Source organism: Streptomonospora arabica, assembly GCF_039531585.1.
GTDB lineage: Bacteria > Actinomycetota > Actinomycetes > Streptosporangiales > Streptosporangiaceae > Streptomonospora > Streptomonospora halophila.
The window spans coordinates 115,344-526,109 of the sequence record NZ_BAAAQI010000003.1; the positions used below are offsets into that span (position 1 = coordinate 115,344).

Consider the following 410,766-nt stretch of genomic DNA (forward strand, 5'->3'; position numbering starts at 1 on the left):
CTACGACGCCGCGCTGACCACGTGCGACACCTACTGCGGGGAGGACCTAAACCCCGGCGGTACGGCGGAGACCGACGTCATCTTCACCGTTCCCGACGACGTCGAGCTGTCGTCGCTGGAACTGCTGTCCGATCCCTACACCGCGGGGAGTCCGGCGACGCTGGAGCCCTGAGGAGTGTGGGCACGGACAAGACCGCCCCGTTCGGCCGGCGCCGCTCCGGGCGGGCCTTCGAAGACGCCACGAGGCGACCCCCGGCACGCGCCGCGTGCGAGCAGGGCCGCCTCACGTCGAAGCGACCGGACGGTGCCGTCCGGGCCGCCGCGAGCCCGCCGGCGAGGCCCGCACCGGGGGTGCGGAGGTCGCCCGAAAACACGAGGAGACGACCCCGCGAGGAGGCCGAAGGCCCCCGGGCAGAGTCGTATCAGAGCCGAGTGGAGGTGGCGGGACGCCACCCGAACCCCCGGGGCGAAGCCCCCCAACGGGGATCTGGGCATCGCCCCCAGAAAAACAACGAGACGACCCGGCACGCGCGACCACGCGCGAGCAGAGCCGTCCCAGAGTCGAGTGGAGGTGGCGGGAATCGAACCCGCGTCCTTCGATGACGAGCCAGGGCTTCTCCGAGCGCAGTTCGCGTTGGCGTTCTACTCGGCTCCAGCGCTCCCGCGAACGAGTCGCTGACGAGCCCAGCCACGTGAATGTCCCGCTCGGGCCCCGTGGCCTGATCCGAGCGGTAAGTCCTCAAAACGATGCCGGACACTGGACCGAGGACGGGTCCAGGCCGACAGAGTCGCTATCGCTTATGCAGCGAGGGCGAACTCAGTGCGCTTAGAATTGGCACTTGTATTTAGCGCGAGGCAGGATTTACGAGGTTACGTCGCAACCCTCGGCTCGCTTCCCCTGACACGGCGATCAAAGTCGAAACCGATCACCCCCTGTGTAGTTATCAACGGGCCGCAGCCCGCATGCGGGACCACCGAGGTGTCCCCGCTGATCCAACGCTACCGGTAGAACGCACCGGGGTCCAAGCTGATTCCCGGTATCGCAGCCGATTCGCGATCTTTCACCTCCGGAGCGCCCGCGCGTGACGCACCGTGTCCGCAAGGCGGCGGCGGGCCGACCGAGGGCCCGCGCGCGCCGCGACCGGCACCCACCCCGTCGCCGCGGAGCGAGCGGGACCGGCGGGCGCTCGGCGGCCCCGCATAAGGGGCCGGGCAGAAAAGAATCCCTCGCGGGCGCGGACGGGAACCATCAACGCTGCCCGCGAGGGCGGCCGGCAGGGTCGGGCCGGCCTTTTCCTTTCGGCAGGGCCTCCCCCGAGACGAGGTCCTGCTCCGACTGGGCCGCAACCCCCTTTGCGGTCCCCAGTCACCCGTGAAGACGCGCATCGTCCCTGCTGGGGTTGCCTGCTCACCGGATTTTTTTCGCACTTCGGACAACACCTCGCAGTCCGCCGCGATTCCGCCCACCGCGCCGAGGACACGCCCGGCCGCGCACGCCGGGCGGCGGCCGCGGCGGGGTGCTCCGGCACGCGGTTACCCGCTCTACTCGGCGGACTCGCCGCCCGCCCCGGGCGGCGTCGCGGAGGGCGAGGCTCCGGCGTCGGCCTGGCCGGACTGCTGACCGCTCCCGGCGTCGGTGGTCTGGGGGTCCTGCTCGGCCATCTTCTCGACGTAGCCGTAAGGCAGCTGCTGCAGGAACGACCCGGCGGCCAGCGCCGCATACTGCTCCCAGAGCTGGATGGAAGGGTGCACCTCGGCCGCCACCGCGAAGGCCAGGTCGCCCTGGTAGCCGACGAACCACTGCACCGCCATGGTGTCGCCGCGCACCTTCTGGCTCGTGTTGGCCACCTGGCCGTGCACCGGGACGGTGCCGACGTCGGCGTCGACCGCGCTCAGCTCGACGGCCGAGCGCATCATCTCCCGGAGCGGCTCGACGACCCCCGGGTCGAGCCTGTGGGTCGCCCCCTCCGGCACGTCCGCGGCCTCGTCGCCGGAGACCAGCCGCGGCGCATGCCACGCACCGTCGCTGACCGCTCCCGCCGCGAGGGCCATGGTCAGCGGGCTCACCCGCACCTGGTCGGTGCCGGCCATGGCCGCCGCGGCCTCGCCGGTCGAGTTGGGCCGCTCGAAGCTCCCGTTGTAGGTGGGCACGGACAACCGCCAGTCGCCGCCGATCCCGAAGTCGCGGGCGGCCGACGCGATCTCGCCGGCGCCGACATTCCGGCCCATCTGGGCGAAGGCGGTCGTGCAGGAGTAGCTGAAGTTCGTGGTGAGGTCGGGCACGCCCGACAGGCCGGTGTTGTTCGGCGTGGTGAAAGTACGCCCGCCCACCTCGGTGCTGTTGTCGCAGGGCAGGGTGTCGCCCGGGGAGTAGGCGCCGCTGCGCAGGGCGGCCGTGTAGGAGACGATGCTGAACGCCTCGCCGGGCCGGTACTCCGCGGTGAACGCGCCGTCGTCGTCGGCTCCGCCGTTGCCCACCGAAGCGAGCACCTCGCCGGTGCGGGCGTCCAGCGCGACCATGTAGCCCCGCTCGGGCAGGGTCTCCAGGGCCGCCTTGCCGGCCTGCTGCACGTCGAGGTCCAGGCTGGTCTCCAGCGAACCGCTCTGCAGGCCGGGCCACGAGTGCAGCACGCCGGACTGGTCGCCCTTCTCGTCGACGGTGACGACCTTGGTGGTGGCCGTACCCGCCAGGCGCTGCTGGAAGACGTTCTGCAGGCCGGTGAGGCCCACGGTGTCGCCGGCCTGGTAGGTGCCCGCCACGCGCGAGGAGACGTTGTGCTCGGCGGTGCCCGCGACCTCGCCGATGACGGGGGCCGCGGCCTTCGGTTTGAGCTGCATCTCAAGGCGCTCGGTCCGCACGCCGGGGATCGACGTGGCCTGCCGGCGGATCTTGTCCGTCACCTCGCCGGCGCGCATCAGCACCAGCGGCTGGAACTCCTCGGGCGGCGCGGAGCGGACGCGGTCCAGCAGCGGGTCCTCGTCCTCGCCCAGCAGGTCGGCGAGCTCGGCGACGCCGCGCTCCGCGTCCTCCATGTCGGAGGGCACGACGCCGAACGCGGCGACCGAGGTCGTGCCTACCAGCGGATCGCCGTCGCGGTCGGCGATCTGCCCGCGGTCGGGGACGTCGTAGCTGACGGCCATGCGCTCGTTCCGGCCGAGGTCGGGGTGGATGACCGAGGGCGACCACGAGATCAGCCAGCCCTCGGGGCCGTCCTGCAGGGACAGCGATCCGGTGTACTTCCACACCGGGTCGCCGATGCCCAGGTCGGCCTGGGCCTGGAACTCCGCCTCGGCGGTGTCGCCGTCCTGGGTGATGTGCCCGAGGGAGAAGCGCAGCCCGGCGAGGTCGAGCTGGCGGTGGGTGTCCTCCAACGCCTCGGCGACCTTCTCGGCGTCGCCCTGGGTGTAGGCGGCGGCGTTGGAGTAATCGCCGGCCTGCCACTCCAGCAGGAAGTTGCGCACCGCGACCTCGGGTGAGGGCTGGGTGGTGCAGCCCGAGACCACCGCGGCGACGGCGAGTCCGGTTCCTGCCGCTAGCAGACGGCGAAGGTGACGGGGGGACACCCTTGCGATCCTTTCACAGCGCTTCAGCGCCGACGCCGCAGCGCGCGCTCCATGTCGCGCTTCGCCTCGCGTTCGGCGATGTCGCGGCGCTTGTCGTAGTGGCGCTTACCGCGAGCCAGCGCGATCTCGACCTTGGCGTGGCCCTCGCTGAAGTACAGCGACAGCGGGACCAGGGTGCGCCCGGCCTCCTGGGTCTTGCCGATCAGGCGGGCGATCTCCTCGCGGTGCAACAGCAGCTTGCGGGGTCTGCGGGCGGCGTGGTTGGTCCACGTGCCCTGGGCGTACTCGGGGATGTGGACGTTCTCCAACCACACCTCGCCCTCCTTGACCTGGGCGAACCCGTCGATCAGGGACGCGCGCCCGGCGCGCAGCGACTTCACCTCGGTCCCGGTGAGCACGATGCCCGCCTCGTAGGTGTCGTCGATGTGGTAGTCGTGCCGGGCACGGCGGTTCTGCGCGATGAGCTTGCGCCCCTTTTCGCGTGACACAGGTATCCCCTTCCTCGACCGCGCTGTCGCGGTCCCCCGCCTGCGAGGCTAGACCCGCAGGTAGCGCCGCAGTGTCAGGAACGAGGCCACCGTACAGAGCAGGATGCCCAGGATCAGTGTCACGCCGATCACCGACAGCAGCGAACCGGTCGACAGTGTGACGTCGAACTGGAACCACTCCTGGATCCGCGTCAGCAGCAGATAGCGCGCGGCCACGATGAAGCCGGAGGCGATGACGCCGCCGATCAGGCCGGCGATGGCGCCTTCCAGCAGGAACGGGAGTTGGATGTAGAAGTTCGACGCGCCGACGAGCCGCATGATGCCGGTCTCCTTGCGCCTGTTGTAGGCGGCCAGGCGAACGGTGTTGCCGATCAGCAGTGCCGCGGCGGCCAACTGGACGAAGGCGACGGTCAGTGCGGCACCGGTGAGGCCGTCGAGCAGGCCGAAGAACTGCTCCAGCACCGCCTGGTCGTCGTAGATGGAGTCGATGCCCGCGCGGCCCTCCATCTCGTCGGCCACGGCCTGGTACTTGGTCGGGTCGACCAGCTGGACCCGGAAGTTGTCGGGGATGTCGCCCTTGCGGACGGCGTCCACCATGGCCTGGTTGTTGGCGAAGCGCTCCTGGAAGTCCTTGTATGCCTGCTCGGCTGAGACGTACTCGACACTCTTGACCTGGCTCATCGACTCCAGGTCACTCTGGATGCTCTGGCGCTGCTCGTCGGTGGCGGGCCCGTTCTCCTCACACGTGGTGGAGTTGGAGATCTCCGTGCACATGTAGATGGTCAGGGTCACGCGCTCGTCCCAGTACTGGCGCATCTGCGATACCTGCTGGTTGATCAGCAGACCGCCGCCGAACAGGGCGAGGGAGATGGCCACCGTGGTGATGACCGCCACGGTCATTGTCAGGTTGCGACGCAGACCGATCCAGATCTCGGAAAGTACGAATTGTGCACGCATGAGAGTTAAGGGTCCATCCTCGTGGGCTTCGCCGCGCTGCACTGACCAACGCGGGAGCGCTGGCAGGCCCGTGCGTCAGTACGCCTGCCCGTAGACGCCGCGGGTCTGGTCGCGCACGACCACGCCGTCCTCGAGCTCGATGACGCGCTTGCGCATCGAGTCGACGATGGCCGCGTCGTGGGTCGCCATGACAACGGTCGTCCCGGTCCGGTTGATTCGGTCGAGCACCTTCATGATGCCGATCGACGTAGCGGGGTCGATGTTCCCCGTGGGCTCGTCAGCAAGCAGGATCTGCGGGCGGTTGACGAACGCCCGCGCGATGGCGACCCGCTGCTGCTCGCCACCCGACAGCTCGTCGGGCATGCGGTCGGCCTTGCCTTCGAGGCCGACGAGTTCGACGACCTCGGGCACGACCTTGCGGATGAACCTCCGCGGCTTGCCGATCACCTCGAGGGCGAAGGCCACGTTCTCGAAGACGTTCTTGTTCGGCAGCAGCCGGAAGTCCTGGAACACGCATCCGATCCGGCGCCGCAGGTGCGGAACCTTCCAGTTGGACAGCCGCGCCAGGTCCTTGCCGGCAACGTGCACCCGGCCCTTGTTGGGCTTCTCCTCCTTCAGGACGAGCCTGAGGAAGGTCGACTTCCCCGAGCCGGAGGGGCCGACGAGGAAGACGAACTCCCCCTTGTCGACGTCGATGGACACGCTCTCCAACGCGGGGTGCTTCTGGGTCGTGTAGGCCTTGGTGACGTTCTCAAAATGGATCACGGCAGCATCACAAGGTTCTCAAGGGTAGGGGCACCTCAGCGGATGACAGGTTCCGCAGGAGGCAGTACCGGCCACAGGGCCAATCGTCAGTGTAGAGGTGATCGCAACCCGGAATGTCCAAATCGGCCCGCAACCCCCGCGAAGGCTCTGAAGAGGCGGGCGGATGCTCGGGCGGCCTCGACCATACACGGCTGATCGGCCCCGGCTGTTCACAGAACAGCAGAACAGAGCATATCGGTAGTGTCAAGCCGCGGTAACGTTCGCATATACCGGGCGTCGCGGACACGCCCGCGCGGCGGCGCCCGCGGTGCGGGCACCGCCGCCGGCGGTCAGCCCTCGCCGCTCTCCTGGCTGCGCAGCCAGCGGATCTCGGCGTCGACGAAGTTGTCGATCTCGCCGTCGAGCACACCGCCGGTGTTGCCGCTCTCCACTCCCGTGCGCACGTCCTTCACACTCTGGTAGGGGTGCAGCACGTAGTTGCGCATCTGCGTACCCCAGCTGCTGACGTTCTCGCCGCGCAGCTCGTCGATCTCGGCCTTCTCCTCGCGGCGCTTGAGCTCCAGCAGCTTGGCCTGCAGCATACCCATCGCGGTCGCCCGGTTCTGGATCTGGCTCTTCTCGTTCTGGCAGGTCACGACGACGCCCGTGGGCAGATGGGTGATGCGCACCGCGGAGTCGGTGGTGTTGACGCTCTGCCCGCCCGGACCGCTGGAGCGGTAGACGTCGATGCGCAGCTCGTTCTCGTCGATCTCGATGTGGTCGCTCTGCTGGACCACGGGCACCACGTCCACGCCCGCGAAGGAGGTCTGGCGCCGGTTCTGGTTGTCGAACGGCGAGATGCGCACCAGCCGGTGGGTGCCGTGCTCGCCGCGCAGCGTGCCGTAAGCGAACGGCGCCTTGACCGCGAAGGTCGTGGACTTGATGCCGGCTTCCTCGGCGTAGGAGGTCTCGTAGATCTCCGTGGGATAGCCGTGCCGCTCCGCCCATCGCAGGTACATGCGCTGCAGCATCTGCGCCCAGTCGGCTGCGTCGATGCCCCCGGCCTGGGAGTTGATGCTCACCAGCGCCTCACGCTCGTCGTAGGGGCCGCTGAGCAGGGTGCGGACCTCCAGCTCGCCGATGTCCGAGCGCAGCGACTCCAGCTCGTTGTCGGCCTCGGTGCGGGTGTCGGGGTCGTCCTCGGAGGAGGCGAGCTCGTAGAGCACGCTCAGGTCGTCCAGCCGGCGCCGGATCGTGCCGACCTTGCTGACCGTGGACTCCAGGTTGGCCAGCCTGCGGGTGACCTGCTGGGCGCGGTCGGGATCGTTCCACAGCTCCGGGTCGGCAGACTGCTCGCGCAGCTCGTCGATCTCGCGCCCCTTGGCGTCGAGGTCGAGGACGGCCTCCACATTCGCCAGCGTGGAGGTGAGTTCCTTGATTTTGTCTGCGGGGTCTAGGTCTGCCACACGCCCAAGTCTAGGGCGTCGCAGTCCCGCTGCCTGCCACGGTGCGCCCGCAGGCGCCGACGCGGCACCGCCCGGCCCGGGCCGGAACCCCCACCGGCCCGGGCCGCGGCCGATCACTCCTCGGCGGACACCAGCAGCGAGCGCACCGAGCGCAGCGCGACCGAGAGGGTGGCGAGGTCGTACTGGTCGGTCTCGCGGATCTCGCGCAGGGTCTGCTCGGCGCGGTCCACGGCGACGCGGTTGCGCTCGATCCAGCTCTCGCGCAGCTGGTCGGACGACTCCCCCGGCCCGCCGCTCTGCAGCACCGCGCGGGTCAGCCCGGCGTGGGCGGCGTAGAGGTCGTCGCGCAGGCCCGCCCGCGCCATGGTCGCCCACCGGTCGTTGCGCGGCAGCGCGATGATGCGCTCGCGCAGCGACCCGATCTGCAGGCTCTCGGCGAGGTCGAAGTAGACCTCGGCGACCTCGGGCAGCGGCCGCTGGGTGCGGTGGGCGATGGAGACCAGGTCGAAGGTCGAGTAGGCCGGGACCATGCTCGCCACCCGCTCGGCCAGCTCCTGGGGGGTGTTGGCCTTGGTGAAGCGGTCGCGCCGCTCGGTGAACAGGCGCAAATCCCGGCCCTGCAGCAGCTCCGGCAGCTGCGGCACGATCTCGGCCACGCCCGAGGAGAAGAACGCGATCTCCGACCCGAGGTCGAACGGCGACTTGCGGTTGCGCAGCAGCCAGCGGGTGCCGCGCTCGGCGAGCTTGCGCGCCTCCAGCAGCAGCGCCAGCTGGACGTCGACGTCGACCCAGTGCTCCAGGTGCTCGATCTCGTCCCACAGCTCCCGCAGGCCGAAGACCTCGCGCACCACCAGGTAGGCGCGCGCGATGTCGTCGGGGGCGGCGCCGAGCTCCTCGCCGATGCGGAAGGCGAAGGTGGTGCCGCCCCGGTTGACCATGTCGTTGACGACCTGGTTGGCGACGATCTCGCGGCCCAGCGGGTGCTCGGCGAGGGCGTCGGAGAAGCGCCGCCGCAGCGCCGTGGGGAAGTACTCCACCAGCGTCCGGCGCAGGTAGGGGTCGCCGGGCAGCTCGGAGTCGGCGACCTCGTCCTTGAGCGTGTTCTTGGTGTAGGCCAGCAGCGTGGCGAACTCCGGGCCGGTCAGGCCGTGGCCCGCGCTGCGCCGCTGGGCGATCTCCTTGTCGTCGGGCAGCTCCTCCAGCTTGCGCTTGAGCTTGCCCTCGCGCTCCAGGCGGCGCATGTAGCGGGCGTGGACGTGCATCATGGCGCCCGCCTGCTTGCGCGCGGCCGCCAGCACCGCGTTCTGCGCCTGGTTGTTGCCCAGCACGAGCTCGGCGACCTCGTCGGTCATGCTCAGGAAGAGCTCGTCGCGCTCGGACTTCGCGAGCTTGCCCTCGTCGACCTCGCGGTCGAGCATGATCTTGATGTTCACCTCATGGTCGGAGGTGTCGACGCCGGCGGAGTTGTCGATGAAGTCGGAGTTGACGCGGCCGCCGTTGCGCGCGAACTCGATGCGCGCGGCCTGGGTCAGGCCGAGGTTGCCGCCCTCGCCCACGACCCGGCAGCGCAGATCGGCGCCGTTGACCCGAACCGGGTCGTTGGCCTTGTCGCCGACCGCCGCGTCGGACTCCGACGCGGCCTTGACGTAGGTGCCGATCCCGCCGTTCCACAGCAGGTCCACCGGCGCGGTGAGGATGCGCTGGATGAGCTCGAAGGGCGCCAGCGCGGTGACGCCGTGCTCGATGCCCAGGGCCTGGCGGACCTGGGGGGTGACCGGGATCGACTTGGCGGTGCGGGGATGCACCCCGCCGCCCGGGGAGATCAGCCGGGTGTCGTAGTCGGCCCAGGTGCTGCGCGGCAGTTCGAACATGCGCCGGCGCTCGGCGAAGGACCGCTCCGGGTCGGGGTCGGGGTCGAGGAAGACGTGCCGGTGGTCGAACGCGGCCACCAGCCGGATGTGCCGGGAGAGCAGCATGCCGTTGCCGAACACGTCGCCGGACATGTCGCCGACCCCGACGGCGGTGAAGTCCTCGTTCTGCACGTCGGTGCCGAGCTCGCGGAAGTGGTACTTGACCGACTCCCAGGCGCCGCGCGCGGTGATGCCCATCGCCTTGTGGTCGTAGCCCACCGACCCGCCGGAGGCGAAGGCGTCGCCCAACCAGAAGCCGCGCTCGATCGCGATGCCGTTGGCGATGTCGGAGAAGGTGGCGGTGCCCTTGTCGGCGGCGACCACCAGGTAGGGGTCGTCGCCGTCGTAGCGCACCATGCGGTCGGGGTGGACGATGCGGCCGCCGACGCGGTTGTCGGTGACGTCGAGCATGCCGCTGACGAACTGCTTGTAGCAGGCGACCACTTCGCTCTGGACCGCGTCGCGGTCGCCGCCGACGGGCAGCCGCTTGCACACGAACCCGCCCTTGGCGCCGCTGGGCACGATGACGGAGTTCTTCACGGTCTGCGCCTTGACCAGGCCGAGGACCTCGGTGCGGAAGTCCTCGAAGCGGTCGGACCAGCGCAGCCCGCCGCGGGCGACCGCGCCGAAGCGCAGGTGGACGCCCTCGATGCGCGGCGAGTAGACGTACATCTCGTAGCGCGGGCGGGGCGCGGGGAGGTCGGGGATGCGCCGGGGGTCGAGCTTGTAGACCAGGTAGGGCTTGGAGGCCCCGGCGCCGCCCTGGTAGTAGGTGGTGCGCAGAGTGGCCTCGATCGCGGCGAGGAACGAGCGCAGGATGCGGTCCTGGTCGAGGCTGGCCACCTGGTCCAGCTCGCCGCGGACCTCCTCGGTGATGGCCTCGCTGCGCTCCCGGCGGCCGGTGCCGAGGTCGGGGTCGAAGCGGGACTCGAACAGGCGCACCAGCAGGTTGGCGATGTGCACGTTGGCGACGAGCACATCGGCGATGTAGGCGGGGCTGAAGGTGCTCCCGGTCTGGCGCAGGTACTTGGCGTAGGCGCGCAGGATGGTCAGCTGCCGCCAGTCGAGGCCGCCGCGCACCACAAGCGCGTTGAACCGGTCGGACTCGCCCCGGCCCTGCCACAGTGCGGTGAAGGCCTCCTCGAACAGCGCCTTCAGGCGCTCGGCGGGGATCTCGACGGCGTCGGTGATCGGGGCCAGCCCGAAATCGTAGATCCAGGCGCGGCCGCTCTCGGGACCGGTGATGCCGTAGGGGCGCTCGTCGCGCACCTCGACGCCCATGTCCTCCAGCAGCGGCAGCACGCGGGACAGCGAGATCGGGTCGCCCTTGCGGTAGACCTTGAGCCGCCACTCGCCCGGCTCCGCGGCCTCGGGGCGGTAGAGGTTGACGGCGAGCTCGTCCCGGTCGAGCCGGTCGAGGCGGTCGACGTCGTCGACGGCGACGGCCGCGTCGGTGTCGACCTTGTAGCCCTCGGGCAGCGCCGAGCCGTAGTCGTGCATGAGCCGGCCCGCGCGCTCGACGCCCAGGCGGGCGACCAGCTCACGGTCGAGGTCGTCGTCCCAGGACCGGGTGGCGGCCACGACCTCGGCCTCCAGCGCCGCGTGGTCGACGTCGGCGAGGAGGCCGCCGCGCTCGGCGCGCACCACCAGGTAGAGCTGGGCGAAGGGCGCGGACCCCACGGTGACGTTGTGGTCCATGGTGGCGCCCTCGAAGGCGCGGCTCATGACCTGCTGGATCTGCAGCCGGACGTCGGTGTTGTAGCGGTCGCGCGGCATGTAGACCAGGCAGGACATGAACCTGCCGTAGGGGTCGCGGCGCAGGAAGAGCTTGGTGCCGCGGCGCTCGCGCAGCCGCAGCACGCCCAGGACGATGTCGTAGAGCTGGTCGACCGGGGCCTGGAGCAGCTCCTCGCGCGGGAAGCCCTCCAGGATCTCGACGAGGTCCTTGCCGTCGTAGCTCTCGGGGTCGAAGCCGGCAAGGTCGAGGATCTCGGCCTGCTTGCGCTTGAGGATGGGGATCTGGGAGATGCCGGTGGTGACCGCCTCGTGGGTGTAGAGGCCCAGGAAGCGGTGCTCGCCGACCACGCGGCCCTGCTCGTCGAAGCGCTTGACGCCGACGTAGTCGAGGTACTTGCGGCGGTGCACGGTCGCGCGGGAGTTGGCCTTGGTCAGCACCAGCACGTGGGGTTCGCGGGCCTTGGCGCGGCCTTCGGGCGGCAGGGCCGCGAAGCTCTCGGAGGCCGGGGCGTCGCAGCGCAGCAGGCCGAGTCCGGTGCCCGGGCGCGGGCTCAGGCCGAGCCGTTCGGAGTCCTCGTCGGCCGCGGCGGGGGTGTCGGCGCTGGTCGACTCGCTGACCAGCAGGTACTCGCGGAAGCCCATGAAGTGGAAGTGGCGGTCGGCCACCCAGCGCAGAAACTCCACGCTCTCCGACATCTCGCGGGTGTCGACGCCGCCCGCGGCCAGGCGCTCGGCGGAGGCGGCAACCTCGTCGGCCAGCAGCAGCGCGCGGCGGCGCATCCGGCCGGAGTCCTCGTGGACGCTGTGCACGTCGGCGAGCACGCGTTCGAGGTCGGCGGCCAGCTCCTTGTGGGCGGCGGGGTCGCCGCGGCGGTCGATCTCCAGGTGCATCCAGGACTCCTGGAACGGCACCAGGCCGCCGGCGTCGGCGTCCGGCGCGGGTTCGACCTCGATGAGCTCGCCGGCGACGTCGCGGGCGACCTTGAGCTGGGGGTGGATGAGCAGGTCGTAGCCGATGCCCCGGCGGCCCAGCTCCATGGTGACGGAGTCGACGAGGAAGGGGGCGTCGTCGGTGACGATCTCGACCACCGAGTGGCCGGTCTCCCAGCCGTCGCGCTCGCGCATGGGGGTGTAGACGCGGACCTTGGCCCGGCCCCGGGGGCGGTGCCGGGCGAACTCCAGGTGCGATGCCGCGGGCCCGCAGATGTCGGCGGGGTCGCGCTCCTGCAGCTCCTCGGTGGCCACGTGGCGGTAGTAGTTCCCGAGCAACCGCGCTGTCTGCTCGGGATCGCCGGTGAACGGAGGCCGACCGGAGCAGTGCGCGACGGCCTCGCGCAGCAATCGGTCCTGGACGGCGTCTGGCTGGCCGGGCATCGTGCGACCTCACTCCCTTGTGAGTCGTAGGGGGCCGGCCCCGGATCTGCGGGCGGATCCGGGACGTCGGGTCATGTGGAGTTGTCGGACGCCGGGTGGGCGCCCCCGTCGTGTCCCGCTCTCCGGATCGCCGGCGCGGGAAACCTGTGCGCACAGGTGCGGTTCAGCGGTCGGACGTCGTTGTCCGACCCCGCCGCGGCCCAGGTTACTGGTTCGGGTACCGCGGTTTTGTGATCAACACCGTTAACTGTGCGTTTCGGGGATTAGGAGTGGATTGCGCAATCGTGCGTCGTCGAACGGCTCCGGCGGTTCGGGCGGTGGCGGCGCGCAGTCCCCGGTCGGCGGTAGGCGGCATGCGTTCCTGCGGACCCCCGTCCAAGGTATGCGCGGGGCGCCGCGCGGCAAGGGCTGCGGCCGCTGCCGGTCAGACACGTGACCGGCACCGCCGGAAGGGGTAGGCGGCACCGCCCGGCTCGTCAGGCCGTGGCGGCGCCGGTGGCCTCGCGCACCGCGCCGACCAGCCGCAGGGTGTCGGTGAGGTCCTCCAGCACGTGCTTGGCGCCGGCGGCGCGCAGCTGGGACTCGGTGGCCGACCCGCTGACCACCGCGATCGGAGTGGCGTGGCCGATGATGGCGGCCTCGACGTCGCGCGGGCAGTCGGTGATGTAGACGGTGGCCGACTCCGGAAAGTCGAATCCGTGGGCCTGCGCCGCGCGCATGCGGGTGAACTGGATGAGGCTCGCCTTCGGATAGTGCTCCGAGCCGAAACCGCCGATACTGAGGTCCAGATAGCCGTCGAGTCCGAAAGCCGAGAGCTTCGCCACGGCGTTGGCCATGATCGCGCCGGTGACGACGGTCTGCACCGTGTCCTCCAGGCGGGCGACGGCCGCCACCGCCTCCTGGGCGCCGGGCATGGCCCGCCCGCGCGCCGTGAGCTGGTCGCGGCGGCGCGCGAACGCCTCGCCCAGGGCGTCGACGAAGTCGGACAGGGGTTCCTCGCCCGGTTCCAGGCGCACGTCGTTGCGCGCCAGGAACTCGAAGAAGATCTCGGAGTCGGTGCGGCCGCCCGTGGAGGCCAGATATACCAGCGGCGCACCGGTGACCCGCTCGAACGCCTCGGCGTAGGCCGCACGGGTCACCTGGGCGACATCGACGAGCGTGAGGTCGATATTCCACAACACCAGCCGGCTGATGACAGTCTCCTCAGAGGAAATGGACGTGCGGGCATTTCATCACAGTTGTTCCCCGCGCCGGAACCGCCCGTCCGCCGCCGTCCGCGGGCCCGCTGCCGCCGCGCGGGGCCGCGGCGAGGCGGGAACGCCCGGCCCCGGAACCGCGTCCCAATCACAGTAGTCCACCCCAGACCCCGACGACCCGCCTGCGGAGGCCGCCCCCATGGTGTACGACCTGCCCCCCGACAACGCCTTCCTGACGGACGCGCACAACCGCAGGCAGAACGACGCCATCAACGCGCTCGACGCGCAGATCTCGCGGACGCAGGCTCGGCTCAACTCGGAGATGCGCCGCATCCGCGGCAGCCTGGAGCAGCGGCTCGACCGGCTCTCGACCTCCTTCGACGCGTTCGTGGAGCTCAGCGACGTGCGCGCACTGCTGGCGGCCTTCCCCGGCCCCGCCGCGGTCCGCTACCGCGCCCACCGCCTGCTGGAGGGCGCCGCCGCCGGCGACGACGAAACCGTCCAGCAGGCGGCGGCCTACTGGCTGTGCCCGGCCTCGCGCGGCCTGGCCGCCGCCGTGCGCGGCGACGCGGGAGCGGCGCGCTCGCTGGTGGCCGAGGCCGCGGGCGCCGACGCGCTGCGCGCGGGCACGTTCGCGCTGCTGGGCACCGCTGCGGCCGCCCCCGGCCAGGCGCCGCTGATGGCCGACTGGATCCTGCCCAAGGTCCTGCGGGAGCTGCCGGAGCGCGTCTCGCGCTACGAGAGGGCGCTGTGGGTGGCGGCGGCCGACGGCGTGCTGGGCGCCGACGCCAGGGCGATGGTGGCCGGTCTGGCGCAGGAGGCGGCGCGCCGTGCCGGGCAGGGGCAGGACCCCGCGGCGGGCCCGGAGTTCTGGACCTCGGCGGTGTCCGCCCCGCGGCCGTCCGCGCCCGCGAAGGCGTTGGAGGGCCGACCCGGCCGCGAGCAGCTGGAGGCGGCGGGGCGGCTCTCCGCGCTGCGCACGTGGCTGGAGGAGACCCTGGAGCAGGGGCAGGACGCCGGAGCCGCAGCCGGGGAGGGCGCCGAGGACGGCGAGCGCACGGACCGGCCCCGGCTGGACGACGAGTCGGCCCGGACGCTGCGGCTGCTCGTCGACGAGGGGACCTCGGAGGAGGCGCCGCACCTGGCGCGGGCGAACCAACTGCGCGCGGTCATCGAGAGCAGCGGGACCGCGTCGCCCGACGAGTCCGCCCCCGCATGGACCGATCCGGCCGGGGACACCCTGGAACTGCTGCGCGCCGACGCGACCAGCATGCTCGCCCCGCGCGCGCGGCGGGCGCTGGCGATCGGCGTGTACGGCTCGGTCGTCGCGTCGGCGGCCGAGGACCTGGCCCGCACGGCCGCCGAGCCGCTGCCCGCGAGCGCCGAGGTCGCCTACCACGGGCGGCGGATGCGCGTCACCCCGGAAGGCGCCGACGACGCCTCGCTGCGGGAGGCCGAGGCCGCCCTGGAGGCGTCGTACGCGCCCGAGCGGCGCCCCTACGTCTACGCCGGAATCGCCGCCGGCGCCGCCGTCGTGCTGGCCGTGCTCGTCGCGGTCTCCGGTGCGGCGCCGTGGCTCTGGGTCGCGCCGGCGGCCGCGCTGGGCGCGGCCGGCCTGTTCGTCCACCGGGGCCGCAGCGGCGCCGCCGATGCCGCCGTCGCGACGGAGAGCGCCCGCCGCCGGCTGCGCGACAAGGTGCAGGAGGGCGCGGCCGAGTACCGCGGCCTGCGCGGCGAGGCCGCCTCGGCCGCCGAGCGCGCCCAGGAGGATCTGCGCAGCGTGCGCCGGCTGCTCGCCCGGGCCTGACCCGCCGCGCGTCTGCGCCGGCGGGCCCCGGCGGCCGGCTCAGCCCATGTGCGGGTAGCGCCAGTCGGTGGGCGGGTCGAACGTCTCCTTGATGGCGCGCGGGCTGGCCCAGCGGGCCAGGTTGAAGCGCGAGCCGGCCTTGTCGTTGGTGCCGCTGGCGCGGGCGCCGCCGAAGGGCTGCTGGCCCACGATCGACCCGGTGGGCTTGTCGTTGATGTAGAAGTTGCCGGCCGAGAACCGCAGCGCGGCGTCGGCCTTGGCGACGGCGGCGCGGTCGCGGGCGATGACGGCGCCCGTCAGGGCGTAGGGTGCGACGTCGGCCATCTGGGCGAGGACCTGCTCGTAGCGGGAGTCGTCGTAGACGTGCACCGCGAGGATCGGTCCGAAGTACTCGGTGCGGAACACCTCGTCCTCGGGGTCGTCGCACTCCAGCACCGTCGGTTCGACGAAGTAGCCGACGCTGTCGTCGGTGCCGCCGCCCGCCAGGACGGTGATCGAGTCCGTGTCGCGTGCGCGCTTGAGCGCGGCGGAGTTCTTGGCGAAGGAGCGGCCGTCGATGACGGCGCCCATGAACGTCGACACGTCGCCGGTGACGTCGCCCACGGTCAGCCGGCCGACCTCGTCGAGCAGGCTGCCGCGCACCCGCGACCACACGCTGCGCGGGATGTAGGCGCGCGAGGCGGCCGAGCACTTCTGGCCCTGGTACTCGAAGGCGCCGCGGATCAGCGCGGTGCGCAGGACGTCGGGGTCGGCCGAGGAGTGGGCGACGACGAAGTCCTTGCCGCCGGTCTCGCCGACGATGCGCGGGTAGGAGTGGTACTCGGCGATGTGCTCGCCCGCGGTCCGCCACAGGTGCTGGAACGTGGCGACCGAGCCGGTGAAGTGGATTCCGGCCAGGTCGGGCAGGGTGAGCGCGGTCTCGGAGACCGCGTGGCCGTCGCCGGTGACCATGTTGATCACGCCGGGGGGCATCCCCGCCTCCTCCAGCACGCGCATCACGAAGTGCGCGGAGTAGGTCTGGGTCGGCGCCGGCTTCCACACCACGACGTTGCCCATCAGCGCGGGTGCGGTGGGCAGGTTGCCGGCGATGGCCGTGAAGTTGAAGGGCGTGATCGCCAGGACGAACCCCTCCAGCGGCCGCAGCTCCTGGCGGTTCCATACGCCGCGCACGGAGATGGGCTGCTCGGCGTAGAGGCTCCGGGCGAAGTGGACGTTGAACCGCCAGAAGTCGATCAGCTCGCAGGCGGCGTCGATCTCGGCCTGCCAGACGGACTTGGACTGGCCGAGCATGGTGGCGGCGTTGACCTGGGCGCGGTAGGGGCCCGCCAGCAGGTCGGCGGCGCGCAGCAGGATGGCCGCGCGGTCGTCGAAGGACATCGCCCGCCAGGCGGGCGCGGCGGCGCGGGCGGCGTCGATCGCCCGCTGCACCTCGCCGGGCGTGGCGTTGCCCATCCGCCCCAGGACGTGGGCGTGGCCGTGCGGCTTGAGCGCCGGGATCGGCTCGCCCGCGCCGAGGCCGCGCTCGCCGCCGATGACCTGGTGGAGCTCGGTCTCCTCGGCCGACTGGCGCGCGATCTCCGCTTCGAGCTCGACCCGCTCGCCGCTCCCGGGGGCGTAGGCCAGGTTCGGCTCGTTGACGGGGACGGGAACGTCGGTCACGGCATCCATCGCGCGCTGCCTCCCTGGTGCGGTACGGCGGCGGAGCCCGGAGCCGGGTGGGCGCGGGGTGAGCGCCCCGGCGGCGGGCGCCGCGGGACGGTCCATACCCGCTGGGGAGGGGGCGCTAATCGTCCGGCGCTGTATGCCGCTCAGCTGCGGCCGAGCAGGTAGGGCAGCTCCTGCGTGGCGTACCAGAGCAGCTCGTGCTCCTCCAGAGGGCCGCCCTCGCCGCCGGGGGCGGCGCCGTCCGCGGCCGCGGCGACGGCGTCCTCGGCGGCGGGGGCGTCGACGTGCACGGCGGCCACGCGCTTGAGCGGAAGCGTGCCGGTGACGGCGACCGCGGCCGGGTGCCCTGCGCGGTCGCCGGGCGGCCCGACTGCGGCGTCGGGGGCCTCGACGGCGAGGACGGCGCGCCGGCGCGGCGCCGAGGGGTCGGCCGCCAGCAGCCGCAGGGACGCCTCGGCGGCGCCGCTCAGCGCCTCGTACTCCAGCTCCTCGTCGTCCTGCGCCCCATGCGGGCCCGCCAGGCGCTCGGTGACGGCGAAGGCGGTCAGCGGCGGTTCGCCGAGGCCGCCGGAGTCGAGGGCCTCGGCCAGGCCGGGAAAGGTGCTGGGCAGGTAGATGCGCATCGTCGTCCCGCGGGTCGTTTCACGTGGTCGGTGCAGGGTGCGGCGGCAGCCGGGAGTGCCACCGAAAGTGTGCCAGAGGCCTTCGCGTGCGCGGCACGCAGCGCCCCCACCGGGCGGCGGAGGCCGCTCGAAGCCGGGGGAGCCGGCGGCCCGGGCCGCCGGCTCCCCCGGTGCGGCTGCTCAGAACGGCATGGCGTCGAACTCGATGCCGCAGGTCTCGGCCAACCGCTCCCGCGTCTCAGCGGGGTCGCTGTGCAGGATGCCGACCATGCCCAGATCGACCGCCGCGTGCACGTTGTGCTCGATGTCGTCGATGAACACGCACTCCTGCGGCGACAGTCCCACCAGCTCGACCGCGTGCCGGAAGATGGCCTCCTCGGGCTTGCGCATGCCCACCTCGCCGGAGATGACGACGGCGTCGAAGGCGTCGCCGAAGCGGTCGCGGGGATAGCCGTTGCCCCAGGAGTTGGACAGCAGGCAGGTGCGCACACTCTGGTCGCGGGCCTGGCGCAGTGCCGCGTACATCTCCTCGACGGGGTGGAAACCGGAGAACATCCTCTTGATCAGGCCCGCGGCGGGCACGGGGCCGCCGTCGGCCAGCCGCAGCTCGGCGGCGAGGATGCGCTCGAACTCGGCGGTCGCGAGCTCGCCGCGCTCCAGGGCGTGGATGGGGTTGCCGTCGACGGCTCCTCCGGCGTACGCGCCCTGGACCCAGGAGCGCATGACGTCGCGGTAGCGGGCGTCGTCGATGCCGTCGTCGGCCAGCCAGGCGGTGATGGTCTCGCGCAACGGGGTGGTGAGCACCCCTCCCCAGTCGGTGATGATCGCACGGCACGCGGTGGTCATACTCGCCCTCCGTCCCTCGTGGTGCGCCCTGCCTCGGGCGCCTCGTCCCGCGCGGTCCGTAGCCGACCGCGCCGGGGGACGGTTTCTTCCCTGGCCGGGGCTCCGCCAATCCCCGCGCCGGCCCTCGCCGCGGACCGGGCCGGGGGCGCAGGGGTGTTGACGGACCGCCGCCCACCCGGTACCGACCAGTCGGTTTGATGGCATACTGCGGTCATGGACTTCGATCTCAGCGCCACCGCCCGCGACCGCCTCGCCGAGCTGCAGTCGTTCATGGACGGGCACGTCTATCCGGCCGAACCCGTCTACCGCCGCCAGCGCGCCGAGGCCGGGCGGGACAGCCACGACCTGCCGCCGGTCGTGGAGGACTTGAAGGCCGAGGCCCGCCGCCGCGGACTGTGGAACCTGTTCCTGCCGGACGTGGGCGGCCTGAGCGTCACCGACTACGCGCCGCTGGCCGAGCTGACCGGCCGCTCGCCGGTCCTGGCGCCCCAGGCGCTGAACTGCTCCGCGCCGGACACGGGCAACATGGAGGTGCTGCACATGTTCGGCACCGCCGAGCAGCGCGAGCGGTGGCTGGAGCCGCTGCTGGACGGGCGCATCCGCTCGGCGTTCGCCATGACCGAGCCCGACGTGGCCTCCTCCGACGCCGCGAACATCGCCACCTCGATCGTCCGCGAAGGCGGGGAGGGCGGGGGGTACGTGATCAACGGGCGCAAGTGGTGGATCAGCGGTGCGGCGGACCCGCGCTGCGAGGTCTTCATCGTCATGGGCAAGACCGATCCCGACGCCCCCGCGCACCGGCAGCAGTCGATGATCCTGGTCCCCCGCGAGACCCCCGGATTGGAGATCGTGCGGGCGCTGCCCGTCTTCGGCTACCAGGACCAGGAGGGCCACTGCGAGCTGCGGTTCACCGACGTGCGGGTGCCCGCCGGCAACCTGGTGGCGGGCGAGGGGGAGGGCTTCGCGATCGCCCAGGCCCGGCTGGGCCCGGGGCGCGTCCACCACTGCATGCGGGCGATCGGCATGGCCGAGCGGGCGCTGGAGCTGCTGGTGCGCCGCGCCGAGCAGCGGGAGGCCTTCGGCAAGCCGCTGGCCGCCCAGGGGGTGGTCCAGCAGCAGATCGCGGAGTCGCGGCTGGCAATCGAGCAGGCGCGGCTGCTGGTGCTCAAGACGGCCTGGCTGATCGACCACCGCGGCACGAAGGAGGCGCGCACCGAGATCTCGGCGATCAAGGTCGCGGCGCCGCGGGCGGCGGTCGAGGTCCTGGACCGCGCGATCCAGGTGCACGGCGGCGCCGGGGTCAGCGACGACTTCCCGCTCGCCGAGATGTACGCCCACGCGCGGGCCATGCGGATCTTCGACGGCCCCGACGAGGTGCACCTGCGCTCCCTCGCCCGCCAGGAGACCAGGCGGCGGGCGTAAGGCCCGCCCCGGCGCCGGAGCCGCCGGGGGCGGGTTCGCCCCCGGCACGTCTCAGTGGGACAGCCCGTTCAGTAGGACAGCCCGTCGCCGAAGCCCAGGTCGGTCCCCGGAACGCCCACCGGCAGCCTGCCCGACGGCGAGACCTCGCCGGCGAGGACGCGGGCGGCCGCCGTACGGGAGGCGTCCACCGCCGAGTAGGTGGCCAGATAGCCGTCGACCGCGCCCAGGTCGGCGATGTCGTAGGGGGTGCCCTGCGCGACGACCACCACGGGGGTGCCCGACTCCCGGGCGGCCGAGACGAGCGACAGCTGCTCGGCGTCGCCGCGCGCGCTGAGCGTTCCGACGACCGCGGCGTCGGCCGAGCCGGGATCGGCGGTGACCGTGTAGCCCAGCTCCTCCAGGCCCGCGCCGATCTCCTCGGCGCCCGAGCCGGTGACGCTCACCGTGGCCCCCTGCGCCAGCGGCAGGACGCCGTCCTCGTTGCGCAGCAGGGTCGCCGAGTCCTCGGCGAGGGCGCGCGCGGCGGCGCGGTGCTCCTTCGTGCCGATCGCCGCCCGGGCGTCGGCGGCGTCGGCGGGTTCGGCGCCGAAGAGGCCCCGTTCGGCCTTGGCGGTGAGGATGCGCAGGACCGACCGGTCCAGGCGCTCGGTACTGATGCGCCCCTTGCGCACAGCGCCCCGCAGCGCCTCGAAGGCCGCCTGCGGGTCGGGCGGCATCAGCAGCTGGTCGGCTCCGGCGAGGACGGCGCGCACCGCGACCTCGCCGTCGGAGTGGGTCTGGCGGACGCCCTCCATGTTCAGCGCGTCGGTGGTGACGATGCCGTCGTAGCCGAGCTCGTCGCGCAGGACGCCGCCGATGACGTCGGGCGAGAGCGTCGAGGGCTCGCCGGAGTCGTCGAGCGCGGGCATCAGCACGTGGGCCGTCATGATCGCGTCGACGTCGGCCTCGACCGCGGCGCGGAACGGCGGAAGGTCCTCCTTCTCCCACTCCGTGCGCGGCTTGTCGATGACGGGCAGCCCGGTGTGGCTGTCGACGTCGGTGTCGCCGTGGCCGGGGAAGTGCTTGACGACCGGCACCACGCCGCCCTCGCTGAAAGCCGCGGCCTCGGCCGTGGCCATCTCGGCGACCAGGCCGGGGTCGGAACCGAAGGAGCGGATGCCGATGACGGGGTTGTCCGGGTTCGTATTGGTGTCGGCCACCGGCGCGTAGTCGAGGTTGATGCCCAGCGCCGTCAGCTCCTCGGCGGTGGCCGCCGCCAGCGCCTCGGCGTGGGCGGTGTCGCGGGTGGCGCCCACCGCCATCGCGTCGGGGAAGCGCGTGCCCACCGGCAGCCGGGACACCATGCCCTGCTCCTGGTCGATGCCGAGGAACAGCGGGACCCCGGCGCCGCTCTCGGCGGCGGTCCGCTGCAGCCCGTTGGACATGCGGGCGATCTGGCGGGCCCCGGACAGGTTCTCGGGGAAGTAGATCAGGCCGCCGGGGTTGTAGGTCGAGACCAGGTCGGTGCTCTCCTCGGCGGTGGCGCCCTCGGCGAGCAGCACCATCAGCTGGCCGATCTTCTCCTCCACCGACATCCCGGCAAGGAGCTCGCGGGCCTTCTCGGCCGCCGCGTCGGATTCGGACGCGGCCGAGGAGGGGGAGGCGGACGGGGCGCCGGAGGAAGCGGAGTCCGGGCTGCACCCGGACACAGCGGGGACCAGAGCCAGTACGGCGGTTCCCAGCAGCGCGGACAGGCGGCGAGGCGGCATGCGGACCTTCCGGGGGCGGACACGGCGGGACGGCGGTACGGCGGGGGAAGGTCGCGAGGCCGGGGCGCTGTGCGCGGCGGCGCGGAGGGGGCGCGCGGGGAGTGCGCCCGCGGCGGGTCGCGGCCCGCCCCACGATAGCGCCTGGCCCGACCGCGCGAGCGCGGGAGCCGGTGCGCCGGGCCGCGCCGACGCCTCCGCGCGCCGACCGCGGGCGCGGTCGGCGCGCGGAGGACCGGCTACAGGCCCAGCTCGGCCAGCCCGGGAAGCCGCTCGGCCGCCGCGGCGCGGGCCTCCTCCGGGCCCGGGGCGGCGCGGGCCGCCTCGGCGGCGGCGCGGCACTGGGCGAGTTCGGCGCGGGCGAGGGCGGCCCGCACCAGCGGCAGGGCCGACGCGCCCATGGACAGGCTGGTGGCACCGAGCCCGGCCAGTACGCAGGCGAGCAGCGGGTCCGCCGCCGCCTCGCCGCACACGCCGCAGCTTCGACCCGCGTCGGCGGCGGAGGCCGCCGACGCCGCCACCAGGTCCAGCACCGCGGGCTGCCAGGGGTCCTGGAAGCGCCCCAGCCCCGCGGTCTCGCGGTCGGCCGCGCACGTGTACTGCGTCAGGTCGTTGGTGCCGATGCTGAAGAAGTCCGCGTGGCGGGCGATGTGGCGGGCGCGCAGCGCCGCGGCGGGCACCTCGATCATCACACCGGCGTGCTGGATGCCGGCCTTGGCCGCTGCCGCCGCGAACCACTCGGCGTCGGCCGTGTCGGTCACCATGGGCGCCATGACCTGCAGATGGGCGCCGGTGTCGCGTTCGGCTTCGGCCAGGGCCGCCAGCTGCGCGTCCAGGGTTCGGGGCAGCCTGCGCATCATCCGCAGCCCGCGCTCCCCCAGCGCCGGGTTGGGCTCCGCCTCGCCCGCCGGGAGGAACTCCAGCGGCTTGTCGGCGCCGGCGTCCAGTGTGCGCACCACGACCCGCCCGCCGGGAAACGCCTCCAGCACCGCCCGGTAGGCGGCGACCTGCTCCTCGTGGCCGGGGGCGTCGGCGCGGTCGAGGAACAGGAACTCGGTGCGGTACAGCCCCACGCCCTCGGCGCCGTTCTCCAGCGCGGCGGGCAGGTCCTTGGGTCCGCCGATGTTGGCGAGCAGCGGCACCTCGTGCCCGTCGGCGGTGCGGCCGGGCCCGGTGCTGCGGGCCGCCGCGGCGGCGCGGGCCGCGGAGGCGGCGGTGGCGGCCTCGACGGCCGCGGGGTCGGGGTCGAGGACCACGTCGCCGGTGGCGCCGTCGACCAGCACCATCGTCTCCTCGGCGACCTCCTCCGCGCCGGGGCAGGCGACCACGGCGGGCAGGCCCAGCGAGCGGGCGAGGATGGCGGTGTGGCTCGTCGGCCCTCCCTCGCGGGTCACGAACGCGACGACGCGCTCGGGGTCGAGCGCGGCGGTGTCGGCGGGCGCGAGGTCCTCGGCGACCAGCACGAAGGGGACGTCGGATTCGGGGATGCCGGGCACCGGCGCGCCCATCAGCCGCGCCACGATCCGGTCCCGGACGTCGTCCAGGTCGGCGACGCGGGCGGCGAGGTACTCCCCCGCCCCGGCGAGCATCTGCCGGTAGACCGCCATCGCCTCGGAGACGGCGCGCGCCGCCGAGGCGCCCTCCTCCACGCGCTTGCGCACGTCGTCGGCGAGGGCGGGGTCGCGTGCCATGAGCGCCTGGGCGTTGAGCACCTCGGCGGCGTCGCCGCCGGCGGCCTGGCCGCGATCGGTCAGGTCGCGGGCGGTCTCCTCCATCGCGCCGACGGCGCGTTCGGCCTCGGCGGCAGCGTCGCCGCCGCGTCCGGCGTCGGGCTCCGGCGCGGGGATGTCGCGGACCAGCCGTTTGGCGGGTCCGTGGCCCGCACCGGGACTGACTCCGGCGCCTTTGAGCGTCTGCGGCATGCTCTCCCCCACCTAACCGGCGTCGGCGATCTCGGCGAGCCGGTCGAGCAGCGCCTCGGCGTCCTCGCCCTCGGCGGTGATGACGATCTCGTCGCCCTTGCGGACGTCCAGGCCCATCACGGCCAGGATGCTCTTGGCCGAGACCGGGGCGCCGTCGCCCTTGGCGACGGTCACCTCGGAGCCGCCCTTGGTGGCGGCCTCGACGAACAGGGCGGCGGGGCGGGCGTGCAGGCCGACCTCGGACTGGACTGTGATTCGGCGTTGCGCCACGGGACGCACCTTTCTTCGGGGTTGCTACTGCTCGTCTTGCGGTCGCTGCCCGGGCCGCTCCGGGCGGGCGATCCGGGGCCAGTCGACCTCGGTGAGGCGGTCGACCACCAGATCGGCCTTGTCCAGCACCGCGGGATCGTGGGTGGTGGTGATGCCGACGACCCGCATGCCGGCGCGCCGCCCGGCCTCGATTCCGGCGGGGGTGTCCTCGAACACCACGATGCGCGCGGGGTCCTCGCCCAGCAGGCGGGCGCCGCTGAGATAGCCCTCGGGGTCGGGCTTGCCCTCGGTGACGTCGGTGGCGGTGACCAGGCCGCGGAACATCGGCAGCACGCCCAGGCGGTCCAGGGCGGTGCGCGCCCACCCGCGGCCGGCGGAGGTCACCAGGCCGAAGGGGACGCCGTCGGCGTGCAGGCGGTGCAGAAACCGCACCGACTCGGGCAGCTCCTGCGAATCGGGGAGGTCGGGCGCGGCCTGGATCATCTGCAGCTCGGCGAGCAGCACGTCCCAGGTGACGCCGGGGAACAGGTGGGGGTCCTCGTTGAGCACGTCGGCACCGCGGCGTCCCATGAAGCGGTGCAGGGTGCTCTCGTCGTGGGGGACGTTGTGCATGTCCAGCAGCCGCGACCACACCTGCATGGAGCGGGGCTCGCTGTTGATCAGCGTTCCGTCGAGGTCGAAGAGGGCGGCGCGGGGCGCGGTGTCGTCGATCGGCGTCATGACCACGTGAACAACGCGCCGCCGGCGGCCACTTCCCCTTCGGCGGGGGCGCCCACGGCGGCGGCGTCGGCGTCCAGCGCGACGACCGGCACGACGGCGGACAGGCCCTGGGCCTCGATCCCGGCGGGGTCCCACCGGATGACGGGGGTGCCGGCCTCGACGTGCGCGCCCTCGTCGACGAGCTTGTCGAACCCGGCGCCGTCGAGCTTGACGGTGTCGATGCCCAGGTGCACGAGCACGCCGCGCCCTGCGTCGGCGACCACCATGAACGCGTGCGGGTGGAGCTTGGCGACGCGGCCGCTGACGGGGGCGACGGCCTCCTGCGGGTGCGGCGCGGGCCGCACGGCCGCGCCGGGGCCGACCATGCCCTGGGCGAAGACCGGGTCGGGGACCTCCGACATGGCGACGGCGGTCCCGGGAACCGGGGAGAGCACTTGGAGCACGCAGCACCTCCTGCGGACGGGGCGCGGCCGCCGGCGGCGGACCGCGCCCGGTGAGTGATGTCTGCCGGACCGACCGGGGTCAGTCGAGCAGGTCGTTGATGTCGTCGGTGAGCGCGTCGGCCTCGGGCCCCACCACGACCTGCACGACGTTGCCGGAGATCAGCACGCCGTGGGCGCCGGCGGCCTTGAGCGCCGGCTCGTCGACCTTGGCCGGGTCGCCGACCTCGGTGCGCAGCCGGGTGATGCAGGCCTCGATGTCCTCGATGTTGCCGGCGCCGCCGAGCCCGGCGACGATCGCCGCTGCCTTGTCGGCCATGTGTTCCTCCAGTTCGGTCGTGCGTGGTCCGGTGCCCGGCCGGTCGGCGCGGAGTCCGCGACCGGGGGTGCCGTGGCGCCGGGGACGATTCGAGCTTAAGCGGCGCCGCGGGCGCCGCCCACCCGGCGCCCTGGCCGCGCCGGCTAGGAGGTCTGGGTGACCTTGCCCAGGCCTCGCGGGGAGTCGGGGTCGTATCCCAGCCGCCGCGCCAGCCGCTCGGTGATCAGCTGGGCCGGGACGATGAGCGAGATGGGGGCGAGCCACTCGGGCAGCTCGGGAGCCGGCACGCACAGGTCGCAGGCACCGGCGAGCGCGGAGCCGCCGCCGATGCCGTAGGCGGGCGCGCCCGCCGCGGTGACGCGCTCGGCCAGCGCCACGGTGCCCTCCAGGGTGGGGCCGGAGTTGGCGGCGGTCAGCAGTGCGGGGGTGGAGCGGTCGACCACGGCGATGGGCCCGTGCAGCAGGTCGGCGTAGGACAGGCCCATCGCGTGCAGGTAGCAGGCCTCCTTGAGCTTGAGTGCGGCCTCCAGCGCGGTCGAGAAGGCCATGCCCCGCCCGGAGACGACGGCGCCCTGCACGCCCACGAGGCGCTCGGCGATGGCGTCGGTGTCGTCGGTCGGGCGCGCGAGCACCCGGTCGACGGCCTCGGGGACGGCCTGCAGCTCGGCGGGGTCCAGGTCGGCGCCCAGGCCGAGGGCGAGCACGGCCAGGGCCGCCAGCTGGGTGGTGTAGGTCTTGGTTGCCGGGACCGCGAGTTCGCTGCCGGCGCGGGTGACCATGGCGACGTCGGCGGCGCGGGTCAGGGGGGAGCCCTCGCCGTTGGTGATGCCGACCGTGCGGGCGCCGCAGTCGGCAGCCCAGGCCATGGTGTCGACGATCTCCTCGGTGCGGCCCGACTGGGAGATGGCGACGGCGAGCACCCCGGACAGGTCGACCTTGGCGCCGTAGGTGGTGGCGATGGAGGGCGAGGCCAGGGTGGCCAGGCGGCCGGCGTGGGCCTGGAGCAGGTAGCTGCCGTAGACGGCGGCGTTGTCGGAGGAGCCGCGGGCGATGAACAGGACCTGCCGGGTCTCCCGGCCCAGAGCCGCGATCTCCGGCGTGAGCGGCAGCAGCGTGTCCAGGGTCGCCCGCAGGGCTTGGGGCTGCTCGGCGATCTCCGAGCGCATGACGCTCGCGGTGGTAGTCATCAGATGTCTTCCCTCGGATCCGTCTCGGTGCCGACGCGCCGCTGTGGCCAGCGGATACGGCAGCTCGCCGGATGTCGCCGACGGTGCCGCGGTCCACATATTGACACGCGTGGAGGAGCTGTGGTCTAGTCCGGCCTATACCAGTCATACCAGAATCTCACACGACCGAACAGGCGACCTCCATGGCGATCGACCCCACGAGTCCCGTCCCCAAGTATTCACAGCTGAGGGACCTGCTACTGGACTGGATCGTGGAGACCGGCCTGTCGGTGGACGACCCGATCCCCTCGGAGCGCGAACTCGGCCAGCGCTACGGGCTGTCCCGGATGACGGTCCGCCAGACGATCGACCTGATGGTCTCGGAGGGCAAGCTCTACCGGGTTCCGGGCAAGGGCACGTTCCTGGCCCGCCCCAAGATCGAGATGTCCCTGGCGCTGGCGTCGTTCACCGAGGACATGCGCGCCCGCGGCTACCGCCCCGGTGCCCAGGACCTGGTCCGCCGGGTCCTGCCCGCCAGCGGGAGCACCGCGCGGGCCATGGGCCTCGCGCCCGAGACACCGGTCCACCACATCGAGCGCCTGCGCACCGCCGATGGCGAGCCCATGGCGGTGGAGCGCTCCAACATCCCCGTCGACCTGGCACCCGGTCTGGACCGGCACTCGCTGGCCGGCCGCTCGCTCTACGCGGTGCTGGAGCAGGAGTACGGGATCATCCTCGACTCCGGTGAGCAGACGATCGAGGCCGGCGTCTGCGACCCCGCCGACGCCAAGCTGCTCGGCCTTCCCCAGAACAGCCCCGTGCTGTCCATGCGGCGCCGCAGCTTCGCCAACGGCCGCTGCGTGGAGATGGCCACCTCGCGGTACCGCGCCGACCGCTACACGCTGCACTCGCGCCTCGACCCCCGACGTCCGGGCGGCTCCTGACCACCGCCCGGCCCCACCGCGCACGCATCCGCGCGTACGCACCATCCGACCCGTTCCAACTGGGAGGAACCGTGAGTTCCACTTCGGCAGCCACCGGCGGCCCACCGGCCGCAGGCTCGTCCTCGAAAGTCCTGGGAGTGCTGCAGCGCATCGGCCGCAGCCTGATGATGCCCATCGCCGTCCTGCCGGCGGCGGCGATCCTGCTGCGCCTGGGCCAAGGCGACATGCTCGGCAGCAACGGCGCCGAACCCGGCGGCCTCGCCGACGCCGCCGGCATGGCCTGGATGGAGCCCGTGGCCGGCGTCATCGGCACCGCCGGCGACGCGCTGTTCCAGGCTCTGCCGCTGCTGTTCGCCGTGGGTGTGGCCATCGGCTTCGCCAAGCGCGCCGACGGCTCCACGGCGCTGGCGGCGGTCGTCGGCTACGCCGTGTTCGACCGCGTCACGAAGTACATGTTCTTCAACTTCGACCCCAGCGGCGAACTGCGCGGCACCGTGACGACCTACGACGACGCGGGCACCGAGATCGTCAACTGGGGCGTGAAGAACCCCACCGACGTGCTCGGCGGCATCGTCATCGGCCTGCTCGCCGCCCTGCTGTGGCAGCGCTACTACCGCATCAAGCTGCCTACCTGGCTGGGCTTCTTCGGCGGCCGCCGCTTCGTGCCGATCATCACCGCCGTGGCCTCGCTGCTGCTGGCCGTGGTGTTCGGCTTCGTCTGGCCCACCGTCGGCGGCTGGATCAACGGCCTCGGCGAGTGGATCGTGGGCTCGGGCGCTGTGGGCGCCGGCGTCTACGGCGTCGTCAACCGGCTGCTGCTGCCCTTCGGCCTGCACCACATCGTCAACTCGGTGGTGTGGTTCGTGTTCGGCAGCTACACCGACCCCCAGACCGGCGACGTCTTCCACGGCGAGATCAACCGCTACCTCGCCGGCGACCCCACCGCGGGCGGCTTCCTCTCCGGCTTCTTCCCCGTCCTGATGTTCGGGCTGCCCGCCGCCGCCTTCGCGATGTGGCGCGCCGCCCACCCCAGCCAGCGCGCCGCCGTCGGCGGCATCATGATCTCGGCGGCGCTGACCGCCTTCGTCACGGGCATCACCGAGCCGATCGAGTTCGCGTTCATCTTCATCGCGCCGGTGCTCTTCGTGGTGCACGTCGTGCTCACCGGCATATCGATGGCGATCCTCAACGCCCTGGACGCCCATCTGGGCTTCGGGTTCTCGGCCGGCCTCATCGACATGGTGCTCAACGCCTTCAAGTCGAACACGACGGGGCTGGTGTGGATCCTGCTCATGGGCGTGGTCTACGCCGGGCTGTACTACGTGATCTTCTACTTCCTGATCACGCGCCTGAACCTGCCCACCCCGGGCCGCGAGCCCGCGGAGGAGCAGGCGTCGGTGGCCGCGAACCCGGACGCCTCGGCCGATGCGGATGCTGCGCGCGGCTCGGGTACGTCGAGCGGCTCGGGCGGTGCCGGCGGCGGCAAGGGCGCCGACTGACGCCCCGCGGCGCACCGCCGCGGTCGCCGGCCGGCCGGACGCCCGCACGCGGGTGAGCCGGGGCGGATCCCGCGAGAGGCCTCCGGGATCCGCCGCCGGACGGCGGAGGCCGCGGCACACGGCACAAGCGAGACGGCGACGGCCGCGGCCGGAGTACTCCCACTCCGCCGCGGCCGTCGCCGTCTCGTGCCGGGACCGCGCCCCGCGCCCTCGCTAGGAGGCGCGGTTGCGCGGGTCCCCGTGGCACTTCTTGAACTTCTTGCCCGACCCGCAGGGGCACGGTGCGTTGCGCGAAGCGCCGGCGTAGGCGTCCTCGACGGTCTCGGTGCGGGTGTCGACGCCGCCGTCCTCGGAGGGCGCGGAGTACTGGAGGCGGCTCGGGCGGCTCTGGCCGAAGCCCGGCACCACGAGCTCCTCGCCGCCGTCGTCGACGGCGTCCTTGTCGGCCGCGGCCTCGCGGTCGGCGGCGGCCTCGGCCTCGACGACGTCAGCGGGCTCTAGACCGGCCGACTCGGCTCCGGCCTCGTCCTCGGACTCCTCGCCGGTCTTCACCGCGCCCGCGGCGCCCTCGGCCGGGGTGGTGGTGACGACCGCCCCGCCGGTGCCCGCGGCGGCGACCGCGGCGCTGGCCGGGGTGACCGACGCGCTGGTCTTGCCGCGGACCTGCACCTCGACGTTGAAGAGGTAGCCGACGGACTCCTCCTTGATGGCCTCGAGCATCTCCTGGAACATGTCGAAGCCCTCCCGCTGGTACTCGATCAGCGGGTTGCGCTGGGCCATGGCCCGCAGGCCGATGCCCTGCTGGAGGTAGTCCATCTCGTAGAGGTGCTCGCGCCACTTGCGGCCCATGACCTCCAGGATCACGCGCCGCTCCAGCTCGCGCATGGCCTCGGAGCCCAGCTCCTCCTCGCGCCGCGCGTAGGCCTCGTGGGCGTCCTCCAGCACGCGGGCGGAGATGATGTCGGGCGTCAGCGTGGTGAGCTCGCCGCCGTTGTCCTCGATCAGGTCGTCGACGCTGAAGCTGATCGGGTAGATCTGCTTGAACGCCTTCCACAGCCGGTCGAGGTCCCAGTCGCCGGCGTCGCCCTCGGCGGTGGCGGCGCGGACGTAGCCGTCGAGCACGTCGTCGAGCATGCCCGCCGCCTGGTCCTGCAGGTCGGCGCCTTCGAGGACCTTGTGGCGCTCGGCGTAGATGACCTTGCGCTGGCGGTTGAGGACCTCGTCGTACTTCAGGACGTTCTTGCGGATCTCGAAGTTCTGCGCCTCGACCTGGGCCTGCGCCGACTGGATCGCCTTGGTGACGACCTTGGACTCGATGGGCTGGTCGTCGGGGATGTTCAGCCGGTCGTAGATGAGCTCGACCCGCGCGCTGTTGAACAGCCGCATGAGGTCGTCCTCGAGCGAGAGGTAGAAGCGCGAGAGGCCGGGGTCGCCCTGGCGGCCGGAGCGGCCGCGCAGCTGGTTGTCGATGCGCCGGGACTCGTGGCGCTCGGTGCCCAGAACATAGAGCCCGCCGGCCTCGACGACCTGCTCGTGCTCGCTCTCGACCTCCTTCTTCGCCTTCTCCAGCGCCTCGGGCCAGGCCTCCTCGTACTCCTCCGGGGTCTCCAGCGGGCTCAGGCCGCGCCGCTGCAGCTCCTCGTCGGCCATGAACTCGGGGTTGCCGCCGAGCATGATGTCGGTACCGCGGCCGGCCATGTTGGTGGCGACGGTGACCCCGCTGAGCTTGCCGGCCCGGGCGACGATCGAGGCCTCACGGGCGTGGTTCTTGGCGTTGAGGACCTCGTGGTCGATGCCGCGCCGCTTGAGCATCTTCGACAGCAGCTCGGACTTCTCGACGCTGGTGGTGCCGACCAGGACCGGCTGGCCCTTCTCGTTGCACTCGGCGATGTCGTCGACGACGGCCTCGAACTTGGCGTCCTCGCCCTTGTAGATCACGTCGCGCTCGTCGGCGCGGATCATCGGCTTGTTCGTGGGGATGGGCACCACGCCGATGCCGTAGGTCTGGTTGAACTCCGCGGCCTCGGTGACGGCCGTACCGGTCATGCCGGACAGCTTGTCGTAGAGGCGGAAGTAGTTCTGCAGGGTGATCTTGGCCTGGGTCTGGTTCTCGTCCTTGATCTGGACGCGTTCCTTGGCCTCGATCGCCTGGTGCATGCCCTCGTTGTAGCGGCGCCCGCGCAGGACGCGGCCGGTGAACTCGTCGACGATGAGCACCTCGCCGTCCTTGACGATGTACTCCTTGTCGCGCCGGTACAGCTCCTTGGCCTTGATGGCGTTGTTCAGGAAGCTGATGAGGGGCGTGTTCACCGACTCGTAGAGGTTGTCGATGCCCAGGTAGTCCTCGACCTTGGCCACACCGCTCTCGGTGATGCCGACCGTGCGGTTCTTCTCCTCGACCTCGTAGTCGGTCTCGCGGCGCAGGCGGGGAGCGATCTTCGCGAACTCGGCGTACCACTTCGAGTTCTGCTCGGCGGGGCCGCTGATGATCAGCGGGGTGCGGGCCTCGTCGATGAGGATGGAGTCGACCTCGTCGACGATCGCGAACGGGTGGCCGCGCTGGACCGTCTCCTCCAGCGAGATGGCCATGTTGTCGCGCAGGTAGTCGAAGCCGAACTCGTTGTTGGTGCCGTAGGTGATGTCGGCGGCGTAGGCGGCCTGGCGGTCGGTGCGCGCCATCTCGGGCGCCAGCACGCCGACCTTGAGGCCGAGGAACTGGTAGATGCGGCCCATGTTCTCGGCGTCGCGCTTGGCCAGGTAGTCGTTGGGGGTCACCACGTGCACGCCGTCGCCGGACAGCGCGTTGAGGTAGACGGCGAGGGCCGAGGTCAGCGTCTTGCCCTCACCGGTCTTCATCTCGGCGATGTTGCCGAGGTGCAGTGCCGCGCCGCCCATGAGCTGGACGTCGAAGGGGCGCTGGCCGAGCGTGCGCGTGGCCGCCTCGCGCACAGCGGCGAAGGCCTCGGGCAGCAGGTCGTCGAGCGACTCGCCGTCGTTGTGGCGCTCGCGCAACTCGTCGGTGAGTTCGCGCAGCTCGGTGTCGCTGAGATCGACGAAGTCGTCCTCGATCGAGTTGATCTGGTCCTTCAGCTTGTTGAGCCTGCGCAGAATCTTGCCCTCGCCTGCGCGGAGGACCTTGTCGAGTATGGCTGGCACTTCTTATGCGCTCCTCGCAGATCTGGGCCCGCGTCTGGAGGCGGGACGGATCCTTGACCCCCAGCTTTCCATCTTAGGCGACGGTTCCGCCCCGCCGTGCACTCACGGATGGTCACAGCACCGTCACGGACGCGTCGCCCCCGGTAGGCGGCCGTTTGGGGCCCGCGGATCCGGTTATCCCGCCCATGAAGGGATCGTGCACACCGAACTGGTACCGGGGGGTGCCGTGATGACGGACGGCGAGGGCTCCGAGGCCCCGGCCGAGACCACCGGCGGCCGGCGCGAGGGGCGCGCGAAGCGCGGACGTACGCCCCACCGCTATGTCCGCGGCTACCAGGGTGCGGGCGGCGACTTCGCCCCCACCAACACCCACCGGGGCCGGACGGCCTCGTGGGTCGCCGTGGGGGTGTTCCTCGCCGGTTTCCTGATCGGCGGGATCGGTATCGCGCTTGGCGTGAACTGGTGGCTGATCGGCGCCGGACTGGTGCTGATGGCCGTCGGCGGGGTGCTCTTCCTGGTGACCGACATCTTCACCGACGTGGTGCTGGACGAGCCGCACTACGAGTCGGAGGAGCCGCACAACACCCCGCTGCACCGCATCAAGGCCGAGGACCGGCAGCGCGCGGAGGGCGAGGAGGGCCACCGCGCCGCGGCCGACGACCGGCCGGCCCCCGGCGAGTAGGCCGGCCCGCTGCGGCCGGCGGCAGCGGGGGCCTCCGGTGCGCACCGCCGCGGCAAAGGGGTGCCGCGGCGGTCGCGCGCGGCGGCCCCGCGGAGAGGACACCGGGGCCGCCGTCAGCCGGTCCGGGCCCGGCGGGTCAGTCCACCAGGCGCAGCACGCCGTAGTTGAAGCCCTTGCGGCGGTACACCACGCTGGGGGCGTCGCGCTCCTCGTCGTGGAACAGGTAGAAGTCGTGGCCCACCAGTTCCATCTCCATGAGGGCCTGGTCGATGGTCATCGGTTTGGCTGAATGGAACTTCTCGCGGACGATCACCGGGCCGTCCCCCTTGGTGTCGAGCTCGACGAAGGCCTCGGCGAACTGTTCGTCGACCGCGCTGCCGTCGAACTCGTCGGGCTGCGGGGCGGGGGCGGGCACCGTCGGGGACTTCGCCGCCTCGCCCGGCCCGCGCGCCGGGGCGGCCGCGTCGTTGCCGAGATCGGCGGTCGCGGCGGCGACGGAGACGGGAGCGCGGTTGCCCTTGTGCACCTTGTTGCGGTCGGCGAGCTTGCGGAGCCGCGACTCGATGCGGCCGATCGCAAGGTCGAGGGCGTTGTAGCGGTCGTCGGCGGACGCCTCACTGCGGATGACCGGGCCGGTGGAGCGGATGGTCAGCTCGACCCGCTCGCGCATGTCGGCGAGCTTCGGGTTCCGCTCCTTGGACACCTCCACATCGACGCTCATGCCCTTCTTCTCCCACTTGGAGAGCTTGGTCAGCTTGTTCTCGACGTGCTGCCGGAACTTGTCGCTGACACCGGTGCGCCGACCTTTGACGATGATGTCCACAAGACCCCCTTCAACGCGTGGCCACCGATCACCGGTGGCCCGGCTTCGATCTGCCGCTCCGCGCGGGGCGCGGAGCTCGCTCCGCTGCCTCCTCTCCGCCACCGGGGGGCGCCGCTTCGGCGCCGGGCGGTGACTCGGCTGGTCATTGAGTTTGGCTTTGCGTATACCCACGAGATCACGCCTCATATCCAGTGCGCGTAAAGGAATCCGCACTGGTCAGGCGAGGCTTTCGGACACGGGGCGCAGATCGCCGCACAACGGCGCGCACGCCGGGGGCGTGTTCGGGGCGGTGCGGGGCGCGGCGGGTGGCCGGCGCGGTCCGCGGGCCGGCCGCGGAGGGGCCCTCGCCCGCTCCGCGCGCCGCCCGCGGATGCCACCCGTCCGGCCGACCTGGTCTTCGTCCCCACATCCGCCTGCTGAGGGTTCCGCCGCGCTTGAGCGCGACTACCGCCCTTCTCCCGCGACCGAGGGACATCGGGTCCCTCCGCGAGGCAGGACTTACCTCTAAGCCGCACCGTGATCGGTCGACGAAAAGTCGCCTTACGTGGGCCGTTTCGCCTGCGGCTGGCATCGGCTTGCCGAACGGGCGCCCCTGCGAGGGGGCGCCGTACCCGGCGCAACCACGGACCCGGACGGGTGCCATGCTCTGCACGCTAACCCGAGTTCTGCCAGATGTCAGGTGGCGAACTCCGCCGGTCCACCTCGCGGCGGAGGCCGGACCCGGGCGAAACGCCGTCCGGGGCGCCGGATCGGGACGACGGCACAGTGTCGGCGCGGTCGCGGAACACGGCCCAGCGGGGCGGTCGGCGCAGGTGGCGGGGGATCGCCCGACGCGGTCGCCGCAGGCGAAGGGGCGGTCGCGGCCGGAGGCCCCGGAGAGGGGTCGCGGCAGTCGGGGAATCGGACCGGGGAAGCCGGCCGCGGGCGGAGGCCGCCCGCGCTCGGCGAGGACGGCGCCGCCGACGACCACCGCGCCCGCGCCGCGCAGCGCGCGGGCGGCCTCGGCCAGGGTGGCTCCGGTGGTGAGGACGTCGTCGACGAGCACCACCGGCCGCCCGGCCACCGCGCCCGGGGTGCGCACCGCCAGAGCGCCGGCGAGGTTGGCCCTGCGCCGGTCGCGGTCGAGCCCGACCTGGTCGCTGACGCGGCGGCGGTGCGCCAGTACCGGCTCGGGCGGGAGCCGCACCGCACCGCAGCGGCGCACGGCCGACCGGGCCATCAGCAGCACCGGGTCGTAGCCGCGCGCACGCAGGGCCGCCGGCCGGGCCGGCACGGGCACCAGCAGCGCGCCGGGATGCCGGGCCGCCGCGGCGCAGACGGCCCCGGACAGGCGCGCACCCAGCGGCGCGGCCAGCCCCCGCGCCCCCTGCTCCTTGAACGCCAGCAGCGCGGTGCGCTCCAGGCCGGTGTAGGCGCCCACCGCCCACACCTGCGGGCAGCCCGCGCGGCGGCGGCAGGGCCGGGGACGTGTTCCGAGCGCGCGGGCGCAGTCGGGGCACAGCCGCCCGCCCGGGCGCGCGCACCCGGCGCAGTGGTCGCCCAGCAGCAGGCCGAGAAGTCCGTCGAAGGCGGCCGCGAGGCCGCCCGGTGCGGCACGCGGCGGCGGGAGCCGCGGCCGCGGCGAAGCCCCCTCGGCGGTGGGCGGGCCGGACCGGGGCGGGCGCCCGCGCGGTGCGGACGGCCCGCCGGGGCGGAGGGGCGGCGAGGACCCGGTGCTCTCGTGGCTCATGGCTCCAGGTTCGGCCCGGCGCAGCCTGCGCCGCCACACGGATGTGCACCCTGTGGACGGCGCACGCACCGAACCGCCCCGGACGCCCTCCGCGCCCGCTGCGGGCCGCGCGGGCCGGCGGCGGGTCAGCCCGGGTAGACGGGGTTGGTACCGACGCCGACGCGCTTCCAGTTGATGCGGTCGTCGGTCATCCAGACGTTGTCGTCCTCGGTGCCCGACAGCAGCGGCAGCCCCGGCGCGGCGGCGATGCCGCCCATGTCGGTGCCCGGGGGCGCACCCGCGCTGGTGGTCTCGGTGCTGCCGTCCAGCGACACCAGGTAGCTCTGCTCGGCGCCCTGCTCGACGTGGCCGACCACGGCGAGCTGGTCACCGCCCCGCCACGCGACGTCGGTGATCTCCTCCAGCTCGGTGGCCAGCGGGAACTCGCCGCTGAGGGTGACAGCGCCGTCGGAGTGGACGACGCGGCCCACCGAGAGGTGCGACGCGCCCTTGCCGTCGCTGCTGAGGACCGCGGCCCGGGTGCCGTCGCGGGACATCCGCAGCGCGGTGACCCGGCTCTCCGCGAGGTCGGGGGCGTCCACCTCGACGGGGTCGGTCCCACCGCGCAGCATCCACACGCGGGTGCCGACGTCTCCCGCCTCGCCTCCCGAAGGTGAGGCCGTAGGCGAAGGGGTGCCGCGCTCGGTGTCCTCGGTGACCGCCTCGGAGTCCTGCTGCTGCTGGTTGTCGTCGTTCTCGCGGCCGGTGGAGACGTCCTCGGTCACCCACAGGTTGCCGTAGCCGTCCCAGGACAGCGACGTGTAGTCGCCGCCCGAGAGCACGGGGGTGTAGTCGCTGCCCTCGCTGGTGCCGGCGACGAGGACCTCCTTGCCGCCCGCGCGGATGCCCGCCACCTGGTCCTCGTCCAGCGACACCGCGTGCTGCTCCAGGGCGGCCTGGCCGGCGCCCGGCGCCCCCGCGACCCGGCTCTCGGTGAGCTGGGCGTCGCGGCTGTCGCTCTCCAGCGCCCACATCTGGCCGTCGCGCACGAAGTAGGCCCGCAGGCTCCCGGTGACCCCCGCGGGGTTGACCGAGTCCCAGTCGCCCTTGCCGGTGTGCAGGTTCTCGCTCTCGTCGGCCGGGATCTCGATCTCCTGGCCGCCCACCCGCAGCGTCAGCTCCTCCACCTCGGGGAGCTGGCGCAGCGTCCACACCAGCTGCGCCCGCATGCCGAAGCGCTGCGTCGTGCCTCCGGAGGCGTTGTCGACCTCGACCGTCACGGTGCCCGAATCGTAGGCGACGTCGGCCGTCGCGTCCTCGGGGAAGGCCGACTCCACCGCGTCGTCCAGCCAGCTGGTGGGGCCCGACACCAGCATCTTGACCAGCCGGGTGGCCGAGCGGTCGCTGCTGACCGGCAGGAAGACCGCGTCGGGCACGAGGGTGCTGCGGTCGCGGTTGAAAAAGTACAGGTTCAGCGGCCGGTAGACGAGGTCGACGTCGCTGCGGCTGAGCACCAGGTGCTCGGGCGGGTCGGAGATCCGCCACTGGTCGTCGCCGTTGCGGACCAGGTCCAAAGTGACGTCGATGACCTGGCCGGCGTCGGCGGGCGTGTACTGCCCGCCGGCGTCGATGGTGGCGAGCTGGCTGCTGAGCAGCCGAACCTGAGCGCTCTCGCCGTCGTCGGCGACCTCGGCGTCCAGGGCCAGCTTGTCGCTGTCCTCGTAGACCAGGACGCGGCCGCTGGGCAGCCAGTCGGAGCGCGTCTTGGGCGCCAGGTACTCGCGGGCGGCGCTGTGGTTCTCCTCGAAGCTGCCCATGCTCTTGAGGAAGCCGCGCACGAGGCCTTCGGGCTCGACGTCGCGCTGGGGGCCGGGCGGGATCTGGCGCACGTAGCCGCTGCCGCTCAGGGAGCCGGCGGCGCCGCCCTCGCCCTCGACGACCGGGCCGCCGCTGGGCACCGTCGCGCACGCCGACAGGCCTAGGGCCAGCAGGGCGGCGGCGACGCCGGCGCGGCGCGTGCGCCTGAGGGACGCGCTGTGGGCGGTGGTCACGAGACCTCCTCGTGTGCGCCGGCCTCGACGCGTTCGGCGGCGGTGTCAGCGGGTCCGGTGCCCGGGGCGCCCTCGCCCATCGACGCCGAGAACCCGCGGACGCGCCCGGTGGCCATCTCCGGCGGCGCCAGCGGTAGCGGGGAACCGCGCAGCTCCTGGCCCTCGCGGCGCGGCAGCGACAGGCGGAACTGCGACCCCTTGCCGGGCATGCCCCAGGCCTGCAGCCAGCCGCCGTGCAGCTGGGCGTCCTCCTTGGCTATGGCCAGGCCCAGGCCGGTGCCCCCGGTGGTGCGCGCCCGCGCCGGGTCGGCCCGCCAGAACCGGTCGAAGCACAGGTGCTCCTCGCCCTCCTTGAGGCCCACTCCGAAGTCGCGCACGCCCACGGCGACGGCGTCGCGGTCGCCGGCCGCGGTGACGATGACGTCCTTGCCCTCGCTGTGCTCGATGGCGTTGACGATGAGGTTGCGCAGGATGCGGTTGATGCGGCGCGCGTCGAACTCGGCGGTGCAGGGCTCGGCCGGCAGCCGCATGACGACCTTGATGCCGGACTTCTCGGCGATCTGCTCGGCATCGCCGACGGCCTTCATCACGGCGTCGCGCACGTCCACCCGCTCCATCGACAGCGTGGCGGCGCCCGCGTCGTGCCTGCTGATCTCCAGCAGGTCGGCCAGCAGCTCCTCGAACCGCTCCAGCTGGCTCTGCAGCAGCTCGACCGAGCGGCCCATGTGGGGCTCCAGCTCGTCGCGGTCCTCGTACAGCAGGTCGCCGGCCATGCGGATGGTGGTGAGCGGGGTGCGCAGCTCGTGGGAGACGTCGGAGGCGAACTGGCGCTGCACCTGCGAAAGCTCCTCCAGCTCGCGGATCTTCTCCTGGAGGTTGCCGGCCATGTCGTTGAAGGACAGCGCGAGGCGGGCGAGGTCGTCCTCGCCGCGGACCCTCATGCGCTCCGAGAGGTCGCCGGCCGCCAGCCGCTCGGCCGAGCCGGCGGCGGCCCGGACGGGGTTCACGACCTGGCGCGTGACGATGTAGGCGATCACCGCCAGCAGCAGGATCAGCACGGTGCCGACGAAGAAGACCGTGTTCTGCACCAGGTCGAGCATCTGCTGCTCGTGGTCCAGCGGGAACAGGTAGTACAGCTCGTAGGTGTTGGACAGCCGCGCGCCCACGACCAGGCCGGGGGCCCGGTAGTCGTCGTCGACGATCTGGGTGTAGGTGACGTACTGCTCGCCCAGCTCCGAGCTCGGGCTGACCTCTTCGCGCAGCCGCTGGGGGACGCTGGACTCCTCGACCGTGGCGTAGCCCCGCAGACCGCCCACCGTGGGCAGGATGACCACCTCGTAGAGGCCGGTCGTGCCGCTGTGGTTGCTCAGCTCGGTCGTGATCTCCTTGGCGCGGCCGTCCTGGTCGGTGCTCTGGTCGCCTTCCTGCATGATGCTGACGGCCGTGTCCAGCCCGGTCTTGTGGTCGTTGAGCGCGGCCTCGCGCTTGGCGTCGAGCAGGCCGGTCAGCACCTGCTGGACCAGGAAGAACCCGAGGACCGCGGTGACCAGGGCGGAGATGAGCAGGGTCGTCGTGACCACGCGGAGCTGCAGCGAGCGCCGCCAGCGCGAATGCACGGCGCGGACCAGGGCGCGGGCGCCACGCTGCGCGGTCACGTAGCAGCGCAGCGGAAACGCGGCGATGCGGTGCCAGCGCGACCGCGCGGCGCCCGGACCGCCGTCCGGCTGCGCCGCGTAGGCGTGCTGAGTGCCGTCATCGCCCGTCACCTGTGCCGTCCCGCCGGAATCAGGCGGTGCCCGCCTTGTAGCCGACACCGCGCACGGTGACTACGACCTCGGGATGCTCCGGGTCCTTCTCGATCTTGGCCCGCAGCCGCTGCACGTGCACGTTGACCAGCCGGGTGTCGGCCGCGTGCCGGTAGCCCCACACCTGCTCCAGCAGGACCTCGCGGGTGAAGACCTGGCGCGGTTTGCGGGCCAGGGCCACCAGGAGGTCGAACTCCAGCGGGGTGAGGCTGATCGGCTCGCCGTCGCGGCGCACGGCGTGGCCGGCGACGTCGATGGTGATGTCGCCGATCTGCAGCACCTCGGGGGCCGGCTCCTCGGTGCGGCGCAGCCGCACGCGCACCCGGGCCACCAGCTCCTTGGGCTTGAACGGCTTGACGATGTAGTCGTCGGCGCCGGACTCCAGGCCCAGCACTATGTCCACGGTGTCGCTCTTAGCTGTGAGCATCACGATCGGCACGCCCGACTCCGCGCGGATCTGCCTGCACACGTCGATTCCGTCGGCGCCGGGCAGCATCAGGTCCAGCAGCACGAGGTCGGGCTTGGTCTCGCGGAAGGCCTCCATCGCCTTGTCGCCGTCGTGCACGAACGACGGCTCGAAGCCTTCGCCTCGGAGGACGATGCCCAACATCTCAGCGAGAGCGAGGTCGTCGTCGACGACCAGTACGCGTCCCTTCATGGGTGTATCCGGCACGAGCTCCTCCTCCCACGTCGGAGGCGCGGCAGCTCGCGCCTTCTCCTTTCTGGACACTCAAGCGGCAGTACTTCGGACACTTTCGCCGGGTCCCTTGTGGGAGCCGTCCTCCCCACTAACCTTGCCATCTTCGGACCGGGCTTCGCCCGGGCTCGCCCGCTGAGGAGCCGGTGCCGGAGGGCGCGCCCCGCGCCCCCGGCGGCCGCCCCGCGCGACGGGTCGCACGCGCCACCCTGCCGCCTGCGCCGCCCCGCGTCCAGATGTGCGGACCCGCGGTGCCTGCGCAGCCTGCGCCGACTTGATCGGCCGATAACAGAAAGCATACAAAACGAATGAACCGGAGCGGAGTTCCCGAAGCTCCGCGGGCGTTCGGAACGCCCGCCGGCGCCCGCGTCCCGGTACCCGTGGCATAACCCCGTGGCATAACGTGGAGACCGCCACCGCCCCGAGCACGACCAGGACCGCTACGGAGGACCGATTCCGATGAGCCACGACGACGGCCGGCACTGGCGGGCGCCGGGGTCGGACCCCGGTTCCGGCCAGCCGAGCGATGCGGCGGGCGCTCCGGGTCCGGGAGGCTGGTGGGCGCCTCCCGGCGAGGACGCACCCGCTCCCGGCGGCGGGTGGTCGGCTCCCGGCGGCTCCGGCGGCGCGGCCCCGGGCTACGGCCAGGGCCAGGCGCCCCCGGGCCCCCATCCCTACGGCGGCGCCCCCGGCGGCCACCCGCCCGCCGCCCCGCCGCCCGGCCACGGCCGGCCCTGGGCGCCGCGTCCCGGCGTGGTCGCGCTGCGGCCGATGACCCTCGGCGACGTGTTCAACGGCGCGTTCGGCTACATCCGGCAGAACCCCAAGGCCACACTGGGCCTCGCGCTCATTGTCACCGCGCTCTTCAGCATCGTCACCTCCATCGGCCTGGGCGGCTACCTCAGCGACTACGGCACGATCGTGCAGGAGACGCTGGAGGACCCCTACGGTCCGACCGCCGACGACCCGATGCCCTTCGAGCTGTGGTCGATCGTGGCGATGTACTCCGGCGCACTGCTGGGCTACGTCGGCCAGATCGTGCTGACCGGACTGCTCGCGGCGGTCGTCGGCCTGGCGGTGCTGGGGCGCAGGCTGTCGATGCGCGAGGCGTTGCAGGTGGCGCGCGGCCGGATGCTCGCGCTCTTCGGCGTCGCCCTGCTGCTCCTGCTGCTGAGCGTGCTGTGGACGGCCCTCGTCGTCGGCCTCGTCTTCGGCGCGGTGCTGCTCGGCATCGCGGTCCACCCCGCCGTGGGCGTGGCCGTGGGAGTCCTGGGCGTGCCCGCCCTCGTCGTGCTGGCCGTGTGGATCTACGTGCGCACCTCGCTGGCGATGCCGGTGGCGGTGCTCGAGCGCGCCGGCCCCGCGTCGGCCCTGGCACGCTCCTGGCGGCTGACGCGCCGCAGCTGGTGGCGGGTGTTCGGCATCCTGCTGCTGGCGCAGGTCCTCGTCAGCTTCGTGGTGAACCTGCTGTCCACGCCTTTCACGGTTGTGGCGGCGGTGCTGTCCTTCGTGGTCCCCGACGCAGCGTGGGCGCCGGTGGCCACGACCGCGCTCGCCTATCTCGGCACCGTCCTGGCCGGCACCCTGGGAACGCCGTTCGTCATCGGCGTCACCACCCTTCTCTACGTCGACCTGCGCATGCGCCGCGAAGGACTCGACCTGAGGCTGCAGGCCGCCGCGCAGTCGGGCGAGCGGGTCGACGCCGACGTGTACGTCCCCGACGACGCGGCGCCGGGCGCGGCCGCACCCGCGCCCGCGCCCGCTCACCCCGGGCCCAGCGCCTACGGCCCGGGCAGCGGCGGATACCCGCCGCCCGGCGGCCCCTACTACGGCGAGGGCGGCGCACCCTACGGCGGCGCGCAGCCGGGCATGCCCCAGGGCGGCCACCCGGCCCAGGGGCCCGGTGGCCACCCGGCCCAGGGGCCCGGCGGCCACCCGCAGGAGGGCTACGGCCGGGGCGGCCCGGGCCACGGCGGCCCGGGGACCTCCGCCTGATGGGGACCCCTCTGCTCGCGGCGGCCGTCGTCGGGCGCGAGGAAGGGCAGCGGCTGGCCCGCGAGGAGCTGTCCAAGCGCATCTACGGCGAGGCGCGGCCGAGCCTGCTGGACATAATCTGGCAGCGCATCAACGAGTGGCTCTCCGGTGTCGAGATCTACGGCCCGACCGGCTGGTGGACGCTGGGCCCGCTGCTCATGGTGCTGGTGGGCCTGGTCGTGGCCCTGCTGGTGTACATGCGCCCGGCCCGCCGCGCCCGCCGCAGGAAGCCCATCGACGAGGCCGCGCCGCTGACCGCCGCCGACCACCGCGCCGCCGCCGAGCGCCACGCCGCCCAGGGCGAGTTCGGCGCCGCGGTCCGCGAGCGGCTGCGCGCCGTCACCCGCGAGCTGGAGGACGGCGCCGTGATCACGCCGCGCCCCGGCAGGACCGCCACCGAGCTGGCCGCCGAGACCGGCGCCGTGCTGCCGCGGCTGCGCGAGAGCCTCTACGCCGCCGCCGAGACCTTCAACGACTCCGCCTACGGCCAGCGCACCGCCACCGCCGATGGCTACCGGCTGCTCACCGAGCTCGACGAGCAGGTGCGCCGCGCCCGTCCCGAGGAGGCGGCCGCCGGCCCGGCGCAGACCCCGGGGACCACCTCGTGAGCGCGCCCGCCGCCGCACCCGCCCCGCCGGCGGAGCCCTCGGAGCGCATATCGCCCGGGGCGGGAGAGCTCTGGCGGCGCGTGCGCGGGCCCGCCGCCTTCATCGCCGCCCTCCTCGTGCTGGCCGTGCTGATGTCGCTGGGGGCCCGGGAGCCCCGGGAGGGCCCGTTGGAGCCCGAGGGGCCCAACCCCGAGGGCAGCCGCGCGCTCGTGCAGATCCTGCGGGACCGCGGCAGCGACGTCACCGTCGCCCGCACCACCGAGGACGCGCTGCAGGCGGCCGGACCCGGCACCGTCACCGTGCTGGCCGGCTCGCACCGACTGCCGCGCGACCAGGTCGGCAGGCTCGCCGACGGGCTCGGCGACCGGATCCTCGTCCGCCCCACCACCCCGGCGCTGGAGGCGCTGGCGCCGGGCGTGCGGACCACCGGGCGCACCGAGGAGCAGACATTGCGGCCCCGCTGCGGGCTCGCGGCCGCCCGGGCCGCCGGTGCGGCGGACATCGGCGGCGAGGTCTACACGGTCCCCCAGGGCGGCCGGGGCTGCTACCCGGCCGAAGGGGGGCACGCGCTGGTGCGCGTCACCGGCGGGCACACCACCACCGTGCTGGGCAGTCCCGCGCCGCTGACCAACGCCGACCTGGCCGGCGAGGGCAACGCCGCTCTGGCGCTGTCGCTCGTGGGCGAACGCGACGTGGTGTGGCTGCGCCCCGACCCCGTGCCCGAGCAGGGGAAGTCGGGGCTGTGGGACCTGGTGCCGCTCTCGGTCCGGATGAGCCTGGTGCCGCTGTGCGCGGCGCTGGTGCTGCTCGCCCTCTGGCGCGGCAGGCGGCTGGGCCCGCTGGTGACCGAGCGGCTGCCGGTGGTGGTGCGCGCCTCGGAGACCACCGAGGGCCGCGCCGGGCTGTACGCCGCGCGGCGGGCCCGCGACCGCGCCGCCGACGCTCTGCGCTCGGGGACGCTGCGCCGGATCAGGCCCGCGCTGGGCCTGGGCCCCGACACCGCGCCCGGCGCCGTGGTGGAGGCGGCGGCCGCGCGCTCGGGCATGCGGCCGTCCCACATCGGCGCCCTGCTGTACGGCCCGGGCGAACCGGGGACCGCCGACCCCTACACTGCCGACGACCAGGGTCTGGTGCGGCTGACCGACGAGCTGGACGGGCTGGAGGGGCGGCTGCGGTGACGCCCGTGCGCACCGGCGCTCCCGGCGGCGCCCGCCAACCGAAACCGCCGCTGCCGACTCCGCTGACCGAGGGAGACCACAAGTGACCGCCTTCCCCGCCGACGGCCCGCCCGAGCCCGGGCAGGCCGAACAGGCCAGAGCCGCGCTGACCGCGCTGCGCCACGAGGTCGCCAAGGCCGTCGTGGGCCAGGAAGAGACCGTGACCGGCATGGTCGTGGCGCTGCTGTGCCGCGGCCACGTGCTGATGGAGGGCGTGCCGGGCGTCGCCAAGACGCTGCTGGTGCGCGCGGTCTCGGCTGCACTGTCGCTGGAGCACAAGCGCGTCCAGTTCACCCCCGACCTGATGCCGGGCGACGTCACGGGCTCGCTGGTCTACGACTCGCGCACCTCCAAGTTCGAGTTCCACGAGGGGCCGGTCTTCACCAACCTGTTCCTGGCCGACGAGATCAACCGGACGCCGCCCAAGACGCAGGCGGCGCTGCTGGAGGCCATGGAGGAGCGCCAGGTGACCGTCGCGGGCGAGCCGGCGGCGCTGCCCGACCCCTTCGTCGTGGCCGCCACCCAGAACCCGGTGGAGTACGAGGGCACCTATCCGCTGCCCGAGGCCCAGCTCGACCGGTTCCTGCTCAAGCTGGTGGTCTCGCTTCCCGAGCGCGCCCACGAGGTCGACATGCTGGGCCGCCACGCCGCGGGATTCGACCCCGGCGACCTGGACGCGGCCGGGCTGCGGCCGGTGGCGGGCGCCGAGGACCTGCGCGCCGCCCGGGCGGCCGTGGCCGCGACCGCGGTCGCGCCCGAGGTGCTGGGCTACATCGTCGACATCTGCCGCGCCACCCGCGGCTCACCCTCGCTCCAGCTGGGCGCCTCCCCGCGCGGCGCCACCGCGCTACTGCGCACGAGCCGGGCCTGGGCGTGGCTGTCCGGGCGCGACTACGTCACCCCCGACGACGTCAAGGCGCTCGCCAAGGCGACGCTGCGGCACCGGGTGGCGCTGCGCCCCGAGGCCGAACTGGAGGGTGCCACGAGCGCGGGGGTGCTCGACGGTGTGCTGGCGTCGGTGCCGGTGCCCCGCTGATCCACAGCCCCGCGGCGGGCGGCCCACCGCCTCCGCACAGGTCGAAAGGCACGGAAGGGAGCGAGGATGGCGATCACGGGGCGTGCGGTGCTTGCCGCCTTCGCCGCCGCGCTCGCGGTGCTGGTGGCGGGCGCGGTCGGGGCCTGGATCGCCTGGGCGGTGCCGGGTCTGCTCGCGGCGGCGGTCCTGGCCGACGTTCTCCTGGCACCCAGCCCGCGCGCCCTGCGCTTCGAGCGCTCCGGCGACACCTCCGTCCGGCTGGGTGAGACCGCCGAGGTGGCGCTCGTGGTCGCCAACCCCGCGCGCCGCCGGCTGCGCGGCGTACTCCGCGACGCGTGGGCGCCCAGCGCCGGCGCGCGGCCGCCGCGGCGGCCGGTACGCGTGCCCGGCGGCGGCCGGGTACGGGTGGTGACCGAGCTCACTCCCACCCGCCGCGGCGACCAGGCGGCCGCCGGGGTCACGGTGCGCAGCCTCGGGCCGCTGGGGCTCGCCGCACGCCAGTGCACCCACGCGGTGCCGTGGACGGTGCGGGCGCTGCCGCCCTTCCACAGCCGCCGGCACCTGCCGGGCAAGCTCTCGCGGCTGCGCGAGCTGGACGGCCAGCACACCGCGCTTGTGCGCGGCCAGGGCAGCGAGTTCGACTCCCTGCGCGAGTACGTGCCCGGCGACGACGTGCGCTCGATCGACTGGCGCGCGACCGCCCGCAGGGACGCGGTCGTGGTGCGCACCTGGCGGCCCGAGCGCGACCGCAGAATCCTGCTGGTGCTCGACACCAGCCGCACCTCGGCCGGACGGGTGGGCGACGTGCCGCGCCTGGACCACGCCATGGACGCCGCACTGCTGCTGGCGGCCCTGGCGGGCCGCGCCGGCGACCGGGTGGACCTGCTGGCCTACGACCGCCGGGTGCGCGCCCAGGTGCGCAGCCAGGGGCGCGGCAGCCGCGTCCCCCAGATCGTGCAGGCGATGGCGCCCCTGGAGGCCGAGCTGGTGGAGTCCGACCCCGCCGGCCTGGTCGCCACGATCCTCGGCGGGCACAGCCGGACCCGCCAGCTGGTGGTGCTGCTGACCGACCTGAACGCGGCCGCGCTGGAGGAGGGCCTGCTACCGCGGCTGCCCGCGCTGACCTCGCGGCACATGCTGATGGTCGCGGCCGTGGGCGATCCCCGGGTGAGCGAGATGGCCGCGGCGCGCGGCACCGCCCGGGCCGCCTACGAGGCCGCGGCGGCCGAGCGCGCGCTGGGCGAGCGCAGCCGCATCACCGCCGAGCTGCGCCGCCACGGCGTGGAGGTCGTCGACGCCGACCCCGAGCACATCGCGCCGGCGCTGGCCGACGCCTACATCGGCCTCAAGGCCCAGGGGCGGCTGTAGCCGCCGACGCTCCCGCCCCGGTCGCTCAGCCCGCGACCGGGGCCGCCTGCGGCGCGGCGGCGATGTCGCCGGTCACGCCCCGGTTGTGCGCGGCGCGGCCGACGACGAACACGTAGGCCAAGAACAGCAGCTCGGCGGCCACACCGATGCCGATGCGCAGCCAGGTGGTGTGCACCCAGCCGGTCACCAGGCCCTCGATCAGGCCGGAGACGAACAGCACGAGCACCAGGCCGAGCGCGACCGCGATGGCCGGACGCGCTTCCTCGCCCAGCGCGCGCAGGCGGGGGCGCGGTCCGGGCGCGATGAGGGTCCAGCCGAGCTTGAGGCCCACGCCCGCGGCGACGAACACCGCTGTCAGCTCCAGCAGCCCGTGCGGCAGGATCAGGCCGAGGAAGACGTCGCCCTTGCCGTTGGCGAACATCATCCCCGCGCCCACACCCAGGTTCGCGCCGTTGAGCGCGAGCACGTAGACGGTGGGCAGGCACAGGAACACGCCGAGGATGAGCGCCTGGGCGGCGGCCCAGGCGTTGTTGGTCCACACCTGGGCGGCGAAGGAGGCGCCGGGGTGCTCCACGTAGTAGTTGGCGAAGTCGTTCTCGACGTAGGCGCGGATCTCCTCGGGGGTCCCGACCGCGGCCAGCACTTGCGGGTCGGTGGCGATCCAGGCCGCGATCACGGCGGAGAAGGCGACGGTGCCCAGGCCGGCGGCGATCCACCACCACCGCAGCCGGTACAGCACGGCCGGGAAGGTGTCGGTGAAGAACCGCGCGGCGTCGTGCCAGGAGGACTCGTGGGCGCCTGTGGCGGCCGAGCGCGCCCGCGCCACCAGCCCGGAGAGGTGGCCGACCAGCCCGGGGTCCTGGCCCGCGGAGCGCACCACCGACAGGTGCGTGGAGACGCGCTGGTAGAGGTCGACCAGCTCGTCGACCTCCGTGCCGCTGAGGCGGCGGCGCCGGCGCACGAGGCTGTCGAGGCGTTCCCACTCGGGGCGGTGCGCGGCGGCGAAGACGTCCAGATCCACGCGGGCGACTCTACCGGCAGCCCCTGCGGCCGCGTGTCGGCGGCCGTGCGGGCACGGCCCCGCGGAACGGTCCGGGGCCGGCGGGACCGCGGGAGGCGTGCGTGTCACCGGCGCCGGCCGTCTCCTGACAGACTGGAGGGAGCACGGCAGGCGGGACGAATGGGGCGCGCCCGCAGCGGACCTACGGAGGCGGACAGCGGTGGCATACGCGGGCGGTGGACTCCCCGACGACCAGTCGTCCCTGGTCACCGGCGACGCTGTCGTACTGGACCTGCGCCCGGCCGGCTTCGCCAGCCGCATGACGGCCCTGCTCGTCGACGCCGCCGTCCAGGTCGTGGCCCTGTTCGCCGCCGCCGCGCTGACCGCACTGGTGGCGAGCGGGCTGGACGCCGCGGCCACGGCCGCGGTGAACCTGGGACTGAGCGTGCTGGTGCTGGTTGGCTATCCCACCGCGATGGAGACCCTCACCCGCGGGCGCTCGCTGGGCAAGATGGCGCTGGGGCTGCGGGTCGTGGGCACCGACGGCTCCCCGGAGCGCTTCCGCCAGGCACTGGGCCGGGCGCTGGCCGGTGCGGTGGAGATCTGGATCACCTCCGGCGTCGTCGCCCTGATCACGTCGCTGGTCAACCGCGACGGCCGCCGGGTGGGCGACTTCGTCGCCGGCACTCTGGTGGTGCACGAGCGCGCCGCCCGGCGCCCCGACGACCGCCTGCCGATGCCTCCGCACCTGGCCGACTGGGCGCGCGGCGCCGAGCTGTCGCAGCTGTCGCCGGAGACAGCGGGCATGGCCCGCCAATACCTGCTGCGCTTCGGCGAACTGGCCGAGGAGTCGCGCTACCGGATGGGCGTGCGCATCGCCGACCTGGTGGCCGCCTCCGTCAGCCCTCCGCCGCCGCCCGGCACCACTCCCCCGGAGTTCCTCGCGGCGGTGCTGGCCGAGCGCCGCCGCCGCGAGGAGGAGCGCCAGGCCCGGCTGCGCGAGCAGAACCCGGAGGCCCGGCAGGGCCCCGGCGGTCCGCCCGGGCCGGCCGCCTACGGCCCGGGCGGACCGCCGGCGCAGGCACCCTACGGCGGGTACCGGCCGCAGGCGCCGGGCGGGGACCACCGCGGCGCACCCGACGGCGGCCGCGGGCCGGGCTAGCCCAATCCGCCGGTCACGGCCGCGGGCAGGCGCCCGCGGCTCACTCCTGCCAGGAGTTGAGGTAGTCCTCCTGCTCGGGGGTCAGCCGGTCGACGCCCACGCCCAGGGCCTCCAGCTCCAGGCGCGCCACCTCGGTGTCGATGCCGCCCGGCACCTCCAGGACGCCGGGCTGCAGGTCGGCGGCGCTGCGGGCCAGCCAGGCCACCGTCAGCGCCTGCACCGAGAAGGACATGTCCATCACCGCGGCGGGGTGGCCCTCGGCGGCACCCAGGTTGACCAGGCGCCCCTCGGCCAGAAGCACGATCCGGCGGCCGTCGGCCAGGACGTACTCGTCGGCCTGCGGGCGCACCTCTCGGCGGATGTCCACGGACATCGCCTCAAGGGCGGGCAGGTCGATCTCGACGTCGAAATGGCCCGAATTGGCCAGCACCGCGCCGTCCTTGAGCGAGGCCAGGTGCTCGGCGCGGACCACATCGCGGTTTCCGGTCACCGTGACCAGGACGTCGCCGATGGGCGCCGCCTCGTCCATGGGCAGCACCGTGTAGCCCTGCATCACCGCGTCCAGCGCCTTGACCGGGTCGACCTCGGTGACGACCACGCGCGCGCCCATGCCGCGGGCGCGCTCGGCCAGGCCGCGCCCGCAGTAGCCGAACCCGGCCACGACGACGGTGCGGCCGGCGATCATCGCGTTGGTGGCGCGCATGATGCCGTCGAGGGTGGACTGGCCGGTGCCGTAGCGGTTGTCGAACATCCGCTTGGTGGCGGTGTCGTTGACCGCGACCATCGGCAGCTTCAGCGCGCCGTCGGCGCGCATCCGCCGCAGCCGGATGACGCCCGTGGTGGTCTGCTCGCAGCCGCCCAGCGCCTCGTCGAGCAGTTCCGGGCGCTCCATGTGGGCGATGTTGACCAGGTCGCACCCGTCGTCCAGCAGCAGGTGCGGGCGGCGTTCCAGGACGGCGGCCAGGTTGCGGTCGTAGGAGGCGGGGTCGATGCCCGCCCGCGCGTAGACCGAGATCCCGTACTCGGCGACCAGGGCCGCCGCGGTGTCGTCCTGGGTGGACAGCGGGTTGGAGGCCGCGAGCGCGATCTCGGCGCCGCCGCCGCTCAGCGCCCGCAGCAGGTTGGCGGTCTCGGCCGTGACGTGCATGCACGCGGCGACGCGCAGGCCCGCCATCGGCCGGTCCGCGGCGAAGCGGTCGTGCACCTTGCGCAGCACCGGCATCGCGCGCTCGGCCCATTCGACGCGGCGGACCCCGGCCTGGGCCAGGCCGAGGTCCGCGACGTCACTGTCTGGGAATGCCATCCGGGGAGTGTCCCAGATCCCGTGTAACCCGTACCGCTACTAGTAGCGGTAGTGGTCGGGCTTGTAGGGGCCGGCCACGTCGACGCCGATGTAGGCGGCCTGCTCCTTGGTGAGCTCGGTCAGGCGCACGCCGAGGGCGTCCAGGTGCAGCCGGGCGACCTTCTCGTCCAGCAGCTTGGGCAGCGTGTAGACGTCGAGCGGGTACTCGGCGCTCTTGGTGAACAGCTCGATCTGGGCGATCGTCTGGTTCGTGAAGCTGTTGGACATCACGAAGCTGGGGTGACCGGTCGCGTTGCCCAGGTTGAGCAGGCGGCCCTCCGACAGCACCAGGATGGTGTGGCCGTCGGGGAACGCGTACTCGTGGACCTGCGGCTTGATCTCGGTCTTCTTGATGCCCGGGGTCTTCTCCAGGCCGGCCATGTCGATCTCGTTGTCGAAGTGGCCGACGTTGCCGACGATGGCCTGGTGCTTCATCCGCTTCATGTGGTCGGCGGTGAAGATGTCGAAGTTGCCGGTGGTGGTGATGAAGATGTCGGCGGTCTCGATGTAGTCCTCGACCCGGGCGACCTCGTAGCCGTCCATGGCGGCCTGGAGGGCGTTGATCGGGTCGATCTCGGTGACGACCACGCGGGCGCCCTGGCCGCGCAGCGCGTCGGCGGAGCCCTTGCCGACGTCGCCGTAGCCGGCGACCAGCGCGATCTTGCCGCCGATCAGGACGTCGGTGGCGCGCATGATGCCGTCCGGCAGCGAGTGGCGGATGCCGTACTTGTTGTCGAACTTGCTCTTGGTGACCGAGTCGTTGACGTTGATCGCCGGGAAGAGCAGCTTGCCGTCGCGGTGCATCTCGTAGAGGCGGTGCACACCGGTGGTGGTCTCCTCGGTGACGCCCTTGATGCGCGAGGCGACGCGGGTCCACTTCTGCGGGTCGGCCGCGACGCTCTTCTTGAGGAGGCTCAGGAAGACCTTGAACTCCTCGGCGTCGTCCTCGCTGGGCGACGGCACGGCGCCGGCCTTCTCGAACTCGGCGCCCTTGTGGACGAGCATGGTGGCGTCGCCGCCGTCGTCCAGGATCATGTTGGGGCCTTCGCCACCGGGCCAGGTCAGCGCCTGCTCGGTGCACCACCAGTACTCTTCGAGGGTCTCGCCCTTCCAGGCGTAGACCGGCACGCCCTGGGGGTTGTCCGGGGTGCCGTTGGGGCCGACCACCGCGGCGGCGGCGGCGTGGTCCTGGGTGGAGAAGATGTTGCAGCTGACCCAGCGGACCTCCGCGCCGAGCGCGACGAGGGTCTCGATGAGGACGGCCGTCTGCACGGTCATGTGCAGGGAGCCCATGATCTTCGCGCCCTTGAGCGGCTGAGAGGCGCCGTACTCGGCGCGGGTGGCCATGAGCCCCGGCATCTCGTGCTCGGCGAGCCGGATCTCCTTGCGCCCGAACTCGGCGAGGGACAGGTCAGCGACTTTGTAGTCGAAGGACATGCGTCTTTACTCCTCCTGGGTGGATGCGCACCGAGTCTAGGACGGGGTGCCCGACCGAAGCACGACCACGGGAGCGAATTTGACGCTGCGGTGTCAGATTCCCTGTGCCGGAACGCTCCGAAGGACTACAGTTGCTACCCATGGCGCACCCAGACAATCGCGCGACAACCTCCTATTCCGCGCACTTCGGACCGACCGTCCCCGCCCGATCCGAGGAGCGGGGTGACCCCCCTCACGTTCGGGGCCCGGCGGAGGGGAGACCGGCCGGCCGGCGCCCTTCGGGCGGCCCCTCCGAGGCCCCTCCGGCGATACCGATCTCGGCCGCCGCGGAACGACTGGGCACGACCGCCCGGATGCTGCGCTACCGCGAGGCGCTGGGCCTGATCCCCCCGACCAAGGAGCAGCCCACCGGCCGCGGCCACCGCCACCGGCGCTTCAGCGGGAACGACCTCGCCGCGGTGTCGGCCGGCCTGGACCTTGAGCGCTCCTACGGCATCCCCCCGGCCGCACTCGCCTTCGCCCTGCGCGTCCTCGCCGAGCCCGCGGTCCTCGCCCAGGTCCGCTCGTTCGGCGAGCGCGTCGGCCGCCTGGCGCCGGCGCCGGCCCGCGCCATGGACTTCGAGAAGCAGAAGGCGCTGCGGCTCCTCCAGCGCAGGGAGCAGCCGCCCGGTGGCGGGCGCCCGGCGCAGGGCTGAGCGGCCGCCCGCACGCGGCCGCGGCGCCGGTCACAGCCCTGCTTCCGCCTCGATCCGGTCGCGCAGGACGGGGGCGAGCGTGCGCATGTAGGTGGCGGTGATGTGGGCGCTGTCCCAGTAGACGAGGATGTTGCCGATCACCGCCGGGCACCGGTCGCCCCGGCAGAGCAGGTCGGTGAGGTCGATGTAGGCGACGTTGCCGGGCAGGTCGTCGATCCGCTCCAGCGGGGAGGTGCGCGCCATGGACCGGTGGCGCTGGCCGACGCAGTCCTCGGGGCGGTTCTCGGCCAGGCAGTCGGGGGCGTTGAAGTCCAGCCGCGGGGTGTCGCGCACGGCGATCACCTCGATGCCCATGGCGTCCAGCTCGCGCCAGCGCGACACGTAGCCCTCGACGACCGACTCCCCCACAGGCCCCGACCCGGCGTCGAGGTTGGTGCGCGTCGCCGTGGTGAACACGGCGTCGGGGCGCAGGTCGGCCAGCTCGGCCATGACACCGGAGTTCCACACCGCGCACGACTCGTAGGCCTGCCCGTGGCGGAGCTGGTCGGCGGCCGTGAACAGGCACGAACCCTTGATGATGTTGACGACGCGCCAGTGCTCGCCGCGGGCGATCTCGCGCAGCGCCGGGAACCAGTGCGCGGCGTGGGAGGCTCCGACGAGCGCGATCGTGCGGACGGGGTCCTCGGGCCCGTAGGAGCAGGTGAGCACCTCGGACTCCGGGATCCCCTGATTGCAGCCGTCGGTGTAGGTGACCGGCACGTCCTCGGCGGCGTTGGCGGGGTCGGGGTAGACGGGCACGTCCTGGGCCTGGGCCGGTGCGGTGGCGGCCGCGCCCAGCGCCGCCGCGCCCGGGTAGTCGGCGGCCTGGGCCTGCGTCGCGGCCAGCTCCTGCTGGCGCTGCTGGTGGGTCAGGTACCCCGACCACACGCCCGAGGCGGCCAGGACCGGGACGATGCACGCCGCGCCCACCGACACCGACCAGAGCCGGCCCGGGCGGGCGCGGGTGAACGCGTCGACCCCGTCCTCGCCGACCCACCGCGTCGCGACCGCCAGCGCCATCGACACCGCCAGCACCAGGCAGCCGCCGGTGAGACTGGGCTGGGTGCGGTCCGTGACCTCCAGGTAGCAGACCAGCACCGGCCAGTGCCAGAGGTAGAGCGCGTAGGCGTGGTCGCCGACGTAGTGCAGCGGCCGCAGGTTGAGCAGCCGGTCGGCGGCCAGGGGCGAGCCGGTGCTGCCCGCGACGATCACGGCCGCGGCGGCGAGGGTGGGCCAGAGCGCGATGAAGCCGGGAAACAGCGTGGATACGTTCACCAGCAGGCCGCAGGAGACCAGGGCCGCGAGTCCGACCCAGCCCAGCAGGATGCGCGGCAGGCGGCGCAGGCGCAGGTGCGGCAGGGCAAGGGCGAGCAGTCCGCCGAGCGCGAGCTCCCACAGGCGGGCGCCGGTGTCGAAGTAGGCCCAGGGCTGGTCGGCGGCCGTGACGGCCACGGAGTAGGCCAGCGAGGCGGCGAAGACGAGCGCGAGGGCCGCGGTCACGACGCGCCGCAGCGGCCATCCGGCCGCGCGCGCCAGGGCGGCGGCCGCGGTGATGAGCACGGGCCACACCAGGTAGAACTGCCCCTGCACCGACAGCGACCAGAAGTGCTGGGCCGGGCCCGCCCCGCTGTTCTGCGCCAGGTAGTCCACCGAGCTCAGCGCCAGGTGCCAGTTCTGGAAGTACAGCGCCGATGCGATCGTCCCCGAGATCGCGTCGCGCCAAGCCGTGGCGGGCAGGAACAGGTAGCTCGCCGCGAGGATGCCGGCCAGCGCCGCCGCCGCGCCGGGGAAGAGCCGCTTGACCAGCCGGGACCAGAACGCGGCATAGTCGACGCGGCCGCCCCGCTCCACCGCGCGCAGCAGCGAGCCCGTGATCAGGAAGCCGGTGAGCAGCAGGAACACGTCCACACCGCCGGACACCCGGCCCAGCCAGATGTGGTAGACGGCCACGAGCAGCACCGCGACGGCACGCAGCCCCTGGAGCTCGGGGCGGAACCCGGAGCCGGAGCTCCGGCCGGTGCCCGCACCGCGCTCGGCGGTGCCCGAAGGCTCCTGTGGCTGCGCAGCGGAGCCTGATGACATCTGCACGGGAGCGGCCACTCCATTCACTGTCCGTGCCGGGCAGGCGAACGCGCGGCGGGATCGGCGGCCCAGCACCGCCGACGCGCGAAGGTGACGAAGTCGGGGACGCGGGGCGCGCGCCTCCGGTTGCCCGGCAAACGCCGCCGGTTGACCCGCGCGGCCGAACTCCGGGGGCGAGCGGCCGCTCGGGGACGGCGCGCCGCGGTGGAAGGTTACCGGGCCGCAGGGCCCGGGATCGGCGTGTTCGCTCTGTGTTGGCCGATTCGAGGCCGGATCCTTAGCTTGCGGCGGCCCCGGACCGTTCCCCGCGATCCCTGGAAGGATCATCACAAGCCGGGTTTTATCGGCCGTGCCGCTGGCTACGGTGACAGCGTGGACACCCGACGACGCGGCCGCGCCCTTGCTCCGGAGAGCTTCCCCGACGCCGTGCGCAGGCGACTCGGCAACCTCGACCGGCTGCGCGAGGTGTGGGCGGACAACCGGCGCTACGGCGACCGGACCGACGACCCGGCGGTCAACCGGCGCAGCGCGCGCCGGCGCATCGAGGAGCTGCGGCGGCTGGCCGACCAGGACACCGCCGCCTCCGATGCGATCGCCGCCGAGGAGGACGCGTTCTTGGCCGTGGCCCAGGACTGCCGTTCCGGCGTCCGCCTGACCCCGGGCTACTTCGAGGCGCTGGCGCGCGGGGCACCCGACTTCGGCCCGCCGCTGCCCGCCCCGGAGGGCGTGGGCGAACTGCTGGCCGAGGCCGCGGCCGTCGAGACCCATCCGGTCATCCGCGCGGCACACCTCTTCGCGACCTGCACCGACGCGATGATGACCGGTTCGGCGCGTCCCGCCGCGACCGGGGACTCGGGCGCGGCCGCCCCGGACCGGCCGGGCCCGCCCGCGCACCTGCGCCCGCTGCCGTGGTGGCTGGCCTCGCTCTCGCTGATCCGCTCCGACCTGCCGCCGCCGGCGATCGACAGCCGCTGTCCGCTCGACCTTCCGTCGCGCTCCGCCGCCGGCGGTGCCATGCCCTGGCCTGTCGCGGCCGGCGGCACGCCCGCGGTCCCGGCCCCGACCCCCGACGGCGCACCCGCCTCTGCGCTGCGCGCTTCGGCCGGGACCGAGGACGACCGGCTGACCCCCCTGGTGCTGCTGCTGGCCGACCTGGAGACCGCCGCTCTGCGCTCCGAGCTGAGCCGGCCCTCGCGCGTGCCGACCGCCCGCCGCGGCGAGAGCGGCCGCCTGGCCGCCGCGGTCCACCGCCGCATCGTCGACCACCTGCGCCTGCGCTGTGCACCGCTGCACCTGGTCCTGCGCGAGCTCGACCCCGCGTGCCGGTCCGTGGTCAGCAGCTCGACGGGCGGCCCGGCCTTCGCCACGCCGAGCGACCCCGCCGGGGGCGGCCCCTCCGGATCAGGGGCCGCGCCCTCTCCCGCGGGGCCGGCCGACGACTCCGCCACCGCCACCCGCACCCGGACCGCGGCCGTACCCGCCACCGCCGAGCGCAGCCGCGACTCCGCCAGGCGTGCGCTGTTCAGCCCCGGCGCCAACGAGTGGCACGCCTCGCTCGACGTCGACCTGGCCGACGGCGTCCTGCGGCTGACCGTGTTCGTCCAGGAAGTGGGGTCCTCGGCCACCGGGGTGCTCGCCGTGACGGCCGACGGCCGGCTGAACGCCGAGGACGGCGCGATGGACGTCCTGGAACCCGGGTGCGCCGACTGCGTGACCCTGGTGCCCACCGACGCCGCCGACGACCGCTGGCCCGAGGTCGAGGCGTTCGTCGACGACGTGCTCTCGCGCTCCATCGGACAGCTGGCCCGCTCCGCCCGCTACTGACCGCGCCGCCTCGCGCACCGCGGCCGCACCGCCCCGCCCCTGGACTCGGGGCGCTCCGGGTGGCCGGGCCCTGCGGCGCCTGCGTTCGCGGGTTAGCCGCTCAGCGCCACCAGGAAGAGCACCAGAAGCAGGATGATGATGGCGATCAGCACCGCCGGCACCACCCATCCCTGCGACAGGATCGGGTCGTCGGCCTGCTGCCGCGGAGGGCTCGGGCGCTGCTGCCCCATGTTCGGCGGCGGCTGCGTCGGCATGCCGCGGTTGCCGTACATGGTGTTGGGACCGGTCGGCGGCGGACCGGGGGGCGGGCCGCCGGTCATGTTCGGGTTGGGGCCGGGCATCTGCGGACCCGGGGACATCGGCTGGCGGGGCGGGAACCCGCCCTGCTGGGGGCCCGTGGGCTGCGGAGCGTTCGGCGGAGGGCCCATCGCTGCGCCCTGGCCGCCGTAGCCGCCCGGGTAGGGCGTCTGCGGCCCGCTGGGCGCGGGTGTGACCGGGCCGCCCTGCACGGGCGGGGCGCCGGGACCGGGCATGGGCGTCTGCGGGCCGCTGAGCGGCCCCTCGGCGATGCGCTCACCCTCCTTGAGGGCGTCGTCGGTCGAGACGGTGCTCTCGTGGCCGAGCAGCCGCATCAGCAGCTCCTGGGCGGAGGGCCGGCGGGCGGGGTCCTTGTCCAGACAGGTCTGGACGATGCCCAGCAGCCAGTCCGGCAGCCCGCTCAGGCTGGGCGGCGCGCTGACCACGCGGTGCACGACGGCGGGGACGCTGTCAGTGCCGAAGGGCGCGTTGCCGGTGGAGGCGAACGCCATGACGCAGCCCCAGGCGAAGATGTCGACCTTCTCGGTGATCACCTTGCCCTCGATCTGCTCGGGCGCCATGTAGGACGGCGTGCCCACGATCGAGTTGGTCATGGTCGCGGTGCCGTCGGAGACGCGCGCGATCCCGAAGTCGATGACCCGCGGGCCGTCCGGGCCCAGCAGCACGTTGCCGGGCTTGAAGTCGCGGTGCACGATGCCGGCCTGGTGGATGGCGACGAGCGCGGTCGCGGTCGAGACCGCGAGGCGCTGCAGCCCCGCACCCTTGTGCGGCCCCTTCTCGGCGACCACCTCCTGCAGCGACCTGCCGGGCACGTACTCGGAGACGACGTAGGGCGGGTCCTCGTCGAGCTGGGCGTCGTGGATGGCGGCGGTGCAGAACGAGGCCACCTTCTGCGCCGCGCGCACCTCCTTGGCGAAGCGCTTGCGGAGATCGTCGTCCTGGGACCACTGGTCGTTGAGGACCTTGATGGCGAACTCGTCGCCCTCGTCGTCGCGGCCGAGGTAGACAACACCCTGGCCGCCCTTCCCGAGGCGTCCGACCACGCTGTATCCACCGAACGAGGCGGGGTCGTTCGGCGACAGCGACTCGGGACCGGGCATCGATCTCCTCCAGATGCGGCCGTGGCTGGCGCTAGCGCACGACCAGCGTATGGGTTGGGGGCTCATCGCCATAGGCGAGGGCTACATACACAGTGACGTAATCAATTAGAGCGATCAAACCGGCAATCCGTTCCAATGCGCCCGCTTCGGAAGCGGAGAACTCGGTCACGCCGACGCCCCGCTCACGGGCCGCATCGGCGGCGGCGTCCAGGTCGCGCGCGGCGGCCGGCTCCTCCTCCGGGTCGCGCAGCAGGACCAGCCGGACCGACACGGGGCCGCCCTCGACCGGGTCGTCGAAGATCGACCGCGGGCCGGTGCCGCCGAACGGCCCGTCGACGACGGCGACCGGGCCGTCGAGCAGTCCGGGCGCCCGGCTGCAGAGCGCAGGATAACCGGCCACCGAGGCGCTCCGGGAAGCCAGATAGCCGGCCGCGGCAGTGGTGGCGGGGGTGGCCCCGCACACGAGCGGAACGCTGCCGGCGATGTCCAGTGCGGCGGTCTTGGCCTCGTTCTCCCAGGTCTCGACGGTGGGACCGTAGTCGGCCGCGGCCTGTTCCAGCCGCACGGCGGCGGCCTCGTAGGCGGCGTCGGGCGGAGTGGTGAGCCCGACCCTCTCGGCGGCCGTCAGCAGCGCCGCGGCCGGCTCCCACACCGCGTCCGGAGGCCCTCCGACCTGAGGAAGCGTCACCGCGGGCGCGCGGGCCTGCTCGGCCACCGCGGCGAGCGGGTTGTCGCGCGGTCCCACCGCGAGGAAGCGGCAGCCGCGCCGCACCGCCTCGGCGGCGCACTCGCGCACCCACGCGGGAATCTGGCCGATTGTGGACGCGGCCGCCACGACGAGGTCGTGGCCGCCCACCCAGCCGGGCAGCCGGTAGTCCCGGACCGTCACGACGGGGACGGGGCAGCCCGGCCCGAGCACGGCCGCCAGCACGTCGCCCGCGAGACCGGCCGCGCCGGCGCCCACGACGACGAGCGAGCGCGGCCGCCCCTCGCTGGAGAGCGCGTCCAGCGGGGCCTCGGCCGCCGCACCGCGCGCCGCCCGCAGCCGCGCCGCCGCCGACGCTGTCGCGCGCAGCGCCTCGGCGCCGGCTCGGGGGTCGTCCAGCCGCAGCTCGTCGGGTTCGGCCGGCATCGGTTCCTTTCGCGGTGGTGCGGACGGACCCCGTCGGCGGAGGCGGGGCGGGGCCTCAGCCGATGGCGCGGGCCTCGTCGACCAGCAGCACCGGGATGCCGTCGCGGATGGGGTAGGCCAGGCCGCTCTCGTCGCAGACCAGTTCGCCGGCCTCCTCGTCGAGCCGCAGCGGCGCCTTGCTCTTGGGGCAGGCCAGGATCTCCAGCAGCCAGTCGTCGATCTTCGCGGTCATCGCCGTCTTCCCGTCAGGTGGTCGTGGTGCGCCGGGCGCCGGCTCAGGCGCGCACGATGGCGAGCACGTCGTCGCGCAGCTTCGCCATCGCCGCGGAGTCGGCGGCCTCGACGTTAAGCCGCAGCAGCGGCTCGGTGTTGGATGCGCGCAGGTTGAACCAGGAGCCGTCGGCCAGGGTGACCGACAGGCCGTCGAGGTGGTCGACCTCCGCGGCACCGGCGTAGGCCCGCTCCACGGCCTCCATGCGCCCCTGCTGGTCGGCGACCTCGGAGTTGACCTCGCCCGAGGCCGCGTAGCGGGTGTACTCGGCGGTGATCTCCGAGAGCGGGCGGGGGTCGGAGCCGAGCACACGCAGCACGTGCATCGCCGCGAGCATACCGGTGTCGGCTCGCCAGAAGTCGCGGAAGTAGTAGTGGGCGGAGTGCTCGCCGCCGAAGATCGCCCCGGTCTCGGCCATCGTCGCCTTGATGAAGGAGTGGCCCACCCGGGTGCGCACCGGCTCGCCGCCGTGCTCGCGCACGATCTCGGGCACCGACTGGGAGGTGATCAGGTTGTGGATGACCGACGAGCCGGGCTCCTTGGCCAGCTCCTGCACCGCGACCAGCGCGGTGATGGCCGACGGCGGCACGGGCTCGCCGCGCTCGTCCACCACGAAGCACCGGTCGGCGTCGCCGTCGAAGGCCAGCCCGATGTCCGCGCCGGTCTCGCGCACCCGGGCCTGCAGGTCGACGAGGTTGTCGTAGTCGAGCGGGTTGGCGGGGTGGTTGGGGAAGGTGCCGTCCAGCTCGAAGTACAGCGGGTCGATCGCCAGCGGCAGCTCGCCCAGGCGCTCGGTGCCCAGCACGGCGGGCACGGTGTAGCCGCCCATGCCGTTGCCCGCGTCGACGACGGCCCGCAGCGGCCTGCTGCCGGACAGGTCGACCAGGGAGCGCAGGTAGCGGGCGTAGTCGGTGAGCAGGTCGCGCTCGGTGACGGAGCCGCGGGGGCCCTCGGCCTCGGGCACGCCCCGCTCGGCCAGGGCGCGGATCTCGGCCAGCCCGCTCTCGGAGCCGACCGGGGAGGCACCGGCCCGGCACATCTTGATGCCGTTGTACCTGGCGGGGTTGTGGCTGGCGGTGAACATGGCGCCGGGCATGTCGAGCCGCCCGGCCGCGAAGTAGAGCATGTCGGTCGAGCCCAGCCCGGCCATGACCACGTCGACGCCCTGGCCCGTCACGCCTTCGGCGAAGGCGGCGGCCAGTTCGGGCGAGGAGGGCCGCATGTCGTAGGCCACCACCGCCGACGGACCGCCGACCGTGCGGGCGAACGCCGCGCCGATCGCGCGCGCCGTGGCGGCGTCGAGGGTGTCGGGGAAGACGCCCCGCACGTCGTAGGCCTTGAAGATGTCGCCTAGGTCACCCACACGCTGCTCCGGATTCGGTAGTGATCGGGGCTTTCGGTCTCCGCCGCGCCGCCGTCGCGGCCGCGGGCGGGCGCCGTCCACGTCGCTCCCAAGTTACCAAGGGGGCGGGGGGTGCGGGCGCGGGCGGTGCCGCGGGGGTCAGGCGTCGCGGCCGGGCCGCGCGGAGTGCTGCGACGAGGGGGGCTCGTGCTGGTGGGACTCGGACTTGACCACCCGGAGGTGGCCGCGTCTGTTGGTCTCGACGCCCTGGCCGACGGGGCTGTCGGCGGCCGGCGGGCGGGCGGCCTCGCGCACGGCGTCGGCGAGCGCCTCCAGGTCGTCGCTGCCGGGGCCGGCGCCGGAGGACTCGGCCGGCAGCCGCACGACCTCCCAGCCGCGGGGCGCCGTGAGCCGCTCGGCGTGCATGGCGCACAGGTCGTAGCAGTGCGGCTCGGCGTAGGCGGCGAGGGGACCGAGCACGGCCGTGGAATCGGCGTAAACATAAGTGAGCGTGAAGACTGCGGGCTGCCGGCACGCGGTGCGCGAGCAGCGTCGTACGACGCTCACGAGGACCGACTTTATGCCCTTCCGACGCCGCACGCCAGCATCGCCCCGCTGTGCCCGGCCTTCCGGGAAGCCGGGGAACCGCGCGTGTGTCGGCCCGCGGGGGCTGCATCCGGGCGGCGGATGGCATACTCTCGAACCGTGCGACGAGTGCACCTTGATAGGGCTCAAGCCGACCGAGTACGACGTCGAGACCGGCGCGGGCGAGGGGTCCGCGGACCCCTGGCGCCGCCTGAGCTCCCCATGAGCCGCAGCCGGGCCCATGTCTTCGACGATCTGGTCCTCGATGCCGTGGAGCGGTTGGAGCGCCACTGGGCGCGAGAGCTCGCCAACGTGGAGTTCCTGGTCGAGGACGTCCCCCGGGTGCCCCGCGGGGTCACGGCCGAGGACGGCATCCCCTTCTCGCGGCTGGAGGCCGCCAAGAACGGGCAGGCGCGCATCATCGTCTACCGCAGGCCGGTCGAGATCCGCACGCGCGAGCCCGAGGAGATGGCCCTGCTCGTCTACGACAGCGTGGTCGAGGAGGTCGCCAACCTGCTCGGGCTGGAGCCGGAGACCGTCGACCCCGAGACCTGACCGGCGCGCCGGCCGGGCGCTCTCAGGGGCGGGTGTCGGGCACGACGGACAGCGCCACCCAACGCCCGTCGGACGTGCGGCACTCCCAGGTGACCGGCTCGCCGTTGCCCAGCCGCAGCTCGGCGAACCACTCGCGGACCACCGGGACCGACTGGCTGGCGACGCCCCGCTGGTACTCGGCGTAGCGTCCGCGCAGCCAGCGCGCCGCCGCGAAGGCGCTGTCGTAGGTGCCGGCGTAGCGTTCCCGCGCCTGGCCCGCCTGCTCGTAGCCGTTGTAGTGCATGGGGCTCCCTCGGACCCGCGGGCCCGCCCCCCCGGCGCCCGCGCGCCCCGTCCCGCGGAGCAATGATGGCACCGCGCCGCCCGCATGTCCCCCCGGTGTCCGGCCCCGGCCGCGGCCGGGGCCGAAGTCCGCGAACCGGAGTGGACCGGCGCCGGCCGGCTACTCCACGAGCGCCGTGAGGGAGTCCTCCACCGCGGGCAGGGCCACCTCGGCGGGCGCCGGCACCAGGGGCTGGACGGAGGTCGCGGTCTCGCCGCCGCTCTCCTGGGTGAGCACCCGGCCGGCGTAGACGGGAGCGTCCCCCTGGATCCGCACGATGAAGGCGTGGGCGCCGTCGGGTGCGGGCAGCTCGGCCGTGGCGGTGCGGTCGGCACCGATTTCCGTGCGGACCGCCTCGCCGTCGGCGGAGCCGTCCTCGGCGACCGGCGTCACGACAGCCGTGGCAGGCCGCTCCAGCGCGGTGAAGACCAGGCGCGAGGCGGTCCCCTCGGGGTTGGCGGGCACCACCGCCCTGCCGTCGAGCGGGCCCTGCAGCGGTTCGGCGGCGGCCGAGTAGGCGGTGTCGTCGCCGTCGTCGCGCGTGGTCGCCACGCCCGCCACGACCGGGCCGTCGGCCTCCACCACGGCGGCGGCCGCCTTGTCGCCCATCAGGCCCTCCAGGCTGAGGAAGGCGCCCGCGGCCGGCGGGACGCTCAGGTCGGCGAGGCTCTTGTGCTCGACCCGCCCGTCGTCGGTGTACAGGCGCACCTGGGCGGTGACGGCGCGGTCACCGGGGGCGGCGACGAGCAGGTGCTTGGTGCCGCCGCCCGGCGGGACGGCCGGGATGACGTGGGTCCGGGCGGGCTCGGCCGTGGGCGGAACCCAGTCCTGCCCGCTGCCGCCGCGGTCGGCGAAGAGCGAGGCCGCGACCCGCCCGGAGTTCGTACGCACGTGCACCACGGCGGTCCGGCTGCCCTGGACCAGGTCGGTCAGCTGCACCTCGGTGCCGCCGTGCGGCTCGACGGCGATGCCGCGGGTCTCCTCCGAGTAGACGGGGCCGTCCGCGATGTAGACGTCGACGTTGGCGGTCGCCTGGTCGCCGTCGGGGTTGGCCAGCAGCAGGCGCAGCTCCTCCAGCGCCGTGCCCCCCGGTGCGGCGAACCAGGTGCTGATGCCCGGCTCGGCGCAGCGCACCTCGGTGGCATAGGCGCCGTCCTCTCCGACGGTGGTCTGGGCGACCTCCAGGCCGGCTGCGGCGGCGCCCCGAGCCGAGACGACGGTGTGCCGGTCGGAGCCGCCGGTGTCGGCGCTCCACAGCTGTCCGGCCTCGGCCGGCTCGCCCACCTCGGGCGCGTCCGCGGAGTTCTCGACGGCCGAAAGCCGACCGCCTCTGCCGCCCTCGTCGGGGCCGACCGCGAACGCCGCCGCCTGCGAGGCGCGGTCGTCGCCCTGCGGAGGGGGGCACATCCGCATCGACGACTGCACAGGCGCGGTGTCCGGGGACTCCGCGCCCCCGGGGGCGGCGCCGACCGAGCGGGTGGCGACGGCCACGCCGAACAGCGCGGTCAGCGCGATCAGCACCAGCCCCAGCAGCGCGAAGCGGTTCTCGACGATCAGCCTCACCGGTCGCTCCCCTCGCTTCCGGCGCTGTCGGCGCCGCCCGTGTTCTCCGCGCCCCGCCCGCCGGCGCGGCGCGTCCCGCGGGCCCGGTGGCCGCGAGTGGCCCCGCGGGTGCCGGTGGAGCCGCGCAGCCCGGCCAGGGCCGGCCGGCGCGGCCGGGGCGCCGGCTGGGACTCCTCCTCGCGCAGGTCCTCCTCGGTGCGCACACCGGGCAGCGCGAAGACGGCCACCAGGACCAGCAGAGCGCCCTGGGCGGCCAGCCACGTCCTGCGCAGCGGGTCGTCCTTGTCCAGGCGGAGCCGTCCGCTGTCGGCGGGCAGCGCGAAGGTCGTCAGTCCCCTGCGGTCGGCGCCGGCCGTCAGCGCCTCGCCGTCGAGGGTGGCGCTCCAGCCCGTCCCGGCGGGCTCGGCGAGGACCAGGGTGCGCCCGCCGGAGCCGGAGGGGACCCGGTAGGCCCCCTCGCCGCGCCGCTGGAGCACGGCGGGCTCGCCGTCGCCGGTGACCCGCAGCCGCCCGGTGGGCTCGTCCAGGCGCCACAGGCCGAACCGATCGGTCAGCAGGACCCGGGACACGCCGGGCACCCCGTCGAGCGTGTCGACGGGGGTGGTGGAGGCGCCGTCCGACGCCGGCGGGCGCGGCATGAGGACGTACCCGATGCCCAACCGGGCCAGCTCGCCGGCCTGGTCGCCGCCCTGCCCGGCGATCAGGCCGGCCGCGGTTTCGTCCAGGGCGTCGCGGACGCCTTCGGCCGCGGGGATCTGCCCCTCGCCGATGCGGGGCTCGCGCCCGCGCAGGACGGCGTAGCGCACCGGCCCCTCGGACTCGGGCGAGACCACGAGGGTGCGGGCGCCGCGGGCGTCGGAGCTGATGGCCGTGAGCATGCCGGGGATCTCGGGACCGCCCTGGCCGGTCAGCGGCCCCTGGGCGCCGTTCCACATCCACACTCCGGCGGCGCACACGGGCGTGGTCAGGGCCAGGGCGGCGGCGCCGGCGACGAAGGCGCGGCGCGGACCGCCCATCGACCACATCACGCCGAAGGAGCGGGCGGTGGTGGCCGCCGACAGCAGCATCGCGGTCGCGGCGAAGGCCAGCGCGACGCCGGGCCAGGCGGGTGCGCTCGGGCCGCCGTACCAGGGCTCGACGGGCACGCGGCTGATGACGATCGCGACGAGGATGCCGAACAGCGCGACGCTCCAGCCCACGGCGATCTGCATGCGGTACCGCAGGAGCAGCAGCGCGAACAGGGCGGCGGCGAGGAAGCCGGCGGTGACCCACACCGGCGGGCTGCCGGGCCCGCCGGGCGAGAGCATGAGCAGCTGCTCGGCGCTGGGAGGCGGCGAGGAGAGCTCCGGCCGGTGCAGCCCCGCCTCCAGCAGCCACAGGGAGGGGTGCAGGAACAGCTCAAGGGACCAGGGCAGCAGTAGGACCAGCGGCACGCACAGCGCGATGGCGAGGCTGGCGTGGAGGCGGCGGCCCAGGTGGCCGAAGGCGACCGCCACCAGCACCCCGGTGACCAGCGCCAGGAGCCACAGCAGCGGCACGAAGGCGGTGCCGACGGCGATGAACAGGGCCAGCGCCCAGGCCGTGCGGCGCGACTGGCGCGGCGGCAGTGTGAGCAGCCGGGTGAGCAGGATGCCGAGCACGGGCAGCAGCGCGTGCACCACCGCCGTGCCCAGCCGCCCCTGGGCCACCGCTCCGGTGGCCATGGGGAGCAGGGCATAGGAGCCGGCCATCCACACCTGAGCCGGGCGGTAGTCGAGCACGCGCCGCGCGAGCAGGTAGGCGGTGAACCCGGCGAGCGGCACGCAGCCCAGCAGGATGACGCTGACCGCCAGCCACGGCTTGCCCAGCAGCAGCGTCGACAGCAGCGCCAGCACCCCGACGTACGGCGGCGCCGGGGCGCCCGCGCCCGCCCCTACCCCGGGCCGGCCGGTGAGGTAGAGGCTCCACAGGTCGGCGGCTCCGCCGGTGACGGGCGGCAGCGCGCCGCCCGACAGCTCGGCTCCGAACAGCAGCGAGCGCTCGGCGACCAGGGTGACCACGGCGAGGGTGGCCACCAGCAGCACACCGGGGCTGCGCAGGGCGCGCATCAGAATGCTGTGGTCGTCGTCGAGCGGGTCCTCGTCGTCGCGCGGCGGCGCGGTGACCGCCTGGTGGCGGCCGGGGCTGTCCAGGCCCGGCGTTCCTGCGACCAGGTTCGACACCGCGTCGGTGAACTGCCGCAGCGCCACGCCGCGGGCGAGGAACGGGCGGATGGCGCTGTAGGTGCGCTTGCGGTTGCGGCGGCGCCGCACGCGGGCGCGCAGGAGCCGGAAGGGCATCAGGTACACGGCGCTGATGGCCACGGCCTCGTCGAACGCGTTGGCCGGCTGCTTGGCCGCGATGTACATCAGCACCCGCAGCAGCGACGCGAAGGTGTTGCGCACGAACGCGGCGAGCATGCCCCCCAGGGGCAGGTTGGCCAGCAGCACAAAGATCGCGTTGCGGCGGTCCAGGCGGCGGGGGTGGTCGGCGGCCGCGCTGATGCGCCTGCGGCGGCGCGCGGCGGCTTCGGCGTGGTAGGCGACCGCGTCGGTGACGATCAGGACGCGGTGGCCCGCGCTGCCGGCGCGCCAGCAGAAGTCGATGTCGTCGCGGAAGACGGGCAGGGTGCGGTCGAATCCGTCGAGCTGGTCCCACACGTCGCGGCGGACGAGCATGCCCGCGCTGGAGACGGCCAGGACCGCGCGTGTGCCGTCGTGCTGGCCGTGGTCGAACTCGCGCGCCTCCAGCCCGGTCTCGCGGCGCCCGGCGCCGTCGATGGTCACCCCGGCCTCCACGAGAAGGCGGCGGTCGAACCAGTCGCGCAGCTTGGGCCCGAGCACGGCGGCGCGGGGGTCGTCGTTGGCGGCCAGCAGCAGGTGCTGCAGCGCATCGGGGTCGGGCGTGCAGTCGTCGTGGACCAGCCAGACCCATTCGGTGGCGTCGGGGGCGGCCCCGGGGAACTCCGCGCGGGCGCGCGGCAGGTCGAGGGCGGCGCGCACGGCGTCACCGAAGCCGGTGGAGCGGTCCGGTGTGGTGATGGCGTCGGGCGCGATGAAGTCGGCGAGGATGCGGCCGCTGCGGTCGCGGCTTCCGGTGTCGACACCGATGACACGCTGTACCGGCCGTGACTGCTCGCGGACGGCTTCCAGCGTCTCCGGCAGCCAGCGTGCGCCGTCGTGGGTGACGATGACGGCTGTGACGATGTGGCGAGCCGGGTCCAGAGGTAGCACGGCTGGGCTTCGCTCTCGGGGGTTCGAGGTCGGGATGCGGCGACCGGGTCGCGATCGCCTGCTGACGGCAGAACACCTTACGCCACCTGCGGGCGCTTACGTGCCGATATCTTCCGCTACGGACTGCGCCTTAGCACTCGTCCGGTAAAGCGCGGATAAAAAACGCGCGCCCCGGGCAAAAACCCAGGGCACGCGTCAGCGATGCCGGAGGCGGTCACAGCATGTCGGCGAGGAAATCGAAATCCTGGCCGGCCGCTTTCTTGAGCCGCCGCCGCTCGCGTTCGGAGAGTCCCCCCCAGATGCCGAAGCGCTCATCGTGCTCCAGCGCGTATTCCAGACACTCCGCCCGCACCTCGCAAGACAGGCAGACCTTCTTCGCCTCGCGCGTCGAGCCGCCCTTCTCGGGGAAGAACGCCTCGGGGTCGGTCTGCGCGCACAGTGCGCGCTCCTGCCAGCCCAGATCTTCATCTGAACCGTGCGCCAGCGGGATGACCTCGCTCATGCGCACCTCCTATTGCCCCCCTAGATGTACCCTCCCTTTCGACCCCCGGGAGGGTGGAATCACACCTGGAAATTACACGCGTGAGACTCGCTATACGTCAAGCGCGCTGCGTGGTAATCCCCTGAATATCATGTAACAAACGACCGCCGGGCGTCTACCCGTCCGGGTCGGCTTCAGCGGATTACCACGCAATTGTGGGGCTGCGGAGGGCGCAATGCGCCGGCGGGCGCGGGCTCAGCGCCGGTCGTCGTCGCGGTACCACCCCTGGTTCTCGGTCCCCTCGGCGCCCTGCTGGCCGTAGGGCGTGCCGTAGACGGGGTCGATGGCCGCCGTCTGGTCGGTGGCGGTCTCGTCGGTGAAGAACGGCTCGAGCGGGGTTTCGCGTCGCGGCTCGGCCGGCGCCTCGGGCTGCTGCTGTTCGGCGGGTTGCTGGTACCAGCCGTACTGTATTGCGTCCTGGGCGGCCTTCTCCCCCTCGCTGCCGGGCTGCGGCGCGTACTGGGCGGGGTCGTAGGGCGAGCTGTAGGCCGACTGGCCGCCGGTGCCCGCGGCGTAGGGCTGCTGCTCGCCCGTGCCGGTGCCGTAGCCGGGGTGGCCGCCGGCCGCGTAGGGCTGCTGGCCGCCGCTGCCGGCACCGTAGGCCGGCTGGCCGCCCGTGCCGTAGGCGGGTTGGCCGCCGCTGCCGGTGGCGTAGGGCTGCTGGCCCCCCGTGCCGTAGGGCTGCTGGCCGTAGGCGTCGTAGCCGGGCTGGTAGCCCTGGCCGTAGGCGGCCTGGCCGCCGGTCTGCCCGTAGGAGGGCTGCCCGCCGGTCGGGTCGTAGGAGGGCTGGACGGGCTGGTAGGGGTCCTGGCCGGCGCCGGTCTGGGGGTAGGCGGCGCTCTGGCCCTGCCAGGTCGGCGTGTAGGGCTGCTGGCCCCCGCTGCCCGCGCCGTAGGCCGGCTGGCCCGCCGGGTCCGGGGAGTAGGCCTGCCCCGCCGCCGGGTCGGTGCCGTAGACCTGCTGCGCGCCGTAGGCCGGCTGGCCCATCGGGTCCGGGGAGTAGCCCTGCCCCGCCACCGGGTCGGTGCCGTAGGGCTGCTGGGCCGCCGGCTGCTGGGCGCCGTAGCCGTAGGCCGTCGACGGGTCGCCCGCGTAGGTCTGCTGCTGGTTGGGGTCGTAGGCGCCCGGCTGCGCGGGTGCGGCGCCGTAGGGCTGCTGGCCGGCCCAGTCCTGCTGCTGGGGCTGCTGGTAGGCGGTCTGGCCGCCGGTGGGGTAGCCGGGCTGGGCGAACGCCTGCTGGCCGCCGGTCTGCGGGGCGAAGGACTGCTGCGCACCGGTCTGCGACGGGAATCCGGGACCGCCCATCGGCATGCCCTGCTGAGTGGGAGCCGAGCGCGGGACCAGTTCGTGGTCGCCGAACACCCGCAGCATGAACAGCCCGGCGAAGGCGGTCACGGCCAGCTGGCCGCCGACCGCGAGGAGCGAGGTGAAGCCGTCGGCGAGCTCACGGCTCTCGTTGGCGTCGACGAAGCCCATGACGATGCCCACGAGCCCCATCAGGGCGGCGAAGCCGGTCATGATCAGTGCGGTGAGCACCACGGGGAAGTTCACCGACGTCTTGACGGGGGCGGTGGCCACCAGGGCGACCGCACCGGCGAGCAGCCCCACCAGCAGCGGGCCGTGCAGCAGTTCGGTGCCCACACTGGTGAAGTTGGCGGCGGCCGTGGCGTCGTATGTGCTTCCGTGGCCGAAGATGAAGATGACGCCGCCGAGCATGTGTGCGGCCACCGCACCGAGCAGCGCCCAGGCAGCGGGCACCCGCAGGCGGTTGAGTGCTTCGTTGTTCAAGAGAGGTTCCCCTCCGGTGCTTCGCCGCCGCGTCACTCGCGCCGGTGGAAGCTTCGCGTTTCAACGGATTGTCACGCTCGGTCCGCCCGGCGGCGATGCGGGGTCGCCGGGCCGGGGAGCGCTGCATTGTGGGGGTCGCCACCGCGGACGGGCGCCGCGCCGGTCGGGCCCGAGCCTACGGTGTCGTCGCGCCGGAACCACCGCGCCGCGACCCGGACCGCGAGCTGCGCGCCCGGGCTCCGGTGCACCCGGACCGGAGCCCGGGGTGGTGCCGGGTGTGCCTGCCGCCCTCGGGCCACCGCCCCGGCTCGGGGCGCCGTGCACCGCGGGCTCGCCCTTCGCCGCCCGCGGCCCGGCCGGGACGCTGTGCGCCTCGGTCGTCTGCTCCCCGCAGGGGCGGAGAGTATGGCACATACACCGGAACAGCCTGCCAGACTTGGGCGCATGCGGATAGTCGTACCGGCAGGCGGTATCGGGGGCGCGCGCTTCCTGCGCGGGCTGAAGAAGGAGCTCGGGGTCGGTTCCGATCCCGTCGGCGAGGAACCGGCGATCACGGTCATCGGAAACACGGGGGACGACATCACCCTGTTCGGACTGCGGATCTGTCCGGATCTGGACACTGTGATGTACACCCTGGGCGGAGGGATCAACGAGGAGCAGGGCTGGGGGCGGGCCGACGAGTCCTTCACCGTCAAGGAAGAGCTCGCCGCCTACGGGATGCAGCCCACCTGGTTCGGCCTGGGCGACCGGGACGTCGCCACCCACATCGTCCGCGCGCAGATGATGGCGGCGGGCTACCCCCTTTCCGCGGTCACCGAGGCGCTGTGCGACCGGTGGCGCCCGGGCGTGCGCATGCTGCCCATGACCGACGACCGCGTCGAGACCCACGTGGTCCTCGACGACGAGGCCGGCGGCCGCCGCGCCGTCCACTTCCAGGAGTGGTGGATCCGGCACCGCGCCGCCCTGCCCGCCCGCGAGATCGTCGGCGTGGGCGCCGAGGACGCCACTCCCGCGCCCGGCGTGCTGGAGGCGATCGAGCAGGCCGACGCCGTCCTGCTGCCGCCCTCCAACCCGGTCGTCAGCATCGGCTCGGTGCTGAGCGTGCCGGGTGTCCGCGAGGCCCTGGAGCGCGCCACCGTGGTGGGCGTGTCCCCGATCATCGGCGGCGCGCCGGTGCGCGGGATGGCCGACGCCTGCCTGCAGGCGATCGGGGTGGAGACCAGCGCCCGGGCGGTGGCCGAGCACTACGGCCCCGAGCTGCTGGACGGCTGGCTGGTGGACGAGGCCGACGAGGGAGCGGCCGTGGACGGCATCGCCGTGCGCTCGCTGCCGCTCTACATGAGCGACCCCGAGGCGACGGCCGCGATCGCCCGGGCTGCCCTCGACCTCGCGGCGGAGCTGGAGGAGCAGCGGGCATGAACGACACTCCGGCCGGGGAGCTGAGCGTCCTCGCCGTCAAGGGCCTTCCGCAGGTCGGCCCCGGCGACGACCTCGCGGCTCTGATCGCCGAGGCGGCGCCCGACCTGCGCGACGGCGACGTCCTGGTCGTGACGTCCAAGATCGTCAGCAAGGCCGAGGGGCGCATCGCCGAGACCGACCGCGAGTCCGCGATCGACGCCGAGACCGAGCGCGTCGTGGCACGCCGCGGACCCACCCGCATCGTGCAGACCCGTACCGGACTGGTGATGGCGGCCGCGGGGGTCGACGCCTCCAACGTCGAGCCGGGGCGCGTGCTGCTGCTGCCCGAGGACCCCGACGCCTCGGCGCGCGCGCTCCGCGCCGGACTGCGCGAGCGCCTGGGCGTTCGCGCGGCCGTGGTCCTCAGCGACACTTTCGGGCGGCCCTGGCGGGTCGGGCAGACCGACGTCGCCGTGGGCGCCGCGGGGATCGGCGCGCTGCGGGACCTGCGCGGCGGCAAGGACGCCTACGGCAACGTGCTGGAGTCGACCCTGCTCGCCCTCGCCGACGAGGTCGCCGGTGCCGGCGAGCTGGTCAAGGGCAAGGCCGCGGGCGTACCCGTTGCGGTAGTGCGCGGGCTCGGGCACCTGGTCACCGACGAGGACGGCCCGGGCGCCGCCGAGCTGGTGCGCCCCGCCGACGAGGACATGTTCCGCTACGGCTCGCGCGACGTGGTGCCCGCACGCCGCACGGTCCGCGACTTCACCGGCGACCCGGTCGACCCCGCGGCGGTGCGCCGGGCCGTGGCCGCCGCGGTCACGGCGCCCGCGCCGCACCACACCACGCCGTGGCGCTTCGTCCTGGTCGAGTCGCCGCAGGCGCGGACCCGGCTGCTGGACGACATGCTCGCAGCCTGGGTGGCCGACCTGGTGCGCGACGGCTTCAGCGAGGAGCAGATCGTGCGCCGCACCCGCCGCGGCGATGTGCTGCGCCGCGCGCCCTACCTGGTGGTGCCCTGCCTGGTCGCCGACGGCGCCCACCCCTATCCCGACGAGCGCAGGGCCGCGGCCGAGCGGTCGATGTTCCTGGTGGCCATGGGGGCCGGGGTGCAGAACCTGCTGGTGGGCCTGGCCATGGAGGGGCTGGGCTCGGCGTGGGTCTCCTCGACGATGTTCTGCCCCGACGTGGTGCGCTCGGTGCTCGGGCTGCCGCCCGACTGGCAGCCGATGGGCGCGGTGGCCGTGGGCCACGCGGCCGAGCGCCCCAAGGACCGCCCGCCGCGCGACCCGGAGGCGTTCGTCCAGGTCCGCTGAGCGGCGGTACGCCCGGCAGACACGCTCCGGGTGCGCGTCGAAGGCGCGCGCCCGGAGCGACGTTTTTCGGTGGGTATCTCGACAGATTCGGAAACCCTGTGTTTCACTCTGGTTTCGCCGGGTATCCAGAAATTGTATGGGAGCGCTCCCGAACACCCGGATGTCCCCCACCGGAACTACGGAGAACGCGCAATGCAAGCATCTGCTCACGCCGCCCCTCGGCGTGTCCTCACCGTCCTCGCCGCCCTGGCAGGCGCTCTGGCGTGCATGCTGCCGCTGGCCAACGGCGCCCTCGCACACGGCTCGATCCTCGACCCGGCCACCCGCAACTACGGCTGCTACGAGCGCTGGGGCGACGACCACCTGAACGAGGCCATGGCGCAGGAAGACCCGATGTGCTGGCAAGCATGGCAGGACAACCCCAACGCCATGTGGAACTGGAACGGCCTCTACCAGAACAACGTCAACGGCAACCACCGGGCCGCCGTCCCCAGCGGCACCCTGTGCAGCGGCGGCAACGCTGAGAACGGCCGCTACTCCTCGATGGACACACCGGGCGAGTGGAAGACGACCGACATCAGCAACAACTTCACCCTCCAGTTCTACGACCAGGCTTCGCACGGCGCCGACTACTTCCGGATCTACGTCAGCAAGGACAGCTACGACCCCACCAGCCAGCGGCTGGGCTGGGAGCACCTCGACCTGGTCAAGGAGACCGGCAGCTACGCGCCGACCCAGAACATCGACATCCCGGTCAACACCTCCGGGTACTCCGGCCGCCACGTGGTCTTCACGATCTGGAAGGCCTCCCACATGGACCAGAACTACTACTTCTGCAGCGACGTGAACTTCACCTGAGCCGACGGCACCCGCCGTACAGCGTCGCCATCGGGCCCCGCCGGACGCGCCCCGCGCATCCGGCGGGGCCCTCGCACGCCGCAGGCCGCCCGCCCACCTCGCGCCGGGACCGCGTGATCGGGGCCCGGTCAGGCGCCGGCCGTCCCCGCCTGGGCCTGGGGTTCGAAGTGGCCGCGCAGCAAACGCTCGCGCTCCTCGTCGGTGGACAGCGGGCACGTCGCGCACCGCTGGCCGGAGAAGCGGTAGTAGAAGCAGCAGCCGCCCGCGACCATGAACATCCGCTCGGGCCGGTGCTGCGGGCGCCCGGCCAGAGCCAGCGGGAACGGGCGCTGGCGCGGCGCGACCCGCGAGCGGTCGAGGTTGAGGCACTCCACCATGCGGCGGGCGCGCTCCCAGGCCGCGGCCTGGTCGGCGCCGACCTCCTCCGAGGCCAGCAGGAGCGCCGCGTGCAGGGCGTCGGCGACCATGCTCCACTGCGGGCGCAGCCCGAAGCGGGTCGTGGCGCGCACGGCGTGCACGGCCGGTTCGAGGACGGCGGCGGCGGAGCCGACGAACCAGCGGTCCAGTTCGCGCTCGGACCCCACGGTCACCGTGTCGGGGCGCCCGGCCATGGGGTCTCCGGGCAGCAGGGCGGCGTCGGACCGGCGCAGGGCCAGGCGGTCCAGTCGCCCGCCCTCCATGCGGCGCACCCACAGCAGGTGGGGCTCCAGGCGCGGCGCGCGGCCCGTGAGGTAGGCGGACATGGCCGCCAGGGTGAGCACCTGGCGTCCCAGGTCGGCGGCGAGGAAGGCCGACGCGGAGATGCGGTGGCCCTGGCAGGACGCCTCCGTGAGGCGGTCCAGGAGTTCGGGGACGCGCTCGGGGACCCGGTCCAGCCGCACCCACTCGGCGCCTCGGGGCTCGGGGTCGCGCGCACTCAGCAGGTCGGTCTTGAAGTACAGGTCGCGCTCGTTGACCCAGTCGACGACCCCGGAGAGCGGATGGCTGCCCGGCATCAGACCCCCTTCGCGACTCGGCGCGTCGGCCGTTGTCGGCAGTCGGCGCCGGACTTCTCCGGCATCGATAGGTAAGCCTATCCTCATACCGGTCGTCCGTGTCCAGCGGGGCGGGCCGCCCGCCCGGCGGCACGGGCCCGCGGGGCCGCGCGGGGCCGCGTGGACTACCGTGGCAGGTGAGACGCGGCCGCGGGCGCAAGGAGGCCGCCGAGTACGGTCGGCGCCGGTGCCGGCAGGCGCCCGCGGCCGACCGGCCGGTAGGGAAGGGACGCGCGTGGGCAAGCGACTTGTGCTGTGGGACGTCGACCAGACTCTGCTCGACATCGGGCGCCTGGGGGCCGACATCTTCGCCACGTCCTTCGCCGACTGCAGCGGGCTGACCGGGCACACCGCCACCCGCGGCCCCGGGCGCACCGACTGGCTGGCGTTCGACGAGACCTGCCTGGCCAACGGCGTCGACCCCGCCGAGGAGGCCTTCCGGCGCTTCGCCGCGGCCCAGGAGGCCGGCGTCGAGGCACGCTACGCCGAGATCGCCCGCTTCGGCCGGGTGCTGCCGGGGGTCCCGGAGATCCTGCGGCGCTGCGCGGAGCACCCCGACATCGTCTCGTCACTGCTGACGGGCAACACCCGGCGCACCGCGGAGCTGAAGCTCGCCGCGCTGGGACTGGACGGGCTCGTCGACACCGCCCTGGGCGGCTACGGCGACGACCGCAGGGACCGCCCCGAGCTCGTGGGCGTCGCGCGCGAGCGCGTCCAGCGGGCCACCGGCACCTCCTTCACCCCCGACACCACCGTGCTGGTCGGCGACACGCTCAACGACGTGCGGGCCGCGCAGCTCGGCGGCGCGCGCATCGTCGCCGTCGCAACCGGTACCGCCTCGGCAGCGGACCTGCGCGCGGCAGGCGCCGAGACCGTGCTCGGCGACCTCTCCGACACCGAGGCGGTCCTGGCGGAGCTGCTGAGCTGACCACCGCGACGCCGCCGCGCCCCTGGCCGCGGGCGCCCCGCCCCGCGCCGGACACCCGGCCCGACCGGCGGCCGACGCCTGCGAGGCGCCGTGTCCCGGAGGCGGACCGGCTATTCCGGTGCGCGCCGCGGGTTCTTGGGCGGCGCCGTCGTCGACACGCGGATCACCGTCGGCAGGGCGTCCCGGTCCAGCGCGGTCCGCAGGTCGGCCAGCGCCTCGGAGCGCACCCGCCGCCACAGGTCCGCGACATCGGCGTCGTCGTCGAGCGTGAGGTCCAGCCGCAGGTGCGGGGTGAGTGCGGAGTCGGTCACCCGCGCCCGCGCACGGCGCACGCCGTCGTAGCCGCCGACCGCCTCCTCGAAGGCTTCGCGGGCCGCGCCTTCGGACATCTCGGTGGCGCCCCGCCCCGAGTCGGCCTCGACGACCAGCCGGTTCACGGTGTCGCTGCGGCCCTGGACGATCATCCAGCGCAGGGCGAGCAGCGCCGCCGGCACCGCGACGGCGACCACCCCGTAGGAGAGCAGCGTCCCGGCCGCGCCCGAGGGCCAGGAGCCCACTTCGGCGTCGGCGAGCCGGCGTCCGAGCAGGCCGCTGCCCGCGGCCAGCGCCAGGGCACCGGCCGCCGCCAGCGCCGCCCCGATCAGGACGAGCCCGCACCGGTTGCCGCGCGACGTCCTGCGCGCGGTGGATGCCGGAGTCTCGGTCATGCGCCCCTCACGCCTTCGTGTGCCGCACACTCGCGGTCACCTTGAACGCGCTGACGGGCTCCAGCTCCGCCAGCCGGCGGCCCACCGCCGCGGAGACCTCGCCGCGCAGCTCGGGCGCCTCGCGGAGATCGGTGCGCACCCGCACCCTGACCCGGCGCCGGCCCACCGAGACGCGGGCCGCGCGCACCCCGCCGACCTCCTGGGCCGCGGCGGCCAGCGTGCGCTTGAGCCCCGAGCGCGACAGCCCCACCACCAGTTCGGGATCTGCGGTGCGCAGCGCGGTGAAGCGGCTTCGTCCGGGTACCAGCGCCACCGCGATGAGCACCAGGCCGGTCGCGGCGGCCACGGCGGAGGCCGTCTGCACGACGGGGTCGCTCCACCGCGCCGTCGCGGCGTGCTCGCCGGCGGCCGAGGTGACCGAGGTGCGCATGGGCGCGCCCGCAAGGGCCGAGGCGACCTCGACCGCGGCGAGTGCGGCGACTCCCAGGACCAGGGCGCCGACGATCAGCGCGGGCCAGGAGCGCCGCGGCCGGAAGGTGTGCACGGCCACGCGGCTCGCGCGCCGGGCGGCGGCCGGGTCCGGCCGGCTCAGCGCGTCCTCCACGGTTGTCATGGGTTCTCCCCCCTTCCTCGTCGGCGCACCGGTGGGCCGGGGCGTCCGGCCTCATACGGCGCGGCCGCGCACCAGTTCCGCGATCTCGATGTCGACGCAGCGCACCGACATACCCGTCATCCGCTCGACCTCGGCGGCGGTGTGCTCCCGCACACGCCGCGAGGTCTCGCGGGCCGACCGCGGGTAGGCCACGGCGATGCGCAGGCGGAGCGTGGCGGTTCCCCCGTTGCCGGTGATCCGGACGCGCGCCCGCACCCGCCGGCGCCCGCGCCGCACTCCCCCGCCGGGCCCGGCCACGCCGGAGACCTCGGCGGCCGCGCGGGCCGCGATGGCGGCGACCGCGTCCTCGCCGATCACGGTCCGGCCGCGCTCCTCGGCCGGCGCGGGCTCTCCACTTGAGGCGGAGCGGTGGACGGGTGCAGCGGGTTCGGCGGTCACAGCCCGCACCCCGTTCCGCTCTTGGGCACCGGGCGGTCGGCGGCCGTCCTCATCCCCGGCGGGTGAACAGCTCCGCCAGGTCGATCTCCCCCTCGAACGCCCGGCCGACCAGGAACCCGATCGCGCCGAGCACCAGTACCAGGGCGAACGCCCCGAAGCCGCCGAAGGCGCCGGCCAGTCCCAGCACCACACCGAAGGCCAATCCCACGACGGGCCACATGTGCCTTCCCTTCCTGTTCGCCCCGCTCGGCGGCGCGCCGCCGCCGGCGCGCCGGCCCCCGTGCCGAGGCTCCGGCTCTGCCCGTCACCCGCGGCCGGCACGGACCGCAGACACCGCCGCGTCCCGGGGCGGCGCGCCGCCCCGGGACGCGGCGGCGCGGCGCGCCCTTGTGCGCAGCACACGGCGGAACGGCCGATCGGCCCCCTATGCGGACCGGCCGCCGACCGCCCGGCTGCGCAGGGCGGCGGGCGGGCGGGAGCGGAGCCCGCTGACCCCCGAGTCCGCAAGGCCCCGCTCCCGCCGGCGGAGGCGGGTGCGCCGTGTCAACCCGCTGCACGACCGCCCTCCTCCACGGCCCCGGCCGCGACCGCGTCCTCGACCGAGACGTGCACCCGGCCGCCGCCCCCGCGGACGGCCGCGTGCACGGCCTCGTGGACGCCGGCCGCGGTGTCGGGGATGGGGCGGCCGAGCGATACGACCACCCCCACCTCGACATCGCCACCGCGCACCGCGACCCCCTCGACGCGGCCGCCGGGCGCGGGTGTCGCCGTGGCGCCGAAAGGTCCCGGCGAAAGGCCGCGGACCCCGGGCACGGCCTGCACCCGCGCGCGGATCCGGCGCGCCAGGGCCGCGGGGTCGCGCTCCGCCGCCCCGGCGGGGTTCGGTGCCGGCGGGCTGTTGAGGCGGTCCGCGTCCATCGCCTACTCGACCCGCGGCTCGGAGTCGTCGGCGTCGCCGCTGTCGTCGTCGGGCAGGTGGATGTCGTCGATGGCGATGTTGACCTCGGTGACCTCCAGCCCGGTCATGTGCTCCACACCGGTGATCACGTTGCGCCGGACCGCGCCCGCAAGGTCGGGAATGGCCACGCCGTACTCGACCACCAGGTCGATGTCGACGGCGGCCTGGCGCTCCCCGACCTCGACGGCCACGCCCTGCGCCGCACTGCCGGTGTTCGCTCCGCCGGTGACGCGGTCGCGGACCGCGCCGAAGGCCCGCGCCGCGCCGCCGCCCATGCGGTAGACCCCGCCGACCTCGCGCGCGGCCATACCCGCGATCTTGGCGACGACGTTGTCGGCGATGGAGGTGCGCCCGCTACCGGTGACCAGGTCGCGGGATCCGCCGGTGCGCGCGGAGCCGCTCGGAGAACCCTCCCGCGCGCTCGGCACCGAGGATTCCGAGGTGGTTTCGGTCATTGTCTGCTCCCGTGGTCGGATCGACCGGCCGAGGCTGCGTCCGCGCCTCGCCGGGGTCCGGTGCGCCGCTGCGGCCGGGCCGCGGCGCATTCGCTGTTGTTCGGTCCACGCCGTCCACACGCCGTGGAGATGTCCCGCTTACGCCCCTGTTCATGTGATCCGCGCCACATGAACACGCCCGCTGAACGGCTTTCACTCTAACGTTACCTAGAGTAATCGGCAATGATCGAAGCGTCACTGGAGCGCGTCGCGAATCGGCGGATGCGGGCGCGGCGCACGGCGGGACCGCAGACGAGGGGAGGGCGCGACACGGGCGCGCACGGCGGAGGAACAGCGGGCGGCGGCCGCCCGCTGCCGGCGTCAGCGGAAGACGACGGTGCGCTCGCCGTTGAGCAGGACGCGGCGCTCGGCGTGCCAGTTGACGGCGCGGGCCAGCGCCAGCGACTCCAGGTCGCGGCCGACGGCGGCGAGCTGCTCGGGGCTGTGCGTATGGTCGACCCGCGCGACCTCCTGCTCGATGATCGGCCCCTCGTCGAGGTCCGCGGTGACGTAGTGGGCGGTCGCGCCGATCAGCTTGACGCCGCGCGCGTGCGCCTGGTGGTAGGGGCGGGCCCCCTTGAAGCTGGGCAGGAAGGAGTGGTGGATGTTGATGATCCGCCCGGACATCTTCGCGCACAGCCCCTCGGAGAGGACCTGCATGTAGCGCGCCAGCACGACCAGGTCGACGTCGTAGGCGTCGACGAGCTCCAGCAGCCGGGCCTCCTGCTCGGCCTTGCTGCCCGCGCTCACCGGCAGGTGGTGGAAGTCCAGGTCGTAGGAGCGGGCCAGGAACTCCAGGTCGGGATGGTTGGAGACCACCGCGGCGATGTCGGCCTCCAGCAGGCCGCTGCGCCGGCGGTAGAGCAGGTCGTTGAGGCAGTGCCCGAACTTGGAGACCATCACCAGCATGCGCGGCCGGACGTCGCGGGGCCGCAGGTCCCACTCCATGTCGAAGTCGCCGGCCAGCGATGCGAACGCGCTGCGCAGCGCGTCCTCACCGGGGGCCGCCTCCTCGGCGGTGAACTGCGTGCGCAGGAAGAAGCGCCCGGAATAGGAGTCGCCGTACTGCTGGCTCTCGGTGATGTTGCACCCGTGCCCGGCCAGGAGGTTGGCCACCCCCGCCACGATTCCTCGGGCGTCGGGGCAGGACAGGGTCAGTACGTACTCGCGTTCGCTCGAACCGGCGCTCATGGGTCGGCGTTCTCCCGGGATAGGCGGGCTGGTGGAGCCGGGACCACCAGAGTAGCCGGGGTTGGCAGGGGACCGTCCCCGGCGGCCCGGCCGGCCCCGGCGCGGCGCGGTCCGGCCGGAACCGGACACCCCGCGGCGCCCGCATTCCCGCCCCGAACATGAATGGCTTTCGGGTTCCTGTGGGATGCTCCGCACATGACGAGTACGACGAGCGTCCGCGAGTACTACGAAAAGGCGACGCGCGAACTCAGCGCCCCCTTCGCGATCGTCGACATGGCCGCCTTCCGCGCCAACGCCGCCGGCATCGCGCAGCGAGCGGCGGGCACGCCCGTCCGCGTCGTCAGCAAGTCGATCCGCTGCCGGCACCTGCTCCGCGAGGCGCTGGCCCGGCCGGGCTTCGCCGGTGTCATGGCCTTCACCCTGCCCGAGGCGCTGTGGCTGGCCGGCGGGGACTCCGGCGACCCCGTCAGCGACGACATCCTGGTCGCCTACCCCACCGCCGACACCCGCGCCCTCGCACGGCTGGCCGCCGACCCGCGGGCGGCGGGGCGCATCACCCTGATGGTGGACGACACCGCGCACCTGGACATGATCGAGGCCGCCGGGCCCGACCCCGCGCACCCGGTCAAGGTCTGCATCGACGTCGACACCAGCTGGCAGCCGCTCGGCCCCCGGCTGCGGATCGGCGCCCACCGCTCCCCCGTGCGCACACCCGCCCAGGCCGCGGCGCTGGCGCGGGCGATCACGGCCCGCCCCGGTCTGCGGCTGGACGGCATCATGGCCTATGAGGCGCAGATCGCCGGGGTGGGCGACGCACCGCCCGACCGCCCCCTGTACGGACGCACACTGCGGTGGGTGCAGCACCGCTCCCGCATGGAGCTGGCCCGGCGCCGCGCCGCCGTCGTGCGCGCCGTGCGCGGCGTCGCCGACCTGCGCTTCGTCAACGGCGGCGGCACCGGCAGCGTGCACACCACGCGCCGCGAACGCGCCGTCACCGAGGTCGCAGCGGGATCGGGGTTCTACCAGCCGCGGCTCTTCGACCACTACACGGGCTTCTCCGGGCGACCGGCGGCGCTCTTCGCGCTCCCCGTGGTGCGCCGCCCCGGGCCCGGCGCGGCGACCGTGCTGGGCGGCGGCTACCTCGCCTCGGGCGCGCCCGACGCCGGCCGGCTGCCGCAGCCCTACCTGCCCGCCGGGCTGTCGTACAGCCCCGCGGAGGGCGCCGGCGAGGTGCAGACGCCGCTGCTGGGCGCCGCCGCCGACACGCTCGCCGTCGGCGACCTGGCCTGGTTCCGCCATGCCAAGGCGGGCGAGCTGTGCGAGCGGTTCTCGCACCTGCACCTGGTCGAGGGCCCCGAACCCGCCGAGGTCACCGCCGTGCCCACCTACCGGGGTGAGGGCCGTGCGTTCCTGTGAACGCGCAACGGCGCCCCGCGATGCGGAGCGCCGTTGCGGAGTCGGGGGAACGCGTCGAAAACCCGCGGCCTAACCCCTGCGGCGGCGGCGCACCATCGCGGCCACGCCGACCGCCACGACCACACCCACTCCCGCGCCCAGGATCAGCACCTCGGGCGCGAGGCGGCCGCGCGAGGTGTAGGTGGAGACGACCTCGTCGTCGCCGCGCAGGCGGACACTGCCCTCGGGCGGCTCCACGACGTGGCTGTCCAGCCGCACCGCCCGGCCGCCGACCACCAGCGCCCGGGCCTCGTCGGCGAGGTTCGAACCGGCGCCGCGGACGCGCTTCCAGCTGCGCCGGGCGACGTTGGCGGGCTTGGTGCGGGCGACGATCCCGTCGAGCGCCTCGGACAGCCTCCGCTGCCGCCGCTCGATCTCGGCCTGCACACCCGCGGCGTCCCGCGGCAGGGGCGCGGACTCGCGTTCCTCCATGAAGAGCTTCCTTCCGCTATCGCAGCGTCGCCTGGGACGGGCCGGGGGCCGGACCCGGCTGCGCGCCGGTGACCGCGTCGCCAGGGGCGGGCGGGAGGCCCAAGGCGCCTTCGATACCGTCCACTACGCGGAAGAAGTCCCGCGTGGACAACCACAGTTTATAGACCAGGGCCGCCTCGAAAGCGAGCAGTGAAACACCCGCCGCCACGACGAACCAGGCCATTCCGGACGTGGAGAACACCGCCACGAGTGGCGCGATCACGAACACCGCTACCTGGAACTCGATCCCGCTCACCAGGTGGGTGCGGATGCGCCGCGCCCGCAGGAAGTCCCAGAACCGCTGGTACCAGGGGAAGCGCGTGTGGAACTCCCGGTGCAGGTCGACGCGGGGCAGGCGCACATCGGGGTGCTTGCCCGCGTCGCGGTCGTAGCGGCTCTCCTTCTCGGTCTGGGTCTGCAGTATGTGCTCCAGCACCGAGATCCCGTGGCGCAGCACCGCCTGCTCGCCCTGGTCGCTCAACGGCCGGCCGTCCCGGCTCGACGCGATGCCGTCCGCGCCGGACCCGGCGTCCTCGTCGGGCTCCAGCATCGAGAGCGTCGCCCGCGCGCGCTCCAGCGCCGCCGCCAGGCGCGAGCGCATCTCCCGGCGCACCGTGTAGACCTGCAGCGCGTTGAGGTAGCGCAGCATGTCGACGAAGACCACGGCCAGTGCGAGCCAGACGAAGCCGACCTGGCCGGTCAGCACGTACTGCCCGCCCATCAGCGCGATGGCGCAGACCAGCACCCGGAACCGGTCGAAGACGTAGTCCATCCAGGAGCCGAACAGGCTCTCCCGGTCGGCGAGGCGGGCGAGCTTGCCGTCCATGCAGTCGACCAGGAAGCACAGGTAGTACAGGACCGCGCCCAGCAGCAGGAACTGCCACTGCCCGACGGAGAACGCGGCGGCCGCGCCCAGACCGAGGAACAGAGCGGTGACGGTGAGCTGGTTGGGCGTGATCGAGGTGCGGTTGGCGACGAAGCGCACCGCCGGAACGGCGATGGGGTCGACCAGCCACACCGTCCACCAGGAGTCGCGCGCCCGCAGCGTGCGCTCCTTGACCTCGTCCAAAGTGAAACCAGTCATCGTCGGTTCGAACTCCCACACGCGAAGCGGATGTGCTCCACCCCGGCGGACGCCGGCCGAGCCCGCGCGGCCCGGGGTGTGCCGCACGAGTCTACGCAGCAGGAGCGGCCCCTGGGGGATCCACCGAGTGCGCAGGTGCCGACCACCATAGGGGATGACCGGCGACTCCGGTCCCCGGGCCGCGGCGCGCACCGTGTCGGGAAGGGCCGCCCGCGTGCCGGACGCCCGTGCCCGGGGGCGCCCCGTGCCCGGAACGACACCATAGGCTGGAGTCGCCTCCGCGGCGGCTTCGCCGGCCCGCGGCGGCCGCACGGCCGGTTCTCCGCCGAGCACGCGGGCGAACAGGCAGCCAAGCAGAGGAGCAAGGAGACCAGTGAGCGAGTCCAGCGAGTCGACCGCCCGGCTGCGCCCGGGCGACCCCGCGCCCGAGTTCACCCTCACCGCCGCCGACGGCTCCGACGTCGGCCTCGGCGAGGTGCTCGCCTCCGGCGGCAAGCGCGTGGTGCTGTACTTCTATCCGGCCGCCATGACGCCCGGCTGCACCACTGAGGCCTGCGACTTCCGCGACAACCTGCGCGAGTTCGAGGACGCCGGCGTCGCCGTCCTGGGCGTGTCGCCCGACGCCCCCGAGAAGCTCGCGCAGTTCCGCGAGCAGGAGGGCCTGACCTTCCCGCTGCTGAGCGACCCGGGCAAGGAGGTCCTGCGGGCCTACGGCGCCTTCGGCGAGAAGAAGAACTACGGCAGGGTCGTCCAGGGCGTCATCCGCTCGACCTTCGTCATCGACCCCGACGGCACCGTGGCCAAGGCCTTCTACAACGTGAAGGCCACCGGCCACGTCGAGCGCGTCAAGCGCGAGCTGGGCCTGGCCTGAGCGCCCGCGGCGCTCAGGCCCCCGCGGGCGCCTGGCGCCGACAGGGGCCCGCGCGTCCGCGATCGGTGCGCCGGGGCACCCCGGCGGGCGCCTTCCTTCCGGCGGGTGCGACGGCGCCGCCCGGCCGCGGCGCCGTCCGGCCCGACCCACTTGCGCTCGGGCTCCGCCGGTGCCACCCTCACTCAGACGGCCGACTCGCCCGCCCGCACCCGGGCGCCCGCGCGCGAGACCGCCGTTTCGGGGCCGTAGCCCAACGGCAGGAGGCAGCAGGTTTAGGACCTGTACAGTGCGGGTTCGAATCCCGCCGGCCCCACACAGCACGCCGGCTCACCGCGTCCGCCGGGAGCCGGGCACTCGGATGAGCGGCCCCGCCGCGGCCCGCGGCCGTTCGCGGCCGTGCCGGGTCGGCGCCGGAACCGCGGCGTTCAGGTGGCGCGCCTGCGTGAGGCCGCCGAGCGGGGCGGCTGGGCACGCATGTGGTCGCGGACCCGGGCCATGATGTCGCCGAGAGCGTGCAGGTCCCGGTCGGAGAGCGGATCGAACAGCAGGCCGCGTGCGACCCGGACGTGCCCGGGCAGGACCTTGTCGACCCGGGCGACGCCGTCCTCGGTGATCGTGACCAGGGTGGAACGCTGGTCCTCGGGGCTGGGCCCGCGCGTGACCAGGCCCGCCTTCTCCAGCAGTCCCGCCTGGTGGGTCAGGCCGCTGCGGCTGTAGACGACGCCGTCGGCCAGCTCGGTCATCGTCAGCCGCCGTTCCGGGGCGCCGGCGAGGCGGGCCAGCAGCTGGAACTGGACGTAGCTGAGGTCGCCTTCCGCCCGCAACTGCTGCTCGACGGCATGCTGCAGCAGGCTGACGGCCTCCATGAGCGCGAAATACGTCTCAAGCTGTTCGGGTTCCAGGGCATCGGCCATCCCTCCATCCTAGTTGCTTCGCCTTCGAAGCATTGTGACGAGCACCACTCCGCACGCCCATTTGCTTCGACATCGAAGCGAAGTAGGCTGAAATCACTTCGACATCGAAGCAATTTCAAGGAGGACGACATGAAGGCAGTGCGCTACCACCGGTACGGCGACAGCGACGTGCTGGTCTACGAGGAGGCCGAGCGTCCGGCGCCCGGCCCGGGGCAGGTGCTGGTGAAGGTGGCCGGGACCTCGTTCAACCCGGTCGACGCGGCGATCCGCGGCGGCGCCCTGCACGAGGTGTTCCCGCTGGCGATGCCGCACGTCCCGGGCATCGACGCGTCCGGGACCGTCGCGGAGCTCGGCGCCGGGGTCGAGGGACGCCGGGTCGGCGACGCCGTCGTGGCGTTCCTCCCGATGACCGCCGACGGCGCGGCCGCCGAGTACGCGCTCGCTCCCGCCGAGGCGCTGGCCGCCGCGCCGCGAACGGTCGCGCGGGCCGACGCCGCGGCGCTGCCCGCGGTCGGTCTCACGGCGTGGCAGTCCCTGTTCGAGCTCGCCGAAGTCCGGGCGGGGCAGAGCGTGCTGGTCAACGGCGCCGGCGGCGCGGTCGGCGCCTACGCGGTCCAGCTCGCCGAGCACGCAGGAGCCGTCGTCACCGCCACCGCGAGTGCGCGCAGCGCGGACCGCCTGCGCGACTACGGCGCCGACCGCATCGTCGGCCACATCGACTACACCGCCGCCCCCTTCACGGTGGAGGGGGCGCCCTTCGACGCCGTGCTCAACCTGGCGCCCACCACGCCGGAGGAGATCGCGGCCCTCGCCGGACTCGTCGCCGACGGCGGCGCCCTGGTCAGCACCACGACCCCGCCGCCGGAGGAGCCCCGACGCGGGGTGCGCACCGCGCGCGTCCTCGTCCGCAGCGACGCCGACCAGCTCGCCGAACTGGTCTCCCGGGTCGACGCCGGGCGGCTGCGGATCGACGTCGCCGACCGGCGCCCGCTGGCCGACCTGCCCGCCGTCCACGCCGACGCCGCCGCCGGCCGCCTGGCCGGAAAGACCGTGCTGATCCCCGCGTGAGGAGCGCCCGGCCCGCACCGCGCCGCCTCAGGATTCCGGCGCTCAGTGGAGAGGAGTCCGGTCCCGGTCCGCCCGCCGCGCCGCCGAACGCGCGGCGGGCGCACGTGGGGGGCGGCACTCGGCGGGCGCGTCCGTGCCGCGCCCGCGGAGGCCGACCGCGGAGTCTTCCGGGCCCGCGGGACCGGCGACGTTGCCGTGGCGCCCGCCGAGCGGCCGCTGCAGCCGCTCGGCCTCGCCGTCAGGGATGCCGCCGCGCAGCCGGCGGTCGTCATCGGCCTGCTCGATCCGCCGATCGCCTCGCCTGCCGGGCTGAGATCGCCGTGGTGCCCGGCCGCTGACGAGCCGTGGGCCGGATCCGGGAGGCGAAGGCGGGGCATGCGGGCGCGGGCGCTGCGGCGCTCGCGCGGCGGGGTCGGGGACCCGCCTCAGCGGCGGTGCCGGGACGGCCGGTCGTCCGCCCCCGGGCTCGCCGGTATCAGGCGGTCGAGGTCGACCGCCGCGGCCATGGCCCGGGTGCCCGCATCGCCGGGGTGGAGCCCGTCGCCGCTGTCATAGGCCGGGGCCAGGCGCTGCGGGTCCCCGGCCGAGGCGGTGGCCGCGGCGAAGTCGACGACGGCGTCGAACTCGCCGCTGGTGCGGATCCACGCGTTGACCTCGTTCCAGGTGGCCTGGCGCTGCCGGGTCCAGATCGCCGAGCCTTTGAAGGGCAGCAGCGTGCCGCCGGCGATCCGAAGACCGCGGGCGTGCACGCGCTCGACGACCTCCCGGTAGCCCGCGATGATGTCCTCGGCGCCCGTGCCGTGGCCGATGTCGTTGATGCCTTCGAGCAGCACGACCGTGCGGACGCCCGACTGGCCGAGGACGTCGCGGTCCAACCGGTCCAGGGCGCCGACGCCGTAGTAGGGCTCCCCCTCGCGCGCGCCCAGCAGCAGGTTGCCGCCCAGGCCGGCGTTGGCGACCGACAGGGTCGGGCCCTCGACCGCGTTGAGCCGGCGGGCCAGATGGTCGGGCCAGCGCCGGTTCGCGTTGCCGGTGGTGGCCGCGGTGTCGGTGATCGAGTCGCCGAGGGCGACCACGGTGCCCACCACGTCGCCGCTCGGCTCGACGTCCACGCCGCTGGTCAGCATCCAGCAGGGCGTCGAGGAGAAGCCCTCGCCGGAGGCCTCGGCGGTGGCATCACCCTCGGCGAGGAAGTTGCCCTGGGCGGTGAAGGGGTGGTTGGTCACCGGGCCGGTCGCCTCGGGTGCGTAGACGCTGACGAGCAGCGTGGACAGCGCCTCGACCTCCAGGCGCACCGGGTCGCTGAAGACCTCGGCGCCGGCCGGGATCTTCACCCCGGCGCCGCCGTCGAAGGTCAGGGGGCGCACGCTGCCGGGTACGGCGGCGGCGCCGTCGTCGTGGACCGCCACCGACGCGCCGCCCACGCGCACCGGGCGCTCGCCGAAGGCGTTGGTCAGGCGCACGCGCACCCGGTCGCCGCCGGCGCTGAGGAAGACGACGTTGCGCACGGTCCGGTTGCGCAGGCCGTCGCCGGCGGGGCAGTCGCTCCCGGGGATGTCGCCGCCTTCGACCGGGCTCGCGGCCCAGCCGGTCACCCAGTCGCCGGCCCGGTGGTGCCGGGGGTCGCCGGCGACGCCGCCGGCGCCGAGGCCCAGGAGCAGCAGCGCGCTCAACGGCACGGTCAGGGCCGGCAGCAGCGCCCCGCGCCGCCCCGTGCGGCGTCGACCGCCGGTGGCGCGTGGGCTATCCGGGGCAGGCGCCATCACGTCTTCTCCAGAGGGGTGCGGGGGATGACGGGGGTGTGTGCCACCGGGGTCGCTGAACCGGTTCAGAGCATACCGCCGCACACGCAGCGCGACCAGTGGCTCCGCGCACGGCATCCGGCACGCCGAAGCGCCCCGCGCCTGCGCGCGGGACGCTCTCGGACCTACGTCGAGGTGATCGCCTTCTTGCTCAGCGGCGACGCGATGTCCTCCAGGGAGCTGCGGGCCACCTCCAGGCCGATCACCCAGTGTACGAGCCCGCCCCCGATCATCAGTCCGGCCCCCAGGAAGTAGCCGATGGCGACCTGGGAGACGTCGCCGCTCCCGACCAGGCGCCCGAACAGCGCGGGGCCCGCGATGCCGCCCAGTGCGGTGCCCACCGCGTAGAACAGGGCGATGGCCTGCGGCCGGGTCTCCATCGGGAAGATCTCGCTGACGGTCAGGTACGCCGAGCTCGCCCCGGCGGAGGCGAAGAAGAACACCACGCACCAGCACAGTGTCACCGTCACCGCGCTGAGCACTCCGGCCTGGAGCAGCAGCCCGGTGCCCACCAGCAGCAGCCCCGAGCCGATGTAGGTGCCGGCGACCATCGGCTTGCGGCCCAGAGTGTCGAACAGCGGCCCCAGCAGCACCGGCCCCAGGAAGTTGCCCAGCGCCAGCGGGATGATGAACAGCGGCGCCGTTCCCGAGGAGACGCCGAAGAACGTCGTCAGCACCAGGGCCTGGGTGAAGAACACGGCGTTGTACAGGAACGCCTGGCCCGCGAACAGAGCGAGGCCCACGACGGTGCGGCGCGGGTAGGTGGCGGCGATGGTGCGCGCCAGCTCGCGGAACGAGGTCCGCTCGCGCTGCTCCAGCGTCAGCGTGCCCTGGGGCTCGGGGAGGGTGTCGCGGCCGGCCTCGCGCTCCACCTCCTCCTCGATCGAGCGCACCACCTGCTCGGCCTCCTGGTCGCGGCCGTGGATGATCAGCCAGCGGGGGCTCTCGGGCACGATGCGCCGCACGACCAGGATGATCAGACCGAGCACGCCGCCCGCGGCGAACAGCAGCCGCCAGCCCAGGAACTCCGGCAGGATAGACGGATCGAGCAGCGGATAGGCCATGGCCGCGCCCGCGGCGGCGCCCAGCCAGTAGGAGCCGTTGACCATCAGGGCGACACGGCCGCGCAGCCGCGCGGGCACCATCTCGTCGATCGCGGAGTTGATGGCCGCGTACTCGCCGCCGATGCCGAAGCCCGTGAAGAACCGGCACGCGTAGAACCAGAGGGCGTTGCCGGAGAGCGCGGTCAGCACCGTCGCCGTCAGGTAGACGCCCAGTGTCACGAGGAAGATCCGGCGCCTTCCGTAGCGCTCGGTGAGGTGGCCGAAGTAGAGCGCTCCCAGGCAGGCGCCCACGACGTAGATGGAGGCGGCCAGGCCGACCTGGCTCTCGGAGATGCCGAGCCCGCTGGCCTCCTCGGTGATGCGCGATCCGATCGCGCCGACGATGGTCACCTCGAGACCGTCGAGGATCCAGACGCTGCCCAGGCCGATGAGGATGAGCCAGTGCCAGCGCTGCCATGGGAGGCGGTCGAGTCGGGCGGGGATGTCGGTGGTGACGCTCATGCCCTGCCGCTGTCCGCGCGCGGGCGGATGTAACCCGCGGGCTTTTGACGCGCTCCCGCCCCGCGCCGCTACGTGCGGAAGAGCAGCGCCCAGAGGACGACGCCGAGCAGCAGCAGCACACCCGCCACCACCGCCAGCACCACCGGCAGCGAACTACCCTCGCGGTGCTTGCCCGAGCTGGTCAGCCCGAGAGTGTCGGTGGAGTCGCGGATCGAGGTCAGCAGGTGGCCGACCGACTCGGGCCGGTGGCGCTGGATGCGCTCGTGCAGGTGGGAAACCGAGTCGGAGACCTGGTCCTGCAGGTCCGAGACCGACTCCTGGAAGGAGTTGCGCAGCAGGTGCGCGCCCTGGCGGAAGTGCTCGCGCGCCGACCCGGAGTCGTCCTCCTCGAAGGCTCCCCCGTCGTCTGCACCGAGTGTTTCGCCCTCCTCGTCGGTCTCCTCGGCCTCACCGCCGGCGGCGGAGTGCTGCGCGCCGCCGCCTCCGCGGGCGCCGTCGCCGGTGTCGCGGTCGCCGTGGGCGTCCTCCCGGGCCGGGCGCGGGACGATCGGCTGGGCGCCGGTCGCGGCGGTCTTGGCCGCGGTCTCGGGGCTGGTCTCGGGCGCCCACGGCGCGAGCGCGGCGATGCGCAGCATCTTGGTCGCGTTGTCGGCCGTGAGCCGGTCGCCCGGCTGGACGTGCAGCAGCCCGGCCAGAACCGGGGCGAGCGGACCGGCGTTCTGCGCCGCCGGCGGGTCGTCCAGGTCGGCGCCCTTGAGGATGCGGATGTAGCCCTTGCGGTCGTAGGGCGGGTGGCCTTCGACGGCGGCGTAGAGCGTGGCGCCCAGCGACCACAGGTCGGACTCGGGTCCCACCGGGCCCGCCTTGGCGCGCTCGGGCGGGATGTAGGAGGGCGAGCCGATGATGCGGCCGGAACTGGTCAGCGCGGACTCGCCGGTCCAGGCGGCCAGCCCGAAGTCGGTCAGTACGACCCGGCCGTCCTCGCTGATCATCACGTTCTCGGGCTTGACGTCGCGGTGCACGATGCCGTCGTCGTGGGCGACCCTGAGCGCGTCGATCAGCTGCAGGCCGATCTCGGCGACGCGCTGGTAGGGCAGCGGACCGGCCACGTCGATGATGCCCGCGAGCGTGCGCGCGTCGATGTACTCCATGACGATCCACGGGCGGTCGTCCTCGTCGACGACGTCGAGCACGGTGACCACGCCGGGGTGGGCCAGCCGCGCCGCCACACGCGCCTCGCGGGTGGTGCGCTGGAGCAGGCTCTCGCGCTCGGCCGCGCTGAGGTCGTCGGGCAGGCGCAGCTCCTTGACCGCCACCCGGCGGTCCAGCACCAGGTCGGTCGCGCGCCAGACGGTGCCCACACCGCCGCGGGCGATCTCGTCGGCGAGCTCGTAGCGCCCCTTCAGCACGCGGTGCGGAGTTCCGGTGTCGACGGCCGCCGCGGCCGAGTGCGTGTCAGCGCTCTCGGGCCGTTCGGCTTCGGGCCGCTCCGCTTCGGGCTTCTCTATGGAGGACACGGTCAGTCAACGAGTCTCATCACGGCCACGCTGGCCTCCTGCGGGCTCTTTCGGTCGCATCGAACGGCACGGGACCCCGCGCTACAGGTGCACGGATCACCGTTTATACCAGGCGCTGCCGACGTCCAAGCAGGTGGTTGCCGGATCAGCGTCGTTTAGGTTCGGTTTTGTTATGTCCTCCCCAAGGGACTCCATGCACGTTTCCAACCGTTCTTTACCAACAGTCACGGTCGGTACACAGGAGCCGCCCGGGAAGGGCGGGTCCCGGCCGGGTCAGCTCCAGAGGGTCTCGGGGTCGCGCACGGTGACCGGACCCGCGCCCGCTTCGGCCAGCGGGCCCTCCAGACGCTTGGCGTCGCCGGCGATCACGGTCACCATCTCGCTCGGGCGCAGGTACTCCTGCGCGGCCCGGGCGAGGTCGTCGGCGGTGAGGGCCTCGAAGCCGGCCCGCAGCCGGTCGATGTGGTCCTCGGGCAGGTCGTGCACGACCATCTCGACCAGGGCGCCGGCCAGGCTGCGCGCCGTGGAGTAGGTCACCGGCAGCCCCACCGTGTTGGACTCGCGCACCGCCGACAGCTCGCCCTCGGTGACGCCGTCGGTGCGCAGCCGCTCGATCTCGGCCAGCGACGCGGTCAGCGAGTGCGCGGTCGTCTCGGTGTCGACCTGGGTGCTGACCAGGAACACCCCGCTGTCGCGGCGCAGGTCGAACCGGCAGCCCGCACCGTAGGTGTAGCCCAGCCGCTCGCGCAGTTCCAGGTTCAGCCGCGAGGTGAACATGCCGCCCAGCACGTCGCTGACGCCGTCGGCGCGCGGCAGGTCCACCTGCGAGCGCGCCGGAGCGCGGTGAGCCATCAGCAGCGCCGACTGCACCGAGTCGGGCCGGTCGAGGACCACCACGCGCGGAAGCTCGCCCGGCGCCGGCCCCGGAGCCGTCGGCTCGGCGTCCTGCGGGGCGCCGGCGTCGCCGAACACCGCCGAGCCCAGCTCCTCCAGGTCCACCCCCGACAGGTCGCCGACGACCACCAGGGTGCCCGCCACCGCCGCGATGGAGGAGGCGTGGAAGTCCCGGACCGTCTGCGGATCGACGCTCTTCAGGCGCTCGGGCGCGCCGCTGAGCGGGGTGGCGTAGCGGCCGGTGAACAGCTGCCCGCCGACGGCGCGGGTGGCCAGGGTCGAGGGCACCGAGGCGTCCAGCCAGAAGCGCTCCAGGATCTGGTCGCGGCGGCGCAGCACGTCCTCGTCGCGCAGCGCCGGGCTGCGCACCGCCTCGGCCAGCAGAGCGGTGGCGTCGTCGAGCCGGTTCGCCGGCGCGTCCACGCCGGTGATGAAACCGTCCCAGGTGACCCGCGAGACCCACTCGGCGCCGTGGCGCTCCAGCGCGGGGGCCAGCGAGCTGTTGCCGTGGACGCCGTCCTCCAGCGCCTCGTTGGTGAGCGCGGCCACGCCCATGCTCTCCGGCGCCTCGGCGGCGCCCCCGGAGGGGTGGACCAGGCGGACCGATGCGAAGGCCTGGCCGGGGACGTCGATGGCGACCACGGTGCCGCCGCCCACGGTCAGGCGTCGCGGCTTCGGGAACGTATAGGGCTTCGGGGCACCGAGGTCGGGGCGTGTCTGCAGCATGCGGGTGACGACTCTCTCGTGTAGCGGGCGAAGGCGCCGGCGGGCGGACCGGACGGACGTGGCCCGGTGCGGGGCGCCGCGCGGCGCCCCGCACCGCGGTGGTCAGGCCGCGGGTTCGGCCGCGGACTCGGGGTCGAAGCGGACCGAAAGCCTGTTCTCGGGCACCAGCAGCCGCTTGGCCAGGTCGACGACGTCCTCGGCGGTCACGGAGTTCCAGCGCTGGGGCCAGGTGAAGGCGAGCTCGGGGTCGCCGAAAAGCTGGGTGCTGGAGCCGATGGTGTCGGCGAGTCCGCTGGGGTGCGACAGCGCCTGCATGTGGTCGCGCTCCAGCACGGCGCGGGCGCGCTCCAGCTCCTCGTCGGAGACGCCCTCGCCGAGGGTGCCGATCTCCTCGATCATGGCGGCCTCCAGCTCGTCGCCGCTCACGCCCTCGCGCGCGATCATGTTGGCCAGCATCAGGCTGGAGGTGTAGCGGAACGGCAGCAGGTCGGCGGCGGCGCCCCCGTCGTCGGCGGCCAGGCCCCGCTCCAGCACCAGGCGGCGGTAGAGCCGGCTGCCCTGCCCCTGGCCGAGGACCGCCGAGGCCAGGTGCATCACGTCGAAGTCGCGCTCGCCGTAGGGGCCGACGCGGAAGCCCAGGAAGACCCCGGGCGCCGGAACGGTCTCGACCACGCGCTCGGCGACCGGCCCGCCGATCAGGCCGGTGAGTGCGGCGTCGGGCGCCTCGGCCGCCGCCGGGCGCGCCGGGATCGCGCCGAAGTAGCGCTCGACCCGGTCGCGCACGTCCTGCGGGTCGAGGTTGCTCACGACCGTCAGCACGGCGTTGTCGGGGCCGTAGTGGCGCCGGTGGAAGTCGAGCACGTAGTCCAGGTCCGCGGCGTCCAGGTCGGCCATGGAGCCGATGGTGGCGTGGTGGTAGGGGTGGCCCTCGGGGTAGCCCAGCCGCAGGATGCGCTCCAGCGCGGTGCCGTAGGGCTGGTTGTCGTAGCGCTGGCGCCGCTCGTTCTTCACGACGTCGCGCTGGTTGTCCAGGACCTCCTGGGACATGCCGTCGCGCAGTGTGGCCAGGCGGTCGGCCTCCAGCCACAGCACGAGGTCCAGGGCGTGCTCGGGCACGGTCTCGTAGTAGTTGGTGCGGTCGGTGGAGGTGGAGGCGTTGATGTCGCCGCCGAGCCGCTCGACGGCGTCGAAGTGCTCGCCCTTGGCCACGTTGCCGCTGCCCTGGAACATCAGGTGCTCGAAGAGGTGGGCGAAGCCGGTGCGCCCGGGCGCCTCGAAGCGGGACCCGATCCCGTACCACAGGTTGACGGCGGCGACCTGGGGCGTCGACGCCGGTGCGGTCACCAGGCGTAGTCCGTTGTCCAGCGTGAATTGGTCGACCCGTCGCGCCGCGCCGTTGGTGGTCACCTGTTCCTGCACCCCTTGCCCGCACGTCGTTGAACTGCGTTCTCGTCTGTGCCAGAGCCTATGTGCTCGGGCACGTCCGCCGATACAGAAGGCCGCAGGAATCGGGGGTTCCGGCCGCGACCGGAACCGCCGGGGATTCGGGGCGCGGCCGATCCGCGGGCCGGCGGACCGGTCCGCCGGCCGCACCGGCGCCTGCGGGACAGCGCACCGCTAGGCGACGCGCGTGAGCAGGCGAAGGGAGCCCTGCGCGCCCGTCTCGGTGAACGCGCCGCTGTCCAGGGCGCGGCGGTAGACGTTGTAGGGCGGCCGGCCGCCGTCGGCGGGGTCGGGGAAGACGTCGTGGATGGCCAGCGCGCCGCCCGGAGCCAGGTGCGGGGTCCAGCTCTCGTAGTCGGTCCGCGCGGCCTCCTCGGTGTGGCCGCCGTCGATGAAGAGCATGCCCAGCGGGGCCGACCACAGCCGCGCGACGTCGGCCGACCGCCCCACCACCGCGACCACGTGGTCCTCCAGGCCGGCGGCCGCCATGGTGCGGCGGAACTCGCGCAGCGTGTCCAGCCGGCCGGTGACCGGGTCGACCAGGCCGGGGTCGTGGTACTCCCAGCCCTGCTGGTGCTCCTCGGAGCCGTGGTGGTGGTCGACGGTCACGACCGTGCCGCCCGCCTGCCGCACCGCCGCGCCCAGGAAGACCGCGGACTTGCCGCAGTAGGTGCCGATCTCCAGCACCGGGCCGAGCGGCGCGTGGGCGAGCGCCGCGGCGTGCAGCGCCAGCCCCTCGTCGGTGGGCATGAAGCCCTTGGCGGCCTCGGCCGCGCGCAGCGCGTCGGCGGGCATGTCCGCGGACGGGGTCGTGGTCACGGGTGCCTCCCGGAGTCGTCGGCGTTGGTCCGCTGCGGGTCGGGACGGGACGCGGCGTGCCGCGGGCGCCCGCCGTGCCGGCGGCGGCCTGCGGCCGGCCCCGGTTCAGCGTCCGAACGCGGCGGTCAGGCGCTCCACGGCGGTGTCGAGCACCTCGTCGCGCTTGCAGAACGCGAACCGCACGAGGTGGCGGCCCTCCTCGGTGTTGTCGTAGAGGACCTGCGCCGGGACCGCCGCGACACCGGCCGTGTGCGGCAGCGAGCGGGCCAGCTCGATGCCGTCGCCGTAGCCCAGCGGACGGATGTCGGTGATGACGAAGTAGGTGCCCTGGGGCCGCAGGACCTCCAGGCCCGCCGTACGCAGCCCCGCGCACAGCCGGTCGCGCTTGGCCTGCAGCGCGTCCCGCTGGCCCAGCACCCAATCGCCCTCGTCGCGCAGCGCGTCGGCCACGGCCAGCTGGAGGGCGCCGTTGGCGGTGAAGGTGAGGAACTGGTTGACGGTGCGGGCCGCGCGCACCAGCGGCTCCGGCCCCATGACCCAGCCGGTCTTCCACGCGGTGACCGAGAACGTCTTGCCCACCGACGAGACCGCCAGGGTGCGCTCGGCCATGCCGGGCAGGGTCGACAGCGGGACGTGCTCGGCGCCGTCGTAGACCAGGTGCTCGTAGACCTCGTCGGTGAGGGCGATCAGGTCGTTTTCGCGGCACACCCGGGCGATCGCCGACAGCTCGTCGCGGGTGAAGACGGTGCCGGTGGGATTGTGCGGCGTGTTCACGATGATCATGCGGGTGCGCGGGCCGACGGCCGCGCGCAGTTCGGCCGGGTCGAAGGTGAACCGGCCGTCGGCGGCCGGGTCGGGCCGCAGGGTGACGGCACGGCGCACCCCGCCGGCCAGCGCGATCACAGCGGCGTAGGAGTCGTACATCGGCTCGAAGACCACGACCTCGTCACCGGCTTCGACCAGGCCCAGCACGCCTGAGGCGATGCCGGCGGTGGCGCCGACGGTGATGTACACCTCGGCGGCGGGGTCGAGGTCGATCCCGTAGCGCCGCCTGCGGTCTGCGGCGACGGCCGCACGCAGCTCGGGGCGCCCGGGTCCGGGCGGATACTGGTTGACGCCTTCGCGGATGTGCCGCGCGGCGGCCTCCAGCAGTGAGGACGGTCCGTCGGTGTCGGGGAATCCCTGCCCGAGGTTGACGGATTCGGTCTCGGTGGCCAGGCGGCTCATCTCGGCGAAGACGGTTTCGCCGAACGGGCGCATGCGCGTGACAAGGGGTTCGTCCACACCGGGCAGCATAGACGCCGGGCCGCGTGGCGCTCACGGCCCGGGGGCGCCCGGGGCGCTGCGGGGCGGGGTCACAGGGCGCGGGTGCGCTGGGCGCGGACCTCGCTGAGCACGTCGCACAGGCGGGCCATGTCCTCGTCGCTGAAGCTCTCGACGAAGCGCAGCATGGTGGTCCCCGGGTCGCCGCAGCCGCTGAACACCTCGCTCATCACGCGTGCGGTGTGCTCCTCGCGGGACTCCCGCGGCCAGTAGAGCCAGGCGCGCCCGGCCTTCTCCCGCTCCAGCAGGCCCTTGTGGTACAGGATGTTGGTGACCGTCATGACGGTCGTGTAGGCGACGTCGCGGTCGTAGTCCATGGACGCGCGGACTTCGCGGACGGCCAGCGGGCGGTCCGACCGCCACAGCGCGTCCATGATGGCGGCCTCCAGTTCGCCGAACTCCCTCATCGCCACCCTCCCCGGCTTCGTTCCGCCATGGTAGAAGCGCCGGGGGCCGCCGCGCGGGCAAACGGTGAGCCGGGTACCGATACGGTCCCGCGACCTGCGTTGGCGCGGCGATACCGGTTCGCACGCACCGCGGCGCCACCGTTTCGCCGGGGAGGGGCGCCGCTTCGGGCCGGAGGCTCAGCCGCCGCTGCCGCGCATGTGCACGCGCGCCTGCTCGCTGAAGTCGCGCGGGATGACGTAGGGCCGCTCGGCGTTGACGTCGGGCCAGATGTCGCGCAGGTCCTCGGCCGTGCCGCCGCCCAGCTCGGCGCCGGGCCCCTCGGCCAGGAAGATCCGGGCGACGCGCCCGCCGCCCACGGAGTAGACCTCGCCGGAGGTCTCGCAGTCCTCGTGGGCCAGCCACACCACGGCCTGGCTGACACGCTCCGGCGCCAAAAGCTCCTTCGGACCCTCCGGGAGCACGCCCTCGGTCTGCGGCGTGCGCGCCAGCGGGGCGACGGCGTTCGCGGTGATGTCGTACTTGGCGCCCTCGATGGCCACGGTCTTGGTGAGGCCGAGGACGCCCATCTTGGCCGCGGCGAAGTTGCTCTGCCCGAAGTTGCCGAACAGCCCGGAGGGCGACGCGGTGTTGACGATGCGCCCGTAGCCGTTGCCGCGCATGTAGCCGAAGGCGGCGCGGGTGACCAGGAATGTGCCGCGCAGGTGGACGCCGACCACCGCGTCCCACTCGGCGACGCCGATGTTGCGGAAGGCGCGGTCGCGGAGGATGCCCGCGCTGTTGACGACGACGTCGACGCGCCTGTAGGTGTCCACGGCGGTCTCGACCAGCGAGCGGGCGCCCTCTTCGGCGGTGATGTCGTCGACGCTGACACACGCGGTACCGCCCTTGGAGCGGATCGTCTCGGCGGTCTCCTCGGCCGCCGCCACCGGGTCGGCGCCGGGGTCGTCGGCGCCGGTGCCGGTGTTCTCGCTGACCACGACCTTGGCGCCGCGCGCCGCGAGTCCGAGGGCGTGGGCGCGGCCCAGGCCGTGCCCGGCGCCGGTGACGATCGCGACGCGCCCGTCGAACCGCAACTCCATGTCCGCTCGTCCCCCCACAGTCGGTGTGCGGCGGGGCGGGCCGGTCCCGATCGCCGACCGGCGCCCCGCTCCAAGGCTCCCGGGTCTCATACCCGCTGTGCGGTCCGGACTCCCGCGGGGTGCGCCGCCGCCTCGCCCGATCGTGCCGCACGCCGGTGCCGCGCGGCGGCCCGCGCGCCGGCGCGGCCGGCGGCGCGGATCCGGCCCCGCGGGCCGGACAAGCACCGTGCGCGGCCCGGACCTGCTCCCTCTCCCGGCGAAACCCCCGTGTCTCGCCGGGGTCGGGACCAGCCGTCCTGTCCGGACCGCGCACACTACGTGAGACGCCGGTCCGCTGGATCCGGTTCCGGGCAATTCCCCGGCCGCGCCAGGATTGAGCGCATCCGCGAACGGGCATGGTGAGCGGCGCACACCGGCCGAACCCGATCCACCGCTTCCTCCCGACCGCATCTCGCCGGTCCTCCGCGGAACCGCCTCGCGCGCGTCGTGCAGCCGCGCGCCCGCCGTCGCCCCGACGGGCCTCCGGGACACGAAAACCGCAGGTCAGGTCAAGCGGACACCATGACAGTGTGAATCATTGTTAGCAATCTCCCAGTCCGTTACCGGCCTCGGGTCCCCATCGGCGTGCCTGGACAGCTAGCCTGTTACCCGAGATTGCTGACCGGGCGTGTGCTCCGGCGGCTCACTGCGAGCCGCTTGTGCCGGCCCGCCCCGAGGAGCGGCCATCTCGCCATACACACATTCACAAGCGAGCTGCGGAAGAGGGCGATCTCCGCCGTGTCGTCTGAGGCGTCTCAACCCCTGACAGATTTCGGCCCGAACGAGTGGTTGGTCGAGGAGCTCTACCAGAAGTACCTCGACGACCCGAACTCGGTTGACAAGGCATGGTGGAACTTCTTCGCCGACTACAAGTCCGGCGTTCCCCAGGCCAACGGAACGGGCAAGGGTGCAGCGGCCACGGGCACCCAGTCCGCTCCGGCGGACTCGGAGGCCACCAAGGGCGGCAAGGCCGCCGAGCCCAAGCGCGCGGCGTCCGCATCGGGCGACGGGAAGGGAAAGTCCGGGACCGGGCAGGACGCCGAGGGCGAGAAGCCCGTCGACGAGTCACTCAAGGTCACCGAGGAGCGGCTGCGCGGCGCGCCCGCGCGTACGGCCGCCAACATGGAGTCCAGCCTCGCGCTGCCCACCGCGACCAGCGTGCGCGCGGTGCCGGTCAAGCTGCTGTTCGACAACCGCATCGTGATCAACAACCACCTGCGGCGCGGGCGCGGCGGCAAGGTGTCCTTCACCCACATCATCGGCTACGCCATGGTGAAGGCGCTGGAGTCCCTGCCGGAGATGAACCACTCCTACGCGGAGGTCGACGGCAAGCCGGGCGTGTCCAAGCCCGAGCACGTCAACTTCGGGCTGGCGATCGACCTGCAGAAGTCCGACGGCACGCGGCAGCTGGTGGTGCCCAGCATCAAGTCCGCGGACAAGATGGACTTCAAGGAGTTCTGGACCGCCTACGAGGACCTGATCCGCAAGGCCCGCAACAACAAGCTGGGCGTGCCCGACTTCCAGGGCACCACCATCAGCCTGACCAACCCCGGCGGCATCGGCACCGTCCACTCGGTCCCGCGCCTGATGCCCGGCCAGGGCACCATCCTGGGCGTGGGCTCGATGGAGTACCCCGCCGAGTTCCAGGGCGCGGCTCCCGAGACCCTGAACAACCTCGCGGTCAGCAAGGTCATGACGCTCACGTCGACCTACGACCACCGCATCATCCAGGGCGCCCAGTCGGGCGAGTTCCTGCGCCGCATCCACCAGCTGCTGCTGGGCGAGGACGGCTTCTACGACGAGATCTTCCGGTCGCTGCGGCTGCCCTACGAGCCCGTGCGCTGGACCCAGGACATCTCGGCCGGCGAGAACCAGCTCGACAAGACGAGCCGGGTCCAGGAGCTCATCCACGCCTACCGGGTGCGCGGCCACCTGATGGCCGACACCGACCCGCTGGAGTACCACCAGCGCCGCCACCCCGACCTGGACATCCTCCAGCACGGCCTGACGCTGTGGGACCTGGAGCGCGCGTTTGCCACCGGCGGGTTCGGCGGCAAGCAGCTGATGAAGCTGCGCGACGTGCTGGGCGTGCTGCGCGACACCTACTGCCGCACCGTCGGCATCGAGTACATGCACATCCAGGATCCCGAGGAGCGCGAGTGGATCCAGGCGCATGTCGAGCGCGAGCACGAGAAGGTCAGCCGCGACGAGCAGCTGCACATCCTGCGCCGGCTGAACAACGCCGAGGCCTTCGAGACCTTCCTGCAGACCAAGTACGTCGGCCAGAAGCGGTTCTCGCTTGAGGGCGGCGAGTCCCTGATCCCGCTGCTGGACGGGGTGATCACCCGCGCCGCGAAGGCGGAGCTGGACGAGGTCGTCATCGGCATGGCCCACCGCGGCCGGCTGAACGTGCTCGCCAACATCTGCGGCAAGTCCTACGGGCAGATCTTCGGCGAGTTCGAGGGCAACCTCGACCCCCGCAGCGCCCACGGCTCCGGCGACGTCAAGTACCACCTGGGCACCGAGGGCACGTTCGAGACCCCCGACGGCGACAAGATCGCGATCTCGCTGGCGGCCAACCCGAGCCACCTGGAGACCGTGAACCCGGTCGCCGAGGGCATCGTCCGCGCCAAGCAGGACGTGCTGGACAAGGGCCCGCACGGGTTCACCGTGCTGCCGCTGCTGGTGCACGGCGACGCCGCCTTCGCCGGGCAGGGCGTGGTGGCCGAGACCCTCAACCTGTCGCAGCTGCGCGGCTACCGCACCGGCGGCACGGTGCACGTCATCGTCAACAACCAGGTCGGGTTCACCACCTCGCCGGCCGACAGCCGCTCCAGCGTCTACGCCACCGACGTCGCGCGCATGGTGCAGGCCCCGATCTTCCACGTCAACGGCGACGACCCCGAGGCGGTGGTGCGGGTCGCCCAGCTGGCCTACGACTACCGGCAGTCCTTCAACAAGGACGTCGTGATCGACCTGGTCTGCTACCGGCGCCGCGGCCACAACGAGACCGACAACCCGGCTTTCACCCAGCCGCTGATGTACGACGTGATCGACGCCAAGCGCTCCACGCGCAAGCTCTACACCGAGGCGCTGATCGGGCGCGGCGACATCACGATCGAAGAGGCCGAGCAGGCGCTGCGCGACTACCAGGAGCAGCTGGAACGCGCCTTCACCGAGACCCGCGAGGCCGGCCGCAAGCCGATCGAGCCGGGTGCGGTCATCAAGCCCGAGGTGTTCGACGAGGGCCGCATCGACCACGCGTCGGTCGAGAGCGCCATCACCGGCGAGGTCGTCAAGCAGGTGGTCGACACCCAGGTGAGCCTGCCCGAGGGCTTCACGCCGCACCCGCGGCTCAAGCCGCAGCTGCAGCGCCGCGCCCAGATGCTCGAGGACGACGCGCTCGACTGGGCCACCGGCGAGATGCTGGCGTTCGGTTCGCTACTGCTGGAGGAGCACCCGGTGCGCCTGGTCGGCCAGGACACCCGGCGCGGCACGTTCGGCCAGCGGCACTCGGCGCTGGTCGACCGCGACTCCGGACAGGTGCACACCCCGCTGAAGCAGTTCGACAAGGGCACCTCGAAGTTCTACGTGCACGACTCGCTGCTCAGCGAGTACGCGGCGCTGGGCTTCGAGTACGGCTACTCGGTGGTGCGCCCCGACGCGCTGGTGGCCTGGGAAGCCCAGTTCGGCGACTTCGTCAACGGCGCCCAGACCATCATCGACGAGTACATCAGCGCCAGCGAGCAGAAGTGGGGCCAGCGCTCCAGCGTGGTGCTGCTGTTGCCGCACGGGTACGAGGGCCAGGGGCCCGACCACTCCTCGGCGCGCATCGAGCGGTTCCTGCAGCAGTGCGCGCAGGAGAACATGACCGTGGCGCTGCCGACCACCCCGGCGAACTACTTCCACCTGCTGCGCTGGCAGGTGAAGTCGCAGTACCGCCGCCCGCTGGTGGTGTTCACGACGAAGGTGATGCTGCGGCTGAAGGCCGCCACCTCGCCCGTCGCCGACTTCACCTCGGGCGCGTTCCAGCCGATCATCCCCGACACCACGGGGCTCGACCCGAAGAACGTGCGGCGCGTGGTGCTGTGCTCGGGCAAGATCTACTACGAGCTCGACGCCGCCCGGAAGCGCACGGGCGACACCAGCACGGCCCTGGTCCGAGTCGAGCGGCTCTACCCGCTGCCGGCCGAGGAGATCCGCCAGATGCTCTCGGGCTACCCCGAGGCCGGCGAGGTGCTGTGGGTGCAGGAGGAGCCGGCGAACATGGGCCCGTGGCCGTTCGTGGCGCTGGTGTTCTCCGAGCAGCTCGACCGCCCCTTCACCCGGGTCTCGCGCCCGGCGAGCTCGGCCCCCGCGGCCGGCTCGGGCAAGCGGCACGAGGTCGAGCAGCAGGCGCTGATCAACACCGTCTTCCCGCCGGCGGACTAGGCCGATGTACTTCACCGACCGGGGCATCGAGGAGCTGGAGCGGCGGCGCGGCGAGGAGGAGGTCTCCCTCGCCTGGGTCGCCGACCAGCTGCGCACCTTCACCGACCTCCACCCGGAGTTCGAGACCCCCGTCGAGCGCCTGGCCACCTGGCTCGCCCGCCTCGACGACGAGGACGGGGACGAGTAAGCAGCACGCGCGGCGGCGCCGCCGCGCGTGAGCGCCGCACGGCGGCCGCGAGAGCGATCGGGGCACCGGGCCGGGTTCGGTCCGGTGCCCCGCCGCGTATCGTCCGGCGGTCCGCCGCGCGGGCGGGTGCGCGTGGAGGCGCGGGCGCGCCCCGGACCTTAGGGGGCCACCGGGGGCGCACCCCGAGCCGACCCGGACTCCTCCCCCGATATCTCACGACATATCTTGAAGTGCGGGGAGTCGCGACATATCGTGAGTCCAACAGCGGTTCGAGCCGAAAGGTATCCCGATGGCGCGTTGGACCATCGACCAGCCGACGACACGCACTCTGGACGGGATCGTGGCACTGCGCGTCCGGGTCATCGGCGGTCACGTCAACATCCTGCCCACCGACGACCCGGTGACGTTCGAGGTCTCCGACGTCTCCGGCGAGCCCGTGCTGGCCACGCAGGAGGCCGGCATCCTGACCGTCACCTACGACGACCTCACCGGCAGCGGCCTGCTGGACCGGCTGCGCCCGGTGCAGCTGTCGGGCTACCGGGGCATGGCACGCCGCTCGGCCACCGTCAGCCTGCAGGTGCCGCGCGACTGCCCCGTCGAGGTCACGACCCTCTCGGCCCCGGTCGTGGTGGCCGGGCTGAGCGGCAAGACCCAGATCCGCACGGCCTCGGGCGACATCACGCTGGACGGGCTCACCGGCGAGACCGAGATCAACACCGTCTCCGGCAACGTCGCGGCCCGCGACCTGCAGGGCAGCCTGCACTTCAACACGGTCCGCGGCCAGGTCGCGGTCGCCGGGGGGCGCCTCTACGACCTCACCGGAAAGAGCGCGTCGGGCCAGTTCCTCGGCGATGTGGACGTGGCGCCGGCGGGCCGGGTCCGTCTGGGATCGGTCTCCGGCGAGATTGCGCTGCGGGTGCCCGCCGAGACGTCGGCGACCGCCGAGCTGCGCTCGGCGACCGGCAAGCTGGACTCCGACTTCGCCCTGGAGCGCCGCGACCAGCGGGCCCGGGGCAGCCTCGCCGGCAAGATCGGCAGCGGGGTCGACCCCGCCGGCATCACCGCCACGACCGTTTCGGGCGCCGCCTCGCTTCTGCGCCGCGAGCCCGACGCCCCCGCAGCGATCCCGAGGGGGAACGACCAATGAGTACCATCTTCGGCCACGGACGCCTGCGGCTGTACCTGCTGAAGCTGCTGGACGAGAGCCCGAGGCACGGCTACGAGATCATCAGCCTGCTGCGGGACCGCTTCCTGGGCGTCTACTCGCCCTCCCCCGGGACGATCTACCCGCGCCTGGCCCGCTTGGAGGAGGAGGGCCTGGTCACCCACGAGGAGGTCGACGGCCGCAAGGTCTACCGCCTCACCGACAAGGGCCGCGAGGAGCTGCACAGCCGCAGCGCCGACATCGACGACCTCGAACGCGAGATCACCGACTCGGTGCGCGACGTCGCCGAGGCCGTCCGCGAGGACGTGCGCCACACGATCAGCTCGCTGCGCGAGGAGCTGAAGGGCGGCGGCGCGGGCCGCAGGCCGCGCGGCGAGGGCGCCGGCGGGTCCGGGGAGTCCGGAGCGGCCGGCGGCGGATCGGAGTCGGCACGCGGCGGCGAGAGCGGCGGCGACCGCGAGCACGCGTCCCGCGGCTCGCGGTGGACGCGCGACTGGGAGCGCTTCGCTCAGGGCTTCGGCGGCGCCTGGGGCAAGCGCTCGGGCGAGCGGCCCGAGTTCGACCAGGCGCTGCGCGACTTCTCCGAACGCGTGCGCGACGTGGTGCGCGAGGCCGGCCAGGTCGGCGAGTCGGCGGCGCACGACCTGCGCAGGATTTTGGACGACACGTTCGAGACCATCCGCCGCGACGTCGGCAACTGGGGGCCGCGCGACCAGGCCGAGCGCGAGGAGGACGACCGCTGCCGCGGCGGGTCCACGGGGTCGTCCCCTTGCGGCGCCGACGCGGCCGACGACTCCGCCGGCGGCGCGGCCGAGGACACCGGTACCGGGAAGGCCGGAGCGGCGTCAGGCTCGGCCGGGCCCGACGGGGGCGCGTCCTCAGGGGCCTCCGGGCCCTCCGAGGGCGCCGCGGGGCCGGCCGACCCCTGGAGCACGGCGGTCGGCGGCCAGGCTGAGGGTGGCGGCGAAGGCGGCGGCGAGGCGCAGGGGGCGCACGGACGGCACGAGGCGCCCGCAGGCGAGCGGGACGGGGACTCCGGGAGCGCCGACGACCCGTGGGGCAGGGCGGTGAACGAGGACGGCGACCGCCGCGACGGCGGCTCCGCGTCCTGAAACCGGCGGCCCGGACGCCCGACCGGTCCGGCGAAAGGGGTGTCCCCGCGCGCGGCGCGGGGACACCCCCCTTCTCGCGCCTGGCGCGCGCCTGACGCGGGGCGGTCCGCGGTGCGGACGCAGCGAGGGGCTCAGACCCGGAAGACGACCTTGCCGAACAGCTCCCCCTGCTCCATCGCGGCGAAGCCCTCCTCGGCGCGGTCGAGCGGCAGCACCCGGTCGATCTCCGGGCGCACGCCGGTGCGGGCGCAGAACTCGGCCAGGCGGCGCAGCTCGTCGCGGCCGCCCATGGTCGAGCCGAGCACGGACAACTGCAAAAAGAACACCCGGTTCAGCTCGGCCGGGGGCGCGTCGCCGCTGGTGGCCCCGCAGGTGACGATCCGCCCGCCCGGACGCAGCGAGCGCAGGGAGTGGCCCCAGGTCGCCTCGCCGACGGTGTCGAACACGACGTCGACCTTCTCCGGCAGGCGCTCCCCCGACGCGACGGCGCGGTAGGCCCCCAGCCGCTCGGCGCGCTCGCGCTTGCCGGCGTCGCGGCTGGTGGCGTAGACCCGGTGGCCCGCCGCGGCGGCCATACGGATGACCGCGCTGCTCACGCCGCCGCCGGCGCCCTGCACCAGGATCGGCGAGCCGGGTTCGAGGCCCGCGCGGACGAAGAGCATCCGGTAGGCGGTCAGCCACGCCGTGGGCAGGCAGGCGGCCTCCTCGAAGGAGAGCTCCGCGGGCTTGGGGACGAGGTTGCGCCGGGGGACGGCGACCTTCTCGGCCAGGGTGCCCGGATGGACCTCGGAGAGCAGGGAGCGCCGGGGGTCGCGGGTCTCGTCGCCGCCGCCCGCGTCGGGGTCGCCGATCACGGCGTGCACGATGACCTCGTTGCCCTCTTCGTCCAGCCCGGCGGCGTCGCAGCCGAGCACCATCGGCAGCCGTTCCTCGGCCAGGCCCACGCCGCGCAGGCTCCACAGGTCGTGGTGGTTGAGTGCGGCGGCCTTGACCCGCACCGTCGTCCACCCCTCGGGCGGGGCCGGGTCCGGCCGCTCCCCCGCCTCCAGCCCGGACAGTGGGTTCTTCTTGTCGATACGCGCTGCGGTGATAGCGAACATGCCCTGACCCTAACCACCTGGGCCGCCGCTGTGCGGCCCGCCCCGAGCGGCGTCCGGCAGCCGTGTCGAATCCGCCGGTCAGCGGGGCATCGGCGGCTCCGCGGTCCCCCTAGAATTACCGAGGGGACATTCTCGCGCAAACGTCGGCCGGGCGTTCGGGGAGGCGGCGCCCCGAAGGGTCCGGCAAAGCGCCGAGGAGGCCGTTTTCCCTTTCCCGGGAAAAGGTTCGCATTCTGCGGAAACATGCCTCCCGTACGCCCGCTGCCGCGGTGGATTTCCCGCACCCCGGCGTCGAGTAGCCTGCCTGTGCCGCGTGCGGAATCGCCCTGCCGACCGAGACCGTGCGGCGCCCCCGCCGTATTCCGGCCTTGCCCGAACAGGAGGCACAGCCCGTGGCCGCTGCCGACAACCCCACGGCCCGCCGGCGCCGCCTCGGCGTCGAGTTGCGGCGTTTGCGGGAGAACGCCGGGATGACCGGCGAAGAGGCCGCCGAGCGCATGTCCTGGTCGGGCAGCAAGCTTTCCCGCATCGAGCGCGGACAGGTCGCCACCAACTCCGACGACGTGCGCGACCTGCTGGAGCTCTACGGTGTCGAGGACCCCGACGCACGGCAGACGCTGATCATGCTCGCCCGCGAGTCGCGCCGGCGGGGCTGGTGGCACGTCTACGGCGACGTGATGCCCGAGCGCTTCGACGTCTACCTCGGGCTGGAGCCGGAGGCCGGCGCGCTGCGGTTCTTCCAGTCCGAGATCGTGCCGGGCCTGCTGCAGACCCCCGACTACGCGCGGGCGCTGATGCGGGCGCACCCCTCGCCGGTTTCGGACGACGAGATCGAGCGCCGCACCGAACTGCGCATCCGCCGTCAGGAGGTCGTCTTCAACGACTCTCCACCGCAAATCTGGGCATTGCTGGATGAATCAATCCTTTACCGCCCGGTCGGCGGACGATCGGTCATGATCGGCCAAATGCGGCGCCTGCTCGACCTCGGTCGGAATCCTCAGGTGACATTGCAGGTGCTGCCGTTCGCGGTCGGCGCGCATTCGGGGCTCAACGGCTCCTTCGACATCCTGGAGTTCCTCGATTCGGACATCCACGCACCCCTGCTGGTGCACGTGGAGAACCTGACGAGCAGCCTCTACATCGAAAAAGCCAAGGAAGTGGCCTACTACACGGCCGCTTTCGAACACCTGCGCTTCGCGGCCCTGCACCCCGAGCGGACACGGGAGGTCATCGGCGAGGCGGAGCAGCGCCTGCGGAGCGGAGAGGAGGGGGAAACCGATGAGTCATGAAGGGAGCGCGGCATGGCCGCGAAGAATCCGCTGGGCGTGCGATGGCGCACGAGCACCTACAGCGGAACGGGGGGAGGCCAGTGCGTCCAGGTGATGCGCTGGGCCAGGGCCGTCCGGGTCCGCGACTCCACGGCGCCTGAAGGCACCGTGCTGCGGTTCCCCGCGGGGGCGTGGGCGGCGTTCGTCGTCGCCGCCGTCGGGCGCTGCCTCTAGCGCCGCCGCAGCAGACGGAGGGGGTAGCCGGTCCGGGGCAAGGGAGATCTGCGCCCCGGGCCGGCTACGGAGAATAACCAGATGACTACCCCCTGGCGACACCGTCGCGCCGCGCCTGCGCGGCCACGGCCTCGGCGACCGCCGGGACCACCCGCGAGTCGAATGTGCTCGGGATGATGTAGTCGGGGCCGAGGTCGTCGCCCACCAGGTCGGCGATCGCATCGGCCGCGGCGAGCTTCATCGCCTCGGTGACGTCGCGTGCGCGCGCGTCCAGCGCGCCGCGGAAGACGCCGGGGAACGCGAGCACGTTGTTGATCTGGTTGGGGAAGTCGCTGCGGCCGGTCGCCACGACGGCGGCGTGGGCCCGGGCGACGTCGGGGTGGATCTCGGGAGTCGGGTTGGCCATGGCGAAGACGATCGCCTCGGGTCCCATCGAGGCCACGACCGACTCGGGCAGCTCGCCGGCCGACAGGCCGATGAACACGTCGGCGCCCTCCAGCGCCTTCTCGATCGAGCCGCGCACGCCCGCCCGGTTGCTGATCTCGGCGAGCTCCGCCTTGATCGGCGTGAGGCCCTCGCGCCCGGCGTAGATCATCCCCTTGCTGTCGGCGACGGCGATGTCGCCGATCCCGCCGTCGACCAGCATCTTGGTCACGGCCACACCGGCCGCGCCCGCACCGGAGACCACCACCCGCAGGTCCGCGAGCGAGCGCCCGGTCTGCCGGGCCGCGTTGCGCAGCGCGGCGACCGTCACGATCGCAGTGCCGTGCTGGTCGTCGTGGAAGACGGGGATGTCCAGCCGCTCGCGCAGCCGCCGCTCGATCTCGAAGCAGCGCGGCGCGGAGATGTCCTCCAGGTTGACCCCGCCGAACGACGGCGCCATGCGCTCGACGGTCTCGACGATGTCGTCGACCCCCTCGCACGACAGGGCCACCGGCACCGCGTCGACGCCGGCGAACTTGCGGAACAGCAGCGCCTTGCCCTCCATGACCGGGAGCGACGCCTCCGGGCCGATGTCGCCCAGGCCGAGCACCGCCGAGCCGTCGGTCACGACGGCGACAACGGAGCTCTTCCAGGTGTAGGTGTCGACGAGCTCCGGCGAGTCGGCGATCGCCGTGCACACCCGTGCGACGCCGGGCGTGTAGGCCAGGGCCAGGCCTTCGTGGTCGGTGACCTCGACCGTGCCCTCGACCCGCAGCTTGCCGCCGCGGTGCAGCGCGAACGCCGGATCGTCGTCGAACAGGGAATGGGAATCAGTGGTCGTCATGATCTGTGCAATACCCCTCAGATATGCAAGCGCGCCCGAGCGGGCGGGGTCCGGGCGCGGCTTCGAGTTCGCCTCGGTCTCGGCGATCGGAAAAGGCGGCGCGCGGAGCGGCAGGGGTGCTAGGGATGCTAGGAGGACTCCCTCGGCCACGTCGTCGGCGATGCCGGAGGGAAGAGGAGCACGGTCTCCGCGGCTCGGTGCGAGCCAGGCGCCGCAGCGGTTCGGGGTTCACCCGTTACCCAATCCTCTCACAACGGTGACCCCACTAACATGCCGGTACGCCGACGATGGAACATTCACGTTCGCACGAACGACTATCCTGCCCACTTGTGCTGCGCGTCCGGCCTACCGCCGGGACGCGACGACGCGAACGCCGACCACCCGACGCCGTTCGCCCATGAGAAGGAGAGACACGTGGCCGTGCTGAAGCACTTGACCGCGCCGGCTGCCCGGATCGGACGCGTTCCCTACGCCGCCGGCGCCCTCGCCGCCGTTCTGGCCCTGTCGGCATGCGGAGGCGGCGGCGGTGACGACCAGGGAGGCGGCCAGGGCTCGGGGACCGACCCCGCGTCCACGCCCTCGGTCCAGGCCGACCCCGAGCTCGCGAAGATGGTCCCCCAGGAGATACGCGACCAGGGAACGCTCAAGGTCGGCACCGACTCCACCTACGCGCCCGCCGAGTACCTCTCCACGGACGGCACGACCGTCGTCGGCTTCGACGTCGAGCTGTTCAACGCGGTGGCCGCCAAGCTCGACCTGGAGACCGACTGGCAGAGCTCCACGTTCGGCACCATCGTCGAGGGCGTCGGCAGCGGCAAGTACGACGTGGGGGTCTCCTCGTTCACCATCAACGAGGAGCGCATGCAGCAGGCCAACATGGTGAGCTACTACACCGTGGGCACGCAGTGGTTCACCGCCAAGGGCAACCCGGCCGACGTCGACCCCGACAGCGCCTGCGGCAAGAACATCGCGGTCCAGGCCAACACCGTCCAGGTCGAGGACATCGAGGCCCGCAGCCAGGAGTGCGTCGACAACGGCGACCCGAAGATCAACATCAGCAAGTTCAAGGGCCAGGACCAGGCCACCGAGTCGATCATCTCCGGGCGCAACGACGCCGGGCTGGCGGACATGCCCGTGGCGGTCTACGCGGTCGAGCAGACCGAGGGCAAGCTCCAGACGCTCGGCAAGCAGTACGAGGCCGCGCCCTACGGCGCCGTGGTCGCCAAGGACAACACCGAGCTCGCCGAGGCCGTCTCCGCCGGGTACCAGAGCATCATGGACGACGGGACCTACACAGAGATCCTGGCCAAGTGGGAGCTGGACGGCCAGGGCACCCTTGACGAGTCCGAGGTCAATCCGTCCGTCGAAGGCTAGAAGGCACGTGAGCACAACTCCCGACGACCCCCGGCCGGCGCCCGGTTCCCAGGCGCCGGCCGGCCAGTCCCCTCCCGAAGCGATCAAGGCGGTGCCCGTCCGCCACCCCGGCCGCTGGGTCGCGGCGGCGGTGCTGCTGCTCTTCAGCGCGATGTTCGTGAACATGCTGGTCACGAACCCCGCGTTCGACTGGCCGTTCCTGTTCGAGCAGATGTTCTCCGCGCCGGTGCTGATCGGCGTGCGCACCACGGTGATCCTGGCGGCGGTGTCGCTGGCGATCGGCATCGTGATCGGCATCGTCGTGGCCGTGATGCGGCTGTCGGACAACCCGGTACTGGTGACCGTGGGCTGGGTCTACACCTGGTTCTTCCGCGCCGTGCCGCGCATCGTGCTGTGCGTGCTGTTCGGCAACGTGGCGATCCTGTACCAGACGATCGAGCTCGGGGTCCCCTTTGACAACTACTGGCTGCCGCTGCTGGGCTTCGAGGACGGCGCCCGGTTCTACTCGGTGCCGATGGAGACCCTGCTCAGCCCGTTCGTGGCGGCCGTCATCGCGCTGTCGCTGTCGCAGGGCGCCTACATGGCCGAGATCGTCCGCGCCGGCCTGCTCTCCGTCGACAAGGGCCAGACCGAGGCCGCGCAGGCGCTGGGCATGAACCAGGGCCTGGTGCTGCGCCGCATCACGCTGCCCCAGGCCCTCCGGGTGATCATCCCGCCGACCGGCAACGAGGCCACGGCGATCATGAAGGACACCTCGCTGGTGTCGGCCATCCCGCTGACCACCGAGCTGTTCTTCCAGCTGCAGCAGATCGGCGCCCGCACCTTCAACCTGTTCCCGATGCTGGTGGCCGCCTGCCTGTGGTACCTGGCGATCACCAGCCTGATGATGATCGGCCAGTACTACCTGGAGCAGGCGTTCAACCGCTCCAACCGCGGTGCGAGCGTGCGCGGCGCCGGGCAGAGGGCATAGAGCGAGTAGGACGGCGAGTTGACCCAGAACACCGCGGAGGCCGGCGTGGACGCCGGCCCCGGAAACGGCTCGATGGTCGTGGCCGAGAACGTGCACAAGTCGTTCGGCCGGCTGGAGGTGCTGCGCGGAATCGACCTGGAGGTGACCCGGGGCGAGGTCTGCTGCGTGGTGGGACCCTCCGGCTCGGGCAAGTCCACGTTCCTGCGCTGCATCAACCACCTGGAGAAGATCAGCGCGGGGCGGCTGTGGGTCGACGGGGAGCTGATGGGCTACCGGCAGCGCGCCGGCAAGCTCTACGAGCTGCACGACGCCCAGGTCGCCCGCCAGCGCCGCGGCATCGGCATGGTCTTCCAGAACTTCAACCTGTTCCCGCACATGACGGTGCTCGGCAACGTCATGGAGGCGCCGGTGCGGGTCCAGCGCCTGCCCCGCTCGCAGGCCCGCGAGCGCGCCCTGGAGCTGCTGGACCGCGTGGGCCTGGCCGAGAAGGCGTCGGGGTACCCGCGCCAGCTCTCGGGCGGGCAGCAGCAGCGCGTGGCCATCGCCCGGGCGCTGGCGATGCGCCCGGAGCTGATGCTGTTCGACGAGCCCACCAGTGCGCTCGACCCCGAACTGGTGGGCGAGGTGCTGGACGTGATGAAGGGGCTGGCCGAGGAGGGCATGACCATGGTGGTGGTCACCCACGAGATGGGCTTCGCCCGCGAGGTCGGCGACACGCTGGTCTTCATGGACGAGGGCGTCGTTGTGGAGTCGGGTGCGCCGCGCAGCGTGCTGGCCGACCCGCAGCACGAGCGCACCCGGTCGTTCCTGTCGAAGGTGCTGTGAACCGACCGAGCGGTGCCGGCGGCCGACCGCCGCCGGCACCGCTTCAGACAGCCGAGGAGAACCGTTGATCCGCCCCGCCCGCCCCGACGACGTCCCCGTCATCCACCGCCTGGTCCGCGAACTGGCCGACTACGAGAGGGAGCCCGAGGCGGCGGCGGCCACCGAGGCCCAGTTCCACGACGCGCTGTTCGGGGCCGACCCCGTGGCCGGGGCCCACATCGCCGAACACGTCCCCGAAGGCGGCGGGAGCGGTGAGGGCGCGGGCGGCGCCGCCGTGGCCGGGTTCGCGCTGTGGTTCCGCAACTTCTCCACCTGGACCGGCAACCCGGGCATCTACTTGGAGGACCTCTACGTCCGCCCGGAGCACCGGGGCCGCGGCTACGGCAGGGCGCTGCTGAAGACCCTCGCCGAGCTCTGCGTCGAGCGCGGCTACGACCGGCTGCAGTGGTGGGTTCTGGACTGGAACACGCCCTCGATCCAGTTCTACAGGTTGCTGGGCGCCGAGCCCATGGACGAGTGGACCGTCTTCCGCCTCGACGGGGAAGCCCTCCGCTCCCTCGCCGAGAACCCCGGCGGCTGACCGTCCGAGCGGTGCCGGGTGGCAGGGCCGGTACCCGCCCCCGCACACGTCCGGCCCTGGACTCAGGCCTTTTCACGGCGCCAGATGTAGGGGGTCGTGGTCGAGACCCCGACCATGCCGGAGCGCTCCAGGATCGGGCGGGAGTACTCGCTGGAGTCGCTGTGGATCAGCGTCTTGCCCAGGGCCAGAGCCGAACGGGCCCGCGCCGCGGTCAGGGCCCGGTAGACGCCGCGCCCCCGCCGGTCCGCTCGGACCGCGCCGCCCCAGAGTCCGGCGAAGCCGGTACCGGCGACGGGCTCCAGGCGCCCCGCACCGACCATCGCGCCGTCGGCCTCGGCGACCCACAGTTCCATGCCGTCGGCACGCGCCAGGCGGCGCCGCAGGGCATCGGCCATCTCCGCGGAAGGGGGGTCGCCGAAGGCCTCGTCGGACATCGCGCTCATCGCGCGCACATCGGCCTCGGCGGTGACACGGCGCAGGGTCACGCCCGTGGGCGGCGGGACGTCCTCGGCCAGTCGCCGCGCCGTGCCGATCATGATCGACTCCGTCTCCTCGGGCACGAACCCGTGATCCACAAGGGCCTCGTGCAGGCCGGGCGCGCGGTCGTGCCCCCGGCACTTCCACTTCACCCGGCTGATGCCGGGATCCGCGCGGTAATGGGCCAGCGCCTCGCTGACCATCCGCCTGATCGCGGACGAATCGGCGGCACCGAGGTCCCGATACGTGACGAACCCGCTGCCGCCCGCGAACGTCACCAGCCGCAGCGGGCCGCGGCGGGTGACGGACACGGCGCTGGGCGTCTCGGCGCTGCTGCGCAGTTGGTCGTCGTAGGCCCGGAGGAAGGCGGCGGCGTCGGTCATGGGCAGCGAGCGTGCCAGCGCCGCTCGCGGAGAACAACGTGTTTTTCCGAGCGGCCGCTCCCTCCTGCTGACCGGCCGATGGCTGCGCCGACCTGACCGGAGAACAAGACTCACCGGGGCCGCACCGGCGGGAGGGCCCCGAAATCCGGTCGACGGGGCCGGTGGGGTGGGCTAGGTTTCAGCGGGTGCGTATCGACATGCGCCGTGATCTGACGGCGGCCCTCAAGAACCGCGACAAGACCGCCGCGGCCGCGCTCCGCTCGGCTCTGGCCGCCGTCGAGAACGCCGAGGCCTCCGACGCGGACCTCCCGGCCGCCGCCGACAGCGAGCACGTTGCCGGCGGGGCCGTGGGCGTGGGCGCGGCCGAAGCGGAGCGCCGCGTGCTGAGCGAGGCCGACGTCCGCGCGATCGTGGCGCGGGAGGCCGACGAGCGCTCGGTCTCGGCGCAGGAGTACGAGCGGCTCGGCCGCGCCGACGCCGCGGAGCGCCTGCGCGCCGAAGCCGAGATCCTGGGCCGCTACCTGGGGCCGGACCGCTAGGCACCGGCAGCGGCCCGGCCTTCGGAACCGGCCTTCGGACCGGCTACCGCTCGCCGCCGCCCTCGGGGTCCGGGCGGGGCCGCCGCGGAGCGGGCAGCTCTCCGCCGGAGCGCAGCCACATGTCCAGCACGCTGAAGGCGGCGTCGGCGTTGTCCTGCGCCCGCGCGCGCTGAGCGGGGCTCCCGCCGCGCTCCTTGAGGGCGTCGCTCAACGTGTCGTACAACGCGTCGGCGTGCGCCTGGTCGGGCCGCTCCCAGCAGTCGGAAAAGTAGGTCATCGGACACCCCCGGCCGCGTCGGCGGGAACCGTGTTCGGGGCATAGGGCCTGATGCGCGCCGCGCGGCTGCGCCACGGAGCGGTGGCGGGCCGCGCAGGGAGCGCCGGCGCGGGGGCGGCGGGCATGTCCGCGGCGTGGCGCAGGACCGCACGGAGACCCTGCGCACGCTGCATGAGGCGCAGGGATGTCGGCAGGAAGCGAACTAGGATACTCATGGCAACCGGTCCCTTCGGTTGTCCGGCCGCGGGGGTGTGTCCGCACCCGCCGCGGCGCTTTTATGGAGTAAAACAGCAGTATATCTATAGCATGCTTAGAACGTCAGCATTGCTGGGCATCTCTGACGTGCCTAGCTTGCCCGCGTGGAGTGGCGCGAAGGTGTTCCGAGATGGATGCAGATTGCGGACGAGCTGGAACGCCGCATCCGTTCCGGCGTTTACCCCCCGGGCTCCCGCGTGCCTTCCGTGCTCGCACTCATGGACGAGTTCGGCGTCGCATCGGCGACCGCGCACAAGGCGCTGGCGGGCCTCCGGAACCGGGGCCTTACCTACACGGAACCGGGCATCGGGTCGACGGTGCGAAAGTCGTAGCGGCCCGCCCTCCGGAGTGAGCGGCCCGGGAGGGCGACGCGAGGGCCCCTTCCCTCCGCTCCGAGGGACACGCCCCGCCGAATCCGCTGATAGCGCGCCGGTTCCGGTTGGGTCTCGGCATGGATTCCGCCGCTTTCGCGGGCTGTCCCCCGGTCCCGGGCGTGTCCGAGACTAGGGATAGGAGCCGCCACGGGACACGGGCGACGACGTGTGCACCGGAGGCGGACCGAAACAAGATAGATTGCACTCAAGCGGCAATCTCGCTTCCTGGAGGAGGCACGTGACCGAAGAAACCGCCGCACCGTCGCCGGGTGCAACGGACGTACGCGACGCTGTGACCGTGCGGATGCCGGCTGACAGCGCCTACCTGTCCGTGCTGCGCACGGCCACGGCGGGTTTGGCGGCCCGACTCGACTTCACCCTCGACGAGATCGAGGACCTGCGCATCGGGGTCGACGAAGCGTGCGCGATGCTGCTCACCCAGGCACTGCCGGGGACCGACCTGACCACCGACTTCGAACTCACCGGCGACGGCATGCGCATCTCCGTCTCGGTGCTGACAGCCGACGGCCGGCTCCCCGCGCGCGACACCTTCGCCTGGACCGTCCTCTCGGCCCTTGCCGGAGAGGTCGACGCCGATGCCGGCCCTGACGACCGCGTCTCCATCGTGCTGCACAAACGTCGCGGTGTGGCGGAGACGGCGTGAGCGAGAGGGGGCCCGCTCTGACGGCGAAGACGGAGCACGCGGTGCCTGACCGCGCCCGTGCGCGCGAGTTGTTCGAACGCCTGAGCGAGCTTCCCGAAGACGCTCCCGAACGCCAGCGCATCCGCGACGAACTTGTCGAGCTGCACCTGCCCCTGGTCGAGTACCTGGCGCGGCGCTTCCGCAACCGCGGCGAGTGGCTGGACGACCTCACGCAGGTCGCCACGATCGGACTGATCAAGTCGATCGACCGCTTCGACCTGGACCGCGGCGTGGAGTTCTCCACCTATGCCACGCCCACCATCGTCGGCGAGATCAAGCGGCACTTCCGCGACAAGGGCTGGGCGGTGCGCGTACCGCGCCGGCTGCAGGAGCTGAAGCTGTCGCTGACCAAGGCCGTCAGCGACCTGTCCCAGCGCGAGGGCCGGGCGCCCACCGTCCACGAGCTGGCCGAGCACCTGGGGATGTCCGAGGAGGAGGTGCTGGAGGGCCTGGAGTCCGCCAACGCCTACTCCACGGTGTCGCTCGACGCGCCGGACAGCGGCGACGAGGACGCGCCTGCGGTGGCCGACTCGCTGGGCATCGTCGACGACTCGCTGGAGGGCGTGGAGTACCGGGAGTCGCTCAAGCCCCTGCTGGAGCAGCTCCCGCCGCGCGAGAAGCGCATTCTGCTACTGCGCTTCTTCGGCAACATGACCCAGTCGCAGATCGCCCAGGAGCTGGGGATCTCGCAGATGCACGTGTCGCGCCTGCTGGCGCGCACGCTCGCCCAGCTGCGCCAGGCGCTGACCACCGACGACTGAGCGGCCGCCGCGCCGTACACGCGGCCCGGCGCAGCGCGGGCGCCCGCTCGCCGCTACCCGCCCTCGCCCGGCCCGCCGCCGCGCGGGTCGTCGCCGAACAGGGTGGCGGTGGTGGGCGGGGCCAGCACCAGCGCCAGGCCCGCGGCGGCCACCGCCGCCATCACCGCTGTGACCGCGTACTGGCCGCTGGTGAACATGTAGTAGGCCACCACGAGCACGAAGACCTGTGTCAGCACGACCGGCGTGCGCGCCCAGTTGCGCAGCCGGAGCAGCCCCCAGGCGCAGTAGCCGGTGGCGGCGGCCGCCAGCAGGGCGAGGACGGTCAGCGGGATCGCCGCACCGGGCGCCGCGGCGTCGCCCGACAGGGTCTCGACGAGGACGACGGCGGCCCCGACGGCGATCGCGGCCGTCACCAGGGCCTGCACCGCAGCGGCGAGTGTGAGGGTGATGGGTCGTGAGGACACGTTCCACATTATCGGCCCCCGCCGGGCCCCTGCGGCGGGGCCCGAATCGGTGCCGCGCCCCCTTCCGGCCCGCCGGCCCCCCGGCGGGGCCCGGCTCGCAGCACTCCGGGCGCACCCTAGACTTGGCCGCGTGCGCGCCCTGTTCATCGTCAATCCCCAGGCGACCACCACCACGCCCCGCTCCCGCGACGTGCTGGTCGGCGCCGTCGCCCGCGAGATGGACCTGGACGTCGCCCAGACCGAGTACCGCGACCACGCCCGCGAGCTGGCCCGCCAGGCCGCCGGCGAGGGCTACGGGCTGGTGATCAGCCTCGGCGGCGACGGCACGGTCAACGAGGTCGTCAACGGCCTGCTGGCCACGCCCGAGGGCCTGGAGCGGCCCAGCTTCGCCGCTCTGCCGGGAGGCAGCGCCAACGTGTTCATCCGGGCGCTGGGCCTGCCGACCGACCCCATCGAGGCGACCGGCGCGATGCTTGAGGCGGCGCGCGCCGGAGAGCAGCGCTCGGTGGGCTTGGGCCGGATGCGCACCGACCAGGACGACCGCTACTTCACCTTCTGCGCCGGGTTCGGCTGGGACGCCGACGTGGTGCACGAGGTCGACCGGCTGCGCCGCAGCGGCCGCCGGGCCTCCCCCGGCCTCTACATCTCCGTCGCGCTCAAGCTGTTCCTGCGCGGCGACGTCAAGGTGCCCTCACTGCGCATCGAGGCGCCCGGCCACGAGGCCGTGCACGACCTGTACTTCGCCCTGGTCACCAACACCACCCCGTGGACCTACGCCGGCGCCGTGCCGGTGCAGCCGACGCCGCGCTCGCGGTTCGGGCTGGGCCTGGACCTGTTCGCGCTCACGCAGCTGAACACCGTCCGCACCGCGCAGCTGCTGCGCCAGATGATGTCGCACCGGGGCGTCCCGCCGTACGGGCCGGGCTATGTCTCGTGGCACGATCAGAGCGCGATCAGCGTCACATCCCGCACTCCGCGCGCATTCCAGATCGACGGCGAATACCTCGGACACCGAAAACGAGTCAATCTCGAATCCGTACCGAAGGCATTACGAATCATCGGTTAATCGCGCGGAAACCAACCTGGTGATTACGCCTGTGACGCACACGACACGCCCCCGCCCAGGTTGGCGCACCGGGCGCTCTTGCATGCGTCGATCAATGCTGTCACGCTCAAAAGTGTCGCCGCACGTTACGGGCGAGTAAAAGGGAGATTCCGAGGTCAGGGAGCACGGCGCGACTCCGTGCGATCACCGGACCCCTGGGCGCCCGCAGATCGGGCGCACGCCGGACCGGGAGTCAACGATGACAAGCGCCTGGTCGCCGCCGACTTAGTGAATTCGTTCACAAAGCGATTCCCTCACCGTGAGGAGTGATCCGCATGGACTGGCGTCACCACGCCGCCTGCCGTGATGAGGACCCCGAGCTGTTCTTCCCGATCGGGAACTCCGGCCCGGCCCTCATCCAGATCGAGGAGGCCAAAGAGGTGTGCCGGGCCTGTCCGGTCAACACCGCGTGCCTCCGCTGGGCCCTGGAGACGGGCCAGGACGGCGGCGTGTGGGGCGGCATGAGCGAGGACGAGCGGCGCGCGCTCAAGCGCCGCCGCGCGCCGGTCGCCATGGCGCGCTCCTAGCGTTCGAAGCCACTGTCATAGCATCGCACGGCTCGATCCGGCCGGACACCGCGCCCCCGGGTAAGCGGTCCGGTGCGGGCAGCCGGGCCCCGCCTCCGTCCGAGATCCGACGATCCTGCACTTGTCGCCATCGTGAACCCTCACAGGTGGCGATAAGCACGGGATCGATCGCAGCGGGGGCGCCGACGGGCACGTCAGGGATAGGGCTCGATGCGGCGCTCGACCGGCAGCTCGATCGCGACCTTGGTGCCGCCGTTCTCCTGCGGCTTGATCTCCAGCGAGCCGTCCAGCTCGCTCACGATGAGCGTGCGCACGATCTGCAGGCCCAGGCTCGCGGTGCTCTCGATGTCGAAGTCCGCCGGCAGCCCGCCGCCGTCGTCGAGCACCTCGATCAGCAGCCGGCCGCCGTTCTCCTCCTCGCCCAGGGGCGGGTCGTCGCGCCGCGCGTGCACCTCTATGCTGCCCGGCTCGTAGCGCAGCCCGTGCTCGACGGCGTTCTGCACCAGCTCGGCCAGCACCATGGACAGCGGGGTGGCCACCAGCGCCGACAGCAGCCCGAACTGGCCCGAGCGGCGCGGGACCACCGCCGTTCCGGTCGAGGAGACCTCAGCCGCCATCTCGATGACGCGGTCGGCGATGTCGTCGAAGTCCACGACCTCGTCGGGGGTGTGGGAGAGCATCTCGTGCACGATGGCGATCGAGCCCACCCGGCGCACCGCCTCGTCCAGGGCCGCGCGGCCTTCGGGCACGTCCAGCCGCCGCGACTGCAGCCGCAGCAGCGCCGCCACCGTCTGCAGGTTGTTTTTGACCCGATGGTGGATCTCGCGGATCGTTGCGTCCTTGGTCATCAGCTCGCGCTCGCGGCGGCGCAGCTCCGTCACGTCGCGCACCATGACCAGCGCACCGATGCGCACGCCGCCCACCACCAGCGGGATGGAGCGCAGCTGGATGGTGGAGCCGCGGCCCTCGACCTCGGCCTCCTGGGGCACCCGGCCGCCCGCGGTCCAGGTCAGCGACTCGTCGCGGGCGTCCCCCGCGGCCGCGAGGTCCAGGGTGGTGCGGTCCAGGCGCGCGCCCACCAGGTCGGCGGTCAGCCCGAGCCGGCGGTAGGCCGACAGCGCGTTGGGGCTGGCGTAGACGACCTCGCCGTCCTGGTCGAGCCGCAGCAGGCCGTCGCCGACCCGCGGTGAGCGCACCATCAGGGGCCCCTGGTCGTTGAAGGGGAACTCCCCCTCGGCGATCATCTGCGCCAGGTCGCTGGCGCTCTGCAGGTAGGTCAGCTCCAGCCGGCTGGGCGTACGCGCCGAGCTGAGGTTGGTGCTGCGCTGGATCACCCCGATGAGCTTGCCAGAGCGGCGCACCGGAATGGTCTCCTCGCGCACGGGCACACCGCCCGACCAGTCGGGGTCGCCCTCGCGGCAGATCCGCCCCTCGCCCCAGGCCCGGTCGATGAGCGTGCGCCGCCCCGACAGCCGGGCGGCCCGGCCGCCCGCGGCCGCATCCGCCGCCTCGTCGCGCAGCACGGTCTCGACGAGGTCGTCCTGGAACGCCGTGGGCCCGGTCGTGGGGCGCATCTGCGACACCGCGACCCAGCCGCTGTCGTCGCGCAGGCGCACCCACAGGACCAGGTCGGCGAAGGAGAGGTCGGCCAGCAGCTGCCAGTCCGAGACCAGTGAGTGGAACCACTCCAGATCCGCCGTTTTGAGCGCGGTGTAGCGCCGGATGAGATCACTGAGGTGAGGCACTCACAAATCATCCCACGGTTGCAGGCATACTCATAGGAACGCACTCGACCAGTGGTCCACACCAATAGCGACCGGGGAAGCGGTGGAGGAGTCCGACGTGACGGGTCAGCGAACGCTCGAAGACGGTCACCGAGTTCCAAAGTACTACCAGGTCAAAAAGCTGCTCCTGGAACTCATCGAGGCCATGCCCGCCGGCAACCCGGTGCCGCCCGAGCGCGCGCTCGCGGCCCAGTTCGCCACGTCTCGCACCACGGTGCGCCAGGCGCTGACGGAGATGGTGGTCGAAGGGCGGCTGCTGCGCATCCAGGGCAAGGGCACCTTCGTGGCCAAGCCGAAGGTGGCGCAGGTGCTGCAGCTCACCAGCTACACCCAGGAGATGCGCTCGCACGGCCTGCACCCGGCCACGCGCATCCTCGACGTGAGCTACATCAACGCCGACGACCAGCTCGCCGAGCTGCTGGCGATCCGCTCGGGCGGGCGGGTGCTGCGCATCGAGCGGCTGCGGTTGGCCAACGGCGAGCCGATGGCCGTGGAGACCGCGCACCTGGCGGCGCGGCGCTTCCCCGGACTGCGCCGGCAGCTGGACCGCTACGCGTCGCTGTACGAGGCGCTGGCCAGCGCCTACGACGTCCGCCTGGTCGAGGCCGAGGCCACCATCGAGACGGTGCTGGCCACACCCAACGAGGCGCGGCTGCTGGGCGTGGACGTGGGGCTGCCGCTGGTGCTGCACTGCCAGCACAGCTTCGACGGCGAGGGGCACCCGGTGGAGTGGGTCCGCTCGCTCTACCGGGGCGACCGCTACAAGTTCGTCACACGGCTTCGTCCCCCCGAGGAGGAGTGAGAGTGAGGCGCCGGGGGCCGGGCACGGCCCCACCGGTCTACCGCGCCGGTGTGGTCGCGGTCACCGGCGCCTGGTAACTTACCGGCGAGTAGCGGGCCGGCCCGCTCCGCTCCCGGCCCCCTGCACGTGGCTCCGCCTACACGAAGGAGTTGTGACCGCCGCCATGTCCACGCCCCAGGTCTTCGCACCGCCGCCCTTCGCGGGCCCCCTGAGCGGCCACGGCGGCTCCCACGCGGTCGAGGTGGCCCGCCACCACGGCATCGACACCATGTTCACGCTCAGCGGCGGCCACGTGTTCCCGCTCTACGACGGCGCGGTCAAGCCCGAGCCCACGATGCGGCTGATCGACGTCCGCCACGAGCAGACCGCCGTCTTCGCCGCCGAAGGCGTCGGCAAGCTCACCGGACGCGCGGGCCTGGCCGTGGTCACCGCCGGCCCCGGGGTGACCAACGCCGTCAGCGGAGTGGCCACCGCCCGCTTCAGCGGCTCCCCGCTGATCCTCGTCGGCGGGCGCGCCCCCGACAGCCGGTGGGGCCAGGGGCTGCTGCAGGAGCTCGACCAGCCCCCGATGCTGGAGCCGGTCACCAAGCGCGCCTGGACGGTGCACGACACCGGCGGCATCGGCGCGGCCATGGACGAGGCCGCCCGGCTGGCCAACGACGCCCACCGCGGTCCGGTCTTCCTGGACATCCCGATGGACCGCCTCTACGACCAGGCCGAGACCGAGCTGTCGGCCGCGGCGCCTCCCGCTGACCGCTCTCCCGATCCCGGGCGCATCGCCGAGGCCGCCCGGCTGCTCGGCGAGGCCGAGCGGCCGGTGCTGGTCTACGGGTCCGACGTCTGGCTCGACGGAGCTGCACAGGCCGCGCTGGAGGCCGCCGAGGAGCTCGGCGTCCCGGTCGTCACCAACGGGCAGGGGCGCGGCGTGCTGCCGGGCGGGCACCGGCTGCTCGCCAACCGGGCCCGCGGCGCCGCGCTGGGCCGGGCCGACCTCGTGGTCGTCGTCGGCACGCCCCTGGACTTCCGGCTGGGCCACGGCCTCTTCGGGGGCAAGGACGACCTCCCGTTGGCCCGGGTCGTGCACGTCGCCGACTCCGCAGGGCAGGTCACCGACCACATGACGCCGGCCGCCGCGGTCTGGGGCGACCTCTCGGCCGCGCTGCGCGGCATCGCCGGCGCCGCAGCGCCGACCGCCTCCGCGCGCCGCTGGTGCACCGAGATCGCCGAGGCCGCCCGGGCTGCGGCCGCCCAGGACGCGGACGTGCTGGCCAGCGAAGCCGACCCGATCCACCCGGCCCGCATCTACGGCGAGCTGAACCGGATCCTCGACGACGACGCCGTGGTGATCGGCGACGGCGGCGACTTCGTCTCCTACGCCGGCAAGTACGTCGAGCCCAAGCGCCCCGGCCGGTGGCTGGACCCGGGCCCCTTCGGCTGCCTGGGCACGGGCATGGGCTACTCCGCCGCGGCCCGGCTGACCCATCCCTCGTCGCAGGTGGTGACCCTGATGGGCGACGGCGCCGCCGGGTTCTCCCTGATGGACGTCGACACCCTCGTGCGCCACCGGCTCCCGGTCGTGATGGTCTGCGGCAACAACGGCATCTGGGGCCTGGAGAAGGCGCCCATGCAGATGCTCTACGGCTACGACGTCGCCGCCGACCTCACCCCCCAGACCCGCTACGACGAGGTCGTGCGCGCCTTGGGCGGCGGCGGCGAGCTGGTCACCGACCCCGAGCAGATCGCCCCGGCCCTGCGCCGCGCCTTCGACTCCGGGGTGCCCTACATGGTCAACATCGCCACCGACCCGGAGAACGTCTACCCGCGCAAGACGATGGGCGTCTGAGCGCGCCCGCGCAGGGGTGTCAGGACCGCGCGGCGGAGGTGAAGCGCGCGCGGTCCACCACGACCCGCTCGACGGTCCCGCCGGCCAGCGCGGCGCCCCCTCCGCCCACCTGCGAGACGGTCACGTCGAAGACCAGCCGCCGCCCGTCGACCCGGCTCAGCCGGGCTTCGGCGCGCACGCGGGCGCCCACCGCCGAGGCGGCCAGGTGCGACAGCGCCACCTCGGTGCCCACGGTCGTGGCGCCCTCGTCGAGCCGGCCCCGTGTGGCGGCGACGGTGGCGGCCTCGGCCAGCGCGAGCACACGCGGCGTCCCGAGCACCTCGGTGTCGCCGCTGCCCAGCGCGAGGGCGGTGTCCTGCGCGCCGACCACCAGGTCGGCGCTGCCCCGCAGTCCTTCGGTGATCACAGCCGCCGATGCTACAGGCCGGTACCGCCCGCCGCGGGGACCTTTCGCGGCCGCATCCCTTGACCTCGATCTAAGTTGAGGATTCAGGATGGTCGGCATGGACAACGAAACCGCGGAAACCGAAGCCATCCAGCAGGTCGTCGCCGCCGTCGACCGCGCCCAGCGCGCGCGGGACGCCGAGGCCTTCCTCGCGCTCTTCCACCCCGACGCCGTCTGGACGACCGCGCACGGCAGGGTCCTCGTCGGGTTCGACGCGATCGCCGAGTTCACCCGGTCCGTCCTGCCGGGCGCGCAGGGGACCGGCGACGTGACCTACGAGACCCGCCACATCCGGTTCCTGCGGCCCGACGTCGCGGCCGTCAAGGTCAGCCAGGTCGACCACTCCGCCGACGGCTCGGAGGGCTCCCCGCTCTACGTCATGACCAAGCAGGACGACGGGCGCTGGCTGCTGCACGTCGGCCAGAACACCGCGGTGCGCTTCGATCAGGTTCCGCGGTGAGCGGCGCCGCGGCCGGCGGCGGGGCTCACCAGCGGCACGAGGCGCGCTCGATGGCGCGCGCGGCGGCCTCGACGACCTCGGGGTCGTACTCGCCGAAGCCGTCCATGCGCAGGCGCTCCAGCACCGCCTGCACACGCTCGGGGTCGCCGGACTCGCCGACGAGGTCGTCGACCGCGTTGGCGACCTTGATGACCCTGCTGCCCAGCGGCGGCGGGCCGTCGTCGCCGTCGCCGCCGTAGGGCTCGCACTGGCGGCGCACGAGCTCGGCCACCGAGTCGAGCACGCCGGTCTCGCGGATCACCGCCGACCCGAGCTCGGCGATGCGCCGCTGCTCGCGCGGCAGCGCGAAGACGGTGGCGCCGCTGGCGATGGGGTCGCGCAGCGACAGCTGGCCGATGTCGTGCATCAGCGCGGCGTACTCCAGCTCCAGCAGGTCGGACTCGCGCATGCCCAGCTCGCAGCCGATCGACTTGGCCAGCCTGCTGACGCGGCGCGAGTGGCCGGTGGCGACGTAGCCGCCGACCTCGGTGACCCGCGACAGGGCGCGCACGGTCTGCAGGTAGGTGAGCCGGACCTCGGCGAAGCGGCGGAAGGCCACCTGGGTGACCAGCAGGGGCGCGGTGAACACGAGCAGGCCCGCCAGGCCGGTGATGGTGCTCGCCAGCGCGATGAGGATACCCGAGGATCCGATGGCCATGCCGAGGCCCGCGTGGGCGCGCAGCTCGTCGCGGAAGGCGACGGTGAGGCGGGCGCGCAGCCGCTCGGCGCGGATGGCGGCGGCGATGACGGCGTCGGTCAGCCACCCGGCCAGCACCAGTACGGCCATCAGGAGCAGCGCCGGCCACCACTGCGACTCCTCGGCTCCGGGCGCCAGGTCGCCGGCGAAGGGCCGGAACGCCAGTGTGATCACCACGATGACCATCATCCGGCGCGCGAGGTCGCTCCACTCGGGTGTGCGCCCGGCGGCGATGTGCGGCAGCTCGCCCAGCGCGAAGCCGACGGTGACCACCGCCAGGACCTGCCAGCCCGAGTGGTGGACGTGGTCGCCGCCGATGTTGAGCAGGAACGTGTAGCCGATGGCGCCGGCCGAGGCGACGGGTGCGACCTCGCGGTTGCCCGGCAGGGTGATGCGGGCCAGCTCGCCCAGCGCGATCAGCACGCCGAAGGCCAGCGCCGTCTGCGCGTCGGCGAACCCGGTGACCAGCGTCCACAGCAGGGACCCGGCGGCGAAGGCGGCGGCGACGACGATCACCAGGACGCGCACCGGCTCGTCGAGCAGCCGCCAGGCACCCGTCCGGCGGGGCGCGCGCATGCTGTAGAACTCCTCGGTGATCACCGCTCGGCCTCCCGCACCACGCGCAGCGGGACGCTCGGGTCGTCGTGGTCCTGCTGGGCCACCACGGCCGAGCCGTCGCCCGGCGGCTCCACGGCGTCGGGCAGCTCCCAGCCGTCGCGGTCGACGGCGGTGATCAGCGCCGCCACCATCGCCGGGTCGAACTGGGTGCCCGCGCCGCGCCGCAGCTCGGTGAAGGCCTCCTCGACGGTGCGCGCCTTGCGGTAGGAGCGCGTGGAGGTCATGCAGTCGAAGGCGTCGGCGACGGAGATGATCCGCCCGAACTCGGGGATGTCGGTACCGGCCAGGCCCATCGGGTAGCCGCGCCCGTCCATGCGCTCGTGGTGGTGCATGATCCCGCCGAGGGCCTCGTCCAGGAAGCCGATCTCGCGGACGATCTCGTAGCCGCGCATGGGGTGCAGCTGGATGGCGGCGAACTCCTCCTCGGTGAGCTTGTCGGGCTTCTGCAGCACCTTGGTGGGCACGCCGAGCTTGCCGACGTCGTGCAGCATCCCCGCGTAGCGGATGGTCTGCACGCGCTCGGCGGGCATGCCCAGCTGCTGGGCGATCATGCCCGCTCCCTTGGACACGCGCATGCAGTGCCCGCGCGTGTAGTAGTCCTTGGTCTCGACGGCCTGGCACAGCGTGGCCAGGGTGGCCTCGTGCGCGCGCTGCTCGGCCAGGCACTGGTCGAAGGCCCAGCGGGCGATGAACAGCGGGAGCAGCACCAGCAGGATCGCCGGCGCCCCGATCACCCCCCACACCACGGCGATGAAGAGCCCGAGCATGCCGTAGCCCAGCGACGCCAGCTCCAGGGTGGCCAGCGTGCGCCAGCGGACGCGCCGCGGCGGGGCCAGGCGGACCTCGCCCAGGCACCACATCAGCAGGCCCACCAGCACGGAGTTGCCCACGCCGTAGACGACGAGCGCCGCGCAGAAGGGCACGAGTATCCACGGGAAGTCGGCGCGCTCAGGCGGGCCGACCTCGCCGCCCAGGGCCAGGAAGGCGTGCCCGGTGGCGTAGCCCACCAGAGCGAGCTGGCCGCCGTTGAACATCCGCTTGACGACGTTCTGGCGGCGCAGCACGAAGGGCGCCGAGCACAGGGCGCCGGCGGCCGCGCCGACCGGGCCGACCAGTACGACCGCGGCCAGCGACGCCGCTGCGCCCGGCGAAACCCCCGCTTTGCCGTTGTGCATGGTGGTGCTGATCGACTCGGTGACCACGTAGAGCACCACGACCAGCGCGAGCGTGGCCGGGTCGATCCCGGTGAAGGGGCCGAGCCCGACCACGGCGAGGGCGCTGAGGAACACGAGCCCGATGTAGAGCCGGGCCGCTCCCGGAAGGGCACGCAATTCCTGGTACCTCCCACCCCAAAGCCGACCGAACCACCATGGTTTCATCGATTCCGTTCTACCACCAGCACCACCCGTTCACGCAGGCCAGTGCCCCGGTCGTGATGATTCCCTGATGCACCATTTCGGAAATGAGCCAACCCACGGCAGCCCCCCTGTTTTCCGGTCCGTACACCCATCCCGGCCCACGTAGCCGGGAACCCCCGGGTGCGCTGTGCGAATTACCCCATACGGTGGATATGGCGACCAGTTTAACGGCCCGCGCGAGGGGCCTGATTTCCCTGACCCGATCCACGGACCTCTGCCGACCGCCCACTGGCAAACCGTTTTCGGATTACGGAATTCCGAAGGAGTATCGTAGTCGCACCGATTACTCTCCGACATCAGCCGAACACCGGCGAACCGAGCGTGTGCACGCCGCAGTACCGGGACTTCCGAGCACCTTTCCGACACCTGTCACCACCGGCGATCACATAACGTGATCACCATGGCACAGCATTCCGTATATCGTCTACAGTGGAATGCGACCATTTCTTGACCTGAATCCCGGCGGCTCCGGGCGTGTCGAGCCGCGCGCGCCGCCCACACGCACCCGCCCGGCGACCAAAACCCGGTTCTCGGCGGATCCCGCCGATTCGCGGGCGGCGGTTTCAGCCCCTCACGGCGGAAAACACGCGAGTCCGGCGGCTGGACGCACCGGCCGCCGGACTCGTCGCAATTCACGACTTCCGCGGCTTTTCGCGAATGCAGAACTTGTTCGATGCACCATCGGCCGCGTTGTCGGGTTGAGCGGGGGGCAGGGCCCGATGCCCTGCGGCCCGAGGGGCCCCCGGCCCGCTCGCGCAGTCGCCTAGTCGGCCTCCGCGCCTTCGCGCACCTGGAGGTCGGAACGCGCCGCCTCGATGCGGTGCAGCACCTTCGAGCGCAGGTCACCGGGGACCGGATCGGCGCCGCAATGTTTGGCCACCAGCTTCTTGACGACCTCCTCCAGACCGTACTCGGCCAGGCACGGGCCGCACTCGTCGAGGTGCTCGCGGATCTCGGCGCAGTTGCCCTCTTCGAGCTCCCCGTCGATGTAGGAGTAGACCTTCGCCAGCACCTCGCTACACGGGGTAGCGTGCTCTCCTCCGCAGCTCATCGCTGGTCCCTCCGACTCGACCCGCTGTTGGACGCCTCTACCGCGATACCCTCGCCGTCCGCCGAATCCAGGATTCCGCGCTCCAGCGCGTACTCCTCCAGCATCGAGCGCAGCTGTCGCCTACCGCGGTGCAGCCGCGACATCACGGTGCCGATCGGGGTGTCCATGATCTCGGCGACCTCCTTGTAGGCGAAGCCCTCGACGTCGGCGAGATAGACGGCGATGCGGAAGTCCTCGGGCAGATCCTGCAGTGCCCGCTTGACGTCGGTGTCGGGCAGGTGCTCCAGCGCCTCGGCCTCGGCCGACTTCAACCCGGAGGAGGAGTGCGACGCCGCCTGCGCGAGCTGCCAGTCCTCGACGTCCTCGGTACCGGCCTGCCGGGGCTCGCGCTGCTTCTTGCGGTAGGAGTTGATGAACGTGTTGGTGAGGATCCGGTACAGCCAGGCCTTGAGGTTCGTCCCCTCCTTGAACTGGTGGAACGAACCGAACGCCTTGGCGAACGTCTCCTGGACGAGGTCCTCGGCGTCGGAGGGGTTGCGGGTCATCCGCAGCGCCGCCGAATAAAGCTGGTCCAAGAACGGAAGCACGTCCCGCTCGAACCGAGCGCCCTGCTCGTCGAGTGTCTCCTGGCCCTGATTCAAGCCCGCCTGCCTCCTTGTGCTGGCCTCCCGTGGGGCAACCGTAGCCTCACGATACGACGCCGCACCCGCGGAGGGCACATCGCCGGGCGGCGAGACGCCCGTGCGCGCTTCGTCTAAGTCACAGGTAGCAGTAGGCATTGACCTGCCTTTGTTCTCCTCGTCTGGCCGCAGGAGCCGGAATCCGGACCCGGAGCGCCGCGGCGTGTTTCCGAGTTCCGCATCCGGCCTGCCGGGTAGTGATGTGCATGCCAACAACGCCCCGCCCCGGCTGATTCCACCGGTCGGGCCGGTTGTGCGCGGCACACAACCGCCGTTTCGGCGTACCCGTGGGGGTGACCCGTGCAAGAGTGAGGGTAAAACCCTCAACACAGACGTGGGAGAGGAGCATGCGTGCGACCGTCCTCCAACTCCGCGTCCCGCCCGCCGGAACACGAGACCGCCGAGGCCGTGCCTGACTCCCGCACAGCGCGTTCGGCCGCCGCGCACTTCGCGACCAGCGACTCCCTGTCCGCCTACTGGCGGTTCTACTGGGCGGTGGCGGACGCGCAGCTCGCCCGATGGCTGCCCGAGGAGCCCGGGCGCATCCTCGACCTGTCCGGACCCGACTTCCGCGGCGCGCCGCGGGCGGTGGCCGACGGGCACGACGTGGTCACCCTGCTGCCTTCGGCCGACCTCCGGCCGCGCCGCCAGCTGACCCTGGTCAACGGGCACGTGCCGGCGGCGCGGCGGCGCTCGCCCGGGCGCCTGCACCCCGTGGTCGGCGACACCACCTTCCTGTCGGGGTTCACCGGCGGCGCCTTCGACGGGGTGCTCGCCGACAACCGGGTGCTGTCGCGCCACCTGGCCACCGAGGCCTCGCTGGGCGAGATCGCCCGCGTGCTGCGGCCGGGCGGCCGGGTGCTGCTGTGCGTCGACTCGGTCGTGCTGGGCATGGCGCTGCTGGCCGAGCAGGACTGCTGGCCCGAGCTGAGCTTCGCGCCGCGGGCCGACGTGCTCCTGGTGCCCTGGCCCGACGGCTCGATCACCAGGTGCTTCACCGCCGAGCAGATCGGCGAGGTCGTCACCGACGTCGGCCTGGAGCTCGACTGGATCCGGCCGCGGACCGTGCTCTCGGCCTCCACAGTCGAGATGATGCTGGCCCGCGACTCCCAGGCGCTGGGACGGCTGGTCGACATGGAGCTGCGGGCGGCGGAGTCCGACGACTACGTGGGCGTGCACCTGCTGGCGAGCGCCCGCAAGCCCGGCCCGGCCCCGCAGCCGCGCTGAACGCCCGCCGCGCTTGCGGCTCAGGCCGTGACCGCTGGAGCCCGGGGCGCCTCATCGGACCGGCGGGATGCCGGCTCCGGTTCCCCGCGTGTGCCGTGAACAGCACATACGCTGCGGTTACGGACTCACCGTCGGCGGGAGCGCTCATGGGCACCGTTGATCCACGCAGGCAGGGGCGGGACGCGTACGAGCGGCTGGCATGGCGCGAAGCGTACGAGGGTTTGTCGGCTGCCGACCGGCAGGCCCCGCTCATGGCCGACGATCTCGACCGGCTGGCCCGGGCGGCGTATCTGATCGGCGCCACGGACGTGGCGACCGGGACCTGGGAGCGGGCCCATCACGCGTTTCTGGACCGAGGGGAAGTGGCGGGGGCTGTCCGGTGTGCGTTCTGGATCGGGCTCACGCTTCTCCTTCGCGGCGAGCACGCCCGCGGCGGCGGATGGCTCACGCGGGCGCAGCACATCCTTGAGGATGCGGCGCTGTGCTGCGTGGAGCGGGGCTATCTGCGTGTCCCCGCGGCGCTGCGGGCTCTGAACGGCGGCGATGCCGAGGCGGCGAAACGTTCGTTCGTGGAGATCACTGAGATCGCCGACCTCTTCGACGACACCGACCTGCGGGCACTGGGGAGCCTGGGGCGCGGCCAGTCGCTGATGGCGCAGGGCCGGGCGGCACAGGGCGTGGAGCTGCTGGATGAAACGATGGTGGCGGTGACCACCGGAGAGGTGTCGCCGATCACCGCGGGCATCGTCTACTGTGCCGTGATCCTCGCCTGCCGCGGAATCTACGACCTTCGTCGCGTGCAGGAGTGGACGGAGGCGCTGAGTCGCTGGTGTGCCACACAGCAGGACCTTCAGCCGTACCGGGGCCAGTGCCTGGTGCATCGTTCGGAGATCATGCAGCTGCGGGGTGACTGGGCCGACGCCATGGACGAGGTATGCCGGGCGTGCGAGCACCTGTCCACCTCGCACGGCGACCCGGCGCTGGGCATGGCCCTGTATCAGCGTGCCGAGCTGCTCCGGCTGCGCGGCGAGTTCTCCCAGGCCGAGCGCTACTACCGTGAGGCCGGGGGCCGGGGGCATTCAGCGCAGCCGGGACTGGCTCTGCTCAGGCTGGCACAGGGCCGGCTGGACGACGCTGCCGCTGCCATCCGCCGGACCCTCGTGGAGACCGAGGGACTGGAGGAGCGGCCCGGTGTACTGGTCGGCTCCGTGGAGATCGAGCTCGCCGCCGGAGGCGTCGAGGACGCTCAGCAGGCAGTCGACGAGCTCGACAGGATCGCCGCCGGCTTCGAATCGCCGTACCTGCGGGCGGTGGCAGCGTACGCGCGCGGGTCCGTGCTGCTGGCCGCCGGTGCCCCGGAGGCCGCGTGCACGGCTCTGCGCCGGGCGTGGACAGCCTGGCACGGGAACGAGGCTCCTTACGAGGCGGCACGGGTACGGGTGGAGTTGGCGCGGGCCTACCGCCAGGTCGGCGATCGCGATACGGCCGAGATGGAATTGGAGGCCGCCCAACGGGTCTTCGCGGAACTCGGCGCGGCGCCGGCGCTGGAGCAGGTGCGGGAGCTGAGGGGCACAGCGGGCCGGGCCGCGCCCCGGAGCCCGGAAGGGTTGACCCCCCGCGAGATCGAGGTGCTCCGCCTGATCGCGACCGGGGCATCGAACCGGGTTATCGCGGACCGTCTCGTGATCAGCGACAAGACGGTCGCCCGGCATGTGAGCAACATTTTCACCAAGCTCGGCGTCTCCTCGCGCGCCGCGGCTACGGCGTACGCATACGAGCACGACCTGGTATAGCGCCGTACCCGGCCGCCTGCGCAGAAATACCCACGCGGCGCGCGCACCCGAATTGGTCGACTCGACCGATGCGGAGCCCGCTGCCGACCTCGGACCCTTGGCTTGTAAGCGCCGTTGAACGCAGGCCGACGATGACCTCTCGGGACAAGGCGATGCGACCGGTGCGGTCCGCGGGTGGCGGGCAGACGACCAGCTGCCGGCTGCCATGCCGATGGCCGAGCGGTGGGTCGGGCTGCCCGCGTCCGTGGTAGAGGACTGCCGCTACGCGCGGTCGGGACATCAAGGAGCAGAGGGGCGCTGGAAGAGGGGAAGTCGCCATGAAAACGAGAATGTTCGAGGTCGCCGGACTCGAGGGCGAGCGCGTCGGCCTAAGCGCCGCCCGGATCGAGCAGCTCGGCGCCCGGCTTGCAGGACCGCTGCTCACGGTCGGCGACGAGGGCTGGGACGAAGCCGTCGAGGTCTGGAACGCCATGGTCACCGCACGTCCGGCGCTCGTCGTCCAGCCGGTCTCTGCCCGCGACGTGGCGATGGTCGTGCGTTTCGCCGCGGACCACGGCGTCCTCTTGAGTGTCAAAGGCGGGGGCCACAACATCGCCGGCACGGCACTCGCCGACGGTGGGCTGACTCTCGACATGTCGCGCATGCGCGAGGTGGCTGTCGACCCGTCCGCGCGGCTCGCGCACGCTGGTCCGGGATGCCTGCTGCGGGACGTCGATCGGGCGACCCAGCAGCAAGGTCTGGCGACGGTGCTCGGCTTCGTGTCCGAGACGGGTGTCGCCGGCCTCACCCTCGGCGGCGGATTCGGCTATCTGACACGCCGGTTCGGCTGGGCGGCCGACAATCTGCAGGAGGTGGAGGTCGTCACGGCGGACGGAACGATCAGGACCGCGAGCCGGACGGAGAACCCGGACCTGTTCTGGGCCCTGCGCGGAGGAGGCGGCAACCTCGGCGTCGTCACCCGATTCACCTTCCGTCTGCACGAGGTCGGCCCCCTCATCACCGGAGGGCTCGCCGCATGGAGCGCCGACCGGGCGGACGAGGTGCTCAAGACGTACCAGGAGCTCACCGCGTCCGCTCCCCGGGAGCTGACGGCAGCGGTGATGATCCGGCTTGCGCCGCCGGCTCCGTTCGTCCCGGACGAGTGGCACCTCAAACCCGTCGCCGGGCTCCTCGTGTGCCACAGCGGCAGCGCTGCCGAGGCCGAAGCCGATCTCGCTCCGCTGCGCGCCCTCGGCGAGCCGATCTTCGACCTCATCGGTGAGAAGCCCTATGTGGCCCAGCAGTCGATGTTCGACGAGATGGAGCCCAAGGGGCTGAACCAGTACTGGAAGACCGAGTTCCTGCCCGGCCTGCCGGACGAATACCTGCCCACGTTCCGGGACGCCGCGCTCGACGTCGCGTCGCCCTTGTCGTTCTCCGTCGTCTTCCACATCGCCGGCGGGCTGAACGAGTCGGATGACGGCGGCGCTGTCGGGAACCGGGAAGCCCGGTTCATCAGCGGCTTCTCCGGGGTATGGCCGCCGCACGCCGACGGAGGCCGCATCGTGGACGCGGTCCGCAGGGGCTGGGAAAGCATCCGGCCGTTCTCGACCGGCGGGAACTACGTCAACTTCCAACTGGCGGAGGACGACGCCGACAGAACGGCCGCCGCCTACCGGGCCAGCTACGACGGTCTCCGGAGGGTTAAGGAGCGGTACGACCCCGACAACCGCTTCCGCGTCAACCGCAACATCAGTCCCCGAAAAGGAAGCTAGTGCCGCGCCGGCGGGGTGCCCTCCCCCTGGGCCTCGCGCCCTCCGGGGAGGGTTCCTCCTTGTCCTTCGTCAAGCGGTGGCTGGGGTGCGGGGTTCGTAGAAGGTGCTGTCGCCGAGCATGGCGAAGAGGACGCTGATGCGGTACCGCCCGGCTTGATCGCCCGGGAACCACCGTTCGAGCGCAAGCGGACCTCCGCTTACGACAGCTCCCCCATCAGCCCCGGCGAGAACGTTTCGTTCAACGGAGGCTACGGAGGAGTTGAGCCCTCGTCCGTAACACCGATGAAAAGCCGTTTCGGCCAGAGGTTGAAGGCCACTTCGATCAAGCACATTGGGAATGTGCGATGGCCGGGGCGGCACCGACACCGGCAGCTCTACCACCGCGCGTACGGGAACGCGCGGACGTGCGGTCCGCAATCGCCAACCACGACTTCGGCGAGGTCTTCAGTCTCGCCAGGCTCCACGGGAACGTCGGCTTCGCCAAGATGGCCGAGGCCATCGGCTACAAGCGGGAGCACATCGGCAAGATGCCTCGGCCGTACACCGACGGCAAGGGCGTTCGCCCGCGAACAACCCGGTTCCACAAGGATCCGGACGTGGTGGATGGTCTACGCATCCCCGGTCCCGGTACCCGCGTGAGGCCGCCACGCGCGACTTCCACGAGCAGGTCGCGGCCGTCAATCGGGGTGCAGACAAGCAGGGCCTTCCGTTCCGGCCCCCGACGACCGACGATCCGGGCCCCGCTCGTATCGGAGAGCGGGGCCCGGACCTATGTGATCGTGCTGTCCCGACGGGTTCACGATCCGATCGTGGGGGTCAGTCCGCCATCGGCAGGTAGACCCGCTTGCCGCGGTCGGCGAACTCCTCGGACTTGTCCCGCATGCCCTTGTCGATGGCGGCCACCGTGGACAGGCCGTTCTCCTCGGCGTACCTGCGCACGTCCTGGGTGATCTTCATCGAGCAGAACTTGGGACCGCACATCGAGCAGAAGTGCGCGGTCTTCGCGGGCTCGGCCGGCAGCGTCTGGTCGTGGAAGGACTGGGCGGTCTCGGGATCGAGGGCCAGGTGGAACTGGTCCTGCCAGCGGAACTCGAAGCGGGCCGTCGACAGGGTGTCGTCCCACTCCTGTGCCCGGGGGTGCCCCTTGGCCAGGTCCGCGGAGTGGGCGGCCAGCTTGTAGGTGATGACGCCGGTCTTGACGTCGTCGCGGTCGGGCAGGCCGAGGTGCTCCTTGGGGGTGACGTAGCACAGCATCGCGGTGCCGTGCCAGGCGATCTGCGCCGCACCGATGGCCGAGGTGATGTGGTCGTAGCCCGGCGCGATGTCGGTGGCCAGCGGGCCCAGCGTGTAGAAGGGGGCCTCCCCGCAGAGCTCCTCCTCCAGCCGCACGTTCTCGGCGATCTTGTGCAGCGGGACGTGCCCGGGGCCCTCGATCATCACCTGCACGTCGTGGGCGCGGGCGATGTGGGTCAGCTCGCCCAGCGTGCGCAGCTCGGCGAACTGGGCCTCGTCGTTGGCGTCGGCGATGGAACCGGGCCGCAGACCGTCGCCGAGCGAGAAGGTGATGTCGTAGCGGCGGAAGATCTCGCAGAGCTCCTCGAAGCGGGTGTAGAGGAAGCTCTCCTCGTGGTGGGCGAGGCACCACGCCGCCATGATCGAGCCGCCGCGCGAGACGATCCCGGTGACGCGGCGGGCGGTCAGCGGGACGTAGCGCAGCAGCACCCCGGCGTGCACCGTCATGTAGTCCACGCCCTGCTCGGCCTGTTCGATGACGGTGTCGCGGTAGATCTCCCAGGTCAGCGAGGCGGGATCACCGTCGACCTTCTCCAGGGCCTGGTAGATGGGCACGGTGCCCACCGGGACCGGGGAGTTGCGGATGATCCACTCGCGGGTCTCGTGGATGCGCTTGCCGGTGGAGAGGTCCATGATCGTGTCGGCCCCCCAGCGGGTGGCCCAGACCATCTTCTCGACCTCCTCGGCGACCGACGAGGTCACCGCGGAGTTGCCGATGTTGGCGTTGACCTTCACCAGGAAGCCCTTGCCGATGATCATCGGCTCGGACTCGGGGTGGCACCGGTTGGCCGGGATGACCGCCCGGCCGATGGCCACCTCGGAGCGCACGAACTCGGGGTCCATCCCCTCGCGCGCGGCGATGTAGCGCATCTCGGGCGTGATCACGCCGGCCTTGGCGTAGGCCGCCTGGGTGACCGCGCCGTCCACCGGTTCGCGGTCGCGGACCCACTCCTCGCGCATGCGCTCCAGACCGGCGTGGACGTCGATCCCGGGCGCTGCGTCGGTGTCTGTGTAGGGGCCGGAGGTGTCGTACAGGTCGATGTGGCTGCCATTGTCCAGACCCACCCGCCGGTGCGGGACGCGCAGCGTCCGTGCGGAGTCGGGGTCGGTGACCTCCCGGTAGACCTTCTGCGATCCCATGATGGGGCCGGAGGTCACGGTGGGCTGGACACTACGGTCGTCGAGCGCCGTCAAGGCACGCCTCCCTACGTCGGAATTACCCGAACAGGTTCTGCGGTCGGCGGCACCCGCCCCGTTCTCGGAGCAGCCGCCCTCTCAGCCCGCCATGGCGCGAGCTCCCGCGGTTGGTGATGGTGCCGTCGGATCGGCCGAAGGGGCGATGGCCCCGCGGCTCGACGCGACGGTGTCGTCGGTGTCGTTGCCTTTGTCGCGAACACGGATGCCGCACCGTCGTCACGGTGCACCGCCGACCCGCGTCCGGCCCGGCGGCGATCCGGTGATCGGGGCCACCCTACCCACGGGGGGCGCGCCGGTTCCAGGGGCGGCGGCCCGCCGTCCGGTCGCGGGCGGTATCGGTCCGCCCGGCCGGAGGGGGTCAGAACAGCGTCGCGCCCGGGTCGCCGGCGGGTTCCGGCGGCTGGGGCTCGGGGTCGAGCAGTTCGGGGCCGTTGTTGCGGACGCTGTTGACGGCGGTGCTGACCGGGGTGACCGAGAACTCCCGCACCGGGGTGGCCGCGAGGGCCTGGTGCAGGTCGTCGGGCCCGGAGGCCGGGTCGAGCCACACCTGCCACAGTTGCGGCGGGACCACCACCGGCATGCGCTCGTGGATGCCGCTCAGCTCGGGCGCCGCCTGCGTGGTGACGACGGTGCAGCTCCACAGCCACGCCGCGGGGTCGCCGTCGGGGCGCGTGGGGTCGCGCCAGCGCTCGAAGAGCCCGGCGAACGCGAGCGGGGAGCCGTCGGCGTAGCCGATGGCGTAGGGGCGCTTGCGCGACCGGGCCTTGCGCCGCTTGTGGCCGGCGTCGGTGACCGGCGAGGTTCCGGCCTCGGTATCGCCCGGCCGGTCCTCGGGCAGGAGCTGCCACTCGTAGTAGGCGTCGGCGGGGATGAGGCAGCGCCGACGGGCGAAGGCGTTGCGGTAGGCGGGCTTCTCGGCCGCGGTCTCGCTGCGCGCGTTGATCATCTTGTAGCCGACGTTGGGGTCCTTGGCCCAGGACGGCACGAGCCCCCACCGCATGGTGCCCAGGGTGCGCGGCCCGCGGTACCCGGTGCCGGCGGCGGCCTCGCGCGGCGGGGTGCCCAGCACCACGTACACGGACTTGCCGGGGGCGACGTTGTAGTCGGGCGCCAGCTCCTCCAGCGGGGGCCGGGCCCGCGGGTCGGACGCGCCGTCCGCCGGGGCCGCGCTTTCGTCGGCCTCGGGGAAGTCGAACGCGAGCTGGAGCTCGTGCTGGTTGCGGGCTTGAGCGTATCGACCGCACATGCGAGCAAGCCTAGCGGCGGGCGCCGACATCCGGGGCGCGCGCGGTGCGCGCCCGCCCTCGCGCTCACGCGCCGCCCGCGACGCGGATCTCCGGCTCGTTGCGCACCGGGAAGTTCACCGAGCGCGCGATGAAGCACTTCTCGTGCGCCTTCTCGTGCAGGCTCCGCGCGGCCTCGGCCATGCCCGCCTCGGCGACCGTGACCACGGGGTGCAGCACGGCCTCGTCGAACTCGCCGGAGCCGTCGCGGTGGGTGGTCATGGCGGCCGTCGCGGTGTCGGTGTAGGCGACGACGTCGACCCCCGCCGCCGGCGCCAGGGCGAGGTAGGAGAGCATGTGGCACTCGCTCAAGGCGCTGACCAGGAGGTCCTCGGGATTCCACCGCGCGGGGTCGCCGCGGAACGCGGAGTCGGCCGAGCCCTTCAGCACGGGCCTGCCCTCGGCCTCCACGTCGTGGGAGCGCTCGAAGGAGCGGTAGCCGGTGGTTCCCTCGCCTGTGTTGCCCGTCCAGCGGACGCTGACCCGGTAGTGGTGGACCTTGTCGGCCATCTGGGCCTCCTCTGCTCGCGTGCGCCGCCGGCGCGGCGCTGCTGTCGGCGCGGCGGGGCGCGCCCTCCTCCGGCATCCTCCCCCACGGCGTCCGGGCGTCCCCGTCCGTCCCGCCCGGAACCGGCTTCAGCGGCGCCGCGCCCGGCGGCGCGGTCCGCGGGTGCCGGATAACCTTGGAGGCATGCCCGAACCCGCGCAGCACTGGCCCGCACCCGCCGCCCGCACGCCCGTGGACGCCACGGTCACCCTGCCCGGTTCCAAGTCGATGACCAACCGCGCGCTCGTCCTGGCGGCGCTCTCGGAGAACCCCGCGACGGTGCGCCGGCCGCTACGCAGCCGCGACACCGACCTGATGGCCGCGTCCCTGCGCGCACTGGGAATCGGGGTGGCCTCCTCCGGCGGCTCCGGCGACGACTGGGAGGTCGCGCCCGCTCCCCCGCGCGGGCCCGCACACGTGGACGTCGGCAACGCGGGCACGGTGATGCGCTTCCTGCCGCCGCTGGCCGCCATGGCCGAGGGCGAGGTCACCTTCGACGGCGACCCGCGGGCGCGCGAGCGCCCGGTCGGCCCGCTGCTGGAGGCGCTGCGTTCGCTGGGCGCCGACATCGACGACGGCGGCCGCGGTGCGCTGCCGCTGGCCATCCGCGGAACCGGCGGGGTGCCCGGGGGCACCGTGCGCCTGGACGCCTCGGGCTCCTCCCAGTTCGTCTCGGCGCTGCTGCTCAGCGGCGCCCGCTTCGAGCACGGCGTCGAGGTCCGCCACGACGGCCCTCCGGTGCCCTCCCAGCCGCACCTGGACATGACCGTGGAGATGCTGCGCGCGGCCGGGGTGTCCGTCGACACCTCGGTGCCCGACGTGTGGCGGGTGGCGCCGGGGCCGGTGAAAGCCGGCGAGGTGGTGGTCGAGCCCGACCTGTCCAACGCCGCGCCGTTCCTGGCGGCCGCGCTGGTCACCGGAGGCCGCGTGACCGTGGCGGGCTGGCCCGAGCGCACGGCCCAGCCGGGCGACGCGCTGCGCGACCTGTTCGCGCGCATGGGCGGCGAGGTCACCGCCGGCCCCGACGGGCTGACGCTGCGCGGCACCGGCGAGATCCACGGGATCACCGCCGACCTGCGCGAGGTCGGCGAGCTCACCCCCACGGTCGCCGCGGTCGCGGCACTGGCCTCCGGCCCGTCGCGGCTGACCGGCATCGCCCACCTGCGGCGGCATGAGACCGACCGGATCGCGGCGCTGGTCCGCGAGATCAACGCGCTGGGCGGCGACGCCGAGGAGCTGCCCGACGGTCTGGTGGTCCGGCCGCGGCCGCTGCACTCCGGCGTCTTCCACAGCTACGACGACCACCGCATGGCCACATCGGGCGCGGTGATCGGCCTCGCGGTCGGCGGAGTGGAGGTGGAGAACATCGCCACGACGGCCAAGACACTGCCCGGATTCCCCGAGCTCTGGGCCGAGGTGACGCGGTGAAGGGCGGGCGGCGCGACCTGGACGAGGACGACGTCCGCGTCCGCCCGCGCGGCGGGTCGCGTCCGCGCACCCGTATCCGCCCCAAGCACGAGGACGCCCGCGGCGGGTTCGTCACCGCCGTCGACCGCGGCCGCTACCGCTGCCTGGTCGAGGGCCGCCCGGTGGTGGCCATGAAGGCGCGCGAGCTCGGACGCGGCAGCATCGTGGTCGGCGACCGGGTTGCGCTGGTGGGCGACCTGTCCGGGCTCCCCGACACCCTGGCGCGGGTGGTGCGCGTCGAGGAGCGGGCCTCGGTACTGCGCCGCACCGCCGACGACACCGACCCCGTCGAGCGGGTCATCGTCGCCAACGCCGACCAACTGGCCATCGTCTGCTCGCTGGCCGACCCCGAGCCCCGGCCGCGCTTCGTCGACCGGTGCCTGGTCGCCGCCTTCGACTCCGGGCTGGACCCGCTGCTGTGCCTGACGAAGGCCGACCTGGCCGAGCCCGGCGACCTGCTGAGCACCTACGGAGGGCTGCGGGTGCCCCACGTCGTCACCAGCCGCACAGGCGACCTGAGCGCGCTGCACGGGCGCCTGGCGGGCCGCACCAGCGTCCTGGTCGGCTACTCCGGGGTGGGCAAGTCGACGCTGGTGAACCGGCTCGTCCCCGATGCCGAACGCTCGGTCGGCGACGTCAACCCGGTCACCGGGCGGGGCAGGCACACCTCCACCTCGGCCGTCGCGCTGCCGTTCGAGGACGGCTGGATCATCGACACCCCGGGCGTGCGCAGCTTCGGGCTGGCCCACGTCAGCCCCGGCGACGTGGTGGCGGGCTTCCCCGATCTCGACGAGGCGGCGGCCGAGTGCCCGCCCGGCTGCCCCCACACCGAGGACGCGCCCGGCTGCGCTCTGGACGCCGAGGTCGCCCGAGGAAGGCTGGACTCCGACCGCGTGGCCTCGCTGCGCCGCCTGCTGAGCAGCCGCGACGCCGAGGACGAGCGGCACTGACACGGGGCATACGGGCGGATACGGGGCGGACGCCGCGCGGACCGGGGCCGCTGCGCCGGCGGGCCGATGCCGCGGTGACCGGCGCCGGTCTCACCGGGCGGGGCGCCCTTCGCGGGCGGACTCCCGGGATGCGGCGACCATGCTGCGCACCGCCAGCTGGACGCGTTCGGCGGCCTGGTCGGGCTCGGTGGGCAGCAGCACGTACGACAGGGTGAGCCGCAGCGCCACCTCGGCCACCGCCTCGGCGCGCTCGGCACCCAGGGCGGGCAGGCGCCCGCGCAGGTACTCGGTCATCCGCGAGCCGAGCTCGACGTGCAGCGGCGCCGCGCGCGTGGTCAGCACCGGCAGCAGCTCGGAGTCGCCGGTGATGATCGCGCCCATCAGCGGGTCGTCGGCCGACGCGGTCAGGGTCCAGCGGGCCGCTTCGGCGACCGCGCGGGCGGGGTCGCCGGTCGATCCGGCGAGGATGTCCATCACCCCGTCGAGGAACCGCCCGGCCTCGCGCACGACCACGGCCTGCAGCAGGCCCTCTTTGCTGCCGAACTCGTTGTAGAGGGTCTGGCGCGACACTCCCGCGCCCGCGGCGATGTCGGCCATCCGCATCCGCGCCCACCGGCCGGCCACGACCTCGACGTAGGCGGCGTCCAGCAGCCGGGTCCGCGTGCCCGACGCGTCGGAGCGCGGGGTGCGCTGCCCGTCCGACCGGTCCATGCCGCCATACTGTCACGACAGTCCCGCGATTTCTCCGATCCCGCAGGGCGCCGGTAGTCCGCTCCGGTCCCCGGAAGGGTAGCGTAAGCCGCCATGGCGTCCTTTGACGATGATCTGCGTCTTGCCCACGTCCTCGCCGACGCGGCCGACGACATCTCCCTGAAGCACTTTCGAGCGCTCGACCTGAAGGTCGAGACCAAGCCCGACCTGACGCCCGTCACCGAGGCCGACCGCTCCGTCGAAGAGACCCTGCGCGGGGTCCTCTCCCGCGCCCGGCCGCGCGACGCCGTGGTGGGAGAGGAGTACGGCCGGACCGGTGTCAGCCACCGGGTCTGGGTCCTCGACCCCATCGACGGCACCAAGAACTACGTGCGCGGCGTGCCCGTCTGGGCGACGCTGATCGCCCTGCTCGAAGCCGACCGCCCGGTGGTCGGTGTCGTCTCCGCGCCGGCGCTGACCCGCCGCTGGTGGGCCTCGCGCGGCGGGGGCACCTGGAGCGGCCGCAGCCTGACCAAGGCGACCCGCTGCACGGTGTCGCGGGTCTCGGCGCTGGAGGACGCGTCCCTGTCGTTCTCGGAGATGTCGGAGTGGGAGAACCGGCAGCGCCTCGACAGCTTCCTCGGGCTGACCCGCTCGGTATGGCGCACCCGGGCCTACGGGGACTTCTGGTCGCACGTGATGGTCGCCGAGGGCTCGGTGGACATCTCCGCCGAACCGGAGCTCTCGCTGTGGGACGCCGCCCCGCTGCCCGTCATCCTGGAGGAGGCCGGCGGGCGCGCGACCGACCTGCGCGGCCAGGACTTCTCCGACGGCGGCCCGCTGGTGTGCACCAACGGCGCCCTCCACGACGAGGTCCTCACCCAGCTCAACGGCGGCCCCACCCCGGGCGGCGGCCCGGCGCCGCTGCGGCTGACCTGACGGGCCGCCCCGGACGGCGGCGGGACGCGAAGGCCTTCGGGGCGTAGTAGTCTGCGGCTCGTGTCGCAACAGTCCAGCCGTACCCCCCTCCGCCTGCTGCTCCCGGCCGCCGCTGCGGCGTGCCTCGCGCTGAGCGCGTGCGGATCCTCCCCCGGACCGTCGATGGAGGAGCTGGAGTCGCAGGTCGCTCCCAGCACCGACGCCGCGGCGCCGGTCGCCGATCCCTCGGCGCTGGCCGAGCTCCGCTTCGATCCGGAGAAGGTCACCTGCGACCCCCGGATCACCACCAACGCCCGAGGCGCCTGGGAGACCTCGGCGCCCCGCACGGAGGTCTCCAAGAGCGCGCCCCTGAAGCTGCGCGACAACAACGGCTCCGGCGACGTCCCCGTCACCGCCACGGTCTCCGCCCCCGACGGCACGACCTACAAGGCGGAGGCGTCGGTCTCCGCCGACAAGTGGGTCGAGCTGGCCTTCCCCGGTGACTTCACGGACGCTTCGCTGGCCCCGGGCCCCTTCACCGTCGTCTGGACCACGGACAAGGGCGCCTACATCGCCTGCGACGGCTTCAAGGGCGCATAGCCCCGCCCACCTGCGCGCTCGACACCGGCAACGGGGACATGGTGGTCGACGTCCTGCGCGGGATGAGCCGCGAGGGGTGCGCCGCGCCGTGGTGATCGCCACGCACGACGACCGGGTCCGCGACGGCTGCGACACGGTCTTCGACGTCCACACCTGCGCCGGCGTCTGAGGAACCGGGCCGGCGGGCTCCCGCAGGCCTCCGGCCCGCCGCGGCGGGTTCGCCGATTCGGGGCCCGGACGTTCTGCGGGGAATGCGAAAGGCCGGTGGGAAGGAATCGGGATTCCTTCCCACCGGCCTTTACTAGTAGCGGGGACAGGATTTGAACCTGCGACCTCTGGGTTATGAGCCCAGCGAGCTACCGAACTGCTCCACCCCGCGTCGGTGTGCTTCCACAATACCGCTCCCCGGCCCCGAAACCAAACCGGCGACCGGGCCCCTCACGGCCCCCCGCGGGCCGGAGAGTGACGCGTCACACCCGGTCGGAGGGCGTGCCGGGAAAGCGGGCGGTGCCCCGTCGACGGCGCGCGGGCCCCGGTTCCCCGAGCCGCGCCCCGGGCCGCCGCAGGGGATCGGAACCGGACCAGGGAGAAAAGAAAAACCGGTGCGGAAGGAAACCGAATTTCCTTCCGCACCGGCCTTCGCTGGTAGCGGGGACAGGATTTGAACCTGCGACCTCTGGGTTATGAGCCCAGCGAGCTACCGAACTGCTCCACCCCGCGTCGGTGTGTTTCCACAGTATCGCTCCCCTGCCACAACACCAAATCGGATTCCCCGACCGGCGCCGCCTCCGGGAGCGGGTCGCGACTCGCCGTCCGTGCAAGCCGCGACTCGCCATCCACCGATCGACGAGAAGAGCCCGGCCCCGGTTTCCCGGGAGCCGGGCTCTGCCACGTGGTAGCGGGGACAGGATTTGAACCTGCGACCTCTGGGTTATGAGCCCAGCGAGCTACCGAACTGCTCCACCCCGCGTCGGTGTGCTTCCACAGTATCGCTCCCCTGCCACAACACCAAATCGGATTCCCCGACCGGCGCCGCGGAAACGGCGGCGGCCGCGGCGGGCAGGTGCGCGCACCTGCCCGCCGCGGCCGCCGACCGGGCACGGACGGAACGGCTCAGTTCGAGCCGCCACCGCCTCCGTCGCCTCCGCCGTCGCCGGAGCCGCCGCTCTGGCCCGAGGCGTCCTCGGCGCGCTCCAGCGCGTCCTTCAGCCGCTGGTTGGCCTCGTCGTAGGCGCTGAAGTCGCCGTCCTTCAGGGCCTGCTGGCCCTCCTCATAGGCCTGCGCGGCGTCTTCGAGCGCTGCCGAGAGCTCCTCGCTGCCCCCGGCACCGCCACCGCCGCCGTCCTGCTCGCCGCCGTCGTCCTCGTCGCCCTCCGGAAGCGGTGCGCCCCCCTCGAAGAGGTTGTTCAGCGCCTCCTGCAGGTTGTTGCCGATCGCGACCTCCTCGCCGAAGCCGACCATCACCTTCTGCAGCAGCGGATAGGAGGTCTGGCTGCCCTCGGCCTGCACGTACAGCGGCTCGACGTAGAGGAGCCCGTCGGCGAACGGCAGGGTGAGCAGGTTGCCGTTGATGATCCGCGACTGCTCGCTCTGCTGCAGAGGCAGCAGCTCGTCGCGGATCGCGTCGTCGGCCGCGAACTGGGCCTGGACCTGGCCCGGGCCCATGACCACGGTGTCCTGCGGCAGCTGCAGGATGCGCAGCTTGCCGTAGTCGTCCTCGGTCGCGTCGCTGTTGACCGCCAGGAAGCCGGCCAGGTTCTCGCGGCCGCGCGGCACGAACGTCGACGTGACGGAGAAGTCGGCGTCGTCCTCGCCCGGGTAGCGGATGGTCTGGCGGTAGGGCGGCTCGGGGCTGTCGCCGTCGGTCGTCGGGTTGGCCGGCACGTTCCAGAAGTCCTGGCCGCCGTAGAAGGCGTCGGCGTCGGTGATGTGGTAGCGCCGCAGCATCTCCCGCTGGACCTTCACCAGGTCGTCGGGGTAGCGCAGGTGCGACATCAGCTCGTTGTCGATCTCGCTCTTCTTGGTGATCACCCCGGGGAAGGCGTTGGACCAGGTCTTGAGCACCGGGTCCTTCTTGTCCCAGCCGTAGAGGGTGACCGTGCCGTCGTAGGCGTCGACGGTCGCCTTGACCGAGTTGCGGATGTAGTTCACCTGGTTGCCCGGCAGCGCGTTGACGGTGTCGGTGCTCTGGGTGAACGTGTCCTCGGTCGCGTCGGCGAGGTCGATCCGCTCGGAGTAGGGGTACATGTTGGTGGTCGTGTAGGCATCCACCACCCACTGCACGCGGCCGTCGACGATCGCAGGGTAGGGCTTGCCGTCGGCGGTGAGGAACGGGGCCACCCGCTCGACGCGGTCGGCCGGGTCGCGCTCGTAGATGATGCGCGACTCGTCGGAGATCGCGCTGTTCAGCAGGATGTCGGGCTCCTGGTAGCGCAGCGCGTAGAGGATGCGCTTGAAGAAGTTGCCCAGCTCGACGCCGCCGTCGCCCTGGTAGCGGTTGGTGCGCTGGCCGCTGCCCTGGTTGGCGCCACCGCCGCCCTGCTCCTCGTTCTGCGCCTCGGGGCTCTGGCCGCCGCCTTCGCCGCCCTGGCCCTGCTGGTCGCCGCCCTGGGCGTTCGCCTGGGCGCCGGCCGGCGCGTTGGCGTTGTCCGGCGAGGGGTCGCCCTCGGGCTCCCCGGCGTCCTCGCTGGTGGTCACGTCGTCGCTGCCGCCGCCCAGCGGGTAGTCGTACTCGGGCTCGGCGTTGACGATGACGTACTCGGCACCCTCGCGCCCGAAGTAGATCCGCGGCTCGTACTCGCCCGTGACCTCCGACAGCTCGCCCTCGGGCGGGATGTTGTACTCGGTGAAGACCGGCCGCCCCTGGTCGTCGACCTGGTTGCCGGCCGCGGCGACGATTCCGAAGCCGTGGGTGTAGACGGTGTGCCGCGTCAGCCAGTTGTCCTGGTCTTCGGGCGGGCCCGACAGCTCGCGCGCGGCGATGATCGTGTCGACGTTGTTGCCCTCGTCGTCCTCGTAGCGGTCGACGCTGAGGACCTCGGGGAACTGGTAGAAGCCGCGCACCTGCTGCATCTGCTGGAACGTCTGCGAGACGACCGAGGGGTCGACCAGGCGGACGCTGGGGATGGTGGCGGCCTCCTCGGACAGCTGCTCCGCCGTCAGCTCGGTCTGCGCGTCGTAGTCGGTGACCTCGGCGCTGCCGATGCCGTAGGCGGCGCGCGTGGCCTCGATGGTGCGCTGGATGAAGGGGCGCTCCAGCCGCTGCTCGTTCGGGCTGACCTGGAACTGCTGCACGATGGCGGGGTAGACGCCGCCGATGAGGATGGCCGACAGCACCAGGAGGCCGAGGCTGGCCACCGGCATCATCACGTTGCGCACGTAGATGTTGGCGAAGAACAGCAGCGCGCAGACGACCGAGATGACCGAAAGGATGATCACCGCGTAGAGCACCGCGTTGACGTCGGTGTAGGAGGCGCCGAAGGTGTAGCCGCGGCTGGAGAACACCAGCCCGTACTGGTCCAGCCAGTACGCGGCCGCCCGCAGCAGCACGAAGACGCCCAGCAGGACCGACAGGTGCACGCGCGCGGCCGGGGTCGCGCGCTGGCCCTGGCTCTGCAGCCGGACGCCGCCGTAGAGGTAGTGCACGACCACCGCGGCGATGAACGCCAGCACCACGGCGGCGAACAGGTAGCCCAGCACGACCCGCATGAACGGGTAGGTGAAGGTGTAGAACGAGATGTCGCGGCCGAACTGCGGGTCGTTCACTCCGAACGACGCGCCGTTGGCGAACTGCAGGTAGGTCCCCCACTCACCGCTGGCCGAGGCGCCGGTCAGCACGCCCAGGCCGGCCACGATCACCCAGAAGAAGATCTTGCGCCGCGGGTCGATCGACATGCGGTAGCGCGCCAGCCCCTGCTGCTCGGGGCTCATGGGCGGCGCCAGCGGGCGGGACCGGTAGGCGAAGAACATGCTGGCGCCGACGGCCGCGGCCATGAGCAGGCCGGCGACGGCGAACAGCAGCGAGCGGGTGCGCAGTTCGGTGAGGAAGACGGTCGAATACCCGACGGAGTCGAACCACAGGTAGTCGGTCCAGAAGTTCGCGGCGGTCAACAACCCCGCGATGACGACGACCACGACCACCGCGACAGGCGCGAGCAGCCGGGATCGACGGGGCATGCGCGCGGACGGTGCGCCGGGCGATCGGAAGCTCACGCCTCCCCCTCATAGTTGGCACTGCAGTCGGTATCGGGGGACTCGGTCCCTTTGGTATCGGCAACTTATTGGGCGGCCCCCGGGTTCCCGAAACCCCGCGCCAAGCGATGACAAGATGACATCGACTGGGATTCGGGCGGGCATCGGAGCACCCGTGGTGCGACTTTACTCGGTGGAACGCGCCCTTCCGGTCCCCGCCGTCGGCCACCATGGGTGGGTGTCTTTCAACATTCGCGAAGCCGTCCTGGAACTCGAGCGCCACGCCGCCGGCCAGGGCTGGGACCAGCCGGTGCGCATCTACGCGCTGGTGCCCACCACCGACCTGATGGAGCGCGAGCCCGCTCTTGCCGAGATGCTGGGCCTGACCGGCGAGATCGCCGACGACGACCTCACCCCCGTGGAGCAGGAGCCGCTGCCCGGCGAGGTGCCGCTGGAGGAGGCGCTGGGCCGGATGGCCTGGCCCGAGGCGGTCACCGGGTGCGCCCTGGTGATGGAGCGCCTGGTGCTGAAGGGCTCCGACGCCACGCTTGAGCCGCCCCGCGACGCCGACGCCGGGTCGTGGGCGCAGAACCAGGAGGGCAGCGAGGAGGTCCGCATGGTGGCGGGCGTGCTGCGCGACGGCAGCCGGCACTCCGCGCTGCGGATGCGCCACCACGACTCCGAGGACGAGGTGCTCAACGGCGAGGACCTGGTTCCGGCGCTGACCTCGGCGCTCGCGCTCACGCTGGAGGACGAGGAGGAGTGACGCGGCGGGGCTCTACCCCGGCTGGCAGCGCGGGAGGTCGCCGGACCCCTCGCCGCTGCGGATCTTCTTCAGCGCGCCGACGGCGTCGTCCAGCTCGTCGACCCTGACCACCTCGATCTCGCCGGTGGCCGCGGAGTCGAAGGTCTGCGAGCAGCTGTCGGAGGCGACGAAGAAGTACTCGGCTCCGAGCCGCTCGGCGCTGACCATCTTCTGCGCCACGCCGCTGACACCTCCAACCTCCCCCTCGGGGGTGATGGTGCCGGTGCCGGCGATCTGGTGCCCGCCGGTGAGGCCCTCGGGGCTGAGCCGGTCGATGACTCCGAGGGAGAACATCATCCCGGCGCTGGGACCGCCGATCTCGCCGACGCTGATGTCGACCTCGAAGGGGAACTCCATCCGGTCGGCGACGAGGATGCCGATGACGGCGTTGCCCTCGTCGTCGGCCGCGGTCTTCACCTCGGCCTTCACGGGCTCGTCCGCACCCTCGCGGTCGAGGGTGAGCGAGACCGCGTCGCCGGGTTCGCGGTCGCCGACGAGTTCGACCGCCTCGTCCTTGTCGGCGACCGGCTCGCCGTCCACGCGGGCGATGACGTCGCCCTTGCGCACCTCGCCCTGGGCCGGCTTGCCCTTCATCACCCGTGCGACATAGGCCTCGGTCTCGTAGTCGACGCCCAACTGGGTGAGCGCCGCCGCCGTGGCCTTGCGCTGCGAGCTGTTCATCTCCACGGTCTGGGTCTGGGTGATCTCCTCGACGCTCTGGTCGGGCGGGAAGAGCGCCTCCTGCGGCAGCACCGCCTGGGTGGGCGAGAGCCACGCGCCCAGCACGGTGAACAGGTCCATGTGCGTGTCGGGGCCGCCCGTGTACTGCACCGTGACCATGGACAGCCCGCCCTCGTGGCTGTAGCTGCGGGTCCCCTCGATCCGGATGATCCGCTCGCCGCCGCTCTCACCGAGAGTGTTCAGCGCGATGCCGGGGGAGGCGACAAGGTAGGGAACGGGCAGATACACCGCTCCCACCGCGAATCCCGCCAACAGCAGCACCGCGACGATCAGGGTCATAGCACGACGGAACATGCTGCACACCCTAAACGGCGCACGGACGGCCCCCGCCGGGACCCGCCGCGGCTGCGGGGCCGCCTACGTGCGCTCGCCGGCTCTTCGGCCTACTCGGCACCGACCCACTCGGTGCCGCCGTCGGAGAACCCTTGATGCTTCCAGATGGGCACCTGGGCCTTGATGTCGTCGATCAGCCGCCGGCAGGCGCCGAACGCCTCGTCGCGGTGCCCGGCAGCGGCGGCGACGACGACAGCGGTGTCGCCGATCTCCAGATCCCCGACGCGGTGCAGCGCGGCCACCCGCCAGACGGGGCGCCCGTCGCCGGAGGTGTCGGCGACGACCTTCTCCATGACGCCGCGCATCTCGGCCTCCGCGCGCGGGTGGGCGGAGTAGGCCAGGCGGGCGACGGCGCGCCCGTGGTCGTGGTCGCGGACGGTGCCGATGAAGCAGGCGGTGCCCCCCGCCCGGGGGTCGCCCACCGCGGCGAGGACCTCGTCGACCGAGATCGGGGCTTCGCGCAGTCCTACCAGGCTGATGGCATCCACATGCCGACGTTATCAACAGCGGCGGCCCGCGGACGGTCGGCCAGCGCGCATTCCGCGGGGTCGCGGCGGATCGGCGCCGGCCGCAGCGCCGGGGTGGCCCTCCATGCGCCGGAGGCCCGCGGGAGCGCGCGGGCGCGGCGAGCCGGGTTCAGCGGCCCCGGCGCTTGCGCAGGTGGCGCACCGCGGCCGCGGTGCCGATGGCCGCCGCTGCGGCGCCGGCGGCGCTCGCCGCGGTGATCGTCACCTCCTTGCGGCCGACGTTGCGGCCGACCAGGGCGGACTTGCCGCTGCGCGCGTCCAGCAGGGCACGCAGCGCCTCGGCGTTGTCGTAGGCCGGGCGCCATCCGCTCTCGCGCAGGGCGGCGCAGTCGACGACGCACGGGTAGACCAGGAACTTCAGCTCGGCGGCCGTGGCGGGCGTGAGGCCCGCACTGTGCAGCCGCTGTGTGGCGCCGAAGACCAGGTTGGCCGGCAGGTCGAAGCGGCGCAGGCCGGCGATCTCCTCGGCCTCGTCCTGGGACAGGGCCCCCTCGCAGCCCACCGCGACCGCGCCGCTCGCGCCCTCGACGCCGCGCACCGCCACGTGCTCCAGGGCGGAGGCGAGGTCCTCGATGTGGCAGAACTGCCAGGTCTGCCGGCGACCGCGGACGGTCAGCAGCCGCGGAGCGGCGAAGTGCCGGGTGAGCACGGTGTCGAGCCCGGGGCCCACCAGCGGCGCGGGGCGCACCACCGTCACCGACAGGCCGGGGTGGGAGCGCCGGGCGCGGCAGGCCAGGTCCTCGATCTCCACCCAGTCGCCGACGAGGCCCGCCCCGGTCTCGGTGCGCACCTCGGAGTCCTCCGGCATCGGGACCGGGTTCTCGGGGTCGGCGCCGTGGACCATGGTGCTGGTGACCAGGACCACCCGGGGGACGCGCTGGGCGGCCGCCGCGGTCAGCACGGTCTGGGCGGCGCGCAGGTTGTCGGCCCGCCGCTGCTTGGCCGGGGTCTGCAGGGTGCGGTCGTCGTCGGTGTGCACGAGCACGTCGACACCCGGCAGGCAGTGGGCGAGCCGGGGATCGCGGACGTCGGCGGTGCGCCGGGTCGCGCCCGGCGGCGGGCCCTCCGCGTCGTCGCCGTGACCGCCGATCGCGACGACTTCGGCGACTGCGCCGGAACCCGCGGCGGTGACCAGGCGTTCCACAAGGAGACGGCCGATGCCTTCGGCGGCTCCGGTGACCGCGATCACCGGAGCCCCGGGACGTGTGGTGTGCTGTGGGCGAACCTGGCTCGTTTCGGTATTCACTCCGGGCGGCTCCCAGCTAACGTGACAGTGGAGACAAACCTAATCCTGCCTGAGGTCTAATCGTGAGCGACCTACCTTTTGGTTTCAGCATGCCGAACGACCCCGACGACGAGTCCGGGCGCCGATCGGGCGACTCCGGCTCGGGTGCCGGCAGCGGCGGCCCAGGCGGTGGCGGCCCCGGCGGTGGTGAGCCGGGCATGCCGGGCGGCTTCCCCTTCGGCGACCCCCAGCAGATGGCGCAGATGCTGCGCCAGTTCGCCGACATGATGGCGGCGCAGCCCTCGTCCGGCGAACAGCAGGCCGAGTCCGGTTCGGTGAACTGGGACATGGCCAAGAACATCGCCCGGCACGCGGTGTCGCAGAAGGGCGACTCCAGTGTCGGCGCGCACGACTTCGCCAAGGTGCAGGAGGCCCTGCGCCTGGCCGACCTGTGGACCAACGAGGCCACGTCGCTGCCGTCCGGCGTGCACACCATGCAGGCGTGGAGCCGGTCGGAGTGGGTCGAGAAGACCATGCCGACCTGGTCGAAGCTGTGCGAGCCGCTGACCCGGCGGCTGGTGGAGTCCATGGGCCAGAACCTTCCCGACGAGATGCAGTCGATGGCGGGGCCGCTGATGGGCATGGTGCGCCAGATGGGCGGCATGCTCGTGGGCCAGCAGGCCGGCCAGGCCATCGGCGAGCTCGCCGGCGAGGTGGTGGGCTCGACCGACGTCGGCCTGCCGCTGGCCGGCGAGGGCACCGCGGCGCTGCTGCCCGACGGCGTCACGGCCTTCGGCGAGGGCCTGGGCATCCCCGAGGACGAGATCCGGCTCTACCTGGCCGCGCGCGAGGTCGCGCTGCACCGGCTGTTCGGGCACGTGCCGTGGCTGCGCGCACACGTGTTCACCCTGGTGGAGGACTACGCCCGGGGCATGTCCTTCGACATGAGCGGGCTTGAGGAGAAGCTCGGCCAGATCGACATCGCCAACCCCGAGGCACTGCAGGAGGTGCTCTCGGGCAGCGAGGGCGAGGGCCTGTTCCAGCCGCAGGACACCCCGCAGCAGAAGGCGTCCCTGGCGCGGCTGGAGACCACGCTGGCGCTGGTCGAGGGCTGGCTGTCGGTCGTGGTCGACGCGGCGGTCGCCGAGCGGCTGCCGCAGTCGGCCGCGCTGGCCGAGGCCACCCGCCGCCGGCGGGCCACCGGCGGGCCCGCCGAGCACACCTTCGCGACGCTGGTCGGGCTGGAGCTCCGGCCGCGCCGGCTGCGCGAGGCGGCGGCGCTGTGGACCGCCCTGGAGGACGCGCGCGGGATCGAGGGCCGCGACGCCGTGTGGGAGCACCCCGACCTGATGCCCTCGGGCGACGACCTGGACGACCCCGACGCGTTCGTGCACGGCCGCGCCGGCTCGGAGGCCGACGAGATCGACATCAGCCAGTTCACCGAGGCCTCCGACGAGCCCTTCACCGACGGCGGCCGCGACGAAGGCGGCGAGGACCGCGGCGACGGCACCGGCTCGGGCGGCTCCGGCGGGAGCCCGGCGTGATCCTGGACCGGCTGCGCGCGGCCGCCCGCTCCGAGCTCGCGGCCTGGCGTGCGCCCGAGGCGGCGCAGGAGGAGCTGCGCCGCCTCTACCTGGACCACCTCCACCGCCATCCCGACGCGATGGCGCGCACCTGCGTCGCCGGGCACCTGACCGCCAGCGCCGCCATCGTCGACCCGGACGGCACGAGCGCCGTGCTGACCCTGCACCGCAAGATCGGCAAGTGGCTGCAGACCGGCGGCCACTGCGAGGAGGGCGACGCCTCCTTGGGCGAGGCGGCGCTGCGTGAGGCCGCCGAGGAGTCGGGGCTGTCGGGCCTGCGGCTGCTGCCCGGGCCGATTCGGCTGGACCGGCACCGGGTGGGCTGCGCAGGCGGCACCTGGCATCTGGACGTGCAGTACGCGGTGGTGGCCGCGGAGCGGGAGGCGCCGCTGTCGATCGACGCCGCCGAGTCCTCCGACCTGGGCTGGTTCGCCGTGGAGGAGATCCCCGACCCCACCGACGACGCCTGCCGCGCCCTCGTCCGCGCGGCGGCCGAGGCGGCGCGCACCCGCCCGGAGCCGGGTTTCGCACCCTCGTAGGCGCGCCCGGCCGACCGAATGCGGGCCGCGCTCCCGCGTTCCGGCGCTGTGGGCGCCCGGCGGGCCGGCGGGCCGGCGAAGCGGATGGTGCCACGCGTCTGCGGCGTGGCGGGTTTCGGCGGGCGGACCCGCTCGCCGCACCGCGCCGCGAAGCCGCGGCTCCGGGCGACCGGTACTGCTGCGGCGGCGGCCTCAGGCGCTGTCGGAGTCGAGACGGTCCGACTCGGCGCCCTCGGCCTCGCCGACCTCGTCGACGTCGTCCTCCTCGCCGATCTCACCGCTGTCGCCGGCGTCCAGGCGCGGCGCCGCGCTGACGCCCTCGAGGTAGCCGCGGGCGCGCTCGGCCTTGGGATAGCGGTGCACCAGGTCCCAGAACTCCTGGCCGTGGTGCGGGATGATCAGGTGCACGAGCTCGTGCAGCAGCACGTAGTCGACCACCCAGGACGGCATGCCGGAGAGCCGCCGCGACAGCCGGACGGAGCCGTTCTCGGGGGTGCAGGAGCCCCAGCGGGTCTGCTGGTTGTCGACCCAGCGCACGCTCGCGGGGCGGGCCAGGCCCTCAAGGTAGCGGTCGGCGAGGTCGAGCGCGCGGGTCAGCAGTGAGTCGTCGTCGGGACGGCGGCGCTCCTCGCGTGCCTCAAGACGCTCCAGCATGCGGTCGACCCAGCGCTTCTCTTCGGCGCGGGAGAACGTGGCGGGGACGAGGACGACCGTCTTGTCCCCGTCGCGATAGGCCGAGACCGTGCGTCGTCGGCGGGGACTTCGGCGTACCTCGACCTTGGTGTTCTGAGGCACAGCTTCACGTTAGCTCAGAGGGGCCGGACGCCACAGGGCCGTGTTGCGACTTTTTGCTCCTTATCGGAAGCGATCGCCCGGTCTGTGCCCCTGCTGCGGGCGGGGAACCTAGCGCAGTCGGCGGTGACCTGCGGCACGCTCCCGTAAAACCAGGTGACCGGTTGTGGCCAGCGCTGACCTCGCCGGAGCGGGCGGTGCGGGGCCGGTCCGGCGCGGACCGGCCCCGCACAGGTCAGGTCAACTTAGGCGTGACCACGGCAGTTCCATGAGAAGCCGCTCGGCGCGCTCGCGCTCGCGCCGGACGGCGCGCAGCCGGCGGGCCGCAAGCAGGAGGCGCTGCCGCTCGCGCCGCTGGTCGACGTTCATCTGCAGGTTGACGAGCTCGAAGAGCAGCATCGTCGGGGTGTCCTTCCGGGAGCTGGTGCTGTTTATCGGGGGTCGGATTCGTTCGAGGACCGCGGGTGGCGGGCCGCGGCGGCCGGTCAGGCCGCCACGGGCTCGGCGTTCTTCCGGGGGCGGCCGCGCGGGCGCTTGCGCTCCACGACCTTGCCGGAGACGAGCAGCTCGCCGCCCCAGACTCCCCACGGCTCCCTGCGCTCAAGGGCCTCGGCCAGGCACTGCTCGCGGACCGGGCAGTCCTGGCAGATGGCCTTGGCCGCCTCGACGTCCGCCGGTGCCTCGGCGAAGAAGAGGTCGGGCTCCTGCCTGCAGGGGATCTCGATCTCGCCGAAACTCGACGTCTCCAGGACCGACGCAAGCATCGGTGTCCTCCCTGATCTGTGGTGTCGAACGCGGTTGGCGGCTACTTGGGCCGGACGTTTGTCCGGCTGCGGGGCCAAGACCTGCGATCGGCGGGAGACACTCCTGCCCCTTCGAGAAGGGTGGTCTCCGCTGAAGATCAAAATGGCCGCGGCCCCTGTGTGGGGTCCGCGGCCACGGGGAAGACACCCGGCCGTCGTACTGCTAGGCCGGAATGCCCCGTGGACACTCCCCCACCACGCCCTTGGGGCGCTGGGTTGCTGCTGCGAACTCGGATTCCAGTCGGCTGAGATCCGCGGTGCGGGCGAGGCGGGCATAGCCGTGCCCCCGCTCGGTACCGGGACGCGTCAGCCGGGCGTTCGCCGAAGAGACGCCCTGGACGCCGACCGGACGCGGCCGACCGCATGCGGCGCCGTTGCGCACGGTGTCCCAGGACATGGCGACGAACTCGCCGGAAACGGCGAAGGAACCGATGGCGATGCTCATGATCATTAGATGGGACACCTCCCTTCCGGGTCGGGCAGCGGACTCTCGTCCACGGCCTGCGCGGGCGCTGACGGAGTCAAGACTATGGCGGGGCCGTGAGATCCGGCAACCAATTTTTGACCAGGTGTTTCGTCCGGACTCGGCCAGCCGGGAGCGGGAATTGCGGCGGCCGGGAAAGCGTTGCACGCGCCTCGCCGCGGGCCCGGACCGCGCGCCCGGGGGACGCGCGGTCCTGCGCCCGCAACGCGGAGGGAGCGGGGCGGGGCGGGCTCAGGACCCGCCGGATTCCTCGGTGTCGACCACCCGCAGCAGGCCCTCCTGCACGACCGAGCACACCAGGTCGCCCTCGCGGGTGAACACCAGTCCCCGCGCCAGCCCGCGCGCGCCTCCGGCGGTGGGGGTCTCCTGTGCGTAGAGCAGCCACTCGTCGGCGCGGAACGGCCGGTGGAACCACATGGCGTGGTCGAGGCTGGCCATGGAGATCCCGGAGAACGTGCGCCCGTGCCGCAGCAGCACCGTGTCCAGCAGCGTCATGTCCGAGGCGTAGGTCATCAGGCAGACGTGCAGCATGGGGTCGTCGGGCAGGCTGCCGCCCACCCGCAGCCACACCAGGTTGTCGGTGGTGCTGAGGCCGGGGTCGCGCTCGACCTCGAACGACAGGGGTCCGACCGGCCGCATCTCGATCGGGTGCCAGCTCGCGAAGCGCGGCACCCTGCCGAATGCGCTGTAGAGCCGCTCGCGCATGGTCGGCAGCTCCTCGGGGCCCGGCGCATCGGGCATGGCCACCCGGTGCTCCAGGCCGGGTTCGTCGGCGTGGAACGACGCCGAGAGCGTGAAGATCGCCTTGCCGTGCTGGATCGCGGTGACGCGCCGGGTCGTGAACGAGCGGCCGTCGCGCACCCGGTCGACGTCGTAGACGATGGGCACCGCGGGGTCGCCCGGCCGGATGAAGTAGGCGTGCAGCGAGTGCACGCGGCGGTCGGCCGGCAGCGTCCGGCCCGCGGCGACCAGGGCCTGGCCGGCGACCTGCCCGCCGAAGACGCGCTGCGGCCCGCCGTCGGGGCTGCGCCCGCGGAAGATGTTGTCCTCGATGCGCTCCAGGTCGAGGATCTCCAGCAGCCCGGCGACGCTCTGGCCCGGCTGGTCCGACTGGCCGGGAGGCTCGGCGGTGTCAGTCGGCCTGCTCTGTCCGTCCCCCATGGGGCACCCCTCCTCGGTCTTCGGCGGCGGGCTCCTCACCTGCGCACAGGGCCAGCACCGCCTCACCGTAGCGCTCCAGCTTGACCGCCCCCACGCCGGATATGCGGGAGAGCCGGGCGATGTCGGCGGGAACGTGCTCGGCGATGGCCTGCAGGGTGGCGTCGGTGAAGACCACGTAGGCCGGGACCTTCTGCTGCTCGGCCGTCTCGCGCCGCCACGCCTTGAGGCGCTCCAGCAGCTCCTCGTCGTAGTCGGCGGGGCAGCCGCCGCACCGGGCGAGCTTGCGTTCGGCGGCCTCGGTGAGGGTGTTCCCGCAGATCCGGCACCGCACCACCTTGGCCTGCCTGCGGTTGTCGCGGCCGGCCAGCGACGGCGAGGCCGGGCGCAGGCCGTCGAGGAAGCGCGAGGGCTTGCGGCTCTTGCGGCCGCCGGGCGAGCGCGACAGCGACCACGACAGCGACAGGTGCTCGCGGGCGCGGGTGACGCCGACATAGAACAGCCGGCGCTCCTCCTCGACCTGCTCGGTGGACTCGGCGAAGACGATCGGCATGAGGCCTTCGGTCAGCCCGACCAGGAACACCGCGTCCCACTCCAGACCTTTGGCCGAGTGCAGGCTCGCCAGGGTCACGCCCTCGTACTCGGGCGCGTGCTCGGTGGCGACGCGGGCGTCCAGCTCCTCGGCGAAATCGTCCATGGTGGCGCCGGGCCGGGCGGCGGCGACGTCCTCGGCCAGCTGGGCCAGCGCCGCCAGCGACTCCCATCGCTCGCGCGCCTGCCGGCCCTCCGGCGGCTCGGGGGTCAGCCCGAGGGGGGCGAGGATGTCGCGCACCGTCTGCACCAGGGGGTCGGACCCCGCGCCCTGGCGCGCGCCCCGCAGGGTGTGCACGGCCTGGCGGATCTCGGGGCGCTCGAAGAACCGGGTGGCGCCGCGCACGGTGTAGGCCACCCCGGCGTCGGCGAGCGCCTGCTCGTAGGCCGCCGACTGGGCGTTGGTGCGGAAGAGCACCGCGATCTCGCGCGCCGGGGTGCCGGCGTCGATCAGCGCCGCGATCTTGCGGGCCACGGACGTGGCCTCGGCCGGTTCGTCGTCGTACTCGGTGTAGAGGGGGTCGGGGCCGTCGGGGCGCTGGGCCACGAGCTCCAGGCGGTGCTCGGCCGCCGCGCCGCGGGCGTGCTTGAGCGCGCCGTTGGCCACCCGCACCACCTGGGGGGTGGAGCGGTAGTCGCGCACCAGCCGCACGACCGTGGAGTGCGGGTAGGCGGCGGAGAAGCCCGTGAGGTAGCCGGGGGTGGCCCCCGCGAAGGAGTAGATGGTCTGGTTGGGGTCGCCCACCACGCAGACGTCGTCGCGGTCGCCCAGCCAGGCGTCCAGCAGCAGTTTCTGTAGCGGGTTGACGTCCTGGAACTCGTCGACGACGAAGTAGCGGTACTGGTCGCGGACGCGGTCGGCGATCTGCGGGTGCTCGGCGATCATCGCCGCGGTCAGCTCCAGCATCGACTCGAAGTCGAGCAGGTTGCGGTCGCGGCACCGCTCCTCGTAGGCCTCGTAGGCGCGGGCGACGTCGTGGACGGGCATGGGGGCGGTGCGCCCCGCTTTGACGATGGACTTCTCGTAGTCGGAGGGGCGCACCTGGGTGGACTTGGACCACTCGATCTCGCCGGCCAGGTCGCGCAGGCCGGTCCGGTCGAGCTGGAGCCCGCAGGCGTGCGCCGCCCGGGCGACCTCCTGGATCTTGCTCTCGATCAGGGAGGGCATCGGGCCGCCGATCGCCTGCGGCCAGAAGTAGGAGAGCTGGCGCACCGCCGCGGAGTGGAAGGTGCGCGCCTGCACCCGCGGGGCGCCCAGCGAGCGCAGCCGCCCGCGCATCTCGCCGGCGGCGCGGGTGGTGAAGGTCACCGCGAGGATCTGCTGCTCGGTGACAACGCCGGCGGCGACCGCGTGCGCGATGCGATGGGTGATGGCGCGTGTCTTGCCGGTCCCGGCCCCCGCCAGGATGCACACGGGGCCGCGCAGCGCGCGCGCCGCCTCCAGCTGTTCGGGGTCGAGTCCCTCCAGCACGCGGTCCGGGTCCATGCTTGCGCCTCCATTCCGCTGCGGCTCCGGCGCCGGAGCCGCCGGGCGGGCCGTGGGGTTCGGTTCGCGTCGGCTCCGTTCGCTGCGGCCACATCCGGCCGCGCCGAGCACATCCGCCCGCTCAGTCTCTCAAGTCTCAGGCCCCGGGCGCGCACGGCCAAGCCCGACCTGCCTGCTGTGGAGGGGAATCGCGGGCGTCCTCGACCGCGCCGAGGGCGTCGGCGCAGGTCGCCGCAGCCCTGCAGCGGACCGCGGGACTTTCGGAACCGGTGTGTGCCCTTGAGCGTCCCACCCGCACTGACACGAAGCGGCGCCGGGAAGCTCCGCGGGGCGCGCGGCGTTGGAAAGGATCGGCGTTCCACGTCGCGTTCCGCGGGCCCGAACTGTCGGGACCTGCCCCTACGGTCGAAGGAGAAGTTGCGATGACCACCCAGAACGGCGGTCCGATCACGATGTACACCACGCCCTGGTGCGGCTTCTGCAAGCGGTTGAAGAGCCAGCTCTCGCGCGAGGGCATCGGGGTCGACGAGGTGGACATCGAGCGGGAGCCCGATGCCGCCGAGTACGTCATGCGGGTCAACGGCGGCAACCAGACGGTTCCGACGCTGGTCTTCGCCGACGGCTCGGCGATGACCAACCCGTCGCTGGCCCAGGTCAAGGAGAAGCTCGCGGCGTCGGTCTCGTGACCGCCCGGCGCCCTGCGCCGGGCCGCCGCCAATGCGGGCGGCGGCCGCCGCCCTGCACGGGGGAGTGAGGATATGGGGAAAGACGTGACGTCGAACAGCGCCGCCGGCGCGGCGGCCGCCGAGGCGGCCGTGGCCGGCGTGATCCGGCGGACCTCCGGCGGATGGCGGGTGCACAACGGCGAGGAGCTGCCCGAGCTGCTCAACGCCATGGTGCTCGCCGACCTTCTGGCCGCCGAGGAGCAGCCGCGCGGCTCGGCGCCCGCTCCCCCGCGCGCATCCGGCGGCGACGGTGACGGAGACGGGGACGAGCAGGCGCGCCTGCGGCTGACCGTCGCGCAGCTGGAGCACGCGCTGCACACCCGCGTCGTCACCGAGCAGGCCATCGGCGTCCTCTCCGAGCGCCACGGGATGACCCCGCGCAAGGCCTTCGAACTGCTGCGATCGGCGTCGCGCTCCCGCGGCCGCAAGGTCGCCGAGATGGCCCGCGAAGTGGTGACCAGCTCCACCAACCCCCTGACCGCCCTGCCCGTCGAGCTCGCCGCCGAGGGCGCCGCCGCACAGGCCGCCCCGCGCCGCGGCGGCTGATACGGCCGACATCGGCACCTCGCCTGGCCGCCGCGGCGCACCGTGCCGGAGACCGCCGGATTCCGGCGCCGCGCGCCGGCACCGGCGGGCCGCACCGCGGCCGCGGCGGGACGGGCCGACCCGCCTCCGCATGAGCGTCGCGCGACCGCCGCGTGCCGCGGGGGCCGCGCCTACCACTCCCCGGGCAGGCGGCCGCCGTACCAGTGCTCGATGAGCTTGCGCGCGATGGAGACCGAGCCCGGCAGCAGGACCTCGCCCGACTCCACGGCCTCGCGCAGGGCCGGGCGGGTGAACCAGCGGACGTCGGAGATCTCCTGGTCGTCGGTGCGCTCGGCCTTCCCCGTGGCACGGGCCGTGTAGCCCAGCATCAGGCTGCGCGGGAACGGCCAGGGCTGCGACGCCTGGTACCGCGGGTCGGAGACGGCCACGCCGGTCTCCTCGGCGACCTCGCGCACTACGGCCTGCTCCAGCGACTCCCCCGGCTCGACGAACCCGGCCAGCACCGAGTAGCGGCCCTCGGGCCAGCGCGGATTGTGGCCCAGCAGGCATTCCTCGACCCCGCCGACCTCGCGGTGCACCAGCATGATCACGGCCGGGTCCGTGCGGGGGTAGTTCTCCGTGCCCTCGCGGGTGCACACCCGGAGATGGCCGGCGCCGGCAGGGCGGGTGGGGGCTCCGCAGGCCGGGCAGAAGCGGTGCGTGGCGTTCCAGTGGGCCAGCGCGACGGCGTGGGTGAGCAGGCCGGAGTCGCGGTCCCCCAGCAGCGCGCCCGCCTCGCGCAGCGACGCGGGTTCGGCGCCGGGCGGCTGCGGCACCTGCGCGTCCGGCTCGGCGAGGACCGCGAAGTACGCCCGCCCGTCCTCGTCGAGGCCGAGCAGGAACCGCTCGCCCTCCGGCGCCTCAGCGGGCGGGGCGAACACCAGCCGCGGCCCGTCGTCGCCGGCGACGACCAGGGCGCGCGAGCGGCGGGCCATGCGCGCCTGGCGGCCTTCGTCCGGGGCGCCGTCCTGCAGTACGAGCACGCGCGTCTCGGGATCGGCCCAGGCCTTGTCCAGCCATTCCTCGTCGCCGCGCCGGTGGCCGGCCTGGTCGACGGTGCCGCGGGACAGTGCAGGGATCTCGTCGAAGGAAAGCATCGGCCCTTCTCGTCATCGGGAGGCGGGGACCGGCCCCCGCGGCGCCTCGGTCCGCGCGCCGCGTGCCGGGGCGGGTCGGGAGCCCGGTCGTCGCCGTCCGCGCCCGGCAGGTCCCGCGGGGACGCGCGCGGCACTCACGGTTCGCGCCGTGCCCCCAGTCGGTTCCACAAGTAGGCGGCACTCTCGGCGCCCTTGAGCAGAAGGGGGACCTCGACCTTCTCGTTGGGCGCGTGGATGCGGTCCTCGTCGAGCCCGGCGGCGAGGAAGACCAGCGGCGCACCGAGGATATCGGCGATGTCGGCCTCGGGACCGCTGCCGCCCTCGCGGGTGAACAGCACCTCGGTGCCGAACGCCTCCTCCATCGCGGAGCGCGCCGCCCGGACCGCCGTCGAGCCGATGTCGGAGGCGCAGGCGCGCACGCCGGGACCGCCGAAGGCGACCTCGGCGCCGAGTTCCGCGGGCACGCGGTCGGCGACGAACGCGCGCACCCGCTCCTGCACGTGCGCGGGCTCCTGGCCGGGCACCAGCCGGAAGCTGACCTTGGCGTGCGCCGAACGGGGCACGATCGTCTTGGTGCCCGCGCCGGTGTGGCCGCTCCACATCCCGTTGATCTCGGCGGTGGGCCGCACCCAGAGGCGCTCCAGAACGCTGTAGCCCTCCTCGCCGGCGGCCACCGGGCTGCCGGCGGTGCGCAGCCACTCGGCCTCGTCGAAGGGCAGCTTGGCGAGGAGGGCGCGCTCCTCGTCGCTGATCTCGGCGACACCGTCGTAGAAGCCGGGCACGGCGACCCTCCCCCGGTCGTCGTGCAGACCGGCGAGCAGGCCGGCCAGCACACGGGCGGGGTTGGGGACCGCTCCGCCGAAGGAGCCGCTGTGCACGTCGGTGTCGGGACCGGTGACGGTGATCTCGCAGTCGGTGAGCCCGCGCATGCCCACGCACATCGAGGGGACCTCGGCCGACCACATGGTGGTGTCGGAGATCACCGCGACGTCGCAGGCCAGGCGGTCGCGGTTGCGTTCGAGCAGCGCGGCGAAGTGCGGCGAGCCGGACTCCTCCTCTCCCTCGACGAGCATCCGCAGCGTCACCGGCGGCGCGCTCGCGCCGGATGCGGCCAGACCGGCTTCCACGCCCAACGCGTGGAAGAGGACCTGGCCCTTGTCGTCGGAGGCGCCGCGTCCGGTCAGCCGGTCGCCGTGCTCCTCGGCGGCGAAGGGATCGGTGTCCCACCCGTCCGCCACGCGCGCCGGCTGCACGTCGTGGTGGCCGTAGACCAGGACGACGGGCGCGCCGGGGTGGGCGGCCGGCCACTCGGCGAAGACGGCGGGCATGCCGCCGGTCTCCCAGATCTCCGCAGTGGGGAACCCGGTGTCCGCGAGGCGGTCGCGCAGCCACTCCGCTGAGCGGCGCACGTCGCCGCGGTGGTCGGGATCAGCGGAGACGGACGGGATCGCGACCCATTCCTTGAGCGCGGCGACGAACTCTCCGCGGTGCTCCTCGATGTAACCGCGCACGTCCATTCCCGACCGCTTCCCTTCCCTCGACCTGCGTTGGCGGCGGATCCGCTGATCCGAGCCTAGCCCCCGCGGGAACCCGCCGGCGGCGGGACGCTGAGGGGCGCGGAGGGCGGCATCGGCCGCGGCGGCGGTCGGGGCGGGGGTGCGGAGTCGCGGGCGAGGCGCCGCGGTCTTGCGGGGCGCCTCCTCGGACGGTTCCCGGCGTCCGCCCGCCCGGCCCCGCGCCCGCTCGGCCCGCCTCGCCCGATACCCGGGAGCCACGGCGACGTGATACCTCGGCACCATGCCCGAGACGCTTTCGGCGGCCTAGAGTTGCGGTGAGCCGACCGCGGCCTTCGTCACCATCGGCGCGGATCGGCCCCGGTACCAGGTCTCGACAGTGGGCGGGGAATGTCCGACGAAGAGCGCTCGGCCGATGCCGGCGCACAGCCCCGGCAGAGGGGTCCGAGCACCGCGGGAGGCGGCCGGACGTTCGTGGCCGGGCTCCTGGACGCGGTGTGGTGGCGGCCGAGCGCCGTCCCGAGGTGGCTGCCCGCAGGCGCCCCCGGCCCCGCCGCCGAGCCTCCGCTGCTGGGCGGGGTGTGCGCCGGGATCGCCGCACGCAGCGGCCGCTCGGCCGCAGAGGTGCGGCGGCGCTTCGCCCGGCTGGTGGTGCCCCTGCTCGCGTACCCGGTGCTGTGGCTGGTGCGGATCGCCGAGCGGCCCGACGCCGAGGGACGCGAGCGGTTCGACGGGATCCTCTTCGCGGCCGCGGCCGCGCTCGGCGTCTCCGCGGTGAGCGCCCTGCATCTGAGCGCCTACAGCGCCGGCGGTTTCGTCCCCGCCGCCCTCGGCGCCGCGCTCGGCGCGCCGCTGCTCGCCCTGCGGACCTCCGTGCTGCTGGTCTGGCGGTGGATGACGGGGGCGCTGCTGCTGACGTCGCTGGTGTACGGGCTGGGCTCCGCACCGTTCCCCGCCGCCGCCGCGCTGTCCTATCTGGTCGTGCTGTTCCTCATCGGAACCCAGTACGCCCGCCCGGTGGTGGCCGCGGTCGGCGCGTGTACGGCGGCGACGGCGGTCGCGGCTGCGACGATCATGTCGGTTCCGGGGGCGGGGCCGTGGTCCGCGGCCGTCGCGGCCGCAGCCCTCCTGCTCGGTGACAACGTGCGGATGCGCCGCGAGTACGCCGGCCGCCTGCAGCGCGCGGTCGGCGCCGCGCGCGGCTCCGGCGCGGCGACCGCCGATGCCTCGCCGCGGGGCGCCGCCGGAAGCGCGGCCCCCGCGGCCCCCGCCTCCGCCTCACCCGCGCTCAACGGCGGTTCCGCCGAGGGCGGCGACCGCCCCCAGGCGCGCCGCCCGGCCGGCGCGCTGGGCCCCGCGTGGGCCGTCCGCGCCGTGGCCGACGCACTCTGGCGCACACCCGGGGAGCGGCCCCAGGGCCCGCTGCGGCTGCTCCACGGAGCGGTCCGCCCCTCCGACGGCCGGATCGTCGCGGGCGTGTGCGCGGCGTTCGCACACGGGTCCCAGCCGATGGCGGTCACCCTGCGCGTGCTGTTCGCGGTGGTCGCCTTCCCGCTGGGCATACCCGTCTACCTGCTTCTGTGGACAGTCCTGCCGCGCGAGGGCGAGGTTCCCGACGACGACGGCGAAGGCCCGCTGCCGCCGGTCCTGCCCCGCGAGGCGACGGCGTGGTTCCTGCTGCTCGGGGCCGGCGTGGCAATCTCGGCCCTGGCCGCCGTGCAGCTGGTGCAGTTCCACGGCCTCGACCCGATGGCCGCGGTCCCCCTGGGCATCGCGCTCGGCCTCCCGTTCGCGCTGCTTCCGGTCGCCCCCCTGCTGACGTGGCGTATCACGGCGGCCGGGCTGTTCGCCTCCCTGTTCGCGATCGCGCTCCTGTCACCCCCGGTGTTCGGGGGCAGCGGGGTGCCGCAGAGCTTCTGGCCCTGGCCGATCGCTACGCTGGTCTCGCTTCCCGTCGTGCTCTACGCGGTCGCCGTCACCTACCCGGGACGCACCGCCGCCGGGGTCGGCGTAGTCACCGTCGCCGACATCGCCGCCGCCTCCGTGCTCGTGGGCACCCCTTTGGGGCAGACGCTCTGGGTCGCCGCGATCGCGCCGGCGGTGCTGCTGTTCGGCTACAACGTGCGCAGCCGGCGCGCGGCGCAGCGCCAGCTCGCGCAGGAGAGCGCCCTGCGCCGGCGCGACCGCGCCCGCCAGGCGGTCCTGGAGGAGCGTTCGCGGATCGCGCGCGAACTGCACGACGTGGTGTCCCACCACATGTCGATGATCGCCATCCAGGCCGACGCCGCGCCCTACAAGTTCACCGACCTGGGACAGGGGCCCGCCGCGACCTTCACCACCATCCGCGACGCCGCCCGCGATGCCCTGGCGGAGATGCGGCGCGTGGTGGGGCTGCTCCGCGAGGAGGACGACGTGCCCGAGGGCGCTCCGCAGCCGGGGCTCGGGCTCCTGCCCGAGCTGATGGAGAACGCCCGCAGGGCCGCCATGGACGTCACGCTGGAGGGCGGCCCCGACGTGGCGCGCGACACCGCCCGCGGTCTCCCGGACGCGGTGGACCTGTCCGCCTACCGGATCGTGCAGGAGTCGGTGAGCAACGCGGGCCGGCACGCGCCGGGTGCGCCGGTGACCGTCGCACTGTCGCGCACCGCCGAGGCGCTCACGGTGCGCGTGGCCAACGGGCCGCCCGTCCTGGGCGGCGGCGAGGCGGCGGACGGCGCACACACCGAGCCTCCGCCCGCCACCGTGTTCGACTCCGGCGGGCACGGGCTGATCGGCATGCGCGAGCGCGTGGCGATGCTCGGCGGACGGCTGCGGGCGGCACCCACGGAAAGCGGCGGGTTCGACGTCGTGGCCGAGCTTCCGCTGGACGCCGGGGCGGACGCCGCCCCCGCCGAGCCGGAATAGGCTGAGCTCCGTGCCCATCACCGTGATCGTCGCCGACGACCAGGACATGGTCCGGGACGGCATCGCCACCCTGCTCGACGCGGCCGAGGACATCGCCGTGCTGGCCCAGGCCGCCGACGGCGGCGAAGCGGTCGCGCTGGCCCGCAAGCACCGCCCCGACGTGGTGGTGATGGACGTGCGCATGCCCACGATGAACGGGCTCACCGCCACCCGCGAGATCGTCGGCGAGAGCGGCGAAGGGGGTCCCCGGGTGCTCATGCTGACCACCTTCGACCTCGACGAGTACGTCTACGAGGCCCTCGGCGCGGGCGCCAGCGGCTTCCTGCTCAAGGACGCACCGGTGGAGGATCTGCGCGCCGCGGTGCGGGTCGTCGCCGAGGGCGACGCGCTCCTGGCGCCGTCGATCACCCGGCGGCTCATCGCCGACATCGCCCGCGGCCGCCGCGAGAAGGTCCACGCGCGGCCGGAGATCGTCGAGACGCTGACCCCGCGCGAGGCCGACGTGCTGCGCTACATCGCCCGCGGCCTCTCGAACTCCGAGATCGCCGCCGAACTGTTCCTCGCCGAGCAGACCGTGAAGACCCACGTCGGCCGCATCCTCACCAAGCTCTCCCTGCGCGACCGCACCCAGGCCGTCGTGTTCGCCTACGAGAACGGGCTGGTGTAGAAGCCGGGCGCACGGGGGACCCTGCGGCGGACCGCCCCGCCGGGGGCGGTCCGCGCGGCCCAGGACCGCTGACCGCATCCGGCCGCCGAGGCCGCCGCAGCCCTCCGGCAGCCCCTCGCGGACCGCAAAGGCGTCGGCGTGTCACCCGCAAGGACCAGGTTCCGGTTCGCTCTCAGCGGTGACGCGCCTTCGGTAGCCGGATTCGTAGCGTCATGCCCCATGATTCGACGGTTGCCCGCCCTGCTGCTCTGTGCATTGATGGCCTGCGTCGGCCTGGGTTGCGGCGCGCGAGCCGGCGCCGAGGCGAAGGCTCCGCCTCCGGATCCTCTGGAGTACGGCGAGTCGGTGGTGGATGGCCATCGCATCCTCGCCGAGGACCCCTCCGGCTCCGGGCGCGTGGTGGAGGTGCTGGGCGACCTCGACGGCGCCGAGCACGTCGCCGTGGTCGTCCCCGGGTCCGGTCAGACCCGGGACAACTTCCGCGCGAACCGCGCCAACCCGGGCGCGGTACCGCTGACCAACGGCCGTGCGCTGTACGCAGCCATGCGCGACCGCGCGCCCGCGCGGGCGACCGCCGTGGTGGTGTGGCTGGGCTACCTGCCGCCCCAGGGCTACGGCCCCGAGCTCGCCGGCATCGTGCGGGCCCGGCGGGGGGCCGAGGCGCTGGTCCGCTTCACGCGCGAGGTCCTGCCCGCCGACGCGCACGTCACCCTCGCCTGCCACAGCTACGGCACCGCCGTGTGCGGCCTGGCCGCCGCCCAGGCGGACGTGGCCGACGACGTCGTCGCGCTGGCCTGCCCGGGCATGGGGGTGACCGACGGCGACGCGATCCGCGCGCGGGTGTGGGCCACTCGCGCGAGCGACGACTGGATCCGCTGGGTGCCCAGCCTGCGCGCGGGGCCCGTGGGGCTGGGCGCCGACGCCATGGACCCGGAGTTCGGCGCCGTCCGCTTCGATCCCGGCGACATCAGCGGCCACACGCAGTACTACCGGCCCGGCAGCGCCGCGCTGGCCGCCACCGCCGCAGTCGCCGTGGGTGAGCGCGCCGCGGTCGGCGGGGAGCGGCCGTGAGCGGCACAGGGGACGGATCGGGCGGTCGCGGCGCGGGGAGGTCGGGGGCCGATGCCCCCGACCGCGCGTCCGCGGGACGTGCGGCCGCCCCCGGCCCGGGCGGCACGGCCGAGCGGAGCGCCCGCCGCGGAGCCGGGCCGCTCCGCACGCTGCGCTCGGCCGCGGAGCGCATCGACCGGGCGACGCCGCCGTCGCGCGACCGGGCCGTCGACGGCGTGCGCGCCGCCGCCGTCGTCGGCGTCGTGCTGGGCCACTGGCTGGTGACCGGACTCGTGGCGGCACCGGGCGGGCTGGAGACCGCCAGCCCGCTCGCGGCGATGCCGGGGCTGGCGCCGGCGAGCTGGCTGCTGAACACGCTCGGGCTGTTCTTCTTCGTCGGCGGCTGCGCCGCGGCGCTGGGCCTGTGCCGGTCGCGTGAACGCGGGGAGGGGTACGCGCACTGGATACGGGCGCGCTCGGCGCGGCTCGCCCGCCCCGTACTGGTCGTCACCGCCGCGTGGGGCGCGGCGCTCGCGGCGGGGCCGGCGCTCGGCGTGCCCGAGGAGACCCTGCGCACCGGCGCCCTGCTGACCGTGCAGCCGCTGTGGTTCGTGGCCGTCTACGCGGTGACGACGGCTCTGACCCCGGTGGCGCTCGCCGCCGACCGGCGTTGGGGCGCGGCGGCGGCGCTCCCGCCCGCGGCGGTCGTGGCGGCCGTCGACCTGGCGCGGTACGGGCCGTGGGCTCCGGCGGTCCCCGACTGGGCCGGGTACGCCAACGTGCTGCCCGTGTGGCTGTTCGCCTACCAGCTCGGCGTCGCCTGGGCCGGCGGGCGCCTGCGCCGGCCGCCCGGGCTCCTGCTGCTGGTCGGCGGAGCGCTGGGGGTGGCCGCGCTGGTGTGCGCCGGGTACCCGGTGAGCGCGGTGGGGGTACCCGGCGCCGACCGGTCGAACTCGGCGCCGCCCTCGCTGCTGCTGCCGGCGCTGGCGGCGGCCCAGATCGGCGCGGCGGTACTGCTGCGCGCACCGCTGGAGCGCCTGCTGCGCCGTCCCCTCGCCTGGGCGGCGGTCGCCGGGCTCAACCTGTGCGCGCTGACCGTCTTCTGCTGGCACCTCACGGCCCTGCTGCTGGTGGCCGCCGCGGGGTCGGTGTGGGGACCGGTCCCCGGCCTCACCGACCCGCCGGGCGATCCGGCGTGGGCGGCCTGGCGCCTGGCCTGGATCGCGCCCGCGGCCGCGGTCCTGGCCGCTGTCACGGCGGTGGCGCGCCGGTTCGAGGGGCCCTGGTCGGACACGGTGCTGGGCACTCCTGTGGGGCGCGCGGCCGCCGGCCTCGGAGCGGCCGCCTTCGCGGTCGGGACGGCGCTGCTGCTCTGACCCCGCCCGAAGCCGCGCGCCCGGCCGCGAGCCGCGGCGAGCGGGCACGGGCACCGGCCGAGTGCGCGGATCCGCTCGTCGGTGGAGTTCGCCGCGGACGCCGCCGCATCCGCCGTGCGCTCCTGCGCGGTGGCGCTCACGCGGCCGACCGGGCCGGCCGAGACCGTCCGGCTGACGTCGGGGGTCGCGGTGACGGCGGCGCCGAATGGGTGCCGGCCCGGGTCGCCGACGTCAAGCACACCGACGGGCCGCGCGTTCGCGGTGGTGGACGGCGCGGAGCCGCCGGCCCGCACCGCCGACGCGCCCTCCGGGGTGGCCGTCGCCCCCGCGAACGGGTCCCGGCCCCTGCCCCGGCGGCGTCCCGAGCGCGCCCCCGAGGTGGTCACCGTGGCCTGCCGGGACGCCTCAAGCCGGCGGATCCCCGGCCGAGGACGCCCCGATCGACCGCCTGCGCGTGGACGACGTGCTCGCGTTCCCCGGCGCGGCCGGGTCCTTCGCGGCCGCGCCGCCGACCCGCTGCGTCCCGGCGTGAGGTGGTGCCCGGTGCGCCGCAGCCCGCCGCCGGCTCCGCCAGCGCCGCAATCAGGCCTGGGACAGGACCCGCCGCAGGGTGGCGGCGAACGCCTCGGGCTCGCCCTCCATGCCGAACTCCCCGGACATGAAACCGCCGTGGTGGCTGGGGAACATGACCGGCTCGGCGCCCAGGCGCGCCGCGACGGCGATCGCGGCGCGACCGGGCATCGCGGCCGCGGACTCCCGCCCCGCCGCGACGACGATCCGCGTCGGCGCGGCGACCAGCGCGTCGTAGTCGAGCCGGTGGGTGGGGCTGTTCCGGATGTTCTGGCCCAGCAGCGGGTCGTCCCGGGAGCCGTCGTCCTCGGTGGGCAGCCCGAACAGGGCCGGGTCGGGTGCGGGCCGCTGGGCGAAGTCGTCGGGCAGCGGACCCTCGTGCTGCACCAAGGCGATGAACTTGGCCATCGCCGGGCCCATCCCGCTGCGCTGGTAGGTGTCGTGGATGTCCTCGCAGACCGCCGCGACCACCGCGCGGTCGGGAAGGACCTCGACCACCGGCGGCTCGTGGGCGACCAGCGTGCGCACCCGCTCGGGGTGCCGCGACACCAGGACGAGGGCGTTGAGCGCGCCGCCGCTGCTGCCGAACAGGTCCACCCGGTCGGCGCCGAGCGCCTCGATCACCAGGCGCAGGTCCTCGGCGTGCTCCTCGGGGCGCGTCTCGGCGGCGCCGTCCGTCCGGACGCTGCGCCCCGCGCCGCGCGGGTCGTAGGTCACGACCGGGCGGTCGCCGAAGTATCCCGCCAGCGTGGCGAACCCGCTCGCATCCATCGGCGAGCCGACCATCATGAGAACGGGGGCGTCGGCGGTCGCCCGGCTCAGGTCGCCGCGCACGTCGTAGTGGATGGTCGCGCCGGGGGCCTCGACCGTGGCGGTCACGGGCTCGCGGGTCGTCAGTTCGGTCATGGCGCTGCTCCTCAGGTCGGTCCGGCCTACCGCAGTGCAGACCGGCGCGCGCGGCGAAACTCATCGGTCGCCGAACGACATGATGGACAGGGCATACGACACTTCGGCGCCTCCGACCGCCCCGCCGCCCCGCGTCTCACTCGCCGGGCAGGTCCTCCAGCAGGGCCGCCAGACCGTCGGCGTCGAGCAGATCGGCCGGGCGGACGGTCTCCTGCGCGCGGACGTAGTGGAAGGCCGCGTACACGTCGTCCAGCCGCACCCCGGCCAGCTCCGCCCAGGCGATCCGGTAGGCCGCCAGCTGAACCGCGACCGCATCGCGCTCGACGGCGGTCTGGGGCGGGCGGCCGGTCTTCCAGTCGACGACGTCGTAGGTGCCGCTGTCCTCGTCGTGAAAGACCGCGTCCATCCGCCCGCGTACCAGTCGGTCGCCGACGATCGTCTCGAAGGGGACCTCGACGTCCAGCGGGACGCGCCCGCCCCACTCGCCGGCCTCGAACCGGCGCTGCAGCTCGGCCAGGTCCTCGTCGCCTCCGGCGCCGTCGTCGGCCGCGCCGGGCAGTTCGCCGGGGCCCAGGAGGCTCTGCTGGCCGAAGCGCTGCTCCAGCCAGGCGTGGAAGGCCGTGCCGCGCCGCGTGTGCGGCGCGGGCGGCCTCGGGAGCGGGCGGCGGATGCGGCGGGCCAGCGCCGACGGGTCGCGGGCCAGCGACACCAGGGAAGACACGGACAGGTGGGCGGGCAGCTCGACGGGGATCGTGCCGTCCGAATCGGCCGGTGCGGAGTCGCGGTGCGCCAGCAGCAGGTCGGTGTCGCGGCGCCACCCGTCGAGGCTGCGCCGCATGGACGCCGGCATCCGCGCCCGGTCGAGCAGGGCGAGCCACCGCTCCCCCGCCGTCTCCTCGGGCGCGCCGGGCCCGGCGGCCGGCCCCGACCCGCTGGTTCCCTCCTCCGGCGCGGCTCCGCGGTCCGCGCCAGCGCCGGATGCCTGGACTCCGGACCCGTCGCCGGCGTCCTCCTGCGCCGGGGCGCGCCCCGCCCGCGCCACCAGCTCGGCGCCCGCGAGGACGTCGCGATGGCGCCGCGCGGCGGCGTCGCCGTCCTCCTCGGGCGAGCGCGGCCAGGCCACCGGATCGGCCTCGACGGTCTGCGGGTTGGACTCGCCCTCCTCGGGCGGCGGAGCCCACGCGGCGAGCCGTCCCGCCCCCTGCTCGCAGGCCGCGCGGACCTCCTCCAGGAACACCGACGGCCCCCGCTTGGCCGAGCTCGCGTGCCCCCACCAGTGGCCCGAGCACAGCAGCCCGAAGGAGGCCCGGGTCACCGCGACGTAGGCCAGTCGGCGCTCCTCCATGAGGTGGCGGTCGCGGTCGGCGGCGACGAACGCCTCGATGCTCTCCTTGTCCACGCCGGCGAGCTTGGGCAGCCCCGCCGCGTCGCCGCGCAGCGGGAACGGCAGCTTCTGCTCCTTGCTGACCCAGCCGCCGACGTCGCGCGCCCGCGTGGGGAACACCGGCGACGAGGTGCCGCCGGACAGCCCCGGCACCGCCACCAGCGGCCACTGCAGCCCTTTCGCGGCGTGCACGGTCATCAGCTTGACGGTGTCGCTGCCGCCGACCCGTTCGCCCGGCTCCAGCCCCTTCTCGGCGTCCTCGGCCGAGCGCAGGTAGTTCAGGAAGGTGCCCAGCGTGGGGTCCTCGCTGTTGCCTACGAACCGCACCGCCGCGTCCAGGAACGCGTCCAGGTCGGCGCGGGCGGCGACGGGGTCGCGGCCGGGCCGCGCCGCCACCTCGATGTCCAGACCGAGGGTGCGCTCGACCTCGCCGATCAGGTCGGGCAGCGGCTGGGCGGCCGCGCGGCGCAGCGTACGCATCTCCGCGCCGAGGGCGGCCAACCGCCGGTAGCCGGTCTCGGAGTAGCGCTCGGGCGCGCCGGGGTCGTCCAGCGCGTCGACGAGGCTGCCGCTCTCGGCGGTGAGGTCGAGGACCGTGCGGCGCAGGAGGTCCTCGTCACCGTCGTCCTGGGGCTCCTGCGCGGACGGCGCCAGGTCGCGGCGGGTCTCCTTCGCGAGCTCGGCCGCCCGCCCGCCCAGCGCGACGAGGTCGCGCGGTCCCAGGCGCCACCGCGGGCCGGTCAGCAGCCGGGCCAGCTCGTTGCCGGCGGTGGGGTCGTGCAGCACCCGCAGTGTGGCGATGACGTCGCGCACCTCGGGCACGGTCATCAGCCCGCCGAGCCCGACCACCTCGACCGGGATGCCCTCGTCCTCCAGGGCCTCGCGCAGCACCGGGAACTGCGAGCGCTTGCGGCACAGCACCGCCACGTCGCTGTAGCGCAGCCCCTCGCCCCCCTCGCCCGGAGGCCATTCGGCGCCGTCGGGGGCGAGGTGGGCCGGCTGTTCGATGCTCGCGCGCACGGTCTCGGCGATCCAGCGCGCCTCCTCGGTCTCGGTGCGGAACAGCCCGCCGGCCACCGCGCCGCGGCCGCGCCGGGCCGCACCGGGGAAGAGCACCGGAACGTAGCCGGTCTCCTCGCGCAGCGGCTCGGCGATGCGCCGCGCCACCTGGAGCACGCGCTCGCCGTTGCGGAAGCTGGTCGCCAGCTTGCGCACCGGCGCCGGCCGCCCCGGCGCCGCGGGGAAGTCGGTCGGGAAGCTGGTGAGGTTGCCCGAGCTGGCGCCGCGCCACCCGTAGATGGACTGGCAGGGGTCGCCCACAGCCGTCACCGGATGGCCGCCGCCGAAGAGCGCCCGCAGCAGCAGGAGCTGGGCGTGGCTGGTGTCCTGGTACTCGTCGAGCAGCACCACCCGGAACCGGCTCTGCTCGATCAGCCCGACCTCCGCGTGGCGGGTCGCGATGCGCGCCGCCAGCGCCACCTGGTCGCCGTAGTCCATGACCTCGCGGTCGCGCTTGGCCGCGATGTAGCGCTCCAGCAGCGGCAGCAGCTGCTCGCGGCGGCGCTGGACCTCGCGCAGACCGCGCGTGGGGGCGAGGGGCTTGCGGGGCAGCGCCGCGACGCGCTCGCCGATCCAGGAGCCGATGCCGCGCACGTCGTCGGGGGTGCGCAGGTGGTCGGAGAGCTCGCCGGCCAGGGCCAGCACCCGGTCGGTGACCTCGCGCGGGCCCACCGTGACGGCGTCCATCGGCCCGTCGTAGTCGGCGACGATGCGTGCGGCGAGCTGGTAGGCCTGCCCCTCGCTGAGGAGCCGGACGGAGGGCTCGACCGCCTCGCGCAGCGCGTGGTCGCCGACCAGGCGGGCTGCGTAGGAGTTGTAGGTGGAGACCGCGGGGTCGCCGTCGAGGACCTCCTCGGGGACCTGCTCGGTCTCGCGCAGCTGGTCCAGCCTCGTGCGCACCCGTTCGGCCAGCTCGGCCGCAGCCTTACGAGTGAAGGTCAGGCCCAGCACGTGCTCCGGGCGCACCAGGCCGTTGGCCACCAGCCACACGACGCGGCCGGCCATGGTCTCGCTCTTGCCGGAGCCCGCGCCGGCCACCACCACGCCCGGCTCCAGCGGCGCGGCGATGACGTCGGCCTGCTCGGCGGTGGGCTCGGGCCGGCCCAGGAGGCGCGCGAGCTCGGCCGGGTTGAGCCGACGCCCGGGAAGGACCGTACCCGCGGCGGGCGCCGCCGCGGCCCCGTACTGCGCGGCCGTCACACCCGCTTCCCCTCGTCGTGCGCCGGGCAGCTGGAGCGCACGGCGCAGGAGTCGCAGAACTCGTTGCGCACCGCCTGGAACCGGGAGCCGGACATGCCCTCGGCGACGTCGCGCACCAGCTCCGCCGACCAGCCCGGCTCGGGGTCGTCGCCCAGCGGGGCCTGCGCCTGGGTGCGGGCGCCGTGCTTGAAGGACGCCTTCGTGCCGACCTGCACCAGCTCGGCGCCGCCGGGCGCGGTCAGCCCGAACTGGGCGAACGCCGACTCCAGCACGGCCAGCTGGTAGACGCCGAGCTGCGGGTGGCGCGCGAGCTCGGCGTCCTTGGGCCGACCGTTGCCGGTCTTGATGTCGACCACCACGGCGCGGCCCTGGGCGTCCTTCTCCAGCCGGTCGACGCGCCCGGTGATCTCGATGCCGCCGATGTCGACCTTGAACCCCTCCTCGGTCACCACGAGCTCGCGCTCGCCGGACTCGTGCCAGGCGATGAGCTTGCGTACCATCTCGTCGGCGCGCTCGCGCTCCTTGCCGGCGAACCACGGGCCGCCGAAGTCCAGTTCGGACCAGATCTCGTCCATGCTGCGCCGGACGTCCTCCATTCCGGCGCCGTCGGCGACGAGCACGGCGACGGCGTGCACGATACTCCCCAGCGCGGAGGTGATCTCCGTCGAGGAGGCTCCGGCGGCGTTCTCCAGCAGCCAGCGCAGCTGGCAGGTGGTGAACCGCTCCACCTGGGACGGCGAGACGCGGATCGCGCCCTCGTCGGCCCCGGCGACCAGCGGGCGGTCGTCGGAGACGGCGGTCAGCGCGTACCACTCGGCGGGGTCCGCGCCCCGGACGCCCTCGTCGGCGAGCCGGGCGAGGTGGGCGGCCGCGGCGCGGCGCAGCGGATCGGGGCGCTGCGGGTCGGTGACCACCGAGCGCAGGTCGGCGACCAGCGCGGGCAGCGACAGCCAGCGGCGGCCCGTGCTGACGCGCTCGGGTTCGCCCAGGCCGAGCTCGGTCAGGAACCGCGACGGGCGCTCCTCGGTGTCGTCGCCGCCTACGGCGGTGACGACCAGGCGCCGGCGGGCCCGGGTGCAGGCGACGTAGAACAGCCGGCGCTCCTCGTCGAGGAGCTTGGACGCCGCCGCGGCGCCGGCGGCCCCGGCAGCGGACTCGGGGCCCGCGCCGGGCGGCGCGCCGAAGCCGCCGGAGGTGTCGACGAGCTGCTCGACGCCCAGCAACGAGCCGCGCAGCCGCAGGTCGGGCCAGTCGCCCTCCTGGACGCCGGCGACCACGGTGAGGTCCCACTCCAGGCCCTTGGACCTGTGCGCGGTGAGGATGCGCACGGCCTCGCCCTCGGGCGCGCGCTCGGCGAGGCTGTCGGCGGGGATCTCCTGGGCCTCCAGATCCTCCAAGAAGCCCAGCGGCAGGCCGGGCGGCAGCCGGTCGCAGTAGCGGGCGGCGCTCTCGAACACGGCGACGACCGCGTCCAGGTCGCGGTCGGCCGCGGCGCCGCGCCTGCCGCCGGCCTGGCTGGCGCGCAGCAGCCGCTCGGAGAGCCCGCTGGCCTGCCAGACCTCCCACAACACGTCCTCGGCCGATCCCCCGGCCGCGGCGCGGTCGCGGATCAGCCGGAGGTGGTCGGCGATGCGCCGGGCGGGCGCGGCGACCTCGGGATCGACGAGGGTGAGCTCGCGCGGGTCGCGCAGCGCGTCGGCGATCAGCGCGGAGGAGGGGCGGCTGCCGCGCGGGTGGGTGTGCGCGGACTCGCCCGGGAGCCCCGCCGCCGGGGCGGCGCCGTCGGGGTCCCGCTCCGGGCCGCCGGAGCTGCGATCCTCCGCGCCCTCGGCCGAGGCGGCCCTCGCCTCGCCTGAGGCGGAGTCCGGGGGTGCGCCGCCGACGGCGTCGTCCCCGGCGCGGCCTCCGGCGGGACCGCCCTCGGAGCCGGTGCCCTCGGTGGGCGGGGCGTCCTCCCCAGCGGATTCGGGCCCGGGCTCGCCGGCGCGGCGCTGCGCCGCGCGGTAGTCGAGGTCGAGGCGGCGCAGCGCGCGGGCGAGGCGGCGCAGGCGTACCGTGTCGGCCTCGCCGAACTGGCTGGTGAGCAGTTCGTGCGCCGCGGCCTCGTCGATGGTCGCGGGGCGCAGTGCGCAGCGGATGAGGAGCAGCAGCGCGCGCACGACGGGCTCGACGGCCAGTGGCATCTCGTCGCCGCCGACCACCACGGGGACCCCGGCGGCCGACAGCGCGCGGCGCAGCGTCGGAAGCTGCCTGCTGGCCGAGCGGACCAGGACCGCCATCTGCGACCACGGCACGCCGTCGATGAGGTGGGCGCGGCGCAGGATGTCGGCGATGACCGCGGCCTCCTGCGCCGGGCTCTCGGCCATCAGCACCTGCGCCTCGCCCTCGGGCCCGGAGCCGGCCGGCTCCAGCGCGCGGTGGGCGTTCACCGGCCCGCCACCGGGGGCCGGTGCGGCGGGCAGGCGGCGGGCCACCCCGCGCGAGGCCGCGAGCAGCCCCGCGCCGCTGCGGCGGCAGGTGCGCAGCGCCACGACCGGGGCGGGCTCGCCGCCGAACGAGGGGAAGCGCCGCGGGAACTCCAGGATGTTGCGCACGTCGGCGCCGCGGAAACCGTAGACGGACTGGTCGGGGTCGCCGACCGCCACCAGGTCGCGGCCCTCGCCCGCCAGCGCCGAAAGCAGCTCCTCCTGAGCGGGGTCGGTGTCCTGGTACTCGTCGACGAAGACGACCTCGCGGGCGGCGCGTTCGCGCGCCTGGACCTCGGGGTCGTTGAGCAGGTTGGCCGCCACCCGCACGAGCTCGGCGTAGTTGAAGGTCGGCACCGGTGCGACGTCGAAGCGGCCGGTGTAGCGGTCCAGGAAGTCGCCCGCGGCCACCCAGTCGTCGCGCCGGTACTCGCGGCCGAGCCGGTCGAGGGCGGCGGAGTCGATGCCGCGCTCCTGGGCGCGCATCAGGAAGTCGCGCAGCTCCTCGGCGAACCCGCGGGTCTCCAGCGCGGGCCGCAGCCGCTCGGGCCACATGGCGGCGCCGTCTGCGGACTCCCCGGCCAGGAGCTCGCGGACCTCCATCAGCTGCTCGGGGCCGGAGAGCAGCCGCGGCGGGTGGTCGCCCTGCAGTCCGAACTCGCGCCGGATCAGCGCATAGGCGTAGCTGTGGAAGGTGAGCGCGAGCGGCTCGCGCGTCGTGCGCCGCAGGCGCGCGGTGATGCGCTCACGCAGTTCCTGGGCGGCCTTGCGGCTGAAGGTGAGCACGAGGATCCGGGCGGGGTCGACGCCGCGGTTCTCGATGCGGTCCACCACCGCCTCGACGACGGTGGTGGTCTTTCCGGTCCCCGGTCCGGCCAGCACCAGCAGCGGGCCGCCCTTGTGCGCGACGACCCGGCGCTGGTTGTCGTCCAGGAGCGGCGGCGGCACCTCTGCATGCACACGCCGCACAAGACGATACGGGGATGAGTTCACCCCTCCTAGTTCACCAGACCCCCACGACAATCCGGGGCGGTACCGGGGTATCACCCGTATCACCGCCCCGGCGCCGAACGCCGCGCTCGGCCCCCTCGACCCGCGGCTGCCGCCAGGAGGCGGCCCCGCCACGGGCCGGCGCGTCCGCCGACAAGGAGCAGAACAACGGGGTGCACCGCCGGTCCGGCCCGGGTGCCCGGCACGCCGACGCCGGCCGGGGCGGCGAGGGCCGGGGCGTCCTCACCGATCCGGAGGGCGGCGCGTTCGGGGTCCTCGTCGGCGGCCCCGCTCGGGCGGGGCCGGACCCGTCGGCTCATCGAGCGGGACGGGCCCGGCGCCCGACTGGGAGCCGGGCCCGCCCCGGCCGGCTAGTCGAACAGGTGCACGCCGCACTCCGGCCACTGGCCCTGCCAGTTGCCGCCGACCATGTCGTAGAGCTTCTGGGCGCGCATGGTCTGCTCGCTGGCGCTGGCCTCGGCGGGGTTGCCCGTGCCGCCGGCGGACTGCCAGGTCGCCATGGAGAACTGGTAGAGACCGTAGTAGCCGGCCGGGTTGGTCGCGGTGGGGTCGCCGCCCGACTCGCACTCGGCGAGCGCGGCCCAGTTCAGGCTGGCGGCCTCGGCGGAGGAGTCGATCTCGGGCTCGGACTTGGTGCCGATCTCGGTGATGCCCTTGACCGGCTTCTTGACGACCTTCTCCTTGACGACGTACTCGGTCTTCACGCCCTCTTTCATGATCTTGGCCGTGGTGACCTTCTTGACGCCGTCCTTCGGCTTCTGCACCACCTTCTCCTCGCCCTCGGGCAGGTCGGGGTTCTCGCGCTCCTCGACCTCCGCCTCGATGGGGACCTCCTCGGTCTTGGGCTCGGTGAGCAGCTGCGTGACGTCGATGACCATGCCGTCGGTGGGCTCGGTGGACGGCTTGGGCTCGACCTCGTCGTGCTCGCCCAGGGTGATGCCGTTGTCCTTGAGGACCTGCTCGACGGTGCCGGCGGTGGTCGCGGTCTCGATCCGCGCGCGGTCGCGCAGGATGACGACCCGCCGGGCGGCGGTCGCCTCGACCTCCAGGCCTGACGCGGGGATCGCCTTGTCGGGGTCGGCCGAGAGCTTGACCGACTCCGGGTCCATGCCGATCTGGTTGAGGGCCTCGCCGACCGTCAGCGCGGTGACCCAGTGCTTCTCGGGCTCGCCGTCGACGGTCAGCGTCAGCTCGCGGCCGGAGCGCACCAGCACGTTGTCGCCCTGGCCCAGCTCGGTGTCCAGCGAGGGGGCGACGGCGTCGTGCTCGCCCAGCTCGACACCCGCGGAGTCGAGCACGTCCTGGACCGTCGCGCCGTAGGTGTGCACGGTGCTGCGCTCGCCGTCGACGTTGAGGCTGATGCGCTGGTCCATGGCGAAGGCCGTGCCGCCGCCCGCGACGAGCAGCACCGCCGCGGCGACCGCGCCGATCACCACGCCGCGCTTGCGCAGCACGGCGGGCAGCGCGGACCGGCGCGGGCGGCCGCCGCCCGGACCCCGGCCGCCTGCGGCGGCGGGCATGGACGCGGTCTGCCCCTGATCGGTCCCGGGTTCGTAGGGACCGCCCGCTGCGGGGCCGTACGGGTCGCCCGCGTCCGGCACGGGGTAGGCGGCGGCCTCGGGGGCGCCGGCGGGAGGCTGGGGGGAACCCGGCCGGTCGGATCGGCCCGGACTGCCGGGTGCCCTGCGGCTGCCGCGATGGGAGCCGCGGTTCGACGGACTACGCACGTTGCTCTCGGCCTTCGCGATCGCGCATGGACTTGAAAGGGGGCTGGCAGGAGGCTGCCTCTGGCGGCGAGCGGGCCCAGGGTGCGGGAGGTCCTCGGCGCACTGCTCGCGACGGGTCGGGGGCGTCACGCCGCAGCCGACCACGACTGCTACCGGAAAGTACCACACCGACCGGGACCCTGCTTCGGGTCCGTCCGAATCCGTCCACCCGACGCGGCCGCGGGGCGCGCCCGCGCTTGCCCGCCCTACCTGATACAACCGCCCGGCCCCTCGGTGGCGCCGGGGCGCGAAGCCCCGCCAGAATGAGCCGTGCAGCCGAACGGTGTTCGCGTCGACGTCCCGCCCGAAACCCGAGGAAGGTCGCCCATGGGTCCCCTGCACGGAATCCGCGTCGTGGAGTTCGCCGGGATCGGCCCCGGGCCGATGGCCGCAATGCTGCTCGCCGACCTCGGTGCGTCGGTCATCCGGCTGGACCGGCCGGCCGCCGCCGAAGCGGCCGAACGCGGCGACCGCCCGCACATGAGCGCCGGACGGCCGGTGATGGGCGTCGACCTGAAGTCCGAGGAGGGCGCGGCCGCCGCCCGCGGGCTCGTCGCCTCGGCCGACGTGCTGCTGGAGGGGTTCCGCCCCGGAGTGATGGAGCGGCGCGGCCTGGGACCGGACACCTGCCTGGCGCTCAACCCGCGGCTGGTCTACGCGCGCATGACCGGGTGGGGCCAGGACGGCCCGCTGTCCCAGGTCGCCGGGCACGACATGAACTACATCTCCCTCAACGGCGCTTTGCACAGCATCGGGCGCCGAGGCGGGGCGCCCGTCCCGCCCGTCAACCTGCTCGGCGACTTCGGCGGCGGCACCATGTTCGTGGTGACCGGAATCCTCAGCGCCCTGGTGGAGCGGCAGGCGTCGGGGCGCGGCCAGGTCGTGGACGCCGCCATGGTCGACGGCAGCGCGCTGCTGATGTCCATGGTCTACGAGGACCGCGAGCGCGGCGCCTGGTCGGACGAGCGGGGCACCAACTACCTGGACACCGGCGCACCCTGGTACGACGTCTACGAGTGCGCCGACGGCCGCCACGTCTCGGTCGGCTGCATCGAGCCGCAGTTCTACGCCGCGTTCCTGGAGGGCCTGGGGCTCTCCGGGGCCGAGCTGCCCGACCAGTGGGACCGGGAGAACTGGCCGAAGCTGCGCGAGCGGTTCGCCGCAGAACTGCGCACCCGCACCCGCGACGAGTGGGCGGAGGTGTTCGGCGGGTCCGAGGCGTGCGTGCAGCCGGTGCTCTCGATGGCCGAGGCGCCCGACCACCCCCACGTCAGCGCCCGCGGCTCGGTCGTGCGCAAGGACGGCCGCCTCTACCCCGGCCCGGCGCCCCGGTTCGACCGCACGCCGGGGCGCGCGACGCGCGACCCGGGGTTTGCCGCTCCCTCGCTCGCCGAGGCGCTGGCCGAGTGGGGGCTGGAGTCCGCGCCTACTCCGGACCGCGGTCCGGAGTAGGCGGCTCCCGAGCCTCGGCCGCGCGTGGGCGTGGGTCTAGTCCAGGCCGAACGCGCGGCGCCCGTTGGCGGCGACGGCGCGGGCCAGGTCGTCCTCGGCCATGCCCTTGGCCGCGGCGAGAGCGCGCAGGGTGTAGGGGACGAGGTAGGGCGCGTTGGGCCTGCCCCGGTAGGGCTTGGGGGTCAGGAACGGGGCGTCGGTCTCGACCAGCACGAGCTCGGGCGGCGCCAGGGCGGCGGCTTCGCGCAGCTGCTCGGCGCCGGCGAAGGTGACGTTGCCCGCGAAGCTCATGAAGTAGCCGTTGTCGGCGCAGATCTTGGCCATCTCGGCGTCGCCCGAGAAGCAGTGGAAGACCACGGCCTCGGGTGCGCCCTCCTCGGCCAGGATCGACAGCACGTCGTCGTGGGCGTCGCGGTCGTGGATCATCAGCGCCCGCCCGTGGCGCTTGGCGATGCCGATGTGGCGCCGGAACGACTCCTGCTGCGCGGCCGCGCCCTCGGAGCCGGTGCGGTAGTAGTCCAGCCCGGTCTCGCCGACCGCGCGGACCTGGGGCAGCGCGGCCAGCCGGTCGATCTCGGCCAGCGCGTCCTCCAGCGCCGCCTGCCCGCCGGCGGGGCGCGCCTTGCCGGCCCAGTCGGTGTCGTCGGCCTCGACGCCGGGCGCTCCGTCGCCGTGCACGATCCGCGGCGCCTCGTTGGGGTGCAGGGCCGCCGCGGCCCACACCGCCGGGTACTCGGCGGCGGTCGCGGCGGCCCACTGCGACGACGAGACGTCCACCCCGACCTGCATCAGCGGCGTGACGCCGACCGCCTCGGCGGCCGCGACGATCGCGCCGACCTCCGGGGTCTGCATGTCCATGTGCGTGTGGCTGTCGCCGACGGCCACACGCAGCGGCTCCGGCGGTTCCGGCGGCGTCTGCGCGTTCCGGTTGCGCACGGCGCTGCCGCTTCGCTTGCTCATCGGGCCTCTCCCCTTCGCTCGCTCGTTTCGCGGCACGGCCCCGCCGGGGTCCGGGGCGCGCCGTGGGCGCCGGCCCCGCGCCCGCACGCGCAGGACATTCGGCACGGGTGCGGCGGGCCGCTGAGCGAGCGGCCCGCCGACGTGTCCGCCGCCTCTCCGGGCGCGGTGCCGCCGGGCCCGGCGGCACCGCGCCCGGCCGCTACTCGGCGGCCTCCTGCTCCAGGCGGGCGACCTCCTCGTCGGCCACGGCGGGGTCGAGTTTGGTGAACAGCGGCGTCGGCGGCGACAGCGGGGTACCCGGTTCGATCGGCACCGACGTCCACACGGCCCGGTTGCCGGTGTAGTCGCCGGTGATGACCGGGTACTCGACGGGCTCGCCGGAGCCGCCGATGGTGTCGACGGCGGTCTCGATGCGCGGCATGGCCGACCACACCCCGGTGCCGCCGAGCATGGCGTCGACCTTGTTCGAGGACTCCGGCAGGAATGGCGTCATCAGCGTCTTGGCGTCGCTGACCAGCTGCAGCGCCACGTGCAGCACCGTACCCATCCGCTCGGGGTCGGTCTTGCGCAGCGCCCAGGGGGCCTGCTCGGAGATGTACTTGTTGGCCTCGGCGATCGTGCGCATGGCCTCCTGCAGCCCGGCCTTGAACCGCGAGCCGTTCAGGTGCTCGCCGACCGTGTCGAAGGCGGCGGCCGAGCCGGCCAGCACGCGGCGGTCGTCGTCGGTGAGCTCGCCGGCCGCGGGGATCTCGCCGAGGTACTTGGCCGCCATGGAGATGGAGCGGTTGACGAGGTTTCCCCAGGCGGCGACCAGTTCGTCGTTGTTGCGCCGCACGAACTCGGCCCAGGTGAAGTCGGTGTCCTGGGTCTCGGGCCCGGCCGCGATGATGTAGTAGCGCAGCGCGTCGGCGGAGTAGCGCTCCAGGAAGTCGCGGACGTAGACGGCCACGCGCCGCGACGAGGAGAACTTGCGGCCCTCCATGGTCAGGAACTCGCTGGAGACCACCTCGGTGGGGAGGTTCAGCGCACCGAGCGAGCCGGGCTCGCCGCCGCGGTCGCCCCGGCCGCTGTAGCCCATGAGCATCGCCGGCCAGATCTCGGAGTGGAAGACGATGTTGTCCTTGCCCATGAAGTAGTAGCCCTCGGCGCCGGGCTCCTGCCACCAGCGGCGCCAGGCCTCGGGGGAGCCGGTGCGCTGAGCCCACTCGACCGCCGCCGACAGGTAGCCGATGACCGCGTCGAACCAGACGTAGAGCCGCTTGTTGGGGTTGTCGCGCCAGCCCTCCAGCGGGATGGGCACGCCCCAGTTGAGGTCGCGGGTGACCGCGCGCGGCTGGAGGTCGTCGAGCAGGTTCAGCGAGAACTTCAGGACGTTGGGCCGCCACTGGCCGCCCTTGGACTTCAGCCAGTCGCCCAGCACCCGGGTGAAGGCCGGCAGGTCGAGCATGAAGTGCTCGGTGTCGACGAACTCCGGTGTCTCGCCGTCGACCTTGGAGCGCGGGTCGATCAGATCGACCGGGTCGAGCTGGTTGCCGCAGTTGTCGCACTGGTCGCCGCGCGCGTTGCCGTAGCCGCAGATGGGGCAGGTGCCCTCGATGTAGCGGTCGGGCAGGGTGCGCCCGGTCGTGGGCGAGATGGCGCCCTTGGTGGTGCGGGTGAAGATGTAGCCGTTCTCGTAGAGCCCGGTGAACAGCTCCTGGGCGACGGTGTAGTGGTTGCCCGTGGTGGTGCGGGTGAAGAGGTCGTAGGAGAGACCGAGCGCGACCAGGTCCTCGACGATGACGCGGTTGTAGCGGTCGGCGAGCTCGCGCGGGCCGACGCCCTCCTGGTCGGCCAGCACCTGCACCGGCGTACCGTGCTCGTCGGTGCCGCTGACCATCAGGACCTCGTGCCCGGACATTCGCTGGAAGCGCGCGAAGACGTCGGAGGGGACACCGAATCCGGATACGTGCCCGATGTGGCGGGGGCCGTTGGCATAGGGCCAGGCCACCGCGGTCAGGATGTGGCGTTTCGACGACATGCCACAAGCCTAAGGGGGCGGCGGCGCCGATTCACCCGCTTTCCACCGCCTGTGGACGGCCGCCTGCGGGCGCCCCGAGCACGCCGCGGCCCAGCGCACGCGGTCCTCGGCGGGCCGTCCGGCCCCCGGTCCCGCGGGCGCGGCTACAGCGGTGGCCTCGCGCATCGGTAGTGTTGGCGTTTAAGGTCGTCTGCCGAGCACGTGTTCCGCCCGGTTCCCGCATCGGGCCCGCAGGCGGCCGCACGCGACCCAGGTTCGACTAAGGCGGTGGTCACCACGGTTTCCCGTGTCTTGGCCTCGCTGGCGGTCGTCGCCCTCCTGCTGGTGGGCGCGCCGCTCTCGCCGGGCGCTTCCGCGCTGGCCGCCCAGACCGCCGGCCACGCGCCCCTGGCCGTCGCCGCCGCCGCGGACGCCGGCTCCCACGCCGACGCCCGCGGGGCGTCCGGCAAGACGGACTCCGGTTCCGACCGGGCGCTGCTGGTCGAACGCGACTCGGGCGCGGTGTCCGTCGCGCTTCCGGGGTGGAAGACCGACCACCGCCCGGTGGTACGCGACCTCCCCGAGGCCTACAGCCCCGTGCTGCCGTGGATCGGCGAGTTCGCCGGCCACTGGACGCTGGTACCGCCGCCGGGCTCGGTCGAGGCTCCCCGTCTGGACGACGCCTTCGCACTGCCCTTCGGCCGGGCGCCGCCGCTCACCGGACGCATGTGAACCAGTCCACCCGCGGCAGGGCGCCCGCCCTGCCGCAGAGGCCGCATGACCGTTCGTGAAGAGGTAGTCCAATGTCCACCCAAACGGGAGCCGGATCGCGCTGGCTGCGCGGCATCGTCTCCCTAGCCATCGTCATCGGCGCGTTCGGCGCCGCATGGTTCATCCCGCCGAAGCTGGGGCTCGACCTCAGTGGAGGCACGCAGATCATCCTGGAGACCCAGGACGGCCGCGACGGCACCGAGGCCAACGCCGAGAACACCGACAAGGTGATCCAGGTGCTGCGCGAGCGCATCGACAGCCTCGGCGTAAGCGAGGCCACCATGTCGCGGTCCGGCGAGAACCGCGTCATCGTCGAACTGCCCGGCGTGCAGGACCCCACCGAGGCGGCGGAGATCCTGGGCCAGACCGCTCAGCTCACCTTCCACCCGGTGCTGGGCGTCGCGCCCGCGCAGGGCAGCGGCGTGCAGGCGCCCATGGGCGACTCCGCCAACGCCCCGGCCGACGAGGCCCGCGCCCCGACCGACGGCCAGGGCGGCTCCGGCGGCGGATCCGGCTCAGAAGGCGGTTCCGGCTCAGGAGGCGGCTCCGGCGGCGGCATGGGCGACATGAGCCAGGAGGAGCTCCAGCAGCTCCTGCAGGGCCAAGGCGGCGCGGGCGCGGGTGCCGGCGCCGGCCAGCAGGCCGCCGACCCCAGCAAGGTCGCCCGCACCCTGCCCGACGAGCAGGGCAACCAGCTCCAGTTGGGCGAGTCCCGGATCGAGGGCGACCAGGTCGCCGGCGCCGAGGCCGTGCTCGACCCCACCACCAACACCCAGTGGCAGGTCAACGTCGACTTCCGCGGCAACGGAACCGACGCCTGGGCGAAGCTGACCGGCCAGGCCGCCTGCCACGACCCGGGCCAGCCCCAGCGGCGCGTCGCCATCGTGCTGGACGACGAGGTCATCTCCTCGCCCGAGGTCAACCAGGACACCGCCTGCGACGTCGGCCAGACGGGCGGCTCCACCACCATCACCAGCAGCAGCTTCGACCAGGAGAGCGCGCAGGACCTGGCCGTGCTGATCGAGGGCGGTTCGCTGCCGCTGCCCGTAACCGAGGTGCAGCGCCAGACCGTCGGCCCCACGCTGGGCGAGGACGCCATCCGGGCCAGCTTCATCGCCGGCGCGATCGGCATCCTGCTGACCGGCGTCTACATCTGCGTCGCCTACCGCCTCGTCGGCTTCCTGGCCGCCGTGGCACTGGCCTGCTACACGCTGATCGCCTACGCGGCGCTGGTGGCGCTGAGCGCGACGCTCACCCTGCCCGGCCTGGCCGGGTTCGTGCTCGCGATCGGCATGGCGATCGACGCCAACGTGCTGATATTCGAACGAGCGCGCGAGGAGTACCAGAACCAGGAGAAGATCTACCAGGCCAACAAGTCCGCCGGGATGGTCGACGCCACCGAGGCCGAGACCGAGCAGGCCGAGTCCGGCGTGCTCTCCCGCCGGCGCCGCCGGGCGATCCCGCCGAACCTGCAGAAGGCGTTCGTCTCCGGTACGCAGAAGGCCTGGAGCGCGGTGCTGGACACCAACATCACCACGCTCATCGCCGCTGCGCTGCTGTTCTTCTTCGCCTCGGGCACGGTGCGCGGCTTCGGTGTGACCCTGGGACTGGGCACCATCGCCTCGATGGTCTCGGCGCTGGTCATCGCCCGCGTGCTGGTGGAATGGGCGGTGCGCCGCAAGTTCGCCCGCAAGCACCCCGCCATCACCGGCATCTCCAAGATCAGCGCGGTGCGCGAGTGGCTCACCCGGCGCAATCCCGACCTGATGTCGCGGTCCAAGCTGTGGCTGGGCATCGCCGCAGCGATCGTCGTCGTGGCGGTGGCCGGTGTCCTGATCCGCACGCCCAACTTCGGTGTGGAGTTCACCGGCGGCCGGGTCATGGACTTCACCACCCAGCAGGAGATCAGCGTCTCCGCGGCCCGCGACACCGTCACCGACGCCGGCTTCCCCAACGCGGTGGTGCAGGAGTCGGGCGACGGCGACATCGCGGTGCGCACCGGCCCGATCAGCGACGCGGAGGCCGCCTCCATCCAGGACGCCCTGGCCGACCAGGCCGGCGGCGTCGAACGGCTCTCCGACGAGAAGATCGGCCCGAGCATGGGCGACGAGCTCCGCAACCGGGCGCTGATCGCCCTGGTGGCGGCGCTGGCCCTGCAGATGGTCTACCTGGCCTGGCGGTTCCGCTGGTCCTTCGGTGTGTCGACGATGCTGGCGCTGGCCTTCGACATCACCCTGGTGATCGGCCTGTTCTGCTGGCTCGGCAGGCCCATCGACGGCGTGTTCCTCGCCGCCATCCTGAGCGTCATCGGATTCTCGGTGAACGACTCGGTGGTGGTGTTCGACCGGGTGCGCGACGAATGGGCCAACGACAGCAGGTCGGGCTTCAGGAAGATCGCCAACACGGCCATCCTGCACACGATCCCGCGTACGGTGAACACCACCATCGGCGGTGTGTTCATCCTGGCCACGCTGGCCGTCTTCGGCGGGGCGTCGCTGCGGGACTTCTCGGTGGCGATGCTGGTCGGCCTGATATCGGGTGTCTTCTCGACGGTGTTCGTCGCCGCGCCGCTGGCGGCGTGGCTGCAGCGGTGGGACAAGACACCCCCGCCGCACGTCATCCGCGAGAAGCGCACCAAGCAGCGCAAGGAGCTGCGCACGGCGCGCGAGCAGAGTGACGGCGCCGTGGTCTAACGGCGCGGTCCAGCGGACGCGGGCGGGGTCGGGCACTGCCCGGCCCCGCCTTCTTCGTCGTGCCGCGCAGCGGCGTCCCGGACGCCGCGGGCCTCAGCGGTGCGCCGCGTCGTAGACCTCGCGCTTGGGCACCCCGAGCTCGCGGGCCACCTCGCGGACCGCGTCCTTGCGGGAGAGGCCCCCGGCCTCGCGCTCGGCCACCGCCGCCGCCAGGTCCTCGGGGGTGCGCGGCACCGCGGCCGGCGCGGCCCCGGCCACCACGACCGTTATCTCGCCGCGCACCTCGCCGCGCGCCCACTCGGCGAGGTCGCCCAGCGGCGCGCGCCGGACTTCCTCGTAGGTCTTGGTCAGCTCGCGGCACACCGCCGCACGCCGGTCGGCGCCGAAGCCCTCGGCCATCGCCGCAAGCGTGGCCGCCAGCCGGTGCGGGCTCTCGAAGAAGACCATCGTGCGGCGCTCGGCCGCGAGGTCGGCGAAGTAGGCGCGCCGGCCCTTGCGGGGCGCGAACCCCTCGAAGCAGAACCGGTCGGTGGGCAGCCCTGACAGCACCAGCGCCGTGGTCACCGCGGTCGGCCCCGGCACCGACGTCACGGGGACTCCCGCTTCGGCGCACGCAGCCACCAGGCGGTAGCCGGGGTCGGAGACGCCGGGCATGCCGGCGTCGGTGACCACCAGGACGTCGCGGCCGGCCGCGAGCTCGTTCAGCAGCTCCTCGGCCCTGCGCGCCTCGTTGGCGTCGTAGTAGGACACCACCCGGGCGCCGGCCTCGCCGCCGAGCCGAAGGCCCGCCCGGGCGGCGAAGCGGCGCAGTCGGCGGGTATCCTCCGCGGCGATGATCCCTGCGCCCTCCAGCGCTCGCAGCAGCCGGGGCGGGGCGTCGTCACCGTTGCCGATGGGCAGCCCCGCCAACGTCAAAGTTCCGGGCGCCTGCGCGGCCCGCGGCTCCTCGGATCCGCTCGGCCCTGCGGTCACGTTCCACCCGCTCTCTAGACGCTACGGTAAGGGAGTGCTCCGGGCGGCCCCGGACCGGCGCGCGGCCCCGCCGCGGCGGCGGTCCACGGCGCCCGCCCTGCTCGCGGCGCGCACCTGCGGCCGCGCGGCACCGCCCGGCACCACCCCGCCGTGAGGCCTCCCCGAAGACCGACCACCCGTGCCCCAACCTTAAGAGCCGACATGACCACCACCGCACCCGAAGCCTCCGTCGATCCCGATCCGAGCTGGCGCGGATCGGTCCGCTCCCGCCTGGTGCCGCCCATGCCGCAGCCGGCCTGGGCGGGGTGGGTCGCGGCGGTGGCGGTCGCCCTGTTCGCCGGCGCGCTGCGCCTGATCGGGCTGGGCAGACCGGGCCAGATCTACTTCGACGAGACCTACTACGCCAAGAACGGTCTGTCGATGTGGGTGTTCGGCTACGAGCACGAGACCCTCGAACGCGCCGACGCGATGCTGGAGCGGGGCAACGACCAGATCTGGAGCGGCGGCGCCGACTTCGTGGTCCACCCTCCGCTGGCGAAGTGGCTGATCGCGGCCGGTGACCAGGTGTGGGGCCTGCTGCCGGGCACCGCCGAGGTCGAACCCGAGGGGTGGCGGCTGGCCTCGGCGGTCGTCGGCGCGCTGTCGGTGCTGCTGCTGGTGCGCATCGCCCAGCGGATGACGCGGTCGTGGCTACTGGGCTCCGCGGCGGGCCTGATCATGGCGCTGGACGGGCTGCACTTCACGCTCAGCCGCATCGCCATGGTCGACATCTTCCTGACCTTCTTCATCCTGGCGGGCTTCGGGTGCCTGGTCGTCGACCGCGACCGCACCCGGGCGCGGCTGGCCGACAAGGCCGAGCAGGGCGTCCAGGCCGTCAACTGGCTGGGTGTGCGCTGGTGGCGGATCGGCGCGGGGCTGTTCCTCGGCATGGCGGTGGGCTGCAAGTGGTCGGCCCTGTTCTACGTGGCGGCGTTCGGCCTGCTCACGGTGGCGTGGGACTACGGTGCGCGGCGCAGCACCGGCCACGACCGCACGGCGGTGCGCTGGTTCGTCTTCGATGCCGTGCCCGCGTTCTTCCAGACGGTGGGCGTGGCCGCGGTCACCTACCTGGCGACGTGGACCGGCTGGTTGGCCACATCGGGCGGCTACGGCCGCGGCTGGGGCGCCGCCCACATGCCCGCCTGGCTGGAGGGCGCGCCGGGGCTCGTGCAGGCCCCCGTCAACGGGCTGCGCAGTCTGGCCTACTACCACCAGCAGATGTACTCGTTCCACAGCGGGCTGTCCAAGCCGCACGACTACGCGTCGCAGCCGTGGGAGTGGCCCATCATGCGCACGCCGGTCGCGTTCTACTACGACGACCAGCCCTCAACCTGCGGCCGGCCGGACTGCTCCACCGCGGTGCTGAGCATCGGCACGCCGGCCGTGTGGTGGCTGGGCATCGCCGCTGTGGTCGTGATGCTGGGCTGGTGGCTGACCTACCGCGACTGGCGCGCGGGCGCCGTGCTGCTGGGCGTGGCCGCGGGGTGGCTGCCGTGGTTCGCCTACCCGGACCGGACCATGTTCGTCTTCTACGCCCTGCCGATGCTCCCGTTCCTCGTGCTGGCGCTCGTGCTGGCCCTGGGGCTCGTGCTGGGCGCCGGCGAGACGCGGCCGGAGTACTCGCCGTGGGCGAGAGTGGCGGGAGGCGTGGTCTTCGGCGTCGTGCTGCTGCTGGTGGTCGCCAACTTCGCCTACCTCTACCCGGTGCTCAGCGGCGAGACGATCACCTACGACGCCTGGGCCCAGCGGATGTGGTTCGACACCTGGATCTACGGCAACGGGGGCGGGGACTGACCCCAGGGCCCCGGGGCGCCGCCGAGGCGCTCTTAGCCTGCCGCATGCGAAAGATCAACAGGAAACGCACATGCGAATGACGCGTTCTTGAACACTGATTCCGGGGTCGGAAAGCCTCGGCACGGCATGTATGCGGCTGGTAGTCTCATGAACCGGTTGCGGTTGTAGTTTCCATTGATGGCCCAGGCGCCTCACGGAACTTCACGTGGGCGCTGGTCGTTTGGGCAGAAACTCCCGGGGACGGGCGCTCAGCAACCCGGGGCCAGCAGGGTGCGGCCCCGAAGTAGTCCCCAAAGGGAGAGCAGATGGCTCAGGGCACCGTGAAGTGGTTCAACTCTGAGAAGGGTTTCGGTTTCATCGCTGTTGAGGGCGGTGGACCGGACGTGTTCGTGCACTACTCGGCGATCGCGGGTACCGGCTTCCGGAACCTGGAAGAGGACCAGTCGGTCGAGTTCGAGATCACCCAGGGCCCCAAGGGCCCGCAGGCGTCCAACGTGCGTGCGCTCTGACGTCGCCTGAATCTTTTCTCGGCCCTTCGCTCGGTCTCGGGCGAAGGGCTGCTGTGTTTGCGGGGGCGGTCCCGCCGCGGTCCGCGGCCGCGAACGGCGCCCGCTACCGCGCGGACCCTCCGTCGGGTTCCAGGGCGGGCTCGGCGTCTCCGGCGGGCTCCGCGGAGGGCTCGGCGCCCTCCTGACCGTCCCGGCGGCGCCCTCCGCCCTCGACGCCGCCGAGCACCCGCACCTCGTCGCTGAGCCGGGCGACCTGCTCGGTCAGCTCCTCCAGCCGGTCCATGACCGACTGGTGCTGCTCCAGCTCAAGCTCCTGGTCCTCCTCCCAGCGCTCGGCGTTGACCTCCTGCTCCAGAGCGGTGACGATCACGCCGATCACCACGTTGAGCATGATGAACGCCGTCAGCACGATGTAGCCGACGAAGAACACCCACGCCACGGGCTCGCGCTCCAGCACCGGCTGGGCCACCTCGGGCCAGTCCTCGGTCGTCAGCAGCACGAACATCGTGTAGAGGGTGGTGTCGAGGTCGCCGAAGTGCTCGGGGTCGATCTCGTGGAAGAGCCGCTCCCCCAGTACCGCCGCGGTGTAGACGATGATCAGCAGCAGCCCGCTCACGGTGCCCAGCCCCGGGACCGAGCGGAACAGCGCCGTGACGATGGTGCGCATCTGCGGGACGACGCTGACCAGCCGCAGAATCCGCAGGATGCGCAGCATCCGCAGGACGGAGAACCCCGAGGACGCCGGCACCAGCGCGATACCGACCACGATCATGTCGAACCAGTTCCACGGGTCGCGGAAGAAGGCGCGGCCGTAGGCGAAGCCCTTGAGCACGAGTTCGGCGGCGAAGATCGCGACGAAGACGACCTCGGCCGCGGCCAGGAGGCCGGCGGCGCCGGCGAGCGGGCCGTCGACGTAGGTCTCCAGGCCCAGGGCGACCGCGTTCAGCAGGATCAGACCGATGATCACGGCCTGGAACCAGCGTCCGCCGACGATACTCCGCGCCCAGCCGCGCAGCGCGCTCTCGGCCACCGGTCCTCCCGTCACGCCACCACCGTCCACACTGCCGCCCGCGAACCCCCGCAAGGCCGCCACAACCCTAGCGCCCGGTCCTCTCGCGGCGGCAGGGCCGGGGGCGGCTCTCGGCGGGCCCCCGCGGCGCGAGCGGTCATCCACCGGCCGCCCTCCGTTGCCCACGGAGCGGACGACACGGGTTAATCTGCTAGGAGGCCGGAGCAACCACCACAGGCCAATCGGAGGAGCCGGGCATGTTCAACATCGGGGCGGGCGAGTTCATCGCCCTCGCTGTGCTCGCACTGGTGATCTTCGGCCCGGACCAGCTGCCCAAGGCGGCGGCGCAGATCGGCCGGGTTCTGCGGCAGCTGCGCACCATGGCCGACAGCGCCAAGACCGACATCCAGCAGGGCCTGGGGCCGGAGTTCAAGGACTTCGACGTCGAGGACCTCAACCCGCGGCGGTTCGTGCAGAAGCACTTCTGGGAGTCCGGCGACGAGGACGGCGCCGACCGCAGCCGGCCCGCCGCCCAGCTGAACGGCAAGCGCCCGCCCTTCGACAGCGAGGCCACCTGATCCGGGCCGCCCGCCGGGAGCACCCCGGCCGCGCACGCGGCCGGACGCGTCAGCCGAACATCAGCACCAGGAACACGCCCAGCGCCAGAACCACGGCCGATCCGGCCGTCACCGCGGTCGAGCCCACGGTGGCCACCAGCACCTCGGTCGCGATGGTCCCCGCCACCGCAGCCGCGGGCCAGTGCCAGCGCGGCGACGGGTCCCAGCCGTTGCGGCGCTCGCGGTAGACCGAGACCAGCGCCGCCGCGCCCAGCAGCCCCCAGAACGCCAGGTGCCACAGGGCGCGGGTGCTCGGTGCAAGGTAGTCGGCCCAGCTTCCGGTGAACATCACGAACAGCGCCGTGCTGATCCACAGGCGCCAGTGCCTCGTGCCCCTGACGGCCGGGATGGCCTTGCGGCGGGCGGGCTCGGCGCGGCGGAACCGCTCCGCCGCGACCGGCGCCGGCTCCTGCTCGGCACCGCCGGCGGGTGTTTCGGGCTCGGGCGGGGTCTCGCCCGGCAGCGCGGGCTCCGTCGGCGGCGCCGGCTCGGCCTCGTCCTCGGGCAGGTGGTAGCCGCCGGGGGCGTGGCGGCCGGGCGGGAACTCACCGCCGCCCGGATAGCGGCGGTACTGCGGGCGGGGGTCGGGTGCCGGATGGTCGGGTCCACGCTCCGCGTTGTCGGGCACGGGTCTCGCCGTCCTTATGCCGCCGGGCCGGGATCACTCTCCGTTGCCTACCCGCTCGGCGGTCCGCCGCAACGCGGTCGGCACCGTGCGTGTCCGGAACGCGCGCCGGAGCCGGCAGGCGGGACCGCAGGGACTGCGGCGGCGGCAGCCGGACGGCGCACCGCGCACCCGGCGCACACGAGTGAACGCCGCTTCCCGACCCGGGGGCACGGGCCGGGAAACGACGTTCTCGAATCGATCGGCTCCCCGCGGGCGGGGCGCTTCGCTAGTGCCAGCTCCAGCTGGCGGCCGCCGCTTCCGCCGTGTCAGCGGTGGCAGCGGGAATCGAAGGCGCGAGAACCGCGGTGACAGCGAGTGCGATGACCGCGCAGGTCTTCCTTAACACAGTGCACCTTTCCATTGCATCATCATCCATCCCCGGAACGTAAGATAAGCCCCCGGCCACACTTCGCGCAAGCCCCAAACCGGGGTTTACCAGCCTTCTACCGGATATATATCTCCAAGCCCCGGAATTGCGCATAAACAATGCACGGCACCCCCGGCGCCGTCGTCACGCGCCGTGTTCTTCCCGACCTCCGCCCCCACCTGCAGATTCGCCGACACGCGGCCGCTGACCAGGAAGAACTCAGGGTATCGAATTGATGACACCGCAGAACGGCATCACCCGGGCCCGCGCGTAACACGCGGTGCGGCCGACCCGCCACCCCGGCCTGCGAATTCCCGCTCAACGCAGAATTGCCGGGCCCTGCCCGCCGCATTGCCGACGAGGAAGACCCATTGGCGGAAGCGGGCATTTCAGCGATGGGCCGGAGCCGCCAATGCAATGCGCCGCCGCGGTCGGCACCGGCGCCGGCGGAGGACGGCGGAGGGACAGCGGGGCGGGAGGACCCCCTGCGCCACACAATACTCTCATGCGCCCGGGTGTGCCGGATTTTCCCCAGGTCACCACATATCCGCGGGCAATCCCGGCCGCGGTGCGCGGGTACGGCCGCACTCCCGCGACCGTACCCGCGCGCCTTCGGATCCGCGCACGGGTGCGCGCGCCGACGCCGGGCGGCGACAGGGTGCCGAGCGCGGTGGGAGGTGGCGGCGCTACCGAGCACGACCGGCACGCGCGATTCGTCGCCGCCGACGACGACCGGGGCCGCACCCACCGCGAGCACGAGTCCCGCTCCCCGGCTCGACCAGGCCGCGCGCCCCTGGCGGGCCCGCGGAAACGAGGGGCGGTCTGCGGCCCGGCGAGCAGGAACAGCAGCCCGAACCCCACGTCCCGCACGAGCAGGACGCCGGAGCTGCTCCCGGCCGAATCCAGCATCGGGGCCGATCAGCACGCCCGGCACCGGCAGCCGGACGACGCCGGGGACGGCCTTGCGTCTTGCGCACCGACGCCGCCGGCATCGGCCCGAGGAACGCGGCGAGCGCGATCCAGGCGAGCGACACCGGCTCCCCGGCCGGGGCCGACTCATGCATAGGCGACTGCAGGCGGCCGGGGCCGGCCCGCGCGCGCTGACGCACCAGTGACGCACGGGCGACGCACCGCCCGCACGCGCGAGCACCGGAACCACCGGACCACAGCCGCGGAACACCGGCGCCGGCGGGCCGAAGGCGGGCAGGGGAAGCCGCGCGCGGCAAGCCGGGCGCCAGGCCCCGGCGGAAAACCCCCGGGCCTCGGCTGCGTGCCACGGCCCTCGGGCGGGCGCCGCGTTCGGCGCACGGTCGCCCTACCGGGTCAGGTCGTGACTCCCCCGCTCGGGTGCCGCGCCGCATCCGCGAGCGCGGAGTCGGGGAGGTCGCCGCGCGGTGCGGCGGCGTCCGCGGCCCCCAGGCACCGGCCGCTGTCGAACAGCCCCGGTTCGTAGTGCACGGTGTGCTCGACGTGCCCGCTGACGACGATCCCCACCTCGTAGGAGCCGGGATACGGGACCTCGCCGGGGTCGTTCACGCGGTAGCGCCACGGCACGGACGCGGGAAGCGTCCCGGCGGCGCCGGCTCCCAGCATGCCGTGGGCATGAGACGCGATCGCCTCGTCGTCCAGCTCAGCTGGGGATGCGCACCGAGCTGATGCTCGAAATCGTGGACCATGTGCTGGTCCAGGCCATGCACGGCCAAGGCGCCGGGCTGATCCCGCGGTCGGGCGCCGACGGCGGGCACGGTGTGCACAAGACGAAAGCGGGGCCGCGTCCGAGGGACGTGGACCCGCCTTCAACGGTGTCAGGGCGGCCTTCCGCGGCACCGGCCTGGACCGGCGCCCGGGCAGGACCCCGGATGTGGAGCTGAGGGGATTCGAACCCCTGACCCCCTCGATGCGAACGAGGTGCGCTACCGGACTGCGCTACAGCCCCTGAACAACGCTCTAAATGCTAGCAGCTTCAGCGGCGTGCGCCGAACCGGAAAGCGCCGCGGGCGCCGGGAACCCCCTAGTCACCCGCGGCACGCTGGTGGGCGTCGGTGTACTGGTCGTAGACCTCCCTGCGGCGGTTCATCAGCTCGATGACCTGTGCCTCGCGCGCCGCCTCGGCCGCCTCGCGGGCGCGGCGGACCTCGGCCGCCCGGCGGCGGCGCCGCGCCTGGGCGGCCCGGCGCTCGGCGTCGGCCTTGGCCGCCTCGCGCAGCAGGGCCAGGTGGCCCAGCAGCAGCACGGCCGGCGGCGCCAGCACCCACCACGGACCGAGCCCGGTGGCGACACCGATACCGGCCAGCGCGAGAAGGGCCGTCAGCCCGCTCGTGCGGCGCCTGCGCCGGGCGATGACCGCGGCCCGGCTGGGACGCGGCCGCGGAGCCGGCGCGCCGGACTCCATCGCGGTCTCCTCGTCCTCCGGGTCCTCCGGTTCCCCGGCGCCCGCCCGCGACGGCACGCGGGTCTCGTCCGGGTCGGCCGGCTCGTCCCGGTCCCGCACGGGCGCGGCCGGCACGCCGCGGCGGCCCTCGCGCTCGGAGGCGCGCTCGACCCCGGCGGCGCGGCCGCCGTACTCGGGCTCCTCCTCGGCGGACTCCGCGTCGAAGGCGCGGGCGTCCTCGGCGTCTCCGCCGCGGTCGGCGTCCTCGGCGTCCCCATCCTCGCGGAGGTCGCCGTCGAAGTCGGCGTCCAGTTCGGCGCCGTCCTCGTAGGGCGCCGCGGAGTCGCGGCGCAGCAGCATCGGCACCAGCACGATGAGCCAGACGACCACGATGGCGAGATACAGAGGAGAGCTGCTCACGACCCCTCCTCGTACCGCCGACCACCGGACAGTCCCAGACGCTCCGGCGACGATGCCCGTTCATGGCCCATGCCGGGCGGCGACCCGTCGGCGGGCCGCCCCGAGGTCACGATCCGGCGCTTGAGCCGTTCATCGTGCCCCTCGTCATTCGCCGTCCCCCATGCGCCATATGTACGTGTTGCCTGCATCGTTAGTGCGTCTACGTTCCGCACGGTACGACCAGGTGTCCATAAATGCGCAGTATTCGGACCGGAGTGTCGTGAGATTACAGTCTTTCCTCTTCCCGCCCGCCACGCGCCGCCGCCCCGATGGGAGGCGCTGCGCGCCACGGGCATTCCTTCCGCCACCCGCTACCCCGATAGAGGCGCGAGGCGCCACGGGATTTACCGGCCGCCGCATACACCACCGGATATCCGATGCCGCGGCGGCCGACCGATACCCGGGCTCGCCTGCGGATCGCGGCAGCATCGTCCGCACCGCCGGCGGGATTGCGGCCGGGTATCGGCGATTATCCCGCGAACAGCGGTGTGCTGACACCGATTTAACCGTGCGCATCTGGCCGTGACCGGCCCCCGACCGCGCGGAGCCGCCGCGGGATGCTAGAGGGTGTCCGACGGGTCGCTGTGCTACGGCGCGGCGCCCCGGCACCACTCCCGCCGCGTTCCCGTCGGTCGGCGGGGGACCCGCCCCGGCTCCTTCCCCGGTCTCGCGAGCGCGGCGCCGGTCCCATTCGCAGCGCCCCGCGCCCGGAGAACGGCGCTTCGCGCCTGGGGCGCGGGGCGCACCCGAGCACGCCGCCCGCTACGGACGGACCCGTCGCACACGCCTAGGGCGCCCCGCCGGCGGTGCTGTCGGAGCCGGCGACCCGGCCGCGGCGGCGCCACCGCGCGAGCAGCCCGCCGGGCACGTCCTCGATGGTCAGCGCGTAGCTGACGTGGTCCCGCCACGCGCCGTCGATATGCAGCTGGCGCCTGCGGAGTCCCTCCTCGCGGAAGCCCAGCTTCTCGACCACCCGCCGGCTCGCCTGGTTCTCGGGCCGGATGCTGGCCTCGATCCGGTGCAGGCCCACGGTGAAGAACGAGTGGTCGACGGCCAGCGCGACCGCGGTGGGCGTGATGCCGCGCCCGGCGCAGGCCCGGTCGATCCAGTAGCCCACCTGGGCCGAGCGCGCCGATCCCCACACCATCGCGCTGACCGTGAGCTGCCCGGCGAAAACGCCGTCATAGGTGATCGCCCACGGCATCGAGACCCCGTGGCGGGCTTCGCGGCGGATCGCCTGCAGCATCGCCACGTACGGCGAGAGGCCCGTCGTCTTCAGCGGCATCTCGGGGTAGGTGGGCTCCCACGGACGCAGCCAGTCGGCGTTGCGGGTACGCGTCTCACGCAGTGCGCCCGCGTCGCGCAGCCGCAGCGGGCGCAAGCCGATCGGGCCCTCATGAAGGGTGATCGGCCAGCCGCGGATCCGATTCACGTCGCGTCCTTCCGGCGCCTCCGGCACCCCGTGGCCGGCCGGCGGGTGCGTTCTGTGCTCCCGTGTCTCGACGGGCCGGGAACGCGTGGCGCCCCCGTCGCTTTCCTCCAGTATTCCACCACCGCAGGACCGGCGTCAGCCTGCCGACCGCGGGTGGTCGCCGCCGCCGATCTGGTCGAGGGCGTGGGCCAGGATCGGGCCGAGCACGGCCATTCCGTCGCGCACGCCGCCGCTGGAACCGGGCAGGTTGACCACCAGCATCCGCCGCCCGCTGTATTCGACGACCCCGGCCACGCCGCGGGAGAGGACGGCCGAGGCGACGCCCTTGGCCCGGCCGGTCTCGCGCAGCGCCTCGGCGATTCCGGGGATCTCGAAGGCCAGCAGCGAGCGCGTGGCCTCCGGGGTGGCGTCAGTGGGGCTGAGCCCGGTGCCGCCCGTGGTGACCGCCGCGTCGCAGCCTTCGCGCGCGGCACGCAGTAGGGCGTCGCCGACCGGAGGGCCGTCGGGGACCACCCAGGGCCCCTCGACGGCGGCGACGCCGTCCACGCGGGTGAGCTCCTCGTACAGCACACGGCCCGAGCGGTCGGAGTAGGTGCCGGCGGCGGCCCGGTTGGAGGCGGTGATCGCCGCGACCCGGTAGCGCGCGGTGGTTCCGCCGTCCGCGGGGCTCTCCGCGTCGTGCCCTGTGCTCACCGCGACCGCCTCCAGTGCCCGGTCTTGCCGCCGGTCTTCTCCTCCACCCGGACGTCGGTGACCACGGCCTCGGGGTCGATCGCCTTGACCATGTCGACCAGGCCCAGCGCAGCGGTCATCACGCAGGTGAGCGCCTCCATCTCCACTCCGGTGCGGTCGGCGGTGCGCACCGTCGCGCTGATGAGCACGCCCTCGTCGGCGACCTTGAGGTCGACGTCGACGCCGTGGACCGCGATGGGGTGGCACAACGGGACGAGGTCGGGGGTCCGCTTTGCCCCCTGGATGCCCGCCAGCCGCGCAACGGCCAGCGCGTCGCCCTTGGGCACGCCCTCGCCGCGCAGCGCGGCGACGGTCTCGGCCGACAGCAGGACACGGCCGGCGGCGGTGGCGGTGCGGGCGCTGACGTCCTTGGCCGACACGTCGACCATCCGGGCCGCGCCCGCGGAGTCCAGGTGGCTCAGCCCCGAAGGATGGGCCTCTGACATGGTGTTCCTCCTCCTCAGCGGGGGCCGGTGGCTGCGGTCAGAATGCCTCGGGCAGGCGCAGGACCTCCACCACGCTGCCCTCCTCCAGCTCGGTGACCGCTTCGGGGACCACGACCAGCGCGTTGGCCTCCGCAAGCGCCGAGAGCTGGTGGGACCCCTGCCGGGTGGCGGGCTGGGCGGTGTAGGGGGTGGGTCCTGCCGAGCCGTCGTACTCCAGCACCGCCCGCAGGTAGGAGCGCCGGCCCTTGGGCGAGTGCGGCACCGGCGCCGTGAGCCGGGCGTGCACGGCCGGGAGGGGGTCGGGCGCCAGCCCCCGCAGCCGGCGCAGCACCGGCCGCACGAACAGCTGGAAGGACACGTAGGAGCTGACCGGGTTCCCGGGCAGAGTCAGGATCGGGGTGGCGGACTCGCCGACGGTGCCGGCTCCCTGCGGCATCCCCGGCTGCATGGCGACCTTGTCGAAGCTCACCGTGCCCAGCCGCGACAGCACCTCCTTGACCACGTCGTAGGCGCCCATGCTGACGCCGCCGGTGGTCAGCACGATGTCGGCCTGCACGAGCACGTCCTCGACGGTCTCCAGGACGGTGGCCGGGTCGTCGCCGACGAAGCCCCGGCGGACCGCCGAGCACCCCGCGTCCAGCGCCGCCGCCGTCAGCATGTAACTGTTGGACTCCCAGATCTGGCCCGGGCCGATCGGCGATCCCGGCTCGACCAGTTCGGCGCCGGTGGAGAGCACCACCACGCGTGGCCGGGGGTGCACCGGCACCGTTCCGCGGCCGACCGCGGCCGCCACCGCGAGCTCCCCCGCCCCCAGGCGCACGCCCGGCCGCAGAACGGTGGTGCCCTTCTCGACGTCCTCGCCGACCCGCCGGATGGCGTTGCCCGGCTGGACCGGGCGGTCGACGGCGACGGTCGCCAGACCGCCGTCGGTCCACTCGACGGGGACCACCGCGTCGGCGCCGCGCGGCAGCGGCGCTCCGGTCATGATGCGCGCGCAGTGCCCGCGGCGCACGGCGGTGGCCGCCACGTCGCCGGCGGGGATGTCGGCCACCACGGGAAGGCGTACCGGCTCCTGCGCGGAGGCGCCGGCGAGGTCGTCGGCGGCGACCGCGTAGCCGTCCATGGAGGAGTTGTCGAACTGGGGCAGTGAGACGGCGGAGGATACGGCCTCGGCGAGCACGCCGCCGTGGGCGCGCAGCAGGTCCAGCTCGATGGGTTCGAGCGGCTCGACCAGGTCCAGGACGTCGCGGATGTGCTGCTCGACGGTCTTCATTTCCTCACCCACTGATCGGCTGGGCCGCCCTCGGGCGTGCTGGGGGCGGAGGCGGTGGAGGCGTGTTCAGGAGTCGCCGCCGGCGGCGGTGTGCCGGTCGACGAAGTCGCGCAGCCACGGCAGCAGGTCCGCGGCCAGGTCCGGGCGCTCACATGCGAATTCCACCACAGTGCGCAGGTAGTCGGCCTTGTTGCCGGTGTCGTAGCGCTGACCGCGGAAGAGCACGCCGTGCACGGGGCCGCCGTCGGCGGGCTTGCGCTGGGCGAGCTCCAGCAGCGCGTCGGTCAGCTGGATCTCGCCGCCGCGGCCGGGAGGGGTCTCGCGCAGCACGTCGAAGACGGCGGGGTCGCAGATGTAGCGGCCGATGATCGCCCAGCGGCTGGGCGCCTGGTCGGCGGCCGGCTTCTCGACGAGGTCGGTGACGGTGACGACGTCGTCCTCGCCGGTGGGCTCGATGGCGGCGCAGCCGTAGAGGGAGACCTGCTCGGGCTCGACCTCCATGAGGGCGACGACGCTGCCCCCGTAAGTCTCGCGGACCTGGATCATGCGCCGCAGCAGGGCCTCGCGGGGGCCGATGAGGTCGTCGCCGAGCAGCACCGCGAACGGCTCGTCGCCGACGTGGGCGGAGGCGCACAGCACGGCGTGGCCCAGGCCGCGGGGCTCGCCCTGGCGGACGTAGTGGACCTGCGCCAGCTCGCTGGACTCGCGCACGGCGTGCAGCCGCTGGGTGTCGCTCTTGGCCCGCAGCGCCTCCTCCAGCTCGTAGGCGCGGTCGAAATGGTCCTCGATCGAGCGCTTGGAGCGGCCGGTGACCATCAGTACGTCGTCGAGTCCGGCGGCGACGGCCTCCTCGACGACGTACTGGATCGCCGGTTTGTCGACGATGGGCAGCATCTCCTTGGGTGTCGCCTTGGTGGCCGGGAGGAACCGGGTGCCCAGTCCGGCCGCGGGCACGACGGCCTTCGCGACGCCGGGGCGGCGTTCTGTATCTGTCATGTCGGCACTTTAGGACACCGCCCGGGTGCGCGGCGTCCGGCACGCGTGGGCCTGTGCGGCCGAACGGCCGGAGGCGCCGGAGCCCGTGTCGGCGGCGGTGGCGGCCGGGCGCTCCCGGGCGCCACCGCCGACCGCACGAGCTGGGAGACTGCTGTCTCGTGAGCGCACAGGAGACCAAGCAGGAGATGCGCCGGCGGATCGCCGCGGCGCGGCGGTCCATGCCCGAGTACGAGCGGAGCGCGGCCGGGTCGGCGATCCGCGACGCGCTGGCGGCGGAGCCGCTGCTCACGACGGGCGGGACGGTGGCCGCCTACTACGCGGTGGGTACCGAGCCCGACACCCGCAAGCTGATCGCGGCGCTGTGGAAGCGCGGCACCTACGTACTTCTGCCGGTGTTCCTCGACAGCGGCGAGCTCGACTGGGCCGCCTACGACGGGCCCGACAGCCTGGCCGAGGCGCGGTACGGGCTGCTGGAACCGACGGGGCGCCGCTACGGGCCCGATGCGGTGCGCCGGGCGGCGGCGGTCGTGTGCCCGGCGCTGGCGGTGGACGGCCGCGGGCTGCGGTTGGGGCGGGGCGCCGGGTGCTACGACCGGGCGCTGGCCCGGGTGGGTCCGCACACCCGCACGCTGGCGGTGATTTACGACACAGAGCTGGTGGAGTCGGTCCCGGCCGAGCCGCACGACCGGCCGGTGGACGGGGTGGTGACGCCGAGCGGGGGGATGCGCCTGCTGCCGGCGGCCTGACGGCGGACGCGTCCGCCTGTACTGGGGGAACACCCGCCGGGCCCGCGGCGTTCGAGCATGACGGCAGCGTGATCGCAGGCGATCTCGACGGCGCCGCACCCCCGATGTCGCGGCTGTGCTGCCGGACCGCGTAATATTTGGCAGTCGACGGGTGAGAGTGCCAATAGGAGGACCCAGTGCCGACGTACCAGTACGCATGCACCGAGTGCGGCTCCCAGATGGAGGTCGTGCAGAGCTTCAGCGACGACTCGCTCACCGTCTGCCCCGAGTGCCAGGGCCGGCTGCGCAAGGTGTACTCAGCGGTGGGCATCGTCTTCAAGGGATCGGGCTTCTACCGCACCGACAGCAGCGCCTCCCCGGACCGGTCGTCCACGGCGGCCTCCGGCGCGAGCGCGAACGGCGAGTCCGGCGCCACCGCGAAGAGCGAGTCGGCGCCCTCCGGATCGGACTCCGGTTCGTCCTCCGGATCGTCGTCCGGATCGGACTCCTCCTCGGCGAAGTCGGACTCCTCCGGCTCCGGCGCCAAGGAGAGCAAGGCCCCCGCCGGATCCGGCGCCTCCTCCACCTCCGCGAGCAGCTGAGGCGGGTCCCTGCACCCGCCCGGCCTCCGGCGCCCGGCTGATTCCGGCGCGGCCGGCGGGCGGTTCCGCCGCGGCCGGTCATACGCGCTCCCGCCCGTCGCCGGGGTCCCGAAGGACGGCCGGCCGGCGGCGAGGACGCCGCGCGGCCGTTCCCGTCCGCGGTAGCGCCGCCCGACCGCCGCACACGCCGCTCGTGCGCTCCGGGGCCGCCGAGGCCGCGAGGGCGGCGACGGCCCGAGCGGCCCCGCCCCGCTCCCGGCCGGGAACATGGACGCCGACCGCGGCGCCCGGGCCCCCTGGCGCAAACCCACCCGCGGCGCCTGTGGACGGCGGCGGCACGGTCGGCGACCGGCGGCCTACCGTACGGACATGCACGCCGCCGTTGTGTTCACCGCACGCTCCGCCCGCACTCCGGTCCCGGACCCCCAAGTGGTCCCGCCCCCGCTCGCTCCGCATCCCTGCCCGCCCGGCTCCGTGCCCTCGCCCGCAGGGGCGGCGCGGTGAGCGGGCGCGGATCCGCGAGCGCACCGCTGCGCGCGCTCGCCCGCCTGCGCCGACCCCTGGGCGCTCTCTGCGCCGCGCTCGCGCTGACAGGCGCAGTGCTGCTGCTGCGGCCGCCGCCGGCACCCGCCACCGAGGTGCTCGTGGCCGCACGGCGGCTCGACGCGCTCTCCCCCTTGGCGCCCGGCGACCTCGCAGTGCGGGCCCTGCCGCCGGCGGCGGTGCCCGAGCACGCGCTGCGCCCGCACGACGACCCGCTCGGGCGCTCGCTCACCGGCCCCGTCACCCGCGGCGAGGTCCTCACCCGCGCGCGCATCGCCGGGCCTCCCGCACACGGGCGTGACCCGGGTCTGGTGGCGGCCCCGGTGCGGCCGACCGGCACGCTCCCCGACGGCCTGGTGCACCCGGGCAGCAGGGTCGACGTGCTGGCGGCCGCGGGCGGCGGCGCCGCGCCCCTCGGCGGCGAGGCGCCGCCCGCGCGGACCGTCGTCGAGGACCGCCCGGTGGTCGCCGTCGAGGAGGCCGGGGCTTCGGGCGCCGAGTCGGCCGGCCCGCTGCTCGTGCTGGCCGTGCGCCCGGCCGAGGCGCGCGCCCTCGCAGGGCACGCGGGCACATCGCACCTGTCGATCACCCTCCGAAGATGATCCATGTCAGCACCTTGTGCCTGTTCGCCCCGGGGCACCGCGCGGCCGCCCGAGACCGGCCACGCGACGGCCCGGACGTCCCTAGCGGGGGCGGGGTAGGGGCGGCTTCCGGCGTTCCTGCTGCGGAGAAGCCCGGTGGGCCCGGCGGCGGAGGTCGTGAACGGCGCGGTCGTCGCCGACCCGGCGGCCCCGTTCCCCGACGCTCGGCACACCGCTGACCGGCCTGTCCGGCGGCGTGCGGCCGTCCGCTGGACCGCGGTACCCGACGCCCGGTCGGTCAAGTCCGGCGAAGGCGGTGCCGAGCGCGGATTCGACGCGGGCAAGAGGACCACCGGCCGCAAGCGCCACCTGATCACCGACACGCTCGGGCCGGCCCTCGTGGTCGCGGTGACCTCCGCCTCGGAGGACCGTCCCGGCGGGCGCCGCGTGCTGGAGCGGCCGGCCGCGGCCTTCCCGTCCATCGGCCTGGTCCGGGCCGATGCCGGCTACGCCGACCGGGTCGGCAACCGGCCGCCGGCCTGGGCCTCGGAGAGGTTCCGGTCGGTCGTGGAGATCGTCCGCCGCAGCGACGACGCGACGGGGTTCCAGGTGCTGCCGCGCAGGCGGGTGGTCGAGCGGACCTTCGGCCGACCGGTGCGCAACCGGCGCCCGGCCCGCGATTACGAGCGTCCGACCGGCGATTCCGCGACCGTGGTCACGACCGCGACGATCCGGCTGATGGCCACACGGCCGGCTGGTCAGAGCGCACGCTGGAGCAGCCGCCCAGCCGACCCGACCGTGTGGTCACCCGGTTACCCGACCGTCTCTCAGCCGTGCTCGGCGTCGTACTCCCAGTGCCAGGGCTCGAAGGGGTTGGAGTACGCCCACTGCGGGTGGAACCAGTTCCACTTCGTGGAGTTGGCCTCCAGCCAGTTGAACTGCGCGCTCCCCTGGGACTGCACACCGCCGCACAGGTCGACGGCCAGTCCCCAGCCGTGGTTGCTGGTGCCGGGTACCGCGGCCATGCCGGGCGGCTTGGTGGCGTAGAGGCGCTGCTGGTTGGACAGGTCGCGATAGGAGCTGGTCAGGCACATGCCCTCGCCGAACCGCTCGGTGTAGGCCTGGTTCATCTTCAGAAAGTCGATCGCGGCGTCGGCCCGCAGGAACTCGCCGTCCGTGTGCAGCTTGCACAGGCTGTTCTGCGGCAGCAGCCCGTTGGGGTAGCCGTCGGCGTTGTCGGCGATCGAGGGGTCGCACTCGGCGCCGGCGAAGTAGGCCTCGGGGTCGAGTCCGCGGTCCTTGAGCTCCTTGGTCAGCTCCTGCGTGCTGTCCTTGGACTCGGCCCGCAGGCCGTCCAGCTTCTCCTCAAGCTCGACGCGCTTGAGCTGGGTGTCGGTCTGCAGATCCTGGGCCTGGGCGGCCAGGTCCGACTGCTCTTCGCGCAGGTCGCTCGCCTTGTCCAGCATGGCCTGGCGGTCGTCGGCGAGCTTGAGCACGTGCGACTCGACTTGCAGGTCCTGCTGCAGCTTGCCGGAGGTCAGGATGCCCAGGACACCGGCGTTGGGCTGCATGTAGAGCGTGCTGCCCAGCTGGGCCAGCGGTTCGCGCATGTCGGCCAGGCGCAGCTCGGTCTGCTGGAGGTCGTGCAGCGTGGAGACCAGCTTGTCCTGGGCGTCGTTCAGCTCGTCTTCCTGCTTGGTGTACTCGTCGGTGGCCTTCTCCAACTCGTCCTTGGCCTCGTCCGCCTTCTTCTTCAGCTTGTCGAGCTTGGAATCAGCGGAAGCGGGAGAGCTAACGGGTGAGAAGGCGACTTCAGCACCAGGCACCAGGAAGAGTGCGATGATGAGGGCGACGATCACCGAAAGCCCCCCGTGCCTGCGCGCGCGTGCGAGCAGTGCCAGTGAGGAGCGGGAGGACCCGATTCGCTGAACGCGGGCCGATGGCCGCGTCGAATCGAGGTTGAACGGCACGAGGAGGTCCTCCGGTTGCGAGTAATCGGTGGTGCACGTGGCCGCATCGCAAGTTACTACATGTCCACTATTGGACGGACCGAGATGGATTCTCCGGCGGACACGGGGGGAGTCTGAGGGTCCGACACCGCGCATCTGCGTCGATGTCGTTGCGAAACGGCAGGTCACCGGTGGTTCATTCCGCGTCCCAGGCTACGGCCGTTACAGCACCGCAACCTCCGTTGAGCGCCTCACAGGCCAAATGTGACCAAGACCACAGACTTGCCGTGACAACCTGACCGCCTGCAAGGGTAGGTAGTGGGACCGCCGTTCAGCCGCCCACCGGCCCCCCATCCTCCGCTAGGCTGGTCCCCGGTTCCGGCCTCATAGCTCAGGGGACAGAGCACCACTCTCCTAAAGTGGGTGTCGGAGGTTCGAATCCTCCTGGGGCCACCACGCTTCACCTGCATCTACTTCGCCCGGGGAGCTTCCGGGTGGGGCCGGGGTTGCGATTTGGGTTGCAGCCCGCGGCGCCCCGCAGGCCTGATGACACGTACCCCGTACCGCCCTCTGGCGGTGAACCCGTGCTACGGCCTCCGCGACGCCGGCGTTCGACGGCGGCGCGCCGATGGCGGGCGCGTACGGCTCAGGCGGAGGCTTCCAAGCCATGGCGGCAGCGCTCCCCCGCGTCCGACGGAGTACGGCACCACCGTGCGCAGCCGGCGTGACCGGCCACGGCGGCGGCGACGAGGAAGCCGCGGACCCGTTGTCCGCGCCACCGCGTCCCTCAGCAGGGCATCACAGGGCATCCCTCAGCAGCGCGGACCTCACTGATGGGCGCAACCATTGACCGTGGTCGATAATGGGGGTATGACCGCTCCGATCTCGTCTCCCTCGCTGCCGACGCTCGCCGCCGCGGACGCCGAGACCTATGCCGCCTGGTTCGCCTGCCTGGCCGAGCCCGCGCGGGTCCGCCTCCTGCACACCATCGCCTCCGCGCCCGACGCCGCGACGGTCGGCGGGCTCGCCGAGGCCTTGGGCCTGCGCCAGCCCACCGTGTCCCACCACCTGCGCAAACTCGCCGACGTCGGGTTCGTCACGCTCACCAAGTCGGGCACCTCCACCCGCGTGCTGATCAACCCGGCCTGCTGCACCGGCCTGCCGCACGCCGCCGACGCCGTGATGGGACTGCTCGACTCCCGGCCGTGCTGCCCCACCGACCTGCCCTCCGACGTGACCGTGCGCGCCATGCGGCGCGGCGACCTCGACGCGGTGCGCCGCATCTACGCCGAAGGCATCGCCACCGGCGACGCCACCTTCGAGACGGAGGTCCCGCCCGCCGGCGAGCTCGACGCCAGGTGGCTGGCCGACCACCGATGGGTCGCCGTACTCGACGGCGCGGACGAGCCCGTCGGCTGGGCCGCGGCGGCGCCCGTGTCCGACCGCGCGGTCTACGCGGGCGTGGCCGAGACCTCGGTCTACGTCGCCGAGTCCGCCCGCGGCCGCAGCGTTGGCAAGGCCCTGATCCACAGGCAGGTCACCGCCGCCGACGCCGGCGGCCTGTGGACCCTGCAGACCGCGATATTTCCCGAGAACAAGGCCAGCCTCGCCCTGCACCGCAGCGCGGGCTTCCGCACGCTGGGCGTGCGCGAGCGCATCGGCAGGCACCACGGCGTCTGGCGAGACACCGTCATGCTCGAACGCCGCCGCGACGAGCACGGCTGCGCGCCGAGCGACGAGCGGGAGCGGTGACCCCGGCCGGGCCCGTTCCGCCGAGCGGACCCGGGCGCGGGAGCGCCCCGTCGGCGGTTGCTCCCGATCACTCTCAGGGAGAGCCGGGTGGCGCTCCGTCGCCCGGGCCCTATCCTTTCGGCCATGGCACACCCTCCCCGACCTCCGCGATCGTCCCATCCCGACCGTCACCGGCAAGGGCACGACGAGTGGCCGCCGGCCGACGATCCGGCCGTGACCCACCTGCGCCCCGAGGCGACCGCGAACGACTACGCGCGCCGGATGCTGCCCTGGACACCCGCCTTCATCGCGGTCTTCGCGGTGGTGCCGCCGATGGGCACGGCGCTGTTCTCCCCCTTCGCCGGTTCGGGGCCGATCGCCGTCGTACCGGCGGTGCTGCTGGGGCTCGCGGTGGACGCAGGTCTCGCCGCCGTACTCGCGTCCAAGGTCCGCCGCATGTTCACCCGGACCACGGTCGCGGCCTCGCCCACCGGAGTGGAGCTGCGCGACCGGATGGGCTTCGTGGTCCGCCTGCGGTGGGCCGACATCACCGGCGTGGGCACGGTGGAGGACGATCGCGGCCCCAGCATCCGCGACGTCAGTCCCGACGCCGGCCGCACGCTCGTCGCGAAGGCGCCCGCCGTCCGCACCCAGGGGATCATCGGCTGGGGCCACCGCTGGCTGCCGCACTCGACACCCGCCCACCTGCGCAACCACCTGGCGCAGCAGCCCCGCGACGCCGCAGGCCGCGAACCGGTCGCCGTGTCGTTCTCCGCCGCCGGCCCCGCGAACTCGGCCAACCCGCTGCTGGCCCAGCTCCGGCACTACCGGCCCGACCTCGTCGGCTGACGCGCCTGCGCGACCGGCGCACCCGCGCAGACGCCCCCGCCCCGCACGGGCGCCGGCGGCCCTCGTCCGGCTGAACCGGGCACCGGGCGGGGGCGGGGCCCGCCTCCCGCAGGCGGCGGCCCCGGCGCGAGGCCGGGGCCGCCCGGGGCGGGTCCGAACAGGTGGCGCGGACTACCTAGACTCGGCCCATGGACGACCGCACCCTGTACCTGGTGGTGACCGGAGCCTCTTCGCCGCGCGAGAGCGTGGCCGACCTCGTGCGGCAGGCGCGGGAGCGCGAATGGGCCGTCACCGTGATCTGCTCACCGATGGGCACCCGCTTCCACGACGTCCACGAGCTGGCCGGTATCAGCGGCGACCGGGTGCGGGTGGACTTCCGGCTCCCCGGCACCGGCGAGCGTCTGCTGCCGCCGGACGCCCTGCTGGCCTGCCCGCTCACCTTCAACTCGCTGAACAAGATCGCCTCCGGGTTCACCGACACCATGGCGGTCGCGGTCGCCTGCGAGATGCTCGGCCACGGCGTCCCCACGGTCTGCGTGCCCCACCTGAACGGGCCGCTGGCCCGCCACCCCGCCGCCGGCGCCAGTGTGCAGACGCTGCGCGGGATGGGCGCCCGCGTCCTCTTCGACCCCGATGCGCCTACCGAGGACCGGCTGCCGCAGTGGAAGGACGTGCTCGAGGCCGTGGACTCCGCCGCCGGCTGACCGCGCCCCTGCCTACCGGGCGCTGCGCTCCGCACCGCGGACGGTAGGGTGCCCTCTGCGCCGAGTCCGCGGCCGTGGAAAGCGGGTGCCCCCTTGTCTGTCGCCGTGGTGGTCGTCGTCGCGCTGGGCGCCGCATTCGCGCTCTTCGGCACGCTGTTCACCGTGCTGGGCCTGCGCGCGCGGCGCCGGCGGCAGCGCCGCGCCGAGCACGGCGTCCGCACGCGGGCGACGGTGACCGCGGTCGAACCGGCGATCCCCGAGACGCGCGGCGCGTTCGAGCAGCCGTTCGTGCTCGCCTACGCCGACCCCGCCGGGCGCGACTACGAGCACCGGTTCACCGGCGGCTTCGGCGGGATCGTCCCCGCCGAGGGGTGGCGCGTGGAGGTCCTGTTCGACCCGGAGGACCCCGCCAACGTCGAGATCACGGACAACCCCTACCTGCACGGTGTCGCGGGCGCCGAGAAGGCCGAGCGCTCCCCGCTGCGCCGTCGGCTGATCCGCGCCCTCGCGGCCGTGACGGCGGTCCTGCTGGCGTGGGGCCTCATCATGTTCGCCCTCGCCCCGACCCTGTACGGACCCTACGACCCCGCCTACACGCGGTACTTCCTCCTCGGGAGCGCCCTGGTGTTCTTCGCGGCGGCCGCGGCGATCGCGGGAGCCGGCGCCGACTTCCTCGCCACAGCGGTGGGCAGGCGCCGCGTCTCCACCACGGCCGAGGGCGTCATCACGCAGACGTGGACCGAGATCCGCCGCTCCAGCGACGACGACGGACCGTCGACGACCCGGGTGCACCCCTACGCGGTCCGGTTCACCCTGCCCGACGGCCGCCGGGTGCACCGGCGCGCGCCCGACACCCCCGGCTTCGACCGCAACCGCCCGGGACAGCGGGTCGAGATCACCTACCAGCCCGCCGACCCGACCGGCTTCACGGTGGGCGGACCGGGGCGCCTCCTGCTCGCCCCGGTGCTGACCCTGCTCTTCGGCCTGGTCTTCGCCGCCGTCGCGACCGTCCTGGTGGTCATCGCCGCCGTCACCTGAGCGGGGCGCGGCGTTTTCCACCGGTCCGCGCCCCGGCCCGCGTGGTCTTCTCGCTTGCGGTCCCACCAACCGGGTAGCGGGCGCCGGGACCGACCGCCTGCGCACCCGTCGCCGGGGGCCGGGCGCAAGTCGCAGCGGAAGGACGCGTGGAGGTTCTCATGATGAAACGCGTGACGACGGGGGACGTGGCCGCCCTGGCCATCCGCACCGGGCTGGGGGCGACGCTGTTCGCCCACGGCACGCAGAAGCTCTTCGGCTGGTTCGGCGGCGGCGGCCTGGACGCCGCAGCGAGCGGGTTCCACGGCATGGGCTACCGGCCGGGCCGCCCCATGGCGACGGTCGCCGGCCTGTGCGAGGCGGCGGGCGGCGCGGCGCTCGCGTTCGGACTGGGCACTCCGGCGGGCGGCGCGGCGGCGGCCGGGGCCATGGGCGTGGCGGCCGAGACGCACGCACCCAACGGCTTCTTCAACACCGAGGGCGGGCTGGAGTACCCGGCGCTGATCGCGCTGAGCGCGACGGCCCTGGTCGCCCAGGGCCCCGGGCGGCTGTCGCTGGACGAGGCGACAAGACACGTGTTCGACCGTCCGTGGATGCGCCTGGCGGCGCTGGCCGCGGTCCCGCCGGCGGTCGCGGCTGTCGTCGCCCGCAAGCACCGCAGCCTCGCGGAGGACGCCGCGGAGCCGGAGGGGTCCGGGAGCGCTTCCGGCTGACGCCCGGACCGAGCCGTACGAGCCCGCTGCGCGCCGCCGCCGATTCCTGCCCGACGCCCCCGGCGATCGCCGGAGCCCGGGCCTCGGCGGCCACCGCGACCGAGAGCGGCGCGCGCAGCGCGCGGCGGTGCGGCGTTGCGCCGGTTGCCCAGGCGGGGGCGGCGGTGCGGCGATCGGTTTCGCTCGGGGCGGCCCCTCGCCGCGGCTTCCGGGGGCGGCGGGTCCGGGTGGCCCCGGGCGGGCTCCCGGCCGCGCTTCGGCGCGGACGCCGAGTCCCGGCGGCGCCCGGCAACGGCGGGTTCCGCGCCCGAGTCGCCGCCGCGGCCGGCGGCGGGGCGCAGCCGCTCCGCGGTGCCGGAGGCGCCTTCAGCCCCCGCGCGCCTCGTCCCTGCCGCGGCAGGCCAGCGCGTCGGCGCGCTCGTTGCCGCTGTCCCCGCTGTGCCCGCGCACCCAGTTCCACCGGACCTCGTGCCGTTGGGCGGCGGCGTCCAGGCGCTGCCACAGGTCGGCGTTCTTCACCGGCTTCTTCCCGCTGGTCATCCAGCCCGAGCGCTTCCAGCCGCGGATCCAGGAGGTGATGCCGTTGCGCACGTAGGTGCTGTCGGTGTGCAGGCTCACCGCCAGCGGCCGCTTCAGCGCCTCGAGCGCCATGATGGCCGCCATGAGCTCCATGCGGTTGTTGGTCGTCCGGGTCTCACAGCCGTAGAGCTCCTTGGAGTGCTCTCCGTAGTGGAGCACCACGCCCCAACCGCCCGGCCCCGGGTTTCCGGCGCAGGCCCCGTCTGTGTAGATCAGCACCGACCGCTGCGCCGCGGCCTGCTCTCCGCTCGTTCCCACGCCGGGCAATCTACCGCGCCGGCCCGGCAGCGGGGACCGCGGCGCTCACCGGGGCGGCACGGCGCGTTCGCGGCCGGCGTACTTCCAGGTGGCGACGATCACGCAGGCCACCGTGACCAGCAGCGCCCAGGCCCCGAACTTGGCCGGGTGCACCAGGCGCCACACGTCGGCCTGGTGGGGGTACTCCCAGGCCCCCAGGAACGTCGCGATGTTCTCTGCCACCCACAGGAAGAAGCCGATCAGCACGAACGACAGCGCGAGCGGCATCCGGTAGCGCACCGCGCCCACGGTGAAGCGCACCATCACCCCCCAGGTGGCGGCGACCATGGCGGCGGCGAGCACCACGCGCACGTCGGGAAGCCAGTAGTGCGTCAGGAAGTTGGTGTAGATCGCGGCGGCGACCAGCGCCGTGGCGACCCGGCGGTAGCCGGCGAACTCCAGGTCCAGCCGCCGCCAGGCCTGGCAAACGTAGCTGCCCACGGCGGCGTAGAGGAACCCGCTGTACAGCGGCACACCGCCGATCTTGGTCAGCGCCTCCTCCGGGTAGCTCCACGACCCCATGTGCACCTTGACCAACTCGAACACCAGCCCCACGACGTGGAACCCGGCGACCGCGAGTGCCTCGGACCCGGTCTCCAGGCGGGTCGCCCAGAACACCGCGGTCAGCGCGATGCCGTAGAGCAGCAGTGCGTCGTAGCGGGCGATGGGCAGCGGCACGACCGACGAGAGCGCCAGTCCCGCGAACAGGCACACCGCGAACAGGCAGGAGAGCGCCTCCTGCCAGGCGAAGCGCAGCACCTGGGACGGCCGCAGCCAGTCGGCGCGGGTGGCGGGCCGGGCCGCCGCGCCGGCCACCTGCGCCTGTGGTCCTGTGTCCGCGACCATGGGGTTCCCCTCTTTCTCGCCGCCGCTCCGACCGGCGGCCCTGTGAGCCGGCAAGCATGCCAGACGGTGCTCCCGCACCGCAGCGGCACCCCCGCCGCCGCGGGATGCCGCCACCGTCGATTCGGCGCCGACACCGCCGATCCGGTGTTTCGGGCCCGAGGGTCGGCGGCCGATAGTCTGTCTTGATCACCGGCCCGCCGGGCCGATCCCGCATTCCGCATCCTGATTTCACAACGATGGGCGGTGGCTCACCTGTGGACGGCTGGCCCTCCCCCGCCGAGCGCCCGATCTTCGTCATCGGCTGCCCCCGGTCGGGCACGACCCTCCTGCAGCTGATGCTGCACGCGCACCCGCGCCTCGCGATCCCGCCGGAGACCCGGTTCATGCTGGACGTCTACCGCCGCCGCGCCGAGTTCGGCGACCTGAAGGACGGCGCGAACCGCCGCAGGCTCGCCGAGGCGGTCACGGGCCCGCGCAACACCCGCTACCGCGACCTGAAGCTGGACCGCGACGAGACGGTGGCCGCCATCGTCGACGGCCCGCCGACCGTCGGATCGGCGCTGGGCGCCGTGCTGCGCCAGTACGCGCGCCGCTTCGGCAAGGAGCGCTGGGGCGACAAGCGGCCGGGCTACTACCAGGCGGTCGACGAGCTGCGGCGGATGTTCCCGCACGCGCAGTTCGTCCACCTGATCCGCGACGGGCGCGACTGCGTCGGCTCGCTCAAGCAGATGCCCTGGTACAAGCAGACCAGCTACCACGCGATCTCCACGTGGGCCGAGGCGATCGACTACGGCCGCACCGCCGTCCGCCGCCTGGGGCCCGACACCTTCCACCAGCTGCGCTACGAGGACCTCGTCGCCGACCCGGCGCGCGAGCTGTCGGCGCTGTGCGACTTCCTCGGCGAGGAGTTCGACCCCGCGATGTGCGAGCCGCGCCGCGTGGCCAAGAGCGCGGTGCCCAAGTTCAAGACCTGGCACAGCAACACCAGCCGCGACGTCAACGCCTCCAGCTCCGGATCCTGGCAGGACCGGCTGGACCCGTGGGAGGCGGCGCTGGCCGAGGCCGTTCTCGGCAGGCGGCTGCGCGAGAACGGCTACGAGCTGTCGGGGGCTCCCCGGCCCTCGGCGGGCGACCTCGCGCGCTACGCGCGGGTGAGCACGAAGCGGCGGCTCGCCCGCCGCAAGCGCCTCTGGCTCGACCGGGCGCGGCGGCTGCGCGAGGCCGACTCCGACGTCGCCATCGTCACCGCCGAGTCCGGCTCCGCCGCCTCCAGCGAGCACACCGCCGAGTCCGACGGCTGAGGGTCCGCGCGGGCGGGCGGGTGTCGGCGTCGGTCCGTATCCTGCTGCCATGAGCGAACCCGCGGTGCTCGGCCGCCGCAGCCTGAACCGGGCCACGCTGGAGCGCCAGCTCCTGCTGCGCCGCTCGGCGATGCCGCCCGAACAGGCCCTCTCGCACCTGGTGGGCCTCCAGGCACAGACCCCCCACACCTGGTACACGGGCCTGTGGGCGCGCTTGGCCGACTACGCGCCCGAGCCCACCTCCGAGCTGCTGGGCTCGGGGGCGATCGTGCGGATACCGGTCATGCGCTCCACGATCCACCTGCTGACCGCCGACGACGCGGTGCGCCTGCGCCCGCTGATGGAGCCCGTCCACGAGCGGATGTTCCGATCGGCCTTCGGGCGCAGGGTCGCCGGCCTCGATGCGGCCGAGGTGGAGAAGGCGGCCCGCGCGGTGCTGCAGGAGGGTCCGCTGACCTTCAGCGAGCTCGGCGCCCGGCTGGCCGCGCACGGCCGCTCCGCGGGCTGGGGCGAGCGCGATCCGCAGGCACTCGCGCAGTGGGGCCGGACACTCGTACCGCTCGTGCAGGTACCCCCGCGCGGGCAGTGGGGCCGCAGCGGGCAGGCGGCGCATGCGCCCGCCGAGGCCTGGCTGGGCCGTCCGCTTCCCGAGCCCTTCAGCCTTGAGCACCTGGTCCTGCGCTACCTCGCGGCGTTCGGCCCCGCCTCGGTGCTCGACGTTCAGAAGTGGTGCGGGCTGACCCGCCTGGGCGAGGTCGTCGACGAGCTGCGCCCGCGGTTGAGGGTGTTCCGCTCCGAGGACGGGCGGGAGCTGTTCGACCTGCCGGACGCGCCGCGGCCCGACGCCGAAACCCCCGCACCGGTGCGCTTCCTCTACGACTTCGACAACCTGCGCTGGTCCTACGCCGACTTGGACCGCCTCGTCACCGTGGACCTGCGCGAACACGGCTTCACCGCCGCGAACGGCCTCGATCCCGGCCTGGTCCTGCTCGACGGGTTCGCCGCCGGCGGCTGGCGCATCAACGTGCGGCGGCGCACCGCGGTCCTGCACGTGCGGCCGTTCCGGCGCCTCAGCGGCGCCGACGAGGCCGCGGTGCGGGCGGAGGCCGAGGCGCTGCTGGAGTTCTACGCGCCCGCGGCGGCCGAGCGCGCGGTCGAGTTGGGGCCGCCGACCGGATGACCCGGATTCGGGTGCTCGGTGCGGTCAGTTGCCGCCGGGGAAGCTGCCGGTATGCACGAGCTCGTCGGCGAGCACGCTCAGCTTCACGTTGAGGTTCTGCGACGCCTTGGCCAGCAGGCTGAACGCCTGGCGGTCGGTGACCTTGTAGCGCTCCACCAGGATGCCGGTGGCCTCGCCGATGCGCTGGCGGGTGCGGATGGCGCGCTGGAGGTTGTGCTGGGTCTGCACGTTGGCCAGCGCCACCGCGGCGTGGGCGGCGAGGATCTGCCCGATCTCATAGGCGTCGACGCCGAAGACCCGGGGCTGGGAGGAGTAGAGGTTCAGGCCGCCGAGGATGTCGTCGTGGGTGAACAGCTGGAACGAGCACATGCTCTCGACACCCAGCGGTGCCGCCTCGGCGGTGAACTTGGGCCAGCGGGTCTCTTCGGCGACGGACTCGACGGCGAACACCTCGCGCACCCAGATCGCCTCGATGCACGGGCCCTCGCCGGTGCGGTACTGGATCGCGTCGACCTGCTCGACGACGGGGTCGGTCGCGCCGTAGGTGCTGATGTTCTTCCGCTTCTCCACCACGGAGACGCCGGCGAACTCGCAGCCGTCGACCTCGGAGACCGCCAGGGCGGTGATCTCCTCCAGGGTCGACTGCACCGTCTCGTGCTGGAGCAGGTCCCGCGCGAACTCGGCGAAGGCCCTCGCGACGTCCTGGCCCTCCCAGCCGGGGGCGGCCGCGGCCGCTGCCGCGGCGACCGTTTCGGCTTCCACCGAATCGGCCGCGGCCCCGTCGACGGCGTCGGCCGCGGCCTCCTCGACGGCGTCGGCTGCGGCCCCCTCGATGGGGTCGGCCGCGACGCTCTCAGCGCCGTCCGGATCGATCATGCTTGCCACCTGTCCTCCCATCCCCCGTCGCCGCCGAGCGGACGCTCCTGCCGCGGTGCCCGCCGGGCGGTGCCGGCCGATCCATCCCCCGGCGTCTCCCTCCGGCACTGCCCAGCGCGATCCGAGGCAATGCGGCGCAGGGGTCGCGTCCGGTCGCGTGTGTTCGCGGACTGCAGCGCCATGGCGGCGGGCGGGTCGGCGAAGCCGCCGGGTGCCGGAGCACTCCGGCCACCGAGCGGTGGGCGGCACCGCTGTCTGCGGGCCTGTCCGTTCCTGTCTACCGTGTCGCCGACCCGGAAGAAAGGGTAACGGGGTGGTTACATCATTCTTACCTCAGTGGCAGGCCCTCGACTCGACAGCACGATGAGGCGGGCCGTGTTCGCGGTCTAGACCAGCAGGCGCACCGCTGCGGCGACGGTGCTGGTTGGACGCCGGAACCGGAATTGCGACCGGACGAGACCGGTCGGCGCCGAGTGGGCGGAAATCGGCGCGCGCAGGCGGCCAATTCGGTGAAATCACCTGGTGCGTCCGCGCCTTGACGGGCTGTGGCACTGCATTTAGCGTCAGGACCACTCGGTGGACATGAATTCTCCGAGGGGCCGGGTCGGCGGCCTCCGGAATTCACGGACGGCGCCGTTCGCCACCGAGTGCGGAAATTCCGCACGTCGTGGAATGCGCGCCTGCGCAGCCGAGGGGGACCGGCTCTTCCCGCGGCGGCGGCGCCCGTTCCCGCGGTCACCGGTACCCCCGGCCGGGCGCCGGACCGCGCGGAGGACCGCATCGGGTCCTCTCGCCCCGACTACCCCGCTACGGCGGCGCCCCGCCCGATCCGATGCACGGCCGCCAAGCCGGCCGCAACGGGGCGGCGCCTCCCGACACGAAGGACTTCCATGAACCTGAAGAAGGCCAGCTTCTCGACCGCGGCCGTCGCGGCCGCCACCCCGCTGCTGTTCGCGCTGCTGCCCGCGGGCGTCGCCAGCGCGCACGGCTACGTCTCCTCGCCGCCCAGCCGCCAGGCCCAGTGCGCGGCGGGGACCGTCGACTGCGGCCAGATCAAGTGGGAGCCGCAGAGCGTCGAGGGCCCCAAGGGCCTGACCAGCTGCAGCGGCGGCAACGGCCGATTCGCCGAGCTCGACGACGACAGCAAGGGGTGGGAGGTCACGCCGGTCGGCAACAGCCTCGACTTCACCTGGTCGCTGACCGCCCAGCACTCCACCGCGACGTGGCAGTACTTCATCGGCGACGACATGGTGGCCTCCTTCAACGACGGCGGAGCCCAGCCGCCGGCCACCGTCACCCACCACGTGGACCTGAGCGGCTACAGCGGCCAGCAGAAGATCCTGGCCGTGTGGAACGTCGCCGACACCGCCAACGCGTTCTACTCCTGCGTCGACGTCAACGTCGGCGCCGCCTGACCGGAACCGCCGCAGCGACGCGGCCCGCCCGGCGGACCCACGGTCCGCGGGCGGGCCGCCCGCGGCCGGGTAAATAAATCCCCGGCGGCGAATTCCCCGCGCCGGACTCCCGGTTCGCCCCCGTCCTGGAAATCACGCGACGATTCCGCTCCGCAGTCCGGATTCCGAAGGGCGAACAGCTCCCCCTGTCGGCATTCCCAATCCATTCGCGACCGGCATTCCACGCCCCTGACCGGGAGATTCGCGACTCACATTCCAGTACTTCCGTCCAACCGTTCCCGCAGCAGATCGGCGTGCCCGTTGTGCCGGGCGTATTCGGCGATCATGTGCACCAGGACGGCGCGCAGGGAGACGGGGGTCCCGGTACGCCTGCGGATCCCGGTGCGCTTCAGTGGCGCCGCCGCGACGATCCGGCGGGAGGCGTCGACCTCGTCCCGCCACTCGGCCAGCGCATCGGCCGGGTCGCCGCCGGTGCCGTGGAAGTCGAGGTCGGGATCGTCGTCGCTGTAGTGAAGCAGCGGGACGTCCTCGCCGGCGAACTGGATGCGGAACCACCAGCGCTCGACGCCCGCCAGATGGCGCAGCAGCCCGTGCAGCGACAGCTCCGACGGCGGCACGGCGCGTTCGGACATCCGCTCGGGACCCAGACCCGCGCACTTGAGCTCCAGGGTGCGGCGGTGCCAGTCGAGGAACGCCGTGAGCGTCTCGCGCTCGCCGCCCGTTCCGAGGGGCTCGGTACGCGGGTCGCCGGCCAGGCGCGGCGCGTAGGACTGGGGGTCGTCGGCCACTGCGGACTCCTCACACTCGGCTCCGCCGCGCGGCTGCGGCGACGGAGGTCGAGGGAGAGCCTGGCACGCTCCGGTGACGGGCGCAGGGCGGCGGCGGCCGCGCCGCCGGGAAGCGCGTCCGGGTCGGGCGCAGCGGGGCCGCACCCGGCCCGGACGCGGGTCCGCGGGTCCGCGGGTCCGCGGGTCCGCGGGTCCGCGGGTCAGCAGACGTTGCGGCCGCTGTTGACGAATGTGTTGTTTCGGACAGTGATGTCTTCGCCGCAGGGGTTCTCGTTGATCGCAGAGTCGGTGACCGTGAGGTTCTGCAGCGTGATGTCGCGCGAGACGGGGAACTCGCCGCGGGAGGCGATGCGGATGTCGCCCGGCCCGGAGACCGACCCCGACTCGGCGGCGATCGTGACGTTGTAGCAGTTCTCCAGCAGCATCGCGTTGCTGCCGGTGCCGGCGATGTCGACCCGGTCGACCACGGCGCCGCCGCTCTCGGACACGCAGAACAGGCCGCGTCCGCCGCCGCGGGCGATGACCTCCTCCACGTGGATGTTCGTCGGGTAGGAGTCGCCGATGCGGCCGTTGCGGTTGGCCATGCGGAAGGCCGCGTATCCGGTGCCGGTGCCGGTGCCCTCGCCGTCGACGGTGCCGACCTCGGCGTTGGTGGTGTCGTTGAGCAGCAGCCCGGAGTAGGCGGTGTCGCGGGCGACGACGGTGCCGATGTCGAGCCCGTCGACTCCGTAGGTCTCGACACCGTGGTTGTCGGTGCCCGAGACGTAGACGTCGTCGATGGTGACGTTGCGGGTGGGCTCGCTGCGGTCGCCGTGGTTGTCGATGCGGATACCGAGCCCGCCGGAGAGCCGCAGGTCGATCCGGCCGAGGTGGATGTTCTCGCCGTTGCGGACGAAGATCCCGAAGTAGGGGGCGCCGGTGACGCTGAGGTGCGGGACCGCGACGTCGTGGACGCCGCGGGCGCGCACGACCGCGTTGTCGCCCCTCGGGGCGCCGGTCACGTCGATGGTGCCGCAGACCTCCAGGGAGGTGTGGCTGGGCAGGTCCAGGGACTCGCCGGCGCCCATCGAGCCGGAGCCGCGCACGACGACGCTCTCCGTCGAGTTCCGGCCGGACGTCAGGCTGCCGACGGCGGCGCGCATCGCCTCCAGCATGTCGCCGCCGGTGTAAACCGTTTCATCGCCGTTGCGGGAGGTCCAGGTGCCGCCGCTGAGGACCGCCTCGGCTTCGTGGGAGCCGTCGCCGCAGGCGGCCTGGGCCGCCGGGGAGTCCGCGGCGGCGGTCCGGGCTTCGGCGCCCGCCGGCTGTCCGTCGTGCGCCTGCGCGGCGCCCGCGAGCGCGAGAACGCAGGCGGCGCCCGCGCCTCCGGCGATCAGGGCGGGGCTGCGGCTGCCGGCGGCTGCGCCGGATCGTGCGCTGGGGAGTCCCATCGTTCACTCCTGTCACTGGGGGAAATGAGAAGCAGTGCCACTGCGGGACCGTTTGGTAAGCGCTTACCGGTGTCGTGAGTATGGCAACGGACACACAGGGTGGCAACCCGTCTTCGCGCAGTCGCCGAGGCCCGCGCGGGGCGACCTGCGGCGAAGGAGAGAAAACGATTCAGGCGAACCGGAGGGCCGGGCACCGCGGGTCCGCGGGAGCCCGCCCGGGGGTTCCCGGCGGGCTCCCGCGGAGAGGGGAGGGGCGGAGCGGGCCCCGGGACAGCGGGGCCGGGCCGGGGACGGTCAGCGCACGAGGACCGGCGTGCCGTTGGTGACGTGGCCGTCGGCCCACAGCCAGTCCATGGCGGGCAGGCTCACCCGCACGCAACCGTGGGAGGCCGGGTAGGGCGGCACCGAGGAGTAGCCGTGCACGGCGATGCCGCCGTTGAAGTACGCGGGTCGGTACAGCGATCCGAGCGGGCCGTCGTCCCAGCCGTCGACGCGGCGGAAGACCCCGTACTCGCCGGCGGGCGTCACCGCGACCTTGGTCTGCCCCTGAGAGGTGTAGGTCTCGCCCGATCCCGTGGAGGTGTTCAGCACGTGCCGCACCTCGCCGTCGCGGACGACCAGCAGCAGCTGGCGGTCCAGGTCGACTTCGAGGACCTCGCCCGAGGTGCTGTCCGCCTCGGGAACCGGGCCCTCGGCGAGCGCCGCCCGGGTGTCAGGGCCCACCACGCCGTCGCGGGCGATCCCCGCCGCCTTCTGGACGGCGAAGACCGCCTGGCTGGTGCGGACGTCGTACTCGCCGTCGACCGGCCCCAGCCAGTAGCCCAGCTCCTTCAGCCGCTGCTCGACCTCGCGCACCGCTGGTCCGGAGTCGCCCAGGCTGAGCAGCGGCTCCCCGGCCTGCTGGGACTCGGCCGCCGGAGGCGCCGTGGAGGGGACCGCCGCATGCGCCGTCGCGCTCCACCCGCCCGCGGCCACGGCCGCGAAGGCCAGGCAGGCCGCGATTCTTGTGCAGTGGACACGGATGCCCGACTTGTGTGCGTCCATGGGCGCCTTTTACCCGCCCCCGACCCTGCCATGACGCTGAGAACACCTCTCGGCGCTCAGGGCGCCCGGGGCCGGCGACGCCCGTGCCGGCCCGCGCGCGGCTTTCCTCGTGCTCAACCGCGTACCGCGGTCGCAAACCCGGTTTCCGCGGCCGGATCAGGCCACGCGGCGCGCTCACCGGGCGGGGGCGCCGTCGGCTACTCCGGCGGGAAGGCGGCGAAGTAGCCCGCCGCCATGTCCTCGTCGCCGTGGCCGGACTCCGCGGCGCGGAGCAGCCGGTTCTCCGACGCGGCGGCGAGGTCCGCGCGCAGGCCCGCGTTCTCGGCCGCTTCGCGGACCAGTCGGGCGTCCTTGGCCGCGTTGGCGACCGAGAAGCTGGGCGTGTAGTCGCCGGCGAGCACGGCCTCGGCCTTGGCGTGCAGGTAGCCGTTGTCCAGCGGGCCGCCCGAGACCAGGTCGAGGAAGGCGCGCGGGTCCACTCCCAGTCCCTCGGCGAGTGCGACCGCCTCTCCCGTGGCCGAGTTCAGCGCCAGTACCCAACTGTTGACGACCAGCTTCAACCGGCTCGCGTGGCCGACCCGGCCCGCCTCCACGGTGCGCGAACCGACGGCGTCGAACACGGGCGCGGCGCGGCGGCGCGCCCGCTCCGGGCCCGCGGCCAGGACCGTGAGCGCCCCCTGCTCGGCGGGTGCGCGGGTGCCCAGCACCGGTGCGTCGAGGAACTCCAGCTCCAGCTTCGCGGCCTGCGCGGCCAGGCGGTCGGTGGCCGCCGTGCCGACGGTCGTGGTCTGCGCCCAGACCGCGCCCCGGGGCGGCGCGAGACCCGACATCACGGACTCGACCGCGTCGCCGTCGGTGAGCATCGTGACGATCACGTCGGCGTCGGCGACGGCTTCGTCCGGACTGCCGGCGACGGTGCAGCCGTGCTCCGCCAGCGGCCGGGCCTTGGCTGCGGTGCGGTTCCACACCCGCACCGCCAGACCCGCGGCCGCGATGTTGCGCGCCATGGGCGCGCCCATGATCCCGGTGCCCAGCACGGCGACGCGGGGATTCTCGGTCGGGGGTGTCGAAGACTCGGTTGCGTCCATGGGAGCGTGCTACCCGCGCGCGGGCCCGGCATCCCGCGAGGACGGGCCCCGGCACACGCGCACGGACCGCACGGCTCGCACGGCCGGACCTGGCCCCCCGGTCCGGCGCCGAGGCGATCCGTCCGCGTGCCGGTCCCGCCGCCCGGGCGGAGACGGGTATCGGACCGGCGCGGACGGACCTGTGGAACACCGGACCGCGGACCCCGACTTCATCCGGTTCCGGTTCGGCGTGAACCGCACTAACGAGAAGCCGGATCATCGAGGCACGGCCGGGCGGAAGTGGGCGCCGCACGCGCGGACCGCCGACGCCCTCTCACTCTGTGTTACAAGAAGGACGACCAGCCGATCCCTGATCCCGCCCGAGTCGCCCGGAGGAGTCCCCCGCCCATGGACCGAGGACGCACCGGAACCGGCCGCACGCGGTTGTGCGCGTGGGCGCTGGCCGCCTTCGCGGCCGAGTACACGCTCTGCGGCGGGACCGCCCACGCCGCGGGGCCGCCGGCGGACGGTTCCGTCCCCGACGACCCCCCGGCCCCTCCCGCTGCCGAGTCGCCGCAGGGCCGGACGGGCGGCGGGGAGCCTCCCGTCTCGGACACCCCCGCGGAGGCGCCGGCCGCGCCCGAACCGCAGGGGCCGCCGGAGCCGCTCGGCGCACCGCACCGCCCCGGACCGCCGGATGCGCCCGGCGCCCCGCAGCCTCCCGCGCCCGCTCCGGTTGCCCCCTCCGGGCCGTGGGGGCGGCCGGTGGTGCCCGAGTGCCCCGACATGCCGGGGCCGCCGTACTGGACGGACTGGCCGGGCCCGGTGGACTGCGCGGAGGAGCCTCCGCCGCCGGAGCCCACCGTGCCTCCCGCGCTGCCCGAGCCGTCCGGCGCCGCGCCGTCGCCTGCTCCGCCGGGGCCCGCCGATCCGCGGGTCCCGCCCGAAGCGCGGCGGTCCCCCGAGCCCGGCGGCGACCCGGGCTCCGAGCCGGCGGACGCCCGGCCGACGGACGCCGCTCCCCCGGAGCCCGCTTCGGAGCCCGCACCGGCGGCCGCGCGCTCGGCCGCCGCCCGGCCGCCGCGCTCGGCCGCGCCGCCTGACCTCGCTGAGCCGTCGCCCCCTCAGCCGCACCGTTCCGAGGAGGCCCTTCCGGTGGGGGCGCCGCTGTTCGAGTCGGGGGAGGGCAGCGGGCCCGGTGGGTTCGAACCGATGCACATCATGGTCTTCGCCGTGCTGATCGCCGTGACGGGCGCCGTGGGTTCCTCCGCCCGCCGCTGACCCCGGGCCCGGGGAAAGCGCGCGCGGTAGCTCAAGCCCCCGCCGACGCCGCGTCAACACGGCCGAACTCCACCAGGGTGTCCTCGAAGGCCCCCGAGTCGGTCGCCAGCACGCCCGAGTAGGGGTTGTCCAGCAGGAGCAGCAGCACGAGGGTCGCTCCCACGAACCCCAGGTTCACCAGGGCCCAGAAGAGCCGGGACCGCGACCGCCGGACCTGCATGCAGAAGGGCAGTACCGCCACCACCAGGCCGCTCACGGCGGCGGCCAGGGTCACGAAGCGGGGGATGGTGTCGGCGGCGGAGTCGGCCCGCTTCACGCGTGCCTCGACGAGCTCGGTGACGTTCTGCCGGGCATGCATGTTCTGCAGGGCCGCGGCGGGCTCGTCGCCCGGAACCTCGTCGACGCTGACGCGCAGCCGGTCCAGCGCGTCCGAGGCGCTCTCGGACAGCTCGCGGCGCTCCCGCATCGCCGGCCAGTCCTCGCGGACGACCGCGCGGACGTAGCCGCGCACGTCGGCGCGCACCCGGGCGCCGTGCTCATCGGGGAACGCGGCGGTGTTCCAGTACAGCGCGGTGGCGTAGCCGGCCTCCTCGACGGCGTCCTCCGCCGCGCCGTGGTTGTTCTCCCAGCCGATGACCAGGCCCATCGCCAGGGCGATGAGGTAGAGGGACAGCACGCACGGCGCGATGAGGGTGCCGATGGGCCCGTCGGAGTCGTCGCGGGAGACGGCGAACTTCCGCGCCACCACGATCCCCGCGATCAGGAGCAGGGCGAGGACGGCGAAGACCACGATGAGGCTGACGGTCATGGTTCTCCTACGAGGGCTGCCGGGGGTCGGGAAGGGCGGCGCGCGGCCGGGGGCGGCGCGGCTCGCTCGCGATTGTCCACGTCGGGCCGGATGCCGGCGGAACGGCGGAACCGCGCGCCCCCTTCCGCGATCCGCGATCCGGACACCGTCCGGCCCTCGTTTTCCGCGCGCTCGAACGGCGGTACCTTGCGGAACACGATCGGAGTTTCGGTTCGCGGGCACATGCGGACGCGCGGCCGCCCGCTCCACCCGCTGGCAGGCCCTGCTCGTCCCGGAGTCCGGCGGACGCGACCTGGCCACCAGGTCCGCCCCGCATACGCCGCCGATCCCCGCATCTCCGTTCACAGCCGACCAGTCGCCGCGATTCACCGCATTTCGCGGCCATGACACGGACGCGGACTCAACGGAGAACCGGTCGGCGCGCAAGGGCGGCGGCTCCCGCCCGCGAACCACGCGCGCTGTTCGCCCGATTCCGCCCTTCCGGCACCGCGGCCGCCGACGGAGACGCACGGCGGTCCCCCTCCGCCCACCACGGCCGGGCCGGGGCGTCCGGGCCGGCGCACCGGCGGGCAGCACCCCCATTGCACGCCACGTGTGATGCGCGTAACATCCGCTTGGTCGAAGCGGTTCGACTCAAGGAGGCAGGCGTGCGCATATCCGACGTCGCCCGGCATGCCGGGGTGTCGCCCAGCACCGTCTCCTACGTGCTCAGCGGCAAGCGGTCGATCTCCCCGGCCACCCGCCGGAGGGTGCTGGAGAGCATCGACGTCCTCGGCTACCAGCCGCACGCCGGCGCCCGCGCCCTGGCCAGCAACCGCTCGAACGTGATCGCCCTGGTGGTTCCGCTGCGCCCGGGCATCCACGTGCCGGTGGCCATGCAGTTCGCGGTCTCGGTGGTCACCAGCGCCCGCGACCGCGAGCACGACGTCCTGCTGCTCACCCAGGCCGAGGGCGAGAGCGGGCTGCGCCGCGTCGCCGGAACGTCGATGGTCGACGGCATCATCGTCATGGACGTCGAGGTCGACGACGCCCGCATCCCCACCCTGCGCTCGCTGTCCCACCCTTCCGTACTCATCGGTGTTCCCGCCGACACCGAGGGCCTGACCTGCGTCGACCTCGACTTCGAAGCCGCCGGGCGCGCGTGTGTGGCACACCTCGCCGCGCTGGGCCACCGCGAGATCGCGCTGGTCGGCCAGCCCCCCTCGGTCTACGAGCGCCGCACCGGCTTCGCCGAGCGCACGGTCGCCGGCTTCCGGGCCGAGGCGCACGAGCGCGGCGTCGAGACCACCGTGGTGCCCTGCGACGCCGCACCGGCCGCGGTGGCCGCCTCCGTCACCGGGCTGCTGGACGAGCGCCCCGGTGTCACGGGACTCGTCGTGCACAACGAGCCGGCCGTGGCGCCGCTGCTCGACGCCGTGCGCGGCCTGGGCCGCGAGGTCCCCGCCGACCTGTCCGTCGTGGCCATCGCGCCCGACGACATCGCGACCGAGACCTCGCCGCCGCTGACCTCGGTGAGCCTGCCCGCCGAAGAGGTGGGCGGGCGCGCCGTCTCCCTGCTCATGGACAAGCTCGACGACTTCGGGCCCCCGGAAGTGACGCTGCTTCCGCCGCGCCTCGTGCCGCGGGCGAGCGCCGCCGCTCGACCCGCCCTGCCCTGAACCTTCCCCTACCCCGTTCCTCCCTCGCACCAGGCCTTCCGTCCCCGTCCCCACCGGCCGTCGGCCGCCCGTGCGCGGCCGCACCGTCCCCGTTCTCGTTCCCGTCCGTCAGCGCAATCGAAGCGCTTCGACACGCGCAAGGAGCGCCCCATGCCATCAGCACCGACCGGCCGCCGCCCGCACCTCCTGCGCGGCTCCTGCGCCGTGGCCGCCGCCGGCCTGCTCACCCTGACCTCGGCCTGCGCTGGCGGAGGAGGCGAAGAGGAGGTCACCTCGCTCACCGCAATGGACTACAACCTCGCCGAACCGCAGAACGGCACCACCCAGAAGATGCTCGACGAGTGCGGCCGGCAGGCCGGGGTCGAGATCAAGCGCGACGCCCAGCCCCGCGACCAGCTCATGCCGCGGCTGCTGCAGAGCGCCTCGCAGCAGAAGCTGCCCGACCTGATGCTCCTGGACAATCCCAACCTCCCCCAGATGGCGGCCACGGGCGCGCTGCTGCCGCTCGACGAGGCGGGTTTCGACACCGACGGCTACTACCCCAGCGTGCTGGAGGTCGGCACGCACGAGGACACCCTCTACGGCATCGCCCCCGGCGTGAACGGACTCGCGCTGTTCACCAACACCGCCATGCTCGACGAGGCCGGCGTCGAGCCGCCGCGGACCTGGAAGGAGCTGCGCGACACCGCCGGCGAGCTCACCCGGGGCGAGACCAAGGGCCTCGCGTTCTCGGCCATCGGGCACGAGGAGGGCACCTGGACCTTCGAGCCGTTCCTGTGGAGCAACGGGGCGACACTCACCGAACTGGACTCGCCTGAGGCGGTCGAGGCGCTGGAGCTGTGGTCGGACCTGGTCGAGGAGGGCTCGGTCTCGCAGTCGGCGGTCAACTGGTCGCAAGCCGACGTCAACGACCAGTTCCTCGGCGAGCGCGCCGCCATGATGATCAACGGCTCCTGGCAGCTCCCGGTGCTCGACGAGGAGGGCGCCGAGTACGACGTCGTCCCGCTGCCCGTGCCCGAGGCGGGCGCGGCCCCCGCCACTCCCATGGGCGGCGAGGTCTGGGCCGTCGCGCGCAACGGCGGTGAGCGCGAGAAGAAGTCCATCGAGGTGCTGCAGTGCCTGCTCAGCGACGAGAACATGCGCGAGTGGGCCGAGCTGAACGCCTATGTGCCCGCCAAGGAGGAGGCGGCCCGCCAGCTCGCCGAGGACGACCCGCAGATGGCGCCGTTCGTGGAGTCGGTGCCCACCGCCCGCTCGCGCACCGCCCGGCTGGGCGAGGACTACCCCGATGTCTCCGCCGCCATCGCCGACGCCGTGCAGGAGGCGCTGGCCGGATCGGGCTCGGCCGAGGACGCGCTGGCCAAGGCGCAGAAGTCGGTCCCGGAGTCCTGATGCTCGCCCGGGTCGGCTTCCTCGCGCCCATCGTCTGCTACCTGGCCGTCTTCTTCGGCTACCCGCTGGCCGCCAACTTCACCATGGCGCTGCGGGAGTACTCCGCCGCGTCGTTCTACACCGGCGAGGCCCCGTTCGTCGGCCTCGCGAACTACGCGGCGGTGCTGAGCGACCCGGTCTTCGGCACGGCGATGGCCAACACCGCCGTGTTCACCGCCGCCTCGCTGGCGTTCCAGTTCGGCATCGGGCTGGCGCTGGCGGTGTTCTTCCAGCGGCACTTCCCGTTGAACGGGGTCCTGCGCTCGCTGCTGCTGATCCCGTGGCTGCTGCCGCTGGTCGTCTCGGGAACGGTGTGGCGCTGGATCTTCGACCAGGAGTACGGGGTTCTGAACCAGACCCTGCTGGGCCTGGGGGTGATCGACTCCGCGGTGCCCTGGCTGTCGAGCACGGCGATGGCGCTGCCGTCGGTGACGGTCGCCAACATCTGGGTCGGCATCCCGTTCAACATGGTCATCCTCTACGGCGGGCTGCAGGGCATCCCCACTCAGCTGTACGAGGCGGCGGCCCTGGACGGCGCTGGGCCGTGGCAGCGCTTCCGGCACGTCACCTGGCCGCTGCTGCGCCCGGTGAGCGCGGTGGTGCTGATGCTCGGGCTCGTCTACACGCTGAAGGTCTTCGACGTGATCATGGTCCTCACCCAGGGCGGTCCGGCCAACGCCACCCAGACCCTGACGACCTGGTCCTACTCGCTGTCCTTCGGCGAGCTGGACTTCGGCCTCGGCGCGGCCGTGGGCAACCTGCTGATCCTCATCGCGCTGGTGTTCGCCGTGTTCTACCTGCGCGGGCTGCGCACGAGCGGAGCGGCGCCGGGGACGAAGGGAGGGAGGTAGCCGTGGCCGTACACAGGAGGGTGCGCACCGCCTTCACCACCGTCGCGGCGCTGGTGATCGTCGGGGTGCTGCTGTTCCCGCTGTACTGGATGGTCAACGCCTCGTTCCAGCCGGCCACCGGCCTGCTGGAGACCCCGCCGCGCTGGTTCCCGGTCGGCGGGACGCTGGACGGCTACCGCCAGGCCGTCGAGAGCCAGGGGCGCCCGCTGCTGAACAGCATGATCGTGGCGGCGGGCACCGTGGCGCTGACCCTGGCGCTGTCGGTGCCGGCGGCCTACGCGCTGAGCCGGTTCCGCGTGCGCGGGGCCGGCGTGCTGCTGTTCGCGCTGCTGCTGGTGCAGATGGTGCCCGGCATCGTGATGGCCAACTCGCTGTACGCGGTGATGAACCAGACCGGTCTGCTGAGCACCTACGCGGCGCTGATCCTGGCCGACTCGACGGTCGCGGTTCCCTTCGCCGTGCTGATCCTGCGGGCGTTCATGGCCACCATCCCCGCCGAGCTGGGCGAGGCGGCCATGGTCGACGGCGCCGGGCACGGGCGCGTGCTGTGGTCGGTGGTGCTGCCCGTGAGCCGCAACGCGATGATCACCGCGGCCCTGTTCGCGTTCCTGTTCGCCTGGGCGGACTTCCTGTTCGCGGTGACGCTGAACGCCGACGACTCCGTCATGCCGGTGACGGTCGGCATCTACCGCTTCATCGGCGCCCACACCGCCGACTGGAACGGGGTCATGGCGACCGGCGTGATCGCCTCGGTGCCCGCTGCGGTCCTGCTCGTCGTCGCCCAGCGCTACGTCGCCGCCGGGGTCACCGGCGGCGCCCTCAAGGACTGACAACCGCCCGCTGTGCCGCGCCGGCAGCCCGCTCCTGCGGCACCGGCGCGGCACAGCCCGACCCGCGACCCCGAATCGGCCCATCCACCGCCGCCCCGCCGCGGGAGCCGGGGCGACTCCCGCCGGACGCGACCGCGCCGGCTGAGCAGGAAGGACTACGCGTGCTGCACGAGATCGACGGCGGCATCGAATGGCACGGCGGCCACCAGGTCGTGCGCGTCGAACCCTGGGGCGCCGACAGCGTCCGGGTGCGGGCCGGGCTCCACCGGCTGCGCTGGGACATCCCCGGCGCCCTGGGCGAGCGCCCCGGCACCGACGCCAAGACCGGCATCGAGGGCGGCACCGCCCGGCTGGCCAACGGCGAGATCACCGCCGAGGTCGGCGACGACGGGATGCTGCGGTTCCTGCGCACCTCGTCGCAGGCCGAGCTGCTCGCCGAGCAGCGGGCGCACTTCTGGTGGCCGGGGCCGCGCGCCTACACCTCCACCGGCAACGGCTACTACCGCATCGAGCAGCGCTTCGCCGCCTACGAGGGCGAGCGGGTCTTCGGGCTCGGCCAGCACACCCACGGCCTGTTCGACCAGAAGGGCGCGGTCGTCGACCTCGTGCAGCGCAACGCCGAGGTGTCCATCCCGTTCCTGGTCTCATCGCGCGGCTACGGGCTGCTGTGGAACAGCCCCGCGGTGGGCCGGGTCGAACTGGCGGGCAACGGCACCCGCTGGGTCTCCGACAGCGCCCGCCAGATCGACTACTGGGTCACCGCCGGACCCGACCCGGCGTCGGTCATGGCCAACTACGCCGACGCGACCGGGCACGCGCCGATGCTGCCGGAGTGGGCGTCGGGGTTCTGGCAGTGCCGGCTGCGCTACCGGACCCAGGACGAGCTGATGGAGGTGGCGCGCGAGCACCGAAGGCGCGGGCTACCGCTGGCGGTGATCGTCGCCGACTTCTTCCACTGGACCCATCTGGGCGACTGGCGGTTCGACCCGCTGGAGTGGCCCGACCCCGCGGGCATGGTCCGCGAGCTGCGGGAGATGGGCACCGAGCTGATGGTGTCGGTGTGGCCCTCGGTCAGCCCCCTGTCGGAGAACTTCGCCGAGATGCAGCGTCGCGGGCTCCTGGTCGCCACCGAGCAGGGGCCGCCGGTGCACGCCGACTGGGCCGACAAGGGCGTCGAGGGCAAGGTGCAGGTCTCGTTCTACGACGCCACCAACCCCGAGGCGCGCGCGTTCGTCTGGGACAAGGTGCGGCGCAACTACCTCGACCTGGGGGTGCGGGTCTGGTGGCTGGACGGGTGCGAACCCGAGATCAAGCCCGGCCACCAGCACAATCTGCACTACAGCGCCGGGCCGGGCGACGAGGTCGCCAACATCTATCCGGCCGAGCACGCGCGCGGGTTCTACGAGGGGATGCGCGCGGCCGGGGAGGCCGAAGTGGTGACGCTGTGCCGCTCGGCGTGGGCGGGCAGCCAGCGCTACGGGGCCGCGCTGTGGTCGGGCGACATCCCCGCGACGTTCGCGTCGCTGCGCACGCAGATCCGCGCGGGGCTGAACGTGGCGATGTCGGGCATCCCGTGGTGGACCACCGACATCGGCGGGTTCCACGGCGGCGACCAGGACTCGCCGGAGTACCGGGAACTGCTGGTGCGCTGGTTCCAGTACGGGGTGTTCTGCCCGCTGCTGCGACTGCACGGGTTCCGCGAGCCCTTCGTCGACCGCCTGCATCCGCAGATGACGGGCGGCCCGAACGAGGTGTGGTCCTACGGCGAGGAGGTCTACGAGCGCCTGCGCGACCTGCTGTTCCTGCGCGAGCGGCTGCGGCCCTACGTCATGGAGCGGATGCGCGCCGCCCACGAGACCGGCATGCCGCCGATGCGCCCGCTGTTCGTGGACTTCCCAGCCGACGAGCGCGCCTGGGACGTCGGCGACGCGTTCATGTTCGGCCCCGACCTGCTGGTGGCGCCGGTGGCCGAGTACGGGGCGCGCGAACGCGAGGTGTACCTGCCGGAGGGCACGCGCTGGCGCGACCCCTACAGCGGTGACGTGCTCCCCGGGGGCGCCGTGGCGCGCCTGCCCGCTCCACTGGAGCGCGCGCCGGTGCTGGTGCGCGAGGGCGCCTCGGTGCCCGTGGCCGGCTGACCCCTGATCCCGCGGCCGACCGCTTCGGCGGTGGGCCGAACGGGGCGCGCGGCCGCCGACCTCCTCCGGCGGCCGCGCGCACGACACTCGGGCCGACCGAGCGCGGACCGCGCGCCGGACGCCTACCGCGCCGCGCACGACCCGCCCGGATCCGCCCGGACCCGCAGGACCCGAGAAGAACGGCGCACCGAACGACGCCGGAACCACCACGACCGGAACCACGACGAAGCGAGGTAGCACGGTGAAACCGAGCATCCCCCCGCCGCCCCCGACCTCAGCTCCACCTCCCCCGCCCGCGTCGGCCGCGGCACGCGCGGCCGCGACCGTGCGCGGCGCGCTCCGCCGCACGGCCGCGGCGGCTTTGGCGGCCGTCCTCGCGGCGGGCGCGGCCGCGTCCCCCGCCTCGGCCGACGACCTGCCCTTCCGCGATCCCGACCTGCCCGTCGACGAGCGGGTCGCCGACCTGCTCGGGCGGCTGACCCGCGACGAGAAGATCGCGATGCTGCACCAGTACCAGCCGGCCGTCCCGCGGCTGGACATCGCCGAGTTCCGCACCGGCACCGAGGCGCTGCACGGCGTCGCGTGGCTGGGCGAGGCCACCGTGTTCCCGCAGTCGGTGGGTCTGGGCGCCACGTGGGACACCGACCTGGTGAAACGCGTCGGCGACGCGACCGGCACCGAGATGCGCGGGTTCCACGCCCAGGACCCCGCGGCGCACGGGCTCAACGTGTGGGCGCCGGTGGCCGACCCCCTGCGCGATCCCCGCTGGGGGCGAAACGAGGAGGGCTACTCCGAGGACCCCGCCCTCGTCGGCGCGATGGCCACCGCCTACACCGGCGGGCTGCGCGGCGGCGACGACTTCTACCTGAAGACGGCGCCGACGCTGAAGCACTTCGCCGGCTACAACATCGAGGAGAAGCGCGACCGCATATCGGTCACCGTCCCGCCGCGGGCGCTGCACGAATACGTGTACCCGGCGTTCCGCCCGGCCGTCGAGGCCGGCAACGCCACCGGCGTGATGGCCGCCTACAACATGATCAACGGCCGGCCCGCGCACGTATCGCCGCTGCTGGAGGACGTGCGCTCCTGGTCCGACACCCCGACCATGATCGTCAGCGACGCCTACGGCCCCTCCAACGTGGCCGGCAGCCAGGACTACTACGAGACCCACGCGCAGTCGCACGCGGCGATGCTGAAGGCGGGAATCGACAGCTACACCGACCAGGGCACCGACTCCTCGCTGACGGTCGACGCGGTGGGCTCGGCCCTGGAGCAGGGGCTGATCACCGAGGCCGACATCGACCGCGCGGTGGGCCGCAGCCTGTCGGTGCGGTTCCGGTTGGGCGAGTTCGACCCGGACGCGCGCAACCCCTATGACGACATCACCGCGGAGGTCATCGACTCCCCCGAGCACCGCGAGCTCACGCGCGAGGCGGCCACCGAGCAGATGACGCTGCTGAAGAACGACGGCGCGCTGCCGCTGGACCCCGAGCGCGACAAAGATGTGGCGGTGGTCGGGCCGCTGTCCGACACGCTGTACGAGGACTGGTACAGCGGCACGATGCCCTACGAGGTCACCCCGGCGGGCGGGATCGCCGACCGGCTCGGGGACGCCGGCTCGGTCGCCACCGCCGAGGGCGCCGACCGGGTCCGGCTGACCACGCCCGACGGGGACGCGGTGACGGCCTCCTCCGCCGACGGCGGCGGCGTGCTGCGCGTGGACGGCTCCGGAGGCGAGGAGGGCGCCGACGCCCAGGCGATCAGCGTGTTCGAGTGGGGCGAAGGAGTGGTGACCCTGCGCACCGAGGCCAACGGCAGGGTCGTGGGCCTGGGCGAGGGCAACCGGCTGTACAACGACCAGGAGCAGCCCAACGGGTGGTTCGTCCAGCAGCTGTTCCGCTTCGAGGAGGTCGGCGAGGGCCGGGTCGCGCTCAAGTACGACGGCTACGACGAGTGGAACCGGAAGTACGTGTCGATCGGCGAGGACGGCGCGCTCACCGTCGACGCGGACACCCCCGAGCAGGCCGCGCACTTCGAGCTGGAGACGCTGTCCAGCGGCACCGACGAGGCGGTGCGCACGGCCTCCGGCGCCGACGCCGCGGTGGTCGTGGTGGGCAACATGCCCTTCATCAACGCGCGCGAGACCGACGACCGCGAGGACATCGCCCTGCCGAAGGCGCAGCGGGAGCTGGTCCGCGCGGTCACCGAGGCCAACCCGAACACCGTCGTCGTGCTGGAGTCCAGCTACCCGCAGGCCGTGCCGTGGGCTCAGCGGAACGCGCCGGCGGTGCTGTGGACGTCCCACGCCGGGCAGGAGACCGGGAACGCGCTGGCGTCGGTCCTCTTCGGCGACGCCAACCCGGCGGGCCGGCTGCCCCAGACCTGGTACCGGTCGGTCGACGACCTGCCGGACATGAGCAACTACGACGTCATCGACTCGGGGCACACCTACCAGTACTTCCGGGGCGATCCGCTGTACGCGTTCGGGCACGGGCTCTCCTACACCGACTTCGAGTACGGCAAGCCCGACCTGGACCACCGGCGCGTCGGCGAGGACGGCACCGTGACGGTGCGGGTCCCGGTCACCAACACCGGCGACCGCGACGGAGACGAGGTGGTGCAGCTCTACACCAGCCAGAACCGCTCGCGGGTGGAGCAGCCGGTCAAGGAGCTGCGCGACTTCGAGCGGGTGCACGTCGAGGCGGGCGAGACGGTCACCGTCCGACTGGAGATCGACGCGGCCGACCTGGCGTTCTGGGACGTCACCAGCGGGTCGATGGTCGTGGAGCGGGCGAGCCACGACGTGCTGGTCGGCTCGTCGTCGGCGGACATCCGGCGCACGGCCCGCATCAAGGTCGACGGCGAGCGCATTCCGCCCCGCGACCTGACCGGCCGGATCCGCGCGGCCGACTTCGACGGCTACTCCGCCGGCGCCGAGCTGGTCGACGAGTCCAAGGCGAAGGGCACCGCCGTCGCGGGCTCCGCGGGCGACTGGATCTCCTTCGAGGATGCGGACCTGCGCCGCCTGGCGTCCTTCACCGCCCGGACCGCCCGGGCCCAGGAGGGCGCGGCGGGCGTCGAGGTCCGCCTGGGCTCCCCGGACGGCCGCCTGCTGGGCACCGCCGAGGTGCCCAGCACCGGCGACAAGTACACCTACACCGAGGTCGCAGCCGATCTGGAACGGGTCGGCGGCAAGCACCGCGACGTGTACCTGGTGTTCACCGCAGACTTGCGCCTGAGCACGTTCTCCCTGGACAAACCCTAGAGACCCCGCCACCCCACCCACGCCGGGCCCCTCAGCCAGGGGCCCGGCCGTCCAATACACGGACCGAACGGGTTCTTTTCGCACTCAGAGGGCTCACAGCCCCAACTCGAACTCCTGCTGGCCGAGCACACGGGGTTCGCCGACCCTGACGCCCTCGACATCCTCTCCCATGGGGAAATCACGCTTGTTCCATGAGAAAAAATGACTGCACCGGGTGAGCACAGCGGAAGCAAGATGCACCGCGTCGTTCGACCTCAAACCATACTCGTGCGATATTTCTATCGCCCTGTCCACCACAAATCGATCGACCGCGACGATCTGGATTCCGGAATGTGTAAACCAATCCTTTATCTGCGTCCTTGCGCGCAGCCGGTGCGCATTCCCGACCTCCGAAGAGCGAAGCCGTCCCGCGCACCCCACCTCCGCATATATAAGTGCGGACGCGATTATCTCATAATCGCCGCGCTGCCCCTTGTCAATTACAGCGAGACTGCTGTCAAAACGCTCCGGATTACTGTCCTTCTTGCCGAGTATGACATTCAAATAGACATCGGCGTCGATGTAGATCCGGCCGCTATTCTTCTTCACGGCGCCCCCGAATCCACTCTGTGGGATCTTCGCCGCCCGTCCACCAGGGGGCTATACCCGCTATGTCGCGGATTGACATCAGAGGACGGTCTTCGAGCACTTCCAGCCGTTCGATCTGGAAGGACAGGATCTGACCGGCAGCGGTTTTTCGAACAAGCCCCCATACTGCAACGCGGCGCTTTATGTTCTCCACGACTGCCGGAAGCATACTGTCCGCGAAGGTGGCTCGAACCGACCGGTTCTGTTCCGTGTCGAAGATACTTACTTCGCGCTTGCTGCCCCGGACATCAATCCGGTCGATCTCCCCTTGGACCGCAGCGAATTCGAGATGCCGGGCAGTCAGCAACTGACGGGCGTGCCGCGCCAGGTCCAGGGTGACGGTTGCGGGGCCGGCACCAGGATCGCTGTCCTTGGAAACGAGCTCGAATCTAATGGTGTTTCCCTGTTCCACTTCTTTCGCCATCCGCAGGAGACCGCGGAGCACGTCCAATGTGAACGCGGGTGGTATACGCGCGGAATGATCCAATTCGCGCACACCATTCACGAAGAGCTCGCCGGCGAGGTCGGCACTCTGATTCTCGCCGATCGGCGCGGCGACCACGATGGCACTTCCGCTCCGGAGTTCGGTGATTCCCCACCGCGCAGCCGTACGGGCCCCACCCGACGCGCGCTCGACCTGCTGCACTAGATCGATCGCAGTCCCCGCGCTGTCGAAGAAGACAGCCGCGTCGACTGGGCCGTCGTCCCGGCTGAGAACGATCTCAAGAGCGCTCACGATCTCCTCCCCTCTGCGCGCCATCATGCCCGAGCCGTCGGATCCTGTCAGCGCAACCGGTCGGTCCAGGTCGACCTGCCGAATTCGGACGATCCTGATCCCGCACTCCACGACGTCTGCGAGCCGGTTCCGCGAGTGCCGGCACCGGTAGGGAGCTCAGCGGCGCCTTCGCCACGGTGCTGCGCGTGCGCGGCGGCCGGATCGTGCACCGCCGCGAGTACGAGAGCAGCCCCGCGACGGCGGTCGCGTGATGGGGCGGGTGAGGGGGCGGAGCGGGCGGGGCTTCCGGGGTCAGGGGTTGCGGACGTCGTAGTGCAAGAAGACCGTGCCGTTGGCGAAGCGGCGCTCGTCGCGCAGGATGAGGTCGAGGCGGACTCCGTCCGGGAGGGCGCGGTTGCCTCCGCCCACCACCGCGGGGACGAGGAACAGGTGGCACGTGTCGACCAGCCCCGCTCGAAACGCCTGGGCGGCCAGCGCGGGGCCCGAGATAGCGAGGTCGCTGCCGGACTCCGCCTTGAGCCGGCCGACGTCCTCGGGGTCGAAGCGCCGCTCGATCCGCGTCCTGGCGGTCACGGGCGCGTCGAGGGTGCTGGAGTAGACGACCTTGTCGGCGGCCTGCCAGATGCCCGCGAACTCGCGCATCTCCGGCGACTGCGCGGACAGGGAGGGATCGGTCTCCCAGCCCGTCATCATGTCGTACATGCGGCGGCCGTAGAGGTAGGTGCCGACCGGGCGCTCCAGGTCGTTCACGAACGCGTGCACCTCGGCGTCGGGCACCGCCCAGTCGAAGTTGCCCTCGGTGTCGGCGATGTAGCCGTCCAGGGACACGAGCATCGAGTAGATCAGATCGGCCACGGCGCCCTCCTCGGTCGGCCACCGCCGCGGGCGCGCGGCGGCGGTGCGGGGTTGTGCCGCGAGCCTACGGGGCGGTACCGACGAACGGGCTCAGACACGCGCCGACCGCGGTGCACCGGCGCCGCCGCCCGGCATCGACCGCCCCGCGCCGGCCCGGACCGGGGCGCGCAGGGCGCTCGCACGCCGCCGGCCGTGCCGGCGCCGCCGGCACGGCCCACCCCTGGTGCGCCCGCCGGTGCGGCGCGGCGCGGGGGCCCTGCCGGGGCGGGGGCCGGGTCCGCCTCCCGTCGCCACCCGAGAGCGGCGGACCCGGCCGCGTCCTCAGCCCAGCCGGTCGAGCAGGGCGTTGTACTGCTCCCACAGCTCGTCGGGCAGCTGGTCGCCGAAGGTCTTGAAGAACTCCGGGATCAGCGAGGCCTCCTCGCGCCAGGTCTCGGGGTCGACCGAGAGCAGGAACTCCAGCTCGGCGCGCGAGAGGTCCAGTCCGCTGGTGTCCAGGGACTCCGGCGTGGGGACGTTGCCGATCGGCGTGCGCCGCGCCTCGGCCGCGCCGTTGAGGCGCTCGACGATCCACTTCAGCACACGGCCGTTCTCGCCGAAGCCCGGCCAGACGATGCGCCCGGCGTCGTCCTTGCGGAACCAGTTGACGTAGAAGATCCGCGGCAGCTTCCGCGGGTCCGCGGTGCGCCCGACCTCCAGCCAGTGGCCGAAGTAGTCGCCCATGTTGTAGCCGCAGAACGGCAGCATGGCGAAGGGGTCGCGGCGCAGCTCGCCGACGGTGCCCTCGGCCGCGGCCGTCTTCTCCGAGGCGACGTTGGCGCCCAGGAAGACCCCGTGCCGCCAGTCGAACGACTCGTTGGCCAGCGGTACCGCGGTCGCCCGGCGCCCGCCGAAGAGGATCGCCGAGATCGGTACGCCGGCCGGGTCCTGCCATTCGGGCGCGATGGTCGGCGCCTGCCCGGCCGGAGTGGTGAAGCGGGCGTTGGGGTGCGCGGCGGGCTCGTCGGAGTCGGGCGTCCAGTCGCGGCCCTTCCAGTCCGTCAGGTGCGCGGGGGGCTCCTCGGTGAGCCCTTCCCACCACACGTCGCCGTCGTCGGTGAGCGCGACGTTGGTGAAGATGCTGTTGCCCCACAGCGCCTCGACCGCGTTGCGGTTGGTCGACACGCCGGTGCCGGGCGCGACGCCGAAGAACCCGGCCTCGGGGTTGATCGCCCGCAGCCGCCCCTCGTCGTCGAAGCGCATCCAGGCGATGTCGTCGCCCACGGTCTCGACCCGCCACCCGGGGATGGTCGGCGACAGCATCGCGAGGTTGGTCTTGCCGCACGCGCTGGGGAAGGCGGCCGCGATGTAGCGGGGCTCGCCCTGGGGCGGGGTGACCTTGAGGATGAGCATGTGCTCGGCGAGCCAGCCCTCGTCGCGCGCCATCACCGAGGCGATGCGCAGCGCGTAGCACTTCTTGCCGAGCAGCGCGTTGCCCCCGTACCCGGAGCCGAAGGACCAGATCTCACGGGTCTCGGGGAAGTGCGAGATGTACTTGGTGCTGTTGCACGGCCAGGGGACGTCCTGCTGCCCCGGCTCCAGCGGGGCGCCCACCGAGTGCACGGCTTTGACGAACGACCCGCGCTCCTCGATCAGGCGCAGCGCCTGCTCGCCCATGCGGGCCATGATGCGCATGGACACGACGACGTAGGGCGAGTCCGTGATCTCCACGCCCAGCTGGGAGATGTTGCCGCCCAGCGGCCCCATGCAGAACGGGACCACGTACATGGTGCGCCCGCGCATGCAGCCGTCGAAGACGTCGGCGAGGGTCGCCCGCATCTCGGCCGGGTCCACCCAGTTGTTGGTGGGTCCGGCGTCCTGCTCGCGCTCGGAGCAGATGAACGTGCGGTCCTCGACGCGCGCGACGTCGCCGGGATCCGACCGGCAGTAGAAGCTGTTCGGCCGCAGTCCGGGGTTGAGGCGGACGAACGTGCCCTGATCGACCAATAGACCGGTGAGGCGCTGCCACTCGGCCTCCGAGCCATCGCACCACACGACCTGGTCGGGCCGCGCCAGGTCCGCCACCTCGCGAACCCACTCGGTCAGTTCCTTGTGGCCCGTGGGGGCCACATCCGGGCCAGTCACTTGTTGCGACACAGCGGCTCCTTCGTCAGCGTCAGGTCCGCATCATCGTCGACACCCCGGCGATCAGGCCAGTTGGCCTAGACAGCAGGTTTAGACCAATGGTTCATTTTCTCGCGCTTCCCCCTCATCACCTCGGATCCGACCGCACGCGCCGACCCTTGCTGCGCGGCGGAGCGCCGCCTGTTGCGCCGCCCGGCCCCGGCGCAGCCGTGCGGGCGCACCGCCGCGCACCGGCGGCCGCCCGCGCGCGATCGAGCGGACGGCGCACCGCCGGGCGGAGTCCGGAGCGCGGCGACGTCTTCGCAGACCACGGCCGATACGCGCAACGCTCAGCACCCGGGGCCGCGCGGAGCGCAGCCGCCGGCCCCGTTTCGGGAAAGCGGTTGCTCCGCGTCCGGCCCGGCGCCCGCGCGCGGCGGCGCCGCCGCGGCTTCACCACACGGCATGATCCGCGTCACACCACTGGCGTAGCGCGGACCGTGCGGGCAAGGCCGCTAGTCGTCGCGCAGGCCGCCGGTGCCCTCCTCGGTGCCGTAGGGCAGCGCCTCGGCGCGGGTGCCGGACGGCGTCATGGCGAACCAGGTGCCGTCGGCGCCCTGGCCGTAGACGTCTCCCGGGTCGACGTCGCCGGAGAAGCGGTACAGCGGCCAGCCGGACAGGGTGAGCTGGGTCCCCCCGTCGCTGCGCTTCATCCGGCCGACCAGGCTCCGGGCGACGCCGTCGGTGGAGAGCCCGCCCCGGACCAGCGCGGGGGGCCACTGCTCGGCGCACTCGCCGCTGCAGGTGGAGGTGGGCGGCTCGGCGGTGTCGCCGGTGTAGGCGTAGAGCGTGTAGCCGTCGGAGTCGCTGACCACGGGCCCGGCCTCGGTGTCCTCGACGACACCGATCGTGGCACTGGTCTGGTCCGCGGCGTCGGCGCCCGGCAGGTCGGGGTCGTCGCCCAGGCCGCCGCCGGAGAGGCCGAGGCCGCAGCCGGAAGCCGCGAGCAGCGCGGCGGCGCCTCCGGCCAGGTACAGCGTCATCGCACTGGGAGTCCGCACGCCCACAACCCCTTCCGTCGCCGGCCGTCTCCGATGCTCCGCTCGAACGCGCCGCCGGGCGCGTCCCCGCGCCCGGCCGCGGACCGCGGAGGGCCTCGCCACCGAACGTATCGGCACGAACGCGTTCCGGAAGCGACTTCACCGAAGTATTACCGGAATTGACGGGGATTTCGGCGGAGCACGCGCCCGGCGCGCACGCGGCGGGTGGGCGGTGCACCGGAACGGCGGCCGCCTGCGCAGGGGTTCCCCGCAGGCGGCCGGGCCGCTACGCCTGCGCGTCCGCCAGGTACGGCCGCAGTTCGCGGCGCGCGATGGAGCGCAGGTGCACCTCGTCCGGGCCGTCCGCCAGCCGCAGCGTGCGGTTGGCGGCCCACAGCTGAGCAAGCGGGAAGTCGTCGGACACTCCCGCACCGCCGTGCACCTGGATCGCGTCGTCGAGCACCTGCTGGACCATCAGCGGCACCTCGGCCTTGATCGCCGAGACCTCCGTGCGCGCGCCCTTGTTGCCGACCGTGTCCATCAGCCAGGCGGTCTTGAGCACCAGGAGCCGGGCCTGCTCGATGCGCACCCGCGCCCGCGCGATCGACTCGCGCACCGTGCCCTGCTCGGCCAGCGGCCCGCCGAATGCCGTCCGCTCGGCGGCCCGGGCGCACATCAGCTCCAGGGCGCGTTCGGCGACGCCGATCGCGCGCATGCAGTGGTGGATGCGCCCCGGCCCCAGCCGCTCCTGCGCGATGCGGAACCCCTCGCCCTCGCCGAGCAGGATGTTGCTCTTGGGTACCCGGGCGCCGGTAAAGGAGACCTCGGCGTGTCCGCCCTTGGTCCCGTCGGTGTAGCCGAAGACGGGCAGCCCTCGGCCGACCTCGACGCCGGGGGTGTCCGCGGGCACGAGCACCATGCTCTGGCGCCGGTAGGGCGCGGCGCCCGGGTCGGTCACGCCCATGACGATCAGCAGCCGGCAGTCGGGGCTGAGGGCGCCGGAGGTCCACCACTTGCGCCCGTCGAGCACGTAGTCGCCGCCGTCGGCGGTGATGCTCAGCCGGATGTTCGAGGCGTCGGAGGAGGCCACGTCGGGCTCGGTCATGCAGAACGCCGAGCGGATCTCGGCTTCGAGGAGCGGCTCCAGCCACCGCCTGCGCTGCTCCTCGGTGCCGAACATGGCCAGGATCTCCATGTTGCCGGTGTCGGGGGCGGCGCAGTTGAGGGCGCTGGGCGCCAGGCCTGGCGAGCGTCCGGTCAGCTCGGCCAGCGGTGCGTACTGCAGGTTGGTCAGCCCGGCGCCGTAGTCCGACGCGGGCAGGAACAGGTTCCACAGCCCGCGCTTGCGCGCCTCGGCCTGCAGCTCCTTGACCACCGGCGGAGCCGACCACGGGTCGCTGCGCCGGGCGGCCTGCTCGGCGTAGACGGGTTCGGCGGGGATGACCCGCTCGTCCATGAACGCCCGCAGGCGCTCCAGGTGGGCGCGGGTGGTCTCGTCGTAGCCGAAGTCCATGCTCGCCTCTCTCACTCGCCGCGGGCGGCACCCGCGCGGATGGTGGCCCAGGCGCGGCGCATGCCCTCGAGCCAGCGGTCGCGGTCCGCGGCGCGCCGCTGTTCGTAGTCGGCCGCCTCGGGATGCGGGAGGACCAGGAACCGGCCGGCGTGCAGCGCCGCCACGACGGCCTCCCCGACGTCCTCCGGCTCGATGTAGGCACCGCCCAGCCGGGTGGCCGAGGTACCGCCGTCGCCGGCGGTCATAGCGGTGTTGACGCCCTGCGGGCACAGGCATGACACGGAGATCCCGTCGTCGGCGTGCCGGATCGCCAGCCACTCGGCGAGCGCGACGGCGCCGTGCTTGGTGGCCGTGTAGGGAGCGGAGTCGAGCTGGGTGAGCAGGCCGGCGGCCGATGCGGTCACCAGGAAGTGGCCGCGGCCGCGTTCGGCCATGCGGGGGAACAGCGCACGGGCGGCGTAGACGTGCGCCATGACGTGCACCCGCCAGGACAGCTCCCACGCGGCGTCGTCGCCGAGTCCCTCGCCGGCGGCGACCCCGGCGTTGGAGCACCACAGGTCGATCGGCCCGTGGTCCTCCTCGATGCGGGCGACGGCGGCGGCCGCGGCCGCCTCGTCGGCGACGTCGAACGCGACGCCGTCGGCGCGGTCTCCCAGCTCCTCGGCCGCCGCGGCGACGCGGTCCGCGTCGAGGTCGATGATCACCACCCGCGCCGCGCCCTGGTGCAGCAGCCGGCGGGCGATCGCCAGCCCGATGCCGCCGGCGGCTCCGGTGACGACCGCCGTCGTACCGGGGATCGAGAACGGTTCGGGCATGCGGGGGCTCCTTCGCTGACTGGGCGGCGCAGTGGCGGTGCCCGGGCCGGGGCCGGTGCCGCCGCGGGGCCGGCCGGGTGCCCGTCGGGCCTTCAGAACCCGCCCGGCCGCCCCGGGGCGGCGGGGCGGCGCCTCAAGGCGGGATCAGGGGGTGAACACGAGGCGGCCGACCGTGTCCCCGTCGGCGAGCCGCTGCACGCCGGCCGGCAGCTCGGCGGCGCCGAGGCGCTCGCTGACCAGCGGCTTGACCAGGCCGCGGCCGGCGAGCTCGGTGAGGCGCTCGTGGGCCTCCGGTACGGCTTCGGGCGCCCGTTGGCGGTACAGGCCCCAGTGCAGCCCGAGAATGGAGTAGTTCTTGATCAGCGCGTGGTTCAGCCCGGGCGAGGGGATCGTGCCGCTCGCGAAGCCGACGACCACGATGCGGCCCTCGAAGGCGATGCACTTGGTGGAGCGCTGGTAGGAGTCGCCGCCGACCGGGTCGAAGACGACGTCGGCGCCGCGGCCGCCGGTGTACTCCTTGACCGCGGCGACGAAGTCCTCGCTACGGCGGTCCACGACGACGTCGGCACCCAGCGCGGCCGCGGTCTCGGCCTTGCGGGGACCGCCGACGACCCCGACCACGCGCGCGCCGGCGGCCTTGGCGAGCTGTACCGCCGCGCTGCCGACCCCGCCGGCGGCGGCGTGCACGAGCACGGTCTCGCCTTCGCGCAGCCGCGCGCGGCGGTGCAGGGCGAACCACCCGGTCTGGTAGCCGATGAACAGGGAGGCCGCCTCGTCGTCGGTGAGGGCGGCGGGTGCCGGGAAGACCGCGTCGGCGCTCATCAGCGCGTAGTCGGCGAAGGCGCCGGCGGGCAGTTCGGCGCTGCCGACGACGCGGGCCCCCGCCTCGACGCCGCTGACCCCCTCGCCCGTCTCGGCGACGTCGCCGCACAGCTCGACGCCCGGGGTGAAGGGCAGCGGCGGCTTCACCTGGTACATGCCGCGGCACAGCAGCGCGTCGGGGAAGTTGACGGCGGCGGAGCGGACCCGCACCAGCACCTGCCCCGGGCCCGGACGCGGGTCCTCGACCTCCTCGACACGCAGGACGTCGATGGGCTCGCCGGTCTCGTGCACCCGCAACGCTTTCACTGGCCGCCTCCGCGGTCGTCGAATACCAACTGGTCGGTCTGTCCGAGTCAACCGTGGTGGGCGCCTCTCCGTCAAGTGCCGCACCGCGCCCGTCCGACGACCCGGCGGCGGTCGCGCACCCGGTTGGATGACGGCGCACCGCAGGTACTCCGCCTCGCCGGCACCGGCTCCGCCGAGGACGCCGAGCAGCACGTCCTGCGTCACGCCGACCACCGGGAGCGCCGCCATGCGCCGGGCGCCTTCCCGTTCTCCGAACAGGCGGTACCGCCCTCCGCGGGCGGACGGTCGTCGCCTGCGGCGGCCGCGCCGCCGTCGAGGCGATCACCGGACAGGCCCGCTTCGTACGCGCCGGAGTCGGCGCAGGCCGCGTCGCCGCGCTCGCCCCGGGACGCGCGCACCCGCCCTCGCGGAGCCGCTCGGCTCCGGCCGACCCGCGTCGGCCCGGCGGCGGCTCCGAGCACGCATGGACCGGTGCCGGCGGAGGCGCTCGCGCCCCGAAGGCGCGCTCGGGCGCACCGCCCGGAGCACCGGGCCGCCGGGGCCGGCCGGTGTCAGCGCACCACGGCCACCGGACCGTGCGCGCCGTGCAGGACCGACTGGCTGACGGAACCCAGCATCAGGCCGCGGAAACCGCCTCGGCCGCGCGAACCCACGACGACCAGGTCGGCGGGCGTGGCCTCCTCCAGGATCGCCACCACCGGATGGGCGCGCACCGTGCGCAGGTCCACCGACACGTCGGCGTACGCCTCGCGCAGTTCCGCCAGCTCGGCCTCGGCGGTGCGGCGGGCCGTGGCCTCCACGGCCTCGTCGTCGAAGGCCTCGGGCGGCACCGGCCCCATCGCGGAGACGAACGCCGCCATCGGCTGCCAGGCGCAGACCCCCACCAGCTCGGCCTCGTTCCACCGCGCCTGGGCGAAGGCGAACTCCACGGCCCGGCGGCTGGACTCCGATCCGTCCACGCCGACGACGACGCGGCCCTTGGCGCGGTGTGCGGCCTCGTGCTTCTTCGGCAGCACGATCACCGGTACCGGGGAGTGCGCGGCCAGCTCGATGCCCACCGACCCCACGAAGGCCGACGCCAGACCGCCGAGCCCGCGCGAGCCCACGACCACGGCGGAGGTGTCGGGCTGCTTGGCCTCGTCCAGGAGCGCGTCGGCGGCGCGCGCGGTGGGCATGCGGGTGCGCACCGACAGCTCGGGGAACAGCCGCAGAATCCAGTCGCGGGCGTAGTCCAGCAGCGCCTGGGCGTCGCGGAGGCGGTCGGAGGTCTCCTGCTCGCCGCCGCGCGGGACGATCTCGCGGAAGGCGCCCGCGGCGTCGGGCGGGCCCACCGCGGTGAGGATGGTCAGTCCGCGTCCGCGCTGCGCCGCCTGGTTGGCCGACCACTCCAGCGCGTAGCGGCTGGAATCGGAGCCGTCGACGCCGACGACCACCCAGAGCCGCTCCGATGTGCCGTCCATCTGGCGCTTCCTCTCTACCGGCGCGGTACCTGGGCCGGGGCGGGCGGACGAGACCGACCGGGGCCGGCCGCGCACGCTGCGCGCCGCCTACGCCCGGGTCCTGCCCCGCTGCGTTCGGGGCGACCGCGCCGGAACGCGGCGGTGTCCCGTCCTGCCGAGTACCCGCGAGACCCCGGGCCGACACGGGCCGAACCGCCGGCGGAGACACCAGCGGCCCCGCGGAGGGGGCCGCGGGGCCGCTGGTGAGTCGCCAGGGGATCAGGCGCGGTAGTGCAGGATGCCCCAGGCGAGGGAGCCGGACCGGCCGCCGTTGACCCAGTTGCGCAGTCCGGTCTTCATGTGCTCCAGGTACTCGTCGCTGATCTTGCCGCTCAGCTCCGACTCCCGGCTCTCGGTCTCCGCGAGCACGCGGCCGTAGTGGTTCGGCAGCTGCGGAGTGAGGTCGTCGAACTCGACCTTGGACAGGCCCAGCCGGGCGGCCTCGCGGTCGTAGAACCCGGGCGTGCCCATGGTGTCCAGATGGAGCCGCTTGAGGATGGGCTTGAGCTCACCGCGGTCGGCGTTGTCCGCGGCCATGGGGTCGGTGAAGACGAAGTGGCCTCCGGGGCGGATGACCCGGGCGACCTCCTCCATCACACGGATGCGGTCGCCGCTGTGCAGGAAGGCGTCCTGCGACCACACGACGTCGTACCCGTTGTCCTGGACGGGGATGTCCTCGAAGGAGCCGTCGACCACGTCGATGAGGTGGTCGAGGCCTTCTTCGCGGTTCTTCTCCCGGTTGCGCTCGTTCTCCACCTCGCTGAGGTTGAGGCAGGTCACGTGGCAGCCGTAGGTGCGGGCCAGGAAGCGGGCCGAACCGCCGTAGCCCGCGCCGATGTCGATCACCTTCGTGGCAGGGGTGACCTGGACCTTGCCGGCCATGCGCTCGACCGTGCGCACGCTGGCCGCACCGATGTCGTCCGTGTCGGACTCGTAGAGCCCGACGTGGATGTCGGTGCCGCCCCAGATCGTGTGGTAGAAGGTGTCGGCGTCGGTGGAGTTGTAGTACTCGCGGGCCGTCTGGACCGCGGAGGAGTACGAGCCGGTCAGCTCGTCCTCGGTGCGGTAGGACTTCTCCGCGATGTGGATGAAGAAGTCCGGCTCGTCGGCCTGGTAGGTCTCCTGGAAGTCGCCGTAGGTGTCGACGCGCTGGAAGCCCACCTCGCGCATCAGCCGCCGCACGTAGTTCTTCCGCAGGGGGAACATGTTCAGGTAGTACTGCGACTGGTCCGGGAACTGGTAGCGGAAGCGCGCCAGGCCCTCGTCGACGTGGTCGGGCTCGGCCGAGACCTCGTCGCCGCAGTAGTAGTAGGTGTGGCTGTTCCCGTACTGGCCGTCGAGCAGGGCGTCGTAGTTGCGCTGATCCAGGATGAGCACGCCGTCGTGCTTGAGCATCGCGTAGAACTCAGCCAGCGCCTTGCGGCGATCGCGCTCCGAGAACAGGTGGGTGAACGAGTTGCCCAGGCAGATGATGGCGTCGTAGCTGCCGTGCACGTCCCGGTTGAGGTAGCGCCAGTCGGCCTGGACGACGCGCAGGATGTGGCCGCCGTAGGTCTGTCCGTTGGCGAAGGCCTTGGCCAGCATCTCCGCACTGCCGTCGGCGCTGACGGTCTCGAACCCGTCCTCGATGAGGCGGACGGAGTGGAAGCCCGTGCCGGTGGCCACGTCGAGCACCTTCTCGACGCCGCGAGCCTTGAGCTGCTCGATGAAGAAGTTGCCCTCGCTGGCCCAGCGCTTCTTCCAGTCGATCAGCTCGTCCCACTTGTCGACGAACCCCGTCACGTACTCGTCTTTGTAGTGATCGGTGTCGCGAACGGCCAGCGGGTCGTCACCAAAATCTTGCTGATCCTGTCCCTTAATTGTTCGACTCCTCACACTCGAAAAACCCTCTCACCAGACACACACGACGCCGAGGGTCAAACTTCGCGCATATACATTGAAAGCCATGACCCCCACCATAGTTCAAGTGGCAAGAGGCATTTTTAGCTTGTCCGCCCAGGTCAGAGCCGAAAAATTCACCCCGGGTCATCATAGTGACACAGCGCCTCCGCCCACGTCAGAGGCCCTTCGGAGCACCTATTGAGCCCGCCGCGAACCGCACTACGCAACACATTGCGCAAGACGCACCGCGAATTCCCAAAGCGCGACCAGGAATCCGATGCGAATTCTCGATAGTCTATAATGCGTTCTCCCCGGCGCGAGTAAGCGCCGTTTCGGCGCCCGCCCGCGGCCCGCAAACGGCGCGGGCGCCGCGGTTCCACGCGCTTCGGAGGACGCCTTCCGCGCCGGGCCGACCGGTCGATGAGCTGGGCTCGGCGAACGCGGGCGCCGCCGCGGACACGCCTCGCACACCGCCCTCGGCACCGAGTCGGCGGGCGCCCCTGTGACCTGCGTCGCAGTGCCGGACACCGCGTCCGATGACCGGTCGAGCGGAGATTCCACGGTGATTCCGGACACACTCGGGCGCCGGCCGCGCCTCCGTACGGCGTACGGCCGCGCCCGGTCGGCGTGGCCGCGGTGCCGCCTCTCGCGCCCCTACCCCGACCGCCCCGTTGGCCGGCCCCGTGCGCGGCGCGGCCCCCGGCGCCGGATCGGCCGCGCCCGCGGGGCACCCGTGTTTTCGCCGGTCGGCGCCGGGTATGGGGCCAGCAACCGTGTTCGGGCCGTATCGGGGGGAAGCGGCATGAGCGAATATGGCAACGAACGGCGTGTGAACGCCGTCAGGTTGTGGTCCGGCGGTCTCGCCACCGCCGTCGTCGCGGCCCTGATCGTCCTCGTCGGCACGCTGCTTGTGCGAGGCGTGCTGGGCATCCCGATTCTGGCTCCCGAGGAGGCCGGCTACACCGGCGGCGCGGGCACGGCCGCCTACGCCGCCACGGCGGGCATCGCCGCACTGGTGGCCACCGCACTGCTGCACCTGCTGCTGATCAGCGCTCCGCGGGCCACGATCTTCTTCGGCTGGATCGTGGGCCTGGCCACGGTCGTCGCGGCGGTCAGCCCGTTCACCCAGAGCGCGACGCCGGCCAGCCAGCTCTCCACCGCCGTCATCAACACCGTCGTCGGCATCGCGATCGTCTCGCTGCTGACCAGCGTCGGCGCGACCGCGGTCCGCCGCACCCGGCGCGAGCCGGTCCAGCGCGACGTACCCGAAGGCGCGGAGTTCGACGACTCCGGCTACTCCAGCGGCTACCGCGACGCCCTGGGCGAGGCGCCCGCGCGCCGATCGGGAGGCCGGCACCGCGGCGGCGATCCGCACGCGCCCGACCAGACCACGCACCTCCCCCGCGACTGAGCGGCCCGCGGGGCGGCGGGCCGCCCGCGACGCGGTCCCGAGCCCGGTCCCTCCGGGGCCGGGCTCCGCCTCCGCCCGCTCCGGCGGGGCGCGCTCCGCGCCGGCCGGGCCCTTCTCCGCGCCGGCTCCCCGCATGACTCCTGCAGCCTTCGCGCGCGCGTGCGCGCGCGGGCCGAGCGCGAGCGTCACTGCCCCTCCGGCGCGCGGTCGCGGCGGATGTCGGCGAGCGTCCGGTCGAAGGCCTCGGCGTGGACGCCTCCGCGGCCGCACATCTCCACCGGGCCGACCGGCGGCACCGGGTCCGGCCGGGCGACCCGCGCGTCGCGCAGCACTCCCTCCACGGCCGCTTCCCACGCGGGCCGCAGCAGTGCGGGATCGGTCCCGATACCGGCCTCGGCGGCGCTGCGCGAGACCTCGTCGGAGAGGAACAGCTCGCCGGTGTACGGCCACGCCTCGCTCAGCGCCGCGTCGAGCCGGCGGCGGTCGTCGTCGCCCGAGCCCAGCCGCAGCGTCCAGCGGACGGCGTGGTCGCGATGGAAGGGGAGCTCGCGCACGGCGGTACGGGCGATGGCCGCCAGCGCGGAGTCCGCGGATGCGGTGAGCGCCGTGTAGAGCTCCAGCGCGTAGGCGGAGAACAGCAGCTGGCGCACGACGGCGTGGGCGAGGTCGGTATTGGGCAGCTCCAGCAGCCGCAGGTTGAGGAACTGGTCGGCGCCGCGGCCCAGGATGAGGTCGTCCTCGGTGCGCAGCACGCCGGTGAGCTGCTCCTCCATCCGTGCGGCGGAGCCCAGCAGCGAGCGGGCCAGCCTCAGCTGGCCGCGCGCGATACGGGCGGTTTCGGTCTCGCCGTCGTGGGCAGCCGGCCACAGCCCGCTGCCCTCGGTCTCGGCCAGCCGGTGGCCCGCGACGAGCGCGTCGTCGCCCAACCGCAGCACGTAGGCGTTGGCGGCGGTGTCGGCCGCGGCGCCTCTCTCGTTCATCGCATCCCCCCGCGGTGCACGTGCAATCGTCCCCTACCCCCTCTGCGCGGGTTCGGACACCTGCCGTCGCGGCGATGCGGTGCGGCGGGAGGATGCGGGACGAAACGGGTGCGGCGGCTGAGCCCGGTGGGGCGGCCGCGGAGCGTGCGGTGGACCGGAGGGCGGGTGTGGCCGATGTCGCCCTCTCCCCGGGCCCCGTCGATAACCGCAGGTAAGAGAAGTGTGAATACGGTTAGGGACACGCATGTGCGTCACTCACGTCACGAAAAGGCCACAGCCCTGTGGTATCGTCCCCGACGGATGCTTGATTCTAAGCATCTTAGGAATGAGGGGGAGCGGCGACCGCGCGACGCGAGCCGCCCATCGGGCCGAGCAGGCCAGAACCATCTGCCGCCGACCGCCTTCCGCCGACTATGCGCCCGCGGCGCCACGGCACGGCAGGCAGCTCAGATCCACATATGCCTGACACATCGATTGTCAGCATGGGGGTAACCGACTTTGAACAACCAGCCACGCCTGTGCGGCGCGTCGTCGAACGTGCTGACCGGCACGTTCGGTAAGAGCCCTCGCCCTGGTGGCGACGCCGCACCGGTCCCCAGGGCAACGGCATCGGCGCAACATCCCGGAGCGAACATGGCCGCGCTGAAGATCACCCGCCGCGATCGCGACGACGGCGTCGTCCTCGCGCTCAGCGGCGAAGTCGACATGGCCACCGAGGACCAGTTCCACCAGGCGGTGCGCGCGGCCGTCGACGCGCGGCCGCAGGAACGCCTCGTCCTCGACTTCAGCCGCCTGGCCTTCATCGACTCCAGCGGGCTGCGCGTGCTCATCCAGGCGCACAAGGCCGCCAAGGGCGCCGGGGGCAGCCTTGCGGTCGCCGCCGCGTCCGAGCGCATCGCACGCATTCTGCACGTGACGGCGATCGACACCCGCGTCGCCGTCTTCCCCACCGTCGAGGCCGCCCTGGCGGCCCCTCAGGAGAGCTCCAGCGCGAGCTAGCGCTCCCCCACCCAGCCCGAGAGAAAAGGCGCCCACGTCCAACGTGCGGCGCCTGCGTCGTGTCCGGCGCCCGCACGCGCGGCGGGCGCCGGCCCTCAGAACATCAGCAGCCAGACCCCGGTCGCCGTCACCGCGACGTTGACCACGCCGAAGAACGCCACCCACAGGACGCCCGGGGCCCCCGTCAGCCGGTGCAGCTGGTCGGCGTCGGACTCCGGTGAGGGCTGGCGGCGGCGCTGCGCCTGCAGCTCGATCACCGGCCGGATGCCCGCCAGCAGCAGGAACCAGGTGAAGAAGTAGGCGAAGGCCGCCTGCACCTCGGCCGGGGTGAACCAGGAGACCAGGAACACCACCGCGCCGGTGCCCACGACCGAGACCACGCCGTAGACGTTGCGGATCAGCAGCAGCATGGCCGCCAGCACCAGGACGCTCATCCACAGAAGCGCGGTGATCCGGTTGCTGACCAGCAGCAGGATGGCCAGCAGTCCCACGATCGAGGGGGTGATGTAGCCGGCCGCCACCGTCATGATCATGCCCGGACCGCGCGGCTTGCCCCGCGACACGGTGACACCCGAGGTGTCGGAGTGCAGCCGGATGCCGGTGAGCTGGCGGCCGCTGAGCAGGGCCACGACGGCGTGCCCGCCCTCGTGGGCGATGGTGACGACGTTGCGGGCCAGCCGCCAGGGGCCGCGGGTGACCACGACGACCAGGGCTGCGACGCCCGCCGCGACGACCAGCCAGGTGGGCGGCGGAGCCTGCACGGTGAACGCCTCCTGCCAGACGTCGCCGAACGTTGTCGCCTCCATTGGCCCGCTCCCCTCGGATCGCCGCTCAGGCGCAAACTGTAGGGCATGGCGCGGGGACGCCCGTCCGTGTGCGGAGGACGCCCCCTGCCGGTGGATGCGCGCGGACCGTACGCGGCCCGCTCCGGGCGTGCCGCCCGGGGCCGGTCACGGCCGGGGACCGATCAGTCCTCGGCTTCGATGTTGAAGGAGCCGGTGGTGGTGGAGACGGCGATGCGGGGAGCGCCGCCGGCGGCGGAGGTGTCGACGTCGACGTCCCGTTCGCCGGTCGTGGAGTCGCCGGTGACGCGGTAGGAGCCTTCGGGGACATCGACCTCGACGGAGCCGGTGGTGGTGTCGACCGCCAGGCTGTCGAAGGGCTTGAGCGCCTCGATCCCGACGGAGCCCGTGGTCGTCTCGACCCGGGCCTTGGCGAACCCGGCTTCCAGGTTGACACTGCCGGTCGTGGTCTCGACGTCGAAGCTCTCGGCTGCGAACTCCTCAAGGTCCACCTCGCCGGTGGTGGTCTCGGCGGTCACGGTGCCGCCGCTGCCCTCGGCGCTGATGGAGCCGGTGTTGGACTCCATCTCCACGTCGCCCTCGACGTCGCCCAGGTCGATCTCCCCTGTGGTGGTGGCCGCGCGGATGTCGCCGGTGAGGTCCTCGCCCCGGATCGAGCCGGAGCCCGCCGAGACGTCGACGGTGCCGACGACCTCGTCGAGCTCCACGTCACCGGACGCCGAGTCGACGCTCACCGCGGTGCCCTCGGGGACGCTGATCGTGTAGTCCACCGCGCAGTCGCCGAGGAACCAGGCGCCGCCGCCGCAGGTGGCCTCGGCCCTCACGGTTCCGCCGTCCGCCTCCAGCCGCTCGCGGGGGTCGGCGAAGGGGGTGCCCCGCAGACTGCGTTCGACGGTGACCTCGTCGTCCTCGGTGCCGTGGACGGTGACGTCGCCGCCGGATCCGGTGCGCACCTCGACCTTCTCGACGCCCGAGAAGTCGTCACTGCGTGTGTCGCCGCCCAACTCGACACTGCCGAAGCTGAGCAGCGCTCCACCCACCAGCACCGCCAGCGCCAGCGCGGCCCCGATGAGCAGCCAGCCGGAGCTGCGCCCGCGCGGCTCCTTGCTGGATGCGGCGTAAAGCCCGCGTCCCGTGAATGTCATCTCCTGCTTCCCTCCGGGAGCGGCTGCTCCCTTGCTCGCTGGTGTGGTGGGGGCGGGTGCCCGCTCGGTCACGGTGCGGCGCTGCGGCGGTCGCTGCCCCGCAGGTACTCCAGGACGGCGCGCACGCGGCGGTGGTCGTGGTCGTCCTGGCCGAGGTCGAGCTTGGTGAATATGGCCCGGATGTGCTTCTCCACGGCCCGTTCGGTGATGAACAGGTTCGCGGCGATGCCCGCGTTGTTCAGGCCCTCGGCCATCGCGCTGAGGACCTCGCCCTCGCGGCGGCTCAGCCGATCGATGGCGCTGTCCTCGCGTCGGCTGAGCAGCTGCGCGACCACCTCGGGGTCGATGGCCGCGCCGCCGCCGGCGACCCGGCGCAGCGTGACCAGGAACTCGTCGATGTCGGCCACGCGGTCCTTGAGCAGGTAGCCCACGCCGCCGGTGTCGCCGCCCAGCAGCTCGGCGGCGTAGCGGCTGACCACGTGCTGGGAGAGCAGCAGCACCGCGACGCCGGGCTTGCGGCGGCGGATCTCGATCGCGGCCTGCAGCCCCTCCTCGGCGTATCCCGGCGGCATGCGGATGTCGATCAGGCACAGGTCGGGGGCGGGTTCGCTGTCGACGGCGGCGAGCAGCTCCTCGGCGTCGCCGGCTGCGGCCAGCACCTCGACGCCCGCGTCCTCCAGGAGCTTGACCATGCCGCTGCGCAGCAGCACGGAGTCCTCGGCGATGATGATGCGCACGGTCACGCCTCCCAGGGGATGTCGGCTGTCAGAACTGTGCCCTCACCCGCCGGGCTGTCCACCGCCAGGGCGCCGTCGACGGCGTTGACGCGGTCCCACAGGCCGTAGAGGCCGGTTCCGGAATCGGGGTCGGCGCCGCCCTTGCCGTCGTCGGTGACGGTTATGCGCAGCAGGTCCGCGCCTTCGGCCGCGGCCCGTTCGGCGCGCACTTCGACGCTCTCGGCGCCGGCGTGCTTGGCGACGTTGGCCAGGGCTTCGCAAACCACGTAGTAGGCGACCCCCTCGGCGCGCGCCGAGGGGCGTTCGGGCAGGTCCACCCGCACCTGGACGGGCACGGGGCAGCGCCCGGCGGCCACCGGCAGCGCCGCGTCCAGGCCGTGGTCGGTGAGGGCCCGGGGGTGCAGGCCGCGGGCGACCTCGCGGAGCTCGGCCATTACGGCCTTGGCCTCGCCGCGGGCCTCGTCGATCAGGGCGCGGACCTCGTCGGGGTCGGCGGCGCGGGCGCGCGCCCGGCTCAGCGTCATGGTCACCACCAGCAGGCGCTGCTGCGCACCGTCGTGCAGGTCGCGCTCGATGCGGCGGCGCTCGGCTTCGGCGGCGTCGACCATCCGCAGCCGGCTGTCCTGGACCTGGGCCAGTCGGCGCCGCACCACCATCTCCGGCGCGTCGAGGAGCAGCCGGCGGCTGACCTCGAACTCCAGCCGGACCAGCAGTGGTACCGCCCACAGCCCGACCACGGCGCCCACCGGCCCGAGGAACACCGCCGTTAGCGGCGCCGCGGCGTTCTCCAGAGAACCGCTGACCAGCGCGTAGCCGAGGCCGACCAGCGAACCCGCGGCCAGCGCGGTGCCGTAGACGACCAGGCCCAGCACGATCCCGCCGAAGACCACGCCCTGCACGCCGGTGAGGGTGGCGCAGATGACGGCAGTCCAGGCGTCGCGGCCGTAGAGGTAGCCGAGGCCGCGCAGCAGCGCTTCGGCCGGGTTGCGCGGTCGGGCGGCGGGCCGCGGTGCGCGGGACTCGACCACGCCGAACACGTCCTCCAGGCGGCGGCGCTGGATGGTGCAGGCCAGCCGCCCGAGCAGGGGCGCGCAGGTCAGCAGGACGGCGGAGAAGGCGGCGAGAGCGGCGGGCGAGGGGGGCTCGCCCGCCGGCAGCAGGTCGACGAAGCCGGTGAAGACCAGCAGTACCAGGGCCACGACCGGGAGCAGCACCAGCGTGCCGGGCACCAGGTAGCCCACGGACAGCGCGAAGGAGGTCACCAGGTGGAGCAGGCCGAGCAGGCGGCCCTTCGGCGAGCGCGCTTCGGCGTCGCCGAGCAGGGGCGCACCCGCCGTCGCGGCGGCGGCGACTGCACGCACCCGCGCCACCCCCTCTGTCCGCAGGCCGATCGTCCTGTCCGCGCTACCAAACCTAGGATGCGGCGGCCCCGGGCGCCATGACGTCACCACACCGCGCCCGGGTAGTGCTAGCAACACCGGGGCCGGGCGTGTGGGTCGGATTCGCATACGCGTGCCACCATCGACCCTCCCTGTCGCAGAAGCGAATGGATTTCGGGTTTCCCTTCGCTTCTGCGAGGTGTAGATTCTGCGGCGTGCCGATGTTCCGAATCAGTGAGGTCGCCGGGCTCGTGGGCGTCAGCGGCGACACGGTCCGCCGCTGGGTCGACTCCGGGCGGCTGCCCGCGGCGCGCGGCGCACACGGGCACCGCACCGTCGACGGCGCCGACCTCGCCGCGTTCCTGCGCGCCGACGCACCCGAGGACCCGGGCCGCCAGGTCTCCTCGGCTCGCAACAGGTTCCGCGGCCTGGTCACCGCGGTCCACCGCGACGGCGTGATGGCCCAGGTCGAGATCCAGGCGGGGCCGCACCGCGTGGTGTCGCTGATGAGCCGCGAAGCGGCCGACGAGCTGGGGCTGGACGTCGGCTCGGTGGCCTCGGCGATCGTGAAGTCGACACACGTGGTCGTCGAGAACGAACCGGCGAAGGGACAGCGGCATGGCTAGCCGCCTCATCACGGGCGCAGCGGCGGGACTGGTGCTGGCCGCGGCAGCGGCCTGCGCCCCGGTCGACGGCAGCGACGGCTCCGCGGGCTCGGGCGGCGGGCGGGCGGAGCGGACCCTCACCGTGTTCGCCGCGGCGTCGCTGACCGGGACGTTCGAGGAGCTGGGCGGGCGCTTCGAGCGGGAACGCCCCGGCACCCGGGTGGAGTTCAACTTCGCGGGCAGCTCCGAACTGGCCAACCAGATCGCCGAGGGCGCACCGGCGGACGTGTTCGCCTCCGCCGACACCCACACCATGGACACGGTCGCCGACGACGGCCTCACCGCCGGCGACCCCGTCGTCTTCGTGCGCAACACGCTGCGGATCGCCGTGCCCCCGGACAACCCCGCGGGCGTCGGTTCCCTGTCCGACCTCGCCGACTCCAGCGTCAAGGTCGCGCTGTGCGCGGAGGAGGTGCCCTGCGGCGCCGCTGCTGCCGAGGTGCTGGAGGCCGCGGACCTGGAGGTCACACCGGTCTCGCGTGAGCGCGACGTCAAGGCCGCGCTGACGAAGGCCGAGCTGGGCGAGGTCGACGCCGCCCTCGTCTACCGCACCGACGTCCGCGCGAGCGGGAGGGTCGAGGGCATCGCCTTCCCCGAAGCCGAGCAGGCCGCCAACGACTACCCGATCGCGGTGCTCGACGACGCGGCCCGACCCGGGCTCGCACGCGAGTGGACGGAGTTCGTCCGATCCGACGGCGCCGCCGAGGTCTTCGATGACGCGGGCTTCACCACCGGCTGAGGCGCCCGCGCGCCCGGCCGCGCGCGGGAGCGGCCGGCTGCGCGTGCGCTCGGGGCGCTTCCCGTGGCCGCTCGCCGTGCCTGCCCTGGTCGGGCTCGCGTTCCTGGTGCTGCCGTTCGCCGGGCTGCTGGCCCGCGCCCCCTGGCCCACCCTGGGCACCCGGCTGCTGATGCCGGAGGTGCGCGGAGCGCTGTGGCTGTCGCTGACGACCGCGACCGCCGCCACCGCCGTCGCGGTGCTGCTGGGGGTGCCGCTGGCGTGGCTGCTGGCGCGCACGGACTTCCCCGGCCGCCGCGTGGTGCGCGCGCTGGTCACGGTTCCGCTGGTGATCCCGCCGGTCGTGGGCGGTGTTGCGCTGCTGCTGGCGCTGGGCCGGCGCGGGCTCGTGGGGCGCTACCTCGACGCGTGGTTCGGGCTGACGCTGCCGTTCACGCCGGCGGCGGTGGTGGTCGCCCAGGTGTTCGTCGCGATGCCGTTCCTGGTCATCAGCGTCGAAGGGGCGCTGCGGGCCGCCGACCGGCGCTACGAGGAGGCCGCCGCCACCTTGGGCGCCTCGCGTGCGGTCGTCTTCCGCCGCGTCACGCTGCCGATGGTGGCCCCCGGCGTCCTCGCCGGCGGCGTGCTGGCCTGGGCGCGCGCGCTCGGCGAGTTCGGCGCCACCATCACCTTCGCGGGCAACTTCCCCGGGCGCACCCAGACCATGCCGCTGGCGGTGTACCTGGCCATGCAGGAGAGCCCGGAGTCGGCGATCGTGCTGAGCCTGGTGCTGCTCGGCGTGTCGCTGGTGATCCTGATAGCGCTGCGCGACCGGTGGGTGGGTGCGCTGTGACAGCGGAACGGGCGCCCGGAGCCGGGGGCGGGGGCGTCGTGGACCGCGGGGACGGCGCGCGCCGGGGACTGGACGCGCGCCTGGTGGTCGACCGGGGCGCGTTCCGGCTGGACGCCGAACTGCGGGCGCGGCCGGGCGAGGTGGTCGCGGTGCTGGGCCCCAACGGGTCGGGCAAGTCGACCGCGCTGCGGGCGCTGGCCGGGCTGGAGTCGCTGGCCGACGGGCGGATCGGGCTGGACGCCCAGGACGTGACCACCATGCCGACCGAGCGCCGCCCTGTCGGCATGGTCTTCCAGGACTACCTGCTCTTCGGTCATCTCAGCGCCCTGGACAACGTCGCCTTCGGGCCCCGCTGCCAGGGCGCCGGCCGCGCCGAGGCGCGCGAGCGCGCCGCCGAACTGCTGGAGCGGGTGGGGCTGGCCGAGTACGCGGCCGCCCGCCCGCGCGCGCTCTCGGGCGGCCAGGCGCAGCGGGTCGCGCTGGCCCGCGCGCTGGCCGTGCGCCCGCGGCTGCTGCTGCTCGACGAGCCGCTGGCCGCGCTGGACGTGCACACCCGCGCCTCGGTGCGCTCGGAGCTGCGCCGCCGGCTGGCCGACCTGGACTGCGCCACCGTGCTGGTCACCCACGACCCGCTGGACGCGATGGTGCTCGCCGACCGGATCACCGTGCTCGAAGCGGGCCGCGTGGTCCAGGAGGGCACCCCCGGCGAGGTCGCCCAGCACCCCCGCACCGGCTACGTCGCGCGGCTGGTGGGGCTCAACCTCTACCGCGGCAGCGCCCGGGGCACGCGGGTCGCGCTGGCGGGCGGGGCGGAGTCCGCGCCGGCGGAGGTCTCGCTGTCCGAGCACTGGGACGGCGAGGTGTTCGTCGCGTTCCCGCCGCGCGCCGTCGCCCTGTACCGGCAACGCCCCGACGGCACGCCGCGCAACCTGTGGCGGCTGCGGATCGAGGGGGTGGAGCGGTTCGGCGACCAGGTGCGGGTGCACCTGGAGGGCGCCCTCCCGCTGCTCGCCGACATCACGCCGGAGGCGCTGGCCGAGCTGCGGCCGGTCGGCGGAGCCGAGGTCTGGGCCGCGGTCAAGGCGACCGAGGTCCGCTGCTACCCGGCGTAGCCGCCACCCGGCGGCACGCTGGGGGCGCAACGGGCGGAGCGGGCGGTTCACCCGCAGGCGGGGAGAGTTCTGGAGGCCACGGCGGACGCTGATCGCTGTGACCACGGAATGCAGGAGCAGTGACCACGTACGAGGGAACCCTCCGTGTCCGTGGAACACCATGTCGCCACCGGGGCCCTTACCGTGGCCGCGGCGCCGCCGGCGCCCTGTTCACCGCGGGAGCCGCACAGGCCGACGACCACGAGGGCTACGACAAGCACGGCCATCACGGCGACGAGTCCCCGGGCGGATCGATCGCGGACCGGGGCGGCGGCGCGGCGGGCACGACCACCGCGCCTGACGGGCCGCCGCAGCCCGCCCGGGAACCGGCGGGACCGCGGGACCGGCGGCGCCTCCCCGCGGACTCAGCGGCGGCGCAGCGGCCGCTCGACCACCGACGGCAGCAGCAGACCCGCCAGCCCGGCCACCGCATACGGCACCTGCCCCGGAGCCGCCGCTTCCAGCACCCGGCCCGCCATCCGCGACGGCTCGCGCAGGAACGACTCCGCATCGGGGTACGCGCGGGGCACCGACCACCCGGCCGCCGGCAGCGTGAGCAGCGCCGCCCACCACGCCCACACCCACGGCAGCGCCGAGGGCGGAAGCGCCCGGTACCAGTCGGCGGCGTGGCGCAGCGCCTCGGCGGCGTAGGCGGCGAACGGCGTCCCGCCCGGGGACGCGGCGGCGTGTGCGTGGAACCCGCCCGCCGGGCCGTACGCGTCGGCGGCCGCGCACACCGCGACCAGCACGAAGGCGCCCGCGGCCGCACCGAAGAGGGTCGCGCCGAGCCGGTGCTCGGTCGAGCGCAGGTCCTCGCGTGTGGGGAACCGCCGCCAGGGCCGCTCCCCCGACCGCGCCGCGCCCATGGCGTAGGCGCGGCGCTCCCGCAGGAACCGCCACGCCGTGCCGAGGACGGCGGGACCGCGCCGTGCGGCGGCCAGCATCACGGCGGCCTCGTGCAGCATGTCGGAGAGCGTCAGCGCCAGCCGCAGCGGCGCGTGGGCCCACAGCAGCGCGGCGCGGCGGAAGACCGGGGCGATGTCGCCGGGCACGCGCACGCCCAGCCGGATCGCCCGGCCGTAGGCGCGCCGCCGCAGACCGGGCAGCGGCGGGTGCCCCGGCAGGGGCGGCGTCACGGCGGCCGCGCACCGGGCCGCCCGGTAGTCCAGCAGCACGGCGCACACCAGCAGGAACAGCAGCAGCCACCGGTCCGCCGTCCCGCCGCCGGTGAAGCCGTACAGGACCGCGGTGGCGGGGTGGGGTTCCAGCGGCGAGCCGAGCGCCGCCTCGGCGACGGCGGCGTTGAACATCATGTGCTGCAGGACCGCCAGGGCGAACGCCGCCGGCGGCAGCAGCCACAGCCATGCACCCCCGCTGCGGCGGCCCACGACAGCGAGGCCGAGCGCCGCGCCGACGAGGCCGGTCAGCACGCCGTGGCCGGAGAAGTGCACGCCCAGTTCCGGCACCGCCACCGCGCCGGGCAGGAACGCCGCCGGGCCGGGGAAGGGCAGCGCCGCCGCGCCGCCGGCGGGCAGCGCGCGCAGCAGGGTCTCGGCCGCCTGGAAGCCGGCGCCGGACGCGGCCGCCAGGAGCAGGTAGTCCACCGCCGCCAGCCTGCGGAACCGGCGCCGCGCGGGCAGTCCGACCAGCAGCAGCGGCAGCAGCTTGCCCGCTTCCTCCACCCACACCGCGACGTAGGTGTAGGCCACCCACCGGTCGACGCCCGCATAGGCGGTCAAGGCGTCCTCCGCGACGGCGAGCGGCCACACCAGCAGGGCGCCCAGCAGCAGCACGCGCACCAGCGTCGAGAACGCGACGGTCCGCGAGCGCGACAGCCAGGCCAGCTGCGCCACCAGCCACAGCATGCCCGCCGCGGCGGGAAGGGCGGCGGCCGTCGCCGGGACGAAGAACGGCGCCACCAGCAGCACGGCCAGCATCGCCCACGCCCAGCCGCCGCGCAGCGCGCGCAGTACCGCGGCGGCGCCGGGCGAGCCCTCCTGCAGGGAGCGGGCACGCACCGCCAGCCGCTCGGCGAGGTCGGGGCCCGGACCGCGCGGGGTGCGGGCGTGGCGTGCTCCGGGCTCCAGGCAGTTGTAGGCCTGGGCGGCGCGCAGCAGCTCGGGGTCGCGGCTGTCCCGCGCCTCTTCGGCGAACGCGGTGCGGGCCGACTCCAGGTCGGGACCGACCAGCGGCCGCAGGAAGTCCGGCGGGCCGGCCGCCACGGTCAGCGTCGTCGATGTGACGAGCACCGCCGCGGAGAAGTCCTCCACCGCCACCAGCACGTCGGTGGGCTCGTCCCCCCACGAGCGGATGACGTGCACGACGCTGGCCGTGTCGGCCGCCACCTCGGTCACCGGCTCATAGGCGAACTCCGCGCGGGTGCGGCCCACCAGCAGCCGTTCGACGCCCAGAGCGCGCCCGGCCGCGACGACGCGGTGGATCAGCGCGGTGTCGCGCGGCGCGGCGAAGGGGACGACGATCTTGGCGTCCGCCTCGATCCACCCCTGGTCGAACTCGGTCGCGTTGGCGCAGAGCCGCAGCGCGAGGTCGCGGGTGATCATGGCCTGCTCGTCCATAAGCCCCCTACGGCGGTGTCCCGGCCCGGCACCGGCGACCCGGCCGGCGGTGTCGGGAGGATCGGCCTCGGCCACGGGTCCGTGGCGCGGCGAGCGCCTACGCTATCGCGGCGCCCCTGCGCCGCGCCGCCCCGATCCGCCGTACTCGAAGGGGTTCGCGCGTGACGGCAGGTGAGCGCGCCGACGGCGCCCGCGCCCGGGTCCAGGCGGGGTCCGCGCCGTCCGCGGCAGCCGCCCGGGGCGCAAGGGCGCCGGGCCGGGCGGCCCCGCTCAGGCCCGCGGCAGGGACAGCTCGGCGAGGACGGCGCGGTGGTCGGTATCGGGGAGGGTGTGCACGGAGGTCCGCCGGACCTCGACGCGGCGGTCCACCAGGATGTGGTCGATCGTCGTTCCGGGCAGCGAGCCGTCGGAGGGCCAGGTGGCCCGCCACCCGTCGCCGGAGGCGTCGGCGGCGTCGGTGTAGCCGGTGTCGAGCAGCGCGCGGAGCTCGGCGTGGTCGAGGGTCGCGTTGAAGTCGCCGGCGAGCACGCGCAGGCCGCCGCCGGGGCGGGCGTCGGGCAGCTCGCGCAGGGAGTCGCGCCAGCCCGCGACGGCGCCGGAACCGGCCGGCGGCATGGGGTGCGTCGAGACCACCTCGACCGGCGGTGCGCCCGGGACCAGCACGCGGGCCCGCGGCATGGCGAAGTACTCGTGCCGGGAGCTGTCGCCCGCCTCCTCCACCGGGTGCGCCGAGTAGACCGCTCCGCCGACCGGGCCCGTCCCGGCGCGCGTGACGTCATAGGGCAGCAGGGCGCGCAGGCCCGCGCGGGTGAGCGCGTCGTCGGACTGGCGGGTCAGCTCCTGCAGGCTGAGCACGTCGACGTCCCGCTCGCGCACCAGCCGCACGAGCGCGTCGGGGTCGGCGAGGCCGAAGTAGACGTTGGCCGTCAGCACGGTCATGCGCGGGCCGCGGGGGTCGGCCTGGGGCGCCGGCCCCGGGAGGCCGCGCGGCAGGACGCAGGCCAGCAGTACGACGGCCGCGGCGCCGGCGGCGAGGGCCGCCCAGCCGCGCTGCGTCAGCAGTGCCAACGCGAGCGGGACGACCGAGGTCGCCGCGACGTAGGGCGTGAACGCGATCAGGGCGACCGCGGGAAAAGCCGACCTCCGTTCCGGTGGCGCGCACCGCCGCCCACAGCGCCCACGGCACCACACTCACCGCGACCAGGGCGGTCACCCAGCCCAGCCGGGCGCGGCCGCCGGAGCCGCCGGCCGGAGCCGGCGCCTGGTCCCCCTGCCCGCCCCCGATGGGCCGGCCGGCGCGGGATGAAGGCACGGCGCCCCCAGTTCGAGCCACGGCTGTCCCCGTCCCTTGCGTCGGCCCCATCGCCTACTGTTCACGTGTACCACCACTGCGTGTCGTGGGGCCAGGGTCGGGACGGACCGCCGCGGGCGGTCCGCTTCAGGGGAAAGGAGGCATCCGTGGCACAGGGAGTCAGCGTGGCGCCCGGCATCCGCTTCCCCGACACCGCCGACGGCGGGCTGTGGGTCGCGGGGGCCGTGGTCTCCGACGGCGAGGGGCGCGTGTTCGTGCAGCGCCGCTCGCCGGACCGGCGGCTGTTCCCCGGCTGCTGGGACCTCGTCGGCGGCCATGTCGAGCCCGGCGAGACGATGCCCGAGGCGCTCGCCCGCGAGATCGCCGAGGAGACCGGCTGGCGGCTGACCGCGGTCGTCGCCGAGCTCGACCGGCTGGTGTGGACGCCCGGCGACGGCGTGCGCCGCAACGAGGCGGACTACCTGGTGCGCGTGTCGGGCGACCTCGCCACGCCCCGCCTGGAGCCGGGCAAGCACACCGAGTTCCGCTGGATCGGCGAAGGGGACCTGGGCCTGCTCAAGGACAGCCGCGACCCCGGCGACACGTTCGTCGCCGACATGGCCGCCCGCGGCCTGGCCCGCGCAAAGACGGATCAGGCCGACCAGTAGATCGTTGATGGGAGTTTCCCGAACCGGCTGCGGGCATGGCGAAGGGCGCCGAAGATCAGTGTGTGAAGACAAACCTCGACGCCCTTCTGATCGCACTCTATATCCACCTGGACGACCACGTCCTGCATTCGGCCCGACAACCGCGCAATCGCGGCTCGATACGGCTGCGCACCGACGCCGAACCCGTCTGCGTGGCCGTGGCTCAGGCCCGCTGCCCTGCGACGACGAGCGCCGATGGCTGCGATCGGCCCCGGCCCGGATCGGTCGTCTCCTCCCGCGCCTGCCGGCCCGGTCCGAGTACAACCGCCACCTGCGCGATACGGCACCGGCCCTGCTCGCCGCGGGGATGTGGCCGGCCCGGGCGAGATCGCCGGCTACGGGAAGGACGAGTCCCACCACGCCTTCTGCTGGGGCGCCGAGCTGACGCCGGTTACCACCGCCGAGGGGCCGGTGTGCGCGTTCGGCCCGGCCCACCCAAGGAGCCGGAGGAGCACGAGCAGGCGCTGCGCGTGCTCCATGCGCACCGGTGCGCGCCGGGTGAATGCCTGATCGTGTGCCACGAGGGCTTCCCGGTGCCGCTCTCGCACACAGCCGGGGAAGAAGCCGGGGCGGGCCCCTGCCGACCGGCGAGAACGCGGCGGGAGAGGTGCCGGGGCGCCGCGCAGGAGGACAGCACCCCGTCGAACACGCCCCAGGACACCGTCCGAACCCTCATCCGACCTCGGCCAGGGCGGCGGGAAGGGCGTCGAACAGGTCCGAGGCCGAGACCGGGGCTCCGTCGCGGGCCAGCCGGGCGGCGAGGCCGTGCACGTAGGCGCCCGCCGCGGCCGCTTCGCGGGGTGCCAGGCCCGCGGCCATGAAGGAGCCGATCACGCCCGCCAGCACGTCGCCCGTACCGGCGGTGGCCAGCAGCGGGCTGCCGGTGGGGTTGGCGACCGCGGGGCGCCCCGGCTCCGCCACGACGGTGGTCGACCCCTTCAGCAGGACCGTGCACCCGTACTCGTCGGCGGCACGCGACGCGTACGACAGCCGGCCGCCCTCGACGTCGGTGCGCTCGGTGCCCGGCAGCAGCCGGGCCAGCTCGCCTGCGTGCGGTGTGAGCAGGGTGGGCGCGGAGCGCTCGCGCACGAGCTCCGGCTTCTTCGACACCAGGGTGACCGCGTCGGCGTCGAGCAGCACCGGCAGCTCCGTCTCCACGACGGCCTCCAGCTCGGCCCGCGCCATCGGGTGCAGGCCGCGACCGGGGCCCACGACCCAGGCCGCCACCCGGCGGGGCAGCGCGGCCAGGGGGTCCATCGGGTCCAGCACGGAGGCCACCGCCTCGGGCCAGCGGCTGAGCACCTCGCCGACGACACCCTCGGACCCGGCATAGCGCACCATGCCCACGCCGGCGCGCAACGCGCCGCCGACTGCCAGCACCGCGGCGCCCCGGTAGCGGTCCGAGCCCACCGCCATCGCCAGCACGCCGCGCCGGTACTTGTCGGACTCGCCCGTCGGCCGCGGCAGCAGCCGGGCGACGTCCCCGCTCTGCGGGCACTCCAGGCTCGGACCGGACAGCTCGGGACCGAGCCCGATGTCCACCAGCTCCACGACACCCGCGCGCTCGGCCCCGGGGTCGACGAACAGGCCGGGCTTGTGGGTGCCGAACGTGACCGTGACGTCGGCCCGCACGGTGGGGCCGGAGGCGGTCCCGGTGTCGGCGTCGATCCCGCTGGGCAGGTCGACGGCGACCGTCGGCGCCAGGGCCGCGCCCGCCAGCCCCGCGAGCGCAGCGTGGGGCTCGCGCAGGCCGCCGCTGCCGCCGATGCCCACCAAGCCGTCGACGAGGAGGTCGGCCGCCGCGATCTCCTCGGCCGCGGCGGAGTCGCCGATGCTCCGGCCGCCGCTGGGCGCCGCCACGGTGCGGCCGCCGACCGCCCGCAGCGCCGCCAGTCCCCCCTCGTGCACGCGCGAACCCGCGAGCACCGCGCGCACGGACGCGCCGCGGCGCGCCAGCAGGGCGCCTGCGTAGAGCGCGTCGCCGCCGTTGTCGCCGCTGCCGACCAGCAGCACCACCCGCGCGCCGTACGTGCGCGGCAGCATCCGCGAGCACGCGGCCGCAAGCCCGGCGGCGGCCCGCTGCATCAGCGCGCCCTCGGGCAGCCGCTCCATCAGCGCGCCCTCGGCCTTGCGCACCGCGGCGGCGGAGTGTGCGTTGCGCACGGGGCCTCCTCTTCGGTCGTCGCCCGGTCCCGCGCCCGGCTCGGCGCTACTGCGAGCATGCCGCAGCCCGCCCGATCCCGGAAACCCGGCCCGCCGCGGACAGCGACCGGCTCCACTGCGCGAACCGGGTGTCACATGTCGTCGATCGCGGTGAGATCGACGTCGATGTCGAAGGGCACCGCGAGCTTCAACCGGTCGCGATGGATACCCGAGGCGACGTAGGCGCCGGTGGCGGGGTCCAGCTCGTAGACGTAGACGACCGGGCGCCCGTCCTCGTTCTCGACCCGCCAGTGGTGCTTGATCCCCGCCTGCGCGTACAGCTGCGGCTTGCGCTCCCGGTCGCGGACCTCCGACTCCTCGGAGACGACCTCGACGGCGAGGACCACGGACTCGGGCCGGTAGGCCGTCAGGTCGGGGCTCTCCTCAGCAGAGGAGTCCACGATGACCAGGTCGGGTTCGGGCCGCTGGCGGGGTCCGAGGATGACACTCATTGCACGCCGGGAACGGAGGTGCGGCGGCTTCTGTCGTAGTTCCGCCCTCAGGTGGTCGATCACCAGCATGTGGAACAGGGTCTTGGGACTCACGAAGACCAGGCTCCCGTCGATGAGCTCAGTGTGCTGGGGGAGATCCGGGATCCGGTCGAGGTCCTCGGCGGTGTAGCCCTCGGGGGGAGGGATCGGCCAGTCGCGGATTGAGGGGGCCCGCTCCGGCTCGTCCTCAGAGGCCGACCGCGCCTGGGGGTCGGTCGCGCAGACAACGCCCATGTCACTACCTCCGGCTGTCGGATCACTGTCGTCGCCCAGAGCAGCCATTCGTGTCACCCCGTCACGGTGCTTCCGGCATACCGCCGCGCTCATCGCCTGCATCGGACATACCCGGGCCGTGCACAGGGAATCGGCCGTGCCACGGAGCGTGTTCAGGTGCGGCTTCCGGGCGCCGGTCAGCCGATGATGCCGGCGACCTCTTCGGGGGCCGAGACGTGCGGGCAGTGGCCGGCGTCGACCTCCAGCGCCTTGATCCGCAGGCGCAGTTCGGCGGCGACGCGCATCCACTGCGGGCGCAGGGTGCGGTCGCGTACCGGGAGCAGGTAGGTGGACGCGACGCCGTCCGGGAGCGGGCGGGGCTCCTGCGCGTAGACGCGGGCCGGCTGGAACAGCCGGACGGTGTCCAGTCCCCAGCGCAGTGTCGCCAGGTCGCCGTCGTGGAAGAGGAAGTAGCCCGCCGTCACCGGATCCCCGGTGGGCGGGGCGGCCAGACCGCTCCACTCGCTGCTGAACATCTCCGCCGCCGACCCCTGGATCTCGCTGAGCAGGCTGCGCCGGCGGACGGTGTCCGGCACGAAGGCCGCCAGCCAGACCACCCGGCTCGCGCCCAGTCGGGCGGCCACCGCGGACGCCAGTGCGCCCGCGCCCGAGTGCACGACCACAACGGGCCCCGCGCCGGAACTCCCCACCACCGGTGCCTCCGAGCCCGCCGCCGCGGCCGCGACCTGCCTCGCGGCGATCTCCGCGTAGCCGTCGGCGTCGAGGTCGGATCCGCCCTCCAGCAGGTCGACGGCCACCGCCCGGTGCCCTCGCCGGGCCAGTGCCGCGGTGAGCCGGTCCCAACCCCGGGGGGACTGCGTGGTTCCGTGTACGAGGACGTAGTCCATGGCGCTTCCTTCGCGAGTCGCGGCCCCGGCGCCAGGAGGCCCCCGCAATCTCCCCGGCACCCCTCACCAGTAGGTCCGTCGCGACAAACCTATGATCATCGAGCCCGGGCGGGGAACCGTTCCGGCAATGGAAATCGTCCCGATTCGCGGAATTGGCGGCATTCGCCCGGCCGCCGAGGGCCCGGCGGCAGGCGCACTCTCCCCCGGGGCCGGTCGCGGACACCCGGCCGCCGGGGCCCCGGCCGGACAGTGCGGCACGCCGTGTGGCATACGGTCTGGAGAAGCCCTCACCACCGCACCGGACGCCTCCGCACGCGCGGCGCCCGGGTGTCGGCAACCGGCCCATATGTGACGACTCGACCGGGACGCTGGTCCCGGACACGGACAGCAGCACGGGACTTGCCGCATGACCTCCACAGACGACCGCATCGCCACCGAAGGCGGGCCGCACCGGGACGGACTCTTCGAGCGCGTGACACATCTGCAGGACGCCATGCACCGGCTCGGTGCGGACGTCATCAGGTTGCAGACGCAGCTCACCGAGCTCGCCGCTGCGCCGGAGCCGCAGAAGGAGGAGGACGGCGGGGCTCCGCCGTTCATCTTCAACATGTCCCGCGACGCCTACAAGGGCGAGCTGGCGACCCTCGTCACCTGGGTGAACGAGTTCCTCGTCCCGGTCTACGCGGGTTCGGGCGAGGACCTGCACGGCGACCGCGCCTCCGGTCGCGCGCCCTGGTGCCCGGCGTGGTGGGAGCACCACGAGGCGGTCGGGCGGCTGCACGCGCTGCGCCTGGCCTACGAGGAGCTGTGCGACACCCGGGTGTCGGGCCCCTCCGGTCCGGCCGTGTGGCACCGCGACCACCTCGACCCGGCACTGGAGCGGCTGCGCTCGCCCCACGGCCCGTTCGCCGCGTGCTCGGCGACGACGGGCCACCGCGGGAGCACCCGCTCCGAGCCGGCCTGAGCCCGGCCCGCCGCCGGGGCGGGCGCGGGCCCGCGCCGCAGTCGGCACCGCACGGCCTCAGGTCTTGCGCAGCCGCACCCGGCGCACCGCGTGGTCGGCGCCCTTGTGCAGCACCAGGGTGGCCCGACCGCGCGTCGGCGCGATGTTCTCGACCAGGTTCACCTCGTTGATGCTGCGCCACACGCCCGTCGCGAACTCCACGGCCTGCTCCTCGTCCAGCTCGCTGGACATCGCGTGGAAGAAGGAGCGCGGGTCGGAGAAGGCGGTGCGCCGCAGCTCCAGGAAGCGGTCCAGGTACCAGGAGCGGATGTGCTCCGCCTTGGCGTCGACGTAGATCGAGAAGTCGAAGAAGTCGGCCACCGCGAGCCGCCCCGGCAGCGGCGGCTGCAGCACGTTGATGCCTTCGAGGATGAGGATGTCGGGCCGCTGCACCGTCTGCGTCTCGCCGGGGACCAGGTCGTAGGCGAGGTGGGAGTAGACCGGGATCTCCATCCGCGGCGCGCCGGCCTTCATCTCCGACACGAACCGCACCAGCGCGCGCCGGTCGTAGCTCTCCGGGAACCCCTTGCGGTTCATGATGCCCCGGTCCTGCAGGACCGCGTTGGGGTAGAGGAAGTTGTCGGTGCTGACCAGTTCCACGTTCGGGTGGTCGGGCCACTGCGCCAGCAGTGTGCGCAGCAGGCGGGCGGTGGTGGACTTGCCCACCGCCACGCTGCCGGCGACGCCGATGACGAACGGCATCGGCTGGTCGCCCTCGCCCAGGAACCCGCGCACCGCGGCGTGCCGCTGCCGGGTCGCGTTGACGTAGAGGTTGAGGAGCCGGGAGAGCGGCAGGTAGATGTCGCGCACGTCGTCGAGCGACGTGGGATCGGTGGTGCCCCGCAGCGCTTCGAGGTCGTCCTCGGTCAGCCGGAGCGGTGTCGTATCGCGCAGCGCCGCCCATGCCGGCCGGTCGAGTTCCACATACGGCGTTGAGAAGCCGTTCTTCGTCGAAGCCACGCCTGCCCACACTAGACGAGCCCTATCTGGCGGAAGCGCCCTCCCCCGGGACAGCGCCGGTGAGGGCCCGATGGTGGTGCGGGATGCCGTTTCCCCGCACCACCACCGGACGATCGCGCGGGGCCGCTGCGCCCCGCCGGTCCGGGAACCGCCGCCGCCCGTCCGGCGCAGTACTCGACCGGGGCCGGCGGTCGGGGGACCCACCGCGCCGGGCGCCGACGCCGTCCGGCGGCGCGGGCCGGTACCCCCCTTGCCGCCGTGCGCATGGCGGCCCCGTCGGACCGGCCGGGCGGACAGGACCCGATCGTGTGCCCTGAGCCCCGGTGCGGGCCTCGACGGACACGGGGGGATGCGAGGCGATTGGGTGATCTTTATCCGCCGCTTAACGTCGCCGTACCGGCACGCCGCGCGCACGGCGCGGCGCGAACCGCCGGCCGGCCTCGGACAGGCGCGGATAATTCTCCCGCTGTTCACCGGAGCGCCCGGCGACGGCGCAGCGGCGCCAACGGCCCCTCTGACGTGCGCGGTCTTACCGCGGCCACCAAATGGTCTATACCCTTACCTGCGGAAACTCTTATTGGTATGGCGCCCGGGTGGTCGGCTGGAAGCCGTTCATCGCTTACGCTGGCCCTCATGTGCGGAATCGTTGGCTACGTCGGGCCGCAACCGGCGCTTGAGGTCGTCGTCGACGGCCTCAAAAGGTTGGAGTACCGCGGGTACGACTCCGCGGGAGTCGCCGTTCTGGCCGACGGCCGGATGGACACCGAGAAGCGCGCCGGCAAGCTCGCCAACCTCAAGGCGGCCCTGGCCGAAGCGCCGCGCTCGGCCGACGGCATCGGAATCGGGCACACACGCTGGGCCACCCACGGTGCCCCGAACGACGTCAACGCCCACCCCCACGTCGACAACGACAACCGGGTGGCGGTGATCCACAACGGCATCATCGAGAACTTCGCCTCGCTGCGCCTGGAGCTGGAGGAGCGCGGCTGCAAGTTCTCCTCCGAGACCGACACCGAGGTGGCCGCCCACCTGCTCGGTGAGGAGGTCAAGGAGCAGGGCGAGGACCTGGCCGCCGCCATGCGCGCGGTCTGCCGCCGCCTGGAGGGCGCCTTCACCCTGGTCGCGATGCACGCGGGCGACCCCGACCTGGTCGTGGCGGCCCGCCGCAACTCCCCGCTGGTGGTCGGGCGCGGCGACGGCGAGAACTTCCTCGCCAGCGACGTCGCCGCCTTCATCGCCCACACCCGCGACGCCGTCGAGCTGGGCCAGGACCAGGTGGTGGAGCTGCGCCGGGACTCGGTGGCGGTCACCGACTACGACGGCAACCCCGCCCCGGTGCGCGAGTACCACGTCGACTGGGACGCCTCGGCCGCCGAGAAGGGCGGCTACGACTACTTCATGCTCAAAGAGATCGTCGAGCAGCCGCAGGCGGTGGCCGACACCCTCCTGGGCCGCGTGGCCGTCGACGGGACGCTCACCCTCGACGAGATGCGGCTGGCCCCGTCCGAGCTCCGCGAGATCGAGAAGATCGTCATCATCGCCTGCGGGACCTCCTACCATGCCGGCCTGATCGCCAAGTACGCGATCGAGCACTGGTGCCGCGTCCCGTGCGAGGTCGAGGTCGCCAGCGAGTTCCGCTACCGCGACCCCATCCTCAACCGGCAGACCATGGTCATCGCCATCTCGCAGTCGGGCGAGAGCATGGACACGCTGATGGCGGTGCGCTACGCCCGCGAGCAGCGCGCCCGCGTGCTGGCGATCTGCAACGTCAACGGGTCGACGATCCCGCGCGAGTCCGACGGCGTGCTCTACACCCACGCCGGGCCGGAGGTGGGTGTCGCGGCCACCAAGACCTTCCTGACCCAGCTGGTGGCCTGCTACCTGATCGGGCTGTACCTGGCCCAGGTGCGCAACACCAAGTTCGGCGACGAGATCAACGCCGTCATCGGGCAGCTGGCCAACATGCCCGAGCAGGTGGAGAAGGTGCTGGGCACGGTCGGCCCGGTGCGCGAGCTCGCCCGCTCGCTGGCCGACTCGGGCACCGTGCTCTTCCTGGGCCGCCACGTGGGCTACCCCGTGGCGCTGGAGGGCGCGCTCAAGCTCAAGGAGCTGGCCTACATGCACGCCGAGGCCTTCGCGGCCGGCGAGCTCAAGCACGGTCCGATCGCGCTGATCGAGGACGGTCTTCCGGTGGTCGTCGTGGTGCCCTCGCGCGAGGGGCGCGGCGTGCTGCACGACAAGATCGTGTCCAACATCCAGGAGATCCGGGCCCGCGGCGCCCGCACCATCGTCATCGCCGAGGAGGGCGACGAGAGCGTGCGGCCCTTCGCCGACGAGCTGATCGAGATCCCCGCGGTGCCGACCCTGCTGCAGCCGATAGTCTCGTCGATCCCGATGCAGGTGTTCGCCTGCGAGCTGGCGCTGGCCAAGGGCAACGACGTCGACCAGCCGCGCAACCTCGCCAAGAGCGTCACCGTCGAGTAGGGCGCGGCCCTGTCGGCCGCCGCACACGCGGGCCCGCCCGCCGGTCCCGGAGCGCTCCGGGACCGGCGGGCCCTTGCCGCGGCTCGCCTGCGGCCGTGCGGCATCCCGCTGCATCCCGCGGCCGGAGCGCCGGGACCGACCGCTCCGCCGGGACCGGCCGCTGGGCGCCGTGCGGGCGTGATCGACGGGTCGCTGTACTCCTGCGCAGCGCCCCGGCAGCACTCCCGCCGCGTTCTCGCCGGCCGACAGGACGGCGCTGCGCGCCTTCCGAGGCGGTCCGGCGGCTGCTGCGCAGCCGCCGGACCGCCTGCACCGTCCCCCAGCGCAGCGGCCAGTGGGGCAGGCGCCGCCGGCGCCGTTCCTCGGGCGGCCACCCGCCGGCTTTCGACCGGCAGGCCTGCGAGCACCGCAACCCGGTCGAACGCTGTACCGGCCGGTCGGAGCACCACCGGGCGACCGCGACACGCTCCGACCCGCTCGCCCGCCACTACGGGGCGGGATCGGTGCCGGTCAGCGCCTTGTTCCGGCGGAACCGCGCATCGCCGAACACGACCTAAGGCGCCTTCACGCCGAAGACGTCGGCCATGTCGTCGAGGACCGCGTCGGCGCCGAGGACGCTGACCGAGGTGAGCCACACCTTGTCGGAGACCTCGTGCTTCTCGCCTTCGAGCTGGTCCCACAGCGGGTTGGAAATGAACTTCTCGGACTTCTCCGCCGCCTCGCCGCTGCCGTCGTCCCACGTGGAGACCATGATGTGGTCGGCGTCGAGGTCGAGGATCTCCTCGGGGCTGAGGTTCGCGGCGATGCCGCCGTCCTCGGGCATCGGGGCGCCCTCGGGGCGGGGCAGGCCCACGTCCTTCTGGATGATGCCGGGGAAGGACTCCGGCCCGTACAGGCGCACGGTGGGTTCGCCGGCGAAGCGGGCGAGGGTCATGGTGGGCATCTCGCCGCCGTTCTCCGCGGCGACGGCCTCGCCCAGGCTCGCGGCCCGCTCCTCGTAGCCGGCGATCTGCTCCTCGGCCATGCCCCTCTTGCCCAGGGCCTCGCCCGCCAGCAGGTGGTTCTGCTTCCACGTCGCGCCGGTGGTCTCGGAGAACACCGTCGGGGCGATCTTGGACAGCTGGTCGTAGACGTCCTCGTGGCGGACCTTGGCCGACAGGATCAGATCGGGGTCCAGCTCGGCGATCTTGGCGAGGTCGGGGGCCTCCAGGGTCCCGACGACCTCGGCGTCGCCGGCGTAGGTCCGCCCCTTGTCGCCGAGGTAGTCCCGCAGCCCGCCGCCGTCGGAGTAGGCGGTGCGGCCGACGACCTCGGCCTCCAGGCCGATCGCGGAGTCGAGGTAGCTGGTGTCGAGCACCACGACGGTCTCGGGCTTCTGCCCGATCTCCGTCTCGCCCATGGCGTGCTCGACGGTGATGGGGAAGCCCCCGGGTCCGCCGTCGGAGCCTGGGGAGGCGTCGCCGCCACCGGTGTCCGATCCGCAGGCGGTCGCGAGAGCCAGCACTGCGGCTGCGGATCCGGTCGCGAGCATCCGCGCGGTCGTGCGCAGGCGTGCGGTGGGCGCCATCGGTCTCCCTTTGCAGTTCACGGTAGGTTAGGTTCGTCTTGCCTAATGCAAGGCGTGTGTCGTGAAACTGGAAGTATGTGAGTTTTGCGGCGCTTTGTCCAGCGCGTGTTCGCAGGTCGGTCGGCGAAGGAGAGGGTTGGCGCGGTGAGAACGAGCCCGGTCGCCCCGCCGCGCGGCGCTTTCGACAGCGCGACGGCCGACGCCGGGGCCCGCGTGCGGCGCCGCCTGGCAGGCCTGGCGCTGCTGCTGGGTGTACTCGCGCTGTGCACGGTGCTCAGCGTCGCCGTGGGCGCGCGCGGCCTCGCCCCCGCTGAGGTCTGGCGCGGACTCGTGGCCCCCGACGGCGGCGAGGCGGGCGCGATCGTGCACGGGCTGCGCCTGCCCCGCACCCTGCTCGGCCTGGTCGTGGGAGCGTCGCTGGGCGTGGCCGGCGTCCTGATGCAGAGCCACACCCGCAACCCCATCGCCGACCCGAGTCTGCTGGGCGTGGCCTACGGCGCGGCGTGCGCCGTGGTGCTCAGCGTCTTCCTGCTCGGGCTCGGCGACCTCTCCGCCTACGTCTGGTTCGCCATCGGGGGCGCGCTGGCCGCGAGCGTCGCGGTGTTCGCGATCGCCTCCGGCGGTGCACGCGGTCCCACGCCGATGACCCTGCTGCTGGCCGGCGCCGCCATGACCGCCCTTCTCAGCGCGATCACCTCGGCCGTCGTACTGCTGGACGAGCGCAGCCTGGAGGTCTACCGGTTCTGGCGCGTGGGGTCGCTCAGCGGCCGGCCCGCGGAGGTCGTGTACCAGATCCTGCCGTTCACCGCCGCCGGCGCGGCGCTCGCGCTGGCCGGGATGCGGGGCATGAACGCCCTGGCGCTGGGCGACGACGTCGCCACCGCCCTGGGCCACCGGGTGCGGCTCATCCGCGCCTCCGGCGTCGCCGCCATCGCACTGCTGTGCGGCGCGGCCGTCGCCGCCGCCGGACCGATCGGGTTCCTGGGCCTGATGGCGCCGCACGCCGCACGCGCCGTCACCGGGCCCGACCACCGGTGGATGGTGCCCTACGCGGCGCTGTGCGGCGCCGCGCTCATCCTCGCCGCCGACGTGGCGGGACGCGTCGTGCGCGGCTCCGGCGAGGTCGAGGTGGGTATCGTGCTCGCCGTGCTGGGCGGCCCCTTCTTCATCGCGCTGGTGCGCCGCAGGAGGCTGATCGAACTGTGAGCGCGCCCGCTCCCGCCCCCGAACCCGCGCGCCGCCGCCCTGCCGGTGCCGGACTGGACCGCCCGGCGCTGCGCATCGGCGCCGCATCCTGGCCCTGGCGGCCCCGCGCGGCCCTGGTGTGCCTCGCCGTCGCCGTGCTGCTGGCCGCCGCCTTCCTGCGGGCCCTGGTGGCCTTCGACTCCAGCGACGTGGGCCTGTCCGAGGTCGCGGCGGTGCTGCTGGGAGGCGGCGACTTCGGCCAGCGCTTCATCGTCCTCGAACTGCGCATGCCGCGCGCGCTCACCGGCGCCCTCGTCGGCGCCGCGCTGGGGCTCTCCGGCGCCATCCTGCAGTCCCTCGCCCGCAACCCGCTGGCCAGCCCCGACACGCTGGGGATCGGCTGGGGCGCGGCGATCGGCGCGGTCACCGTGATCGTGTTCGGCGGCAGCGCCGGGGGGATCAGCGGCGCCGTCGGCCAGTTCGGGGTGCCCGCGGGGGCGATCGCCGGCGGGCTCGTTGCGGCGTTCGCGGTCTTCGGCCTGTCTTGGCGCGCCGGCGTGCACAGCAACCGGCTGCTCCTGGTCGGCATCGCGGTCTCGCTGACCTGCGCGAACCTCGTCTACTGGCTCATCACCTGGACCGACCTGCAAAGCGCTGCCCGTGCCCAGACGTGGATCACCGGCAGCCTGCACGCCGCCGACTGGGACCGCGCCGGCGCCGCCGCGGTCGCCCTGGCGGTGATCATCCCGGTGGCGCTGGGGGCCAACCGCACGCTCGGCGCGCTGGGGCTCGGCGACGACGCCGCCCTCGGGCTGGGCGTGCGGGTCAGCGCCGCGCGGCTCGTGCTGCTGACGGTCTCCGCCCTGCTGGTGTGCGTGGCCACCTCGGCGGCGGGACCGATCAACTTCGTCGCGCTGGCCGCACCGCAGATCGCGATGCGGCTGTGCCGGTGCGCCCAGCCGCCGCCGTTCACCTCGATGCTGCTCGGCGGCGCGCTGACGCTGGTCGCCGACCAGCTGGCGGCCGGGCTCTTCGCGCCCACCCAGCTCCCCGTCGGCGTGTTCACCGCCGTACTCGGCGCACCCTTCCTGATGTACCTGATCGTCGTCCGACACCGGGAGGCCCGGCTATGACCCCCGACGACCCCTCCCCCGCCGAGCCCGCGCGGCTGCGCGCGGAGCGGGTCACGCTGGCCTACGGCGACACCGTCGTCTCGCGCGGCCTCGACTTCGCGGTGCCCGACCACGCGGTGACCGCCGTCATCGGCCCCAACGGCTGCGGCAAGTCCACTCTGCTGCGGGCGCTGGGGCGGCTGCTGCGACCCGCGGCGGGCCGGGTCGTGCTGGACGGTCGCCCGATCCGCTCGGTGCCTCCGCGCGCAGTCGCCCGCACCGTCGCGGTGCTCCCGCAGTCGCCGCAGGCCCCGCCGGGGCTGGCCGTCGCCGACCTGGTCGCGCGCGGGCGCCACCCGCACCAGAGCTGGTACCGGCAGTGGTCCTCCGGCGACCGCGAGGCGGTCGCGCACGCGCTGGAGCTCACCGGGATGCTGGACTGCGCCGACCGCACCCTGGAGCAGCTGTCGGGCGGCCAGCGCCAGCGCGCGTGGATCTCCATGGCCCTGGCCCAGGAGACCGATCTGCTGCTGCTGGACGAGCCCACCACCTTCCTCGACCTCGCCCACCAGATCGAGGTGCTGGACCTGGTGCGCGAGCTCAACGAGCGGCACGGGCGCACCGTGGTGATGGTGCTGCACGACCTGAACCTGGCCGCGCGCTACGCCCACCGGCTGGTCGCCATGTCCCGGGGCGCGGTCCGCGCCGAGGGCACGGCCGAGGAGGTGCTCACCCCCGAGCTGCTCGCCGAGGTGTTCGGCCTGCGGTGCGCCGTGGTTCCCGACCCCGTCTCCGGCACACCGCTGGTGGTCCCCGTCAGCGCCCACGACACCGCACCGGCTCACGGGGCCGCCGCCACGGGGGGCGGATCCGTCCGCGCGGGGCCCGCGGACGCGCCCGCCGGCTGATCGCCCGGTCCCCGGCCCCGAGCCGGCGTCGGCGCGGAGACCGCGCCACGCGAGCAGGGCGCGCAGGCCGGAGGTCGAGGACTCCGACGCCGTGGTCCCCCAGGACCGGCCCGAGGAGCTCGTGCGCCTGCTGAGGGAGTTCGTCCCCGTGCGTGAGCGCGGCTGAGGGCGGCGCCGGCGCGGCGCTCAGGTGGAGGCACCCGGGGGCCGGGCGGCGACCCGGCCCCGGAGATGCGGCTAGCTGATCTCCAGGTCCTCGCGCACCACTCCGGCCAGGCGCTCGGCGACCTCGTGGGCGTGCGCCTCCGCCGCCGCCTCGACCATGACGCGGACCATCGGCTCGGTGCCGCTGGGACGGATCAGCACGCGGCCGGTCTCGCCCAGCTCGGCCTCCGCCGCGGACACGGCCTCGGCCAAGGCCGCCGAGGACTTCGCACGGGCCTTGTCCACTCCGCGCACGTTGATCAGCACCTGCGGCAGCCGGGTCATCACCTTGGCCAGCTCGTCCAGCGCCAGGCCGCGGCGGCTCATCGCGCTCAGCAGGTGCAGCGCGGTCAGCAGGCCGTCGCCGGTGGTGGCGTGGTTGGTGATCACCACGTGGCCGGACTGCTCGCCGCCCAGCGAGTAGCCGCCCTCGCGCATCGCCTCAAGCACGTAGCGGTCGCCCACGGGGGTCTCGACCACGGTGATCCCCGCCTCGCGCATGGCCAGCTTCAGTCCCAGGTTGGACATCACCGTGATGACCAGGGTGTCCTTCGCCAGGCGGCCGGCCTCGTGCAGCTCCAGCGCGAGGATGCCCATGATCTGGTCGCCGTCGACCACCGAGCCGTCGGCGGCCACGGCCAGGCAGCGGTCGGCGTCGCCGTCGTGGGCGATCCCGGCGTCGGCCCCGTGGCCGACCACGGCCGCGCGCAGGTCGTCCAGGTGGGTCGAGCCGCACTCGTGGTTGATGTTCAGCCCGTCTGGGTCGTCGTGCAGCGTGACGACGTCGGCGCCGGCGCGCCGCAGGGCCTCGGGCGAGACCGCGGAGGCGGCGCCTTTGGCGCAGTCGACCACGACCCGGAGTCCGTCCAGCCCGTGCGGGACGGTGCCCACAACGTGCCGGATGTAGCGCTCGGCGCTGTCGGCGGCGTCGGTGACCCGTCCCACACCCGGGCCGACGGCGCCCTCGGCGGGGTCCTTCAGGGCCGCCGCGATGTCGTCCTCGACGGCGTCGGGAAGCTTGTGCCCGCCGCGCCCGAAGAACTTGATGCCGTTGTCGGGCGCCGGGTTGTGGCTGGCCGAGAGCATCACGCCGAAGTCGGCGTCCATCTCGGCGGTGAGATAGGCGACAGCGGGCGTGGGCAGCACACCCAGTCGCACGACGTCCACACCGGCGCTCGCGAGTCCGGCGACGACCGCCGCCTCCAGGAACTCGCCCGAGGCCCGGGGGTCGCGGCCCACGACCGCTCTGGGGCGCTCCCCGACGAAGTGCGCACCGGGCAGCACCCGGGCGGCGGCGATGGACAGCTCCAGCGCCAGAGCAGCGGTGAGGTCGCGACCCGCGACCCCACGGACTCCGTCGGTACCGAACAGCCGAGTCACGAACCAATCGCCCCTTCGTCTGGGTAGTAGCGGACCGGGCCCATCCCACACGGCTCCGCGACCGCCGGGACGGCCGCGGCCCGCGCGCTGCGGAACGGGACGATAGCCCGGTCGGCCGATGTACCCGCACGCATGCGCCGAAGTGGGATGCACCGGCGAAAAACGTACGGCCCGCGCAGACCACCCGGAGCAGTCCGGGGGAAAGGCGGGCCGTGACCGGACGCGCCGACCGGAGCCGGCGGCATCGCGGCCGAGCGCTTAGCGCTTGGAGTACTGCGGAGCCTTGCGGGCCTTCTTCAGGCCGGCCTTCTTCCGCTCGACCTCGCGGTCGTCGCGGGTGAGGAAGCCGCCCTTCTTCAGGACCGGGCGGTTGTTCTCGGCGTCCAGCCCGGCGAGGGCGCGGGCGAGGCCGTGGCGCAGCGCACCGGCCTGGCCGCTGGGGCCGCCGCCGTTGAGCCGGGCGAAGACGTCGTAGGCACCCTCGAAGCCAAGGGCGACCAGCGGCTCCTTGATGACCTGCTGGTGCACCTTGTCGGGGAAGTAGTCCTCCAGCGACTTGCCGTTGACCTTCCACTCGCCCGAGCCGGGCGTGATCCGGACGCGGGCGATCGCCTGCTTGCGCCGACCCGTGCCGGCGCCCGGGCCGGAAGCGGTCGGGACGTACCCGGCGGCCGCGCCCTCGGGGGTCTCGCTGGTGTACTCAGCGGGGAAGTCCTCGGAATTCCCCTCGAAGTCCTGAGTTGCGACGTCTTCGATACCGGTCGGCTCGACCACGGTTCTCCTCGTACTTCCTTCAGTCTCGCGAACGCCTAGGCGGGCTGATCGATCTTCTTCAACTCGTAGGGCACCGGCTGCTGCGCCTGGTGCGGGTGCTCCGCTCCGGCGTAGACCTTGAGCTTCTTGGCCATCTGGCGGCCCAGGGAGCCCTTCGGCAGCATGCCCTTGACCGCCTTCTCGATGGCCCGCTCCGGGTGCTTCTCAAGGAGCTCGCTGTAGGGGACCGAGCGCAGGCCGCCGGGGTAGCCGGAGTGCCGGTAGGCGCGCTTCTGCTGCAGCTTGTTACCGGTCAGCGCCACCTTGCCGGCGTTCACGACGATCACGAAGTCGCCGGTGTCGATGTGCGGCGCGTAGTAGGTCTTGTGCTTGCCTCGGAGCAGAGTGGCGACGTGGCTGGCCAGCCGCCCGAGCACGACATCGCTGGCGTCGATGACGTGCCACTGACGCTGGACATCGCTGGGCTTAGGGCTGTATGTGCGCACGATCGTAAGCCTTCGTCTCAGTCGGCGGGGCCCATCCCCGCGGACGGAGATGGAGAACTCGTAATTGCTGGGCCGGGTGCCGCACCCTTGCGAGGGCGGCCATCCGGCGAGTGGGTGCGGAGGATGCGTGGCCGGCACCCGCGAATGAGCATACGGGAGCCCACGGCAACTCAACGCACAACAACGGAATATACTATCGACCGGACGCACTGCTGGTCAAAGCGAGCGAAGATCATACACTGCCGAGTCATGCACGGACCCGCAGCGGCACGGCGACCAATGAATACTCCGCTTCCATTATGCCTTGCCCGGCGAGTGCTTTGTCCGCCCGCCCGCCAGCCCGCCCACCACCCCTGCAAGCTCCGCTGCGGACCACCGGGCGTCCGCGGCTCCCGCGCACCCCCTGCTCAACGTTCCGAAGCGGCGCACTCGGCGTCCGAGGGGTTATCCTCGGGCCCGCACCGTCGATCGCACCGGCCGAGCGCGAAGCGCCCCCAGCGCTGCTCCGCCGCGGCGGCCGCCCGGAACCGCCGGCAGGAACGGCGGCTGCGCCGAGAGCGCCGCGGCGGCGAGCCGCCGCCGACACCACCTGACGCCGGCCGCCCGACCGGGAGCGTGCGGCCGCGACCGCAGGCCCGGCCGGGCAGACACGAAGGCGACCGCCTGCCCTCCACCCCATCCGTCTCCCCCAGGACAGTCTTCGGAGTACCGCCATCACACCGCATTCAAACGAGCCGAACGACGGCCGCCCTGATCCGCGGCACGCAGCCACCCACCCGGACTCCGCTGATCACCCCGCCGCCGAAGGGCCGCAGCAGCCGTACCAGGGCGCGCCCGCGGACGGCGGAGACCTCCTCGGCGGGGCGCCCGACCCGGGCGGGCAGAGCCCGTTGGGACCGATGGCGCCGCCGGCCGGCGGCGTACCGGGCGGCGGCGTACCGCAGGCGCCCTCACCCCCGCAGGGACCGCAGCCGGGCCACCCCGGCGGCGCTCCGCAGCCCGGACCGTCGGGGCCGCAGGCACCCGCCGGCCAGCACCCCCACCAGCCCCAGCAGCCCTCCTACAGCCCGTCCGGCGGGCAGCAGCCCCTGTACCCCCAGCAGCCCGGCGGGGGCTCCGGGGGCCAGGTGCCGCCCGGCGCCGCGCACCAGCCGCAGCCGGGCGCGCCGGGCCAGCCTCCCCCCTCCGGACCCCACCAGCCCCACCCGCACCAGCACCCCTCCGGCGGCCAGCAGCCCCACCCGGCCGGCGGGCCTGCGCCGCAGCACCCCGGGCACCCCCAGCCGCCCCCCGGCTTCCCCGGGTCCGGCCAGGCGCCGTCGTCCGGACCGCAGCAGCCGCATCCGCAGTCGGGGCCTTCGGGCGGCCAGGTGCCGCAGCAGCCGCACCCCGGCGCGCCGGGCCAGGCTCCCGGACCCCAGCAGCCACACCCGCACCACCAGCACCCCTCCGGCGGCCAGGTGCCGCCGGCGGCGCCGCAGCAGCCGCACCCCGGCGCGCCGGGCCAGCCTCCCCCCTCCGGCCCTCAGCAGCCCCACCCGGGCGCGCCCGGCCGGCCGACGGCCGGCGGCCCGGCCCCGCAGCACCCCGCGGGCGGCCAGCAGCCGCCCGGGGCGCCGGGCCCGGGACCCCAGCAGGCGTGGCAGCAGCCCGGACAGCCCGGCCCCCAGGGCCATCAGCAGGCGCCGCAGGCGGGGCCGCAGCAGCCGGGCGGCGTGCCGCAGGGCGCGCCCGGCCAGCCGCAGCCGGGGCAGCCCCAGCCGCCGGGCGGCTACGGCGCGCCCGGCGGCATGCCTGCGCAGGACCCGCAGCAGCAGCGCCCCGGTCTTCCGGCCGCTCCGGCACCGGGTCCGCAGCAGCCCTATCAGCAGCAGCCTCACCAGCCGCCCCCCGGAGCCGGCGGACCCGGCGGGCAGTGGCCGCCCCCTCCGGGCGCCGGCAACCCCGGGCAGCCGCATCCCGGCCAGGCCCCGCCTGGTGCACCCGGCGGGCCGCAGCAGCCCCACCAGCCGCCGCCCGGCGCGCCGCAGCCCCCGTACAACCCCAACCAGCCCATTCAGGGCCGCGTCGTGGCTCCCGGCACCCCCACACCGGAAGGCGTCGAGGAGGAACCGCTGTTCCCGGCCGACGCCGGCGCGTCCACGCAGAACATGAACGCGGTGGCCGACGACGGTGCCACGCAGAACGTCAACCGGGTCGAGGACGACTTCGGCGGCCGCCCCATGTTCCGCGACGACTCCAGCGCGGGTGCGGGCGGGCACAGCACCGCCGAGATCGACCTGTCCGACATCGGCGACGACTACGACTACGGCGGCGGCGGCGGACGCCGGAGCCTGCCCGGCGGCAACACGCTGCTCCTGGTGGCGGGCTTCGTGGCGATCCTGCTGCTGGGCGGCGGAGGCGCCTTCTTCATCGCGACCAGCGGGGCCGGCTCCGACGCCGACCTGGCCGCCGGCGAAGCCCCCGAGACCCCGACGGACCTGGAGACCGGCGACCTGTTCCCCGAGTCCGTGGACGTGGCGGGCGAGTCCTTCACGCTGAGCACCACCGACGACACCGACGAATGCCAGACCGCCGCCCACGGCGACTACGGCGAGGTGCTGACCGATAACAACTGCCAGCAGATCGTGCGGGCGACCTACGTCGGCGAGGACGGGGCGACCGCGGTCACCGTCGGCATCGCGGCGATGGGCAGCCCCGAGGAGGCCCAGGCGGCGGAGCAGGAGCAGGACCTCGGCTCCGCGCAGTGGTTCGCGGGCCTCAAGGGCGAGGAGGGCGGCGGCGCCGAGCGGATGGGCGTCGCCGGCGGCCACGGCTCGGGCGCCCGCTGGGGCCCTTACCTGGCCTTCTCCCTCGCGGCGGCCAGCGACGGCCGCGTCAACGAGAGCCGCGCGGACGAGATGGCCGAGGTCAGCGAGGGCTTCCTGGACGTTCCGCTGAACTCCCTGGGCGAGAACGTGTAGCCGCGGAGGCGGCGGCGCCGCACCGACGGCCGCCGCCGCCTCCCGGGCCGACCTTCCCGGCCCGGCGCGAACCTCCGGCAGGCCCGCGGCGGCCGCCGGACCAGGGAGCCTTGTTGCGCGCACTCGGCCGACCGGCCTGTCCACAGCTCGCCCGAGAGGCCGCCGCGTGGCGTATCCGGAGGCGGCCGGCCGGGTAGCGCCCACCCGGCCGCCGTGCTCAGGCGGGGGGCGTGGCGGAGAGGGTGCGGACGCGGCGGGTGGCGGCGGCGCGGGCGGCCATCTCCCCGGGGGCCGGGTAGGCGACCTCCTCCAGGGTGAGGCCGTGCGGGGCGACCACGTGGACCGCGGAGTCGCGCACCCCGGCGCCGAGCACCCCCGCGGGCCAGTCCTCGCCGCGGCGGCCCTCGCCCACCGCCAGCATCGCGCCGACCAGAGCGCGCACCATGTTGTGGCAGAACGCGTCGGCCTGCACGGTGGCCGCGCACAGGTGCCGGTCCTCCCTACGCCATTCCAGGCGCAGCAGCTCGCGGACCGTGGTGGCGCCCTCGCGGCGGCGGCAGTAGGCGGCGAAGTCGTGCTCGCCCACCAGGCCCTCGGCCGCCCGGTTCATCGCGTCCACGTCGAGCGGGCGGCGGTTCCACAGCACCTCGCGCCGCCGCAGCGGGTCGACGCCTCCGGGCGCGTCGCTGACGCGGTAGACGTAGCGGCGGTACAGCGGCGAGAAGCGGGCGTCAAAGCCCTCAGGAGCGGCGCTGACGCCGCTCACGCGCACGTCGGGCGGCAGCACGCCCGCCAGGCGGCGCAGCAGCCGCTCGGGGCCCTCCGCGGCCCACAGGGCGTGGGGCACGTCCAGATGGGCCACCTGGCCGCGGGCGTGCACGCCCGCGTCGGTGCGCCCCGCGACGGTCAGCCGCGCGTGCTCCGGCTCCAGCCGCAGGACGCGGCTCAGCGCCGCCTGCAGCTCTCCCTGCACGGTGCGCCGGTCGGGCTGCTCGGCCCAGCCGGAGAAGCCGGTGCCGTCGTAGGCGATGTCCAGCCGCAGCCGGACCTCGGCGGTCTCACCCATGCGGGGACGCCACACCCTCCTGCGCGGCCGGCCGAGGCGCGCACAACGCACAGATGCCCGGTCCCGTCCTGCGGGAACCGGGCACCCGGTCGCGGCCTCCGGCAGTGCCTGCTGGTCGCTGCTACTCGGCCTGCTTCTTGTCCTCGGACGACTCGGCGGACTGCCCGGTGCCCTCGGCGGTCTCGGCCTCCTGGGCCGGGGCCTCCTGCTCGGCGGCCGCGGACTCGGCGGCCTCGGCCTTCTCGGCCTGGGCGGGCTCCGCCGGGGCCGCGGCCTGCGAGCCGCGGGTGGCGGGCGGCGTCGCCGGGCCGGCCTCGACCAGCTCGATCACGGCCATGGGAGCGTTGTCGCCCTTGCGCGGCCCGATCTTGGTGATACGGGTGTACCCGCCGTTGCGGTTCTCGTAGCGCGGGCCGATCTCGGTGAACAGCTCGTGCACGACGGCCTTGTCGGTGATCTTGGTCAGCACCTGCCGCCGAGCGTGCAGGTCCCCGCGCTTGCCCAGGGTGATGAGCTTCTCGGCGTAAGGGCGCAGCCGCTTGGCCTTGGTCTCGGTGGTCTTGATCCGGCCGTGCTGGAACAGCGAGGTCGCCAGGTTCGCCAGCATGTGCCGCTCATGTGCCGGGCCGGCCCCCAGGCGGGGCCCCTTGGTCGGCGTGGGCATGGTGTCGTTCTCCTAGTGGTGCGGTCCCCGCCGCGCCGCTGGGGCGCGGCGGGGACCATTGCGACGGCTTGGAAACACTGCGGCGCAGAGCGCCGGCGTCCTACTTCTAGTACTGCTCCGTCTCGACGTACGCCTCGTCGTCGTCCTCGGAGCCGTAGGAGTCGGCCGCGCTGCTCGGGTCGAACCCGGGCGGGGAGTCCTTCAGCGACAGCCCCATGTCGATGAGCTTCTGCTTGACCTCCTCGATGGACTTCGCGCCGAAGTTCCTTATATCGAGAAGGTCCTGCTCGGAGCGGGCGACGAGCTCTCCCACAGTGTGGATGCCCTCGCGCTTGAGGCAGTTGTAGGACCGCACCGTCAGGTTCAGGTCCTCGATCGGCAGGGCCAGATCGGCGGCCAGGGCCGCGTCCGTGGGCGAGGGGCCCATGTCGATGCCCTCGGCGTCGACGTTGAGCTCGCGCGCCAGGCCGAACAGCTCGACCAGGGTCTTGCCCGCGCTGGCGACCGCGTCGCGGGGCCGGATGCTGGGCTTGGTCTCGATGTCCACGATCAGCCGGTCGAAGTCCGTGCGCTGCTCCACACGGGTGGCCTCGACCTTGTAGGTGACGCGCAGTACCGGCGAGTAGATCGAGTCGATCGGGATGCGCCCGATCTCCTGGCCGGGCTGCTTGTTCTGCGTCGCCGAGACGTAGCCGCGGCCGCGCTCGACCGTCAGCTCCATCTCCAGCTTTCCCTTGCCGTTGAGGGTCGCGATGTGCAGGTCGGGGTTGTGCACCTCGACGCCCGCCGGCGGAGCGATGTCCGCAGCGGTGACCACACCGGGGCCCTGCTTGCGCAGGTACATCAGCACGGGCTCGTCGTGCTCGGAGCTGATGACGAGGCCCTTGAGGTTGAGGATGAGCTCGGTGACATCCTCCTTCACGCCGGGCACGGTGGTGAACTCGTGCTCGACTCCCTCGATGCGGATGCTGGTGACCGCTGCCCCCGGGATGGAGGACAGCAGGGTGCGGCGCAGCGAGTTGCCGATCGTGTAACCGAAGCCCGGCTCCAGCGGTTCGATGACGAACTTGGACCGGAACTCGCCGAGGGACTCCTCGGAGAGCGTCGGACGCTGAGCGATCAACATGGTGGATGATTCCTTTCCCCGGGCCGCCCGCTATTTGACGGCCACTGGACGGCCCCGCGGTCGCGGGACCCGATCTGCCCTGACCTCCTACGCCCTGCGGGCGCGGGGGCAGCGCGGCTGTCCGCCGGTGTCAGACCCGGCGGCGCTTCGGCGGACGGCAGCCGTTGTGCGGCACCGGCGTGACGTCCTGGATGGAGCCGACCTCCAGGCCGGTCGCAGTGAGGGAGCGGATCGCGGTCTCGCGGCCGGAGCCGGGGCCCTTCACGAAGACGTCGACCTTGCGCACCCCGTGCTCCTGCGCGCGGCGGGCCGCGGCCTCGGCGGCCATCTGAGCGGCGAACGGGGTGGACTTGCGGGAGCCCTTGAATCCGACCTGGCCGGAGCTGGCCCAGGAGATCACCGCGCCGTTGGGGTCGGTGATGCTCACGATCGTGTTGTTGAAGGTGCTCTTGATGTGCGCATGGCCATGGGAAATATTCTTCTTTTCCTTGCGGCGCACCTTGCGTGCAGTGCTCTGACGGCCCTTAGGCGGCATACCTGATAACTCCCAAGATCATCGGTCCGTTCGCGGTGTCCGGCCGCATCGGCGCGGCGGCCGGTCGGTGAGGACGGACTACTTACTTCTTGCCGACCTTCTTCTTGCCGGCCACGGTCTTCTTCTTGCCCTTGCGGGTGCGCGCGTTGGTCTGCGTGCGCTGTCCGTGCACCGGCAGGCCGCGGCGGTGGCGCATGCCCTGGTAGCTGCCGATCTCCATCTTGCGACGGATGTCGGCCTGGACCTCGCGCCGCAGGTCGCCCTCGACCTGGTAGTTGGCGTCGATCCAGTCGCGCAGCTTCACGAGGTCGTCCTCGCTCAGCGCGTGGACGCGGGTCTCGGAGCTGACGCCCGTGTTCTGGAGGGTCTCGACGGCGCGGGTGCGCCCGATCCCGTAGACGTAGGTGAGGGCGATCTCCACCCGCTTCTCGCGGGGGAGGTCGACGCCGGCGATGCGTGCCATATGGGCGACTCCTCGATTCTCTCTGCGGAGGTTGTTCCCGTCCCACCCTCTCGTCGCCCAATCGACGAGGCCCCGGCCTCCGACCGGGGGTTGTCCCTTCCTCGCGGAGGGATCGGGACAGGACCGTCTGTGCGCCTCCGCGGCTCGCCGCGGGGGCCTGTTTCTCGTGTCGTCAGTGCACTGCGCTCAAGAGCGCGCCGGGCAGCTGCGGGAACTAGCCCTGGCGCTGCTTGTGGCGCGGGTCCGAGCAGATGACCATGATCGTGCCGTGGCGGCGGATCACCCGGCACTTGGCGCAGATCTTCTTGACGCTCGGCTTGACCTTCATGGTGGCTCCGAACTCATGGAACTCGTGCGTCACCGCTACTGCCGGAGGCCCCGGCGACGGTGGCGGACTACTTGTATCGGTAAACGATGCGCCCGCGCGTCAGGTCGTACGGGCTCAGCTCTACGACGACTCGGTCGTCGGGAAGGATGCGGATGTAGTGCATGCGCATCTTGCCGCTGATGTGGGCAAGGACCTTGTGCCCGTTGTCGAGCTCCACTCGGAACATTGCGTTGGGTAGGGACTCGATAACGGAGCCCTCGATTTCGATGGCGCCGTCTTTTTTAGCCATATCCTCCACCGGGACCATCCCCGTCGGAAACGGGGAACATACGGAATGACCCGAGCACTGCGCCCGGGCACTGCTGAAGCGATAGCGAACACTGAGAGATCAGGTCGACTGCGTCAGCAACCCGCGTGCGGCGAGCGGACGCGGGCGATGGCGGGCAGCCCGACCCAACAGCCCGAGTGTGGGCATAGCCATTCTACCCTCTTGCGCGGGTGCTGCCGACCGGGCCGCGAGGACGTACCGCCGCGGCCCACCGGACGGCGTGCACGGCCGCGGTCGCGTGCGGCTATCCGCCGCCGCTCTGCGGCCCGCCGCGGTTCACGGCTGCCAGCGCCAGGGTGATGAACCCCATCACGATACCCCATGGAACGAGCACCCACAGGAACCACGGATATCCGGCGGACGCTCCGGTCAAGAACAGGATCAGCCAGATGGTGAAGCACAGCAGGTTCACCCCGGCCCACAGCGCCCACGGGATCGCCAGCGCGGGATCGCGCAGCAGCCCGCCGTCGGCGCCCAGGACCGGCGCCGGCGGAGCCTGCTCGTCGATCGGCGGGCCGATCAGCTCGCTTTCGGGCAGGTCGGCGGTGAGCGCCTCCAGTTCGGCGCGGGTGCGCGCGTTGTAGGCCCTCTCCAGGCGCAGGTTGAACTCCTCGCCTTCGAGCCGGCCCTCCGCGAAGTGCCGCTGGAGGACCTTCGCCACGAGGTCGCGGTCGGTGTCGGATGCCCGCATCTCGGGTGAGGACTCCGGCATCGCCCATCTCCTCCAGCATCCGCGCGAGAGCGGCGCGCCCGCCCGCAGTGCCCATCGTAGGCGACGGACCCGGCCCCCGTACCGCTCCGCGCGCGTCCCCCCGGACCGGACCCGATCCCCGTGGCGCCCGAAGTACTAGAAGCCGGGGTCGCAGAACCCGAGCGCGGCGATGCGCTCGCGGTTCTCCTCGCGGGCCGTCAGCACCAGCGGGCCGTCGGCCGTGATGGCCACCGAGTGCTCGAAGTGGGTCGAACGCTCGCCGTCGCGGGTGACGACGGTCCAGCCGTCGTCCAGCTCGACCACGTGGCGGGTGCCGGCGTTGGCCATCGGCTCGATCGCCAGGCACATGCCCTCGACCAGTTCCTGGCCCTTGCCGCGCCGCCCGTAGTTGAGCACGTGCGGGTCCATGTGCATCTCGGTGCCGATGCCGTGCCCGCCGTACTCCTGCACGTTGCCGAAGCGCCCCTGCGAGCGCATGTAGCCGTCGATCGCGGCGCCGATGTCGCCCAGCCGCTTACCGGGCCGCAGCTCGGCGATCCCCCGCCACATGGCCTCCTCGCAGACGTCCATCAGCCTCGCGTCCTGCGGGCGGGCCTCGCCGACCGCGAGGGTGATCGCGGAGTCGCCGTGCCAGCCGTCCAGGATCGCGCCGCAGTCGATGGAGACGAGGTCGCCCTCGCGCAGCGTCTTTCCGGCGCGCGGGATGCCGTGGACGACCTCCTCGTTCACCGAGGCGCAGATGGAGCCGGTGAACCCGTAGTAGCCCTTGAACGAGGGCACGGCGCCGGCGTCGCGAATGCAGCGTTCGGCGACGGCGTCGAGGTCCAGCGTGCTCATACCGGGCTCGACGGCGGCGCGCAGCGTGTCGAGCGTGCGCGCCACCACCTTGCCCGCTTCACGCATCTTCGCGATCTCGGCGGCCGTCTTCAGCTGGACCGGCGGATCCGCCTTGCGGAACATCAGGCGTCGCTTCGCAGTGCGGCCTTGGCCCGCTCGGTCACGGCGTCCACGCCGCCTGTGGCGTCGATCGCCACCAGGATGCCCTCGCCCTGGTAGAAGGACACCAGCGGCTCGGTCTGCTCGCGGTAGACCTCCATGCGGTGGCGGACGACCTCTTCGCGGTCGTCGTCGCGCTGGAACAGCTCGCCGCCGCAGTCGTCGCACACGCCCTCGGCCGCGGGCGGCTCGAACTCGACGTGGTGGACGCGGTTGCAGTTGCGGCACTGCCGGCGACCGGAGAGCCGCTTGACGATCTCCTCCTCGTCGACCTTGAGCTCCAGCACGGCGTCCAGCCGCACGCCCAGGTCGTCGAGGATCTTGTTCAGCTCCTCGGCCTGGGCGACGTTGCGCGGGAAGCCGTCGAGCAGGAAGCCGCCCCGGGCGTCCTCCTCTTTGAGCCGGTCGCGGACCATCGCGTTGGTGACCTCGTCGGGGACGAGGTCACCCCGGTCCATGTAGGCCTTCGCCTGTTTCCCGAGCTCGGTGCCACCGCTGACGTTGGCACGGAAGATGTCGCCTGTGGACACCTTCGGAATGGACAATTCGGACGCCAAGATCTGGGCCTGGGTGCCTTTTCCGGCTCCCGGGGGTCCCACCAATACGGCACGCACTATCGCAAGAAACCTTCGTAGTTCCGCTGCTGGAGGTGACTCTCGATCTGCTTCACCGTGTCCAGCCCGACACCGACCATGATCAGGATGCTCGTACCGCCGAACGGGAAGTTCTGCGTCGCACCGGAGGCTCCCAGCGCGATCATCGGCAGCAGAGCGATCAGCCCGAGGTACAGCGAACCGGGCGTCGTCAGCCGGGTGAGGACGTAGTCCAGGTACTCGGCGGTCGGACGTCCGGGCCGGATACCCGGGATGAACCCACCGTACTTCTTCATGTTGTCGGCGACTTCAGCGGGGTTGAAGGTGATGGCCACGTAGAAGAACGCGAAGCCGATGATCATCGCGAAGAACGTGGCCATGTACACCGGGTGCGTGCCCGAGATGAAGTACTGGTTGATGAAGTCGGCGACCGGGTTGTCGGCGTCCTGGCCCATCAGGCCCACGGCCAGCTGCGGCAGGTACAGCAGCGACGACGCGAAGATCACCGGGATGATGCCGGCCTGGTTGACCTTCAGCGGGATGTAGGTGGAGCTGCCCCCGTACATCCGGCGGCCCACCATGCGCTTGGCGTACTGCACCGGGATCCGGCGCTGCGCCTGCTCGATGAAGACCACGCCGGCGATCAGCACCAGGCCCGCCACGCAGATGACGGCGAAGATCCAGGTCTCCTGCTCCTGGAACATCGTGGTCATCGCCGAGGGGAAGCCCGCCACCACCGTGGTGAAGATCAGCAGCGACATGCCGTTGCCGACCCCGCGCTCGGTGATCAGCTCGCCGAACCACATGATCACGCCGGTGCCCGCGGTCATGGTGATGACGATGGTCACCAGGGTCAGCGGGTCCTGGTTGGGCATGTACGTGCTCACCGGGATCTGGCCCTGGAACAGCTGCCCGGTGCGCGCCATGGCGACGATGCTGGAGGACTGCAGGACCGCCAGCAGCAGTGTCAGGTAGCGCGTGTACTGGGTGATCTTGCCCTGGCCGGCCTGGCCCTCCTTCTTGAGGGCCTCCAGGCGCGGAACCACGACCGTGAGCAGGTTGATGATGATGCTCGCGGTGATGTAGGGCATGATCCCCAGCGCGAAGACCGCCAGCTGGAACAGTGCGCCTCCGCTGAAGAGGTTCAGCAGCGTGAAGACTCCGGTGGAGTCCTGCGCCTGAACCGACTCCAGCTGTTCGCGGATGGCGGCCGAGTTGATGCCCGGCGCCGGAATCACCGCCCCCAACCGGAAGATGGTCAGGATGAACAGCGTGAAAAGCAGCTTGTTGCGGAGGTCAGGCGTGCGGAACGCACGGATGAACGCACCTAGCACGTCTCCTCCTGCGAGGTTTCGGCGGCGGAACCGGTTCCAGACATCGCGGCCGATCCAGAATCGTCGTAGCACGTCGGTCCCGGGAGGGGCCCCGGGACCCTGAGGTCTTGGGTCAAGCAGTATCGCACTGTAACAGCCAATCGCGGGGGGATAAGGATCGTCCAGCTCACAGGGCGTCACGCCCCGTGGCGAGGCGACAGCACGCGGGCAGTGCCCCCGAAACTACCTCAACCCGCCGCTGAACGCGCAGAGGCGCCCGCCGGTTCCCACCCCGTGGGAGGTCCGGCAGGCGCCTCTGACGCGACGCGTAGGTCATTCCTACCGCTCGGTGACGCTGCCACCGGCCGCGGTGATCTTCTCCCGGGCCGACGACGAGCACGCGTCCACGGACACCTGGACGGCGACCGAGATCTCGCCCTCGCCCAGCACCTTGACGGGCTGGTTCTTGCGAACCGCGCCCTTGGCGACCAGGCTCTCGACGGTGACCTCGCCGCCCTCGGGGTACAGCTCGCCCAGCCGGTCCAGGTTGACCACCTGGTAGGTGGTCTTGAACCGGGCGTTGCTGAAGCCCTTGAGCTTGGGCACGCGCCGGATCAGGGGCATCTGGCCGCCCTCGAACCCGGCCGGCACCGTGGAGCGGGCCTTGGTGCCCTTGGTGCCGCGGCCCGCGGTCTTGCCCTTGGACGCCTCGCCGCGACCCTTGCGGATCTTGGCCTTGTTGGAGCCCGGAGCCGGCTTCAGGTGGTGCAGCTTCAGCGGCTCGTCAGGCGTGTAGTCGCTCATGCGTCGACCTCCTCGACATTCACGAGGTGCGCGACGACGTTGATCTGCCCGCGGACGGAGGGGTTGTCCTCACGCACCACCGACGAGCCGATCTTGCGCAGTCCGAGCGACCGCAGAGTGTCGCGCTGGTTCTGCTTGCCGCCGATCTTGGAGCGGACCTGGGTGATCTTCAGCTTGTTCGCCATGGTCAGGCACCCGCCTTCGCCTCTGCACGGGCGCGCAGCATGGCGGCCGGAGCCACGTCCTCCAGCGGGAGACCGCGCCGAGCGGCGATCTCCTCGGGCTGGTTGAGGTCCTTGAGCGCGGCGACGGTGGCGTGCACGATGTTCAGCGGGTTCGACGAGCCCAGCGACTTGCTCAGCACGTCGTGGATGCCCGCGCACTCCAGCACAGCGCGGACCGGACCGCCGGCGATGACACCGGTACCGGGCGCGGCCGGGCGCAGGAGCACGACGCCGGCGGCGTCCTCGCCCTGGACCCGGTGCGTGATCGTGCCCTGGACGCGCGGGACGCGGAAGAAGTTCTTCTTCGCGGTCTCGACGCCCTTGGCGATGGCCGCGGGGACCTCTTTGGCCTTCCCGTAGCCGACGCCGACCATGCCGTTGCCGTCGCCGACGACGACCAGAGCGGTGAAGCTGAAGCGCCGACCGCCCTTGACCACCTTGGCGACCCGGTTGATGGTCACGACTTTCTCGATGTAGGAGACACCCTTGTCTGCGGCGCCGCCGCGGCGATCGTCACGGCGGTCACGCCGCTCGCCACCGGCGCCGCGCCGCGGAGCTGCAGCCATCAGTGGTTCCTCTTCCCGTTGGTGAAAATGCTTGCGACCGGGTTCATCAGAACTCCAGTCCGCCGGAGCGCGCGCCGTCGGCGAGCTCGGCCACGCGGCCGTGGTACCGGTAGCCGCCGCGGTCGAACACGACCGCCGAGATGTCGGCCGCCTTCGCGCGCTGGGCAAGCAGCTCGCCGACCTTGCGGGACTTCTCGGACTTGGTGCCCTCGCCGTCGCGGATGTCGCGGTCGAGCGTCGAGGCCGCCACCAGCGTGTGGTGCCGAGTGTCGTCCACGATCTGGGCGACGATGTGCTTGGAGGAGCGGAACACCACCAGACGCGGGCGCGCCGGGGTGCCCGAGATCTTCTTGCGGACCCGAAGGTGGCGCCGCGCACGGGAACTCGCGCGCTTGGCCGTCCCCTTGCTGCGGGTCAGCGTCGTGGACTTGCCCATGACTACTTACCAGCCTTTCCGGCCTTGCGGCGGATGCGCTCACCCTGGTAGCGCACGCCCTTGGCCTTGTAGGGGTCGGGCCTGCGCAGGTTGCGGATGTTCGAGGCGACCTGGCCCACGAGCTGCTTGTCGATGCCGTCGACGTGCAGCACGGTCGGCTTCTCGACGCGGAAGCTGATGCCTTCGGGCGGTTCCACCACGACCGGGTGGCTGAAGCCCAGGGAGAACTCCAGGTTGGAGCCCCGCGCCTGGACCCGGTAACCGACACCGTGGATCTCCAGCGTCTTGGAGTATCCGTTGGAGACACCCTCGACGAGGTTGGCGATGAGCGCACGGGTGAGCCCGTGCAGCGAGCGGTTGTCCGGCTTGTCGTCGGGCCGGTCCACGCGCAGCGCGTCGTCTTCCCATGCGATCGTGATGGGCTCGGCCACCCGGTGGCTCAGCTCGCCCTTCGGGCCCTTGACCGTGACGTCCTGCCCGTCGATGGTGACCTCGACGCCCTTGGGAACCGAGATCGGCCGTCGACCAATACGCGACATGTCGAAATCCCTCCCTCTACCAGACGTAGGCGAGGACTTCGCCGCCCACGCCGCGCTTCTTGGCCTGCTTGTCGGTCATCAGGCCGCCGGACGTCGAAATGATGGCGACGCCGAGGCCTCCCAGCACGCGCGGAAGGTTGTCCTTCTTCGCGTAGACGCGCAGGCCGGGCTTGGAGACCCGCCGTACGCCGGCGATGGAGCGCTCGCGCGTGGGGCCGTACTTGAGCTCCACCACCAGGTTCTTGCCCACGGTGGCGTCCTCGGAGCTCCAGCCCTGCACGAAGCCCTCCTGCTGGAGGATCTCGGCGATGTGCGCCTTGATCTTGGAATACGGCATGACCACGCTGTCGTGGTAAGCCGAATTCGCGTTACGCAGACGCGTAAGCATGTCTGCGATCGGGTCGGTCATCGTCATGGCCGATAGGCCCTTCCTCACCGCGGTTTCCCCAAGGACAGGCGCTTCCCTTCAGCGCCTGTTCCCGCGCCGGACGCGGGCTCCTCTAGGACCTACGGCGTGGTCATGGACACCGCGCCGATGTGCTCGGCACCGTGCCCTGTCGGTTGGTGTCGGTTGTCGCTCGCGGTTCCGGCCGGGGCCGGGACCGCGATTCCTACAGTCCGCTGTGCGAGCAGGCGGCCGCCGGAGCGGCCGCGCCTGTGCCCGCCGAGGACCGCGCACCGTGGCGCTGGTCCGGCGGGCACGGGCGCAGGGGACCTACCAGCTCGCCTTGGCGATGCCGGGGAGCTCGCCGCGGTGGGCCATCTCGCGGAAGCAGATGCGGCACAGGCCGAACTTCCTGAAGACGGCGCGCGGACGGCCGCACCGCGAGCACCGAGTATATGCGCGAACGCCGAACTTCTGCTTGCGGTTCGCCTTGGCGATCAGAGCCTTCTTAGCCATGGTCTCCCCTAGGACTCCTTGAAGGGGAAGCCGAGCCGCTTCAGCAGGCTGCGCCCCTCGTCGTCGGTGGTCGCCGAGGTGACGACCGTGATGTCCATTCCGCGCTGCCGGTCGACCTTGTCGGGGTCGATCTCGTGGAACATGACCTGCTCGGTCAGCCCGAAGGTGTAGTTCCCGCGCCCGTCGAACTGCTTGGGCGAGAGCCCGCGGAAGTCGCGGATCCGGGGCAGCGCCAGCGAGAGCAGCCGGTCGAGGAACTCCCACATCCGGTCGCCGCGCAGCGTGACGCTGGCGCCGATCGGCATGCCCTCGCGCAGCTTGAACTGCGCGATCGAGTTCTTCGCCCGGTTGATCCGCGGCTTCTGGCCGGTGATCAGCGAGAGGTCGTTCACCGCGCCCTGGATCAGCTTGGCGTCGCGCGCGGCGTCGCCCACACCCATGTTCACCACGATCTTGGTCAGACCGGGGATCTGCATGATGTTGCCGATCCCGAACTCCTCGCGCAGGGCCGCGATGATCTCCGAGCGGTACTTCTCCTTCAGCCGCGGCATCTCCGGGGCCTTCGGGGCGGAGGTCTCAGTGTCGACCGTCATCAGATGTCCTTACCGGTACGGCGGGAGATCCGAACCTTGGTTCCGTCTTCCTCGAAGCGGTAACCGACGCGCGTGGGCTGGCCGTCGTCCACGATCGCGACGTTGCTCACGTGGATCGGGGCCTCCATGGTGACGACCTCGCCCTGCTGGCCGCCCGCCGGGTTCGCCCGCTTGTGCTTCTTGATGAGGTTGACGCCTTCGACGACGACACGCTGCTCCCGGGGCAGGGCCTTGATGACCTTCCCGGTGGCACCCTTGTCCTTGCCGGCGATGACGACGACCTCGTCGTCCTTCTTGATCTTCATCGCCTAGAGCACCTCCGGCGCTAGCGAGATGATGCGCATGTACTTCTTGTCCCGCAGCTCGCGGCCGACCGGTCCGAAGATGCGGGTGCCGCGCGGGTCCCCACCGTCCTTGATGAGCACGGCGGCGTTCTCATCGAAGCGGATGTAGGAGCCGTCGGGCCGGCGGCGCTCCTTGGAGGTGCGCACGATCACGGCCTTGACGACATCGCCCTTCTTCACGCCCGCGGCGGGGAGGGCGTCCTTGACTGTCGCCACGATGGTGTCGCCGATGCCCGCGTAGCGCCGACCCGAGCCGCCGAGGACACGGATGGTCAAGATCTCCTTGGCCCCCGTGTTGTCGGCGACCTTGAGTCGCGACTCCTGCTGAATCACGTCTGCTCCTGATTTGTGCGCGCGTGGCCCGCCAGGGCCCGCGCTGCTAGGTGGTCACACCCCTGGGGCGGCCGATCTCCACGAACCGGCCGCCGGATCCGGGGGTTACTTGGCCTTCTCCAGGATCTCCACGACGCGCCAGCGCTTGGTCGCGGACATCGGCCGGGTCTCCATCATGCGCACCCGGTCGCCGACGCCGCAGGTCTCACCCTCGTCGTGGGCCTTGTACTTGGTGGTGCGGCGGATGACCTTGCCGTAAAGCGAGTGCTTCACGCGGTCCTCGACCTCGACGACGACCGTCTTGGACATCTTGTCGCTGACGACGTAGCCCTCGCGCACCTTGCGGTAGTTCCGCGTCGAACTCTGCGTGGTCTCGCTCATTCGGCTGCTTCCTTCGTCTTCTCAGCCGACTCACCGGTAAGCGGCATGATTCCGAGCTCGTGCTCGCGCATGACCGTGTAGATCCGGGCGATCTCACGCTTGACGGTGCGCAGCCGGCTGTGGTTGTCCAGCTGCCCGGTGGCGGCCTGGAAGCGGAGGTTGAACAGCTCTTCCTTCGCCTCCTTGAGCTTGCCCACCAGGTCCTCGACGGACTGGCCGCGCAGCTCCTGGGCGGTCAGGGACTTCGCCATCACGCCTCCACTTCGCGCTTCACGAACTTGCATGTCTTCGGCAAGCACCGCATGGGGAGCTTCTGCGTCGCCCGCATCACGCCTCCACCTCGCGCTTCACGAACTTGCACCTCATGGGGAGCTTGTGCATCGCCCGGCGCATGGCCTCCTTGGCGATCGGCTCCGGCACACCCGACAGCTCGAACATGACGCGCCCGGGCTTGACCGGCGCCACCCACCACTCGGGCGAACCCTTGCCGGAGCCCATGCGGGTCTCGGCCGGCTTCTTGGTGATGGGGCGGTCCGGGAAGATGTTGATCCACACCTTGCCGCCACGGCGGATGTGCCGCGTCATGGCGATACGGGCGGCCTCGATCTGCCGGTTGGTGACGTAGGCGGCGTCCAGCGCCTGGATGCCGTACTCGCCGAAGTTGACCTTCGTGCCGCCCTTGGCCCGCCCCGTAAGGTCGGGGTGGTGCTGCTTGCGGTACTTGATCTTGCGGGGAATCAGCATCGGTCAGCTCCCCTCGTTCCCGGACTTCTCCGCGCCCTGACCGGACTCGGCACCGGCGCCGGCCTTGGCCTCGCCCTGCTGGCCCTGGCCACCGCGGCGACGGCGCCCGGGGCGCTCACGGCGCTGGCCCGCGCCACCGCCGCCGCCACCGCCCGGAGCGCGCTGCGCGGCCTGGGCCGCCTCGCGCTCGGCGCGGGTCGCGGGAGCGTCGCCCTTGTAGATCCACACCTTCACGCCGATCCGGCCGAAGGTGGTGCGGGCCTCGAAGAAGCCGTAGTCGATGTCGGCGCGGAGCGTGTGCAGGGGCACGCGGCCCTCGCGGTAGAACTCCGAACGCGACATCTCGGCACCGCCGAGGCGGCCTCCGCACTGGATGCGGATGCCCTTGGCCCCGCTCTTCATCGCACTCTGCATGGCCTTGCGCATCGCCCGACGGAACGCGACTCGGCTGGACAGCTGCTCCGCCACACCCTGAGCGACGAGCTGAGCGTCGGTCTCCGGGTTCTTGACCTCGAGGATGTTGAGCTGGACCTGCTTCTTGTTGGTCAGCTTCTCCAGGTCGGCGCGGATGCGGTCGGCCTCCGAACCGCGGCGGCCGATGACGATGCCCGGCCGGGCGGTGTGGATGTCGACGCGGACGCGCTCACGGGTGCGCTCGATCTCGACCTTGGAGATCCCGGCGCGCTCCATGCCGCGGTTCAGCATCCGGCGGATGGCCACGTCTTCCTTGACGTAGTCCTTGTACAGCTTGTCGGCATACCACCGGGTCTTGTAGTCGGTGGTAACGCCGAGTCGGAACCCGTGCGGGTTGACCTTCTGCCCCACTATCGGGTCCTCTCCTTCGTCTTGGTCGACGAGGCGCCCGCGGTCTCACGCGGCTCAACGACCACAGTGATGTGGCTCGTCCGCTTGGTGACCCGGAACGCGCGGCCGAAGCCGCGCGGCCGGATGCGCTTCAGGGTCGGACCCTCGTCCACCCAAGCTCCACCGACCACCAGCGTCTCGCGGTCCAGCTTGTCGTTGTGCTCGGCATTGGCGATGGCGCTCGCGAGCACCTTGCCCACCGGTTCACTCGCCGCCTGAGGCGCGAACCGGAGCACCGCCTGTGCCTCGTCAGCGGGCAACCCGCGAATAAGGTCCACCACCCGGCGGGCCTTTCGGGGCGTAACACGGACGAACCGTGCCTGTGCCCTCGTTCCCATCGCTTTTCCCTCGCTCACGGAAATCACCCCCACGCACCGTGGGGTAATGGCTCTTACTCCTAATGCAACCGCTAGCGGCGGCTACGGCGGTCTTCCTTGACGTGGCTGCGGAAAGTGCGCGTGGGAGCGAACTCGCCGAGCTTGTGACCGACCATCGACTCGGAGACGAACACCGGGACGTGCTTGCGGCCGTCGTGGACGGCGATGGTGTGCCCGATCATCTCGGGAACGACCATGGAACGCCGCGACCACGTCTTGATGACGTTCTTGGTGCCCTTCTCGTTCTGCTCTTCCACCTTCTTGATCAGGTGGTCGTCGACGAAGGGACCCTTCTTAAGGCTACGTGGCATCAGACGTGCTCCTTACCGCTTCTTCTTGCTACGCCGACGCACGATGAGCCGGTCACTGGGCTTGTTCGGCCTGCGGGTGCGCCCCTCGGGCTTGCCCCAGGGGCTGACCGGGTGCCGGCCGCCCGAGCTCTTGCCTTCGCCACCTCCGAGCGGGTGGTCGACCGGGTTCATGGCGACACCGCGGACGGTGGGGCGCTTGCCCCGCCAGCGGTTGCGTCCGGCCTTGCCCCAGTTGATGTTGGACTGCTCGGCGTTGCCCACCTGGCCGACGGTGGCGCGGCAGGTCACCTCGACCTGGCGCATCTCGCCGGAGGGCATGCGCAGCGTGGCGTAGGCGCCCTCCTTGGCCAGGAGCTGGATCTGCGACCCGGCCGACCGGCCCAGCTTCGCGCCGCCGCCGGGCTTCAGCTCGACCGCGTGCACGAAGGTACCCGTGGGGATGTTGCGCAGCGGGAGGCAGTTGCCCGGCTTGATGTCGGAGTTGGGGCCGTTCTCCACGCGGGCGCCCTGCTTGAGGCCGGCGGGCGCCAGGATGTAGCGCTTCTCGCCGTCCACGTAGTGCAGCAGCGCGATCCGCGCGGTGCGGTTGGGGTCGTACTCGATGTGGGCGACCTTGGCGGGGACGCCGTCCTTGTCGTGGCGGCGGAAGTCGATCACCCGGTAGGCCCGCTTGTGCCCGCCGCCCTGGTGGCGGGCGGTGATGCGGCCCTTGCCGTTGCGACCGCCCTTGGAGTGGAGCGGCCGCACCAGCGACTTCTCCGGGTGGTCGCGCGTGATCTCGACGAAGTCGGCCACGCTTCCGCCGCGGCGACCTGGTGAGGTCGGCTTGTACTTACGAATGCCCATCTTCTTCGCGCATTCCTTTGCGTATTACTCGTTGCGATCGCTCGGGGGACCGGCTCGCCTGTGCGGCGAAACGCTCACACGCCGAAAATGTCGATCCGGTCGCCGTCACGCAGGCTCACGATCGCCCGCTTGGTGTCGGGGCGCTTGCCGTACCCGAAGCGGGTCCGCTTGCGCTTGCCCGGACGGTTGATCGTGTTCACGCTGGTGACCTTCACCTCGAAGATCTTCTCCACCGCGATCTTGATCTGCGTCTTGTTGGCCGTGGGCTGGACCAGGAACGTGTACTTGTTCTGGTCCATGAGCCCGTAGCTCTTCTCGGAGATCACCGGCTCGACGATGATGTCCCGAGGGTCGGGGATCCTCACTGGTCCTCCTCCTGCGACTCGCGCACCGCCTTGGCGGTGCCCTGAGCGTGGGCCAGGAACTCCTCGTAGCCCCGCTCGGTGAAGACCACGTCGTCGCAGTAGAGGACGTCGCGGGTGTTCACCTGGTCGGCGTCGAGGATGTGCACCTCGGGAACGTTGCGCAGGGCGAGCCGGTTGTGCTCGTCCGCGCGCTCCAGCACGACCAGCACCTTGGCGGAGGCGGTGACCTGGCGCAGCGCCTTCAGCGCGGTCTGGGTGCGCTTGGTGGCGACGTCCTCGCCGACGAACTCGCTGACGATGTGCACGCGGTCGTGGCGGGCGCGGTCGGAGAGCGCGCTGCGCAGTGCCGCGGCCTTCATCTTCTTGGGAGTCCGCTGCGTGTAGTCGCGCGGCTGCGGGCCGTGGACCGTGCCGCCGCCCACGAACTGCGGAGCGCGCGTCGAGCCCTGGCGGGCGCGACCGGTCCCCTTCTGGCGGTAGGGCTTCTTGCCGCCGCCGCGGACCATGCCGCGGGTCTTGGTGGCGTGCGTGCCCTGGCGGCCGGCGGCCTCCTGGCTCAGCACGACCTGGTGCATCAGCGGGATGTTCGCCTTCTGGTCGAAGATCGACTCGGGCAGCTCGACGCTGCGGCCGGCCTTGCCCTGGGCGTCCTTCACCTTGATGGTCGAAGCCATGGCTTACTTACCCCCCTTCACGGCGGTGCGGACGAGCACCAGTCCGCCGTTCGGACCGGGAACCGAGCCCTTGACCATGATCAGCCCCTTCTCCGCGTCCACCGAGTGGACGGAGAGGTTCTGGATGGTCTTGCGCACGTTGCCCATCCGCCCGGCCATCCGGGTGCCCTTGAACACGCGCCCGGGCGTGGCGCAGCCGCCGATGGCGCCGGGCGAACGGTGCTTGCGCTGGGTGCCGTGGGTGGCGCTCAGGCCGCGGAAGCCGTGGCGCTTCATCCCGCCGGCGAAGCCCTTGCCCTTGCTCTTGCCGGTGATGTCGACGAACTCGCCGACCTCGAAGGCGTCGGCGGTGAGCTCCTGGCCGAGCTGGTACTCGGCGGCGTCGGTGGTGCGAACCTCGACGTAGTGGCGGCGCGGGGTGAGATCGTGCTTGCGCAGGTACTCGCCGAGCGGCTTGTTCACCTTGCGCGGGTTGATCTTCCCGTAGCCGATCTGGATGGCGGAGTAGCCATCGGTCTCCGGAGTACGGACGCGCGTCACGACGCACGGACCGGCCTTCAGAACCGTCACGGGCACGATCCTGCCCGCGTCGTCGAAGACCTGGGTCATGCCGAGCTTCTCGCCCAGTACTCCCGTGATCTGCTTGGTGGCCATGTCAGTGCGTCCTTTAAAGCTTGATCTCGATGTCGACGCCGGCCGGGAGGTCGAGCCGCATGAGCGAGTCGACGGTCTTCGGCGTCGGGTCGATGATGTCGATCAGCCGCTTGTGCGTGCGCATCTCGAAGTGCTCGCGCGAGTCCTTGTACTTGTGCGGCGAGCGGATGACGCAGTAAACGTTCTTCTCCGTCGGCAACGGCACCGGGCCAGCGACGCTCGCACCAGTCCGCGTCACGGTCTCGACGATCTTGCGAGCTGAGCTGTCGATGACCTCATGGTCATAGGCTTTGAGCCGAATGCGGATCTTCTGTCCCGCCATGGTGGCCTTTTCGTCCTTCGCTTAGTGTCCGTAGAGGCGCGGCGCCGGCTGCCGCCGGCACGTGCCCCACAGGGGCTTGCCCTTGGGTGGCTCTATTCACCTGAGAATCTGCAACAGGGCTGTCCCCTGAGGCGCATCACCGCTACAGAGCCCGATGACGTCGGTCATGTCGGGGGCGGCCGGGCCGAGTCTCGCGCGGCCCGGCCGCCCCCGGAGGCGGTTCCGGCGTCGTCGCCGGGCCCGCCCCCGCACGTCCCGTGCTACTTGATGATCTTGGTCACTCGGCCCGCGCCGACGGTCCGGCCACCCTCGCGGATGGCGAACCGCAGGCCCTCCTCCATCGCGACCGGCTGGATGAGCTGGACGGACATCTCGGTGTTGTCACCGGGCATGACCATGTCCGTGCCCTCCGGCAGCGTGACGACGCCGGTGACGTCGGTCGTGCGGAAGTAGAACTGCGGACGGTAGTTGTTGAAGAAGGGCGTGTGGCGCCCGCCCTCGTCCTTGGACAGGATGACGACCTGCGCCTCGAACTGCGTGTGCGGGGTCGTCGTGCCGGGCTTGATGACGACCTGGCCGCGCTCGACGTCCTCGCGCTTGGTGCCGCGCAGGAGCAGACCGACGTTGTCGCCCGCCTGGCCCTGGTCGAGCAGCTTGCGGAACATCTCCACACCGGTGACGGTGGTGGTCTGCTTGTCTTCCTTGATGCCGACGATGTCGACGGTCTCGTTGACGTTGATGACACCGCGCTCGACGCGGCCGGTGACGACGGTCCCGCGGCCGGTGATCGAGAAGACGTCCTCGATCGGCATCAGGAACGGCTTGTCGACGTCGCGCTCCGGGTTCGGGATCTTCTCGTCAACGGCGTTCATCAGCTCGAGGACGTTCTGGCTCCACTCGGCGTCGCCCTCCATCGCCTTCAGCGCGGAGACCTTAACGACCGGAACCTCGTCGCCCGGGAACTCGTACTCGTTGAGGAGCTCGCGGACCTCCAGCTCGACCAGGTCGAAGATCTCCTCGTCGTCGACCATGTCGGCCTTGTTCAGCGCGACCACGATGTAGGGCACGCCGACCTGGCGGGCCAGGAGCACGTGCTCCTTGGTCTGGGGCATCGGGCCGTCGGTGGCGGCCACGACCAGGATGGCACCGTCCATCTGCGCCGCACCGGTGATCATGTTCTTCACGTAGTCGGCGTGGCCGGGGCAGTCGACGTGCGCGTAGTGGCGCTGCTCGGTCTCGTACTCGACGTGCGCGACGGAGATGGTGATACCGCGCTCGCGCTCCTCAGGAGCGTTGTCGATGTCCTCGAACGGCGTGAACGGGTTCAGCTGCGGGTAAGCGTCGTGCAGAACCTTGGTGATGGCGGCGGTAAGCGTGGTCTTACCGTGGTCGATGTGACCGATGGTGCCGATGTTGACGTGCGGCTTGCTCCGCTCGAACTTGGCCTTCGCCACTGGATTTCTCCTAGACGTACAGGGTTGCTAGCTGGACTGGATACGTATCGCGGTTACTCGCCGCGCGCCTTCGCCACAATCTCTTCTGCGACGCTGGACGGGACCTCCGCGTAGGAGTCGAACACCATCGTGTACGTGGCTCGACCCTGCGTACGGCTGCGCAGGTCACCCACGTAGCCGAACATCTCCGAGAGGGGCACCTGGGCCTTGACCACACGGGTGCCCGAGCGCTCCTCCATCGACTGGATCTGACCGCGCCGACTGTTCAGGTCGCCGATCACGTCGCCCATGTAGTCGTCGGGCGTCGTGACCTCCACCGCCATGACGGGCTCAAGCAGAACCGGCTTGGCCTTGCGCGCCGCTTCCTTGAACGCCATGGAGCCGGCGACCTTGAAGGCGAGCTCGGAGGAGTCGACGTCGTGGTACGCGCCGTCCTGCAGCGTCACCTTGATCCCCACCAGGGGGTATCCGGCGAGAATGCCGAACTCGGCAGTCTCCTGGCAGCCGGCGTCCACCGAGGGGATGTACTCCCGGGGGATGCGGCCGCCCGTGATGTTGTTGACGAACTCGTAGCCCGCGCTGTCGCCGCCGTCCTCGGACAGCAGCGGCTCCAGGTCGATCACCACGCGGCCGAACTGGCCCTGGCCACCCGTCTGCTTCTTGTGGGTGTAGTCGACCTTCTCGACCTTCTTGCGAATGGTCTCGCGGTAGGCCACCTGCGGCCGGCCGATGTTCGCCTCGACCTTGAACTCGTCGCGCATGCGGTGGACGAACACCTCGAGGTGCAGTTCCCCCATGCCCGAGATGACCGTCTGGCCGGTCTCCTCGTCGGTGGACACCCGGAAGGAGGGGTCCTCGTCGACGAGGCGCTGGATGGCCACACCCAGCTTCTCCTGGTCGCTCTTGCTCTTGGGCTCGATGGCGACCTCGATGACCGGCGCCGGGAACGTCATCGACTCCAGCACGATCGGCTTGGCGGAGTCGCACAGCGTCTCGCCGGTGGTGGTGTCCTTCAGACCCATCACCGCGACGATGTCGCCGGCGCCCACACGCTGGATCTCCTCGCGCTTGTTGGAGTGCATGCGGTAGATCTTGCCGATGCGCTCCTTGCGGCCCTTCACGCTGTTCAGGACCTGCGTGCCGGTGTCCAGCACACCCGAGTAGACCCGGATGTAGGTGAGCTTGCCCAGGTGCGGGTCGCTCATGATCTTGAAGACCAGAGCCGAGAACGGCTCCTCCTCGGACGGACGCCGGGAGAGCGCGGCCTCCTCGGACTCGTCCTTGGGGTCGTGGCCCTCGATGGCCTCGACGTCCAGCGGCGCGGGGAGGTAGTCGACCACGGCGTCGAGCAGCGGCTGCACACCCTTGTTCTTGAACGCGGTGCCGCACAGCACCGGGATGGCGGTGCCGGCGATCGTCGCGCGCCGGATGGCCGGCTTGACCTGCTCGATCGTGGGCTCGACGCCCTCCAGGTACAGCTCCATGATCTCGTCGTCGGCCTCGGCCAGCGTCTCGATCATCTTGTCGTGGGCCTCACGGGCGGCCTCGGCGTGGCTGTCGGGGATGTCGACGGTGTCGTACATCTCCCCCAGCTTCGTCTCCTCGCTCCAGACCAGCGCCTTCATGTGCACCAGGTCGATGACGCCCTTGAAGTCCGACTCGGCGCCGATCGGCAGCTGCACCGGCAGCGGGTTGGTGTTCAGGCGGTCGGAGAACATGTCGACACAGCGCTGGAACTCCGCACCGATCTTGTCCATCTTGTTGATGAAGCAGATCCGCGGAACCCCGTAGCGGTCGGCCTGGCGCCAGACCTGCTCCGACTGCGGCTCGACACCCTCCTTGGCGTCGAACACAGCGACGGCACCGTCGAGCACACGCAGCGAACGCTCGACCTCGACCGTGAAGTCGACGTGGCCGGGCGTGTCGATGATGTTGATCGTGTGGTCGTCCCAGTGGGTGGTCGTAGCCGCGGACGTGATCGTGATACCCCGCTGCTGCTCCTCCTTCATCCAGTCCATGGTGGCCGCGCCGTCATGGACCTCACCCAGCTTGTAGTTCACGCCGGTGTAGAAGAGGATGCGCTCGGTGGTCGTGGTCTTACCCGCGTCGATGTGCGCCATGATCCCGATGTTGCGGACCTTGGCAAGGTCAAGAGCAGTGGTAGCCATGAGGGCTCGTCTTCTCTCGGTCTCGTATCGATAAAGCCGCGGGGATTACCAGCGGTAGTGGGCGAAGGCCTTGTTCGACTCCGCCATCTTGTGGGTGTCCTCGCGGCGCTTAACGCTGGCGCCCAGCCCGTTGCTGGCGTCGACCAGCTCGTTCAACAGCCGCTCGGTCATGGTCTTCTCGCGGCGCTTGCGCGAGTAGGTGACCAGCCAGCGGAGAGCGAGGGTCGTGCTGCGGGACGAGCGGACCTCGACCGGCACCTGGTAGGTGGCGCCGCCGACACGGCGGCTGCGCACCTCGAGGGCGGGCTTCACGTTGTCCAGCGCACGCTTGAGCACCACGAGCGGGTCCTGGCCGGTCTTCTCGCGCGCGCCTTCGAGGGCCTTGTAGACGATCCCCTGGGCGATCGAGCGCTTGCCGTCGAGCAGCACCTTGTTGATCAGCGAGGTGACGAGCGGCGATCCGTAGACCGGGTCGGTAATGAGCTGGCGCTTCGGCGCCGGGCCCTTGCGCGGCATGCTTACTTCTCCTTCTTAGCGCCGTAACGGCTTCGCGCCTGCTTGCGGTTACGCACGCCCTGGGTGTCGAGAGAGCCGCGGACGATCCGGTACCGGACACCCGGCAGGTCCTTCACACGACCGCCGCGCACGAGCACGATGGAGTGCTCCTGGAGGTTGTGTCCGATACCGGGGATGTAGGCCGTGACCTCGATCCCGCTGCTCAAGCGCACACGGGCGACCTTGCGCAGGGCGGAGTTCGGCTTCTTCGGCGTAGTGGTGTAGACACGCGTGCACACACCACGACGCTGCGGACTCCCCTTCAGCGCCGGGGTCTTGTTCTTTGCGACCTTGTCCTGTCGGCCCTTGCGGACCAGCTGCTGGATGGTGGGCACCGCGTCTCCGTCTTTCTCGTGACCTACGCCGGTTCTTCTTAGCCGATGTGTCCTGTGACCTGCTGGACTTCCCGTCCTCCCCTACCCCCGCACCCGGGCGTGTCGCGCTCTACCCCAAGCATGGCGGAATCCGGATAACGTCCGACCCTGCGGTCGTTTCGCTGGGAGGAGGTGTCACGCTCCGCGCTCTGCACTGTCCGGCGAAAGCCGTTCGCAGAGTGCGCACGTGCTGACCCGTCGACTCACGGGCACGAATTTACAGAGTACCGAAGGCTCTGTAGCAGGTCAAAATGACGACCGCCGGCTTCGGTACTCCTGATTCCGCAGCCTCATGCTGTCGTAGGTCTTCCTCTAGTGTACGGGCTCTCAGGAGTGCTCGTGCGGAATAACCCCCATCAGGTCCGGGACTTCCCGCCACTGTCCGCGCGGCGCGCCCGCGGATGTGGCCGAAGACACCGGTGCCCGGTGCGGTCGCGGCCGCACCGGGCACCGGAGCCTCCTTTGCAGGCACCCGCGGCGGGTGCCTGCGGAGCGGCGTCAGGAGAGCACGAACACCCCCACGTAGACCGCGACCTCCACCAGCAGCAGCCCGATGCCGGCCCAGGCCAGGATCGTGCCCAGCCGGACCAGGTTCAGTCCTTCGAGCTCACCCTGCGAGCGGCGGATCGCGCGCCGCGCCCGCGAGCCCGTCATCAGGGCCGCGACGGCGGTGAACAGACCGATCACCGGCACCAGCGCGGCGATGCCCAGCCACAGGGTGGCCGACGCCTCCGGCGCGGTGTCGGGCCAGTGGTCGATGTTGTCGTAGCCGGGGTAGGGGTCGCCGGCCGCGCCGCCGAGCGGGCGGTCGAAGCCGGGGAACTCCTGCCTTATCGGATCGCGGGAGTCGCGGGGCGCCCGGCCGCTCCGGTCGTCCTCGCCGTAGGCGCCGGGGTCGGTGCCGTAGCCCTCGGGCCGCATGCCCTCGGAGCCGCCCGGGCCGTAGGGCGGGGTGCCGTACCCCTCGCCGCCGGGACCGTAGCCGCCGCCGTAGCCCTCCGGCGGCGCGCCCCCGTAGCCGCCCGAGCCGTAGGGCGAGGTGCCGTACCCCTCGCCGTAGGGGTCCGCATCCTGTGTGGGTCCGGAGCCGTACCCGCCGGCGTCCGCCGCGTACGCGCCGAGGTCCATGGCGGCGGTCTCCGGGCCTTCGGGCCCCGCACCGCCCGGCCGCCCGTAGTCGGCGGGCGGCGCGCCCGCGGTGGACAGGCCCTCGTAGGCGGAACCGTCCCCTCCGGAGAAGGCGTCCCCGCGCGGCGGCTCGCCGCCGCGCCGGTCGGCGTACTCCGGGTAGGAATCGGCGACGGAGCCGGGGCCGTCCTGGCCGCCGGGCCGGTGGTCCGGGCCGGGCGCCTGGGTGTAGGAGTCGTACCCGATGCCGCCTTCGGGGCCGGGGCCGTACTCCGGTGCGGGCCCGCCCGCGGCCTCGCCGCGGCCGTACCCGAAGTCGGCTTCGCGCCCGTAGCCGCCGTACTGCCCGTAGTCGGCTTCGCGTCCGTACTCGCCGGACCGCGCGTCGCCGTACCGCTCCTCATAGCCGGGCCGACCGTGGCGGTCGTGGTGGCCTTCGCCGTACTCGTCGAATCCGCCGTGCGGACCCCCGACGCCGGCGTCGGCGGGACCGCCGCCGCGCAGGTCCGGCCCGAGCTCGTCGCCGGCGGGGAAGTCGCCGCCGCCGCCGCGCAGGTCCGGCCCGAGTTCGTCGCCGGAGGCGGGCACCGCCCCGGTGTGCGGCCCGTCTTCGCCCCCGGCCGCGGTGCCCGGCGCGAAGGGCTCCCCCGCGTAGGGGGCGCCGCGGGCCGGCTCGCCGCCGCGGGCGCGCGCCTGCTGAGCCGCGATCGCCGACAGCGGGTCGTCGCCGAGACCGGAGCCCGGCCCCGCTGCGGATGCGCCGCCCGGCCCGGGCGCCGGCGGTTCACCCGAGCCGCCCTCGTCCCGCGGCTGCGGGAACCGGGTCGTCTGGTCCGGCGAGCCCTCGCGGCGCCGGCGCTGCGCCTCGTCGACGGCCTGGCGGACCTCGTCCGGCAGCCGGGTGTCGTCGCGGCTGAACGCCCAGGTGTTGCCGCTGCCTGAACCCAGGCCGCCGTCGGGACCGCCGGAGGGGCCCTCCGCTGGGCCGCGGCCGGGCTCCGGCCGCCCGGAGCCGGCTTCCGGACCGAATCCGGGCTCGGACGCAGCGGGGGTCCACTCGGGCGGGGAGGCCCCGGGCTCGGACGGAGCGGGGGTCCACTCCGAGGGGGTCGGGCCGGGCTCGCCGCGGGAGGGGTCCGACCAGGAGTACGCCGACCGCGAGGACGGGTCGTCCTCCATCTGGATCCGGTGGGAGTAGGGGCGGGACAGCTCGTCGTCGTAGCCGCCGGCGGGGTCCGGCTCGGCGCCGGGCCGCCCCGCGGGGTCGTTTCCGGCCGCCCCGCCGCGCGGCGGGTCGAGCGGGTCCGCGTTCGCGGCGTCCCAGCGGGGCAGCGGCCCGGATTCGGGGTCGAGCCGGTACGCGGCGCCGGAGGCGAAGCGCCGGGGCTCGCCTGCGGCACCGCCGGGCTCGGCCGGGCCGGGGAAGTCTGTTCCGTAGGAGGAGGGGCGCTCGTCCTGATGCGGGTGGTCGGTGCCGGGGCGCTCCCACCGCGGCTCCTCGCCGCTGCGCGGGTCGCGCCGGTCGCCGTACGCGGAGTGGTCGCCGTAGGACGCCTCGCCGTACGGCGCGCCGCCGCCCGCCGCACCGAGCGCGGAGTCCGCCGGCCAGGGTGCGCCCGCCGACCGGGCGCCCGCGTGCGGCTCGGCCTCCGGCGCGCCGAACCGGTCGGCAGCGCCGCGGAAGTCGTCGGAGGCGTGTTCGGAGGGACCGAACCGCTCGGCAGCGCCGCGGAAGTCGTCGGGGGCCTGTTCGGAGGGACCGAACCGCTCGGGCTCGCGCTGCTCGCCGAACGAGGCGCGGTCCCAGGACCCGGTCGCACCCGCACCCGCGCCCGCGCCCGCGCCCGCGCCGTAGGACCCGCCGGCCGGCCACTGCGGCTCCGCCGGGCCCGCGGTCTCGGCGCGGCCGTAGGGGCCGGGCGCCTCGGGGGCGGCCGGGCCGCCCGGCTCGCCGAAGGGGGCAGGGGCGCCCCCCGGCTGCCGGCCGGCGCCCTCCCGCTCGTCCCGCGCCGCGGGCGCGGGATCCCCGCCGGGCCGCGGAGCGGTCCCGGAGCCGCGGTGATCGGTCGGGCGGGCCGGATCGGCCGTGTTCTCCACATCCCTCGCGGAGAACGGCTCGGTATCGGGTCCGGAGTCGGCTTCGCCCGGTTCCGGGCGGCCGCCGAGGCCGGGACCGGCCTGCATACGACCGGAGCCCGGGTACTGCCAGGACTCGTCGGCGGAGGGACCTGCGTACGCGGCGCCGGGGGCGCTCGGACGGTGGTCGTCGCGCGATGAGCGCACCGTCGACCCGAATCCGGGGTAGCCGCCGGTGCCTTCAGGGGCGCTCAGCGGGGCGTCCTGGGAACCGGAGCCGGGGGCGTCGGGCAGCCGGTACCCCCCGACGGTGCCGGCTTCGCCGGTGCCGGCTCCCCCCGGTTCGGCGTAGCCCGGCCGGGCCTGGTGCGCCGGCCCTCCCGTGCCGCCGCTGCCGGGCTCGCCGAAAGAGCGGGGATCGCGGGTCGGGGCCGGCTCGGAGACCGGCCGATCCGCACCGGCGTTCGCGCCGCCCCCGGGCTCTGCGGACGCCGTGTACGGGCGGCTGAGCGGCGGCGGTTCCTGCCCGGGAGCCGCGCCGCGCGGGTCGTCGCCGGGCAGCCCGAGGTCGCCCAGCGCCGAGGGATAGGGCTCGGCCATGCCGGGGCGCTCGCCGCCGACGCCCGGGTAGCCCCCGCTGTTGGGGAAGGCCGACCGCTGCCGGTCACCCTCGTGCGGGTGCCCGGCGTAGGGGTCCTGCGGGCGCGCCTGCGCGCGTCCGTCCTCGCCGGGCCGGGCCGCCTCGCCCTCCTCGGCGGCGCCGGCTTCCTGATAGGTCTCCTCGTACTGGGACTGCGTCCGGTGGCGGTCGCCGCTCGGCCTGAACCACGATCCCTCGGCGTCCCGGCGGGCACCGTGGTCACCATCGGGCGGCACGTACCGCTGTCCCCCGTTGTCCGTCACTGTCTTCGATCTCCCGACCGCGCCTAGGCGCTGCTCTCCCCATCGATAACCGAGTATGCCGAGCCGCAACGACGAACGGCGGTAGCCCACCCGGTAAACGGGTGGACCACCGCCGCCGCTCGTCCTACCAAGCGAATTCGCCGATCGACTCTTCAGGTCACCTGTTGTAGGGCCCGAAGTCGTACTCCTCCAGCGGCACGGCCTCTCCCGAGCCCTGCCCGAAGGTGTACTCGCTGGGCTCCTCGTAGCCCGACACCGAATACATCGACGCCTTCGCCTCCTCGGTCGGCTCGACCCGGACGTTGCGGTACTGCGGCAAGCCGGTACCGGCCGGGATGAGCTTACCGATGATGACGTTCTCCTTGAGGCCCACCAGCGGGTCGCTCTTGCCGTGAATGGCGTTCTCGGTGAGAACCCGGGTGGTCTCCTGGAACGACGCCGCCGACAGCCACGACTCCGTGGCCAGCGACGCCTTGGTGATGCCGAGCAGCACCGGGCGGCCGGCCGCGGGCTGACCGCCTTCGGCCACGACGCGGCGGTTGATGGACTCGAACTTGGGCCGCTCGACCATCTCGCCGGGCAGCAGCTCGGAGTCGCCGGACTCCAGGATGTTCACCCGCTTGAGCATCTGCCGCACGATGATCTCGATGTGCTTGTCGTGGATCGAGACGCCCTGCGACTTGTAGACCTCCTGCACCTCCGACACCAGGTGCTGCTGCACGGCCCGCGGGCCCTGGATGCGCAGCACCTCGTGCGGGTTGATGGCGCCCTGGATGAGCTGCTGGCCGACGGCGACGTGGTCGCCCTCGCCCACCAGCAGCTGGGCGCGCATGGGCACCGGGTAGGAGATCTCGTCGGACCCGTCGTCGGGCACGAGGATGATCTTCCGGCTCTTCTCGGTGTCCTCGATGCGGATGCGGCCTTCGAGTTCGCTGATCGGGGCCACACCCTTGGGGATGCGGGCCTCGAACAGCTCGGTCACACGCGGCAGGCCGTGGGTGATGTCCTTGCCGGCCGAACCGCCCATGTGGAAGGTCCGCATGGTCAGCTGGGTACCGGGCTCACCGATGGACTGCGCGGCGATGATGCCGATGGCCTCGCCGACGTCGACGGGCTTGCCCGTCGCCATCGAACGGCCGTAGCAGGTGCTGCACACGCCGATCTTGGCCTCGCAGGTGAGCGAGCTGCGCACGCGGACCCGCTCGACGCCGTTCTCGACCAGCTTGTCGATGATCGGCTCGGAGGTGTCGGTTCCGGCCGGCACGACGACCTTGCCGTCGACGACGACGTCCTCGGCGATGGTCCGGCCGAAGCCGGTGTTCTCGACGTTGTGCTTGCGCACCACGGTGCCCGCGGCGTTCTCCTCGCCGAACTCGTGCCACAGCGAGCGGTCCGTCTGGCAGTCGACCTCGCGCACGATGACGTCCTGGGCGACGTCGACCAGGCGCCGGGTCAGGTACCCGGAGTCGGCCGTACGCAGCGCGGTGTCGGCCAGTCCCTTGCGCTGTCCGTGCGTGGAGATGAAGTACTCCAGCACCGACAGGCCCTCGCGGTAGGAGGACTTGATCGGACGCGGGATGGTCTCGCCGCGCGTGTTGGAGACCAGGCCGCGGATGCCCGCGATCTGGCGCACCTGCATCGGGTTGCCTCGGGCGCCGGAGTTCACCATCATCCACACCGGGTTGTCGGCGGGAGCGTTGTCCTCCATGTCCTTGGCGACCTCGTTGGTGGCCTTGGTCCAGATCTCCGTGAGCTCCTGGCGGCGCTCGTCGTCGGTGATGAGACCGCGGTCGAACTCGCGCTGGATCTTGTCGGCCTGGCGCTCGTGGCCCTCCAGGATCTCCGTCTTGCGCGGCGGCGCGAGCACGTCGGAGATCCCGATGGTCAGGCCCGACCGGGTGGCCCAGTGGTACCCGGCGTCCTTGAACGCGTCCAGCGTGGACGCGACCTGGACCTTGGGGTAGTTCTCGGCCAGCTCGTTGACCAGGGAGGACACCTGCTTCTTGCCCACCTGGTAGTTCACGAACGGGTAGTCCGAGGGCGTGGTCTCGTTGAAGAGGTAGCGCCCCAGGGTCGTGTCGAGCGTGTAGGGCTCGCCGGGCTCGTGGGCCTCGGGCTCGACCCACTCGCGCGGCGGCGGCACATCGCCGTCGACACGCAGCTTGATCGGCGCCTGAAGGTCGAGCTCGCCCAGGTCGTAGGCCATGATGGCCTCCGCCGGGGTGCGGTACGCCCGGCCGGCTCCCTGGCCGTCCTCCTTGAGGGTGGTCAGGTAGTACAGCCCGATGATCATGTCCTGGGTGGGCATGGTCACCGGCTTGCCGTCGGACGGCTTGAGGATGTTGTTGCTGGCCAGCATCAGCAGCCGCGCCTCGGCCTGGGCCTCGGCGGACAGCGGCAGGTGGACCGCCATCTGGTCGCCGTCGAAGTCGGCGTTGAAGGCGGTGCACACCAGCGGGTGGATCTGGATGGCCTTGCCCTCGACCAGCTGCGGCTCGAAGGCCTGGATCCCCAGGCGGTGCAGCGTCGGCGCGCGGTTGAGCAGCACCGGGTGCTCGGTGATGACCTCTTCGAGGACGTCCCAGACCACCGGGCGGGACCGCTCGACCATGCGCTTGGCGCTCTTGATGTTCTGCGCGTGGTTCAGGTCGACCAGGCGCTTCATCACGAACGGCTTGAACAGCTCCAGGGCCATCTGCTTGGGCAGGCCGCACTGGTGCAGCTTGAGCTGCGGGCCGACCACGATGACCGAGCGGCCGGAGTAGTCGACGCGCTTGCCCAGCAGGTTCTGCCGGAAGCGGCCCTGCTTGCCCTTGAGCATGTCGGACAGCGACTTCAGCGGACGGTTGCCCGGCCCGGTGACCGGGCGGCCGCGGCGGCCGTTGTCGAACAGCGCGTCGACGGCCTCCTGCAGCATCCGCTTCTCGTTGTTGACGATGATCTCGGGCGCGCCGAGGTCCAGCAGCCGCTTGAGGCGGTTGTTGCGGTTGATGACCCGGCGGTACAGGTCGTTCAAGTCCGAGGTGGCGAACCGGCCGCCGTCGAGCTGCACCATCGGGCGCAGGTCCGGCGGGATGACCGGAATGCAGTCCAGCACCATGCCCATGGGGCTGTTGCGGGTGTTGAGGAACGCCGAGACGACCTTGAGGCGCTTGAGAGCACGCGCCTTCTTCTGGCCCTTGCCGCTGCGGATGGTCTCGCGCAGCCGCTCGGCCTCGGCGTCGAGGTCGAAGTTGGCCAGCCGCTCCTGGATCGCCTGAGCGCCCATGCCGCCGCGGAAGTACTTGCCGAAGCGGTCCCGCATCTCGCGGTAGAGCATCTCGTCGCCCTCGAGGTCCTGCACCTTGAGGTTCTTGAAGCGGTTCCAGACCTCTTCGAGCCGGTCGATCTCGCGCTGGACCCGGTCGCGGATCTGGCGCATCTCGCGCTCGGCCGACTCGCGGACCTTGCGCCGCGCGTCGCCCTTGGCGCCCTGCTCCTCCAGCTCGGCGAGGTCGTTCTCAAGCTTCTTGTGGCGCTCCTCGACGGCGGAGTCGCGGCGCTGCTCCAGGTGCTGGCGCTCCACCGAGATGCGGGCCTCCAGCGACTGCAGGTCGCGCTCGCGGGCCTCGGTGTCGACCCAGGTGACCATGTAGGCGGCGAAGTAGATGATCTTCTCGAGATCCTTCGGCGCCAGGTCGAGCAGGTAGCCCAAGCGGCTGGGAACACCCTTGAAGTACCAGATGTGGGTCACCGGGGCGGCGAGCTCGATGTGGCCCATGCGCTCACGCCGGACCTTGGCCCGGGTGACCTCCACACCGCAGCGCTCGCAGATGATGCCCTTGAACCGGACGCGCTTGTACTTGCCGCAGTAGCACTCCCAGTCGCGGGTCGGACCGAAGATCTTCTCGCAGAAGAGCCCGTCCTTTTCCGGCTTAAGGGTCCGGTAGTTGATGGTTTCCGGCTTCTTGACCTCGCCGTGCGACCACTGTCGGATCTCGTCGGCGGTGGCGAGGCCAATCCGGAGCTCGTCGAAGAAGTTGACGTCGAGCACTTAATTCGTCCCCTGCTCTTGAAGATCGCGGAAGTTAGACCTCTTCGACACTGCTCGGCTCGCGCCGGCCAAGGTCGATTCCCAGTTCCTCCGCTGCCCGGAAGACGTCCTCATCGGTATCCCGCATCTCGATCGACATACCGTCGCTGGACAGCACCTCCACATTCAGACAGAGCGACTGCATCTCCTTGATGAGCACCTTGAAGGATTCGGGGATGCCCGGCTCGGGGATGTTCTCGCCCTTGACGATCGCCTCGTAGACCTTCACGCGGCCCAGGACGTCGTCGGACTTGATCGTCAGCAGCTCCTGCAGCGCGTAGGCGGCGCCGTAGGCCTCTAGGGCCCAGACCTCCATCTCGCCGAAGCGCTGGCCCCCGAACTGCGCCTTACCGCCCAGCGGCTGCTGGGTGATCATCGAGTACGGCCCGGTGGAGCGTGCGTGGATCTTGTCGTCGACCAGGTGGTGCAGCTTGAGGAAGTAGGTGTAGCCCACCGCGATCGGTTCGGCGAACGGCTCGCCGGTGCGGCCGTCGTACAGCTGCGCCTTGCCGTGCTCGTCGACCAGCCGGACTCCGTCCTCGTTGGGGAGGCTGGAGGCCAGCAGACCGCCGATCTCGTCCTCGCGCAGACCGTCGAAGACCGGGGTGGCCACCTTCGTTCCGGGTGTGATGTCGGCGGCGCCGATCTCGTGCATCGCCTGCTTCCAGGCCTCGTCGTCGCCGTCGACCTTCCAGCCGTTCTTCGCCAGCCAGCCCAGGTGGATCTCCAGGACCTGCCCGACGTTCATCCGGCCGGGCACGCCCAGCGGGTTGAGAACGATGTCGACAGGGGTGCCGTCCTCCATGAACGGCATGTCCTCCTGCGGCAGGATCTTGGCGATGACACCCTTGTTGCCGTGGCGGCCGGCGAGCTTGTCGCCGTCGGTGATCTTGCGCTTCTGCGCGACGTAGACGCGCACCAGCTCGTTGACGCCGGGCGGGAGCTCGTCGCCCTCCTCGCGGCTGAAGACGCGAACGCCGATGACCTTGCCGGACTCGCCGTGGGGCACCTTCAGCGAGGTGTCGCGGACCTCGCGCGCCTTCTCGCCGAAGATCGCGCGAAGCAGGCGCTCCTCGGGGGTCAGCTCGGTCTCGCCCTTGGGCGTGACCTTGCCGACGAGGATGTCGCCGTCGATGACCTCGGCGCCGATGCGGATGATCCCGCGGTCGTCGAGGTCGGCCAGGACCTCCTCGCTGACGTTGGGGATCTCGCGGGTGATCTCCTCGGGGCCCAGCTTGGTGTCGCGGGCGTCGACCTCGTGCTCCTCGATGTGGATCGAGGAGAGCACGTCGTCCTGGACCAGGCGCTGGGAGAGGACGATGGCGTCCTCGTAGTTGTGGCCCTCCCAGGACATGTACGCCACGAGCAGGTTGCGGCCCAGCGACATCTCGCCGTGGTCGGTGGACGGGCCGTCGGCGAGCACCTGGGTCTCCTCGACCCGCTGGCCCTCCTCGACGATCGGGCGCTGGTTGAAGCACGTGCCCTGGTTGCTGCGGCGGAACTTGCCGAGCCGGTAGGTCTTGCGCGTGCCGTCGTCGGCCATCACGGTGACGTAGTCGGCCGTGACGTCCTCGACCACGCCCGCCTTCTCGGCGAGGACGACCTCGCCGGCGTCGGTGGCCGCCCGGTACTCCATGCCGGTGCCCACGATCGGCGACTCGGCGCGCAGCAGCGGCACCGCCTGGCGCTGCATGTTGGAGCCCATCAGCGCGCGGTTGGCGTCGTCGTGCTCCAGGAAGGGGATCATGGCGGTGGCGACCGACACCATCTGGCGCGGCGACACGTCCATGTACTCGACCTCGTCGACCGTGACGGCCTCGAACTCCCCGCCCTTCCGGCGGACCAGCACGCGGTCGTCGAGGAAGTTGCCCTCGGCGTCCACAGGCGTGTTCGCCTGGGCGATGACGTAGCGGTCCTCCTCGTCGGCGGTGAGGTAGAAGACCTCGTCGGTCAGCTTGTTGTCGACGACCTTGCGGTAGGGGGTCTCGACGAAGCCGAAGGAGTTGACGCGGCCGTAGCCCGCCAGCGAACCCATCAGGCCGATGTTGGGACCCTCAGGGGTCTCGATCGGGCACATGCGGCCGTAGTGCGACGGGTGCACGTCGCGCACCTCGAAGCCGGCGCGCTCGCGCGACAGACCGCCCGGACCCAGCGCGTTGAGCCGCCGCTTGTGGGTCAGCCCCGCCAGGGGGTTGGTCTGGTCCATGAACTGGGACAACTGGCTGGTGCCGAAGAACTCCTTGATGGAGGCGACGACCGGCCGGATGTTGATCAGGGTCTGCGGCGTGATCGCCTCGACGTCCTGGGTGGTCATCCGCTCGCGGACGACGCGCTCCATGCGGGCCAGCCCCAGGCGCACCTGGTTCTGGATGAGCTCGCCGACGGTACGCAGGCGGCGGTTGCCGAAGTGGTCGATGTCGTCGGTCTCGATCGGGCGGGCGCCCTGGCTGGTCTCCAGCTCCTCCTCGCCGGCGTGCAGCCGCACGAGGTAGTCGATCGTGGCGACGATGTCGTCTTCGGTGAGCGTGCCCTGCGTGAACTCGGTGTCGAGGCCGAGCTTCTTGTTGATCTTGTACCGGCCGACCTTGGCGAGGTCGTAGCGCTTGGGATTGAAGTAGAGGTTCTCCAGCAGCGCCTGAGCGGACTCCTTCGTCGGCGGCTCGCCCGGGCGGAGCTTGCGGTAGATGTCCAGGAGCGCGTCGTCGGTACCCGCGGTGGGGTCCTTCTCCAGCGTGTTGCGGATCGACTCGTAGGAGCCGAAGCGCTCCAGGATCTGGTCGGTGGTCCAGCCCAGCGCCTTGAGCAGCACGGTGACGCCCTGCTTGCGCTTGCGGTCGATGCGGACGCCCACGAAGTCGCGCTTGTCGACCTCGAACTCCAGCCAGGCGCCGCGCGACGGGATGACCTTGCAGCCGTAGAGGTCCTTGTCGGAGGTCTTGTCGACCTGGCGGTCGAAGTACACGCCAGGCGAACGGACGAGCTGCGACACCACGACGCGCTCGGTGCCGTTGATGATGAACGTGCCCTTCGCGGTCATGAGCGGGAAGTCGCCCATGAAGACCGTCTGGCTCTTGATCTCACCGGTGTCGTTGTTGATGAACTCCGCCGTGACGAACATCGGGGCGGAGTAGGTCATGTCCTTGTCCTTGCACTCCTCTTCGGAGTACTTGGGCGGCTCGAACCGGTGGTCGCGGAACGAGAGCGACATGGTCCCGGAGAAGTCCTCGATGGGACTGATCTCCTCGAAGATCTCTTCGAGACCGGACTGCTCCGGAACGTCCTTGCGGCCGGCGTTACGAGCCGCCTCGACTCGGGTACTCCACTTCTCGTTACCGAGCAGCCAGTCGAACGACTCGGTCTGCAGGGCCAGGAGGTTCGGGACTTCGAGTGGCTCCCGAATACGGGCGAAGGAAACGCGGTTCGGACCAAGGTCGTTAGCGGAGGCGTTGCGCGAGGCTGCCAACAGGGGTCCTTCCGAAGGCTTGTGGCGGTTGATGCGCGCGCACGCCGGACGATCCGGAATGTCTGGCCGAGACCCGCCGACGGACATCGGGCGGGAGCTCTAAGTGGAGAACGTACGGTGGGGTCCGGGAACACCGAGGGAGCCTCGGAATCCGGCCGCGGAGCACGGACACCGGCACACGGATCGTCAATGGGCAGCGCAAAAGGGCAGTGTAGCCGAATACTACACCGCTGTCCAACCGCACCCCCCGAAGTCAGTCACGACACCACGCAGCATCGCCCCAACAGGCGGATCCGTCAAGCCCGGGCGGCGCCGTGCGCGCGGTTCGGTGCCCGTGAGAGGCCCCACAGGAAATTCGGGGTGTGAGGCGCCGGACATGCGGGAACGTATCTTCTTTCCCGGAGCCGCCCCCACGCCCCTCCGCTACCGCGCCGGTGCCGCCGCGCGCGGACGCGCACACCGCGTGTGACACCCGACCACCTCTTCGCACCCCTCGCCCGGCCGCGTCGCGCACCGCTTTCGAGCATGTTCCGGGCATCGTGGAATCCCGGTTTCGGCCATGGTCCCATGAGCCCGGCCGTCCGCGGCACCGCCCCGTCCGCGGGCGGCCGCGGCCTCGCCGCGCCGCATCGGGCGGCCCCGTCCACGGGGCCGCAGCGGCCCGCCGCATCGAGGCGGCTTCCGCGCCGCAGGCGGCACCGGAGGCCCGGTGCGCCGGGGCCCCGACGCGAAAAGGGCGGCCGCCCCGCGGGGCGGCCGCCCTGATGCGCAGACCCGCCGGGCCGCGCGCACGCGGCAGGCGGTCGCACGCCCGGTCCTACTTGAGCGTGACGGTGGCGCCGGCGCCTTCCAGGGCCTCCTTGGCCTTGTCGGCGTTGTCCTTGCTGACGCCCTCCATCAGCGGCTTCGGGGCGTTGTCGACCAGGTCCTTGGCCTCCTTGAGGCCGAGGCTCGTCAGCCCGCGGACCTCCTTGATGACCTGGATCTTCTTGTCGCCGGCGGACTCGAGGACGACGTCGAACTCCGACTGCTCCTCGACCTCTTCCTCGGGGGCACCGGCACCCGGGGCGGCGACGACGGCGGCGGCCGGAGCGGCGGCCTCGACGTCGAACTTGTCCTCGAACAGCTTGACGAACTCCGACAGCTCCAGGAGGGTCATCTCCTCGAAGGCGCTGAGGAGCTCTTCGTTGCTGAGCTTCGCCATGATTGCGGTCTCTCTTTCCTCTACCGACACGCGCCCTGCGGCCGTGCCAAGCCTGATACCGGCGCGGGTACGCCGGCGGGGGTCGTCGCTAGCTCTCCGCGCCCTCATCGGAACGCTTGTCGTGCAGCGCCTTGGCCAGTCGCGCCGTCTTGAGCGGCAGCGCCTGGAACACCGCTGCGGCCTGGCCCTGCTTGGCCTTCAGGACGCCGGCCATCTTGGAGAGCAGCACCTCGCGGGACTCGAGGTCGGCCATCTTGGTGATCTGCTCGGGGCTCATCGCCTTGCCGTCGATGACGCCGCCCTTGATCACCAGCGGCGCGTTCGCCTTCGCGAAGTCACGCAGGCCCTTGGCGGCCTCGACGACGTCCCCGCGGACGAAGGCGATGGCCGAGGGGCCCTCGAACAGGTCCAGGACCTGCTCGTCCAGACCGGCCTCGGTGGCCGCGATCTTGCTCAGCGTGTTCTTGACGATACGGAAACGCGCGTTCTGGCCGAGGCTGCGGCGCAGTTGAGTAACCTGCGCCACGCTGAGCCCCCGGTATTCGGTCAGCACTGCGCCCTGCGAGCTCTCGAATTCCTCTTTGAGCTCGGCGACCGCGGCTGCCTTGTCCGGCCTCGCCATGGGACTCCTTCCAACTGTGAACGCCGGTCCGAAGCAAAGGTCCTGGCGGTGGGAAGGCGAGAGGCGCATGAAAAAAGCCCCGGCGCAGGGGCACGGGGCGCGACGGGGAAAAACGCCGTCGCTCTCGGTACACCTGCGCGGGCCGCCCATTCGCATGGGACCTTAGGCCACCCTCGGGGTGGCGACCGGCGGTCTTCGGCGTTTACCAGTCTAACCGACGCCCGGGAGTGCTACCGCCGTCCGCCGGTCGGGGCCCTCGCCGGCCCGCACGGCGGACGACCGCGCCCACCGCGCCCCGGGGGCGGCGCCCTCACGGCTCAGCGGCCCGCCCGCGGCTTGCACACGAGAACGGCGCCCCGGCTCCTCGCGGGAGCCGGGGCGCCGTCGCGCTGCCGTCACACGGCCGCCGTCAGGCGGCGGCGGGCCGGGTGATGTTGGGGTCGACCGGGATGCCCGGGCCCATGGTGGTGGTCATGGTCGCCTTCTTGAGGTAGCGCCCCTTGGCGGCGGAAGGCTTGAGCCGGATCACCTCGTCCAGCGCGGCGCCGTAGTTCTCCACCAGCTGCGCCTCGTCGAAGGAGAGCTTGCCGATGATGAAGTGCAGGTTGCCGTGCCGGTCGACGCGGAACTCGATCTTGCCGCCCTTGATCTCGGTGACGGCCTTGACGACGTCGGGCGTGACGGTGCCGGTCTTGGGGTTGGGCATCATGCCGCGGGGGCCGAGCACCCGGCCCAGGCGGCCGACCTTGCCCATCAGGTCGGGCGTGGCCACGACCGCGTCGAAGTCGAGGAAGCCCTTCTGGATCGCCTCGACGAGGTCGTCGTCGCCGACGTAGTCGGCGCCGGCCTCGCGGGCCTGCTCGGCGCGGTCACCGGTGGCGAAGACCAGGACCCGGGCGGTCTTGCCGGTGCCGTGCGGCAGGTTCACGGTGCCGCGGACCATCTGGTCGGCCTTGCGCGGGTCGACGCCCAGGCGCAGGGCGACCTCCACGGTGGGGTCGAACTTGACCACGGCGGTCTGCTTGGCCAGCTTTACGGCCTCCAGGGGCGCGTAGAGCTTGTCGCGGTCGACCAGCTGGCTGGCCTTGCGGTGGTTCTTGCTGCGCTTCACTGCTTCTCCAAATCGAGAGGTGTGGTAGGGGCCAGCGCTGGGCCCTGCCACGGGTTGCCTGTCGGCTCGTGGTCCGGCCGTCCGCCTACTTGATCCGGATGCCCATGGAGCGGGCGGTGCCGGCGACGATCTTGGACGCGACGTCCAGGTCGTCGGTGTTGAGGTCGGGCAGCTTGGTCTGCGCGATCTCGCGGATCTGGTCCTCGCTCACCGAACCGGCCGTCTTGCGGCTGGGGTCGTTGCTGCCCTTGTCGAGGCCGGCGGCCTTGAGGATCAGCTTGGGCGCCGGCGGCGTCTTGGTGATGAAGGTGAACGAGCGGTCCTCGTAGATGGTGATCTCTACGGGGATGACGCTCCCGCGCTGGGCTTCCGTGGCAGCGTTGTACTGCTTGCAGAAGTCCATGATGTTGACGCCGTGCGGACCGAGCGCGGTACCGACGGGCGGCGCCGGGGTGGCCTGGCCCGCGGGGAGCTGGACCTTAACCAGCGCGGCGATCTTCTTCTTCGGAGGCATTTCGGGTCCTTTGCCTGATCTGCTGTGTGTCGTGGATCCCGGACGGTCGGCCCGCGGGCCTGACCGCAGCGCGGAGGCTTCGCGTCCGCGGTGGTGGCCACACCTGCGCGGGATCCGCGCTCAGGCGTGGGACGCCCCAGGCGCACGGGCGCGGAGGGGCGCGACGGGTCCGCCCGTCCAAGGGCGAACCCGTCAAGTCTACGCGCCGCCGGGCACCGGTGGCGCGGCGACCGCTGGGCGGGGACTCCCCGAGGGGGCCCTAGATCTTGGAGACCTGGTTGAAACCGAGCTCGACCGGGGTCTCGCGGCCGAAGATCGAGACCAGCACCTTGAGCTTCTGGGTATCGGCGTTGATCTCGCTCACCGTGGCGGGCAGGGTCGCGAACGGACCCTCCATCACGGTGACGGACTCCCCGACCTCGTAGGCGACGTCGGAGCGCGGCTCGGCCTTCTCCTTCGCCGGCTGCTCGGGCTGCTCCTCGGGCTCGGGCGCGAGGAGGTCGGCGACCTCCTGCAGGCTCAGCGGAGCGGGCTTGTTCGACAGGCCGACGAACCCGGTCACACCGGGGGTGTTGCGGATGGCCGCCCAGGACTCGTCGGTGAGCTCCAGGCGCACCAGCACGTAGCCGGGCAGCACCTTCTCGGTGACCTGCTGCCGCTTGCCGCTCTTGACCTCGGTGACCTCCTGGGTGGGCACCTCGACCTGGAAGATGTACTCCTCCATGTTCAGCGACTGGGTGCGGCTCTCGACGTTGGCCTTGACGCGGTTCTCGTAGCCGGCGTAGGTGTGCACCACGTACCAGTCGCCGGGGAGCAGCAGCAGTTCCTGCTTGAACTCCTCGACGGGGTCGACGCGGGTGGCGGCGGGCTCATCGGCCTCGTCCTCCGCAAGAGACTCGTCGGCCTCCTCTACGCCCTCGGCCTCGGAGGCTTCCCCGGCGCCTGCCGCGTCGCCGCCCTCGGCCTGCTCGGCTCGGGCCTCGTCGTCGGCGCCGCCCTGCTCGGACTCGGCCGCGAAGGCGGCCTCGTCGGCGGGGTCGATGTACTCGGCGCGCTGACCGGCCTCTTCCTCCGACGACCCGTCCCGCTCCTCAATAGGGAGATCGCCGGGGCTCAGTGGGGACTCGGACACGGCTGCTCTTTCTCTCGTCGGTTGCGCGCTGGACGGCGCGCTTCGATAGCGCCGTCGCCGGTTACTGCCAGCTTAGGGGCTAGTCGGACGCTTCGCGGCCATGCTTCGCCGACCGCGCGCGCCGTTACTGGCCGGGGGTCCCGGTCCCCGCACCCGCGCCGCCGCCGGCGTCGGGGGTGAACTGGCCGTAGAGCCATGTGACGGCCTCGCCGAATCCGAAGTCGAGCAGCGAGACGTAACCGACCATGATGAGCACGAACACGATCACGACGATCGTGTAGGTGATGAGCTCGCGCCGCGTGGGCCAGCGAACCTTGCGGAGTTCACCGACGACCTGCTTGGTGAAGGTCACCGGACCGGTACGACGCTTGGGCTTCTCCGGCTTGGCGTCCGCGTCAGTCTGTGTCACCTGTAGGTCCTTAGGAGTCGACGGTTCGGCTGGACTGTTCCGGCGGAACTGCCTCGATCGAGGACGCCAACCGCGCCGAGCGCGGTGCGCCGTGCCTCGCCCAAGTGTCCTTTGCAGGGCAGGAGGGACTCGAACCCCCAACCGCCGGTTTTGGAGACCGGTGCTCTTCCAATTGAGCCACTGCCCTTCAGCGGATACCGCGGCACCCACAATAACCGTGGTTCGGAGTGCCCGTGTACCGAGTACAGCACTCGGCGCCCGGTGTCCGGACCATCGGTTGCACGAGTGTATGCCCAATCGCGTTGCGGAACCAACCCGAATCCGCGGAGGAGGGGCCTCCGCGGACGTCCGGGACCCGCCGCAGCACGAGGTCCGCACCCTCGCGCCCGGACGCTGAAAACGACTCGCCCGCGCGTGTAAGCATGGTGACATGACTGACCGACCTCGCATCTCCGCACGTATCGGCGGCATCTCCGAGTCAGCGACGCTGGCGGTGGATGCCAAGGCAAAGGCAATGAAGGCCGAAGGGCGCCCCGTCATCGGGTTCGGCGCCGGCGAGCCCGACTTCCCGACTCCCGACTACATCGTCGAGGCCGCGGCGCAGGCCTGCCACGAGCCGCGGTTCCACCGCTACACCCCCGCGGGCGGGCTCCCCGAGCTCAAGGAGGCGATCGCGGCCAAGACCCTGCGCGACTCCGGCTACTCCGTCGAGCCCTCCCAGGTCCTGGTCACCAACGGCGGCAAGCAGGCCATCTACGAGGCCTTCGCCACACTGCTGGACCCGGGCGACGAGGCCCTGATCGTGGCGCCGTACTGGACGACCTACCCCGAGTCGGTCAAGCTCGCCGGCGGTGTGCCCCGCTACGTCGTCACCGACGAGTCCACCGGCTACCTCGCCTCGGTCGAGGACCTGGAGGCCGCCCGCACCGAGCGCACCAAGGTGCTCGTGTTCGTCTCGCCGTCCAACCCGACGGGCGCGGTGTATCCGCCCGAGCAGGTCCGCGCCGTCGGCCGGTGGGCCGCCGAGCACGGGCTGTGGGTGCTCACCGACGAGATCTACGAGCACCTGGTCTACGGCGACGCGACCTTCACCTCACTGCCGGTCGAGGTGCCCGAGATCGCCGACCGCACCGTGGTCGTCAACGGCGTGGCCAAGACCTACGCGATGACGGGCTGGCGCGTGGGCTGGATCGCGGGGCCCGCGGACGTCGTCAAGGCGGCGGGCAACCTCCAGTCGCACGCCACCTCCAACGTCGCCAACGTCTCCCAGGCCGCCGCGCTCGCCGCGGTCTCCGGCGACCTGGCGGCCGTCGCCGAGATGCGCACGGCGTTCGACCGGCGCCGGCAGACCATCGTGCGCATGCTCAACGAGATCGACGGCGTGCTGTGCCCCGAGCCCGAGGGCGCGTTCTACGCCTACCCCTCGGTCAAGGGCCTCCTGGGCCGCGAGATCCGCGGGCGGCGGCCGCAGACCTCCGCCGAACTGGCCGAGGTCATCCTGGAGCAGGCCGAGGTCGCGGTGGTGCCGGGTGAGGCGTTCGGCACGCCGGGCTACCTGCGGCTGTCCTACGCGCTGGGCGACTCCGACCTCGCCGAGGGCGTCGGCCGCATCCAGAAGCTCATCGGCGAGTCCGCGTAGGGACCCGAGCGCCCCGGGGCGGTGCCGGAGGTTTTCGGGGGACCTCCGGCACCGCCCCGCCGTCTGAGGCACCCTTGGGACATGGAACGTCCCATCTCCCGACTCCCCAAGGCCCACCTGCACCAGCACTTCACCGGTTCGATGCGGCACGCGACGCTGATCGAGCTCGCCGAGCGCCACGGCGTCCACCTGCCGCAGTCGCTGGCCACGGACTGGCCGCCCCGGCTGCGTGCCACCGACGAGCGCGGATGGTTCCGGTTCCAGCGGCTCTACGACATCGCACGGTCGGTGCTGCGCACCCCCGAAGTGATGTACCGGCTGCTCAGCGAGACCGCCGAAGAGGAGCGGGCCGCCGGGTCGGGCTGGCTGGAGATCCAGGTGGATCCCAGCGGCTACGCCTCGCGCTTCGACGGCCTGACCTCCACGCTGGAGCTGGTGCTCGACGCCGCGCGCGCCGCCGAGCGCGAGAGCGGTGTGGGAATCGGGATCATGGTCGCGGCCAACCGCACCAAGCACCCCCTCGACGCCAAGGCGCTGGCCCGGCTGGCCGCCCAGTACGCGGGCCGCGGCGTGGTCTCCTTCGGCCTGAACAACGACGAGCGGCGGGGGCGCGCCCTGGACTTCGAGGGCGCCTTCCGCATCGCGCGGCGCGCCGGCCTGCTGTCGGCCCCGCACGGCGGGGAGCTGCTGGGGGCGCGCAGCGTGCGCGAGTGCCTGGACGAGCTGGCGGCCGACCGCGTCGGCCACGGCGTGGGCGCGACCGGCGACCCCTATCTGCTGGAGCGCATCGCCACCCAGGGCGTCACCTTGGAGGTCTGCCCCAGCTCCAACGTGGCGCTTGGGGTCTACGACGAGCTGGGCCGCGTCCCGCTGCGCCGGCTCTTCGACGCGGGCGCCCCCATCGCCCTGGGCGCCGACGACCCGCTGCTCTTCGGTCCGCGCCTGGCCGAGCAGTACCGAATCGCCCGCGAGGTGTTCGGATTCGACGACGGGGAGCTGGCCGAGCTGGCGCGGATGTCGATCCGCGGGTCCGCGGCCCCGGACGCGCTGAAGAAGGAGCTGCTGGCGGGGGTGGACACCTGGCTGGCCACGCCGCCGGGAGCGGAGGAGGGCGCTTCGGCCGGCTGAGTCACCCGGCGACCGCACGCACGCCCTCGACGACCATGGCGCCGCCCGCGAGGAAGAACAGCAGAGCCGCACCGATCTGCACGGCCCGCTCGGGCAGCTTCTTGCCGAGGACGGCTGCCAGCGCGATGGCCAGCGCGTCGGCGACCACCATGCCGACGGTGGACCCGATCCACACCGGCAGCCAGTCGTAGTGGGTGCCGACGGTGATCGTGGCGAGCATGGTCTTGTCGCCGAGCTCGGCCGTGAAGAACACCACGGCCACGGTGATGAGCCCGGATCCGATCCTGCGGGAGGCCGCGCGCTCCTCGTCCTTGTCGGTCAGCTCGTCGCCGAGCAGGGTCCACACGCCGAACCCGACGAAGGCGACCCCCGCGGCGAGCGCGATCCAATCGGTCGGCAGGGCCAGTCCCACGACCTCGGCGATGACGACGCTCAGCCCGTGCACCACGAGGGTGGCGATCGTGATGCCCAGCAGCACGGTCGCGGCCCGGTAGCGGGTCGCCAGCGACATCGCGACCAGCTGGGTCTTGTCGCCCAATTCTGCGACGAACACCACAGCGGTACTGGCCGCGATCGCGAGCAGAAACTCCATGCGTCCTCCGTCGTCTGCGCCGGGCGGAAGCGAAAAAAGGCGCCTCGCCCCGGCCGTTCACCGCCGGGACGAAGGTCTCGTCCGCCCGCTCGCAACACAGGCCCGCGCGGCCGGGCAGATCGGCCCGGGCATCTGTGCCCGCGGCGGATCCGCCGGTGTGTCGACCGCGCGAATCGAGGACTACTCCCCTTCGATGTTTTCCACGGTAGCAGGGGAATTCGATTTCGCAATTCTTGGGAATGGCGTCCACCGGCGAAAAGAATGGCCAATACCGGAGTTGGGCGAGTCGAACATAAAAGGTGCTTAGGGCGGTTTTCCATTGCCGGCGGCGAGGGTGGTGGGCGGCCGGGCCCGCGGCCGGCGGTCCCGGTGCCTCCCGGTCGCGCACGCGACGGGGCGGCGAGGGTGGTGGGCGGCCGGGCCCGCGGTCGACGGTTCGGGTGCCCGCCAGTTGGGCCAAGCGACGGGGGCGGCGACGGCGCTGGGCGGTCCAGCCCGCGCGCATCGGTCCCGGTGCCCGCCGGTAGCGGTCGCGACGAGGCAGCGAGGGCGGCGGGCGGCCGGGCCCGCGGCCGGCGGTCCCGGGCCCCACCGGTAGCGGTCACGACGGGGCAGCAGCGGCGACGGATGGCCGAGCCCGCGACCATCGGTAAGGGTGCCCGCCAGTAGCGGTCACGACGAGGCAGCAACGGCGACAGACGGCCCAGCCCGCGCGCCTCGGTCCCCGTGCCCGCCGGTGGCGGTCGCGACGGGGGCAGCAAAGGCAGCGGACGGCCGGGCCCGCGACCATCGGTAAGGGTGCCCGCCAGTTGGGCCAAGCGACGGGGGCGGCGACGGCGCTGGGCGGTCCAGCCCGCGACCATCGGTGCCCGTGCCCGCCGGTGGCGGTCGCGACGAGGCAGCAACGGCGACAGACGGCCCAGCCCGCGACCATCGGTCCCGGGCCCCACCGGTCGCGCACCCGACGAGGCGGCAACGGCGACGGATGGCCGAGCCCGCGACCATCGGCTCGGATGCCCACCGGTAGCGGTCGCGACGAGGCAGCAACGGCAGCGGACGGCCGAGCCCGCGACCATCGGCTCGGATGCCCACCGGTAGCGGTCGCGACGAGGCGGCAACGGCAGCGGACGGCCAGGCCCGCGATCGTCGGCCCCGGTGCCCGCCGGTAGCGGTCACGACGGCGGCGGTGAGGGCGTGAGGGGTTTCGGTGCGGCTCTTCGCCCGCGCGGGCCGGACCAGAGCGCCCCATGCCCGATTTAATTTAACTCCATGACGATGGCCGTTCGGGGCGGTGGCGCCGACGGCGGGCACAAACCGGGCATTACGGGCATTCGGCGTCCCCGGCATGCGACGAGACCGCCCTAATGCAGGTTGCCGCACTTTAGAGCGCCGCATACCCCCGCCACACGAGGCGATTCCGGCATGTATGCCCGAATTGCACCCCAGCCCAAGGGCCTCTGCGGGCCGCCGGCAGCGACGAGTCGGCCCGAATGCACCCCGCAGCGGCCCTGAAGCGCGGTTTTCAGGGGTCTCGTCGCACCTTGGACCTTCGCAACCCCCGCAGAATCGGAAGAATGGGACAAACCACCCTGCTTCATTTCGCATCGCGGAAGCCGAGTGGGGTGGCCGTGCCGCTGCGCTGGTTCGCTTCGGCTCGCGCACCCCGCCCCACCAAGCCAAACCCCATATGCCCGAAATGCCCACCGCACAGCACGCAGCACTCCCGCCCCTCACCGACTCCGCCACCGCCCGCCACCCATCGCCGTCGCTGCCTCGTCGCGGCCGCCACCGGCGAGCACCTGAACCGATCCCCGCGGGCTCGACCATCCGCCGCCCTCACCGCCCCGCCGCAACCACCACCGCCGAGCACCCGAACCGATCCCCGCGGGCTCATCCCCCCGCCGCCCTCGCTGCCCGTTGCATGCGCCACCGGCGAGCACCCCAACCGACAACCGCAGGCTGGACCGTCCGCTGCCGTCGCTGCCTCGTCGCAACCGCCACCGGCAAGCACCCGAACCGATCACCGCGGGGCTCGACCATCCGCCGCCCTCGCCGCCCCGCCGCAACCGCCACCGCCGAGCACCCCAACCGATACGCGCGGGCCCAACCCCCCGCCACCCTCGCCGCCCACCGCCCTCGCCGCCCCGCCGCAACCGCCACTCGAACCGGCGGCGCTCCCATCGGACCATCAGCCGAGCTCCCCGGAGGCGGGCGGGCGGCCGGGGAGGGGTGAGTCGGCGGCGGGTACCGGACGCAGGCCGTTCAGGACGACGGCCAGGTGGCGCTCCGGATCGTCCAACCCCTCGGAGAGGCCGGGCAGCGGGCGCAGGACCCGAGCCAGCAGGAGCGCGACGTCGCCGCCGGTGACGTCGCGGCGCACGGCGCCCTCCTGCTGGGCGCGCGACACCATGCGGTCCAGCACCTCCATCAGCGATCGCCGGAGGCGGAGGTTCTCCGGGTCGGCGCGCAGGGAGTCCCAGGCCGCGACGAACCACGCGGACAGGCGCCCCGCCAGCAGCAGGTCGGAGCCTGCTTCGCCGACGAAGCGGCGCAGCGCGTCCCAGCCGGTGCCCTCCTCGGCCTCGGCCGCGCGCGCACTGGCCGCGACCCGCCGGAAGTCCTCCAGGGCCACGGCCTGCACCAGCGCCTCGCGGTCGGAGAACCGGCGGTAGACGGTGCCCACGCCGACGCCGGCCCGGCGGGCGACCTCGTCGAGGGAGAACGCCGTCCCCCGTTCGGCGATGACGGTGCGGGCGGTCGCGACGAGCTTCTCGCGGTTGCGTCGGGCGTCGGCGCGCAGGCCGGGTCCGGTCTCGTTCATACCCCCGATCATAACCGGAGGAAGTTCTCCGCTTTTCGGGTACAGTACCGACTGAAGTGGAGAAAACCCTCCGCTTACTGGACCAGGTCATCGGAGGACCAGGAGGACCGCCATGTCCATCGACGCGATCCTGGAGCGCATCGGCCACCGCGCGCCGCTTCGTTCCGACGCGGAGACGCTGCACCGCCTGCACGCCGCGTGGCGCCACGCCGTGCCCTACGAGAACATCGACATCCAGCTCGGCCGGACGATCAGCCTGGATCCGGCGGTGCTGCTGGCCAAGTTCGGCCCCCGCCGCCGGGGCGGCACCTGCTTCGAGGCGAACTGCGCCCTCGCGCTGCTGCTGCGCGGCGCCGGGTTCGCCGTCACCCTGCACGAGGCGGCGGTGCGGCCCTGGTCCGGCGGCGATCCCGAATGGGGCAACCACGTCGCCCTGCTCGTGCGCACGCGGGAGGGGGACTGGCTGGCCGACGCGGGCATCGCGGACGGCTTCGTCGACCCCCTCCCCCTGCGCGAGGGGCGCCACGTGCAGGGTCCCGTCACCTATCGCCTGAAGCGCGTCGACGCCGACACCTGGCGCTGGCACCACCATCCGCGCGGCTCCGTCGCCTCCTACGACCTGCGGACCGCCGAGCGCGAGCCGGCCGACTTCGCCCGGCGCGCGGCCGTCCGCCCCGCCGAGTCGGGCCTGGAGCGGCTCCTGCTCGCCTTCCGGCTTCGCGGCGAGCGCGAGCTGACGCTGCGGGCGCGCACGGTCACCGAGTCGACGCGCGACGGCACACGCCTGCAGCGGCGCGTGCTGGGCGACCGCGACGCGTTCCGCGCGGCCCTCGCCGGCGACTTCGGTGTGCCGCTGTCCGACCTCGGACCCGACGGCGTCGAGGCCCTGTGGCGGCGGAGCGGCGAGCAGCACGGCCGGCATCTCGCGCGCGAAGGCGCGTGAGGCCGGGCCGGCGCGCCGCCCGGTCGCCTGCCTACAGCGCCACGCCCACCATCACCGGCTCGTTGACCAGGGTCACGCCGAACGCCTTGGCCACACCTGCGCGGACCTCGCGGGCGAGGGCGAGCAGGTCCTCGGTCGTCGCGTCGCCGGGGTTGGTCAGAGCCAGGGTGTGCTTGGTGGAGATCCGCGCCGGCGAGCCGTAGCCGCGGGAGAACCCCGCGTTGTCGATGAGCCAGGCCGCCGAGAGCTTGGCCCGGCCCTCGGCGTCGAAGTGCGCGGGCGGTTCGGCGTCGGGGCCGAGCAGGTCCGCGGCGCGCCGGGCGAAGTCGGCGTACTCGGGCGGGTCCAAAACCGGGTTGGTGAAGAACGAACCCGCGCTGCGGGTGTCGGGGTCGTCCGGGTCCAGCACCATGCCCTTGCCCCGGCGCAGTCCGAGCACCGTCTCGCGGGCCCGGGCCAGCGGCACCTGGTCGCCCGCCGCGGCGCCCAGCGCGTGGGCGACCTCCGCGTAGCGGATGGGGCGGCTCGACGGCGAGCGCTCCAGCTCGAAGACGACCTCGCACACGACGTAGCGGTCGCTGCCCTTGAAGACGCTGTCGCGGTAGTCGAACCGGCAGTCGGCGGGGCCCATGGTGCGGCGCTCGCCGGTGTGCCGGTCGTAGACCAGGACCTCGACGATGCTCTGGCTGACCTCCTGGCCGTAGGCGCCCACGTTCTGGATGGGCGTGGAACCGACCCGCCCCGGGATGCCGGAGAGGAACTCGATGCCGCTGAACCCTTCGGCGACCGTGCGCTCGACGAGGGGGTCCCACGGCACGCCGGCGCCCGCCCGGATGCGGACGCGGCCGTCCTCGGCGTCGCGGAAGGACACCGACCGGGACTCGGCGTGCACGACCGTGCCCGCGAACCCCTCGTCGGAGACGACCAGGTTGCTCCCGCCGCCCAGGACGAGCAGCGCGTCGCCGGCGGCGTCGGTCTCGGCGACCGCGGCGATCAGCTCCTCGGTGTCGGCCGCCACGCGGAAGCGCGCGGCGGGTCCGCCCAGTCCGAGGGTCGTGTAGTCGGCCAGCGGCACGCCGGCGGCCGTCTCGGGACCGCGGGGTTCGCGCGGCGCGGACTCGGCGGCGGGACCGGCAAAGGCCCCTGAGGGCCCTGGTTCGGGACGGGACACGGGCAACCCCTGCTGTACGGGTGTGACGGCCCCCGGCCGCTCGGTCGGGGACCGCTGGACTCAGGCCAGGCGGACGACGGCGGTCGAGCGCGCGAGCACCTTCGCTCCGCCGGAGCGGGCGGTCAGGGCGATGCGCACCCGGTTGTCGTCGAGCTTCTCCTTGACGACCCCGCTGACGGTGATCTCGGCGCCCTTGTCGTCGTCGGGCACCACGACCGGGGCGGAGAAGCGCACCTTGTACTCCACCAGGGCGCCCGGGTCGCCCGCCCAGTCGGTGACCAGGCGCCCGGCCTGGGCCATGGTGAACATGCCGTGCGCGATCACGTCGGGCAGGCCGACCGCCTTTGCGGTGCGCTCGTTCCAGTGGATGGGGTTGAAGTCGCCCGAGGCCCCCGCGTAGCGGACCAGGTCGATGCGGCGCACCCGGTAGACCTGCTCGGGGATCTCGGCGCCGACCTCGACGTCGTCGTAGCGGACGGTGGCGGTCATGCGCTGCTCCCCTGCCCCTCGGCGGACCCGGCTTCCGCCCCCTCGTCGGCGGCGCCGCGGACCACGAGCATGTTGACCGCGGTCAGCACGTGCTCGCCTTCGACGGTACGCATCTCGCTCTCCAGCGTCAGCAGCTCGTTGCCGCCCAGGGAGGAGATCTTGGTGATGCGGGTGACGGTCTCGACGACGTCGCCGGCCTGGAGCGGGCGGTTGTAGTCGAAGCTCTGGTCGCCGTGGACGACGCGGGAGAAGTCCAACCGCAGCTCGGGATCGACGACCGCCTGCGACATCCCCTCCATGCCCATGATGACGGGGAAGGTCGGCGGCGCGATGACGTCGCCGTAGCCGGCCGCGTGCGCGGTGGCGGTGTCGGAGTAGACCGGGTTGGGGTCCCCGATCGCGTCGGCGAACTCGCGGATCTTGCCCCGCGTCACCTCGTAGGGCTGCGGGGACCGGTACTCCCGGCCCAGGTACTCGCGGTTGATCCCCATCGGCTCCCTCTCACTGTGCTCTGCCGCCGCCCGATGCCGGTGCGCGGCGTGGGACCGCGGCGCGCCCCGGCGGCGGCAGGCGACACACTAATAGCCCAGCGAGCGATGGTGCTCGCTGGGCTCGTGCTCGCGTGCCTCGATAGGGCCGCCGCCGCTCGCCGGGCGCCGCCGAAGCGCCCGGTGGGCGCGGCCGACTAGCGGGTCTCGCGGTGCTCGCGGTGCTGCCGGCAGTTCGGGCAGAACTTCTTCAGCGAGAGACGGTCGGGGTTGTTCCGACGGTTCTTGCGCGTGATGTAGTTACGGTGCTTGCACTCCTGGCAGGCCAGGGTGATCTTCGGCCTGACGTCAGTGACAGCCACGTCGGAGTGCCTTTCTCGCTGGTACAGGTGGACACAACTGCAGAACCCGCGCAGCACCCTGCGCATGCAGGGGCGACGAGGGCAGTAGCGGAGGCCGGACTCGAACCGACGACACAACGATTATGAGCCGTTTGCTCTGCCAACTGAGCTACTCCGCCGAGATCCCGGGTGGGACCGGGCATCCGTGCAGAATACCCGAACCGGGACAAACCGGGGAACACCGTTCCTCCGGTCCGTATTCCCACTTGAGCGGTTCGCAACCTCAATCAAGCGGTGGAGCCCCTTTACGGAATCGAACCGTAGACCTTCTCCTTACCATGGAGACGCTCTGCCGACTGAGCTAAAGGGGCACGCCCTGTGCGGTCGCCCCTCGGGTGCGGGGGTTTCCGCCGTTCGCGTCGGTCATGACTATACAGGGATCCGGGGGTGCTCTGCCAAATCGGTTGCCGCGCCCCCGGCCCGAGCCGCTCCGGCGGCGCTCCGACGCCGCTCCGGCGGGCGCTCCGGCGGCCCGCGGGGCCCGCTAGCGCCCCAGCCCGGAGAACGGTCCCGGGCGGGTCCCGAAGTCGCCGCTCCAGCCGCCCTGCCGGGCGGCCCCCTGCGAGTCCTCCATCCCGGGCTGGGGCGCTGCGGGCGCGCCCGAGGCCCCGCGGCCCTCCGCTCCCCCGGATGGTCCCGCCGCGCCCGTCCACCCGGACTCGGCGACCCACACGTTGGACATCGCGTCGCGCTGGATGCGCCGGATGTCCGCGGGCAGGCCGAGCCGGTACAGCGCGTCGGGCAGCCGCGTGTCGTGTGTGAAGACCACCAGCTGGCGGTGGCGGCCCACTTCGGCTAGGACGTCCGCGAGCCCTTCGACCGTCTCGGTGTCCATCGCCTGCACCGGGTCGTCCAGCAGCAGGAAGCCGAACGGGTTGTCGGGCACCGTCGTCCGCGGCAGGCAGATCGACAGCGCGAGCGCCTGGAACTCCCCCTGGCTGAGCAGCCCGGGCGCGTTGCCGTCGTTCTCGGTACCGTCCACGGCCACGTCGACCGCCACCCGGCGCCGCGCGCCCCGGCCCACCAGGCGCAGCGCCTCCAGGTCGATGCGGCGCTCCTGGCGCAGCCGGTGCCAGACCTGCTCGGCGTGGGAGGCCAGCGGACGCAGCCGCTCGGCGCGGATCTCGCGGGCGATCGCGGTCAGCCACTCCAGGGCGCGCTCGGCCGGGCCCAGGGTCTCGGCCGCACCGGCCGCGGCCCGGGCGTCGGCGACCCAGGCGCCCAGCTGGTCTGCCAGCTCCGCCCACCCGTCGGTGGGGTCGTCCAACTGCTCGCCGGCGGCCTTGCGCGCGGCGACGGCGGTCGAGCGCAGCCGGCGGCCCACCGTCTCGATGTGCTCGGCGAGCTGGGTCAGGTCGCTGATCTGCGCACCGGCCTCCCACTCCGCCCATACGCGGCCCAGCTCGCTGTCGGGCGGCAGCCAGGAGGGCATTGGAGCCATCAGGAACCGGGCCTGGTCGCGCGCGTTCTCGGCGCGCTCGTAGGACGCCGAGGCGTTCGCCGCGATCGGCTCCAGCCGCCTGATCTCGGCGCGGGCGCGCTGCTCCCAGTCGGGGCCGAACGCGCCGCCGGTCCCGCAGGTGGGGCAGTCGGCCTCGGAGGGGTGGCGCTCGCGGTGCTCCATGGCCCGGCGCAGCAGGTCCACGACGCCGCGCGCGTGGTCGCCCTTGGTGCCGGCCGCCATCGCCAGCTCCATGGCGGCGCCCCGCAGCTCGTTGACGACGTCGGTGAGCAGACCGCGCTCGGGCACCGACAGGCGGCGCAGGCGGCGCAGCACCACGTGCTGCCTGCGGTCGGCCGGGCCGTCGTCGGAGGCGATGGACGCGAGCCGGTCGAGGTCGATGTGCTCGGCGCCGAGCAGCTCCACGGCCGTGCGGGCGCGCCGGTCGTCGCTGGCGCGCAGCCGCTGCACGAGGTGGCCGTGCTCGTGGCCCGGGCGGTCGCGCTGTTTGGCGAGGCGGTCGCAGGACTTGGCCAGGCGCCGTTCGGCCTCGGTCAGGTCGGTCAGGCCCAGCAGGGCCGTCAAGGTGTCGTAGAGCTCGGCGGCGCGGCCGGTGACGGCGCGGCCGAGCTCGTCGTAGGACAAGAACGGCCGATAGCGCGAGAGTTCGGGGTCCCATCCCAGGCTGCGCAGCGGGGCGGTGCTGCCGTCGGGCGAGACGACCTCGCCGCGCGCCGAGCGCACACTCTCGCCGGTCCAGGCGCGCGTCACGCGCGTGGGCCCGGGCTCGCCGGGCGACTGGAGCTCGACGGTGATCTCGGTGCGCTCGTCGAAGTGCAGGTTGCGCCAGCCGTCGCGCCAGTCGGCGGGCATGGCGTCCCAGCGCAGGTTGCGGCCGGTCAGCGCGGCCTCGGCGGCCTCGGCGAAACTGGACTTGCCCGAGCCGTTGCGGCCCACGATGACCGTCAGGCCGGGGCCCGGCGGGAACTCCAGTGCGCTGGGCCTGCCTATTCCGCGGAAGCCCTGGACCTCGATCCGGCGCAGGAAGCTGCGGCCGCCGCGGGCCGCAGCACCGCCGGGAGCCGGCTCGGCGGCCTCTCGCGGCGGTTCGGGCACCTCCTCGCCGCGGGCGCAGGCGGCCACGGCCTCGTCGCCCTGCAGGGCCGCCAGCACCCACCGGCGTGCGGCGGGGTCGAGGCCGGACTCGGCCAGGCGGTCCAGGAGGGAACGCGCGGCGTCCGCGCTGCTGTCGTACCGGCGCGGGGCAGCGCCGGTGGAGGTCCCAGGACCCGTCGTCACTGTCCTCACCACACCCGCTCAGTTGTTGGCCTCGCACAGCAGACTAGGACAGGACGGGTCAAAGCAGTAGCGCGACCCGTAATCAGCGCAGGTGCGGCGGTGTACCCGCCGGGGCGCGGGGGCGACGGGAGCCCCGCGCACGGGCGCGGCCGCCGCCGGGGTCGCGGGTGCCGACCTGGCGGCCCGGTCGGCACGCGCGCCCTCACACCCCCACGAGCCTGCGTCTGCTGCCGTCCCAGGTGAAGTGCAGGGTGGCGATGCCCGGAACGGCCGGATCGCGCAGGCACTCGTAGATGTGCAGGCTCGGCACGCTCTCGAAGCACCCCCATACGCGCTCGGAGGTGAGCACGAAGTCCAGGTCGAGCTCGACCAGCAGCCCCAGCAGGCGGCCGTGCGTGGGCTCGTCGACCTTGGCGAAGGCGTCGTCGAGCAGGATCAGCCGCGGCGCCGCCGGCGCCTGGGCGGCGAGCGAGCCGAACTGCGCCGCCGCGGCCGCGAACAGCACCAGGTAGGCCACGACCCGCTGCTCGCCCTGGCTGAGAGCGGTGCGGTGGCTGAGCCGCCGCTCGCGGCCGGGGTGTGCGGCATCGGTCACGTAGACGGTGAAGGCGAACCAGGAGCGGTAGTCCAGGGCGGCGCGCAGCTGGGCGCCGCCGGTGGCGGTGGGGTCGAGGCGGCGGATGGCCTCGATGCACCGCCGCAGGGCGTCGCGCAGCCGCGTGGACTCGACGCGGGTGCGCTGCTCGGGCGGGCGCGCCAGCAGCGGGACGACCGCCTGGATGTCCTCGTCGGCGTCGGGGGCCAGCTGCCAGTCCAGCCGCACGCCCAGGCCCTGGGATGTGGTGGTGTCGCCCAGGACGTCGTTCATGGTGGAGATGAGCGCGCGGGCCTCCTCGATCTGCCGGCGCAGGTGGCCGGCCAGCTCGCCGAGCAGGTGGCGCTCGAAGGCCTCCTCCTCGCGCAGCAGCGCGTCCTCCTCCGCGGCGGCGACCGCCTCGTCCAGGTGCCCGGCGTAGCCGGTGATGTCGTGGCTGCCGTCGTCGCAGTGGACGGTGAGCCGCTTGAGCCCGGCGGGCTCGGTCAGCTCGGTCCAGGCGCCGACGGCCTCGCTGGCGGCGAGCATGCCGTGCAGCTCCTCGCGGCGGCGCAGGATGCCGCTGTCGTCCAGCTCGCCGGCCGCCCCGGGCTCGGGGTCGAGGTTCTCCTCCAGCGCGGCCAGCAGCGCGTCGAGGGCGGCGACGCGCGCGTCGAGCGCGGCGTGGTCGGCCCCGGCGGCGGCCCCGGCCGGGTCGCCCTCCTGAGCGGCCTCCCCCTCCGCCCGCTCCCGGTCCTCCCGGTCCCGGTTCTCCCGGTCCCGGTTCTCCCGCGCCTCCTGCTCTTGCTCGGCCTGTGCGGCCCGGTCGGGACGCGCGTCCGCGTCGGCCTGCTCGGTCCCCTCGCCGCCGGCGCCGCCCGCCGCGGTCTCCTGGGCCAGATGCCCGGCCACGGTTTCGAGCCCGGCGGCGGCCAGCAGCGCGGGGTCGGCGCCGCCGTCGTCGCGGGCGAGCATCGAGCGCAGCACACGGCCGGAGTCGAGGGCGCGGCGGGCCTGTTCGGCGCGTTCGAGCACCGCGGTGTCCAGCCGGGTCTCCGCGCCCACGCGGTCGTCCCGGGCCCGCTGGGCCTCGCGCTCGACCTCGGGAAGCCGGCCGGCGGCGTCGTCCATCCGCTCGCGCACCTGGCCCACCGCACCGGAGATCTGGTCGGGAGCGGCGGCGCGGGCCCTGTCGGTCAGCTCGATCTCGCGCCGCACGGTGATCATGTCGGTGATGGCGGCGGTGCGGGCGTCCTCGGCGAGGATGCGCCCGGAGCGGGCGTCCTGCCAGGCGGCGGTGTGGCCGCGGTAGTCCTCCAGCAGCACCGCGAGCTCGTCGAGGTCGCGGTGTGCGGCGGCCAGCTCGGTGCGCAGCCGCTCCAGGGCGGTGCGCGTGGCGGCGAGCTCCGCGGTGCCGGTGGGCAGGCCGTGGCGCTCGGCGGGGTCGGCCAGCTCGGAGCGGCGGCTCAGCGTGGTCTCGCGCGCCCCGGCGAGCTCGTCGCGCGAGGCGTTGTGGGCGCGCTGGGTGCGGGCCAGCCAGGCGCGCGCGTTGTCCAGGGCCGACCAGGCGGCGAGCACGCCCGAGGGGTCGGGCAGCGCCCTGTCGGTCTCGACGAGGGCGGCGTGCATCCGCTCGATGTCGCCGCGGCGCTCCTCGGCCTCGGCGAGCAGCGCCTCGGCTATGGCGATGCGGCGGTCGATGTTGGCGAGGGTGCGGTCGCCGGCCTCGGCGCGGGCCTGCTTGCCGACGTACTCGGCGCCGGACTTGCTGTGGGCGCCTGAGGCGGCGCCCAGCCGCCACCGGCCGTCCAGGGACACGGCGCTGGCCGCGGGCGGCGGGCTGTCGCGCCGGTGGCGCGGCTCGGCCTCCTCCTCGCCGGGCGGCGGAAGCAGCCCGATCGAGTCGAGCAGCGCCGAGACCGCCCCGCTGGTGACACCTCCGGGGACGGGGTCGACGGGGACGAGCACGTCGCGCAGGCTGCGGCCCTTGACCGGGCGGCCCGGGGCCAGCAGGAGGTCGCGGCTGGTGCCGTCGGTCAGCGAGCCGTCGGCGGCGATCCAGCCGGACAGCACGCCGGAGGCCTCCAGCGCCGCCTCCAGCCCGGCGCGGTCCTCGTGGGAGAGGTCGGAGGCGAAGTCGACGGCGAGGTAGAAGGGGGCGCCCGCGGCGTCGTCGCGCCCGGCGGTGGCCCAGGCGGGGCGATCGGGGGCGATGTGGCCGGAGGCCGCGCCGCGGCGCTCGGAGAGCTCGTCCAGCTCGGTCGACAGCTCCCGCTCCTCGCCGACGGCGGTGTCGCGGCGGGTGCGCAGCTCGCGCAGCAGCGGGTCGACGATGCCGTGGGCGTGGCGGGCGACGCGCTCGGGCACGTCGGCGTCGAGGACGCGCAGGCTGTCCTCCAGCGGCAGCTCGACCAGCGACTCCAGCTCGGCCAGCTGCGCGCCGAGGTCGGCGTCGGGTGCGGTCTCGCGCAGCCGGGCGCACCAGCCGCGGACCCGCTCGGCGTAGTCGGCGCTGGCGGAGCGGACCGCGTCGATGTCGGTCTGCTCCCGCTCGCGGGCGCGCTCCAGGGCGGCCTCGGCGGCCTCGGTCTCGCCGGCGAGCGCGGCCTCGCGCTGCTCCGCGGCGGTGCGGCGCTCGGCGCGCTCGACGAGGTCGGCGACCGCGGCCTCGCGCTCTGCGGCACTCTGGTCGGCGGCCGACAGCCGATCGTGCAGCTCGGCCAGGCGCGAACGCAGGTCGTCCGCGTCGACACCGGTGACGGGCTCGCGCTCGACGGCCTGCTCCAGGCCCTCCAGGTTCACTCGGGTGACGCTCTCGCGCGGGGCGAGGGTGGTCGGTACGGGGTCGGGCACCTGGCCGAGGCCGCGGGGGTCGACTCCGGCGGTCTGGGCGGTGGCGCGCAGCCGCTCGTGCAGGCCGCCGAGCCCCTCCAGGGCGCGCTCGATCGCCGCGATGTCGGCGCCGACACGGTGCTTGGCGTGCTCCTCGTTGGTGTTGGCGTAGCCCGCGGCGGCCGACGCCGCCTCGGCGGCGCGGATGTAGGCGGAGACCGCGGCGTCGCGGGCCTGCCGCTCGAAGTCGGACGCGTGCTCGGGGGCGTCGCCGCTCCGGGAGAGGGTGGCGGCGTCGGAGGCGGCGGTGTCGCGGGTGCGGCGCAGCCGGTCGCGCTCCTCCTGCACCGTGCTCTCGGCCGTGACGAGCTCCTCCAGCTCGCCGGTGAGCCGCTCGACCTCGGCGTCGCGGCGGTGGTAGGCGTCGACCTGCTCCCGGACCGTTGCGGTCTGGATCCGCAGGGCGCGGTGCAGGTAGCCGCGGTAGTCGCCGAGGAAGCCGGCGACCTGCTCGCGTGCCGTGCGCAGGGCTTCCAGCCGCGAGCGGGCCTGCTCCAGATCGGTGATGTTGCGCGCCATCTCGTCCAGGACGGTCTCGTCCATGGGCGGCAGGGCCTCGGCGAGCACGGACACGAGCTCACCGGCCTCCAGGCGCTCGCCGATGGTGGGCCGGCGCAGCCGGTAGAGCAGGTGGATCAGGTTGCGGTAGCGCACCGGGTCGTCGATGCCGAACAGCTCGCGCATGACGCGCGCCCGGTAGTCGACGGGGGTGTCGTAGCAGTTGCCCGCGCCGACCTCGGTGCGCAGGCGGTCGATGGGCAGGGGGCGGCCGTCGGAGACCAGCGGGAGGTCGGTGCCGGCTTCGCGGTCGGTGATGAAGAACACGCTGCGGGCGTCGGCCCCGGGGGACGCGGTCACGGCCGCGCCGAGGGTGATGCGGCGGGGGCCGAGCGCGGCGCCTTCCGCGTCGGCGGTTCGGCCGCCCTCGGCGGGCTCGGCCGAAGCGGCGCCGCCGGAGCGGGTGAACTCCACCCACAGATAGCCGAGGGTGGCCGAGGGGCCGTCCTCCTCGGCGGGGTCCGCCGATTCGCCCTCCTCAGCGTCCGGGGCGGAGGGGTCGGCGCCGCGCCGCCGGGAGGTCACGCCCTCGCGGCCCTCCAGCAGCAGCCAGCGCAGGTTGGTGCGGCTGCTGCCGGTGGTGTCCAGCCGGCGGGCGTCGCCGTCGAGCAGGAACGGCAGGAGCATCTCCAGCGCCTTGGACTTGCCGGCGCCGTTGCGGCCGCGCAGCAGCAGGCGGCCGTCGGCGAAGTCGAAGACGTGGTCGTCGTAGTGCCAGACGTTCTGGATCCCGGCGCGGTTGAGGCGGTAGCGGCCGCTGACGGACTCGCCGCCCCGCTCGCTCGGCCCGGTCGCGGGTTCGGTGCCGTCCCCGGCGCCTTCCGCACGCGTGGCGGCGGGGGTGCCGGCCGCGGGCGTGGGCGCGGCGGCGCCGAGCAGGTCGCCGACGGGCACGGACCCGGCGGCGCGCCCCTGCTCGCCGGACAGGCGTGCGGTGTCCCCGGTGCCCGGGCCGCCGGCCGGTGGGGACTGCTGGGCGCCGATGGCGCCGCCCGGCCGCTCGGCGCCGCCGCCGGGCGGCGACGGCTCCGTTCGCCCGTGGGCGTTGGCGACGGTCATCGCCCGTCCTCCGCTCTGTACCGTCTCGCGCCGCGCCGCCGGAGCCTCCGGCGGCGGGCGATGCTGACATTCTTCCGGATGCCGCGAGTGCCCGGAGTCCGCTCCCCGCCTTGCGGGGGCACCGGGCCGCCCGGTCATCGTGCGGTGCCCGCCGACGCCTCCGCGGAGCCCGCCGGGGCGGGTGATGCCGGCGGAGCGCCGGAGGGCCGCCCGCAGTAGCGCGCGGCCGCGGCCCGCAGCCGCCACCCGGAGCGCGGGGCGCCCGAGGGATCGGGGTGGTGGAGCAGTGCGGTGTCGTGCAGCAGGCGCAGTGCCCGGGCCGCGAGGGTATCGGGGTCCGGCTCGTGGCGCAGCGCCGAGCGGGCGCCGTGGCCGGGCCGGGCCCCGTCGTCGGCGTCGAGCACCTCGGCCAGCTCCGCGGTCAGCACGTCCTCGGGCACCTCCACCCCGTTCTCGGCGGCCTGGGCCGGGGCCAGCCTGGCCACCAGGCGCTCCAGCAGCAGCAGCGCCGCCTGGCCGACCGGATCGGCTCTGGGGAACGCCGAGACGCCCTCGGCCGCGGCGTCTGCGGGCATGATCAGGGCGACTCCTTCAGCACGGACCTCGGTATCGCAGCCGAGCAGGTCGCCGAGCTCGGCCGCCGCCCGCCACTGGTGGTTGGCCAGCCTGCGGCGCTGGCGCTCGGAGAGGTCGGCGCGGTAGACCACGGCGGTCTCGGCGAGGGCGCGGCGCAGGGCGATCTCGCCGGCGTCCTCGCCAGCGGGGTCGGCGCTGTCGTGCTCGTCGACGAAGGCGCGCGCGTCGGCCGCGGCGTGCGGCGGGTGGGCGACCACGCTGCGCACGGCCTCCTGGTGCACGGTGAGCACCACCTCTTCGGCCGGGTCGTCGGCGTAGGCGGCGAGCTCCCCTTCGTGTTCGCCGACCGCGCCCCACTCGGCGAGCTTGCGCAGCGCGGCGCTGAAGGCCCGGCGCTCGGCCATCCGCTCGCGCGGGTCGAGGGCGAGCCCGGCCTCGGCCGCGGCCGCGCTGACGTCGTCGGCCAGGCGGGCGGCTGTGAGGGTTTCAGGGGCCTCCACGAGCACGGCCAGGCACAGCGCGAGGTAGCTGTAGGTGCGCGGCGTGAAGTCGGCGCCGCTGGGCCGGGTGAGGGGGCGGGCGGCGGGCCGCGCGAGCCCGGTCTTGGCCAGGCGGGCGTGGTCGGCGGCGACGGTGAGCTCGTAGCCGAGGACCCGCCGGAAGCGCTGGATGAGCCAGTCCGAGTGGGTGCGGATGAGGGCGAAGTCCTCGGGATGGGTGCGGTCGGTGACGAGCGGGGCGGCAAGCAGCCGCCGCGCGGCCGCCTGGCGCTCCCCGGTGAGGGCGATGTCCTCGGACGTCACGGGCGTCGCCACCTCCTTCGTCGGGTTCTCCGTCGCTGTTCGTGGATTGCTCGTGCCCGCTGTCTCGCGCGGCGCGGCCGGGGGTGCGGTCCGAGGGGGCGGTCGGCCGGCGCGCTCGCGCCGGGTGTCCCGCAGGAGCGTCTCAGGCTTCGCGCGCGAACGGCAGGGCGGTGCCGGACGCGGGTGTGGGGCTGTCGTCGGTGTCGGAGGGTTCGCGGGGGTCGGCTGCTTCAGCGGGCTCGCGGGCGGCGTCGAACGAGGTGACCCGCAGGCGCAGGCCCTCCAGGCTGAGGTCGCCGCCGGAACCGCGGAGGGTGATGGAGGCCTCGGGGTCGTGGCGGACGTGCAGGCGGATGCCGAGTTCGAGGTCGCCCGCCGAGACGGCGCGGCGTGTGGCGTCGCCGGACCCCAGCGCGGCGGTGAGCAGTTCCATCAGGACCTCCATGGCGGGGTTGGAGAGCCGGATGCGGGAGTCGCCGCCGGTGGCCTCGGCCAGCACGCGGTGCAGTTCCTGGGCGGCCGAGCGGCGCCAGTGCACGGAGGACTCGGCCGCGTCGCGCAGCCGGGCGCGCTGCTGGGCGTGGTCGCGTACGGGGTCGGCCGGCAGTGCGCTGGCCAGCCGTGCCGCGGCGACGCTGGCCAAGGGGGCCTCCCACCAGCTGACCGTGGCGCCGGCGGGCTCGTCGCAGGGGCCGCCGAGGTGGGTGGCGCCGTGGACCGCGAAGGCGGCGGTGCAGATCTCGTCGGCGGAGCGGGGGTCGGCGTCCTCGAACCAGGCCGCCAGGCGCAGCAGGGCGGCGCGCCCGTGCCGGGGCACCGGCCCCTCCGCGCGCGTGCGCCCGCCCAGTCGTCCCCAGGGACCCGGGGCATCGCCGCCGGGGCCCGCCGCAGTCACCTGTTCCGCTGATACACCCACAACTCAGCAGACTAAAGACCCCCGGCCACCGTCGCGGACCGCACCCGGCGCCCCGGGGCCGCAACCGGGCCGATCCTGCGCCGATGACCTGCGAATACTCGGAGATCTGCAATTCTTGGGCGGTCCTTCCGAGAACCGGTCGGCCCGAGGGCGCGCGGGCGCGCGAAGCGCGGCACCGCCGCTCGGCCCGGCGGGCGGGCGGCGGGGCTCACCACGCGGTGGGCAGCATGAGCCGGCCGGTGCCGACCTCCCGCACGCGGCCGCGCATCTCGTCGGGGAAGTCGCCGCGCCCGGTGAACGAGTAGCCGGTGTAGAAGGCGGTCCCGTCGACCGTCTCGGCTCCGCTCAGTTCGACGGTCACGGGATAGGGGGAGTCCTGGCAGTCGGGCAGGCACCAGGTGCCCTGCACATCGCCTTCGGCCACCGCGGGGCCGCCGCCCCAGGTGAGCCACTGCAGCCCGGTGAAGGTGGTGGACGGCGAGGCGACGAGGTTCTCGGGGCGCTGGTCGGCCTCGCCCTGTTCGTTGCCGTGGGTGTTGAAGACGTAGACGGTCTCGGGCGGTGCGGTCGGGTCGGCCTCGGCACCCATGCCCGCGGTGGCCGACGGGGGCGGCTGCACAGGGGCCTCACCGCCGCGGCCCTCGCCCGTCTCCGGTGCCGCGCCGCAACCGCCGAGCGGGGCGAGCAGGAGCAGCGCCGCCCAACCGTGCGCGGCGCGGGCGGCGGGTTCGCCGAGTCGCATGGCTTCTCCTGGCTGTTCTCCCCAGGGCGCGGCTCGCCCGGGTCGGGGCCGCGGCCGCCCGCGGGGCCGGATCGACCGGGTGACCGGACCTCACTGGAGGTGTACCCGACCGGGCGCAGGCGATCCGCCGGGGGCGGGCACGCGGCCGGACACAAAACGGTCCCCCGGCACCCCGCGCGGGGTGCCGGGGGACGCGGCCTGTGCGGCGCCGACCGGCGTTGCGGCGCCGTCCGGGGACCGGGCCCCGGACGGCGCCGCGCCGCGCGATCGTCATCCGTGCCCGTGACCGTCCGGGATCGCGTCGTAGGCGTCCTGGGAGTCCAGGTTCACCAGAGCGGGCCCGTTGGTGCAGTCGCCCGTGGTCTGCGGCGACAGGACCGGAACGGTGACTCCGAGTACGGCCGCGTTGGCGTTGCAGACCGAGATGGGCACGACCTGCAGGTTCTGGTTGAACTGCTGGTCGCCCCCGTAGGTCTGCGCCTGCGCGGGACCGGCCAGCAGGAGCGCCCCGAGGGCGGCACCTGCGACGGCCCCGGCTGCGGCGAGTTTGCGCAGCATGCCGGACCAGCTCCTAGTCGACGTTGGCGCTGACCGGGCCGTTGGTGCAGTCGCCCGTGGTCTGCGGCGACAGGACCGGCACCGTGACACCGATCGCCGCGGCGACGTTGGTGTTGCACAGCTGGGCCGCCACGCCCTGCAGGTTCTGGTTGTACTGCTGGTCGCCCCCGTAGGAGTGCGCGCTCGCCGGAGAGGCGGCGACAACGGCCCCGAGGGCCGCACCGGCGATCACGCCGGCGATTCCGATCTTGCGAAGCATTCGGTTCACCTCTCCTAGTCGACGTTGGCCGAGACGGGGCCGTTGGTGCAGTCGCCCGTGGTCTGCGGCGACAGGACCGGCACCGTGACACCGATCAGCGCGCTGACGTTGGCGTTGCAGGACTGTACGGCGACGCCCTGCAGATTCTGGTTGTACTGCTGGTCGCCCCCGTAGGCGCCCGCGTTCGCGGGAGAGGCGGCGACAACGGCCCCGAGGGCCGCACCGGCGATCACGCCGGTGATTCCCAGCTTGCGCAGCATAGGGAATTCCTTTCTGACTGTGGAACGTGCGGAAAGTGGATGAAGCAGGCCGGCGTCCGCCGTCAGTCGACGTTGGCGGTGCTGGGGCCGTTGGTGCAGTCGCCCGTGGTCTGCGGCGACAGGACCGGCACGGTCACGCCGAGCACCGAGGCGTTGGTGTTGCACAGCTGGATCGGCACGACCTGCAGGTTCTGATTGAACTGCTGGTCACCCCCGTAGGAAGTGGCGTGCGCGGGCCCAGCCATCAGCAGAGCGCCCATAGCGGCGCCGGCGAGCAGACCGGCAGCGGTCAACTTCTTCATCACGATTCCCCCGGAATTCTCAATACGAGGTGCTGGAGAAAGACGCATCGAGGCGCCCGTTGTCGTGGTGGACGGGAGCAATCATCGACGGGCGCGACAGTTTTTGTCAACGCCAAAAACAGCGGAATCGATATGTCCGGTTCATCCGCAGATCAGATATTGGAAAGGAAATGAAGAGAATTCTCCGAGCAGAATTTACCCGCCTTTCCGGATTGTTTGGCGTGTCCGTTACGGTGCGCCTTCACGGTTCACCCGTTTTTGCCCGGGGCATTCCCGGCGCGTTTCCGGAACCGCCGGCCGACACGCCGGTCCGGGCCGCGGCACCGGTGCGCCGCGCGCCCCGGCGTCGGGCCGCCGCCCCGCCCACGCGGCCGGAAGGACGGGAGACGGCGTGGCGCACAGACCTGCATGCGGAACGAGAAGCGGTTTCCGGGCATGACGAAATACGCCGCAGGCGCGGGCGGCGCGACCGGCGGACACACGGCGCGGCGGCCCGTCGGGGCGGCGAGCGCGGGAACGGCCCCGGGGCGAATCGGAGCCACGAGAGGCGCGGCGGTGCCCGCCGGAGCAGCGGCGGGCGTCGGGCCGGCGCACCGACCCTAGCCCACGCACGCACCGCCATGGGCGCTCCCGCGCACTCCGCAGCCACGCAGGCGCTGCGGACCCCGCATCCGCCCCGCGGGGACGCCGTGTCGAGGAACCGAACCCGCCGAGGCCGGGAGCCTGATCCGCAGCGGTGTGGGGGAGCGATCGTGGTGATCGTCGGATTCCTCGCGGTCTATGCGCGTACCGGCGCGCTCGCCGGCCTGCCCGATCCGACCCGGGGCGCTGCCGGTCACCTCGATCATGGACGAGGGCGTCCCAGCGGCGGCGCTCACAGGCCGCCCCCTACGACCCGCGGCATGAGCCCGTCCCGACCCGGCTCGACCCGGGTGTGGGCGCGGCCAAAGCGGCCGAACGTGCCGGCCGCTCGGTGGAGGTCCTGCGCCGCGTCCATGCGGAACGCCTCGACGGCGACGACGCGATCGCCGACGCACGCTGAGCCGACGTTGAACGGCGAAGACGGCCTGCGGCAGGGTAGGCCGGGAACACGAGAACCCCCGCTCCACCGCGCGTACGCGCTGGTGAAACGGGGGTCTCCCTGAGGGTGGCAGGTGAAGGATTCGAACCTTCGAAGGCTGAGCCGGCGGTTTTACAGACCGCTCCCTTTGGCCGCTCGGGCAACCTGCCTGGGCTGCGACGACTCGTCGCCGCGACGCATCAGCGAGAATAGCGGACATCCGGCCCCGATACGAAATCGGTTTGCCGGGCGGCCTCGGCGGGGCGCGGAGCGGGTGGCGCACGCCGGTCACGGGCGTACCGGGCTAAGCTCGGTGCCTGTCGCCGCCCGGCCCTCCGTCGTCCGGCTGCGCCGACGAGTACGCGGGCCGCGGACCTCGCGGCCCAAAACCGCATTTGTTCGAAGGTGTGAGCACACGTGGCCGCTGAATCCAGTTTCGACGTCGTGTCCAAGCTCGACCGGCAAGAGGTCGACAACGCGCTGAACCAGGCCGCCAAGGAGCTCTCGCAGCGCTTCGACTTCAAGGGCACCGGCGCCACCGTCGCCTGGCAGGGAGAGCAGGGGGTCGAGGTCCGCGCAAACTCCGAGGAGCGGGTCAAGGCCGCCCTGGACGTGTTCAAGGAGAAGCTCGTCAAGCGCGGCGTCTCGCTGAAGGTCCTCGACACCGACGGCGAGCCCAAGGCCTCGGGCAAGGAGTACCGGCTGGCGATCGCCCTCAAGGAGGGCATCTCCACCGAGGACGGCAAGAAGATCTCCAAGATCGTCCGCGACGAGGGCCCCAAGGGCATCAAGGCCCAGATCCAGGGCGACGAGCTGCGCGTCAGCTCCAAGAAGAAGGACGACCTGCAGACCGTGCAGACCCTGCTCAAGGAGAAGGACCTGGACATCCCCCTGCAGTTCACCAACTACCGGTGACCCGCCCTGCGGCGCGGGGTGAGCCGGCCCGCCCGCTCACCCCTTCGCCGCTCACCCTTTCGCCCTGCGCCCGTTCGCCCCGCGCCCGCGGCGCACAATGCGCGCCCGCACTCCGTGGCGCTGTGCCGTGCGGTGCCGTCCGCGCTACTCGGCTCCCCAGCGGCGGGCGAGGGTGCGCAGGCGGCTGATGCGCTCCTGGACCGGCGGGTGGGCCGCGAAGAGCTTGTTCAGTCCGCGCCGCGGGAACGGGTGGGCGATCATCAGGTGGCCCGCCGCCAACAGCGGGCGCTCGGGCGGCAGCGGGTGCGTGCGCGTTCCGATGTCGATCTTGCGCAGCGCACCGGCGAGCGCCAGCGGGTCGCCCGTCAGCTCGGCGGCGGCGCGGTCGGCGCGGTACTCGCGCGAGCGGCTCACCCCCAGGCGGATGACGCCGGCCGCCATCGGCCCCAGGGCCAAGAACAGCAGCGCGCTCAGCAGGCTGGGGACGTCCTCGTCCTCGGAGTCGCCCAGCGGCAGCAACAGCGCCAGCGCGGTCAGGGAGGTGATGGCCGCCGCGATCGCGCCCGCCACCGAGCACAGCAGGGTGTCGCGGCTGCGGACGTGGGCCAGCTCGTGGGCGATCACGCCGCGCAGCTCGCGCTCGGTGAGGGTGCGCAGCAGGCCGGTGGTGCAGCAGACGGCGGCCCGGCGCGGGCTGCGGCCGGTCGCGAACGCGTTGGGCGCCGGCGTGGGCGAGAGGTACAGCCGCGGCATCGGCTGGCGGGCCTGTGTGGCCAGCTCGCGCACGATGCGGTAGAGCTCGGGCTGCTCGATCTCGCTGACCGGGCGGGCCCGCATCACGCGCAGGGCCATGCCGTCGCCGAAGAAGAAGACGACCGCGTTCAGCCCGACGACGGCGACGATGCCGATCTGCAGCCCCTGCGCGCCCGCCAGAATCCAGCTCACCACCACGACCAGAGCCGAGACCCCGCCGAGCAGGGCCGCTGCGCGGATCGTGTTGAGCTGCACGGCTCCGGCCTCCCTTGGTTCCCGGGCCCCCTCCAGGCCACTTCTGGGTAGCAAACGCGCGAATCGATCCCGGTCGTTCCCGTTTTGCCAGGCGAACCCGCCGCATTCCGCTTCCGGCCCGTCCTCCGGTCGCCCCGCGAACCGCCGCAACACGCTTCCGCGACCGCATATGCGCTGATCCGGCCGCTCCGCCTGTGACATCCCCCACTTGCTTCGATGGCGGGGGGAGCGACCGCCTATAGTGCGAGAGTGGCCGCTTTTCCTTCGACGCCCGCCCGGCCGGTAGTACCGCTCACCGGCAGGCGGCACGTGGACCTCGTGCGCATCGCACGCGAGCCTTGTTGTCCTTGACACAGCGTCATTCCCCGCACCGGCCACCGCCGACCGAACGGTTCCCCGGCGACGAAGCCGGGTCCGCTCGGATCCCCGATGCGCCGCCGGCGGGCGCGCCCTGCGCACGCACGCCGGAGCAGCCCCACGGCCGCGCGCCGGTGCCCAGGCCAGGTCCCCGTTCGAATTCCCGTGTCCGGCCACCCTCCGGCCCTGCCGGTGCTCAACGTGGTGGTGAGGACACTGCCAACCTGAGCCGCCGACCCCGTACGGCGGTTCGACGAGGAGGTCGGCGATCCCCGTGACCAAGCAGGTCCAGCAGATCGATCGCGTCATCATCCGCTTCGCAGGCGACTCCGGCGACGGCATGCAGCTCACCGGAGACAGGTTCACCCAGGAGACAGCGTCCTTCGGCAACGACCTGTCGACCCTGCCGAACTTCCCCGCGGAGATCCGCGCCCCGGCGGGCACCCTGCCGGGCGTGTCCAGCTTCCAGCTCCATTTCGCGGACCACGACATCATGACGCCGGGCGACGCCCCCAACGTGCTGGTCGCCATGAATCCCGCCGCGCTCAAGGCCAACGTCGACGACCTGCCGCGCGGCGCGACGGTCATCGTCAACACCGACGAGTTCACCAAGCGCAGCCTGGCCAAGGTCGGCTACGAGAGCGACCCGCTCTCCGACGACTCCCTGTCGGAGTTCAAGGTCAGCCGCGTGCCGCTGACCTCCATGACGGTCAAGGCGCTCGAAGAGTTCGACATCTCCAAGAAGGACTCCCAGCGCGCGAAGAACATGTTCGCGCTCGGGCTGCTCTCGTGGATGTACAACCGGCCCACCGAGGGCACGCTCGGCTTCCTGAAGTCGAAGTTCTCGGGCAAGCCCGAGATCCTGGCCGCCAACGTGGCGGCGTTCGAGGCCGGGTGGAGCTTCGGCGAGACCACCGAGGACTTCGCCGTCTCCTACGAGGTCAAGCCCGCACGGCTGCCCGCCGGCACCTACCGCAACATCACCGGCAACCTGGCGATCTCCTACGGGCTGATCGCCGGCTCGCAGCTGTCGGGGCTGCCGCTGTTCCTGGGCTCCTACCCCATCACCCCGGCGTCGGACATCCTGCACGAGCTGTCCCGGCACAAGCACATGGGCGTGCGCACGTTCCAGGCCGAGGACGAGATCGCCGGCGTGGGCGCGGCGCTGGGCGCCGCATTCGGCGGTTCGCTCGGGGTCACGACCACTTCGGGCCCGGGCATGGTGCTCAAGGCGGAGTCGCTGGGCCTGGCGGTGATGACCGAGCTGCCCCTCCTGGTGATCGACGTCCAGCGGGCCGGACCGAGCACGGGCATGCCGACCAAGACGGAGCAGGCCGACCTGCTGATGGCGATGTTCGGGCGCAACGGCGAGTCGCCGGTGCCGGTGCTGGCGCCGCAGTCGCCGTCGGACTGCTTCGACGTCGCGATCGAGGCCACGCGCATCGCGGCCAAGTACCGCACCCCGGTGATCGTCCTCTCCGACGGCTACCTGGCCAACGGCTCCGAGCCCTGGCGCCTCCCCGCGGTCGCCGACCTGCCCGACCTCTCGGTGGACTTCGCCTCGCCCTCCGAGGACGGCGGCGAGTTCCGGCCCTACGACCGCGACCCCGAGACCCTGGCCCGCCCGTGGGCGGTGCCGGGCACACCCGGACTGGAGCACCGCATCGGCGGCATCGAGAAGAGCGACGGCACCGGCAACATCTCCTACAGTCCGGCCAACCACGACCTGATGGTGCGCTCCCGCCAGGCCAAGGTCGACGGGATCGCGCGGGACATACCGGAGCTGGAGGTCGACGACCCCACCGGCGACGCCGAGGTCCTCGTCCTCGGCTGGGGCGGCACCTACGGGTCCATCGGCGCGGGCGTGCGCCGGGTGCGGCGCGCCGGCGGGAAGGTGGCCCAGGCCCACCTGCGCCACCTGAACCCCTTCCCTGAGAACCTGGGTGCGGTGCTGCGGTCCTACGACCGCGTGCTGGTGCCCGAGATCAACCTCGGCCAGCTGGCGATGCTGCTGCGCAGCAAGTACCTGGTCGACGTCATCGGCTACACGAAGGTCCGCGGCCTGCCGTTCAAGGCCGAAGAACTGGCGGGCGTGGTGCAGGAGGTCATCGACCGTGTCTGAGAGCAACGGGAACGGCGCGGGTGCGGGCTTCAAGAGCCTGCGGCTGGTCCCGCGCACCGACACCGAGTACAAGATGAAGGACTTCAAGTCCGACCAGGAGGTGCGCTGGTGCCCCGGGTGCGGCGACTACGCCATCCTGGCGGCGTTCCAGGGCTTCCTGCCGGAGCTGGGGGTGCCGCGGGAGAACATCGTCATCGTCTCGGGCATCGGGTGCTCCTCGCGGTTCCCCTACTACCTGAGCACCTACGGGATGCACTCCATCCACGGCCGCGCGCCGGCGATCGCCACCGGGCTGGCGTCCAGCAGGCCCGACCTGTCGGTGTGGGTGATCACGGGTGACGGCGACGGGCTGTCCATCGGCGGCAACCACCTCATCCACGCGCTGCGCCGCAACGTCAACATCAACGTGCTGCTGTTCAACAACCGCATCTACGGGCTGACCAAGGGGCAGTACTCGCCGACCTCGGAGCCCGGCAAGGTCACCAAGTCCTCGCCGATGGGGTCGCTGGACACCCCGTTCAACCCGGTCTCGCTGGCGCTGGGCGCCGAGGCGGGCTTCGTCGCGCGCACCGTCGACTCCGACCGCAAGCACGTCACCAGCGTGCTGCGCGCGGCCGCCGACCACGAGGGCGCGTCGTTCGTCGAGATCTACCAGAACTGCCCGATCTTCAACGACGACGCGTTCGAGCCCCTGAAGGACCCGGGCGAGCGCGACATGCGGCTGCTGCGCATGGAGCACGGCGAGCCGCTGCGCGTGGGCGGCGACCGGGGTGTGGTGCAGGGCGACTACGGCGAACTGCAGGTGGCCGACGTCGCCGAGGTCGGTGAGGACGCGCTGCTGCGCCACGACGCGCACCGCGCCGATCCCGGGTACGCCTTCGCGCTGTCCCGCATGGACTACCCCGCGTTCGAGCACGTGCCGATCGGCGTGTTCCGCGACGTGGACCGGCCCACCTACGACGGCCGGATGGCCGAGCAGCTCGCCCAGGCCCAAGCCGAGCGCGGCGGGAAGGACGAGCTGGCGGCCCTGCTGTCGAGCGGCGACACCTGGACGGTGGACTGAGGCCGGGCCCGCACCGGGCTCCGGTCGAAGGCGGGCGGCCGCGCTGAGGCGCGGCCGCCCGCCTTTTCAGATATCGGGCCTTCGGGGCTCCGCCGGCCCGCAGGACGGTTTCCGCGCCCCGCGGACTCGGCGCGGCCGGGCGTACACAGGTGCGGTTCGCGTCTGGCCCAGCGGCGCTTCCGCGGCCTAGGTTGGTTTGTGCGCCATGCCGCAGGAGGGGCGGCGGGCGCCCGACACGGCTGCGGGAGGCGGTATGGGAGCCGGGGGCTCGGCACTGACCAGAGCGAGCACGGTCGACGGCGTGCTGCACAGAACCGCGGCGCGGTCTCCGAACCGCGTCGCGCTGCGCTTCGGCGACCGCGAGTGGACCTTCGCCGAACTCGACCGGGGCGTGACGCGCGTTGCGGCGTGGCTGCTGGGCCTCGGCCTGACCCGCGGCGACCGGGTGGCCGCCTACGGCCACAACTCCGATGCCTACCTGCTGGCGTTCCTGGGCTGCGCGCGGGCGGGCCTGGTGCACGTGCCGGTGAACCAGAACCTCGGCGGCGCCGAGCTGAGCTACCTGCTGTCGCAGTCGGGCAGCATCGTGGTACTGGCCGACCCCAGGCTCGCCGGCCGCGTCGAGGAGGTCCGCTCGCAGATCCCCGCCCGCGAGGTGTTGGCCCTGCGCGGAGCCGAGGAGTCGGTGCTGGAGGTCGCGCGCGATCCCGACGCCCCCGCGGAGGTCTTCACCGACGTGGGCGACACCGACCTCGTCCAGCTGCTCTACACCTCCGGCACCACGTCGGCGCCCAAGGGCGCCATGATGACCCACCGGGCGCTGGTGCACGAGTACCTCAGCTGCCTGCACGCCCTCGACATCTCCGAGGGCGACCGGATGCTGCACGCCCTGCCGCTGTACCACTCCGCCCAGATGCACGTGTTCCTGATGCCGGCGCTGGCGGCGGGCGCCTACAGCGAGGTCGTCGAGACCCCCGAGCCCGCCGACCTCCTGCGCCGCATCGAGGAGAACGGCATCACCTCGTTCTTCGCGGCCCCCACGGTCTGGGCGGCGCTGTCCAACCACGCCGACTTCGCGACGCGCGACCTGTCCGGACTGGCCAAGGCCTACTACGGAGCGGCGATCATGCCGGTGCCGGTGCTGGAGCGCATCCGCAAGCGCCACCCGGGCATCGGCTTCTACAACTGCTTCGGGCAGAGCGAGATCGGTCCGCTGGCCACGGTGCTGCGGCCCGAGGAGCACGTCGAGGGGCGGATGGACTCCTGCGGGCGGCCCGTGCTCTTCGTCGAGGCGCGCCTGGTCGACGAGCAGGGTGCCGACGTCGCCCCGGGCGAGCGCGGCGAGGTCGTCTACCGCTCCCCGCAGCTGTGCGTGGGCTACTGGGACAAGCCCGAGGAGGCCAAGGAGGCGTTCCGCGACGGCTGGTTCCGCTCGGGCGACATCGCGCGGCGCGACTCCGAGGGCTTCTTCACGATCGTGGACCGGGTGAAGGACGTCATCAACACCGGCGGAGTGCTGGTGGCGCCGCGCGAGGTCGAGGACGTGCTCTACCAGCACCCCTCCGTCGCCGAGACGGCCGTGATCGCGGTGCCCCACTCCGAGTGGGGCGAGGCCGTCACGGCGGTCGCCGTACTGAAGGGCCCGGCCACGGAGGACGAGCTGATCGCGTTCGTGCGCGAGCGGCTGGCGGGATTCAAGACGCCCAAACGCGTGCACCTGGTCGACGACCTGCCGCGCAACGCCAGCGGCAAACTGCTCAAGCGGGTGCTGCGGGAGCGCTTCGCCGGCGGGTGAGCCGCGGCGCGCGCCGCCGGTGCGGCACCGCGCGCCGGTGCGCGCCGCCCCCTCCTCCGGCTCCTTCGGTGGCCGCGGGCCGGACGCCGGGCGGAGGGCATAGCCTGCGGGTATGCGTATTGTCATCGCCGGAGGACACGGCAAGATCGCGTTGCGGCTCGAACGGCTCCTGGCCGCGCGCGGTGACACGCCGGTAGGCCTGATCCGCAATCCCGACCACGCCGCCGACGTGCGCGAAGCCGGTGCCGAACCGGTCGTGCTCGATCTGGAGGAGGCCACCGTCACCCAGCTCACCGAGAAGGTGATGGGCGCCGACGCGGTGGTCTTCGCGGCGGGCGCCGGCCCGGGAAGCGGCGCGGCGCGCAAGGCCACGGTCGACCGGGACGCGGCCCGACTGCTGGCCGACGCAGCCTCGCTGGCCGGTGTGCGGCGCTACATCATGGTTTCGGCGATCGCGGTGGACGAGGGGCCGCCGCCCGACTCGGAGCCGGTGTGGGCCGCCTACGTGGAGGCCAAGCGCGCCGCCGACGACGAGCTGCGCCGGCGGAGCCTGGAGACCGACTGGACGATCCTGCGACCGGGCCGGCTCACGGACGGGGCGGGAACCGGGAAGGTGCGGCTCGCGCCCAAGGTGGAGCGGGCGGAGATTCCGCGCGAGGACGTCGCCGCAGTCATCGCCGCACTGCTCGACGAGCCCGCCACCATCGGCCGGGTTCTGGAGCTGGTGGGCGGGCCCACGCCGATCAGGGACGCGGTGGAGGCGGTAGGAGCGTAGCCGTTCCGGGACTTCTGGCTAGAAGACTCCCAAAGAAGGCATCATGGGTGCGGACGTGCCCGGCGCAGCGGCTTCTCGGCTGACGTGAATGGCGGGCGACGAGCAACGGGCAGGCGAGTGCCGCACAGAGCAGATAGGTACGGTTGACACATGAGCGTCACGCAGGTCGTGAGGGACAGCACCGTCGTCGAGCACGCGAAGGTCGCCGCGCAGCAGAGGCGCCGGATGTTCATCGTGCAACTGGACGTCAACAGCTACGACGAGGCGTCCAGCAAGGTCCGCCCCGGCCTGACCCGCATCCTCGAGGGGATCGAGGAGGCCGGGTGGCGTCTGGACCAGATCACGCCGAGCGCGGGCGAGGACGGGGAGTCCGCGCGGCTGTTCATCTTCCGGCCCGACGCCGGGGGCGGCGCACAGGCCTCGGGCGGCCAGCAGGCCGCCGAGAACAACACGGGACAGCAGCAGGCCTATCAGCAGCAGCCCACCGGCGGACAGCAGCAGGACCCGTATGCGGGCTACCAGTACCAGACCGGACAGCAGTACAGCCAGGGCTACCAGCAGTACCAGCAGCAGTACCCGGGCTACGGGCAGCAGCAGTACCCCGGTTACGGACAACAGCAGCAGCCGGGTTACGGACAGCAGCCGGGCTACGGGCAGCAGTACCCGGGCTACGGCCAGCAGGGCTGGTAACCGGGAGTACGTCCGGGATCCGGCCGGCGGCCGTGTTCGGCCGAGGGCGCCGGCCCGACACGGGAACGGCCCGCGTGCGTCGCACGCGGGCCGTTCCCGTGTCGGACGGGCCGGGCCGGGCCGACGGCGGGCCGGCCCCGCGATCCCGGCCGCGCACGCGGGTCCGGCGCTTGCGCGCAGAGGCCGCGACGGAGGGTGAAGCGTCCGTTCTGCACCGAAAGCCGGATCTTCGCAGGTCATGGACGAAATAATCGTCGGCGTTTTGCCCATAACCACGTGACGTGCTTCCTCAACTACGTTAAGTTACTTGTCGCGGGGCGGAGAGAACGGCCGCCCTCGTGAGCTTCCCGTACTCCGAGAGGAATCCCATGAAGCGCATCGCCACGGTCTCCGGCCTCATCGCCGGGACGGCCCTCGCCCTCGGCGCCATGGCCGGCACCGCCAGCGCCGACAACAACGCCGACGTGCAGAACATCACCGTCCCGGTGTGCGTCGACGTGCTCCAGGCCTCGGGCTTCGCCCCCGACGGCTGCTCCGTCGTCGACGTGCACGACGAGAAGGGCATCGGCGTCAGCTGAGTCCGGTCTGCCGGCGCATCGGGCCCGGGCGGCACGACGGCCGCCCGGGCCTTCGCCATTCTCGGGCCCGACCGACGGGAGTTTTCGCGGCAACCCCCGACAAGCCGGACATCCTTCCGGAGAATTTGCAGCGTACTCGCCCGTAACCGAACAGGCGTCCGGATACTGGTCTCCATGCGAGTTAGGAGGCAGTATGGCGATTATGAGCATCGGAAAGGCGGGCCCGCCCGCCGAGCGTCTGACGACGGAGGACCTGGCGCGCATGCCGGACGACGGCAGGCGCTACGAGCTGGCCGAGGGGAAGCTTGACGTGTCCCCGGCGCCGGTATTCATGCACACGCTGATCGAGGGACGGCTTTGCACGCACCTCGCCAACAGCGCTCCGCCGGAGTTCGTCGTCCTGCCCGGAGCAGGCATCGACCTCAGCGCGGACCGGACCCGCCACCGCATCCCGGACCTGGCGGTAATCCGGCAGCGCGACGCGGACCAGCCCTACCTGACACGGCCGCCGGCACTGGCGGTGGAGGTCGTCTCCCCGGAGAGTGTGCTGCGCGACACGCACACCAAGCGGCAGGAGTACGCGGCGTTCGGCATCGAGTCCTACTGGATCGTCGACCCCGCGCCGGACAAGACCGGGATTCTCGCGCTGCGTCTGGAGGACGGCTGCTACGTCGAGGCGGCCCAGGCCCACGGCGAAGACGTCCTGGAGGCGGACCTGCCCTTCCCTGTGCGGATCGCCCCGCACTGGCTCACCGCCGAAGGCGACTGGCGGCAGCGGATCGCCGGAGAGTGACCGGGCGCGTCCGGCGTCCGGACCGGGCGCGCCGGACATGAAGCACGTCGTGAGCAGGACCTGGCGGACAGCGCGGGGCTCAGCCGCGGTCGAGGCTGCGCCGGCGCTGGCGGGCGGTGTCCACGACGAGGCGCAGGACGGCACCGATCAGCAGCAGATTGAGCAGCATCTGGAGTGTCACCACCGCGCGGGCGGTCGGGGTGAGCGGGACGATGTCGCCGAACCCGACCGTGGCGAACACGGTCACGGTGAAGTACAGCGCGTCCACGCGGTTCAGCCGCTCGGTGAACGCGGCCGGCTCCGCTGCGGAGTGCAGCACATAGACCGCGGCCCAGCCCAGCAGGTAGGCCGCCGCGAGCAGGCCGACCGCGGCTCCGGCGCGCAGCTCCGGCCGGGGCGCGCGTGAGACCGCGCGGACCTGCCAGACGACGAGGCCGGCGAACAGCAGCAGCGCGCCGATCGAGCGCAGCGTCAGATGCCGGTCGACCGACGGGGTCAGCGGCGCGAGCACGTAGACCGCGAGCAGGGCGGCGTCGGCGACGACCGTCACCAGCACGTCCTTGACCGTCGGCCACGGGTTCCGGCGCCGCGCGGCGGAACCCGCACCCTCCGGCGCGCCCGAGTGGTCGTCGCCGTCTCCCCCGCCCGCGTTCACTCCACCAGTCCACCACCGCCGCCCCGGCTGCGGCGGCCGCCACACCGAGGGGTGCGGAGGCCGGCACGCCACACACGCGCGAACCCGCGGGGCTCCTCCGGCACGGGTGGCGCCGGAGGACCCGGGTCAATCCGGTGCGTGGCAGACGGCCTCGACGTTGTTGCCGTCGGGATCGCGCACGAAGGCGCCGCAGTAGTGCGGGTGGTACTCCGGCCACACCCGCGGCGCGTGCAGTACCTCGGCTCCGGCGGCCACGGCGGCCGCGTGGAACCCCTCGACGGCCGCGCGGTCACCGGCGGCGAAGGCCGGGTGGACCTCCCGCGGGGGCGCCGAAGAGGCGGTCGGGCCCACCCGGAAGACCGGGGACTCGCCGACGCCGTAGGCGACGGCGTCCTCGCCGAAGTCCATCACCCGCCGCCCGTTCAGGGGTGCGAGCACCGCGTCGTAGAAGGCCGTGGCGGCCGCCGTGTCGGCGACCTGTATGGACAGACGGTCGATCATGTGGGAAGCGTCTCACCCGCTACCGATGATTCCGGGCCGAGGGGAGACCGCCCGCGCCCCGCACGGCGTTCCTGACGGGCGGTGTCAGGATTCGGCGGCAGAATCGCCCGCATGTACGAGACCAGCACCGAACTCGGCGACCTCCAGGACCTGCTCGACCGCTCACTTGGCGGCGCGGGCGCGCACCTGCGCTCGATCTACCAGGCCGACGGGGACAACCCGAGCACGCTCACCGCCGAGCAGACCGCCCGCGCGCTCACCGGGATGTGCACCCTGGCGCTGGCGACGGTCACGGCCGCCGGCGAACCCCGCATCAGCGGCGTCGACGGCCACTTCCTGCACGGGCGCTGGGTCGTCGGCACCGAGCGGTCCTCCGCCAAGGCCCGCCATCTGGCGGCGCGCCCCGCTGTCAGCGCCGCCCACATCCGGGGTGACGACCTGGGCGTGTTCACCCACGGCACAGCGGTTCCCATCACGCCGCCGGACGCGGCCGACCCGGAGGCCGCGGGCTGGCCGGCGGTACTGGAGCACCTCGTGGCCCACTACGGCGAGACCCCGATGAACTGGGGGGACGTGGTCTACTACCGCATCGATCCGCACTGGATGACCGCCTACTGCCCCGACCCGGCCAAGGTGCTCACGCAGCCGTAGGCGCCGCGCGGCCGCGCCTGCCGGCCCCGCCCCTCGGCGGCTCAGGCAGGCGCGGTGCGCGGACCGGGCCGCCCGCGCCCGCTCTTCCGCCGGCGCTTAGCCTGGATGACGTGGCCGAACGAGACATCGCGCCGAGTCCGGCGGTTCTGCTGCGCGATGGCGGACCGCCGCCGGACGGCGCGACCGACCGGCGCAGCCTTCCCCTGTACCGCGCCGGCGAGATCGACGTGCCGTTCGTCGTCCAGAGCTCGGTGGAGAACATCCCCGGCGACACGTTCTGGGAGATGCATTCGCACCCCACGCACGAGCTCCTCTGGAACGAGCGGGGCGCCTCGTCGGCCGTCATCGGCGGCCGGGTCTGGACGATCACCCCGACCGCCGCCCTGTGGGTACCGGCCGGTACGCCCCACGCGGGGTGGACGCCCGCCGGCCTCCGCCATCGCGCCGCGCATTTCGCCGTCGACGCGGTGCCGTCGATCTCTGACGTGCCCGTCGCGGTGGAGCTGACCTCGCTGCTGCGGCTGCTGCTGGACCGGCTGGACGCCGACGGCCTGGCCCCGGCCGCGCGTGCGCGCACGGAGGCGATGGTGCTCGACCTCCTCGTGCCGGCCCGCCACGAGCTCACGCTGCGGGTGCCGGACTCGCCGCTGCTCGCCCCCATCACCGCCGCCGTACGCGAGGATCCCGGTGACGCGACCACGCTGGCCGTGTGGGCCTCGCGGCTCGGCGTGAGCACGCGCACCATCACGCGGACGTTCCAGTCCGAGACCGGTCTGGGGTTCAGCCGGTGGGTGGCCGCGGCGCGTATGCAGCAGGCGGTCGCGATGCTCGCGCGCGGCGACCGGCTCGACGAGGTGGCTGAGCGTGTCGGATACCACTCGGCGAGCGCGTTCGGCGCCGCCTTCCGGCGGATCACCGGGGTGAGCCCGGGGCGGTTCCGGTCGCAGTGACGCGGCGAACGGACATGCGCGCGGCGCTTGTCCGTTCTGCGACAAACACTGTCGTATCTGCGCGGTTGCGCACCCGAGGCGCCCAGCTCTAGCTTTGGCTAGGCAAACCTAAGTCTGCTGCCGCAGCGGTCGCGTGCGCGTCGTGCGCCGTATCGAGACGTGCCCTCCGGCCGGTCCCCCGACGCAGCGGGACGCCGTAGAAGGCGCGCCAGGCGGCGGGAGAGCCGGGCCCCGCCGCGCGGCCCGCCACAACCGGAAGGAAGCCATGCCCCGCGTTTCACGGCTGGTCGCACTCGCCACGGCCGCACTGCTCGCCGCCGGGACCGCAGCCTGCTCCTCGTCGCCCTCCGACGAGGGATCCGGCGGCTCCGGCGACTGGAGCCCCGTCACCGTCGAGCACGCGTTCGGCGAGACCACGATCGAGACGAAGCCCGAACGCGTGGCGACGGTCAACTGGGCCAATCACGAGGTCCCGCTCGCCCTGGGGGTCGTGCCGGTCGGCATGGCCGCCGCCAACTTCGGCGACGACGACGGCGACGGCGTGCTCCCCTGGGTCGAGAAGCGCCTCAAGAGGCTCGACGCCGAAACGCCCGTGCTGTTCGACGAGACCGACGGCATCGACTTCGAGGCCGTCGCGGACACCAAGCCGGACGTGATCCTCGCCGCCTACTCAGGACTGACTCAGGAGGACTACGACACGCTGAGCGAGATCGCCCCCGTCGTCGCCTACCCCAAGACCGCCTGGGGCACGCCGTGGCGGGAGCTGATCAGGATGAACAGCAAGGCCATCGGCATGGCGGACGAGGGCGAGAAGCTCGTCTCCGACCTCGACGAGGAGATCGAGGCGGCGGTCGCCGAGTATCCCGCGATCGAGGGCGAGTCGGCGATGTTCCTGACGCACGTCGACACCACGGACCTCAGCGAGGTCAGCTTCTACACCGCCCACGACACGCGCGCCATGTTCTTCGAGGACCTCGGGATGGAGACCCCGCAGAGCATCGCGGACGCCTCGGCCGAGACCGAGGAGTTCTCCCTCACCCAGAGCGCCGAACGAGCGGACGCCTTCGACGACGCGGACATCATCGTCACCTACGGCGGCGACGAGCTCGTAGACGCCCTGGAGGGCGACCCCCTGCTCTCGCAGATGCCGGCCGTGGAGAACGGCGCGATCGTCAACCTTCCCGGCGAGAGCCCGCTGGGTACGGCCGCGAACCCGACACCGCTGTCGATCTCGTGGGTCCTCGACGACTACCTGTCGCTCCTGTCCGAAGCCGCCGACGCGAAGCGGTGACGGCCCACGCCGCGCCCGCGGCGGACACCGCCCGACGGCGGCGGCCGCCGCGGGGCACGCCCCTCTGGCTGCTCGCCCTGTCCGGCGTCCTGGTCGCGCTCGCGGCGGCCTCGGTGACCGTCGGCTCCCGCGACGTCGAGTGGGCCGATGTCCTGGCGGCCCTGTCCGGCTCGGTCGAGGGCTTCGACCAGGCGGCTGTGGCCAAGCGGATCCCCCGGACCCTGCTCGCCGCCGCCGCGGGCGCCGCCCTCGGCGTCGCGGGGGCGGTGATGCAGGGGGTCACCCGCAACCCGCTGGCGGATCCGGGGATCCTCGGCGTGAACATGGGCGCCTCGCTCGCCGTCGCCTCGGGTATCGGCTACTTCGGCCTGACGTCGGCGAGCGCGTACACCTGGGTGGCGATCGCCGGCGCGGGCGCCACCGCCGTGTTCGTCTACGCCATCGGGTCCATGGGACGGGGCGGGGCGACCCCGCTCAAGCTCGCCCTCGCCGGCGCGGCGACCTCCGCCGCTCTGGCGTCGTCCATCAGCGCCGTCGTGCTTCCGCGCGGCGACATCGCCGACAGCGTCAGGTCCTGGCAGATCGGCGGTGTCGGCGGCGGCACGTTCGACAGCATCGGCCGGGTCCTCCCATTCCTCGCGGTCGGCTTCCTGGTCTGCCTGCTGTCGGCCCGCTGGCTCAACCTCCTGGCGCTGGGCGACGACGTCGCCGCGGGCCTGGGGACGCGCGTCGCGATCGCGCGGACGACTTCCGCCTTCGGCGCTGTCGTGCTGTGCGGCGCGACCACCGCCGTCACCGGCCCGATCGGCTTCGTCGGGCTGGTCGTGCCGCACGTGTGCCGGCTGCTCGTCGGCGTCGACCACCGGTGGCTGCTGCCGTTCTCGGCGGTCGGCGGCGCCGCCCTCCTCACGGCGGCCGACGTCGTGGGCCGCGTCGTGGCACGGCCCGGCGAGGTCGACGTCGGCATCGTGACCGCTCTGGTGGGCGGTCCGTTCTTCATCTACATCGTCCGCCGTCAGAAGGTTCGTGACCTGTGAGCGCCCTCACCGCCGAGACCGGCCGGACAGGCGTCGGCCCCGTCCGGAGGCGCAGCCTGCGCCGGCGGCGGACGGTGATCGCCGTCCTGTCCGCCCTGATCGTCCTCGTGTTCGCCGCGACGCTGATGATCGGGCGGACCTTCTACCCGCCGGGGGACGTTCTGGGCGTGATTCTGGGTCAGGACGTGCCGGGCGCCTCGTTCACCGTGGGCCGGCTGCGGCTGCCGCGGGCCGTGCTCGCGGTGGCGGCGGGCGTGTGCTTCGGGCTGGCGGGCGTCACCTTCCAGACCATGCTGCGCAACCCGCTCGCCAGCCCGGACATCATCGGAATCAGCTCGGGCGCCAGTGCGGCCGCGACCTTCGCGATCGTGGTGCTGTCGCTCGACGGGACCGGGGTGTCGGTCTTCGCGATCGCCGCGGGCCTGGCCGTGTCCCTGATCGTGTACGTGCTGTCGTTCAAGCGCGGGGTCACCGGCACCCGGCTCATCCTGATCGGTATCGGGATCGCGGCCATGCTCGACAGCGTCACCGCCTACGTCCTCGACCGCGCGGCCCAGTGGGACCTGCAGGAGGCGCTGCGCTGGCTCACCGGCAGCCTCAACGGCGCCGGCTGGGAGGAGGCCCTCCCGGTCGTCGCCGCGCTGGTCGTGATCGGGCCCGTGCTGCTGTCCATGTCGCGCGACCTCACGGTGCTGCGGCTGGGCGACGAGACCGCGTCGGCCCTGGGCGTCCGCGTCGACCGGACACGGCTCGTCGCCACCACGGGGGCGGTCGGGCTCATCGCCTTCGCGATCGCCGCGACGGGGCCGATCGCGTTCGCGGCCTTCCTCTCCGGTCCGATCGCGGCGCGCATCCTCGGGCCGAACGGCTCCCTGCTCGTCCCCTCGGCGCTGGTCGGCGCCCTGCTCGTGCTGGTGGCCGACCTCTGCGGACAGTTCGCCTTCGGCACCCGCTACCCCGTGGGGGTCATCACCGGCGTGCTGGGGGCGCCCTACCTCGTCTACCTGATCGTGCGCACCAACCGCGCGGGCGGAGCCCTGTGAACGCCTCGGGCGGCGCGGCGGCGTCCAGCCGGCTGCACCGGCCGGCAGGCGGCGGGGGCGGGTCCGCCTCGGGCCGGGGCCCGCGGTGTCCCGGCACCGCGCCCGGGAGCGCCGCGCCTACCGCTCCGGCGCGGGCGGGCTCTGGTCGGCGGAGGCCCGGGACGCGTGGGCGAGCACGCCGTCGATGATCCGGGCCAGCCCGAACTCCAGCTCCCGCTCGGGAGAACCGGCCGCCTGGTAGGCCTCGCCGACCGCTTGCCCGACCCTGCCGGCCAGCGGGTAGGACCGGCCCGCCATCAGCTCGCCGAGCGCCGGGGCGTTGGCGTCCCACCATTCGCGGTCGCTCACCCCGGACTCCTGCTCGGCGCGCCGGACCCGGTGTTCGGCGTGGGCGATGCTGCCGGCGAACCCGACCAGCAGCGCGACCGTCTGGTCCATCTCGATGTCGCCGAGTCCGAGCCCGTCCACCGCCGCGAGCTGCCACTCGTACCGGTCGGCCGCGTGGGGACCGAGCCACGCCCGCACACCGGTGACATCGAGCAGCCAGGGGTGGGCGCGGCAGTCGTCGTGCTGCACCCGGGCGACGAGTTCGAGCCGCAGCCGCGCGTCGTCGGGAAGCTCGGGCAGGGCGGTGCGGCCGAGCGCCTGGTCGACCATCAGCACGATCAGGTCCTGGCGGCTGGGCACGTAGGTGTAGAGCGTCATCGGAGCCAGTCCGAGCCGCCCGGCGAGCCCGCGCATGGTGACGGCGTCCAGGCCCTCGGCGTCGGCGAGCCCGATCGCCGCGTCCACCACCTCGTCGACCGAGAGCCGCTGCTTGGGCCCGCGGCGGCGCTGGGGCTCCCGCCCGGGTGCCGCGTGGCGCCAGAGCAGGCGCAGCGAGGGATCGGGGTCGCGGGTCACGGCATCCCATCCTACTTCTTCGTACGCCGTACAGAGTTCATGCTACACTCAGCACGCCCACACTCCGTACGCCGTACAAAGTTAGGATGCCCATGACCGCCGCCACGCCCCTGCTCGCCCGCGGGTTACACAAGCGCTACGGCCCGACCCGGGCCCTCGACGGCCTCGACCTGGAGGTCGCGCCCGGAACCGTGCACGCCCTGCTCGGCCCGAACGGCGCCGGCAAGAGCACCGCGGTCAACATCTTCACCACCCTCACCCGCCCCGACTCCGGCGAGGCCCGCGTCGCCGGACACGACGTGGGCCGCTCGCCCCGCGACGTGCGCGCGGCCATCGGCCTGGTCGGCCAGACCAGCGCACTGGACGAGAAGCTCCACGGCCGGGAGAACCTGGTCATGTTCAGCCGGCTGCACAACCTCGCGAAGGCGGCCGCCCGCGCCCGCGCCGGCGAGCTGCTCGACGCCTTCGGACTCTCCGCCGCGGCCGACCGCAAGGTCTCGACATACTCGGGCGGCATGCGCCGCCGGCTGGACATCGCCGTCGCCCTGGTGACACGGCCGCGGCTGCTCTTCCTCGACGAACCGACCAGCGGTCTCGACCCGCGCGGGCGCAACGACGTCTGGACGACCCTGAGGCGGGTGGTCGGCGAGGGAACCACGGTGCTGCTCACGACGCAGTACCTGGACGAGGCCGACCAGCTCGCCGACCGGCTCACGGTCCTCGGCGCCGGCCGGGTGATCGCAGAGGGCACCTCCTCGCAGCTCAAGGGCTCCCTCGGCGGCGACCGGGTCATCATCACCCCGCGCGACCCCGGCGAGCTGCACCGCACCGCCGAGGTGCTCGGCGGAACACCGGACGCCGAGGCGCTGCGCGTCACCGTCGAAGCCGGGCCGTCCGGCGGCACCGCCGCCCTGGTGGCGGCGGTCCGCGCTCTCGACGCCGCGTCCATCGGCGTCGACGACGCCGTCCTGCGCCGCCCGACCCTCGACGAGGTCTTCCTCCACCTCACCGCCGACGGCGAGGCCGCCGAGCACGAAGGAGCCCTGCGATGACCCTCCAGACTCTCCGCCACGGCTGGGTCCTGACCGTGCGGGACCTCAAGCACTGGCAGCGCGAACCGTGGGCCCCGGTCATCGGGATCGCCTTCTCGGTCATGCTGCTGCTGATGTTCGGCTACCTGTTCGGCGGCGCGATCGACCTGCCCGGCGGCGGCGGTTACCTCCCCTACCTGCTGCCCGGCATGTTCACCCTGACCATGCTCTTCGGCATCGAAAGCACGATGGGCGCGATCACCGAGGACACCAGGCGCGGGATCACCGACCGGTTGCGCTCCATGCCGATCTCCGCCGTCGGCGTCCCGCTCGGCCGCACGGCCGCCGACCTGATGAACTCCGTCGTCCAGCTCGCCGTGCTGATGGCGGGCGGACTGGCCATCGGCTGGCGCGTCGACGGGTCGATCGGTTCGGCGCTCCTCGCGGCGGCGCTGCTGCTGTGGCTGCGCCTGGCCGTGCTCTGGGTAGGGGTCTACCTCGGTCTGGCGATCCGCAGCGAGGGTGCGCTGATTGCGGTCCAGGTGCTGGTGTGGCCGTTCGGATTCCTGTCCAACATCTTCGTGGCCCCCGAGACGATGCCGGGCTGGCTCGGCTTCCTCGCCGGCTGGAACCCGGTGTCGGCGACCGCCGCCGCGTGCCGGGAGCTGTTCGGCAACCCGCTCGGCACCACGGGCGGGGTTCTCGCCGAGCATGCGGTGGCGCTGGCGTTCGCCTGGCCCGCGCTCCTGCTGGCGGTGTTCGTCCCGCTCTCCGCCCGGGCCTACCGCAACCTCTCCCGCTGAACAACCTGCAAGAACGAGCCTGTCGCCGCCGCCGGCGCCCGAGCGGTTTCGGTGAGGGGCGGGGTGTCCTGCGCTCTCGCCCGGCAGGGCGGAGCGGACGCCGCGGGCGTTCGCCGTCCGCGCGCCGGAGCGGCGCTGGCAGCGCTGACGCGAGGGACCACGCGGCCGAACGCCCCCGGCCGCGTGGTCGCGCCGCCTGCGGTGGTGCTCATCGGACCCGGGCCGAATACGCCGCTCAGGTGCGCGGTCGGCTGCGTGCGGCGGCCCGCAGGCCCGCGGCGCTGCGCAGCACCGCTCGCAGCGGCTTGCGGCGCTCCCGGGCGCGGTCGGCGGCCGTGTCCCCCGCGCCGGTCGGGCACAGCCGGCACAGCTCCAGCACCCGGCTGCGGCGCTCCAACCAGGCAGCCGCGTCCTCGTCGATCCAGCGGGCGGCCGCGAAGACCCTCCGCGCCTCGAAGGGGACGTCCACGCCGAGCATGGAGTCGTGGTGGGCGAGGCGGTTGCGGAACACGCGGATGCCGTCCAGCGCGGCGAACACCCTGCGGCGCCGCCCCGGCGCGTTCGGAAACGCCTTGTGCAGCCCGTCCCGCCACAGCTCCGCGTACTCGGGCCCGAGCAACCCCGACCAGTAGCCGAAGGTGAGCCCGGCGACGATCTGGTCCCGGGACTCCTTGCCCTCCTCCCGCAAGCGCTCACGCACCGACCGCACCGGTGCGGCGGCGCCCTCGCCGCCCGGCAGCGGCAGCAGGAACCACGGGATTTTGCGCTCGTCCTCGCGGAAGTGGCGCCGGAGGCAGGAGTCGACGGCGTTGCGCAGCAGCACCTCGAAGTGGCCGACGTCCTCGAATGCCGCAGCAGCGGTGCGCGTGCTCCACTCGTAGAGCGCGAGCGCATCGCCCCTGTCTCCGCCCGCCTCCTCCAGGTAGGGAGCCATACGGGGCGCGGACAACCGGTTCCAGACGACGCCGGCGTCGTGCTCGGGGTGGGGCATGCGACGAGCGTAGACCACGGAGCGGCGTCCCGGCCGCGCCGCCGCCGGCGCCCGGGACGCCTCCCGTCACTGCGTGCGGGCGACTCCCACGGGGCAGGTGGCGCCGGTTCCGCCGAGGCCGCAGTAGCCGTTGGGGTTCTTGGCGTCGGAGAGGTACTGCTGGTGGTAGTCCTCGGCGAAGTAGAACGGGCCTGCGGCGGCGATCTCGGTGGTGATCGCGCCGTGGCCGGACCCGGTCAGCACCCCCTGGAAGGCCTCGCGCGAGGACTCGGCGACGGCCTTCTGGTCGTCGCCGCGGTAGAGGATCGCGGAGCGGTACTGAGTGCCCAGGTCGTTGCCCTGGCGCATGCCCTGGGTGGGGTCGTGGCCCTCCCAGAAGACCTTGAGCAGGTCCGTGTAGGAGATGGCGCGGGGGTCGAAGACCACGCGGACGGCCTCGGTGTGGCCGGTGCGGCCGCTGCACACCTCTTCGTAGGTGGGGTTGGGGGTGTAGCCGCCGGCGTAGCCCACGGCCGTGGTGATGATGCCGTTGCCGGCGCCGATCTCCCAGAAGGCGCGCTCGGCGCCCCAGAAGCAGCCCATGCCGAACTCGGCGATCTCGCTGCCCTCGGGGTAGGGCGGGGCCAGTGGGGTGCCGAGCACCTCGTGGCGCTCGGGAACCGGCATCGCGGCGTCCCTGCCGGGCAGGGCCTGCTCCGGAGTGACCATGGTCATCTGCTTGCCGAACATGCCTCCAGGCTACCCGGGGGCCGCGCGTGCGGCCGGTCGGAGGCCGCCCGATCGGAGCGTATTCGGACGCTCATGGGATGAATTCTGGCCTAGGCTTGCCAGCGTGCCTGATTCCAATCGCGGTGTACTTCTCGGGGCCGGCGCCTATCTGATGTGGGGCCTGTCCACGCTCTACTGGCCGTTGGTCTCCGCGGCCGGAGCCACCGAGGTGATCGCCCACCGGATGGTGTGGTCCCTGCTGACCGTGCTGGTGCTGCTGGCGCTGCGCGCGCACTGGCGGTGGCTGGCCGCCCTGCTCCGCCGCCCCGACCGCCTGGCGATGCTCGCCGGGGCCGCCGCGGTGATCTCGGTGAACTGGGGGCTGTTCGTCTACACGGTCAACAGCGGGCAGACGAGCCAGGCCGCACTGGGGTACTTCATCAACCCGCTGGTAAGCGTGCTGGTGGGGGTGGTGTTCTTCGCCGAGCGGCTGCGCCGTGCCCAGGCGGCCGCGGTGGCGCTGGGCGCGGTGGCCGTGGCGGTGCTGAGCGTGGCCTACGGCGGCGTGCCGTGGCTTTCGCTGGGGATGGCGTTCTCCTTCGCCACCTACGGCGCTCTGAAGAAGCTGGCCGGGATGGACGGGGTGGAGAGCCTGGCCGCGGAGACGCTGCTGCTGTTCCTGCCCGCCGTCGGCTACATCGTGTTCCTGCAGGCCACCGGCTCCGGAACCTTCACCGGCGCCTCGCCCTGGCACAGCGTCGCACTGGTGGGCTCGGGGGTCGTCACCGCGCTGCCCCTGCTGGCCTTCGGCGCGGCCGCCCGCCGGATCCCGCTGAGCATGCTCGGGCTGCTGCAGTTCATCGTCCCGGTGATGCAGTTCCTGTTCGCCTGGCTGCTCTTCGCCGAGGAGATGCCGCCCAGCCGCTGGGTCGGGTTCGCGATCGTGTGGTGCGCGCTCGTCGTCTTCGTCACCGACATGCTCCGACACAACGCCCGCACCTCCCGCGCACGCCGCGACGCCGAGCCGGAGGCCCGGCCCGCCGCTCCCCGGAGCGCCCGCAGGCGAACCCCCGCAGCGGAGGGGACCGCGCCCGCGGGCGAACCCGTCGGCGACGACTGAACGCCGCTCCGCTCATCCCTCGGCGAGCGCGGCACCGACGCGCCGGCAGCGGCGCCCCCGGACCGGGGACAGGCGGCCCCCCGTGCGCCCCGGGACCGCGGCCGGCGGGCGGGAGCGCCGGCCGCGGCCCCGGGCCGGGAACCCGGTGTCAGGCTCCGGTGCCCTGCTGGGGCCGCGAGCGCGGAGCCGTGTCCCGGCCCCACTCGTCCCCGGGCAGCGAACGCGGATCGGCGTCCCAGCCCCACTCGTCCCCGAGGCGCGGTGTGGGCGCGCTCCGACCGCTCGGCTCCCACATCGGCCGCTGCTCCTCATCCGGCTGCCGCACCCCGCTCGGGACTCCGCGAACGGGAACGGCGTCGGGCCCGGGCCTCTCAGCCGGCGGACCCGGCCTCTCCGGCGGTGGACCGGGCCTCCCGGTCGGCGGGCCGGGCCTGTCGGCCGGCGTCCTGGCCCGCTCGGCGGGTTCGGGCCGCGCGTGCCTGCCGCGCGGGCGCTCGTACTGCTCGGGAACGCGCTGTCCCGGGATCTCCGGGCTCAGCCCGTAATGCGCGTAGACCTGGTCCTCCTGCTCCACCGATATGTGCTGGTCGACGTCGAAGCTCGGCGCGCTCTTGATCCTGCTGCGCGACCAGGGCACCTGCAACGCGTCGTAGACCATCTCGGCGCCGGACAACGGCACGAGATTCTCGCGCGAGCCGAACAGGCCCGTGCGCACGGTGATCCACTTGGCCGCGTCGGTCTGGTCGTCATAGAAGACCTGCCCGATCTTGCCCACTGCCGCGCCGTCCTTGTCGACCAGGCGGTGCCCGATCAAACGCTGGGTCCCCTGCGGTGCCACGGCGACTCACTTCCCCCCGTATCGCCTGCGAGCGTGCTCGGCCCAGCGCAGCGCGCGGCTGCGCACCGGGGCCGCCAGTCGGCAGATTCCCGCAGGTGAAGGGGACATGCAAGGACAGGAAGGGACATTGCCGACAGATGACCGATTCGGTACCCGCACTTTGCGCCCCGCGCAGCACCCGCCCGGCTGTGCGCCGGGCGAACGGTCGGTCGGGCCCGCGCCCGATGCGAGGGCCGCCGGCCTCAGTCCGTGTCGCGGGCAGAGCGCGGGAGCGGGCTGGGCGGGGGGATCAGCCCGAGCGGAGCACGGCGTAGTCGCACAAAGCCTCGAAGGCCTCGCGCGTGCGGCCCGACGGCAGGGTGGCCAGCTCCCCGCGCGCCCGGTCGGCCCACTCGCGGGTGGTGGCGCGCGCCTCCTCGATGGCGGTGTGCGAGCGCAGCAGCCCGAGCGCCTCCTCGGTCTCGGCCTCGCTCAGCGGGCGGCCGAGCAGCTCGCGCAGCCGCGCATCGTCGGCGCCGCCCGACGGGGCCGGTCGCAGCGCGTAGAGCATCGGCAGGGTCAGCACCCCCTCGCGCAGGTCGGTGCCGGGCACCTTGCCCGACTCACTGGACTCGCCCGCGACGTCCAGGATGTCGTCGGCCAGCTGGAAGGCCATGCCCAGCGCGTCGCATGCACGGGTGATGGTGCTGGTGACCTGCGGCCCGGCACCGGAGAACATCGCTCCGAACTCCGCGGAGGACGCGATCAGCGAGGCGGTCTTGTCGGAGATCACCCGCAGGTAGTGCTCCAGGGGGTCGGTGCCGCCCTGAGGCCCCGAGGTCTCCAGGATCTGGCCCTGTACCAGGCGCCCGAAGGTGCGCGCCTGCATCCGCACCGCGTCGGTGCCGAGGTCGGCCAGGATCTCCGAGGCGCGGGCGAACACGTAGTCGCCCGTGAGAATCGCCACGCTGTTGCCCCACCGCTGATTGGCGCTGGGCTCGCCGCGGCGCAGGTCCGCCTCGTCCATCACGTCGTCGTGATAGAGCGTGGCGACGTGGGTCAGCTCCACCACGGCGGCGGCGCGCACCAGCTCGGGCGCCGTGGGGTCGCCGAAGTGCGAGGCGAGCAGCACCAGCGTGGCGCGGAACCGCTTGCCCCCGGCCGAGAGCAGGTGCGAGGCCGCTTCGGTCAGCAGCGGGTCGCTGGCGGAGACGGACTCGCGCAGCAGGTTCTCGACCTCGTCCAGAGCTTCCTGGACCTCCTTGGCGAGGCCCGCGTCGATACTCGGCAGAGCGAGGAAATCGCTCGGGACAGCACCGCTCACCTGGAAGCTCCACACGTCAGCAGGCGCGCGACACCTCCAAAAACGGACGTATCGCGCGCTCTCGGGATGAACAAAACCGACTAGCCAAGTTATCTGACCCGGATTCGGCTGCCAAAGCCACCCACCGAGTGACCCCGGCTACCGAGCGCCCCCGTCCGTCGCCAGAAGCGACTCGCCCTGTTCCTGCCCCGGCTGGGGGACCAGGTTGTCCAGCACCGGCGAGGGGAAGACGCCGAGCAGGAACGTGGCCGCCACGCCGATCGCGATCGCCGAACCGGTGAAGGCGCCCGCCCGCACGACCGTCGGGCCGCCCCCGGCCGGCTCAGCGAAGAACATCAGCACGATGATGCGCACGTAGAAGAACGCCGTCACCGCGCTGCTGAGCACGCCGACCACCACCAGCGGGGTCGCCCCCGCCGCCATGGCGGCCTCGAACACCGCGAACTTGCCGATGAACCCGCTGGTCAGCGGGATACCGGCGAAAGCGAGCAAGAAGAGCGCCAGCGCACCCGCCAGCATCGGCGACGTACGGCCCAGCCCCGCCCACTGCGACAGCTCGTTGGCCTCCGGCCCGTTCTCGTGCGTGCGCACCAGGGTCACCACCGCGAACGCGCCGATCGTGGTGAACCCGTAGGCGGCCAGGTAGAACATCGCGCCGGCCAGGCCCTCGGGGCTGGCCGCGACGACCGCGGTCAGCACGAACCCGGCGTGGACGACCGAGGAGTAGGCGAACAGCCGCTTGATGTCGCGCTGGGTCACGGCGATCACCGCCGCCAGCACCATGGTCAGTACGGCCACGACCCACAGCATGGGTGCCCAGTCCGCGGACGAGGGGCCGAAGGGCACGTAGAACACCCGCAGCAGCGCGCCGAAGGCGGCCACCAGAGTGCAGGAGGCCATCAGCGCCGTGATGGGCGTGGGCGCACCCTGGTAGACGTCGGGCTTCCAGTTGTGGAAGGGAACGGCGCCGACCTTGAACAGCAGGCCGACCGCGACGAGCCCGATCCCGAGGAGCAGCAGCGGCCGCCCGCCGCCGTCGGGGAAGAGCGGCCCGCCGCCCTGCTCGACGGCCGAGGCCACCTCGGCGAAGTTCACCGAACCGGCGTAGCCGTAGACCATGGCGATCCCGAACAGGAAGAACGCCGAGGAGAACGCGCCGAGCAGGAAGTACTTCACGGCCGCCTCCTGGGAGAACAGCCGGCGCCGGCGTGCCAGCCCGCACAGCAGGTAGAGCGGGAGGCTCATCACCTCCAGCGCGACGAACATCGTCAGGAAGTCGCCGGCTGCGGGGAAGAGCTGCATGCCCAGCAGGGCGAACAGCACCAGCGGGTAGACCTCGGTGTGCTGGGAGCCCGCCATCACGTGCTCGCGCTCCTCCTCGCTGCCGGGGACCGCCGCCGCCTGCGCCGCGAAGGCGCTTTCGCCGCGGCGGTTCTCGGCGATCAGCAGGAGGCTGATGAACCCCAGCACCAGCACCGTGCCCTGGAGGAACACCGCGACGCGGTCGACGGCGATGCTGCCGAACGCGATTCCCACGCCGGCCTCGCCGGAGGGCAGCGAACCGGTGACCAGGATGGTGAGCACGAACGCCGCGCCGACCGCGGCGAGGGCGAGCCCCAGCTGCAGGGGGCGGCGCCGGGCCGCCGGCACGAACGCCTCGATCAGCACGCCCGCGACCGCGGCGCCGAAGACCACGAGCATCGGCGACAGCAGCCAGTAGTCGATCTCGGGCGGGTTCTCCGTGATGACCGGAGCTGCCATCAGCTGCACAGGCGCCATCATGCGTGCTCCCTCTCCGGTGTCGTCGTCTCGGTCGTCTCGGTCATCCCGGTGGTCGCCCCGGTCGGCTCCGGGCCCGCACAGCGCGCCCGGGCACGGGCTGCTCGGCGGCCGCTCCGCTCCTCCGCCATCAGTGGCCTCCTCCTTCGTGCCCGGACCCGCCCTCGCCGGTCGCCTCCGCGTGGCCGATCGCCGGCTCGGGGTCGGTGGCGCCGACGGACTCCATGGTCGCCTCGACGGCGGGGTTGACGACGTCCAGCAGCGGCTGCGGGTAGACGCCGAAGACGATCAGCAGCGCGACCAGCGGCGCCACGGCCAGGGTCTCCCGGCGGGACAGGTCGCGCAGCCGCGCCAGTCCCTCGGGCAGCGGCCCGGTCATGGTGCGCTGGTACATCCACAGGATGTAGAGCGCCGCCAGCACCACCCCGACCGAGGCGATGATCGCCGGGACCGGATGGAAGGCGTAGGTGCCGATGAAGACGAGGAACTCGCTGACGAACGGCGACAGCCCCGGCAGCGCGAGCCCGGCCAGCCCCGCGACGAGGAACACCCCGGCCAGCACCGGCGCCCTGCTCTGCACGCCGCGGTAGTCGGCGATCGCCGAGGAGCCCCGGCGGGCGATGAGGAAACCGACCACCAGGAACAGCGCTCCCGTGGCGAAGCCGTGGTTGACCATGTACAGCGCCGCGCCCGACTGGCCCTGGGAGGTCATGACGAACACGCCCAGGGTGATGAACCCGAAGTGCGACACGGAGGTGTAGGCGATCAGCCGCATCATGTCGCTCTGCGCGATCGCCAGCACCGCGCCGTAGACGATGCTGACCAGGCTGAGGACCACGACCGGCCACACGAACCACGTGGCCGCGCCCGGGAACATCTCCAGGCAGTAGCGCAGCATGCCGTAGGTGCCGACCTTGTCCAGCACGCCGACCAGCAGCACCGCCGTGCCCGGCCGGGAGGACCCGGCCGCCGAAGGCAGCCAGGTGTGCACCGGCCACATCGGCGCCTTGATGGCGAAGGCGACGAAGAAGCCGAGGAAGAGCCAGCGCGCGGCCGCGGGGTCGACGCCGGCCAGCGCTCCCCCGGGGCCCGCCAGCTCGCTCCACAGGAACGTGCCGCCGTAGACGTAGACGCCGATGACGGCCACCAGCATCAGCAGCCCGCCCAGCAGGCTGTAGAGCAGGAACTTGACCGCCGCGGCGCGGCGCTCGTCCCCGCGGCCGTAGCGCCCGATCATGAAGTAGACCGGGATCAGCATGGCCTCGAAGAACACGTAGAACAGGAAGACGTCGGTGGCGGCGAACACCCCGATCATCATCGCCTCAAGGGCGAGGATCAGCGCGAAGTAGCCCTTGCCTCCGTCGGGGGCGTCGTCGTTCTCCCGCCAGGCCGCAAGGACCACGAGCGGCACCAGCACCGCCGACATCAGGATCAGCACCAGCGCGATGCCGTCGACCCCGACCGCGTAGTTGACCCCGAAGCGCGGGATCCACGGGTAGACCTCGGTGAACTGCAGCCTCTCCCCGCCCGCGGGGGCGAACTGCGCGGCCATCCCCGCGACCACCAGCAGGGTCGCCACGGTGACGCCCAGGGTCGCACGCTTGGCCGTCTCGACCCGGTCGGACGGGAGCAGCGCCACCGCGGCGGCGCCCAGTGCGGGCAGCGCGATGGCGAGGGTGAGCCAGGGGAAGTCGGTCATCTAGATCCTCACAGCCAGCGTTGCGACGACGATGGCGGCGCCGAACAGCATCGTCAGCGCGTAGGTGCGGGCGAAGCCCGTCTGCGCGCCGCGCAGGCCCCGGGAGCTGTCGCGCACGCTCGTGCCGACCCCGTTGACCAGGCCGTCGACCACCTTGGCGTCGAAGGCCGACAGCGCCGCGGCGACGGCCTGCCCCGGGCGCATGAGCAGCCCTTCGTTGAGGGCGTTGCCGTAGAGCTCGTTGCGGGCGAAGGCGGTGACCGGGCCGGGCCGCGGCGCCACGACGGGAACCTCGCGGCGGCCGTACATGAACCAGGCCATGGCCGCACCGGCCACCATCAGCCCCAGCGCCGCCAGGCTCGGGACGCTGGTGAACATGGCCGCCAGGTGGAACTCGTGGGCCTCCTCGGGGGCGCCGACCGCCGGCTCCAGGAAGTGCGCGAAGCGGTAGCCGAACACCAGGACGGCGCCGAGGAACACCGACCCGGCGGCCAGCACGATCATCGGCGCGGTCATGGAGGCGGGCGACTCGTGCGGGTGCGCGTCCTCGGCCCAGCGACGCTCGCCGAAGAACGTCAGGATCATCACCCGCGTCATGTAGAACGCGGTCAGCCCGGCGCCGACGAGCGCGGCCACGCCCAGGCCGGTGCCCGTCGCGCCGCCGGAGGCGAACGCGGCCTCGATGATGCCCTCCTTGGTCCACCAGCCCGACAGCAGCGGGAACCCGATGATGGCCAGGTATCCCAGGCCGAAGGTGGCGAAGGTGATGGGCATCGCCTTGCGCAGGCCGCCGTAGCGGCGCATGTCGACCTCGTCGTTCATGCCGTGCATGACCGATCCGGCGCCCAGGAACAGCCCGGCCTTGAAGAAGCCGTGCGTGATCAGGTGGGCGATGGCGGCGGCGTAGCCGACGGGGCCGAGCCCGGCCGCCAGGGTCATGTAGCCGATCTGGCTCATGGTGGAGCCGGCCAGCGCCTTCTTGATGTCGTCCTTGGCGCACCCGATCACGGCACCGGCGAGCAGCGTCGCGGCGCCCACGACGGCGACCGTCGTCTGGGCGGCGGGCGCGGCCTCGAAGACCGGACCGGCGCGCACGATCAGGTAGACGCCGGCGGTGACCATGGTCGCGGCGTGGATCAGCGCGGAGACCGGGGTGGGGCCCTCCATGGCGTCCAGCAGCCACGACTGCAGGGGAAGCTGAGCGGACTTGCCGCAGGCGCCCAGGAGCAGCAGCAGGCCGAGCGCTGTCGTCAGCCCCGCGCCCGCCTGCTCAACGGCGCCGAAGACGCCGGAGAAGGCGACGGTGCCGAAGGCGGAGAACATGATCATGACCGCGATCAGCAGACCCATGTCGCCGACCCGGTTGACCAGGAACGCCTTCTTCGCCGCGACTGCGGCCGAGTCCTTGTGCTGCCAGAACCCGATCAGGAGGTAGGACGCCAGGCCGACGCCCTCCCAGCCCAGGAACAGCAGCACGAAGTTGTCGGCGAGCACCAGCACCAGCATCGCCGCGACGAACAGGTTCAGGTAGGCGAAGAACCGGCGGCGCCGCTCGTCGTGGGCCATGTAGCCCACCGAGTAGATGTGGATGAGCGAGCCGACGCCGGTGATCAGCAGCGCGAAGCTGATGGAGAGCGGGTCCAGCAGCAGGCCGACCTCGGCGTCGAAGCCGCCCGCGCTGAACCAGGTGTAGACGGGGACCGCGAAGCTGCGCTCCTCGGGCGCCGCGGCCAGGATCTCGAACAGGGCCGCCACCGCCCAGCCGAAGCTCGCCAGGGGAAGGGCGGTGCCCAGCCAGTGTCCCCAGCTGTCGGTGCGCCGGCCTCCCAGCAGCAGAATCGCGGCGCCGACCAGCGGAAACGCGATCAGAAGCCAGGCGTTGGCCAGGATCGCCCCGCTGGCCTGGGAGGTGACAGCGGTCGCGTGCTGCTCGGCGGCGAGGGTTATCTCAGACACAGCCACGTCGCCTTCTAGTGCTTGAGCAGGTTGGCGTCGTCGAGCGACGCCGACCTGCGGGTCCGGAAGATCTGCATGATGATCGCCAGGCCCACCACGACCTCGGCCGCGGCCACGATCATCACGAAGAACGCGATGACCTGGCCCTCGATGTCGCCGAGCATGCGGGCGAAGGCGACGAACGCCAGGTTGCAGGCGTTGAGCATCAGCTCGACGCACATGAACACGATGATGGCGTTGCGCCGCACCAGCACGCCGATGGCGCCGATCGTGAACACGACCGCGGCCAGCACGATGTAGTTCATCGGGTCCATGTGTGCTCGGCCTCCTGTCCGTTGGCGTCGCCGTCGCCGCTGCCGCCGTCCCCGGGATCGGAGGCGGAGGCGGAGCCGGTTGCGGCGTCGCCGTCGGCGGCGCCGAGGGGGTCGGCCTCCTTGGAGGCGGCGGAGTCGGAGGCGCCGCCCGCTTCGGGGATCGACCCCAGCTGGAAGTCCTTGGGCACGCCCGACTGGAGCCCGGGGTCGCGGGCGGTGAGCACGGGGTTCAGCGACAGCTCCGAGACCGATCCGTCGGGCAGCAGCGCGGGCATGTCGATGGCGTTGTGCCGCGCGTAGGTGCCGGGGCCCGGCAGCGGTGTGGGGTGGTCGCCGCGGATGCGCTCGCGGGCCAGTTCCCGCTGCGTGCGCCGCTTCTTGATCCGGTTGACGTGGGCGAGCACGAGCGCGCCCAGCACCGCGGTGATCAGCAGCGCGCCGGTGGCCTCGAAGGCGATGATGTAGCGGTAGATCACCTCGCCGGCGATCCAGGGGACGCTGCCGCCGGCGGCGGCGATGCCCGCGGCGAGCCCCGCGGGCTCGGCGGCGGTGATGCGGCTCAGGCCCAGCGTCAGCGCGCCGAGGAAGCACACCGCGACCACCGCGGTGAGCACCCGCTGCCCGCGCAGCGTCTCGACCAGGGAGTCCGCCGAGCTGACACCGACCAGCATCAGCACGAACAGGAACAGCATCAGGACCGCGCCGGTATAGACGACGATCTGCACGACCATCAGGAACGGCGCCTGGTTCATGCCGTAGAAGGCGGCCAGCCCGAGCATGACCATGGCCATCATCAGCGCCGAGTGCACCGCCTTGCGGCTGAAGACCACGCCGAGGGCGCCGACGACGACCACCGCGGCCAGGATCCAGAAGACGGCCGCCTCGACGCCGCCGATGGGGCTGCCCGGCGCCGCGGAGGCGCCGGTGAGGACGTCGGCGTTCACGTGTTCGCCTCACCCTCGGGCCGGGGCGCCACCGCGGCCTCGGCCGGGGTGGCGCCGCTGCGGTAGTACTCCTCCTCGGACTCGCCCAGGCGCATGGGGTGCGGCGGCGCCTCCATGTCCTCCAGCAGCGGCGCGAGGAGCTGCTCCTTGGTCCAGATCAGGCTCTCGCGCTCGTCGTCGGCGATCTCGTACTCGTTGGTCATGGTCAGCGCCCGGGTGGGGCAGGCCTCGACGCAGAGTCCGCACAGGATGCAGCGCAGGTAGTTGATCTGGTAGACGCGGCCGTAGCGCTCACCCGGGGAGTAGCGCTCCTCCTCGGTGTTGTCGCCGCCCTCCACGTAGATGGCGTCGGCCGGGCAGGCCCAGGCGCACAGCTCGCACCCGATGCACTTCTCCAGTCCGTCGGCCCAGCGGTTGAGCTGGTGCCGACCGTGGAAGCGGGGCGCGGTCGCGCGCTTGACCTCGGGGTAGTTGGTGGTCGGCACCTTCGTGAACATGGTGTGGAAGGTGACGCCGAACCCCTTGACGGGGTTGAGCCAGTCAAGCACCGGTTACCTCCTCACGCTTGTCGTCGGGGGCACGAGGGGCGTATCGCGGTCCCTCGGCCGGCACGCTGCTGCCGTAGTGGGGTGCGCTCGGCGGTGGCACGGGGAATCCTCCGTAGGCGGGGTCTTCGCGCATGAGCCGCAGCTCCTCCCGGCGCTCGGCGGCCTCGGCCCGGCGCCTGCGCCGCGCCGCACGCGCCCAGGCGACGAGGAAGGCGACGGTGGCGGCGGCGAACCCGGCCACGACGGCGGCCACCACACCGGTGGGCGCCCCCTCGTTGACGAGGATGCGCACGAACGCCACGGCGGTGATCCACACCAGCTGGACCGGGATGAGGACCTTCCAACCGAGCTGCATCAGCTGGTCGTAGCGGATCCGCGGCACCGATCCGCGCACCCAGATGAACAGGAACATCATGAGCAGGAACTTCAGCAGCCACCACAGGGCGGGCCACCAGCCGTCGTTCGCGCCCGCCCAGAACATGGTCAGCGGCGGCGGCGCGAGGTAGCCGCCGAGGAAGAAGGTCACCGACACGGCGGCGACGGTCACCATGTTCACGTACTCGGCGAGGAAGAACATGGTGAACTTCATCGACCCGTACTCGGTCATGAACCCGCCGACCAGCTCGCCTTCGCCCTCGGCGAGGTCGAAGGGCAGGCGGTTGGTCTCGCCGATCATCGTGACGATGTAGATGAGGAACGACGGGAGCAGGATCAGCGCGAACCACACCGGCCGCTGCGCCTCGACGATGCCGGAGGTGGTCAGTGTGCCGGAGTACATGAACACCGCGACGAACGACAGGCCCATCGCGATCTCGTAGCTGATGACCTGGGCCGAGGCGCGCAGCCCGCCCAGCAGCGCGTAGGGGGACTGCGAGGCCCAGCCGCCGAGCACGATCCCGTAGACCCCGACCGCCGCGGTGGCCAGCACCACGAGCGCGGCGATGGGCAGGTCGGTGAGCTGCAGCGGGGTCTGCACCCCGAACATGGTCACCTCGGGCCCGATCGGGATCACCGAGAAGGCGATGAAGGCGGGCACGGCGGCGATCACGGGGGCCGCGATGTAGACGGTCCGGTCCACGCCGCGCGGGATCAGGTCCTCCTTGAGCGACAGCTTGACCCCGTCGGCCAGGGACTGCAGCAGCCCCAGCGGGCCGAGCCGGTTGGGTCCGCGGCGCTGCTGCATGCGGCCCATGACCTTGCGGTCGGCCATGATCATCATCAGCACGCAGACCATCAGGAAGACGAAGATCACCAGCGCCTTGATCAGCGTGATCCACCAGGGATCGGTGCCGAAGGCGTCCAGCTGGGCCTCGGCGGCCACCGGTAGGGCCGCGCCGGCCTGCGCTGTCGTAGTCACAGGTCGCTCCCCGCACTCGTCGCGGACATCCTGGCTTGGAGGTCGGCATGGCCCTCGCCCTGCTCGCCGCTCTCGGCGGAGACGGCGACGACGGCCCCGCCCGCGGCGCCCAGGTCGCGGTGGACGTCGCAGTCGCGGGCGTTCTCCGGCAGCCACACGACCCGGTCGGGCATGGGTGCGACGACGGCGGGAACGCTGACCGCGCCCGCCGGGCCGCTGACACGCAGCCGGCCGCCGTCGGCCAGTCCGACCTCGGCGGCGGTGGCTGCGGAGACGCGGGCCAGGGCCGGGCGCGCCGTCCCGGCCAGGTAGGGCTCCCCGTCCTCCATGCGGCCGTTGCCCAGCAGCTGGCGCCAGGTCGACAGCACGGCCTCGCCCTTGCCGGGCCGGGGCCGCTCGGCCGCGCGGGTCAGCGGGTCGGGCACGCGCTCGCCGGACCACGCGCCGAGCCGGTCGAGCTCGCGCAGCGCGGTGGCGTCGTCGGGCAGGCCCAGGTGCACGTCCATCTCGTCGGCGACGGCCGACAGCACGCGCAGGTCCGACAGCAGGCCGGGCTTCTTCAGCGTGTCGCCGAAGGGGCGGCGGCGGCCCTCCCAGTCGACGAACGTGCCGCTCTTCTCGGCCACGGCCGCCACCGGCAGCACCACGTCGGCCCGGTCGGTGACGTTGCTCGCGCGCATCTCGACGCTCACGATGAACGGCACGCGCGCCAGGGCGGCGCGGGCGGCGGCGGGGTCGGGCAAATCGTCGAGGTCGACGCCGGCGATCAGCAGCGCCTCCAGCTCGCCCGACGCGGCGGCCTCGATGATCTCGGCCGTGGAGCGGCCCTCGCGGTCGGGCAGGGAGCCGACGCTCCAGGTGCGGGCGACCTCGGCGCGGGCGGTGGCGTCGGAGACCGGCCGCCCGCCGGGCAGCAGGTTGGGCAGCGCGCCGGCGTCGGCGCCGCCGCGCTCACCGGCGCGGCGCGGCACCCAGGCCAGGCGGGCGCCGGTGCGGTCGGCCAGCCGCGCGGCCGCCGAGAGCGCACCGGGGATCGCGCCCAGCCGCTCGCCGACGAGGATGACCGAGCCGGTCCGGCGCAGCGCCTCAAGCGCCTCGGAGTCGGCGTCGCCCAGCTCGCCCAGCACGTCGGGCTCGGCGCCGGGCGCCGTGGGGATCAGCCGACCGCCCGCCTTGGTCAGCCCGCGGGTGGCGTAGGGGGCGGCGGCGAAGACGCGGGTGCCGTGCTTGCGGTGCGCCTTGCGCAGCCGCAGGAACACGACCGGCGACTCGTCCTCGGGCTCGAACCCCGCCAGCAGCACCGCCGGGGCGGTCTCCAGGTCCTCGTAGGAGACCCCGAGCCCGGTGCCCGCCACCCGGGCGGCCAGGAAGTCGGCCTCCTCCTCGGAGTGCGGGCGGGACCGCATGTCGACGCTGTTGGTGCGCAGCGCTACGCGCGCGAACTTGGCGTAGGCGTAGGCGTCCTCCAGTGTGAGCCGTCCGCCGGTGATCACGCCGACGCGGCCGCCGCGGTCGCGCGCCCGGGCCAGGCCCTGCGCGGCGGTGGTCACGGCCTCCGGCCAGGAGGCGGTCTCCAGGGCGCGGCTCTCCTCGTCGCGCACCAGGGGGTGGGTGAGGCGGTCGGGCTGGCTGGCGTACTTGAACGCCCACCGGCCCTTGTCGCAGTTCCACTCCTCGTTGACCTGCGGGTCGTCGCCTGCCAGGCGCCGGGTGACCTTGCCGCGCCGGTGGTCGGTGCGCTGGGCGCACCCGGCGGCGCAGTGCTCGCACACGCTGGGGGTGCTGACGAGGTCGAACGGCCGGGACCGGAACCGGTAGGCGGCGCCGGTGAGCGCGCCCACCGGGCAGATCTGCACGGTGTTGCCGGAGAAGTAGGACTGGAACGGCTCGCCTTCGGCGATGCCCACCTGCTCGTCGGCGCCGCGCTCCAGCAGCTCGATGAAGGGGTCGCCGGCGATCTGCGCGGAGAACCGGGTGCAGCGGGCGCACTGGATGCAGCGCTCGCGGTCCAGCAGCACCTGCGTCGACAGCGGGATCGGCTTGGGGAACGTCCGCTTGACGTCCAGGAAGCGGGTCTCGCCGCCGCCGTTGGCCATGGCCTGGTTCTGCAGCGGGCACTCGCCGCCCTTGTCGCAGACCGGGCAGTCCAGCGGGTGGTTGATCAGCAGGAACTCCATGATCCCGCGCTGGGCCTTCTCCGCCACATCAGAGGTGAGCTGGGTCTTGACGACCATGCCCTCCATGACGGCGATGGTGCAGGAGGCCTGCGGCTTGGGCATGGCGCGCCCGTTGCCGGCGTCGGGGATCTCCACGAGGCACTGGCGGCATGCGCCCACCGGGTCGAGCAGTGGGTGGTCGCAGAAGCGCGGGATCTGGATGCCCAGCAGCTCGGCGGCCCTGATGACCAGGGTTCCCTTGGGCACCTGGATCTGGAAGCCGTCGATGGTGACGGTGACCAGGTCCTCCGGCTGCGCGGGCGGAGTGCCGCCCGAGGCGCTGTTGGTCGTGACGGTCACTGCTCCTCCTCTCCTGCCGGCGCCGCCGGCGCTGCGGGCGCGGGCGCCGCGGTCATGCCGTGCCTCCCCACACCGTCGACTTGCGGTGGTCGAACGGGCAGCCGCCCCGGGTGACGTGGTCGATGTACTCCTGGCGGAAGTACTTGATGGAGCTCATCACCGGGCTGGCGGCGCCGTCGCCGAGCGCGCAGAAGGAGCGGCCCAGCAGGTTGTCGCAGATGTCCAGCAGCTTCTCCAGGTCGGCCTCGGTGCCTTCGCCCCGTTCGAGGCGGTCGAGCACCTGCACCATCCAGTAGTTGCCTTCGCGGCACGGGGTGCACTTGCCGCAGGACTCGTGCGCGTAGAACTCGATCCAGCGGCCGACGGCACGGACGACGCAGGTGGTCTCGTCGAAGATCTGCAGGGCGCGGGTGCCCAGCATGGACCCGGCCGCACCGACGGACTCGAAGTCGAGCGGGGTGTCGAGGTGCTCGTCGGTGAAGATCGGGGTGGAGGACCCGCCGGGAGTCCAGAACTTCAGCTCGTGGCCTTCGCGCACGCCGCCCGCCATGTCCAGCAGCTCGCGCAGCGTGATGCCCAGCGGCGCCTCGTACTGGCCGGGCCGGCGCACGTGGCCCGAGAGGGAGAAGAAGCCGAACCCGGCGGACTTCTCGGTGCCCATGGAGGTGAACCACTCGGCGCCGTTGCCGACGATGCCGGGGACGCTGGCGATGGACTCGACGTTGTTGACCACGGTGGGCGAGGCGTAGAGCCCGGCCACGGCGGGGAACGGCGGCTTGAGCCGGGGCTGGCCGCGGTAGCCCTCCAGGGAGTCCAGCAGCGCGGTCTCCTCGCCGCAGATGTAGGCGCCGGCGCCCGCGTGCACGACCACGTCCAGGTCGAACCCGCTGCCCAGGACGTCGGGGCCGATCAGGTTGGCCTCGCGGGCCTCCTCGACGGCCCGCTTGAGGCGGCGGATGACGTGCAGGACCTCGCCGCGCACGTAGATGAACGCCTGGCTGCTGCGGATGGCGTAGGCCGAGATCGCGACACCCTCGATGAGGGCGTGCGGGTTGGCCAGCATCAGCGGCACGTCCTTGCAGGTGCCGGGCTCGGACTCGTCGGCGTTGACGACCAGGTAGCGCGGGTTGGGGTTGTCCTTGGGCAGGAAGCCCCACTTCATCCCGGTCGGGAACCCGGCGCCGCCGCGGCCGCGCAGGCCGGAGGCCTTGACCAGGTCCACGATCGTGTCGGGCTCCATGGTCAGCGCGGTGCGCAGCGCCTCGTAGCCGCCGCCGTCGCGGTAGCCCTGCAGGGTGAAGGAGTCGGGGCGGTCCCAGTTGGCCGAGAGGACCGGCGTAAGGGTGGTCACGTGGCGCTCCCTTCGTCTCCGGTCGGGGCGCCCGCGGCGCCGGGCTCGGGGGCGCTCCAGCCGCGCTCGCGCGCGAGCCTCAGCCCCTGGAGGGAGGGTTCGCCGGCCTGGGTGCCCTCGTCGGCGCGGCCGTCGGAGAACCCGGCGAGCAGGCGGCTGGCCTCCTTGAAGGTGCACAGCCGCTCGGGTCCGCGGGTGGGCCGCACGTCCTCGCCCAACCGCAGGTCGTCCACCAGCCGCTTGGCCGACTCGGGGGTCTGGTTGTCGAAGAACTCCCAGTTGACCATCACCACCGGCGCGAAGTCGCAGGCGGCGTTGCACTCGACGTGCTCGACGGAGACGCGGCCGTCCTCGGTGGCCTCGTCGTTGCCCACGCCCAGGTGCTCCTTCAGGCCGGCGAGGATCTCGTCGCCGCCCATGACCGCGCACAGCGTGTTGGTGCACACCCCGACGTGGTACTCGCCCGTGGGGCGGCGCTTGTACATCGTGTAGAACGTCGCCACGGCGGTGACCTCGGCGGTGGTCAGGCCCAGCTGCTCGGCGCAGAACCGGATGCCGGCCTGGGAGACGTAGCCCTCCTCGGCCTGCACCAGGTGCAGCAGCGGCAGCAGGGCCGAGCGCTCGCGCGGGTAGCGGGCGACGACCTCCTTGGCGTCGACCTCCAGCCGCCCGCGGACTTCGTCGGTAAAGGTGCTGCTCACCTGTCCACCCCTCCCATCACGGGGTCGATACTGGCCACCGCGGCGATCACGTCGGCCACGGATCCGCCCTCGCACATGGCCGCGACCGACTGCAGGTGGTTGAACGAGGGGTCGCGGAAGTGCACGCGGTAGGGGCGTGTGCCGCCGTCGCTGACGGCGTGGCAGCCCAACTCGCCCTTGGCGCTCTCCACTGCGGCGTAGGCCTGCCCGGCCGGGACCCGGAAGCCCTCGGTGACGAGCTTGAAGTGGTGGATGAGGGCCTCCATCGAGCCGCCCATGATGTGGGCGATGTGTTCGGGCGAGTTGCCCAGGCCGTCGTCGCCCAGCTCCAGCCGGGCGGGCCAGCCGATCTTGGCGTCGTCGATCATGATCGGGCCCGGGCGCAGCCGGTCGAGGCACTGCTCGACGATGCGCAGGCTCTGGTCCAGTTCGGCCATGCGCACGCGGTAGCGCGCGTAGACGTCGCCGCCGTCGGAGACCGGGATGTCGAACTCGTAGTTCTCGTATCCGCAGTAGGGCTTGGCCTTGCGCAGGTCCCAGGCGAGCCCCGAGGCGCGCAGCAGCGGGCCGGTCACGCCCAGCGCCATGCACCCGGACAGGTCCAGGTGCGCGACGTCGCGGGTGCGGGCCAGGTAGAGCGGGTTGGCGTCGAGGAGCTTGCGCATCGCGGTGATGCGCTTGGGCATCTCCTTCAGCAGCTCGCGGATCTTGGCGACGGCCCCGTCGGGCAGGTCCTGGGCGACGCCGCCGGGGCGGATGTAGGCGTGGTTCATCCGCAGGCCGGTGATGAGCTCGAAGATGTCGAGCACCATCTCGCGCTCGCGGAACCCGTTGGTCATGACCGTGGTGGCGCCCAGCTCCATACCGAAGGTCGCCATCGCCACGAAGTGCGAGGACATCCGGTTGAGCTCCATCATCAGCACCCGGATGACGTCGGCCCGCTCGGGGATGCGGTCGGTGATGCCCAGCAGCCGCTCGACCGCCAGGCAGTACGCGACCTCGTTGAAGATCGGCGTGAGGTAGTCCATGCGGGTCACGAACGTGGTGCCCTGCGTCCACGTCCGGAACTCCATGTTCTTCTCGATGCCGGTGTGCAGGTAGCCGATGCCCACCCGCGCCTCGGTGCAGGTCTCGCCGTCCAGGGTGAGGATGAGCCGGAGCACTCCGTGGGTGGAGGGGTGCTGCGGGCCCATGTTGACCACGAGGCGCTCGGCGTCGCTGCCCTGCGCCTTGGCGATGACCTCGTCCCAGTCGCCGCCGGAGGCGTCGATGTAGTCCTCTGTGACGTTCGTCATTGGTATGACCTCCGCTCGTCCGGCGGCGGAATGGTTGCACCGCGGTATTCGACCGGGATCCCGCCGAGCGGGTAGTCCTTGCGTTGGGGGTGGCCGTGCCAGTCGTCGGGCATCTCGATGCGGGTGAGCGCCGGGTGCCCGTCGAAGACGATCCCGAAGAAGTCGAAGGCCTCGCGCTCGTGCCAGTCGTTGGCCGGGTAGACCTCGACGACCGAGGGGACGTGCGGGTCGGCGTCGGGGCAGGCCGTCTCGACGCGGATCTCGTTGTTGTGGGTGAGCGAGCGCAGGTGGTAGACCGCGTGCAGCTCGCGCCCGGTGTCGTCGGGGAAGTGCACTCCGCTGACACCGGTGCACAGCTCGAACCGCAGGTCGGGGTCGTCGCGCAGCAGGCGGGCGACCTCGCGCAGGTTCTCCCGGCGCACGTGGAAGGTGATCTCGCCGCGGTCGACCAGGACCCGCTCGACCGCCCGGGTGCCCGGCGCGCCCTCGGCGCCCAGCGCCCGCTCCAGGGCGTCGGCGATCCCGTCGAAGGACGCCGTGCGCGGGTCGTCGGGGTCGGTGAAGGGGCGCCGGGAGGAGGCGCGGGGCGTCTTGCGCACCAGCAGCCCGCCGTAGCCGGAGGTGTCGCCGGTGGTCTTGGCGCCGAACATCCCGGTGCGGGCGACGGGCGCGTTGAGGCGCTCCTCACCGGCGCGCGCCGGGAGGTTCTCCTCCTGCTCGGCGTGCTCCTCGTCGCGGTCGGGGCGGCTGCCGTTGCCGTTGCCGTTGAGACTCACCGTCCCGCCACCTCGCTCGGGTTCAGCAGGGGGAGCTCCCGGCGCAGCCGGCGCTCCTCCTCTTCCTCGATCTCGGCCTTGCGGTGCGCGCCGAGCTTCTCGTTCTGCACCTTGTCGTGCAGCTTGAGCACGGCGTCGAAGAGCATCTCGGGCCGCGGCGGGCATCCGGGCAGGTACATGTCGACCGGCACGACGTGGTCGACGCCCTGCACGATCGCGTAGTTGTTGAACATGCCGCCGCTGGAAGCGCACACGCCCATGGCGATGACCCACTTGGGCTCGGGCATCTGGTCGTAGATCTGGCGCAGGACGGGGGCCATCTTCTGGCTGACCCGGCCCGCCACGACCATCAGGTCGGCCTGGCGCGGCGTGGCGCCGAACTTCTCCATCCCGTACCTGGCGATGTCGTAGTGCGGTCCGCCCGCCGACATCATCTCGATGGCGCAGCAGGCCAGTCCGAACGTGGCCGGCCACATCGAGCTCTTGCGCACCAGCCCGGCGATCTGCTCGACCGTCGTCAGCATGATGCCGCTGGGCAGTTTCTCCTCAAGCCCCATCCGGCGAACCCCCTTTCTGGTGCGTCGTCTGCGTGCGTCGGTCCGCGGCCTCGCGGTGTCGGGGCGCCGCTCGGCGCGCCCGGGTGCTCACTCCCACTCCAGTCCGCCGCGCCGCCATTCGTAGGCGTAGGCGATCGACACGTTCACGAGGAACAGCACCATCGCGATCAGCCCGAAGACACCGAGCTCGTCGAAGTGCACGGCCCACGGGTAGAGGAAGATGATCTCGATGTCGAAGACGATGAACAGCATCGCCGTGAGGTAGTACTTGATCGTGAAGCGGCCGCCGCCGGCAGGCTGGGGCGTGGGCTCGATGCCGCACTCGTAGGCCTGCATCTTGGCGCGGTTGTAGCGCTTGGGCCCGGCGACGGCGCCGGCGACCATCGAGACCCCGACGAACGCGGCTCCGATGGCGGCGAGGACGAATACCGGTGCGTACAGCTCCATGGCTAGGCGTTCCCCTCAATGCCCGCGGGGCGTGCCGACTCCGGCGCCCCGCACACGGGCGCGGCGTTTGCACGCTCGCTTGTGAATGCGTTCACGTACTCGCGCGAACGGTGCGATGGCTCGACGGTGTGCATGTCTCCGCCTTTCGCCTCAGGCCGCCGGCGCCATCTTGGACAGACCGTTGATCACGCGGTCCATGGCGTCGCCGCGGCTGGGCTCGGTGAGGTTCGCGAGCATCTTCAGCGCGAACCGCATCAGGGTGCGCTGCGGCAGCCCGTACTTGGTGGCGTACTTCATCAGTTCCGGGTTGCCGATCATCTTCACGAAGCAGCGGCCCAGGGTGTAGTAGCCGCCGTAGGTCTCCGACAGGATCCGCGGGTAGCTCAGCAGCGTGCGCTCGCGGGCCTGCTGGGTGGGCCGGGCGTGCGCCTGGACGACGACGTCGGCGGCGATGCGGCCGGCCTCCATCGCGTAGGCGATGCCCTCGCCGTTGAACGGGTTGATCATGCCGCCGGCGTCGCCGACGAGCATCAGCCCGCGCGTGTAGTGGGGCACGCGGTTGAAGCCCATGGGCAGCGCGGCGCCGCGGATCTTGCCGTCCTGGTTCTCCTCGGTGAACCCCCACTCGGCGGGCATGCCGGCGGTCCAGCGCCGCAGCAGCGAGCGGTAGTCCACGTCCTGGAAGGAGGAGGTGGAGTTGAGGATGCCCAGCCCGACGTTGCTCCGGCCGTCGCCGACGCCGAACACCCAGCCGTATCCGGGCAGCAGGACCTCGCGCCCCTCGCTGTTGTCCCACAGCTCCAGCCAGGACTCCAGGTAGTCGTCCTCGTGCCGGGGGCTGGTGAAGTAGGTGCGCACGGCGACGCCCATGGGGCGGTCGTCGCGCTTGCGGATGCCCATGGCCACCGAGAGCCGCGAGGAGTTGCCGTCCGCTGCGACCACCAGGGGTGCGCGGTAGGTGACGGGCTCGCGGTCGGCGTTCTTGGCGGTGACGCCGACGATGCGGTTGCTGCGCGGGTCGATCACCGGACCGGTGACGTTCGTACGCTGCAGCAGGCGGGCGCCGGCCGAGACCGCGCGCTCGGCGAGGATCTCGTCGAAGTCCTCGCGGGTGCGCACCAGGCCGAAGCCGGGGTACTCCGCGAGGTCGGGCCAGGGAAGCTCGATCCGCACGCCGCCGCCGATGATGCGCAACCCGTGGTTGCGGATCCAGCCCTTGTCCTCCAGCGAGACGCCCATCGCGGTGAGCTGCTTGACGGCGCGGGGCGTCAGGCCGTCTCCGCAGACCTTCTCCCGCGGAAACGCCGTCTTCTCCAGCAGGAGGACGTCGAGCCCGGACTGTGCGAGGTAGTAGGCGGCCGTGGATCCGGCGGGCCCGGCTCCGACGATGATGACGTCGGCCTCGGCCTCAGGCCGGCCCCGGACGGACAGGGGGGCGGGTGCTGTCTCGGTCACGAGTTGGTCCTTGGCGTGCATGGCGCGGTGGTGCGCCTCGGGGGTGCGCGCACGGCGCTTCGCGGCTGGTTTGCGGCTGGATTTCCGGCGGAGCCGGGGTGCTATGTACGACTCGTCTGTTTGTGAAGGGCTTCACAAGCCCCTGTGATCCAGAGTCTAGACCTTTCGTGCTGCTGGGGCGACCCCCAAGGCGCATTCATCTTGTTTCGCCGCTTTCGCCGACAAAAGCGGCGTTCGACTCACCAGCAGGAAAAGTAAGGCAAACCTACGTCCGATTTATCATGGTTTATCCCGGAAGCACCGAAATACGACAACGCGCCGCGAACACGGCGTTCGCGGCGCTGGAGAGGTTCCGGGGGCGCGGTAGGGCGGTCGCGGTGGGCCGGTTCAGCGGCGGCGGTGGCCCCGGTGCAGCGCCACCACGCCGAACGTGAGGTTGCGCCAGGCCACCGACTCCCAGCCGGCGCCGATCAGCCGCTGGGCGAGCGCGCGCTGGTCGGGCCAGTCCATGATCGATTCGGAGAGGTACTCATAGGCCTCCGTCCGGTCGGTCGCCAGCCGCGCGATCTTGGGCAGGGCACCCATCAGGTAGGTGCCGTAGACGCGGTCCAGCGCGCCGACCGGCAGGTGGCTGAACTCGCAGACCACCAGGCGGCCGCCGACCTTGGTCACCCGGCGCAGCTCGCGCAGGGCCCGGTCGCAGTCGTTGGTGTTGCGCAGCCCGAAGGAGACGGTGACCGCGTCGAAGGTCTCGTCGGCGAAGGGCAGCGAGAGGGCGTCGCCGGCGACGAAGGTGACCCCGCGGCGCGAGGCGCCGCCGCGGCGGCGGGCGCCGACCCGGAGCATCCCCTGCGAGAAGTCGCAGGCGACGACGCGCGCGCCCTTGCGGGTGAAGGACTCCGAGGACGTGCCGGTGCCCGCGGCCAGGTCCAGGACCAGTTCGCCGCTGTAGGCGTCGACGGCCTGCACCGTGGCGCGCCGCCACAGGCGGTCCTGGCCCAGCGAGATGACGTCGTTGACGAGGTCGTAGCGGTCGGCGATGCCGTCGAACATGCTCGCGACGTCGGCGGGCCGCTTGTCGAGCTCAGCGCGGGTCATGCGTCCACTCTAGAGCCGCCGCGGAGTGGGCGGCACCGCGTACACGGCCTGCCGTGCGCGAACCGGGGATGTTCCCGCTGTGACCCGGGCGGGCCGCGGTACAGGGCGCTACGGGACGGGGCCGCGGGGGGCCGCCGGCGCTCAGCCCGCCTCCTGGCGGGTGTCCGTCCGGGGAGCCGGCTCGGGGGCTCCCCCGGCGGTCCCGCCGGCCTCCGGCTCGTGCGGCTGTCCGGCGTCCGCGTCGGCGGTCCCGGTCCGGGAACGCGCTTCGCCCTCGCCGCCGTCCCGCTCGGCGGCCGCACCGTCCGCGGCGGCTTCCGCCGCCTCGGCGCCCCGCACCTCGTCCTCCTTGGCGGCGCCCGCCTCAAGGCGGCGCCCCATCCCGCGCAGGCGGCCGATTCCGCCGGCGACGGCGCCGGACACCGCGTCGCGCTGCCGTGACAGCAGCACGAAGCTCACCAGCCCGCTGATCAGCACCGCCATCGCCGCGGCGAGCAGCCCTCGGGCGCCCAGCAGGTAGAGGATCGCGAAGGTCACCGCGAACAGCAGCAGGCGCGCCGCGGTGTAAGCGAGGACGCTACGCATGAAAACCGCCTCACAACGGATCATTCGGCAATAGATTGAGGACCGGGCGATACGGCCGGGGGCGCCGAGCACCCGCGCAGGCCGTGCGCGCGTGCCGGCGGTTCGGCTCATTGCCAGGGTACGGCCCTGACACCGGCGGACGCGCGCACCCCCCGGTGCGGGGGTCGTCCGCGGCGCCTCGGGCGACACGGAACCGGTCATGGGATCGATGCGATCCGGCCTTCCGAATTGGAGGTTACGTTCCGGTCACATATCGGGTGCCCGACCCCAGTTCCTCTCTGTTTTTACGAAAACTAGGGAGGAAACGGACTAACTCATGCACACTAGGGGATCAAACGCCCGCCTCCCCCCAAGTCGACTGGCGGGCCCGAAGGGGGATTGTGAAGGTGGAAAGAGGAAGCGAACGCTTGCTGACCCCTGGAGAGGTGGCCTCCCTCTTCCGAGTCGATCCGAAGACCGTGACTCGGTGGGCCGCATCGGGGCGGATCAGCAGCATCCGCACCCCCGGAGGCCATCGCAGGTTCCGGGAGTCCGAAGTCCGCGCCCTGCTGCACGGAGAACCGACAGAGTCCACGCCCTGACCGCCGTCCGCACCGCCGCATGCGCGTCGGAGCCCATCAGGCGGCCCCGCTCCCGCCACCACCGGGCTCCCGCGTTCGTGCGGAGCGTCCTCGGACGATCCCGGATAGGCTGAAACCATGGTGTGGCTCGCTGGCCTAATCACGCTGCTCACGATCGTGGTCTGGGTATACGCGTTCTTCGACGCGCTCACCAGTCCCGCAGCGGAAGTACGCAATCTGCCCAAGATCCTCTGGCTGATCATCATCGCGCTGTTCACGCCCGTCGGCCCCTTGCTCTGGCTGTTCCTGGGCCGCCCTCGGGAGTCGGATGCGCCCGAACCCGCGGCGCCGACCGCCCAGACCGCTTCGCTGGACCACCTCGATCCCGCGGACTTCAACCAGTCGTCCGACCGTGATCGACCACTCGGCCCGGACGACGACCCGGAGTTCCTGCGCAAGCTGAACCGGCGCATCAACCCCGAGGAGTAGCGCTGCACCGAAAGAGCGTGCGGAACGCCCGACCGGGCGCGCCGCACGCTCCGCCGGTTCCCGCTCCGGCGGCACGGCGCACAGGACGTGCGGCCGGAGCGCGGGGGCGTCGCTGAGCCCGCGGGTCAGGCGTAGCTGTGCAGGCCGCTGAAGACGAAGTTCACGGCGAAGAAGTTGAACAGCAGGCAGGCGAAGCCGGCCAGCCCGATCCAGGTGGCCGTGGAGCCGCGCCAGCCCGCGGTCGCGCGGGCGTGCAGGTAGGCCGCGTACACCACCCAGGTGATGAAGGACCACACCTCCTTGGGGTCCCAGCCCCAGAAGCGGCCCCAGGCCTCGTCCGCCCAGATCGCGCCGGCGATGATCGCGAACGTCCACAGCGGGAACGCCAGCACGATGAAGCGGTGCGACACCCGGTCCAGCAGCTCGGCCGCCGGCAGCTTGGCGGCGACGCCCGCGACCCGCTGCCCCGCGGCGCGCTGGAGCTCGGCGCGGTTGGCCAGCAGATGGGCGACCGCTGCGGCGCCCGCCACCATGAACCCGCCGGTGGCGACGATCGCCGCCGAGACGTGGATCGCGATCCAGTAGGAGTGCAGCGCCGGGATCACCGGACCGGCCTCGTTGTAGAGCCACCGCGCGGCGATCCCCAGCAGCAGCACCACCGGGACCAGCACGAAGGTGCCCAGGAAGCGGGCCTGGTAGCGCACGACCGCGAACAGGAACGCGGCCACGCTGCACAGGCAGATCGCCACCACGAACTCGAACATGTTGCCCCACGGCCACCGGTCGGCCGCCAGGCCGCGGGTGGTGATCTGGGCCGCGTTGAGCAGGAATCCCAGTGCCGTGACGACCACCGCCACGCTGCCCACGACGTGCTGGGCCGCGCTGGCCTCGGGCTCCTCGCGGCGCACGCTGACCGACATGTCGTCGGTGCCGCTCCCGTCCGCGTCGAGGTCCAGCTCCACCGGGCCTCCGCCGGCGGAGGCCGTCGCTCCGCCCGGCGCGGCGGCCGCGCCGGCGGCGGCCGGCATCAGGCGGTTGGCGCGCAGCTTGCGCCGACGCCCGTATGCGGCCTCGATGGCGAAGAGGAACAGCGCGATCGCGTAGACCACGATCATCGCGATGATCAGTCCGTCGCTGATCGAGGACATCCGGCTGTCCATCGCCGTGTCCGCGGCGAGCGTGTGCACCACCGGCTACTCCTTCGTGCCTGTCTCGGTAGCGGGACCCTCCCGCAGCCGGTCTCTCAGCGAGGTGGCGAAGCTGTGGAAGTCCGCGGTCAGCGCCGCGTTCTCGCTCTTGCCCAGGCCTGCCACCTCGACGACGGTACGCCCGTCCTCGCGCGCCCGGGCCCGCACCCACACCCGGCGCGGGCGCACGAACAGCGTCGCCAGCAGTCCGAGCACCGCCGTCGATGCCGCGGCCAGCGCCGGAAGCCGGGCGGGGTTGCTGTTCACCTGCATGCTGATGTAGTCGCTGTAGCCGGTGAACGTGACCGTGCCGGCGCCGTCGGGCAGCTTCCAGGAGTCGCCCGGCCGCAGCTCGGGCGACTCGCCGAGCCGGTTCATGTCCTCGGTGTTCAGCTGGTACACCGACTGCGAGGCGCCGCTGTCCAGGCCCAGGTCGCCCCGGTAGCCGGTCAGGGTGACCACCGGGTCGCGCGCGGCGGGGAAGTCGGAGACGAGGTCGCCGCCGGGGCCCTTCGCGGCAGAGGGCAGGAAGACCGAGGTGAACCCCAGCTGCTGCTCGCCGGCGTCGGGCACCTTGACCACTCCGTCGGAGGTGAAGGTGCGCTCCTGGCGGGCGATGAACGGCACCGGCTGGTCGAACACCACCTCGCCCTCGCTGTTCTTCACCTCGAACTCGGGCGCGTAGCCGTGCCCGAGCAGGTAGACCTGAGCGCCGTCGACCGAGAGCGGGTGGTTGACCTCCAGCCGGTGGTCGCGCTCGGGCGCCTCGGGCGAGGACCGGTAGGACAGGTCTGCGGTGTAGGAGGCGGCCTGCCCGCTCATCTCCCCCTCCTGCACGTAGGAGACGTCGAAGTCCTCCACGGTGAACGAGAACGGCTGGAGGTCCTCCTGGTCCACGGCGGTACCCGGGAAGTAGGAGTCGTAGGAGGTGACGGTGTTGGCGAACCCGTCGCCCTCGACGACCAGCATGTTCCCGCGGTAGCTGAGGAAGGACCCGGTCGCCAGCGCCGCGAGCAGGGCCAGCAGCGCCAGGTGGAACAGCACGTTGCCGGTCTCGCGCAGGTAGCCGGTCTCGGCCGAGACCGACCGCGCTCCGGTGCGGCCGTCGGTCTCGGTGCGGATGCGGTGGCGCGTCAGCAGGCCGCGTGCCCCGGCGAGCACCTGCTCGGGGCCGGCCGCGGTCGTGAAGGACGCCGAGTAGGGCATCCTGCCCAGGTTGCGGGGGGTACGGGGCGGCGGGGCGCGCATCGCCCGGTAGTGGGCCAGCGCGCGCGGCAGCACGCACCCGGTCAGCGACACGAACAGCAGCAGGTAGATCGCCGCGTACCAGGGCGAGGAGTAGACGTCGAAGAGGTAGAGGCGGTCCAGCCAGGGCGCGAGGTCGGGGTGCTCGGTGAAGTAGTTGTTCACCTGCTCGACGCTGACGCCGCGCTGGGGCAGCATCGACCCCGGGATGGCACCCACCGCCAGCAGGAACAGCAGGATCAGCGCCGTGCGCATCGAGGTGAGCGTGCGCCACGTCCAGCGCGCCCAGCCCAGCACGGACAGCGCGCCCGGCACGGGAGGCTGCGGGTCGGCGGGGCGGCCGGTCTCGGCGGCGGCCGGCTCGGATGCGGAGGTCGGTTCGAAAGCCACTGCTATATCACCGTCGTGTAGTCGGCCACCCACCGCTGCATGAACGCGGTGATGTCGGTCCACAGCCCGGTGGCCAGAAGGAGCCCCACCGCCACGAGCATCGCGCCGCCGGCGACGGTGATGGCCCGGTAGTGGCGCTTGACGCGCTCGAAGGCCCCCAGGGCGCGCCGGTAGAGCAGGGAGGCGGCCACGAACGGCAGTCCCAGGCCCAGGCAGTAGACGAGCGAGAGCAGCGCGCCGCGGCCGGCGCTGCCTTCGGTGAAGGCGAGGGTCTGCACCGCCGCCAGGGTCGGCCCGATGCAGGGCGTCCAGCCCAGCCCGAAGACCACGCCCAGCAGCGGGGCCCCGGCCAGGCCTGCGCCGGGGACGCGGTGGATGCGGATCTCGCGGTTGAGTCCGGGCACCGCGCCCATGAACATCAGGCCGAGCAGGACGGTCACGGCGCCCAGGACGCGGGTGATCGGCTCGGCGTAGTCGAGCAGCAGGCCGCCGACGCCGCCGACGAAGACGCCCACGGCCACGAAGACGGCGCTGAATCCGGCGATGAACAGCAGGCTGCCCGCGAGCATGGTGCCGCGGCGGCGCTGGAGCACCGCGTCGACCGGCCCGGCCTCCGGCTCGGCGGCGGGGTCGCCGCCGGCGGTTCGGGCCGCCGCGCGGGTGCGGCGCCGGGCGGCGATGTCGGCCCCGCTGAGCCCGGTGACGTAGGAGAGGTAGCCGGGTACCAGCGGCAGCACGCACGGCGACAGGAACGACACCAGCCCCGCGGCCAGCGCCAGCGGGGCGGCGAGCAGCAGGGAGCCGTGCTGGACCGTCTCGGCGATCATGCCGGGTCCGGGGTGCCGGGACTGCCGGCGGAGGCGCCGGCCGCCGCTCCGCCCTTCTCGGCGGCGACGGGCTCGACCAGTTCGCTCAGCTCGTTGTAGCTGGTCTCGCCGATCACCCGGGCGGCGATGCGGCCCTGCCGGTCGACGACCAGGGTGCTGGGGATGGCGGCCGGCGGCACCGTGTCGCGGAAGGCCTGGGCGACCTTGCCGGGCTGGTCGTAGAGGCTGGGGTACTCGACGTCCTGGTTCTCCTCGAAGGCCTGGGCCGCGGCGCGGTTGTCCTTGATGTTCACACCGAGGAAGGCGACGCCGGCGTCCTTGTTCTCGGCGTGGACCTCGTTGAGGACGGGGACCTCGGAACGGCAGGGCCCGCACCAGCTGGCCCAGAAGTTCAGGACCAGGACGTCGCCGCGGTAGTCGGCGAGGCTGACCGCCTCACCGCCGAGGGTCTCGCCGGAGACCTCGGGGGCGGGCTCGCGGTCGCCGGGCGCGAATGCGGTGCTGGAGCCGTCGCCGGCGACGTAGCGGTCCTCCTGGGACTCGCCGCCGCCTCCCGAGCTCTGCGCGGTCCCGCTCTGGGCGCAGCCTGCGGCGAGGGACACCGCGGCGGCCGCTGCGGCGAGTACCCGGACGCGGGTCTTCCTGGGCATCGGCGGACCTCAGTCGGGGAGGAGGCAGGGTGACAGGTGCATCAACGACAAAGTGTAGTAGACGCTCCGGCACCCCTTCGGGCCCCCCGACCCATCCCGCCCGGTCCGCCGTCCGGGCGCGTGCGCCCACCCGCGGGGCGATGGCGGATCACACCGCCCCCGGCGGGCGACGCCGCAGGCCACTCACGGCGTTCTGATGGATCGCCGTCCTATCGCGCGGCGCCCCGGCACCGCTCTCGCTGCGTTCCCGTCGGTCGGCAGGGGGCCGCCCTGCCTCCCTCCTCGGCCTCACGAGAGCGGCACAGCCCCCGCTCGGCGACACCGGCGGAGCCCGCCGAGTAGGGGCTGTCGCAGCGCCCCGCACCGCAGCGGCACTTCGCACATCGGGCGCGGGGCGCACCCGAGCGCGCCGCTCGCTGCGGCGAGCCCGTCGAAGGCGCCCTAGCCCGCTTCGACGAACGCCTCGCGGAGGTAGTCCTGCACGGCACGTTCGGGTACGCGGTAGGAGCGCCCCACGCGGATCGCGGGGAGCGCGCCCGAATGGACCATTCGGTAGACCGTCATCTTGGACACTCGCATGACCGAGGCGACCTCCGCCACGGTCAGGAACCGGACCTCGTCGAGAGGAGCCTTACTCCCGTTCATCTTCCGACGCCCTCACTTCCGGACGTGAGCGTGGATGTCCCTGCCTCTTACATCCGGCGGTGCGGAGCCATCGCCCCGCCGGCGTGTCGTTCGGTAACTGCTGGCACGTCCGATTTCAGGGTAGATCCGTGGGCACGGCATTGAAAGGTCGGGTTTGCTGTCTCTGCAGCTACATGAGAGTCGGGGGTCACGTGAGGTTTAGGAGTGGGTAGCCCCTCGGGCCCTCCCGGCGCCGCTCAGGCCAGTCCCGCCCTCTCCAGCACGTATGCCGCCAGCGGCCGGTACTCGGGTGGCGCGTAGCCGTCGTCCAGGGGCACCGTGGTCAGCAGTTTTCCCTCGTATTCGGCCAGGAACAAAGCGGGATCGTTGCAATCCGCAAACCCGATGGTCGGCACACCGGCCTCACCCGCCGCACCCGCGAACCCGTGGTCGGCGATGACCAACTGCGGCCACTGCCGACCGTCGTCGGCCATGGCCTGCAGCGCGGCGCGCATGGCGAAAGGGTGGTGGCTGTGCCGCGGGCTGCCGCCGTCCATTACGAAGCCGACGCCGTCCTTCCACACCAGCACGCGGCGGTTGGGCGGGTGCTCGGTGGCGACCTCGTAGGAGTAGCCGGCCGCCGCGGTGACGACCTCGCAGCCGCGGTACTCCAGGGCGGCCTTCCAGGTGCGGTAGGTCTCGGCGAGGTTCTTGGGGTGGCCGGTGGCGAACATGACGCGCTCGCGGCGGCGCGCGGCCTGGGCCAGGCGGTCGGCCGTGCCGTCGAGCGCGTCGACGGTGCGGTCGGGGTCGATGGTGTCGATGCCCCATTGATGGGCCTCGTCGGCGACCACGCCGCAGCGCTTGGACATCAGCGCGAGCACCTCGTCGAACTGCCACTCGTGCTCGAAGGTCAACCCGAACTGGTAGTAGGGGTCCTTGTGGCACAGCCGCCGGTAGTGCCGCAGATTGTTCTGCCTGGGTGTGTCGACGTGCCCGGCGATTCCGGTGCGCACGAGATAGGCGACGAGCTCTGCGCGCGAAGGCGGCGTCACCAGCGATCCCCTTCCCTAATGACCGGCGTCTGCGACCCGGCGTCCGGCGGCCCGGTGGGTGCCCGCCCCGCCCGTGCAAGGGGAGGGCACACGGTCTAACGAGGCGTCATACCCCTTTCATGACATGTTCAACTTTGCGTTCCGCCGGTGCTCCGGGGTGGGCGGCGCGGCGCCGACCGGGTTTCGGCCCGGCCCGACCGGCGTGCGCGGGTGTCCGGATCCCGCCGGGCCCTCCGCTCGGCCGCGGCCGCTAAAGGCTGGGGTCCATCCCGTGGCTGGGGAAGACCTCGCGCCTGGTGGCCTGAATGGCCTGGTCCACGCGGTCCTCGGGGTCGAACCCGGCCTCGAACGGCGTGACCTCGACCGTGCGGCCGTCGGTCATGTACAGCGGGGGGACCTCGCCGGTCCGTTCGCGGACGAGGTCGCGCCAGCTCTGCGGGGTCTCCAGGTCCGGGTCGATCCCGGCGCCGGAGGCCTCGGCCAGCAGGTGGGTCCAGGCCCGCGGCACGACCTGCACCAGCTCGTAGCCTCCGCCCCCGAGCACGACCCAGCGCCCGCCGGCGGTCTCCTTGGCCAGGCGGTGCAGCGCGCTGTAGGTGCGGCGCTGGCCGTCGAGGCTGAGCATCAGGTTGGCGAGCGGGTCCAGCGCATGGGTGTCGGCGCCCTGCTGGGTGACCAGCACCTCCGGCTGGAACTCGCGCAGCAGCGGCGGGACGACGGCCTCGAACGCCCGCAGCCAGCGGGAGTCGTTGGTTCCGGCGGGAAGGGCGACGTTGACCGCGTAGCCCTCGGCGCCGGGGCCGCCGGTCTCGGACGGCCGCCCGGTGCCGGGGAACAGGGTCATCGGCGACTCGTGCAGGCTGATCGTCAGCACCCGCGGGTCGTCGTAGAACATGGCCTGCACGCCGTCGCCGTGGTGGACGTCGACGTCGACGTAGGCGACGCGCTTGGCGCCCTGTTCCAGCAGCCAGGCGATGGCCAGGGCGGCGTCGTTGTACACGCAGAAGCCCCAGGCGCCGGCCGGCATGGCGTGGTGCAGCCCGCCGGCGATGTTGGCGGCGTGCTCGGACTCGCCGTTCCACACGGCCGAGGCCGCCTGCACCGAGGCGCCCGCGACCAGGGCCGAGGCGTCGTGCATGTCGGGGAAGACCGGGTTGTCCGACGTGCCCAGGCAGTACCGGTCGTCGGGCTCCAGGGTCGTGCCCGCCCGCTTGACCGCCTCGATGTAGTCGGAGTCGTGGACGAGGCCGAGCAGGTCGTCGGAGGCGGGCTTCTCGATCGGGCGCAGCGCCACATTGGGCCGGTCGAACACCCCGTACTCGCGGCTCAGGGCCATCGTCAGCTCCACCCGGACCGGCGCCAGCGGATGCTGCGGACCGAAGTTGTAGGAGGTCAGCCCGTCATCCCAGGCGACGTGCAGCGAACAGGCCATGTGCCCCTCCCGCCGAGCGGATAGCGTCTGCGCGGGTGTGTGGGGAGTCACCCGCCTCGTCCCAGCCTAGTCAACGCCCGCGGGGGCGGCCGCCAGCGGGGCGCCCTGCCCGGCCGCCGGCCCGGAGGCCGGTGCCCTCACCCCTCGGAGAGTTCGCGGCTGCGTTCGCGGGCGGCCTCGATCGCGTCGGTGAAGGCGGTGCGCACGCCGTGGCGCTCGAGCTCGCGCACCGCCGCGGCGGTGGTGCCGCCGGGCGAGGTGACGGCCTCGCGCAGCACCACGGGGTGCGCGCCGGGGTCGTCGAGCATCGCGGCGGCGCCGCCGATGGTCTGGGTGACCAGCTTTTTGGCCGCCTCGCGGGTCATGCCCATGGCCACGCCGGCCTCGATCATGGTCTCGGCGATGAAGTAGAAGTAGGCCGGGCCGCTGCCGGAGATGGCGGTGACGGTGTCCATGTGCCGTTCGGCGACCCGCACGACCTCGCCCACCGAACGCAGCAGGGACTCGGCGTGGTCGAGCTGGTCCGCACTCGTGTGTGCGCCGCCGGCGACGGCGGTCATGCCGCGGCCCACCAGCGCGGGGGTGTTGGGCATCGCGCGCACCACGGCGACCTCGCCGGAGAGGTGCTTCTCCAGCAGCGACGTGGTGATGCCCGCCGCGATGGAGATGACCAGGGTGTCGGGGCCGATCGCGCCGTCGAGCTGGTCGAGCAGGTCGACCATGTCCTGCGGCTTGACCGCGAGGATGAGCGCGTCGGCCCGGTCGGCGGACTCGGCCGGGGAGACGGCGGCGACGCCGTAGCGCTGCCGCAGCGCCTCGCTCCGCGCCGGGTCGGGCTCGGTGACCAGGACCCCGCTCGGCTCGTGCCCGGTGGCCAGCAGCCCGGCGAGCAGCGCTTCGCCCATCTTGCCGCCGCCGATGATCGCGATCATGACCTCACCCCATAGCGTCCGCCTTTTCCTCAACGCTACCGAGGCGCGGGTCCGCAGCGCACCCGCAGGCCCCTGCCTGGGGCGGCCGTCCGCGGGCGGCGCGCTCACCGGCGGCGCAGTACGGAGCGCGCGGCGAAGGCCGCGTTGGCGGGGCGCTCGGCCATGCGCCGCACGAGGTAGCCGTACCAGTCGGCACCGTAGGGGATGTAGACGCGCATGCGGGCTCCCAGGTCGGCGAGGCGGCGCTGTTCGTCGGGGCGCGCGCCGTAGAGCATCTGGTACTCGAAGCCGTCGTAGGTGCGGCCGAATCGGCGGGCCAGGGTGGTCGCGATGTCGATCAGCCGCGGGTCGTGCGTGGCCACCATCGGATAGGCCTCGCTGTCCATCAGCCGTCGCAGCGACCGCACGTAGGCGGCGTCGACGTCGCGGCGCGCGGTGTGGCCGGTGACGGGGTCGGGCGCGTAGGCCCCCTTGCACAGCCGCACCCGCGCCCCGGGCTCGGAGGCGACGGCGGCGGTGTCGCCCTCGGTCCGGTGCAGGTAGGCCTGCAGCACACACCCCAGCCAGGGGTGCTCCGGGCGCAGCGAGGCCACCAGCCGCAGTGTGGGGGCGACGTGGCGCTCGGCCTCCATGTCGACGGTCACGGTGGTTCCGGCCTCGGCGGCCGCGGCGCAGATCCGGGCGAGGTTGTCGGCGGCCAGCCGCGGCCCCTCGCCGCCCAGCGCCAGGCCGACGGCGGTCGGCTTCACCGACACCTCGGCCGAGTCGGTCAGCCCGGCCTCGCTGAGCAGGTGGAGCAGGTGCAGGTAGCCCTTGGTGATCTCCTCGGCCTGGGAGGGGTGCTCGGTGTCTTCGCCGAGGTGGTCGATCGAGGACAGGATGCCCTTTTCGGCGAGCTCCCCCGCTGCGCGCACCGCGTCCTCGGCGTGCTTGCCCGCCACGAAGCGGTCGACGACGCCGCGGGTGAGCCGGGTGCCCGAGGCGAGCGCCCGCAACCGGTCGCTGCGCGCGGCCGCCAGTAGAGTCTGCCGCAGAACCATCCCGATCTCCTCACTCGCCGGACTCGCCTCGTGCCGCGCCGCCTCCGAGCCTAGTGGCGCCCGGCCGGGGCGTACGCGACCGCCGCCGTGCGGCCCCGGCGCCGGTCACGGCGTGCGGCGCCGCAGCGTGGCGGCACCGAGGACCAGGGCCAGGACCGCGCATCCCAGCACGACACCGGTGTTGGCCATCAGGTCGCCGGTCACGTCGGTGGAGGAGGCGGCGTCGCCGATGGCCTCCACCGCATAGGACAGCGGCATCGCATACGACAGCGCCTCCAGGATCGCCTGCATGTCCTCGCGCGGCGCGAACAGGCCGCACAGCAGGATCTGCGGCATCACGAACGCGGGCATGAACTGCACGACCTGGAACTCGGTGCGCGCGAACGCGCTGGCGAACAGGCCCAGCGCGATTCCCAGCAGCGCGTCGGCCAGGGCGATGGCGCCGAGAACCCACAGCCCTCCCTCGATCTCCATGCCCAGGCCCAGCGCCGCGGCCACCACAACGGTCACCTGGACCACGGCCACCAGCCCGAAAGCCGCCGCGTAGCCGAACAGCAGGTCGAGCTTGCCGACCGGCAGCGTCATCAGCCGCTCCAGGGTGCCGCACTGCCGCTCGCGCAGGGTGGCCATGGAGGTCACCAGGAACAGCACGACGAACGGGAAGACGGCCACCAGCTGCGGGGCGAGGCGGTCGAAGAACCGCTCGTCGTCGAAGACGTAGCGCAGCAGGGCCAGCAGCACCGCCGGCACCGCGATCAGCAGGACGACGGTGCGCGGGTCGTGCCTGAGCTGGCGCAGGATGCGTGCGGCGGTGGCGGCGGCGGCCGGGCTCACGGCCGGGCTCCGGTGTCAGCGGAGCCGCCGCCGGGCCGCTCGTGGCGCCCGTGGCCGCCGGTGGGGCCGCCGGTGCCCGGCCCGGGCGTGCGGGGTGCGGCGCTCGGCCCGGCGGCCCCGGCCGACTCGCCGCCGCGGACCAGCCGCAGGAACGCCTGCTCCAGATCGGGTGTGCCGGTGCGCTCGCGCAACGCGTCGGGGGTCTCCGCGGCGACGACGCGGCCCTGGCGCATCAGCAGGAGTCGGTCGCAGCGCCCGGCCTCGTCCATGACGTGGCTGGAGACCAGCAGGGAGGTGCCGCTTCGGCGCAGCGTGTGGAACATCTGCCACAGCTCCTCACGCAGGACGGGGTCGAGGCCGACGGTGGGCTCGTCGAGAACGAGCAGCTCGGGCGAACCGAGCAGCGCGACGGCGAGACTCGCGCGGGCGCGCTGGCCTCCCGAGAGCCGGCCGACCTGCTGCTTGCGGGACTCGGCGAGCCCGGTCTCGGCCAGCACCCGCTCGGCGTCGGAGCGGGGCGCGCGCAGGACCGCGGCGAAGTACCGCAGGTTCTCCGCGACCGTGAGGTCGGCATAGACCGAGGGGGTCTGCGCGGCGTAGCCGACCCTGCGCCGCAGCCCGGGGTGGCCCGCCGGCCGCCCCAGCACGGTCACCGTGCCCCCGGCGACCACCTGCACGCCCATGATCGCGCGCATCAGCGAGGACTTGCCGCAGCCGCTCGGCCCGAGCAGGCCGGTGACCTCGCCCGGCGGGATGCCGAAGTCGACACCGCGCACCGCCTCGCGCCCGCCGCGGACGACACGCAGACCCTGCACGTCGATCACCGGCGCGGAACCGTCCATGCGTCGAACGTAGCCCGCGGCGCGCCGGCGCACAACGGCCCCCCGCGGCGCGCGCAGGGCGCGGCGCCGGCGGTGCGCACGCGGCCGCCGGCGCCTCGACGACCTCCTGAAAGGCGCACAAGGCGATGGAGTAGGGTCATGTCGTCGTGCCGCCGAGCGGCGACCGGGCCGCGGGCCGCGGCGGTATCCGGGCGCACACCGACCCACAGCAAGGACAGCAGACAAGCCATGGAACCCGTCCACTCCGGCAAGGTCCGCGACGTCTACGCGGACGGCGACGACCTGGTCCTCGTCGCCTCAGACCGTGTCAGCGTCTACGACGTGGTCCTGCCCACCCCCATCCCCGACAAGGGGCGGGTCCTCACCCAGCTGTCGCTGTGGTGGTTCGAGCGCCTCGCCGACATCATGCCCAACCACGTCGTCTCCGCCAGCGACGTCCCGGCCGAGTGGGCAGGCCGCGCGATCCGCTGCCGGCGGCTGGAGATGATGCCGGTGGAGTTCGTCGCGCGCGGCTACCTCGCCGGGTCGGCTCTGGCGGAGTACCGCAAGCACAAGTCGCTCTCCGGCAACCCGCTGCCCGGCGGCCTGGTCGAGGCGTCGCGGCTGCCGGAACCGGTGTTCACCCCCACCACCAAGGCCGCGGAGGGCCACGACGAGCCGATCACCTACGACGACGTCGTCGGTCTGATCGGCGCCGAAACCGCCGAGCGCCTGCGCGACGCCACGCTGCGGATCTACTCCCGCGGCGCCGAGCTGGCCGCCGAGCGCGGGATCGTCATCGCCGACACCAAGGTGGAGTTCGGCCGCGCCCCCGACGGCACACTCGTCCTGGCCGACGAGGTCCTCACCCCCGACTCGTCGCGCTTTTGGCCCGCGGACCAGTGGCGCCCCGGCCGGACCCAGAACTCGCTGGACAAGCAGTTCCTGCGGGACTGGAGCAGCACGATCGCCGAGTGGGACCGCACACCGCCCGGCCCGGAGGTCCCCGAGGACATCGTCGAGGCGACCCGCGCCCGCTACGTGGAGTGCTACGAGCGCATCACCGGCCGCCGCTGGAGGTAGGCCCGCTCGGGCGCCCGCCCGGAGCGGGCCGGACACGACGAAGGGGGCGGGCACGCCCCCCTTCGTCTCAGCCCCCGCGCCGCCGGCGCCTGATCGTCGCCGCCCGCGGCGGCTGCGGGGGTGACGGGAGCTACTCGGGTGAACCCGGCCGCAGACAGCGGTTCGGACACCCATGGAGATCACAACCGCACAACACCGTCGCAGCGCCGGCCTCGGCGGATCGCGGGCTCACCCCTGGTTCGCGCGCCGGAAGGTCCGTGCCGCGCCCGCGCCGGACTGCCGACGGACGCCGGACGGCGGAGGCGGGCCGGGTTCCGGGTCGACCTCAGCCCGTGAGGTCGACCGTCCCTTCCGAGGACACCGCGAAAGTCCGCGGCGGCGCGGTCTCGGCGGGCTCGCGCAGCAGCGTCGCGCGCTGCCGGTGCTGAGGGCCGTCGCTGGCGGGGTCGGTGCTGACACCGGCGAAGTGCAGCCGGGTGAAGGCCAGCGCCTCGGCGAGCTCCAGGTGCCTGGTCTCGGAGTCTGCGGCCTTGCGCGTATTGACCTCGAGCACGATCTGGCCGTTGTAGCCGGTGGTGGCCAGGTGCTCCAGCACGGCGGAGCAGGGCTGGGTGCCCCGGCCGGGGATCAGGTGCTCGTCGAAGTTCTGGGTGCCGGTGCCGTCGGCGAGGTGCACGTGCGAGAGCCGGTCGCCGAGCTGCTTGGCCATTTCGAGGCCGTCGGAGTGCGACATGGCCGAGTGGGACAGGTCGAGCGTGACATCGGGGTAGTCGCGCTCGATCGGGTTCCAACTGGGGGCGTAGGGCACGACCTCGCGGTTCTGCATCCGCACCGGGTACATGTTCTCGACCGCGAAGGCGACGTCGGTCTCCTCCTGCATGCGCTCGATGCCGGTCTCGAACTCGCGGGCGTACTCGCGCTGCCAGCGGAACGCGGGGTGCACGACGATGGTGCGCGCGCCCAGCGCCTCGGCCATGTCCTTGGACTTGACCAGCTTGCCCCAGGGGTCGCGGCCCCACACCCACTGGGTGAAGATCAGGCAGGGGGCGTGGACGGCCAGGATGGGCACGCCGTGGTAGTCGGACAGCCGGCGGAGCATGTCGACGTCCTGGCTGACCGGGTCGGTGGATACGAGGACCTCGATGCCGTCGTAGCCGAGCTTGGCGGCGATCTCGAAGGCGGCCGGCGTCTTCTCCGGGTAGACCGACGCCGTCGACAGCACGACGGGCGCGTCTGGAACCTGGACGGAACTCACTCAACCAAGAGTATGTGCTGTCGCGGCCTGCTGGATCGGGGGGCGGCCGCGGGCGCGCCGGAGCCGGGACCGGCGCGCGGCGCGGCGTCCGCCCCTCCGCACCCCGGGCGTCCGCGCCGGGCGCTTCCCGGGCTGCCTATCCTTCGTCGGGTGAGAGCAGCACTGGCGGGGGCGGTCCCGAGCCCCAACATCTGGCACCACCCGCGCGTCTACGAGCTGGAGAACCGGGCGGCCGACCCCGACGGGGTGATCGACGCGGCCATGCGCGAGGTGCGCGGCAGGGCCGGCGCCCACGTGCTCGACATCGGCTGCGGCGACGGCTACCACCTGGCCCGGTTCGCGCGCGAGGCAGCGCGGGCGACCGGGGTCGAGCCGCACCACGGGCTCGCCCGGGCGGCCCGGGCGCGCACGGCCGGCATGCCGGGGGTGCAGGTGCGCTCCGGGGTCGCCCAGCGGCTCCCGGTCCCCGACGCCTCGGTCGACCTGGCCCACGCCCGCTGGGCGTACTTCCTCGGCCCCGGCTGCGAGCCGGGGCTGGCCGAGCTGCGCAGGGTCATGCGGCGCGGCGGGGTGGCCTTCGTCATCGACAACGACGCCACCCGCAGCACGTTCGGCGGCTGGTTCCGCCGGTTCCTGCCCGACTACGACCCCGAGCGGGTCCAGCGGTTCTGGTTCCGGCAGGGGTTCTCGCGCACGCCGCTGACGATGCGCTGGTCGTTCCGCGACCGCGCCGACTTCGAGGCGGTGGTGCGCATCGAACTGTCCCCGCAGGTGGCCGACGAGGTCGTCGCCGAGCACACCGGCCTGGAGGTCGACTACGCCGTCAACCTGTGGTGGCGCGAGTACTGACACGGGCCGCGGGCGGCCGCCGCGGCCGGCGGTCACAGGTGCGGGCTGTCCTGCCGCACCTCCTCGGCTCCCAGTGCCTCCAGCACCCGCTGGCCGACCGCGGCCATTCCGGCCGCGTTGGGGTGCACGGGCGCCGCGGGGCGGTTGGGGAAGATGCCCTCGACCCACCGCTCACCGGGGGCCGCGCACATGTCGTGGCCCGGACCCGAGGTGTCGACGTACACCGCCCCCGCGTCGGCGGCCGCCTTGGCGATGACCGTGTTCAGCTCCGACCAGATCCCGTAGAGGTACTCGACGTCGCCGTCGGCGTAGGGGGCCTGCAGGCAGCTCTCGTGCCGGGGCAGCAGTTCCAGGTAGCCGACGACCGCGACCTCGGCGTCCGGACTGCGCTCGCGGACCTCCTCAAGCACGCCGCCGATGCGCTCGCCGACCCCGGGAAGCCGCTCGCGCAGCTCGTCGCCGCCCGGGCCGGTGTAGTGGTCGCGGCACGGGTCGCCGTCGAGATCGGTGGGCGCCAGGGCGAGGCACTTGAGCGCGATCTCGGCGTATCCGAGGTCGTTGCCGCCGACGCCCAGGGTCACCAGGGTGGTGCCGGGCGTGAGCGCGTCAAGCTGCGGCGGGTTGGAGGTGAGCGCGAGGTTCTGCGGCCGGGTCATGTGCTCGGTCTCGGCGCCGATGCAGCTGGCGTCGGTGAACTCGGCGGCGCCCAGCGCCTCGGCGACGCGGTTGGGGTAGTTGGAGCGGGAGCGCAGGCACAGCGCGGGGTCGCCGTACTGGGGCGGGATGAACGGGCCGGAGGTGAACGAGTCGCCCAGCGCGACGTACTCGGCGGCGATTCCGGGCGCGGCGCCGCCGGTGGCGGCGGCCGCGGGATCCCCGGTGGCGGCGGCGAGGACGAACGCGCAGGCGGGGGCGAGGAAGCGGGCGGCGGGTGCGCCGCGGCGGGCGGCTCGGGCAGCGGACACGGGCGGCTCCTGGTTGGCTGCGGGCGCCGAGCGGATCGGCCGGGCCGGCGCGGACGGCGCGGACGTGCCGCCCGAGTGCGTCGACCCCGAATGTCACCGCCCGAGTGCGCTGCGTCAACACCGCCGACCACACCCGGACACCGACCTTGTGCGACGTTTACGCTACCGACCGTAGTCACAGCCCGCCCGGTTTTCCACAGACCGCGCCCGCGGGGGCACGCGATGTCTCCCCCGACCGCTACCGTGCAGGGCATGGCCAAGGCTGCGAAGACCACTTTCCGCTGCAGCGAATGCGGCTGGACCACCCTCAAATGGGTCGGACGCTGCGGCGAGTGCCAGGCGTGGGGCACCGTCGAGGAGTCCGGCGCCCCCACCTCGACCGTGATCGCCCCCGCCCGGGTCTCGACCCCGGCGCGCCCCATCACCGAGATCAGCGTCGAGACCGCGCACGCCGCCCCCACCGGCCTGGACGAGCTCGACCGCGTCCTGGGCGGCGGGGTCGTCCCCGGCGGGGTCATGCTGCTCGCGGGCGAACCCGGCGTGGGCAAGTCCACGCTGCTGCTGGAGGTCGCGTCGCTGTGCGCCGACTCCGGCCCGGTGCTCTACGTCACCGGCGAGGAGTCCACAGGCCAGGTGCGGCTGCGCGCCGACCGCCTGGGGGCGCTCTCGCCCAAGCTGTTCCTGGCCGCCGAGAACTCGGTGGCCTCGCTGGTCAGCCATGTCGACGCGGTCGCGCCCTCGCTGCTGATCGTCGACTCGGTGCAGACCATGAGCTCGCCGGACGTCGCGGGCGTGCCCGGCGGCGTCACCCAGGTCCGCGAGGTCGCGGGAGCCCTGATCCGGCTGGCCAAGGAGCGCGGGATCGCCACCGTGCTGGTCGGCCACGTCACCAAGGACGGCTCCATCGCCGGGCCCCGGCTGCTGGAGCACCTGGTCGACGTCGTCCTGCAGTTCGAGGGCGACCGCCACTCCCAGCTGCGCATGCTGCGCGCCGTGAAGAACCGCTACGGCCCCACCGACGAAATCGGCTGCTTCGAGCTCACCGACTCCGGCATCCTCGGCCTGCCCGACCCCAGCGGCCTGTTCCTCACCCGCCGCAACGAACCGGTACCCGGCACCTGCGTCACCGTCACCCTTGAGGGCCGGCGGCCGCTGATCGCCGAGGTCCAGGCGCTGGTGGCGTCGTCCAACCTGCCCCAGCCCCGCCGGGCCAACTCCGGGCTCGACACCGCGCGGGTGAACATGGTCATGGCCGTGCTGGAGCGCCGCGCCCGGGTGCGCATCGCCGGCGCCGACGTCTACGCCTCCACCGTGGGCGGTGTGCGGCTGGGCGAGCCCTCGGTCGACCTGGCGCTGGCGCTGGCGGTGGCGGGTTCGGTGCGCGACGAGCCGCTGCCGCGCGGCGTGGTCGCCATCGGCGAGGTCGGGCTGGCCGGCGACGTGCGTGCGGTCACCGGCGTGCAGCGGCGGCTCGTCGAAGCCCAGCGGCTGGGGTTCACGCGGGCGATCGTGCCGCGCCACAGCGAGGAGCCGGTCGAGGGGATCGAGATCGTGGGCGTCGACGACGTCGGCGGCGCGCTCCGCTCGGCCTTCCCCGCACCCCAGCCGAGCTGACCCGCCCCCGCCGGCGGAGGGGACCACCGCCGCGGCGCGGCCGGCCGCTCGCGCGTCCCGCTCGCCCCTGACGAAAGTCCCCCGCGGCGCCGCCGCGCGATGCGGGCGGCGCACATCGAAGCGGCAACACCTTGACGGCACCGCGGCGACGATCGGAAACGAGCCGACACAGTCCCCGGTGAGCGCTCCCGAGCCGCGGCCTCAGGCGACGGTCACCAGCCCAGCGAGCCCCGGCGCGCCGGCGCGCCGCCCGCCCGGCGGATCACCGAGCGGTGGGAGTCCGGAGCGATCCTGCGCCGCCGCCTCGACCTGCTGTTCGCGCCGGCCGGCGCATGACGCCCGCTCTCCGGCGGACCGGGTGCGGACGAGGGCCGGGCGGTCCGCCGTGCGGCGAAGCACCCGGCCCTCGTCCGCCGGACGGCGGCGGTGAGCAGGCGGCGCTCAGTTCAGCCGGAACACCTGCGGTTCGGCCTTCTGGTCGTACCTGCTGTGCAGCTGCACCACGTAGGTTCCGGGCCGCTTGGCCGTCACGTCGCGGTCGGGGCAGTCCTTCCAGGAGCGCTTGCGGTCCCAGGTGACGGTCGTGGTGTAGGGCACGCCGCGCTGCAGCTTCTGCTTGTCGGAGGAGGATCCGCCGGCGCAGTCGGCGGTGGAGAAGATCCGGTCGTCGCCGGAGGTGACGCGCAGCTCCAGGCTCTTGGGGCCGACGTCGACGGTGCAGGTCTGGTCCTCGGTGTTGACCAGGGTCAGCTTGAACTTCGGCTTGTCGTTCCAGTCGTAGTCGCTCTTGTCGGTCTTGATGGTCACCACCACGTCGGACGGCCGGCAGGGGTCGCCGGGCGCCTCGGGGGCGGCGACGCCCTCGGACCCGCCGGAGCCGCCGCCCTCGTCGGATCCGCCGCCCGACTCGTCGCCGGAGTCGCCGCCTCCGCTCCCGGTGTCTCCGCCGCCGTCGCCGCCGCCTTCACCGCCGCCCCCGGCGTCCTGGCCGGCGCCGGCGGAAGGGCTGGGCGAGGCGCTCGGGGACGCGGGAGGTGAGACACTGGGCGACGACTCTTCGGGCGTCGGGCTCGGAGCGCCGCCGGTGCCGGAGGCCTCGCCGCCTTCGCCGGGTGATGACGGCCTGGTGCAGGCGTAGGTGATCAGCGCCACGACGACGAAGAGCCCCACCAGAACGAAGACTCGCCTTCTCCAATATGTCTCGGGACTCACCGGCCCCGGTTGTCCAGCACTTGACGCCATGGGCGCAGTATTCCGGGTTTACCGCCGCCGTACCTACTCAACCCGCCGATCCACACATCGATTGACATGTTCGACAACCCTTACAGCACAGCCGTTCTCGCGTGGTACGAGACCAATGCCCGCGAGTTGCCCTGGCGGCGCGACGACGCCACCCCCTGGTCGATCCTGGTCAGCGAGATCATGCTGCAGCAGACGCCGGTCGTGCGGGTGCTTCCCGCGTGGGAGGCGTGGATGCGGCGCTGGCCGAGTCCGGCGCACCTCGCCGAGGAGCCCTCCGGCGAGGCGGTGCGGATGTGGAACCGGTTGGGCTACCCCCGTCGGGCGCTGAACCTGCACGCCGCCGCCTGCGCCATCGTGGAGCGGCACGGCGGCGAGGTCCCCTCCTCCCACGCCGACCTGCTCGCGCTTCCCGGCGTGGGCGCCTACACCGCGGCCGCGGTGGCCAGCTTCGCCTTCGGGCAGCGGCACGCGGTGCTCGACACCAACGTGCGGCGGGTGCTGGCCCGGGCCCACACGGGTGCGGAATACCCGCCCAAGACGCAGACCAAGGCGGAGGTGGCGCTGGCGGAGTCGCTGGTGCCGCCGGACGCGGCGGTGGCCGCCCGCTGGGCGGTGGCCGTGATGGAGCTGGGCGCGCTGGTGTGCACGGCCCGCTCCCCCGCCTGCGCCGACTGTCCCATCGCCGCACAGTGCGCCTGGCGGCTGGCCGGCAAGCCCGCATACGAGGGTCCGCCGCGCCGCGGCCAGACCTACGCGGGCACCGACCGGCAGGTGCGGGGGCGGCTGCTGGCGGTGCTGCGGGAGTCGCCCGCGCCGGTGCCGAAGTCGGCGCTGGACGTGGTCTGGCAGGAGCCGGTGCAGCGCGAGCGCGCGCTGGACGCGCTCGTCGCCGACGGCCTGGTGGACCCGCTGGACGACGGCACCTACGCGCTGCCGAACTGACCCGATCGGGCCGGCGGGCCGGGGCGGCCCCGCGGGGCCGCCCCGCTCAGGCCGTCTCCAGCGTCTCGTCGGTGCCGCCGCTGCAGGGCGCACCGGGCTCGGGGGTCTGCGGCCCCTGCACGTAGGTGTTCAGGAACTCCGCGATGCGGTGGTCGTCGGGTTCGTCCACGACCAGGCGCTTGCCCCAGGCCACCAGGACGATGTTCTCGCGCTGGAGGGTGTGCGCGGGGCTGACGAGCAGGTAGTCCCCCTCGCGGTACAGCCCTTCCAGCGTCATCCGGACGTCGCCGGGCTGGTTGTCCTTGTAGCTGACCCACACCGCGCCGTGCTCCAGGGAGTGCACGGCGTGCTCGGGCTTCAGCTCCTTCCGGTAGACGCCGCAGTTCTGCCACACCGGGTGGTGCTTGCCGCCGGGCGGCGGATACACCTCGTAGGACACGAGTTCCTCGGTGTGCTCGCGCGGGACGTCGGTGAAGGTCCGCACACCGGCGATGTCGCCGGGCCGGTGGCTGCCGGGCAGGTCCTCCGCGGGCGCGGCGGAGCCGCCGCCCCCGCGCAGGAAGAGGTAGCCGGCCACTCCGCCGCCGACCACCACGAGCACGAGGACCAGTGCGCAGCCGCCCAGGACCCACCACAGCGCGCCCGACGAGCCCTTCTGCCCGCCTCCGCCCGGCGGGGGCCCGTATCCGTGGGGCGGCCGGCCGGGCGGGCCCGGCGGCGGCCCCTGCGGGTATCCGTGCGGGGGCCCGTAGCCGCCTTGGCCGGGCGGCGCCCCGTGCGGGTGCGCGTGCTGCGGACCGGAGGGCTGCTCCGGACCTCCCGGAACTCCCGCGCCGCCAGGTGGCGGCTGCGCGCCGGCGGGCTGCGGAGGCTGGTGCGGAGGGTTGCTCTCAGGGGGGACCACGGCCGAAGCCTATCGAGCGGACGCGGTGCTCGGCACGCCCGCCCGGGCCCGCCGCCGGGAACAGAGCCCCGGGAGCACTCCGGGAGCGCGCCGGATCCGCCCGCGAAAAGCGGAGGGGGCGGCCCCGAAGGACCGCCCCCCTTGGTCACCGCCGACGCACCGGCGCCGGAGGGATCCGGCTCAACCGGATCCGGCCGCTACTCGCCCTTGCCGGCCGCGGTCTCCTCCACAGCGGGAGTGTCCGGGACGGACTCGGGCTTGGGCACGCCGTGGAAGGTGAACTTTCCGTCGGTCCCCTCGCCCTCGGCGTCGATCACCACGATCTGGCCGGGCTTGAGGTCGCCGAAGAGGATCTTCTCCGACAGCGCGTCCTCGATCTCGCGCTGGATCGTCCGGCGCAGCGGCCGGGCGCCCAGCACGGGGTCGTAACCGCGCTCGGCCAGCATCTTCTTGGCCGCCGGGCGCAGCTCCAGCCCCATGTCGCGGTCCTTGAGCCGCTCGTCCAGGGCGTTGACCATCAGGTCGACGATGTCGATGATCTCCTGCTCGGTGAGCTGGTGGAACACGATGACGTCGTCGACGCGGTTGAGGAACTCGGGCCGGAAGTTCTGCTTGAGCTCCTCTTGGACCTTGGCCTTCATCCGGTCGTAGTTGGTCTGGGCGTCGTCCTCCTTGGCGAAGCCCATCGCCGCGCCCTTGGAGATGTCGCGGGTGCCGAGGTTGGTCGTCATGATGATGACCGTGTTCTTGAAGTCGACGTTGCGACCCTGGGCGTCGGTGAGGCGCCCTTCCTCCAGGACCTGCAGCAGCGAGTTGAAGATGTCGTTGTGGGCCTTCTCGATCTCGTCGAAGAGGACCACGGAGAACGGCTTGCGGCGCACCTTCTCGGTGAGCTGGCCGCCCTCCTCGTAGCCGACGTAGCCGGGAGGCGAGCCGAACAGCCGCGAGACGGTGTGCTTCTCCATGAACTCGCTCATGTCGAGCTGGATCAGCGACTCCTCGTCGCCGAAGAGGAACTCCGCCAGCGTCTTGGACAGCTCGGTCTTGCCGACGCCGGAGGGGCCGGCGAAGATGAACGAGCCGCCGGGGCGCTTGGGGTCCTTCAGACCGGCGCGGGTGCGCCGGATGGCCTGCGAGAGCGCCTTGATGGCGTCCTCCTGGCCGATGACCCGCTTGTGCAGCTCCTCCTCCATGCGCAGCAGCCGGGAGGACTCCTCCTCGGTGAGCTTGAAGACCGGAATGCCGGTGGCGGTGGCCAGGACCTCCGCGATGAGCTCCTCGCCCACCTCGGCGACCACGTCCATGTCGCCGGCCTTCCACTCCTTCTCCCGCGTCGCCTTCTGCGTGAGCAGGTTCTTCTCGTCGTCGCGCAGCGACGCCGCCTTCTCGAAGTCCTGGGCGTCGATCGCCGACTCCTTGTCGCGGCGGACGTCGGCGATCTTCTCGTCGAACTCGCGCAGGTCCGGCGGCGCGGTCATGCGGCGGATGCGCATCCGCGAGCCGGCCTCGTCGATGAGGTCGATCGCCTTGTCCGGCAGGAAGCGGTCGCTGATGTATCGGTCGGCCAGCTGGGCCGAGGCCACCAGGGCGCTGTCGGTGATCGACACCCGGTGGTGCGCCTCGTAGCGGTCCCGCAGGCCCTTCAGGATCTCGATCGTGTGCGAGATCGTGGGCTCGTCGACCTGGATCGGCTGGAAGCGGCGCTCCAGCGCCGCGTCCTTCTCCAGGTGCTTGCGGTACTCGTCCAGCGTGGTCGCGCCGATCGTCTGCAGCTCGCCCCGGGCCAGCATCGGCTTCAGGATCGACGCCGCGTCTATCGCCCCTTCGGCCGCGCCGGCGCCCACCAGCGTGTGCAGCTCGTCGATGAAGAGGATGATGTCGCCGCGGGTGCGGATCTCCTTGAGGACCTTCTTCAGCCGCTCCTCGAAGTCGCCGCGGTAGCGGCTGCCGGCCACCAGCGCGCCGAGGTCGAGCGTGTAGAGCTGCTTGTCCTTGAGGGTCTCGGGGATCTCGCCCTTGACGATCTTCTGGGCCAGCCCCTCGACGACGGCGGTCTTGCCGACACCGGGCTCACCGATGAGCACCGGGTTGTTCTTGGTCCGGCGCGACAGCACCTGCATCACGCGCTCGATCTCCTGATCCCGCCCTATGACCGGGTCCAGGTTGCTCTCGCGCGCGGCCTGGGTGAGGTTGCGCCCGAACTGGTCCAGCACCAGGGAGGTGGAGGGGGTGGACTCGGAGGAGGCACCCGTGGCCTGCGGCTCCTTGCCCTGGTAGCCGTGCAGGAGCTGGATGACCTGCTGGCGCACCCGGTTGAGGTCGGCGCCGAGCTTGACCAGCACCTGGGCGGCCACGCCCTCGCCCTCGCGGATGAGGCCGAGCAGGATGTGCTCCGTACCGATGTAGTTGTGCCCGAGCTGCAGGGCTTCCCTGAGGGAGAGCTCCAGGACCTTCTTGGCGCGGGGGGTAAAGGGGATGTGGCCGGAGGGGGCCTGCTGGCCCTGGCCGATGATCTCCTCTACCTGCTGCCGAACCGCTTCGAGGCTGATTCCCAGGCTCTCCAGAGCCTTCGCAGCGACGCCCTCACCCTCGTGGATGAGGCCGAGCAGGATGTGCTCTGTACCAATGTAGTTGTGGTTGAGCATCCTGGCCTCTTCCTGGGCCAGGACCACCACGCGCCGTGCGCGGTCGGTAAACCTCTCGAACATGTCTCGTCGCTCCTCACAGAGCGGTCAGGCAGGGACGGAAGTTCCGACCCTCGCTTTCCGCATTTCGGCCCCTCAGGGGAAAGCCCCGTGGAGGCGCTGCCGCACCCGTCCACCAAGCGGCCGGCGTCGCGGCCCGCCCGACGAACACATCCTGCACGGAAGGACGCTGCCGACCTTCCATGCCTGAGACTTTCCCCGACGATAGGGCGTTCATCCTCATCCAACTACCTAACGGGGGCCCAGTGTTCCGACTACGCCGCAAGCGAACGGCCCGCGTACCCCGGTATATCGAGGGCACACGGGCCGTGGACACGCATTCGCGCGCGTATTTGCTCTCAGCGAACAGCGGCGGCCGCCGACCGGTCCGGCGGGTAATGGCCTTGCGCGGGTCTCCCGGGTGCCGGAGAGGTCCGCGCAACCGCCACTCGCGAGCCGGCGCCGGTCGAGGGCTCAGCGCTGTGCTGCCTCGTACTCGGCGACGATGGCCGCAGGGATCCGGCCGCGCTCGTTGACCTGCTTGCCGGCCGCCTTCGCCCACGCGCGGATCTCGGCGCTGCGCTCGCGACTGGGGGCGTTGCGCTGCTGGCGCTTGCCGCCGCGCCCGCTGGTCTTGGACGGTGCCTTGCGAGCGGCCTCGACGTAGGGCGCCAGGGCCTCGCGCAGCTTGGTGGCGTTGCCGGCGCTGAGGTCGATTTCGTAGGAGGAACCGTCGACCCCGAACGAAACGGTCTCCTCGGCCTCGCCGCCGTCCAGATCGTCGACGAGAAGCACCTGAACCTTTTGTGCCATGGATAGAACCTTTCCAGCAGAGCGGTGCAGTGGCACCTGAATATAAAGCTATCCCGAGAGAACGCGGAAGACAATTCTCCACGCCACCGAAAACCGGACCAGCCTATGCCGGGGCCGCGAGCGCGGAGCAAATCGCGGCCCGGCCCCCGATACGGGCCGCGCCTCCCGGACCAGCCGTGGGAGTCGTTAACGCGCGGCGCGCACCGCTCCTTTCCCGCGCGTAACCGGTTAGCGGTCCTCCCGCGCGGGCCCCCCGTCTGGAAGTTCCGGCCCAGAAGCCTCTGCGCTCTTTGCCCCGCCTTCAGCCGCGAAGCCCTCCGCCTCCGGCTGAGACGCCGTTGCGGCACTCGCGGTTCCGCGGCCGGATGACGAGTCCGCCTCGCTCACGAGTCGCCCGTCCGACGTTCTGGGAGCCATCTCCTTACGGAGCAGCTTCACCACGAACGTGCAGAAGACGGCCGCGACCACAGCCGGGGGGAGCAGCGCCGACAAAACGTCGCCCATCGAGCGCACCCCTTCCTTGGTGTCACTTTATGCAGCAATTACCCCACGGAGGGGTGCCGCCGAGTCGGATCGGCGGCGGGCCGAGTCGCCCGCTCATACAACGGGCGCGGACACCGTCATCATAGACATCCTTCGCGCCCGCGCGGACACCGACCGCGGGAAGCTTTAGCCGCTCACCCGAAAGCCCGCTGCATAAGGGGTTTCGGGGTGCAGCGAGACGCGTGCGGCCGCCTGCGGGCAGTCGGCCGCAACCGAATCGCCATAAAAATGACGGCCTCCTGTGGCCGAAGCAGCCGAACACGCATGGGATTGGATGCCGCGGCGGGTCGGGCATATGGTCGGCCGCCCTCCCAGCGGAGGAGGGGGAAGCGAAGACTCCCTGGCAGGCGCCTCGCAGATCTCCACCGCATTGGACACATTACCCGGTCGTATACACCTCTCCCACCCCGGCCCGCATAAGCCTCGAAGCGTCCCGTCCGGTTGTGGGATCGTGGCACCCTGACTCGGGCGAGTCCGGCATCCGCGGTCCGGAGCCGGCGCGACTTCCGCGCGTTCACCGCGCGGTCCGGTCACCGTGGGCATTGAGAGGACCTCACCGTGGAGTTCCACGCAGATCTGCATATTCACTCCAAGTACTCGCGGGCTTGCAGCAAGGATTGCGACCTGGAGCACCTGGCGTGGTGGGCGGCGCGCAAGGGCGTCGGAGTGGTGGGTACCGGTGATTTCACTCACCCCGCCTGGCGCGAGGAGTTGCGCACCAAACTGGTCCCGGCCGAGCCGGGCCTGTTCCGCCTGGCCCCTGATATCGAAGCCGAGGTGCTGCGCACTCTGCCGCCCGCATGTCGGAATCCGTCGCGCTTCATGCTGTCGGTGGAGATCTCCACCATCTATAAACGGGGCGAACGAACCCGAAAGGTACACCATTTGCTCTACGCGCCCACGATGCAGGCGGCCGAGGCCATCACCGCGGATTTGGCCCGGATCGGCAATCTCGCCTCCGACGGGCGCCCCATCCTGGGCCTCGATTCGCGCAACCTCCTGGAGATCACCCTCGCCAGCGACCCGGGAAGCTATCTCGTGCCGGCGCACGTGTGGACCCCCTGGTTCGCCGTTCTCGGCTCGAAATCCGGATTCGACGCCGTCGCGGACTGCTACGCCGACCTCGCCGAGCACATCTTCGCCGTCGAGACCGGGCTCTCCAGCGACCCGGAGATGAACTGGACCGTCTCCTCGCTGGACGGTTATACGCAGGTCAGCAATTCCGACGCGCACTCGCCGCCGATGCTCGCCCGCGAGGCCACGCGCTTCGACACCGATCTCGATTACTACGCGATACGCCGCTCTCTGGAGACCGGCGACGGATTCCGCGGCACCGTCGAGTTCTTCCCCGAGGAAGGCAAATACCACCTCGACGGCCATCGCAAATGCGGGGTGCGCCTGGACCCCGACGCCACCCGCGAGCGCGGCGGCCTCTGCCCGGTCTGCGCCAAGCCGCTGACCGTGGGGGTCTCCCACCGCGTGTTCGAACTGGCCGACCGCCCTGTCGGGCACCGCCCCGACGGCGCGGCCGGGTTCACCAGCCTCGTGCCGCTGCCCGAGATCGTCAGCGAGATCGCCGGCGTGGGCCCCAAGAGCAAGCGCGTGCAGGGCGAGGTCGCCCGGCTGGTGGGCGAGCTCGGAGCCGAGCTGGACATCCTCTCCGCCGTGCCCGCCGACGAGGTCGCCCGCGTCGGCGGCACCCTGCTCGGCGAGGCCGTCACCCGGCTGCGCGCGGGGGCGGTCGTCCGCGACGCCGGCTACGACGGCGAGTACGGCACGATCCACATGTTCGAGCCCGGGGAGCTGGCCGCCGCCGACGCCGCGCCCGCGCTGTTCGACGCCGGCGAGCTCGCCGGGCCCTCCCCCTCCCGGACCGCCCCGCGCCGCGGGCCCCGGCGGCCGTCGGACCCGAGCGGCGACGGCGCCGGCCCCGACCGGAGCGGGCGCGCCGACGGCGGCGCCGAGCCCGGCCCGCGAGGCGGCGCGGGCGGCGGCGCCGAGCCCGGCCCGCGAGGCGGCGCGGGCGTGACCGCCGGCCGCGGCGGCCGCCCGCGGCCCGGTTCCGACGAGCCCCGCGCGGCCGCCTCGGGGACCGGCACGGCCGCCACGGTTTCCGAACCCGCGCCCTCCCCCGCCGCAACCGCCCCCGGCGCCGCAGCGGCCGCCTCAGCCCCGCCCGCGGCGCGCGCCACGGCGACGCTAGAGGCGAACGGCCCCGATTCCGACGAGCTGTTCCCCGACGACGGGTACGCGGACGCCGCCCCCGCCCCCCGCAGCCTGCTCGACGGGCTCGACCCCGAGCAGCGCGCCGCGGCCGAGGCCCCCGGCGGCCCGCTGCTGATCGTCGCCGGTCCGGGCACCGGCAAGACCCGCACGCTCACCCGGCGCATCGCCCATCTCGTCACCGAACGGGACGTCCCCGCCGACGGCTTCCTGGCCATCACGTTCACCCGCCGCGCCGCCGAGGAGCTGGCCGAGCGACTCGAAGACCTGCTGAGCGAGCGCGCCCGCGACCTCACCGTCGCCACGTTCCACCGGCTGGGCCTGCTCATCCTGCGCGAGCAGCACGAGCGCGCCGGGCTGTCGGCCTCCTTCGGCATCGCCGACACCGCGCGGCAGCTGGAGGTGGCGGCCGAGGCCGCGGGCTCCGAGCAGGAGGGGCGGCGGCTGCTGTCCCGCCGGGACGCGGGCGGGCCTCCCGCGTCCGACGTCGACGCCGCGTACGAGCGCCGGCTGCGCGAGCTCGACCTGGTCGACTTCACCGACCTGGTCGCCCTGCCGGTGCGCCTGCTCGGCGCCGACGACGCGCTGGCCGACCGGTACCGGCGGCGCTGGCCCTGGATCAGCGTCGACGAGTACCAGGACGTCGACGAGCGCCAGTACGCGCTGCTGCGCCTGCTCACCCCGCCCGACGGGAACCTGACCGCCATCGGCGACCCGGACCAGGCGATCTACGGATTCCGCGGCGCCGACGTCGGCTTCTTCCTGCGCTTCACCGAGGACTTCCCCGGCGCCGCCACCGTCCGGCTCAGCCGCAACTACCGCTCCAACGCCGCGATCGTCGACGCCGCGGTCCAGGCCATCGCCCCCGCCTCGCTGGTACCGGGCCGCGAGCTGCGGGCGGTCGGCGACTTCACCGACCCGCCGCGCATCGGCCTGCACACGGCCGCCGACGAGCGGGGGGAGGCCTCGTTCGTGGCGCGCTCCATCGACCGGCTGCTGGGCGGCACCTCCTGGCACTCGCTGGACAGCGGCCGGGTCACCGGAGACGGCGACGGCGGCCTGTCCTTCAGCGACTTCTGCGTCCTCTACCGCACCGACGGCCAGAGCGAGGCGATCATGCGCGCCTTCAACGCCGCGGGCGTGCCTTACCAGAAGCGCTCGCACGACCGGCTGCTGGCGCGGCCGGGCGTGCGGATGCTCGCCGACGAGCTGGCCCGCCATCCCGACGGGCCGCTGGTGGAGCGGGTGCGCTCGGCGGTGGCGCTGCTGTGCGACCGCCACGCCGGTGACGCCGACTCCGAGGAGCGCTGCGCCGACCTGCGCACGGCCGGCGAGCTGGTGCTCCCGCTGGCCGCCGAGTGCGGGCGGGACCTGGGCGAGTTCCTGTCGGCGCTGGCCATGGGCGCCGAGGTCGACGCGCTGGACCCCCGGGCCGACCGGGTGGCGCTGCTGACCCTGCACGCGGCCAAGGGCCTGGAGTTCCCCGTGGTGTTCCTCGTGGGCTGCGACGACGGGCTGCTGCCCTTCCGGCTGCCGGGCGAGGCGCGCGGCGCCGCCGGCGAGGACGAGGAGCGGCGGTTGTTCTTCGTCGGGCTCACCCGCGCCCGGCAGCGGCTCTACCTCTCGCGGTCACGGCGCCGCACCCGGCGGGGCACCGCCTACGACACGGCACCTTCGGCGTTCCTGGAGGCGATCGACCCGGGCCTGACCATGCCGGTCGACGAGGAGTCGGCCACGCGCCGGCGGCCGCGCGAGAAGCAGATGCGCCTGCTGTGAGGCGTGCGCGCCGCCCCGGCGCGGGCGGCGCGCACGTCAGTGCGTGCGCGGGGTGCCGGGCTCGTTGAGGTGCACCAGCATCCGGGTGTTGCCCAGGGTGTTGGGCTTGACCCGTTCCAGGTCGAGGAACTCGGCCACGCCCTCGTCGTAGGAGCGCAGCAGCTCCTC

General features: G+C 73.0%; 358 protein-coding genes, 10 tRNA genes, 1 other RNA gene and 4 pseudogenes (1 of these 373 cut by a window edge). 124 read left to right on the plus strand and 249 right to left on the minus strand.

Annotated elements, in window-relative coordinates; all coding sequences use genetic code 11:
- Positions 1-172, plus strand: the final stretch of a protein-coding gene (locus tag ABD284_RS06660; protein WP_344141616.1) for a DUF4352 domain-containing protein. Its footprint begins 413 nt before the window's first position; only the last 172 of its 585 coding nucleotides appear in the window; its start codon lies beyond the left edge, outside the window; its stop codon occupies positions 170-172.
- A 391-nt stretch (positions 173-563) separates the two neighbouring features.
- Here ABD284_RS06660 and ssrA read toward each other — a convergent pair.
- The 8 genes from ssrA to ABD284_RS06700 all read right to left on the minus strand — a co-directional run bounded on the left by ssrA (position 564) and on the right by ABD284_RS06700 (position 13,418).
- Positions 564-934: a transfer-messenger RNA gene (gene ssrA, locus ABD284_RS06665) on the minus strand.
- A gap of 608 nt (positions 935-1,542) precedes the next feature.
- Positions 1,543-3,564, minus strand: coding sequence for a penicillin-binding transpeptidase domain-containing protein (locus tag ABD284_RS06670; RefSeq protein WP_344141618.1), 2,022 nt, complete (start codon positions 3,562-3,564; stop codon positions 1,543-1,545).
- Positions 3,565-3,587: 23 nt separating this feature from the next.
- Positions 3,588-4,052, minus strand: coding sequence for an SsrA-binding protein SmpB (gene smpB / locus ABD284_RS06675; RefSeq protein ID WP_344141619.1), 465 nt, complete (start codon positions 4,050-4,052; stop codon positions 3,588-3,590).
- Positions 4,053-4,100: 48 nt separating this feature from the next.
- A complete protein-coding gene (gene ftsX / locus ABD284_RS06680) occupies positions 4,101-5,009 on the minus strand; it encodes a permease-like cell division protein FtsX (protein WP_344141620.1) in 909 nt (302 codons plus the stop codon).
- 75 nt (positions 5,010-5,084) lie between these two features.
- Positions 5,085-5,774 (minus strand): cell division ATP-binding protein FtsE, encoded by a 690-nt coding sequence (ftsE, locus tag ABD284_RS06685; protein ID WP_311544078.1) that lies wholly within the window; start codon positions 5,772-5,774, stop codon positions 5,085-5,087.
- 329 nt (positions 5,775-6,103) lie between these two features.
- On the minus strand, positions 6,104-7,219 hold the full coding sequence (gene prfB / locus ABD284_RS06690; protein WP_344141621.1) for a peptide chain release factor 2: 1,116 nt from the start codon (positions 7,217-7,219) through the stop codon (positions 6,104-6,106).
- 113 nt (positions 7,220-7,332) lie between these two features.
- A complete protein-coding gene (locus ABD284_RS06695) occupies positions 7,333-12,240 on the minus strand; it encodes an NAD-glutamate dehydrogenase (protein WP_344141622.1) in 4,908 nt (1,635 codons plus the stop codon).
- A gap of 476 nt (positions 12,241-12,716) precedes the next feature.
- Positions 12,717-13,418 (minus strand): HAD family hydrolase, encoded by a 702-nt coding sequence (locus tag ABD284_RS06700; RefSeq protein WP_344141623.1) that lies wholly within the window; start codon positions 13,416-13,418, stop codon positions 12,717-12,719.
- 217 nt (positions 13,419-13,635) lie between these two features.
- Between ABD284_RS06700 and ABD284_RS06705 the strand changes: the two genes are divergently transcribed.
- A complete protein-coding gene (locus ABD284_RS06705; protein ID WP_344141624.1) occupies positions 13,636-15,243 on the plus strand; it encodes a hypothetical protein in 1,608 nt (535 codons plus the stop codon).
- Between the two features lie 39 nt (positions 15,244-15,282).
- On the opposite strand, the gene pruA is transcribed toward ABD284_RS06705, so the two are convergent.
- The 3 genes from pruA to ABD284_RS06720 form a co-directional block, all read right to left on the minus strand.
- The gene (gene pruA / locus ABD284_RS06710; RefSeq protein WP_344141626.1) at positions 15,283-16,911 is read right to left on the minus strand and encodes an L-glutamate gamma-semialdehyde dehydrogenase; all 1,629 of its coding nucleotides are present in this window, start codon (positions 16,909-16,911) and stop codon (positions 15,283-15,285) included.
- A gap of 140 nt (positions 16,912-17,051) precedes the next feature.
- Entirely contained in the window at positions 17,052-17,531 is a 480-nt protein-coding gene (locus tag ABD284_RS06715; RefSeq protein ID WP_344141627.1) for a DUF6912 family protein, read from the minus strand.
- Positions 17,532-17,711: 180 nt separating this feature from the next.
- Entirely contained in the window at positions 17,712-18,377 is a 666-nt protein-coding gene (locus ABD284_RS06720; protein WP_344141628.1) for an HAD family hydrolase, read from the minus strand.
- A 213-nt stretch (positions 18,378-18,590) separates the two neighbouring features.
- Between ABD284_RS06720 and ABD284_RS06725 the strand changes: the two genes are divergently transcribed.
- Positions 18,591-19,799 carry an acyl-CoA dehydrogenase family protein gene (locus ABD284_RS06725; RefSeq protein WP_344141629.1) on the plus strand — a complete coding sequence of 403 codons (1,209 nt, stop codon included), beginning with the start codon at positions 18,591-18,593 and terminating at the stop codon, positions 19,797-19,799.
- A gap of 68 nt (positions 19,800-19,867) precedes the next feature.
- Here ABD284_RS06725 and ABD284_RS06730 read toward each other — a convergent pair whose 3' ends face one another.
- The 7 genes from ABD284_RS06730 to ABD284_RS06760 all read right to left on the minus strand — a co-directional run bounded on the left by ABD284_RS06730 (position 19,868) and on the right by ABD284_RS06760 (position 26,402).
- Positions 19,868-21,547, minus strand: a complete 1,680-nt coding sequence (locus tag ABD284_RS06730) for a glycoside hydrolase family 3 protein (protein ID WP_344141630.1) — start codon at positions 21,545-21,547, stop codon at positions 19,868-19,870.
- Between the two features lie 236 nt (positions 21,548-21,783).
- Positions 21,784-23,466, minus strand: a complete 1,683-nt coding sequence (gene ptsP, locus ABD284_RS06735; protein WP_344141632.1) for a phosphoenolpyruvate--protein phosphotransferase — start codon at positions 23,464-23,466, stop codon at positions 21,784-21,786.
- Positions 23,467-23,478: 12 nt separating this feature from the next.
- Positions 23,479-23,736: an HPr family phosphocarrier protein gene (locus ABD284_RS06740; RefSeq protein WP_344141633.1), complete on the minus strand. Its 258-nt coding sequence runs from the start codon at positions 23,734-23,736 to the stop codon at positions 23,479-23,481.
- 24 nt (positions 23,737-23,760) lie between these two features.
- A complete protein-coding gene (locus tag ABD284_RS06745) occupies positions 23,761-24,456 on the minus strand; it encodes an HAD family hydrolase (protein ID WP_344141634.1) in 696 nt (231 codons plus the stop codon).
- The gene (locus tag ABD284_RS06750) at positions 24,453-24,899 is read right to left on the minus strand and encodes a PTS sugar transporter subunit IIA (protein WP_344141636.1); all 447 of its coding nucleotides are present in this window, start codon (positions 24,897-24,899) and stop codon (positions 24,453-24,455) included. The genes ABD284_RS06745 and ABD284_RS06750 overlap by 4 nt, the downstream gene beginning before the upstream one ends.
- Before the next feature lie 79 nt (positions 24,900-24,978).
- Entirely contained in the window at positions 24,979-25,410 is a 432-nt protein-coding gene (locus ABD284_RS06755; RefSeq protein ID WP_344142008.1) for a PTS sugar transporter subunit IIB, read from the minus strand.
- Positions 25,359-26,402: an SIS domain-containing protein gene (locus ABD284_RS06760; protein ID WP_344141638.1), complete on the minus strand. Its 1,044-nt coding sequence runs from the start codon at positions 26,400-26,402 to the stop codon at positions 25,359-25,361. The genes ABD284_RS06755 and ABD284_RS06760 overlap by 52 nt, the downstream gene beginning before the upstream one ends.
- Before the next feature lie 182 nt (positions 26,403-26,584).
- On the opposite strand from ABD284_RS06760, the gene ABD284_RS06765 reads away from it, so the two are divergent.
- Both ABD284_RS06765 and ABD284_RS06770 read left to right on the plus strand, forming a co-directional pair.
- Complete coding sequence (locus ABD284_RS06765) at positions 26,585-27,325, plus strand: GntR family transcriptional regulator (RefSeq protein ID WP_344141639.1); 741 nt, start codon at positions 26,585-26,587, stop codon at positions 27,323-27,325.
- 71 nt (positions 27,326-27,396) lie between these two features.
- A complete protein-coding gene (locus tag ABD284_RS06770; protein WP_344141641.1) occupies positions 27,397-28,824 on the plus strand; it encodes a PTS transporter subunit EIIC in 1,428 nt (475 codons plus the stop codon).
- A gap of 213 nt (positions 28,825-29,037) precedes the next feature.
- Here the strand turns inward: ABD284_RS06770 and secA are convergent, their stop codons facing one another.
- Positions 29,038-31,980, minus strand: coding sequence for a preprotein translocase subunit SecA (secA, locus tag ABD284_RS06775; protein ID WP_344141642.1), 2,943 nt, complete (start codon positions 31,978-31,980; stop codon positions 29,038-29,040).
- 196 nt (positions 31,981-32,176) lie between these two features.
- Between secA and ABD284_RS06780 the strand changes: the two genes are divergently transcribed.
- Entirely contained in the window at positions 32,177-32,662 is a 486-nt protein-coding gene (locus ABD284_RS06780; RefSeq protein ID WP_344141644.1) for a hypothetical protein, read from the plus strand.
- 136 nt (positions 32,663-32,798) lie between these two features.
- Here the strand turns inward: ABD284_RS06780 and hpf are convergent, their stop codons facing one another.
- The 5 genes from hpf to mtrA all read right to left on the minus strand — a co-directional run bounded on the left by hpf (position 32,799) and on the right by mtrA (position 39,707).
- Entirely contained in the window at positions 32,799-33,485 is a 687-nt protein-coding gene (hpf, locus tag ABD284_RS06785; RefSeq protein WP_344141645.1) for a ribosome hibernation-promoting factor, HPF/YfiA family, read from the minus strand.
- Between the two features lie 175 nt (positions 33,486-33,660).
- Entirely contained in the window at positions 33,661-35,214 is a 1,554-nt protein-coding gene (locus ABD284_RS06790) for a ComF family protein (RefSeq protein WP_344141646.1), read from the minus strand.
- Positions 35,215-35,339: 125 nt separating this feature from the next.
- Positions 35,340-37,244 (minus strand): LpqB family beta-propeller domain-containing protein, encoded by a 1,905-nt coding sequence (locus tag ABD284_RS06795; protein ID WP_344141647.1) that lies wholly within the window; start codon positions 37,242-37,244, stop codon positions 35,340-35,342.
- Positions 37,241-39,010 (minus strand): MtrAB system histidine kinase MtrB, encoded by a 1,770-nt coding sequence (gene mtrB, locus ABD284_RS06800; protein WP_344141648.1) that lies wholly within the window; start codon positions 39,008-39,010, stop codon positions 37,241-37,243. Before mtrB ends, ABD284_RS06795 begins: the two co-directional genes overlap by 4 nt.
- A gap of 19 nt (positions 39,011-39,029) precedes the next feature.
- Positions 39,030-39,707, minus strand: a complete 678-nt coding sequence (mtrA, locus tag ABD284_RS06805) for an MtrAB system response regulator MtrA (protein WP_344142010.1) — start codon at positions 39,705-39,707, stop codon at positions 39,030-39,032.
- Between the two features lie 498 nt (positions 39,708-40,205).
- Here mtrA and ABD284_RS06810 point away from each other — a divergent pair, with 498 nt between their 5' ends.
- From ABD284_RS06810 to ABD284_RS06830, 5 genes are all read left to right on the plus strand, one after another.
- On the plus strand, positions 40,206-41,741 hold the full coding sequence (locus tag ABD284_RS06810) for a hypothetical protein (RefSeq protein ID WP_344141649.1): 1,536 nt from the start codon (positions 40,206-40,208) through the stop codon (positions 41,739-41,741).
- On the plus strand, positions 41,741-42,388 hold the full coding sequence (locus ABD284_RS06815) for a DUF4129 domain-containing protein (RefSeq protein WP_344141651.1): 648 nt from the start codon (positions 41,741-41,743) through the stop codon (positions 42,386-42,388). The genes ABD284_RS06810 and ABD284_RS06815 overlap by 1 nt, the downstream gene beginning before the upstream one ends.
- Positions 42,385-43,566 carry a DUF4350 domain-containing protein gene (locus tag ABD284_RS06820; protein WP_344141653.1) on the plus strand — a complete coding sequence of 394 codons (1,182 nt, stop codon included), beginning with the start codon at positions 42,385-42,387 and terminating at the stop codon, positions 43,564-43,566. The genes ABD284_RS06815 and ABD284_RS06820 overlap by 4 nt, the downstream gene beginning before the upstream one ends.
- An 82-nt stretch (positions 43,567-43,648) precedes the next feature.
- Positions 43,649-44,641, plus strand: a complete 993-nt coding sequence (locus ABD284_RS06825; RefSeq protein ID WP_344141654.1) for an AAA family ATPase — start codon at positions 43,649-43,651, stop codon at positions 44,639-44,641.
- A 66-nt stretch (positions 44,642-44,707) separates the two neighbouring features.
- Positions 44,708-46,009: a DUF58 domain-containing protein gene (locus tag ABD284_RS06830; RefSeq protein ID WP_344141656.1), complete on the plus strand. Its 1,302-nt coding sequence runs from the start codon at positions 44,708-44,710 to the stop codon at positions 46,007-46,009.
- A 25-nt stretch (positions 46,010-46,034) separates the two neighbouring features.
- Here the strand turns inward: ABD284_RS06830 and ABD284_RS06835 are convergent, their stop codons facing one another.
- A complete protein-coding gene (locus tag ABD284_RS06835; protein WP_344141657.1) occupies positions 46,035-47,030 on the minus strand; it encodes a stage II sporulation protein M in 996 nt (331 codons plus the stop codon).
- A gap of 199 nt (positions 47,031-47,229) precedes the next feature.
- Between ABD284_RS06835 and ABD284_RS06840 the strand changes: the two genes are divergently transcribed.
- Positions 47,230-48,171: an RDD family protein gene (locus tag ABD284_RS06840; protein ID WP_344141658.1), complete on the plus strand. Its 942-nt coding sequence runs from the start codon at positions 47,230-47,232 to the stop codon at positions 48,169-48,171.
- A gap of 40 nt (positions 48,172-48,211) precedes the next feature.
- Here ABD284_RS06840 and ahcY (ABD284_RS06845) read toward each other — a convergent pair whose 3' ends face one another.
- Both ahcY (ABD284_RS06845) and ahcY (ABD284_RS06850) read right to left on the minus strand, forming a co-directional pair.
- Positions 48,212-49,474, minus strand: a complete 1,263-nt coding sequence (ahcY, locus tag ABD284_RS06845) for an adenosylhomocysteinase (protein ID WP_344141659.1) — start codon at positions 49,472-49,474, stop codon at positions 48,212-48,214.
- A 39-nt stretch (positions 49,475-49,513) separates the two neighbouring features.
- Positions 49,514-50,950, minus strand: coding sequence for an adenosylhomocysteinase (ahcY, locus tag ABD284_RS06850; protein ID WP_344141660.1), 1,437 nt, complete (start codon positions 50,948-50,950; stop codon positions 49,514-49,516).
- Between the two features lie 308 nt (positions 50,951-51,258).
- Between ahcY (ABD284_RS06850) and ABD284_RS06855 the strand changes: the two genes are divergently transcribed.
- Positions 51,259-51,645, plus strand: coding sequence for a MerR family transcriptional regulator (locus ABD284_RS06855; RefSeq protein ID WP_344142011.1), 387 nt, complete (start codon positions 51,259-51,261; stop codon positions 51,643-51,645).
- 30 nt (positions 51,646-51,675) lie between these two features.
- On the opposite strand, the gene ABD284_RS06860 is transcribed toward ABD284_RS06855, so the two are convergent.
- On the minus strand, positions 51,676-53,766 hold the full coding sequence (locus tag ABD284_RS06860) for an acyltransferase family protein (protein ID WP_344142012.1): 2,091 nt from the start codon (positions 53,764-53,766) through the stop codon (positions 51,676-51,678).
- A 372-nt stretch (positions 53,767-54,138) separates the two neighbouring features.
- Here ABD284_RS06860 and ABD284_RS06865 point away from each other — a divergent pair, with 372 nt between their 5' ends.
- Positions 54,139-55,590, plus strand: coding sequence for a hypothetical protein (locus ABD284_RS06865; protein ID WP_344141661.1), 1,452 nt, complete (start codon positions 54,139-54,141; stop codon positions 55,588-55,590).
- A 92-nt stretch (positions 55,591-55,682) separates the two neighbouring features.
- Here ABD284_RS06865 and ABD284_RS06870 read toward each other — a convergent pair whose 3' ends face one another.
- From ABD284_RS06870 to ABD284_RS06890, 5 genes are all read right to left on the minus strand, one after another.
- Entirely contained in the window at positions 55,683-57,008 is a 1,326-nt protein-coding gene (locus ABD284_RS06870; RefSeq protein ID WP_344141662.1) for a serine/threonine-protein kinase, read from the minus strand.
- 31 nt (positions 57,009-57,039) lie between these two features.
- Positions 57,040-58,140 carry an SIS domain-containing protein gene (locus tag ABD284_RS06875; RefSeq protein WP_344141663.1) on the minus strand — a complete coding sequence of 367 codons (1,101 nt, stop codon included), beginning with the start codon at positions 58,138-58,140 and terminating at the stop codon, positions 57,040-57,042.
- A 55-nt stretch (positions 58,141-58,195) separates the two neighbouring features.
- Positions 58,196-58,372: a Trm112 family protein gene (locus tag ABD284_RS06880; RefSeq protein ID WP_155998242.1), complete on the minus strand. Its 177-nt coding sequence runs from the start codon at positions 58,370-58,372 to the stop codon at positions 58,196-58,198.
- Positions 58,373-58,415: 43 nt separating this feature from the next.
- On the minus strand, positions 58,416-59,774 hold the full coding sequence (locus ABD284_RS06885) for a phosphomannomutase/phosphoglucomutase (protein WP_344141665.1): 1,359 nt from the start codon (positions 59,772-59,774) through the stop codon (positions 58,416-58,418).
- Positions 59,775-59,912: 138 nt separating this feature from the next.
- The gene (locus ABD284_RS06890) at positions 59,913-60,320 is read right to left on the minus strand and encodes a DUF3499 domain-containing protein (protein WP_344141667.1); all 408 of its coding nucleotides are present in this window, start codon (positions 60,318-60,320) and stop codon (positions 59,913-59,915) included.
- Between the two features lie 120 nt (positions 60,321-60,440).
- Here ABD284_RS06890 and ABD284_RS06895 point away from each other — a divergent pair, with 120 nt between their 5' ends.
- A complete protein-coding gene (locus ABD284_RS06895; protein WP_344141668.1) occupies positions 60,441-60,893 on the plus strand; it encodes a metallopeptidase family protein in 453 nt (150 codons plus the stop codon).
- 22 nt (positions 60,894-60,915) lie between these two features.
- On the opposite strand, the gene ABD284_RS06900 is transcribed toward ABD284_RS06895, so the two are convergent.
- From ABD284_RS06900 to ABD284_RS06920, 5 genes are all read right to left on the minus strand, one after another.
- Positions 60,916-61,176 (minus strand): hypothetical protein, encoded by a 261-nt coding sequence (locus tag ABD284_RS06900; RefSeq protein WP_344141669.1) that lies wholly within the window; start codon positions 61,174-61,176, stop codon positions 60,916-60,918.
- A gap of 159 nt (positions 61,177-61,335) precedes the next feature.
- Complete coding sequence (locus tag ABD284_RS06905) at positions 61,336-62,778, minus strand: DUF5719 family protein (protein WP_344141670.1); 1,443 nt, start codon at positions 62,776-62,778, stop codon at positions 61,336-61,338.
- The gene (locus ABD284_RS06910) at positions 62,775-66,029 is read right to left on the minus strand and encodes a glycosyltransferase (protein ID WP_344141672.1); all 3,255 of its coding nucleotides are present in this window, start codon (positions 66,027-66,029) and stop codon (positions 62,775-62,777) included. Before ABD284_RS06910 ends, ABD284_RS06905 begins: the two co-directional genes overlap by 4 nt.
- A gap of 214 nt (positions 66,030-66,243) precedes the next feature.
- A complete protein-coding gene (locus ABD284_RS06915) occupies positions 66,244-66,531 on the minus strand; it encodes a WhiB family transcriptional regulator (protein ID WP_311544036.1) in 288 nt (95 codons plus the stop codon).
- A gap of 234 nt (positions 66,532-66,765) precedes the next feature.
- Positions 66,766-68,358: a hypothetical protein gene (locus ABD284_RS06920; RefSeq protein ID WP_344141673.1), complete on the minus strand. Its 1,593-nt coding sequence runs from the start codon at positions 68,356-68,358 to the stop codon at positions 66,766-66,768.
- 444 nt (positions 68,359-68,802) lie between these two features.
- Here ABD284_RS06920 and cofD point away from each other — a divergent pair, with 444 nt between their 5' ends.
- From cofD to ABD284_RS06935, 3 genes are all read left to right on the plus strand, one after another.
- Positions 68,803-69,777 carry a 2-phospho-L-lactate transferase gene (cofD, locus tag ABD284_RS06925; RefSeq protein WP_344141674.1) on the plus strand — a complete coding sequence of 325 codons (975 nt, stop codon included), beginning with the start codon at positions 68,803-68,805 and terminating at the stop codon, positions 69,775-69,777.
- Entirely contained in the window at positions 69,774-71,069 is a 1,296-nt protein-coding gene (locus tag ABD284_RS06930) for a coenzyme F420-0:L-glutamate ligase (RefSeq protein WP_344141675.1), read from the plus strand. Before cofD ends, ABD284_RS06930 begins: the two co-directional genes overlap by 4 nt.
- A 192-nt stretch (positions 71,070-71,261) precedes the next feature.
- Complete coding sequence (locus ABD284_RS06935) at positions 71,262-71,927, plus strand: lytic polysaccharide monooxygenase auxiliary activity family 9 protein (protein ID WP_344141677.1); 666 nt, start codon at positions 71,262-71,264, stop codon at positions 71,925-71,927.
- Between the two features lie 128 nt (positions 71,928-72,055).
- On the opposite strand, the gene ABD284_RS06940 is transcribed toward ABD284_RS06935, so the two are convergent.
- Positions 72,056-72,922, minus strand: coding sequence for a hypothetical protein (locus tag ABD284_RS06940; protein ID WP_344141679.1), 867 nt, complete (start codon positions 72,920-72,922; stop codon positions 72,056-72,058).
- A 274-nt stretch (positions 72,923-73,196) separates the two neighbouring features.
- Here ABD284_RS06940 and ABD284_RS06945 point away from each other — a divergent pair, with 274 nt between their 5' ends.
- Positions 73,197-73,889, plus strand: a complete 693-nt coding sequence (locus ABD284_RS06945) for an HAD family hydrolase (protein ID WP_344141680.1) — start codon at positions 73,197-73,199, stop codon at positions 73,887-73,889.
- A 110-nt stretch (positions 73,890-73,999) separates the two neighbouring features.
- On the opposite strand, the gene ABD284_RS06950 is transcribed toward ABD284_RS06945, so the two are convergent.
- The 7 genes from ABD284_RS06950 to purU all read right to left on the minus strand — a co-directional run bounded on the left by ABD284_RS06950 (position 74,000) and on the right by purU (position 78,290).
- On the minus strand, positions 74,000-74,596 hold the full coding sequence (locus ABD284_RS06950) for an alkaline shock response membrane anchor protein AmaP (RefSeq protein WP_344141681.1): 597 nt from the start codon (positions 74,594-74,596) through the stop codon (positions 74,000-74,002).
- 7 nt (positions 74,597-74,603) lie between these two features.
- Positions 74,604-75,209 carry a DUF6286 domain-containing protein gene (locus ABD284_RS06955; RefSeq protein WP_344141682.1) on the minus strand — a complete coding sequence of 202 codons (606 nt, stop codon included), beginning with the start codon at positions 75,207-75,209 and terminating at the stop codon, positions 74,604-74,606.
- Positions 75,210-75,260: 51 nt separating this feature from the next.
- Complete coding sequence (locus ABD284_RS06960; protein ID WP_344141683.1) at positions 75,261-75,647, minus strand: Asp23/Gls24 family envelope stress response protein; 387 nt, start codon at positions 75,645-75,647, stop codon at positions 75,261-75,263.
- 49 nt (positions 75,648-75,696) lie between these two features.
- Positions 75,697-75,867, minus strand: a complete 171-nt coding sequence (locus tag ABD284_RS06965) for a hypothetical protein (protein WP_344141684.1) — start codon at positions 75,865-75,867, stop codon at positions 75,697-75,699.
- A gap of 323 nt (positions 75,868-76,190) precedes the next feature.
- On the minus strand, positions 76,191-76,565 hold the full coding sequence (locus tag ABD284_RS06970; protein ID WP_344141685.1) for a hypothetical protein: 375 nt from the start codon (positions 76,563-76,565) through the stop codon (positions 76,191-76,193).
- A gap of 3 nt (positions 76,566-76,568) precedes the next feature.
- Entirely contained in the window at positions 76,569-77,060 is a 492-nt protein-coding gene (locus ABD284_RS06975; protein ID WP_344141686.1) for an Asp23/Gls24 family envelope stress response protein, read from the minus strand.
- Positions 77,061-77,420: 360 nt separating this feature from the next.
- Positions 77,421-78,290 (minus strand): formyltetrahydrofolate deformylase, encoded by an 870-nt coding sequence (gene purU, locus ABD284_RS06980; RefSeq protein ID WP_344141687.1) that lies wholly within the window; start codon positions 78,288-78,290, stop codon positions 77,421-77,423.
- Positions 78,291-78,485: 195 nt separating this feature from the next.
- Between purU and ABD284_RS06985 the strand changes: the two genes are divergently transcribed.
- Complete coding sequence (locus ABD284_RS06985; RefSeq protein WP_344141688.1) at positions 78,486-79,706, plus strand: alanine racemase; 1,221 nt, start codon at positions 78,486-78,488, stop codon at positions 79,704-79,706.
- Between the two features lie 69 nt (positions 79,707-79,775).
- On the opposite strand, the gene ABD284_RS06990 is transcribed toward ABD284_RS06985, so the two are convergent.
- On the minus strand, positions 79,776-80,177 hold the full coding sequence (locus ABD284_RS06990) for a DUF3618 domain-containing protein (RefSeq protein ID WP_344141690.1): 402 nt from the start codon (positions 80,175-80,177) through the stop codon (positions 79,776-79,778).
- Between the two features lie 16 nt (positions 80,178-80,193).
- On the minus strand, positions 80,194-81,300 hold the full coding sequence (locus ABD284_RS06995) for a CDP-alcohol phosphatidyltransferase family protein (RefSeq protein WP_344141692.1): 1,107 nt from the start codon (positions 81,298-81,300) through the stop codon (positions 80,194-80,196).
- 373 nt (positions 81,301-81,673) lie between these two features.
- Between ABD284_RS06995 and bcp the strand changes: the two genes are divergently transcribed.
- Positions 81,674-82,171, plus strand: a complete 498-nt coding sequence (bcp, locus tag ABD284_RS07000; protein ID WP_344141693.1) for a thioredoxin-dependent thiol peroxidase — start codon at positions 81,674-81,676, stop codon at positions 82,169-82,171.
- Between the two features lie 239 nt (positions 82,172-82,410).
- A tRNA-Leu gene (locus ABD284_RS07005) sits at positions 82,411-82,484 on the plus strand.
- Positions 82,485-82,596: 112 nt separating this feature from the next.
- On the opposite strand, the gene ABD284_RS07010 is transcribed toward ABD284_RS07005, so the two are convergent.
- Positions 82,597-83,085, minus strand: coding sequence for a MarR family winged helix-turn-helix transcriptional regulator (locus ABD284_RS07010; RefSeq protein ID WP_344141694.1), 489 nt, complete (start codon positions 83,083-83,085; stop codon positions 82,597-82,599).
- A 129-nt stretch (positions 83,086-83,214) separates the two neighbouring features.
- On the opposite strand from ABD284_RS07010, the gene ABD284_RS07015 reads away from it, so the two are divergent.
- On the plus strand, positions 83,215-84,153 hold the full coding sequence (locus ABD284_RS07015) for an NADP-dependent oxidoreductase (protein ID WP_344141695.1): 939 nt from the start codon (positions 83,215-83,217) through the stop codon (positions 84,151-84,153).
- Positions 84,154-84,578: 425 nt separating this feature from the next.
- On the opposite strand, the gene ABD284_RS07020 is transcribed toward ABD284_RS07015, so the two are convergent.
- From ABD284_RS07020 to ABD284_RS07060, 9 genes are all read right to left on the minus strand, one after another.
- On the minus strand, positions 84,579-85,916 hold the full coding sequence (locus ABD284_RS07020; RefSeq protein WP_344141696.1) for an SGNH/GDSL hydrolase family protein: 1,338 nt from the start codon (positions 85,914-85,916) through the stop codon (positions 84,579-84,581).
- A gap of 164 nt (positions 85,917-86,080) precedes the next feature.
- Positions 86,081-87,520 carry an MFS transporter gene (locus ABD284_RS07025; RefSeq protein WP_344141697.1) on the minus strand — a complete coding sequence of 480 codons (1,440 nt, stop codon included), beginning with the start codon at positions 87,518-87,520 and terminating at the stop codon, positions 86,081-86,083.
- 68 nt (positions 87,521-87,588) lie between these two features.
- The gene (locus ABD284_RS07030) at positions 87,589-88,929 is read right to left on the minus strand and encodes a serine/threonine-protein kinase (protein WP_344142013.1); all 1,341 of its coding nucleotides are present in this window, start codon (positions 88,927-88,929) and stop codon (positions 87,589-87,591) included.
- A gap of 381 nt (positions 88,930-89,310) precedes the next feature.
- A complete protein-coding gene (locus ABD284_RS07035) occupies positions 89,311-90,657 on the minus strand; it encodes a M16 family metallopeptidase (protein ID WP_344141698.1) in 1,347 nt (448 codons plus the stop codon).
- Between the two features lie 102 nt (positions 90,658-90,759).
- Entirely contained in the window at positions 90,760-92,064 is a 1,305-nt protein-coding gene (locus ABD284_RS07040; protein ID WP_344141699.1) for a M16 family metallopeptidase, read from the minus strand.
- A gap of 210 nt (positions 92,065-92,274) precedes the next feature.
- Positions 92,275-92,895, minus strand: a complete 621-nt coding sequence (locus tag ABD284_RS07045) for a class I SAM-dependent methyltransferase (RefSeq protein ID WP_344142014.1) — start codon at positions 92,893-92,895, stop codon at positions 92,275-92,277.
- A gap of 129 nt (positions 92,896-93,024) precedes the next feature.
- Positions 93,025-94,215 (minus strand): pyridoxal phosphate-dependent aminotransferase, encoded by a 1,191-nt coding sequence (locus tag ABD284_RS07050; RefSeq protein WP_425573278.1) that lies wholly within the window; start codon positions 94,213-94,215, stop codon positions 93,025-93,027.
- A 59-nt stretch (positions 94,216-94,274) separates the two neighbouring features.
- Positions 94,275-94,649 carry a BlaI/MecI/CopY family transcriptional regulator gene (locus tag ABD284_RS07055; RefSeq protein WP_344141701.1) on the minus strand — a complete coding sequence of 125 codons (375 nt, stop codon included), beginning with the start codon at positions 94,647-94,649 and terminating at the stop codon, positions 94,275-94,277.
- Positions 94,650-94,826: 177 nt separating this feature from the next.
- Positions 94,827-95,729 (minus strand): SDR family NAD(P)-dependent oxidoreductase, encoded by a 903-nt coding sequence (locus ABD284_RS07060; RefSeq protein ID WP_344141703.1) that lies wholly within the window; start codon positions 95,727-95,729, stop codon positions 94,827-94,829.
- Positions 95,730-96,506: 777 nt separating this feature from the next.
- On the opposite strand from ABD284_RS07060, the gene ABD284_RS07065 reads away from it, so the two are divergent.
- The 4 genes from ABD284_RS07065 (at position 96,507) to ABD284_RS07080 (ending at position 102,663) form a co-directional block, all read left to right on the plus strand.
- Positions 96,507-100,199: a multifunctional oxoglutarate decarboxylase/oxoglutarate dehydrogenase thiamine pyrophosphate-binding subunit/dihydrolipoyllysine-residue succinyltransferase subunit gene (locus ABD284_RS07065; protein WP_344141704.1), complete on the plus strand. Its 3,693-nt coding sequence runs from the start codon at positions 96,507-96,509 to the stop codon at positions 100,197-100,199.
- Between the two features lie 4 nt (positions 100,200-100,203).
- On the plus strand, positions 100,204-100,386 hold the full coding sequence (locus ABD284_RS07070) for a DUF6104 family protein (protein WP_344141705.1): 183 nt from the start codon (positions 100,204-100,206) through the stop codon (positions 100,384-100,386).
- Between the two features lie 289 nt (positions 100,387-100,675).
- Positions 100,676-101,533: a DUF4097 family beta strand repeat-containing protein gene (locus ABD284_RS07075; RefSeq protein WP_344141707.1), complete on the plus strand. Its 858-nt coding sequence runs from the start codon at positions 100,676-100,678 to the stop codon at positions 101,531-101,533.
- Complete coding sequence (locus ABD284_RS07080) at positions 101,530-102,663, plus strand: PadR family transcriptional regulator (protein ID WP_344141709.1); 1,134 nt, start codon at positions 101,530-101,532, stop codon at positions 102,661-102,663. Before ABD284_RS07075 ends, ABD284_RS07080 begins: the two co-directional genes overlap by 4 nt.
- 131 nt (positions 102,664-102,794) lie before the next feature.
- On the opposite strand, the gene ABD284_RS07085 is transcribed toward ABD284_RS07080, so the two are convergent.
- Entirely contained in the window at positions 102,795-103,763 is a 969-nt protein-coding gene (locus ABD284_RS07085) for a zinc-binding dehydrogenase (protein WP_344141710.1), read from the minus strand.
- Between the two features lie 392 nt (positions 103,764-104,155).
- Between ABD284_RS07085 and ABD284_RS07090 the strand changes: the two genes are divergently transcribed.
- Together ABD284_RS07090 and ABD284_RS07095 are read left to right on the plus strand one after the other, a co-directional pair.
- Positions 104,156-105,052 carry a helix-turn-helix domain-containing protein gene (locus ABD284_RS07090; RefSeq protein WP_344141711.1) on the plus strand — a complete coding sequence of 299 codons (897 nt, stop codon included), beginning with the start codon at positions 104,156-104,158 and terminating at the stop codon, positions 105,050-105,052.
- Between the two features lie 12 nt (positions 105,053-105,064).
- A complete protein-coding gene (locus tag ABD284_RS07095) occupies positions 105,065-105,265 on the plus strand; it encodes a DUF397 domain-containing protein (protein WP_344141713.1) in 201 nt (66 codons plus the stop codon).
- An 85-nt stretch (positions 105,266-105,350) separates the two neighbouring features.
- Here the strand turns inward: ABD284_RS07095 and ABD284_RS07100 are convergent, their stop codons facing one another.
- Positions 105,351-106,532: an NAD(P)-dependent malic enzyme gene (locus ABD284_RS07100; RefSeq protein WP_344141714.1), complete on the minus strand. Its 1,182-nt coding sequence runs from the start codon at positions 106,530-106,532 to the stop codon at positions 105,351-105,353.
- Positions 106,533-106,946: 414 nt separating this feature from the next.
- On the opposite strand from ABD284_RS07100, the gene ABD284_RS07105 reads away from it, so the two are divergent.
- From ABD284_RS07105 to ABD284_RS07120, 4 genes are all read left to right on the plus strand, one after another.
- Positions 106,947-107,906, plus strand: coding sequence for an ABC transporter substrate-binding protein (locus ABD284_RS07105; protein ID WP_344141715.1), 960 nt, complete (start codon positions 106,947-106,949; stop codon positions 107,904-107,906).
- A 7-nt stretch (positions 107,907-107,913) separates the two neighbouring features.
- Positions 107,914-108,876, plus strand: coding sequence for an amino acid ABC transporter permease (locus ABD284_RS07110; protein WP_386699759.1), 963 nt, complete (start codon positions 107,914-107,916; stop codon positions 108,874-108,876).
- A gap of 72 nt (positions 108,877-108,948) precedes the next feature.
- Positions 108,949-109,701: an amino acid ABC transporter ATP-binding protein gene (locus tag ABD284_RS07115; RefSeq protein ID WP_344142016.1), complete on the plus strand. Its 753-nt coding sequence runs from the start codon at positions 108,949-108,951 to the stop codon at positions 109,699-109,701.
- A gap of 64 nt (positions 109,702-109,765) precedes the next feature.
- Positions 109,766-110,281, plus strand: a complete 516-nt coding sequence (locus tag ABD284_RS07120) for a GNAT family N-acetyltransferase (protein WP_344141717.1) — start codon at positions 109,766-109,768, stop codon at positions 110,279-110,281.
- 62 nt (positions 110,282-110,343) lie between these two features.
- Here the strand turns inward: ABD284_RS07120 and ABD284_RS07125 are convergent, their stop codons facing one another.
- Positions 110,344-111,141, minus strand: a complete 798-nt coding sequence (locus tag ABD284_RS07125) for a GNAT family N-acetyltransferase (RefSeq protein WP_344141718.1) — start codon at positions 111,139-111,141, stop codon at positions 110,344-110,346.
- 185 nt (positions 111,142-111,326) lie between these two features.
- Between ABD284_RS07125 and ABD284_RS07130 the strand changes: the two genes are divergently transcribed.
- Positions 111,327-111,680: a GatB/YqeY domain-containing protein gene (locus ABD284_RS07130; RefSeq protein ID WP_344141719.1), complete on the plus strand. Its 354-nt coding sequence runs from the start codon at positions 111,327-111,329 to the stop codon at positions 111,678-111,680.
- A gap of 43 nt (positions 111,681-111,723) precedes the next feature.
- Here ABD284_RS07130 and ABD284_RS07135 read toward each other — a convergent pair whose 3' ends face one another.
- Positions 111,724-111,957 carry a hypothetical protein gene (locus ABD284_RS07135; RefSeq protein WP_344141720.1) on the minus strand — a complete coding sequence of 78 codons (234 nt, stop codon included), beginning with the start codon at positions 111,955-111,957 and terminating at the stop codon, positions 111,724-111,726.
- A gap of 389 nt (positions 111,958-112,346) precedes the next feature.
- Here ABD284_RS07135 and ABD284_RS07140 point away from each other — a divergent pair, with 389 nt between their 5' ends.
- The 3 genes from ABD284_RS07140 (at position 112,347) to ABD284_RS07150 (ending at position 114,050) form a co-directional block, all read left to right on the plus strand.
- Positions 112,347-112,544 carry a GntR family transcriptional regulator gene (locus ABD284_RS07140; protein ID WP_344141721.1) on the plus strand — a complete coding sequence of 66 codons (198 nt, stop codon included), beginning with the start codon at positions 112,347-112,349 and terminating at the stop codon, positions 112,542-112,544.
- Between the two features lie 280 nt (positions 112,545-112,824).
- On the plus strand, positions 112,825-113,250 hold the full coding sequence (locus tag ABD284_RS07145) for an ATP-binding protein (RefSeq protein WP_131097193.1): 426 nt from the start codon (positions 112,825-112,827) through the stop codon (positions 113,248-113,250).
- A gap of 41 nt (positions 113,251-113,291) precedes the next feature.
- A complete protein-coding gene (locus ABD284_RS07150) occupies positions 113,292-114,050 on the plus strand; it encodes an RNA polymerase sigma factor SigF (RefSeq protein ID WP_344141723.1) in 759 nt (252 codons plus the stop codon).
- Positions 114,051-114,103: 53 nt separating this feature from the next.
- On the opposite strand, the gene ABD284_RS07155 is transcribed toward ABD284_RS07150, so the two are convergent.
- Complete coding sequence (locus tag ABD284_RS07155; RefSeq protein ID WP_344141724.1) at positions 114,104-114,523, minus strand: hypothetical protein; 420 nt, start codon at positions 114,521-114,523, stop codon at positions 114,104-114,106.
- A 121-nt stretch (positions 114,524-114,644) separates the two neighbouring features.
- Here ABD284_RS07155 and ABD284_RS07160 point away from each other — a divergent pair, with 121 nt between their 5' ends.
- Both ABD284_RS07160 and ABD284_RS07165 read left to right on the plus strand, forming a co-directional pair.
- Entirely contained in the window at positions 114,645-115,580 is a 936-nt protein-coding gene (locus tag ABD284_RS07160) for a diacylglycerol/lipid kinase family protein (protein ID WP_344141725.1), read from the plus strand.
- A gap of 314 nt (positions 115,581-115,894) precedes the next feature.
- Positions 115,895-116,146: a WhiB family transcriptional regulator gene (locus ABD284_RS07165; RefSeq protein WP_344141726.1), complete on the plus strand. Its 252-nt coding sequence runs from the start codon at positions 115,895-115,897 to the stop codon at positions 116,144-116,146.
- A 194-nt stretch (positions 116,147-116,340) separates the two neighbouring features.
- On the opposite strand, the gene ABD284_RS07170 is transcribed toward ABD284_RS07165, so the two are convergent.
- Entirely contained in the window at positions 116,341-117,891 is a 1,551-nt protein-coding gene (locus ABD284_RS07170; RefSeq protein WP_344141728.1) for a sensor histidine kinase, read from the minus strand.
- 97 nt (positions 117,892-117,988) lie between these two features.
- Here ABD284_RS07170 and ABD284_RS07175 point away from each other — a divergent pair, with 97 nt between their 5' ends.
- Positions 117,989-118,732 carry a GntR family transcriptional regulator gene (locus tag ABD284_RS07175; RefSeq protein WP_344141729.1) on the plus strand — a complete coding sequence of 248 codons (744 nt, stop codon included), beginning with the start codon at positions 117,989-117,991 and terminating at the stop codon, positions 118,730-118,732.
- Positions 118,733-118,895: 163 nt separating this feature from the next.
- Positions 118,896-120,575: an acetolactate synthase gene (locus ABD284_RS07180; protein ID WP_344141730.1), complete on the plus strand. Its 1,680-nt coding sequence runs from the start codon at positions 118,896-118,898 to the stop codon at positions 120,573-120,575.
- Positions 120,576-120,594: 19 nt separating this feature from the next.
- Here the strand turns inward: ABD284_RS07180 and ABD284_RS07185 are convergent, their stop codons facing one another.
- Positions 120,595-120,981, minus strand: a complete 387-nt coding sequence (locus tag ABD284_RS07185) for a thioesterase family protein (RefSeq protein ID WP_344141731.1) — start codon at positions 120,979-120,981, stop codon at positions 120,595-120,597.
- A gap of 97 nt (positions 120,982-121,078) precedes the next feature.
- Between ABD284_RS07185 and ABD284_RS07190 the strand changes: the two genes are divergently transcribed.
- On the plus strand, positions 121,079-121,480 hold the full coding sequence (locus ABD284_RS07190; RefSeq protein WP_344141732.1) for an SgcJ/EcaC family oxidoreductase: 402 nt from the start codon (positions 121,079-121,081) through the stop codon (positions 121,478-121,480).
- A gap of 25 nt (positions 121,481-121,505) precedes the next feature.
- Here the strand turns inward: ABD284_RS07190 and ABD284_RS07195 are convergent, their stop codons facing one another.
- The 4 genes from ABD284_RS07195 to ABD284_RS07210 all read right to left on the minus strand — a co-directional run bounded on the left by ABD284_RS07195 (position 121,506) and on the right by ABD284_RS07210 (position 125,944).
- Positions 121,506-122,792, minus strand: a complete 1,287-nt coding sequence (locus tag ABD284_RS07195; protein ID WP_386699760.1) for an HD-GYP domain-containing protein — start codon at positions 122,790-122,792, stop codon at positions 121,506-121,508.
- Between the two features lie 20 nt (positions 122,793-122,812).
- Positions 122,813-124,165 carry an HD-GYP domain-containing protein gene (locus tag ABD284_RS07200; protein WP_344141734.1) on the minus strand — a complete coding sequence of 451 codons (1,353 nt, stop codon included), beginning with the start codon at positions 124,163-124,165 and terminating at the stop codon, positions 122,813-122,815.
- An 850-nt stretch (positions 124,166-125,015) separates the two neighbouring features.
- Positions 125,016-125,303, minus strand: a complete 288-nt coding sequence (gene rsrA, locus ABD284_RS07205) for a mycothiol system anti-sigma-R factor (RefSeq protein ID WP_344141735.1) — start codon at positions 125,301-125,303, stop codon at positions 125,016-125,018.
- Positions 125,300-125,944, minus strand: coding sequence for a sigma-70 family RNA polymerase sigma factor (locus tag ABD284_RS07210; RefSeq protein ID WP_344141736.1), 645 nt, complete (start codon positions 125,942-125,944; stop codon positions 125,300-125,302). Before ABD284_RS07210 ends, rsrA begins: the two co-directional genes overlap by 4 nt.
- A 447-nt stretch (positions 125,945-126,391) precedes the next feature.
- On the opposite strand from ABD284_RS07210, the gene ABD284_RS07215 reads away from it, so the two are divergent.
- The 3 genes from ABD284_RS07215 to ABD284_RS07225 all read left to right on the plus strand — a co-directional run bounded on the left by ABD284_RS07215 (position 126,392) and on the right by ABD284_RS07225 (position 130,757).
- Entirely contained in the window at positions 126,392-127,210 is an 819-nt protein-coding gene (locus tag ABD284_RS07215; protein WP_344142017.1) for a class I SAM-dependent methyltransferase, read from the plus strand.
- Positions 127,211-127,356: 146 nt separating this feature from the next.
- Complete coding sequence (locus ABD284_RS07220; protein ID WP_344141737.1) at positions 127,357-129,003, plus strand: LuxR C-terminal-related transcriptional regulator; 1,647 nt, start codon at positions 127,357-127,359, stop codon at positions 129,001-129,003.
- 329 nt (positions 129,004-129,332) lie between these two features.
- Positions 129,333-130,757 (plus strand): FAD-binding oxidoreductase, encoded by a 1,425-nt coding sequence (locus tag ABD284_RS07225; RefSeq protein WP_344141738.1) that lies wholly within the window; start codon positions 129,333-129,335, stop codon positions 130,755-130,757.
- Positions 130,758-131,573: 816 nt separating this feature from the next.
- On the opposite strand, the gene thiC is transcribed toward ABD284_RS07225, so the two are convergent.
- From thiC to ABD284_RS07240, 3 genes are all read right to left on the minus strand, one after another.
- A complete protein-coding gene (gene thiC / locus ABD284_RS07230) occupies positions 131,574-133,244 on the minus strand; it encodes a phosphomethylpyrimidine synthase ThiC (protein ID WP_344141739.1) in 1,671 nt (556 codons plus the stop codon).
- A 361-nt stretch (positions 133,245-133,605) separates the two neighbouring features.
- Positions 133,606-134,493 (minus strand): SOS response-associated peptidase, encoded by an 888-nt coding sequence (locus ABD284_RS07235; RefSeq protein WP_344141740.1) that lies wholly within the window; start codon positions 134,491-134,493, stop codon positions 133,606-133,608.
- Between the two features lie 64 nt (positions 134,494-134,557).
- Positions 134,558-135,040: an OsmC family protein gene (locus tag ABD284_RS07240; RefSeq protein WP_344141741.1), complete on the minus strand. Its 483-nt coding sequence runs from the start codon at positions 135,038-135,040 to the stop codon at positions 134,558-134,560.
- A gap of 181 nt (positions 135,041-135,221) precedes the next feature.
- Here ABD284_RS07240 and aroA point away from each other — a divergent pair, with 181 nt between their 5' ends.
- A complete protein-coding gene (gene aroA, locus ABD284_RS07245; protein WP_344141742.1) occupies positions 135,222-136,505 on the plus strand; it encodes a 3-phosphoshikimate 1-carboxyvinyltransferase in 1,284 nt (427 codons plus the stop codon).
- Positions 136,502-137,494, plus strand: a complete 993-nt coding sequence (gene rsgA / locus ABD284_RS07250; protein ID WP_344141743.1) for a ribosome small subunit-dependent GTPase A — start codon at positions 136,502-136,504, stop codon at positions 137,492-137,494. Before aroA ends, rsgA begins: the two co-directional genes overlap by 4 nt.
- Positions 137,495-137,584: 90 nt before the next feature.
- On the opposite strand, the gene ABD284_RS07255 is transcribed toward rsgA, so the two are convergent.
- Entirely contained in the window at positions 137,585-138,205 is a 621-nt protein-coding gene (locus ABD284_RS07255; RefSeq protein WP_344141744.1) for a TetR/AcrR family transcriptional regulator, read from the minus strand.
- A 93-nt stretch (positions 138,206-138,298) separates the two neighbouring features.
- Here ABD284_RS07255 and hisN point away from each other — a divergent pair, with 93 nt between their 5' ends.
- A complete protein-coding gene (hisN, locus tag ABD284_RS07260) occupies positions 138,299-139,123 on the plus strand; it encodes a histidinol-phosphatase (protein ID WP_344141745.1) in 825 nt (274 codons plus the stop codon).
- Positions 139,124-139,183: 60 nt separating this feature from the next.
- A complete protein-coding gene (locus ABD284_RS07265; RefSeq protein ID WP_344141746.1) occupies positions 139,184-139,702 on the plus strand; it encodes a hypothetical protein in 519 nt (172 codons plus the stop codon).
- Between the two features lie 305 nt (positions 139,703-140,007).
- Here ABD284_RS07265 and ABD284_RS07275 read toward each other — a convergent pair.
- From ABD284_RS07275 to ABD284_RS07290, 4 genes are all read right to left on the minus strand, one after another.
- Positions 140,008-140,081 (minus strand) — tRNA-Met (locus ABD284_RS07275).
- A 264-nt stretch (positions 140,082-140,345) separates the two neighbouring features.
- Positions 140,346-140,422: transfer RNA gene (locus ABD284_RS07280), tRNA-Met, on the minus strand.
- 173 nt (positions 140,423-140,595) lie between these two features.
- Positions 140,596-140,672 (minus strand) — tRNA-Met (locus tag ABD284_RS07285).
- 143 nt (positions 140,673-140,815) lie between these two features.
- Entirely contained in the window at positions 140,816-143,878 is a 3,063-nt protein-coding gene (locus ABD284_RS07290; RefSeq protein WP_344141747.1) for a UPF0182 family membrane protein, read from the minus strand.
- A gap of 253 nt (positions 143,879-144,131) precedes the next feature.
- Between ABD284_RS07290 and ABD284_RS07295 the strand changes: the two genes are divergently transcribed.
- Positions 144,132-144,659, plus strand: coding sequence for a PPA1309 family protein (locus ABD284_RS07295; RefSeq protein WP_344141748.1), 528 nt, complete (start codon positions 144,132-144,134; stop codon positions 144,657-144,659).
- A gap of 12 nt (positions 144,660-144,671) precedes the next feature.
- Here ABD284_RS07295 and ABD284_RS07300 read toward each other — a convergent pair whose 3' ends face one another.
- From ABD284_RS07300 to ABD284_RS07310, 3 genes are all read right to left on the minus strand, one after another.
- Complete coding sequence (locus ABD284_RS07300; protein ID WP_344141749.1) at positions 144,672-145,733, minus strand: YlbL family protein; 1,062 nt, start codon at positions 145,731-145,733, stop codon at positions 144,672-144,674.
- An 89-nt stretch (positions 145,734-145,822) separates the two neighbouring features.
- On the minus strand, positions 145,823-146,260 hold the full coding sequence (locus tag ABD284_RS07305; RefSeq protein WP_344141750.1) for a molybdenum cofactor biosynthesis protein MoaE: 438 nt from the start codon (positions 146,258-146,260) through the stop codon (positions 145,823-145,825).
- A 148-nt stretch (positions 146,261-146,408) separates the two neighbouring features.
- Positions 146,409-147,488: an NAD-dependent epimerase/dehydratase family protein gene (locus tag ABD284_RS07310; RefSeq protein WP_344142019.1), complete on the minus strand. Its 1,080-nt coding sequence runs from the start codon at positions 147,486-147,488 to the stop codon at positions 146,409-146,411.
- 119 nt (positions 147,489-147,607) lie between these two features.
- Between ABD284_RS07310 and ABD284_RS07315 the strand changes: the two genes are divergently transcribed.
- Positions 147,608-149,068, plus strand: a complete 1,461-nt coding sequence (locus tag ABD284_RS07315; RefSeq protein ID WP_344141751.1) for a zinc-dependent metalloprotease — start codon at positions 147,608-147,610, stop codon at positions 149,066-149,068.
- 2 nt (positions 149,069-149,070) lie between these two features.
- On the plus strand, positions 149,071-149,646 hold the full coding sequence (locus ABD284_RS07320; protein ID WP_386698955.1) for an NUDIX domain-containing protein: 576 nt from the start codon (positions 149,071-149,073) through the stop codon (positions 149,644-149,646).
- 192 nt (positions 149,647-149,838) lie between these two features.
- Here the strand turns inward: ABD284_RS07320 and ABD284_RS07325 are convergent, their stop codons facing one another.
- The 6 genes from ABD284_RS07325 to ABD284_RS07350 all read right to left on the minus strand — a co-directional run bounded on the left by ABD284_RS07325 (position 149,839) and on the right by ABD284_RS07350 (position 154,960).
- Positions 149,839-150,441 (minus strand): M48 metallopeptidase family protein, encoded by a 603-nt coding sequence (locus ABD284_RS07325; protein ID WP_344141753.1) that lies wholly within the window; start codon positions 150,439-150,441, stop codon positions 149,839-149,841.
- A 237-nt stretch (positions 150,442-150,678) separates the two neighbouring features.
- A complete protein-coding gene (locus ABD284_RS07330; RefSeq protein WP_344141754.1) occupies positions 150,679-150,837 on the minus strand; it encodes a hypothetical protein in 159 nt (52 codons plus the stop codon).
- Between the two features lie 86 nt (positions 150,838-150,923).
- Positions 150,924-151,202 (minus strand): WhiB family transcriptional regulator, encoded by a 279-nt coding sequence (locus ABD284_RS07335; RefSeq protein WP_344141755.1) that lies wholly within the window; start codon positions 151,200-151,202, stop codon positions 150,924-150,926.
- Between the two features lie 202 nt (positions 151,203-151,404).
- Positions 151,405-151,686, minus strand: coding sequence for a hypothetical protein (locus ABD284_RS07340; RefSeq protein WP_344141756.1), 282 nt, complete (start codon positions 151,684-151,686; stop codon positions 151,405-151,407).
- 270 nt (positions 151,687-151,956) lie between these two features.
- Positions 151,957-152,886, minus strand: a complete 930-nt coding sequence (locus tag ABD284_RS07345) for an acyl-CoA thioesterase (RefSeq protein ID WP_344141758.1) — start codon at positions 152,884-152,886, stop codon at positions 151,957-151,959.
- A complete protein-coding gene (locus ABD284_RS07350; RefSeq protein WP_344141759.1) occupies positions 152,858-154,960 on the minus strand; it encodes an ATP-dependent DNA helicase UvrD2 in 2,103 nt (700 codons plus the stop codon). Before ABD284_RS07350 ends, ABD284_RS07345 begins: the two co-directional genes overlap by 29 nt.
- Positions 154,961-155,382: 422 nt before the next feature.
- Here ABD284_RS07350 and ABD284_RS07355 point away from each other — a divergent pair, with 422 nt between their 5' ends.
- Both ABD284_RS07355 and ABD284_RS07360 read left to right on the plus strand, forming a co-directional pair.
- Complete coding sequence (locus tag ABD284_RS07355) at positions 155,383-155,646, plus strand: mycoredoxin (RefSeq protein ID WP_344141760.1); 264 nt, start codon at positions 155,383-155,385, stop codon at positions 155,644-155,646.
- 72 nt (positions 155,647-155,718) lie between these two features.
- Entirely contained in the window at positions 155,719-156,231 is a 513-nt protein-coding gene (locus tag ABD284_RS07360) for an ANTAR domain-containing protein (RefSeq protein WP_386698941.1), read from the plus strand.
- A gap of 170 nt (positions 156,232-156,401) precedes the next feature.
- Here the strand turns inward: ABD284_RS07360 and nudC are convergent, their stop codons facing one another.
- Positions 156,402-157,367 (minus strand): NAD(+) diphosphatase, encoded by a 966-nt coding sequence (gene nudC / locus ABD284_RS07365; RefSeq protein WP_344141762.1) that lies wholly within the window; start codon positions 157,365-157,367, stop codon positions 156,402-156,404.
- A 134-nt stretch (positions 157,368-157,501) separates the two neighbouring features.
- Complete coding sequence (locus tag ABD284_RS07370; protein WP_344141764.1) at positions 157,502-158,884, minus strand: M20/M25/M40 family metallo-hydrolase; 1,383 nt, start codon at positions 158,882-158,884, stop codon at positions 157,502-157,504.
- Positions 158,885-159,271: 387 nt separating this feature from the next.
- On the opposite strand from ABD284_RS07370, the gene ABD284_RS07375 reads away from it, so the two are divergent.
- From ABD284_RS07375 to ABD284_RS07390, 4 genes are all read left to right on the plus strand, one after another.
- Entirely contained in the window at positions 159,272-161,785 is a 2,514-nt protein-coding gene (locus ABD284_RS07375; protein ID WP_344141765.1) for a histidine kinase, read from the plus strand.
- 10 nt (positions 161,786-161,795) lie between these two features.
- Positions 161,796-162,452 (plus strand): response regulator, encoded by a 657-nt coding sequence (locus tag ABD284_RS07380; protein ID WP_344141767.1) that lies wholly within the window; start codon positions 161,796-161,798, stop codon positions 162,450-162,452.
- Between the two features lie 219 nt (positions 162,453-162,671).
- Complete coding sequence (locus ABD284_RS07385; RefSeq protein WP_344141768.1) at positions 162,672-163,523, plus strand: alpha/beta hydrolase; 852 nt, start codon at positions 162,672-162,674, stop codon at positions 163,521-163,523.
- Positions 163,520-164,878, plus strand: coding sequence for an acyltransferase family protein (locus ABD284_RS07390; protein ID WP_344141769.1), 1,359 nt, complete (start codon positions 163,520-163,522; stop codon positions 164,876-164,878). Before ABD284_RS07385 ends, ABD284_RS07390 begins: the two co-directional genes overlap by 4 nt.
- Before the next feature lie 582 nt (positions 164,879-165,460).
- On the opposite strand, the gene ABD284_RS07395 is transcribed toward ABD284_RS07390, so the two are convergent.
- From ABD284_RS07395 to ABD284_RS07410, 4 genes are all read right to left on the minus strand, one after another.
- Positions 165,461-166,354: an alpha/beta fold hydrolase gene (locus tag ABD284_RS07395; protein ID WP_344141770.1), complete on the minus strand. Its 894-nt coding sequence runs from the start codon at positions 166,352-166,354 to the stop codon at positions 165,461-165,463.
- 136 nt (positions 166,355-166,490) lie between these two features.
- Positions 166,491-169,997, minus strand: coding sequence for an ATP-dependent helicase (locus tag ABD284_RS07400; protein ID WP_386698938.1), 3,507 nt, complete (start codon positions 169,995-169,997; stop codon positions 166,491-166,493).
- Complete coding sequence (locus tag ABD284_RS07405; RefSeq protein ID WP_344142022.1) at positions 169,994-173,431, minus strand: ATP-dependent helicase; 3,438 nt, start codon at positions 173,429-173,431, stop codon at positions 169,994-169,996. Before ABD284_RS07405 ends, ABD284_RS07400 begins: the two co-directional genes overlap by 4 nt.
- Positions 173,432-173,823: 392 nt before the next feature.
- Positions 173,824-174,993 (minus strand): resuscitation-promoting factor, encoded by a 1,170-nt coding sequence (locus ABD284_RS07410; protein WP_344141771.1) that lies wholly within the window; start codon positions 174,991-174,993, stop codon positions 173,824-173,826.
- A 573-nt stretch (positions 174,994-175,566) separates the two neighbouring features.
- Between ABD284_RS07410 and ABD284_RS07415 the strand changes: the two genes are divergently transcribed.
- Entirely contained in the window at positions 175,567-176,691 is a 1,125-nt protein-coding gene (locus ABD284_RS07415; protein WP_344141772.1) for a CaiB/BaiF CoA transferase family protein, read from the plus strand.
- Positions 176,692-176,727: 36 nt separating this feature from the next.
- Here the strand turns inward: ABD284_RS07415 and ABD284_RS07420 are convergent, their stop codons facing one another.
- Both ABD284_RS07420 and metG read right to left on the minus strand, forming a co-directional pair.
- A complete protein-coding gene (locus ABD284_RS07420; protein ID WP_344141773.1) occupies positions 176,728-177,651 on the minus strand; it encodes a TatD family hydrolase in 924 nt (307 codons plus the stop codon).
- Between the two features lie 199 nt (positions 177,652-177,850).
- Positions 177,851-179,671: a methionine--tRNA ligase gene (metG, locus tag ABD284_RS07425; RefSeq protein ID WP_344141775.1), complete on the minus strand. Its 1,821-nt coding sequence runs from the start codon at positions 179,669-179,671 to the stop codon at positions 177,851-177,853.
- A gap of 267 nt (positions 179,672-179,938) precedes the next feature.
- Here metG and ABD284_RS07430 point away from each other — a divergent pair, with 267 nt between their 5' ends.
- A complete protein-coding gene (locus ABD284_RS07430; RefSeq protein ID WP_344141776.1) occupies positions 179,939-180,382 on the plus strand; it encodes a hypothetical protein in 444 nt (147 codons plus the stop codon).
- Positions 180,383-180,453: 71 nt separating this feature from the next.
- Positions 180,454-183,114, plus strand: coding sequence for a protein translocase subunit SecD (gene secD / locus ABD284_RS07435; RefSeq protein WP_344141777.1), 2,661 nt, complete (start codon positions 180,454-180,456; stop codon positions 183,112-183,114).
- 93 nt (positions 183,115-183,207) lie between these two features.
- Here secD and rsmI read toward each other — a convergent pair whose 3' ends face one another.
- A complete protein-coding gene (rsmI, locus tag ABD284_RS07440; RefSeq protein WP_386698935.1) occupies positions 183,208-184,086 on the minus strand; it encodes a 16S rRNA (cytidine(1402)-2'-O)-methyltransferase in 879 nt (292 codons plus the stop codon).
- 201 nt (positions 184,087-184,287) lie between these two features.
- Between rsmI and ABD284_RS07445 the strand changes: the two genes are divergently transcribed.
- On the plus strand, positions 184,288-185,919 hold the full coding sequence (locus ABD284_RS07445; protein ID WP_344141778.1) for a dolichyl-phosphate-mannose--protein mannosyltransferase: 1,632 nt from the start codon (positions 184,288-184,290) through the stop codon (positions 185,917-185,919).
- A gap of 305 nt (positions 185,920-186,224) precedes the next feature.
- On the plus strand, positions 186,225-186,428 hold the full coding sequence (locus ABD284_RS07450) for a cold-shock protein (RefSeq protein ID WP_067975405.1): 204 nt from the start codon (positions 186,225-186,227) through the stop codon (positions 186,426-186,428).
- Between the two features lie 103 nt (positions 186,429-186,531).
- Here the strand turns inward: ABD284_RS07450 and ABD284_RS07455 are convergent, their stop codons facing one another.
- Positions 186,532-187,473, minus strand: coding sequence for an ion transporter (locus ABD284_RS07455; RefSeq protein ID WP_386698932.1), 942 nt, complete (start codon positions 187,471-187,473; stop codon positions 186,532-186,534).
- Positions 187,474-187,694: 221 nt separating this feature from the next.
- On the opposite strand from ABD284_RS07455, the gene ABD284_RS07460 reads away from it, so the two are divergent.
- Positions 187,695-188,015 carry a sec-independent translocase gene (locus tag ABD284_RS07460; RefSeq protein WP_344141779.1) on the plus strand — a complete coding sequence of 107 codons (321 nt, stop codon included), beginning with the start codon at positions 187,695-187,697 and terminating at the stop codon, positions 188,013-188,015.
- 49 nt (positions 188,016-188,064) lie between these two features.
- Here ABD284_RS07460 and ABD284_RS07465 read toward each other — a convergent pair whose 3' ends face one another.
- From ABD284_RS07465 to galU, 9 genes are all read right to left on the minus strand, one after another.
- Positions 188,065-188,682 (minus strand): hypothetical protein, encoded by a 618-nt coding sequence (locus tag ABD284_RS07465; protein WP_344141781.1) that lies wholly within the window; start codon positions 188,680-188,682, stop codon positions 188,065-188,067.
- A 1,729-nt stretch (positions 188,683-190,411) separates the two neighbouring features.
- A complete protein-coding gene (locus tag ABD284_RS07470; RefSeq protein ID WP_344141783.1) occupies positions 190,412-190,681 on the minus strand; it encodes a hypothetical protein in 270 nt (89 codons plus the stop codon).
- A 269-nt stretch (positions 190,682-190,950) separates the two neighbouring features.
- Positions 190,951-191,024 (minus strand) — tRNA-Ala (locus ABD284_RS07475).
- Positions 191,025-191,099: 75 nt separating this feature from the next.
- Positions 191,100-191,879 carry a divisome protein SepX/GlpR gene (sepX, locus tag ABD284_RS07480; protein ID WP_344141785.1) on the minus strand — a complete coding sequence of 260 codons (780 nt, stop codon included), beginning with the start codon at positions 191,877-191,879 and terminating at the stop codon, positions 191,100-191,102.
- Between the two features lie 826 nt (positions 191,880-192,705).
- Entirely contained in the window at positions 192,706-193,350 is a 645-nt protein-coding gene (locus ABD284_RS07485) for a GNAT family N-acetyltransferase (RefSeq protein ID WP_344141786.1), read from the minus strand.
- A gap of 135 nt (positions 193,351-193,485) precedes the next feature.
- A complete protein-coding gene (locus ABD284_RS07490; protein WP_386698929.1) occupies positions 193,486-194,043 on the minus strand; it encodes a MogA/MoaB family molybdenum cofactor biosynthesis protein in 558 nt (185 codons plus the stop codon).
- The gene (gene moaC, locus ABD284_RS07495; protein ID WP_344141787.1) at positions 194,040-194,528 is read right to left on the minus strand and encodes a cyclic pyranopterin monophosphate synthase MoaC; all 489 of its coding nucleotides are present in this window, start codon (positions 194,526-194,528) and stop codon (positions 194,040-194,042) included. Before moaC ends, ABD284_RS07490 begins: the two co-directional genes overlap by 4 nt.
- Before the next feature lie 37 nt (positions 194,529-194,565).
- Entirely contained in the window at positions 194,566-195,801 is a 1,236-nt protein-coding gene (gene glp, locus ABD284_RS07500) for a molybdotransferase-like divisome protein Glp (protein WP_344141788.1), read from the minus strand.
- 66 nt (positions 195,802-195,867) lie between these two features.
- Positions 195,868-196,797 carry a UTP--glucose-1-phosphate uridylyltransferase GalU gene (gene galU, locus ABD284_RS07505; RefSeq protein WP_344141789.1) on the minus strand — a complete coding sequence of 310 codons (930 nt, stop codon included), beginning with the start codon at positions 196,795-196,797 and terminating at the stop codon, positions 195,868-195,870.
- A 185-nt stretch (positions 196,798-196,982) separates the two neighbouring features.
- On the opposite strand from galU, the gene ABD284_RS07510 reads away from it, so the two are divergent.
- From ABD284_RS07510 to ABD284_RS25745, 4 genes and pseudogenes are all read left to right on the plus strand, one after another.
- Positions 196,983-197,543 (plus strand): 5-formyltetrahydrofolate cyclo-ligase, encoded by a 561-nt coding sequence (locus tag ABD284_RS07510; RefSeq protein ID WP_344142028.1) that lies wholly within the window; start codon positions 196,983-196,985, stop codon positions 197,541-197,543.
- A 176-nt stretch (positions 197,544-197,719) separates the two neighbouring features.
- Positions 197,720-198,124: an FmdB family zinc ribbon protein gene (locus ABD284_RS07515; protein WP_344141790.1), complete on the plus strand. Its 405-nt coding sequence runs from the start codon at positions 197,720-197,722 to the stop codon at positions 198,122-198,124.
- 500 nt (positions 198,125-198,624) lie between these two features.
- Complete coding sequence (locus ABD284_RS07520) at positions 198,625-199,269, plus strand: SAF domain-containing protein (RefSeq protein ID WP_344141791.1); 645 nt, start codon at positions 198,625-198,627, stop codon at positions 199,267-199,269.
- Positions 199,270-199,425: 156 nt separating this feature from the next.
- Positions 199,426-199,896: pseudogene (locus tag ABD284_RS25745) on the plus strand (transposase); the annotation flags it as partial.
- A gap of 179 nt (positions 199,897-200,075) precedes the next feature.
- On the opposite strand, the gene ABD284_RS07525 reads toward ABD284_RS25745, so the two are convergent.
- Positions 200,076-201,149, minus strand: coding sequence for a D-alanyl-D-alanine carboxypeptidase family protein (locus ABD284_RS07525; RefSeq protein ID WP_417788072.1), 1,074 nt, complete (start codon positions 201,147-201,149; stop codon positions 200,076-200,078).
- Positions 201,150-201,577: 428 nt separating this feature from the next.
- Here ABD284_RS07525 and ABD284_RS07530 point away from each other — a divergent pair.
- From ABD284_RS07530 to ABD284_RS07555, 6 genes are all read left to right on the plus strand, one after another.
- Positions 201,578-201,653, plus strand: a tRNA-Arg gene (locus ABD284_RS07530).
- 414 nt (positions 201,654-202,067) lie between these two features.
- Positions 202,068-202,949, plus strand: a complete 882-nt coding sequence (locus ABD284_RS07535; protein ID WP_344141793.1) for a helix-turn-helix domain-containing GNAT family N-acetyltransferase — start codon at positions 202,068-202,070, stop codon at positions 202,947-202,949.
- A gap of 213 nt (positions 202,950-203,162) precedes the next feature.
- Positions 203,163-203,777: a hypothetical protein gene (locus ABD284_RS07540; protein ID WP_344141794.1), complete on the plus strand. Its 615-nt coding sequence runs from the start codon at positions 203,163-203,165 to the stop codon at positions 203,775-203,777.
- A 188-nt stretch (positions 203,778-203,965) separates the two neighbouring features.
- Positions 203,966-204,481, plus strand: coding sequence for a flavoprotein (locus ABD284_RS07545; RefSeq protein WP_344141796.1), 516 nt, complete (start codon positions 203,966-203,968; stop codon positions 204,479-204,481).
- A 93-nt stretch (positions 204,482-204,574) separates the two neighbouring features.
- Positions 204,575-205,519, plus strand: a complete 945-nt coding sequence (locus tag ABD284_RS07550; protein WP_344141797.1) for a DUF3592 domain-containing protein — start codon at positions 204,575-204,577, stop codon at positions 205,517-205,519.
- Positions 205,520-205,689: 170 nt separating this feature from the next.
- Positions 205,690-206,229: a DoxX family membrane protein gene (locus ABD284_RS07555; RefSeq protein ID WP_344141798.1), complete on the plus strand. Its 540-nt coding sequence runs from the start codon at positions 205,690-205,692 to the stop codon at positions 206,227-206,229.
- A 366-nt stretch (positions 206,230-206,595) separates the two neighbouring features.
- Here ABD284_RS07555 and rnhA read toward each other — a convergent pair whose 3' ends face one another.
- Positions 206,596-207,066: a ribonuclease HI gene (rnhA, locus tag ABD284_RS07560; protein ID WP_344141799.1), complete on the minus strand. Its 471-nt coding sequence runs from the start codon at positions 207,064-207,066 to the stop codon at positions 206,596-206,598.
- Positions 207,067-207,111: 45 nt separating this feature from the next.
- Entirely contained in the window at positions 207,112-207,951 is an 840-nt protein-coding gene (locus ABD284_RS07565; protein WP_344141801.1) for a DUF817 domain-containing protein, read from the minus strand.
- Positions 207,952-208,187: 236 nt separating this feature from the next.
- On the opposite strand from ABD284_RS07565, the gene ABD284_RS07570 reads away from it, so the two are divergent.
- Both ABD284_RS07570 and ABD284_RS07575 read left to right on the plus strand, forming a co-directional pair.
- On the plus strand, positions 208,188-209,252 hold the full coding sequence (locus ABD284_RS07570) for a sulfotransferase family protein (protein ID WP_344141802.1): 1,065 nt from the start codon (positions 208,188-208,190) through the stop codon (positions 209,250-209,252).
- A 49-nt stretch (positions 209,253-209,301) separates the two neighbouring features.
- Positions 209,302-210,432: a winged helix DNA-binding domain-containing protein gene (locus tag ABD284_RS07575; RefSeq protein ID WP_344141803.1), complete on the plus strand. Its 1,131-nt coding sequence runs from the start codon at positions 209,302-209,304 to the stop codon at positions 210,430-210,432.
- A gap of 24 nt (positions 210,433-210,456) precedes the next feature.
- Here the strand turns inward: ABD284_RS07575 and ABD284_RS07580 are convergent, their stop codons facing one another.
- Positions 210,457-211,308: a GAF and ANTAR domain-containing protein gene (locus tag ABD284_RS07580; RefSeq protein ID WP_344141805.1), complete on the minus strand. Its 852-nt coding sequence runs from the start codon at positions 211,306-211,308 to the stop codon at positions 210,457-210,459.
- A gap of 890 nt (positions 211,309-212,198) precedes the next feature.
- Between ABD284_RS07580 and ABD284_RS07585 the strand changes: the two genes are divergently transcribed.
- Positions 212,199-212,723 carry a lytic polysaccharide monooxygenase auxiliary activity family 9 protein gene (locus ABD284_RS07585; RefSeq protein ID WP_344141807.1) on the plus strand — a complete coding sequence of 175 codons (525 nt, stop codon included), beginning with the start codon at positions 212,199-212,201 and terminating at the stop codon, positions 212,721-212,723.
- Positions 212,724-212,971: 248 nt separating this feature from the next.
- Here the strand turns inward: ABD284_RS07585 and ABD284_RS07590 are convergent, their stop codons facing one another.
- The 4 genes from ABD284_RS07590 to ABD284_RS07605 all read right to left on the minus strand — a co-directional run bounded on the left by ABD284_RS07590 (position 212,972) and on the right by ABD284_RS07605 (position 217,073).
- A complete protein-coding gene (locus tag ABD284_RS07590; RefSeq protein ID WP_386698922.1) occupies positions 212,972-213,511 on the minus strand; it encodes a DinB family protein in 540 nt (179 codons plus the stop codon).
- Between the two features lie 200 nt (positions 213,512-213,711).
- Positions 213,712-214,941, minus strand: a complete 1,230-nt coding sequence (locus ABD284_RS07595; protein WP_344141808.1) for a right-handed parallel beta-helix repeat-containing protein — start codon at positions 214,939-214,941, stop codon at positions 213,712-213,714.
- A 294-nt stretch (positions 214,942-215,235) separates the two neighbouring features.
- Positions 215,236-215,985, minus strand: a complete 750-nt coding sequence (locus ABD284_RS07600) for a L,D-transpeptidase family protein (RefSeq protein WP_344141809.1) — start codon at positions 215,983-215,985, stop codon at positions 215,236-215,238.
- Between the two features lie 197 nt (positions 215,986-216,182).
- Positions 216,183-217,073, minus strand: a complete 891-nt coding sequence (locus ABD284_RS07605; protein WP_344141811.1) for an NAD(P)-dependent oxidoreductase — start codon at positions 217,071-217,073, stop codon at positions 216,183-216,185.
- Between the two features lie 1,134 nt (positions 217,074-218,207).
- Here ABD284_RS07605 and ABD284_RS07610 point away from each other — a divergent pair.
- The gene (locus ABD284_RS07610) at positions 218,208-218,333 is read left to right on the plus strand and encodes a hypothetical protein (RefSeq protein WP_344141813.1); all 126 of its coding nucleotides are present in this window, start codon (positions 218,208-218,210) and stop codon (positions 218,331-218,333) included.
- A 31-nt stretch (positions 218,334-218,364) separates the two neighbouring features.
- Here the strand turns inward: ABD284_RS07610 and ABD284_RS07615 are convergent, their stop codons facing one another.
- Positions 218,365-219,141, minus strand: a complete 777-nt coding sequence (locus tag ABD284_RS07615) for a bestrophin-like domain (protein ID WP_344141815.1) — start codon at positions 219,139-219,141, stop codon at positions 218,365-218,367.
- 647 nt (positions 219,142-219,788) lie between these two features.
- Here ABD284_RS07615 and ABD284_RS07620 point away from each other — a divergent pair.
- From ABD284_RS07620 to ABD284_RS07645, 6 genes are all read left to right on the plus strand, one after another.
- The gene (locus ABD284_RS07620; protein WP_386698919.1) at positions 219,789-220,799 is read left to right on the plus strand and encodes a LacI family DNA-binding transcriptional regulator; all 1,011 of its coding nucleotides are present in this window, start codon (positions 219,789-219,791) and stop codon (positions 220,797-220,799) included.
- Between the two features lie 150 nt (positions 220,800-220,949).
- Entirely contained in the window at positions 220,950-222,191 is a 1,242-nt protein-coding gene (locus tag ABD284_RS07625; protein WP_344141817.1) for an ABC transporter substrate-binding protein, read from the plus strand.
- On the plus strand, positions 222,191-223,081 hold the full coding sequence (locus tag ABD284_RS07630; RefSeq protein ID WP_344141818.1) for a carbohydrate ABC transporter permease: 891 nt from the start codon (positions 222,191-222,193) through the stop codon (positions 223,079-223,081). Before ABD284_RS07625 ends, ABD284_RS07630 begins: the two co-directional genes overlap by 1 nt.
- A 2-nt stretch (positions 223,082-223,083) precedes the next feature.
- A complete protein-coding gene (locus tag ABD284_RS07635; RefSeq protein WP_344141819.1) occupies positions 223,084-223,911 on the plus strand; it encodes a carbohydrate ABC transporter permease in 828 nt (275 codons plus the stop codon).
- A 161-nt stretch (positions 223,912-224,072) separates the two neighbouring features.
- Positions 224,073-226,049: a glycoside hydrolase family 31 protein gene (locus ABD284_RS07640; RefSeq protein WP_344141820.1), complete on the plus strand. Its 1,977-nt coding sequence runs from the start codon at positions 224,073-224,075 to the stop codon at positions 226,047-226,049.
- Between the two features lie 499 nt (positions 226,050-226,548).
- On the plus strand, positions 226,549-229,314 hold the full coding sequence (locus ABD284_RS07645; protein WP_386698953.1) for a glycoside hydrolase family 3 protein: 2,766 nt from the start codon (positions 226,549-226,551) through the stop codon (positions 229,312-229,314).
- Between the two features lie 93 nt (positions 229,315-229,407).
- Here ABD284_RS07645 and ABD284_RS07650 read toward each other — a convergent pair whose 3' ends face one another.
- From ABD284_RS07650 to ABD284_RS07695, 10 genes are all read right to left on the minus strand, one after another.
- Positions 229,408-229,902, minus strand: coding sequence for a type II toxin-antitoxin system VapC family toxin (locus ABD284_RS07650; protein WP_344141822.1), 495 nt, complete (start codon positions 229,900-229,902; stop codon positions 229,408-229,410).
- Positions 229,889-230,677: a hypothetical protein gene (locus tag ABD284_RS07655; RefSeq protein ID WP_344141823.1), complete on the minus strand. Its 789-nt coding sequence runs from the start codon at positions 230,675-230,677 to the stop codon at positions 229,889-229,891. Before ABD284_RS07655 ends, ABD284_RS07650 begins: the two co-directional genes overlap by 14 nt.
- A 291-nt stretch (positions 230,678-230,968) precedes the next feature.
- Entirely contained in the window at positions 230,969-231,532 is a 564-nt protein-coding gene (locus tag ABD284_RS07660) for a dihydrofolate reductase family protein (RefSeq protein WP_344141824.1), read from the minus strand.
- A 321-nt stretch (positions 231,533-231,853) separates the two neighbouring features.
- Positions 231,854-233,668: a phosphoenolpyruvate carboxykinase (GTP) gene (locus ABD284_RS07665; protein WP_344141825.1), complete on the minus strand. Its 1,815-nt coding sequence runs from the start codon at positions 233,666-233,668 to the stop codon at positions 231,854-231,856.
- A gap of 482 nt (positions 233,669-234,150) precedes the next feature.
- Entirely contained in the window at positions 234,151-234,696 is a 546-nt protein-coding gene (locus ABD284_RS07670) for a hypothetical protein (RefSeq protein ID WP_344141827.1), read from the minus strand.
- 265 nt (positions 234,697-234,961) lie between these two features.
- Positions 234,962-236,188, minus strand: coding sequence for an acyl-CoA dehydrogenase family protein (locus ABD284_RS07675; RefSeq protein ID WP_344141828.1), 1,227 nt, complete (start codon positions 236,186-236,188; stop codon positions 234,962-234,964).
- Between the two features lie 11 nt (positions 236,189-236,199).
- Positions 236,200-237,003 carry an SDR family oxidoreductase gene (locus ABD284_RS07680; protein ID WP_344141829.1) on the minus strand — a complete coding sequence of 268 codons (804 nt, stop codon included), beginning with the start codon at positions 237,001-237,003 and terminating at the stop codon, positions 236,200-236,202.
- Positions 237,004-237,147: 144 nt separating this feature from the next.
- The gene (locus ABD284_RS07685) at positions 237,148-238,131 is read right to left on the minus strand and encodes an NADPH:quinone oxidoreductase family protein (protein ID WP_344141830.1); all 984 of its coding nucleotides are present in this window, start codon (positions 238,129-238,131) and stop codon (positions 237,148-237,150) included.
- Between the two features lie 551 nt (positions 238,132-238,682).
- On the minus strand, positions 238,683-239,591 hold the full coding sequence (locus tag ABD284_RS07690; protein WP_344141831.1) for a universal stress protein: 909 nt from the start codon (positions 239,589-239,591) through the stop codon (positions 238,683-238,685).
- Positions 239,592-239,849: 258 nt separating this feature from the next.
- Positions 239,850-241,505, minus strand: a complete 1,656-nt coding sequence (locus tag ABD284_RS07695; RefSeq protein WP_344141832.1) for a glycine/sarcosine N-methyltransferase — start codon at positions 241,503-241,505, stop codon at positions 239,850-239,852.
- Between the two features lie 808 nt (positions 241,506-242,313).
- On the opposite strand from ABD284_RS07695, the gene ABD284_RS07700 reads away from it, so the two are divergent.
- Positions 242,314-242,922, plus strand: coding sequence for a DUF6069 family protein (locus ABD284_RS07700; protein WP_344141834.1), 609 nt, complete (start codon positions 242,314-242,316; stop codon positions 242,920-242,922).
- A gap of 185 nt (positions 242,923-243,107) precedes the next feature.
- Here the strand turns inward: ABD284_RS07700 and paaC are convergent, their stop codons facing one another.
- Positions 243,108-243,902, minus strand: a complete 795-nt coding sequence (paaC, locus tag ABD284_RS07705; protein ID WP_344141836.1) for a 1,2-phenylacetyl-CoA epoxidase subunit PaaC — start codon at positions 243,900-243,902, stop codon at positions 243,108-243,110.
- Positions 243,903-244,535: 633 nt separating this feature from the next.
- Here paaC and ABD284_RS07710 point away from each other — a divergent pair.
- Positions 244,536-244,901, plus strand: a complete 366-nt coding sequence (locus ABD284_RS07710; RefSeq protein ID WP_344141838.1) for an STAS domain-containing protein — start codon at positions 244,536-244,538, stop codon at positions 244,899-244,901.
- A 95-nt stretch (positions 244,902-244,996) separates the two neighbouring features.
- Here ABD284_RS07710 and ABD284_RS07715 read toward each other — a convergent pair whose 3' ends face one another.
- The 4 genes from ABD284_RS07715 to ABD284_RS07730 form a co-directional block, all read right to left on the minus strand.
- Entirely contained in the window at positions 244,997-245,707 is a 711-nt protein-coding gene (locus tag ABD284_RS07715; RefSeq protein ID WP_344141840.1) for a M50 family metallopeptidase, read from the minus strand.
- Positions 245,708-245,868: 161 nt separating this feature from the next.
- A complete protein-coding gene (locus ABD284_RS07720) occupies positions 245,869-246,849 on the minus strand; it encodes a DUF4097 family beta strand repeat-containing protein (protein WP_344141841.1) in 981 nt (326 codons plus the stop codon).
- 68 nt (positions 246,850-246,917) lie between these two features.
- Positions 246,918-247,586, minus strand: coding sequence for a response regulator transcription factor (locus tag ABD284_RS07725; RefSeq protein ID WP_344142030.1), 669 nt, complete (start codon positions 247,584-247,586; stop codon positions 246,918-246,920).
- Positions 247,587-247,588: 2 nt separating this feature from the next.
- The gene (locus tag ABD284_RS07730; RefSeq protein ID WP_344141842.1) at positions 247,589-248,947 is read right to left on the minus strand and encodes a sensor histidine kinase; all 1,359 of its coding nucleotides are present in this window, start codon (positions 248,945-248,947) and stop codon (positions 247,589-247,591) included.
- Positions 248,948-249,180: 233 nt separating this feature from the next.
- On the opposite strand from ABD284_RS07730, the gene ABD284_RS07735 reads away from it, so the two are divergent.
- Genes ABD284_RS07735 through ABD284_RS07750 form a run of 4 tightly spaced genes read left to right on the plus strand, consistent with a single transcriptional unit; the run spans position 249,181 to position 252,310 of the window.
- A complete protein-coding gene (locus ABD284_RS07735; protein ID WP_344141843.1) occupies positions 249,181-249,591 on the plus strand; it encodes a TOBE domain-containing protein in 411 nt (136 codons plus the stop codon).
- The gene (modA, locus tag ABD284_RS07740) at positions 249,584-250,369 is read left to right on the plus strand and encodes a molybdate ABC transporter substrate-binding protein (protein ID WP_344141844.1); all 786 of its coding nucleotides are present in this window, start codon (positions 249,584-249,586) and stop codon (positions 250,367-250,369) included. The genes ABD284_RS07735 and modA overlap by 8 nt, the downstream gene beginning before the upstream one ends.
- Positions 250,344-251,198, plus strand: a complete 855-nt coding sequence (locus tag ABD284_RS07745; RefSeq protein WP_344141845.1) for an ABC transporter permease — start codon at positions 250,344-250,346, stop codon at positions 251,196-251,198. Before modA ends, ABD284_RS07745 begins: the two co-directional genes overlap by 26 nt.
- 38 nt (positions 251,199-251,236) lie before the next feature.
- The gene (locus ABD284_RS07750) at positions 251,237-252,310 is read left to right on the plus strand and encodes an ABC transporter ATP-binding protein (protein WP_344142031.1); all 1,074 of its coding nucleotides are present in this window, start codon (positions 251,237-251,239) and stop codon (positions 252,308-252,310) included.
- 404 nt (positions 252,311-252,714) lie between these two features.
- Here ABD284_RS07750 and ABD284_RS07755 read toward each other — a convergent pair whose 3' ends face one another.
- Both ABD284_RS07755 and ABD284_RS07760 read right to left on the minus strand, forming a co-directional pair.
- Positions 252,715-254,925: a PrsW family intramembrane metalloprotease gene (locus ABD284_RS07755; protein ID WP_344141846.1), complete on the minus strand. Its 2,211-nt coding sequence runs from the start codon at positions 254,923-254,925 to the stop codon at positions 252,715-252,717.
- A gap of 270 nt (positions 254,926-255,195) precedes the next feature.
- Complete coding sequence (locus ABD284_RS07760) at positions 255,196-255,993, minus strand: endonuclease/exonuclease/phosphatase family protein (RefSeq protein WP_344141847.1); 798 nt, start codon at positions 255,991-255,993, stop codon at positions 255,196-255,198.
- Between the two features lie 390 nt (positions 255,994-256,383).
- Between ABD284_RS07760 and ABD284_RS07765 the strand changes: the two genes are divergently transcribed.
- Complete coding sequence (locus ABD284_RS07765) at positions 256,384-256,884, plus strand: NUDIX hydrolase (protein ID WP_344141848.1); 501 nt, start codon at positions 256,384-256,386, stop codon at positions 256,882-256,884.
- A 62-nt stretch (positions 256,885-256,946) separates the two neighbouring features.
- Positions 256,947-257,516, plus strand: a pseudogene (locus ABD284_RS25750) (IS982 family transposase); the annotation flags it as partial.
- A gap of 79 nt (positions 257,517-257,595) precedes the next feature.
- Here the strand turns inward: ABD284_RS25750 and ABD284_RS07775 are convergent.
- From ABD284_RS07775 to ABD284_RS07785, 3 genes are all read right to left on the minus strand, one after another.
- A complete protein-coding gene (locus tag ABD284_RS07775; RefSeq protein ID WP_344141850.1) occupies positions 257,596-259,086 on the minus strand; it encodes an NAD(P)H-hydrate dehydratase in 1,491 nt (496 codons plus the stop codon).
- Between the two features lie 131 nt (positions 259,087-259,217).
- Positions 259,218-259,850, minus strand: a complete 633-nt coding sequence (locus ABD284_RS07780) for a Uma2 family endonuclease (RefSeq protein ID WP_344141851.1) — start codon at positions 259,848-259,850, stop codon at positions 259,218-259,220.
- 176 nt (positions 259,851-260,026) lie between these two features.
- The gene (locus ABD284_RS07785; RefSeq protein WP_344141853.1) at positions 260,027-260,737 is read right to left on the minus strand and encodes an alpha/beta fold hydrolase; all 711 of its coding nucleotides are present in this window, start codon (positions 260,735-260,737) and stop codon (positions 260,027-260,029) included.
- A gap of 406 nt (positions 260,738-261,143) precedes the next feature.
- Here ABD284_RS07785 and ABD284_RS07790 point away from each other — a divergent pair, with 406 nt between their 5' ends.
- Positions 261,144-261,701: a DUF4913 domain-containing protein gene (locus tag ABD284_RS07790; protein ID WP_344141855.1), complete on the plus strand. Its 558-nt coding sequence runs from the start codon at positions 261,144-261,146 to the stop codon at positions 261,699-261,701.
- A 57-nt stretch (positions 261,702-261,758) separates the two neighbouring features.
- Here the strand turns inward: ABD284_RS07790 and coaA are convergent, their stop codons facing one another.
- On the minus strand, positions 261,759-262,664 hold the full coding sequence (coaA, locus tag ABD284_RS07795; RefSeq protein ID WP_344142032.1) for a type I pantothenate kinase: 906 nt from the start codon (positions 262,662-262,664) through the stop codon (positions 261,759-261,761).
- 669 nt (positions 262,665-263,333) lie between these two features.
- On the opposite strand from coaA, the gene glmS reads away from it, so the two are divergent.
- On the plus strand, positions 263,334-265,184 hold the full coding sequence (gene glmS, locus ABD284_RS07800) for a glutamine--fructose-6-phosphate transaminase (isomerizing) (protein WP_344141856.1): 1,851 nt from the start codon (positions 263,334-263,336) through the stop codon (positions 265,182-265,184).
- A 553-nt stretch (positions 265,185-265,737) separates the two neighbouring features.
- Here glmS and ABD284_RS07805 read toward each other — a convergent pair.
- The gene (locus tag ABD284_RS07805) at positions 265,738-266,751 is read right to left on the minus strand and encodes an ABC transporter substrate-binding protein (protein WP_344141857.1); all 1,014 of its coding nucleotides are present in this window, start codon (positions 266,749-266,751) and stop codon (positions 265,738-265,740) included.
- A 144-nt stretch (positions 266,752-266,895) separates the two neighbouring features.
- Between ABD284_RS07805 and ABD284_RS07810 the strand changes: the two genes are divergently transcribed.
- Genes ABD284_RS07810 through ABD284_RS07820 form a run of 3 tightly spaced genes read left to right on the plus strand, consistent with a single transcriptional unit; the run spans position 266,896 to position 269,956 of the window.
- Entirely contained in the window at positions 266,896-267,957 is a 1,062-nt protein-coding gene (locus tag ABD284_RS07810) for a FecCD family ABC transporter permease (RefSeq protein WP_344141858.1), read from the plus strand.
- Complete coding sequence (locus ABD284_RS07815) at positions 267,954-269,069, plus strand: FecCD family ABC transporter permease (RefSeq protein WP_344141859.1); 1,116 nt, start codon at positions 267,954-267,956, stop codon at positions 269,067-269,069. The genes ABD284_RS07810 and ABD284_RS07815 overlap by 4 nt, the downstream gene beginning before the upstream one ends.
- Positions 269,066-269,956 (plus strand): ABC transporter ATP-binding protein, encoded by an 891-nt coding sequence (locus ABD284_RS07820; RefSeq protein WP_344141860.1) that lies wholly within the window; start codon positions 269,066-269,068, stop codon positions 269,954-269,956. The genes ABD284_RS07815 and ABD284_RS07820 overlap by 4 nt, the downstream gene beginning before the upstream one ends.
- Before the next feature lie 237 nt (positions 269,957-270,193).
- On the opposite strand, the gene glmM is transcribed toward ABD284_RS07820, so the two are convergent.
- From glmM to ABD284_RS07840, 4 genes are all read right to left on the minus strand, one after another.
- On the minus strand, positions 270,194-271,540 hold the full coding sequence (glmM, locus tag ABD284_RS07825; RefSeq protein ID WP_344141862.1) for a phosphoglucosamine mutase: 1,347 nt from the start codon (positions 271,538-271,540) through the stop codon (positions 270,194-270,196).
- Between the two features lie 258 nt (positions 271,541-271,798).
- Positions 271,799-272,314, minus strand: coding sequence for a 30S ribosomal protein S9 (gene rpsI, locus ABD284_RS07830; RefSeq protein ID WP_344141864.1), 516 nt, complete (start codon positions 272,312-272,314; stop codon positions 271,799-271,801).
- Between the two features lie 35 nt (positions 272,315-272,349).
- Positions 272,350-272,799, minus strand: a complete 450-nt coding sequence (gene rplM, locus ABD284_RS07835) for a 50S ribosomal protein L13 (protein WP_344141865.1) — start codon at positions 272,797-272,799, stop codon at positions 272,350-272,352.
- A 950-nt stretch (positions 272,800-273,749) separates the two neighbouring features.
- On the minus strand, positions 273,750-274,679 hold the full coding sequence (locus ABD284_RS07840; RefSeq protein ID WP_344141867.1) for a hypothetical protein: 930 nt from the start codon (positions 274,677-274,679) through the stop codon (positions 273,750-273,752).
- Between the two features lie 189 nt (positions 274,680-274,868).
- Here ABD284_RS07840 and ABD284_RS07845 point away from each other — a divergent pair, with 189 nt between their 5' ends.
- Entirely contained in the window at positions 274,869-275,762 is an 894-nt protein-coding gene (locus tag ABD284_RS07845; protein WP_344141868.1) for a hypothetical protein, read from the plus strand.
- 217 nt (positions 275,763-275,979) lie between these two features.
- Here ABD284_RS07845 and truA read toward each other — a convergent pair whose 3' ends face one another.
- The 46 genes from truA to ABD284_RS08075 all read right to left on the minus strand — a co-directional run bounded on the left by truA (position 275,980) and on the right by ABD284_RS08075 (position 315,536).
- Complete coding sequence (gene truA, locus ABD284_RS07850; protein ID WP_344141870.1) at positions 275,980-276,828, minus strand: tRNA pseudouridine(38-40) synthase TruA; 849 nt, start codon at positions 276,826-276,828, stop codon at positions 275,980-275,982.
- Between the two features lie 121 nt (positions 276,829-276,949).
- Positions 276,950-277,492, minus strand: coding sequence for a 50S ribosomal protein L17 (gene rplQ / locus ABD284_RS07855; protein ID WP_344141871.1), 543 nt, complete (start codon positions 277,490-277,492; stop codon positions 276,950-276,952).
- A 106-nt stretch (positions 277,493-277,598) separates the two neighbouring features.
- A complete protein-coding gene (locus ABD284_RS07860; RefSeq protein WP_344141873.1) occupies positions 277,599-278,618 on the minus strand; it encodes a DNA-directed RNA polymerase subunit alpha in 1,020 nt (339 codons plus the stop codon).
- 130 nt (positions 278,619-278,748) lie between these two features.
- The gene (rpsK, locus tag ABD284_RS07865; protein WP_156001680.1) at positions 278,749-279,153 is read right to left on the minus strand and encodes a 30S ribosomal protein S11; all 405 of its coding nucleotides are present in this window, start codon (positions 279,151-279,153) and stop codon (positions 278,749-278,751) included.
- Between the two features lie 82 nt (positions 279,154-279,235).
- Positions 279,236-279,616 carry a 30S ribosomal protein S13 gene (gene rpsM, locus ABD284_RS07870; RefSeq protein ID WP_344141874.1) on the minus strand — a complete coding sequence of 127 codons (381 nt, stop codon included), beginning with the start codon at positions 279,614-279,616 and terminating at the stop codon, positions 279,236-279,238.
- 214 nt (positions 279,617-279,830) lie between these two features.
- Positions 279,831-279,944 carry a 50S ribosomal protein L36 gene (gene rpmJ, locus ABD284_RS07875; RefSeq protein ID WP_040274893.1) on the minus strand — a complete coding sequence of 38 codons (114 nt, stop codon included), beginning with the start codon at positions 279,942-279,944 and terminating at the stop codon, positions 279,831-279,833.
- Positions 279,945-280,011: 67 nt separating this feature from the next.
- Complete coding sequence (infA, locus tag ABD284_RS07880; RefSeq protein WP_017593374.1) at positions 280,012-280,233, minus strand: translation initiation factor IF-1; 222 nt, start codon at positions 280,231-280,233, stop codon at positions 280,012-280,014.
- Positions 280,234-280,516: 283 nt separating this feature from the next.
- Positions 280,517-280,984: a DUF1707 SHOCT-like domain-containing protein gene (locus ABD284_RS07885; protein ID WP_344141876.1), complete on the minus strand. Its 468-nt coding sequence runs from the start codon at positions 280,982-280,984 to the stop codon at positions 280,517-280,519.
- Between the two features lie 135 nt (positions 280,985-281,119).
- The gene (gene map / locus ABD284_RS07890; RefSeq protein WP_344141878.1) at positions 281,120-281,944 is read right to left on the minus strand and encodes a type I methionyl aminopeptidase; all 825 of its coding nucleotides are present in this window, start codon (positions 281,942-281,944) and stop codon (positions 281,120-281,122) included.
- Positions 281,944-282,594, minus strand: a complete 651-nt coding sequence (locus tag ABD284_RS07895) for an adenylate kinase (RefSeq protein WP_344141880.1) — start codon at positions 282,592-282,594, stop codon at positions 281,944-281,946. Before ABD284_RS07895 ends, map begins: the two co-directional genes overlap by 1 nt.
- Positions 282,594-283,907, minus strand: coding sequence for a preprotein translocase subunit SecY (gene secY, locus ABD284_RS07900; RefSeq protein ID WP_344141881.1), 1,314 nt, complete (start codon positions 283,905-283,907; stop codon positions 282,594-282,596). The genes ABD284_RS07895 and secY overlap by 1 nt, the downstream gene beginning before the upstream one ends.
- 318 nt (positions 283,908-284,225) lie before the next feature.
- A complete protein-coding gene (gene rplO, locus ABD284_RS07905; protein ID WP_311545719.1) occupies positions 284,226-284,690 on the minus strand; it encodes a 50S ribosomal protein L15 in 465 nt (154 codons plus the stop codon).
- Positions 284,687-284,875 carry a 50S ribosomal protein L30 gene (gene rpmD, locus ABD284_RS07910; RefSeq protein ID WP_311545720.1) on the minus strand — a complete coding sequence of 63 codons (189 nt, stop codon included), beginning with the start codon at positions 284,873-284,875 and terminating at the stop codon, positions 284,687-284,689. The genes rplO and rpmD overlap by 4 nt, the downstream gene beginning before the upstream one ends.
- 2 nt (positions 284,876-284,877) lie before the next feature.
- On the minus strand, positions 284,878-285,480 hold the full coding sequence (rpsE, locus tag ABD284_RS07915; RefSeq protein ID WP_156001687.1) for a 30S ribosomal protein S5: 603 nt from the start codon (positions 285,478-285,480) through the stop codon (positions 284,878-284,880).
- A 46-nt stretch (positions 285,481-285,526) separates the two neighbouring features.
- Entirely contained in the window at positions 285,527-285,916 is a 390-nt protein-coding gene (gene rplR, locus ABD284_RS07920) for a 50S ribosomal protein L18 (RefSeq protein ID WP_344141883.1), read from the minus strand.
- Positions 285,917-285,918: 2 nt separating this feature from the next.
- Positions 285,919-286,455, minus strand: coding sequence for a 50S ribosomal protein L6 (rplF, locus tag ABD284_RS07925; protein ID WP_344141884.1), 537 nt, complete (start codon positions 286,453-286,455; stop codon positions 285,919-285,921).
- Between the two features lie 16 nt (positions 286,456-286,471).
- A complete protein-coding gene (gene rpsH / locus ABD284_RS07930) occupies positions 286,472-286,870 on the minus strand; it encodes a 30S ribosomal protein S8 (RefSeq protein WP_344142033.1) in 399 nt (132 codons plus the stop codon).
- A 300-nt stretch (positions 286,871-287,170) separates the two neighbouring features.
- Positions 287,171-287,356 carry a type Z 30S ribosomal protein S14 gene (locus ABD284_RS07935; protein WP_311545723.1) on the minus strand — a complete coding sequence of 62 codons (186 nt, stop codon included), beginning with the start codon at positions 287,354-287,356 and terminating at the stop codon, positions 287,171-287,173.
- Positions 287,357-287,364: 8 nt separating this feature from the next.
- Positions 287,365-287,949 carry a 50S ribosomal protein L5 gene (gene rplE / locus ABD284_RS07940; protein ID WP_344141885.1) on the minus strand — a complete coding sequence of 195 codons (585 nt, stop codon included), beginning with the start codon at positions 287,947-287,949 and terminating at the stop codon, positions 287,365-287,367.
- On the minus strand, positions 287,949-288,254 hold the full coding sequence (rplX, locus tag ABD284_RS07945; protein ID WP_311545725.1) for a 50S ribosomal protein L24: 306 nt from the start codon (positions 288,252-288,254) through the stop codon (positions 287,949-287,951). Before rplX ends, rplE begins: the two co-directional genes overlap by 1 nt.
- 3 nt (positions 288,255-288,257) lie before the next feature.
- Positions 288,258-288,626: a 50S ribosomal protein L14 gene (rplN, locus tag ABD284_RS07950; protein ID WP_311545726.1), complete on the minus strand. Its 369-nt coding sequence runs from the start codon at positions 288,624-288,626 to the stop codon at positions 288,258-288,260.
- Positions 288,627-288,731: 105 nt separating this feature from the next.
- Positions 288,732-289,007 (minus strand): 30S ribosomal protein S17, encoded by a 276-nt coding sequence (gene rpsQ / locus ABD284_RS07955; RefSeq protein WP_344141887.1) that lies wholly within the window; start codon positions 289,005-289,007, stop codon positions 288,732-288,734.
- Positions 289,004-289,258: a 50S ribosomal protein L29 gene (rpmC, locus tag ABD284_RS07960; RefSeq protein WP_040274920.1), complete on the minus strand. Its 255-nt coding sequence runs from the start codon at positions 289,256-289,258 to the stop codon at positions 289,004-289,006. The genes rpsQ and rpmC overlap by 4 nt, the downstream gene beginning before the upstream one ends.
- A 76-nt stretch (positions 289,259-289,334) precedes the next feature.
- The gene (gene rplP, locus ABD284_RS07965; RefSeq protein ID WP_344141888.1) at positions 289,335-289,751 is read right to left on the minus strand and encodes a 50S ribosomal protein L16; all 417 of its coding nucleotides are present in this window, start codon (positions 289,749-289,751) and stop codon (positions 289,335-289,337) included.
- A gap of 3 nt (positions 289,752-289,754) precedes the next feature.
- Positions 289,755-290,576 carry a 30S ribosomal protein S3 gene (rpsC, locus tag ABD284_RS07970; RefSeq protein ID WP_344141889.1) on the minus strand — a complete coding sequence of 274 codons (822 nt, stop codon included), beginning with the start codon at positions 290,574-290,576 and terminating at the stop codon, positions 289,755-289,757.
- The gene (rplV, locus tag ABD284_RS07975; protein WP_156001857.1) at positions 290,576-290,953 is read right to left on the minus strand and encodes a 50S ribosomal protein L22; all 378 of its coding nucleotides are present in this window, start codon (positions 290,951-290,953) and stop codon (positions 290,576-290,578) included. The genes rpsC and rplV overlap by 1 nt, the downstream gene beginning before the upstream one ends.
- Positions 290,954-291,024: 71 nt before the next feature.
- Positions 291,025-291,303 (minus strand): 30S ribosomal protein S19, encoded by a 279-nt coding sequence (gene rpsS, locus ABD284_RS07980; RefSeq protein ID WP_156001696.1) that lies wholly within the window; start codon positions 291,301-291,303, stop codon positions 291,025-291,027.
- 12 nt (positions 291,304-291,315) lie between these two features.
- Positions 291,316-292,149, minus strand: a complete 834-nt coding sequence (rplB, locus tag ABD284_RS07985) for a 50S ribosomal protein L2 (RefSeq protein ID WP_311545731.1) — start codon at positions 292,147-292,149, stop codon at positions 291,316-291,318.
- A gap of 74 nt (positions 292,150-292,223) precedes the next feature.
- Positions 292,224-292,514 (minus strand): 50S ribosomal protein L23, encoded by a 291-nt coding sequence (rplW, locus tag ABD284_RS07990; RefSeq protein WP_311545732.1) that lies wholly within the window; start codon positions 292,512-292,514, stop codon positions 292,224-292,226.
- Entirely contained in the window at positions 292,511-293,188 is a 678-nt protein-coding gene (gene rplD / locus ABD284_RS07995; RefSeq protein WP_344141892.1) for a 50S ribosomal protein L4, read from the minus strand. The genes rplW and rplD overlap by 4 nt, the downstream gene beginning before the upstream one ends.
- Positions 293,189-293,191: 3 nt before the next feature.
- Positions 293,192-293,842: a 50S ribosomal protein L3 gene (rplC, locus tag ABD284_RS08000; protein WP_344141894.1), complete on the minus strand. Its 651-nt coding sequence runs from the start codon at positions 293,840-293,842 to the stop codon at positions 293,192-293,194.
- Between the two features lie 13 nt (positions 293,843-293,855).
- Complete coding sequence (gene rpsJ / locus ABD284_RS08005) at positions 293,856-294,164, minus strand: 30S ribosomal protein S10 (protein WP_017621536.1); 309 nt, start codon at positions 294,162-294,164, stop codon at positions 293,856-293,858.
- A gap of 260 nt (positions 294,165-294,424) precedes the next feature.
- Entirely contained in the window at positions 294,425-295,618 is a 1,194-nt protein-coding gene (gene tuf / locus ABD284_RS08010) for an elongation factor Tu (RefSeq protein WP_344141896.1), read from the minus strand.
- Between the two features lie 53 nt (positions 295,619-295,671).
- The gene (gene fusA, locus ABD284_RS08015; protein ID WP_344141897.1) at positions 295,672-297,786 is read right to left on the minus strand and encodes an elongation factor G; all 2,115 of its coding nucleotides are present in this window, start codon (positions 297,784-297,786) and stop codon (positions 295,672-295,674) included.
- Positions 297,787-297,831: 45 nt separating this feature from the next.
- On the minus strand, positions 297,832-298,302 hold the full coding sequence (gene rpsG / locus ABD284_RS08020) for a 30S ribosomal protein S7 (RefSeq protein WP_311545737.1): 471 nt from the start codon (positions 298,300-298,302) through the stop codon (positions 297,832-297,834).
- A gap of 2 nt (positions 298,303-298,304) precedes the next feature.
- Positions 298,305-298,676 (minus strand): 30S ribosomal protein S12, encoded by a 372-nt coding sequence (rpsL, locus tag ABD284_RS08025; protein WP_040274940.1) that lies wholly within the window; start codon positions 298,674-298,676, stop codon positions 298,305-298,307.
- Between the two features lie 537 nt (positions 298,677-299,213).
- Entirely contained in the window at positions 299,214-302,822 is a 3,609-nt protein-coding gene (locus ABD284_RS08030) for a hypothetical protein (protein ID WP_344141899.1), read from the minus strand.
- A 157-nt stretch (positions 302,823-302,979) separates the two neighbouring features.
- Positions 302,980-306,855 (minus strand): DNA-directed RNA polymerase subunit beta', encoded by a 3,876-nt coding sequence (locus ABD284_RS08035; protein ID WP_344141900.1) that lies wholly within the window; start codon positions 306,853-306,855, stop codon positions 302,980-302,982.
- A 34-nt stretch (positions 306,856-306,889) separates the two neighbouring features.
- Complete coding sequence (rpoB, locus tag ABD284_RS08040; RefSeq protein WP_344141901.1) at positions 306,890-310,357, minus strand: DNA-directed RNA polymerase subunit beta; 3,468 nt, start codon at positions 310,355-310,357, stop codon at positions 306,890-306,892.
- Between the two features lie 817 nt (positions 310,358-311,174).
- A complete protein-coding gene (gene rplL, locus ABD284_RS08045; RefSeq protein ID WP_344141902.1) occupies positions 311,175-311,561 on the minus strand; it encodes a 50S ribosomal protein L7/L12 in 387 nt (128 codons plus the stop codon).
- A gap of 88 nt (positions 311,562-311,649) precedes the next feature.
- The gene (rplJ, locus tag ABD284_RS08050) at positions 311,650-312,183 is read right to left on the minus strand and encodes a 50S ribosomal protein L10 (protein ID WP_344141904.1); all 534 of its coding nucleotides are present in this window, start codon (positions 312,181-312,183) and stop codon (positions 311,650-311,652) included.
- 409 nt (positions 312,184-312,592) lie between these two features.
- Positions 312,593-313,294, minus strand: a complete 702-nt coding sequence (gene rplA / locus ABD284_RS08055) for a 50S ribosomal protein L1 (RefSeq protein ID WP_344141905.1) — start codon at positions 313,292-313,294, stop codon at positions 312,593-312,595.
- 85 nt (positions 313,295-313,379) lie between these two features.
- Positions 313,380-313,808: a 50S ribosomal protein L11 gene (gene rplK, locus ABD284_RS08060; protein ID WP_344141906.1), complete on the minus strand. Its 429-nt coding sequence runs from the start codon at positions 313,806-313,808 to the stop codon at positions 313,380-313,382.
- 259 nt (positions 313,809-314,067) lie between these two features.
- Positions 314,068-314,940 carry a transcription termination/antitermination protein NusG gene (gene nusG / locus ABD284_RS08065; RefSeq protein ID WP_344141907.1) on the minus strand — a complete coding sequence of 291 codons (873 nt, stop codon included), beginning with the start codon at positions 314,938-314,940 and terminating at the stop codon, positions 314,068-314,070.
- 124 nt (positions 314,941-315,064) lie between these two features.
- Positions 315,065-315,349, minus strand: coding sequence for a preprotein translocase subunit SecE (gene secE / locus ABD284_RS08070; RefSeq protein WP_344141908.1), 285 nt, complete (start codon positions 315,347-315,349; stop codon positions 315,065-315,067).
- 114 nt (positions 315,350-315,463) lie between these two features.
- Positions 315,464-315,536: transfer RNA gene (locus ABD284_RS08075), tRNA-Trp, on the minus strand.
- A 243-nt stretch (positions 315,537-315,779) separates the two neighbouring features.
- On the opposite strand from ABD284_RS08075, the gene ABD284_RS08080 reads away from it, so the two are divergent.
- Entirely contained in the window at positions 315,780-316,988 is a 1,209-nt protein-coding gene (locus tag ABD284_RS08080; RefSeq protein WP_344141909.1) for a pyridoxal phosphate-dependent aminotransferase, read from the plus strand.
- 81 nt (positions 316,989-317,069) lie between these two features.
- A complete protein-coding gene (locus ABD284_RS08085) occupies positions 317,070-318,116 on the plus strand; it encodes an adenosine deaminase (RefSeq protein WP_344141910.1) in 1,047 nt (348 codons plus the stop codon).
- Between the two features lies 1 nt (position 318,117).
- Here the strand turns inward: ABD284_RS08085 and ABD284_RS08090 are convergent, their stop codons facing one another.
- The 3 genes and pseudogenes from ABD284_RS08090 to ABD284_RS25755 all read right to left on the minus strand — a co-directional run.
- The gene (locus ABD284_RS08090; protein ID WP_344141911.1) at positions 318,118-318,708 is read right to left on the minus strand and encodes a TMEM165/GDT1 family protein; all 591 of its coding nucleotides are present in this window, start codon (positions 318,706-318,708) and stop codon (positions 318,118-318,120) included.
- Positions 318,709-320,896: 2,188 nt separating this feature from the next.
- Entirely contained in the window at positions 320,897-321,349 is a 453-nt protein-coding gene (locus ABD284_RS08095; RefSeq protein ID WP_425573280.1) for an SbtR family transcriptional regulator, read from the minus strand.
- A pseudogene (locus ABD284_RS25755) lies at positions 321,286-321,418 on the minus strand (hypothetical protein); the annotation flags it as partial. The gene ABD284_RS08095 and the pseudogene ABD284_RS25755, both read right to left, overlap by 64 nt.
- A gap of 223 nt (positions 321,419-321,641) precedes the next feature.
- On the opposite strand from ABD284_RS25755, the gene ABD284_RS08100 reads away from it, so the two are divergent.
- Positions 321,642-322,472 carry an arylamine N-acetyltransferase family protein gene (locus ABD284_RS08100; protein ID WP_344141915.1) on the plus strand — a complete coding sequence of 277 codons (831 nt, stop codon included), beginning with the start codon at positions 321,642-321,644 and terminating at the stop codon, positions 322,470-322,472.
- 31 nt (positions 322,473-322,503) lie between these two features.
- On the opposite strand, the gene ABD284_RS08105 is transcribed toward ABD284_RS08100, so the two are convergent.
- The 16 genes from ABD284_RS08105 to ABD284_RS08180 all read right to left on the minus strand — a co-directional run bounded on the left by ABD284_RS08105 (position 322,504) and on the right by ABD284_RS08180 (position 338,490).
- Complete coding sequence (locus ABD284_RS08105) at positions 322,504-323,547, minus strand: UDP-N-acetylmuramate dehydrogenase (protein WP_386698949.1); 1,044 nt, start codon at positions 323,545-323,547, stop codon at positions 322,504-322,506.
- A gap of 156 nt (positions 323,548-323,703) precedes the next feature.
- A complete protein-coding gene (locus ABD284_RS08110; protein ID WP_344141917.1) occupies positions 323,704-324,132 on the minus strand; it encodes a MaoC family dehydratase in 429 nt (142 codons plus the stop codon).
- Entirely contained in the window at positions 324,129-324,623 is a 495-nt protein-coding gene (locus tag ABD284_RS08115) for a MaoC family dehydratase N-terminal domain-containing protein (RefSeq protein WP_344141918.1), read from the minus strand. The genes ABD284_RS08110 and ABD284_RS08115 overlap by 4 nt, the downstream gene beginning before the upstream one ends.
- Before the next feature lie 194 nt (positions 324,624-324,817).
- Positions 324,818-324,982 (minus strand): 50S ribosomal protein L33, encoded by a 165-nt coding sequence (gene rpmG, locus ABD284_RS08120; protein WP_040274966.1) that lies wholly within the window; start codon positions 324,980-324,982, stop codon positions 324,818-324,820.
- An 85-nt stretch (positions 324,983-325,067) separates the two neighbouring features.
- A tRNA-Met gene (locus ABD284_RS08125) sits at positions 325,068-325,140 on the minus strand.
- A gap of 116 nt (positions 325,141-325,256) precedes the next feature.
- Positions 325,257-325,332, minus strand: a tRNA-Thr gene (locus tag ABD284_RS08130).
- Positions 325,333-325,505: 173 nt separating this feature from the next.
- Positions 325,506-327,773: an AAA family ATPase gene (locus tag ABD284_RS08135; protein ID WP_386698889.1), complete on the minus strand. Its 2,268-nt coding sequence runs from the start codon at positions 327,771-327,773 to the stop codon at positions 325,506-325,508.
- Between the two features lie 190 nt (positions 327,774-327,963).
- Positions 327,964-332,844, minus strand: a complete 4,881-nt coding sequence (locus tag ABD284_RS08140; RefSeq protein WP_344141919.1) for an SbcC/MukB-like Walker B domain-containing protein — start codon at positions 332,842-332,844, stop codon at positions 327,964-327,966.
- A 134-nt stretch (positions 332,845-332,978) separates the two neighbouring features.
- Positions 332,979-334,223: a DUF2398 family protein gene (locus ABD284_RS08145; protein WP_344141920.1), complete on the minus strand. Its 1,245-nt coding sequence runs from the start codon at positions 334,221-334,223 to the stop codon at positions 332,979-332,981.
- A gap of 142 nt (positions 334,224-334,365) precedes the next feature.
- Positions 334,366-335,040, minus strand: coding sequence for a DUF2397 family protein (locus tag ABD284_RS08150; protein WP_344141921.1), 675 nt, complete (start codon positions 335,038-335,040; stop codon positions 334,366-334,368).
- A 307-nt stretch (positions 335,041-335,347) separates the two neighbouring features.
- Positions 335,348-335,881 carry a hypothetical protein gene (locus ABD284_RS08155; RefSeq protein ID WP_344141923.1) on the minus strand — a complete coding sequence of 178 codons (534 nt, stop codon included), beginning with the start codon at positions 335,879-335,881 and terminating at the stop codon, positions 335,348-335,350.
- 270 nt (positions 335,882-336,151) lie between these two features.
- On the minus strand, positions 336,152-336,439 hold the full coding sequence (locus ABD284_RS08160) for a hypothetical protein (RefSeq protein ID WP_344141924.1): 288 nt from the start codon (positions 336,437-336,439) through the stop codon (positions 336,152-336,154).
- 13 nt (positions 336,440-336,452) lie between these two features.
- Positions 336,453-336,698, minus strand: coding sequence for a hypothetical protein (locus ABD284_RS08165; RefSeq protein ID WP_344141925.1), 246 nt, complete (start codon positions 336,696-336,698; stop codon positions 336,453-336,455).
- 14 nt (positions 336,699-336,712) lie between these two features.
- On the minus strand, positions 336,713-336,958 hold the full coding sequence (locus ABD284_RS08170) for a hypothetical protein (RefSeq protein ID WP_344141927.1): 246 nt from the start codon (positions 336,956-336,958) through the stop codon (positions 336,713-336,715).
- 62 nt (positions 336,959-337,020) lie between these two features.
- The gene (locus tag ABD284_RS08175) at positions 337,021-337,263 is read right to left on the minus strand and encodes a hypothetical protein (RefSeq protein ID WP_344141929.1); all 243 of its coding nucleotides are present in this window, start codon (positions 337,261-337,263) and stop codon (positions 337,021-337,023) included.
- Between the two features lie 1,145 nt (positions 337,264-338,408).
- Positions 338,409-338,490, minus strand: a tRNA-Tyr gene (locus tag ABD284_RS08180).
- Positions 338,491-338,737: 247 nt separating this feature from the next.
- On the opposite strand from ABD284_RS08180, the gene ABD284_RS08185 reads away from it, so the two are divergent.
- A complete protein-coding gene (locus ABD284_RS08185; protein ID WP_344141930.1) occupies positions 338,738-339,235 on the plus strand; it encodes a YajQ family cyclic di-GMP-binding protein in 498 nt (165 codons plus the stop codon).
- A gap of 144 nt (positions 339,236-339,379) precedes the next feature.
- On the opposite strand, the gene ABD284_RS08190 is transcribed toward ABD284_RS08185, so the two are convergent.
- Positions 339,380-340,243: a M48 family metalloprotease gene (locus ABD284_RS08190; RefSeq protein ID WP_344141931.1), complete on the minus strand. Its 864-nt coding sequence runs from the start codon at positions 340,241-340,243 to the stop codon at positions 339,380-339,382.
- A gap of 631 nt (positions 340,244-340,874) precedes the next feature.
- On the opposite strand from ABD284_RS08190, the gene ABD284_RS08195 reads away from it, so the two are divergent.
- The 7 genes from ABD284_RS08195 (at position 340,875) to ABD284_RS08225 (ending at position 348,416) form a co-directional block, all read left to right on the plus strand.
- Entirely contained in the window at positions 340,875-342,722 is a 1,848-nt protein-coding gene (locus ABD284_RS08195) for a 2-oxoacid:acceptor oxidoreductase subunit alpha (RefSeq protein ID WP_344141932.1), read from the plus strand.
- 73 nt (positions 342,723-342,795) lie between these two features.
- On the plus strand, positions 342,796-343,785 hold the full coding sequence (locus ABD284_RS08200) for a 2-oxoacid:ferredoxin oxidoreductase subunit beta (RefSeq protein WP_344142035.1): 990 nt from the start codon (positions 342,796-342,798) through the stop codon (positions 343,783-343,785).
- Positions 343,786-344,038: 253 nt separating this feature from the next.
- On the plus strand, positions 344,039-345,580 hold the full coding sequence (locus ABD284_RS08205; RefSeq protein ID WP_344141933.1) for a fatty acyl-CoA synthetase: 1,542 nt from the start codon (positions 344,039-344,041) through the stop codon (positions 345,578-345,580).
- Positions 345,581-345,692: 112 nt separating this feature from the next.
- Positions 345,693-346,355, plus strand: a complete 663-nt coding sequence (locus tag ABD284_RS08210) for an SDR family oxidoreductase (RefSeq protein ID WP_344141935.1) — start codon at positions 345,693-345,695, stop codon at positions 346,353-346,355.
- 150 nt (positions 346,356-346,505) lie between these two features.
- On the plus strand, positions 346,506-347,045 hold the full coding sequence (locus ABD284_RS08215) for a hypothetical protein (protein ID WP_344141938.1): 540 nt from the start codon (positions 346,506-346,508) through the stop codon (positions 347,043-347,045).
- A 368-nt stretch (positions 347,046-347,413) separates the two neighbouring features.
- Positions 347,414-347,623 carry a hypothetical protein gene (locus ABD284_RS08220; RefSeq protein WP_344141939.1) on the plus strand — a complete coding sequence of 70 codons (210 nt, stop codon included), beginning with the start codon at positions 347,414-347,416 and terminating at the stop codon, positions 347,621-347,623.
- A gap of 202 nt (positions 347,624-347,825) precedes the next feature.
- Positions 347,826-348,416: a Uma2 family endonuclease gene (locus ABD284_RS08225; protein ID WP_386698947.1), complete on the plus strand. Its 591-nt coding sequence runs from the start codon at positions 347,826-347,828 to the stop codon at positions 348,414-348,416.
- A 79-nt stretch (positions 348,417-348,495) separates the two neighbouring features.
- On the opposite strand, the gene ABD284_RS08230 is transcribed toward ABD284_RS08225, so the two are convergent.
- Together ABD284_RS08230 and ABD284_RS08235 are read right to left on the minus strand one after the other, a co-directional pair.
- Positions 348,496-349,071, minus strand: a complete 576-nt coding sequence (locus tag ABD284_RS08230) for a potassium channel family protein (RefSeq protein ID WP_344141943.1) — start codon at positions 349,069-349,071, stop codon at positions 348,496-348,498.
- 126 nt (positions 349,072-349,197) lie between these two features.
- Positions 349,198-349,572, minus strand: a complete 375-nt coding sequence (locus tag ABD284_RS08235) for a VOC family protein (RefSeq protein ID WP_344141944.1) — start codon at positions 349,570-349,572, stop codon at positions 349,198-349,200.
- 111 nt (positions 349,573-349,683) lie between these two features.
- Here ABD284_RS08235 and ABD284_RS08240 point away from each other — a divergent pair, with 111 nt between their 5' ends.
- From ABD284_RS08240 to ABD284_RS08260, 5 genes are all read left to right on the plus strand, one after another.
- On the plus strand, positions 349,684-350,223 hold the full coding sequence (locus ABD284_RS08240) for a pyridoxamine 5'-phosphate oxidase family protein (protein WP_344141946.1): 540 nt from the start codon (positions 349,684-349,686) through the stop codon (positions 350,221-350,223).
- 110 nt (positions 350,224-350,333) lie between these two features.
- A complete protein-coding gene (locus ABD284_RS08245; protein WP_344141947.1) occupies positions 350,334-351,173 on the plus strand; it encodes a helix-turn-helix domain-containing protein in 840 nt (279 codons plus the stop codon).
- Positions 351,174-351,438: 265 nt separating this feature from the next.
- A complete protein-coding gene (locus tag ABD284_RS08250; protein WP_344141948.1) occupies positions 351,439-352,464 on the plus strand; it encodes an iron-siderophore ABC transporter substrate-binding protein in 1,026 nt (341 codons plus the stop codon).
- Positions 352,461-353,501 (plus strand): FecCD family ABC transporter permease, encoded by a 1,041-nt coding sequence (locus ABD284_RS08255; protein WP_344141949.1) that lies wholly within the window; start codon positions 352,461-352,463, stop codon positions 353,499-353,501. Before ABD284_RS08250 ends, ABD284_RS08255 begins: the two co-directional genes overlap by 4 nt.
- On the plus strand, positions 353,498-354,544 hold the full coding sequence (locus ABD284_RS08260; protein WP_386698882.1) for a FecCD family ABC transporter permease: 1,047 nt from the start codon (positions 353,498-353,500) through the stop codon (positions 354,542-354,544). Before ABD284_RS08255 ends, ABD284_RS08260 begins: the two co-directional genes overlap by 4 nt.
- A gap of 117 nt (positions 354,545-354,661) precedes the next feature.
- Here ABD284_RS08260 and ABD284_RS08265 read toward each other — a convergent pair whose 3' ends face one another.
- Entirely contained in the window at positions 354,662-355,447 is a 786-nt protein-coding gene (locus tag ABD284_RS08265) for a TetR/AcrR family transcriptional regulator (protein ID WP_344141950.1), read from the minus strand.
- A gap of 86 nt (positions 355,448-355,533) precedes the next feature.
- On the opposite strand from ABD284_RS08265, the gene ABD284_RS08270 reads away from it, so the two are divergent.
- Both ABD284_RS08270 and ABD284_RS08275 read left to right on the plus strand, forming a co-directional pair.
- Positions 355,534-356,499 (plus strand): ATP-binding cassette domain-containing protein, encoded by a 966-nt coding sequence (locus ABD284_RS08270; RefSeq protein WP_386698880.1) that lies wholly within the window; start codon positions 355,534-355,536, stop codon positions 356,497-356,499.
- Positions 356,496-357,281 carry an ABC transporter permease gene (locus ABD284_RS08275; protein WP_344141951.1) on the plus strand — a complete coding sequence of 262 codons (786 nt, stop codon included), beginning with the start codon at positions 356,496-356,498 and terminating at the stop codon, positions 357,279-357,281. Before ABD284_RS08270 ends, ABD284_RS08275 begins: the two co-directional genes overlap by 4 nt.
- 235 nt (positions 357,282-357,516) lie before the next feature.
- Here ABD284_RS08275 and ABD284_RS08280 read toward each other — a convergent pair whose 3' ends face one another.
- The gene (locus tag ABD284_RS08280) at positions 357,517-358,272 is read right to left on the minus strand and encodes a hypothetical protein (RefSeq protein WP_344141953.1); all 756 of its coding nucleotides are present in this window, start codon (positions 358,270-358,272) and stop codon (positions 357,517-357,519) included.
- A 66-nt stretch (positions 358,273-358,338) separates the two neighbouring features.
- Positions 358,339-359,001 carry a peptide-methionine (S)-S-oxide reductase MsrA gene (gene msrA / locus ABD284_RS08285; RefSeq protein WP_344141954.1) on the minus strand — a complete coding sequence of 221 codons (663 nt, stop codon included), beginning with the start codon at positions 358,999-359,001 and terminating at the stop codon, positions 358,339-358,341.
- A gap of 103 nt (positions 359,002-359,104) precedes the next feature.
- On the opposite strand from msrA, the gene rarD reads away from it, so the two are divergent.
- Positions 359,105-360,100: an EamA family transporter RarD gene (rarD, locus tag ABD284_RS08290; RefSeq protein WP_344141955.1), complete on the plus strand. Its 996-nt coding sequence runs from the start codon at positions 359,105-359,107 to the stop codon at positions 360,098-360,100.
- Positions 360,101-360,248: 148 nt separating this feature from the next.
- Here the strand turns inward: rarD and ABD284_RS08295 are convergent, their stop codons facing one another.
- The 19 genes from ABD284_RS08295 to ABD284_RS08385 all read right to left on the minus strand — a co-directional run bounded on the left by ABD284_RS08295 (position 360,249) and on the right by ABD284_RS08385 (position 381,619).
- Positions 360,249-360,938: a PRC-barrel domain-containing protein gene (locus tag ABD284_RS08295; protein ID WP_344141956.1), complete on the minus strand. Its 690-nt coding sequence runs from the start codon at positions 360,936-360,938 to the stop codon at positions 360,249-360,251.
- Between the two features lie 289 nt (positions 360,939-361,227).
- Entirely contained in the window at positions 361,228-362,241 is a 1,014-nt protein-coding gene (locus tag ABD284_RS08300) for a polyprenyl synthetase family protein (RefSeq protein WP_344141957.1), read from the minus strand.
- A gap of 138 nt (positions 362,242-362,379) precedes the next feature.
- Positions 362,380-364,023 carry an NADH-quinone oxidoreductase subunit NuoN gene (gene nuoN / locus ABD284_RS08305; RefSeq protein ID WP_344141958.1) on the minus strand — a complete coding sequence of 548 codons (1,644 nt, stop codon included), beginning with the start codon at positions 364,021-364,023 and terminating at the stop codon, positions 362,380-362,382.
- Between the two features lie 127 nt (positions 364,024-364,150).
- Entirely contained in the window at positions 364,151-365,719 is a 1,569-nt protein-coding gene (locus ABD284_RS08310; protein WP_344141959.1) for an NADH-quinone oxidoreductase subunit M, read from the minus strand.
- Entirely contained in the window at positions 365,720-367,666 is a 1,947-nt protein-coding gene (gene nuoL, locus ABD284_RS08315; RefSeq protein ID WP_344142039.1) for an NADH-quinone oxidoreductase subunit L, read from the minus strand.
- Positions 367,667-367,689: 23 nt separating this feature from the next.
- A complete protein-coding gene (nuoK, locus tag ABD284_RS08320; protein WP_311542944.1) occupies positions 367,690-367,989 on the minus strand; it encodes an NADH-quinone oxidoreductase subunit NuoK in 300 nt (99 codons plus the stop codon).
- Positions 367,977-368,933 (minus strand): NADH-quinone oxidoreductase subunit J, encoded by a 957-nt coding sequence (locus ABD284_RS08325; protein WP_344141961.1) that lies wholly within the window; start codon positions 368,931-368,933, stop codon positions 367,977-367,979. Before ABD284_RS08325 ends, nuoK begins: the two co-directional genes overlap by 13 nt.
- Entirely contained in the window at positions 368,930-369,481 is a 552-nt protein-coding gene (nuoI, locus tag ABD284_RS08330; RefSeq protein ID WP_344141962.1) for an NADH-quinone oxidoreductase subunit NuoI, read from the minus strand. Before nuoI ends, ABD284_RS08325 begins: the two co-directional genes overlap by 4 nt.
- Positions 369,474-370,838, minus strand: coding sequence for an NADH-quinone oxidoreductase subunit NuoH (gene nuoH, locus ABD284_RS08335; RefSeq protein WP_344141964.1), 1,365 nt, complete (start codon positions 370,836-370,838; stop codon positions 369,474-369,476). The genes nuoI and nuoH overlap by 8 nt, the downstream gene beginning before the upstream one ends.
- Entirely contained in the window at positions 370,835-373,354 is a 2,520-nt protein-coding gene (locus ABD284_RS08340) for an NADH-quinone oxidoreductase subunit G (RefSeq protein WP_344141966.1), read from the minus strand. The genes nuoH and ABD284_RS08340 overlap by 4 nt, the downstream gene beginning before the upstream one ends.
- Before the next feature lie 52 nt (positions 373,355-373,406).
- Positions 373,407-374,705: an NADH-quinone oxidoreductase subunit NuoF gene (gene nuoF, locus ABD284_RS08345; protein ID WP_344141967.1), complete on the minus strand. Its 1,299-nt coding sequence runs from the start codon at positions 374,703-374,705 to the stop codon at positions 373,407-373,409.
- The gene (nuoE, locus tag ABD284_RS08350; RefSeq protein WP_344141969.1) at positions 374,702-375,406 is read right to left on the minus strand and encodes an NADH-quinone oxidoreductase subunit NuoE; all 705 of its coding nucleotides are present in this window, start codon (positions 375,404-375,406) and stop codon (positions 374,702-374,704) included. Before nuoE ends, nuoF begins: the two co-directional genes overlap by 4 nt.
- Positions 375,403-376,701, minus strand: coding sequence for an NADH-quinone oxidoreductase subunit D (locus ABD284_RS08355; RefSeq protein WP_344141971.1), 1,299 nt, complete (start codon positions 376,699-376,701; stop codon positions 375,403-375,405). Before ABD284_RS08355 ends, nuoE begins: the two co-directional genes overlap by 4 nt.
- The gene (locus ABD284_RS08360) at positions 376,698-377,477 is read right to left on the minus strand and encodes an NADH-quinone oxidoreductase subunit C (RefSeq protein WP_344141972.1); all 780 of its coding nucleotides are present in this window, start codon (positions 377,475-377,477) and stop codon (positions 376,698-376,700) included. The genes ABD284_RS08355 and ABD284_RS08360 overlap by 4 nt, the downstream gene beginning before the upstream one ends.
- Positions 377,474-378,034, minus strand: a complete 561-nt coding sequence (locus ABD284_RS08365) for a NuoB/complex I 20 kDa subunit family protein (protein WP_344141973.1) — start codon at positions 378,032-378,034, stop codon at positions 377,474-377,476. Before ABD284_RS08365 ends, ABD284_RS08360 begins: the two co-directional genes overlap by 4 nt.
- A gap of 87 nt (positions 378,035-378,121) precedes the next feature.
- Positions 378,122-378,481 (minus strand): NADH-quinone oxidoreductase subunit A, encoded by a 360-nt coding sequence (locus ABD284_RS08370; protein WP_344141975.1) that lies wholly within the window; start codon positions 378,479-378,481, stop codon positions 378,122-378,124.
- A gap of 150 nt (positions 378,482-378,631) precedes the next feature.
- Entirely contained in the window at positions 378,632-379,936 is a 1,305-nt protein-coding gene (locus ABD284_RS08375; protein WP_344141977.1) for a geranylgeranyl reductase family protein, read from the minus strand.
- Positions 379,937-380,323: 387 nt separating this feature from the next.
- The gene (locus ABD284_RS08380; protein WP_344141978.1) at positions 380,324-381,034 is read right to left on the minus strand and encodes a demethylmenaquinone methyltransferase; all 711 of its coding nucleotides are present in this window, start codon (positions 381,032-381,034) and stop codon (positions 380,324-380,326) included.
- A gap of 141 nt (positions 381,035-381,175) precedes the next feature.
- Positions 381,176-381,619 (minus strand): DUF4229 domain-containing protein, encoded by a 444-nt coding sequence (locus ABD284_RS08385; protein ID WP_344141979.1) that lies wholly within the window; start codon positions 381,617-381,619, stop codon positions 381,176-381,178.
- Between the two features lie 380 nt (positions 381,620-381,999).
- Between ABD284_RS08385 and ABD284_RS08390 the strand changes: the two genes are divergently transcribed.
- Positions 382,000-382,200, plus strand: a complete 201-nt coding sequence (locus ABD284_RS08390; RefSeq protein WP_040275033.1) for a BldC family transcriptional regulator — start codon at positions 382,000-382,002, stop codon at positions 382,198-382,200.
- Positions 382,201-382,317: 117 nt separating this feature from the next.
- Positions 382,318-382,668 carry a PLD nuclease N-terminal domain-containing protein gene (locus ABD284_RS08395; RefSeq protein WP_344141980.1) on the plus strand — a complete coding sequence of 117 codons (351 nt, stop codon included), beginning with the start codon at positions 382,318-382,320 and terminating at the stop codon, positions 382,666-382,668.
- A gap of 125 nt (positions 382,669-382,793) precedes the next feature.
- Here ABD284_RS08395 and ccsB read toward each other — a convergent pair whose 3' ends face one another.
- From ccsB to ABD284_RS08450, 11 genes are all read right to left on the minus strand, one after another.
- Positions 382,794-383,858, minus strand: coding sequence for a c-type cytochrome biogenesis protein CcsB (gene ccsB / locus ABD284_RS08400; RefSeq protein WP_344141981.1), 1,065 nt, complete (start codon positions 383,856-383,858; stop codon positions 382,794-382,796).
- A 3-nt stretch (positions 383,859-383,861) separates the two neighbouring features.
- On the minus strand, positions 383,862-385,496 hold the full coding sequence (gene resB / locus ABD284_RS08405; RefSeq protein WP_386698945.1) for a cytochrome c biogenesis protein ResB: 1,635 nt from the start codon (positions 385,494-385,496) through the stop codon (positions 383,862-383,864).
- Positions 385,493-386,317 carry a cytochrome c biogenesis CcdA family protein gene (locus ABD284_RS08410; protein WP_344141982.1) on the minus strand — a complete coding sequence of 275 codons (825 nt, stop codon included), beginning with the start codon at positions 386,315-386,317 and terminating at the stop codon, positions 385,493-385,495. Before ABD284_RS08410 ends, resB begins: the two co-directional genes overlap by 4 nt.
- Positions 386,314-386,967, minus strand: coding sequence for a TlpA family protein disulfide reductase (locus tag ABD284_RS08415; protein ID WP_344141983.1), 654 nt, complete (start codon positions 386,965-386,967; stop codon positions 386,314-386,316). The genes ABD284_RS08410 and ABD284_RS08415 overlap by 4 nt, the downstream gene beginning before the upstream one ends.
- Positions 386,968-387,408: 441 nt before the next feature.
- A complete protein-coding gene (locus ABD284_RS08420) occupies positions 387,409-387,612 on the minus strand; it encodes a helix-turn-helix domain-containing protein (RefSeq protein ID WP_156000746.1) in 204 nt (67 codons plus the stop codon).
- Positions 387,613-387,848: 236 nt separating this feature from the next.
- Positions 387,849-388,646, minus strand: a complete 798-nt coding sequence (locus tag ABD284_RS08425; protein WP_344141985.1) for a phosphatase — start codon at positions 388,644-388,646, stop codon at positions 387,849-387,851.
- A gap of 250 nt (positions 388,647-388,896) precedes the next feature.
- Positions 388,897-390,078, minus strand: coding sequence for an acetoin utilization protein AcuC (locus ABD284_RS08430; RefSeq protein ID WP_344141986.1), 1,182 nt, complete (start codon positions 390,076-390,078; stop codon positions 388,897-388,899).
- 137 nt (positions 390,079-390,215) lie between these two features.
- Positions 390,216-391,010: a pyrroline-5-carboxylate reductase gene (proC, locus tag ABD284_RS08435; protein WP_344141987.1), complete on the minus strand. Its 795-nt coding sequence runs from the start codon at positions 391,008-391,010 to the stop codon at positions 390,216-390,218.
- A 104-nt stretch (positions 391,011-391,114) separates the two neighbouring features.
- The gene (locus ABD284_RS08440) at positions 391,115-392,050 is read right to left on the minus strand and encodes a proline dehydrogenase family protein (RefSeq protein ID WP_344141988.1); all 936 of its coding nucleotides are present in this window, start codon (positions 392,048-392,050) and stop codon (positions 391,115-391,117) included.
- 105 nt (positions 392,051-392,155) lie between these two features.
- The gene (locus ABD284_RS08445; protein ID WP_344141989.1) at positions 392,156-392,884 is read right to left on the minus strand and encodes an ABC transporter permease; all 729 of its coding nucleotides are present in this window, start codon (positions 392,882-392,884) and stop codon (positions 392,156-392,158) included.
- Positions 392,881-393,726, minus strand: a complete 846-nt coding sequence (locus ABD284_RS08450) for an ABC transporter ATP-binding protein (protein WP_344141990.1) — start codon at positions 393,724-393,726, stop codon at positions 392,881-392,883. Before ABD284_RS08450 ends, ABD284_RS08445 begins: the two co-directional genes overlap by 4 nt.
- A 138-nt stretch (positions 393,727-393,864) precedes the next feature.
- On the opposite strand from ABD284_RS08450, the gene ABD284_RS08455 reads away from it, so the two are divergent.
- A complete protein-coding gene (locus ABD284_RS08455; protein WP_344141991.1) occupies positions 393,865-394,788 on the plus strand; it encodes a phosphoribosylaminoimidazolesuccinocarboxamide synthase in 924 nt (307 codons plus the stop codon).
- A 325-nt stretch (positions 394,789-395,113) separates the two neighbouring features.
- On the opposite strand, the gene ABD284_RS08460 is transcribed toward ABD284_RS08455, so the two are convergent.
- Positions 395,114-396,043 carry a sugar phosphate isomerase/epimerase family protein gene (locus ABD284_RS08460; protein ID WP_344141992.1) on the minus strand — a complete coding sequence of 310 codons (930 nt, stop codon included), beginning with the start codon at positions 396,041-396,043 and terminating at the stop codon, positions 395,114-395,116.
- 150 nt (positions 396,044-396,193) lie between these two features.
- On the opposite strand from ABD284_RS08460, the gene ABD284_RS08465 reads away from it, so the two are divergent.
- Positions 396,194-396,892 carry a class I SAM-dependent methyltransferase gene (locus tag ABD284_RS08465; protein WP_344141993.1) on the plus strand — a complete coding sequence of 233 codons (699 nt, stop codon included), beginning with the start codon at positions 396,194-396,196 and terminating at the stop codon, positions 396,890-396,892.
- A 32-nt stretch (positions 396,893-396,924) separates the two neighbouring features.
- On the opposite strand, the gene ABD284_RS08470 is transcribed toward ABD284_RS08465, so the two are convergent.
- Positions 396,925-397,857: an SGNH/GDSL hydrolase family protein gene (locus ABD284_RS08470; protein WP_344141994.1), complete on the minus strand. Its 933-nt coding sequence runs from the start codon at positions 397,855-397,857 to the stop codon at positions 396,925-396,927.
- Between the two features lie 252 nt (positions 397,858-398,109).
- Between ABD284_RS08470 and radA the strand changes: the two genes are divergently transcribed.
- A complete protein-coding gene (gene radA / locus ABD284_RS08475) occupies positions 398,110-399,471 on the plus strand; it encodes a DNA repair protein RadA (RefSeq protein ID WP_344141995.1) in 1,362 nt (453 codons plus the stop codon).
- Positions 399,472-399,912: 441 nt separating this feature from the next.
- Here the strand turns inward: radA and ABD284_RS08480 are convergent, their stop codons facing one another.
- Positions 399,913-400,683, minus strand: a complete 771-nt coding sequence (locus tag ABD284_RS08480; protein ID WP_344141996.1) for a hypothetical protein — start codon at positions 400,681-400,683, stop codon at positions 399,913-399,915.
- A 96-nt stretch (positions 400,684-400,779) separates the two neighbouring features.
- On the opposite strand from ABD284_RS08480, the gene ABD284_RS08485 reads away from it, so the two are divergent.
- Positions 400,780-401,655 carry an HhH-GPD family protein gene (locus tag ABD284_RS08485; RefSeq protein ID WP_344141998.1) on the plus strand — a complete coding sequence of 292 codons (876 nt, stop codon included), beginning with the start codon at positions 400,780-400,782 and terminating at the stop codon, positions 401,653-401,655.
- 46 nt (positions 401,656-401,701) lie between these two features.
- On the opposite strand, the gene ABD284_RS08490 is transcribed toward ABD284_RS08485, so the two are convergent.
- From ABD284_RS08490 to ABD284_RS08505, 4 genes are all read right to left on the minus strand, one after another.
- Positions 401,702-402,559, minus strand: a complete 858-nt coding sequence (locus ABD284_RS08490; protein WP_344141999.1) for a thioredoxin-like domain-containing protein — start codon at positions 402,557-402,559, stop codon at positions 401,702-401,704.
- Between the two features lie 197 nt (positions 402,560-402,756).
- Positions 402,757-405,267, minus strand: a complete 2,511-nt coding sequence (locus tag ABD284_RS08495) for an ATP-dependent Clp protease ATP-binding subunit (RefSeq protein WP_344142000.1) — start codon at positions 405,265-405,267, stop codon at positions 402,757-402,759.
- A 450-nt stretch (positions 405,268-405,717) separates the two neighbouring features.
- A complete protein-coding gene (locus ABD284_RS08500) occupies positions 405,718-406,056 on the minus strand; it encodes a histone-like nucleoid-structuring protein Lsr2 (RefSeq protein WP_311542977.1) in 339 nt (112 codons plus the stop codon).
- 228 nt (positions 406,057-406,284) lie between these two features.
- A complete protein-coding gene (locus ABD284_RS08505; RefSeq protein WP_344142001.1) occupies positions 406,285-406,560 on the minus strand; it encodes a hypothetical protein in 276 nt (91 codons plus the stop codon).
- Between the two features lie 597 nt (positions 406,561-407,157).
- Between ABD284_RS08505 and ABD284_RS08510 the strand changes: the two genes are divergently transcribed.
- Positions 407,158-410,598: a UvrD-helicase domain-containing protein gene (locus tag ABD284_RS08510; RefSeq protein ID WP_344142002.1), complete on the plus strand. Its 3,441-nt coding sequence runs from the start codon at positions 407,158-407,160 to the stop codon at positions 410,596-410,598.
- 36 nt (positions 410,599-410,634) lie between these two features.
- Here ABD284_RS08510 and ABD284_RS08515 read toward each other — a convergent pair.
- Positions 410,635-410,766, minus strand: a pseudogene (locus ABD284_RS08515) (amino-acid N-acetyltransferase); the annotation flags it as partial.

Bases quoted from the DNA above. Each gene is read 5' to 3' on its own strand.
- ftsX (WP_344141620.1), bottom strand. From the start codon at position 5,009: ATGCGTGCACAATTCGTACTTTCCGAGATCTGGATCGGTCTGCGTCGC.
- ABD284_RS06695 (WP_344141622.1), bottom strand. From the start codon at position 12,240: ATGCCCGGCCAGCCAGACGCCGTCCAGGACCGATTGCTGCGCGAGGCC.
- ABD284_RS06705 (WP_344141624.1), top strand. From the start codon at position 13,636: ATGGTGTACGACCTGCCCCCCGACAACGCCTTCCTGACGGACGCGCAC.
- pruA (WP_344141626.1), bottom strand. From the start codon at position 16,911: ATGGATGCCGTGACCGACGTTCCCGTCCCCGTCAACGAGCCGAACCTG.
- ABD284_RS06715 (WP_344141627.1), bottom strand. From the start codon at position 17,531: ATGCGCATCTACCTGCCCAGCACCTTTCCCGGCCTGGCCGAGGCCCTC.
- ABD284_RS06720 (WP_344141628.1), bottom strand. From the start codon at position 18,377: ATGACCACCGCGTGCCGTGCGATCATCACCGACTGGGGAGGGGTGCTC.
- ABD284_RS06725 (WP_344141629.1), top strand. From the start codon at position 18,591: ATGGACTTCGATCTCAGCGCCACCGCCCGCGACCGCCTCGCCGAGCTG.
- ABD284_RS06730 (WP_344141630.1), bottom strand. From the start codon at position 21,547: ATGCCGCCTCGCCGCCTGTCCGCGCTGCTGGGAACCGCCGTACTGGCT.
- ptsP (WP_344141632.1), bottom strand. From the start codon at position 23,466: ATGCCGCAGACGCTCAAAGGCGCCGGAGTCAGTCCCGGTGCGGGCCAC.
- ABD284_RS06745 (WP_344141634.1), bottom strand. From the start codon at position 24,456: ATGACGCCGATCGACGACACCGCGCCCCGCGCCGCCCTCTTCGACCTC.
- ABD284_RS06760 (WP_344141638.1), bottom strand. From the start codon at position 26,402: ATGACTACCACCGCGAGCGTCATGCGCTCGGAGATCGCCGAGCAGCCC.
- ABD284_RS06765 (WP_344141639.1), top strand. From the start codon at position 26,585: ATGGCGATCGACCCCACGAGTCCCGTCCCCAAGTATTCACAGCTGAGG.
- ABD284_RS06790 (WP_344141646.1), bottom strand. From the start codon at position 35,214: ATGAGCCACGAGAGCACCGGGTCCTCGCCGCCCCTCCGCCCCGGCGGG.
- mtrA (WP_344142010.1), bottom strand. From the start codon at position 39,707: ATGAAGGGACGCGTACTGGTCGTCGACGACGACCTCGCTCTCGCTGAG.
- ABD284_RS06810 (WP_344141649.1), top strand. From the start codon at position 40,206: ATGAGCCACGACGACGGCCGGCACTGGCGGGCGCCGGGGTCGGACCCC.
- ABD284_RS06815 (WP_344141651.1), top strand. From the start codon at position 41,741: ATGGGGACCCCTCTGCTCGCGGCGGCCGTCGTCGGGCGCGAGGAAGGG.
- ABD284_RS06830 (WP_344141656.1), top strand. From the start codon at position 44,708: ATGGCGATCACGGGGCGTGCGGTGCTTGCCGCCTTCGCCGCCGCGCTC.
- ahcY (WP_344141659.1), bottom strand. From the start codon at position 49,474: ATGGCATTCCCAGACAGTGACGTCGCGGACCTCGGCCTGGCCCAGGCC.
- ahcY (WP_344141660.1), bottom strand. From the start codon at position 50,950: ATGTCCTTCGACTACAAAGTCGCTGACCTGTCCCTCGCCGAGTTCGGG.
- ABD284_RS06860 (WP_344142012.1), bottom strand. From the start codon at position 53,766: ATGTCATCAGGCTCCGCTGCGCAGCCACAGGAGCCTTCGGGCACCGCC.
- ABD284_RS06870 (WP_344141662.1), bottom strand. From the start codon at position 57,008: ATGCCCGGTCCCGAGTCGCTGTCGCCGAACGACCCCGCCTCGTTCGGT.
- ABD284_RS06875 (WP_344141663.1), bottom strand. From the start codon at position 58,140: ATGCCGGCCGAACCCGACGAGCTGCGGCTGGACGACCCCCGAGCCGGC.
- ABD284_RS06880 (WP_155998242.1), bottom strand. From the start codon at position 58,372: ATGACCGCGAAGATCGACGACTGGCTGCTGGAGATCCTGGCCTGCCCC.
- ABD284_RS06895 (WP_344141668.1), top strand. From the start codon at position 60,441: ATGGCATACTCTCGAACCGTGCGACGAGTGCACCTTGATAGGGCTCAA.
- ABD284_RS06900 (WP_344141669.1), bottom strand. From the start codon at position 61,176: ATGCACTACAACGGCTACGAGCAGGCGGGCCAGGCGCGGGAACGCTAC.
- ABD284_RS06915 (WP_311544036.1), bottom strand. From the start codon at position 66,531: ATGAGCGAGGTCATCCCGCTGGCGCACGGTTCAGATGAAGATCTGGGC.
- cofD (WP_344141674.1), top strand. From the start codon at position 68,803: ATGCGGATAGTCGTACCGGCAGGCGGTATCGGGGGCGCGCGCTTCCTG.
- ABD284_RS06930 (WP_344141675.1), top strand. From the start codon at position 69,774: ATGAACGACACTCCGGCCGGGGAGCTGAGCGTCCTCGCCGTCAAGGGC.
- ABD284_RS06935 (WP_344141677.1), top strand. From the start codon at position 71,262: ATGCAAGCATCTGCTCACGCCGCCCCTCGGCGTGTCCTCACCGTCCTC.
- ABD284_RS06940 (WP_344141679.1), bottom strand. From the start codon at position 72,922: ATGCCGGGCAGCCATCCGCTCTCCGGGGTCGTCGACTGGGTCAACGAG.
- ABD284_RS06950 (WP_344141681.1), bottom strand. From the start codon at position 74,596: ATGACCGAGACTCCGGCATCCACCGCGCGCAGGACGTCGCGCGGCAAC.
- ABD284_RS06955 (WP_344141682.1), bottom strand. From the start codon at position 75,209: ATGACAACCGTGGAGGACGCGCTGAGCCGGCCGGACCCGGCCGCCGCC.
- ABD284_RS06965 (WP_344141684.1), bottom strand. From the start codon at position 75,867: ATGTGGCCCGTCGTGGGATTGGCCTTCGGTGTGGTGCTGGGACTGGCC.
- ABD284_RS06970 (WP_344141685.1), bottom strand. From the start codon at position 76,565: ATGGACGCGGACCGCCTCAACAGCCCGCCGGCACCGAACCCCGCCGGG.
- ABD284_RS06975 (WP_344141686.1), bottom strand. From the start codon at position 77,060: ATGACCGAAACCACCTCGGAATCCTCGGTGCCGAGCGCGCGGGAGGGT.
- purU (WP_344141687.1), bottom strand. From the start codon at position 78,290: ATGAGCGCCGGTTCGAGCGAACGCGAGTACGTACTGACCCTGTCCTGC.
- ABD284_RS06985 (WP_344141688.1), top strand. From the start codon at position 78,486: ATGACGAGTACGACGAGCGTCCGCGAGTACTACGAAAAGGCGACGCGC.
- ABD284_RS06990 (WP_344141690.1), bottom strand. From the start codon at position 80,177: ATGGAGGAACGCGAGTCCGCGCCCCTGCCGCGGGACGCCGCGGGTGTG.
- ABD284_RS06995 (WP_344141692.1), bottom strand. From the start codon at position 81,300: ATGACTGGTTTCACTTTGGACGAGGTCAAGGAGCGCACGCTGCGGGCG.
- ABD284_RS07010 (WP_344141694.1), bottom strand. From the start codon at position 83,085: ATGGCCGATGCCCTGGAACCCGAACAGCTTGAGACGTATTTCGCGCTC.
- ABD284_RS07015 (WP_344141695.1), top strand. From the start codon at position 83,215: ATGAAGGCAGTGCGCTACCACCGGTACGGCGACAGCGACGTGCTGGTC.
- ABD284_RS07020 (WP_344141696.1), bottom strand. From the start codon at position 85,916: ATGGCGCCTGCCCCGGATAGCCCACGCGCCACCGGCGGTCGACGCCGC.
- ABD284_RS07025 (WP_344141697.1), bottom strand. From the start codon at position 87,520: ATGAGCGTCACCACCGACATCCCCGCCCGACTCGACCGCCTCCCATGG.
- ABD284_RS07035 (WP_344141698.1), bottom strand. From the start codon at position 90,657: ATGCTGCAGACACGCCCCGACCTCGGTGCCCCGAAGCCCTATACGTTC.
- ABD284_RS07045 (WP_344142014.1), bottom strand. From the start codon at position 92,895: ATGCCCGCCGACGCGCTGCGCGCGGCCGAGGCCGCCAAGGGCTTCATG.
- ABD284_RS07050 (WP_425573278.1), bottom strand. From the start codon at position 94,215: ATGCTGCCCGGTGTGGACGAACCCCTTGTCACGCGCATGCGCCCGTTC.
- ABD284_RS07055 (WP_344141701.1), bottom strand. From the start codon at position 94,649: ATGAGGGAGTTCGGCGAACTGGAGGCCGCCATCATGGACGCGCTGTGG.
- ABD284_RS07060 (WP_344141703.1), bottom strand. From the start codon at position 95,729: ATGGAGTTGCGGTTCGACGGGCGCGTCGCGATCGTCACCGGCGCCGGG.
- ABD284_RS07070 (WP_344141705.1), top strand. From the start codon at position 100,204: ATGTACTTCACCGACCGGGGCATCGAGGAGCTGGAGCGGCGGCGCGGC.
- ABD284_RS07075 (WP_344141707.1), top strand. From the start codon at position 100,676: ATGGCGCGTTGGACCATCGACCAGCCGACGACACGCACTCTGGACGGG.
- ABD284_RS07080 (WP_344141709.1), top strand. From the start codon at position 101,530: ATGAGTACCATCTTCGGCCACGGACGCCTGCGGCTGTACCTGCTGAAG.
- ABD284_RS07085 (WP_344141710.1), bottom strand. From the start codon at position 103,763: ATGTTCGCTATCACCGCAGCGCGTATCGACAAGAAGAACCCACTGTCC.
- ABD284_RS07095 (WP_344141713.1), top strand. From the start codon at position 105,065: ATGGCCGCGAAGAATCCGCTGGGCGTGCGATGGCGCACGAGCACCTAC.
- ABD284_RS07100 (WP_344141714.1), bottom strand. From the start codon at position 106,532: ATGACGACCACTGATTCCCATTCCCTGTTCGACGACGATCCGGCGTTC.
- ABD284_RS07115 (WP_344142016.1), top strand. From the start codon at position 108,949: ATGGTCGTGGCCGAGAACGTGCACAAGTCGTTCGGCCGGCTGGAGGTG.
- ABD284_RS07125 (WP_344141718.1), bottom strand. From the start codon at position 111,141: ATGACCGACGCCGCCGCCTTCCTCCGGGCCTACGACGACCAACTGCGC.
- ABD284_RS07135 (WP_344141720.1), bottom strand. From the start codon at position 111,957: ATGACCTACTTTTCCGACTGCTGGGAGCGGCCCGACCAGGCGCACGCC.
- ABD284_RS07140 (WP_344141721.1), top strand. From the start codon at position 112,347: ATGCAGATTGCGGACGAGCTGGAACGCCGCATCCGTTCCGGCGTTTAC.
- ABD284_RS07155 (WP_344141724.1), bottom strand. From the start codon at position 114,523: ATGTGGAACGTGTCCTCACGACCCATCACCCTCACACTCGCCGCTGCG.
- ABD284_RS07165 (WP_344141726.1), top strand. From the start codon at position 115,895: ATGGACTGGCGTCACCACGCCGCCTGCCGTGATGAGGACCCCGAGCTG.
- ABD284_RS07180 (WP_344141730.1), top strand. From the start codon at position 118,896: ATGTCCACGCCCCAGGTCTTCGCACCGCCGCCCTTCGCGGGCCCCCTG.
- ABD284_RS07190 (WP_344141732.1), top strand. From the start codon at position 121,079: ATGGACAACGAAACCGCGGAAACCGAAGCCATCCAGCAGGTCGTCGCC.
- ABD284_RS07195 (WP_386699760.1), bottom strand. From the start codon at position 122,792: ATGCGCGCGCCCCGCCGGACGGGTGCCTGGCGGCTGCTCGACGAGCCG.
- rsrA (WP_344141735.1), bottom strand. From the start codon at position 125,303: ATGAGCTGCGGAGGAGAGCACGCTACCCCGTGTAGCGAGGTGCTGGCG.
- ABD284_RS07220 (WP_344141737.1), top strand. From the start codon at position 127,357: ATGGGCACCGTTGATCCACGCAGGCAGGGGCGGGACGCGTACGAGCGG.
- ABD284_RS07225 (WP_344141738.1), top strand. From the start codon at position 129,333: ATGTTCGAGGTCGCCGGACTCGAGGGCGAGCGCGTCGGCCTAAGCGCC.
- ABD284_RS07235 (WP_344141740.1), bottom strand. From the start codon at position 134,493: ATGTGCGGTCGATACGCTCAAGCCCGCAACCAGCACGAGCTCCAGCTC.
- ABD284_RS07240 (WP_344141741.1), bottom strand. From the start codon at position 135,040: ATGGCCGACAAGGTCCACCACTACCGGGTCAGCGTCCGCTGGACGGGC.
- aroA (WP_344141742.1), top strand. From the start codon at position 135,222: ATGCCCGAACCCGCGCAGCACTGGCCCGCACCCGCCGCCCGCACGCCC.
- ABD284_RS07255 (WP_344141744.1), bottom strand. From the start codon at position 138,205: ATGGACCGGTCGGACGGGCAGCGCACCCCGCGCTCCGACGCGTCGGGC.
- hisN (WP_344141745.1), top strand. From the start codon at position 138,299: ATGGCGTCCTTTGACGATGATCTGCGTCTTGCCCACGTCCTCGCCGAC.
- ABD284_RS07290 (WP_344141747.1), bottom strand. From the start codon at position 143,878: ATGCCCCGTCGATCCCGGCTGCTCGCGCCTGTCGCGGTGGTCGTGGTC.
- ABD284_RS07300 (WP_344141749.1), bottom strand. From the start codon at position 145,733: ATGTTCCGTCGTGCTATGACCCTGATCGTCGCGGTGCTGCTGTTGGCG.
- ABD284_RS07330 (WP_344141754.1), bottom strand. From the start codon at position 150,837: ATGCTGCTCTTCGAGCTCGTCAACCTGCAGATGAACGTCGACCAGCGG.
- ABD284_RS07335 (WP_344141755.1), bottom strand. From the start codon at position 151,202: ATGCTTGCGTCGGTCCTGGAGACGTCGAGTTTCGGCGAGATCGAGATC.
- ABD284_RS07340 (WP_344141756.1), bottom strand. From the start codon at position 151,686: ATGAGCATCGCCATCGGTTCCTTCGCCGTTTCCGGCGAGTTCGTCGCC.
- ABD284_RS07345 (WP_344141758.1), bottom strand. From the start codon at position 152,886: ATGGGGGACGGACAGAGCAGGCCGACTGACACCGCCGAGCCTCCCGGC.
- ABD284_RS07350 (WP_344141759.1), bottom strand. From the start codon at position 154,960: ATGGACCCGGACCGCGTGCTGGAGGGACTCGACCCCGAACAGCTGGAG.
- ABD284_RS07355 (WP_344141760.1), top strand. From the start codon at position 155,383: ATGACCACCCAGAACGGCGGTCCGATCACGATGTACACCACGCCCTGG.
- ABD284_RS07360 (WP_386698941.1), top strand. From the start codon at position 155,719: ATGGGGAAAGACGTGACGTCGAACAGCGCCGCCGGCGCGGCGGCCGCC.
- nudC (WP_344141762.1), bottom strand. From the start codon at position 157,367: ATGCTTTCCTTCGACGAGATCCCTGCACTGTCCCGCGGCACCGTCGAC.
- ABD284_RS07370 (WP_344141764.1), bottom strand. From the start codon at position 158,884: ATGGACGTGCGCGGTTACATCGAGGAGCACCGCGGAGAGTTCGTCGCC.
- ABD284_RS07375 (WP_344141765.1), top strand. From the start codon at position 159,272: ATGTCCGACGAAGAGCGCTCGGCCGATGCCGGCGCACAGCCCCGGCAG.
- ABD284_RS07385 (WP_344141768.1), top strand. From the start codon at position 162,672: ATGATTCGACGGTTGCCCGCCCTGCTGCTCTGTGCATTGATGGCCTGC.
- ABD284_RS07395 (WP_344141770.1), bottom strand. From the start codon at position 166,354: ATGACCGAACTGACGACCCGCGAGCCCGTGACCGCCACGGTCGAGGCC.
- ABD284_RS07410 (WP_344141771.1), bottom strand. From the start codon at position 174,993: ATGCCCGCCGCCGCAGGCGGCCGGGGTCCGGGCGGCGGCCGCCCGCGC.
- ABD284_RS07415 (WP_344141772.1), top strand. From the start codon at position 175,567: ATGGGTCCCCTGCACGGAATCCGCGTCGTGGAGTTCGCCGGGATCGGC.
- ABD284_RS07420 (WP_344141773.1), bottom strand. From the start codon at position 177,651: ATGAGCAAGCGAAGCGGCAGCGCCGTGCGCAACCGGAACGCGCAGACG.
- metG (WP_344141775.1), bottom strand. From the start codon at position 179,671: ATGTCGTCGAAACGCCACATCCTGACCGCGGTGGCCTGGCCCTATGCC.
- secD (WP_344141777.1), top strand. From the start codon at position 180,454: ATGTCCACCCAAACGGGAGCCGGATCGCGCTGGCTGCGCGGCATCGTC.
- ABD284_RS07445 (WP_344141778.1), top strand. From the start codon at position 184,288: ATGACCACCACCGCACCCGAAGCCTCCGTCGATCCCGATCCGAGCTGG.
- ABD284_RS07450 (WP_067975405.1), top strand. From the start codon at position 186,225: ATGGCTCAGGGCACCGTGAAGTGGTTCAACTCTGAGAAGGGTTTCGGT.
- ABD284_RS07460 (WP_344141779.1), top strand. From the start codon at position 187,695: ATGTTCAACATCGGGGCGGGCGAGTTCATCGCCCTCGCTGTGCTCGCA.
- ABD284_RS07470 (WP_344141783.1), bottom strand. From the start codon at position 190,681: ATGCTGGGAGCCGGCGCCGCCGGGACGCTTCCCGCGTCCGTGCCGTGG.
- moaC (WP_344141787.1), bottom strand. From the start codon at position 194,528: ATGTCAGAGGCCCATCCTTCGGGGCTGAGCCACCTGGACTCCGCGGGC.
- glp (WP_344141788.1), bottom strand. From the start codon at position 195,801: ATGAAGACCGTCGAGCAGCACATCCGCGACGTCCTGGACCTGGTCGAG.
- galU (WP_344141789.1), bottom strand. From the start codon at position 196,797: ATGACAGATACAGAACGCCGCCCCGGCGTCGCGAAGGCCGTCGTGCCC.
- ABD284_RS07510 (WP_344142028.1), top strand. From the start codon at position 196,983: ATGCGCCGGCGGATCGCCGCGGCGCGGCGGTCCATGCCCGAGTACGAG.
- ABD284_RS07535 (WP_344141793.1), top strand. From the start codon at position 202,068: ATGACCGCTCCGATCTCGTCTCCCTCGCTGCCGACGCTCGCCGCCGCG.
- ABD284_RS07545 (WP_344141796.1), top strand. From the start codon at position 203,966: ATGGACGACCGCACCCTGTACCTGGTGGTGACCGGAGCCTCTTCGCCG.
- ABD284_RS07565 (WP_344141801.1), bottom strand. From the start codon at position 207,951: ATGGTCGCGGACACAGGACCACAGGCGCAGGTGGCCGGCGCGGCGGCC.
- ABD284_RS07570 (WP_344141802.1), top strand. From the start codon at position 208,188: ATGGGCGGTGGCTCACCTGTGGACGGCTGGCCCTCCCCCGCCGAGCGC.
- ABD284_RS07575 (WP_344141803.1), top strand. From the start codon at position 209,302: ATGAGCGAACCCGCGGTGCTCGGCCGCCGCAGCCTGAACCGGGCCACG.
- ABD284_RS07580 (WP_344141805.1), bottom strand. From the start codon at position 211,308: ATGATCGATCCGGACGGCGCTGAGAGCGTCGCGGCCGACCCCATCGAG.
- ABD284_RS07585 (WP_344141807.1), top strand. From the start codon at position 212,199: ATGAACCTGAAGAAGGCCAGCTTCTCGACCGCGGCCGTCGCGGCCGCC.
- ABD284_RS07595 (WP_344141808.1), bottom strand. From the start codon at position 214,941: ATGGGACTCCCCAGCGCACGATCCGGCGCAGCCGCCGGCAGCCGCAGC.
- ABD284_RS07600 (WP_344141809.1), bottom strand. From the start codon at position 215,985: ATGGACGCACACAAGTCGGGCATCCGTGTCCACTGCACAAGAATCGCG.
- ABD284_RS07605 (WP_344141811.1), bottom strand. From the start codon at position 217,073: ATGGACGCAACCGAGTCTTCGACACCCCCGACCGAGAATCCCCGCGTC.
- ABD284_RS07615 (WP_344141815.1), bottom strand. From the start codon at position 219,141: ATGACCGTCAGCCTCATCGTGGTCTTCGCCGTCCTCGCCCTGCTCCTG.
- ABD284_RS07625 (WP_344141817.1), top strand. From the start codon at position 220,950: ATGCCATCAGCACCGACCGGCCGCCGCCCGCACCTCCTGCGCGGCTCC.
- ABD284_RS07630 (WP_344141818.1), top strand. From the start codon at position 222,191: ATGCTCGCCCGGGTCGGCTTCCTCGCGCCCATCGTCTGCTACCTGGCC.
- ABD284_RS07645 (WP_386698953.1), top strand. From the start codon at position 226,549: ATGCTGCACCAGTACCAGCCGGCCGTCCCGCGGCTGGACATCGCCGAG.
- ABD284_RS07675 (WP_344141828.1), bottom strand. From the start codon at position 236,188: ATGGACTTCGGCTACGACGAGACCACCCGCGCCCACCTGGAGCGCCTG.
- ABD284_RS07680 (WP_344141829.1), bottom strand. From the start codon at position 237,003: ATGCCCGAACCGTTCTCGATCCCCGGTACGACGGCGGTCGTCACCGGA.
- ABD284_RS07690 (WP_344141831.1), bottom strand. From the start codon at position 239,591: ATGGACGGCACATCGGAGCGGCTCTGGGTGGTCGTCGGCGTCGACGGC.
- ABD284_RS07700 (WP_344141834.1), top strand. From the start codon at position 242,314: ATGAGCGAATATGGCAACGAACGGCGTGTGAACGCCGTCAGGTTGTGG.
- paaC (WP_344141836.1), bottom strand. From the start codon at position 243,902: ATGAACGAGAGAGGCGCCGCGGCCGACACCGCCGCCAACGCCTACGTG.
- ABD284_RS07710 (WP_344141838.1), top strand. From the start codon at position 244,536: ATGGCCGCGCTGAAGATCACCCGCCGCGATCGCGACGACGGCGTCGTC.
- ABD284_RS07715 (WP_344141840.1), bottom strand. From the start codon at position 245,707: ATGGAGGCGACAACGTTCGGCGACGTCTGGCAGGAGGCGTTCACCGTG.
- ABD284_RS07720 (WP_344141841.1), bottom strand. From the start codon at position 246,849: ATGACATTCACGGGACGCGGGCTTTACGCCGCATCCAGCAAGGAGCCG.
- modA (WP_344141844.1), top strand. From the start codon at position 249,584: ATGGCTAGCCGCCTCATCACGGGCGCAGCGGCGGGACTGGTGCTGGCC.
- ABD284_RS07745 (WP_344141845.1), top strand. From the start codon at position 250,344: ATGACGCGGGCTTCACCACCGGCTGAGGCGCCCGCGCGCCCGGCCGCG.
- ABD284_RS07755 (WP_344141846.1), bottom strand. From the start codon at position 254,925: ATGGACGAGCAGGCCATGATCACCCGCGACCTCGCGCTGCGGCTCTGC.
- ABD284_RS07780 (WP_344141851.1), bottom strand. From the start codon at position 259,850: ATGGGCGTTGTCTGCGCGACCGACCCCCAGGCGCGGTCGGCCTCTGAG.
- ABD284_RS07785 (WP_344141853.1), bottom strand. From the start codon at position 260,737: ATGGACTACGTCCTCGTACACGGAACCACGCAGTCCCCCCGGGGTTGG.
- ABD284_RS07790 (WP_344141855.1), top strand. From the start codon at position 261,144: ATGACCTCCACAGACGACCGCATCGCCACCGAAGGCGGGCCGCACCGG.
- glmS (WP_344141856.1), top strand. From the start codon at position 263,334: ATGTGCGGAATCGTTGGCTACGTCGGGCCGCAACCGGCGCTTGAGGTC.
- ABD284_RS07805 (WP_344141857.1), bottom strand. From the start codon at position 266,751: ATGGCGCCCACCGCACGCCTGCGCACGACCGCGCGGATGCTCGCGACC.
- ABD284_RS07820 (WP_344141860.1), top strand. From the start codon at position 269,066: ATGACCCCCGACGACCCCTCCCCCGCCGAGCCCGCGCGGCTGCGCGCG.
- truA (WP_344141870.1), bottom strand. From the start codon at position 276,828: ATGGGTGAGACCGCCGAGGTCCGGCTGCGGCTGGACATCGCCTACGAC.
- rplQ (WP_344141871.1), bottom strand. From the start codon at position 277,492: ATGCCCACGCCGACCAAGGGGCCCCGCCTGGGGGCCGGCCCGGCACAT.
- ABD284_RS07860 (WP_344141873.1), bottom strand. From the start codon at position 278,618: ATGTTGATCGCTCAGCGTCCGACGCTCTCCGAGGAGTCCCTCGGCGAG.
- rpsK (WP_156001680.1), bottom strand. From the start codon at position 279,153: ATGCCGCCTAAGGGCCGTCAGAGCACTGCACGCAAGGTGCGCCGCAAG.
- rpsM (WP_344141874.1), bottom strand. From the start codon at position 279,616: ATGGCACGCATCGCCGGCGTCGACCTCCCCCGCGAGAAGCGGGTGGAG.
- rpmJ (WP_040274893.1), bottom strand. From the start codon at position 279,944: ATGAAGGTCAAGCCGAGCGTCAAGAAGATCTGCGCCAAGTGCCGGGTG.
- infA (WP_017593374.1), bottom strand. From the start codon at position 280,233: ATGGCTAAAAAAGACGGCGCCATCGAAATCGAGGGCTCCGTTATCGAG.
- ABD284_RS07885 (WP_344141876.1), bottom strand. From the start codon at position 280,984: ATGCCGGAGTCCTCACCCGAGATGCGGGCATCCGACACCGACCGCGAC.
- map (WP_344141878.1), bottom strand. From the start codon at position 281,944: ATGTTCCGCAAGGCGGATCCGCCGGTCCAGCTGAAGACGGCCGCCGAG.
- rplO (WP_311545719.1), bottom strand. From the start codon at position 284,690: ATGAGCGACTACACGCCTGACGAGCCGCTGAAGCTGCACCACCTGAAG.
- rpmD (WP_311545720.1), bottom strand. From the start codon at position 284,875: ATGGCGAACAAGCTGAAGATCACCCAGGTCCGCTCCAAGATCGGCGGC.
- rpsE (WP_156001687.1), bottom strand. From the start codon at position 285,480: ATGGCTGCAGCTCCGCGGCGCGGCGCCGGTGGCGAGCGGCGTGACCGC.
- rplR (WP_344141883.1), bottom strand. From the start codon at position 285,916: ATGGGCAAGTCCACGACGCTGACCCGCAGCAAGGGGACGGCCAAGCGC.
- rplF (WP_344141884.1), bottom strand. From the start codon at position 286,455: ATGTCGCGTATTGGTCGACGGCCGATCTCGGTTCCCAAGGGCGTCGAG.
- rpsH (WP_344142033.1), bottom strand. From the start codon at position 286,870: ATGACGATGACCGACCCGATCGCAGACATGCTTACGCGTCTGCGTAAC.
- ABD284_RS07935 (WP_311545723.1), bottom strand. From the start codon at position 287,356: ATGGCTAAGAAGGCTCTGATCGCCAAGGCGAACCGCAAGCAGAAGTTC.
- rplE (WP_344141885.1), bottom strand. From the start codon at position 287,949: ATGACGGTCGACACTGAGACCTCCGCCCCGAAGGCCCCGGAGATGCCG.
- rplX (WP_311545725.1), bottom strand. From the start codon at position 288,254: ATGAAGATCAAGAAGGACGACGAGGTCGTCGTCATCGCCGGCAAGGAC.
- rpsQ (WP_344141887.1), bottom strand. From the start codon at position 289,007: ATGAGCGAGACCACGCAGAGTTCGACGCGGAACTACCGCAAGGTGCGC.
- rpmC (WP_040274920.1), bottom strand. From the start codon at position 289,258: ATGGCGAAGTCCCTGACCGCCCAGGAGCTGCGCGGCCAGTCCGTCGAG.
- rplP (WP_344141888.1), bottom strand. From the start codon at position 289,751: ATGCTGATTCCCCGCAAGATCAAGTACCGCAAGCAGCACCACCCCGAC.
- rplV (WP_156001857.1), bottom strand. From the start codon at position 290,953: ATGGGAACGAGGGCACAGGCACGGTTCGTCCGTGTTACGCCCCGAAAG.
- rpsS (WP_156001696.1), bottom strand. From the start codon at position 291,303: ATGCCACGTAGCCTTAAGAAGGGTCCCTTCGTCGACGACCACCTGATC.
- rplB (WP_311545731.1), bottom strand. From the start codon at position 292,149: ATGGGCATTCGTAAGTACAAGCCGACCTCACCAGGTCGCCGCGGCGGA.
- rplD (WP_344141892.1), bottom strand. From the start codon at position 293,188: ATGGCTTCGACCATCAAGGTGAAGGACGCCCAGGGCAAGGCCGGCCGC.
- rplC (WP_344141894.1), bottom strand. From the start codon at position 293,842: ATGGCCACCAAGCAGATCACGGGAGTACTGGGCGAGAAGCTCGGCATG.
- rpsJ (WP_017621536.1), bottom strand. From the start codon at position 294,164: ATGGCGGGACAGAAGATCCGCATTCGGCTCAAAGCCTATGACCATGAG.
- fusA (WP_344141897.1), bottom strand. From the start codon at position 297,786: ATGGCTACCACTGCTCTTGACCTTGCCAAGGTCCGCAACATCGGGATC.
- rpsG (WP_311545737.1), bottom strand. From the start codon at position 298,302: ATGCCGCGCAAGGGCCCGGCGCCGAAGCGCCAGCTCATTACCGACCCG.
- rplL (WP_344141902.1), bottom strand. From the start codon at position 311,561: ATGGCGAAGCTCAGCAACGAAGAGCTCCTCAGCGCCTTCGAGGAGATG.
- rplJ (WP_344141904.1), bottom strand. From the start codon at position 312,183: ATGGCGAGGCCGGACAAGGCAGCCGCGGTCGCCGAGCTCAAAGAGGAA.
- rplK (WP_344141906.1), bottom strand. From the start codon at position 313,808: ATGCCTCCGAAGAAGAAGATCGCCGCGCTGGTTAAGGTCCAGCTCCCC.
- ABD284_RS08080 (WP_344141909.1), top strand. From the start codon at position 315,780: ATGACTGACCGACCTCGCATCTCCGCACGTATCGGCGGCATCTCCGAG.
- ABD284_RS08085 (WP_344141910.1), top strand. From the start codon at position 317,070: ATGGAACGTCCCATCTCCCGACTCCCCAAGGCCCACCTGCACCAGCAC.
- ABD284_RS08090 (WP_344141911.1), bottom strand. From the start codon at position 318,708: ATGGAGTTTCTGCTCGCGATCGCGGCCAGTACCGCTGTGGTGTTCGTC.
- ABD284_RS08100 (WP_344141915.1), top strand. From the start codon at position 321,642: ATGTCCATCGACGCGATCCTGGAGCGCATCGGCCACCGCGCGCCGCTT.
- ABD284_RS08110 (WP_344141917.1), bottom strand. From the start codon at position 324,132: ATGACCGCCACCGTCCGCTACGACGACGTCGAGGTCGGCGCCGAGATC.
- ABD284_RS08115 (WP_344141918.1), bottom strand. From the start codon at position 324,623: ATGGGGATCAACCGCGAGTACCTGGGCCGGGAGTACCGGTCCCCGCAG.
- ABD284_RS08140 (WP_344141919.1), bottom strand. From the start codon at position 332,844: ATGACCGTCGCCAACGCCCACGGGCGAACGGAGCCGTCGCCGCCCGGC.
- ABD284_RS08155 (WP_344141923.1), bottom strand. From the start codon at position 335,881: ATGCGACTCGGCGAACCCGCCGCCCGCGCCGCGCACGGTTGGGCGGCG.
- ABD284_RS08160 (WP_344141924.1), bottom strand. From the start codon at position 336,439: ATGCTGCGCAAACTCGCCGCAGCCGGGGCCGTCGCAGGTGCCGCCCTC.
- ABD284_RS08165 (WP_344141925.1), bottom strand. From the start codon at position 336,698: ATGCTTCGCAAGATCGGAATCGCCGGCGTGATCGCCGGTGCGGCCCTC.
- ABD284_RS08170 (WP_344141927.1), bottom strand. From the start codon at position 336,958: ATGCTGCGCAAGCTGGGAATCACCGGCGTGATCGCCGGTGCGGCCCTC.
- ABD284_RS08200 (WP_344142035.1), top strand. From the start codon at position 342,796: ATGAAGGACTTCAAGTCCGACCAGGAGGTGCGCTGGTGCCCCGGGTGC.
- ABD284_RS08205 (WP_344141933.1), top strand. From the start codon at position 344,039: ATGGGAGCCGGGGGCTCGGCACTGACCAGAGCGAGCACGGTCGACGGC.
- ABD284_RS08210 (WP_344141935.1), top strand. From the start codon at position 345,693: ATGCGTATTGTCATCGCCGGAGGACACGGCAAGATCGCGTTGCGGCTC.
- ABD284_RS08215 (WP_344141938.1), top strand. From the start codon at position 346,506: ATGAGCGTCACGCAGGTCGTGAGGGACAGCACCGTCGTCGAGCACGCG.
- ABD284_RS08220 (WP_344141939.1), top strand. From the start codon at position 347,414: ATGAAGCGCATCGCCACGGTCTCCGGCCTCATCGCCGGGACGGCCCTC.
- ABD284_RS08225 (WP_386698947.1), top strand. From the start codon at position 347,826: ATGAGCATCGGAAAGGCGGGCCCGCCCGCCGAGCGTCTGACGACGGAG.
- ABD284_RS08235 (WP_344141944.1), bottom strand. From the start codon at position 349,572: ATGATCGACCGTCTGTCCATACAGGTCGCCGACACGGCGGCCGCCACG.
- ABD284_RS08240 (WP_344141946.1), top strand. From the start codon at position 349,684: ATGTACGAGACCAGCACCGAACTCGGCGACCTCCAGGACCTGCTCGAC.
- ABD284_RS08250 (WP_344141948.1), top strand. From the start codon at position 351,439: ATGCCCCGCGTTTCACGGCTGGTCGCACTCGCCACGGCCGCACTGCTC.
- ABD284_RS08270 (WP_386698880.1), top strand. From the start codon at position 355,534: ATGCCCATGACCGCCGCCACGCCCCTGCTCGCCCGCGGGTTACACAAG.
- ABD284_RS08275 (WP_344141951.1), top strand. From the start codon at position 356,496: ATGACCCTCCAGACTCTCCGCCACGGCTGGGTCCTGACCGTGCGGGAC.
- ABD284_RS08280 (WP_344141953.1), bottom strand. From the start codon at position 358,272: ATGCCCCACCCCGAGCACGACGCCGGCGTCGTCTGGAACCGGTTGTCC.
- msrA (WP_344141954.1), bottom strand. From the start codon at position 359,001: ATGTTCGGCAAGCAGATGACCATGGTCACTCCGGAGCAGGCCCTGCCC.
- nuoN (WP_344141958.1), bottom strand. From the start codon at position 364,023: ATGATGGCGCCTGTGCAGCTGATGGCAGCTCCGGTCATCACGGAGAAC.
- ABD284_RS08310 (WP_344141959.1), bottom strand. From the start codon at position 365,719: ATGACCGACTTCCCCTGGCTCACCCTCGCCATCGCGCTGCCCGCACTG.
- nuoK (WP_311542944.1), bottom strand. From the start codon at position 367,989: ATGGACCCGATGAACTACATCGTGCTGGCCGCGGTCGTGTTCACGATC.
- ABD284_RS08355 (WP_344141971.1), bottom strand. From the start codon at position 376,701: ATGACGAACGTCACAGAGGACTACATCGACGCCTCCGGCGGCGACTGG.
- ABD284_RS08365 (WP_344141973.1), bottom strand. From the start codon at position 378,034: ATGGGGCTTGAGGAGAAACTGCCCAGCGGCATCATGCTGACGACGGTC.
- ABD284_RS08370 (WP_344141975.1), bottom strand. From the start codon at position 378,481: ATGGAGCTGTACGCACCGGTATTCGTCCTCGCCGCCATCGGAGCCGCG.
- ABD284_RS08380 (WP_344141978.1), bottom strand. From the start codon at position 381,034: ATGACCCGCGCTGAGCTCGACAAGCGGCCCGCCGACGTCGCGAGCATG.
- ABD284_RS08385 (WP_344141979.1), bottom strand. From the start codon at position 381,619: ATGCGTAGCGTCCTCGCTTACACCGCGGCGCGCCTGCTGCTGTTCGCG.
- ABD284_RS08395 (WP_344141980.1), top strand. From the start codon at position 382,318: ATGGTGTGGCTCGCTGGCCTAATCACGCTGCTCACGATCGTGGTCTGG.
- ABD284_RS08410 (WP_344141982.1), bottom strand. From the start codon at position 386,317: ATGATCGCCGAGACGGTCCAGCACGGCTCCCTGCTGCTCGCCGCCCCG.
- ABD284_RS08415 (WP_344141983.1), bottom strand. From the start codon at position 386,967: ATGCCCAGGAAGACCCGCGTCCGGGTACTCGCCGCAGCGGCCGCCGCG.
- ABD284_RS08420 (WP_156000746.1), bottom strand. From the start codon at position 387,612: ATGAACGGGAGTAAGGCTCCTCTCGACGAGGTCCGGTTCCTGACCGTG.
- ABD284_RS08430 (WP_344141986.1), bottom strand. From the start codon at position 390,078: ATGGCCTGTTCGCTGCACGTCGCCTGGGATGACGGGCTGACCTCCTAC.
- proC (WP_344141987.1), bottom strand. From the start codon at position 391,010: ATGATCGCGATCATCGGCGGCGGCAAGATGGGCGAAGCGCTGCTCGCC.
- ABD284_RS08440 (WP_344141988.1), bottom strand. From the start codon at position 392,050: ATGGTTCTGCGGCAGACTCTACTGGCGGCCGCGCGCAGCGACCGGTTG.
- ABD284_RS08450 (WP_344141990.1), bottom strand. From the start codon at position 393,726: ATGGACGGTTCCGCGCCGGTGATCGACGTGCAGGGTCTGCGTGTCGTC.
- ABD284_RS08455 (WP_344141991.1), top strand. From the start codon at position 393,865: ATGTCGTCGTGCCGCCGAGCGGCGACCGGGCCGCGGGCCGCGGCGGTA.
- radA (WP_344141995.1), top strand. From the start codon at position 398,110: ATGGCCAAGGCTGCGAAGACCACTTTCCGCTGCAGCGAATGCGGCTGG.
- ABD284_RS08485 (WP_344141998.1), top strand. From the start codon at position 400,780: ATGTTCGACAACCCTTACAGCACAGCCGTTCTCGCGTGGTACGAGACC.
- ABD284_RS08495 (WP_344142000.1), bottom strand. From the start codon at position 405,267: ATGTTCGAGAGGTTTACCGACCGCGCACGGCGCGTGGTGGTCCTGGCC.
- ABD284_RS08500 (WP_311542977.1), bottom strand. From the start codon at position 406,056: ATGGCACAAAAGGTTCAGGTGCTTCTCGTCGACGATCTGGACGGCGGC.
- ABD284_RS08505 (WP_344142001.1), bottom strand. From the start codon at position 406,560: ATGGGCGACGTTTTGTCGGCGCTGCTCCCCCCGGCTGTGGTCGCGGCC.